The sequence below is a fragment of the Hymenobacter chitinivorans DSM 11115 genome, assembly GCF_002797555.1.
Classification (GTDB): Bacteria; Bacteroidota; Bacteroidia; order Cytophagales; family Hymenobacteraceae; genus Hymenobacter; species Hymenobacter chitinivorans.
The window spans coordinates 1-461,373 of the sequence record NZ_PGFA01000002.1 but is presented as its reverse complement, the minus strand read 5'-3'; the positions used below and the strand labels follow the sequence as shown (position 1 = coordinate 461,373).

Annotated in this window: 379 protein-coding genes, 8 tRNA genes, 1 pseudogene and 2 riboswitches (1 of these 390 only partly in view); of the genes and pseudogenes, 170 read left to right on the top strand and 218 right to left on the bottom strand. The window is 59.9% G+C overall.

What is annotated here, in order from left to right:
- From hrpB to CLV45_RS15560, 10 genes are all read left to right on the top strand, one after another.
- Positions 1–2,186, top strand: partial view of an ATP-dependent helicase HrpB gene (hrpB, locus tag CLV45_RS15605; RefSeq protein WP_100337388.1) — the 3' portion only. 349 nt of this gene lie to the left of the window's left edge; 2,186 of the gene's 2,535 nt are visible here — the last part of the coding sequence; its start codon lies off the left edge, out of view; the stop codon is at positions 2,184–2,186.
- 218 nt (positions 2,187–2,404) lie between these two features.
- Positions 2,405–3,217, top strand: a complete 813-nt coding sequence (locus tag CLV45_RS15600; RefSeq protein ID WP_100337387.1) for a DUF2490 domain-containing protein — start codon at positions 2,405–2,407, stop codon at positions 3,215–3,217.
- Between the two features lie 85 nt (positions 3,218–3,302).
- A complete protein-coding gene (gene guaB, locus CLV45_RS15595) occupies positions 3,303–4,775 on the top strand; it encodes an IMP dehydrogenase (protein ID WP_100337386.1) in 1,473 nt (490 codons plus the stop codon).
- A gap of 188 nt (positions 4,776–4,963) precedes the next feature.
- Positions 4,964–7,060, top strand: coding sequence for a PP2C family protein-serine/threonine phosphatase (locus CLV45_RS15590; RefSeq protein ID WP_100337385.1), 2,097 nt, complete (start codon positions 4,964–4,966; stop codon positions 7,058–7,060).
- A gap of 14 nt (positions 7,061–7,074) precedes the next feature.
- A complete protein-coding gene (locus CLV45_RS15585) occupies positions 7,075–7,404 on the top strand; it encodes an STAS domain-containing protein (RefSeq protein ID WP_100337384.1) in 330 nt (109 codons plus the stop codon).
- A gap of 21 nt (positions 7,405–7,425) precedes the next feature.
- The gene (locus CLV45_RS15580; protein ID WP_100337383.1) at positions 7,426–7,839 is read left to right on the top strand and encodes an ATP-binding protein; all 414 of its coding nucleotides are present in this window, start codon (positions 7,426–7,428) and stop codon (positions 7,837–7,839) included.
- Positions 7,840–8,008: 169 nt separating this feature from the next.
- Positions 8,009–10,309 carry a peptidylprolyl isomerase gene (locus CLV45_RS15575; RefSeq protein WP_100337382.1) on the top strand — a complete coding sequence of 767 codons (2,301 nt, stop codon included), beginning with the start codon at positions 8,009–8,011 and terminating at the stop codon, positions 10,307–10,309.
- 266 nt (positions 10,310–10,575) lie between these two features.
- The gene (locus CLV45_RS15570; RefSeq protein ID WP_100337381.1) at positions 10,576–11,964 is read left to right on the top strand and encodes a peptidylprolyl isomerase; all 1,389 of its coding nucleotides are present in this window, start codon (positions 10,576–10,578) and stop codon (positions 11,962–11,964) included.
- Positions 11,965–12,080: 116 nt separating this feature from the next.
- Positions 12,081–13,046, top strand: a complete 966-nt coding sequence (locus tag CLV45_RS15565) for an AAA family ATPase (RefSeq protein WP_100337380.1) — start codon at positions 12,081–12,083, stop codon at positions 13,044–13,046.
- 89 nt (positions 13,047–13,135) lie between these two features.
- Complete coding sequence (locus CLV45_RS15560; RefSeq protein ID WP_100337379.1) at positions 13,136–13,582, top strand: hypothetical protein; 447 nt, start codon at positions 13,136–13,138, stop codon at positions 13,580–13,582.
- Between the two features lie 72 nt (positions 13,583–13,654).
- Here the strand turns inward: CLV45_RS15560 and CLV45_RS15555 are convergent, their stop codons facing one another.
- The gene (locus CLV45_RS15555) at positions 13,655–14,542 is read right to left on the bottom strand and encodes an SDR family NAD(P)-dependent oxidoreductase (protein WP_100337378.1); all 888 of its coding nucleotides are present in this window, start codon (positions 14,540–14,542) and stop codon (positions 13,655–13,657) included.
- A 189-nt stretch (positions 14,543–14,731) separates the two neighbouring features.
- On the opposite strand from CLV45_RS15555, the gene CLV45_RS15550 reads away from it, so the two are divergent.
- Positions 14,732–15,307: a GNAT family N-acetyltransferase gene (locus CLV45_RS15550; RefSeq protein WP_100337377.1), complete on the top strand. Its 576-nt coding sequence runs from the start codon at positions 14,732–14,734 to the stop codon at positions 15,305–15,307.
- A 10-nt stretch (positions 15,308–15,317) separates the two neighbouring features.
- Here the strand turns inward: CLV45_RS15550 and CLV45_RS15545 are convergent, their stop codons facing one another.
- Positions 15,318–16,421 carry a hypothetical protein gene (locus CLV45_RS15545; protein WP_157807555.1) on the bottom strand — a complete coding sequence of 368 codons (1,104 nt, stop codon included), beginning with the start codon at positions 16,419–16,421 and terminating at the stop codon, positions 15,318–15,320.
- Between the two features lie 270 nt (positions 16,422–16,691).
- Here CLV45_RS15545 and recA point away from each other — a divergent pair, with 270 nt between their 5' ends.
- The 9 genes from recA (at position 16,692) to tsf (ending at position 24,707) form a co-directional block, all read left to right on the top strand.
- A complete protein-coding gene (recA, locus tag CLV45_RS15540; protein ID WP_100337375.1) occupies positions 16,692–17,774 on the top strand; it encodes a recombinase RecA in 1,083 nt (360 codons plus the stop codon).
- A gap of 261 nt (positions 17,775–18,035) precedes the next feature.
- Positions 18,036–18,806 (top strand): DUF3108 domain-containing protein, encoded by a 771-nt coding sequence (locus tag CLV45_RS15535; RefSeq protein ID WP_245882884.1) that lies wholly within the window; start codon positions 18,036–18,038, stop codon positions 18,804–18,806.
- Positions 18,807–19,129: 323 nt separating this feature from the next.
- Positions 19,130–19,828 (top strand): response regulator transcription factor, encoded by a 699-nt coding sequence (locus CLV45_RS15530; protein ID WP_245882901.1) that lies wholly within the window; start codon positions 19,130–19,132, stop codon positions 19,826–19,828.
- 165 nt (positions 19,829–19,993) lie between these two features.
- Positions 19,994–21,085, top strand: a complete 1,092-nt coding sequence (locus CLV45_RS15525) for a sensor histidine kinase (protein WP_100337372.1) — start codon at positions 19,994–19,996, stop codon at positions 21,083–21,085.
- Between the two features lie 36 nt (positions 21,086–21,121).
- Positions 21,122–21,838, top strand: coding sequence for an RluA family pseudouridine synthase (locus CLV45_RS15520; protein WP_100337371.1), 717 nt, complete (start codon positions 21,122–21,124; stop codon positions 21,836–21,838).
- 209 nt (positions 21,839–22,047) lie between these two features.
- Positions 22,048–22,500, top strand: coding sequence for a 50S ribosomal protein L13 (rplM, locus tag CLV45_RS15515; protein ID WP_100337370.1), 453 nt, complete (start codon positions 22,048–22,050; stop codon positions 22,498–22,500).
- A gap of 39 nt (positions 22,501–22,539) precedes the next feature.
- A complete protein-coding gene (rpsI, locus tag CLV45_RS15510) occupies positions 22,540–22,926 on the top strand; it encodes a 30S ribosomal protein S9 (RefSeq protein ID WP_100337369.1) in 387 nt (128 codons plus the stop codon).
- An 18-nt stretch (positions 22,927–22,944) separates the two neighbouring features.
- Positions 22,945–23,712, top strand: a complete 768-nt coding sequence (gene rpsB / locus CLV45_RS15505; protein WP_100337368.1) for a 30S ribosomal protein S2 — start codon at positions 22,945–22,947, stop codon at positions 23,710–23,712.
- A gap of 158 nt (positions 23,713–23,870) precedes the next feature.
- A complete protein-coding gene (gene tsf / locus CLV45_RS15500) occupies positions 23,871–24,707 on the top strand; it encodes a translation elongation factor Ts (RefSeq protein ID WP_100337367.1) in 837 nt (278 codons plus the stop codon).
- A 416-nt stretch (positions 24,708–25,123) separates the two neighbouring features.
- On the opposite strand, the gene CLV45_RS25485 is transcribed toward tsf, so the two are convergent.
- From CLV45_RS25485 to CLV45_RS15475, 5 genes are all read right to left on the bottom strand, one after another.
- Positions 25,124–25,255: a hypothetical protein gene (locus CLV45_RS25485; protein ID WP_262496887.1), complete on the bottom strand. Its 132-nt coding sequence runs from the start codon at positions 25,253–25,255 to the stop codon at positions 25,124–25,126.
- 9 nt (positions 25,256–25,264) lie between these two features.
- Positions 25,265–26,329: a DUF3089 domain-containing protein gene (locus CLV45_RS15490; protein WP_157807553.1), complete on the bottom strand. Its 1,065-nt coding sequence runs from the start codon at positions 26,327–26,329 to the stop codon at positions 25,265–25,267.
- A gap of 82 nt (positions 26,330–26,411) precedes the next feature.
- Positions 26,412–27,617, bottom strand: coding sequence for an SHOCT domain-containing protein (locus CLV45_RS15485; protein WP_100337364.1), 1,206 nt, complete (start codon positions 27,615–27,617; stop codon positions 26,412–26,414).
- 30 nt (positions 27,618–27,647) lie between these two features.
- Positions 27,648–28,376 (bottom strand): hypothetical protein, encoded by a 729-nt coding sequence (locus CLV45_RS15480; protein ID WP_100337363.1) that lies wholly within the window; start codon positions 28,374–28,376, stop codon positions 27,648–27,650.
- 42 nt (positions 28,377–28,418) lie between these two features.
- Positions 28,419–28,667 (bottom strand): hypothetical protein, encoded by a 249-nt coding sequence (locus tag CLV45_RS15475; RefSeq protein ID WP_100337362.1) that lies wholly within the window; start codon positions 28,665–28,667, stop codon positions 28,419–28,421.
- Positions 28,668–28,822: 155 nt separating this feature from the next.
- Between CLV45_RS15475 and CLV45_RS15470 the strand changes: the two genes are divergently transcribed.
- A complete protein-coding gene (locus tag CLV45_RS15470; protein WP_100337361.1) occupies positions 28,823–29,011 on the top strand; it encodes a hypothetical protein in 189 nt (62 codons plus the stop codon).
- A 127-nt stretch (positions 29,012–29,138) separates the two neighbouring features.
- On the opposite strand, the gene CLV45_RS15465 is transcribed toward CLV45_RS15470, so the two are convergent.
- From CLV45_RS15465 to CLV45_RS15450, 4 genes are all read right to left on the bottom strand, one after another.
- Positions 29,139–30,167, bottom strand: coding sequence for a YeiH family protein (locus tag CLV45_RS15465; RefSeq protein ID WP_245882883.1), 1,029 nt, complete (start codon positions 30,165–30,167; stop codon positions 29,139–29,141).
- An 83-nt stretch (positions 30,168–30,250) separates the two neighbouring features.
- Positions 30,251–31,162, bottom strand: coding sequence for a LysR substrate-binding domain-containing protein (locus CLV45_RS15460; protein WP_100337671.1), 912 nt, complete (start codon positions 31,160–31,162; stop codon positions 30,251–30,253).
- 25 nt (positions 31,163–31,187) lie between these two features.
- The gene (locus CLV45_RS15455) at positions 31,188–31,859 is read right to left on the bottom strand and encodes a class I SAM-dependent methyltransferase (RefSeq protein WP_100337360.1); all 672 of its coding nucleotides are present in this window, start codon (positions 31,857–31,859) and stop codon (positions 31,188–31,190) included.
- 3 nt (positions 31,860–31,862) lie between these two features.
- Positions 31,863–32,621 (bottom strand): class I SAM-dependent methyltransferase, encoded by a 759-nt coding sequence (locus CLV45_RS15450; RefSeq protein ID WP_157807551.1) that lies wholly within the window; start codon positions 32,619–32,621, stop codon positions 31,863–31,865.
- Positions 32,622–32,775: 154 nt separating this feature from the next.
- On the opposite strand from CLV45_RS15450, the gene CLV45_RS15445 reads away from it, so the two are divergent.
- The 4 genes from CLV45_RS15445 (at position 32,776) to CLV45_RS15430 (ending at position 38,131) form a co-directional block, all read left to right on the top strand.
- Positions 32,776–34,833, top strand: coding sequence for a S9 family peptidase (locus CLV45_RS15445; RefSeq protein ID WP_100337358.1), 2,058 nt, complete (start codon positions 32,776–32,778; stop codon positions 34,831–34,833).
- Positions 34,834–35,013: 180 nt separating this feature from the next.
- On the top strand, positions 35,014–36,939 hold the full coding sequence (locus tag CLV45_RS15440; RefSeq protein WP_100337357.1) for a sensor histidine kinase: 1,926 nt from the start codon (positions 35,014–35,016) through the stop codon (positions 36,937–36,939).
- A 37-nt stretch (positions 36,940–36,976) separates the two neighbouring features.
- On the top strand, positions 36,977–37,627 hold the full coding sequence (locus CLV45_RS15435) for a response regulator (protein ID WP_100337356.1): 651 nt from the start codon (positions 36,977–36,979) through the stop codon (positions 37,625–37,627).
- Between the two features lie 96 nt (positions 37,628–37,723).
- Positions 37,724–38,131 carry a hypothetical protein gene (locus CLV45_RS15430; protein ID WP_157807549.1) on the top strand — a complete coding sequence of 136 codons (408 nt, stop codon included), beginning with the start codon at positions 37,724–37,726 and terminating at the stop codon, positions 38,129–38,131.
- A 3-nt stretch (positions 38,132–38,134) separates the two neighbouring features.
- Here CLV45_RS15430 and CLV45_RS15425 read toward each other — a convergent pair whose 3' ends face one another.
- From CLV45_RS15425 to CLV45_RS15400, 6 genes are all read right to left on the bottom strand, one after another.
- On the bottom strand, positions 38,135–40,273 hold the full coding sequence (locus tag CLV45_RS15425; protein WP_100337354.1) for an FUSC family membrane protein: 2,139 nt from the start codon (positions 40,271–40,273) through the stop codon (positions 38,135–38,137).
- A gap of 205 nt (positions 40,274–40,478) precedes the next feature.
- On the bottom strand, positions 40,479–40,862 hold the full coding sequence (locus tag CLV45_RS15420; RefSeq protein WP_100337353.1) for an STAS domain-containing protein: 384 nt from the start codon (positions 40,860–40,862) through the stop codon (positions 40,479–40,481).
- A 413-nt stretch (positions 40,863–41,275) separates the two neighbouring features.
- Entirely contained in the window at positions 41,276–42,187 is a 912-nt protein-coding gene (locus tag CLV45_RS15415; protein WP_245882882.1) for a bestrophin family protein, read from the bottom strand.
- 225 nt (positions 42,188–42,412) lie between these two features.
- Entirely contained in the window at positions 42,413–44,326 is a 1,914-nt protein-coding gene (locus CLV45_RS15410; protein ID WP_245882881.1) for a MutS-related protein, read from the bottom strand.
- A gap of 68 nt (positions 44,327–44,394) precedes the next feature.
- Positions 44,395–46,602 (bottom strand): TonB-dependent receptor plug domain-containing protein, encoded by a 2,208-nt coding sequence (locus CLV45_RS15405; protein ID WP_100337351.1) that lies wholly within the window; start codon positions 46,600–46,602, stop codon positions 44,395–44,397.
- A gap of 28 nt (positions 46,603–46,630) precedes the next feature.
- The gene (locus CLV45_RS15400; protein WP_100337350.1) at positions 46,631–47,071 is read right to left on the bottom strand and encodes a RidA family protein; all 441 of its coding nucleotides are present in this window, start codon (positions 47,069–47,071) and stop codon (positions 46,631–46,633) included.
- A 109-nt stretch (positions 47,072–47,180) separates the two neighbouring features.
- Here CLV45_RS15400 and CLV45_RS15395 point away from each other — a divergent pair, with 109 nt between their 5' ends.
- Both CLV45_RS15395 and CLV45_RS15390 read left to right on the top strand, forming a co-directional pair.
- Positions 47,181–47,987, top strand: coding sequence for an energy transducer TonB (locus CLV45_RS15395; RefSeq protein WP_100337349.1), 807 nt, complete (start codon positions 47,181–47,183; stop codon positions 47,985–47,987).
- A gap of 132 nt (positions 47,988–48,119) precedes the next feature.
- Positions 48,120–49,673 (top strand): DNA integrity scanning protein DisA nucleotide-binding domain protein, encoded by a 1,554-nt coding sequence (locus CLV45_RS15390; protein WP_100337348.1) that lies wholly within the window; start codon positions 48,120–48,122, stop codon positions 49,671–49,673.
- Positions 49,674–49,746: 73 nt separating this feature from the next.
- Here the strand turns inward: CLV45_RS15390 and CLV45_RS15385 are convergent, their stop codons facing one another.
- From CLV45_RS15385 to CLV45_RS15340, 10 genes are all read right to left on the bottom strand, one after another.
- Positions 49,747–49,992 (bottom strand): hypothetical protein, encoded by a 246-nt coding sequence (locus CLV45_RS15385; protein WP_157807547.1) that lies wholly within the window; start codon positions 49,990–49,992, stop codon positions 49,747–49,749.
- Between the two features lie 17 nt (positions 49,993–50,009).
- A complete protein-coding gene (locus CLV45_RS15380) occupies positions 50,010–50,555 on the bottom strand; it encodes a carboxypeptidase-like regulatory domain-containing protein (protein WP_100337346.1) in 546 nt (181 codons plus the stop codon).
- Between the two features lie 93 nt (positions 50,556–50,648).
- A complete protein-coding gene (locus CLV45_RS15375) occupies positions 50,649–51,188 on the bottom strand; it encodes a DUF4442 domain-containing protein (protein ID WP_245882880.1) in 540 nt (179 codons plus the stop codon).
- A 149-nt stretch (positions 51,189–51,337) separates the two neighbouring features.
- The gene (locus CLV45_RS15370; protein ID WP_100337345.1) at positions 51,338–53,326 is read right to left on the bottom strand and encodes a DUF3857 domain-containing protein; all 1,989 of its coding nucleotides are present in this window, start codon (positions 53,324–53,326) and stop codon (positions 51,338–51,340) included.
- A gap of 82 nt (positions 53,327–53,408) precedes the next feature.
- Positions 53,409–55,358, bottom strand: a complete 1,950-nt coding sequence (locus CLV45_RS15365) for a DUF3857 domain-containing protein (protein WP_100337344.1) — start codon at positions 55,356–55,358, stop codon at positions 53,409–53,411.
- Positions 55,345–58,626 carry a hypothetical protein gene (locus CLV45_RS15360; protein WP_170061873.1) on the bottom strand — a complete coding sequence of 1,094 codons (3,282 nt, stop codon included), beginning with the start codon at positions 58,624–58,626 and terminating at the stop codon, positions 55,345–55,347. The genes CLV45_RS15365 and CLV45_RS15360 overlap by 14 nt, the downstream gene beginning before the upstream one ends.
- A 169-nt stretch (positions 58,627–58,795) precedes the next feature.
- Positions 58,796–59,365 carry a PPC domain-containing DNA-binding protein gene (locus tag CLV45_RS15355; RefSeq protein ID WP_100337342.1) on the bottom strand — a complete coding sequence of 190 codons (570 nt, stop codon included), beginning with the start codon at positions 59,363–59,365 and terminating at the stop codon, positions 58,796–58,798.
- Between the two features lie 130 nt (positions 59,366–59,495).
- The gene (locus CLV45_RS15350) at positions 59,496–60,764 is read right to left on the bottom strand and encodes a hypothetical protein (RefSeq protein WP_100337341.1); all 1,269 of its coding nucleotides are present in this window, start codon (positions 60,762–60,764) and stop codon (positions 59,496–59,498) included.
- Positions 60,761–61,522, bottom strand: coding sequence for a hypothetical protein (locus CLV45_RS15345; RefSeq protein ID WP_100337340.1), 762 nt, complete (start codon positions 61,520–61,522; stop codon positions 60,761–60,763). Before CLV45_RS15345 ends, CLV45_RS15350 begins: the two co-directional genes overlap by 4 nt.
- Positions 61,523–61,622: 100 nt before the next feature.
- Positions 61,623–62,186 carry an RNA polymerase sigma factor gene (locus tag CLV45_RS15340; RefSeq protein ID WP_100337339.1) on the bottom strand — a complete coding sequence of 188 codons (564 nt, stop codon included), beginning with the start codon at positions 62,184–62,186 and terminating at the stop codon, positions 61,623–61,625.
- A 276-nt stretch (positions 62,187–62,462) separates the two neighbouring features.
- Between CLV45_RS15340 and CLV45_RS15335 the strand changes: the two genes are divergently transcribed.
- Both CLV45_RS15335 and CLV45_RS15330 read left to right on the top strand, forming a co-directional pair.
- The gene (locus CLV45_RS15335; RefSeq protein ID WP_100337338.1) at positions 62,463–63,029 is read left to right on the top strand and encodes a hypothetical protein; all 567 of its coding nucleotides are present in this window, start codon (positions 62,463–62,465) and stop codon (positions 63,027–63,029) included.
- Positions 63,030–63,173: 144 nt separating this feature from the next.
- Positions 63,174–64,025, top strand: coding sequence for a ThuA domain-containing protein (locus CLV45_RS15330; RefSeq protein ID WP_100337337.1), 852 nt, complete (start codon positions 63,174–63,176; stop codon positions 64,023–64,025).
- Positions 64,026–64,119: 94 nt separating this feature from the next.
- On the opposite strand, the gene amaB is transcribed toward CLV45_RS15330, so the two are convergent.
- Positions 64,120–65,715, bottom strand: a complete 1,596-nt coding sequence (amaB, locus tag CLV45_RS15325) for an L-piperidine-6-carboxylate dehydrogenase (RefSeq protein ID WP_100337336.1) — start codon at positions 65,713–65,715, stop codon at positions 64,120–64,122.
- Positions 65,716–65,922: 207 nt separating this feature from the next.
- On the opposite strand from amaB, the gene CLV45_RS15320 reads away from it, so the two are divergent.
- Complete coding sequence (locus tag CLV45_RS15320) at positions 65,923–67,398, top strand: RCC1 domain-containing protein (RefSeq protein ID WP_100337335.1); 1,476 nt, start codon at positions 65,923–65,925, stop codon at positions 67,396–67,398.
- Between the two features lie 224 nt (positions 67,399–67,622).
- On the opposite strand, the gene CLV45_RS15315 is transcribed toward CLV45_RS15320, so the two are convergent.
- The 16 genes from CLV45_RS15315 to CLV45_RS15245 all read right to left on the bottom strand — a co-directional run bounded on the left by CLV45_RS15315 (position 67,623) and on the right by CLV45_RS15245 (position 87,265).
- Positions 67,623–68,345, bottom strand: coding sequence for a hypothetical protein (locus CLV45_RS15315; RefSeq protein WP_100337334.1), 723 nt, complete (start codon positions 68,343–68,345; stop codon positions 67,623–67,625).
- A gap of 375 nt (positions 68,346–68,720) precedes the next feature.
- Positions 68,721–70,223 (bottom strand): Do family serine endopeptidase, encoded by a 1,503-nt coding sequence (locus CLV45_RS15310; RefSeq protein ID WP_245882879.1) that lies wholly within the window; start codon positions 70,221–70,223, stop codon positions 68,721–68,723.
- A 201-nt stretch (positions 70,224–70,424) separates the two neighbouring features.
- A complete protein-coding gene (locus CLV45_RS15305; RefSeq protein ID WP_100337333.1) occupies positions 70,425–70,868 on the bottom strand; it encodes an Hsp20/alpha crystallin family protein in 444 nt (147 codons plus the stop codon).
- Between the two features lie 256 nt (positions 70,869–71,124).
- Entirely contained in the window at positions 71,125–71,943 is an 819-nt protein-coding gene (locus tag CLV45_RS15300; RefSeq protein WP_100337332.1) for a hypothetical protein, read from the bottom strand.
- Between the two features lie 48 nt (positions 71,944–71,991).
- On the bottom strand, positions 71,992–73,191 hold the full coding sequence (locus tag CLV45_RS15295) for a M20 metallopeptidase family protein (protein WP_100337331.1): 1,200 nt from the start codon (positions 73,189–73,191) through the stop codon (positions 71,992–71,994).
- 186 nt (positions 73,192–73,377) lie between these two features.
- On the bottom strand, positions 73,378–73,932 hold the full coding sequence (locus CLV45_RS15290; protein ID WP_157807545.1) for a sporulation protein: 555 nt from the start codon (positions 73,930–73,932) through the stop codon (positions 73,378–73,380).
- Entirely contained in the window at positions 73,913–74,593 is a 681-nt protein-coding gene (gene deoC, locus CLV45_RS15285; RefSeq protein ID WP_100337329.1) for a deoxyribose-phosphate aldolase, read from the bottom strand. Before deoC ends, CLV45_RS15290 begins: the two co-directional genes overlap by 20 nt.
- A 155-nt stretch (positions 74,594–74,748) precedes the next feature.
- A complete protein-coding gene (locus tag CLV45_RS15280) occupies positions 74,749–76,461 on the bottom strand; it encodes a T9SS type A sorting domain-containing protein (protein WP_100337328.1) in 1,713 nt (570 codons plus the stop codon).
- Positions 76,462–76,583: 122 nt separating this feature from the next.
- Positions 76,584–79,985, bottom strand: a complete 3,402-nt coding sequence (gene secA / locus CLV45_RS15275; RefSeq protein ID WP_100337667.1) for a preprotein translocase subunit SecA — start codon at positions 79,983–79,985, stop codon at positions 76,584–76,586.
- Between the two features lie 205 nt (positions 79,986–80,190).
- Entirely contained in the window at positions 80,191–81,123 is a 933-nt protein-coding gene (locus CLV45_RS25375; protein WP_245882878.1) for an SDR family oxidoreductase, read from the bottom strand.
- Positions 81,124–81,126: 3 nt separating this feature from the next.
- Positions 81,127–82,437, bottom strand: a complete 1,311-nt coding sequence (locus CLV45_RS25370) for a family 1 glycosylhydrolase (protein ID WP_245882899.1) — start codon at positions 82,435–82,437, stop codon at positions 81,127–81,129.
- Between the two features lie 199 nt (positions 82,438–82,636).
- Complete coding sequence (gene glf / locus CLV45_RS15265; protein ID WP_100337327.1) at positions 82,637–83,809, bottom strand: UDP-galactopyranose mutase; 1,173 nt, start codon at positions 83,807–83,809, stop codon at positions 82,637–82,639.
- Positions 83,810–83,900: 91 nt separating this feature from the next.
- Entirely contained in the window at positions 83,901–84,977 is a 1,077-nt protein-coding gene (locus CLV45_RS15260; protein WP_245882877.1) for a glycosyltransferase family 1 protein, read from the bottom strand.
- 336 nt (positions 84,978–85,313) lie between these two features.
- Complete coding sequence (locus CLV45_RS15255) at positions 85,314–85,847, bottom strand: GNAT family N-acetyltransferase (protein WP_100337325.1); 534 nt, start codon at positions 85,845–85,847, stop codon at positions 85,314–85,316.
- Between the two features lie 72 nt (positions 85,848–85,919).
- Positions 85,920–86,717: a diaminopimelate epimerase gene (gene dapF, locus CLV45_RS15250; RefSeq protein ID WP_100337666.1), complete on the bottom strand. Its 798-nt coding sequence runs from the start codon at positions 86,715–86,717 to the stop codon at positions 85,920–85,922.
- Positions 86,718–86,770: 53 nt separating this feature from the next.
- The gene (locus CLV45_RS15245) at positions 86,771–87,265 is read right to left on the bottom strand and encodes a DinB family protein (RefSeq protein ID WP_100337324.1); all 495 of its coding nucleotides are present in this window, start codon (positions 87,263–87,265) and stop codon (positions 86,771–86,773) included.
- A gap of 136 nt (positions 87,266–87,401) precedes the next feature.
- Here CLV45_RS15245 and CLV45_RS15240 point away from each other — a divergent pair, with 136 nt between their 5' ends.
- The 3 genes from CLV45_RS15240 to CLV45_RS15230 all read left to right on the top strand — a co-directional run bounded on the left by CLV45_RS15240 (position 87,402) and on the right by CLV45_RS15230 (position 90,548).
- The gene (locus CLV45_RS15240; protein WP_100337323.1) at positions 87,402–88,283 is read left to right on the top strand and encodes a class I SAM-dependent methyltransferase; all 882 of its coding nucleotides are present in this window, start codon (positions 87,402–87,404) and stop codon (positions 88,281–88,283) included.
- 98 nt (positions 88,284–88,381) lie between these two features.
- Entirely contained in the window at positions 88,382–89,326 is a 945-nt protein-coding gene (locus tag CLV45_RS15235; RefSeq protein WP_100337322.1) for a Ppx/GppA phosphatase family protein, read from the top strand.
- Between the two features lie 154 nt (positions 89,327–89,480).
- The gene (locus CLV45_RS15230; RefSeq protein ID WP_100337321.1) at positions 89,481–90,548 is read left to right on the top strand and encodes an Ldh family oxidoreductase; all 1,068 of its coding nucleotides are present in this window, start codon (positions 89,481–89,483) and stop codon (positions 90,546–90,548) included.
- A 77-nt stretch (positions 90,549–90,625) separates the two neighbouring features.
- Here the strand turns inward: CLV45_RS15230 and CLV45_RS15225 are convergent, their stop codons facing one another.
- The gene (locus CLV45_RS15225) at positions 90,626–91,456 is read right to left on the bottom strand and encodes a murein L,D-transpeptidase catalytic domain family protein (protein WP_100337320.1); all 831 of its coding nucleotides are present in this window, start codon (positions 91,454–91,456) and stop codon (positions 90,626–90,628) included.
- Positions 91,457–91,755: 299 nt separating this feature from the next.
- On the opposite strand from CLV45_RS15225, the gene CLV45_RS15220 reads away from it, so the two are divergent.
- Positions 91,756–94,140 carry an alpha-amylase family glycosyl hydrolase gene (locus CLV45_RS15220; RefSeq protein ID WP_100337319.1) on the top strand — a complete coding sequence of 795 codons (2,385 nt, stop codon included), beginning with the start codon at positions 91,756–91,758 and terminating at the stop codon, positions 94,138–94,140.
- 82 nt (positions 94,141–94,222) lie between these two features.
- Here CLV45_RS15220 and CLV45_RS15215 read toward each other — a convergent pair whose 3' ends face one another.
- From CLV45_RS15215 to CLV45_RS15180, 8 genes are all read right to left on the bottom strand, one after another.
- Positions 94,223–94,714, bottom strand: coding sequence for a YciE/YciF ferroxidase family protein (locus CLV45_RS15215; RefSeq protein ID WP_100337318.1), 492 nt, complete (start codon positions 94,712–94,714; stop codon positions 94,223–94,225).
- 125 nt (positions 94,715–94,839) lie between these two features.
- On the bottom strand, positions 94,840–95,691 hold the full coding sequence (locus tag CLV45_RS15210; protein ID WP_157807541.1) for a murein L,D-transpeptidase catalytic domain family protein: 852 nt from the start codon (positions 95,689–95,691) through the stop codon (positions 94,840–94,842).
- Positions 95,692–95,783: 92 nt separating this feature from the next.
- Positions 95,784–98,060 carry a TonB-dependent receptor gene (locus CLV45_RS15205; protein ID WP_170061872.1) on the bottom strand — a complete coding sequence of 759 codons (2,277 nt, stop codon included), beginning with the start codon at positions 98,058–98,060 and terminating at the stop codon, positions 95,784–95,786.
- 80 nt (positions 98,061–98,140) lie between these two features.
- Positions 98,141–98,362 carry a hypothetical protein gene (locus CLV45_RS15200; RefSeq protein WP_100337315.1) on the bottom strand — a complete coding sequence of 74 codons (222 nt, stop codon included), beginning with the start codon at positions 98,360–98,362 and terminating at the stop codon, positions 98,141–98,143.
- A 124-nt stretch (positions 98,363–98,486) separates the two neighbouring features.
- Positions 98,487–98,873 (bottom strand): hypothetical protein, encoded by a 387-nt coding sequence (locus tag CLV45_RS15195; RefSeq protein ID WP_100337314.1) that lies wholly within the window; start codon positions 98,871–98,873, stop codon positions 98,487–98,489.
- A gap of 60 nt (positions 98,874–98,933) precedes the next feature.
- Positions 98,934–99,620: a HupE/UreJ family protein gene (locus CLV45_RS15190; protein WP_245882876.1), complete on the bottom strand. Its 687-nt coding sequence runs from the start codon at positions 99,618–99,620 to the stop codon at positions 98,934–98,936.
- 19 nt (positions 99,621–99,639) lie between these two features.
- Positions 99,640–100,965 carry a tetratricopeptide repeat protein gene (locus tag CLV45_RS15185; RefSeq protein ID WP_157807539.1) on the bottom strand — a complete coding sequence of 442 codons (1,326 nt, stop codon included), beginning with the start codon at positions 100,963–100,965 and terminating at the stop codon, positions 99,640–99,642.
- Positions 100,966–101,131: 166 nt separating this feature from the next.
- Positions 101,132–103,198, bottom strand: coding sequence for a DUF4331 family protein (locus CLV45_RS15180; protein ID WP_100337664.1), 2,067 nt, complete (start codon positions 103,196–103,198; stop codon positions 101,132–101,134).
- Positions 103,199–103,624: 426 nt separating this feature from the next.
- Here CLV45_RS15180 and hscA point away from each other — a divergent pair, with 426 nt between their 5' ends.
- Together hscA and CLV45_RS15170 are read left to right on the top strand one after the other, a co-directional pair.
- Positions 103,625–105,487 (top strand): Fe-S protein assembly chaperone HscA, encoded by a 1,863-nt coding sequence (gene hscA / locus CLV45_RS15175; RefSeq protein WP_100337312.1) that lies wholly within the window; start codon positions 103,625–103,627, stop codon positions 105,485–105,487.
- A gap of 145 nt (positions 105,488–105,632) precedes the next feature.
- Entirely contained in the window at positions 105,633–106,835 is a 1,203-nt protein-coding gene (locus tag CLV45_RS15170) for an anhydro-N-acetylmuramic acid kinase (protein WP_100337311.1), read from the top strand.
- A gap of 5 nt (positions 106,836–106,840) precedes the next feature.
- Here CLV45_RS15170 and CLV45_RS15165 read toward each other — a convergent pair whose 3' ends face one another.
- The 56 genes and pseudogenes from CLV45_RS15165 to CLV45_RS14890 form a co-directional block, all read right to left on the bottom strand.
- The gene (locus CLV45_RS15165; protein WP_157807537.1) at positions 106,841–107,290 is read right to left on the bottom strand and encodes a hypothetical protein; all 450 of its coding nucleotides are present in this window, start codon (positions 107,288–107,290) and stop codon (positions 106,841–106,843) included.
- 149 nt (positions 107,291–107,439) lie between these two features.
- Entirely contained in the window at positions 107,440–107,754 is a 315-nt protein-coding gene (locus tag CLV45_RS15160) for an FtsB family cell division protein (protein ID WP_100337309.1), read from the bottom strand.
- 85 nt (positions 107,755–107,839) lie between these two features.
- On the bottom strand, positions 107,840–109,111 hold the full coding sequence (gene eno / locus CLV45_RS15155; RefSeq protein ID WP_100337308.1) for a phosphopyruvate hydratase: 1,272 nt from the start codon (positions 109,109–109,111) through the stop codon (positions 107,840–107,842).
- 108 nt (positions 109,112–109,219) lie between these two features.
- Positions 109,220–110,026, bottom strand: a complete 807-nt coding sequence (locus CLV45_RS15150) for a LytR/AlgR family response regulator transcription factor (RefSeq protein ID WP_100337307.1) — start codon at positions 110,024–110,026, stop codon at positions 109,220–109,222.
- On the bottom strand, positions 110,023–111,138 hold the full coding sequence (locus CLV45_RS15145; RefSeq protein WP_100337306.1) for a sensor histidine kinase: 1,116 nt from the start codon (positions 111,136–111,138) through the stop codon (positions 110,023–110,025). The genes CLV45_RS15150 and CLV45_RS15145 overlap by 4 nt, the downstream gene beginning before the upstream one ends.
- A gap of 12 nt (positions 111,139–111,150) precedes the next feature.
- The gene (locus tag CLV45_RS15140; RefSeq protein ID WP_100337305.1) at positions 111,151–113,517 is read right to left on the bottom strand and encodes a TonB-dependent receptor domain-containing protein; all 2,367 of its coding nucleotides are present in this window, start codon (positions 113,515–113,517) and stop codon (positions 111,151–111,153) included.
- A 373-nt stretch (positions 113,518–113,890) separates the two neighbouring features.
- Positions 113,891–114,478, bottom strand: coding sequence for a 50S ribosomal protein L17 (rplQ, locus tag CLV45_RS15135; RefSeq protein ID WP_100337304.1), 588 nt, complete (start codon positions 114,476–114,478; stop codon positions 113,891–113,893).
- A 293-nt stretch (positions 114,479–114,771) separates the two neighbouring features.
- Positions 114,772–115,761, bottom strand: coding sequence for a DNA-directed RNA polymerase subunit alpha (locus CLV45_RS15130; protein WP_100337303.1), 990 nt, complete (start codon positions 115,759–115,761; stop codon positions 114,772–114,774).
- A gap of 70 nt (positions 115,762–115,831) precedes the next feature.
- Positions 115,832–116,437 carry a 30S ribosomal protein S4 gene (gene rpsD / locus CLV45_RS15125; RefSeq protein WP_100337302.1) on the bottom strand — a complete coding sequence of 202 codons (606 nt, stop codon included), beginning with the start codon at positions 116,435–116,437 and terminating at the stop codon, positions 115,832–115,834.
- Between the two features lie 130 nt (positions 116,438–116,567).
- Entirely contained in the window at positions 116,568–116,960 is a 393-nt protein-coding gene (rpsK, locus tag CLV45_RS15120) for a 30S ribosomal protein S11 (protein WP_100337301.1), read from the bottom strand.
- Positions 116,961–117,036: 76 nt separating this feature from the next.
- Positions 117,037–117,414 (bottom strand): 30S ribosomal protein S13, encoded by a 378-nt coding sequence (gene rpsM / locus CLV45_RS15115; protein ID WP_100337300.1) that lies wholly within the window; start codon positions 117,412–117,414, stop codon positions 117,037–117,039.
- A gap of 26 nt (positions 117,415–117,440) precedes the next feature.
- Positions 117,441–117,557 (bottom strand): 50S ribosomal protein L36, encoded by a 117-nt coding sequence (gene rpmJ, locus CLV45_RS15110; RefSeq protein ID WP_046246595.1) that lies wholly within the window; start codon positions 117,555–117,557, stop codon positions 117,441–117,443.
- A 9-nt stretch (positions 117,558–117,566) separates the two neighbouring features.
- Entirely contained in the window at positions 117,567–117,785 is a 219-nt protein-coding gene (gene infA / locus CLV45_RS15105) for a translation initiation factor IF-1 (RefSeq protein ID WP_086592757.1), read from the bottom strand.
- Between the two features lie 4 nt (positions 117,786–117,789).
- Positions 117,790–118,560, bottom strand: a complete 771-nt coding sequence (gene map / locus CLV45_RS15100) for a type I methionyl aminopeptidase (protein WP_100337299.1) — start codon at positions 118,558–118,560, stop codon at positions 117,790–117,792.
- Positions 118,561–118,567: 7 nt separating this feature from the next.
- Entirely contained in the window at positions 118,568–119,890 is a 1,323-nt protein-coding gene (gene secY / locus CLV45_RS15095; RefSeq protein WP_100337298.1) for a preprotein translocase subunit SecY, read from the bottom strand.
- A 13-nt stretch (positions 119,891–119,903) separates the two neighbouring features.
- On the bottom strand, positions 119,904–120,350 hold the full coding sequence (gene rplO / locus CLV45_RS15090) for a 50S ribosomal protein L15 (RefSeq protein WP_100337297.1): 447 nt from the start codon (positions 120,348–120,350) through the stop codon (positions 119,904–119,906).
- Between the two features lie 13 nt (positions 120,351–120,363).
- Positions 120,364–120,543 (bottom strand): 50S ribosomal protein L30, encoded by a 180-nt coding sequence (rpmD, locus tag CLV45_RS15085; protein WP_100337296.1) that lies wholly within the window; start codon positions 120,541–120,543, stop codon positions 120,364–120,366.
- A gap of 6 nt (positions 120,544–120,549) precedes the next feature.
- On the bottom strand, positions 120,550–121,149 hold the full coding sequence (gene rpsE / locus CLV45_RS15080; protein ID WP_240737263.1) for a 30S ribosomal protein S5: 600 nt from the start codon (positions 121,147–121,149) through the stop codon (positions 120,550–120,552).
- Positions 121,150–121,155: 6 nt separating this feature from the next.
- A complete protein-coding gene (gene rplR / locus CLV45_RS15075; protein ID WP_100337295.1) occupies positions 121,156–121,506 on the bottom strand; it encodes a 50S ribosomal protein L18 in 351 nt (116 codons plus the stop codon).
- A gap of 9 nt (positions 121,507–121,515) precedes the next feature.
- Positions 121,516–122,070: a 50S ribosomal protein L6 gene (gene rplF, locus CLV45_RS15070; protein WP_100337294.1), complete on the bottom strand. Its 555-nt coding sequence runs from the start codon at positions 122,068–122,070 to the stop codon at positions 121,516–121,518.
- An 18-nt stretch (positions 122,071–122,088) separates the two neighbouring features.
- The gene (gene rpsH / locus CLV45_RS15065; protein WP_100337293.1) at positions 122,089–122,487 is read right to left on the bottom strand and encodes a 30S ribosomal protein S8; all 399 of its coding nucleotides are present in this window, start codon (positions 122,485–122,487) and stop codon (positions 122,089–122,091) included.
- Positions 122,488–122,673: 186 nt separating this feature from the next.
- Positions 122,674–122,943, bottom strand: a complete 270-nt coding sequence (gene rpsN, locus CLV45_RS15060) for a 30S ribosomal protein S14 (protein WP_100337292.1) — start codon at positions 122,941–122,943, stop codon at positions 122,674–122,676.
- A complete protein-coding gene (rplE, locus tag CLV45_RS15055) occupies positions 122,936–123,496 on the bottom strand; it encodes a 50S ribosomal protein L5 (RefSeq protein ID WP_100337291.1) in 561 nt (186 codons plus the stop codon). Before rplE ends, rpsN begins: the two co-directional genes overlap by 8 nt.
- A 15-nt stretch (positions 123,497–123,511) precedes the next feature.
- Positions 123,512–123,775 carry a 50S ribosomal protein L24 gene (rplX, locus tag CLV45_RS15050; RefSeq protein ID WP_100337290.1) on the bottom strand — a complete coding sequence of 88 codons (264 nt, stop codon included), beginning with the start codon at positions 123,773–123,775 and terminating at the stop codon, positions 123,512–123,514.
- Positions 123,776–123,779: 4 nt separating this feature from the next.
- Positions 123,780–124,148: a 50S ribosomal protein L14 gene (gene rplN, locus CLV45_RS15045; protein WP_100337289.1), complete on the bottom strand. Its 369-nt coding sequence runs from the start codon at positions 124,146–124,148 to the stop codon at positions 123,780–123,782.
- A 1-nt stretch (position 124,149) separates the two neighbouring features.
- Complete coding sequence (rpsQ, locus tag CLV45_RS15040) at positions 124,150–124,440, bottom strand: 30S ribosomal protein S17 (RefSeq protein WP_100337288.1); 291 nt, start codon at positions 124,438–124,440, stop codon at positions 124,150–124,152.
- Between the two features lie 2 nt (positions 124,441–124,442).
- A complete protein-coding gene (gene rpmC / locus CLV45_RS15035; protein ID WP_100337287.1) occupies positions 124,443–124,655 on the bottom strand; it encodes a 50S ribosomal protein L29 in 213 nt (70 codons plus the stop codon).
- A 1-nt stretch (position 124,656) separates the two neighbouring features.
- A complete protein-coding gene (gene rplP / locus CLV45_RS15030) occupies positions 124,657–125,082 on the bottom strand; it encodes a 50S ribosomal protein L16 (protein WP_100337286.1) in 426 nt (141 codons plus the stop codon).
- 39 nt (positions 125,083–125,121) lie between these two features.
- Positions 125,122–126,012 carry a 30S ribosomal protein S3 gene (rpsC, locus tag CLV45_RS15025; RefSeq protein ID WP_100337285.1) on the bottom strand — a complete coding sequence of 297 codons (891 nt, stop codon included), beginning with the start codon at positions 126,010–126,012 and terminating at the stop codon, positions 125,122–125,124.
- A 140-nt stretch (positions 126,013–126,152) separates the two neighbouring features.
- Positions 126,153–126,503: pseudogene (gene rplV, locus CLV45_RS15020) on the bottom strand (50S ribosomal protein L22); the annotation flags it as partial.
- A 1-nt stretch (position 126,504) separates the two neighbouring features.
- Positions 126,505–126,783 carry a 30S ribosomal protein S19 gene (gene rpsS, locus CLV45_RS15015; RefSeq protein ID WP_044515463.1) on the bottom strand — a complete coding sequence of 93 codons (279 nt, stop codon included), beginning with the start codon at positions 126,781–126,783 and terminating at the stop codon, positions 126,505–126,507.
- A gap of 3 nt (positions 126,784–126,786) precedes the next feature.
- On the bottom strand, positions 126,787–127,614 hold the full coding sequence (rplB, locus tag CLV45_RS15010; protein ID WP_100337283.1) for a 50S ribosomal protein L2: 828 nt from the start codon (positions 127,612–127,614) through the stop codon (positions 126,787–126,789).
- A gap of 37 nt (positions 127,615–127,651) precedes the next feature.
- A complete protein-coding gene (gene rplW, locus CLV45_RS15005) occupies positions 127,652–127,939 on the bottom strand; it encodes a 50S ribosomal protein L23 (RefSeq protein WP_100337282.1) in 288 nt (95 codons plus the stop codon).
- Positions 127,939–128,577, bottom strand: a complete 639-nt coding sequence (gene rplD / locus CLV45_RS15000; RefSeq protein ID WP_100337281.1) for a 50S ribosomal protein L4 — start codon at positions 128,575–128,577, stop codon at positions 127,939–127,941. The genes rplW and rplD overlap by 1 nt, the downstream gene beginning before the upstream one ends.
- Before the next feature lie 6 nt (positions 128,578–128,583).
- Positions 128,584–129,204, bottom strand: coding sequence for a 50S ribosomal protein L3 (gene rplC / locus CLV45_RS14995; RefSeq protein WP_100337280.1), 621 nt, complete (start codon positions 129,202–129,204; stop codon positions 128,584–128,586).
- 287 nt (positions 129,205–129,491) lie between these two features.
- Positions 129,492–130,766 carry an O-antigen ligase family protein gene (locus CLV45_RS14990; protein WP_100337279.1) on the bottom strand — a complete coding sequence of 425 codons (1,275 nt, stop codon included), beginning with the start codon at positions 130,764–130,766 and terminating at the stop codon, positions 129,492–129,494.
- A 154-nt stretch (positions 130,767–130,920) separates the two neighbouring features.
- Complete coding sequence (rpsJ, locus tag CLV45_RS14985) at positions 130,921–131,226, bottom strand: 30S ribosomal protein S10 (RefSeq protein WP_022822123.1); 306 nt, start codon at positions 131,224–131,226, stop codon at positions 130,921–130,923.
- Between the two features lie 20 nt (positions 131,227–131,246).
- Entirely contained in the window at positions 131,247–133,391 is a 2,145-nt protein-coding gene (gene fusA / locus CLV45_RS14980; RefSeq protein ID WP_100337278.1) for an elongation factor G, read from the bottom strand.
- Positions 133,392–133,504: 113 nt separating this feature from the next.
- Complete coding sequence (gene rpsG, locus CLV45_RS14975; RefSeq protein ID WP_100337277.1) at positions 133,505–133,972, bottom strand: 30S ribosomal protein S7; 468 nt, start codon at positions 133,970–133,972, stop codon at positions 133,505–133,507.
- Positions 133,973–134,056: 84 nt separating this feature from the next.
- Entirely contained in the window at positions 134,057–134,485 is a 429-nt protein-coding gene (gene rpsL / locus CLV45_RS14970; protein ID WP_100337276.1) for a 30S ribosomal protein S12, read from the bottom strand.
- A gap of 363 nt (positions 134,486–134,848) precedes the next feature.
- The gene (locus tag CLV45_RS14965) at positions 134,849–135,181 is read right to left on the bottom strand and encodes a DUF3467 domain-containing protein (RefSeq protein ID WP_100337275.1); all 333 of its coding nucleotides are present in this window, start codon (positions 135,179–135,181) and stop codon (positions 134,849–134,851) included.
- Between the two features lie 12 nt (positions 135,182–135,193).
- The gene (locus CLV45_RS14960) at positions 135,194–135,607 is read right to left on the bottom strand and encodes a hypothetical protein (RefSeq protein WP_100337274.1); all 414 of its coding nucleotides are present in this window, start codon (positions 135,605–135,607) and stop codon (positions 135,194–135,196) included.
- Between the two features lie 98 nt (positions 135,608–135,705).
- Complete coding sequence (gene rpoC, locus CLV45_RS14955; protein WP_100337273.1) at positions 135,706–140,052, bottom strand: DNA-directed RNA polymerase subunit beta'; 4,347 nt, start codon at positions 140,050–140,052, stop codon at positions 135,706–135,708.
- Positions 140,053–140,407: 355 nt separating this feature from the next.
- On the bottom strand, positions 140,408–144,298 hold the full coding sequence (gene rpoB, locus CLV45_RS14950) for a DNA-directed RNA polymerase subunit beta (RefSeq protein ID WP_394338489.1): 3,891 nt from the start codon (positions 144,296–144,298) through the stop codon (positions 140,408–140,410).
- Between the two features lie 204 nt (positions 144,299–144,502).
- Positions 144,503–144,880, bottom strand: coding sequence for a 50S ribosomal protein L7/L12 (gene rplL, locus CLV45_RS14945; protein ID WP_100337271.1), 378 nt, complete (start codon positions 144,878–144,880; stop codon positions 144,503–144,505).
- Between the two features lie 66 nt (positions 144,881–144,946).
- Positions 144,947–145,501 (bottom strand): 50S ribosomal protein L10, encoded by a 555-nt coding sequence (rplJ, locus tag CLV45_RS14940; protein WP_100337270.1) that lies wholly within the window; start codon positions 145,499–145,501, stop codon positions 144,947–144,949.
- Between the two features lie 17 nt (positions 145,502–145,518).
- A complete protein-coding gene (gene rplA / locus CLV45_RS14935; RefSeq protein WP_100337269.1) occupies positions 145,519–146,214 on the bottom strand; it encodes a 50S ribosomal protein L1 in 696 nt (231 codons plus the stop codon).
- Positions 146,215–146,235: 21 nt separating this feature from the next.
- Positions 146,236–146,679 (bottom strand): 50S ribosomal protein L11, encoded by a 444-nt coding sequence (rplK, locus tag CLV45_RS14930; protein ID WP_100337268.1) that lies wholly within the window; start codon positions 146,677–146,679, stop codon positions 146,236–146,238.
- Positions 146,680–146,867: 188 nt separating this feature from the next.
- Complete coding sequence (gene nusG / locus CLV45_RS14925) at positions 146,868–147,428, bottom strand: transcription termination/antitermination protein NusG (RefSeq protein WP_100337267.1); 561 nt, start codon at positions 147,426–147,428, stop codon at positions 146,868–146,870.
- A 15-nt stretch (positions 147,429–147,443) separates the two neighbouring features.
- Positions 147,444–147,638 carry a preprotein translocase subunit SecE gene (gene secE / locus CLV45_RS14920; RefSeq protein ID WP_100337266.1) on the bottom strand — a complete coding sequence of 65 codons (195 nt, stop codon included), beginning with the start codon at positions 147,636–147,638 and terminating at the stop codon, positions 147,444–147,446.
- Between the two features lie 52 nt (positions 147,639–147,690).
- Positions 147,691–147,761 (bottom strand) — tRNA-Trp (locus CLV45_RS14915).
- A gap of 127 nt (positions 147,762–147,888) precedes the next feature.
- Positions 147,889–149,076 carry an elongation factor Tu gene (tuf, locus tag CLV45_RS14910; RefSeq protein ID WP_100337265.1) on the bottom strand — a complete coding sequence of 396 codons (1,188 nt, stop codon included), beginning with the start codon at positions 149,074–149,076 and terminating at the stop codon, positions 147,889–147,891.
- Positions 149,077–149,244: 168 nt separating this feature from the next.
- Positions 149,245–149,316: transfer RNA gene (locus tag CLV45_RS14905), tRNA-Thr, on the bottom strand.
- A 28-nt stretch (positions 149,317–149,344) separates the two neighbouring features.
- A tRNA-Gly gene (locus tag CLV45_RS14900) sits at positions 149,345–149,417 on the bottom strand.
- 72 nt (positions 149,418–149,489) lie between these two features.
- Positions 149,490–149,569, bottom strand: a tRNA-Tyr gene (locus tag CLV45_RS14895).
- 251 nt (positions 149,570–149,820) lie between these two features.
- Positions 149,821–152,310 carry a M1 family aminopeptidase gene (locus CLV45_RS14890; RefSeq protein WP_245882874.1) on the bottom strand — a complete coding sequence of 830 codons (2,490 nt, stop codon included), beginning with the start codon at positions 152,308–152,310 and terminating at the stop codon, positions 149,821–149,823.
- Between the two features lie 200 nt (positions 152,311–152,510).
- Here CLV45_RS14890 and CLV45_RS14885 point away from each other — a divergent pair, with 200 nt between their 5' ends.
- The 3 genes from CLV45_RS14885 to frr all read left to right on the top strand — a co-directional run bounded on the left by CLV45_RS14885 (position 152,511) and on the right by frr (position 154,567).
- Positions 152,511–153,014: a biotin/lipoyl-containing protein gene (locus CLV45_RS14885; protein ID WP_100337263.1), complete on the top strand. Its 504-nt coding sequence runs from the start codon at positions 152,511–152,513 to the stop codon at positions 153,012–153,014.
- A gap of 105 nt (positions 153,015–153,119) precedes the next feature.
- The gene (gene pyrH, locus CLV45_RS14880) at positions 153,120–153,905 is read left to right on the top strand and encodes a UMP kinase (RefSeq protein ID WP_100337262.1); all 786 of its coding nucleotides are present in this window, start codon (positions 153,120–153,122) and stop codon (positions 153,903–153,905) included.
- Positions 153,906–154,003: 98 nt separating this feature from the next.
- On the top strand, positions 154,004–154,567 hold the full coding sequence (gene frr, locus CLV45_RS14875; protein WP_100337261.1) for a ribosome recycling factor: 564 nt from the start codon (positions 154,004–154,006) through the stop codon (positions 154,565–154,567).
- Positions 154,568–154,636: 69 nt separating this feature from the next.
- On the opposite strand, the gene nadD is transcribed toward frr, so the two are convergent.
- From nadD to CLV45_RS14840, 7 genes are all read right to left on the bottom strand, one after another.
- Positions 154,637–155,221, bottom strand: a complete 585-nt coding sequence (gene nadD / locus CLV45_RS14870; protein ID WP_100337260.1) for a nicotinate (nicotinamide) nucleotide adenylyltransferase — start codon at positions 155,219–155,221, stop codon at positions 154,637–154,639.
- Positions 155,218–155,802, bottom strand: coding sequence for a guanylate kinase (gene gmk / locus CLV45_RS14865; RefSeq protein ID WP_100337259.1), 585 nt, complete (start codon positions 155,800–155,802; stop codon positions 155,218–155,220). Before gmk ends, nadD begins: the two co-directional genes overlap by 4 nt.
- Positions 155,803–155,811: 9 nt before the next feature.
- The gene (locus tag CLV45_RS14860) at positions 155,812–156,102 is read right to left on the bottom strand and encodes a hypothetical protein (protein WP_100337258.1); all 291 of its coding nucleotides are present in this window, start codon (positions 156,100–156,102) and stop codon (positions 155,812–155,814) included.
- Between the two features lie 20 nt (positions 156,103–156,122).
- Complete coding sequence (locus CLV45_RS14855) at positions 156,123–156,761, bottom strand: sigma-70 family RNA polymerase sigma factor (RefSeq protein WP_100337257.1); 639 nt, start codon at positions 156,759–156,761, stop codon at positions 156,123–156,125.
- 77 nt (positions 156,762–156,838) lie between these two features.
- Positions 156,839–158,125 carry an O-antigen ligase family protein gene (locus CLV45_RS14850; RefSeq protein ID WP_100337256.1) on the bottom strand — a complete coding sequence of 429 codons (1,287 nt, stop codon included), beginning with the start codon at positions 158,123–158,125 and terminating at the stop codon, positions 156,839–156,841.
- A gap of 24 nt (positions 158,126–158,149) precedes the next feature.
- Positions 158,150–159,190, bottom strand: a complete 1,041-nt coding sequence (locus CLV45_RS14845) for a glycosyltransferase family 9 protein (RefSeq protein WP_100337255.1) — start codon at positions 159,188–159,190, stop codon at positions 158,150–158,152.
- The gene (locus tag CLV45_RS14840) at positions 159,187–159,960 is read right to left on the bottom strand and encodes a glycosyltransferase family 2 protein (protein ID WP_100337254.1); all 774 of its coding nucleotides are present in this window, start codon (positions 159,958–159,960) and stop codon (positions 159,187–159,189) included. The genes CLV45_RS14845 and CLV45_RS14840 overlap by 4 nt, the downstream gene beginning before the upstream one ends.
- A 141-nt stretch (positions 159,961–160,101) precedes the next feature.
- Between CLV45_RS14840 and CLV45_RS14835 the strand changes: the two genes are divergently transcribed.
- The gene (locus tag CLV45_RS14835; RefSeq protein WP_100337253.1) at positions 160,102–161,295 is read left to right on the top strand and encodes a hypothetical protein; all 1,194 of its coding nucleotides are present in this window, start codon (positions 160,102–160,104) and stop codon (positions 161,293–161,295) included.
- Positions 161,296–161,349: 54 nt separating this feature from the next.
- On the opposite strand, the gene ahcY is transcribed toward CLV45_RS14835, so the two are convergent.
- Complete coding sequence (gene ahcY / locus CLV45_RS14830) at positions 161,350–162,669, bottom strand: adenosylhomocysteinase (protein WP_100337252.1); 1,320 nt, start codon at positions 162,667–162,669, stop codon at positions 161,350–161,352.
- A 122-nt stretch (positions 162,670–162,791) separates the two neighbouring features.
- Positions 162,792–163,556, bottom strand: coding sequence for a DUF4397 domain-containing protein (locus tag CLV45_RS14825; RefSeq protein WP_100337251.1), 765 nt, complete (start codon positions 163,554–163,556; stop codon positions 162,792–162,794).
- A 186-nt stretch (positions 163,557–163,742) separates the two neighbouring features.
- Here CLV45_RS14825 and CLV45_RS14820 point away from each other — a divergent pair, with 186 nt between their 5' ends.
- Both CLV45_RS14820 and CLV45_RS14815 read left to right on the top strand, forming a co-directional pair.
- Positions 163,743–164,348, top strand: a complete 606-nt coding sequence (locus CLV45_RS14820; protein WP_157807535.1) for a hypothetical protein — start codon at positions 163,743–163,745, stop codon at positions 164,346–164,348.
- 33 nt (positions 164,349–164,381) lie between these two features.
- The gene (locus CLV45_RS14815) at positions 164,382–165,575 is read left to right on the top strand and encodes a THUMP-like domain-containing protein (protein WP_100337249.1); all 1,194 of its coding nucleotides are present in this window, start codon (positions 164,382–164,384) and stop codon (positions 165,573–165,575) included.
- A gap of 243 nt (positions 165,576–165,818) precedes the next feature.
- Here CLV45_RS14815 and CLV45_RS14810 read toward each other — a convergent pair whose 3' ends face one another.
- Positions 165,819–166,421, bottom strand: a complete 603-nt coding sequence (locus CLV45_RS14810; protein ID WP_100337662.1) for a DNA-3-methyladenine glycosylase — start codon at positions 166,419–166,421, stop codon at positions 165,819–165,821.
- A gap of 79 nt (positions 166,422–166,500) precedes the next feature.
- Positions 166,501–166,729: riboswitch (cobalamin riboswitch) on the top strand.
- Positions 166,730–166,932: 203 nt separating this feature from the next.
- On the opposite strand from CLV45_RS14810, the gene CLV45_RS14805 reads away from it, so the two are divergent.
- Positions 166,933–168,843, top strand: a complete 1,911-nt coding sequence (locus CLV45_RS14805; RefSeq protein ID WP_157807533.1) for a TonB-dependent receptor — start codon at positions 166,933–166,935, stop codon at positions 168,841–168,843.
- Positions 168,844–168,887: 44 nt separating this feature from the next.
- Positions 168,888–169,988: a YncE family protein gene (locus CLV45_RS14800; protein ID WP_100337247.1), complete on the top strand. Its 1,101-nt coding sequence runs from the start codon at positions 168,888–168,890 to the stop codon at positions 169,986–169,988.
- 98 nt (positions 169,989–170,086) lie between these two features.
- On the opposite strand, the gene CLV45_RS14795 is transcribed toward CLV45_RS14800, so the two are convergent.
- Entirely contained in the window at positions 170,087–170,350 is a 264-nt protein-coding gene (locus tag CLV45_RS14795) for a hypothetical protein (RefSeq protein ID WP_100337246.1), read from the bottom strand.
- Positions 170,351–170,567: 217 nt separating this feature from the next.
- Here CLV45_RS14795 and CLV45_RS25005 point away from each other — a divergent pair, with 217 nt between their 5' ends.
- From CLV45_RS25005 to CLV45_RS14780, 4 genes are all read left to right on the top strand, one after another.
- Positions 170,568–170,927 carry a hypothetical protein gene (locus CLV45_RS25005; protein ID WP_157807531.1) on the top strand — a complete coding sequence of 120 codons (360 nt, stop codon included), beginning with the start codon at positions 170,568–170,570 and terminating at the stop codon, positions 170,925–170,927.
- Positions 170,924–171,496, top strand: a complete 573-nt coding sequence (locus tag CLV45_RS14790; protein ID WP_135395091.1) for a helix-turn-helix domain-containing protein — start codon at positions 170,924–170,926, stop codon at positions 171,494–171,496. The genes CLV45_RS25005 and CLV45_RS14790 overlap by 4 nt, the downstream gene beginning before the upstream one ends.
- A gap of 114 nt (positions 171,497–171,610) precedes the next feature.
- Positions 171,611–173,125, top strand: coding sequence for a hypothetical protein (locus CLV45_RS14785; protein WP_100337244.1), 1,515 nt, complete (start codon positions 171,611–171,613; stop codon positions 173,123–173,125).
- An 88-nt stretch (positions 173,126–173,213) separates the two neighbouring features.
- A complete protein-coding gene (locus tag CLV45_RS14780; RefSeq protein ID WP_100337661.1) occupies positions 173,214–175,502 on the top strand; it encodes a B12-binding domain-containing radical SAM protein in 2,289 nt (762 codons plus the stop codon).
- A 4-nt stretch (positions 175,503–175,506) separates the two neighbouring features.
- Here CLV45_RS14780 and CLV45_RS14775 read toward each other — a convergent pair whose 3' ends face one another.
- From CLV45_RS14775 to CLV45_RS14760, 4 genes are read right to left on the bottom strand one after another with little or no spacing between them, the layout of a single operon-like run.
- Positions 175,507–176,619 carry a hypothetical protein gene (locus CLV45_RS14775; protein ID WP_157807530.1) on the bottom strand — a complete coding sequence of 371 codons (1,113 nt, stop codon included), beginning with the start codon at positions 176,617–176,619 and terminating at the stop codon, positions 175,507–175,509.
- Positions 176,620–176,679: 60 nt separating this feature from the next.
- A complete protein-coding gene (locus CLV45_RS14770) occupies positions 176,680–177,216 on the bottom strand; it encodes a GNAT family N-acetyltransferase (protein ID WP_100337242.1) in 537 nt (178 codons plus the stop codon).
- A 26-nt stretch (positions 177,217–177,242) separates the two neighbouring features.
- Positions 177,243–177,482, bottom strand: a complete 240-nt coding sequence (locus CLV45_RS14765) for a hypothetical protein (protein WP_100337241.1) — start codon at positions 177,480–177,482, stop codon at positions 177,243–177,245.
- 24 nt (positions 177,483–177,506) lie between these two features.
- On the bottom strand, positions 177,507–178,139 hold the full coding sequence (locus CLV45_RS14760) for an NAD(P)-dependent oxidoreductase (RefSeq protein ID WP_100337240.1): 633 nt from the start codon (positions 178,137–178,139) through the stop codon (positions 177,507–177,509).
- 199 nt (positions 178,140–178,338) lie between these two features.
- Between CLV45_RS14760 and CLV45_RS14755 the strand changes: the two genes are divergently transcribed.
- From CLV45_RS14755 to CLV45_RS14720, 8 genes are all read left to right on the top strand, one after another.
- Positions 178,339–178,411, top strand: a tRNA-Gly gene (locus CLV45_RS14755).
- A gap of 311 nt (positions 178,412–178,722) precedes the next feature.
- Positions 178,723–182,070 carry a helicase-related protein gene (locus tag CLV45_RS14750; protein ID WP_100337239.1) on the top strand — a complete coding sequence of 1,116 codons (3,348 nt, stop codon included), beginning with the start codon at positions 178,723–178,725 and terminating at the stop codon, positions 182,068–182,070.
- 29 nt (positions 182,071–182,099) lie between these two features.
- Complete coding sequence (locus tag CLV45_RS14745) at positions 182,100–185,924, top strand: Eco57I restriction-modification methylase domain-containing protein (protein WP_157807528.1); 3,825 nt, start codon at positions 182,100–182,102, stop codon at positions 185,922–185,924.
- A 30-nt stretch (positions 185,925–185,954) separates the two neighbouring features.
- On the top strand, positions 185,955–187,982 hold the full coding sequence (locus CLV45_RS14740) for an ATP-binding protein (RefSeq protein WP_100337237.1): 2,028 nt from the start codon (positions 185,955–185,957) through the stop codon (positions 187,980–187,982).
- 1 nt (position 187,983) lies between these two features.
- Complete coding sequence (locus CLV45_RS14735) at positions 187,984–188,571, top strand: hypothetical protein (protein WP_100337236.1); 588 nt, start codon at positions 187,984–187,986, stop codon at positions 188,569–188,571.
- Positions 188,571–189,059: a GIY-YIG nuclease family protein gene (locus tag CLV45_RS14730; RefSeq protein ID WP_100337235.1), complete on the top strand. Its 489-nt coding sequence runs from the start codon at positions 188,571–188,573 to the stop codon at positions 189,057–189,059. Before CLV45_RS14735 ends, CLV45_RS14730 begins: the two co-directional genes overlap by 1 nt.
- 30 nt (positions 189,060–189,089) lie before the next feature.
- On the top strand, positions 189,090–190,283 hold the full coding sequence (locus tag CLV45_RS14725; RefSeq protein WP_100337234.1) for an McrB family protein: 1,194 nt from the start codon (positions 189,090–189,092) through the stop codon (positions 190,281–190,283).
- 2 nt (positions 190,284–190,285) lie between these two features.
- Positions 190,286–191,581, top strand: a complete 1,296-nt coding sequence (locus tag CLV45_RS14720; RefSeq protein WP_100337233.1) for a 5-methylcytosine restriction system specificity protein McrC — start codon at positions 190,286–190,288, stop codon at positions 191,579–191,581.
- Here CLV45_RS14720 and CLV45_RS14715 read toward each other — a convergent pair.
- The 9 genes from CLV45_RS14715 to CLV45_RS14670 all read right to left on the bottom strand — a co-directional run bounded on the left by CLV45_RS14715 (position 191,571) and on the right by CLV45_RS14670 (position 204,016).
- Positions 191,571–193,475, bottom strand: a complete 1,905-nt coding sequence (locus CLV45_RS14715) for a 7-cyano-7-deazaguanine synthase (RefSeq protein WP_157807526.1) — start codon at positions 193,473–193,475, stop codon at positions 191,571–191,573. The genes CLV45_RS14720 and CLV45_RS14715 overlap by 11 nt on opposite strands.
- The gene (locus CLV45_RS14710) at positions 193,462–194,253 is read right to left on the bottom strand and encodes a hypothetical protein (protein WP_157807524.1); all 792 of its coding nucleotides are present in this window, start codon (positions 194,251–194,253) and stop codon (positions 193,462–193,464) included. The genes CLV45_RS14715 and CLV45_RS14710 overlap by 14 nt, the downstream gene beginning before the upstream one ends.
- A gap of 110 nt (positions 194,254–194,363) precedes the next feature.
- Complete coding sequence (locus CLV45_RS14705; RefSeq protein ID WP_170061871.1) at positions 194,364–195,731, bottom strand: GmrSD restriction endonuclease domain-containing protein; 1,368 nt, start codon at positions 195,729–195,731, stop codon at positions 194,364–194,366.
- 916 nt (positions 195,732–196,647) lie between these two features.
- Positions 196,648–196,911 carry a helix-turn-helix domain-containing protein gene (locus tag CLV45_RS25615; protein ID WP_157807522.1) on the bottom strand — a complete coding sequence of 88 codons (264 nt, stop codon included), beginning with the start codon at positions 196,909–196,911 and terminating at the stop codon, positions 196,648–196,650.
- A gap of 970 nt (positions 196,912–197,881) precedes the next feature.
- A complete protein-coding gene (locus CLV45_RS14695) occupies positions 197,882–199,462 on the bottom strand; it encodes a YfjI family protein (protein WP_100337229.1) in 1,581 nt (526 codons plus the stop codon).
- 368 nt (positions 199,463–199,830) lie between these two features.
- Positions 199,831–200,055: a helix-turn-helix domain-containing protein gene (locus tag CLV45_RS25610; RefSeq protein WP_394338490.1), complete on the bottom strand. Its 225-nt coding sequence runs from the start codon at positions 200,053–200,055 to the stop codon at positions 199,831–199,833.
- A 696-nt stretch (positions 200,056–200,751) separates the two neighbouring features.
- Complete coding sequence (locus CLV45_RS14680) at positions 200,752–201,219, bottom strand: hypothetical protein (protein ID WP_100337226.1); 468 nt, start codon at positions 201,217–201,219, stop codon at positions 200,752–200,754.
- A 293-nt stretch (positions 201,220–201,512) separates the two neighbouring features.
- Positions 201,513–202,880 carry a site-specific integrase gene (locus tag CLV45_RS14675; RefSeq protein WP_100337225.1) on the bottom strand — a complete coding sequence of 456 codons (1,368 nt, stop codon included), beginning with the start codon at positions 202,878–202,880 and terminating at the stop codon, positions 201,513–201,515.
- 293 nt (positions 202,881–203,173) lie between these two features.
- A complete protein-coding gene (locus tag CLV45_RS14670) occupies positions 203,174–204,016 on the bottom strand; it encodes an SDR family oxidoreductase (RefSeq protein WP_100337224.1) in 843 nt (280 codons plus the stop codon).
- A gap of 79 nt (positions 204,017–204,095) precedes the next feature.
- Between CLV45_RS14670 and CLV45_RS14665 the strand changes: the two genes are divergently transcribed.
- Positions 204,096–204,518 (top strand): winged helix-turn-helix transcriptional regulator, encoded by a 423-nt coding sequence (locus tag CLV45_RS14665; protein ID WP_100337223.1) that lies wholly within the window; start codon positions 204,096–204,098, stop codon positions 204,516–204,518.
- A 24-nt stretch (positions 204,519–204,542) separates the two neighbouring features.
- Here CLV45_RS14665 and CLV45_RS14660 read toward each other — a convergent pair whose 3' ends face one another.
- On the bottom strand, positions 204,543–205,583 hold the full coding sequence (locus CLV45_RS14660; RefSeq protein ID WP_211289951.1) for a LacI family DNA-binding transcriptional regulator: 1,041 nt from the start codon (positions 205,581–205,583) through the stop codon (positions 204,543–204,545).
- Between the two features lie 242 nt (positions 205,584–205,825).
- Here CLV45_RS14660 and CLV45_RS14655 point away from each other — a divergent pair, with 242 nt between their 5' ends.
- Positions 205,826–206,881, top strand: a complete 1,056-nt coding sequence (locus tag CLV45_RS14655; protein ID WP_100337221.1) for a LacI family DNA-binding transcriptional regulator — start codon at positions 205,826–205,828, stop codon at positions 206,879–206,881.
- A gap of 99 nt (positions 206,882–206,980) precedes the next feature.
- Positions 206,981–207,484, top strand: coding sequence for a cupin domain-containing protein (locus tag CLV45_RS14650; protein ID WP_100337220.1), 504 nt, complete (start codon positions 206,981–206,983; stop codon positions 207,482–207,484).
- 71 nt (positions 207,485–207,555) lie between these two features.
- Here CLV45_RS14650 and CLV45_RS14645 read toward each other — a convergent pair whose 3' ends face one another.
- Positions 207,556–207,939, bottom strand: coding sequence for a hypothetical protein (locus tag CLV45_RS14645; RefSeq protein WP_100337219.1), 384 nt, complete (start codon positions 207,937–207,939; stop codon positions 207,556–207,558).
- A gap of 137 nt (positions 207,940–208,076) precedes the next feature.
- On the opposite strand from CLV45_RS14645, the gene CLV45_RS14640 reads away from it, so the two are divergent.
- Together CLV45_RS14640 and CLV45_RS14635 are read left to right on the top strand one after the other, a co-directional pair.
- Positions 208,077–208,619, top strand: coding sequence for an inorganic diphosphatase (locus CLV45_RS14640; RefSeq protein ID WP_100337218.1), 543 nt, complete (start codon positions 208,077–208,079; stop codon positions 208,617–208,619).
- A gap of 7 nt (positions 208,620–208,626) precedes the next feature.
- Entirely contained in the window at positions 208,627–209,187 is a 561-nt protein-coding gene (locus CLV45_RS14635) for a DUF421 domain-containing protein (RefSeq protein ID WP_157807520.1), read from the top strand.
- A 50-nt stretch (positions 209,188–209,237) separates the two neighbouring features.
- Here CLV45_RS14635 and uvrB read toward each other — a convergent pair whose 3' ends face one another.
- The 4 genes from uvrB to CLV45_RS14615 all read right to left on the bottom strand — a co-directional run bounded on the left by uvrB (position 209,238) and on the right by CLV45_RS14615 (position 214,096).
- Positions 209,238–211,271 (bottom strand): excinuclease ABC subunit UvrB, encoded by a 2,034-nt coding sequence (gene uvrB, locus CLV45_RS14630; RefSeq protein WP_100337216.1) that lies wholly within the window; start codon positions 211,269–211,271, stop codon positions 209,238–209,240.
- A gap of 134 nt (positions 211,272–211,405) precedes the next feature.
- Positions 211,406–211,798 (bottom strand): DUF6970 domain-containing protein, encoded by a 393-nt coding sequence (locus tag CLV45_RS14625; RefSeq protein WP_157807518.1) that lies wholly within the window; start codon positions 211,796–211,798, stop codon positions 211,406–211,408.
- A gap of 38 nt (positions 211,799–211,836) precedes the next feature.
- The gene (locus tag CLV45_RS14620) at positions 211,837–213,438 is read right to left on the bottom strand and encodes an outer membrane beta-barrel protein (protein WP_100337214.1); all 1,602 of its coding nucleotides are present in this window, start codon (positions 213,436–213,438) and stop codon (positions 211,837–211,839) included.
- The gene (locus CLV45_RS14615) at positions 213,419–214,096 is read right to left on the bottom strand and encodes an RNA polymerase sigma factor (RefSeq protein WP_100337213.1); all 678 of its coding nucleotides are present in this window, start codon (positions 214,094–214,096) and stop codon (positions 213,419–213,421) included. Before CLV45_RS14615 ends, CLV45_RS14620 begins: the two co-directional genes overlap by 20 nt.
- A gap of 349 nt (positions 214,097–214,445) precedes the next feature.
- On the opposite strand from CLV45_RS14615, the gene wrbA reads away from it, so the two are divergent.
- Both wrbA and CLV45_RS14605 read left to right on the top strand, forming a co-directional pair.
- A complete protein-coding gene (gene wrbA / locus CLV45_RS14610) occupies positions 214,446–215,060 on the top strand; it encodes an NAD(P)H:quinone oxidoreductase (RefSeq protein WP_100337212.1) in 615 nt (204 codons plus the stop codon).
- Positions 215,061–215,509: 449 nt separating this feature from the next.
- Positions 215,510–218,083 (top strand): outer membrane beta-barrel family protein, encoded by a 2,574-nt coding sequence (locus tag CLV45_RS14605; protein WP_100337211.1) that lies wholly within the window; start codon positions 215,510–215,512, stop codon positions 218,081–218,083.
- Positions 218,084–218,369: 286 nt separating this feature from the next.
- On the opposite strand, the gene CLV45_RS14600 is transcribed toward CLV45_RS14605, so the two are convergent.
- The 10 genes from CLV45_RS14600 to CLV45_RS14555 all read right to left on the bottom strand — a co-directional run bounded on the left by CLV45_RS14600 (position 218,370) and on the right by CLV45_RS14555 (position 230,205).
- The gene (locus CLV45_RS14600; protein WP_100337210.1) at positions 218,370–219,113 is read right to left on the bottom strand and encodes a shikimate dehydrogenase family protein; all 744 of its coding nucleotides are present in this window, start codon (positions 219,111–219,113) and stop codon (positions 218,370–218,372) included.
- Positions 219,114–219,210: 97 nt separating this feature from the next.
- Complete coding sequence (locus CLV45_RS14595; RefSeq protein ID WP_100337209.1) at positions 219,211–219,885, bottom strand: DedA family protein; 675 nt, start codon at positions 219,883–219,885, stop codon at positions 219,211–219,213.
- Between the two features lie 162 nt (positions 219,886–220,047).
- A complete protein-coding gene (locus CLV45_RS14590) occupies positions 220,048–220,695 on the bottom strand; it encodes a hypothetical protein (RefSeq protein ID WP_100337208.1) in 648 nt (215 codons plus the stop codon).
- A 144-nt stretch (positions 220,696–220,839) separates the two neighbouring features.
- A complete protein-coding gene (locus CLV45_RS14585) occupies positions 220,840–222,183 on the bottom strand; it encodes a PQQ-dependent sugar dehydrogenase (protein WP_100337207.1) in 1,344 nt (447 codons plus the stop codon).
- Positions 222,184–222,368: 185 nt separating this feature from the next.
- A complete protein-coding gene (locus CLV45_RS14580) occupies positions 222,369–223,199 on the bottom strand; it encodes a phosphosulfolactate synthase (protein WP_100337206.1) in 831 nt (276 codons plus the stop codon).
- 185 nt (positions 223,200–223,384) lie between these two features.
- Positions 223,385–224,782 (bottom strand): tetratricopeptide repeat protein, encoded by a 1,398-nt coding sequence (locus CLV45_RS14575; RefSeq protein ID WP_100337205.1) that lies wholly within the window; start codon positions 224,780–224,782, stop codon positions 223,385–223,387.
- 90 nt (positions 224,783–224,872) lie between these two features.
- Positions 224,873–225,892 (bottom strand): NAD-dependent epimerase/dehydratase family protein, encoded by a 1,020-nt coding sequence (locus CLV45_RS14570; protein ID WP_100337204.1) that lies wholly within the window; start codon positions 225,890–225,892, stop codon positions 224,873–224,875.
- 54 nt (positions 225,893–225,946) lie between these two features.
- On the bottom strand, positions 225,947–226,651 hold the full coding sequence (locus CLV45_RS14565) for a tyrosine-protein phosphatase (protein WP_245882873.1): 705 nt from the start codon (positions 226,649–226,651) through the stop codon (positions 225,947–225,949).
- A 76-nt stretch (positions 226,652–226,727) separates the two neighbouring features.
- Positions 226,728–229,199, bottom strand: coding sequence for a GumC family protein (locus tag CLV45_RS14560; RefSeq protein ID WP_100337202.1), 2,472 nt, complete (start codon positions 229,197–229,199; stop codon positions 226,728–226,730).
- 70 nt (positions 229,200–229,269) lie between these two features.
- Positions 229,270–230,205: a polysaccharide biosynthesis/export family protein gene (locus CLV45_RS14555; protein ID WP_100337201.1), complete on the bottom strand. Its 936-nt coding sequence runs from the start codon at positions 230,203–230,205 to the stop codon at positions 229,270–229,272.
- 233 nt (positions 230,206–230,438) lie between these two features.
- Between CLV45_RS14555 and CLV45_RS14550 the strand changes: the two genes are divergently transcribed.
- The 4 genes from CLV45_RS14550 (at position 230,439) to hpf (ending at position 233,227) form a co-directional block, all read left to right on the top strand.
- Positions 230,439–231,578 carry an acyl-CoA dehydrogenase family protein gene (locus CLV45_RS14550; RefSeq protein WP_100337200.1) on the top strand — a complete coding sequence of 380 codons (1,140 nt, stop codon included), beginning with the start codon at positions 230,439–230,441 and terminating at the stop codon, positions 231,576–231,578.
- Positions 231,579–231,671: 93 nt separating this feature from the next.
- A complete protein-coding gene (gene rpsU, locus CLV45_RS14545) occupies positions 231,672–231,866 on the top strand; it encodes a 30S ribosomal protein S21 (RefSeq protein WP_100337199.1) in 195 nt (64 codons plus the stop codon).
- 137 nt (positions 231,867–232,003) lie between these two features.
- Positions 232,004–232,891 (top strand): tyrosine-type recombinase/integrase, encoded by an 888-nt coding sequence (locus tag CLV45_RS14540; RefSeq protein ID WP_100337660.1) that lies wholly within the window; start codon positions 232,004–232,006, stop codon positions 232,889–232,891.
- Between the two features lie 36 nt (positions 232,892–232,927).
- Positions 232,928–233,227 (top strand): ribosome hibernation-promoting factor, HPF/YfiA family, encoded by a 300-nt coding sequence (gene hpf, locus CLV45_RS14535; RefSeq protein ID WP_100337198.1) that lies wholly within the window; start codon positions 232,928–232,930, stop codon positions 233,225–233,227.
- A gap of 106 nt (positions 233,228–233,333) precedes the next feature.
- Here the strand turns inward: hpf and metK are convergent, their stop codons facing one another.
- Both metK and CLV45_RS14525 read right to left on the bottom strand, forming a co-directional pair.
- On the bottom strand, positions 233,334–234,596 hold the full coding sequence (gene metK / locus CLV45_RS14530) for a methionine adenosyltransferase (protein ID WP_100337197.1): 1,263 nt from the start codon (positions 234,594–234,596) through the stop codon (positions 233,334–233,336).
- 203 nt (positions 234,597–234,799) lie between these two features.
- Positions 234,800–236,005, bottom strand: coding sequence for a family 1 glycosylhydrolase (locus CLV45_RS14525; protein ID WP_100337196.1), 1,206 nt, complete (start codon positions 236,003–236,005; stop codon positions 234,800–234,802).
- A gap of 240 nt (positions 236,006–236,245) precedes the next feature.
- Between CLV45_RS14525 and CLV45_RS14520 the strand changes: the two genes are divergently transcribed.
- Positions 236,246–236,950, top strand: coding sequence for a DUF2975 domain-containing protein (locus CLV45_RS14520; protein ID WP_100337195.1), 705 nt, complete (start codon positions 236,246–236,248; stop codon positions 236,948–236,950).
- A 1-nt stretch (position 236,951) separates the two neighbouring features.
- Positions 236,952–237,185, top strand: a complete 234-nt coding sequence (locus CLV45_RS14515) for a helix-turn-helix domain-containing protein (protein ID WP_100337194.1) — start codon at positions 236,952–236,954, stop codon at positions 237,183–237,185.
- A 57-nt stretch (positions 237,186–237,242) separates the two neighbouring features.
- Here the strand turns inward: CLV45_RS14515 and CLV45_RS14510 are convergent, their stop codons facing one another.
- The 4 genes from CLV45_RS14510 to CLV45_RS14495 all read right to left on the bottom strand — a co-directional run bounded on the left by CLV45_RS14510 (position 237,243) and on the right by CLV45_RS14495 (position 242,267).
- Positions 237,243–238,169, bottom strand: a complete 927-nt coding sequence (locus CLV45_RS14510; RefSeq protein ID WP_100337193.1) for a hypothetical protein — start codon at positions 238,167–238,169, stop codon at positions 237,243–237,245.
- Between the two features lie 197 nt (positions 238,170–238,366).
- Positions 238,367–240,832 carry a prolyl oligopeptidase family serine peptidase gene (locus CLV45_RS14505; RefSeq protein WP_100337192.1) on the bottom strand — a complete coding sequence of 822 codons (2,466 nt, stop codon included), beginning with the start codon at positions 240,830–240,832 and terminating at the stop codon, positions 238,367–238,369.
- A gap of 101 nt (positions 240,833–240,933) precedes the next feature.
- A complete protein-coding gene (locus CLV45_RS14500; RefSeq protein ID WP_100337191.1) occupies positions 240,934–241,584 on the bottom strand; it encodes an HD domain-containing protein in 651 nt (216 codons plus the stop codon).
- Between the two features lie 218 nt (positions 241,585–241,802).
- Positions 241,803–242,267 carry a GNAT family N-acetyltransferase gene (locus CLV45_RS14495; RefSeq protein WP_100337190.1) on the bottom strand — a complete coding sequence of 155 codons (465 nt, stop codon included), beginning with the start codon at positions 242,265–242,267 and terminating at the stop codon, positions 241,803–241,805.
- 163 nt (positions 242,268–242,430) lie between these two features.
- On the opposite strand from CLV45_RS14495, the gene CLV45_RS14490 reads away from it, so the two are divergent.
- Entirely contained in the window at positions 242,431–243,837 is a 1,407-nt protein-coding gene (locus CLV45_RS14490; protein ID WP_100337189.1) for a PQQ-dependent sugar dehydrogenase, read from the top strand.
- Between the two features lie 85 nt (positions 243,838–243,922).
- On the opposite strand, the gene CLV45_RS14485 is transcribed toward CLV45_RS14490, so the two are convergent.
- A complete protein-coding gene (locus tag CLV45_RS14485; protein ID WP_170061870.1) occupies positions 243,923–248,614 on the bottom strand; it encodes a fibronectin type III domain-containing protein in 4,692 nt (1,563 codons plus the stop codon).
- A gap of 417 nt (positions 248,615–249,031) precedes the next feature.
- On the opposite strand from CLV45_RS14485, the gene CLV45_RS14480 reads away from it, so the two are divergent.
- Entirely contained in the window at positions 249,032–252,142 is a 3,111-nt protein-coding gene (locus CLV45_RS14480) for a gliding motility-associated C-terminal domain-containing protein (protein WP_157807516.1), read from the top strand.
- Positions 252,143–252,220: 78 nt separating this feature from the next.
- Here CLV45_RS14480 and CLV45_RS14475 read toward each other — a convergent pair whose 3' ends face one another.
- Entirely contained in the window at positions 252,221–253,207 is a 987-nt protein-coding gene (locus CLV45_RS14475) for a cation diffusion facilitator family transporter (RefSeq protein WP_100337186.1), read from the bottom strand.
- A gap of 170 nt (positions 253,208–253,377) precedes the next feature.
- On the opposite strand from CLV45_RS14475, the gene CLV45_RS14470 reads away from it, so the two are divergent.
- The 3 genes from CLV45_RS14470 to CLV45_RS14460 all read left to right on the top strand — a co-directional run bounded on the left by CLV45_RS14470 (position 253,378) and on the right by CLV45_RS14460 (position 258,052).
- Positions 253,378–254,745 carry an Nramp family divalent metal transporter gene (locus CLV45_RS14470; RefSeq protein WP_100337185.1) on the top strand — a complete coding sequence of 456 codons (1,368 nt, stop codon included), beginning with the start codon at positions 253,378–253,380 and terminating at the stop codon, positions 254,743–254,745.
- A gap of 103 nt (positions 254,746–254,848) precedes the next feature.
- Entirely contained in the window at positions 254,849–257,110 is a 2,262-nt protein-coding gene (locus tag CLV45_RS14465; protein WP_100337184.1) for a TonB-dependent receptor, read from the top strand.
- A gap of 99 nt (positions 257,111–257,209) precedes the next feature.
- Complete coding sequence (locus CLV45_RS14460) at positions 257,210–258,052, top strand: transporter (RefSeq protein ID WP_100337183.1); 843 nt, start codon at positions 257,210–257,212, stop codon at positions 258,050–258,052.
- Positions 258,053–258,123: 71 nt separating this feature from the next.
- Here the strand turns inward: CLV45_RS14460 and CLV45_RS14455 are convergent, their stop codons facing one another.
- From CLV45_RS14455 to CLV45_RS14435, 5 genes are all read right to left on the bottom strand, one after another.
- The gene (locus tag CLV45_RS14455; protein ID WP_100337182.1) at positions 258,124–258,498 is read right to left on the bottom strand and encodes a hypothetical protein; all 375 of its coding nucleotides are present in this window, start codon (positions 258,496–258,498) and stop codon (positions 258,124–258,126) included.
- A 153-nt stretch (positions 258,499–258,651) separates the two neighbouring features.
- A complete protein-coding gene (locus tag CLV45_RS14450; protein WP_100337181.1) occupies positions 258,652–259,050 on the bottom strand; it encodes an SPW repeat domain-containing protein in 399 nt (132 codons plus the stop codon).
- 135 nt (positions 259,051–259,185) lie between these two features.
- Positions 259,186–260,397 (bottom strand): DUF1501 domain-containing protein, encoded by a 1,212-nt coding sequence (locus CLV45_RS14445; RefSeq protein WP_100337180.1) that lies wholly within the window; start codon positions 260,395–260,397, stop codon positions 259,186–259,188.
- Positions 260,398–260,534: 137 nt separating this feature from the next.
- Positions 260,535–261,992 carry a DUF1800 domain-containing protein gene (locus CLV45_RS14440; RefSeq protein ID WP_100337179.1) on the bottom strand — a complete coding sequence of 486 codons (1,458 nt, stop codon included), beginning with the start codon at positions 261,990–261,992 and terminating at the stop codon, positions 260,535–260,537.
- Between the two features lie 283 nt (positions 261,993–262,275).
- A complete protein-coding gene (locus CLV45_RS14435; RefSeq protein WP_100337178.1) occupies positions 262,276–265,746 on the bottom strand; it encodes a lamin tail domain-containing protein in 3,471 nt (1,156 codons plus the stop codon).
- A gap of 128 nt (positions 265,747–265,874) precedes the next feature.
- Here CLV45_RS14435 and CLV45_RS14430 point away from each other — a divergent pair, with 128 nt between their 5' ends.
- Both CLV45_RS14430 and CLV45_RS14425 read left to right on the top strand, forming a co-directional pair.
- A complete protein-coding gene (locus tag CLV45_RS14430) occupies positions 265,875–266,873 on the top strand; it encodes an aspartate-semialdehyde dehydrogenase (protein WP_100337177.1) in 999 nt (332 codons plus the stop codon).
- Between the two features lie 146 nt (positions 266,874–267,019).
- The gene (locus tag CLV45_RS14425) at positions 267,020–267,490 is read left to right on the top strand and encodes an energy transducer TonB (RefSeq protein ID WP_100337176.1); all 471 of its coding nucleotides are present in this window, start codon (positions 267,020–267,022) and stop codon (positions 267,488–267,490) included.
- Positions 267,491–267,544: 54 nt separating this feature from the next.
- Here the strand turns inward: CLV45_RS14425 and CLV45_RS14420 are convergent, their stop codons facing one another.
- Positions 267,545–268,300, bottom strand: coding sequence for an alpha/beta fold hydrolase (locus CLV45_RS14420; RefSeq protein WP_100337175.1), 756 nt, complete (start codon positions 268,298–268,300; stop codon positions 267,545–267,547).
- A 93-nt stretch (positions 268,301–268,393) separates the two neighbouring features.
- On the opposite strand from CLV45_RS14420, the gene CLV45_RS14415 reads away from it, so the two are divergent.
- Positions 268,394–269,416, top strand: a complete 1,023-nt coding sequence (locus CLV45_RS14415; protein WP_100337174.1) for an SRPBCC family protein — start codon at positions 268,394–268,396, stop codon at positions 269,414–269,416.
- A 45-nt stretch (positions 269,417–269,461) separates the two neighbouring features.
- On the opposite strand, the gene CLV45_RS14410 is transcribed toward CLV45_RS14415, so the two are convergent.
- Complete coding sequence (locus tag CLV45_RS14410) at positions 269,462–270,010, bottom strand: YceI family protein (RefSeq protein WP_100337173.1); 549 nt, start codon at positions 270,008–270,010, stop codon at positions 269,462–269,464.
- Positions 270,011–270,655: 645 nt separating this feature from the next.
- Here CLV45_RS14410 and CLV45_RS14405 point away from each other — a divergent pair.
- Positions 270,656–271,333: a hypothetical protein gene (locus CLV45_RS14405; RefSeq protein ID WP_100337172.1), complete on the top strand. Its 678-nt coding sequence runs from the start codon at positions 270,656–270,658 to the stop codon at positions 271,331–271,333.
- Positions 271,334–271,429: 96 nt separating this feature from the next.
- Positions 271,430–272,659 (top strand): AAA family ATPase, encoded by a 1,230-nt coding sequence (locus CLV45_RS14400; protein WP_100337171.1) that lies wholly within the window; start codon positions 271,430–271,432, stop codon positions 272,657–272,659.
- Positions 272,660–273,253: 594 nt separating this feature from the next.
- On the opposite strand, the gene dxs is transcribed toward CLV45_RS14400, so the two are convergent.
- A complete protein-coding gene (dxs, locus tag CLV45_RS14395; protein WP_100337170.1) occupies positions 273,254–275,194 on the bottom strand; it encodes a 1-deoxy-D-xylulose-5-phosphate synthase in 1,941 nt (646 codons plus the stop codon).
- Positions 275,195–275,860: 666 nt separating this feature from the next.
- On the opposite strand from dxs, the gene CLV45_RS14390 reads away from it, so the two are divergent.
- Positions 275,861–276,928 (top strand): lysylphosphatidylglycerol synthase transmembrane domain-containing protein, encoded by a 1,068-nt coding sequence (locus CLV45_RS14390; protein ID WP_100337169.1) that lies wholly within the window; start codon positions 275,861–275,863, stop codon positions 276,926–276,928.
- Between the two features lie 78 nt (positions 276,929–277,006).
- Here CLV45_RS14390 and CLV45_RS14385 read toward each other — a convergent pair whose 3' ends face one another.
- On the bottom strand, positions 277,007–277,423 hold the full coding sequence (locus CLV45_RS14385) for a hypothetical protein (RefSeq protein ID WP_157807514.1): 417 nt from the start codon (positions 277,421–277,423) through the stop codon (positions 277,007–277,009).
- Positions 277,424–277,649: 226 nt separating this feature from the next.
- On the opposite strand from CLV45_RS14385, the gene CLV45_RS14380 reads away from it, so the two are divergent.
- The 4 genes from CLV45_RS14380 (at position 277,650) to CLV45_RS14365 (ending at position 282,577) form a co-directional block, all read left to right on the top strand.
- Positions 277,650–277,958 carry a LysM peptidoglycan-binding domain-containing protein gene (locus CLV45_RS14380; RefSeq protein WP_100337167.1) on the top strand — a complete coding sequence of 103 codons (309 nt, stop codon included), beginning with the start codon at positions 277,650–277,652 and terminating at the stop codon, positions 277,956–277,958.
- Positions 277,959–278,134: 176 nt separating this feature from the next.
- Positions 278,135–278,247, top strand: a riboswitch (SAM riboswitch).
- Positions 278,248–278,623: 376 nt separating this feature from the next.
- The gene (locus CLV45_RS14375; protein WP_100337166.1) at positions 278,624–280,009 is read left to right on the top strand and encodes an O-acetylhomoserine aminocarboxypropyltransferase/cysteine synthase family protein; all 1,386 of its coding nucleotides are present in this window, start codon (positions 278,624–278,626) and stop codon (positions 280,007–280,009) included.
- A gap of 266 nt (positions 280,010–280,275) precedes the next feature.
- Positions 280,276–281,307, top strand: coding sequence for a homoserine O-acetyltransferase family protein (locus CLV45_RS14370; protein WP_100337165.1), 1,032 nt, complete (start codon positions 280,276–280,278; stop codon positions 281,305–281,307).
- Positions 281,285–282,577, top strand: coding sequence for a homoserine dehydrogenase (locus CLV45_RS14365; RefSeq protein WP_100337164.1), 1,293 nt, complete (start codon positions 281,285–281,287; stop codon positions 282,575–282,577). Before CLV45_RS14370 ends, CLV45_RS14365 begins: the two co-directional genes overlap by 23 nt.
- Before the next feature lie 76 nt (positions 282,578–282,653).
- Here CLV45_RS14365 and CLV45_RS14360 read toward each other — a convergent pair whose 3' ends face one another.
- Positions 282,654–283,880, bottom strand: coding sequence for an alpha/beta hydrolase (locus tag CLV45_RS14360; protein ID WP_100337163.1), 1,227 nt, complete (start codon positions 283,878–283,880; stop codon positions 282,654–282,656).
- A 162-nt stretch (positions 283,881–284,042) separates the two neighbouring features.
- On the opposite strand from CLV45_RS14360, the gene CLV45_RS14355 reads away from it, so the two are divergent.
- On the top strand, positions 284,043–284,945 hold the full coding sequence (locus CLV45_RS14355) for a S66 peptidase family protein (RefSeq protein ID WP_100337162.1): 903 nt from the start codon (positions 284,043–284,045) through the stop codon (positions 284,943–284,945).
- An 11-nt stretch (positions 284,946–284,956) separates the two neighbouring features.
- A complete protein-coding gene (locus CLV45_RS14350; protein WP_100337161.1) occupies positions 284,957–285,478 on the top strand; it encodes a GNAT family N-acetyltransferase in 522 nt (173 codons plus the stop codon).
- A 26-nt stretch (positions 285,479–285,504) separates the two neighbouring features.
- On the opposite strand, the gene CLV45_RS14345 is transcribed toward CLV45_RS14350, so the two are convergent.
- The 4 genes from CLV45_RS14345 to CLV45_RS14330 all read right to left on the bottom strand — a co-directional run bounded on the left by CLV45_RS14345 (position 285,505) and on the right by CLV45_RS14330 (position 289,923).
- A complete protein-coding gene (locus tag CLV45_RS14345) occupies positions 285,505–285,930 on the bottom strand; it encodes a hypothetical protein (protein ID WP_100337160.1) in 426 nt (141 codons plus the stop codon).
- An 85-nt stretch (positions 285,931–286,015) separates the two neighbouring features.
- Positions 286,016–287,044 carry a M28 family peptidase gene (locus CLV45_RS14340; protein ID WP_100337159.1) on the bottom strand — a complete coding sequence of 343 codons (1,029 nt, stop codon included), beginning with the start codon at positions 287,042–287,044 and terminating at the stop codon, positions 286,016–286,018.
- A complete protein-coding gene (gene cysS / locus CLV45_RS14335; RefSeq protein ID WP_100337158.1) occupies positions 287,034–288,536 on the bottom strand; it encodes a cysteine--tRNA ligase in 1,503 nt (500 codons plus the stop codon). Before cysS ends, CLV45_RS14340 begins: the two co-directional genes overlap by 11 nt.
- Positions 288,537–288,774: 238 nt before the next feature.
- Positions 288,775–289,923 (bottom strand): endonuclease/exonuclease/phosphatase family protein, encoded by a 1,149-nt coding sequence (locus CLV45_RS14330; protein WP_157807512.1) that lies wholly within the window; start codon positions 289,921–289,923, stop codon positions 288,775–288,777.
- 108 nt (positions 289,924–290,031) lie between these two features.
- On the opposite strand from CLV45_RS14330, the gene CLV45_RS14325 reads away from it, so the two are divergent.
- The 5 genes from CLV45_RS14325 to CLV45_RS25000 all read left to right on the top strand — a co-directional run bounded on the left by CLV45_RS14325 (position 290,032) and on the right by CLV45_RS25000 (position 300,150).
- Positions 290,032–293,499, top strand: coding sequence for a DUF7948 domain-containing protein (locus CLV45_RS14325; protein WP_100337156.1), 3,468 nt, complete (start codon positions 290,032–290,034; stop codon positions 293,497–293,499).
- A gap of 121 nt (positions 293,500–293,620) precedes the next feature.
- Positions 293,621–294,091 (top strand): ribosome maturation factor RimP, encoded by a 471-nt coding sequence (locus CLV45_RS14320; protein WP_245882872.1) that lies wholly within the window; start codon positions 293,621–293,623, stop codon positions 294,089–294,091.
- A 122-nt stretch (positions 294,092–294,213) separates the two neighbouring features.
- Positions 294,214–295,497, top strand: coding sequence for a transcription termination factor NusA (gene nusA, locus CLV45_RS14315; protein ID WP_100337155.1), 1,284 nt, complete (start codon positions 294,214–294,216; stop codon positions 295,495–295,497).
- A gap of 122 nt (positions 295,498–295,619) precedes the next feature.
- Positions 295,620–298,697, top strand: a complete 3,078-nt coding sequence (gene infB / locus CLV45_RS14310; protein WP_100337154.1) for a translation initiation factor IF-2 — start codon at positions 295,620–295,622, stop codon at positions 298,695–298,697.
- A 655-nt stretch (positions 298,698–299,352) separates the two neighbouring features.
- The gene (locus tag CLV45_RS25000) at positions 299,353–300,150 is read left to right on the top strand and encodes a hypothetical protein (RefSeq protein ID WP_157807510.1); all 798 of its coding nucleotides are present in this window, start codon (positions 299,353–299,355) and stop codon (positions 300,148–300,150) included.
- 468 nt (positions 300,151–300,618) lie between these two features.
- On the opposite strand, the gene CLV45_RS14295 is transcribed toward CLV45_RS25000, so the two are convergent.
- The 3 genes from CLV45_RS14295 to mscL form a co-directional block, all read right to left on the bottom strand.
- Complete coding sequence (locus tag CLV45_RS14295; RefSeq protein ID WP_100337152.1) at positions 300,619–301,047, bottom strand: hypothetical protein; 429 nt, start codon at positions 301,045–301,047, stop codon at positions 300,619–300,621.
- A 109-nt stretch (positions 301,048–301,156) separates the two neighbouring features.
- Complete coding sequence (locus CLV45_RS14290) at positions 301,157–302,137, bottom strand: DUF3078 domain-containing protein (RefSeq protein WP_245882871.1); 981 nt, start codon at positions 302,135–302,137, stop codon at positions 301,157–301,159.
- Positions 302,138–302,208: 71 nt separating this feature from the next.
- Entirely contained in the window at positions 302,209–302,631 is a 423-nt protein-coding gene (gene mscL, locus CLV45_RS14285; protein WP_100337150.1) for a large-conductance mechanosensitive channel protein MscL, read from the bottom strand.
- Positions 302,632–302,896: 265 nt separating this feature from the next.
- Here mscL and CLV45_RS14280 point away from each other — a divergent pair, with 265 nt between their 5' ends.
- From CLV45_RS14280 to CLV45_RS14250, 7 genes are all read left to right on the top strand, one after another.
- Positions 302,897–303,685, top strand: coding sequence for an enoyl-CoA hydratase/isomerase family protein (locus tag CLV45_RS14280; RefSeq protein ID WP_100337149.1), 789 nt, complete (start codon positions 302,897–302,899; stop codon positions 303,683–303,685).
- A 124-nt stretch (positions 303,686–303,809) separates the two neighbouring features.
- A complete protein-coding gene (locus CLV45_RS14275; protein WP_100337148.1) occupies positions 303,810–305,309 on the top strand; it encodes a lipopolysaccharide biosynthesis protein in 1,500 nt (499 codons plus the stop codon).
- Between the two features lie 105 nt (positions 305,310–305,414).
- Complete coding sequence (gene dut, locus CLV45_RS14270) at positions 305,415–305,849, top strand: dUTP diphosphatase (protein ID WP_100337658.1); 435 nt, start codon at positions 305,415–305,417, stop codon at positions 305,847–305,849.
- A 68-nt stretch (positions 305,850–305,917) separates the two neighbouring features.
- Positions 305,918–306,928 carry a sugar nucleotidyltransferase gene (locus CLV45_RS14265; protein WP_100337147.1) on the top strand — a complete coding sequence of 337 codons (1,011 nt, stop codon included), beginning with the start codon at positions 305,918–305,920 and terminating at the stop codon, positions 306,926–306,928.
- A 112-nt stretch (positions 306,929–307,040) separates the two neighbouring features.
- The gene (locus CLV45_RS14260; RefSeq protein ID WP_100337146.1) at positions 307,041–308,867 is read left to right on the top strand and encodes a tetratricopeptide repeat protein; all 1,827 of its coding nucleotides are present in this window, start codon (positions 307,041–307,043) and stop codon (positions 308,865–308,867) included.
- Positions 308,860–309,630 (top strand): DUF4292 domain-containing protein, encoded by a 771-nt coding sequence (locus CLV45_RS14255; protein WP_100337145.1) that lies wholly within the window; start codon positions 308,860–308,862, stop codon positions 309,628–309,630. Before CLV45_RS14260 ends, CLV45_RS14255 begins: the two co-directional genes overlap by 8 nt.
- Positions 309,614–311,002 (top strand): murein hydrolase activator EnvC family protein, encoded by a 1,389-nt coding sequence (locus CLV45_RS14250; protein WP_100337144.1) that lies wholly within the window; start codon positions 309,614–309,616, stop codon positions 311,000–311,002. Before CLV45_RS14255 ends, CLV45_RS14250 begins: the two co-directional genes overlap by 17 nt.
- Before the next feature lie 241 nt (positions 311,003–311,243).
- Here CLV45_RS14250 and CLV45_RS14245 read toward each other — a convergent pair whose 3' ends face one another.
- Entirely contained in the window at positions 311,244–312,206 is a 963-nt protein-coding gene (locus CLV45_RS14245) for a GAF domain-containing DNA-binding protein (RefSeq protein ID WP_100337143.1), read from the bottom strand.
- Between the two features lie 335 nt (positions 312,207–312,541).
- Between CLV45_RS14245 and tatA (CLV45_RS14240) the strand changes: the two genes are divergently transcribed.
- The 12 genes from tatA (CLV45_RS14240) (at position 312,542) to CLV45_RS14185 (ending at position 331,420) form a co-directional block, all read left to right on the top strand.
- Complete coding sequence (tatA, locus tag CLV45_RS14240; protein ID WP_100337142.1) at positions 312,542–312,763, top strand: twin-arginine translocase TatA/TatE family subunit; 222 nt, start codon at positions 312,542–312,544, stop codon at positions 312,761–312,763.
- Positions 312,764–312,775: 12 nt separating this feature from the next.
- The gene (gene tatA, locus CLV45_RS25560) at positions 312,776–313,186 is read left to right on the top strand and encodes a twin-arginine translocase TatA/TatE family subunit (RefSeq protein ID WP_100337141.1); all 411 of its coding nucleotides are present in this window, start codon (positions 312,776–312,778) and stop codon (positions 313,184–313,186) included.
- Positions 313,187–313,196: 10 nt separating this feature from the next.
- Positions 313,197–314,636, top strand: coding sequence for an Asp-tRNA(Asn)/Glu-tRNA(Gln) amidotransferase subunit GatA (gene gatA, locus CLV45_RS14230; protein WP_100337140.1), 1,440 nt, complete (start codon positions 313,197–313,199; stop codon positions 314,634–314,636).
- Positions 314,636–316,651: a LysM peptidoglycan-binding domain-containing protein gene (locus CLV45_RS14225; protein ID WP_100337139.1), complete on the top strand. Its 2,016-nt coding sequence runs from the start codon at positions 314,636–314,638 to the stop codon at positions 316,649–316,651. The genes gatA and CLV45_RS14225 overlap by 1 nt, the downstream gene beginning before the upstream one ends.
- A 348-nt stretch (positions 316,652–316,999) precedes the next feature.
- On the top strand, positions 317,000–317,554 hold the full coding sequence (locus CLV45_RS14220; protein ID WP_100337138.1) for a hypothetical protein: 555 nt from the start codon (positions 317,000–317,002) through the stop codon (positions 317,552–317,554).
- 60 nt (positions 317,555–317,614) lie between these two features.
- Entirely contained in the window at positions 317,615–318,064 is a 450-nt protein-coding gene (locus CLV45_RS14215; RefSeq protein ID WP_100337137.1) for a hypothetical protein, read from the top strand.
- Positions 318,065–318,396: 332 nt separating this feature from the next.
- On the top strand, positions 318,397–320,667 hold the full coding sequence (locus CLV45_RS14210; RefSeq protein ID WP_100337136.1) for an NADP-dependent malic enzyme: 2,271 nt from the start codon (positions 318,397–318,399) through the stop codon (positions 320,665–320,667).
- A 230-nt stretch (positions 320,668–320,897) separates the two neighbouring features.
- The gene (ruvA, locus tag CLV45_RS14205; RefSeq protein WP_100337135.1) at positions 320,898–321,503 is read left to right on the top strand and encodes a Holliday junction branch migration protein RuvA; all 606 of its coding nucleotides are present in this window, start codon (positions 320,898–320,900) and stop codon (positions 321,501–321,503) included.
- Between the two features lie 24 nt (positions 321,504–321,527).
- A complete protein-coding gene (gene sov / locus CLV45_RS14200) occupies positions 321,528–329,114 on the top strand; it encodes a T9SS outer membrane translocon Sov/SprA (RefSeq protein WP_245882870.1) in 7,587 nt (2,528 codons plus the stop codon).
- Between the two features lie 177 nt (positions 329,115–329,291).
- On the top strand, positions 329,292–329,672 hold the full coding sequence (gcvH, locus tag CLV45_RS14195) for a glycine cleavage system protein GcvH (protein WP_100337134.1): 381 nt from the start codon (positions 329,292–329,294) through the stop codon (positions 329,670–329,672).
- 14 nt (positions 329,673–329,686) lie between these two features.
- Positions 329,687–330,094: a VanZ family protein gene (locus CLV45_RS14190; protein ID WP_157807508.1), complete on the top strand. Its 408-nt coding sequence runs from the start codon at positions 329,687–329,689 to the stop codon at positions 330,092–330,094.
- A 15-nt stretch (positions 330,095–330,109) separates the two neighbouring features.
- Positions 330,110–331,420, top strand: coding sequence for a M28 family metallopeptidase (locus tag CLV45_RS14185; protein WP_157807506.1), 1,311 nt, complete (start codon positions 330,110–330,112; stop codon positions 331,418–331,420).
- 172 nt (positions 331,421–331,592) lie between these two features.
- Here the strand turns inward: CLV45_RS14185 and CLV45_RS14180 are convergent, their stop codons facing one another.
- Positions 331,593–332,135, bottom strand: coding sequence for a hypothetical protein (locus CLV45_RS14180; protein ID WP_157807504.1), 543 nt, complete (start codon positions 332,133–332,135; stop codon positions 331,593–331,595).
- A 332-nt stretch (positions 332,136–332,467) separates the two neighbouring features.
- Positions 332,468–333,361 (bottom strand): YicC/YloC family endoribonuclease, encoded by an 894-nt coding sequence (locus CLV45_RS14175; RefSeq protein WP_100337130.1) that lies wholly within the window; start codon positions 333,359–333,361, stop codon positions 332,468–332,470.
- A gap of 160 nt (positions 333,362–333,521) precedes the next feature.
- On the opposite strand from CLV45_RS14175, the gene CLV45_RS14170 reads away from it, so the two are divergent.
- The 4 genes from CLV45_RS14170 to CLV45_RS14155 all read left to right on the top strand — a co-directional run bounded on the left by CLV45_RS14170 (position 333,522) and on the right by CLV45_RS14155 (position 340,866).
- Entirely contained in the window at positions 333,522–336,374 is a 2,853-nt protein-coding gene (locus CLV45_RS14170; RefSeq protein WP_100337129.1) for a TonB-dependent receptor, read from the top strand.
- A gap of 131 nt (positions 336,375–336,505) precedes the next feature.
- Positions 336,506–338,230, top strand: a complete 1,725-nt coding sequence (locus CLV45_RS14165) for a T9SS type A sorting domain-containing protein (protein WP_100337128.1) — start codon at positions 336,506–336,508, stop codon at positions 338,228–338,230.
- Positions 338,231–338,368: 138 nt separating this feature from the next.
- Positions 338,369–339,604 carry a glycosyltransferase gene (locus tag CLV45_RS14160; RefSeq protein WP_100337127.1) on the top strand — a complete coding sequence of 412 codons (1,236 nt, stop codon included), beginning with the start codon at positions 338,369–338,371 and terminating at the stop codon, positions 339,602–339,604.
- Positions 339,601–340,866: a lipopolysaccharide biosynthesis protein gene (locus CLV45_RS14155; RefSeq protein WP_100337126.1), complete on the top strand. Its 1,266-nt coding sequence runs from the start codon at positions 339,601–339,603 to the stop codon at positions 340,864–340,866. The genes CLV45_RS14160 and CLV45_RS14155 overlap by 4 nt, the downstream gene beginning before the upstream one ends.
- Here CLV45_RS14155 and CLV45_RS14150 read toward each other — a convergent pair.
- Together CLV45_RS14150 and CLV45_RS14145 are read right to left on the bottom strand one after the other, a co-directional pair.
- On the bottom strand, positions 340,863–341,681 hold the full coding sequence (locus CLV45_RS14150) for a class I SAM-dependent methyltransferase (RefSeq protein WP_157807502.1): 819 nt from the start codon (positions 341,679–341,681) through the stop codon (positions 340,863–340,865). The two genes, CLV45_RS14155 and CLV45_RS14150, sit on opposite strands and share 4 nt — an antisense overlap.
- Before the next feature lie 100 nt (positions 341,682–341,781).
- Positions 341,782–342,780 carry an AAA family ATPase gene (locus CLV45_RS14145; RefSeq protein WP_245882869.1) on the bottom strand — a complete coding sequence of 333 codons (999 nt, stop codon included), beginning with the start codon at positions 342,778–342,780 and terminating at the stop codon, positions 341,782–341,784.
- Between the two features lie 184 nt (positions 342,781–342,964).
- Between CLV45_RS14145 and xrtX the strand changes: the two genes are divergently transcribed.
- The gene (xrtX, locus tag CLV45_RS14140; RefSeq protein WP_394338488.1) at positions 342,965–343,507 is read left to right on the top strand and encodes an exosortase X; all 543 of its coding nucleotides are present in this window, start codon (positions 342,965–342,967) and stop codon (positions 343,505–343,507) included.
- Positions 343,500–344,006 (top strand): XrtX-associated membrane protein, encoded by a 507-nt coding sequence (locus CLV45_RS14135; RefSeq protein WP_157807500.1) that lies wholly within the window; start codon positions 343,500–343,502, stop codon positions 344,004–344,006. The genes xrtX and CLV45_RS14135 overlap by 8 nt, the downstream gene beginning before the upstream one ends.
- Positions 344,007–344,032: 26 nt before the next feature.
- Here the strand turns inward: CLV45_RS14135 and CLV45_RS14130 are convergent, their stop codons facing one another.
- From CLV45_RS14130 to mutS, 4 genes are all read right to left on the bottom strand, one after another.
- Complete coding sequence (locus CLV45_RS14130; RefSeq protein ID WP_100337121.1) at positions 344,033–344,431, bottom strand: hypothetical protein; 399 nt, start codon at positions 344,429–344,431, stop codon at positions 344,033–344,035.
- 209 nt (positions 344,432–344,640) lie between these two features.
- Positions 344,641–344,722, bottom strand: a tRNA-Leu gene (locus CLV45_RS14125).
- Between the two features lie 538 nt (positions 344,723–345,260).
- Positions 345,261–345,336: transfer RNA gene (locus CLV45_RS14120), tRNA-Gly, on the bottom strand.
- Between the two features lie 178 nt (positions 345,337–345,514).
- Positions 345,515–348,235 carry a DNA mismatch repair protein MutS gene (gene mutS / locus CLV45_RS14115; protein ID WP_100337120.1) on the bottom strand — a complete coding sequence of 907 codons (2,721 nt, stop codon included), beginning with the start codon at positions 348,233–348,235 and terminating at the stop codon, positions 345,515–345,517.
- 182 nt (positions 348,236–348,417) lie between these two features.
- On the opposite strand from mutS, the gene CLV45_RS14110 reads away from it, so the two are divergent.
- The 4 genes from CLV45_RS14110 to CLV45_RS14095 all read left to right on the top strand — a co-directional run bounded on the left by CLV45_RS14110 (position 348,418) and on the right by CLV45_RS14095 (position 353,129).
- Positions 348,418–348,957: an RNA methyltransferase gene (locus tag CLV45_RS14110; RefSeq protein ID WP_100337119.1), complete on the top strand. Its 540-nt coding sequence runs from the start codon at positions 348,418–348,420 to the stop codon at positions 348,955–348,957.
- Between the two features lie 202 nt (positions 348,958–349,159).
- Complete coding sequence (locus tag CLV45_RS14105; RefSeq protein WP_170061869.1) at positions 349,160–351,814, top strand: T9SS-dependent M36 family metallopeptidase; 2,655 nt, start codon at positions 349,160–349,162, stop codon at positions 351,812–351,814.
- A 95-nt stretch (positions 351,815–351,909) separates the two neighbouring features.
- Positions 351,910–352,338 (top strand): hypothetical protein, encoded by a 429-nt coding sequence (locus CLV45_RS14100; protein WP_100337117.1) that lies wholly within the window; start codon positions 351,910–351,912, stop codon positions 352,336–352,338.
- Positions 352,338–353,129, top strand: coding sequence for a J domain-containing protein (locus CLV45_RS14095; protein ID WP_100337116.1), 792 nt, complete (start codon positions 352,338–352,340; stop codon positions 353,127–353,129). The genes CLV45_RS14100 and CLV45_RS14095 overlap by 1 nt, the downstream gene beginning before the upstream one ends.
- A gap of 68 nt (positions 353,130–353,197) precedes the next feature.
- Here the strand turns inward: CLV45_RS14095 and CLV45_RS14090 are convergent, their stop codons facing one another.
- Together CLV45_RS14090 and CLV45_RS14085 are read right to left on the bottom strand one after the other, a co-directional pair.
- Positions 353,198–353,962 (bottom strand): TerC family protein, encoded by a 765-nt coding sequence (locus CLV45_RS14090; protein ID WP_245882868.1) that lies wholly within the window; start codon positions 353,960–353,962, stop codon positions 353,198–353,200.
- Between the two features lie 140 nt (positions 353,963–354,102).
- Positions 354,103–354,597: a YajQ family cyclic di-GMP-binding protein gene (locus CLV45_RS14085; protein ID WP_100337115.1), complete on the bottom strand. Its 495-nt coding sequence runs from the start codon at positions 354,595–354,597 to the stop codon at positions 354,103–354,105.
- Between the two features lie 174 nt (positions 354,598–354,771).
- Here CLV45_RS14085 and CLV45_RS14080 point away from each other — a divergent pair, with 174 nt between their 5' ends.
- Positions 354,772–355,209, top strand: a complete 438-nt coding sequence (locus tag CLV45_RS14080) for a GNAT family N-acetyltransferase (protein WP_100337114.1) — start codon at positions 354,772–354,774, stop codon at positions 355,207–355,209.
- A gap of 76 nt (positions 355,210–355,285) precedes the next feature.
- Here the strand turns inward: CLV45_RS14080 and CLV45_RS14075 are convergent, their stop codons facing one another.
- Entirely contained in the window at positions 355,286–355,591 is a 306-nt protein-coding gene (locus tag CLV45_RS14075) for a DUF962 domain-containing protein (protein WP_100337113.1), read from the bottom strand.
- A gap of 77 nt (positions 355,592–355,668) precedes the next feature.
- On the opposite strand from CLV45_RS14075, the gene CLV45_RS14070 reads away from it, so the two are divergent.
- Positions 355,669–356,154 (top strand): PaaI family thioesterase, encoded by a 486-nt coding sequence (locus CLV45_RS14070; RefSeq protein WP_100337112.1) that lies wholly within the window; start codon positions 355,669–355,671, stop codon positions 356,152–356,154.
- A 92-nt stretch (positions 356,155–356,246) separates the two neighbouring features.
- Here CLV45_RS14070 and CLV45_RS14065 read toward each other — a convergent pair whose 3' ends face one another.
- From CLV45_RS14065 to CLV45_RS14055, 3 genes are all read right to left on the bottom strand, one after another.
- On the bottom strand, positions 356,247–357,233 hold the full coding sequence (locus CLV45_RS14065) for an NYN domain-containing protein (RefSeq protein ID WP_317045110.1): 987 nt from the start codon (positions 357,231–357,233) through the stop codon (positions 356,247–356,249).
- 727 nt (positions 357,234–357,960) lie between these two features.
- Complete coding sequence (locus tag CLV45_RS14060) at positions 357,961–358,701, bottom strand: metal-dependent hydrolase (RefSeq protein ID WP_100337110.1); 741 nt, start codon at positions 358,699–358,701, stop codon at positions 357,961–357,963.
- A 51-nt stretch (positions 358,702–358,752) separates the two neighbouring features.
- The gene (locus CLV45_RS14055; protein ID WP_100337109.1) at positions 358,753–358,938 is read right to left on the bottom strand and encodes a hypothetical protein; all 186 of its coding nucleotides are present in this window, start codon (positions 358,936–358,938) and stop codon (positions 358,753–358,755) included.
- Between the two features lie 361 nt (positions 358,939–359,299).
- Here CLV45_RS14055 and mfd point away from each other — a divergent pair, with 361 nt between their 5' ends.
- A complete protein-coding gene (gene mfd, locus CLV45_RS14050; RefSeq protein ID WP_100337108.1) occupies positions 359,300–362,833 on the top strand; it encodes a transcription-repair coupling factor in 3,534 nt (1,177 codons plus the stop codon).
- A 188-nt stretch (positions 362,834–363,021) separates the two neighbouring features.
- Here the strand turns inward: mfd and CLV45_RS14045 are convergent, their stop codons facing one another.
- A complete protein-coding gene (locus tag CLV45_RS14045; RefSeq protein WP_100337107.1) occupies positions 363,022–363,390 on the bottom strand; it encodes a winged helix-turn-helix transcriptional regulator in 369 nt (122 codons plus the stop codon).
- Positions 363,391–363,569: 179 nt separating this feature from the next.
- On the opposite strand from CLV45_RS14045, the gene CLV45_RS14040 reads away from it, so the two are divergent.
- Positions 363,570–364,301 (top strand): SDR family NAD(P)-dependent oxidoreductase, encoded by a 732-nt coding sequence (locus CLV45_RS14040; protein ID WP_100337106.1) that lies wholly within the window; start codon positions 363,570–363,572, stop codon positions 364,299–364,301.
- A gap of 156 nt (positions 364,302–364,457) precedes the next feature.
- On the opposite strand, the gene CLV45_RS14035 is transcribed toward CLV45_RS14040, so the two are convergent.
- Positions 364,458–365,192, bottom strand: coding sequence for an energy transducer TonB (locus CLV45_RS14035; RefSeq protein ID WP_100337105.1), 735 nt, complete (start codon positions 365,190–365,192; stop codon positions 364,458–364,460).
- 367 nt (positions 365,193–365,559) lie between these two features.
- On the opposite strand from CLV45_RS14035, the gene CLV45_RS14030 reads away from it, so the two are divergent.
- On the top strand, positions 365,560–365,958 hold the full coding sequence (locus CLV45_RS14030; protein WP_211289950.1) for a cupin domain-containing protein: 399 nt from the start codon (positions 365,560–365,562) through the stop codon (positions 365,956–365,958).
- On the opposite strand, the gene CLV45_RS14025 is transcribed toward CLV45_RS14030, so the two are convergent.
- Positions 365,938–366,561 (bottom strand): DUF4276 family protein, encoded by a 624-nt coding sequence (locus CLV45_RS14025; protein ID WP_100337104.1) that lies wholly within the window; start codon positions 366,559–366,561, stop codon positions 365,938–365,940. The two genes, CLV45_RS14030 and CLV45_RS14025, sit on opposite strands and share 21 nt — an antisense overlap.
- 1 nt (position 366,562) lies before the next feature.
- Positions 366,563–367,819: an AAA family ATPase gene (locus CLV45_RS14020; protein ID WP_157807499.1), complete on the bottom strand. Its 1,257-nt coding sequence runs from the start codon at positions 367,817–367,819 to the stop codon at positions 366,563–366,565.
- A 48-nt stretch (positions 367,820–367,867) separates the two neighbouring features.
- Between CLV45_RS14020 and CLV45_RS24995 the strand changes: the two genes are divergently transcribed.
- The 3 genes from CLV45_RS24995 to CLV45_RS14005 all read left to right on the top strand — a co-directional run bounded on the left by CLV45_RS24995 (position 367,868) and on the right by CLV45_RS14005 (position 372,483).
- Positions 367,868–368,050 (top strand): hypothetical protein, encoded by a 183-nt coding sequence (locus tag CLV45_RS24995; RefSeq protein WP_157807498.1) that lies wholly within the window; start codon positions 367,868–367,870, stop codon positions 368,048–368,050.
- A gap of 73 nt (positions 368,051–368,123) precedes the next feature.
- Positions 368,124–371,129: an HD domain-containing protein gene (locus CLV45_RS14015; RefSeq protein WP_157807497.1), complete on the top strand. Its 3,006-nt coding sequence runs from the start codon at positions 368,124–368,126 to the stop codon at positions 371,127–371,129.
- 661 nt (positions 371,130–371,790) lie between these two features.
- Positions 371,791–372,483 (top strand): hypothetical protein, encoded by a 693-nt coding sequence (locus tag CLV45_RS14005; protein ID WP_157807496.1) that lies wholly within the window; start codon positions 371,791–371,793, stop codon positions 372,481–372,483.
- Positions 372,484–372,809: 326 nt separating this feature from the next.
- Here CLV45_RS14005 and CLV45_RS14000 read toward each other — a convergent pair whose 3' ends face one another.
- Positions 372,810–373,958: a serine hydrolase domain-containing protein gene (locus tag CLV45_RS14000; RefSeq protein ID WP_157807495.1), complete on the bottom strand. Its 1,149-nt coding sequence runs from the start codon at positions 373,956–373,958 to the stop codon at positions 372,810–372,812.
- 148 nt (positions 373,959–374,106) lie between these two features.
- On the opposite strand from CLV45_RS14000, the gene CLV45_RS13995 reads away from it, so the two are divergent.
- The 5 genes from CLV45_RS13995 to CLV45_RS24990 all read left to right on the top strand — a co-directional run bounded on the left by CLV45_RS13995 (position 374,107) and on the right by CLV45_RS24990 (position 378,946).
- Entirely contained in the window at positions 374,107–374,607 is a 501-nt protein-coding gene (locus CLV45_RS13995; RefSeq protein WP_100337098.1) for a hypothetical protein, read from the top strand.
- A gap of 46 nt (positions 374,608–374,653) precedes the next feature.
- Positions 374,654–375,031, top strand: coding sequence for a hypothetical protein (locus CLV45_RS13990; RefSeq protein WP_100337097.1), 378 nt, complete (start codon positions 374,654–374,656; stop codon positions 375,029–375,031).
- A gap of 212 nt (positions 375,032–375,243) precedes the next feature.
- Positions 375,244–376,932, top strand: a complete 1,689-nt coding sequence (locus CLV45_RS13985) for a tail fiber domain-containing protein (protein WP_157807494.1) — start codon at positions 375,244–375,246, stop codon at positions 376,930–376,932.
- A 176-nt stretch (positions 376,933–377,108) separates the two neighbouring features.
- Positions 377,109–378,608, top strand: a complete 1,500-nt coding sequence (locus CLV45_RS13980) for a tail fiber domain-containing protein (RefSeq protein ID WP_100337095.1) — start codon at positions 377,109–377,111, stop codon at positions 378,606–378,608.
- A 131-nt stretch (positions 378,609–378,739) separates the two neighbouring features.
- Positions 378,740–378,946, top strand: a complete 207-nt coding sequence (locus tag CLV45_RS24990) for a hypothetical protein (RefSeq protein ID WP_157807493.1) — start codon at positions 378,740–378,742, stop codon at positions 378,944–378,946.
- 107 nt (positions 378,947–379,053) lie between these two features.
- Here CLV45_RS24990 and CLV45_RS24985 read toward each other — a convergent pair whose 3' ends face one another.
- Positions 379,054–379,209: a hypothetical protein gene (locus tag CLV45_RS24985; RefSeq protein WP_157807492.1), complete on the bottom strand. Its 156-nt coding sequence runs from the start codon at positions 379,207–379,209 to the stop codon at positions 379,054–379,056.
- Between CLV45_RS24985 and CLV45_RS25605 the strand changes: the two genes are divergently transcribed.
- Together CLV45_RS25605 and CLV45_RS13975 are read left to right on the top strand one after the other, a co-directional pair.
- Complete coding sequence (locus CLV45_RS25605; RefSeq protein ID WP_394338487.1) at positions 379,151–379,426, top strand: hypothetical protein; 276 nt, start codon at positions 379,151–379,153, stop codon at positions 379,424–379,426. The two genes, CLV45_RS24985 and CLV45_RS25605, sit on opposite strands and share 59 nt — an antisense overlap.
- The gene (locus CLV45_RS13975) at positions 379,321–379,887 is read left to right on the top strand and encodes a tail fiber domain-containing protein (protein ID WP_100337094.1); all 567 of its coding nucleotides are present in this window, start codon (positions 379,321–379,323) and stop codon (positions 379,885–379,887) included. The genes CLV45_RS25605 and CLV45_RS13975 overlap by 106 nt, the downstream gene beginning before the upstream one ends.
- 116 nt (positions 379,888–380,003) lie before the next feature.
- Here the strand turns inward: CLV45_RS13975 and CLV45_RS13970 are convergent, their stop codons facing one another.
- Positions 380,004–381,629 (bottom strand): amidohydrolase, encoded by a 1,626-nt coding sequence (locus CLV45_RS13970; RefSeq protein ID WP_100337093.1) that lies wholly within the window; start codon positions 381,627–381,629, stop codon positions 380,004–380,006.
- A gap of 105 nt (positions 381,630–381,734) precedes the next feature.
- Here CLV45_RS13970 and CLV45_RS13965 point away from each other — a divergent pair, with 105 nt between their 5' ends.
- The 3 genes from CLV45_RS13965 to CLV45_RS13955 all read left to right on the top strand — a co-directional run bounded on the left by CLV45_RS13965 (position 381,735) and on the right by CLV45_RS13955 (position 386,017).
- On the top strand, positions 381,735–382,235 hold the full coding sequence (locus tag CLV45_RS13965; RefSeq protein ID WP_100337092.1) for a GNAT family N-acetyltransferase: 501 nt from the start codon (positions 381,735–381,737) through the stop codon (positions 382,233–382,235).
- Positions 382,236–382,395: 160 nt separating this feature from the next.
- Positions 382,396–383,622 (top strand): M50 family metallopeptidase, encoded by a 1,227-nt coding sequence (locus CLV45_RS13960; RefSeq protein ID WP_157807490.1) that lies wholly within the window; start codon positions 382,396–382,398, stop codon positions 383,620–383,622.
- A gap of 394 nt (positions 383,623–384,016) precedes the next feature.
- A complete protein-coding gene (locus CLV45_RS13955) occupies positions 384,017–386,017 on the top strand; it encodes a hypothetical protein (RefSeq protein ID WP_100337090.1) in 2,001 nt (666 codons plus the stop codon).
- 91 nt (positions 386,018–386,108) lie between these two features.
- On the opposite strand, the gene CLV45_RS13950 is transcribed toward CLV45_RS13955, so the two are convergent.
- Complete coding sequence (locus CLV45_RS13950; protein ID WP_100337089.1) at positions 386,109–387,005, bottom strand: helix-turn-helix transcriptional regulator; 897 nt, start codon at positions 387,003–387,005, stop codon at positions 386,109–386,111.
- 174 nt (positions 387,006–387,179) lie between these two features.
- Between CLV45_RS13950 and CLV45_RS13945 the strand changes: the two genes are divergently transcribed.
- Positions 387,180–388,118, top strand: a complete 939-nt coding sequence (locus CLV45_RS13945; protein ID WP_100337088.1) for an NADP-dependent oxidoreductase — start codon at positions 387,180–387,182, stop codon at positions 388,116–388,118.
- A 139-nt stretch (positions 388,119–388,257) separates the two neighbouring features.
- On the opposite strand, the gene CLV45_RS13940 is transcribed toward CLV45_RS13945, so the two are convergent.
- The gene (locus CLV45_RS13940) at positions 388,258–389,331 is read right to left on the bottom strand and encodes an SDR family NAD(P)-dependent oxidoreductase (protein ID WP_100337087.1); all 1,074 of its coding nucleotides are present in this window, start codon (positions 389,329–389,331) and stop codon (positions 388,258–388,260) included.
- Between the two features lie 153 nt (positions 389,332–389,484).
- Positions 389,485–390,552, bottom strand: coding sequence for a chemotaxis protein CheB (locus CLV45_RS13935; RefSeq protein ID WP_100337086.1), 1,068 nt, complete (start codon positions 390,550–390,552; stop codon positions 389,485–389,487).
- Positions 390,553–390,817: 265 nt separating this feature from the next.
- Here CLV45_RS13935 and CLV45_RS13930 point away from each other — a divergent pair, with 265 nt between their 5' ends.
- Together CLV45_RS13930 and CLV45_RS13925 are read left to right on the top strand one after the other, a co-directional pair.
- Positions 390,818–391,723, top strand: coding sequence for an oxidoreductase (locus CLV45_RS13930; RefSeq protein ID WP_100337085.1), 906 nt, complete (start codon positions 390,818–390,820; stop codon positions 391,721–391,723).
- Between the two features lie 98 nt (positions 391,724–391,821).
- Positions 391,822–392,631, top strand: a complete 810-nt coding sequence (locus CLV45_RS13925; RefSeq protein ID WP_100337084.1) for a helix-turn-helix domain-containing protein — start codon at positions 391,822–391,824, stop codon at positions 392,629–392,631.
- Positions 392,632–392,724: 93 nt separating this feature from the next.
- Here the strand turns inward: CLV45_RS13925 and CLV45_RS13920 are convergent, their stop codons facing one another.
- Complete coding sequence (locus CLV45_RS13920) at positions 392,725–393,906, bottom strand: esterase-like activity of phytase family protein (protein ID WP_100337083.1); 1,182 nt, start codon at positions 393,904–393,906, stop codon at positions 392,725–392,727.
- 295 nt (positions 393,907–394,201) lie between these two features.
- On the opposite strand from CLV45_RS13920, the gene CLV45_RS13915 reads away from it, so the two are divergent.
- From CLV45_RS13915 to CLV45_RS13905, 3 genes are all read left to right on the top strand, one after another.
- Positions 394,202–394,645, top strand: a complete 444-nt coding sequence (locus CLV45_RS13915; RefSeq protein WP_245882867.1) for a GNAT family N-acetyltransferase — start codon at positions 394,202–394,204, stop codon at positions 394,643–394,645.
- Positions 394,646–394,803: 158 nt separating this feature from the next.
- Positions 394,804–395,241: a BLUF domain-containing protein gene (locus CLV45_RS13910; RefSeq protein ID WP_100337082.1), complete on the top strand. Its 438-nt coding sequence runs from the start codon at positions 394,804–394,806 to the stop codon at positions 395,239–395,241.
- A gap of 149 nt (positions 395,242–395,390) precedes the next feature.
- Complete coding sequence (locus CLV45_RS13905) at positions 395,391–397,253, top strand: PAS domain-containing sensor histidine kinase (protein ID WP_100337081.1); 1,863 nt, start codon at positions 395,391–395,393, stop codon at positions 397,251–397,253.
- Positions 397,254–397,311: 58 nt separating this feature from the next.
- Here the strand turns inward: CLV45_RS13905 and CLV45_RS13900 are convergent, their stop codons facing one another.
- Both CLV45_RS13900 and CLV45_RS13895 read right to left on the bottom strand, forming a co-directional pair.
- Complete coding sequence (locus tag CLV45_RS13900; RefSeq protein ID WP_100337080.1) at positions 397,312–398,295, bottom strand: ABC transporter ATP-binding protein; 984 nt, start codon at positions 398,293–398,295, stop codon at positions 397,312–397,314.
- Positions 398,296–398,359: 64 nt separating this feature from the next.
- Positions 398,360–399,343: a GlxA family transcriptional regulator gene (locus tag CLV45_RS13895; protein ID WP_100337079.1), complete on the bottom strand. Its 984-nt coding sequence runs from the start codon at positions 399,341–399,343 to the stop codon at positions 398,360–398,362.
- Between the two features lie 186 nt (positions 399,344–399,529).
- Here CLV45_RS13895 and CLV45_RS13890 point away from each other — a divergent pair, with 186 nt between their 5' ends.
- Positions 399,530–399,952: a VOC family protein gene (locus CLV45_RS13890; RefSeq protein WP_100337078.1), complete on the top strand. Its 423-nt coding sequence runs from the start codon at positions 399,530–399,532 to the stop codon at positions 399,950–399,952.
- Between the two features lie 338 nt (positions 399,953–400,290).
- Complete coding sequence (locus tag CLV45_RS13885; RefSeq protein WP_100337077.1) at positions 400,291–400,602, top strand: hypothetical protein; 312 nt, start codon at positions 400,291–400,293, stop codon at positions 400,600–400,602.
- 97 nt (positions 400,603–400,699) lie between these two features.
- Here CLV45_RS13885 and CLV45_RS13880 read toward each other — a convergent pair whose 3' ends face one another.
- The gene (locus CLV45_RS13880) at positions 400,700–400,969 is read right to left on the bottom strand and encodes a hypothetical protein (protein ID WP_100337076.1); all 270 of its coding nucleotides are present in this window, start codon (positions 400,967–400,969) and stop codon (positions 400,700–400,702) included.
- Between the two features lie 305 nt (positions 400,970–401,274).
- On the opposite strand from CLV45_RS13880, the gene CLV45_RS24980 reads away from it, so the two are divergent.
- Positions 401,275–401,781 (top strand): hypothetical protein, encoded by a 507-nt coding sequence (locus tag CLV45_RS24980; protein WP_157807489.1) that lies wholly within the window; start codon positions 401,275–401,277, stop codon positions 401,779–401,781.
- Between the two features lie 109 nt (positions 401,782–401,890).
- Here CLV45_RS24980 and CLV45_RS13865 read toward each other — a convergent pair whose 3' ends face one another.
- Positions 401,891–403,144: a porin family protein gene (locus tag CLV45_RS13865; protein ID WP_157807488.1), complete on the bottom strand. Its 1,254-nt coding sequence runs from the start codon at positions 403,142–403,144 to the stop codon at positions 401,891–401,893.
- A 388-nt stretch (positions 403,145–403,532) separates the two neighbouring features.
- On the opposite strand from CLV45_RS13865, the gene CLV45_RS13860 reads away from it, so the two are divergent.
- Complete coding sequence (locus CLV45_RS13860) at positions 403,533–404,771, top strand: dipeptidase (RefSeq protein ID WP_100337072.1); 1,239 nt, start codon at positions 403,533–403,535, stop codon at positions 404,769–404,771.
- A gap of 77 nt (positions 404,772–404,848) precedes the next feature.
- Here the strand turns inward: CLV45_RS13860 and CLV45_RS13855 are convergent, their stop codons facing one another.
- Together CLV45_RS13855 and CLV45_RS13850 are read right to left on the bottom strand one after the other, a co-directional pair.
- Positions 404,849–405,580 (bottom strand): energy transducer TonB, encoded by a 732-nt coding sequence (locus CLV45_RS13855; protein ID WP_157807487.1) that lies wholly within the window; start codon positions 405,578–405,580, stop codon positions 404,849–404,851.
- 181 nt (positions 405,581–405,761) lie between these two features.
- Positions 405,762–406,544 carry an energy transducer TonB gene (locus tag CLV45_RS13850; RefSeq protein ID WP_100337070.1) on the bottom strand — a complete coding sequence of 261 codons (783 nt, stop codon included), beginning with the start codon at positions 406,542–406,544 and terminating at the stop codon, positions 405,762–405,764.
- A gap of 158 nt (positions 406,545–406,702) precedes the next feature.
- Here CLV45_RS13850 and CLV45_RS13845 point away from each other — a divergent pair, with 158 nt between their 5' ends.
- Positions 406,703–407,320 carry an HAD family hydrolase gene (locus CLV45_RS13845; protein ID WP_100337069.1) on the top strand — a complete coding sequence of 206 codons (618 nt, stop codon included), beginning with the start codon at positions 406,703–406,705 and terminating at the stop codon, positions 407,318–407,320.
- A gap of 437 nt (positions 407,321–407,757) precedes the next feature.
- Here the strand turns inward: CLV45_RS13845 and CLV45_RS13840 are convergent, their stop codons facing one another.
- A complete protein-coding gene (locus tag CLV45_RS13840; RefSeq protein WP_100337068.1) occupies positions 407,758–408,453 on the bottom strand; it encodes a DsbA family oxidoreductase in 696 nt (231 codons plus the stop codon).
- Between the two features lie 64 nt (positions 408,454–408,517).
- Here CLV45_RS13840 and CLV45_RS13835 point away from each other — a divergent pair, with 64 nt between their 5' ends.
- Together CLV45_RS13835 and CLV45_RS13830 are read left to right on the top strand one after the other, a co-directional pair.
- Positions 408,518–409,072 (top strand): YdeI/OmpD-associated family protein, encoded by a 555-nt coding sequence (locus CLV45_RS13835; protein ID WP_170061868.1) that lies wholly within the window; start codon positions 408,518–408,520, stop codon positions 409,070–409,072.
- Positions 409,073–409,142: 70 nt separating this feature from the next.
- Entirely contained in the window at positions 409,143–409,829 is a 687-nt protein-coding gene (locus tag CLV45_RS13830; RefSeq protein WP_100337066.1) for a hypothetical protein, read from the top strand.
- A 9-nt stretch (positions 409,830–409,838) separates the two neighbouring features.
- Here CLV45_RS13830 and CLV45_RS13825 read toward each other — a convergent pair whose 3' ends face one another.
- Positions 409,839–410,234 (bottom strand): hypothetical protein, encoded by a 396-nt coding sequence (locus tag CLV45_RS13825; protein WP_157807486.1) that lies wholly within the window; start codon positions 410,232–410,234, stop codon positions 409,839–409,841.
- Positions 410,235–410,545: 311 nt separating this feature from the next.
- On the opposite strand from CLV45_RS13825, the gene CLV45_RS13820 reads away from it, so the two are divergent.
- Together CLV45_RS13820 and CLV45_RS25555 are read left to right on the top strand one after the other, a co-directional pair.
- Complete coding sequence (locus CLV45_RS13820) at positions 410,546–411,550, top strand: aldo/keto reductase (RefSeq protein WP_100337064.1); 1,005 nt, start codon at positions 410,546–410,548, stop codon at positions 411,548–411,550.
- 73 nt (positions 411,551–411,623) lie between these two features.
- A complete protein-coding gene (locus CLV45_RS25555; protein WP_100337063.1) occupies positions 411,624–412,667 on the top strand; it encodes a ferredoxin--NADP reductase in 1,044 nt (347 codons plus the stop codon).
- Between the two features lie 355 nt (positions 412,668–413,022).
- On the opposite strand, the gene CLV45_RS13810 is transcribed toward CLV45_RS25555, so the two are convergent.
- Entirely contained in the window at positions 413,023–413,604 is a 582-nt protein-coding gene (locus CLV45_RS13810) for a fasciclin domain-containing protein (protein ID WP_100337062.1), read from the bottom strand.
- 168 nt (positions 413,605–413,772) lie between these two features.
- Positions 413,773–416,655 carry a TolB-like translocation protein gene (locus tag CLV45_RS13805; RefSeq protein ID WP_100337061.1) on the bottom strand — a complete coding sequence of 961 codons (2,883 nt, stop codon included), beginning with the start codon at positions 416,653–416,655 and terminating at the stop codon, positions 413,773–413,775.
- A gap of 221 nt (positions 416,656–416,876) precedes the next feature.
- Here CLV45_RS13805 and msrA point away from each other — a divergent pair, with 221 nt between their 5' ends.
- From msrA to CLV45_RS13785, 4 genes are all read left to right on the top strand, one after another.
- Positions 416,877–417,539, top strand: coding sequence for a peptide-methionine (S)-S-oxide reductase MsrA (msrA, locus tag CLV45_RS13800; protein ID WP_100337060.1), 663 nt, complete (start codon positions 416,877–416,879; stop codon positions 417,537–417,539).
- Positions 417,540–417,862: 323 nt separating this feature from the next.
- Positions 417,863–421,720 (top strand): PAS domain-containing sensor histidine kinase, encoded by a 3,858-nt coding sequence (locus tag CLV45_RS13795; RefSeq protein ID WP_100337059.1) that lies wholly within the window; start codon positions 417,863–417,865, stop codon positions 421,718–421,720.
- 65 nt (positions 421,721–421,785) lie between these two features.
- Positions 421,786–422,943 (top strand): methionine aminotransferase, encoded by a 1,158-nt coding sequence (locus CLV45_RS13790; protein WP_100337058.1) that lies wholly within the window; start codon positions 421,786–421,788, stop codon positions 422,941–422,943.
- Between the two features lie 160 nt (positions 422,944–423,103).
- Positions 423,104–423,913 carry an amidohydrolase gene (locus CLV45_RS13785; protein ID WP_100337057.1) on the top strand — a complete coding sequence of 270 codons (810 nt, stop codon included), beginning with the start codon at positions 423,104–423,106 and terminating at the stop codon, positions 423,911–423,913.
- A 77-nt stretch (positions 423,914–423,990) separates the two neighbouring features.
- Here CLV45_RS13785 and CLV45_RS13780 read toward each other — a convergent pair whose 3' ends face one another.
- Positions 423,991–426,273, bottom strand: coding sequence for a T9SS type A sorting domain-containing protein (locus CLV45_RS13780; RefSeq protein WP_100337056.1), 2,283 nt, complete (start codon positions 426,271–426,273; stop codon positions 423,991–423,993).
- Between the two features lie 55 nt (positions 426,274–426,328).
- Between CLV45_RS13780 and CLV45_RS13775 the strand changes: the two genes are divergently transcribed.
- Positions 426,329–427,624, top strand: coding sequence for a UDP-N-acetylmuramoyl-tripeptide--D-alanyl-D-alanine ligase (locus CLV45_RS13775; RefSeq protein ID WP_100337055.1), 1,296 nt, complete (start codon positions 426,329–426,331; stop codon positions 427,622–427,624).
- A 56-nt stretch (positions 427,625–427,680) separates the two neighbouring features.
- Here CLV45_RS13775 and CLV45_RS13770 read toward each other — a convergent pair whose 3' ends face one another.
- On the bottom strand, positions 427,681–427,986 hold the full coding sequence (locus CLV45_RS13770) for a hypothetical protein (RefSeq protein WP_100337054.1): 306 nt from the start codon (positions 427,984–427,986) through the stop codon (positions 427,681–427,683).
- 148 nt (positions 427,987–428,134) lie between these two features.
- Here CLV45_RS13770 and CLV45_RS13765 point away from each other — a divergent pair, with 148 nt between their 5' ends.
- Positions 428,135–430,222 (top strand): hypothetical protein, encoded by a 2,088-nt coding sequence (locus CLV45_RS13765; protein WP_157807485.1) that lies wholly within the window; start codon positions 428,135–428,137, stop codon positions 430,220–430,222.
- Positions 430,223–431,468: 1,246 nt separating this feature from the next.
- On the opposite strand, the gene rfbC is transcribed toward CLV45_RS13765, so the two are convergent.
- Together rfbC and CLV45_RS13750 are read right to left on the bottom strand one after the other, a co-directional pair.
- On the bottom strand, positions 431,469–432,014 hold the full coding sequence (rfbC, locus tag CLV45_RS13755; protein WP_100337051.1) for a dTDP-4-dehydrorhamnose 3,5-epimerase: 546 nt from the start codon (positions 432,012–432,014) through the stop codon (positions 431,469–431,471).
- Positions 432,015–432,078: 64 nt separating this feature from the next.
- A complete protein-coding gene (locus CLV45_RS13750; RefSeq protein WP_100337050.1) occupies positions 432,079–433,200 on the bottom strand; it encodes a glycosyltransferase family 4 protein in 1,122 nt (373 codons plus the stop codon).
- A 103-nt stretch (positions 433,201–433,303) separates the two neighbouring features.
- Between CLV45_RS13750 and CLV45_RS24975 the strand changes: the two genes are divergently transcribed.
- The 6 genes from CLV45_RS24975 to ppk1 all read left to right on the top strand — a co-directional run bounded on the left by CLV45_RS24975 (position 433,304) and on the right by ppk1 (position 441,605).
- A complete protein-coding gene (locus CLV45_RS24975) occupies positions 433,304–433,645 on the top strand; it encodes a c-type cytochrome (protein ID WP_157807484.1) in 342 nt (113 codons plus the stop codon).
- A gap of 54 nt (positions 433,646–433,699) precedes the next feature.
- Positions 433,700–435,031 carry a GTPase HflX gene (gene hflX / locus CLV45_RS13740; RefSeq protein WP_211289949.1) on the top strand — a complete coding sequence of 444 codons (1,332 nt, stop codon included), beginning with the start codon at positions 433,700–433,702 and terminating at the stop codon, positions 435,029–435,031.
- A 358-nt stretch (positions 435,032–435,389) separates the two neighbouring features.
- Positions 435,390–436,664, top strand: coding sequence for a M43 family zinc metalloprotease (locus tag CLV45_RS13735; protein WP_100337049.1), 1,275 nt, complete (start codon positions 435,390–435,392; stop codon positions 436,662–436,664).
- A 339-nt stretch (positions 436,665–437,003) separates the two neighbouring features.
- Positions 437,004–438,743: a GEVED domain-containing protein gene (locus CLV45_RS13730; RefSeq protein WP_100337048.1), complete on the top strand. Its 1,740-nt coding sequence runs from the start codon at positions 437,004–437,006 to the stop codon at positions 438,741–438,743.
- A gap of 184 nt (positions 438,744–438,927) precedes the next feature.
- Positions 438,928–439,425, top strand: coding sequence for a SixA phosphatase family protein (locus CLV45_RS13725; protein WP_100337047.1), 498 nt, complete (start codon positions 438,928–438,930; stop codon positions 439,423–439,425).
- 80 nt (positions 439,426–439,505) lie between these two features.
- The gene (gene ppk1 / locus CLV45_RS13720) at positions 439,506–441,605 is read left to right on the top strand and encodes a polyphosphate kinase 1 (RefSeq protein WP_100337046.1); all 2,100 of its coding nucleotides are present in this window, start codon (positions 439,506–439,508) and stop codon (positions 441,603–441,605) included.
- 83 nt (positions 441,606–441,688) lie between these two features.
- On the opposite strand, the gene CLV45_RS13715 is transcribed toward ppk1, so the two are convergent.
- Positions 441,689–442,801, bottom strand: a complete 1,113-nt coding sequence (locus CLV45_RS13715) for a DUF6268 family outer membrane beta-barrel protein (protein WP_100337045.1) — start codon at positions 442,799–442,801, stop codon at positions 441,689–441,691.
- A 181-nt stretch (positions 442,802–442,982) separates the two neighbouring features.
- Positions 442,983–446,876 carry a metallophosphoesterase gene (locus tag CLV45_RS13710; RefSeq protein WP_100337044.1) on the bottom strand — a complete coding sequence of 1,298 codons (3,894 nt, stop codon included), beginning with the start codon at positions 446,874–446,876 and terminating at the stop codon, positions 442,983–442,985.
- A gap of 257 nt (positions 446,877–447,133) precedes the next feature.
- On the opposite strand from CLV45_RS13710, the gene CLV45_RS13705 reads away from it, so the two are divergent.
- Positions 447,134–448,360, top strand: coding sequence for a Pycsar system effector family protein (locus CLV45_RS13705; protein ID WP_100337043.1), 1,227 nt, complete (start codon positions 447,134–447,136; stop codon positions 448,358–448,360).
- Between the two features lie 492 nt (positions 448,361–448,852).
- On the opposite strand, the gene CLV45_RS13700 is transcribed toward CLV45_RS13705, so the two are convergent.
- Positions 448,853–450,901 (bottom strand): M13 family metallopeptidase, encoded by a 2,049-nt coding sequence (locus CLV45_RS13700; protein WP_100337042.1) that lies wholly within the window; start codon positions 450,899–450,901, stop codon positions 448,853–448,855.
- A 466-nt stretch (positions 450,902–451,367) separates the two neighbouring features.
- Positions 451,368–452,555, bottom strand: a complete 1,188-nt coding sequence (locus CLV45_RS13695) for a DUF2652 domain-containing protein (protein ID WP_100337041.1) — start codon at positions 452,553–452,555, stop codon at positions 451,368–451,370.
- Between the two features lie 116 nt (positions 452,556–452,671).
- On the opposite strand from CLV45_RS13695, the gene CLV45_RS13690 reads away from it, so the two are divergent.
- The 4 genes from CLV45_RS13690 to CLV45_RS13675 all read left to right on the top strand — a co-directional run.
- A tRNA-Arg gene (locus tag CLV45_RS13690) sits at positions 452,672–452,743 on the top strand.
- A 280-nt stretch (positions 452,744–453,023) separates the two neighbouring features.
- On the top strand, positions 453,024–453,557 hold the full coding sequence (locus tag CLV45_RS13685; protein ID WP_100337040.1) for an RNA polymerase sigma factor: 534 nt from the start codon (positions 453,024–453,026) through the stop codon (positions 453,555–453,557).
- Between the two features lie 505 nt (positions 453,558–454,062).
- Positions 454,063–454,629 (top strand): phage tail protein, encoded by a 567-nt coding sequence (locus tag CLV45_RS13680; protein ID WP_100337039.1) that lies wholly within the window; start codon positions 454,063–454,065, stop codon positions 454,627–454,629.
- Between the two features lie 348 nt (positions 454,630–454,977).
- The coding region (locus CLV45_RS13675; RefSeq protein WP_157807483.1) for a beta strand repeat-containing protein at positions 454,978–461,373 on the top strand (6,396 nt) is incomplete at its 3' end.

The following is a 461,373-nucleotide window of genomic DNA, read 5'->3' as shown; positions in this document are numbered from 1 at the left end:
CCCTGGAAGGCGTGGCGGCCGTGCTCTTCGACGAATTTCACGAGCGGAGCCTGCAAGCTGATTTGGGCCTGGCCCTGGCCCTCGACGCCCAAGCCGTGCTCCGCCCCGATTTGCGCCTGCTCATCATGAGTGCCACGCTGGAAGCCGAGCGGCTGGGCAGCTGGCTCAAGGCGCCCGTGGTGCGCAGCGCCGGCCTGCAGCATCCGGTCGGGACGCACTACTTGCCCCCGGCCCGGGTGGCCGCCGCCGGTAGCCGGCCCACTGAGCGGCTAGCCGACCTGACCCCGGCCCTGGTGCGCGAGGCGTTGAGCAAACACGCCGAGGGCGACGTACTGGTGTTTTTGCCCGGCCTGGCCGACCAGCGCCGCACCGCCGACAAGCTCGCCGGGGCCGTGGCGCCCACCGTGGATATTCACGTGCTGCACGGGGAACTGCCGGCCGAGCAGCAGGACGCCGCCCTACGCCCCGCCCCGCGCGGCCGGCGCAAAGTGGTATTGGCCACCAGCATTGCCGAAACCAGCCTCACCATCGAGGGCGTGCAGATTGTGGTAGATGGCGGCTACGCCCGCGTGCCGCAGTTTGAGCCCCGCACCGGCCTGACCACCCTGGCCACTGTGCCCGTGAGTCAGGCCGCGGCCGACCAGCGCCGGGGCCGGGCCGGCCGCCTGGGGCCCGGTACCTGCTACCGCCTCTGGACCGAAGCCGAGCACAGCCAGCGCCCGGCCCACCTGCCGCCCGAAATCCTGACCGCCGACCTCAGCGGCCTGGCGTTGGAGCTGGCCTTGTGGGGCACCCAGGACCCGGCCACCCTGCGCTGGCTCGATGCCCCGCCGGCTGCCGCCCTGGCCCAGGCCCGCGACCTGCTGGTACGGCTCGGAGCGCTTACCAAGGAAGGCCAGCCCACGCCCCACGGCCGCACGCTGGCGGGTCTGGGACTTATTCCGCGCCTGGGACACTTGGTTATTCGGGGCAAGGAAGTGGGCCACGGCGCCACGGCCTGCGCATTGGCGGCCCTGCTCACGGAGCGCGACATCCTGCGCCTGGCCGACGGGACCCCCGCCCCGCCTGACTTGCGCCTGCGGGTGGAAGCCCTCAGTACCGGCCGGGCCCCACTGCCCGGCCTCGTGCCCGATGCCGGGGCCGTGCGCCGGGTGCGCGAAGCCGCCGCCGTGCTCCGCAACCGCGCCCACGTGCGGGACTCGGTCCTGGAAGCCGATGTAGCCGGCTTGCTAGCGGGCCTGGCTTACCCCGACCGGCTGGCCCAGCGCGAAACGCCCGAACGGGTGCGCCTTATTACCGGGCAGCGCGCCGCCCTGCCAGCCGAGCACTTCAGCCCGGGCACCACGTATTTTGGCGTCGCTCACCTGGATGGTCCGCCCCACGCCCCGCGCGCGGCCCTGGCCGCGCCCATCGGGCGGGAAGAGCTGGAGCAATATTTCCCGGACCTCATTGAAAACCTGGAGGAAGTGCGCTGGGATGCCCCGGCCGGGCGCGTAGTAGCCCGGCGCATCCGCCGGCTCGGAGCCATTACCCTGACCGAAACGGCCCTGACCCAGCCCGCGCCTGAAGCCGTGGCGGCTGCCTTGCTCGACGGGCTGCGTCAGAGCGGCATAGCCCGCTTGCCCTGGACGGATGAGGCCCGGCAAACCCGGGAGCGGCTGGCCTTTGCCCACCATCTTTTTCCGGCGGAGTGGCCCGATGTATCGGATGAAGCGCTGCTGGCGGCCTTGCCCGAGTGGCTGGGCCCCTACCTGGACGGACTCCGAACCATGGCCGAAGTCAATCGTCTGCCCCTCGGGGAAGCGCTGCTCAACTGGTTGCCCGGGGGCTGGGCCCAGCAGCAGGAGCTGCACCGCCTCGCACCCGCCCACTGCACCGTTCCCAGCGGCTCGAATATCACGCTCGACTACTCCAACCCCGCCGCCCCCGTGCTGGCTGTGCGCCTGCAGGAAGTGTTTGGCCTCCTCGATACGCCTACCGTGGGACAAGGCCGGGTGCCGCTCACGATGCACTTGTTGTCGCCGGCCCGGCGGCCGGTGCAGGTCACCCGCGACCTGCGCAGCTTCTGGAACACGGGTTACTTCGAGGTGCGCAAAGACCTGCGGGGCCGCTACCCCAAGCACCACTGGCCCGACAACCCACTGGAAGCGCCGGCCACCCGGGGCACTAAGAAACGGCCGGGTTAAAAGTCAATTTCGGCTTTGCGTCAGCTCTGAATTCTGGGATTGGTCAATCTTACCAACCAAGCCAGATACCAGCAGTTCCTAGGGGCCAAGCGTCTGAATTGAAGCTTTTAACCAGCTGGCCACTTCACTTCCGCCGGCCAATGTTATCATTTGCCTTCCAGCAGAAAATACAATCATAACAATTTGGTAATACGGGTAACAATTGCGTAACATTAGCTATGCTTGTTCCCGCCGCCCGCACCTGCTTTCTGATGGCCCTCTTTGCCCTGGGGGCAGTAGGCGGCTGGGCCCAAAATCCCACCCTGGGCAAAAGTCAACCCCTGACTACCGCCGCCTGGCTTTCCCTGGCCGGTGACGCCCGCATTGCGGACCACTGGGGCACCCATGCCGAAGCGCAGTGGCGGCAAGCCAAAGGGGTTGGGGCGGCCCATCAGAACCTGCTCCGCCTCGGCCTGACCTACCATGCCACCGCGGCTCTGCAGCTTACCGCCGGCTATGGGCTGCTGCTTACCGCTGCCCAGCGCGACGCCCCGGGAACTGTTGCCCTGCCGGAGCACCGCCTCTATGAACAGTTGGTAATCAACGACTCCCAGAACCGGCTGCAGCTGCAGCACCGCTACCGCCTGGAGCAACGCTGGGTGCAGCTGGCCGAGCAAACGGCCCCCACTTATCTGAACCGGATCCGCTACCAGCTGCGCTTGACCTATCCGTTGTCGGGCCCCACGCTGAAGCCGGGTGGCGCCTACGCAGTAGCCGCCGACGAACTGTTTCTCGGCTTTGGCCGCCACGTCGAGCACGGCATTTTCGACCAGAATCGGGCCTACGCCGCCCTGGGCTATCAAGTACTGAAGTCGTTGGCAGTGGAAGTCGGCTACCAAAACCAGCTGGCTCCGCCCAACAGTGCCGCCACTTTTGGCAGCACGCACTCAGTACAGCTCGGGCTGCAGTTCAGCCCCGATTTCCGACCCGCCGCCTTGCTGACCACGACCCAGGAGGCAGGCGCAAAGGAGGCTTCGACCCGCAAAAATTAGAGCCAGCCAAATCTTAGCATGCGCTTACCCAATTTTTCGTCGTAGTTTTGCCCGGCAATAAGTGGAACCTAATCATCTTATTGCCATGGCCAACGCGCTGCCAAAAATTGCCTTCGAGGCGCTTACCTACGACGACGTCCTGCTGCTACCTGCCTATTCGGAGGTATTGCCCCGCGACGCGGACCCCAGCTCCCAGCTTACCCGCAACATCCGCCTCAAGCTCCCGTTCGTCTCGGCTGCCATGGATACCGTGACCGAAGCCGATATGGCCATTGCTATGGCCCAGGAAGGCGGCATCGGCATCATTCACAAAAACATGAGCATCAAGGCCCAGGCCGAACTGGTGCGCCGCGTGAAACGCTCGGAGAGCGGGATGATTCTGGACCCGTTTACCCTGGAAGAAACCGCCTCCCTCGGCGACGCCAAACGCCTGATGCGCGACAATAAAATTGGCGGCATCCCGATTGTCGACAACCAGCGCCGCCTCAAGGGCATCCTGACCAACCGCGACCTGCGCTTTGAAAAGGACATGGACCGGTCGGTAGCTGAGGTGATGACCAAAGAAAAGCTCGTGACGGCCACGGCGGGCACCGAACTGGCCCACGCCGAAGAAATCCTGCAGGAATCGAAGGTGGAAAAGCTGCCGGTAATCGATACCGAAGGCCGCCTGGTGGGCCTCATCACCTACCGCGACATTCGTAAGCGCCGCCGCAGCCCCAACGCCTGCAAGGACGAATTCGGCCGCTTGCGCGTGGGGGCCGCCGTGGGCGTAACACCCGACCTGCTGGACCGGGTAGCGGCCCTGGTGGAAGCCGGCGTGGATGTGGTGAGCGTGGATACGGCCCACGGCCACAGCAAAGGCGTGCTCGACGCGGTGCGCAACATCAAAACCAAATTCCCCAAGCTGGAAGTCATTGCCGGCAACGTGGCCACTGCCGCCGGAGCCCGCGCCCTGGCCGATGCCGGCGCCGATGCCGTGAAAGTCGGTGTGGGTCCCGGCTCGATCTGCACCACCCGCATTATTGCCGGTATCGGCGTACCCCAGCTTTCGGCCGTGATGGAAGCTGCCCGCGGCCTGGAAGGCACCGGTGTCCCGCTCATTGCCGATGGCGGCGTGAAGTTCAGCGGCGACGCGGTGAAAGCCCTGGCCGGGGGTGCCTCCAGCATCATGGTGGGCTCGTTGCTGGCCGGCACCGAGGAAGCACCCGGCGAAGTAACGCTCTACGAAGGCCGCAAGTACAAGTCGTACCGCGGCATGGGCTCGGTGGAAGCCATGGAAGAAGGCTCCAAGGACCGCTACTTCCAGGATGCCGAAGACGACGTGAAAAAGCTGGTGCCCGAGGGCATCGTGGGCCGGGTTCCGTACAAGGGCGCGGCCAGTGAGGTACTGTACCAATTGGCTGGGGGCCTGCGGGCCGGCATGGGCTACTGCGGGGCCGCTACCATCGAAGACCTGCAGCAGGCCCAGATGGTACGCATTACCGGCGCCGGCCTGCGCGAGAGTCACCCCCACGACGTGCAGATAACCCGGGAAGCGCCCAACTACAGCAGCCGCTAACCTTTCCTGCCAAATATTGTATAAGAGGCCAATCGTCGGGCGCGACGATTGGCCTCTTTTTTTGCAACTTCGTAGGGGTAGCACGCCCTGAGCCGGGCATTTCGGCAAATTTGCGAATCTGGCCGTATCTTGCGCCTATATCCCGGTAAGGCTGATTCCGTGCCGCCGTTAGCATTTTACTCATTTTCATGCCCTTCCGACAGAAGCTGAAAGCTATTGTATTGCCCTTCACCGTGCTGAGCTGGCTGATACTGCTTATCAGTACCCTGTTGCACGCCAGCCCCACTGCCGCCCGCCGCGTGGGTCTGACGCCGGAATGGGTGACGCTGCTGGCCCAGGCGGCTTTCGTAGCCGGCATGTTTGTGTACCAGCGCAGCCGCCCCGACCCGCTGCGCGGTACCGATTTCGTGGGCTTGCTGCGCCGACTGGTGCTGGGTCCGGGCCTGCTAGCCACCGTGTGCGTGGTACTGCACCTGCTGGAGCGCTTCATTCAGTACGAGCAGCCCAGCGCCGACCGGATGCTGTTTGCCAGCATTTATACCATCAACCTGGCACTGTTCGTCATTTTCCTGGCTTACACCAACTATTCCTGGCGCTCCTTGGTGCTGTTTCGCTCCTCGCCTAGTTTGCGCCGGGCCTGGCTGTGGTTTGAGCTGCTGCTGGGCGGTACGCTGCTGTTCCGCTTGTTTTCCTGGTCGCCGCCCGAGCCCGTGGCCTACTTTATCCTGGGCGGCCTAGCCGTGTATGGCGTGTATTTGAGCGGCAACCAGAAATGGGTGGCCTACCTCAACCGCCGCCAGAAGTGGGAAGTGGTCTTCCTGCAGCTGGCTTTGCTGCTGTGCCTGGGCATTTTCACGATGTACTTCCTGCGCATCGCCCAAGACCCCAAGCTGGTGGCCCCCGAGCCCCAGCACGCCTTTTTGCTGCTAACCGTATTCTTTGCCGGCTTCTATTCACTGGCGGGTTTGCTGGTAACGTTTTTCAACCTACCCACGGCGGGCGTGTTCGAACAGAAGCGCGACGAAATCCTGAGCCTGCAGCGCCTGACCCAGCTGATTCAGAAGGGCCAGACGGAGGAGGAAGTGTACCAGATGCTGTTTGAGGCCGCCATCCAGACCGTGGAGGCCGACGCCGCCTGGCTCGACGTGGAAACCGACGGGCAACTGCGCATCGGGCAGCGCTACCAGATCAGCGAGGAGCATTTAGCCGCCATCCGCACCCTGCTCGCCGACTACAACCTGGGCCAGATTGAGTACCTCAACAACGACTTAGCCAACAGCAGCGGCTTCCGCGGCCTGGAGCTGCCCTACGGCTCCCTGATTGTGATGCCCATGCGCTCGGCCAAGCGGCAGTACGGCGCCCTGTATATGCTCAAGGAGCAGCGCCAGAGCTTCGACCGCGAAAACCTGGGCATTCTGCAAACCTTTACCAGCCAGACGGTGCTCAGCATCGAAAACCTGCAGCTGGTGGCCGCTTCTTTGCAAAACGAGCGGGTGAAGGAAGAGCTCAAAATTGCCTCTTCGGTGCAGGATAGCCTCATTCCCAAGGACCTGCCCATCGACAACTGGTTTGAAATTGGCTCTCACGCCCTGGCGGCCAAGGAAGTGGGCGGCGACTTCTACGACTTCCTGCACTTACCCGGCAAGCGGCTGGCTATTCTCATCGGCGACGTATCGGGCAAAGGCATTACGGCCGCCTTCCACATGGCCCAGATGAAGGGAATTTTCCACGCCCTGATGCAGGAAAATCCGCTGGCTAAGGACGACCGGGAGAAGTTTCCGGTGCCCAGCAAGTTTATGTCGATGGCCAACCGGGCCCTGACCCACTGCCTGGAAAAATCGTCGTTTATCACCGCCTCGCTCTACATCATTGATTATGAACACGGTGGCTTTGTATTTGCCCGCGCCGGCCACTGCCACACGCTCTACTATCACTCCATCAAGGAGGAAGTTTCGTACTTCCACACCGCGGGCCTGGGGTTGGGAATTATTCGCAACGATTCGTACGAAAAGCACATCAAAAACCAGTTCTACGACTACAATCCGGGCGACGTGATGGTCATTTATACTGATGGCATCGTAGAAGCCCGGGGGGCCAACCAGGAAGAGTACGGTGAGGAGCGTCTCAAACAGCAGCTCGAGCACACGTATTACTTGGAGGCCAACGAAATCAAAGAACACATTCTGGCTGATCTGGCCGAGTTTAGCAAGGGTCAGCCCATGCACGATGACCAGACGCTGCTCGTTATCAAGTTCAAGGCAGCTCAACCAGAAGCAACAATTTAACGTACAGTGGAGGCATGAAAATAAATCAACAAACCACCGAAAATACCCTCACCCTCAGCCTCGACGGCGAGCTGGACGCCAGCTCTTCCGTTTTGCTGGATACCGAGCTGACCAAGCCCGAAGTACTCGACTACAAGAAAGTGCTCATTGACTGCCAGCGCCTCAACTATATTTCGTCGGCGGGCTTGGGGGTTTTCATTTCCCACCTGCAGCGCTTTCAGGATGCCAACGTGAAGCTGGTATTCTTCAACATGCAGGAAAAAGTCCACAACGTCTTCGAAATTCTGGGCCTGGACGCCCTGATGACTATCGTGCCTTCCGAGGCCGAAGCCACTGCTATTTAAGCTTCAGGGGTACAGGAGGGAATGGAAAACGCAATCCGCATCAGCTGTAGCCGCCACAACCTCAAGGTGGTGCGCGATTTTGTAAGCAGCTACCTGGCTGCTTATGGCCTGTCGGATTTGCAGCTCAACCAGATTATTCTGGCCGTCGATGAAGTAGTGGCCAACCTGATTATCCACGCCAACCACGAGGATGAGTCCCAGTTTCTGGACTTGCGGGTGATGATGGAAAAGCAGGTTTTCGAAATTGAAATTGAGGACGACAGCAAATCTTCCTACCAGCCTTCCTTATACAAAGAGCCCGATTTGCAGGAGCACATCCGCGTCGGCAAGAAAGGCGGCGTAGGCATGACTCTCGTCAACCGTATCATGGACCGGGTCGAGTTTACGACCACGGGCACCCACAACGTGTGCCGCCTCTATAAACGCATTGGGTAAGCCAAAATCCACCCGAAAAAGCCCTTCCCGTCGGAAGGGCTTTTTTTATGCCCGAGGCCGAACTTGCCCGGCAGCGGCAGCCCAAAAAAAATGCGTAAAATTGCGTCAGTCAGCCTTCCGTCCTTTCCCCTCCCGGTGGCTGTACGCTTTGTAGTATCTTACTTATTGTATGCACAAACGCATTTTGTACGCCGGCCCGCTGGCCGCTGCCCTGCTGGCCGCTGGCTGCCAGACTACCAAATCAGTTACCACCGCCAAACAGCCCGTCATTGAAACGCTCGGGACCCACGAGGTGCCCGCCGGGGAGTTTGCGTACGTGTATCGTAAGAACAACGGCACTGCGCCCGAGTTTGGCACCCGTCCCAGCGTGCAGGAGTACCTGGACCTGTACACCAACTTCAAGCTCAAGGTGCTGGAAGCCGAGCAGCGCGGCCTCGATACCACCCAGGCTTTCAAGCGCGAGCTGGAAGGCTATAAACAGCAGCTGGCCCAGCCCTACCTGACGGAAAAGAGCGTAACCGACCAGCTGGTGCGCGAGGCCTACGACCGGATGAGCAAGGAGGTCAGTGCCTCCCACATCCTGATTCGCCTGGCCCCCGACGCCGCCCCGGCCGATACGCTGGTTGCCTACAACAAAATCGTGGCCCTGCGCCAGCGCGTTACCGGCGGAGAAGACTTCAACAAAGTAGCCGCCGAAACCTCCGAGGACCCCTCCGCCCGCGACAATGGCGGCAAGCTGGGTTACTTCACGGCCATGCAGATGGTCTACCCGTTTGAGTCTGCCGCGTACCGCACCAAAGTGGGCGAAATCTCGCAGCCGGTGCGTACCCGCTTCGGCTACCACCTCATCAAGGTGAACGATGTGCGCACGGCCCAGGGCGAAATCAAAGTGGCTCACCTCATGATTCGGGCCACGCCCAGCATGCCCAAGGCCGACTCGGTTACGGCCAAAAAGAAAATTGATGAGCTCTACAGCCGCCTGCAGCGCAAGGAGCCCTGGGAAAAGCTGGTAGCCCAGTTTTCGGAAGACGCCGGCTCGGCCGCCAACGGCGGGGAACTGCCCCCCTTCGGCACGGGCCGCATGATTCCCTCCTTCGAGGAAGCCGCTTTCCGCCTTCAGAACCCCGGCGACTTGTCGGCCCCCGTGCAGACGCCCTACGGCTGGCACATCATCAAGCTGATTGAAAAGCAGCCCGTGCCCAAGTTTGAGGACATGGAAGCCTCGCTGAAAAGCAAGGTGTCGAAAGACTCCCGCTCGGAGCTGAACCGCGCCGCTTTCCTGAAGCGCATCCGCACCGAAAACCAATTTACCGAGAACAAAGCCGGTAAAGACTACGTGTTTGCCAAAGCCGACACGTCGCTGGTCAACGGCCGCTTTAAGTACACGGCCCCCGCCGCCCCCGCCAAGGCCAGCAAGACCGTGGGCGACAATACGGCCCTGTTTACCATCAAAGACAAGCCCTACCTGGTAAAGGACTTCCTGACCTACGTGCAGCAAAACCAGCGTGCCAAGGCCGGAGCCGACCCCAAGTTTAGCATGCAGCAGCTCTACGACCAGTACGTGGACCAAACGCTGACCGATTACGAAAAAGCCAACCTGGAAACCAAGTACGAAGACTACCGCATGCTCGTGAAGGAGTACCGCGACGGAATTCTGCTGTTCCAGCTCATGGACGAGAAAGTGTGGTCCAAAGCCATTGAGGATACGGTGGGGCTGCAAAAGTTCTTCACCGAAAACCAGAGCAAGTACCAGTGGGAGCCGCGCGTGCAGGGTACCGTTATCAGCGCAGCCACTCCCGCCCTGCTCCAGCAGGCCCAGACCCAACTGAAGGCTGGCCGCTACCAGGTGAAGCGCGTCGTGCCCCAAACGGTTAATTTCCAGCCCGGCAAAGTCACCATCCTGAAGGCCGATTGGGCCAACCTGGAACGTCTGGCTAGCCGACTGGTATCCGACACTACGCTGACGCTCACCGTAACGGGCCACCCCAAGCGGGGGGAAGCAGCAGGCCTCGCCGCTGCGCGCGCAACCCGGGTGAAATCGTACTTGGTAGGCAAAGGTGCCGTAGCCCGCCGCATCACGACGACGACCGTCAAAACCGCTACCGCCGACGGAGCCGCCACGTTGGCCCTGACCAGCACCAGCCCCACGGCCCTGGAGGAAAGCCTCAACGAGCAGAACCCGCTGGCCGTGCAGATTCAGCAGCGCAGCTTCCAGAAAGGCGACAACAAAGTGGTGGATGAGCTCCTGAGCAAAGGCCCCGGCTCTTACACCGTCAACAAAGACGGCCGCTACTACGCCGTGACCATCGACAAGGTGCTGCCCGCCGGCCCTAAAACGCTGACCGAAGCCCGCGGCCAAGCCACTTCCGACTACCAGAACTTCCTGGAGAAGCAGTGGATTGCGCAGCTGCGCGAGCAGTACCCGGTGAAAATCAACCAGCCCGAAGTCGATAAGCTGGTCACTAAATAAACGGCCCGGACTTTCCGGCGCTACTCCTGCCAGAAGCCTCGGTTGATGCCGGGGCTTCTTTTTTGCTGGCGCCACCCATGCAACGCCCCGGCCCCCGCCCGACTCCTTAGGCTACTTCCCGGCCTGCGGCGGCACCTAAACCGTTGTTTTTGCCGGAGAAAGGATTTATGTTGAAATTTACGGGCGACTTTCTGCGTTTCAGAAGTCGGCTGGCCCCGGCAAGTGCAGCACGCACGGCTGCCGCGGGCATTACTCTTTTCGATTCCATGATTCAATTCGTTCGTACGTCGGCCCGCGTGGCCCTGCTTGGCATGGGTTTGCTGGCCGGCACAGTTAGTACAAGTTTCGCCCAGCTTGGTATCGGGCGCCCCGCCGGTCGGCAGATTGCGGATGCTATTATCGTGAAGGTCGACAACCAGATTGTGCTGCGTTCCGACCTGGAAATTGCCTACGCCCAGCAGGTGCAGCAGGCCCAGGGCAAGCCCCTGCCGCCCGACCTGCGCTGCAAAATCCTGCAGAGCATCGTGCTCAACAAGCTGATGCTGGCCAAGGCCGAAACCGACTCGGTGGTGGTCGAAGACAGCCAGGTGAAAAATGAGCTGGACCGCCGCATGGCGTATTTCGTGCAGCAGATTGGCTCCGAGAAAAAGCTGGAGGAGTACTATAACAAGCCCCTTAAGCAGCTCAAGGACGACCTGCGCCCCCAGGTGAAGGAGCAGCTGATCCAGCAGAAAATGCAGGAGCAGATTGCCGGCAAAGTCACCGTGACCCCGCGCGAGGTGCGCCAGTACTTCAACCGGATTCCCAAAGACAGCCTGCCCTACTACTCCACGGAGGTGGAAGTAGGCCAGATTGTGAAGCTGGCCCAAGTTAACCCCAAGGCCAAACAGGAAACCATTGCCAAGCTTAACGACATCCGGGCCCGGATTCAGGGTGGGGAAAGCTTCGAAACCCTGGCCAAGCAATACTCGGAAGACCCCGGCTCCGGGGCGCAGGGCGGCTACCTGGGCTTTTTTAAGCGCCGGGAGCTGGTGCCCGAGTACGAGGCGGCCGCGCTGAAGCTGGAGCCCGGTCAACTCTCGCCCATCGTCGAGTCGCAGTTCGGCTTTCACCTGATTCAGCTCATTGAGCGCAAAGGGGACAGCTACAGCACCCGCCACATCCTGCTCAAGCCCACTTCGGGCGGCAACGACGTGAACGAAGCCGCTAACCAGCTGGCCAAGCTGCGCCGCCGCATCCTGGGCGACAGTATCTCGTTTGCCAAGGCGGCCAAGGATATGTCGGATGACAAGCAAACCAGCGGCAACGGCGGTTTGCTGCCCAACCGCCAGGACGGCGGCACCTATCTGCCCCTCGATAAGCTCGACCCAGCCATCTTCTTTACCATCGACACGATGAAAGTGGGCCACATCACTCCGCCCCTGCCCTACCGCACCGACGACGGCAAGGACGCCATGCGCATCATTTGGCTCAAGTCGAACACCCCGCCCCACCAGGCCAACCTGAAGGACGACTACCAGAAAATTGCCCAGGCGGCCCTGACCGAAAAGAAAAACAAGGCGCTGGATGAGTGGTTCCTCAAAAACCGCGGCTCCGTCTTCCTCGAAGCCGACCCGCAGTACGCCGACTGCAAACTGCTGGACGCGGTTTATTAACGGTGAGTGATTGAGTGATTGAGTGAGTTTTATGTTCTGGCAGCGCATTTAGCGCGGTAAAACAACTCTCTCTATTATTCATTCACTCATTCGCTACTTCACTCATTCACTTCTTCATGCGCACTTTCTCTTCTGATAAAGAAGCTGCCGACGCCCTGGCCGCCTCCTACCGTACGTTGCGCCAGGAAATCGGCAAGGTCATTATTGGCCAGGATGAGGTTGTCCGGCTGGTCTTGACGGCCGTGTTTTCCCAGGGCCACTGCCTGCTGGTGGGCGTGCCGGGTTTGGCCAAAACCCTGCTGATTCAAACCATTGCCGACTCGCTCGACTTGTCCTTCAACCGGATTCAGTTCACGCCCGACCTGATGCCTTCCGACATCGTGGGCTCGGAGACGATGAACCAGCAGCGCGACTTCCAGTTTGTGAAAGGACCCGTGTTTGCCAACATCGTGCTGGCCGACGAAATCAACCGGACGCCGCCCAAAACCCAGGCCGCCCTGCTCGAAAGCATGCAGGAGTACGCCGTGACCGTGGCCGGTAAGCGTTACGGGCTGGAGCGGCCGTTCTTCGTGCTGGCCACCCAGAACCCGATTGAGCAGGAAGGCACCTACCCGCTGCCCGAAGCCCAGCTCGACCGGTTTATGTTCAACATCGAGCTAGGCTACCCCAGCTACGAGGCCGAGCTGCAGATTGTGAAGAATACAACGTCCGACAAGAAGCCGAGCGTCAACAAAATCCTGCACTCCGACGATATTCAGGCCTATCAGCAGCTGGTGCGCCGCGTGCCCGTGGCCGACAACGTGGTGGAGTACGCCGTGAGTCTGGTGCACAAAACCCGGCCGAATACGGACCGGGCCGCAGCCCGCGTCAATCAGATGCTGGAATGGGGCGCCGGGCCGCGGGCCTCGCAGCACCTGATTGTGGGGGCCAAGTGCAACGCCCTGCTCAACGGCAAATACTCCCCTGACATCGAAGACGTGAAAGCCATTGCCGGCCCGATTCTGCGCCACCGCCTGGTGCGCAACTTCAAGGCCGAAGCCGAAGGCATCAGCATCGACCAAATCGTCAAAGAATTACTGTAGAGGTGTTGATTGATAGTTGTTGAACATACCAGTCCACGATTGTCAATCAGCTCCCAACAATCATCAACCAACAACCAACCCTTTTCCCTGTGGAAGTCCTCGGCTACTATCAGCAATTTGAGCGCAACATCGGCATCATCCTCGACGCGCTGCGGGCCGGCCTTGATTTGCGCACCACGCCCCTGGAAACTTCGCTGCCCCTGGAAGTCTACGTGCTTTGCGAAGTGCTCAACACGGCTGGCGCTACGTACCGCCTCACCACCGAAGGCCTAGCCCGCTTGGCGGAGTTCGAAGAGCAGTACCTGCGGCAGGAAGCCGAAACTGAAGCAATTATGCGCCGCATCCTGGAAGATAAACGCTCCTTTATGCGCACCCCCGAAGGCCGCGTGCTGACCAAGGAAATGCTGATTCGCCGCCTGGAGTATTTCAACGAAACGGCCCGCCTGGTCAACGTAATGCGCATTCAGCAGGCCCTGGGCAGCCCCGTACAGTACCAGCACCCCCACCTGAGCACCGGCGTGGCCCTAAAAAAGTAGCCCCAGTTTTTCGGAATACTAAAAAAGCCACCCGGTTGCGGGTGGCTTTTTTCTTTTGGCTTTGCGGCCCGTTTAGCTGCTCATGTGGCCCGTGTCTTCGGGCCGGATTTCGGCGTGCCCGTCCTGAGAATGGTTCAGCACCAACTCGCCGGCCGGCTCCTTTTTCAGCTCGCTCGGCACTTCCTCGCCGGGCAGGCTCTTGGAGGAAGTCACCCCGCCGTCCACGAAGTAGGTGGCGCCGGTTACGTAGCTGGCCTCGTCGGAAGCCAGGAATAGGTACACGTTGGCTACTTCCTCGGGCGTGCCGCGGCGGCCCATCGGGACGCCTTCCACCGTATTTTTCTCCATCTTTTTATCCATCGGACCGGTTTCCTTGTGGGTCCAGGCCGTATCGATGGGCCCCGGCCCCACGCAGTTGACCCGCACTCCGTACTTGGCCTGCTCCACGGCCAGGCCCTTGGAGAAAGTCATGACCCAGGCCTTGGTGCCGCCGTAGGGCGTGATGTTCGGGGAGCCCATCTGCCCGGCCTCCGAGCCGGCCGAAATGATGTTGCCCCGCGTTTTCTGCAAATACGGCAAGGCCGCCCGGCTCATGTGAAACACGGTGTAGATGTTGTTTTTAATCATGTACTCGAAGGCCTCCACCGGGTACTTGTCCAGCTCGTCGGTGGCCGGAAACACGCCGGCATTGTTCACCAGCACGTCGAGCTTGCCGAACTGACTCAGGGCTTGCTGCACGCAGGCTTCGGCCGTGGCCTGGTCGGAAATGTCGCCGGTGAAGGCCACCGCCCGGCCCCCGGCCGCTACAATGTCTTCTACGACCTCGCCCACCGGGTCTTCGGCAAAACCCACGACAACAACGGCGGCCCCCTCGCGGGCAAATTTCTTGCTGATGGCCTCGCCGATGCCCGCGCCACCGCCGGTAACAATAGCTACTTTGCCTTCCAATCTTCTGCTCATAATGCGTGTGGTTAAGTAAATAGATTTCCGAGCCCACCTGAAAAAGAGCCTGATTTTGCGGCTCGCGGCGTACGTCGGCTTTCAAACTTAACGGCATTCTGCAGTGGAGGTTATCCTAAAAGTCGAGCCGGGCGCCCCAACTTTCCAGCGGCCGCTGCGTGTAGGAAAAGGTGTTCTGGCCGTGTCCTTATGAGTATTGCTGAGCTGCCTCCCGCCCCCTCCCGTACGCCTATCCGCACCGCGCGCCTCACCCTGCGCCCCTACGCGCCCACCGACGCGGCAGCCTTCTTCACCGTCATCGACCAGAACCGGGAGCGGCTGCAGCCGGCCTTTCCTTCCCGGGTGGCCGCCGTCCAGACCCTGGCCGACGCCGAGCAGGTTTTGCTGGGCTATACCCAGGACTGGTACTCGCGCCGTCTGCTGGTACTCGGCATCTGGCACACCGAGGCGGGCACTTACTTGGGGGATATCAGCCTGAAGCCCGTCTGGGGCCGCACCGTCACGGCCGAAATCGGATATTACTTGGCCGCGGAAGCCGAAGGCCAGGGCTACGCCCAGGAAGCCCTGGCCGCCGCCGTAGCTTTTGGTTTCCAGATGCCGCTAGGCGCTGTTCGGCTCGATATCCGCTGCTACGCCACCAACCCGCGCAGCTGTGCCGTGGCCGAACGGGCCGGCTTCCGCCGCCTGCCGCCCCGGCCCCGGCTCTGGCCCCAGCGCCACCAGCCCGAAATCTATTACTATAGCCTCACGCCAGTAGCTGCGTAGCCGCTCTTCGTTATTTGTTACGGCGCAGCGTGGTGAGCAGAAATTCCTGGTTGAAGTTCAGATACAGGGCAAAGGAGAAGTCGATGGACTTGTTGCCCAAATCATACAGTGGCTCGAAGCGGGTGGTCAGCACGAGGTTATCGGCTAGCTGGTAGTCCTTCAGCACCCGCAAAATCAGCAGCTCCCGGTACCGCTCAGTGTATTGCGGGTCACTGACGGTCGACGAGATAGAGCGGTACAGGCGCCCGCCCAGCGGGGAGAAGTAGCCGTTACCCCGCCAGTAGGCCACCTGCAGATCCGACAGCTTGGTATTGAGCCCCGCATTCAGATAAATGCCGTAGCCCTTATCAAAGGCCAGCTCCTGGGTAAAGGAATAGTCGATAAACTGGGTAACGTAGCCATCAAAGGAAACCGCCTGAAACAGGTCGGAAGGCAGCTTTTTGCGCACCCGCAGGCCGGTAGCCAGGTTGAAATAAGTTTGCAGAGGCTTGTCCAGGGTGTCAATCTGCCCGCCGAGGTGCTTACCGGTAAACTGAAACGGAATGCCCACGCGCCAACCCAACGAGTCTTCCAGCACCGTGACTTCGGTGGCCAGGCCGCCGGCTACCTCCTCCTGGTAATTGCTGAAGCGGTACTGCTGCCGCTGCCAGTTCACCCAGGCGTCCAAGGTCAGCCGCCGGGTGGAGAGCAGGTACTGAGTGCCTTCCTCCAGCGGCGTGGTTAGTACCCGCTCGAAGTCGAACATGGGCTCGATGTAGCCGTGCTGCACGTGGCCCTGAATATTGCCCAGCAGCAGGCGGTGCGGGCCGTGCTGGTAAATGGCGGTAAACAAAGGCTGCACAATGCGCAGCTTTTCGGTGCCGTAGTCCTTCTGCAGAAAGATGCCCGCCTCCAGCCGAAACTTGGGGCTGGGGAAGTACACCAGCCGCGGGGCCAGCTGGGTGCCGTAGTAGGTGCGGCCGTCGTCAATCTTGTTGAAGTACTCGTTGTCCTTGTTGAAGAGGAGCCCACTAACCTGCAGGCGCAGCTGCTGGTCGTTTTCGGGCTTTAGGTCGATGGGACGGTAAAAGGCGCGGTTGTTGAGCTGGGCCCAACTTTTTGGGGCACCGGCCAACAAAAAAAACAACCCCAGAAAAGCCAACCCCACTGGTTTTAGCTGGGAATCAGGCACTAGCTTTGACAAAAATTTTAGCATTGAGTTATACCCCGAAATTCAGCAAATTTTTTTAGCATTGTGGGGACAAAATATAGCCCGGCTATGTTACCCATTGCCGACCAGGAACACCCCACGTCAGATGTCGTAAAAGGCCCTGATCGGGTTGTTTTAGCGGCTCAAAACGCCTACATTCACCAAACCTAAGCATTTATCCCTAACCCCATTCCAATGGCTGCACCCACCACTGATAAAGCTGTCAATGCCAACGTCGAGAAGATGAAGGCGCTTCAGCTCACGATGGACAAGCTTGACAAAGCTTACGGCAAAGGCACCGTCATGAAGCTGAGCGATGAGCGCGTGGTCGATATCCCGGCCATCAGCACCGGCTCGCTCGGTCTTGATATTGCGCTCGGCATCGGCGGCCTGCCCCGCGGCCGGGTCGTTGAAATCTACGGTCCCGAATCGAGCGGTAAAACCACGCTCACGATGCACTGCATCGCCGAGGCCCAGAAAAAAGGCGGTATCGCCGCGTTTATCGACGCCGAGCACGCCTTCGACAAGACCTACGCTGAAAAGCTGGGCATCGACACCACGAACCTGCTGATTGCTCAGCCCGACAACGGTGAGCAAGCCCTGGAAATAGCCGACCACCTGATTTCCTCGGGTGCCATCGACATCATCGTTATTGACTCCGTAGCCGCTCTGGTGCCCAAAGGCGAACTGGAAGGCGACATGGGCGACTCCAAGATGGGCTTGCAAGCCCGCCTGATGAGCCAGGCCCTGCGGAAGCTGACTGGTACCATCAACAAAACCGGCTGCTGCTGCATCTTCATCAACCAGCTGCGCGAAAAAATCGGCGTGATGTTCGGCAACCCCGAAACCACGACCGGTGGTAACGCCCTCAAATTCTACGCTTCGGTTCGTCTCGACATTCGTCGGATCGGCCAGATCAAAGAAGACAAGGACAACGTGACCGGCAACCGCACCAAGGTGAAGGTGGTGAAGAACAAAGTAGCGCCACCGTTCAAAGTGGTGGAGTTCGACATCATCTACGGCGAAGGCATCAGCAAAGTCGGTGAGATTCTCGACCTGGGCGTCGACATGGGCATTATTGCCAAGTCGGGCTCCTGGTTCTCCTACGAAGGCAACCGCCTCGGCCAGGGCCGCGAGGGCGTCAAGCAGATTCTGCTCGACAACCCCGAGCTGGCCGACAAAATCGAACAGCAGATTCGCGACATGGTGAAAGGTGAGCCCGCCGCCGCGCTGGCCGCCATTCCCACCGATGAGTCGACGGACGAAGACGACGAGTAAACTGCCTGGTTCATCGAAAAAAAGCCTTCCTACGAAAGTGGAAGGCTTTTTTTGTACGTATATTATTGGGCTGAAACTAAGTAAAGGAACTCCGTCCGCGCATTTGCGTTCCTTTTGCCCAAGTACGATGTAGTTTCTGCGCTTACTGGTATCTTTGCTGGCATCTCGTTTGAATAAGCATCGGCCAAAACCATTTTGCCGTTTTCCATGAACCGTCGCTGGCTCCTGTTTTCTCCGTTGCTTCTTGCTTTTAGTGCTGTTTTGTGGTCGTTTGATACGGCCAAAACCGAGCGCACCATTCCCAACAATAGCTTTACCAAGGGTGAAGTACTGCGCTATAAAGTGCACTACGGCCTGATCAACGCCGCCGAGGCCACCGTGGAGCTCTCCGACGAGATTCACAAGGTGAACGACCGGCCCTGCTACAAGGCCACCGTCACGGGCAAAACCACCGGCTCCTTCGACTTCTTCCTGCGCATCCGCGACACCTGGCGCTCCTACATCGATACGACGAGCATTTTGCCCCAGCGCTTCTTCCAGAACATCGAGGAGAACAGCTTCCGCAAAAAGGAGTACATGGATTTCGACCACAACAAGAACCTGGTGCAGGTCGAAACCCACCGCAAGCAGGACCCAGTTAAGAAAGGCTCCTTTAAAACCCCCGACAACATTCAGGACATCGTCAGCGGCTTTTACTTCCTGCGGACTCTGAACTACGACAACCGCAAAGTCGGTGAGGTCATCCGGGTGCAGGGCTTCTTCGACGACGAGGTCTTCAACATGGACGTCACCTACAAGGGCAAGGAAACGGTCGAAACGAAAGCCGGCGTGATTCGCGCCATTCGCCTCGTCCCGAAGATGCCCGAAAACAAGCTATTTAAAGGAGAAAACGCCGTGTCGGTGTACCTCTCCGACGACCGGAACAAAATTCCGGTGCTATTTCAGGCTGAAATGTTCGTCGGCTCCGTGAAAGTCGATATGTACAAGTACCAAGGCCTGCGAAACCGGTTGAATCTGGTGGCCAAAAATTGATTCCGTTTCTAAAAGCGACTCCGTCCGGGTCGCTTTTTTTTATGCCTTCCGCCCGTGCTTACGCTCTTTTCTTTCCTTATTCAACCAAACCTTAGACCATGTCGCTAACCGACGCCCTGCCGAAGAAGAGCCCCAAGCCCGTGCTGCGCAGCCTGGCGCCTTCCACCCTGCGACGGAAGCTGGCGGCCGTGGAATCGGTGCGCAACCTGCGGCAAACGCCCGCCCCGCTGGTGCCGCTTCACAAAAAGGTAACACGCGCTACCATCCGGCAGGAAGTATTTTTGACCTCGCGCATTTTCTTTTACCCTCAAACCCCACGCCCCGTGCACCCTACCCCTTCCTCCAACGCCTACAAGATTCTGGTAGTTGATGATGACCCGGACATCGTGGAACTGCTTGAGTATAACCTGCGCAAAGAAGGCTACCTCGTGGCCAGCGCCCCCGACGGCCGCAAAGCCCTGGAAGTAGCCCCCCAGTTTGACCCCGACATCATCCTGCTCGACGTGATGATGCCCCACCTCGACGGCATCGATACCTGCCGGCAGCTGCGGGCCATGGCGCGCTTCAAGGAAACCTACATCATCTTCCTCACGGCCCGGGCTGAGGAATTCTCGGAAGTAGCCGCCTTCGACGCCGGCGCCGACGACTTCATTGCCAAACCCATCAAGCCCCGGGCCCTGATGAGCCGCCTGGCCGCCTACGTGCGCCGCGACCATGAAACCTCGGCCGTATCGGAAACCATCGAAATCAACGGCCTGACCATTGACCGCACCGGCTTTGCCGTGTTTCAGGAAGGGCGCAAAATTTCGTTGCCCAAGAAGGAATTCGAGCTACTGGCCTTCCTGGCCGCCTCGCCCCACAAGGTTTTCGGCCGCGAGGAGCTGCTCCAGAATATTTGGGGCAACGACGTCTTCGTGCTGGCCCGCACCGTGGACGTGCACGTGCGCAAAGTGCGCGAAAAGGTCGGTGACCACCACATCCAGACCATCAAGGGCGTGGGCTACAAATTTAACGCCGACTAGGGCTTATACCGTAAGGTAAGCGTCATGCTGAGCTTATCGAAGCATCTCTACTGCAACAGTAATTAGGTTTTACTTTGGCGGGAGAGATGCTTCGATAAGCTCAGCATGACGTTCTTTTTTAACTTTATGAAGCGCTGTACTTTCTTACTTTTCAACCTTTCATAGGTGAATCTCTCGTCCCGCACCATTGCCAGCCTGATTGCCCTGCTCGTGGCCGGCGTGCTGGTTACGTTTGCCTGGGTGGCGCCCACGCTGCCGTTTCAGCAGGCCTCCCTGGCCATGGGCATCACCGTAGCGGCCTGCTTTCTGCTGGTATACCTCTCGTTTGAGGCCCTGCTGTTCCGGGAAATCAACAACATCTACGCCGGGCTGGAAAACATCAAGCGCAAGGAGTTTCGGCGGCTGTCCAACAAATTCTTGTTTCGACCCGAGCCGCTGAAGCGCATGCGGGACGAAATCCTGGAAATGGCCGAGCGTAAAGAGAAAGAAATTGACGAGCTCAAGCGCCTGCAGGTGCTGCGGCGCGAATTTCTGGCCGACGTGTCGCACGAGCTCAAAACGCCCATTTTCGCCGCCCAGGGCTTTCTGCACACTGTGTTGGATGGGGACATGGACGACGACTTCCTGCGCCAAAAGTTCCTGACCAAAGCCGCCACCAGCCTCGACACGCTAGACGCCTTGGTGCAGGACTTGGTGACCATTTCGCAGCTGGAAAAAGGAGTGGTGCGCATGCGCAAGCAGAACTTCGACCTGGCGGCCCTGGTCCGGGAAATTTTCGAGCAGCTTGAACTCAAAGCCGCCCAGCGCCACGTCACCCTGGAGCTTTTCCCACCCAGCCTCAGCACCGAGCCCCTTACCGTGCTGGCCGACCGCAACCGCATCCGGCAGGTGCTGGTCAACCTGATTGACAACGCCATCAAGTACGGCAAGGAAGCCGGCCACGTCACGGTGAGCCTCGTGGAAAGCAGCAAAACGGTCCGCGTAGCCGTGCGCGACGACGGGGCCGGCATCCCCAAGCAGCACCAGAACCGCATCTTCGAGCGGTTTTACCGCATCGACAAAAGCCGGTCCCGCGACTCGGGCGGCTCGGGCCTGGGTTTGGCTATCAGCAAGCATATTGTGGAGGCCCACAAGTCGGTCATTCGAGTCCGCAGCGAAATGGGCGTGGGCACCACTCTGGAATTTAAGCTGCCCAAGCCGCGCCTGCCCAAAGCGCCTACCGAAGCCCCGGCCGAAGTTAGTGCGCCCGAGGCCTAAGCTTCCCAAGACTTCGGCGTACCTTTGCGGCCCGCTATGAAGAAGAATATCGATTTTAAGGACCTGATTCTGTTCGAGGACGACGACTTTGTGGTCATCAACAAGCCCCCGTTCCTGGCCACGCTCGACGAGCGGGTAGGCGGCGCGCCCAACATCCTGCGCATGGCCCGGGAGTACTCCGACGACATGCAGGCCTGCCACCGCCTCGACAAGGAAACCTCGGGAGCTTTGGCCCTGGCCAAAAACCCGGAAGCCTACCGCCACCTCTCGATGCAGTTCGAAAACCGCGAGGTGAAAAAGCTCTACCACGCCGTGGCCTGGGGCGTGCACCAGTTCGACAACAAGCTGGTAGACCGCAGCATTGAAACCACCACTAAAGGTAAAGCGCGCCTGGCCTACAAGGGCAAGCCTGCCGAAACCTACTTCACCACGCTGGAGCAATTCACGCGTCACACCCTGGTGCAGTGCGTGCCCATCACCGGCCGCATGCACCAGATCCGCCTGCACCTGATGTACCTGCAGGCCCCTATCGTGGGCGACGTGGTGTACGGGGGTGAGGATTTCTACCTCTCGACGCTCAAGAAGAAGTTCAACATGAAGGAGGGTGAGGAAGAGCAGCCCTTTATCAAGCGTTTCGCTCTGCATGCGGCCAAGCTCACCTTTACCCGGTTGGGAGGCGAGGAAGTAACCGTGGAGGCTCCCTACCCCAAGGATTTCCGGGTCCTGGTCGATACGCTGCGGCAGTATAGCTAGGCTTTGCGCCTCCTTTAGCCCCAAACCTGACTAACTCTGGGGTTGGTGGCAGGGAGCCAAAAGGGCCAACGCCGGTAAGTGAATGGGTTTTAAGCGGATAATTCTGTCTACCCCTTTGCTTCGTAAGCGAAAAAGGGTAACTTTGTGTCCGTTTTTCCCGAACCCTTGCTGGGTTCTATCTCATTTTCAAACGCTTACTCAACTCCCCAATGGATCATCTGAGCTTCAAGACGGTGTCCGTCAACAAAGCCAACGCCAACAAGGGCTGGGTCGTGATTGATGCTGGTGACAACACCCTGGGCCGTCTGTCCAGTCAAGTTGCCAATATTCTGCGCGGCAAACACAAGCCTTCGTTCACGCCCAACTCTGATTGCGGCGATTCGGTTATCGTTATCAACGCCGACAAACTGCGCGTGACGGGTAAAAAGATGACCGAAAAAATTTACGTGTCGCACTCCGGCTACCCCGGTGGCCAGAAGCGCAAATCGATGCGTGAGGTGATGGAGAAATCCTCGACCCGCGTTATCGAGCACGCTGTACGCGGCATGCTGCCCGGCAACCGTCTGGGCCGCGAGCAATTCCGCAACCTGTTCGTGTACGAAGGTGCCGAGCATCCCCACCAAGCTCAGCAGCCGGTAGCTGTTGATCTGAAGAACCTGTAAGCCTCACCAGCTTTCCTTTTTTTCTCTAATTTTTCATTAATGGAAATCTCCAACACCTCTGGTAGAAGAAAAACCTCGGTGGCTCGCATCTACATGCAAGCCGGGCAAGGGAATATCACTATCAACGGCCGGGAAATGAAAGCCTACTTTGGCAATGAACTCCTGGAAAACATCGTGAACCAGCCTTTGAACACGGTTGAGCAACTCAACCAGTATGACATCAAGGTGAACGTGCGCGGTGGTGGCATCTCGGCCCAGGCTGAAGCCATCCGTTTGGCCATCTCGAAAGCTCTCGTGGGTGACAACGCCGAAGTGCGTCCCGCCCTGAAAAAAGAAGGCTTCCTGACCCGTGACCCCCGCATGGTGGAACGCAAAAAGTTCGGCAAGCGCAAAGCTCGTCGCTCGTTCCAGTTCTCGAAACGCTAAACCCAGAGGAATTTTATCATGGCTCAGTCCACCACGTATAAAGAACTGCTCGACGCAGGTGCCCACTTTGGTCACCTTACGCGCAAGTGGGACCCGAAAATGGCGCCGTACATCTTCATGGAGAAGAACGGCATCCATATCATTGACCTGAACAAAACCCTGGTTTCGCTGGAGCAAGCCGCTACTGCTATCCGCAACATCGCCAAGAGCGGTCGGAAAGTAATGTTCGTTGCTACCAAGAAGCAGGCTCAGGAAATCGTAACCGAAGAGGCCAAGCGCCTGAAGATGCCATTCGTTACCGACCGGTGGTTGGGTGGCATGCTCACCAACTTCGCCACGGTTCGCAAGTCGCTGAAGAAAATGAGCACCATCGACAAGATGGTGAAGGAAAACACGGCCTACGCAGCACTTGCAAAGCGTGAGCGTCTGATGCTGTCGCGCGAGCGGGAGAAGCTGGAGCGTGTACTGGGCGGCATTGCCGACCTGAGCCGCCTGCCCGCTGCCCTGTTCGTAGTGGACGTAAAGCGTGAGCACATTGCCGTTAAAGAAGCCCAGAAACTCGGTATCCCCGTTTTCGCTATCTGCGATACGAACTCGAACCCCGAGCTGGTAAACTTCCCCATCCCTGCTAACGACGACGCCTCGAAGTCGATTTCGCTGATCGTCGGTATCATCAGCAAGGCCATCGAAGAAGGCTTGTCGGAGCGCAAAGTCGACAAGGACGAAGCTGACAAGAAGCAGTCGGAAGACGAAGGTATCCAAGAGAAGCTGGCCGCCGACGAATAGTCCGGCTACCTATTGAGAAGAGGGGAACATGCGAAGCACTCGGCTCCGGTGTTCCCTTTTTCTTTAGGTACTCCTCCCCTCCTATTGCCTATTCAGAGCCGGCTCCTATTCTGGCCGGTTCTATTCTCATAACAACCCCTCCTCTTAACTCTCACAAAATGGCCGCAATTACCGCCGCAGACGTGAACAAGCTCCGCACCATGACCGGTGCAGGCATGATGGATTGCAAAAAAGCGCTGACCGAAGCCGAAGGCGACTTCGAAGCAGCTCGTGACATTCTGCGTAAGCAGGGTCAGAAAATTGCTGACAAGCGTGCTGACAACGAAACGTCGGAAGGCTTTGTAGCCGTAGCCGTAAGCGAAGACGGCACCGCCGGCAAGCTGGTAGCTCTGGCCTGCGAAACGGAATCGGTAGCTAAAGTTGCCTCCTTCCGCGAGCTGGTACAGCGCATCCTGGATGCTGCCGTGCGCACCAACGCTACGTCGCAGGAAGAGCTGCTGGCTACCAAGGAAGAAGATGGCCTGACCATTCAGGAGCACATCACCGACCTGATGGGCAAAATCGGCGAGAAGCTAAACCTGACCTACGCCACCCTGACCGCCGAGAAAGTAGCTTCCTACATTCACTCCGACAGCAAGAAAGGCGTACTCGTAGGCCTGAAGAACGTAGGTGGTGCCGACACCGCCGCCGTGGGCCGCGACGTAGCCATGCAGATCGTAGCCATGAAGCCCGTTGCCGTTGACAAAGACGGTGTGGACGCTTCGATTACCGAGCGCGAAATCGAAATCGGCAAAGAGCAGGCGCGTGCCGAAGGCAAGCCCGAGGCTATGCTGGAGAAAATTGCTCAGGGCAAGCTCAACAAGTTCTACAAGGAAAACACCCTGTTGAACCAGGAGTTCGTGAAAGACAACTCGCTGACCATCGCTCAGCTGCTCGACAAAACGTCGAAAGGCATGACCGTAACCGACTTCAAGCGCGTGGCAATCGGTGCCTAAGCTTTAAGTTTAATAATAGAAAAGCCCCGCTGGCGTTAAGCCGGCGGGGCTTTTTTGTGTGCGTTAAGTTTCCTTGCTAATTCGTAGTTATGACGGAGGATAAGAAGTATGCATTACGCGCTGTTATACAACATGGCTTCAAACTGATTGCTATCTGCTGCGCATCAGATGATCTTAGGATTTACAATCCAGTATCGTGGTATAGACATTACCAACTTGTGAGGGAAATCGGCCTTTTTGCCAGATGGTTGGAGAAATTAGCGTTCTACTCAGCCATTGATTTCCAAGGCTTCATTGAGGAGCACCTTTGGCAAGAATATGAAGTATTGCGTAAACAGGCGCCGTCTGATTCGTTTTGGTCTATTAGGCACTGCTATATACAGGAGCTTGCCAGAGTAATACCAACAGCAGACTAATCAGCGGTTCTGAGTAGCCGGACTCATGTGCTTCCGGCGGTTCAGGCCGCCCACCAGGTTCTTAGCCAGCGCGGCCAGCAACAGCAAAAACAGCAGGCCAATCAGGACGCGGGGCCAGTTTATATTCTTCATAGGAAAGCTTTACGGGCGTTGGGGCTGGGCGGTATAGGCCTGCACCCGCGTTACGGCGTTGCGGCGCAGATTGAGGTAAAACAGGGCGTAATCCGCAATGTGGAAGGAATGGCGGAGCTGGGGCTGACCGGGCAGCAAAAAGCGCGGGTAGCCGATGGGTTGGGGGACGTTGATCCACAGCAAACCATTGTGCACCTGGGCGCCGACGACGGCCGTGTCAACTCGGTTGAAAGCCAGCGGCACTCCGCCTCTATTCAAGCGGGCCGGGGCCGCGGCAGTATCGAGGGTCCAGGTGAGGGGGTTGGTAGCCAGGCCGCCGGCGAAGGGCGGGTACTCGTTGCCGGTTTCGACGGAGTTCCAACCCACGTAGCAGCCAGTTTGGGTGGAATCCTGGCAGGGGCGCAGGGTTTGGTACTCGTCGGTCTTGACTTTGAAGCCGATGAGGTAGGCTACCACGAGCTGCTTGCGGAGCTTGGGGTCGTGGTCGAAGAACTCGTGGAGCAGGCGCGTGGCGTGGAAGGTGCCCTGGCTGTGACCGGCAATGATGATGGGTCGACCCTGGTTGTAGTGCGCCAGATAATACTGAAAAGCCGCTTTTACGTCGGAGTAAGCCAGGTCCAGGGCTTCCTTGCCATTGGTACTTTTCTCGTCGAAAAACGAATAGAGCGTGGCTTGGCGGTAGCGCGGGGCGTAGACGCGGGCCGCGGCGTTATACACGGTGGCCTGCTTGCGGATGGTGCTGTTGTCGGTGAAGCGGTTCAGGCGCTCATCCGAAAGGTCGGCATTCCAGGAAAAGCTTTTGTAGTAGGTCGTGGGGTGCACGTAGAACACGTCGGCCACGGCAGTTTTCTGGTTGTCGCGCAGGCCCGAGCCCAGCGGCACCACGTCAGCCGAATCACGGCGGGTGGGCAGGGCGGCCCAGGTGTCAGGCTGGGCGTAGTCGGGGGCGGTGGCGGGCCGGTAGGCGGTGAATTGCTTGCCGGGCTTGATAACCTTCAGGCAGGAGCTCAGGCCACTCAAGGCCAATAGCGCCGCGCTTACATACAAGGGCCGGGTTAAAACGGAAATACGCATGACAAACAAGGGCTGGAATACAAAAATAGCTCACGCAAGCCGGTTGCGGGAGCTATTCTTTCTGGGGCGCTAGTCAGTCAGGCTAGTCGGTGAAGGTGTTTTCCAACAGGCGTTCCTGGCGCAGGGACTTGATTTTGTAGTTTTTGTCGAAGCGGACCCGCACCTGAGCCCGGGTTTGCTGGTGTTTTTGCTGGGACTGGCGGAAAGCCTGGCTCTTCTCCAGGAAGGTCACCACGCGCGAACCGTCGTTGGCCGGGTCGCTGATTTGCAGGCTGCCGGGCTCGATTTCGGTAGAAGCTTCCAGGAACTCGGGGAAGTGGCTGCGGGTCAGCTCCTCGTTGATGGCCGCCGGGGTAGTGTTCTGCAAAGTGTAGAACCGCTCGACGGAGGGTGAAAAGTACTGGGTGGCGCTGAATGGCGCGGCTTTGAGGTCTTCGTAGTAGGCCGACAACGTGCTTTCAATGCGGCTGCGCACGGCGCTGTCGTCGGGAGCCGGGGCGGCGGGCGTGGTTTCGGTGGGCGCCGCCGAGGCCGGGGCGGTAGTGGCCGTGTCCGGGGCTGGAGCCGTAGTGGGCGGCACCACCGGGGCTACCCGCACGGTTTCGGGGGCTGCGGCGGGCGGCAGGTCAATCTGCTCGGCCTGGGGGCCCACCTCGGGCGTGGTGCTGACGCTGTCGGCCTCGGTGCGGCTTTGGCTGCTCAGGTGCTCCGACTCCCGGTTGCCGAGCGTGAGGTAGGCAATTAGGGCCAGCAAAGCCAGAATGCCCCCCACGATGAGTACCGTCGACAGCGGGTTGCGGGCCGGAGCCACGTAGGGCGTCTCATCGGGCTCGTCGGGCAGCTCGTTGGCTTCGAAGCTTTCCGTCGGGGCGTTGGTGTAAATGGACTCGGCGGGCCGCTCCCGGGTGTAGCTGTAGGTTTCGGTGGGCGGTACCGGGTTGATAGGTACCACGGGCGGCGCAACCGTGGGCGGCACCGGCGGCAGCTCCGCAATGGGCGGCGTCACGGGCCGCTCGGGCTCCGACACCAGGGGCGTCATTACCACCGGCGGCGCGGGGGGCGTATCGGCCAGGCTGCCCAGGGGCGGAACGGCCGCGGCCGGCGGCGTCACGACTGGGGGCACCGGCGGGGCAGCCGGGGGCGGTGAGGGAGCGGCAGCGCCGGGGGTTTGTTCGCTAAAGAGCAGCTTGCGCTTCAGCGTGTCGAACTCGGCCTGGGTAATAGTGCCCGCGTCGAGCCACTCTTTGAGCTGGCGCAGGGTATCGAGGGGAGACGGGTCTTTTTCCATACAAGGCAGCGGTTGGGGCCAGAGAGCGGGTTATTTACGTTCCAGAGCCGACAAACGGTCACGCCGCTTCTGCAGCTGGATCTTGCGCAGCTCCATCTGCTGGCCGTTGGTGACGAGCTTAACGGAGTCTTCGCGGGCCTTGAGGGTGTTGCTGGCGTTGGTTTGCTTTAGGGCCTCAATGCGGGCCAGGTTGCTGGTCGTATTAGCCTCGAGCGTGGTAATTTCCTTCTGCAGGCGCTCCTTTTCCTTTTCGGCCTCCTTCAGCTGCTTTTCGGCTTCGGCAATCTTCTCCTTGTAGGCCTTCTGGCGGGCGGCAGTGGCAAAGCTCTGGGCCATGCTGCGCAGGGCGGCAAACTCGGTCGTGGTTTTATCGGGGTCCAGGAAGGTATCCGGGCCGAAAGCGGCGAAGATGGACAGCTCGGAAGTGGTGTCCGAGGGCGAGGTAATCATGGAATAGAAGTCGATGAGCTTGCCCGACACGCTCGAAGCGGGAGTTTGCTTGGCCACCAGCACGTCCTTTTTGCCGACCCCAAACACCCCGTCACCCTTGAGGCGAATGTTGTAGGTGTCCTTAATCCAGGACTGCCAGAAGTCGCGGGTCCAGGCGGCGGTGCCTTCCACCTGCACCTTGACGGCGGCCCGCTCCTTTTTCTCGAAGTTGACGCTGCTCGTGCGGGCGTCGTAGAGCTGGGCACTGGCCCGGGGAGCCGCCAAGCCAACCAGGCCGGCCAGCAGAAGAGTGGCGAAGAAGAATTTCATAGGGGAAGAATATCAGGCAAAAAGTGGCGTCCGGGGCGCGGACTAGTAAATATCGTGCCGTTCGAAGGCGGCCTGCAAATCCTGGCGCATCTGCGAAAAGCGCAGCACGGCGGCGGCAATGAATTCCGCGTCGAGCAGCTCACGCACGTCGGCCTCACTGGTCACGTCCATTTCGCTCACCTTGTAGGTTTGCTCAAAAGGACCTTTTTCGAGCTTGATGAGGTATTTGCCGTTCCAGGAAAAGAGCGTGATTTTGGCTTCCGGATGCGGAATATCGGCGAGCTGGCGCATAGCGGCAAAAGAGTGACAGAGTGTTGAATGGGCGAAGATAGGCAGCGGCCGGCAACTCCCTTCGGCCAAGCTCGACATAACACCCCGACCGGGGCCGCGTATAGTTTTTTCGGACGCCACGGGGCGTTTCACCTCCACCAAACGACTTTTCAATCATGCCAAGAGGAGACAAATCGGCCTACACCGACAAGCAGAAGCGGCAGGCTGAACACATTGAAGAAGGCTACGAAAAGCGCGGCCTCTCGGAAGACGAAGCCGAGCGCCGGGCCTGGGCCACCGTCAACAAGCACGACGGCGGCGGCAAAAAAAGCGGCTCGGGCCGCAAGCAAGCCGATGATAAGTAAGATTACTAGCCGAACGCAGTATTAAAAAGGGCCACTCCCGCGCGGGAGTGGCCCTTTTTAGCTTTTAAGGCAGCTGGCGCGACTCTGAGTCGCGAGGTTGCGTTTGCAAGTTGCGCCACTGCAGCCGCTAGCTGACTGTGTGCAAAATGGCGTAGAGCGAGGCGCCCGAAATGACCAGCCACAGCAGCACGGCCTGTACGAAGGGCCGCACGCCCACCGAGCGCAGCACCTGGGCCGAGAGGCCGGCTCCAATCAGAAATAAGGTCAGCGTCAGCCCGATTTTGGCCAGCTTCACCACCACCGGCGCCAGGGGCTGCAGGGCGGGCACGTAGGTATTGAGCAGCATGGCCCCGATAAAGCCCAGAATAAAGTAGGGCAGCTTGACTTTGGCGCCGGGCGTTTTGAAAAGGACAGCCGTGCCCAGGGCCACCGGGATAATCCACAGGGCGCGGGCCAGCTTCACGGTGGTGGCAATCTGCAGGGCCTGGTCGCCGTAGTGGCTGGCGGCGCCCACTACCGAGCTGGTATCGTGGATGGCAATGGCGCACCAGAGGCCGAACTGGTTCTGGCTCAGGTGCAGCTCGTGGCCCAGCATTGGAAACACGAACAGGGCAATGGAATTGAGAATAAACACCGCACCCAGGGCCACCGACATCTGCGACTCATCGGCCTTCAGTACCGGGCCCACGGCGGCAATGGCGCTCCCCCCGCAGATAGCCGTGCCGCTGGCAATGAGGTGGGAAGTCTTGGGATTCAGCTTCAGCCAGCGCCCCACGAAGTAGCCCAGCGTGAGCGTGCCGGTGATGGAAGCAATGGTGAATAGAATGCCTTCCCGGCCGGCCTGCACCGCCGCGTGGGCGTTCATACCGAAGCCCAGCCCGATGACCGACCACTGCAGCAGCTTGCTGGTAACGCGCCGACTCTGGGCCAGAAACGGGTTGCCGATGGCCAGGGCCACTACCAGGCCCAGCACCAACGCCAGCGGCGGGGAGCCCAGCGGCGACACGCACACGAGCACGGCCAGGGCAAACAGCAGCTGCCGGGCCGTGACGGTAGTGCCCAAAACCGGCCAGGGGTGGGCCAGAAAAGCGGCAAAAGCACTCCGGGCGTGTTCGGGGTGCGGCAGTACGGGCGGGGCAGAGTGGGAAACTTTCACGGGTGGGGCGGGAGCAATAAGTGCCCCAAAAGTACGCTCCCCCCTCCCCTTTCAATAATCAAAAATGATTATCGGTAATTACCTCAGGTTATACTAATATTCTCGAATACCTGTTGGGCATAGAGTAAAAATCGCCGGGCAGGCACGGGCAGGGGCTGACCCTGCAGCCACACGGCCTCAAACTGCCGGGGCAGGGCCAAATCCTGCACCGGCACGATTTCAAGGCGGCCGGCCTCCAGCTCCTTGTGCAGGGCCCGTTTGGAGACGAAGCCCAGGCAGCCGGGCGCCGCTTCCAGGTAGGATTTAATGGCTTCGGTGTTGTCCAGGTACAAAGCTACTTTCAGGTCGGAGAGCTTGGTCTTGTGGGCTTTCAGGGCAAACTCCAGCACTTCGAGCGTGCCTGAGCCCCGCTCCCGCAGCACCAGCGGGTGGGCCAGGGCCTTTTGCAGCGGCATGGGCTCCGCCGGGGGGCCGGCTGCCGTGGCACAGCGCACGGCCACCAGCTCGTCATCCATCAGCGGCTCGTAGTGCAGGTCCCGGTTTTTGACCTGGCCCTCCACGAAGCCCAGGTCGATGTGGCCGTAGAGCAGGGCCTCGGCAATCTGCTCGGAGTTGCCGTTGTGCAAGATTAGCTCGACATGGGGGTAGCGGGCCTGAAAGCCGGGCAAAATGGGCGGCAGCACGTACTGGGCCAGGGTGGTGCTGGCGCCCAGGCGCAGGCGGCCGGCAGCCTCGGCGTGCAGGCCGTGGAGCTGGTCGGTGAGCTGCTGGTGCAGGGTTTCGACGGCGTCGGCGTGGCTCAGCAGCAGGCGGCCGGCTTCGGTAAGGGTTACGCGGTTGCCGCGGCGCTCAAACAGGCGCTGCCCGTAGCTGCGCTCCAGCTCCCGGATGTGCTTGGTAATGGCGGGCTGGGTGATAAACAGCTCCTGGGCGGCCTTGGTAAAGCTCAGGTGCCGGGCCACCGACTGAAAAACGCGAAGACGAAAATCGGGCATGGGCGCAAGGTAGCGCCCCAAACGGTCAGGGCTTTTGCGCGACGAAATAAATCAGCGGGGTTTTGGTCAGCTTAAAGTCGCTGATGCCTTCTTGCACATCGCAGCGCAGAATCTTGTAGCCGGCAAACATCTGCCGGAGCTCGTCGGCGGTAAAGACCACGCTGCTCCCGATTTGCTGGGTTTTGGTGGCCCCCTGCTCGGCTCCTTCCAGCACAAATAGACCACCGGGCTTGAGCGAGTCCTTGATTTTCTGCAGGTAGTCGCGGGGGCCGAAGTAAATGCAGGCAATCAGGTCCCAGCGGTTGGTGCCGAAGTCGTAGTCGCCCACGCTTTGCACCAGGGAGTGAATCCGGACGTGGGCCTGGCGGGCGTGCTGCTCAGCCAGGGCCACGGCTTCGTCGGCCAGGTCGATGCCGGTGGCGTCCCAGCCCTGCTGGGCCAGGAATATCGTGTTGCGCCCCTGCCCCATGCCCAGGTCCAGGGCTTTGCCGGGCGGGCGGCCTTTGATGGCAGCGGCCAGTAGGGCGTTGGGCTTTTCGTTGAAGGCGTAGCCGGCCTGCTTGCCGGTCAGCACCTTGTTCCACTTCTCGCGCTGCTGTTGCTGCTCGGTGGCCGGAGCGGCCGGCGTGGGCTGCTGGGCCCGGGCTACGGTGGTGCTCAGCACAAGAAGGGCCAGACTAATCAGGAGCTGTTTCATGGCTTACTTCTGGGCAACGAGCTTTACTAACCGCACCTGCCGCTTGCCGAAGTCGGCGGTGCCCAGGGGCTCCTCGTAGCGTACGATTTTGAGGCCGGCGGCGCTGTAGAGCTTTTTGAGCTCATCGGTGCCGTAGACCACCCCGTCCCCGATTTTCATGACCTGGGTGGCATCCTTGTGGAAGCCTTCCAGCACCACCATTCCCCCGGGTTTCAGGGCCTGCAGCACCTTTTGGGCATACTCGCGGCCCCCGGCATAGGACAGCACAATCAGGTCCCACTTGTTTTGGCCCCAGTCGTACTGGTCGGCGTCCTGCTGCACGGTGGTGAGCTTGACGTGCAGGACCTGGGCCTTTTTCTGGGCGTAGGCCAGGGCCTGGTCGGCAATATCGACGCCGGTGACCTGCCAGCCCTGCTGGGCCAGATACAGCGCGTTGCGGCCTTCGCCCATGCCCACATCCAGGGCGGTGCCGGCCTTATGGCCCTTCACGGCCTCGACGAGCAGCGTGTTGGGCGCCTCGTTCAGGATCCGGGCCCGGGCGGTGGAGTCGGTGAGCAGGAAGTTCCAGCGCTGCCGCTCCCAATCGAGGTACTGGCGCGCAAACTCGGCTTTCTGGGCCGCCGTGGCGTTTTCGGGCAGGGCCGCCGGCGGGGGCGGCATTTTCATGCTGGGCTGCGGCGCGGTCGGGGCCGTAACAGCGGCCGTCTGGGCCAGTCCGGGGAGAGCAGCAGCCAGGAGCAGGATAAGAAGTGCGGTTTTCATAGCGGAGGTGGTAAGAGCGGCGGCGAATAGGCTAAATGTATCGGCTATATTTTTCAGTATCAACCACATAATAAGGGGATGCCGCCGGGGCTCTGCCGGCAGCAGACGAAGTTTTTCTACCTTTCCTGAGCAATTCCCATTTCCACGTTTCCCAATGAGAAAACCTTTCCTTACCGCGCTGGCCCTCCTTCCCCTGGCCGCCGCGGCCCAACAATCGGTGCTGACGCCGGAAAAGCTCTGGCAGCTGGGTCGCCTGGGCGAAATGCAGGTGTCGCCGGACCAGAAAACCGTGGCCTTCACCGTGACGCGCTACAGCCTGGGCGACAATAAAGGCAGCGCCGATATTTTCCTGGTACCCGTGGCCGGCGGGGCCGTGCGGCAGCTCACCAACACGCCCGCCGTGTCGGAAAACACGATTAACTGGCGGCCCGACGGCAAGCTGACCTTTCTCTCGGGCGAGGGCGGCACCGACCAGCTCTACGTCATCAACGCCGACGGCTCGGGCAAGCAGCAGCTCAGCCAGTTCCCGGACCAGGGCCTGAGCAACCTCAAGTACGCCCCCAAGGGCAACTTCATCCTCTACACCCAGGACGTGAAAACGGGCAAGGAAGTGAAGGACTGGTACCCCGACCTGCCCAAGGCCGACGCCCGCATCATCGACGATTTGAACTACCGCCACTGGAACGTGTGGGACGATTACAAAGTCTCGCACGTGTTTTTCCAGCCCGTGGGCACCGACGGCAAGCCTACCGGCTACGGCAAGGACGCCATGCAGGGAGAGAAGTTTGACGCGCCCCTGCAGCCCCTGGCCGGCTCCGAGCAGCTGGCGTTTTCGCCCGACGGCTACTCGGTGGCCTACACCTCGCGCAAGCTCACGGGCAAGGCCGAGGCCGAAAGCACCAACTCCGATATCTACCTCTACAGCATCCGGGAGGGCAAAACCGAAAACCTGAGCCAAGGCCTGGAAGGCTACGACACCGAGCCTGTGTTTTCGCCCGACGGCTCGAAGGTGGCCTGGCTGAGTATGGCCACGCCGGGCTTCGAGTCGGACCGCAACGGCATCGTGGTGTACGACTTCAAGACCAAGCAGCGCGCGGATATTACCAAGGGCTCGGAGCAGGCGGCAGCCAACATCCGCTGGAGCGCCGACGGCAAAACCATTTACTTCGCCAGCGTCATTCAGGGCACCGACCAGATTTTCGCGGTGCCCAGCAAGGGTGGCAAGGTGAAGCAGCTGACCAAGGGCGCCCAGAACTATAACTCGTTTGAGCTGGCCGGCAAAGACCAGGTAGTTGCCAACAAAACCACCATCAGCAGCCCCGCCGACCTGGTGCGCGTGGATTTGAAAACCGGCAAGGAAACCCCGCTGACCACGATTAATAAAGAAGAGCTGACCGGCCTGACCATGGGCAAAGTGGAAAGCCGGCAGGTGACGACCACCGACGGCAAGCAGATGCTGGTCTACGTCATCTACCCGCCCGGCTTCGACCCCGCCAAGAAGTACCCGACCCTTCTTTACTGCCAGGGCGGCCCGCAGAGCCCGGTTACCCAGAGCTTTTCGTACCGCTGGAATTTCCAGCTCATGGCCGCCAACGGCTACATCGTGGTGGCGCCCAACCGCCGCGGCCTGCCGGGCTTCGGCACCGAGTGGAACAACAGCATCAGCGGCGACTGGGGCGGGCAGCCCATCCGGGACTACCTCTCGGCCATCGACGAGGTGAGCAAGGAGCCGTTTGTGGACAAGGACCGGCGCGGCTGCGTGGGCGCCTCCTACGGCGGCTACTCGGTGTATTACCTGGCCGGCCACCACGAGGGTCGCTTCAAAACCTTTATTGCCCACGCCGGCCTGTTTAACCTGACCAGCTGGTACCCCAGCACCGAGGAAATGTTCTTTGCCAAGCACGACATCGGGGCCGCGCCCTGGGAAATGCCGCAGCACAAGAGCTACACCGACTTCAACCCCCAGCAGTTCGTGGGCAAGTGGGACACCCCGATTCTGGTGATTCACGGCGGCAAAGACTTCCGGGTGCCCGAAGACCAGGGCATGGAAGCTTTCGGCTCGGCCCAGCTGCGCGGCATTCCGAGCCGCTTTCTGTACTTCCCCGGCGAGGGCCACTGGATTCAGAAGCCCCAGAACGCGGTGCTTTGGCAGCGGGTGTTCTTTGAATGGCTGGGCCGCACGCTCAAGCCCGAAGCCCAGGCGGCTAAGTAGGTGTTGCTTTCCTGTTCTGTTTCCCAACGGTCCGCTTTTCTTTGGAAGGCGGGCCGTTGGCGTTTCGAAGCGGCAAAGGATAGCAGATGATGTCCCCGCGCAACGTAGTCAGCTCGAGGGCAGTACTATACCAGCTGCCGTTTTCTGCTTATTTGCTCCACCCTACTGCTTCTATTCCCCGTGCCCATTCGCCTGCTCGTTTTTTGCCTTATCCTGCTGGGCTGCTGCCGGCCCGCCCGGGCCCAGACCACCGAAGACCAAACCGTGCTCGACACGCTGTATCTGCAGGACGAAAACCACCGGCACGTGTCGGAGGTGTACCGCTACTACACCGAGCCGTTTGCGGTGAAGCCCAGTCCCGAGCGGGCCGACAGCCTCTGGCGCGCCGGGGCCTTCCAGACGGGGCGCTGGCACAAGGCGCTTAGTCTGGGCTTTTTGCACCAGCGCGTGTGGGTGCGCATTGCCGTGGCCAACACCTCGGCCCAGCGCAGCCGCTACGTTTGGAGCATTTACAATTTTACCGACAGCGCCACGCTCTACTTCCGGCCCCACGGCTACGAGCAGTTTCAGCGGGTGCAGGCCAGCTCCTGGCAGGAAGCCGACAAACGGCCCTTTCCGGCCCGGTCCCTGAGTTTTCCCTTTATCCTGGAAGCCGGGCAGCGGGCCGTGCTCTACCTGCGCGTCGACCACCGGGCCGGGGCGCTGTACCTGCCTACCTACATCGAGACGACCGAGCAGTTTCTGGCCTCGGAAGTCCAGGCGCCGTTCGAGCGGCACTGGATTTGGCTGCTGGGCTTCTACGTGAGCAGTGCCCTGTTCAACCTGGTGCTGTTCACCTTCCTGCGCGACCGAATCCACATTTGGTACGTGGTGTACGTGGTGTGCATCACGCTTTTCCTGCTGATGGAAGACGGCTTCGACGCCTGGGTGCTGCCCGACTTGCTGTATCGGCTGGTATGGTCGGTAGGGCAATTCAACTTCCTGCTGCTGGCCGCGGTCTGCGGCGTGCAGATCATGCAGTCCTTTTTGCGCCTGCGGGCCGGCTGGCCCCGTCTCTACCGCCTGGGCAACTGGCTGGCGGGCCTGGCGACTGGCTTCGTAGTGGTGTATGCCGTGCTGTTTCCGCAGGCCGTGCAAGCTGGCCCCACCTACCCCACCGTGCTCAACGGGCTGCGCGAAGTGCTGCTGGGCGGCCTGGCATTGTATAGCTGGGTTACGCTGCTGAGCGTGCTTTTGTCGCGCCGGCGCCGGCAGCTGGGCGCCTATTACGCCCTGACCTACTTCTTTTTCTTCGTGGGCTTTATGCTGTTCTGGCTGAATCACCTGGGGCTGACCAACTTCAACCTAGTGCGCCCCAACGCCCTGGCCTGGGGCCTGGTGCTGGAGCTGCTGGTACTCAGCGGCCTGCTCACCGGCCGGTTTCGGCACACGCTGCGCCAAAACGAAAAGCTGAGGATTCGACAGCTGCGGCAACGCAACGCCCAAAGTGCCCGCCTGATTGCGGCCCAGGAAGAGGAGCGGGCCCAGCTGGCCCGGGAGCTACACGATGCGCTGGGTCCCAACCTGGCGGCCCTGCACATGGCCTGGCAGGGCCCGGCCATGCGCGAGGCCCTGGCTACGTCGCCGGCCGCGGCGGCCGTGGGCCAGCACACTGAGCTGCTGCTGCGCCACCTGCGCGACGAGGTGCGCACCTACAGCCACACGCTGCTGCCCACCGAGCCGGGCCTGGGCACGTTGAGCGAGTCGGTGGCCTCCCTGGGCAAGCTCCACAACCTGCACGGCAGCCCCGCCGTGCGTACCTACTGCGACGCTGGCGTAGACGAGCTGCCCACCAACATGCAGCAAACCGCCTACCGCATTGCCGCCGAGCTGCTCAACAACGCCATTCGCCACTCCCGGGCCACCGACATTGCTGTGCAGCTGCTGCGCCACCCCACGGAGCTGGAAATAATGGTGGAAGACAACGGCCGGGGCTTCCGGGAGCCGGCCCGCCACCCCGGCATCGGTCTGCGCGGGGTACGGGCCCGGGCCGATTACCTGCGCGGCCAGCTCTACATCGATAGTTCCCCGCACGGTAGTAGCATTGTTGTCAGAATTCCTTGCTAACTAGCTTCCCCGCTTGTTCTTTACGCCTAGCTCCTGCATGCCCTCTAGTCCTTGCCGCCTGCTTATCGTCGACGACCACCTGATGCTTACCCAGAGTCTGGCGTTGCTGTTTGCCGGCCAACCCGACCTGATGGTAGTAGGCCAACTGGCTTCGGGCACGGCGCTGCTGGAATGGCTGAGCAAGGCCACGCCCACCACGCTGCCCGCCGACGTGGTGCTGCTCGACCTGCACCTGCCCGGCCCCGACGGCCTGACGCTGCTACCCACGCTGCAGCAGTATCCGCCGCTGCGGGTGCTGGTCTTCAGCACGGCCGCCTCCCCGGAGCTGATTGAGCGGGTGGCCGCCGCCGGAGCCCATGGCTTCGTGGCCAAATCGGCCGATGCGGAATACTTGCTCGAAGCCATCCGGAGCGTACATGCCGGGCAGAAAGTGTTTCCACTCGGGTCCCGCCGCGCGGCTCCCGCGGCCGGCTCTACTACCGAGCCCCTGCTGCGCCTGCACCGGCTTTCGAGCCGGGAGCGGGAAATTGTGGGCCTGATCCGGGCCGGCCTCACCACCCGCGACATTGCCGACCGGCTCTCGCTGTCGGAATTCACGGTGGGCACCCACCGCCGCAACATCATGCACAAGCTGGAACTGCCCAACATGGCCGCTCTACTACAGTTCGCCTTCGACCACGGCCTGTAGAGTACAGCCTGGCTTCGTGGCCGCTATTGCCTAACGTATCTACGACCAGCTATGAGGCCCGTTTGGAAGCAGCTGCAGCTTATTCTGCTAAGTGCCATGCTTGCTGCCTACCTGCGGATGTGTACTCCAAGACTGAGTTGGACTTCGTGGAAAAGCTTGCTGCATGAACCCATCAGGAAATGGATAGGAACGCTACTGGCTATGCCACTGCTGGAGCTGTTCCGCTACTGGTATGCCTACGCTTTTGCCGCCATAGTTTACCAGTTGACAATACGAATACTGTTTCCGCAGAAACGCCCTTGGTTTGTTTATCTGCTGCTGGGCGGGGTGCCCTTGGCTCTCAGCTTTGCTGCATCTCGCGCCCAAGGCCGGATCAGCCAAGATAAGCTGGCCTCGTGGGCGCTTTATACCCTTATGGCCTTGGTGTACGATTTTCTGTACTACCGCTACTTCGTCAAGGTCCGCCCACAGCCACCCCGAGCCTCGGCCCCACTACCCAGCTAGCCGCTACTTCGCCAGAATGGCCTCGGTGGTTTTGCTGATGTCGCTGCTGATTTTCTGGATAAACTCCAGCTGTTCGCGCAGCAGGTTTTCCTCGGGCGTGAGCACCTGCTTGGGAAACGCCTCGGGCTCGGCAGTCAGAAAGTCGGTGGCGGATTCCTGGGCCTGCTCGTCGAGCTTTTTAAGGCTGCGCGCCAGCCCCAGCAGAGCCTGCCGCAGCGGCTTGCGGGTGGCTGGCACCAGCGGCTGCCCTGGCGCTGTGGAAGTAATAGAGGCAATATTGGAAGCCAGAATGTGGTTCAATACCACAAACTCGTGCACTTCCGAGCTGTTGCGGCGGGTACTTTTGGGCTCGGAGAGCATGCGCTGAAACGCGGCCGAGAGGTTGGCCGAGCTGACGTAGACGTTTTTGCGCACCAGCTTGTAGTCGGTTTGGCGGTAGGCCACGCCCGAAATGCTTTCGGCCAGCTTGAGCAGATAGTTCAGATTGGCCTGCAGCACGTCGCGCATGAACACCTGGAGCTGGTCGGCCTCCCACTTGGGAAACAGCAGGTAGCCGGCCGAAAAAGCAATGGCGCAGCCGATAAACGTGTCGGTGATACGCTCCTCAATGACGCCCAAGTAGCCCACGCCCAGCAAACTGAACATAATCAGGATGAAGGGCGTGAGGCAGGTGACGGTGACGATGTAATTGGTGCGCTGGAAGCTGTAGGAAATGACCATGAGCACCACCATCAGGGCAAACTGCACGGTTTTCTCGGGAATCAGCCACAGAATCAGCACCCCGATGACGCCGCCGGCCAAGGTGCCCAGAATCCGCTGGTAGTTGCGCTCCTTAGTCAGGCTGAAGCCCGGCTTGAGCATGTAGGTCGTCGTCATCAGAATCCAGTAGCTGTGGTAGCCCGGAAACAGCAGCTTGGAGGCCAGAAAGCCCACCGAGCAGGCCAGCGTCATGCGGATGGCGTGCCGGAACACCGAGGAGCTGAAGGTCAGGTTGTCGCGGATGGACTTGAGGTCGACTTCGTCGTGCGAGACGAAGCGGGAGTACTCCAGCTCCCGGCCGTAGGTTTGCCCGGTTTTGGCCGAGTCGAAGTAGTTCAGGATATCATTCACGCGCTGGGTGAGGTTGCGCAAATTCACCAGAATCTTCTTCAGCACCAGGTTGCTGCCCGCCGAACCCTCCTCCCCGATGGCGTCGATGCGGGCTTTGAGGGTTTCGAGCTGGGTCTTTAGCGCGGCCCGGGTCGTGTAGGGCCGGTTGGCCTGAATGGCGGCCCCGATGTGGTCCAGCTCCACGGCCATGTGCCGGATCAGCTCGGCCACTTCCCCCAGGATGCCGGTGTGGCCAAACTGGGCGCGCAGGGCAGCGTAGTCGTAATAAGTGGCCGTGATATGCTCGTAGAGGTCCACCACGTCGATAAACGTGACGACCAGACGCCGGCCCCGGCTGGTAGACTCATTCACAATCTGCCGGCTCTTGAACAGCACTTCCCGCACGGCATCCTGCTTTTCACTGACGACCACCTGCTGGGCCACCAGGTGCCGGTAATCTTCGTCGAGGGTGGTATCGAGGGTGTAGAAGTCGGCCTTGATGGTCAGAAACTGGGCAATGGCGTGGATGCACTCGGCCAGGGCCTGGCGGGCGGCGCGGTGGGGCCGCACCTGGTGGAGCAGCAGGCTGAGGACGGTGTACCACACGCCGCCGGCCAGCAGCAGCAAGCTGTGGGGCAGCACCTGGGCCGGCGTCAGGGGCTTGTCCATGTTCAGAATCATGACCAGCAGGGCCGCCGAGCCGATGGCCCCGGCCCGGGCCCCGTACACCAGAAACATGGTAAAGACGAAGGTCAGCCCGGCCACTTCCAGGCCCAGCAGCCAGTTGGAGTGGTTGAGGAGTCCGGTCAGCAGCCCCACCAGGAAAAGGCAGAGGTTGCCGTAGAGCATGCCGTTGCGCTTGTGCTCGATGGGCCCCGGCAAATCGGTGATGCTGATGCACACGGCCCCGGTGGAGAGGGTCAGGCCGGTTTCGAACTGCCCAAGCCAGGAAAACACCAGCGCCGGCAGCAGAATGGCGAAGGTGATGCGCAGCCCGTCGGAGAAATCCTGTCCAAAGAAGAAGTAGTGGATTTTCCGGGTTTGCTCGTTCATTGCCGCGTGGTTGCCCGCCGGGCTCGGTGGGCGGTTCAGGAGCCTTATACGGGCGGCAAGGTAAGGGCTGTTGGCAAAACGGCCCAGCTCCCGGCGGCCAATTTGGCGGCGGCTAAGCGGGGCCGGAGCTAAGGACGCTGAGTCTCAAAACGAACCGGGCCTTTTCCGCCAGGGAAAGGGCCCGGTAAAATTGGAGTGTGGGGGCTTAGGCGGCGTCGGTGTGGGCGTCGCGCTGGTTGACGTGCTGCCGGCAGTAGGTTTCGGCATCGAGCAATGTGGGCACAATCGGAATGCTGAGCGAAGGCGCCAGGGCGGCCAGCTCGCCGCGAATTTCGTCGCTGAGGTGGCAGAGCACCAGGCTCATGCCGTGCTTGCTGAGCTTGTGGTAATAGTAAGTGAGCAGCTCGGCCGCATCGGAGGGCAGGTGGTGCAGGTGGCTGCAGTCGACCCAGACGCTGGACTTGCCGCTGCGGGCGGCCCGGCTCAGCGCCCGGTCCAGGGCATCGTCCTCGTTTTCGGGTGAAACCGGCACGTCATCGGCCAGAATGAGCAAATAGCTTTCCGGCAGAATCTCACGATAAACTTCCATGCGTAACGTTCAAGAATGGTTGGCGGGTTTGGCAAGACGGGGGTATTCAGGGCGGAAAACAGAGCGAAAAGCCCGAGGGCCGGCAGCAACAGAGCACTGCTTGAGGTGGTAGTCAAATACGATTCTGACCACGAATAGTATACGGCCCGAATATATTATTTTCAGCCGTAAGACGCTCATTACTAAATTAATAGTTTCCTTATCCTACTACAAATTAGATTATTACAATTTGTAGCCCCCCGTTTTTCCACCCGCCATCTGCCGCCAAGCTCCACCCTTGAAACTTGGCCGGGCAGCTCCAAAGCGCCAAAACGGCCGGCCCACACCGGTGCTTGCCAGCCCAGCTTGCCGCTCATCTATTACCTTAACAATCTGCCAATTACACCAAAACCCGAATCCACGCCACCGTTGGGCTAGTACAGAATATCCTCAATGGGCTCGAGGCGGGAGGGCAGTTCGGTTTCGCCCAGCATTTCGCGCAGGTCAATTTCGATGCTGCGGCACAAAGCCGTCATGGGCACGTCGTTCATCTGGTTGTCGAAGGGATTCTCACTGGTGTGGCCTACCACTTCAATCGTGTTGAAGACCCAGGATACGAGCACCGAAAACGGCACCGTGAGCCAGACGTGGGACGGGCCGAGCTTGGCAAACTCCCCCAGCAGGCCCAGGGGCAGCAGGGCAATGAAGAGCCAGACGAAGACGTAGCTAAAGAAGGCGTACTGCCGCGGAAACGGCGTATTCTTAATTCGCTCACAGCCGCCCTGCAGGGTGTAGAGCTGCTCCAGCGTCTCGACCATCGACACGTGTTGGAAGTCGTTGAGCAGGCCTCGCTCCTCACGCAGAATCCGCAGTTCGGCGGCCTGTATGCGCAGCAGGTGGGCCGCCGGATTTTGCTTCAGCCGCATCACCGCCGACTCATCCTCGTCGAGAAAGGGCGCCACTTGCTCGTCCCAGAATTCGGGCTGGCGGCGCAGCTGAATGCGCAGGGCATTGCACCAGGCAATGTGGCGGTACACGAGCTGGCGGTGGCGGTGGCTGAGCTCGGCGGCACTGGCGGCGGGAGCGTCCACGTTGGGCGCGTCCACCACGGAGGTCACAAACTCCAGGGCCTTGATGGCCCAGGTGCGGCTGGCATTCACGATACCGCCCCACAGCTGCCGCCCTTCCCAGAACCGGTCGTAGGAACCATTATTCTTGAAGCCAATGTAAAACGACACGGCAATACCGAGCGTGGCCACCGGCTGCCAGGGAATGGCGAAGAAACGCAACCCCACCCCGGCGTACAAAAAGCAAACAAACAGGGAATACAGCGTGAACAGCAGCACGCTGCGCCAGGCATATTTCCAGATAACGCGCCAACGAATATTCTCCCGGATGTACACTTATGGTGAAATGGTGAAGTGGTGAAATTAGTGAGTTATAATCTAGTCTGGTCTACCAGATTTCTCCCCTGATGCGCACTTGCACAGTGCGGGTTGTTGCTTACGGCAGTTCCAGCCGAGCGTTGAAAAGGAATGGCCGAGTATACAACAGAACGACAACTCACAATTTCACCACTTCACTTCTATGCCCATGAGCTGCATGAGCTTGCTGGCGTTGAACTCGCGGCAGGGGCCGGGCGTGAGGCGGTAGTCGAAGCGGATTTCGTCGCCCTCGATGGTGCTGTTGAAGCTGTAGTTGGTCACGGCCCCGGGCAGCTCCTCGGCCATGGCCGATAGCTCCAAGTCGTGGGTGCTGACTAGGCCGCTGGCCTGGCGCTCGTGCAGCTGCCGGATCAGGGCCTGGGCCCCGCGGTGCCGGTCGAGGGAGTTGGTGCCCTTCAGGATTTCGTCGAGCAGATAGAAAACGGGCTTCGTTGTTGGTTGCTCGTTGTCAGTTGCCGGTTGATGGGTAGCCGTTGATTGCTGACTGCTAATTGTTAATTGGTCATTGTTAAATGTTAATTGTAAAAGCAGGCGTAGGCGCTTGAGCTCGGCGTAGAACGAGGAGGTACTTTCGGCCAGGTTGTCCTGGGTGCGCATGGCGGTGTATACCTGGGCCGGAGCCAGGCGCAGCTGCCGGGCACAGACGGCCGCGCCGGCCTGGGCCAGCACCATATTCAGGCCCACAGTGCGCAGAAAAGTGCTTTTGCCCGACATATTCGAGCCGGTAATCACGCCGGTCTGGCCCGCACCCTGGGTGCTGAAGTCGTTGGTGATGCGCTGCCGGGCAAAAATCAGCGGGTGGCCCAGCCCGGTAGCCGTGACTTCCAGCGGGGTCGGGCTCAGCTCGGGCGTGGCGTAGGTGGGGTTGGCGGCCTGAAACCCGGCCAGGCTCACCAGCGCCTCCAGTTCGGCTCCTACTTCCAGCATGGCGTCGAGCTGACCGCCGAGGCGGGTTTTCCACCGCTCCAGCTGCCACATGCACCACAGGTCCCAGAGCAGCAGGTTGTTGAGAATAATGGCCACCAGCGGACTTTCCCGGGCCGAAAACAGGCCGGTGATGCGCGAGAGTTGTCCAAGTAAGGCGGAGGCGGGCTGCTGGCTGGCTCCGGCGTGCACGGTGGCGTGCAGCTCGCGCAGGCGGGGCGAAGTCCAGGTTTGGGCCTCAAACCAGGCCAGCTGGTCGCGAGTGGCGCGCAGGGCGTCGCGCATGGAGCTGCTGTGGCGGAAGTATTCGGCCCGGGCCCGGCCAAACACCGCGTTGAGGCCGCCCAGCACCAGCACGGCCACCAGCGCCGGCCAGGCCGAGTAGCCCAGCAGCCACAGGGCCACGCTGCCCACGGCCACCGGCGGCAACCCCAGCAGCAGCACTTTCAGCCAGCCCTTGCCCCGGAAAAAATCGGGTTGCCGGAGCCACTCGGTGAAGGTGCGCGGGTCGGCATCTTGTTTGGGGTAGTGCCGGGCCCGGGCCTGCCACTCCTGCTGCCAGGCCACGTCGGGCGCCAGCTCGGCCACGGCCTGCTGCCGCTGCGCAATTACGGTCGGCGGCGCCGGCGCCAGCAGCCAGCCCGCCAGCCAGTCGTGGCCCAGGCGGGAGGTGGTGCGGTTCAGCAGCTGATACAAGGAGTGGGCCCCGAATACGTCGAGGTCGGCGGCGTAGGGGTGCTGGGCGTCGAGGTAGCGCAGGCCGGCGTCGAAGCCGGTGAGCTTGCCCTCAAGGCGGAGCAGCTCGTCCTGGTTGAGCTGGGCCAGCAACCGGTAATGCTCCCGCTGGTAGCCCACGGCGTTGTGCCAGCGCACCAGCAGCAGGAAAACAACGTAGGCCACCGCCACCACGGCAAAGGCCGCCCCCAGCTGCCCGCGCGCAAACAGCAGCCACACGGCCGCAACGCTGGCCCCGAAAGCCGCCAGCCGCACCCAGGCCACAACCCGGTGCCGCCCGGCGTAATACTGCTCCTGGGCGGTGTGGGCGGCCAGGTTTTCGGCGAACAGCTCGGCGGGAGCAACGGTCAGCGGACGGAAGGCGGAGGAGGCTACGGGCACGACGCAAAAAAGGGTGAGAGCGTCAAAAGTAACACTCCCACCCCGGCTATGGCTGCTTCTTTTTGCGACTACCGCTCAAAGCGCACCGTCAGGTAGAAATTGCGGCCCGCCGCGTTGATGCCCGAGGCAAAGGGCCGGTAGCTTTGGTCCAGAATGTTTTCCAGGCCCGACTGCACGCTCCAGCTCCGGGTAATCTGGTAGGTGGTGCGCAGGTTGAAGGTTTGCCAGCCCAGGGCCCCCACCGGCGTGTTCTGCCCCAGGTTGTCTTCGCCCGAGGGACTGTAATCGGCCAGGCCTTTGCGGCCGTTGAAGAGCATGGAGGCTTCAGCCGTGAGCTTGCGGTTCTGGTAGGTTATGGCCCCACGGCCGTATACCGGCGGAATGTGGTCCAGCGGCACGTCGGTGGTCAGCACGCGGCCCTTGGTGTAGGTTACCGAGGCCTGGGTGCTCCAGTGGTTGAGCAGCGCCGCGTTGAAGCGGCCACTGAAGCCGTACACGCGGGCCTTGTTGGCGTTGGTATTGGCTACCGTCGTGAAGGGCTGCCCGTTGTACACGGTGGTCGTCGAGCCGTCGGGGGCGGTGTAGGGCCGCACCACAATGGCGTCGGTCAGGGTGCTGTAGAAGCCCGTAACGGCCACGTGCAGCTTGCCTTCGATGGTCTGCGAGACTTCGGCTTCGCGGTAGAAAATCTGCTCGGGCTTCAGGTCGGGGTTGGGTACGATGAGCGTGCCGTTGTTTTGCTCGAAAGTCTTGCTCACGTCGTCCAGGTTGGGGTTGCGGAAGCCCGTCGACACCAAGCCGCTCACCCGGAAGCCCACCGGCAGCATCCACACCAGGCCCAGGTTGCCGTTGAGCGACGACGACTTCTGGTCGGAATTCAGCAGGCTGGACTTAAAGAACTCAGGGTTGAAGTTGGCCTTGAGCTTGACGGTGCTGAAGCGCAGCCCGTCGGACAGAATCAGCTGGGGCGTAATTTCCCAGTTGTGCGAGGCGTACACGCCGGTAGTGGCGTAGGTCGAGCCGGTGGGGTAGCGCGTGGCAATGCCGATGGTTGCGCCGTTGTCGATGTTGACGCGGCGGCCCACGCTTTCCACCTTGTTGCGGGTAGCCTCGGCCCCGTAGCGCAGTTCGTGCCGACCGATTTGCTTGAACAGGTCCAGGTTGACGGAGCCAATTTTGACTTCCTCCAAATTTTCGTCGCGGTTGACGTTGCCAAAGGCCCGCGACAACCGGCTTTCATTTACCTTCTGCACGGCCGGCGTAAAACGGACCATGTCAAAGAAGGCCGTGGGGCGGGAGTACTGAAACTGGTAGCTGGCGAAAAAACGCTTTTCCGGGCCGTAGTTCCACTCGGCAAAACGCAGATTCCCATTGCGGTACTCCTGCAGCCGGTCGTAGCGCGGCACGTTGGAGGTCGTGGAGTACTGCACGTTCAGGGTGTGCTGCTGGGTGGCGCTGGGCCGGTAGAGAAACTTTTGCAGCACCCCGAGCTGCCGGTAGCCCGACTCCCGCTGAATGTTCACGTTGTCGTTGGGCACCACCACGTCCTTGCCGTCCTGGCGCTCCACGTAGCGCAGGTTTTCGCCGAAGCCGGGGAATGACTTATAGTCGCGGCGGCCCTTGCGCAGGTCGTCGAAGTCGGAGGCGGTGATGCTGGTCAGGGAGCCAAACTTGCGCCAGCCCAGGCTCAGGTCGGTGTGGGCCGTTTTTTCCTTGGCCGCCGTACCATAGCGCACAAAGCTGCTCATGCCCACCCGCGGCTGGGTGGCCGTGGTGCTGTCCGCAAGCCGGGGGTTCTTGGTCAGGATGCTGATAACGCCGCCCAGCGCGTCGGTACCGTAGATAACCGAGCCCGCGCCGCTGAGCACCTCAATCCGGTCGACGGCATTGGCGTCGGTGGTCAGAATGTTCTGCAAATGGCCGGCCCGGTAAATGGCGTTGTTCATCCGCACCCCGTCGATTACCAGCAGAATCTTGTTGGCCTCGAAGCCCCGGATAACCGGGCTGCCGCCGCCAAACTGCGACTTCTGCACGAATACCTGCCCGGTGTTCTGCAGGGCGTCGGCGGTGTTCATCGGGTTTTGCAGCCGAATCTGGGCCGCGGGCAGTACGTCAATCTGCTGGGGAATATCGGCCTTGCGCTCCTGCACCCGGTTGGCCGACACCACCACTTCACTCAGGCTGATGGCCCGTAGCGTATCGGGGCGGGTGCTCTGGGCTTCTACTTCTTCGGCCCCAAACAGGCTGGCCAGCACGAATGGTATACTTTTCTTCATTCGGCAATATAGTGACTCAACAATACTTTTAGCGGCCTTCGCCCACTACGGCAATACATTTAAGCTCAATGGCAATGGGGGTGGGCAGGCAGTTGATTTCGACCGTGGTGCGGCAGGGCTGGTTGGTTTGGAAGTACTCGGCGTAGAGCCGGTTGTAGGTGGCAAAGTCGTCCTTCATGTTGGTCAAAAACACGGTTACGTCCACCAGGTCGTCCCAGCGGGAGCCGGCTTCTTCCAGGATGTAGCGCACGTTCTGGAACACGGCGTGGCACTGGCTTTCGAAATCGTAGCGTAGAACTTTGTTATCTTCCGACAGCTCCACGCCGGGAATGGCTTTCTGCCCGCGCTGCCGCGGCCCCACCCCCGACAAAAACAGCAGGTTGCCCACCCGGCGGGCGTGCGGGTACAGGCCTACGGGCTCCGGGGCCCGGGAAGAATTGTGCGCGGTAGAGGTTTCGTCAGGTTGCATACCGTCAAAACTACCGAATTCGGACGCAATGCGTAGCCGTATCGTCCGTTTTGGAGCTGGTGCGGTTGTTGCCTCCCCGCTCAGCTGCTTGCCTAACCCCTCTACTTCTATGCGCCCCACTGTCCGCCGCCTGACCCTGTTGCTGGCCCTGAGCACGGCCACGCTCACCGCCGCCCACGCCCAGCAGAAATTGAAGTATCCCAAGCCCAACGCCGACGAAATCTACGACGCCGTGGCCAAGCCCGCCGTGCCCACCACCGGCCTGCAGGGTTACGCCGACTACCTGGAGAAAAACCAGAAGTATCCGGCGGCCGCTATTCAAAACGGCCAGGAAGGCACCGTGGAGGTTACGTTCGTGGTGGAGAAGTCGGGCGGCGTGTCCGACGTCCAGGTGAAAAATGCCGTGGCTCCCCTGCTCGATGCTGAAGCTATTCGCCTAATCAAGGGCGGCCCGAAGTGGGTGCCGGCCGAAAACAAGGGCCAGAAAGTGCGGCAGCGCGTCACGGTGCCGGTGTCGTTTATGCTGCCCCTGGGCGCCGGCGGCCCCGCCCCCAAGGTGCGGCCCGACGAAGATGGTGCCGCCGAAAATAAGCCCGCCGGCCCTACCGTGGTCAAGGCCGACCAGCCCGCCCGGCCCGTGGGCGGCACCGATGCCTTCTTCGAATGGATTCAGAAAAACCAGAAATACCCGGCCCTGGCCCGCAAGAAGAACATTCAGGGTAAGGTCATGGTTGAATTCATGGTGCAGCCCGATGGCTCTCTGACCGACGTTAAACTAGTCAAGCGCCTCGGCGCCGGCCTCGACGAGGAAGCCCTGCGCCTGATCAAGGCGGCGCCCAAATGGGAGCCGGCCACCTACCAGGGCAAGCCAGTGCGGCAAAAAATGGTGCTGCCCGTCTTGTTCACACTTCTGTAAAACATTCCGGTTCCTGGGTCGTCTACCTAAGTACCTGACCTGGTGGGCAGCTCCTGGCCCCATCGGCCGCCCGTCGGCTTTCCGCTCCTTCCGCCCTGCTGCCCCCTTCCTTTCACCTGCTCTTCTATTCTTATGCTGGCCCCGTTACCCCTCTTATCCGCCCCGCCGGTAGCGCCGATTCCCGCGCCGCCGGTTTCCGGTCCCCTCACAATCTGGCCCTACCAGGCCCGGTTTCAGCAGGCGGCCCAGGCTATGGCCGAAGGTATTTTCAACGTCCTCGACGACGATTTGGCGCCCAAAGTAACCCTGATTGGCATTCCCGCCGAGCAGGGTCATTCCGATGAAGTAGTGTGCCTGGAGCCGGCCGACTGTGGACTCGACTTCGAGCACTTCAGCAATATCCTGGCCCGGGGCAAGGAAATGCAGAGCCTCTACTCCTGGAGCGCGGCCGACCGGGAGCACCTCACCGAGGAAACGATTCGCAAGCGTTACCAGGGCGTGGGCCTGCGCCTGGCCATGCAGGAAGCCCTGAATGCGGTAAGCTCCAAAAACCAGTATTTCTCCGGCTGGCCGGTGCTGGTGGGCAAGTTCTTCGTCGTGACGGTGCTACAGCTCAACCACAAGGTGCTCAAGAGCCACCAGTCGCTGCGCCCCGACCGCTACTACACCGACGGTAAGCCCGTGGCACCTTCGCTGGTACTGGCCGCCGTGCAGCGTTTCCAGGAAGAGTGCATCAAGGCGTTGAATGAGCCCGAACCCGGCGCCGGCATGCTGGTGCGCCCCCGCGAAACTGATGAGCTGGTGCGGGCTGCCGGCAAACTGCTGATGGACACCCCAGCCCAGGCCCTGGGCATCAGCCCGGCCACGGCCAAGCTGTTTGCCACCTGCAACACGATTTCCTCGTTGCGCTACGAAGGTGCCGAGGGCATCGGCAAGCTGCTGCTGGCCCGCCGCCGCCACCCCAACCTGGAGGAGGTATTTGCCCTGACCTGCCCCACCCCGCTCACCGACTACCGGGCCGTGCGCAAGCTGCTGGAAATGACCACGGCCGACGTGAGCCTACTGGCCGACGGAGAAAATGTGTACGCCCTGGGCCGCCTCGTGGGCACCTACGACGCCAGCCGGGAGGATCTGTTCATGATCAACTTCGTGACCCACTACGCCTGGGAGTTTCAGCACGACGGCAAGGTGCTCATGCGCAGCCACTATGGCCAGCCCAGCCTGCCCCGGCCCCGCCTCAACCGCCTGCAGTTCCGCAAAGACCTGCGCCGCATCTTTGATTTGACCGCCCCCGAAAAAGTGGAGCGCCTCTGGGACGTAGTCGTTGAAGCCAGCCGCCAAAAGCACGGCACGCTGGTCGTCGTCACCACCGAGGCCCTGGCCGAGGCCGACCGCCTCAAGCTGCAGTGCACCCTCATCGAGCCCGTACCGCTCACCCCGCTTATCACCCGCCTCGTCACGGCCATCGACGGAGCCGTGCTCGTCGACCCCGACGCGTATTGCTACTCCATCGGCGTTATCCTGGACGGCAAGGCCTCGGGCCACGGTACCAGTACCCGCGGAGCCCGCTACAATTCGGCCATTCGCTACGTCGAAAGCAGCCCCTACCCCTGCATGGCCATCGTGGTCAGTGAGGACGGCTTGGTCGACGTTATTACCAAGGACAACTTGCTGGAGCGGGATTAAGCCAATTTTTGACTCAAAAAAAGAGCCTGAGCAGCACTGCTCAGGCTCTTTTTTTTACATGCTACAAGCTCACTCATTTCTCCCAGGTTACCGGGATATAGGTAGTACTCTGCACCGTATTGACGGCGGGAAAACGCTGGGCAAACCGGATTGTCTTGTCGTTGGGAAATGTGCTAGCAAAGGGCGCAATGCAGGAGTCAGCGGCCGGATTGTCGCCGTAGGCTGATACAAACAGACCACGGCCCAAGCCTGCCGCCGTTAGTTTGGAGTAAGGAATCGTATCCGAAAAACCCGTCGCCGTGGCGTTGCGCCGTAGCATAGTGTACTTGAATACGCTCAGATCCACGGCGCCATCGTAACCGATGCCACCATCCAGAAACACGCGGTGCACCCGGCGTCGAGTCTCGGCCGGATTCGGATTCTTAATAGAGTAATAGAGCCTTGTATCACGAGGTATTTGCCGGTGTTATTGGCCGTGCAGGTATACTCGTATTCCACGGTGTGGATCTGACCCAGGGCAACTGGCTTACGCAGCGCGTACGTGGCACCGGATGCTTCTAGCTCGTCGGAATAATAGCTGCCAAAGCTGCGCTTAGCGAATAGTAACCGGTGCTTACCGGGCGTCGCGCCAGTCAGGGTAAAGGTACCGTCGGCTGCCGTTTGCGTAGTTATGCTTGCATCATCATACAGTGCCACAGTAGCGCCACTGTGGTCGGTAAGCGCGGCACCAAATTCGTCGTGGAGCTTTACCTGGCCGGTATACGTCACCGTGGCTTTGGCCAAATCAGCCTCGCTCTTGTCACAGCCCGTGAAGCTGAGGGCCAACATGGCTCCATAAAGCAGAAAGCTCCTGGTATTCTTTCGGATAGTTTTGAACTGCATACAATGCGCCAAAAAGTAAGAAATGAAGATAATTAAGTTCTTAACTAACCCCAGCAAGAGTGCTGCTTAAGCCAGCATAAGCACCTGACCGGCTTAAGCGCGTAATGGTTGCTTGGCCTTGGCCCGGAACGACCAAGTGATGCGGAACACCGCCACATTGTCGCCGGCCTGGTCGAGGCCGGTGCTGGTGCAAACCACGGTGCGGCCCTCGCCGGTAGCGCGGCTTTCGGCCACGGCCTGGGCAATGCGCAGGCCGTCTTGGCTGGTAAAGGCAATTAAACCCACCGCTTTCTTGCTGAACTCGGCCTCCATTCCTACCACCAGCATCGACACCGGGGCGCCACTGCTGGTATTCATCATGGCCAGCACGCCGCTGGCCATTTCGGCGGCCATGCTCAGGCAGGCGAAGTAGATGCTGCGAAACGGATTTTTGGTCAGGTACTTAAACGGCACGGTCACGGTGGCCCGCTCCGGCGTGATTTCGCGCACCCGCAAGCCGGCCAGATAGGCCATGGGCAGGCTGCGCAGCATGAACAGGCGCAGCTTGAGCGGATTGGCAATGGTGCGGCGAAACGCGGCGGCCTGGGGCGTATCGGCCGGGGCGGGCCCGGCGGAGGCGGTATCGGGAGTCATGCGGGAAGTGGCTGGGTGAGAGCCTGCAAAGAACAAAAAATATTCGGCATGCCGACTAGTATCCCGGATTTTCTGCCCGCTCCGGCGCAAGCAAAACGCCCCGCCTTCCGAAGAAAGCGGGGCGAGTAGCCGGTTAGTCGTTTCAGGATTTAGCCCTTCTTTTCCAGCACCAGCACCACTTTGTTGAAGTTGGCGGCGGCGTTTACCACTTCCCGGAAGGCTTCGAAGTCCTTCTTGGGCCAGCGGATCTGCTGGTAGTGCTCCTTGATGGTAACCGTGACTTTCTGCCCGTCCACGGCGTAGCTCGACTGAAACAAGAACAGCGGGGCCGCCGCGTCGGGGCCGGCTTTCACGTTGTAGTTCAAATCCTTCAGGTTGCGGATGCTGTAGCCGGCGGGCAGCTCGAAGGTGATGACGCGGTTGTAGCGGCGGTTAAACTCGTTTTCCACGTCGAACTGCCGGGCATCGGCCTGGTAGAGCTCCGACTGCGGGCCGAGCAGCTCACCTACTTTGAACAAGTACTTGGGACCCGCCCGGTTCAGCAGGGCCGCCGACTCTACGCCGGCTTCCACGATGAAAGGGTTGCTCAAGGGGCTCAGGCCCCGCTCCCCGTTCACCACGTTCAGGCTCTTGAAGGTGGCATCGGGCACGCAGCTCTTGATGAACTCCTGGGCTACTTCGGTGCGCTTGGCCTCGGGAATCAGGGAGTAGAAGGGCTGAATCACCTGGGCGTTGTAGCCGCCCAGGATGTAGCGGATGTTGACCGTCGACTTATCCAGGGCCGGGGCAAACTGCACCTTGATGTCCAGGTCGCTCGGGTTCTGGTCGGCGGCCAGGGTCGGGATGTCCTTCACCTTGCCCACTGCCGACTCGGTAGCGCCCAGCTTCACGGTCCGGATAAACAGGCCGGGGTTAGCCGTCCATTCGGCGGGCACCATGCCGTAGCGGTAGTCGGGCCGGGCCGGAGCCAGCATTTGCTTGGTGGCCGGGAAGTAGAAAATGTAGTTGTCGAGGTAGTTCCAGGTGTCGAACGACTCATCGAAGGGCGACACGCTCCGGTCGGAGGTGACTACGACTTCGTGCTCGATGCCCAGCTTACGGAACACGCCGGCAAAGAGGCGGGCAAAGCCCAGGTCCGTGGCGTTGCGGGTGGTGATGATGCCGCCTAGTTCGGGCTCCGCGTAGCCTTCGGCGGGGTTGAAGTTGGTCTTGATGTAGTTTTCCACGAACGGCACCTGATCAGCTACGCTACCGGTGGGCACTTTCATCTGCTTCAGAAGCTTGTCGAGGGCTTTTTGCTCGTCTTTGGAATAGGTGTATAGCGCCCCGTGGATGTACTGGCTGGCTTCGGCCCAAGTGAAGAGCCGCTCCCGACCCCGGCTGGCGTTGTAGGCCAGCTTATACTCGATGCGCATCCGCTCGGCCTGGGAGTTGGCAAAGGCTTCTTCCCGGGCCACGGGCACATCTTTCAGGGCAATCCGCACAATGTGCTTGCCACCGATAACCGTGTCGCGGCTGGCCTGGGGGCCGTGGTACACGCGGGTATCGAAGGTGAGCTGCTCGGGCGAAATCAGCTCGAACGTAACCGCGCGGGCCGGCAGCTCGGCCTGCAGGTACTCGCGGCCGAAGTAGTTGGGGCTGCGCTGCCGCATGTACACGTACTCGATTTCACTGCCCTTCTCCACGCCTTCCACGGCAAAAATCTTGAAGCCCCGGCCGCCATCCTGGTCCTTGAGCTCCTTGATATTACTTTGGTTGAGCTCCACTACCTCGCCCCGCGGACTAATGGTGCGGGCCTTGAGCCAGAGCAAAGCGCCGTCCTGCACGGGCACGTAAATCTTGTTGAACCGCTCGATGGCATCGGTGCTGTTGACGCGCACGATGCTGTGGTTGGTCGAGTACAGGCCCAGCTTCTGGGTTTTCTCGTCGTAGAAATATTCCTGGGCCGTGAAGTCGAGCAGGGAGAGGGCCGGCAGCTGGGCTTCGGCTTCGGTGAGCGGCAGACGCTTGCGCTTAGCGTCCCATGTGTAGCCGGCGTGGGTGAGGCCGGCCGGAATGCTTTGGGCGCATACGTCGAGGGCCAGCAGCCAGCCCAGGGCCAGGGTTAGCCAGAAAAGGCGGGAAAAAGATTGTAGCATGGTCAGAATTGACTCCGGCCGCGGTGCGGCGGAGGCATAAAACGCGTGAGGCAATAGGGTAAGAACTGGGGATTGAACGGGGCTAAACCTTCTTCTTTTTCAGGATGATAACGTCGCGGTAGGCTGCGCCCAGCTTGTCGACCACCGTGTTCCACTTGGCAAATTCGGCGGGCTGGAGCAGCAGGTAATTCACGTAGAGGTCTTTCTCCTGCACGATTTTGTTGCCCTTGCGCTCGTAGCGGATGCTGAAGCCCAGCACGTCTTCCTTGGTCGAGGCATTGGCCGGCAGGTACTCCACGTCGTAGCCAGCCGGAATCTCAAACTCGGTGCGGGTCCGGTCCGAGTGGGTGTACTCGTTGTAGAGCGGCAGGCGGCGCTTGTCGGCGTCAATCCGGTCGTTGGCGTAGGGCTGCTCCAGGTTCAGGTTCAGGTAAATCTCGTCGTCGACCTGTTGCACGTAATCTTGCAGGCGGTATTCGTAGTCAATGGTCAGGGGCTGCTCGCGGGCGGCCACGTTGCGCACGGCATAGCTGTCGACGAAGAACTTGTTGTTGCCGCGTTCCAGCACCCGCTTCACGTACTTGGTTTCCTCGGTTTTGTCTAGGCCATCCAGGGCGTAGGCCTGGGTGATTTTGGGGTAGCCCGACAAGGCCAGCTGCCCCTTGCCCTTGAGCGTGGTGCCGCTCAGGGCCACGGTCGAAATGTCCACGGCGTGACTTTTCTCCTTGTCCATCACCGGCACGCTCACCACCTTGCAGTTCTTGCCGTCGAGGGCCAGCAGCGCCTCTTTGCCCTGAATCATGGATGTGGGCATGTTAAACGGGTTGTGCTTGCTGGTGGCGTCCAGAAACACATACTGGCCCGGCTTGGGCTCCCAGGTGGCAATCATGTGGTTGTCGACGCCGGGCGTGGCCAGCTCGGAGTAGCGGTAGGGCAAGGCGCGGGTGCCAATCCAGGTCAGGTAGGACTTGACGCCGGCCATGCGCAGCATTTCGTGGGTCAGGTTGGCCATGTCCTTGCAGTCGCCGAAGCGGCGGGCGTACACCTGCCCGGCATCGGCGGGCACGAAGCCGCGCAGGCCGTTTTCGAAGGCCACGTAGCGCACGTGGTCCTGCACCCAGTAGTAGACGCGGCGCACCCGCTCCTCTTCCGAGGCGGCACCCACGGCCAGGGAGTCCACGACGCGGCGCAGGGCCGGGCTTTCCTTCTTGTCGAGGTTGGCCACGAAGCCCGAGTAGAGCGAAAACAGCTCGGGCACGCCCGAGAGCATCTTGCGGGGCTGGCCGGCGGCCGGCACTTCCTCCACGTAATACACCAGATGGGGCGCGTAATAAGCAATTTCCGGCCCGTCGTCGTCGCGCGAGGGGCTGGGCATGTTGTCCACCGTCCAGCGGTACACCACCGACGAGCCTTTTTCCTGCTTGGTGAACGTAACGGGCGTTTTCTCGACGTTGAAGAGCTTATAGCTGATCTTAACTGACTTGGGCGCCGTCAGCGTGACTTCGGCGTGCCGGGTGGGCACGTGGTTGGCGAAGTAGAACGGTGACAAAAACCGCGCGTCGGGGTGGCGCACGGTGTAATCCACGACGGTCCGCACGCCGGGGGCCACGGCCGGAAACGTCCAGGTGGTGTAGCGGGTATCGTCGAAGAAAATGCCTTCCTGGACCTCGAATTTCTCCTTAAAGTCGGAAATGCGCAGGGCCTTGTAGTCGTTGCCGGCCGGAATCAGGGTGCGGGCTTCGAGCTTCTGCAGGCGGTTGAAGTGGGAGCTGTACACTTTGTCGCGGGCGTAGAGGGCCGACTGCGGGGCCAGGTGCAGCATGTCGTAGTGGTGGCGGGCCAGCACCTGCACCGAGTCGCCCTTGAGCTCCACCGTCACGTCTTCGCGGTAGTCGAGGTAGACGGCCTTCTCGTCGGGGTACTGCTTTTGGGCGGCCACTAAGGCCTGCAGGGGCTGCTGGGCCAGAGTGGGCAGCGTGAGTAGCAGGCCACCCAGTACGCCCAGCCAGCAGGTGAGTTTATTTGCCATCATACACGAAATTATTCCAGTAAAACTCGGTTTTGGTGGGCTTGCCCTGGGCGTCGTAGTACACCGTGGGGCCCGACCGTTCGCCGCTGCGGTAGGTGCTGCTCCGTTCCAGCGTGCCGCTGGGGCGGTAGTAGCGGGCCCGGCCCTGCAGCTCGTCGTGGGCGTAGTACTCTTCCTCCATGAGCTTGCCGTCGGGGTAGAAGGTTTCCAGCTTACCCGTGAGCACGCCGTTCTGCACCTGGCACCGCTGATACACCTGTCCGGTGCTGTAATAGTAGGTGCGGGGACCATCCACGTAGGCGCCCTTGTAGGTTTCGTCCACGGCGGGCTTGCCGTTGGCAAACTGGGTTTTCAGCGGACCGTTGCCGCTGGCAAAGGCCGTGGCCTCGCCCCGGGGCTGCCCGTCGGCGCCACCGGCCCGGTAAGCCACGATGTTGCCCTGCTCGTAGTGCTTTTCCACCAGCAGCTCGCCCAGCATGTTGTAAACGCGCATCGGGCCGTGCAGCTGCCCGTCCACGTACTGCACCACCGAGCTGGGCTTACCGTTTTCGAAGAAGGTAGTCCACTCACCATCCTGCTCGCCGTGGTAGTAGGCCCCACGGCTCGACAGCGCGCCGGACGGGTAGTAGGTTTTCCACTCCCCCTCGCGGCGGCCCTGCCGCAGCTGCCCTTCCGACGAGGTTTTGCCCGTGGGCCACACGGCCTTGTAGGTTCCTTCGCGCTGACCCTGCAGCATGCTCACCGTGGCTTCGGTGCCGCCGCTGGGCGTGAGCCAGCCGCCGGAACCCTGTTCTTCGAAGCAGAGCATGGGCATCCGGTAGCGCACTTTCCCGTTGGGGTAGCGCAGAATGTACTCCTTCGTGTCGGGGGTCACGGCCAGGCGGCTGATTTCCTTGCCCGTTGAGTCGAGGGCCGTAACCAGGCGCAGGCGGCCATCGAGGTAGTGCCGCTCACCGGTGGGCTTACCATTGGGCGTGAAGCTGCGCGAGGGGCCTTCCATTTCGCCGTTGCGGAAGTAATATTCCTCACTCACCCGCCCGTCCACGTAATAGTCGCGCCAGAGGCCCTGGCGCTGGTCGTGCTGCGAGAAGCCGGTCTGACTTAGTTGCCCGTCCTCATAGAAGCTTTCGAAATAGCCGTCGGCCTCGTCGTTGGTGTAGTTCTGGCGGCTGCGCACCTGCCCGTTGGTGTAGTAGTGCTCCACCAGGCCGTTGAGCTTGCCGCCGTTGCTGTAGTGGCGCACGGTTTCGAGGGCGCCGGTGCCGAAAAACCAGCGCCACTCGCCGTCGGGCTGGCCGTTGAGGTAGGCGCCGGTGGAGCGGGGCTTGCCAGTGGTGCGCAGCAGCTGCACCGGGGTTTTGCCCTTTTTAACCTCCGTTTTAGCCAGCACTTTGCCCACCGGGTCCAGCGACGTGACCCGCGTCACCCGGCCCTGGTCGTATTCAAGCTCAGTCATGAGCACGCTGTTGGCGTCGTAGTCGCGGTAGGTGCCGTGGAGCTGGCCCAGGGCGTTGTAGTTCGACTCCGAGCTGAGCTTACCATTGCGGTAGTACTCGCGCCACTGGCCCACGTTCTTGCCGTGGTCGTAGGTGCCGGTCTGGTAGACCTTGCCGTTGGGAAAATAGTCGGTGTAGGGCCCGTGCAGCTCGTCTTTGTCGTAGGCCCCTTTGCGTTCCAGGGTTTTGTCGGCGTAATACACCGCAAACGGCCCCTGGCGCTGGCCACCGACGTACACGTACTCGGTTTCGAGCACCCCGTTGGCGTAGTAGGCCGTGCTGGGGCCTTCTTTTTTCCCGGCCCGGAGCGTGGCCCGGGCCTCGATTTTGCCGTCGGGGTAATAAAACACGTTTTCCCCGTCAATTTCCCCGTTTTTGTAGGGCCGCAGCTCGCTCACAGAGCCGCAGTAGCGGTACACTTTGGCCGGGCCGTCGGGCTCCCCGTGCACGTAGCTGCCTTCCACGGCCAGCGTACCGTTGTCGTGGTATTCGGCGTAGGCGCCGTGCAGCTTGCCCTGGTCGTCGTAGTTTTTCACCAGCTGCACGTTGCCGGTGGGGAAGTAAGTCTTCCAGGTGCCCGTGCGCAGCCCGGCCGCCGAAAAAGTACCGGCTTCGTCCAGGCAGCCGGCCGCGTCGATAAACTGCCAGGCCCCCCGGAAAGTGGCCTTCTTGGCGTCCTGTTCACCTTCGCCCAGTCCCACGAGGTGGCCGTCTTCGTTGTACCAGCCTTTCACCGGCACCAGCTTGCCACCCTGGGTTACCGGCTGGGTGGCGCGCAGCTCATTGAGGGCCGTTACGACAACCTCCGCCATTTTGGTCACCCGGGCCTTGTTGCTGTTCACCCACTTGGCGGCCAGCTTGTCTTCAGCCGACATCAGCGTCAGGTACGTGAAGGCCGTCAGATTATCTTCCTGCCGCAGGGCTTGTACCAGCGGACTGTAGAGGCGCAGCCAAAGGTCGTTGGGGTCGGCATCGGCCGCGGGAAACTTCTCGACCAGCAGCTGCAGCTGCTTCACCAGGTTGGCGTTGAACTTGACCTTGCTCGTGTAGTCTTTGCGCAGGGCCACCTTGGAGTTTATCAGCTCGTCGAGCTCCTGAAAGGCGCTGTTGGGCAGCGTGGCGGGCAGCTTTTCCTTGGCGTCCAGGTCCACGGCGTTGGAAGCCACCTGCTCGGCCATGACCAGCACCGAGTTGCTGCGCTCCGCCTCGGGCTGAATAGCCAGGTAGGTCAGCAGGCTGAGCAGGGCGTGGGCACTCTGGCCCTGGCGCTGGGCCAGGTAGCCCAGGTAGAAATGGGTGTTGGCGTGCAGGGGCATCAGCTCGGCGCTGCGCCGCAGGCTAACCATGGCCGCCTTGATGTCGCCGCCTTCACTCTGGGTAATGGCCTGGTTGTACCACAGCGTCTGGCTGTAGGGGTACAGGCGCAGGCCTTCGGCGTAGAGCTTGAGGGCCGCCGCCCGGTTGTCCTGCTTCTCGTAGGCCGTGGCCACGATATTGTACACCTGCGGGTCGTGCACGTGCTGGTCGAGGGCGCGCTGCCCGGCGGCAATGGCTTCGGCGTACTGCTTGTTGTTGAGGTAGGACAAGGCCAGCTCGTGCTGCACCCGCACGTAGGCCGTGTCGCTGGGCGGCACGGTCAGGTACTGGGCAATGGCGCCGGCGTAGTTGCCCTGGTCGTGCAGGCCCACGGCGTCCTTCAGAATCTGGGTAGAGTTGGGCAGCGTGGGGCGCTGCTGGGCGCTTACCGGCACACTGGCCACTGAGCAAAGCGCCAAAAGGACGCCGCGAGTAGAAATTCGCATCAAACGTAAATGATAATAAACGGGCAATTCAAGCCGGAAAGCTCGGCTTAACAGGCAGGGTAATCCTACAATAATACTCATTTGGCGGCGCTCCGAAAAGCAGACGGCCGCGCCTACAGAAAATAATGTTTTCGACCGGAAATTATTGCTTGCCCGCCTTCTTTTCCGGGCCGGCGCCGGCGGCTTTCTTTTTACCGGCCGCCGCCCGCGGGTACACCGCCAGCTCCTGGTAGGTCGACACCGGGTCAGTTTCACGGCGGAAATCCAGCTCGTCCAGTACCCCAATCACCAGCTCGGCCGTGGTATAGATAATGTTGCCGTCGAGCAGGTGGCCGCCGATGGTGCGCCCCGTGGAGTCGGCCACGGCCAGGTGCACGTGGCTGCCGTTAACGGAGAGCGTACCTACCAACGACACGATTTCGAAGTGCCCGTGGTAGACCGTAGGCCCGCTCTGGTTGGCCAGGCGTAGCGTGGTCGTGGTCAGGCTGCCCACGCAGGTGACCAGCGCCGCGGCCCGGATGTGGTGCTCCTGCACGAAGGCCGTGAGCTGCTGGCGCAAATCCTGGCCGGGGCGCAAGCGCAGGGCGTACGTGCGCATGGGCGAAGACTGGGCTGAAACCGGGGCGGCAGCAGGAGCAGGCATGGGGTGTTGGGCAAAGGCCGCCGAAGCACTCAGCCCCAGCAGCGCCAAAGAAAAGATAATCCGCGTCATAACCAGCGTGAAGGCAACCGGCCCCCGCTCCTACCCGCGGAGCGGCCGGGCCAAGTCGGCCCCAAGATTACGCAATAAAAAAGAGCCGACGCGGGTCGGCTCTTTTCAGTGCTGGGCAGGCAAATCGGGTTTAGCGGTTGAAGCGCACGTCGCTGTAGCGGACTTTAATGTTGACGTTGGCCGGGTTGCGGGCCGTAATGGCCCCGAACTGCCCCTGCATGTCACTCGAAGAGGCGCTGTTTTCCTCCGACTCCACCTTGACCAGGCGCTTGTCCAGCAGCAGCTTGCCGTGCTGGGTGTTGACGTCGAAGTTGAAGCCGGCCCCATCGGGGAAGTTGAGCAGAATCGTGCTGTAACCGCCATCCACGTTGATCTGCCGGAAGTTGCGGCCCGTGTTGCGCACCTCGAACGAGGGGCAGAACTGCACCGTCATATCCAGCCGCTCACTGATTTTGTCGATGCTGAACTTGGAGTAGCCCGAGGTGCCGCGCAGGTTGCGCACCGTGCCCAGGGCCACGTCGCCGTACTTGCTGTGCACGGTCAAATCCTGCACCGTGCCCACGTCGATGTCGGAGTAATTGTTGCGCAGGTCCACCGTCTGGCCCGCGTCGAGGCGGAGCTTGGAGTAGGACGCGTCGATGCTGGCTTTGCGGGCGTAGCTGATGGCGCCCTGCCCGTTGCCCACGCGCACCAGGTTCTGGGGACCATCGAGGCGGGCCACGCGCAGCGTGCCGTACTCCACGGCCAGCTCCGTTGAGCCCGTCAGATCATTCGGAATGCTGATTTCGCCGAAGGTGTTGTATACCCGCAGCGTGGTGCTCTTGGGCAGCCACACGGTGTAGTTTACCTCGTAGAGCTTGGTGCGGCTCCAGCACTCCCGGGGCATGGCCCCAAACCGGGAGCGGACGGCAATACCGCCGGTGGCAGCGTCGGCCTCACTCATCTGCACCTGAATCATGTCGAGCAGCTGCTGGGCTTTTTCGTCGGTGTCGGCCCGGGTGATAATCTCCACGTCGGTGCGGACTTCGTTGCGGCTCCAGGTGTTGATCTGAACCCGGCCGTAGCGGGTTTCCAGGCTATAGGGCTTGCCGGCGGCGGCGTAGGTGCGGCTTAGTTTGCGGCTTTTCTCCACGGCGGGTACTGCGCTGCTGGCTTCTTCCTGGGGCCCCTGCTGGGGTCCTTGGGCGGCGTTTTGTCCCGCCTGCCCGGTTTGAACGGGCTCGGCCAGGTCGTCGTGATGGTGCAGGAAGGCTTCCGTTTCGGGGCTGGCCAGGTAGCGGTACTCGGCGGCTGCTTCGCCGCGGCTCTGGGCCACGCTGCTCAGGGAGCCGGCCAGCAGGCCCAGGCCGGCCAGCACGTAGCGCCAGGCCCGAACGGGATTTGTCAGACGGGTCTTCATGGCTTTACCTCACCTTCCGCAGCCGGGACGGCTGCATTGTATTCCTTCATCCGCTCCTGCAAACGCAGCTGCTGGTTCAGGATGTCGAGCCGGATCTGCATGTTGCGGTTCATGGCTTCCAGCACCACGTCGGGCTCGGGGTTGCGGTAGAGCTCTACTTTGAGCTGGTTGTAGGTCGAGTCCAGGGTGGCCAGCTCCTGCCGCCAGTCGGCGGCGGTGGCCGCGGTGGCCGCCGGCCCGCGCAGGTCCCCGATTTCAGCTTTCTTCTCGCCAATCTGGGTGGCGTAATAGTCTTCCATGCGCTCCACGGCCACGGCCAGGCGCTTTTGCGGACTGGCGGCCTCAATGCCCACGGGCGAAGCGCCAAAGCCGCTCACCGAGCCGGCAGGTTCCGTGTCCTGGTTGAGCACCAGCGGCGCCGAGGCCGCCTTGGTCCAGCCCACCGACGAAGTAGCCGACTTCGACCAGATGGCGCCCAGCCCGGCCAGCAGCAGCAACGCCAGGGCGGCGGCCACACCGTAGTTGTAGCGCCGCGGGGCACTTATTGTAGGCGTTGGGGCGGCGGTTGGGGCCAGGATTTCTTCTTCGGGCTGCAGCTTCACAATGCGCAAAGGAGCCTCCTCGGTGGGCGCGGCCGCGGGGGCTACGCTCAACTCGGCCTCAATGGCATCCCACAAATCCGGGCGGGGCTCGAATGCGTCGAAGTCGCCGCGGTGGCGGTCGACAAAGTCCTCAAGTCCGGTTTTTTTCTCTTTCATACGGGTGGTTATTCGCACGTTTCTCCCCGGCCAGCCACACCCCAATAACGATTCTGGGGTGGTGGGGTGCGGTGGCTACTGTAGTTGATTCGTTGTGTGGTTAAAGACCGTGCTGCCGGGCCAGCTCCAACAGCTTTTTACGCGCCCGGCTGTATTGCGACTTGGAAGTAGACTCGGTGATATTCAGGATACCGGCAATTTCGGCGTGGTCGTAGCCTTCGAGCAGGTAGAGTGAGAGCACCACGCGGTAGCCGTCGGGTAGCTCCTGCACGCAGCGCCGCACCACGTCGGCGCGCCAGCCCAGCTCCTCGCTGTCGTACTCGCCGCTCTCGGTTTCGGTCCCCACCGAGTCGTGCTGGTCGGCCAGGGGCACCAGCTGCAGACGCCGGTTGCGCAGGCAGTTGATGCTTTTGTTGATGACGATGCGCTTGAGCCAGGAGCCGAACGAGGAGTCGCCCTTGTAGCTGTGCAGCTCGCGGAAGGCGCTCAGAAACGACTCCTGCAGCACGTCCTCGGCCTCGGCATAGTCGCCGGTGATGCGCAGCGAGGCGTTGAACATCGCCTTAGCGTAGCGCTTGTAGATTTCGGCCTGGGCCCGCCGGTCGCCCAGGCGGCAGCGCTCCACCAGCGGGGCGTTGATGTCAGTGTACGCAAATGCCTCCATATGCTGTTCGGTTGGCGGAAGGGTAGAATCAGAAGGATCGTAAATATCCACCTTTCCGGGCTAAGCTGCTAGTGATGACGGGTAAGCAGATGAAAGACAAGCCCAAGGCCAAGAAGTTGCACGTTGCGGCCAACATTCCGGCTCCGGCGCCCCCGGCCCAACACGCCGGCACCGTCTGCCAGTTCAGATTATTTCCCCGGTGCTTCCCGTGGTGCTACATTCGGGCGGGCGCTTTATCTTGAGGCGTTTTCTTAGAAGCTCCTTTTCCACTGCTTTATGCCCCGTTTTTATTCTTCTATTGGCCTGAGCCTGGCGCTGAGTGCTACCCTTCTGGCGGCCTGCAGCAAGGTCGAGTTTGGCCCGGCCGGGGGCATCACCGAGAAAAACAGCAAGAACGAGCCCGTGGGCCACGTCGACGAGTCGGACTGGGTGCTGGAGGCCGACTGGAGCAAGCAGGAGCGGGAGCTGTTCAAGGACCTGGCCGTGAAGCTGGATGGCACCACCTCGGCCTACGTGACCAATCTGCGCTTCGGCTTCTACCCCAACCCGGTGGTAAACGCTGCCACCTTCGGCTACGATTTCGACGTGCTCTACGGCGACGGGTTTCGCACGCAAACCGCCTACGTCATCGTCGACAAGAAATTCAAGGTGCTGCAGTCGGGCCGGATTTCTTCCCGCGACACCCAGCTCAATCCTCAGACCGGCCTGGATGGCTTCAGCATCTACTTTAAGAACGACCAGTTCAAGAAAGGAGAAACCTACCGCATGTACTACGTCGTTTACGAGCCCGACAAGCTGGCCTTCATGGGCAAAGGCCACGGCGACATCGAAATGGCCAAGTAAGCCGGCAACTCCGGGCCCCGGCTTACCCCTTGGGCAAACCGCGGGCTGAGGGTAACTTCCACTCGTTGCCGACGCTACACCGCCCGATCGGCTGCGGGGTCGGCGGCAATGGTCGTTCTTGCCGCCGCTTCTTATCCTGCTGCTATGCTTGTACTACTCCGTCTCTGGCTGCTGGGCTTCGGCCTGCTGGGCCTGCCTTGCGTCGGGCCGGCCGCCGCGCCGCCGCCCCCGCCCCGCTTCCGGGTTATTGCCTTCTACACGGCCAAGCACGATTTGGCCCATATCAGCTTTGTGCGGGAAGCCAACCAATGGTTTCCCCAGGCCGCCGCCCAGCACGGCTTCGCCTACGACACGACCAGCAACTGGGACAACCTCAACGCGGCCTTTCTGGCCCGCTACCAGGTGGTCGTGTTCCTGGACACCCGGCCCGAGAAGCCCACCCAGCGCGCCGCCTTTGAGCAGTACATGGCGCAGGGCGGGGCCTGGCTGGGCTTTCATTTCGCGGCCTTCGCCCTCACCCCCTCGGCCTACTCCCAGAACTGGGACTGGTACCACCGGCAGCTGCTGGGCGCCGACCAGTACGCCGGCAACACCTGGCGGCCCACGGCGGCCACGCTGCGCGTGGAAGCGCCCCGGCACCCGACCACCCGCCGCCTGCCCGCGACTTTCCGCTCGGCCCCCAACGAGTGGTACAAGTGGACCGCCGATTTGCGCCGCAACCCCGACATCGAGATTCTGCTGGCCGTTGATTCGGTGAGCTTCCCGCTGGGCACCGGCCCCAAGCCCCACGAAATCTGGCGCAGCGGCTACTACCCCGTGGCCTGGACCAACCGCAAGTACCGGATGCTCTACCTGAACATGGGCCACAACGACATGGACTACGAAGGCGGCACCAACCAAACTCTATCTTCCACCTTTGGCAGCGCGGCCCAGAGCCAGTTCATCCTCGACGGCCTGCTCTGGCTGGGCCGCGGCAAAAAGCCCCGGGGCCGCTGAGCCGGCCTGGCCCGGCCCATAGCATCGGCCCCGTACGCAACAAGGCCCGCCCGGATTGTCCGGGCGGGCCTTGTTTATGGGCTTTGCCCCAACCTTACACGTCGAACTTGATGCCCTGGGCCAGCGGAAGCTGGTCGGAGTAGTTGATGGTGTTGGTCTGGCGGCGCATGTAGATCTTCCAGGCGTCGGAGCCGGACTCCCGGCCCCCGCCGGTTTCCTTTTCGCCCCCGAAAGCCCCGCCGATTTCGGCTCCCGACGTGCCAATGTTTACGTTGGCAATGCCGCAGTCGGAGCCGGTGGCGGCCAGGAAGGCTTCGGCCTCGCGCATGTTCAGGGTGAAGATGCTCGAGGACAGGCCCTGCTTCACGCCGTTCTGCAACTCGATGGCCTCATCCACCCCGCCCGAGTATTTAATCAGGTAGAGGATGGGCGCGAAGGTTTCTTCCTGCACGGTGTGGTACTCGTTCTTGGCCTCCACCAGCGCCGGCTGCACGTAGGTGCCCGTGGCGTAGTCGGCGCCTTCCAGCACCTTACCGCCGGTGAGCAGCGTGCCGCCTTCGGCCTGCACGGCCGCCAAAGCCTTGGTAAATCCTTCCACGGCCTGCTGGTCGATGAGCGGGCCCACGAGGTTGCCTTCCTGCAGGGGGTTGCCGATGGGCAGCTTGGGGTAAATGCTCAGCAGGCGGCTCTTCACGTCCTCATAAATCGAGTCGTGGATGATGAGGCGGCGGGTGGTGGTGCACCGCTGCCCGGCCGTGCCCACCGCGCCGAAGACTACGGCCCGCATGGCCATGTCCAGGTCGGCGTGCTGGGTCAGGATGATGGCGTTATTGCCCCCGAGTTCGAGCAACGCCCGGCCCAGGCGGGCCCCCACTACTTCGCCTACTTTCTTACCCATGCGGGTGCTGCCCGTAGCCGATACCAGCGGTACGCGGGGGTCGGCGGCCATGGCGGCACCTACTTCGGGCCCGCCGATGATGACGTTGAAGATGCCCTCGGGCAGCTCATTCTCCGTCAGCACGTCCTTGATGATGTGCTGCACGGCCACCGCTACCAGCGGGGTTTTCTCCGAGGGCTTCCAGATGCTCACGTCGCCGCAGACGGCGGCCAGCATGGCGTTCCAGCTCCACACGGCCACCGGGAAGTTGAAGGCCGAGATGATGCCGATGATGCCCAGCGGGTGGTACTGCTCGTACATGCGGTGGGCGGGCCGCTCCGAGTGCATGGTCAGGCCGTGGAGCTGGCGCGAGAGGCCCACGGCAAAGTCGCAGATGTCAATCATTTCCTGCACTTCGCCCAGGCCTTCCTGCAGGATCTTGCCCATCTCGTAGCTTACCAGCTTGCCCAGGGGCTCCTTGTAGTCGCGCAGCTTATTGCCGATCTGGCGCACAATCTCGCCCCGCTTCGGGGCCGGCACCAGGCGCCAGGTTTTGAACGCCTCCTGGGCCGTGCGCACCACCGTGTCGTAGTCGGCTTCGGTGGCCATGGCCACGGCGGCAATCTTGCGGCCGTCGGTGGGCGAGCTGATGGTTTTGAGGTTCTGGCCGGCCCCGCCCCACTGCAAACCGGTGCTGTAGGCGGCATTTTCGGCGGCTACGCCCAGCTCGCGCAGTACTTGCTGGATGTTATGGGGGTCGTGCTCCTGCACGTCGGTGCCGGTGGCGGTGGCTTCTTCGAGGGCTAGTTTCATATCAAGGAAAGGTTGGATGGGAGTTCTATCGGAGGTGGAAGGGTAGCGGGTGTAAAGCTAGCAAATCGGCGCGGGCTTCTACTGCCCCGGCGGGGGCCGGTCCGGGGCAGCTCCCGTAGCGACAGTTCGGCGGTGGGGCCCTATCTTCCGCCCTACTTTCACTGCCGAGCGGTGGCATTCCGGTTTCTTCTACCTCTATCTTCTTACATGAAGCACAAGTACTTTCTCCGAGGCTGCCTGGTGTGGTGCCTGGCCCTGCGGGCGGGCTCCGGCATGGCCCAAACCCCGACTACCTCGCCCTTTGTCGCGGTGGATGGCTCCGTTGCCACGTACTACACGATGGCCTTGCGCGCTGATGGCTCCTTGTGGTCGTGGGGTATCAACCGGGACGGGCAGTTAGGGTATCCGACCACCACGGAGATTAGCCCAACGCCCCAGGAGGTCAAAATTCTGGCCGCCACCGGGCCCCGCACCGTGTGGACGCAGGTCACGGCCGGGGCCAACACGGCCTTTGCGCTCCGTTCCGACGGCTCGCTCTGGGCCTGGGGCACCAACTACGGCCGGTATGGCAACGGCAATCAAACCTCGCCGGGCGGCACCTCCCCCACCGCCATACCGCACCCGGCCACGGCCGCGGCCGGCACCGTCTGGACGCAGGTGGAGGCCGGCAGCGTCCACACCCTGGCCTCGCGCTCCGATAACACGTTGTGGGCCTGGGGCTCCAACTCCTCCGGGGCCCTCGGCGACGGCAGCGGCCTCTCCCAGAGCGCCCCCATACTGATTCCAACGCCAACGGGAGCCGCCCCGGGCACCCGCTGGACGCAGCTGAGCTGCGGGTCGAGCTATAGCATGGCCTTGCGCTCCGACGGCACGCTGTGGGGCTGGGGCGAGAATTACTTCGGGGCCCTGGGTGTATCTACCAACCAAAACAGCTTCACCCCCGTGCCCATTACGCAGATACCCGCGCCGGCCGGTGCCGCGGCGGGCACCACCTGGACGCGGGTCGTGGCCGGCAACGACCACACGCTGGCCATGCGCTCCGACGGCAGCCTGTGGGTGTGGGGCAATAGCGGGAGCACCAACCTGGCCATGCAGCGCGTAGCTGTGCCCGCTACCGCCCCGGCCTCGGCCCAGTGGGTTGATTTCGCGGCGGGCTACATCTTCTCGGGCGCCCTGCTCTCGGATGGCACGCTCTGGACCTGGGGCAGCAATCTGGATGGGCAGCTGGGCCTGAATTCCACCACCTTTCAGAGCACCCCGCGCCAGGAATTTACCCGCTCCCGCTGGACGAAGGTGACCATGGGCTCTAGCTTTACGCTGGCCCTTGATCCGCAGGGCTTGGTGTATGGCAGTGGTTACAATGTGCAGGGCTCTCTGGGCGACGGCACGACCATCAACCGCCTCACCTTCAAGCCCAGCCTGGCTCCGGTGCTGGCCGCCACGGCGCCCCGCCTCCTACTCGCGCCCCAGCCCACCCCCAACCCCGCCCACGACTACCTCACGCTGCCCGATGTGGCTCCTACCGCCACCCTGCGCCTGCACGACACGCAGGGCCGCCTCATGCGCGAGGCCCGGCCCGTAGCGGGTACAGTAGACGTACGTGGCCTGGCCCCGGGCCTCTACCTGCTCACAGTGCAGGAGCCCGGCCACACCTCCCGCGCCGCCCGGGTGGTGCTGGAATAGCCGGTTAGGACCTTGACAGGCATCCTTCTTTGGAGAAGGGCCCTTGTCAAGGCCTTTGGTATCGCTCTTCTTCGAAGAAGGATGCCTGCCAACGCCTCAGGAGGCATCCTTCTTTGAAGAAGAGTGGCTACCAACGCCTCAGGAGGCGTCCTTCTTTGAAGAAGGGGAGCTAAAAAGCTCTTGGGAGCGGCACTTCTCCGGAGAAGTGCCGCTCCCAAGAGCTTTTATAGGTCGGCGGTAGCCTCGGCAGATGCCTTGGGCGAGGCAGGCTTCTTTTTCGGTTTGATATTCCGGTTGGGCAGCCTGTCGTAGGCGAAGTAGGTACGGGCCTGTTTGGGGGCGGCGCGGTGCACGTACAGGGCCGCGCAATGCACCTGCCACAGGGCCTCGGCCAGCGCCTGGAAGCCGGGAGCCAGGGAGGCAATGGTATCCAGCAGGGCCTTGTCGCTCTGGTTGCCCAGGGTAGTAGCCTCGGTGTAGGCCTCGAGCAGCCGCTGGGCAGTAGCTCCCGCGGCCTGGATACTCTCCTGCTTGTGCTGCGTGAGGGCTTCCGCATAGGCCGCGTAGCGCGTCAGCCGCATGGCTTTGGCGGCCTGGGTCAAGCCCCCGAGCTTGTGGGGGTAAAAGGTGGCTTCCTCGCTGGCGTGTTCCAGCAGGTAGGGCTGAATGAGCCGGGTATCGGTGACTTTCACGTGCTTGATGAAATCCGTGGCGGCTTCTTCCTCGGTTCGGGTGCCGGTCTGGCTTTGCCCGCTGCTGCTGGTACGCCCGCTCACGCCCTTGCTGAAAGCGGTGTAGGCCGCGCGCAGGGCCGGGTGCTGGGCCGTAAGCAGCGGGTCGAGACCGGGCTTTTCCAGGGCCTCCACGGTAAACTTGGCGAATTCGGCCAGCACCTCACGGGAGGCCTGTAGCTTGAGAAAATGGTTGTCGTAACGCTCCGCGTACATGGGTAAGGGGATAAAAGGATAGAAAAAAAGGATGAGCGGCGGCCCGGATACAGCGGTGTAGCGCGGCGGGCGGCCAAGCGGATAAACTCAGAATAGCAAAGCATTGCAATAGCAGCAGGTAAGGTGCTGATTCGGAAGCACAACTGCAAATGAGTGCAGCAGAAGGCTATCGGGGATTACAAACCGTCATGCTGAGCGCAGCCGAAGCATCTCTACCGCAGCAGTAATCAATCCGCATTGCAACGAAGCGGTAGAGATGCTTCGACTCCGCGTTGCTGCGCTCAGCATGACGGTTTTTGCCTAGCCAACAGCCCACAAAAAAGCCCCGCCAGACACCTGGCGGGGCTTTTTACTGGATGCTAAGTCCTTGGCAGCTTATTCAGCCTGACCAATGGGGTAGTAGGCTTTGCGGCCGTCGGGGTAGACGCCTTCGACCAGGGCGCCCTGGTTCTCCTTGGCGGCTTCGAGTAGCTGCTGCACGTCCTGGGGCTTGGTCACCTTGTTCTTGTCGATGCGGGTGATGATGAAGCCCTCGTCGATGCCGGTTTCCTTGAAGTTGGAACCCTTCACGCCGCTGATCTTGGCGCCGCCCTCGATGCCGAGCTTGTTCATTTCCTGCTTGCTGACCGGGGCCAGCGTGGCGCCTTCGTACTTGATGGACTTGGCCACCTCCTCGCGGATGATGTCGGTCGTGCCGGTCGAGTTACGCAGGGTCGCGGTTACAACTTTGTTGTCGTTGCCGCGCAGCAGCGCCACCTTGATTTTGTCGCCGGGGCGGAAGCGGGCCACCTGCTCCTGCAGCTGCGAGGACGTGTTGACCTTCACCCCGTTGATTTCGGTGATGATGTCGCCTTCCTTGATGCCGGCATCGGCGGCGGCGCTGTTCTTGCTCATGCCCATTACGTACACGCCGTTCAGGGTCGCCAGCTTCTTCTCCGAGGCCAGCGTAGCGTCCACCTCCCGGATGTTGACGCCGAGCAGGGCGCGCTGCACCACTTTATACTTGAGCAAGTCGTCGATTACCTTGCTTACAATGGAGCTGGGCACGGCAAACGAGTAGCCCTCGAAAGCACCCGAGCGCGAGGCAATGGCCGAGTTGATACCGATCAGGTCACCGTTGAGGTTGACCAGGGCCCCGCCCGAGTTGCCGGGGTTTACCACGGCGTCGGTTTGCAGGAACGACTCAATACCCATGTTGTCCTCGCGGCGCAGGATGTTGATGTTGCGGCCCTTGGCCGAGATAATGCCGGCCGTCACGGTTGAGTTCAGGTTGAAGGGGTTGCCCACGGCCAGTACCCACTCCCCTACTTTCACGTTGTCGGAGTTGCCGTAGCGGATAAAGGGCAGGCTGGTGGCATCCACCTTGAGCAGGGCCAGGTCGGTGTTGGGGTCAGCGCCCACCAGCTCGGCTTTGTACTTGCGCTTGTCGTCGAGCACGACTTCAATCTTGTCGGCCTTATCAATTACGTGGTTATTGGTCACGATGTAGCCATTGGCCGCGATGATAACGCCCGAGCCCGAACCCACCGAGGGGCCCGCCTGGGGCGAATGGTACTGGTCGTAATCATCCCCGAAGAACTGGCGCAGGAAGGGGTCCATGCGCTGGGCACCGCCGCTGCTGGCCTTGGGGGCATACTCGGTCATGACGTGTACCACGGCGGGCGTCACGGTGGAAGCCGCCGCTACGAAGTTCAGACCTTCGGGCACGACGTAGTCGCTTTTGCGCAACTCGCTCGTGTACCGCACATTGGGGTCAGCCGCCACTACCTGATTGGCGTTGGTACGCTCAGGCTCCAGCAGCTTATACCCACCCACGGCCACACCGCCACCAAGAATGGCAGAACCGAGCAGGCCGAGCATCATTTGTTTTGCTTGCATGGGTAATAAAAAGATGGGTTTAGAAAAAAGACGATTGAATCTAGAAGAAGAAAATGAGGCCCGAATGAACGGCTCGGCCTTCTAACGCAGAAGATGCACAGGCTAGTACGGGAGTTGCATCAGGCTTCTTTTTAGGTACAACACCCGCGCCAACAAAAAAGACACCACGCCGGGTGTCTTTTTTGCAGACGCTACGGGCGCTTACTGAATCTCGATATGATGTTTCGTCACCTTCTTGCTGTCAAAGGGCAGCTTCACGCGCAGAACACCATCGGTGAGCTGGGCCTCAATAGCGGTTACGTCGACCGTGTCGGGCAGGCGGAACGACCGGGTGAAGGACCCATAGGCCATTTCCATGCGGCGGAACTTCGGTCCGTTTTCCTCGGCTACCGGGGCTTTGCGCTCCCCGCTAATTACGAGATTCCCGTCCTGAAAGTCAATCTTGACGTCTTCTTTCACCACGCCGGGCAAGGCCAGGTGCAGTTCAAAGCCCTGCTCCGACTCGAGGATGTCGGCCAGGGGCACGAAGCTCTGCGTGGGCTCGGCCACAGCGGGCAGCGTGTCGCGCAGTAAGTCGTTCAGAACTTTATTGAAGGCGCGGGCGGGCCGCAGAGCAGGCTGGTTGTTATACAAGATAGTTGCCATGGTTAGTAAGAACTAGAGTTGTGGAAGTCAGAGGTTGCTAGTACCACTATCGGTACACCCCTACTCTATAAATTCTGTACCAGCCGAAATACAACCTTATAATAATGACAAAAAGTCTTACTTAGAAAGCATAAGAAATAACCAATATTAGCGTATTAAGTGAATTTATTACGCTTGAAGCTTGCAAGACGCATAAATTCACTTAATCACACAATGCCATTTTGACAACAATACCACGCAACTACGGCAGCCTACGCTAGTATTGAGTCGGGAGCTGGGGCAGCGTGGCCGGGGTAGCCCCGGAGAAGGTCAGGCGCAGATCGAGGCCCAGCTGAGGAGTGCGCAGGTTGGTGCGGCCCCCGCCCACTTGCTGGCCGTGCAGGTCAAACTGGGGCAGGGCGTTAATGTACTGTACCTGGGAGCTTACCCAGGGCGTAACGTCGAAGCGGGGTGAGAAACGCACGCCCACCTCGGCCCGCAGGTTACTGAAGTCCACGACCCGCTCCTGAGCTTCGGTGTCGTCGCGCTGCAGGCGCAGGTAGGCGGCGGCCTCGTAGGCCAGCCGGGGGCGCAAACTCAGCTTCTCACTTAGCGCAAAGCTCCGCTCCACGTCCAGGCGCAGGCGGCCCAGGCCCCGGTCCTTGAAGTCACTGCCCAGGTTCTGTCGGATGGTTACGCCGTACTCGGCCCCGAGGCGCTGCCCGAAGGTAAACTTGCCCAAGGCGCTGCGGTGGCGCAGCAGCAGGCCCGGCGTTACGGTGCCAGACTGGCCCAGAAAGTCGCCCCGACCCTCGTCCCGGCTGCGCAGCATCCGCAGCGTGGCGCCCCCGCTCCACCGCTCGTTCCAGAAATGCTCGTAGCCGGCCCGCAGCTGTCCGCCCAGGAAAGTGTCGCCCCCGCCGTTCGTCTGAACCAGGCGGTTGAAACCCAGCCGCAGGGAATTATTGCCCAGCAGCAGCTCGGCCTGCACCTCGGGCACCAGCAGCAGGTCGCGGGTCACGCGCCGCTGGGCCTGGGCGGCCGTGGCGCCCCCAACAAGACTGGTGAGCAGCAGAAAGCGAGAAATGAGGCGCATGGGAAGGTGAAAAGCGGGATGAAGGAAACGTAATAAGGCGGCCCCCGGCTACTGGGCCAGCTCCTGCAGGGTCAGCCAGGCCATCAGGCCGGGGCCTATTTCCAGGGCTTTGGGGTCAATGTCGAACGTGGGCGTGTGCACCGACGAGGCGTTGCGGCCGTCTTCGCTGCGGGTGCCCAGGCGGTAAAAGCAGGCGTCGGCCACCTGGGAGTAGTAGGCAAAGTCTTCGGCGGCCATCCACTGATCCAGCTCCACTACGTTTTCCGGGCCCAGGTAGGCTTCGGCGGCGGCCCGGGTGCGGGCCGTCAGGGCGGGCTCGTTTTCCAGGTAGGGGTAGCCGTAGCGGATTTCCAGCTCGGCCGTGGCCCCCATCGACTCAGCCAGACCTTCTACGAGCTTGCGCAGGTGGCCGTGGGCCTCGCGCCGCCACTCCTCGTTGAGCGTCCGGAACGTGCCTTCAATGTAGACCTCGTTGGGAATAACGTTGGTGGCCCCGTTGGCAATGACCTTTCCGAACGACAGTACCGAGGGCAGCTTGGGGCTGGCCCGGCGGCTCACGATTTGCTGGGCTGCCACGATGATGTGGGCGGCTACCAGCACGGGGTCCAGGTTCTGCTCGGGCATGGCGCCGTGCCCACCCTTGCCGCGCACGGTCAGGTAGAGCTCATCGGTGCTGGCCATGTAGCGGCCGGGGCGCAGGCCCACTTTGCCGGCGGGCAGCATCGGGAATACGTGCTGGCCCAAGACGCTGGCCGGCGCGGGGTTTTCCAGCACGCCTTCCTTAATCATGAGGGAAGCGCCGCCGGGCAGCAGCTCCTCGCCAGGCTGAAAAATCAGTTTTACGGTGCCCTCAAACTCGTCGCGCAGCTGGCTCAGGATGCGGGCCGCCCCAAGTAGGGAGGCCGTGTGCACGTCGTGGCCGCAGGCGTGCATCACGCCCGGGTTGGTCGACTTGTAAGGTACTTCGTTCTGTTCCTGAATCGGTAAGGCGTCCATGTCGGCGCGCAGAGCCACGGTGCGGGCGGCGGGGTTGCGGCCTTCGATGAGGGCTACCACGCCGGTATTAGCCAGGGGCTGGGGCTGCAACCCCATTTCCCGCAGCTGAGCCGTAACGTAGGCGGCAGTATTAACTTCGGCAAAGGACAGCTCTGGGTGGGCGTGCAGGTGCTGGCGCACGGCGTTGGTGGCCGCGGCAGCGTCGGCGGCCAGGGACTTTACTTTCTGAAGCACGGATTCGGCGGAAGACATAGGCGCACGGCTTGAGGAGACGGAACGAAATGGGGCCACCCGGGCAGGTGGACCGTTCGCAAAAGTACACCCTGAAAACAGGTTGGCAACGCACCGCCTTAATTAGCCGGGCATGAACAACACCGGCGGACCTCCCCACGCAGGGAAGTCCGCCGGGAGCTGCGGCCAACTCAATAACCGATGGGCTTAGAACACCGATTTGTTGAGCACCACCTGGGCGGGCTGCAATTCCGCTTTGGGGGCAATGGGCCGAATGCGCAGCATGGCCTGCTCGGCCTCCAGGCGGGTCAGATAGTCTCCCACCCAGAGGCGAAACACGGGCTGCTTGAAGGTGATGTAGTCGGTTTCCTCGGGGTAGCGGCTGATAATGGCGCGCCGGGTGGCCATGGCCTGCTCCCGCTCCAGCCCCACGTAAGCCAGGATACGGTACCCCTGAGCATACTTTACGTTCTGGTTGGTGTAGGCCTGGTCGCGCAGGCGCTGCTCAATCTGAGGGTTGACGTGGGCCGTGGGCGTGACGGCCGTGCGGCTGACCGGGGCGGCGGGCAGCCCGGTGGTTTTGGGCGCCGTGAATACCGGCCGGTAGCGGCTCAAATCTTCCGGGGCGGTTTGGGCAGTGGCGGGTTTACGAGTGGTATCGGGAGCGGCAGCGGCGCCAGGGCGGGCCGGCGCAGAGGCCGCGCAGGCCGCCAACGACAGAAAAGAGGAAAGCAGGAGCACGTTACGAACTAGGTGTGTCATTTTCTTCCAGCAAAGCTAGGCTATTCGAGGAACCCAGCCGGTCGGCACCAGCCATTACCAGGGCCAGAGCCGCCGTGCGGGTCCGGATGCCGCCGGCCGCCTTGATACGCATGTGGGCCGGCAAGTGGCGACGCATCAGCGCAATATCTTCCACCGAAGCGCCCCGGCTGGCAAAGCCGGTGGAGGTCTTCACGAAGTCAGCCCCGGCTGATTCGCAGAGCTGGCAGGCCGTAATGATTTCCTCGGGTGTGAGCAGGGCCGTTTCGATGATGACCTTCAGAATAGCCTTCTTCACGTGGCAGAGCTCGGCCAGTTGCCCGATTTCGTCCTGCACCTCCGTCAGCCGGCCCGACTTAAACGCGGCCACGTTAATCACCATGTCGATTTCGGTGGCGCCGTCGGCCAGGGCCTGGTGGGTTTCGAAAAACTTGACCTTGGTAATCTGGTAGCCCAGCGGGAAGCCCACCACGGTACAGACTGGTACGCCGGAGCCCTGGAGCTGCTCGGCGGCAAAGCGTACGTAGCAGGGCGGCACGCACACGGAGGCAAACCGGGCCTGGGCGGCTTCCTGGCAGAGCTGGGTTATCTGGGCTTCCGTGGCATCGGGCCGCAGCAGGGTGTGGTCGATGCGGGCGGCTAAGTCAGTAAAGGTTTGGTTCATAGAACGGGGTGGGAGGTAAAACAAAGAGTGGCAGGCAGCTTCCTGACGAGCCGCCTGCCACTTAATACTACTCATTTTCCGGCAAGCCGGCGGTTGGGAGCTGGTACGAAGGCCGGGACACGAGGCGGCCGGCCCGGCACAAAGATAATGCCGCCCTACTCGACGACTACGCGGGCCGCGCGCAGCGGCTGGCCGGGCGTAGCGGCTTGCAACAGGTAAAGCCCCGGCGTCACGTTATGAAGCGGCAGCGTGGAACCGGCTTGCATGCGCACCGTGCGGCCTAGCTGGTCTATTAGCGTTAGGAGGGTCACCGGCGTGGCCAGCGGCACTTGTACAGTAGTATGAGCGGGGTTTGGGTAAAAGTCGAGTGGTAGCTGCGTGGCAGTGGGCCGGACGGCAGTAGCTAGGCTGATGGGCAGCGTGGCTAGGTAGCTGGCATAAATTGACGGACTGGAAACGCTCAAAGTGCCGAACGTAGCAGAGTAGTTGAATTTGCCGCTGGTGTACAGATTTGTGCCTTGCTTCACCAAGCCCGCCAGCTGCACAGACCCCGACCCTGTCGCCGATTGGGCCCATTGAAAATACCCGGCGTTACCCGTATCGGTAAGTTTGGCTACGAATACATCGAAGTTGTACGAGCGGGTATTGGTGAGCGTAGTACTGCCAAAGCTGGCTGCCAGCGTAAATCCGCCTCCAACATACATATCGGAGCCCTGCACCAGAAAGCGCGTTACATAAGTGTCACCACTGCCTCCGGCCCGTTGCACCCAGGCAAAGTCAGCGCTATTGCCGTTGTCGGTAAGGCGGGTGATAAAGCCATCTTTTCTATTGTCAAGACTCGTTATGGTGGTGCTGCCAAAGCGGGCAGTGCCAACAAAACTTCCGCCAACGTACACGTTGGTGCCACTTACCGCTAGCGGGGCACTAAAGCTACTGTATTCCGAACCGCCCATTTGTCGTACCCAAGCAAAATTGGGCGCTCCAGCCACCTCTGTCAGTTTGGCCACGAAGACATTGTAATTGCTGGTACTGGTCAGACTACTCGGACCAAAGTCGGCAACTCCGGCGAAGTCGCCGGTCAGGTACAGGCCGGCAGCAGTAACGGCTAATTTGCCGCCGTAGTCGATGCCGGTGCCGCCCATGCGCTGGGCCCAGACAAAGCTGGCACTCGGCCCCCCATCCAGCATTTTCACAACATGGATATCCGTGCTGCCCGCACTAGTCAACGTGGTGTTGCCGAAGGAGATGGTATTACGAAAAGCGCCCGTCAGGTACACGGCCGGCCCCTTTACTGCCAGTCCGCTCACATAGCCCCCCCCCGGATTACCAATAGGCTGAAGCCACGTAAAGCTGGCCGTGCTTCCGGCATCCGTAAGCTTGACCAAATAACCGAGTTGCATGTTCGTAACCGCCGGGTCGGTCATGGTTAAGGTACCGAAGTTGGCCGTGCCGGTCACATCCCCGGTCATGTAGATATTGCTCCCCTCTACAACTAATTCCGTCGCGCCGTCGGTTAGGCTACCGCCGGCTTGCTGCGCCCAGACGAAAGCATTACGCGTAGTACTCCATTTAGCCACGAAAATGTCGCTCTCACCAGCACTGGTCAGAGTCGTCGGGCCGAAACTGACGGTTCCGGTCAGCATTCCGGCAATGAAGATGTTCCCGCTGGCGTCGGCCGCCGTTGTTCTTACTTCTATTGAGTTTCCGTTGTATACCGGATTGGGATTGCCACCCCGCGTCTGCCCAAGCTCTATAGCCGTTTGCCAAGCGGGGGCCTGGGCCTGCCCCGACAAGGAGCCCAGCAGTAAGAAAAGAGCTACCAGGAGTTTGTTCCGAAACTGGTAGGTGAATGAGAATATGTGTAGCATACCGTTGCAAATAGGATGGCAGGATAAAGGAGACCGGAATATAGCGCCGTAAAATCAGAAATGGCCGGCAGCTTCCGAGGAAACTACCGGCCATATTCTGTTGGTACAAAGCGCCGACTTACTTAGTCAACCAGCACGCACCGCTCGTTGAGCAGGTCGTCTTCCACGCTCTTGTACTTCACGTCGCGCACGATGCGGCCGTCCATGTACTGCACGCTTACCTTGTCGTTGCGGTTGGCTACTTTCTGGCTGCGCACGGGCACCTGCTTTTCGGCTACGGGCACGTCGGCGGGGCCCATATCTTCGGGGCCGGCGCCAAGCGACACCGAAGACGTTTCCTTCTGGGCCTTGAGCTTGGGCGCGGGGGCCGGGGCGGGCAGCTCGTCTTCCACGAAGTACTCTACCTCGTCGGTGTGGCCGGCTTCCTGGTTCATGGGGATGTCGGCCTTGAAGAGGAAGGATACGGTTTCCTCGTTCACCTTGCCAATCATTTGCTTGAAGAGCTCAAACGACTCGAACTTGTAGACCAACAGCGGGTCTTTCTGCTCGTACACGGCGTTTTGCACCACCTGCTTCAGGTCGTCCATAGCGCGCAGGTGCTTGGTCCAGGCCTCGTCGATGATGGCCAGCACCACTACTTTCTCCATGCCGCGAATGGCCTCGTGGCCGCCGTTCTGCTGGGCTTTGCGCAGGTTAGCCACCGCCGTTACTTGCTTGCGGCCATCGGTGAAGGGAATGGCAATGTTCTCGTAGGGGGCGTTGTTGGCCAGCAGGTCGTTCACCAGCGGCAGGGTGTTGCCGGCAATGTGCTCGTTCTTGCTGTGGTAGTAGCCCATAGCCTCGTCGTAGAGCTTCTGGACCAGGGCCGGTACCTGCATCGAGCCAAATACCTGCGGGGTAATGTAGGTATCGTAGCCAAAGACGCGGATGATGGCCAGCTTGAAGTCCTCGTAGTCGCCGGTCACCTTGTGGCCCGTTACGATGTCCTCGCAGACGTCGTAAATCATGTTCCAGATATCCAGCTCCAGCCGCTCGCCGAACAGGGCGTTGCGGCGGCGCTTGTAGACTACCTCGCGCTGGGCGTTCATCACGTCGTCGTACTCGAGCAGGCGCTTCCGGGTGCCGAAGTTGTTTTCCTCCACTTTCTTCTGAGCCCGCTCAATGCTGCTCGTAATCATGGAGTGCTGAATGACCTCGCCTTCCTCCAGACCCATGCGGTCCATGAGCTTGGCAATCCGGTCGGAGCCGAAGAGGCGCATCAGGTTGTCTTCCAACGACACGAAGAACTGCGAGGAGCCCGGGTCGCCCTGGCGGCCGGCGCGGCCCCGCAGCTGCCGGTCCACGCGGCGGGACTCGTGGCGCTCGGTACCGATGATGGCCAAGCCCCCCGACTCCTTCGAGGTTTCGCGCAGCTTGATGTCGGTACCCCGACCGGCCATGTTGGTGGCAATGGTTACGGTGCCGGGGTAACCGGCGGCGGCTACAATCTCAGCTTCGCGCTGGTTTTGCTTGGCGTTCAAGACCTGGTGGGGAATGCTGCGCAGCTTGAGCATGCGGCTTACCAGCTCCGAAATTTCTACCGACGTCGTACCCACCAGTACCGGCCGGCCGGCTTTCACCAGCGTCTGGATTTCCTCGGCTACGGCGTTGTACTTCTCGCGCACGGTCTTGTAAACCTTGTCGTGCTCGTCTTTGCGCTGAATGCCGCGGTTGGTCGGAATCACCACCACGTCCAGCTTGTAGATTTCCCAGAATTCGCCGGCTTCCGTTTCGGCCGTACCCGTCATGCCCGAAAGCTTGTGGTACATGCGGAAGTAGTTCTGCAGGGTCACCGTGGCGTAGGTCTGCGTAGCATCTTCCACGCGCACGTTTTCCTTGGCCTCAATAGCCTGGTGCAGGCCGTCGGAGTAGCGGCGACCTTCCATCACGCGGCCGGTCTGCTCATCCACGATTTTCACCTTGCCGTCTTCGGTCAGGATGTACTGGTCGTCGCGCTCAAACAGGGTGTAGGCCTTCAGCAGCTGGTTCACGGTGTGCACCCGCTCCGACTTCTCGTTGTAGTCGGCCATGAGCTGCTCCTTCTGGTGCAGCTTGTCCTCGTTGTTGATGGCCTTGTTGTTCTCGATGGCCGCAATTTCCATCCCGATGTCGGGCATGATAAACAGGTGCGGATCCTCGCCCTGGGCCGTAATCAGGTCGATACCTTTTTCGGTCAGCTCAATTTGGTTGTTCTTCTCGTCGATGGTGAAGAACAGGGGCATGTCGGCTTCGGGCATCATGCGGGAGTTGTCCTGCAGGAAGTGGTTTTCCACCTTTTGCAGCACGGCCCGCACGCCGGTTTCCGACAGGAACTTAATCAGGGGCTTGCTCTTGGGCAGACCGCGGTAGGCGCGGAACAGCATCAGGCCGCCCTCCCCTTCTTTCACGCCGTCCTTGCCTTCCTTGATGAGCTTGCGGGCCTGCACCAGGTAGTCCTGCACCAGCTTGCGCTGAGCATCGACCAGCATCTGAATGCGGGGCTTGAGCTGGTAGAACTCGTGCACGTCGCCGCGGGGCACGGGGCCCGAGATGATGAGCGGGGTCCGGGCGTCGTCAATCAGCACCGAGTCCACTTCGTCGACCATGGCGTAGTGGTGCTTGCGCTGCACCAGCTCGCTGGTTTCGCGGGCCATGTTGTCGCGCAGGTAGTCGAAGCCGAATTCGTTGTTGGTACCGTAGGTGATGTCGGCGGCGTAGGCCTTGCGGCGGGCATCGGTGTTAGGCTGGTGCTTGTCGATGCAGTCCACGGTAATCTTGTGGAATTCGAACAAGGGCGCGTTCCACTCCGAGTCCCGCTTGGCCAGGTAGTCGTTCACCGTTACCACGTGCACGCCACGGCGGGCCAGGGCATTGAGGAACGAGGGCAACGTCGACACCAGGGTTTTACCTTCCCCGGTGGCCATTTCCGAAATCTTGCCCTGGTGCAGCGCCACGCCGCCAATGAGCTGCACGTCGTAGTGCACCATGTCCCAGGTGATTTCGGCGCCGGCCGCCAGCCACTTGTTGGCCCAAATAGCTTTGTCGCCCTGAATGGTGACGTTGCTTTTGCGGGCGGCAATTTCGCGGTCAAAGTCGGTGGCCGTAACCACGAGCTGACCATTTTCCTTATAACGGCGGGCCGTTTCTTTTACAATAGCAAAGGCGTTGGGCAGCACCTGCAACAGCACTACTTCCAGCTCTTTGTTGCGTTGCTTTTCCAGCGCGTCAATTTGGTCGAAAACCTGCTCCTTTTGCGTGATGTCCAGGTTTGGATCATCGGCAATGCGCTGGTGCAGGGCCCCAATCTGGTCATCAATCCCCTTCAGGTGCGCGTCGATACGGCTGCGCACGTCGTCGGTGTGCTGGCGGAGCTCATCATCGGATAGCTGTGCCAGTTTGGCATATTCGGCATTAACGAGTGCCACATACGGGATAATCTCCTTCAAGTCCCGGTCCGATTTGGTCCCGAAAATCTTGGCGACGGTCTTCCCAAAAAAATCAAACATGCTGCTAGTTTTTAACTGAAACGCCGGGGCGTACTCCAAATTTACGGCGTTTTTTGGGAATTCCCCGGCCATAGCGTCGCTCCGACCCATTAAACGACAAAACCCCGCCACCTCAAAGAGTGTGCGGGGTTTCTACGAAAGAAAAGATGTCAGGTATTTTGGGGTCGGCAGGGCGGTTTATGCTAAAAATGACGGCCTTCAGTGCTTACGAGGCCACGGCCATCGGCTCTTCCGGCGTAGTACGCAGCACGTGCAGCATTTCGTGCACGCAACCGTGCAGCCGGTGTTCCACGCTCGGCAACAAGTTGCCTTGCTTGCTGCCCAGCACACTGTACACGGGGCGGGCGGCGGGCAAGCCGAACGTGCGCATGGATTTTGGCACCACGAAGGACGTATCCATCCCGCCCATATCGGCGGCTAGGCGGGCCAGATCAGCCCAGGTGAAAGAGCCCTGGTTGGCCAAATGCCACACCCCGCATTCCTCGTCGATGAGCAGGTCCAGGGACACGTTTACCAGGTCGGGCACGTAGGTGGGCGAGATGAGTACGTCGTCGGCGGCTTCGAAGGCCTGCTTCTGGTGGCCGGCCTTGAGGGCGTGATACACGAAGTTATAGTCATCCCAGGGGCCAAAAAAGGCGCTGGTGCGCACCACCAGGGCTTTGGACATGCAGTGCAGCACGTCCTTTTCGGCTAGGCGCTTGCTATTGCCATACACGTTCAGCGGCCGGGGCAGGTCACTTTCCACGTAAGCCGCCGACTTATTTCCATCAAAGACCAGGTCCGAGGAAAAGGTCAGGAAGGGAATGTCGCGGTAGGCGCAGGCGGCGGCTAGAATGGCCGGACCAGTGGTATTTTCACGGTAGCAGCGGGCAAAGTCGGTTTCGGCTTCGTCCACTTTCACGTAGCCGGCGGTATTGACCACGGCCCAGGGGTTGTACTGAGTCAGAACCCGCTCCACGGACTGCGGGTCGGTAATGTCGAGTTCTTTGCGGCCCAGTGCCACGGTTTCGATGCCACGAATGGCGCAGATGCGTTGAAAAGCCCGGCCCAGCGTACCATTGGCCCCGGTGATGAGCAGGGGCTGGACGGGTGGCTGAACAGGCCCCGGGTTCAGCTCATTTAAATCAAGAATTTTCATAGCTTAGGTGGTAGATTGGGAGGTGGGACTGAGGTGGTGGTAGAGGAAACGGTCATCCCGTTCCCACCAACCTTTGCCCTGGAGCAGAGGATGGTTATAGTGGCCCTCGGTGGCCAGGCCTTTGACCATTTTGAACAGCGCGGTTGGACGGGGCTTGCCGCCGCGCATATCAAATACGCCACTTTCGTAAAAGGCTCCCTCTTGGGTCAGCAGCGTATTCCAGTCGTAGGCCCCCAGCAAGGACCAAATGGTAATGGCGCGCATATCGACGCCTTCTTCTTTGAGCTGATTGGCAGCATCCCAGGCGTACTGCACCCAGCGCATCTGCTCCTCACGGGTGCAGTCGAGGTGTACTTCGGTAACGGCAACGGGGATGCGGTAACGGTTCCAGGCTTCGAGCAGCAGGTCGTGCAGGCCGGCTGTTTGCACCAGGCGCACGCGCACGGCTTCCACATCGGCGTAGTCGACGCGGGCTTCGCTCTGGCAGAGGTGGTGGGCGGGGAAATAGTGGTGGTTTTCGTCCAGGAACCGCTCACTGGTCACATAGTGGTTGATACCCAAAATATCGGGCGGGCAGGGCTTTTTCACCAGGTCGAGCAATTCCCGCTCGGAAGCGCCATGCTGGCGCAGGTAATTCCACAAAGGATGCTGCTGATCCAGCTTGCCGCACAATAAATCGTAGGTCAGCCAGCGGCGGTTATTCTCAAACTCGGCTTGGTCGACGAGCTTGGGCGTGCAGTGAGTTTTGCCCAGGTCCTCGGTTTGCACCAGCAGCGCATCGGGGGTTACTTCCCGAATGGCCTGCATAGCCGCCCGGGTGCCCTTGATGTGGTTGAGCTGGATGCGGACGAAGGTTTTGTCGTCGAGGGCATGGGGGTACCAGATGCCGTAGAGGCCGCTGAAGCGGGCCGTCGTCAGGGGCTCGTTGACGGGCGTGTAGTGCTTGATCCAGGGGTAACGCTCGGCTACCATGCGGGCAAAGCGGGCCAGCAGCGGCACGAAGTTCTTCTTATTGAGCGCCGTATAGCGCGGGCCGCTGCCGTGGTGCAGCAGCGTAATAATCGGGTCGATGCCCAGTTCCCGCAGCCGGGCCATGCGCTCATCGGCCCAGGTCCAGTCGGGGTTGTCGAGGCTTTCGGGGGCCACCTGCTCCCACAGAATTGGGTAGCGCAGCTTGCGGATGCCCAGTTCGGCAAAGGCATCCAGGTCTTCAAGGCGGGTGCGGTGTCCACTACTCACGAGCTGGTCGGTATAGCCGTTGCCAACCCGCCGAATAGTGCACTCTACCCCGCCCCATACTTCTACTTTCTCCATCACAGTTATCGGTTCGTGGTAGGATACCGGCCTAACGTATAGTGTTCAGGTAAGGCCGGCTGAAAACAGGACTGTCATCCTGCGCGGCCTTACAGTCTAGTTTTTCGCCCTGATTCAAGCTCAGAAAGCGGAAAAAGTACTGCTTGCCGCGCAGGATGACAGTTCACCTGCGGCCGACTTGCGTCGGTGTAATTACTCGTTATTCTTTGGCCGGGTCACGCGGCACCAGCTTCTCCATAATGGAAGCCGAACCGGTAATCGTGGGTTTCTCGGCCACTTTCTCTTTGTCGGTGAGCTTCTTGTACAAGGTCAGCGCCTGGGCCACTACCTGGTCCATGTTGTAGTACTTATACGTTGCCAAGCGGCCTACGAAGTGCACGTTGGGCGTTTCGTCGGCCAGCTTCTTGTACTTGTTGTACAGTTCGGCGTTTTCGAGGCGCGGAATGGGGTAGTAAGGGTCCCCTTCGGCTTTGGGGTACTCGTACACCACGCTGGTCTTGGGGTGCTGCTGGCCGGTGAGGGCCTTGAACTCCGTAATGCGGGTGTAGAGGTGCTCGTTGGGGTAGTTCACCACCGGCGCGGCCAGGAACTTCTCGGTGTTCAGCGTTTCGTGCTTGAACTCGAGCGAGCGGTAGGGCAGCTTGCCGAACTTGAAGTCGAAATACTCGTCTACTGGGCCAGTGAAGATGATTTCCTTGAAGGGAATGAAGTCGACCACGTCGTGGTAGTCGGTGTTGAGCATGATGCTGATGTTGGGGTGGTCCAGCATCCGCTCAAACATGCGGGTGTAGCCGTGCAGCGGCATGGCCTGGTAGGTATCAGTGAAATACCGGTCGTCGCGGTTGGTGCGGGTGGGCACGCGGCTCGTCACCGACTTATCCAATTCCGAAGGGTCCATACCCCACTGCTTGCGGGTGTAGTTGCGGAAGAACTTTTCGTACAGCTCGCGGCCTACTTTGCTTACTACCACGTCTTCCGAGGTCTTAATCACCGGAATCTGCTCGGCCAACGACTCCAGGAACTGCTCCACTTCGAAGCTGTTCAGCGAGAGGCCGTAGAGCTTGTTGATGGTGTCCAGGTTAATAGGCATTGGCACCATCTGCCCGTCTACCGAAGCCAGCACGCGGTGCTCGTAGGGGCGCCAATCGGTGAAATTGGAAAGGTATTCGAATACTTCCTTAGAGTTAGTGTGGAAGATGTGCGGACCGTATTTGTGGACCAGAATACCTTCTTCGTTGTAATGGTCGTAGGCATTGCCGGCAATGTGATTGCGCTTATCCAGGATAAGCACTTTCTTATTTGAGCGAGTGGCCAGCCGCTCGGCTAGCACGCTGCCGGCAAATCCGGCTCCAACGATGAGATAGTCAAACATAGTGCTGGGTGTCTTGGTGGCTGAAATGTGCGGTTACGGAAAGGATAGCTGAAGGCAATACGGAGGATGGGGCTTCGCTGTTCGGTCGAGCTTACTGTTTGTGTTTCAGCTTGTCCTGCATGAGCTCCACCATGCGCTGCCAGGTCAGGTCCCAGGAAATGGTGGCCAGATAATCGTCGGTGCGCTTGCGCCAGTCGGCGTCTTTGGTCTGCACCAGAGCTTTGGCAATAGCTTGGCCGAACTCGTCGGCGGTGGCGGCAATCTGAACCAGGTTCAGGTCGCCGTAGGGCCGTACTACGTCACGAATCGGAGTACTCACCACTGGTTTACCGGCCGCGAGATATTCGGGCGTCTTGGTGGGTGAGATAAACTTCGTGCTTTCGTTATCGGCGAAGAGCAACGTTGCTACATCCCAACCACATAAATATGCCGGGAGTTCCTTGTACTCTTTACCGCCGAGGTAGTGAATGTTGGCGAAGCGGGGCAGTATTGCGGGGTCAATCTTGACTACGGGGCCAATAATGACGAATTGCCACTCGGGATGGGCTTCGGCTAATTGACCCAATAATTCAATATCGAGGCGCTCATCTACCACGCCGAAGAAGCCGATGCGGGGGTGGGCAATGCCGGCCTGATCGGCGGGTTCGGGCAGCGCGGTGCGGGCCTGACCGAAGTGGTCCTTATCGATGCTGCTCGGGAAAGAGTGGGCATCGTGGTGCTGCAGGCTTTTGGCTTCGTAAAGGCTGTGGCCGCCGGTGTACACCAAATCGGCTTTTTTGAACAGCTCCTGCTCCAGTTCGCGCAGCTTGGGCGGGGCAAACTTGAAGGCTGCCAGCTCGTCCATGCAGTCGTATACGGTAAGTACGGGCTGGAAATGGCGCGATTTACTGAGCGCCATCGGGGTATAGTACCAAAAAACGTACTGATTTATATTATTCTCGGAAAAGTACTGAGTTAGCAGCTTAGCCTGGAACTGGTCATTTTCTTCTTCCGAAAAGCCAACTGGCAAGTGCGCAACCAGCACTTTAACGCCGTTTTGCCGGTCCTTCACCTCGAAGTGGGCAAATTCGGGGGCCGTTTGGTCGTGGTGGAAAAAGGGCTCCTCCACGTAGAATACGCGGCCGTGCTGGGCAAAGCGCGACAACAAATGCTGGGGACGCTGCCACACAAAATCCCAATACAGGTGCGCAAAACACACAAAATCGGGCAGAGTATAGGCGAAATCAGAACTGGCAGATGCTGCTTTAGAGGCAGAAGCGGAGGTGGCAGAAGTGGACACGGAAGCGCGTGGTGGAGCCTCCGCTGGAGTAGATAGCGGCATATCAAAGAAGCTGGAAAGGTAGATTCGCCGCAGAAAAAGTGGTCAACACAGTTCCGATTCCCGCGACACTCCCTTTTACGCGGGAGCTTCGAAAAAGGATACAGTCGGCGCCGGGTGGACCTAATCACCAAATAATCCAAGCTCGACCGTATCCTTTTCTGATAATTCCTCTTAAAAGCTAACTTATTCGCTATCAGTAGATTTTTTATCCAATATATATTGAAACTCCACGGCGTCCTGCCAAAAAAAATCTTTGCGCAACCACTCTTTCCGCACCCCTACCTGGCAAAAGCCACCCTGCTCAAACAGCCGCAGGCTGGCCGTATTGTCGGCTGCCACGGTACAATACAATTGGTGCAGGCGCAGCGTATGGCGGGCATAGCCTAATAAAAGTTCTAAAGCAGCCTGCGCATAGCCCTGCTGCCGCGCTGATGCTATTATTGTAATACCAATGCCAGCCCGTAAGTGCAAAGGCTCGAAATTAAATAAGTCCAATGTCCCAACTGCCTGGCTGTCGGCGCAGATAACCAGGCGTAGCTGCCGTACCTCGTAAAAGTCGGCGGTGGCGTGCTGCAGGTACTGGCGCAGGGCAAAGCGCGACACAGGTGCCAGCGTATCGGACACGCCCCAGATGCTAGGGTCGTTTTCCAGGGCGAACAGGAAGTCGAGGTCCGACTCTTCCAGGGCTCGCAAAGTCACCGTTCCGCGCTGCAACATTGATTTGATATAAAAAAAGGCACCCCGGCCCGCCTTGACAATGCGCGGCCGAGGTGCCGGAATTAGCTGAAACTATACCGCAATGGTGCCGCCGAATACGCGCAGGGCCGGGCCGCTGAGGTAGACGTTGGTAAAGGAGCCGTCGGGTTTGGCATCGAAGGTCACGTGCAGGTCGCCGCCGCGGGTGCGCAGGTGCACCGGGCTGCTGGCCCCGCGCCGGGAAGCGGCCAGGGCCACGGCCGTAACACCGGTACCGCAGGACATGGTTTCGTCTTCCACGCCCCGCTCGTAGGTGCGTACCTGCCAGGGCTGGTCGGCGGCCACGGGCGTTTCCACGAAGTTGACGTTGGTGCCTTTGTCGCGGAACTGCTCACTGTAGCGAATGGCGCGGCCCTCGGCAAACACGTTCAAATCGACCAGGGAGCTGGTAGGCATGAAGCGGATGAGGTGGGGTGAGCCGGTGTCGAGGAAAATGCCCTGGCCTTCCACTTCCTGCTGCCCGTGCACGTCCTGCATTCGCAGGTGCACGAGGCCGGCGGCGTCCACGTGGGCCTCGTGGGGGCCGTCGGCGGCCAGAAACCGGGTTTTGTCCTGAATCACGCCCAGGTGCTTGGCAAAAGCCACGGTGCAGCGGCCGCCGTTGCCGCACATGGAGCCCACGAAACCGTCGGCGTTGAAGTACACCATTTCGAAGTCGTACTCGGTGTGGTTGCGCAGCAAGATCAGGCCGTCGGCGCCGATGCCCAGGCGCCGGTCGCAGAGGTGGCGCACGAGGCGGTTGTTGTGCTCGTCGAACTGCTGGGCGCGGTCGTCGAGCATCACGAAGTCGTTGCCGGTGCCCTGGTATTTGTGGAAGGTAAGCGGGGTCATGGTCATAATAGGTGCAAAGATGGCAGGAATCGGCGGGGTTGGGGAGCGGGATTTTACAGGCTTAGGGCTTTGCGCAGCAGGGCAATCTGGCCGGCGTGGTACAGGTTGTGCTGGGCCAGGCCGTGCAGCAACACATAAACCGAGTGGGCCGGGCCGGGTTCCACGTCGGGCTCCTCTCCTACCGGCATTTCCAGGTCCGACTCGGCCAGGGAAGCTACCAGCTCCAGCAACTGCGCATGCGCTGCCTGCAGTTCCCGCCGGGTTGCTTCCCACAGCTCCTCATCCAGCACGGTGGGCTGAGCGGGCCAGTCCTGCGCCGGCGTCACGGGTGTTACCCGCCGGCTTTCGACGCGCTGTTGCACCGTTTGAATCCAGGTTGTGAGGTGCAGCACGATTTCCCAGATGCTGTGGGCCTGCACGATGGGGCGGGCCGCGGCCTGGCTGGCCGTCAGGTGCTGCAGGGTAGCCAGCAGCGAAGGGCCCGACCATGCGTTGCCGTCGAAGGCGCGGGTGAGCTGGTCGTACATGCGGGAGGTTTCACTCTTCATGGGTAAGGTGCTAACAGTTTCGGCCGCGGCTCGGTTGAGTTGACTTCAATATAGGGCGCCGGTGGCCAACTACCACCTTTCCACTCGGATGCCCTACCTTTGACGGGCCGCAGCGCGGCATTTTTAGCGCACTTGTATGTATTCTTTTCTGACCACCGGCAACTGGCCTGACTACGAGCTTATCGACTCGGGCAACTTCGAAAAGCTCGAACGATTTGGCAAGCACGTGCTGGCCCGCCCCGAGCCCCAGGCCATCTGGGACCCGCACCTGCCCGCCAGCGAATGGCAGCGCGCCAATGCTACGTTTACCCGCGAAAAAGGCAGCCAGGAGAAAGGCCAGTGGAAAATCAAGCCCGGCACGCCCGAGCAGTGGATTATCAACTACGGGCAGGACGGGCTCAAGCTGCGGTTCCGACTGGGCATGTCCTCGTTCAAGCACGTGGGTTTGTTTCCGGAGCAGGACCCCAACTGGCAGTTTATCTACCAGCAGACCAAGCAGCGCAAAGCCGCCGTGCCGCGGGTGCTGAACTTGTTTGCCTACACCGGGGCCGCCACGCTGGCCGCCCGCGCCGCCGGGGCCGACGTGACCCACCTCGACTCGGTAAAGCAGGTCAACTTCTGGGCCCGCGACAATATGGAAGCCTCCAACCTCGACGGGGTGCGGTGGCTGGTGGAAGACGCCATGAAGTACGTGCAGCGGGAAGTAAAGCGCGGCAACAAGTACCAGGGCCTGATTCTGGACCCGCCCGCCTACGGCCGCGGCCCCAACGGCGAGAAGTGGCAGCTGGAAGATGAGCTCAACGAGATGCTCAAGCTCTGCCAGCAGCTACTCGACCCCGCCGACCATTTTTTCCTGATTAACCTGTATTCCCTGGGCTTCTCGGCCCTGATTCTGGACAACCTGGTGACGGAAATCTTCCCCAAAACGCACCAAACGCGCGAAATCGGGGAAATCTACCTGCACGACCGGGGCCAGCGCAAGCTGCCGCTGGGCACGTTTTGCCGGTTTGCCACCTGAGCCTTGGTTTTTTGTTGGTCGTTTGTGGTTATTGGCTCAGCGTCAGCAACCAACTGCACCGACGGGACGAAAAACCAGCAACCACTAATCAAAAACCAATGATTCGTCACCGCCGTCTGGCCCTGATTGATATGGGCACCAATACGTTTCATCTGATGATCGTAGAGCTGCCCGAGGCCCGCCACCCCGAGCCCGTGGTACTGTTGCGCACCAAAGTAGGCGTGCGCCTGGGCGAGGACGGTATCAGCAAGGGCGAAATTGCGCCGGAAGCCTACGCCCGGGCCTTGCACACGCTGGCCGCGTTTCAGGAGGAAATCGAGCTGCACCAAGTGACGGAAGTGCGGGCTACGGCCACCAGCGCCGTGCGCAACGCCAATAACGGCCCGGCCCTGGTGCGCGACATTTTCGAGCAAACCGGCATTCAGGTTGAAATTATTCCCGGGGCCCGGGAGGCCGAGCTGATTTGCCAGGGCGTGCGGCAGGCCGTGCCTTTGGGCACCGAGCCCCACCTGATTATGGACATCGGCGGGGGCAGCGTGGAGTTTATCGTGGCCAACCAGGAAACGATATTCTGGAAGCAGAGCTTCGAAATTGGGGCCCAGCGCCTGCTCGACCGGTTTTTCAAGCACGACCCGCTCACCACCGACGACGTGCGCGAGTTGCAGGACTACCTGGCCCAAAAGCTCACCGCCCTGACGGCCGCCGTGCAGCATTTCCGGCCCTCGGCCCTGGTCGGCGCCTCGGGCACCTTCGATACGCTCGGCGACCTGCAGGCCGCCCGCGACGGGCAGCCCCGCGGCAACAACCTGCCGCCCGAAACGCCGATTTCCCTGGACAGTTTCTACCAGAGCTACCACCAGCTGCTGCACAGCACCCACGAGCAGCGCGTGGCCATGCCCGGCATGACGCCCATGCGCGCCGACATGATAGTGGTGGCCAGCATCCTGATTGACTTCGTGCTCAAAACCTACGACTTCCTGCACATCCGCGCCTCGGCTTATGCTCTGAAAGAAGGCCTTTTGCAGGAAATGCTGACGCAGTAGCGCCGGCCGAAGCTTTAATCAGTCATTATATAGGATGTGTCATGCTGAGCTTGCCGAAGCATCTCTACCGCAGTGCTAACATCATTTACTTTAGCAACAAAGTGGTAGAGATGCTTCGGCAAGCTCAGCATGACGTTCTTTTTCGCTTCTCCTCATGACTCATATCTTTCCCTATAACCAGCTTTTCACCTTCACCGAGTCTGTTTTTCTCAGCCTTGGCTGCCCGGCGGAAGACGCCACGCTGGCTACCGAAGTGCTGCTCTCGGCCGACCTGCGCGGTATCGACTCCCACGGCGTAGCCCGGCTTATCGGCTACGTGCGGCTCTGGGAAGCGGGCCGCATTAATGCCACGCCGCGGGTGGGCATCGTGCACGAAACGCCCAGCACGGCCGTGGTGGATGGCGACGGGGGCCTGGGCCTGGTGGTGGCGCCCAAGGCCATGACTATTGCCCTGGAAAAAGCCCGCGTGGCCGGCACCGGCTGGGTATCGGTCAAGAACTCCAACCACTTCGGCATTGCCGGCTACCACGCCATGAAGGCCCTGGCCCACGACATGATTGGTATGGCCATGACCAACGCCAGTCCGCTCGTGGCGCCCACCTATTCCCTGGACCGCCTGCTGGGTACCAACCCCATTGCGGTAGCCATTCCGGCCGGGGAGCAGCCCGATTTCGTCGCCGACTTTGCCACGACTACGGCCGCCAACGGTAAGCTCGAAATTGCCCAGCGCAAGCAGATTCCGGTGCCCGAAGGCTGGGTGCAGAACGCCGACGGCAGCGGCTCGACCGATGCCAACGCCGTGAAAAACGGCGGCGCCCTGCTCCCGCTCGGCGGCGAAACCGGCTCCCACAAGGGTTACTGCCTGGGCAGCATCGTGGACATATTCTCGGCGGTATTGTCGGGGGCCAACTACGGGCCTTGGGTGCCGCCCTTCGTGGCCTTCCTGCAGCCGCCGGCCGACCCGGTGGGCCAGGGCATCGGGCACTTCTTCGGGGCCATGCGGGTGGATGCCTTCCGGCCGGCCGCCGAGTTCAAGGCCCACATGGACAATTGGATCAGCACCTTCCGCAACGCCCAGGCCGTGGAAGGCAAGCAGGTAATTATTCCCGGCGACCCAGAGCGGATTATGGCCCAGCACCGCCTGCTCGACGGTATTCCGCTGCTGGACCCAGTAATTAACGACTTGGAAAGCGTCGGCAAGAAATTCGGTGTGACGCTGTAGCCGACAAGCTGCTTGACAACGAAAAAAGGCCACCCGCGCAAACGGGTGGCCTTTTCTATGGCAGAAGCAACAGTGGTTTAGCTTTGCGTGCTCAGCAGCGTGTTCATAGCCACATCCTGGGCCACGTCCGGATTCAGGTACTTCGACGAGTACGTCGTGTCGTTGCCGTTCAAAAACAGGCAGGTGCCGTTGCCGACGGTGTCGATAATCTGGGCGTACTGGTCCATGGGCAGGGCGGGGCAGCCGAGGCTGCGGCCCAGGCGGCCGTTCTGGCGAATGAAGTCCTCGCTCACGTAGTCGGCGCCGTGCATGACGACGGAGCGCATTTGCGCATTGTCATTATAGCCTTGGTCCACGCCTTCGAGCTTGAGCGAGCGGCCGTGCTTGCCCACGTACTCCGACTGCGTAACGTAGAAGCCCAGGCTACTCATGTTCGACTCGTTCTCGTTGGAGAAGTTCGTGGCCATGTTCTCGCCCGAGTTGTGGCCGTGGGCCACCAGGGTGTTAAATACTACCTGCTTCGAAGCCAGATCCAGTACCCAGAGGCGCTTTTCGGTGGAAGGCAGGTTGAAGTCGATAACGGTCAGCAGCTGCTTGTCGCTGAGCTTGCCGTCGTTTTTGAGGTTGAAATAGCCCGTTACGGCCTTTTCGAATACGTCGTAGCGCAGGCCCTGCTGCTCGACCTGCAGGTCGCGGTAGAGGTCGTGCATGCGCTGGTCGAAGAAGGCAGCCTGCATGGCTTTGGCCGACGGCATCTTGGTTTCCATACCGGCGGCAGTGGTGCGGGCCACGGGGGCGGCCAGCGGAGTAGCCATAAACAACGAAGCCACAAACGGCAGCACCCGGCGCGTCAGTCGACGGGCCCGGATTTTGAGTCGTTTACGCTGGGTTACACTTGGCTTTTCCATGGATACAGATTGATTTCAGTTGTCAGAATATAGTCTTACTCTAGGCCAAGGACCCGAATAAATGGCTATACGATAAAAACTTGCCGACGGTGTAAGTTCCGGCGGCCAGCATATACAACAATGACCATATTCAATTAATTCCCCAGGGCCGTTTTTGCGCCGGCCCGGCGCAGGCCATAATCTTTTAGGCCGGCCAGCATATTGTTTTAGTTCTATAGACGCTTACCTTACTAACGAAAAATACTACGCAAGTAATTCTTTTCGCCCGCTCCTTTTTCCAACCAATTCCCACAGTACGCATGCTCAACTCTACTCTCCGACCCAGCCGCTGGCTGCTGGTCGCCCTATCCGTGTTCCTGCTCCTGACCGGCAGTCCGGCCCGCGCGCAGAAAGTCGTTCTGCAAGGCTTCTGGTGGGACTACTGGAACTCGAACTACCCCAACGGCTGGGCCAACTACATTGCCGACCTCGCGCCCCGCCTCAAGGCCATGGGCATCGACGCCGTCTGGATGCCGCCTTCCATCAAGAACGGTAACCAGGGCAACGGCTACTCGCCCTTCGACAACTACGACCTCGGGGATAAGTACCAGAAAGGTTTTTTGCCGACCCGGCTCGGCACCAAGGATGAATTGCTGCGCGGCGTGGCCATTCTGCACGCCAACGGCATTGAAGTCGTGCAGGATATTGTGCTCAACCACCTCGACAATGCCGGCTCGGCTACCGGGCAGGGCGGGCCCGACCCGGCTGCCTGGGACGACTACACGACCAGCAAGTACAAGAACTTCCGGTACGTGAGCTACACCAAGCCCGCCACCGACGAAACGGCCGCCAACTATCTGGCCCGCAACGGCCGTTTCGCCAAAAACTGGCAGAACTTCAACCCCAACCCCGGCAATAACTCGACCTCCGGCGACTGGAACGCGGTGTACTTCGGGCCCGACGTGAGCTACTACAACGGCTCCTACGGCCTGAGCTCCAACGCCACCTTCAACCCCGCCCAGAGCGCCGACTACATGCGCAACAACACCCGCAGCTGGCTGGTGTGGTACAAAAAGCAGGTGGGCTTCGACGGGGTGCGCCTCGACGCGGTAAAGCACTTCCCGGACTTTGCCATGGAGGATTTCCTCTACAACCTGCAAAGCAACGCCGGCTGGGCCAATGGCGGAGCCACTATGTTTGCCGTGGGCGAATGGGTGGGCTCCAGCACCCAGATGGACGGCTGGGTGAGCAACGTGCAGAACCGGGCCGGCACCTTCGACTTTTCGCTGCGCAACGGTATTTACAGCATCGTCAGCGGCGGGGGCAACTTCGATTTGGGCAGCCTGCCGGGCTACCAGCAGGGCACCCGCACGGTGCTCCTCAACGGGCAGTACGTGCACCGTACCGTGCCGTTTGTGAACAACCACGACACCTTCCGGCCCACCACCGACGCCAGCGGCAACTACACCGGCTGGAATACCGGCTCGGAGCTGGCGCCCCACATCGACCCGTTCGACCCGCGCCTGTCGGCCGCCTACGCCGCGGCCATGGCCGTGGACGGCTCACCCCAGATTTTCTTCGAGGACTTGTTTAACCTCGGCAACACCGGCAAGCGTTTTTCGCATAGCCCTAAGAGCAGCGTGGATTTGCCGACGCGTTCCGACCTGGAAAACCTAATTTGGTGCCATCAGAACCTGCACTTCAAGGACGGGGCCTACAAAGTGCGCTGGCAGGCCGCCGACCACCTCGTGATTGAGCGCAGCACCAAGGCCATCATCGGCATTAACGACAACTACTCGGCCTGGCAGAACAGCACGGTTTCCTGTGACTTCGCGCCCGGCACCGTGCTCAAGGACTATTCCGGCGCCAACGGGACGGCCACGGTGACCGTGAGCGGCTCCCAGACGGTGGTCATCAACACGCCGCCCTGCAACGGCACGGCCGCCGGGGGCCGCCGCGGCTACTCGGTGTGGGCCCCGGTCAATATTGGCACCAACTACGTGCGGGCCGCCATGGCCACCACCCAGGAGTGGGAACTGGCCGACGACCTCGGCGACAGTGACGCCCGGTCCCTGCAGCAGGGCGGGCAGCTGCCGGCCAGCTCCACGGCGCTGCGCACGGCCGGCCGCATCTACTCCGACGCCAACAAAGCCATTACCTACAGCCTCTTCCCCACCGACGCCACCCGCAGCCTCACGGTAGCCCTCTACAATAGCGCCGGCACGCTCGTCAGCAGCCAAACCGGCACCGGCAACCTGACCGGCACCTACACGCCCACCACCGCCGGCTGGATTACGCTGAAGGCGAAAAACGCCTCCACGGCCAACCCCGCCCAGCGCGCTTTCGTGAAGGCCACCTACACGGCTCCCACCGTAGTGAGCGGCTCGATGACGGCCCGCCCGGCCCTGGCTACTGCTACGGCTTCGCCCACGGCCAGCGCAGCCGCCAAGCCCCAGGCCGAGCTGCAGCTGTTCCCTAATCCCACGACTGCCGACCGGATTGAGCTGGTGCTGCAAACCACCGCCGAGCAGCCCGCCACCCTACGCCTGTTCGACGTGACGGGCCGCCTAATGCACCAGGAAACGGTGCGCCTCTACCGCGGCTCTAATCAGCTCCACCTGGCCCCGGCCAAAGCCATTCCGGCCGGTATCTACCAGTTGTCGGTAGCTGAGTTTGGCCTCACCCAGAAGTTGGTAATTAAGTAGTCCGCCGTTCATCCAAGCATTAAAAAAAGCCTCTCCGAGTCTCGGAGAGGCTTTTTATTATTCCGTTGGAAAACCTTCGGCTTTACTCGGCCATGGGGTTTACCGTGTTTTTGGCCAAGTGATTCAGAATCGAGTTGGTGTTCTTTTCTTCTTCCAGGGTGGCGTCCAGGATGCGGGCCACAGCTTCCAGGCCCAGCTCGTTGGCCAGGTATACGGCCGTGCCGTAGCCGGCAATTTCGTAGTGCTCAATCTTCTGGGCCCCGCAGATCAGGGCCGCGTCCAGCACTTCGGATTCTTTGTTCTTTTCCATCACCTTCTCACCTTCGGCAATGATGCCCTTCATTCCGGGGTTGGAGTCGCCGTCGGCGTCGATGTTGAGCAGCTTGGCAACTTCCTGCAGGCGCTCCACCTGCTTTTCGGTTTCGGTCAGGTGCTTGCGGAAAGCGTGCTTAAGCTCCTCGTTGTGGGCTTTTTCAATCATGCGGGGCAGGCCGGCCACGATGAGCTTCTCGGCGCTGTACATAGCCTGAACTTCGTGACAAAGCAGGTCGTGCAAATCGGTTAACTGGGCCATGCTATTTCGGGGTTTGGATGTGGGCAAAACGTTTAGAGCCTCTCTGTACGCCCCAAAAAACCAGCAAGTTGCTACGGCTCAGCTTTCCCCCAACCCCTACCGGTTACCCGCCGCTCAACCGTATGCTACTGCCAGCCCCGGGCTGCCAGCTGCTGAGCTGCCACGCCTCCATCCAGCCACTTCGACTCCAGCCCGGGCCCGCTCAAAAACAGGCAGGCTCCCTCCCCCACCGCCTTGATGACGGCGCGGTACTGCTCGGGCGGCAGGGCCGGGCAGCCCCGGCTGTAGCCCAACTGTTGGTGTTTGGCCAGGTATGCTTGCCCGGCGTAGTCGGCGCCGTGCAGCACCACGTAGCGGTCCAGGGCGTTGCTGTTCTGGCCCGGGTCGAGGCCGTGCAGGCGGCGCGAGAGGCCGTGCTTGCCGTCGTAGGTATCGGCGGTGCGGTAGAAGCCCAGGGCCGTGCAGGCCGACTTAATCCGGTTGGAAAAGCGCCGGGCCCGCACGTAGCCCGAGCCCCGGCCGTGGGCCACGTAGCTGTGCTGCAGCACCCGCTTTTTGTTCAAATCCAGCACCCAGAGCCGCTTTTTGGTTGAGGGCAAATCCATGTCGGCCACAGCCAGCACGGCGGGGCGGCGGATGCGGCCGGCGTGGCGCAGCGTGAGGTAGCCCACGCAGGCCCGCTCCAGCACCGGCAGGCGCAGCTCTTGGGCTTCGCTGCCCAGGGCTTGGTACAGCTCTGCCACCTGCTGCCGCACTTCCGCCGAAAGGCCCGGCAATGGTGCCAACGCTACGGGCTGCAAGGAGTCGGGCGGGGCCGCGGCGGCTACGGGCACCGGGGCCTGGCACATGGTCTGGCTGCCGATGGTAGGCTTGCGGCTCTCCTTTTCGGCCGACTGGCAGCCGCTTTCTGCGACCAGCAGCCCCGCCGCAACGACGCCCAACAGGCATTGCCACCGAAGCCGACCGGGGAAAAACACAGAAGTGGAAGGAAAAAAAGCCATGGCCCAAGTTCATCTTTCTTTTCCAGAAGTCAGCGCCGGTCAGCTGGCCGCGAGGCTGAAGTGCCGGCTTAGAAAAAGACGCTGAAGGTGGCTTTCAGGTAAAATGGCGTGCCGGGCGTGAAGTGCAGCTCATCCACCGACGTGCCCACGGGCTCGGTGGGCAGGCGGGTTTCGGTAGCAAACTGAGCCTGGTTCCACTCCACGTTGAGCAGGTTTTCGACGGTAGCGCCCAGCTGAAACCAGGCCTTGGTGTAGCTCACCACCGCATCGAGCAGGAAGTAGCCCCGGGCCGTAATGCTGCCGTCGTCGTTGGCCGGCCGGTCGTCGATGTAGCGGTAGCGCAGGCTGGCATTGAGGCCCGAGGGCCGCTTCAGCGTCAGGCCGCCGATGCTGGTGAAGCTGGGCGCCAGCGGAATGTAGTTGGCCCCCTTGGGCGCCGCCACCTGCCGGCCGTGGTTGAAATTCAGGTCCAGATCGGCAAACAGGGAGGGCGTCAGCTGGTAGCGGACCGAGGCGTCGAGACCGAAGCGGCGGGTGGGGCCGGTGCTTTCCACCTCGCCCGCGTCGCCGATGTACACCAGCTCGTCCTGCAGGTGCAGGGCCCACACGGCTGCGTTGACGACCAGGCTGGGCACGGGCTTAAACGTGCTGCCCACCTCGTAGCCAATAGCCCGAGGCAGCACATTCTGCCCCACCGTGCCCCGAATCACGCCCCGGGCATCATTGGAGTGAAACCCGATACCGGAGCGCACGAAGAGCTGCACCTGGGGCGTCAGCTCGTAGTACAGATTCAGCTTCGGCGACACCCGGGCCTTGGTCACGCGGCCCCGCAGCGGCTGCAGACTCAACGAAGTGGTATCGTAGAGCTGGCCGCGGAAGTCGAAGGTAAACACGTCGGCCCGCACTGCGGCATTCAGGGTCAGCTGCTCGGTCAGCGGCAGGGTTTCGTCGAGGTAGGCGTTGAGGTTCCGCTCGTAGAGTTTGCCGGTTGTCACAGTATCCAGCACCTCGCGGCGCACGGTGTGGCGCAGGCCCAGATTTGAAAAGTCGTTGCGGGTGCCCACGCCCAGCGTCGAGTGCAAGCTGCGGCTGCCGAGCTGGGTGCTTTGCTCGTAGGTAGCGGTGTAGCCAAACAGGTGGCGGTTGTCGAGCTGCTGAATTTCGTCGCCGTTTACCGGGTCCTGCAGGAAGAAGGTGAAGTTGGAATACAGGCTGAAATCGTACTTCGAGTAGTAGGCCTGCTGCCGCAACACCGCGTCGTGGGGCAGGCCGGTGGTCAGCACCGCCGAAGCGTTGGTGCGGCTGGTGCTGCCGCCCTCGGTGGGGTCGATGCTGCCGTAGCGCGAAATCAGCCCCTCGGCCACGCCCCGCTCCGGAATCTGCCCGCTGGCGTCCCAGTTGGAAGTAAAGTGGGAGCCCAGCAGCGTGAGCGACGTTTGGTCGGTGAGCTGACCGGTGTACTTGGCCAGGCCGTTGAAGCGCTGGAAGTGCTGCTTCTGGTCGAAGTAGGAATTGGTAAAGTTGTACTCGGCCGCCACGTAGGCGCTTTCCGGCTTTTTGCTCAGCAAGTGGTGCTTGTTGTGGCCTAGCAAGTCCAGCATGACCAGGGCCCGGCGGGTGTCGAACCGGCCCACTTCCACCTTGATCTGGCTACGGTCCAGGCTGGTTTTGGTAGTAAACTCCCCCGCCCCGGCCGTGGCGAAATCCCCGAACCGGGCCGTGTACGGCCCTTTGTAGACGCGCAGCTGTTCCACGGTTTCGGGAATGACGAAGTGAAAGTCGGCGTAGCCCTGGCCGTGGGCGTGGCTCACCATGTTCACCGGCAGCCCGTCGATGCTCACGGCGAAGTCGGTGCCATGGTCACAGTCGAAGCCGCGCAGGAAGATTTGCTCGGCCTTGCCCCCGCCGGCGTGCTGGGCAATAAAGAGGCCCGGCACCAGCCGCAGCAGATCCTGGGCCGAGTTGACGGGCCGCAGCGCCTGGTCGATGTGGGAAATGGCGGCCACCGACTGGTTCGGGTCCCGGGGCTGGGACACGGTGACTTCGCGCAGGCTCAGGGCCACGGCCGAAAGCCGCAGGTTCAGCGTCTGAGTAGAGCCGGCCGTAAGCGTGACGGTGGTAGCCGGGCTGCGGTAGCCCAGGGCCGTAGCCCGCACGGTGTAGGTGCCCGCCGGCAGATTGGCAAGGCGAAAAGTCCCGGCCGCGTCGGAAGCCGTGCCCTGGGGCTGCCCATCGAGGCGGATACCCACGCCGGGCAGGCGCTGCCCCGACAGCGAATCGGTGACAAAGCCGCGCAGTACCGCCGGGTTTTGGCCCAGCACCGGATGGGAGAAAGTGGATAGCAAAAGAAAAAGCCCCACGACAACCGACCACAAGGCGGGCCGCGCGTGACGGGCAGGAAGGGCCGCGTACAACTGGCTCATGCTTAGAACCGTTTGGCGGAAGAGGGAATCGAGGAGCGGCGGCTGGCCAGGGCCTGGGCCCGGTGCGCCTGCCCGGCGGCCAGTTGCCGGGCCGTGTACTGCTGCACGGGCCGGGCCGCGGCGGGCGGGCTGATGAGGGCGGAAACCGCGGCGGGCACCGGCACGGCAATAAAACCCTGAGCAGACGTAGCCGAGGGCAGAGAAAAACGGAAAAGGGAGTTCATACGTCGGGAATGAGCTGGCACTACGGGCGCGATGAGCCGGCAGCAGGCAGCAAAACAAAGGATAAGACCACGGCGCGGAGTACTTCAACGCGCTACGGGCGGCTCTACATGGGCCACCCCGGACTTATCCCCGACGGGGCGGAGCGTAAACTAACGCGGCAAAACCCGGGGGCACCGACTGGCGCAGCTCCGCGGGCAGGGTTGGCTTAGGGGCCGGATACACCGGCGGCAGGCTGATGGTTTCGGCCAGCATATGCGCGTCAACGCCTTTCATTAGCGTCAGCAGGTGCTGGGCATTTTCACCGGCGGTGCGCTTTTGCACCACGTGCTGGTCGCCGTTGCAGGTATCGAAGCAGTCGACCATGAGGTAGTGCTTCTGCTGGCAGTCGGCGCGGTGCACGTAGGGGTGGGCGGCCGAGTAGCGCGGTGGTTGCGGCCGGTTCACGAGGCCGGCCCCCACTACCAGCAGGTAGTGGGTGAGCAACAGCAGCACGAGCCCGGAGCGCAACATTTTTAGAAATTATAAATGCTGAATTGTGAATTATAAACCAGCTCTTGCCAACTTTTGGCCTCAGGCGAAAAACACCCGCTCGACGGTCCAGTAGGCAGCTACCAGCCCGATGAGGACCGAAACCGGTATTACTACGCGCTGCTTGTACCAGGGCTTGTCGGCAAACCAGCGGCCCACCAGCAGCCAGGCCAGCAGAATCACCGTCACCTGACCCAGCTCCACGCCCACGTTAAAGGAAATCAACGACTCGACGAACATAGCGCGGGGTAGTCCGAGTCCGGTTAGCACGCTGGCGAAGCCCATGCCGTGAATCAAGCCAAAGCCGAAGACGATGGCCACCCGCCACGGGTTGAGCCGGTCGGCCACGATATTCTCGATGGCCACAAACAGAATGGACAAGGCAATAACCGGCTCCACGATGGAAGCGGGCGGCGAAATCAGGCCGTACATGGCCATTCCCAACGTAATGGAGTGGGCCACGGTAAAGGCCGTAGCCTGCCAGAGCACGGCTCTGAGGCGGGGCTCCAGAAAATACAAACTCAGCACGAACAGGATATGGTCGAGGCCGAGGGGCAAAATGTGGGTGTAGCCCAGCTTGAGGTAGGTGCTGATAATGTCGGTGCGGGAAAGTTTGCTCACGTCCACATCCAGCACGTGGGCCGCGGCCAGGTGCGGCAATAGCAGCCCCACGAGCAGCAAAACCGCCGTCCGCGCCATCAGCATTCTGGACCCAACCAAAGTTTTCATACAGCCAGCAACAAGGAGCTTAGTTAACGGCCAGTAGCTTCTTGCCCTCGTCGGCCAAGTCGAAGCTCAGGTAAGGATTGGTGCTCAACGCCTGTCGGATCAGGGCCTGGCCTTTCTCGGCCTGCCCGTTTTTGGAGGCAATCAGGCCGGCGCGGCACAGCAGCGTGGGGTTGTGGGAGTTGGTGCGCAGGGCCTTGGTCATCAGCTTTTGCGCCTCGGCATACTCGCCCCGCTTGTAGTGCACCCAAGCCATGGTTTCGCACACGTCGATGTTATCGGGGCGGCGCTCATACTCGATTTTGGCGTGCTCCAGGGCTTTGTCCAGCTCGTTGGTCTTGAGGTAGGCGTAGGCCAGCTCCCGGTCGGCGTAGTGGCCCATGGCCTCGTTGGCATCGGCTTCCTGGGCATCGTTGGCCAGCATCGAAATGGCTTCCTTGGCCATTTGGGTAGCTTTGGCGGGCTCGTGGTTGAGGCGGTAGAGGTCAGTCAGCTCGTCGGCAAAAGCGTAATCTTTCACCGTAGCGCGGGCCTTGCCGAAGTAGTCAATGGCGGCCGGATAGTTCTTGCGGGCTTTTTCCACCCGCCCCATGCCGGCCAGGGCATAGGCGTAGTAGGGCCGCTCAATCAGGGCCAGCTGGTACTGCTTTTCGGCGTTGCCCAGGTCCCCGGTATTCTCATACAAGTGGCCCAGCGTAATGCGCGACCAAGCCGTTTGCTCCAGGCCCGGGTAACCGGCTTTGACGGCCATGTCCATGGCCTCGATGGAGCCGGGATAGTCGCCGTAGATTTCCCGCAGGTACGAAACGCGGGAGTAGGAGCGCAAATCGGGGCGCACCTGGTTCATTTTGTCGGCCATTTTCACGGCCTCGGCGTAGCGGCCCAGCTCCACGTTGGCGTCGCAGAGCAGTCCGTACACGAAGGCGTTGTGCGGGTTCAGACTCACGGCCTGCTCGGCCACGGCCAGCCCTTCGGAGAAGTGGTGCTGGGTTAGGCACAGCGAGGCCTTGCAGCACAGGGCCTCGAAGTTTTCGGGCTCTTTCTGCAGAATGCCGTTGAGCAGCTGCATGGCGGCCATGTCGTAGTAGGGATGGTCGCCCGTGACGCGGGCTTCCTGCATGTAGGCCTGGGCCAGCAGCAGCTTGGCTTTGTTGTCGTCGGGCTTGGCCCGCAGCTGGGCCAGCAGGCCGCCAATGGCATTCTTGGTGTTCAGCCACTCCCCGCCCAGGGCCAGGTCGCCGTGGCGCTCTTTCAGCTGGGGAATGGGCTCGGGCTTGCGGAAAATAAACAGGGCGGCGACGGCCAAACCGAAGCACACCAGCAACGAAGGGTAAAGATATTTGCGCAAAGCAGCAGGGGCTAAGAATGGGAAAAGGAGCCCGACGGTGAAGTCGGGCTCCGTATATACCAGCAAGCTAGCCGAACTCACCCGGGCCCGGCTAGCAGAGAGGCCACCATCGGCGGCAACCAGCAGAAACTATTCCTGCTCGTTGCCGCCGGGGCAGGCCGGTGGCTTAGTTGGTGTGCACCAGCTTGATGGACTGCAGCACCGTTTCGCCCGATTTTACCGTGGCAATGTAGGTGCCGGCGGCCAGGTTCTGCACTTTCCAGGCCGTTTCGTAGGTACCGGGCTTGTGCTCCTTGTTGTCGACTAGGGTTTTGACGGGGCGGCCCATCATGTCGGAAATCACAATCGTCAGCGGACCTTTCACGCCCACTTCGTAGCGAATCGTGGTTTTTTCGGTGAAGGGGTTAGGATAGTTCTGGGCTACTTCCACCGGAGCCGCCTGCAGGCCCATGCCTACGCTGCCGCGCTGCGAAGTAACCGTCGACTGGGCCTTGCTGCCGCGCCAAGGCGTCTGCATGTAAGGGAAAGCCGCCTTGAAGGTCGTGTCATTGGCTTCTACGCCGGTCCGGAAGCCGAGTACGCCGCCCAGCTGAGCCGTTACGGGGTTGGTGGCCGTAGCCGAGAAGTCGTCGTAGAACAGGCCGATGGCAGCCAGTACCACGCCACCCACGGCTTGCAGCTCGATGCGGGTCACGTCATCTTCCAGGCGACGGCCGTTGGGGAAGCCGTCCATGTTCGGAATAGCCTGCAGGGCAGCGCTACCGTTGAAGCGCGTGTCGGTCAGACCCAGCACGGCGGCGGCCAGCAGACCCTCCGAGCTGAACTCGGGGTTGGGGGCACCGTTAGACAGGGTGCGAGGCGTGGCGGGCACGGCCATGTTCAGGCGCAGCATGTCGCCCAGGGTGGGCAGGAAGTTGTTGATAAATGGCTTACCAGCGGCCAGCGGGTTGCGCAGCGGTTTGCCGGTAGCCAGCTGATACGGAGGCAGGTTAGGCACGCCCGTGTGGAAGATGGGCAGAATGTCGACCGAGCGGGGCTTGCCGGCGCGCAGCAGATAGGGGCCGAAAGTGGGGTCGGCGAAGACCGTACCGGCGCGCTGGGCGGTGGTCAGGTTAGCCAGGCCGTCTTTGCCGTTACGGAAGTCGAAAGCCTGCAGGGAGTTAGACTGGATACGCAGGGCGCCCAGGCCGGGCACGGCGCCCCCGAAGCGGCTGTCGTCCATGTAGAGGGCCAGCTCGGGGTTCATGGCGTTTTCGTCGAACTTAGCTACCATCCCGTAGGGGTTGCCGGCGTTCCACTCGTCTTTCTGCCCGATGGGAATAACTACTTCGTTGGTCAGGGGCATGCCCAGGCGCGACACCTGCACGTAGTTGCCCGACTGCGTCTGGGTACCGTCCGTGTTCAGGGTGCGGATGGCTTGGCGGCTGGCCGAGGCCCACACACCGATAATGTAGTCCGAATCCAGGATGTTGGCGGCTTGGGCGCCGGTTTTGCCGTCTTTCTGCAGTACCGAAATCGGAATTTGCAGGGCAATGGTGTGGGTGTTCTTGCGGGCTACACCGTCACGGGCGGTGCTGGGGCGCACGCCGCCCAGGTCGAAGATGCCGCCCAAATCCACGAAGAACGGGTCATCCACCGGGCCGCAGAATACTTTCGTACCGTTGGCCAACGTCCGGATAGCGTTGGTCATGAGCGTATTGTAGGGCGTTTTCAACCCGGCATCACCTTCAATAGAACGGACGCCAATGTTGGGCGGGGGCACCACGCCGCCCGTTACGATGGGCGTAAAAGCGCCGCCATTGACGCTGAGCTCAGCGGTGTAGGTCGTTTTCTGGTTTTCCTTGCCCAGGCGGGTCCGGAAAAACGTGGTGGGGTCTTCGTTGGTCCGCGTGAACGTAAAACGATACGTCAGGTCGTCGCCCGTCGTGGTCGTCTTGTTCTTGATGTGGATTTCGTAGCGTATGTTTTCTCCAAACGTGTTGTAGATCGGCCCCCCCTGGGGCAACTCCAGCGGAATGTAGTTGGCAATGATGTTGATCAGCTCCGGATTGTTCGGGTCGCGGAAGGCGTACAAGTCCGTATTGTCGGCCAGCGGGTCATCGGCAATAAGCGGGGCTTCGCGGTGGCTGGAGGCTTCCAAACGGGTGTTCTGTCCGCTCCAGGCCAGGGCGCCGACGATTGCCGTTGCGGCTAAGCCCATGTGGAGAATCGGACGGGTATAGGTCTTCTTCATGGTGAAAGGGTTGGGGTGAAAAAAAGGAATACAAAGCCAGGCCAGGCAAAAAGCTAGGCTGGAAAAGAGCAGTACAAGCGCGAAAAGCGCGGGCTGGAATTTGCCAGGCACCTTGTCCAGGAGGTGCTGGCCCGGGAATAAGGCGTGGCGGGTGCGCGCCACGGGCTCAGGGATGAGCCGGCAATAAAGGAGGGCGGGATTTGTTGGACTATACGCAACCACTGCTCCGCTTGGATTGAAGGCAATGGAACTTTTTCTTAAAAAAAATAGAACCGACTGTACGCCCATCCGGGCCGCCGACTTGTTATCCTCCCCTACCGGCATTTCTTCGCTACTTTTGCCCCCGCATCGTAGGGAAAATCTAGTCCGGTTTTACTCGTCTCAATTACGCTTACCGCGCGCTTTACCGCGCCGCCCCAGACCCCCATGGCCAAAGTCGCAATCAACCTCTCTACCGGGAGCATTCAGCAGGAAGAAATCATCGTCGGCATTGATTTGGGCACCACCAACAGCCTGGTAGCCTATATTCACCCCGACGGCCGCCACCCGCTGGCCATCAACGACCAGGGCCGGGGCACCATCGTACCCTCGGTCGTGCACTTCCCCCTCGACGCCCCCGACCCAATTGTGGGCACCGACGCCAAGCAGTACCTGCTCACCGAGCCCCAGAACACGATTTATTCGGTGAAGCGCCTGCTGGGCAAGTCGTACCGCGACCTGGGCGAGCACGCCACCCAGCTGGGCTACAAAGTCATCGACGACAACTCCGAGGGCCTGGTCAAAATCCGGGTGGCCGACCGGTTCTACTCCCCCATCGAGCTGAGTGCCGAGATTCTGAAGGAGCTGCGGGCCCGGGCCGAGCACGCCCTCAAGACGCCCGTCAACCGGGCCGTGATTACCGTGCCGGCTTACTTCAACGACTCCCAGCGCCAGGCCACCCGCGACGCCGGTCGTTTGGCGGGTCTCGAAGTGCTGCGCATTGTGAATGAGCCCACCGCCGCGGCCCTGGCCTACGGCATCGGCCTGAGCCCCGAGGACGAGAAAACCGTGGCCGTCTACGACCTGGGCGGCGGCACCTTCGACATCAGCATTCTGCGCATTCAGCAGGGCATTTTCGAGGTACTCAGCACCAACGGCGACACCTACCTGGGCGGCGACGATCTGGACCGGGCCATTTCCGACTACTGGACCGCCGAGTACCAGCTGGCTACCGTGCTGTTCCAGAATCCTATTGCCCAGCAACAGCTGCGCCTGCTGGCCGAGCAGGCCAAACGCCACCTGAGCAGCCACGACTCGTTTGAAGCCGAATTCAGCGAAACGACGCTGCCGCTGACCAAGGAAAAATTCAACGAGCTGATCCGGCCCTACGTGGAGCGCACCATTGCCTCCTGCCGCCAGGCCCTGGCCGATGCCCAGCTCCAGCCCCAGCAGCTCGACGCGGTGCTGCTCGTGGGCGGCTCCACCCGGGTACCGCTGGTGTACGACTCGGTGTCAGAATTCTTCCAGCAGCCGGCCAACAACTCCCTCAACCCCGACGAAGTGGTGGCCCTGGGCGCGGCCATTCAGGCCGATATTCTGGCCGGTAACCGCCGCGACGTGCTCCTGCTCGACGTGACGCCCCTCACGCTCGGCATCGAAACCCTGGGCGGGCTCATGGACCCCATTATTCCGCGCAACTCCAAAATCCCGACCAAGGCCGGCCGCCAGTACACGACTTCCGTGGACGGGCAGGTGAACCTGAAAATCTCGGTGTACCAGGGTGAGCGGGACTTGGTGAAGGAAAACCGCAAGCTGGCCGAGTTTGACCTGCGCGGCATTCCGGCCATGCCCGCCGGCTTGCCCAAAGTGGACGTGAACTTCCTGCTCAACGCCGACGGCATTCTGCAGGTGGAAGCCATTGAGCTGCGCTCTAACACCCGGCAGGCCGTCGAAATCAAGCCCCAGTACGGCCTGACCGACGAGCAGGTGGAACAGATGCTGATGGATTCCTTAACCCACGCCCGCGAGGACGTGGCGGCCCGCATGGTCATCGAGGCCCGCACCGTGGCCGAGCAGATGCTGTATCAGGTGGAGCGTTTCGTGGAGAAAAACTCCCAGTACCTGACCGAGGACGAAATTACCCACACCGCCGCCCAAACCCAGGTGCTGCGCGAAGCCCTCGAAACCAACGACAAGGACACCATCCTGAAGGCCGTCGACGACCTGGAAAGCCTCACCAGCCCCTTCGCCGAGCGGGTGATGAACATTTCCATCAAGCAGGCCATGACGGGGAAGAAAATCGGTGAATAAGTAGCAGTGAATGAGTGAATGAGCGAATGAGTGAGTTCTTTGTTCTGGCGGCGCTGTTGGCGCGGTAAAACAACTTTCTCTTACCGATTCCCTCATCCACTACTTCATTCGCAACTCACTCATTCACAACTTCACTCATTCACCGTTGAACCGCAACCTTAGCCGACTCGTAGCCGTGGCCCAAAAGCCGGAGCGCCGCATCATTGGGCTAATGTCGGGCACTTCGCTCGACGGTCTGGATGTGGCGCTGTGCCGGTTTTCGGGCCACGGGCCGGCTACGCGGGTGGTGGTAGAACACTTTGCCACGGTGCCTTACTCGGCCAATTTGCAGGCCCAGGTACGCCGAGTATTTGCCCGCCAAACTGTGGAGCTGCAGCATCTTACCCTGCTGCACGCCTGGCTGGGCACCACCCACGCCGACATGGTGCAGCAGTGCCTGACGCAGTGGCAAGTGGCGCCCACCGACGTAGATGCCATTGCCAGCCACGGCCAAACCGTGTTTCACGCGCCCCGGCACCAGCACGGCCTGCCCGACTGGCCCAACGCCACTCTGCAGCTCGGCGACGCCGACCACCTGGCCGTGCGCACCGGTATCCTGACTTTGAGTGATTTTCGGCAGAAGCACGTGGCCGCCGGCGGGCAAGGCGCCCCGCTGGCCGTGTACGGCGACTACCTCATTTTTTCCCAGTCCGGCGAAGACCGGCTCCTGCTCAACCTGGGCGGCATTGCCAACTTCACCTACCTGGCCGGCAACCTCGATGCCACGGCCGTGTTCAGCACCGATACCGGCCCGGGCAATACCCTGCTCGACGCCTTCGTACGGGAGCTATACCCGGGCCGGCAGTACGACGAAAACGGTGCGCTGGCCGCCCAGGGACAAATCAATACCGAACTGCTGGCGGCCCTGCTCGACCACCCGTTTTTCGCGGCGTCCATTCCGCGCACCACGGGCCCCGAGCTGTTTAGCCCGACCTACGTGCGCGAAGCCCAGCACCGCAGCCATACGGCTCACCTTGCCCCACCCGATTTGCTGGCCACGCTCACCGCCTTTAGCGCCACCAGCATTGCCGGGGCCGTACGTCAGGCTTTTCCCGCTTTACCGGCCCTGAGTATTTACGCCAGCGGCGGCGGCATGCACAATCCCACGCTGATGGCCGCCTTGCGCGCCGCCCTGCCCCACTGTCGGTTTTCGACTACCGCCGCCCTGGGCATTGCTCCCGACGCCAAGGAGGCCGTGCTGTTCGCCATTCTGGCCAACGAAACCCTGGTGGGCGAAGCCCGGCCCATCGGGCGGAACGAGCAGGCAGTGCCGGCCGTGTCGCTCGGCAAAATTTCCTTTCCCGATTAGTCCCGCTACTTGCGTCGGCTCTGCGGGGCCGGAATCAGGCCGAAGGTGAGAATCCGGCCGGCGGTGCTGTCCTGAAAGGTCACGTCGAGTTGTACTTCGGGCTTGCCGGCCAGCGTATCACTCTTGAACATAAAGCTGTAGAAGCTACGGACCTCATTGGCCTCGCTAATGCGGTAGCCGAGCTTGTAGAGGTCGAAGGGCTGGCCCCGGCGCTGGGCCTGGGCCCGCAGCGGCTGCACGGCCGCCTTAAACTGCCGGGTACTCATCTTAGCCTGGGCTTCGGGGGTTAACAAGGCATAGGCCGTCGGATATTCGCCCCGCAGCACGGCCAGCAGAAACTGCCGGGCCACCTGCACCTGGGACGGCCGGGCCAGCCCCGGCACCGCGAGCAGGAGCACTGCTCCCAGCAAAACCAACCAGCGCCGCGCCGCGGCAAATTCTCTAATCTGTTTCATATACCCTTAGCCATTCTACCGCGGGCCTTTCAAATACGGGGCCACGGCGATTAAGCCCCCATTGACCCGCTTTTGGATAAGCCTTACCAAGGGGGCGGCGAAGGTATTCGCACCGCGGCCTCAGCTGGCACAATGGCAATGGTGTAAAATTACTCCTGCTCCTGCGGAACCAGAATAAAAACGTCCTCGCCGGGCCGCTTCATAATGTACTTTTCGCGGGCAAACTTCTCCAGCAACTCCGGGCTGCTCAGCAGTTCAGCCCGGTCTTTCTTAACGACCTCGATGTTATTGAGATAGTACTCTTTTTCGGCCTGCAGCTCCCGCCACTTGGCGTACATGTCGTACTGCTTTAGTAAGTCGTTGGCATCGAAGACCAGCATCCAAACCAGAAAGGCTGATCCGGTCAGAAAGTAAAAGCTGCGCAAAAACCGCGGAACCCGCTGAACGACTTGGGAAAACTGCATAGTATTCAAAGATAAAGCAAAGGGCCCGGTCTGCGTGCAGACCGGGCCCTTAATTTTCAAGTGTAGCCGTGACAGTAGCCAACAACTACATCTTGCGGCCGGGGAAGTAGGCAATTTCGCCCAGTTCTTCCTCGATGCGCAACAGTTGGTTGTACTTGGCCATCCGGTCGGAGCGCGAGGCCGAGCCAGTCTTGATCTGACCCGTGTTCAAAGCCACGGCCAGGTCGGCAATGGTGTTGTCCTCGGTTTCGCCCGAACGGTGGCTCATGATGCTCTTGTAGCCGTTGCGGCGGCCCAGGTTGATGGCGTCAATCGTCTCGGTGAGCGTACCAATCTGGTTTACCTTGATCAGGATGGCGTTGGCAATCTGCTCGTCGATGCCGCGCTGCAGACGGGTTACGTTGGTCACGAACAGGTCGTCGCCCACCAGCTGGGTAGTGCTGCCGATGCTGTTGGTCAGGTTTTTCCAGCCCGTCCAGTCGTCCTCGTCCATGCCGTCCTCGATGCTGATAATGGGGTACTTCTTGGTCCAGTCGGTCCAGTAGGCCACCATTTCATCGGAGGTCAGCTTGTCGCCGGTGCTCTTCTTGAAGTGGTAGTGGGTGCCGTCGTAGAATTCGGAAGCAGCCGCGTCCATGGCAATCATCACGTCGTCGCCGGGCTTGTAACCAGCCTTTTCGATGGCCTCAATTACAATCTTGATGGCGTCCTCGTTCGATTTGATGTTGGGCGCAAAGCCGCCTTCGTCGCCCACGTTGGTGCTGAAGCCCTGCTTCTTGAGCACGTTCTTGAGGTGGTGGAAAATCTCCGTGCCCCAGCGCAGCGCTTCCGAGAAGGACGGCGCGCCCACGGGCATGATCATGAACTCCTGGAAGTCGATACTGTTGTCGGCGTGCGAGCCGCCGTTCAGGATGTTCATCATCGGCACGGGCAGCGTAGTAGCGCCCACGCCGCCTACGTAGCGGTAGAGCGGCATGCCGGCTTCCTGGGCCGCAGCGCGGGCAATGGCCAGCGAAGCGCCCAGAATGGCGTTGGCGCCCAGGTTAGCCTTGTTTGGCGTGCCGTCAATTTCGAGCATGATCTTGTCGAGCAGCCCCTGCTCGAACACCGAGAAGCCCAGCAGCTCTTCGGCAATCTTGCTGTTCACGTTTTCTACCGCGTTCAGCACGCCCTTGCCCATGTACTTCGACTTATCGTCGTCGCGCAGCTCTACGGCTTCGTGCTTGCCCGTGCTGGCCCCCGACGGCACGGCAGCCCGGCCCACAACGCCGGATTCCGTAGTTACATCTACCTCGACGGTCGGATTACCGCGCGAATCAAAAATCTGCCGGGCATGGATGGCTGAGATAATGCTCATGTTGAAAAGAATTGTGGTGAGGAATTCGTTACCGCAGCCGCCGAACCTAGACCTAGGCCCCACATCCGGCTGCGGGGCCGAAAGGTAAGGAATTCACTCAGTACCCTCCTACCCTTCCAGCCACTTCCGAAACTCCGGCGTTTGGGCCGCGCTGGTAATAAGGGCGGCACTGCTGCCGCGCAGCTTCACGGCCAGCCGGCTGTTGAAATAGGGCTCCACTTTCTCAATAAAGGCAATATTGACCAGCTCCGAGCGGTTGAGCCGCCCGAAACGGGCCGGGTCGAGCTGCCGCTCCAGCTCACTGAGCGTGCCGCCCAGCGGGTAGCGGGTGCCGGCCCCGTCCACGGCAAAGGTCACGCCCTCGTCGGCCTGCACGTAGGCCACGTCATCCACCTGCAGAATGTAGAGCCCGTTGCGCATCCGGACCGAAAAGCGCTGCTTGAACTGGGGCTGGGCGTTGTGGCGCAATGCCTGGCTCAGCTCCCGCAGCACCTCCGGGCTCAGAGCGGCCGGGGTGGGCTCGGGGGCGGCTGCCGGGACAGTCGGCGCGGCAAAGCTGCTTTGCAGGAAGTGGTACTTGTCGAGGGCTTCCCGAAACTGCTCGTAGCTGTAGGGCTTGAGCAGGTAGGCAATGCCGTTGCCGCGGAAAGCAGCCAGCAGAAACTGGTCGTAGGCCGTGGTGAAAATGATGGGGCAGGTCACCCGGAACCGTTCGTAGAGGCTGAACACGTTGCCGTCGAGCAGCTCGATATCCGAGAAGAGCAGGTCGGGCATGGGGTGGGTTTGGAGCCAGCTCAGGGCTTTTTCCACGCTGCGCACCACCGGCGGGGCTTCAGTTAGCAGGCCGGCCTGCTCCAGAAACTGGATGGTCTGGCGGGCGGCCAGCTCTTCGTCTTCGAGAATGAGGATGTTCATCGGCTGGCAAGCTTACTAGTGGCCGGCGCCGGGGCCGCCGCGGTATCCGGGGCCGCCGCGGTATCCGGGGCCGACCAGCGTGGGGCCGGCCGCAGCAGCGGCACCCGCACCCGGAAGATAACCCCGGTATTTTCCACGGTAATGGCCTGACCAAACAGCAGCCGGTACCGCTCCCGCAGGTTGGCCAGCCCCGTGCCGGTCGAATCCACGGCCGTGAGCTTGGGGCGCAGCGCGTGCTCCACGGCCAGCTCGGTTTCGGTTAGCCCGATGGTAATCAGCAGCGGGTGGTCCTCGTCGCCGGCGTTGTGCTTAATGGCGTTTTCGACCAGCAGCTGCAACGTACCCGGCACCACCAGCAGGCCGCCCGGGTCGACGGGGACGGGGTGCTCCTGCCGAAACTCATACGCCGAGCCGAAGCGGTGGCGGAGCAAGTAGATGTACTCCTCCACAAACTGCAGCTCCTCGGCCAGGGTCACTACGTCCTCTTCCTTGTGCCGAATCAGAAACCGGTAGAGATTGGCAAAGCGGCTCAGGTACTCGTTGGCCACGGCCGGGTCCTGCTGAATCAGGCCGCGCAGCACGTTCAGGTTGTTGAACAAAAAGTGGGGGTCAATCTGGGCTTTGAGGCTGCGCAGCTCACTTTCGGTCTGGGCCTTCTGCGCCTGCAGCAAGTGCTGCTGCACGTTGAAGTAGCGCTTGCCGGCCAGCAGAATGCCCAGCATCCCGTAGCTCTGGGCGTGTCGCAGAATATCCTGCAGTAAGTAAACGGCCTGCCACTGCAGGGGCTCTTTGCTGAACAGCAGCCAGTAGCCCAGCCAGTAGAAGTGCCCGTCGATAACCACGAACGTAACCAGGCTGCCCAGCACAATCAGCACACTACGGCGGGCCAGGGCCAGGGGCATTAGCCCAAACACGAGCAGGTACACGGCCGTGGTATCGAGCACCATGGTATAGAGGATGCCCGGCACGGCCCGCAGCACGCCAAACTGCACCACGTAGCTGTAGCCGATAAGCGGGGCCGCCAGCAGCCAGTACACCAGCACCAGCAGCGCATCGGAGCGGGAAGGACGCTCCAGCGGCCAGCCCCCGGAAAAACGGTCGAGAATCTTCACAGCCGGAAGTTGCTACTCTTTCTCCGATTTCACCCGGCCCTTCTCCTCTTCCAGCCCCGTGGTGCGCTTGCGCAGGGCTTTGAGCTGCTGGTTGCCGAGCTTGTAGCTGAAGCTGAGCCGCACCTGCCGCGACTCCCCGTAGCTCAGAAAATCCACGTCCAGCGCCTGGTAGCGGATGGTGCCGCGCTGCTTGGCCGTAAACAGCACGTCGTTCATTGCCAGCCGCAGCGTAGCCCGCTCCTGCAGCAGGGTTTTCTGCACCCCTAGGTTCAGGGCCCCGAAGGAGCGGAAACGGATGAGCCCGTTCAGGCCGCTGGTCTGGAAGTAGCCCGAAGCCTCGAAGCTCAGGTGCGCGGGCAGCTTCACGTTGGCCTGCCCGTAGAAGGTGGCCGCCGTGCGCCCGGTGCGGTAGGTGCTGCCCAAATACTGGCTCAGGTACTGGTTATAGAACACGTTGACGCCGGCGTAGCCTGTGAGCAGCTTGCCCAGGTTCAGCGGCAGGTTCAGGGTGGCGCTGTACCGGTCCAGGCGGTCCAGGTTGGCCGTCGTCGAGTAAATGGCGCTGTCCTCGGTGGCCGTCACCAGGCTGATGGCGTCGTGGGTGCGGCTGTAGCCCACCAGCAGGAAGGGCTGCTTGTTATAGAGCAGGCCCAGCTTATAGCTGTTGGTAAACTGGGGCTTGAGAAAGGAATTGCCGCGCTGGGAGGTATAGGGGTCCAGGTACACGATGCTCGGGTTCAAATCCTGGTAGCTGGGCCGGTCGATGCGGCGGCTGTAGGCGGCATTCAGGGCCACGGCCTTGGTCAGGCTCCGGTCCACGCTCAGGCTCGGAAACAGCTGGGTGTAGTTCCGGGCTACGGTATGGTTGTCGGCTAGGGAAGTGGCCGAAGTCCGGGTTTGCTCGGCCCGCAGGCCCGCCTGCCAGCTCCAGCTCTTGCCGCTGCCGTCCAGCTGCCCGTAGCCCGCATGAATTTGCTCGGAGTAGCGGAAGCTGTCGGCGCGGCCCAAGCTGCTCTGCTGCCCGGCCGTCAGCTGCAAGTCACTCTCAATGTCGGCCCGACTAGTCTTCACCCCCAGGCCCAGCTTCGTACCGCGTAGCAGCGGCCATACGTAATCCAGGCGGACATTCTGCAATTCAATGGCCGTGTTCTGGTCGTTGCGCAGCTGCTGCCGCGCCTGGTTGCCCCGCTCGTCCCGGATGCTGTTAGCAATGTCGCTGCCCAAATCGTTCCGGTAGCGCGAGTAATTGGCATCCGCCGTCAGCTCCCGGCCCAGGGTGTCCACCTGCAGCCGGTAGTTCAGATTGGCCGCGTAAGAGTCGGTTTGGCGGCGGGTGTCGTTCATGGATACCACCTGGGCCCCACTGCCGGCCACGGTGCCACTCTCGGCATTCACGGTGGTGCGGTTGGTATAGCCGTTGAGTAGTACGCCCAGGGTCTGCCGCTTGCTCAGGCTGTAGTCGGCCCCGGTCCGGAAAGTATGCACGTTGGCCAGTCGAGGCTGGTAGCTCTGCTGCTCGTAGCGAGCCTCGGCTTCGGGGGCCTGCCGCTCAGTATTGAGCTGCTCGTACGTCTTGCGCCGGGCGTAGCTGTAGTTGCCGTACAAACTCAGCTTCGTATTCTGGTGGGTTAGGTCCAGCCCCGCGTTGCCCTTGCCAAACCGCCCGTAGCCGGCGCCCAGGGTCAGAGTGCCGTTGGTGCCCACGCTGGTATTCTTCTTCAGGATAATGTTGATGATGCCCGCGCTGCCCGCCGCATCCTTGCTGGCATCGGGTTGAGTCGAAACCTCAATCCGCTCGATGTTGCTGCTGGGAAAGTCGCGCAGTACGCTCACCACATCGGTGTACTGGGTGGTCCGCCCATCAATCATAATGATGAGCCCCTCGCGCCCGGCCAAACTCAGCCGGTCATTCATCACCACCAGGCCCGGCACCTTCTGCAGCGCTTCCAACGCCGTAGCTCCCGCCGTGAGGCTGCCGGCCACGTTTACAATCATCTTACCGGCCTGCATTTCCAGCAGCGGCTTGCGGCCCACCACCTGCACCTCGGCCAACGCGTGGGTAGTCGTCGTCAGCGTCAGGTCCGGCACCGTCAGGTTCTGGCCTACCGTAATCCAGGCGCTGCGGCTTTTACCAAACCCCAGGGCCGCGGCCTGCACCCGGTAGGTCCCCGCCGGCACGCCCGTCAGCTGGTACACGCCGGTCGCGCTGCTCTGGGTGCTGGCTACCATGCTGGAGTCGGCGGCCAGTAGCGCCACGGCGGCAAAAGCCACGGGCTGACGCTGAGCATCCACCAACCGGCCACTGACGGTAAAGCGCTGCTGCGCGAAGCTGCCTACCACGGTCAGCAGGAAAAGCAGGAGAGTGAGAAGAGCTTTCATAGCAATGGGGTTCCAGTGAGAAGATGCCCAAAACAAGCCTTCCTCTCCCCCATTCGCAGGTCCTTTCTCCCGAACCCCAGTAGAATTCCTCCCAACTCAGCAAAACCAGCTTTGAATCTGATGACTTAAGCTGGCTGCACTACCAGTGCTCATCGCCCATGGCTTACCGCCCTGCTGGCTTCTGTTTCATGCCCGCCAACCCGAGCCTGTCACTTCAAACAATTTTGGCCAAACAATTTAAATTGTTTGGCCAAAATTGTTTGAACTCGTTACGGTCCCGAAGCACGCTGCCTCTTCGCTTCTGTAATCCTTAAAAAGCAAAAAGGGACGTACCAGCCGGCACGTCCCTTTTCTATATTAAATTGCTCGAAAACTACGAAGCAGCTTCTTCGGTAGCCTCGTCACGAGTTTCGCCTTCGGTCAGCGTCTCGGTCGGAGCGTCCGTAGCGGCAGCAGCCTCTTCGCTAACTACGGCAGCCGGAGCAGCGGTAGTAGCTTCAGCGGCGGGAGCAGCAGCGTCAGCACCCGACTTCTTCTTGCCGCGCGAGCGACGAGTCGTAGCCTTGGCTTCGCCGGCCGTCTTAGCTTCCAGCAGGGTCTCGTTGTAATCCACCAACTCGATGATGCACACCTCGGCGTTGTCGCCCAGGCGGTTGTCGCTCAGCTTGATGATGCGGGTGTAACCACCGGGACGGGTAGCAATTTTAGCGGCTACCGAGTCGTACAGCTCCTTAATCGACTCCTTGTTCTGCAGCGTAGCGAATACGGTACGGCGCGAGTGCGTCGTGTCGCTCTTCGACTTGGTCAGCAGGGGCTCTACGAACTTGCGCAGGGCTTTGGCTTTAGCCACGGTAGTGGTCAAGCGCTTGTGCAGGATCAGCGACGATGCCATGTTCGACAGCATCGCGTTGCGGTGGGAGGTGGTACGACCGAGGTGGTTGATTTTCTTACCGTGTCTCATTGGTTTGTGCTTCTCAGCAGGAATGTGTGTGCTTGCGTAGGATGACCACGGCGGGCTACCACTTAGTTCGGCGGCCTCATTAGAACCATCCTACCTCGGGCACACTGATGAAAAAGAAATGTGCTAATGTGTTATTAATGTGCTGATGTGCTAATGCTACTTCGGCCAACTAAGGCTTTGCTGTTTCGGTAGCAGATCAGCAGACAAGCAAAATGTGCTAATGCGGCGGTGGATGCTCGGCTAACTCGCATTAGCACATTACCCACATTTACCACATTAGCACATCAGAAATGCTAGTCTTCGTCGAGGCGGTACTTGCCCAGATCCATCCCGAAGGTCAGACCCTTTTCCTCCACGAGGTTTTCAAGTTCGGTCAGCGACTTCTTACCGAAGTTGCGGAACTTCATCATGTCGCTCATGTCCAGCTGCACCAGTTCGCCGAGCGTTTTGATGTCAGCGGCCTTGAGGCAGTTGTAAGCACGTACGCTCAGGTCCATATCCGCCAGGGGCGTCTTTAGAACCTTACGCATGTGCAGCGTCTCTTCGTCTACCGTCTCTTCTTCCTCGGCCTTGGCCGTTTCGAAGGTCATGGTGTTGTCCGAGAACAGCATGAAGTGTTGAATCAGAATGTTGGCCGCACCCTTCAGCGCGTCCTCGGGGTGAATCGAACCGTCCGTCTGAATCTCGATGAGGAGCTTCTCGTAGTCGGTTTTCTGCTCTACCCGGGTATTCTCGATGCTGTACTTCACGTTCTTAATCGGCGTGAAGATGGCATCGATGGCAATTTGCCCGAACACCTGGTCGGCAGGCTTATTCTCCTCGGCTGGTACGTAGCCGCGGCCTTTCTGAATCGTGAATTCAAACTCCAACTCAACCGAAGGATCAACGTTGCAGATAACCATATCTGTGTTGAGTACTTCGAAGCCAGTCGTGAATTTGTTGATGTCACCAGCCGTGAACGTCTCCTGGCCCTTGATGCGGACCGTGATTTTGTCCTCGATGGCGTCGCTCACTTTCTTGAAGCGAACCTGCTTCAGGTTCAGAATGATTTCGGACATGTCCTCAATCACGCCTTCAATCGTCATGAACTCGTGCAGCACACTGGAAGTGCGGACCGACGTGATGGCATAGCCCTCCAGCGACGACAGCAGGATACGGCGCAATGCGTTGCCGATCGTGACGCCGTAGCCTTTCTCCAGCGGTTTAAATTCAAATGTTCCGTAGAAGTCGTCGGATTTCTCCATCACTACTTTCTCCGGCATTTGAAAAGCTAAGATTGACATAAGTGGGGCTTTAAAAATACAACAAGGAAAAAACGAAGTAAGAACCCGACCATAAGCCGGGTTCCACAAATTACTTCGAGTAAAGCTCGACGATGAGCTGCTCCGTGATTTTCTCCGGAATCAGGTCACGCGAGGGGGCGTTCAAGAACTTGCCCACCAATTCCTTGCCGTCCCACTCCAGCCACGAGAAAGCACGCGAGTTGCGGGCGCTCAGGCTGGTGGTAATAGCTTCCAGAGACTTCGATTTTTCGCGAACACCTACTACGTCACCAGCGCGGAGCTTGTACGAGGCGATGTTTACTACTTCACCGTTTACCGTGATGTGCTTGTGCAACACCAGCTGGCGAGCAGCACGACGGGTCGGAGCAATGCCAAAACGATACACCGTGTTGTCCAGACGCGACTCGAGCAGCGCCAGCAGGTTGTCGCCGGTGATGCCGGGCAGAGTTGCTGCTTTGTGGAACAGGTTTTCGAATTGCTTCTCCAGTACACCGTACATGTACTTTACTTTCTGCTTCTCCATCAGCTGCACCGCGTATTCCGACTGCTTCTTGCGGCGGCCACGGCCGTGCTGGCCAGGAGGGTAATTCTTTTTGTTGAGTGCCTTGCTCGGGCCGAAGATTGGCTCTGCGAAGCGACGGGCAATCTTGGTTTTAGGACCAGTATAACGTGCCATTTCGGGGTATTTGAGTTTTGCAGGGGTTGAACCACGCGTGTCGGGCTCCTCGGATGCGGCTCACACGTAGTGCAAGCCGGATCGGAAACCCGACACAGGGGCGAACCAAATGGTTCGCGAGTTCAGTATATCAGACGCGACGACGCTTAGGAGGACGGCAGCCGTTGTGGGGCAGCGGGGTCACGTCGCGGATGGTGGTTACCTCAATGCCCACGTTCTGGAGGGTACGGATAGCCGACTCACGGCCAGCACCCGGACCTTTCACGAATACTTCGGCCTTGCGCATACCCAGGTCGTGGGCCACTTTGGCGCAATCCGTAGCTGCCATCTGAGCAGCGTAGGGCGTGTTCTTCTTAGAACCTTTGAAACCCATCTTACCAGCCGATGCCCAGGAAATAACCTGACCATTGTTGTTGGTGATGGAGATGATGATGTTGTTGAAGGAAGCCTTGATGTGAATCTGGCCAACCTGCTCAACAACGACAACGCGCTTTTTGGCTTTGTCTTTTCTCTTTTGTGCCATTTGGTTATCGCAAAAAACTGCGGAAGGTGTTGAAGCCGGTTCAGAGTCCTGAACCGGCTTCGATTCCCGCTACAATTTATTTAGTAGCTTTTTTCTTGTTGGCAACGGTTTTCCGCTTGCCTTTGCGCGTGCGCGAGTTGTTCTTGGTACGCTGACCACGAACTGGCAGACCTTTGCGGTGACGCAGACCCCGGTAGCAACCGATGTCCATCAGACGCTTGATGTTCAGCTGCACTTCCGAGCGCAGAACACCTTCAGTCTTTACTTCGGCAGCAATGATGCTGCGGATTTCGCCAGCTTCTGCTTCCGTCCAATCCTTTACTTTCTTGTTCAGGTCGATGCCGGCCTTGGTCAAGATTTTCTGTGCGGAAGGACGGCCGATGCCGAAAATGTAGGTCAGCGCGATTTCACCGCGCTTGTTGTCCGGGATATCTACCCCTGCAATACGAGCCATTTGCTTTTTTAAAAAGTCTGGTGCTACTAACCCTGACGCTGCTTGAAGCGGGGGTTCTTTTTGTTGATGACGTACAGCTTGCCGTTGCGGCGAACCAGCTTACAGTCAACACTGCGTTTCTTGACCGAGGTTTTGACTTTCATGTCGTCGGGTTATTTGTAACGGTAAACAATTCGGCCCTTCGACAAGTCGTAAGGGGACATTTCCAGCTTCACCTTATCGCCCGGCAGGATTTTGATGTAGTGCATTCGCATTTTGCCCGAAATGTGAGCAACTAGCTGGTGACCGTTTTCTAATTCCACGCGAAACATGGCGTTTGAAAGGGCTTCCAGAATGACTCCGTCCTGTTCAATGGAGGATTGTTTGGCCATAAGGCTACTGTAAGGCTTTTTCTATGTATTCAAAGGAAGTGAGAATCTCCGCTTTGTCTTTTCGTACTACGACCGTGTGCTCAAAGTGCGCCGAAGGCTTGAAGTCCTTGGTCCGGATAGTCCAGCCATCCTTTTCCTGAACCACGCTCTTCGTACCCAGATTCACCATGGGCTCGATGGCCAGCACTAGGCCCGCTTGCAGCTTAAGCCCCGCCCCACGTTTACCGTAGTTGGGTACTTCGGGCCGCTCGTGGAGCTTCTGACCAATTCCGTGGCCAACAAGTTCCCGCACTACTCCATAACCTTGCTTTTCAACGTGGTTCTGGATGGCGTAACCCAGGTCGCCCATTCGGTTGCCCGCCACTGCCTGTTCAATGCCCAGGTACAGCGACTTTTTGGTTTCTTCCAGAAGCTTGAGCACTTCCGGCGCCACCTCCCCTACTGGGTAGGTGTAAGCACTATCGGCATGGTAGCCGTTCAACAAGACTCCGCAGTCTACCGAAACAACATCTCCGCTCTTTAGCTGATAGTCACTCGGGAAACCATGCACCACGACTGAGTTAGGCGAGATGCAGAGACTGTATTCAAAACCATTATACCCTTTGAAGGAGGGCTGTCCGCCATGGTCCCGGATGAATTCCTCCGCGCGCTGGTCGAGGGCACGCGTCGTAACTCCTTCCTTAATCATGCCCGCAACTTCTCCGTGGGCTTGAGCCAGCACTTTCGCGCTGGTCCGGATGAGTTCTATTTCTTCTTCGGTCTTGTAGATGATCATGACCGAATTAGGATGCCAACGCTACGTTCTGGGTAGAACGGCCACGCAGCTTGCCTGTCTTCATCATACCATCGTAATGGCGCATCAGCAAGTAGCTTTCCACTTGATTCAGCGTGTCCAGCACCACCCCTACCATGATGATCAGCGAAGTGCCACCATAGAAGGCCGAGAACGGACGCGTCACCCCAGCCAGCAAAGCCAACGCCGGGAAGATGGCAATCAGCGCCAGCACTACGGCACCAGGCAACGTGATGTGCGTCAGAATCTCGTCAATGTGCTCCGAGGTGTCGCGGCCGGGCTTAACACCCGGTACGAAACCACCACTACGTTTCAGGTCATCCGCAATTTGGTTCGGGTTAACGCTGATAGCAGTGTAGAAGTAAGTGAAGACAATGATGAGCGTGGCAAATACCACGTTGTACTGCCAGGAGGTGTAGTCCGAGAACTTCTGCCCAACGGTAGCAGCAAAATCACTATCGGCTTGCCAAACGGATGCAACGATGGCGGGCACGAACATCAGCGACTGAGCAAAGATGATCGGCATTACGCCAGCGGCATTTACTTTCAGCGGAATGAACTGACGCTGAGCATTCAGCTGCGTAGTACCACCGACCTGCTTGGCATACTGCACCGGAATCCGGCGAACAGCCTGCGTCAGCACGATTACGGCCATTACCACCAAGAACAGTACCACCAGCTCAATCAGGAAGATCAGGGAGCCCCGCATGCCCTTGGCTGCTGCCTCACCGATAATTGCTCCGGGGAAGCGTGATACAATCCCAATCATAATGATCATGGAAATACCGTTGCCAATGCCTTTGTCCGTAATCTTCTCGCCTAGCCACATGCAAAACAGCGTTCCAGCCGTGATGATGAGCATAGTTGAGAAGGTGAAGAACGGACCGGGAGCAATGATAGCTTCCGCATTGATGGTAGCAATAAAGCCGACCGACTGAGCCATTACAATCGGAATCGTGAGAATTCGAGTGTACTGGTTGATCTTCTTCCGACCTGATTCGCCTTCTTTCTGCAGCTTCTGGAAGTAAGGCACTGCGATGGTCAGCAGCTGCAGTACAATCGAGGCCGAGATATACGGCATGATACCCAGGGCGAAGATTGAGGCATGACTGAAAGCACCGCCGAGCAATGTATCCAGAATACCAAACAGCCCTTGCGCACCACCTTGCTTCAGAAGCGCAGGATCAACGCCGGGCAGCACCACATAGGAACCAAGCCGATAGATGGCAATGAAAAAAAGCGTATTGAAGATCCGCGTACGCAGATCTTCAATCGCAAAAATGTTCTTTATCGTTTCGATAAACTTTTTCATCGCCGATAAGACTTTACAGCGTCACAGCTTTACCACCAGCTTTCTCGATGGCTTCAACAGCCGACTTCGAGAATGCGTGGGCGTGTACCTCCAGTGCAGTGGTAACTTCGCCACGGCCCAGGATTTTGATTTTGGCGTTCTTGGAAACCAAGCCAGCCGATACGAAGTAGGCAACGTCCATGGTGGAAGTGCTGTTCTTCTCGTTGAGGCTAGTCAGAGCATCCAGATTGATGCCTTTGTACTCCACGCGGTTGATGTTCTTGAAGCCGAACTTCGGAACACGACGCTGCAGGGGCATCTGGCCACCTTCGAAGCCAGACTTCTTAGAGTAACCCGAACGAGACTTTTGACCTTTGTGACCACGCGTCGACGTGCCGCCGCGGCCGGAACCCGTACCACGGCCAAGGCGCTTGTTGGTGCGCGTTGAGCCTACGGCGGGTGATAGATTGCTGAGATTCATATCGAGGGGAATCCTAGAGTTCAGTTACTTCCAAGAGGTGCTGCACAGCGGCTACCATACCGGCAACCTGGGGCGTATTTTCTACGGCCTTCGTGCTACCGATTTTACCGAGGCCCAGGGCCTTAACGGTACGCTTTTGACGCTCAGGGCGGTCAATAACGCTTTTCACGAGTTTGATTTGGATCTGCGCCATCGCTGCTTAACCGTTAAAAACTTGGGCCAGAGTGATACCACGCTGCTGAGCAATCTGCATGGGGTCACGCATCTTCAGCAGAGCGTCGAAGGTTGCCTTAACTACGTTGTGGGGGTTCGAAGAACCTTTCGACTTAGCCAGTACGTCCTTGATGCCGGCGCTTTCAAATACGGCACGCATAGCACCACCAGCAATTACACCAGTACCAGCCGCAGCGGGCTGCACGAGCACGAAACCACCGGAATATTTGCCTTCCATCACGTGGGGAACAGTGTGCTTATAGAGCGGCACTTTCACCAAGTTCTTTTTAGCGTCGTCGATACCTTTAGCAATAGCGTCGGTAACTTCGTTGGCTTTGCCGAGGCCGTAACCTACGGTGCCGTTGCCGTCACCTACTACTACGATGGCCGAGAAGCTGAAGCGACGACCACCTTTTACTACTTTGGCAACGCGGTTGATAGCTACTACCTTTTCTTTCAGATCGGATTCGCCGGCGCGGGGAGCTTGCTGCTCACGATTGCCACCACGGTCATTGCCACCACCCCGACGGTCGTTGCCGCCACGGTCATTGCCACCACCACGGGGGTTGTTGTTGAATTCTGCCATGATGATTTAGAAATTGAGGCCGCCTTCGCGGGCTCCTTCTGCCAATGATTTTACGCGGCCGTGGTAGAGGTAACCCGAACGGTCAAATACCACTTTCGAAATTCCTTTTTCCTGAGCACGGGAGGCAAGTTCTTTGCCTACTGCGGCAGCCAGGGCGACTCCGTTGCCCTCTTCCACCGAAACGTGCTTCGAGGAAGCAGCCGCCAACGTACGGCCAGTGGTGTCGTCAATAATCTGAGCATAGATGCCCGTATTGCTGCGGAACACTGACAAACGTGGACGCTCGGACGTGCCAGCCACCTTAGTGCGGATGATGCGCTGGATCCGTTTTCTTCTAGTTGCTTTATCGAAAGCCATGATGCGAAATTATTTCGAAGCCGTTTTACCAGCCTTACGACGAATTTGCTCACCCACGAAGCGCACGCCTTTGCCTTTGTAGGGCTCAACTTTGCGCAGCGAGCGAATCTTAGCTGCTACCTGGCCCAGCAATTGGTTATCAATGCTGTTCAGGGTAACAATTGGGTTCTTACCTTTTTCGGTTACGGCCGTAGCGGTAACTTCTTTCGGCAAGGCCAGGAAGATGTTGTGCGAGTAACCCAGCGACAATTCCAGCGTAGTACCGGCCATTGCTGCTTTGTAACCTACACCTACCAGTTCCAGCTTCAGCTCAAACCCGTTGCTTACACCGTTGACCATATTGTTGATCAGCGAGCGATACAAACCGTGCATGGCCTTGTGGCGCTTCTGCTCGGTTGGACGCTCAACCACCAGCTGGCCGTCGGCTTGGGTAAGGGTAATGTCGCGGTCAACCGGGGTAGTCAGGGTGCCTTTCGGGCCCTTCACCGTAACGGTGTTTTCGTTGCTCACTTCAACCTGAACGCCCGAGGGCAGGCTGATGGGCAGTTTACCAATGCGTGACATAGTCTCGTTTCTCCTCGATTAGTAAACGTGGCACAATACTTCACCACCCACGTTCTGGGCTTTCGCCTCTTTCTCCGTCATCACCCCTTTCGAGGTCGACAGGATAGCAATACCCAGGCCGCTGAGTACGCGCGGCATGTTCTCCACGTGAGCATACTGACGCAGACCGGGGGTGCTGATGCGCTCCAGTTTGGTGATAGCAGGCTGCTTCGTAGTGGGGTTGTACTTCAAGGCAATCTTGATGGTGCCCTGTACCGAAGAGTCATCAAAGCGGTAGCTCTGGATGTAACCCTTGTGGTAAAGCACTTTCGTGATTTCCTTTTTGATGTTGCTGGCCGGAATTTCAACTACCCGGTGGTTTGCCTTGATGGCATTGCGCACCCGGGTCAGGAAGTCGGCAATTGGATCTGTATTCATTGTGTAGATGAGAGCAGCCCGTTTTTTAGGGAGCCGCAAAGATATGAAAATTTCGCCGCCATTTGAAAGTGGCGACGAAATTTTCGGTTAAGACTACTTGGCTCGACTTATTGAGGCTCGGCCAATGGTTTCTTTCGGCAACCTGCCAAATATCACGGTCTTAGTGTGAGTAAGACCAAAGCTGTGTTACCAGCTCGACTTCGTTACGCCGGGGATCTTACCAGCCAGTGCCATTTCGCGGAACGTAACGCGGCTGATGCCGAACTTACGCATGTAACCACGAGGACGACCGTTGATTTTATCCCGGTTGTGGATGCGCACGGGCGAGGCGTTGCGGGGCAGCTTGTCCAGGCCTTCGTAATCGCCGGCGGCTTTCAGAGCCTTACGCTTCTCAGCGTAACGTTCTACCGTAGCGATGCGCTTTCTTTCTCTTGCTTTGACGGATTCCTTAGCCATTGTTCTGTTTCTTGGCGTTAGCGAACGGCATTCCGAAAGCTTTGAGGAGCTCGTAGCTCTGCTCGTCGTTCTCGGCGGTCGTTACGAAGGTAATGTCCATACCCGAGATTGACTTGATCTTGTCGATCGAAATTTCGGGGAAAATGATCTGCTCCTTGATACCGAGGGTATAGTTACCCCGGCCGTCAAAGCCTTTGTCATTGATGCCTTTGAAGTCGCGCACCCGGGGGAGAGCAACCGTCAGCAAACGGTCCATGAACTCGTACATCTGCTCGCCGCGCAGGGTAACGCGGGCGCCGATGGGCATGCCTTCACGGAGTTTGAAGTTCGACACCGAACGCTTGGCAATGGTCGCAACGGCTTTCTGACCCGTGATGGTCGTCAGCTCGTCCACACCATTGTCAACCAGCTTCTTGTCGGCTACTGCCGAACCAATACCGCGGTTGATGCAGATCTTGGTGATGCGTGGTACCTGCATGATGCTCTTGAACTGGAATTTCTCCTGGAGCGCGGGTACTACTTCTTTTTGATATATATCTTTCAGTCGGGCCATTGTCGTCGTACCGGGTTAGGCGTTTTTCGATTCAACTGCCTTCACGTTGGATACGTGGATGGGGGCTTCGATCTTGGTGATACCCCCTTGCGGGTTCTTAGCACTAGGTTTGTTGTGCTTGGTCACCAGGTTCAGACCTTCCACGATAACGCGCTGCGTCGAACGGTTTACCGACTTGATAACGCCGGTCTTGCCACGCTCATCACCAGCAATTACCAGAACGGTATCACCAGTTTTGACGTGCAGTTTCACGGGCTGAGCTTTCGTCTTCGTTGCCATGTGCTTAGAGAACTTCAGGAGCTAGTGAAACAATTTTCATGAACTGACGCTCACGCAACTCACGGGCTACGGGGCCGAAGATACGGGTACCGCGGGGCTCGTCGTTGTTGTTGAGCAGAACGGCGGCGTTGTCGTCGAAGCGGATGTACGAACCGTCTTTACGGCGTACTTCTTTCTTGGTACGAACAACTACTGCTTTCGACACAGTGCCTTTCTTAGCGTTGCCGGAGGGCAGAGCCGACTTGATCGAAACAACGATCTTGTCGCCTACGCTGGCGTATTTCTTGCCCGTGCCACCGAGGACACGGATGCAGAGAACTTCTTTGGCGCCGCTGTTATCAGCGACGGTCAGACGGGATTCTTGCTGTATCATCTTACTTGGCGCGTTCTAGAATTTCTACCAATCTCCAGCGCTTGTTCTTGCTCAGAGGGCGGGTCGACATGATGCGAACCGTATCCCCTTCGCCGCATTCGTTGTTCTCGTCGTGGGCCATAAACTTGGTCGACTTGGTAACGAACTTACCGTAGATCGGGTGCTTCATTTTGCTTTCTACCACAACCGTGATGGACTTGTCCATTTTGGTCGAGGAAACGCGCCCGATGATTTCTTTCCGCAGGTTCCGCTCTTCGGCGGTTGCTACCTGCTGTTCTTCGTTGCTTGCCATCGTTATTTAGCAGTTTGGTTTGCCTGCTCGTTTTCGCGACGGGTCAACTCAGTCTTCAGACGAGCTACGGTACGGCGGCTGTGCTTCAGGCGAACTGGGTTTTCCAGGGGCGAAATGGCGTGTGCGAAACGCAGTGCCTGGCCGCTGGTTTGTTCAGTCTTGATTTGCTCCTTCAGCGCTTCTAGCGAAAGGGCTTGGATTTCTGCGTTCTTCATCTTACTTGTTCTCTTCGTAGTCGCGACGAACAACAAACTTAGTTTTCACTGGCAGCTTCTGCGCAGCTAAACGCAGGGATTCCTGAGCCACTTCCAGCGGCACGCCGTCCGATTCGAACATGATGGTGCCGGGCTTCACGCAGGCTACCCAATATTCGGGGCTACCCTTACCCTTACCCATCCGAACCTCAGCGGGCTTCTTGGTAATTGGCTTATCGGGGAAAATACGGATCCATACTTGACCTTCCCGTTTCATGGCGCGGGTCATGGCGATACGAGCTGCCTCAATCTGGCGAGCCGTAATCCAAGCCACTTCCAACGACTTGATAGCGAAGGAACCGAAGTCTATGGAGCTGCCGCGGTAGGCTAGGCCTGTTACGCGACCCTTTTGCATCTTGCGATACTTGGTCCTTTTCGGTTGTAACATGAGTTATCGAAAATTGAAATTCTGGAAAAGAGAAAAGGACTAGCGACGGGGGCCGCCCTGACCGCCGCCACGGTTGGCACCACCGGGTGCTCCACCGCCACGACGCTGGCCGCCGCCCTGGCCGCCACGGTTATCACCACCCTGGCCACCGCCACGGTTGTCACCGCCACGGTCGTTCCGGTCCCGACGCGGGCCACGGTCGCCGCCACGGTCGCCACGCTCACCACGGGGGCCACGGTCGTTGCCGCCGCCACGGGTGTCGTTGCCCTGGTTGGCAGGCTGCTGGTTCGGCGACAAGTCGGGCTTGCCGAATACCTCACCACGCATGATCCACACCTTGATGCCGATCTTGCCATACACGGTCTGCGCTTCCGACAGAGCATAGTCGATGTCGGCGCGCAGGGTGTGCAGCGGGGTGCGGCCTTCTTTGTACTGCTCGGAACGAGCAATTTCGGCGCCACCCAAACGGCCACCGCACTGAATCTTGATGCCTTCGGCACCAACACGCATTGCAGCCTGGATAGACATCTTCATAGCGCGACGGAACGAGATACGAGCCTGCAGCTGCTGAGCGATGCTTTCGCCTACGAGCTTGGCGTCGAGTTCCGGACGCTTAATTTCGAAGATGTTGATCTGAACGTCCTTGCTGGTGATCTGCTTCAGCTCGTCCTTGATCTTGTCAACTTCCTGACCGCCTTTACCGATTACCACCCCCGGACGAGCCGTGTTGATGGTAATGGTGATGCGCTTCAGGGTACGCTCGATTACGATGCGGCTGATGCCACCTTTCGGGATACGAGCGAGTACGTATTTGCGGATTTTTTCGTCCTCAACCAGCTTGTCGGCAAAGTCCTTGCCGCCATACCAGTTCGAGTCCCACCCTTTGATGACGCCCAGACGGAAGCCAACCGGATTTACTTTCTGTCCCATAGTGCTTATGCGGTGGCTTCAGCCGAGGTTTCGTTGGATTTCTTAGCCGAGCTACGACGAGTAGTTTTCTTCGGAGCCTCAGCAACAGCGTCAGTAGCAGGTTTGGTTTCAGCAGCCTGCTTTACAGCAGCCTTGCTTCCCAGTGCTTCTACTTTGGTGTCGATGGTCAGCGTCACGTGGTTGCTACGCTTGCGGATGCGGTGACCACGACCCTGAGGGGCGGGACGCAAACGCTTCAGCTGACGACCTTCATCAACGAAAATCTCTTTGATGTAGAGGTTAGCATCCTCGATACGCTCGTCCTCGTTCTTCTGCTGCCAGTTGGCCAGGGCCGACAGGAGCAGTTTCTCGATTTTCTCAGCGCCCGAGTTAGCTTCGAACTTCAGCAAGCCCAGAGCACGGGTCACTTTCTGACCACGTACCAGGTTGGCTACCATGCGCATCTTGCGAGGCGAGGTAGGCACGTTACGGAGTTTAGCGGTAGCTTCCATATTAGCGCTTGCCTTTATCTTTCTTGGCGATGTGGCCACGGAAGTTACGGGTGGGGGCAAACTCACCGAGTTTGTGACCTACCATGTTCTCCGTTACATACACCGGGATGAACTTATTGCCGTTGTGAACGGCGAAGGTGTGGCCTACGAAGTCGGGCGAAATCATCGAGCGGCGCGACCAAGTCTTCACCACCGACTTTTTGCCGGAATCTTCCATTGCCGTGACTTTCTTCTCGAGCCGGAAGTCAATGTACGGCCCTTTTTTTAGCGAACGTGCCATTGGTTACTTCTTGCCTTTACGGTTAACGATGAGCTGCTCGGAGTACTTGTTCTTGTTGCGGGTCTTCTGACCCTTAGCGAAGATACCGTTGCGGCTGCGTGGGTGACCACCCGACGAACGACCTTCACCACCACCCATGGGGTGATCCACGGGGTTCATGGCAACACCACGAACACGTGGGCGACGACCCAACCAACGGTTACGACCGGCTTTGCCGAGACGTACGTTCATGTGGTCACCGTTCGAAACCGTACCAACCGTAGCCATGCAGGTAACGAGTACCATGCGCATCTCGCCGGAAGGCAATTTCAGAGTTGCGTATTTCTCTTCGCGAGCTACGAGCTGGGCATAGGTGCCAGCCGAGCGAGCGATAGAAGCACCGCCACCGGGCATCAGCTCGATGTTGTGCACGATCGTACCCAGCGGAATTTCGCGCAGGGACAGAGCGTTGCCAACTTCGGGAGCTACACCAGGGCCCGATACTACTACCGTACCTACTTCCAGACCAGCGGGCGCGATGATGTAGCGCTTTTCGCCGTCGGCGTAGCTCAGCAGAGCGATGCGGGCAGTGCGGTTCGGATCGTATTCAATCGTTTTGACGGTAGCCGGAACACCAGCCTTGTCACGCTTGAAGTCGATTACCCGATACTTCTGCTTGTGACCACCACCGATGTAGCGGTTGGTCATTTTTCCGGATTCATTCCGGCCACCGGATTTTTTCAGGGGTGCCAACAGCGACTTCTCCGGCGTCGACGTCGTAATCTCGTCGAAGCCCGGTGCGATGCGGAAGCGCTGACCCGGTGATGTTGGTCTTAGTTTTTTGAGTGCCATTTTATCTTAAAATGCGCGTTTCGTCGGTTGCCCGACCTTAGATACCGTTATAGAAGTCGATTACGTCGCCTTCTTTCACGGTTACAATAGCCTTTTTCCCATGGGGACGACGACCCGAAACGGAGCCGCCCTTGGTGAATTTCGACTTCAGCTTGCCGTTGGTGCGGATCGTGCTAATGCCCGTTACCGTTACCCCGTACAGAGCCTCGATTTCCTTTTTGATCTGAACCTTGTTGGCCGTGCGCTCTACTTCGAAAGCGTACTGACCTTTTTCGTTCAGGGCCGTGGCCTTCTCGGTCACGATAGGTTTCTTCAGCGTGCTCATTACTCAGCGGTAGTATAGAGTTGTTCCAAGGATTTCAACCCGTCTTCCGACAGCAGCAAGGTGTCCGTGTTCAGCAGGTCGTGGGTGTTCAGGGCTACGGGGGTAGCTACCTTCACGCGCTGGATGTTACGGGCCGAGAGCAGCACGTTCTTGTCGGCTTCAGCGGCAACGAACAAGGTTTTCTTGCCGTTGTTGAGCTTCAGACCGTTCAAGATCGAGAGGAAATCTTTCGTTTTAGGAGCGCTCAGCGAGATGTTCTCCACCAGAGCAACCTTGCCATCCTGGGCCAGTACCGACAGAGCGGAGAGACGGGCCAGACGCTTGGTCTTTTTGTTCAGCTTGAAGCCGTAGTCGCGGGGCTCGGGACCGAATACGCGGCCACCACCAACGAAAACTGGCGACTTCATGCTGCCGGCGCGGGCACCGCCCGTACCTTTTTGTTTCTTGAGCTTCTTCGTGGTGCCGTGCACCTCGTTGCGCTGCTTCGACTTGTGCGTGCCCTGGCGCTGGTTAGCCAAGTACTGCTTCACGTCGAGGTACATCACGTGCTCATTCGGCGTGAGGCCGAAGATGGCGTCGGACAGGGTTACCTTGCGGCCGGTGTCCTCACCTTTGATGTTATATACTGACAGTTCCATCTCGCGTTATTTTTCCAGGACCACGTAAGAGTTCTTGGCACCGGGAATAGAGCCGCTCACCAGAATCAGATTCTTGTCGGCCACTACGCGCATCACTTTCAGGTTCTGCACTTTTACCCGGTCGTTGCCCATGCGGCCACCCATGCGCATTCCTTTGAATACGCGCGAAGGCCAGGAGCAAGCACCGATAGAACCAGGGTGACGCAGACGGTTGTGCTGACCGTGGGTCTGCCCGCCTACACCGGCAAAGTTGTAGCGCTTTACTACGCCCTGGAAACCTTTACCTTTTGAGGTACCAACTACATCGACAAACTCGCCTTCTTCGAAGAGGCTAGCGTCGATGGTGGCGCCTGCAGCGTACGTCGATTCCGCGTCGAGGCGGAATTCAACCAGCTTTTTCTTGGGGGTGGTACCGGCTTTAGCGAAGTGACCAGCCAGAGCTTTGGTCGTGTTCTTCGCTTTTTTCTCGCCGTAGCCAACCTGAACGGCGGTGTAACCGTCGTTGGCCAGCGTTTTAACCTGCGTCACTACGCACGGACCCGCTTCGATGAGCGTGCAGGGAATGTTTTTCCCGTCCGGAGTGAAGAGGCTTGTCATACCGATTTTTTTACCGATGATGCCAGGCATTCTGTTAGATTTTATGAAAAGACGCAATAAGAAAACGCCCAAATAGCGTTTTCGGAATGGGAGTGCAAAGCTAGCAAATAGTTAGGGCATAATCCAACCCCGCTCCGAAATATTTTCAGAATCACTTAGTTGACTCCGGCAAGCAGCTATTCGCTCAGTTTCAGGACCTTTCCGCTCCCACCAATCCCTGGTAACGGGAGGGCATGAAGGAGCCCAACCTCGGCCGCAAGTGCTCGGCGCAAGGTTGGGCTCCTAAAAAGTACAATAACTCGACTCAAACTGCCTGCTTACGCCGGCCGCCAGCCTTGCGGCGCATCGGTTGCCGGGCGCAGCCCGTTTAGCCCAAGCAGAATAAAAAGTAGGGAGTAGGTCAGGCCAATCTGGGTTTCCAGCGTGTATTCCACTAGAAAGGACAAGGACACGATGACGTATTGGATAATAACCAATGGAGCAAAACGGGGCCAGGTCCAGAGCAGTGGATAGTAAAAGCACAGGGTAAAGATCAGTACCCCCACCAAGCCGAAAGCTACGGCCGAGTAGATAAACTGATTGTGGGGCTGAATGTAGGATTGCGGATGGATACTTGGATAATCCTGCCCGTAGTGCTTGGCCATTTCCTCGGGCATGTCGGCCTTGCTTACGCCAAACCACGGGTTGTCTTTTACCAGCTTGGCGGCCACTTTGTAGGAATACACCCGGGCAACGAGGGAGTAATTATTCGCGGCATCGGTATTGTCGACCTTACTTAAGTCGTCTTGGGTATTCACGAATTTATTCCGGAATGTGGGGAAGCAGGCATAGCTTACCACGGGTAGTATCATCAGCACCACTGCTACGACCAAAGCCCGGCGGTAAGCACGTTGACTCACCAGCAGCCAACCGGCCATCAGAATGCCTACCGCGTAAAAGGTAACCAAACCGCTTCGTACAGCCAGCAGATGCTGGAACAGCGCCAGCACTACCACACTTACGCTCAGCAGCTGGCGCTGGCGCTTCGTCGACTCCGGGGCGAAAGTCAGCAGCACCACAGCGGCGGCAGTGGCCAGCGTCACCATCAGGCTGAACCGAATATGGTCGGGCTCCGTCGGCATAATCTTCGAGTGCAGGTACATCTCGTTGATTTCAGCCGCGTGCAGCAAGTAATTACCAGTAGCGGCTACTGCGGCTACCACTACGCAACCAATAAAGAGTTGCCAAAGCTGAATAAGGTAGCGGCTCGGCAACGCTGGCAGCAGCCAGAAGGCTAAGGGCAACAGCAGAAAGGGGGACTGCAGCACCACGTCTTTGGTATACTCCCCCAGGTTGTGCGGGCTGGTCGTAAATCCTGCCGCAACGTGCAGGCCAAACACGCAGGCCAATGCGGCATAGCCCCGCCAATCGTTGTGGCTCCGCTTCTGCCCACGGTGTACCACTGCGTAACAGATGGCAGTAAGGGTAATTCCGATAATACCGATGCTGGGCAGAATTCGGAAGAAGTCGGCCACGAACAACCCCACGATAATAAAGGAGCAGAATACTGCTGCGGCTATGGTCAGGCGTGGAATTGTCAGGATTAACTGCATACAATCGTACAACGTGAATTTGTCGGAGCCTCCCTCCTACTTCAAGGTAGAGCACAACTCAACGGTGCAAGTTGCTTAGGATATATAAGAAAACACCCCACCAGTTCGAAAACTGATGGGGTGTTTGTCCTATTCATTGCGGTGAAACCGGTCCTCAGACTTTGATTTCAACGTCAACGCCGCTGGGCAGCTCAAGCTTCATCAGGGCATCTACCGTCTTCGACGAAGTCGAGTAGATATCCACGAGGCGCTTGTAGGTGCAGAGCTGGAACTGCTCACGCGACTTCTTGTTCACGTGGGGCGAACGAAGAACGGTGAATTTTTCTTTGTCGGTCGGCAATGGAATTGGACCGCTTACGATAGCGCCCGTAGCCTTCACCGCCTTCACAATCTTCTCCGACGATTTGTCCACCAGGTTGTGGTCGTAGGATTTGAGTTTAATGCGAATTTTCTGGTTCATGTCTGTAATGTGGAAGCGGATTAGCGAATGGCGTTACCCTTTTGCTTGGCGATGATACCTTCGGCGAGGTTCTGGGGAACCTGATCGTAGTGCGAGAACGTGAGCGACGCCGAAGCGCGGCCCGACGAAATCGTACGGAGCGTGGTTACGTAGCCGAACAGCTCCGACAGCGGAACGTCAGCCTTGATTACGTTCAGACCACCTTTGGTATCGAGGCCCTTCATGATGCCGCGGCGACGGTTCAAGTCACCGGTTACCGAACCCGTGTACTCGTCGGGCGAAACTACTTCAACGGCCATGATGGGCTCGAGCAGTTTCGGACCAGCCAAGCGGCCGGCTTCGCGGAAACCACCACGGGCCGCGAGTTCGAACGACAGGGCGTCCGAGTCAACGTCGTGGTAGGAACCGTAGAACAGACGCACGCGCATGCCTTCGATGGGGAAGCCCGCCAACGGACCGTTCTTCATGGCTTCTTCGAAACCTTTCTGAACCGGCGCAATGAATTCGCGGGGGATAACACCACCCGTGATGTCGTTTACGAACTCCAGACCGGGTTTCTCCGGATCGGTCAGTTTCGGACCGAGTTCGAATACGATGTCACCGAATTTACCACGACCACCCGTTTGCTTCTTATACGTCTCGCGGTGTTCCACGGACTTAGTCAGAATCTCTTTGTAGGCAACCTGAGGAGCACCCTGGTTGATTTCAACCTTGAACTCCCGACGCATCCGGTCGATGATGATTTCAAGGTGAAGCTCACCCATACCTTTCAACACGGTCTGGCCGGTCTCGGGGTCGGTCTGAACAACCAGCGTGGGGTCTTCTTCCACAAGTTTGGCAATAGCCATACCCATTTTATCAACGTCAGCCTGAGTTTTGGGCTCAATGGCGTAGCCGATAACGGGCTCAGGGAAGCTCATCGACTCCAGTACCACGCGCGACTTCTCGTCGGTCAGCGTGTCACCGGTTTTGATGTCTTTGAAGCCAACACCCGCAGCAATGTCACCCGCCTGAATCTTATCGATTGGGTTCTGCTTGTTGGAGTGCATCTGCATCAGACGCGAGATACGCTCTTTCTTGTTCGTGCGGTTGTTGTGCACGTACGAGCCAGCATCCAGCACGCCGCTGTAGCAGCGGAAGAAGCACAAGCGACCTACGAAGGGGTCAGTGGCGATTTTGAAGGCCAGAGCCGTGAAAGGCTCGCTGTTGTCGGGGTGACGCTCAACGGACTCCCCGGTGTCGGGGTCCGTACCAACGATGGCCGGCATGTCGAGCGGCGAAGGCAGGTAAGCCATAACGCCGTCCAGCATCGACTGAACACCTTTGTTTTTGAAAGCGGAGCCGCACATTACGGGCGAGAACTTCATGTCGATAACCGCCTGGCGGATAACAACCATCATTTCCTCGCGGGTAATGGAGTCCGGATCGTCGAAGAATTTCTCCAGCAGACGGTCGTCGTACTCGGCAACGCTCTCAACGAGCTTCTGACGCCACTCGGCTACGGTCTCCACCAGATCCTCGGGAACGGGGATTTCGTGGTACGACTTGCCTTGGGTAGCGTCATCCCATACGATAGCCTTACCCGTCAGCAGGTCGACAACACCTTTGAAGGTGTCTTCGGCGCCGATTGGGATTTGCAGGGGCACGGGGTTAGCGCCGAGCTTGTCTTTGATTTCGCTAACAGCCTTGAAGAAGTCAGCACCGGCACGGTCCATCTTGTTGACGAAGCAGATGCGGGGCACCTTGTACTTGTCAGCCTGACGCCATACGGTTTCCGACTGGGGCTCAACGCCCGAAACGGCGCAGAACAGAGCAACGGCACCATCGAGTACACGCAGCGAGCGTTCAACTTCTACCGTGAAGTCAACGTGGCCGGGAGTATCGATGAGGTTGATCTTGTACTGCTTGGTCTCCGGGGTTGGGTCACCTTTCGCGTCGGTGGGGTAATTCCAGAACGTAGTGGTAGCAGCCGAAGTGATGGTGATACCACGCTCCTGCTCCTGCTCCATCCAGTCCATCGTGGCGGCACCTTCGTGCACTTCCCCGATTTTGTGGGTCTTACCGGTGTAGTAGAGAATGCGCTCCGAAGTCGTGGTCTTACCGGCGTCGATGTGCGCCATAATCCCGATGTTCCGGAGGTATTGCAGGTCTTTATTAACAGCCATTGCTTTTATTGGGGTCTTAGATACTTAAGGTCTTAAGGTCTTGGGCTACTCAACAGAACAATCCGTCAAAAAAATCCAAGTCCTTAAGACCCTATAGTGCCTAATAACGATTGTTAGAAGCGGAAGTGCGAGAAGGCCTTGTTGGCTTCAGCCATGCGGTGGGTGTCGTCCTTCTTCTTCACGGAAGCACCTTCACCTTTCGCAGCGGCAATGATTTCGCCAGCCAGCTTGTCCTTCATGGTTTTCTCACCACGACGACGAGCGTACTGAATCATCCACTTAGCACCTACCGAGATACGACGGTCGGGGCGAACTTCGATCGGCACCTGGAAGGTAGCACCACCTACGCGGCGGCTCTTCACTTCTACGGTCGGCATCACGTTGTTCAGGGCTTTGCGCCACATTTCCAGGCCGTTTTCCTTGGTGCGCTGCTCAACCAGTTCGCAGGCATCGTAGAAAATGGTGTAGGCCAGGTTCTTCTTTCCGTCATACATCATGTAGTTGACGAAACGAGTTACCAAGGTCTCCTTGTACTTAGGATCGGGAAGCAGGATGCGCTTCTTTGGTTTTGACTTTCTCATGAGCTTAGAAATGAGGGTGAGTAGCGGGAAGTGGGATAAGAACCATGTGCTATCCAGCACTGCGCGCTACCACACTCGTATCAATTACTTTTTCTTGCCGGGTGCTGGTTTGCCGCCTTTGCCCGTAGCAGCAGGCTGACCTGGCTTGGGACGCTTGGCGCCATACTTCGAACGACGCTGGGTACGGCCGTTTACACCGGCAGTATCGAGGGCGCCACGGATGATGTGGTAACGTACACCGGGAAGGTCTTTCACCCGGCCACCACGGATCAGCACGATGCTGTGCTCCTGCAGGTTGTGGCCTTCACCAGGGATGTAGGCGTTAACTTCTTTGCCGTTGGTGAGGCGCACACGGGCAACCTTACGCATAGCCGAGTTCGGCTTCTTAGGCGTGGTGGTGTACACCCGGGTGCAAACGCCACGGCGCTGCGGGCACGAGTCAAGAGCCGGCGACTTTGACTTCGTCGTCAGCTTCTCGCGGCCTTTTCGTACTAATTGGTTAATGGTAGGCATCTACGGAATGGTTTGTCAAGGAGGGTTCTCTCCCAAAAAATTAGGCTTGCAAAGGTATAAAAGCTACTCGGAAATAGCAAACAGGTTGAAATAGTTTGTCTTAGGAAACCATAGAAGAGCTTCTTATGCGCTTCAAACCATCTATTCCAACCAGCTGCCCGCACAAAAAAAGCCTTACGGACGAGTCCATAAGGCTTTTTCAGGGTAAATACGTTCGTTGAGGCTACGTCTTTTAGTCTAGGCCTGCTCCATAGTGTCGTCTGCCTAACGTAGCTCTCCTTTTAGCCCGTTTTTGTATTCAACGAAGAAGCGGCTTCTATCTTCCCGATAAAAGCCGCTTCATACGCTGTATTATTCCGAGGTCTAGGCCTCTCCCACCGTGCCGCCAAATCCCAGCGGGTAGCTGGGCATATCATTTTGCTGCTTGATTGGACCGAACGTCTGTTCAAAACGCTCTACGTTGTCGGCCAAGGCCGACAGCAGCCGCTTGGCATGCTCGGGCGTGACGATGATGCGGGCTTTGACCTTGGCTTTGGGCACGCCGGGCATGAGGCGAATGAAGTCGATGACAAACTCGCTGCTGCTGTGCGCTATCATGGCTAGGTTAGCATACTCGCCTTCGGCAATGGCCTCCGAGAGTTCGATGTTGATGGCGTTGGGGTCCTGAGGTCCGGGAATTTCCTGGGGTTCGTTCATGAGGTCATTATTTTACTGATTGCTGAAAGTAGACTCAATGAAGTCCATTACTTCAGCCACTGTTACGCTAAATACCCCGGCTTGTCCTGCCAGAAAGGCTTCCCGCCAGAGTTCATAACCTTCTTCAAAATCAGGAAGCGTGGCGGCATGGCGTACTACATGAGTTACACTGGCAGTTAGAGCTTCCTCGGAAAAGGGCAGATGGGACGCCGTGGTGCCGGGCTTTCCATCCGGGTTGGGTGTTTTTAGCTTCAACCCATCTACGTGTATGTGCACGGCAACTTCGGTACCATGCTGCAACTCCACCTTGACTACTGTTAACACGGAACCCGTTTCAGTTGGCCTCGTGTGGTACTCCCAGACTTGCCCGACCTGAAACCTGGAAGTAGTAATGTCAACTAAAGGAACCGGGACATCGGCTGCCATACGTAATAAGTAAGATGAGGAAGAGTTGCTGCTAAAGCTACTAAAAAGAAAAAGCCGACCGGATTTCTCCAGTCGGCTTTTCCAGTATTCACTTCAGCTTAGTCAGCCGATACTTCACGCTTGGCGCGCGAGGCGCGGGTCTTCGGCTCGGGAGCGTCCGACTTGGCGGGAGCCGTAACCTCGGGCTCATCTTTCGACCCAACGACCTGACGCGTGTATTCGCGCAGACCGGTACCGGCCGGGATGAGGTGACCTACGATTACGTTCTCCTTCAGGCCCAGCAGTTCGTCGGCCTTGCCACGGATGGCGGCTTCCGACAGCACCTTGGTCGTCTCCTGGAAGGAAGCGGCCGAGATGAACGACTGGGTACCGAGCGAAGCCTGGGTGATACCCTGCAGCGTGGGCCGCGATACGGCCGGCTGGGCTTCCCGAACTTCGACCAGCTGCAGGTCGCGACGACGCAGCGAGGAGTTCTCGTCGCGCAGGCGACGGGCACTCACAATCTGGCCGGGCTTCAGGTTCGTCGAATCGCCGGAGTTCGTTACCACCTTCATGTCGATGATGGTATCGTTTTCTTCCATGAAGACGATTTTGTCGATAACCTGGTGCTCCAGGAAAGTCGTGTCGCCGGCGTCCAGAATCACAACTTTCTGCATCATCTGGCGAACGACCACCTCGATGTGCTTATCGTTGATTTTCACACCCTGCAAGCGGTATACTTCCTGAATCTCGTTTACGAGGTATTCCTGCACGGCACCGGGGCCCTGAATGCTCAGGATGTCCGAAGGCGTAATGGCCCCATCCGACAGCGGCATGCCGGCGCGGATAAAGTCGTTGTCCTGCACCAGAATGTGCTTGGACAGCGGCACCATGTACTTCTTCTTGACACCGTCTTTCGACTCGACAAAGATTTCGCGGTTACCACGCTTCACGGTACCGTAGGTTACCACACCGTCGATTTCCGACACAACGGCCGGGTTCGAGGGGTTCCGGGCTTCGAAAAGCTCGGTAACGCGGGGCAGACCACCGGTGATGTCGCGGGTTTTACCCACGGCCCGAGGAATCTTAGCCAGAATGTGACCAGCCTTGATTTTCTCACCGTTGTCGACGTTGATGTGCGAACCCACCGGGATGCTGTAAGCACGCTGGCCTTCCTCGGCGTCCTTCTTCCCAGCCTTCACGATGATGGAGGGGTTCTGGGCCTTGTCGCGGCTTTCGATGATTACTTTCTCGCGGTGACCGGTCTGCTCATCCGACTCCTCACGGTAGGTGACACCTTCCGTAATAGCGTCGTACTGGATGGTACCATCAAACTCGGCCAAGATAACGGCGTTGTAGGGGTCCCAGTTGTTGAGCTCTTGGCCTTTCTCTACCTCCTGGCCTTCGTTGACCAGCAGGAACGAACCGTAAGGAACGTGGTTCGAGATGTAGACCTTGCCGGTGCCTTTCTCCACGATGCGGATTTCGCCCGAACGACCCATAACTACTTTCACCGGCTCGCCTTCGGCGTTTACGGAGTCAACAGTACGGATGTCTTCGAACTCAATTACACCGGCGAATTTGGCGCGCAGGCTGGCTTCCACGGCAATGTTGGAAGCCGTACCACCTACGTGGAACGTACGCAGCGTGAGCTGGGTACCAGGCTCACCAATCGACTGAGCGGCAATTACACCTACAGCTTCCCCTTTCTGGACCATGCGGCCCGACGACAGGTTACGGCCGTAGCACTTGGCGCAGATACCACGCTTCGACTCGCAGGTCAGTACCGAGCGGATTTCCACCGACTCAATAGCCGTAGCATCGATGCGGCGGGTGATTTCCTCGGTGATTTCGGTACCAGCGGGCAGGATAACCTCGTCCGTCATGGGGTCCACGATGTCGTGAACGGCCACGCGGCCCAGGATACGCTCGGCCAGGGGCTCTACTACGTCCTCGTTGTCCTTCAATGCGAAGGTCTCGATGCCGCGCAGGGTGCCACAGTCGTTTTCGTTCACGATTACGTCCTGCGACACGTCTACCAGACGACGGGTCAGGTAGCCGGCGTCAGCCGTCTTCAGGGCGGTGTCGGCCAGACCCTTACGGGCACCGTGGGTCGAAATGAAGTACTCGATTACGTCCAGGCCTTCTTTGAAGTTCGACAGAATCGGGTTTTCGATAATCTCACCTACCGAACCCTGCAGCGACTTCTGCGGCTTGGCCATCAGACCCCGCATACCGCCGAGCTGACGAATCTGCTCGCGCGAACCACGGGCACCGGAGTGCATCATCATGTAAATCGAGTTGAATCCCTGGTTCTCCTTTTCGAGGCGACCCATGAGGGTTTCAGTGATTTGGTTGTTGATGCGGGTCCAGATGTCGATAACCTGGTTGTAACGCTCGTTGTCGGTAATCAGACCCATCTGGTAGTTCTGAGTAACGGCCTTCACGTCGTTCTGCGCTTGCAGCACCAGGGCATCCTTCTCTTTCGGAATCTGGATGTCGCCCAGACCCATCGACAGACCGCCTTTGTAAGCCGACTGGAAGCCCAGCGTCTTGATGTCGTCGAGGAACTGTGCGGTGCGGGCCATGCCGGTCCGCTTGAACACCATCGAAATGATCTGCTGGAGTTTCTTCTTAGTCAGCAGCTCATCCACGAAACCTACTTCGGTGGGCACGAGCTGGTTGAACAGCACGCGGCCGGCTACGGTCTCGATAATCTTCGTTACGAGGTTATCTTCCTCGTCGCGAATCTGGGTGCGCACCTTAATATAGGCGTGCTTGGAAAGCTGACCTTCGTTGAGAGCAATTACCACTTCCTCGTCCGAGTAGAACATGCGGCCTTCGCCCTGGATCTTCTCGTCGTCGGTGCTGCGCTTGCCTTTGGTTACGTAGTACAGACCCAGAACCATGTCCTGCGACGGTACCGCGATGGGCGCGCCGTTGGCGGGGTTCAGGATGTTGTGCGAGGCCAGCATCAGCATGGAGGCTTCCAGGATAGCAGCCGGGCCCAGGGGCACGTGCACAGCCATCTGGTCACCGTCAAAGTCAGCGTTGAAAGCCGTACAAACGAGCGGGTGCAGCTGGATAGCCTTGCCTTCGATGAGGCGGGGCTGGAATGCCTGGATGCCCAAGCGGTGCAAGGTAGGAGCCCGGTTCAGGAGCACTGGGTGGCCTTTCAGCACGTTCTCCAGGATGTCCCATACCACGGCGTCCTTGCGGTCCACGATTTTCTTAGCCGACTTTACCGTCTTCACAATGCCGCGCTCGATGAGCTTACGGATGATGAAGGGCTTGAACAGCTCGGCGGCCATGTTCTTGGGCAGACCGCACTCGTGCAGTTTCAGCTCAGGACCTACCACGATTACCGAACGACCGGAGTAGTCGACACGCTTACCGAGCAGGTTCTGACGGAAGCGGCCCTGCTTGCCTTTCAGCATATCGGACAGCGACTTCAGAGCTCGGTTGCCTTCGGCGCGCACGGCGTTTACTTTCCGCGAGTTGTCGAAGAGCGAATCCACGGCTTCCTGCAGCATGCGCTTCTCGTTCCGCAGAATCACCTCGGGAGCCTTGATTTCGATCAGGCGCTTGAGGCGGTTGTTGCGGATGATAACGCGGCGGTACAGGTCGTTCAAGTCGGAAGTGGCGAAACGGCCACCGTCCAACGGCACGAGGGGGCGCAGTTCCGGCGGAATCACCGGCACCATGCGGATGACCATCCACTCGGGCTTGTTCTCGATGCGGGTAGCCGCGTCGCGGAAAGCTTCCACTACGCGCAGACGCTTCAACGCTTCAGCTTTACGCTGCTGCGAAGTCTCGTGGGCGGCCGAGTCGCGGAGGCTATAGGAAAGCTCGTCGAGGTTGGTGCGCTCCAGCAACAGCTGCAGAGCATCGGCCCCCATGCGGGCAATGAATTTGTTAGGATCTTCATTCGGCAGCATCTGGTTCTCGCGGGGGAGCTTGTCGATGATGTCGAGGTATTCGTCTTCGGTCAGGAAGTCCAGCTGCTGTACGCCTTCTTCGGCAAGTACACCGGGCTGCACTACCACGTACCGCTCGTAATAGATAATCTGGTCGAGCTTCTTGGTGGGCAGGCCCAGCAGGTAGCCGATTTTGTTTGGCAACGACTTGAAATACCAGATGTGCGCTACGGGCACCACCAGTTCGATGTGGCCCATCCGCTCCCGGCGTACTTTCTTCTCGGTCACCTCCACGCCGCAACGGTCGCAGATGATGCCCTTGTAGCGAATCCGCTTGTACTTGCCGCAGTGGCATTCCCAGTCCTTTACCGGACCGAAAATCCGCTCGCAGAACAGGCCGCCCATTTCGGGCTTGTACGTCCGGTAGTTAATCGTCTCCGGCTTCACAACTTCGCCGTTCGACCGCTCCAGAATGGATTCGGGCGAGGCCAGCGAAATAGTGACTTTCGAGAAGTCCTGTACCAGTTTTTTGTTTTTTGCAAACGCCATGTAGTAGAGCTGTTAGCTGTTGGCTTTGTGGCTGCCTTGAATGATCGGCTCTTCTTAAGAGGAGTCCGAAAAACCAAAACAGTTCGACTCTGATAAAAGTGCTCTGCCGATCGGATAGGTACGTCGGGCAGTAGGTTTCGTCAGGTCTGATGGGTAAGAGCGCAGGTTTTGGCAAACCTGAGCTTGGTGCGGCTAGCTGCTGCTGGCTTTAAATGCCGTTCTGACCATATCTCGGAACGACGCCGGCGGCAGCTATTCTCGGCTGCCCGAACCGCGGTAAACTCTATTGTATAAAGCCCGAAATAGGAGTTGCCGGTACCGGGGCACCAACAACTCCTAATTTCAACTGACTTTACTAGTCCAGCGTGATTTCCAGGGCCAGACCACGCAGCTCGTGAATGAGTACGTTGAATGACTCGGGGATATTCGGCTTGGGCAGTACGTCACCTTTTACAATGGCTTCGTAGGCCTTGGCCCGACCGATAACGTCATCCGACTTCACGGTCAGGATTTCCTGCAGTACGTTCGACGCACCGAAGGCTTCCAGAGCCCACACTTCCATTTCACCGAAGCGCTGACCACCGAACTGCGCCTTACCACCCAGCGGCTGCTGCGTGATGAGGGAGTACGGCCCGATGGAGCGGGCGTGCATCTTGTCGTCGACAAGGTGACCCAGCTTCAGCATGTAAATCACACCGACCGTTACCGGCTGGTCGAACTGCTGACCGGTCAGACCGTCGTGCAGGTACGAGCGGCCGAAGGTGGGCAGCCCGGCTTCCGTCAGTTCCTTCGATACTTCCTCTTCGGTAGCACCGTCGAAAATCGGGGTAGCGTAGGTACGGCCCAGCTTGAGGCCGGCCCAGCCCAGTACGGTTTCGTAGATCTGACCGATGTTCATCCGGCTAGGTACACCGAGCGGGTTGAGCACGATGTCCATGGGCGTACCGTCGGCCAGGAAGGGCATGTCCTCATCGCGCACGATGCGGGCTACTACCCCTTTGTTACCGTGACGACCTGCCATTTTATCACCCACCTTCAGCTTGCGCTTCTTGGCGATGTATACTTTGGCCAGCTGTACGATACCGGCGGGCAGTTCATCCCCTACTTCCAGGGTAAACCGGTCGCGCTTGAAACGAGCCGTGATGGTGTTGCGGCGCTTGGTGTAGTTTTTCACCAGTTGCAGCAGCATTCCGTTCACTTTGTCGTCGGCAGTCCAGTTCTCCAGGATCAGGTCCTTGAACATGTTCACCTCTTCCGGCACGGCGTAGTTGCTCTCGTCCTTATAAGGGTTCTTGTCGGGGAAGAGGGCATCGGTGATGTTCTTCTTACCAAACTTGACCCCTTTAGTCAGGATTTCGTCGCCAAACTTGTGCTTCACGCCTTGCGACGTCTTGCCTTCCAGCAGCTGCACCAGTTTGTCGATCATCACGGCTTTCACCCCGCGAAGCTCCTTGGCGTAGGAATCCTTCAGCTCTTCGACTTCCTTCTTCGACTTGGCCCGCAGGTTTTTGTCTTTCTTCGGACGCGAGAACAGCTTGGTGCCAATCACAACCCCGTTCAGGGATGGTGGCGCCTTAAGGGAGGCATCTTTCACATCGCCGGCTTTGTCACCGAAGATGGCGCGGAGCAGCTTCTCTTCCGGAGTCGGATCCGTCTCGCCCTTCGGCGTGATTTTACCGATCAGAATGTCGCCTTCCTTCACCTCAGCACCCAGACGGATAATACCGTTGTCGTCGAGGTTGCGAACGGCTTCTTCGCTTACGTTCGGAATTTCCGACGTCAGTTCTTCCTCGCCGCGCTTGGTTTCCCGCACTTCGAGTTCGAACTCCTCAATGTGAATCGAGGTGAAGATATCGTCACGCACAACGCGCTCCGAAATAACGATGGCATCCTCGAAGTTGTAACCCTGCCAGGGCATAAAGGCCACCTGCATGTTACGACCCAAGGCCAGCTCACCGTTATTAGTGCCGTAGCCTTCGCACAGTGGCTGACCCTTCGTCACGCGCTGTCCGCGCTTCACGATAGGGGTCAGGTTGATGCAGGTATCCTGGTTGGTCCGACGGAACTTGATCAGATCATAGGAAATCTTCTCCGCGTCGAAGCTCACCAGAATGTCGTCTTCGGTCAGATCGTATTTCACTACAATCTTATTGGCGTCAACGTAGTCGATAACACCATCACCTTCGGCAACAACCAGCGCACGCGAGTCAATAGCGGTACGACCTTCCAAGCCGGTGCCCACGATGGGCGCCTGCGGACGGAGCAGCGGTACGGCCTGACGTTGCATGTTCGAACCCATCAGGGCCCGGTTGGCGTCGTCGTGCTCCAGGAATGGAATCAGCGAAGCAGCCACCGATACAATCTGGTTCGGCGCTACGTCCATGTAGCTGTATTCGTCGGGACCAACCACGGGGAAGTCACCTTCGAAACGGCCTTTTACCAGCTCGTTGATGAAGTTACCGTTCTCATCGATGCGGGCGTTAGCCTGGGCAATGTGGTGGGTATCTTCTTCTTCGGCAGTTAGGTATTTTACGTTCGAGCTGGTATCCACTTTGCCGCTCTCTACCGTGCGGTAGGGCGTTTCGATGAAGCCCATCGAGTTAACGCGGGCGTGCACGCACAGCGACGAAATTAGACCGATGTTCGGTCCTTCCGGCGTTTCGATGGTGCAGAGGCGGCCGTAGTGGGTGTAGTGAACGTCCCGTACTTCGAAACCAGCCCGCTCGCGCGACAGACCTCCCGGCCCCAGTGCCGATACGCGACGCTTGTGCGTCACCTCGGCCAGCGGGTTGGTCTGGTCCATGAACTGCGACAACTGGTTGGTGCCGAAGAACGAGTTGATAACCGACGAGAGCGTACGGGCGTTGATCAGGTCAACGGGCTTGAAGTCCTCGTTGTCCCGCACGTTCATGCGCTCCTTAATGGTACGCGCCATCCGGGCCAGACCGACGCCAAACTGAGCGTAGAGCTGCTCACCCACGGTACGTACCCGACGGTTCGACAAGTGGTCAATGTCGTCGACTACTGCCTTCGAGTTGATCAGGCCAATCAGGTACTTCACGATGAGAACAATGTCCTCGTTGGTCAGTACCCGAGCTTCCCAGTTCTTGTCGAGGCCCAGCTTCTTATTGATACGGTAGCGGCCTACGTCCCCGAGGTCGTAGCGCTTGTCCGAGAAAAACAGCTTTTGGATAATGTCGCGGGCAGTTTCTTCGTCGGGAGCTTCCGTGTTCCGGAGCTGACGGTAGATTTGCTCAACAGCTTCCTTCTCCGAGTTGGAGTTATCTTTCTGCAGCGTGTTGTAAATGATTGCGAAGTCCGCAATGTTCACGTTCTCGCGGTGCAGAATAACTGACTTGGCCCCAGCGTTCAGGATGGTGTCAATGTCGTCCTCCTCGATGGTCGAGTCGCGCTCCAGCAGCACTTCGTTCCGGTCGATAGATACCACTTCACCGGTATCCTCGTCCACGAAGTCTTCCGTCCAGGTGCGCAGCACCCGGGCAGCCAGCTTCCGGCCGACGGCTTTCTTCAAAGCCTTCTTCTCAGCCTTCACCTCTTCCGACAAACCGAACAGGTCAAGAATGTCTTTGTCGGTGCCGTAGCCGATGGCACGCAGCAGCGTGGTAACCGGGAATTTCTTCTTCCGGTCAATGTAGGCGTACATCACGTTGTTCACGTCCGTGGCAAATTCAATCCACGAGCCTTTGAACGGAATGATACGGGCCGAATACAGCTTCGTGCCGTTGGTGTGCTTGCTCTGGGCAAAGAACACACCGGGCGAACGGTGCAGCTGCGAAACGATAACCCGCTCGGCGCCGTTAATGACGAACGAGCCTTTTTCGGTCATGTAGGGGATGTTACCCAAGAACACTTCCTGCTCAATCGTTTCGAAATCCTCGTTGTCCGTATCGTTACAGATCAGGCGCAACTTGGCTTTCAGCGGAACCGAATACGTCAGGCCACGGTCGATGCACTCGTCCACCGAATACTTCGGCGGATCGACGTGGTAGTCCATGAACTGCAGTACGAAGTTTTCGCGGGAATCCGAGATGGGGAAGTTCTCGGCGAATACCTTAAACAGGCCTTCGTCGGTGCGGCTTTCGGCCGCCGTCTCCAACTGGAAGAAATCCATGAACGAGCGAACCTGCACGTCCAGGAAATCCGGATACTCGATAACTTTCTTAATCTTGGCGAAATTGATTCGCTCGTCGGCTTTCTGCAAAGCCTGTGCTTTCGGTGTAGCCAATGCGTTGAAGGTTAAAAATGGACACTGAAGCGTACTAAACTATCGGCAAACCCTGCCGCGCCCTCGTCCGTTACCCGTAGGCACAAAAAGCCGCAATGCGGCGTCTGGGGGCAATCTGGTAAAGATCGTAGCCTACAAACAGGAAAAGACCTGGCTTAGTTGCCAGGCCTATCCTTATTTGTATGAGAAAAAGCGCGGGGCAGCTTACTTAACTTCTACTTCAGCGCCGGCTTCTTCCAGTTGCTTCTTCAGGCCTTCAGCCTCGTCTTTAGCAACACCTTCTTTCAGGGGCTTGGGAGCACCGTCAACCAGTTCTTTGGCTTCTTTCAGGCCCAGACCGGTCAGGTCTTTTACCAGCTTAACTACTGCCAGCTTGCTTGCGCCAGCCGATTTCAGGATTACGTCGAAGGCCGTCTTCTCCTCGGGAGCTTCAGCAGCAGCAGCGCCACCACCAGCTACCATTACGGGAGCAGCAGCAGCAGGCTCAATGCCATACTCGTCCTTCAGGATCGTAGCCAGTTCGTTTACTTCTTTCACCGTCAGGTTAACGAGCTGCTCAGCGAATGCTTTCAAATCTGCCATTTCTGTAGATTGTTAAAAAAAGAGGGGGTTGTTGAATTTGATTTAGGGAGAAAAAGGTAGGGGCAATTAAGCAGCCGCCTCTTCTTTTTCGGAAAGCGTCTTGAGGATGCCAGCCAGCTTGTTGCCACCGCTCGACAGAGCGCTGATAACGTTCTTGGCGGGCGACTGGAGCAGACCGATAACTTCACCGATAAGCTCATTTTTGCCTTTCAGCGTGCTCAGGGTTTCGAGCTGCTCAGCACCCAGGTAGATGCTGGCGTCGATGTAAGCACCCTTCAGAGCGGGCTTCGGAACAGCGTTTTTGCCGTAGTTCTGAGCCTTATAGAAGTCCTTCAGCAGTTTGCCGGGAGCGTTGCCGGCCTCTTTCGAGAACAGTACACCCGACTGGCTTTTCAGCGCTGCGTCCAGCTCAGCCGTGTCCGTATCCAGCGTGTCGAGCGCCTTGCGGATCAGCGTGTTTTTGTACACTTTGAACTCCAGGCCACGGTTGAAGCACAACCGGCGGAATTCGTTGATTTTCGCCACCGACATTCCCGAAGCATCGGTAATGTAGAACGCGTTGTGCGATTGAAACTTTTCGCTCAACTCGTCGACGAGGGCTTGTTTTTCTTCCCGGGTCATATCGTCTTGATTGTGAATTAAGCGGAAGTAACCGAAGTGTCAACCGGAACGGCGGGGCTCATCGTGCTGCTCAGCGTGATGCTCTTGATGTAGGTGCCTTTGGCCGACGAAGGCTTCAGACGGATCAGCGTCTGGATTACTTCGATGGCGTTTTCAGCCAGCTTCTGGTCATCAAAAGACACTTTGCCAACGCTGGTGTGAATGATACCGGTTTTGTCAACTTTGAAGTCGATTTTACCAGCCTTCACTTCCTGTACTGCCTTGGCTACGTCGGTCGTTACCGTACCCGACTTGGGGTTTGGCATCAGACCACGGGGGCCAAGTACGCGGCCCAGGCGACCTACTTTAGCCATTACCGACGGCATCGTGATAATCACGTCGATGTCGGTCCAGCCTTTCTCGATTTTCGAGATGTAGTCGTCCAAGCCTACGAAATCAGCGCCGGCAGCGGTAGCTTCGGCCTCCTTGTCGGGAGTAACCAGAGCCAGAACGCGTACGGTTTTGCCGGTACCGTGGGGCAGCGTAGCAACGCCACGAACCATTTGGTCGGCTTTACGGGGGTCAACGCCCAGACGTACGTCGATGTCAACGGAAGCGTCAAACTTGGTGTAGGTAATGTCCTTCACCACTTTGGCTGCCTCAACAAGGTTGCGTACCTGCGTCAGGTCGTGTTTGGCAAGGGCTTCCTTGCGCTTTTTGCTAACTTGTGCCATCAGTTTTCTTCTCCTTTAAAGTTATTCAGCAAAGGGAGAATCGCCCTTGATGGTAATACCCATGCTGCGGGCCGTACCTGCCACCTGCTTCATGGCCGACTCCACCTGGAAGGCGTTCAAGTCGGGCATTTTCACTTCGGCAATCGTGCGGATTTGGTCCCACGTAACCGAACCTACCTTGTTCCGGTTTGGCTCTTTCGAACCACCCTGGAGCTTGGCAGCTTCCAGCAGCATTACTGGTGCCGGAGGGGTCTTCACCACAAAGTCAAACGACTTGTCGGTGTACATGGTGATCAATACGGGACATACTTGGCCGGCCTTATCCTGGGTGCGAGCGTTGAACTGCTTGCAGAATTCCATGATGTTAAGGCCTTTGCTACCAAGTGCAGGTCCAACCGGCGGCGAGGGGTTCGCAGCGCCTCCCTTTATCTGAAGCTTCAGATAACCTCTAATTTCTTTGGCCATTGGTTTGAAAGGCTTCGGGCTGTATGTCGTAACACAAGCAGCCCTCCGTTTTATTTTATGTGTGCTCTAGTGGAAGCCCCGCCGGCTCAGAGCGAATAACCGACGACGTTCTTTGCAGAAGTTAGATCAGAGAGCGTAGAATCAGGAGGTCTCTCCCACTTCTACGCTCTCGTCTTGTACTAGCTGACTTATGATTCTTTCTCGACCTGGGTGTAGCTCAGCTCCATGGGCGTGCTACGGCCGAATATTTTCACAATTACATTGAGCTTCTTGCGCTCTTCGAACACTTCCGAAACGTTGCCGGAGAAGCCACTGAAAGCTCCATCGACTACCTTCACCAGCTCGCCTACCACAAATGGAGTTTCGAGGCTGGCCGTTTCTTCTTCAGCTTCGTCCACAATGCCCAGAATCCGGTTTACTTCGGACAGGCGCAACGGAATTGGCTTTGTGTTCGTGCTTTTACCTTCTTTGTCGCTCAGGAAACCAATTACCCCAGGGGTGCTGGTAATAATGTGGTCAACTTCGCCGTGGGTCAGGTCGGCGTGGATTAGGATGTAGCCAGGAAAGAAGTTCCGCTCCCGAACGCGCTTCTTGCCGTTGCGCATTTCGTAAACCTTCTCGGCCGGAATCAATACCTGGGGCACCAAGTCAGACAGGCCATGACGACCAATCTCGGTTTCCAAGTACTGCTTGGCTTTTTTCTCCTGTCCGCTAACCGAACGAACTACGTACCACTTCAACTCTCCCATCTCTACTAAATTCGATTAACGGAATGAGTTGTAAAACGCTTCGAGGCTCTTATTGAACACTACGTCCATAATGCCTACTACTGCGGCAAACACGAGCGAACCGATGAGCACCAGACCGGCACTCTTCTGCAGTTCCTCAAAAGAAGACCACGTTACCTTGTAACGCATCTCCTCCGTGGTATCGCGGAAATATTTCGTCAGCTTGCTCATGGTGCCGGTTTTGGCTTTAACTACTGCGGTTACTTCTCCGTAACCAATCTTGCACGGGCGGAGAGATTCGAACTCCCATCAAAGGTTTTGGAGACCTCTATTCTACCCTTGAACTACGCCCGTGGATGCGTCCCTTTTCCTTTAAAGCCGGATTGGGACTGCAAATGTACTGAACTCTTTATACAAAACAAATCCGCCCCTGAAAAAATCAGAGGCGGATTGTATTGATTTACTGGATATCCAGCAGAAACTAGTCGAGGATTTCAGTTACCTGACCGGCACCTACCGTACGGCCACCTTCGCGGATAGCGAAACGCAGACCTTTCTCCATTGCCACCTTGTTGATCAGCTCAACTTGGATGGTGATGTTGTCACCGGGCATTACCATTTCAACACCTTCTGGGAGGGTGATGATGCCGGTAACGTCCGTGGTACGCAGGTAGAACTGGGGACGGTAGTTGTTGAAGAAGGGCGTGTGACGGCCACCTTCTTCTTTCGACAGCACGTACACCTCAGCTTTGAACTTCTGGTGAGGAGTTACCGAGCCGGGCTTGCAGATAACCATACCACGACGGATGGCTTCTTTTTCAATACCACGGAGCAGCAAACCTACGTTGTCACCAGCTTCGCCACGGTCGAGGATCTTGCGGAACATCTCAACACCGGTTACGGTCGACTTCAGACCTTCAGCACCCATGCCGAGGATGTCAACCTGCTCACCCGAGTTGATGATACCACGCTCGATACGGCCGGTAGCTACCGTACCACGACCCGTGATAGAGAATACGTCCTCTACGGGCATCAGGAAGGGCAGGTCGGTCAGACGAGCAGGAATCGGAATGAACGAGTCAACAGCATCCATCAGCTCTTCGATCTTGGGAACCCAGTTGGCATCGCCATTCAGGCCACCCAGAGCCGAACCCTGGATAACGGGAATGTTGTCGCCGTCAAAGTCGTAGAACGAGAGCAGTTCGCGGATTTCCATTTCCACGAGCTCGAGCAGCTCGGGGTCATCCACCATGTCCACTTTGTTCATGAACACAACCAGCTGAGGTACACCTACCTGGCGAGCCAGCAGGATGTGCTCACGCGTCTGGGGCATCGGACCGTCGGTAGCAGCTACTACGAGGATAGCGCCGTCCATCTGGGCAGCACCCGTTACCATGTTCTTCACATAGTCAGCGTGACCGGGGCAGTCAACGTGAGCGTAGTGACGGTTTTCGGTAGCGTACTCTACGTGAGCGGTGTTGATGGTGATACCACGCTCTTTTTCTTCGGGAGCATTGTCAATCGAAGAGAAGTCACGCTTAGCAGCCAAACCTTTGTTCGCCAGTACCGTGGTGATAGCAGCAGTCAGGGTGGTTTTGCCGTGGTCGACGTGCCCGATCGTACCGATGTTCACGTGCGGCTTGGAACGATCAAAATTTTCTTTGGCCATTGTAAAGAGATTAAGAGGAGATTTGTGGGGATGAGAGTAAAACGCGACTGAGCTATACTACAAGAAAGCGAAACGCAGCTCCACCTAGGGCCTGCACGTCGCTTTACCTGTTTGACAGATCCAAACAGTGCAGTCGCGCTGCTCCGTCGGTATTTGTAATGTAATGTGAGCCATTTATGGGATTTGAACCCATGACCTCTTCCTTACCAAGGAAGTGCTCTACCACTGAGCTAAAACGGCTTATGTGTTGTACTCGGGACTTGCTTAGAGCGGGAGACGAGGTTCGAACCCGCGACCTGCAGCTTGGAAGGCTGCCGCTCTACCAACTGAGCTACTCCCGCGTTTGTGAGCTTTAAAATAGAGATTCGACGATTTAAGTTCACCGAATCTCTATTTCAACATTTCACTTACTGTGGGGGTAACAGGACTCGAACCTATGAACCCGAAGGAGGTGAGTTACAGTCACCCGCAATTGCCGCTATGCGATACCCCCAGTTAGTTTTTCAGCACCGTTTGCACTGATTATTTTCCCTTTAAAACCTGCCCTTGAAGTGGGGTGGTTGCTAAAGGAGTTGCAAAATTAGGCACTTTCTGATGCAAGTCAAGTCTGTCGGCAAAAATCGTTGCAATATTTTTCTGACGGCAGACCTGAATTTTCGTTGATTCCGGAGCTAAGACGCTGATTCCAGAGGACTAACACCCCGAACAAACCGGGTGAAGAGCTGCAATAATTTTTATTAAAATTTATTGCAGCAGGCTGTAGAAAGCCTTTAACTGGCTGTCTTTCTCCTTGGCTTTGATGTCCTGTAGCACGGGCTTCAGGCTGGGGGTACTAGCCACGAGCGTGTTCAGAGCACGGTAGGCGCCTAGTTTCACAGCATAGTTGCGGTGGGTACGGGCTAGGGTTTCGAGCTTCTGGATGCCCTTCTCCCGCTCGATAGGCGGAATCTTGGTCATCAGGGTGCCGAAGTTCTGCAGGTAGTTATAGAGGTCTTCTTCGGGCACGTCGTTGAGACGGCGCAGGAACCAGGGGTATTGGTCAAGGTTGCCGTTAAGCGAATAGTAGTTGGCCAGGGCGTTCAGAACCGCCGTGCTGGTAGTTTCCTGCATCGAGCTGATCCGGTCCCGGGTGCCGACCGTGGGTGCTTTGGTTAGAGCCGTAATAGCAGCGCTGGCCACGAGGTAGGAACTGTCGTTGAGCGCCACGCTGTAGACATCCCCAAAGTCCTCGTTGGGGAAGGTAGAGAGAGTAGCAATGGCCGTAGCTCGCACTTGACTTTTTACGTCGCTGGCCGCCACGCGCTTAATATCCTTGCGCACGGCGTTGCCCTCGGGGCCTTTGTATTTGCGCAGGGCTTCCAAGGCCGCATTGCGCACGGCCCAGAAATTATCATTCAGGGCATTGCGCAGCAGGCCGCTCACGGCCAGGTCCCCTACTTTGTTGCGCAGCCCGTCAATGGCTTCGTACTTCTGCAGGTAGTTGCGGGCATTGTAGTACTGGAACATGAGTTCATCCTGGGTGCGCTCCTCCTGGATTTTGGCCAGCAGCTGACCTTCGGCATCGAACTTGACCAAGTTGGGGCGTTGGGGAGCCGCCCATTGGAAGGTCTGGTCGGCTTTGGTGACGACGATGCGCGTATCAGTGGCCTGCTTGTTAATCCAGGTGGTGACCGTGACGGGCAGACGGTAGATGGGCGTGAAGGTAGAGTCCTGAATTTGCTGCACCCGCATACTCACCTGACCGTTGGCATAGGAGTGCGTGATGCGCAACTCGGGGTGACCACGCTGCATAAACCACTGGTCGAAGAACCACATCAGGTCTTCGCCGGTCGTTTCCTCGAAGGCAATGCGCAGTTTGGCTATTTCGGAGGCCGAAAACTTGTTGGTAGTCAAATACCGGTTGAGGGAGGCGTAGAAAGCCTCGTCGCCCACGTATTTGCGCAGCATGTGCAGCACCCGCCCACCTTTGTCGTAGGAGTGCCGGTCGAACATATCCTCCCGCTCGGCATAATGGTAGCGAATCAGGGGCTCCCGCTTACTTTCGGCTTCGCTCAGGTACTGGGTCAGTTTCTCTTGCTGCACCAGTTCAGCGGCATCGGCGCCGTATTTATTCTCAGCCCAGAGCAATTCGGAATAATCGGCAAAAGCCTCGTTCAGGGGCAGGTTGCTCCAGCTTTCGGCCGTTACGTAGTCGCCGAACCACTGGTGGAACAGCTCGTGGGCAATGGTACCCTCAGTAATATAGGTTTTGTCGAGCTGCTCCCGCGGCGTCAGCTGGGTCCACTCCTGCCGGATAGTGGTAGCCGAAGTGTTTTCCATGGCGCCCGACACAAAGTCACGGATGGATACCTGTGCATATTTCTCCCAGGGAAAGTCGACGCCTAGCTTCTTGGAAAAGAAGTCGAGCATGGCCGGCGTATTGCCAAAGATGGTTTTGGCCGTGCTCTGAAACGCGGGTTCCACGTAGTAGTCGACGGCCTTACCGCGCCAGGTGTCGTTGACGACGGCAAAGTCGCCGACGGCCATCATGGTCAGGTAAGGCGCCGCCGGCAGACTTTGCTTCCAGACGTCGGTGCGGGTACCATCAGTGTTTTTCTTGGAGGAAACCAGCAGGCCATTCGACAGCGTCTTGTACTGCGCGTCCACGGTCATGGCAATTTCCTGGGTCATGCGCTGATTGGGCTTGTCGATGGTCGGAAACCAGCAGGAATTAGCTTCCGTCTCGCCCTGGGTCCAAATCTGCTTGGGCTTATTCTTCTCCGTGCCCAGCGGATTAATAAAGTACAGACCCTTGTTGCCGGTAATGGCCGCGCTGCCCCCCTGCTCCAGCTCGTTGGGCTTGGCCGTGTAGCTGATGCGAATCTGGTAGGGCTCGGTGCGGGTGTAGGGCCGGTCGAGGGTAATGGTAATCTTACGCTTGTCGTAAGTATAGTTCAGGTTTTTTTCTTTACCGCCGGCCAGCAGGCGCACACTCTTAATGTCGAAGCCCTTGGCGTCAAGTACTACTTGCGTCTGGGGGTAGAAGTGCGGACGCAGCGTCAGCGAGGCCGTACCGAGCAGCCACTGCTTGGCCCAGTCGAAACGCACGTCGAGCTTGGTATCCAGCAAATCCGTGACGATGGTAGCCGCGGGCTGCACCGGGTTGGTGGGCGGCAGCCAGGAAGGTACGATAATGGTACTCGAAACTGACTCCGTAACGGGTAGGTCGGCAGCAGGCACGGCTTTCTTACGCACGGCAGGCTTTTCCGAAGAAGGCTTTACCGTTTTAGCAGTCTGCGCCGGAGCTGTCAGATGGCACGTAAGGACCAGGCCGAGAATGCCGAGGACCGAGTATTTCATGCAGAGTGGCAATAGGGGTAAGTGGGCTAAAGTTCCGAAAATATTTCAGATTTGGCCTATCTTTAAGCCCTTTTCCGCCCATCTGCCCCCTCTTTATGCTACAGGTAAGCACCGGTTCCAATCAGACCTGGGATGTTGAATATCGTCCTACTGGCTCCACACTCGTTAATGGTGAGCCATTTAGTTGGGACCTGGTTTCGCTTGGAAATGGCCGCTACCACCTGCTACACGAGGGTCGCTCCTATTCGGCCGAGGTAATCAGCGCCGACTACGCCGCCAAAACCTTTGTACTAAAGCTCAACGGTCAACTGCTGGAGCTACAGGCCAAGGACCGGTTCGATTTGCTGCTCGATAAGCTGGGCATGAGCAATGCCGCAGCCAGCAAGGTGAACGAGCTCAAAGCCCCCATGCCCGGTCTGATTGTCGCCATCCGGGTAGAGCCCGGCCAGCAGGTGCAGAAAGGCGACCCGCTGCTGGTACTGGAAGCCATGAAAATGGAGAACATTCTCAAAGCGCCCGGCGACGGTACGGTGGGCGCCATCAAGGTCGGCCTGCGCGACAACGTCACCAAAGGCCAGGTGCTTATTCAATTCAGCTAAGTTTTTAACCTGTTCCTCGTTTGCCAGTATACCGGTTTAGACGATAAAATTGCCTGGGCCGGCTGCTGTCCACGACGAACATCTTCACGCTTAATCCCCCCACCTTTGAAGTACAACCGAATTCTGCTAAAACTGAGCGGTGAGGCCCTGATGGGCCAGCAGCAATATGGCATTGATGCGGTCCGCCTGATGCAATACGCCGAGGAAATCAAGACGGCCGCGGCGACCGGTACGCAGGTAGCCGTCGTCATTGGCGGGGGCAACATCTTCCGGGGTGTGCAGGCCGAAGCCTTTGGCCTCGACCGGGTCCAGGGCGACTACATGGGCATGCTGGCCACGGTCATCAACTCCATGGCCCTGCAGAGCGCCCTGGAGAAGCTCGACGTGAATACGCGCCTGCTCTCGGGCGTTACTATTCAGCGCGTGTGTGAGCCCTACATCCGCCGCCGGGCCCTGCGCCACCTCGAAAAAGGCCGGGTGGTCATCTTCGGCGCCGGCATTGGCTCGCCGTACTTTACCACCGATTCGGCGGCTTCGCTGCGAGCCATTGAAATTGAGGCCGACGTAGTGCTCAAAGGCACCCGCGTCGACGGTATCTACACCGCCGACCCGGAGAAGGACCCCACCGCCACGCGCTACCCGGAAATTACCTTCGACGAGGTAATGGAGAAGAACCTTAACGTGATGGACATGACGGCCTTCACCCTGTGCAAGGAAAATAACCTGCCCATCATCGTATTCGACATGAACAAGCCTGGCAACCTGCAACGCCTGATTGAGGGTGAAACCGTCGGCACCCGGGTTTCCATGAATGGCTCGAAGGCGCCGAAGCTGGAGCCCAAGCACAGCGCCCTGCAGCCTTCCCTGACCACACCCACAGAGCAGGCTTAAGAAATTCTGATGGCTGGATTTTGAATGAGGATTATTTCGTTCAACATCCAGCCTTCCGGCTATTTAACTTCCAACATTCAACACTTAACCTTTCAAAAGTGGACGAAGAAATTCAGTTTTACCTTAGCGAAGCCGAAGAGTCGATGGGCAAGTCGCTGCAGCACACCAGCCTCGAGATGAGCCGCATCCGGGCCGGCAAAGCGTCGCCCGCCATGCTGGACGGCCTGCGGGTGGATTACTATGGTACTCCCACGCCGGTTAGCCAAGTAGCGAATATCTCTACTCCCGACGCCCGCACGATCTTCATCAAGCCCTGGGAGAAAAACATCATTGCCGAGGTAGCCAAGGCCATCAAAAATAGTGACCTGGGGCTGAACCCGCAGTCGGATGCCGAGGGTGTGCGCCTGAACATTCCGCCCATGACCGAGGAGCGCCGCCGCGACCTGGTAAAGCAGGCCAAGACCGAAGCCGAATCGGGCAAAGTCCGCATCCGCGGTATTCGTAAGGACGTGAACGAAGCCTTGCGCAAGCTGCTTAAGGACGGAGCCGCCGAAGACTCCGTGAAAGATGCCGAAGCCAAAGTGCAGAAAGCCACCGACTCCTACATCAGCAAGGTAGACGACCTGCTGAGTAAGAAGGAAGCGGAAATTATGACCATCTGATTAAGGCTCGTTCCGAATCTAAAAAGCCCCGACAGTTACCTGTCGGGGCTTTTTTATTTGTGACTAAACTTAACGCCAGAAGCCTTTTGCCAGAATTTGGGCTTCCACCGCCTCGGGGACTAAGTAGCGGATGGACTTACCGGAGTGCACACAGTCGCGGATGAAAGTGGCCGATATATCCAGTAGCGGCGCTTCCACCACCCGCACGCCGGGATGGGCGTTTACGTCGGTAGCATCAACTCCGGGGCGGGGGTACACATACACCGCGTATTCGGCCAGAATCCTGTCGGACTGCTTCCAGCGGGGCAGGCCCGGCAGGTTGTCTTCGCCCATGAGCAAGACAAAGCTGTGGTCGGGATAATGGCGGTGCAGCTCATCGAGCGTATCGATGGTATAGCTGGGCTTGGGCATGGCAAACTCAATGTCCAGAGCCCGGAGCCGGTCGTTGTGCTGAATGGCCAGGCTTACCATATCAAACCGTTCCTGCTCGCCCAGCATCTCCTGCCCTACTTTAAATGGGCTCTGGGGCGACACTACCAACCACACAGCATCCAGATCGGTGTGCGTGGCCATGAAATGAGCCAGGATCAGATGACCGGTGTGGATGGGATTGAAGGAGCCGAACAGCAGCCCTATTTTGGGAGTTGGTTTCACAAAATAGCCGGCTCGGTGGTAATAAACTCGCGCACCAGCTTGGCCGCCTGCTCAGTGGCATGGTCCAAGTCGTCGTTGACTACCGTCACATCAAACCGGTCCTCGAAAGTCAGCTCGAAATTGGCTTTGTAGAGCCGGGCCGAAATACTCGAAGCCGAATCGGTAGCGCGGGTACGCAGACGCTGCTCGAGTACCTCCAAGGACGGAGGTTTTACAAAGACGGCCAGGGCACGGTCTTTATAAAACTCCTTAATACTGAGGCCACCTTTGACGTCGACGTCCAGAATGGCATGCTTGCCGCTTTCCCAGATACGCTCAATCTCGGATTTGAGGGTGCCGTAAAAGGCCCCTTCGTACACTTCTTCCCATTCCACAAACTCGTCGTGGCGAATTTTCTCCTGGAATTCCTGGACGGAAATGAAGTAATAATCTTTGCCATTGGCCTCGGTGCGGCCGCGCTTGTCGCGCGTGCAGGCCGAGATGGAAAAGCTCAGCTCCGGAATTTGTTCCATGAGCCGGTGGACGATAGTAGTCTTACCGGCACCGGAGGGAGCCGAAAAAGCGATGATTTTACCCTGCATGGGGTAAAATTAGGCCATTTCTGCTTGAACGCGCGCTAAAATTGTTTGCGAAAGCGAAGTTGGCACGCCTTTCCGCCCTACGTGCTGGGACAGGAAGTCGATGAAAATCTGCTGCTTCTCAATGCTATCAAAGCACGGTGAGCAATCTTCGGCGTGGTTGACAAAGTATTCTTCGTCTTCCGCGCTAGGCTCGTGGCCTACGATGATTTGGTCGAGAATTGTGTTCACGCGTTCACAATCAGCCCCCTCCACTTGGGAAGCAGCTTGTTGATTGGTTGATGTAGTAGCAGTGTTTTCCATAACCGAGCCCGGTGTAAAGTTTATTCGTTTTCGTCCTCAACATCAGAGCCATCGATATCGTTACCGTAGCCCATTGATTTTGCGTATTTTTCTAGTTTTTCCTTCAGGAAATTGCGCGCCCGGTGCAAACGGGAGCGGACAGTCCCAATCGGAATGTCCAATACTTTCGCCATTTCCTCATAGGTAAACCCTTCCAGGTCGCAGAGGATAATGACGGTCCGAAAGTCGACGGGCAGGGAGTTCAGGGCGCTGGCCACCTCATCCCCAATCAAGTCGCGCACGGCCTGCTGCCGCATATCCGACGACGTGCTTCCCACGTCGCCTTCGGCCTCCACGTCTTCCGTGTTGTAATAGCCCTCTATTTCGCTGTAGTCGACTTTAGCGGGCTGCTTACTTTTCTTGCGGAAGTCGTTGATGAACGAATTTTTCAGGATGCGAAACAGCCAGGCTTTGGCGTTGGTTCCCTGCTCAAAGTACTCGAAGAAGCGGTACGCCTTCAGATAAGTCTCTTGGACGAGGTCGTTGGCGTCGTCTTCGTCGAGGGTGAGGCGGAAGGCAAAGTTGTACAGCGAGTCGAGCACGGGCATGAGTTCCGCCTGAAACCGGCGGTCTTTTTCCTCTTTGCTCAACTTCGGAACCCGTTCGGGAGAATCGCTCATGGGCGCTAAAAGATTGCGGCTGCTCTAGTTAGAAAATAGCAGCCGTGTAAACAAATGTACAGATTATACTAATCCGCTCAAGAAGGGTTTTGTTGGCCTAGCCGGACTTCCCGTTCCGTACTTACTACGAGAAAGCCGTAGAGAAAAACGAAAAGGTTGAAGCCGATCTGAACTTCCAACAAGGAATCGACCAGCATGGCCGCTCCCAAAATCACCAGGAAATGCACTACGTACGGGTTTCGGCGCAGTGCGGGTTGCAACAAGGGCGTAAGAAGCACCAGCAGCCAGAGAAACAAACCAACTAGTCCGCTGGCTACCAGGTAGTGCAGGTACTGGTTGTGAATCATGGCCCGGTGCTCGGGCCGCAGGCCATAGTCGCGCCAGGTATATTCCTGCATCATGGCATCGTAGGCATCGGCGGGGCCCACGCCCAGCCACGGACGGCGTGCGGCCAGGGCCTGCGCCGTTTGCCAGGCGGCCAGCCGCTGCGACAGGGACGAGGTATTGATATCGTGGCCTTTTTCGAACTGCTGGATATCGTAGAGGGAACCGCCGACCCGGCGCTGCACGGAGGGAAGGTTGGTATAGGCCAGGTAGGGTACAACCAGCAGGCATACCAACAGCGCCAGCCCGGCCAGAATTTGCCGGTTGAGCACTACAACCCACACCGCATCAACCAGGAGCATGGCGTAGAGCGCCAGCAGGCCCGTGCGGTACACCAGCACGTGCAGCACCACCACGCAGGCCAACGACGCCCCGCGGAGCACCCAGCGCAGCACGGGCGGGGCCAGGGCTTCGCGCTGCAGCAAGAAGCCGAAGTAGACACCCAGCACCAGCATCACGCTGAAGTGAATATGAAAGATACGAGTAACGGAAGCCACGTTTTGCCCGGTTTCGATGAGGTGGTTGGCTTCCTGGGGATTAAGCAGATACTTGCCCAGCGTCGCGAGGCCAATCAGGGCTACGCCAATAGTAAAAAAGCTGCCCACGGCGTAGCGTTGGCGCGGCGTGAGGGGCACGGCCAAGGCAAAGGCCAGTGGCACACCCAGCAGGGGCAATTGGCGAAAGACCTCGTGCCGCCACACTTCCCAGGCAGAAGTATAGAAAGCACTGGACAGCAGCAGCACATACAACAGGGCCAGCCGCACAGCCGCCCCATTGCGCAGCCACCGCGGGAGCTCCTGCCGGATGGCCGGATTGAGCAAAGCCGCAACTACGGCCGCCACCGGGCTTAGCGAAACCAGGGCCCGGGCCGCAAACAACCCCACTACTCCGGCCAGACAGGCTACTAGCAGCAGGTATTGGGAAAGCCGACCATCGTGGTAAGCACTACGCACCGTATTCCCCGGGAAGGAAAATGTCATATGCAGAAGAAAGGCGCAATAACGTTAGGATAAACCAGAGGGCAGCGGGTTCCAGGCCAGAATACGGTGCGCTACCTGCAAGGGCAAAATAGCTTTGATGCACGTACAAACTGCGGGCTCTTGGCGGCAGGCGGAGCAGTCGGGCCGGTCGAAGACCAGGTACTCGGCGTGCGGGCCCAGCGGGGCCCAACGGCCGGGGTGAGCAGGCCGCATCGGCGGATACAGCCCCAGCGCGTGCCGGCCCAGCGCAGCAGCCAGATGCAATGGGCCCGTGCTGGCCGCTACCAAGCCGTCGGCGGCGGCAATACAGCTGAGCAGCTGAGCCAGCGACAATTGCCCGGTCAGGTTGCCGGCCAGGTAGGCAGCGTGTTCCTGCAGCCAGACGGCTAGCTCCTCGCCTTCCGCGGCCGTGCCCGTGATAAACACGCGGTGGCCGGCCTCGTGCAGCAGCCGGGCCAGCGTACCGAAATGCGCTAGACCCCACTCCCGGGCGCTACCGCGGGAACGGGGGTGCAGGATAAGGTTGAGCTGGCCGGTAGTGCGGGCAGCTAGCAGCTGCTGCACGGCGGCGGGCAGCGGATCCTTAGCGTGGAGCTGGACCAGAGGTGTTAGTTCGGTGAGGGTCAACTCATGGGGCACGCCCAGGGGCTGGAGCAGCTTGGCATTGAGTTGGGCTTCGTGCAGCAGGGAGTGGCGGCGGCTTAGGGCCACCAGCCGGTTGCAGGTCAGCCAGTGAATCCACCGGTTGCGGGTGCCGATGCGCACGGGAATACCCACTTTCTGCGCCGCCCGGGCCAGTACCTTGTTGGGAAACACGTGCACAATAGCTTCGGCCTGGTACTGGCGTAGGGCCGTTAGCTGCTCGGCTTCGGGGAGCTTAAGCAGCTCATCGTAGTTGAGAAAACCATCGACCCAGGGGCAGGCCTCGGCTACAGCCTGGGTGTAGGTGCGCCCAATAAGAATGATGCGGCAGCCAGGTACATTCTGCTTGAGCACCCCACACAGGGGCAGCGTCAGCACGACGTCGCCAATGGCATCGGTGCGGCTGATGAGGAAAGTTCTCATACGGGCAGGGCGGCCGAAGCCGGTTTGGTGCGCAGCTTGGCAAACTTGAGAAAAACGCCCCAGGCGGAAATGGTGGCAATGCACAAACCGGCGAAGCCATCCAGAAAGCCCAGCCGGAAGAAATAGCCGTGCACAAACCTCCAGACGGGCTTGAGCAGCAAATGAAACACCGTAACCCGGCTTTTGCCCCGCAAGGCCAGCTCGGCGGCCGCAATGCTCGTGAACCGGTTGAGCTGACTTACGTGCTGGTCCACGGAGTGGTAGGAATAGTGCAGGGCATCACCGGCCAAGACGCCAACCGACTGCCCGGCGGCTACTTCAAAACGCTCGTGCAGTAGCAGGCCTTCCCACCGCCCCAGGCGCCGGTCGTAGAGGCGCAGCTTCCGGTCGGGGTACCAGCCGCCGTGCCGCACCCAGCTGCCGCAGTAGTTAGTGAGCCGGGCCAGGGTGTAGCCCGCGTGCTGCCAGGCGGCCTTCGTGGCCCGGATGGAAGCGCGCAGCTCGTCGGTCAATACCTCGTCGGCGTCGAGCTGCAGCACGTAGTCGTGGCGGGCCTGGGCGGTGGCGTAGTTTTTCTGCTCGACGTAGCCTTCGAAGGCGTGCTGAACCACCCGGGCCCCGTGCTGCCGGCAGATTTCCACGGTGCGGTCCGTGGAGAAAGAGTCCACGACCAGCACGTCATCGGCAATATCCTGCAGCGCGCTCAAGCAGCGGCCAATGTTGGCTTCTTCGTTGAAGGTGATGATGACGACGGAAAGAGAAACTGGCATACGGACGTCAAATATCCGGATTTGGGCGCAGCTTCTTGCTTTACTCTTGACACAAAGCGCTACTTTCGGTTAAGCTTGGCGACAAGTGCTCCAGCTACTCACGAACTCACTTCTTCTCTATTTCAGAGCTTTACTTTCCTCATGCTTACAACCCAAGAGCCGGAAATCCGGCAGGTATATGGCACTGCCAAGGGCTGGCGCCTGTTTATTTATATCCTAGTTCCGCCGTTCATTCTGCTGTTTTTAGTTCTGCCTTTTCTACTGTGGGATAAGGCAGCGCAGCCGGCCCTCGTGGTTGGGGTCGGCCTTGGGTCGGTTGGGATGGGCCTGTTTTTTTTGTACGGCCTACTGGAAACCATCAAAGCCCGGCATATCATCACGGCCGACAAGCTGATTTACGAGGGCGTGATACGGCGTAAGGAAATACCTCTGGCAAACCTCAAGGGGTACCGCGTCGACCAGCATTACACTTACCTGGTACCCAAAACCAAAGCCGACCCGAGAATACGCATTGGCTACACCAGTGAGAGTTATGCGGCCATGCAGCAGTGGTTTGCGGCTCACTACCCCGATTTGGACGTGCAGGAGCAGCAAGAAGCTGCCGCCCGGCTGTTGCAGGCAGAGGAACTGGGCCGCACCGTAGAGGAGCGGGAAGCAGTGCTGGCCAAGGTAGCACAGGTCGCAAAAGTGGCCAATATTGCCGGTGGGCTGGTGGCCGCCTGGCTATTTCTGCAGCCGCAGCCCTACCAGTGGGCCGTGGCGGCCGGGCTGGTTACGCCCCTGCTGGCGGTAGTGCTGATTTGGCTGCACCGGGGCGTACTGCGGCCCGACGAGGTGAAGAACAGCGCGTATCCTTCCGTGGCCCTGGCCATTCTGCTCCCGGCTCTGGCGCTGTTGGTGCGGGTTATGATGGACTTTGAGATATTAAACTATTCCCCCTTGTGGCCAATAGCTGGCACTGTAGCCGCGCTGTACGCCCTGCTTTTGCTGGTGGGAAGTCAGCCGCTGATAGCCCGTAACGATTCGCGCACTTCTCTCCTGCTTTCCTGCGTAGCCTACGCCGCCGTGTATGGTTTTGCGGCCGTAGCTTCCTACAACTGTGCTTTCGACGAAGGCCAGGGCTCCACTTACGACGTGCAGATTCTCGGCAAACACAAAAGCTCGGGCAAAACCACCACGTACTACGTCAACGTCAGCCCCTGGGGGCCGCGCACCACGGCCGAGGACGTAACCGTGTCCCAGGACTTTTACGAAAGCGCCCAACCCGGCACCCAAGCCCAGATTCTGCTGCAGCCCGGGGCCTTATCCATTCCCTGGTTTACTATTCTGGAATAAAAAAGCCCGCCTGAATTACTCAGGCGGGCTTTTTTAAAGCGGGTTAAAACCGGCTTAGTAGCGGTACAGGTCCGATTTGAAGGGGCCCTGTACTTCCACGCCGATGTAGCTAGCTTGCTTGGGCTTGAGCTCATCAAGCTCCACGCCGATTTTGGCCAGGTGCAGACGGGCTACTTTCTCGTCGAGGTGCTTGGGCAGGGTGTAAACCTTGTTTTCGTACGAGGCCGAGTTCTGCCACAGCTCCAGCTGCGCCAGCGTCTGGTTGGTAAACGAGTTCGACATCACGAACGAAGGGTGGCCCGTAGCGCAGCCCAAGTTTACGAGGCGACCTTCGGCCAGGATGATAACTTCTTTGCCGTCAATGTTGTAGAGGTCAACCTGGGGCTTCACCGTATCCTTGGTGTGGCCGTAGTTCGAGTTGAGCCAAGCCATGTCAATTTCATCGTCGAAGTGACCGATGTTGCAGACGATGGCCTTGTCCTTCAGGGCGCGGAAGTGCTCCTCGGTGATGATGTCGCAGTTGCCGGTAGCCGTTACCACGATATCCGCTTCCTTAATGGCATTTTCCATGCGCTTCACCGCGTAGCCGTCCATGGCGGCCTGCAGGGCGCATATCGGGTCAATTTCGGTGACAACAACCCGGGCCCCGGCACCGCGCAGCGAGGCGGCCGTACCTTTTCCAACGTCGCCGTAACCGGCCACGACGGCAATTTTGCCGGCCATCATGACGTCGGTAGCGCGGCGGATAGCATCCACGGCCGACTCTTTGCAGCCGTACTTGTTATCGAATTTCGACTTGGTAACCGAGTCGTTGATGTTGAAAGCGGGCATGGGCAGCGTCCCGTTCTTGACGCGGTCCAGCAGACGGAGCACACCAGTCGTGGTTTCTTCCGAAATGCCTTTGATACCGGCGGCCAGCTCGGGGAAACGGTCCAGGACCATGTTGGTCAGGTCGCCACCGTCGTCAAGAATCATGTTCAGAGGCTGACGGTCTTCACCGAAGTACAGCGTTTGCTCGATGCACCAGTTGAACTCCTCCTCGTTCATGCCTTTCCAGGCGTACACCGGAATGCCGGCGGCGGCAATAGCGGCGGCGGCGTGGTCCTGCGTCGAGAAGATATTGCACGACGACCAGGTCACATCGGCACCCAGAGCAATGAGCGTTTCAATCAGAACCGCAGTCTGGATGGTCATGTGCAGGCAGCCGGCGATGCGTGCGCCTTTCAGGGGCTGCTCAGCACCGAATTCTTCGCGCAAGGACATCAAACCCGGCATTTCGGCCTCGGCCAACCGGATTTCTTTGCGGCCCCATTCGGCCAGCGACATGTCCTTTACTTTGTACGGAACGTACGTTTTCGTCGTGGTTTCAACCATGATGCAGATGATATTTGCGATTCAACTACAAAGATACGGTTTTTGTTCGCGGGACTTTAACCACAAAAAAAGCCCGAACCTTACGGTCCGGGCTTTGCTGCCGGGCTAGGTAGCGGGCAAGTTTAGTTGTGCTCGATGATAACGGCTTTCAGGCGCTGAGCGTCGGGGATGCTGTTGCTTTTCACGCCGCGCAGTACCACGGTATAAATCTTACCGGCCGCATAGGTTTTGGTCGTGGCCGTGTTGCTGCCCGTGCCATCCCCCACCGAAGCCTCGATGGTAGCGGTAGCGCCCGACCCGATGGAAACGGCCAGATTATAAGGCCCAGGGGTAATTTCGGTAAATGTCGAAGCCGTACCAAAGGCCACGTTCGTGATAATGTCGCTGGTGCCAACAGTGGCGTTGGGCAGCGAGAGGCTGACGGCATTAGGCGAGCCGACGCCCAGGTGCACCAACCGAATTTTGGCTTTCCCCGTGTTGGGAGCCGTCAGGTCGTCGTTGACGGCCAGGCTGGCCAGGGAGCCAAGCGTAGCCGAGGGCGAGTAGGCGAAGACCGAGTAGTTCTTGTCTTTATCAATCGTGACGGTTTGGGTACCTACCGTCGAGCCGCTCGTGGCGTCGTTGATTTTGATGGTCTGGGACCCGGCGTTTACGGCCGCGTACGAGCTGCTGGTGCCAAAGGCCTGGGAGGCCACTTCTTTGTTGTCATTGGCCACAAATTTCACCGAGCCTGTAGATGAGGCCGCTTCGTGGGCGAAAATTACTCTGCCCTGGTCAGGAGCGGGAGCAGCCGAATCGTTGTCATCCCCGCAACTAGCAAAGGCCAGGGCAGCGGGTAGCGCTGCTAGGAAAAAACGGCGCTGCAGGATGTTTCGTAGGGTTTTCATAAGCAGAGAAAAAAAGGTAGGGGCGAATTCAACTGCCGACAGAACGTAAGACCCCCGGCTTTTGTTGGATGGGGGCAATAAACTTTTTCTAGACGAATAGGATTTTTTCCTCGACCAACCGTCTAGCAGTCTATTGCACAGAGCGCTATATTTGCATTCACGCCTATTCTACCTTTGCAGCACTCCATGTCTATTCTTCGTCGCACTACTTTTGTGCTCGGTTTTTCCCTGTCTTCTCTGGCCGGGTTTGCTCAGCAGGCTCCCACGGTGGCTCCGCCCGTAATCCGGCTCAGCCCCGAGGATGAAGCCCGGGGCTTGAACGGTCCGCAGCGAAATTTCTTCTTCGCGACGGGGGAAATCAAAAGTGAGGCCGACTACCGAAATGCCGGCTTTTTCGGGCAGCGCCTGCGGCCTTATCTGCAAGGCAACGAGGAAGCGTTGGCCAGCCTGAACAGCTACCGGTTGCACAAGTGGCTCTACCTGGGCGAGCGGCTCACCTTTGTGGGGGCCGTAGCGCTCTACAGCCAGCAGGTGCTGGCCGGCGACGGGGACCAGCAATATTTTGAGAACCCCCAGAAGGTGGCTATTGGCGTGGCGGCGGTAAGCTTGCTGTCCAACATTATTATTACCCGCCACACCAACGAGCGTTTTCAGCGGGCAGTAGAGGCGCACAACGCCGGGCTTTCGACGGCCCACACCAGCATGCTGAACCGGCTCACGCCCTCAGCTGTTGGACTGGCAGCAGCGCCTAGTGGCTATCCGCTGCTAGCTTTGCGCTGGAACGTGCGGTAAGCCGTTCGCGCTGTTTTCCCGTAAATACCTTGCATGAACTATCCGCTTCCTGCAGCGGCCCGGCAGTATGTTGCCGACCATCTGCATGATGACCCCGCTACGCTGGCCCTGCAGGCCCGCCGGTACCCGGGCCTGCCCGTGCCGGAACTGGTGCGCCAAATCCAGGCCCGCCAGAAAGCCCGCACCAAATTGCCCGCCTGGGCCGACAACCCAGACCTGATTTTTCCGCCGGCTTTGTCGGTGGAGCAGGCTTCGTCGGCGCGTACGGCCGCTTTTAAAGCTAGCTTGGTCAGTGGGCAGCGCCTAGTGGACCTCACGGGCGGCTTTGGAGTAGACGCCACCCATTTTGCTACTCAAGTTCCGGAAGTACATTACGTGGAACGGGACCCCGGCCTGGTAGCCGTGGTGCAGTACAACCTGGCGCAGCTGGGCATTACCAATATTACCTGCCACGCCGGCGACGCGCTAAGCTTTCTGAAAAGCACGCCCGATACCTTCGACTGGATTTATCTAGACCCGGCCCGGCGCAACCCGGCCGACAAAAAGATATACCGCCTGCAGGACTGTGAGCCCGACGTGCTGCGCATCTTGCCCCTGTTACTGCACAAAGGCAACCGGGTGCTGCTGAAAACTTCCCCCATGCTCGACATCGAGCAAGCCCTGCTGGAGCTCAAGCAAGTGCGGCGCCTATGGGTGGTTGCCGTGGACAATGAGTGCAAGGAAGTACTCTACGAGCTGGGGCCCGAGGCCGCCGTGGACCCGGAGCGCTACACGGTGAATTTGCTGCGCAACGGGCAACAGCAGGAATTTCGGCTCAACAAGGCCCGCGAAACCCGGGCCGTTGCCCGCTACGCCGAAGCCCAGGGCTACCTCTACGAGCCCAACGTGGCAGTACTCAAAGCAGGCGGCTTTAAAAGCATCGGTACGGCTTTCGAGCTGCTGAAGCTAGGCCAGCACAGTCACCTCTACACCTCCGACGCCCTGCGGACCGACTTCCCCGGCCGAATTTTCCGCATCGTGGCCACGGAGCGCTACGACCGGGACGCGCTGCGCGCCCACCTGGGCCCCGAGGCCCGGGCCCACGTCACGACCCGCAACTTCCCCGACACCGTGGCCGATTTCCGCCAGCGCACCGGCATCCGGGAAGGCGGCGACTTATACATGTTTGCCACCACCGATTTGCAGGGTAAGCTAGTCGTGCTGGTTTGTGAAAAGCAGACGGTTTGATGGGCTCAGGTGCTAAACGCAGGGAATATGTCCTTGCGAGCGAAGCATCCGTCCGTTGAAATGTGCTGAGTGCCCTTAAGTAAAAAGCCCTTTCTCGTTGGTACGGGAAAGGGCTTTCTGGTAAAAGGATACTTTGCCCTTCGCAGCGGACGAATTGATGCCGCTTGATACGCGGAATGTCGGGCCTCCTCGCAAGCACACTGGCCGTTGAACGGCAACTCACCATTTTACCATCTCACTGCTTCACCGCGCCGGGCTGGTCCAGGGACTACCCTGGAGGCGGAAGCGCCAGGGCAGAGCGGCGTCGAGTCCAGCGTAGTCGATGCCGACGCGGGGGCTGGCCAGAATCTGGTCGGCGGGGACGGGTTCCTGGCGGTCTTCCATCCAGATCAGGTTGCCGGTCAGGTCGGTGCCGTAGTGCTTGGTGGTAATGCCCAGAGCCTGGGTGAGCAGGCCGGGCCCGCCGGTCAGGTTGCGGGCCGATTTGGTCAGGCCGCGGCGCAAGAGCATTTCGGGCAGGCCTTCAGTGGGCTCCAGGCCCCGAATCAGAACGGCATCGGCCTTGCCGGCTTCGTTGGTAATGATATTGAAGAGCACGTAGCGGCCATAAATCAGGTAGGTATAGGCCACGCCGCCGGCTTCGTACATCACCTTGGTGCGGGCCGTGTAGCGGCCCAGGTGGGAGTGGCAGGCCTGGTCGTTGATATGCGCGTAGGCTTCCGTTTCGACGATGCGGCCACCGGTCAGAATGCCGTCCACGGTACTGAAAAGGTATTTGCCAATTAAGTCGCGGGCAATCTGAACGACGTCGGGGCGCTGGTAAAAGGGGAGGGGAAGTTTGGACATGAGCAGGGGCAGCAAGAGCGTTTGCCAGACAAACGGCTGGCGCAACGGAACGTTTGCCCGCGGCATACCAAAAACGCCTTATCTTTGCAGCGTTATAGGTGGCCAGACCCTGATTGGAGGGCGCGGCTGAAAAGGGAATCCGGTTGAAATCCGGAGCTGTCCCCGCAACTGTACGCTTCGAGTATTGGGAGGCCCATCCTCGCCACTGTTTCGCCGAAAGGCCGTTTCTACTTCGGAAACGACCCGAGAAATGGGAAGGCGGCCTACCGGAAGCAAGCCAGGAGACCTGCCTATACGGTTCTAGTGTTCAGCGCTTTCGGGTGAAAGGCGGAGAATGATGACAGTGGCGGCCCTGAGCCGTTGATTTCCTGTTTTCAGCCTCGGCTTCGCGGTATTTTCCTTTCGGGAGCTACTCGGGAAGTTTTGAACCGAATTTTCCTAAACCGGAAATTTGGTTCGGATGATTGGTTTCTACCGTTTACGGTGGCTCAGTCCACCTTTATTACTTGCGTTGGCCGCCAGCCTGGCGGGGCCAGGGCGGGGGTATGCCCAGCAACTTTCGCCCGACTCGGTGCAGCAGATTCAGCGGGTGCAGCAACTCCCCGCCGTGCGAATTCAGGCCGGGCTACCCAGCCGCTTCGCCGTCGGTAGCCGCACGCTCACCCTCGATTCGGTGGCCCTGGCCCAGTACCGCAGCGGTACGGTGGCCGACGTTCTCGCGGCCCGCACCCCGCTTTACATCAAAAACTACGGGCCGGGGCAGCTGTCCTCAATTTCGATTCGGGGTACCTCGGCCCGCCACACGGCCGTACTCTGGAACGGACTAAACATCAGCTTGCCGTCGTTGGGGGAATCCGACTTTGCCTTGCTACCCACGAGTGGGGCTACCCAGGTGCAGGTGCAACACGGGCCGGCCAGCGCCTTGTACGGCAGCAGCGCCATTGGTGGCACGGTGCTGCTTTCCTCGCCGCCCCAGTGGAATGCCGGCCCGCGGACTTCCTTCCAAACCGAGCAGGGCAGCTTCGGGCAGCAAGCCAACAGCTTGGAAGGAGGCTTTAGCAATGCCCGCGTGGCGGTGCGCACCAGCGCCTCCCAGCGCTCAGCTCAGAATGACTTCCCGTACTCGGTACGCGAAGCCAGCGGCATGGTACAGCACCGCCAGGAAAATGCGGCCTACCGCCAGTGGAGCCTGGCCCAGGACGTGCAGCTGCGCACCGGGCAGCATAGTGAGTGGCAGGCCGCGGCCTGGCTGACCGATGCCGACCGCCAGATTCAGCCCTCGACGGGCTCGGCCAACACCCACGCCCGGCAGCGTGACCAAAGCCGCCGCCTGCTGGCCGGCTACCACCACGTGGCGGCCCGGCACGAGTCGGGGCTGCGGGTAGCGTGGTTTGAGGACGTGCTCAACTACCGCTCCGACGATGTAGCCAGCAATTCCCGGGTGCAAACCACCCAGGCGCAGGCGGAGCATACGTTTACCTTTCGGCCCAACGCCAACCTGCGCCTGGGCGCCGAGGCGCAGCACTTCAGCGGCCATGTGGATGGCTATCAGCAGGCCATTGATGAGAATCGCTACGCCGGCTTTGCCCTGCTGCGCTACGACCCGCGGCCGGCCCTGCACCTGACGGCCAACCTGCGCCAAGCCGTGCTGCCAGGGCGGCGGGCTCCCCTCACTCCTACCTTGGGCGCGGAGTGGCAGTTTTGGCAAACTCCCGCCCAAACCCTGAGCCTGAAAGCCAACGCCTCCCGCAGCTACCGCGCTCCAACCCTAAACGAGCGGTTTTGGCCGACCGGCAACCCCAACCTAACACCGGAAGCGGGACTGGGCTACGAGGGTGGGCTTACGCACGAGTGGAAACCTACCGCGGACCTGACCTGGCAGAGCGAACTAACCGGCTACCACCAACTCGTCGACGACTGGGTGCAGTGGCTGCCCGACCGCCTGGGCCGCTACACGCCCAAAAACCTGCGCCAAGTGCGGGCCCAGGGCGTGGAAGTTGGGTCGCACCTGCGCTGGGAGCACCAGCGCTACCAGCTGCGGGCCGGGGCCGAGTACGCCTACACCCAATCCCGAAAAGTGCGGGGCTATAATGACGACCCCGACCCGGTAAATCAGCAGCTGGCCTACGTGCCCCTGCACGCGGCGGCTTTCAGCACCGACCACCGCTGGCGGCGCTGGGTGGCCTCCACCGTCCTGACCTACACCGGCCCCCGCTTCATTGACGCCACGGGCAGCAACAAGCTGCCGGGCTACACCCTGCTCAACGCAACGCTAGGGCACACGCTGCGGGTCGGGCCGGCGTGGTCGGCCACGGTGCTGGTGCAGGGCTTCAACCTAACCAACTTGGTGTACCAGAGCTACGAATACCGGGCCATGCCGCTGCGCTCGGGCAGCGTGAGTGTGCGCGTCAATTGGCACTAATCCAATAAATCAACCCTGTTCACTTTTTCACTTCTCCCTAACTCATGCTTTCCGCAAAAACCATTTCTACTCTGTTTTCCCGCATTGCCCTCACCGGCGGCCTGGCTTTGGCCCTGGTTAGCTGCTCCGACAAATCGGAAGAGGACGGGCCGTTGTATAACATCAGCAAGGACAGCAACAACGTTTTCGTGCTGAACGAAGGCAAGTTTCAGACGCCCAACGGAGCCGTTTCCTATTTTAACAAGAGCTCCAAGAAAGTAGTCGACAAGAGCATTTTTCAGACCGTGAACCAGCGGGAACTAGGCGACGTGGTGCAGTCGATGCTGGTGGTGGGCAACCAGGGCTACATTGTGGCCAACAACAGCAAGAAGGTGGAGGTGGTAAATCTGACCACGTTTAAGACCGTAGCCACGGTAAGCACCCTGGAGCAGCCCCGCTACGCCGTGGCCGCCGGCACCAATAAAGCCTATATCACCGAGTGGGTGAAATACGGCAGCCCGGGCCGGGTTTCGGTGCTGGATTTGAATACCAATACGGTGCTCAAAACCATTCCGGTGGGCAAGCAGCCCGAGCAGATTGTGGCCGTCAACGGCAAGGTGTACGTGGCCAACTCGGGCGACAACACCCTGAGCGTTATCAACCCGGCAACCGACGTGGTGGAAAGCACCATTACGGTACCCGACGGGCCCAGCAGCCTCGTGGTTGACAAGAACAGCACCATCTGGGTGCTCGGGGCGGGCTTTACCGTGTACGACTCCAACCCGCCCTACGCCGTGCTGTCGTCGACGCCCGGCAGCCTGACCAAGGTGAACCCCACGACCAACACCGTGCAGTCGAGCCTGGCCTTTGCCAGCAACAACCCCAGCGGCCTGCGCATCGATGGCACCGGCACCCAGCTGTACTACCGCTACAAAGGCGCCATTTACCGCATGAGCACCACCGACGCCGCGCTGCCCGCCACCCCGCTGATCCGGCGCAGCTTCAGCGGCCTCGACGTGGACCCCAAAGACAACACCATCTACGCCGCCGTTACGCCGTCCTACACCACGGCCGGCAAATTTATCCGCTACCAGGGCACCGGCACGGCCACGGCCATCGACTCGTTCGAGGTCAACATTGCGCCTAACGGTTTTATCTTCTATTAACCCGTGCTCGATTTTTAACCCGTTCTATTGCTTGTGTCATGAAAACGCCCTTCTGCCTGGTTGCAGAAGGGCGTTTTCTTTTGCCGTAGCGGCCGGTTTTAGTCCTCGATACCGTCGTTGTTGCGGTCCTTGGCTTCCCCGGCGTGGTCGTAGAGGTCCTGGCCGGTGGTGACTTTGGCCGTGTCGCTGGCCGCGCCGTTGGTGTTCGACGTGCTAGTTTGGCCGGGGGCGGGGTCTTTGGTTTTATCGGCTCCCCGCTCTACGTTGGTGTCACCTTTGTCGGTGCCGGTGTTGCAGGCGGTAAGCGAAACGGTGGCAAGCAGGAAGGCCAAGGCCAGGGGTCGGAGCAGAAAGGTTTTCATGGGTTGGGCTGAAAAGGAATGGAGAGCTGAAGTACTTCCTACGGCTGACCGCCGCAGTGGTTTTTGCGTAAGCAAGGCAGCCCGCGGGCAAACGCAACAATATAGAACAAACTTCATATTCCCGACCTCCCTTCGGCGCGGCTGGCTCTACTCAAAGTCTGGTGCCGAAATGCGCCGAAACTGCTTTCCCAATATATTTGTTGCTACGCTCACACCTATGAATCGTTTTGCCGCTCTGTCTGCCTTGTCTCCCGCTCTGCTGCGCCGCGCCGGCGTGCTGGCCGGGGTAAGTTTTTTACTGGGCTTACTGCTGGTAACCTACCTTTTCGGGGTGTCGGATCATTTCTTTGGGCGATTATTCGGTGCTTTTTTCGTATTATTCTGGCTCTTAGCTGTTACGTTTCTGGGCGTTGTGCCTTTCGTAAACTGGGCGGCTACTCGTTGGTTTGGTAAAGAATGGTCGGATGAGCCCGCGGCTCCCGTGCGGCGCACCCGGTCGGCTTCGGCTTCGGTTGCAGTAAATAATCGGAAACCCACGCGGCCCGTGCCGCGGCAGAACACTCCAAAACATCCGTGAAAACGACGCTCCTCCACATTAAGAACATGGTGTGCCCCCGCTGCATCGACGCGGTGCGCCACCTCCTCGAACAGGCCGGCTACCGCCCCACTCAGGTGACGCTGGGGCAGGCGCAGCTGGACCACACCACTCCCGCCGACCCCGCGGTGCTGGCCCCAATTCTGCACGAAGCGGGCTTTGAAGTCCTGATGGGCCGCGCCGACCAGCTCACCGAGCAAATCAAGGGTGCGCTGGGAGAATACCTGGAACACCTGCGCACGGCCCGCATGCCCCTGACCACCTCGGCCTTTTTGACCGAGCGGTTTGCGGCCACGTATTCGCACCTGAGCAAGGTCTTCTCGCGCACGGCCAACCTCACGATTGAGAAGTACCTGATCCGCCTGAAAATTGAGCGGGTCAAGGAAATGCTGAGCTACGGTGAAATGACGCTGAGCGAAATTGCCGACCAGATGCGCTACAGCAGCGGTCAGCACCTGAGCAACCAGTTCCGCCAAGTGACGGGCCGCTCGGTCAGTGAATTCCGCCGGGATTTGATGCCCAAACGGCTTTCCCTGGACCAGCTGGCCTAGGGCAAGCGGTATAAGCGCGAGTATTGCACGTACTCCGGCCGAATTCTGTATAACCAACGCGGTAGTCTTGGGGTAGTAGAAGCAACTTGTCTTCTACTACCCCAAGTGCTTTTTATGGATTTCCGTCCGCACCTCTTTCTGCTCCCCGTCCTGCTGCTGTCCTGGCCTTTGGTCAGCGCCGGACAGCACCATCACCAGCCTACCACGCCCCCGACCCCGCCGGCCGACACCGCACGGACCATGAACCACGCGGGCCACAGCATGCCGGGCATGCCAATGAGTGCCACGCCCGCCCCTACTGCCGCGCCCGACACCAGCCACAAACACATGCAGCACGCCGGCATGAACATGGCCGCCGACGGCTCGATGGCGCACGGGGAGCACGAGGGAATGTCGCACGCCTACTCGCGCAATTTGCCCATGGGTCGCAACGGCTCGGGCACCGCCTGGAACCCCGACCAGACGCCCATGTACATGTGGATGAGCCACCACGGCCCCTGGATGGTGATGAACCACGGGGCGGTGTACTTGCGCTACACCAGCCAGAACCTGAACCGCAGCAGCGGGCAGCGGGGTGGCAGCGCCTTCGGGGCCCCCAACTGGTTTATGACCATGGCCCAGCGCCCCATTGGGGAGAAAGGGCTGCTGAACCTGACGGCCATGATTTCCCTGGATGCCCTAACCGAAAGCAACGACGGATATCCGCTGCTGTTTCAGTCGGGTGAAGCCTACCAGGGCCGGCCGCTGGTGGACCGGCAGCATCCCCACGACCTGTTCTCGGCCCTGAGCATTGGCTACACCCACGCTTTTTCGCCCGACGTGGACCTGACCCTGTACCTGGGCTACCCTGGGGAGCCGGCCATCGGGCCAGTGGCATTTATGCACCGTATTTCGGCGATGCCTAACCCTGACGCGGCCCTGGGCCACCACTGGCAGGACGCAACGCACATTGCCTTTGGCGTAGCTACCGTGGGCCTGCGCTACAAGCAGTTCAAGCTGGAAGGCTCCAACTTCACCGGCCGGGAGCCCAACGAGAAGCGCTACGGCTTCGACAAACCCCGGGCCGACTCCTGGGCCGGCCGCCTCAACTGGAACCCCACGGCTACGCTGGCCCTGCAGGTGTCGCGGGCCTTTATCAAAAGCCCCGAGGAGCTGTTTCCCGACGAGGACGTGAACCGCACCACAGCCTCAGTGATTCACAACCAGATCTGGGGCGACAACCGCTACCTGACCTCCGCCCTGGTGTGGGGCATGAATGAGCACCTGCACGCCGACGGGGCGCACGGCGAAGTGGCGCACTCACTGCTGGCCGAAACCAACGTGCAACTGGGCAAACCCGCCGTGTACGGCCGCTACGAGTTCGTGCAGAAGTCGAGCGAGGAACTGCAGACCGGCCGCCAATTGCACACCGAGGAAGCCCCGGCCTTATACAACGTGCACGCCCTAACGCTGGGCGCCAACTACCGCCTGGCCCAGCTGATACGTACCGACGTGGTGCTGGGTGCCCAGGGTACCGTGTACCGACCCGACGCCGCAATTCAGCCCTTGTATGGCAAAACGCCGGTTTCGGCCCAGGTGTATATCCGCCTGAACCCGTCCTTGCTGCTGATGAACAAGATGAAGATGTAGCGCGGCCGGGGCTAGGGCCTGAACCAACGCGCCGCGCTACGCTGTTGGGGCGTATCTTTGTGGTTCTCTTTGCCGTGCCGCCGTGTCTATTGCTTCGCCCCGAATCCTGCTCATTACTCCGCCGCTCACCCAGCTCAATACGCCCTACCCGGCCACGCCCTACATCAAGGGTTTTCTGGGCGGCCGGGGCTACCAGGTCACCCAGGCCGACCTGGGCCTGGAGCTGGTGCTGAAGCTGTTTTCGGCCGAAGGGCTGCGGCGGGTATTTGCCGAAATTGAGGCCGGCGGCTTTGAGCTCAGCGACAATGCCCGGCGCATGGTGCGGCTGCAGCGCAGCTATTTGACCACCATCGGGCCCGTTATCCGGTTTTTGCAGAACAAGGACACCACCCTGGCCTCGCGCATCTGCCACAGCCGCTTCCTGCCCGAAGCCGCCCGCTTCGACAATATTGCCGACCTGGAAGCCGCTTTCGGCACCCTGGGCCTCAACGACCAGGCCCGCCACCTGGCCACGCTCTACCTCGAAGACATCGGTGACCTGATCAAGGAAACCGTGGGCCCGCAGTTTGGCTTCTCGCGTTACGCCGAGCGTCTGGGCATGTCGGCCACCTCATTCGATGCCATGCACGAGGCCCTACAAGCCGCCCCCAACCTGCTGGACCGGATGCTGCTGGAGCTGCTCGACGAGCTGGTGGCCCGCACCGAGCCCGACGTGGTGGGCTTCTCGGTGCCGTTTCCCGGCAACCTCTACGGGGCCCTGCGCTTGGCGGGCCGGGTGAAAGAGCTGCGGCCGGCGGCCAAAACCCTGATGGGCGGCGGTTACCCCAACACCGAACTGCGCCAGATCAAGGAGCCCCGCTTTTTCGACTACATCGACTTTCTGACCCTCGACGACGGCGAAGGCCCCTGGCTGCGCCTGCTGGAGTATATTAGTCGGCAGTTGTCCGTTGTTAGTTGTCAGGTGGAGGAACTGGCTGAAGCCGGCCCGTCAAGCATAAGCCGGCAGAACGACCTAACAACTAACAACCAACAACCAACAACTAGCACCTTCCAGCGCACCTTTCTGCGCAACGCGGCCGGCGTGGTGGAGTATATCAACCACCCCCACCCCGATGTGCCGCACACGGAAGTGGGTACGCCCGACTACAGCGACTTGCCGCTAACGGAGTACCTGTCGGTAATCGAGGTGCTGAACCCCATGCATCGGCTCTGGAGCGACGGGCGCTGGAACAAGCTCACCATTGCCCACGGCTGCTACTGGAAGCGTTGCTCGTTCTGCGACGTGACGCTGGACTACATTTCCCGCTACGAAACGGCCCCGGCCACCTTGCTCGTCGACCGGATTGAGCAGATTGTGCGGCAAACCGGACAGACTGGTTTCCACTTCGTGGACGAGGCCGCCCCGCCCCTAGCCCTGCGCGACCTGGCCGTGGAGCTCCTCAAGCGGCAGGTCAACATTACCTGGTGGGGCAACATCCGCTTCGAGAAAACCTTTACGCCCGACCTCTGCCGCCTGCTGGCAGCCTCGGGCTGCATTGCCGTGAGTGGCGGACTGGAAGTGGCTTCCGACCGGCTCTTGGCCCTGATGGAAAAAGGCGTCACCATTGCCCAGGTGGCCCGCGTCACCGACGGCTTCACCCAGGCCGGCATCATGGTGCACGCCTACCTGATGTATGGCTTCCCGACCCAAACCACCCAGGAAACCGTGGACGCGCTGGAGGTGGTGCGCCAGCTGTTCGGGGCCGGCATCGTGCAGAGCGGCTACTGGCACCGCTTCGCCATGACGGCCCATTCGCCGGTCGGGAAAAACCCGGCCAAGTACCAAGTGGTGCCCATCGGCCCCGAGCCCGGCGACTTTGCCTGGAACGACCTGTGGCACGACGACCCCACCGGTACCGACCACGAGAAGTTCGGGGCCGGCCTGGCCAAGGCCCTCTACAACTACATGCACGGTGTGGCCCTCAACGAGCCGCTCAGCTTCTGGTTCGACTTCAAGACGCCCCACTCCAAGGTGCCCCGCCAGCTGATTCAGCAGGCTTTGCAGGAGCCGGGCAAGCCCGATTTTGCCAAGCAGAACCAGCGCTTGTTCTGGCTGGGCAACGCGCCCGAGCTGCGCTATACCGAGGCCAAGAAAGGCCAGCGGGCCATCCTAACGTTTTACGAGCAGGCCGAGGACTTCGAGGTGAAAACGGCCGCCGTCCTGGGCCCCTGGCTGTACCAACTCATCACCAGCCTGGCCACCGATTACGACACGAAAGTGCTACTGAAAGAAGTGGCCGCCACCTTTCCTACCAGTGTAGCCGGCATGAGCTTCGAGGCCTTTCTGGCGTCGCCGACCTGGCAGCTGCTGCGGGAAAAAGGCCTGCTGATCCTGTAACAGCCTACTGCACGGGCCCGCGCTGTTGAAGCCAGGAAGTTAGGCCCTCGGCAAAGCCGGGGGCGGGCTGGGGCCAGAGCCATTTACCTTCTGAATTCACACGGCCGGGCACCACGAAGTCGGCATTGGCCTGGGGAAATGTCCGGACGGTGGAGCCGCGCCGGGAACCCACAGCCGCGCGCAGGCGCCGGGTACTGCCTCGGACGTCCAGGCTGGTGTCGGCGGCGGCGTATAGGGCCAGTACCGGAATCCGCAGGCGGCTTACTTGCTGAAACGGCTTGGCTTCCTCACCCGACGCCACGGCCACATTTTCCAAGACCACGAAGCTGGCGGCCGGTTGGGTCAGGCCCGTAGCCAACACCAGTTCCCGGGCCCCCGGCCCGCGCAGCCACAGTCCCACCCGGGTTGAGTCGACCGACGCCTGGTGGCGCAAAGCCTGGAACACGGCGGCTACGCTGCGGATGGAGGTTGAGTCGCCCTCGGGCACTTTGGCCGTCGGTACTACTACCGTGACGAAACCCTGCCGGGCCAGCAAGTCAGCGCGGGCTTGGGCCGCGGCAGCGGAGGTTTCGTCGGCCAGCAGGGCCACGGCCGGGTGCCGGCTCACCGTATCGGCGGGCACCAACAACGTCAGGCGCTGCGCTTTTCCGGCGGCCTGAAATGCCCAGGCTTGGGGCTGGTAAGACCGGGGCGCGGCCTGCCCCCGCCGCACCCACACAAATTCGGCCTTGATGCTGTCCAGCGTGAAGACACCCCGCAGAAAGTCGCCTTCCCGGATGGCCGTCACGGCGGCCCGGCTGGCTTGTCCCGGCTGCTCAAACATCAGCTGCGGCTCTTTGTAGCGGAGGTTGGCCGCGGCAAAGCTCATTCCCTCCAGCTCCGGAAAGTGCAGGTCGGCCTCTAATTGTCCCGGCGCCACCTCCCGCAGATCCAGCGCCACCCGCAAATCGGTGCCCTGGTAGCTGATGGGGCCTTCGTAGTGGCCCGTGGGCAAGGGCAGCGTAGTAGCCCGTTCACCACCCGAAGAGCAGCTGCTTACTACTCCCAGCACCATTCCCGGCAGCAGCCACGCGCCGAAACGAAGAGCCGGAAACGGTAAAAGCAGGAATTTTCTCACTAGGGCAAAACGGAAGGTGACTGGGCCGCAAAGGTAATAGGCGGCCGCAATGTGCAACGGCTACAGTCCCTTGCGCAGAATCAGGTCGGTTTGAATATCCTGTCCCACCCGAAACTCGTGCTTGCCAATTTCTTTGAACCCAAAGCGGCGGTAGAAAGCAATGGCGTGCTCATTTCGCTCCCATACACCCAGTACCACCGTGCGGCACTTGTGCTGGCGGGCTTCCTCAATAGCGCGCCGCATCAGCGAGGCCCCCAAGCCAGTACCTATCCAATCCTGCCGCACGTATAGCCGCTCAATCTCCAGCCGACCGGCCGCGTCTTTGCCTGCTTCCAAGCCCAGCGTCGAGTCCAGCCGCAGCTTGGCGTAGCCCACGGCATCCTGCTGGTGGTGAGCCAGCAGAAAGGTGGTTTGCGGGTCATTAAGCTCGACCAACTGTTTGTCGGCACTAAAGGTAGTGGCCAGAAACTCGGCCATATCCGCCGCCGAGTTATCGGCCGCAAAGGTATCGTGGAAGGTTTGACGACCGAGCTCCGCTAATTGGGCAGCTACGGCCGGGGTGCGTTTGGCAACGGTAATGCGAAGCGGTGAAGACATACAAGCAAAAGAAGAAAACGGCGGCGTTAGTCAATAACGTCGTTCTGGCGGTTGGTCCGCCGCAGGCGCCAGCCCATGCGCAGCATAAACAAGGCCCCGACAAGAAACACCAGGGTCAGGCCCGTGCGGGCCGACGTGAGCGTACCGGTTTGCCAGGCGGCAAACAAATCGGGCGAACGAAAAGCCAGGGCAATGAGTAACAGCACCCCGGCTAGCAGGTACAGGGTGCCCGTCGTACGGGAGCGACCAGCGGGAGGATAAGCCATTGGAAAAGTATTAGAAGGTCAAACTTAATAGGAAATTCCCACGGCCCGCCCCACAAAGGCATCAGTAGCCAGCTGCTTGAGCATGAACTGCGCCACGTCAGCCCGCGACACCCGCCCCTTGATTTTGGCATTGGCAAAACTCAACGCCACCTTATAGCCCCCGGTAGCCTTGCCATTGGTCAGCCCGGCGGGCCGCACAATGGTCCAGTCTAGGCCGCTGTGCTGAATCAGAGCTTCCTGCCGTTCCTTGTCGGCCATGATGTGCTTCAGAAATAGCGGCGCCACCACTTTCCCGAACAGAAACCCAACCTCATTTTTGCTGCTACCGACGCCCAAGGATGATTCGCAAATCAACCGCGGCACCCCGTACTTGCGCATGCAGTCAATGATACTCTGGGTTCCATCCGAGAGAGTAGTATCCCCGGCTTGGTTTTTCTTCACGCCCAAGGCCAGGACCACGGCTTCGTGCCCTGGTATGGCTGCTTCCACCGTTTCGGGCCGGAGCACGTCGCCCTGCACCACCCGCAGGTTCGGGTGCTTCACAGTCAGCTTGGCCGGGTCGCGCACAAAAGCCGTCACGCTAAACTGTTGGTCGAGGGCCTGCTGCACCAGTTGGCGGCCGGTAGCACCGGAAGCACCGAAAACGAGGATTTTCATAGAGCGGAAGAAAAATTCGGATGACTAACCACTGCCCGACGCCGGGTATGGTTCAGTCCTCATACGCAAGCTCCTGCCTTGGGTGGCACTTCTGACAACCCGAGCATTTGCCGCATTGCAGAAATATGAAGCCGTAGTCTGCCCATGCAGTTTCTAGTTTGCCAAATGCTGCGTACTTTTGCTTGCACCAACCCCTCCCGCGAGAGTAGCTCAGTTGGTAGAGCATCAGCTTCCCAAGCTGAGGGTCGCGAGTTCGAACCTCGTTTCTCGCTCATTCATAATCAGCCACTTAGATGCAAGTCTGGGTGGCTGATTTGGTTTTGGTTTACACAGCGGTTTACACGGCCTATATGTTATGCGCAAAACATCTTATGTATTATGAACAAACTGGTGTAGTGAAAATTAGACTATAAACTTTAGTACTGTATGAGAAGCAATTTCCGCTCTAAAGTTTTCGGAGCTTCTGTCGAAATCTAAAAGTGGCTCTTACCTCAAATTTATCAGCAGCTTGAAGTCTGAAACAATAACTTGCAGCTTGTTGGAGCGTGTTTGCATTGCGCTACGCATGATTTGCTAGAAGTTAATGACTAAGACAAAGTTCTTTACCAATCAGGACGGCAATACGCTGCTGGAAAAGCTGCGCGGCATCTTCGCGCACATGCCCGTGCAGCAGTTCGACGCACTGGTTGGTTTCTTCCGGGCTTCGGGGTGTTACCGACTGCGCGAGCTACTGGCCGACGTAGCCGAGGTGCGGATTCTAGTGGGCATCAACGTGGATAAGGCGTTGCAGAAAGCTCACGCCCAGGGCCTGCAATTAGGCAACGCTTTGCGTGCCCGACAGCAGGCCATGGACGACTTGGTGGTGGACATTCAGGAAGCCGAGTATACCAGGGAGGCGGAAGATGGCATCCGGTGGTTTGTGGAAGGTGTGGCAAGTGGGCGACTCCAGGTACGGGCGCATCCCAGCCAGCGGCTGCACTCCAAGATCTACATCTTCCGGCCCGTGCCGTTCAACGAGCACACGGCGGCATCGGTCATCACCGGGTCCAGCAACCTTACGGAGGCAGGCTTGAAGGACAACTTTGAATTCAACGTGGAGCTGCGGGACTACGACGACGTGTGCTACGCCACGAAGACGTTTCAGGACCTGTGGGATGAAAGTACGGAGCTACTGCCGGTTGACCTGAAGCAAACGGTGGCTACGCGGACCTACCTGAATGATGAGCTGACGCCCTATGAAATCTACCTGAAATGCCTGATCGAGTACTTTGGCAAGTCACTGGATGAGGAATACGGCACCGTGGCCGACTTGCTGCCGGAGAAGTTCTACAAGCTAAAGTATCAGCTGGACGCCGTGACGGACGGCTTCCGCAAGCTGCGGCAGCACCACGGCTTTTTCCTAGCCGACGTGGTTGGACTGGGTAAAACCATCGTAGGAACGCTGATTGCCAAGCGGTTTTGCCAGTTCGTCCGCTCGGCCGTGCACACGCCGCGGGTGCTGATTATTGCACCGCCCGCGCTGGTGGTCAACTGGCGCGAGGCTACTCGCGACTTCGCCCTGCAGCGCTTCGGGGCCTACGACATTCTGCCCAATGGCTCCTTGCACAAACTGCCCCACGAAGCGGAAGACTACGATTTGATTATCGTGGACGAAGCCCACAAGTTCCGTAACGACACGGCCGGGGCTTACGGGCAGCTGCAGCGCCTGTGCAAGACGCCTACCCGGCGTAAGGTATACGGCACCGATGCGCTAGAGCGCAAGCGCGTGATTCTAATTTCGGCCACCCCACTCAACAACCGGCCCGAGGACATTGCCAACCTGCTGTACCTGTTTCAGGACTCCAAGCAGTCGTCCTTGGAAGGCGTGGACAACTTGCAGCATTTTTTCCGGCAGCGCACAGACGAGTACGAGAAGCTGAAAAAAGTGTCCAAAGCCGACATGCGTGCCGGGCTACAGCGCTTGTACACCGAAATTCGAGTAAAGGTGCTGGAACAGGTGACCGTACGCCGCACCCGCACCGACCTGCTGGGCAATGAGCTGTACCGGCAGGATTTAGCGCAGCAGGGCATCGTGTTTCCGGAAGTGGGCAAGCCCATAGTGCAGCTTTACCAGCTAGAACCGGGGTTGGAAGCACTATTTGACGAAACCGTAGCGGCGCTGAGCAAGCCCGAATCCGGCACCAGCCAAACGGGCCGGCTGACCTACAACCGCTACCGGGCCATTGCCAACTTGGTCGGACCCAAAAAGGAGAAGTACAAGTACGCTGAGCGCATTTCCAACTCTTTGGAGCACATCATGCGCACGATGCTGCTCAAGCGCATGGACTCGTCGTTTCGGGCCTTTCGCTCATCGCTGCGGCGCTTCGCCGCAGCCAACGACGCCATGCTGAAGATGTTTGCCGACGGGCGTATTTACATTGCGCCGAACCTGCCCGTAACGGACTTGGTGCTGAACGACCGGCTGGATGAACTGGAACAGTTGGTGCTGGAGCGCGCCGAGCTGGACCCCAGCATTGAAGTATGCACGCCCGACGACTTCGACAAAGACTTCTTGCCCGGCCTACAAAGCGACAAAGCCTTGGTGTGGCCGCTGCTGGAGCGGTGGGAAGAATATCGCCATTTGGACCCCAAGCTCGACGCTTTCTTGGAAGCAATGGAGCCGCAATTCTTCGCCCCCGACCGCAACCCCGGCCAGAAGCTGGTCATCTTTTCGGAGGCCCGCGATACCACGCAGTACCTGGCCGAGAAACTCGCCGAGCACAGCTCGCGCCGGGTGCTGGTCATCGACTCGGCCAACCGGGAGCGGCTGATGCCCACCGTGCGGGCCAACTTCGACGCGAACGTAAAGGACGGCGAGCGGCAGCACAATTACGACATTCTGCTGGCCACCGAGGTGCTGGCCGAGGGCGTGAACCTGCACCGAGCTTCGTCCATCGTCAACTACGATACGCCCTGGAACTCCACGCGCCTAATGCAGCGCATCGGGCGCGTGAACCGCATCGGCTCAGTGGCCAAGCGCGTGTACGTGTACAACTTCTTCCCTACGGCGCAGGTCAATTCCACCATTGGGCTAGAGGCCAAGGCATACCTGAAGCTGCAGGCCTTTCACGAGGCGCTGGGCGAAGACTCCGAGGTGTATTCACCCGACGAGGAAACGCAGTCGTTCGGCATTTTCGATAAGAGCCCCGACGAAGGCCAGGACGAACGCCTGAAACGCCTGCTGTGGCTGCGCGAACAGTTCCGGCGCGACCCGGCCCTGCTCGACCGCCTGCGGCGGCTGCCGCTGCGCGCCCGCACAGGCCGCGCCCACCCCAGCCTACCCGCGCTGGCCGGCACCACCGTGTGCTACCTGCGCACCCACCGCCGCGACGGATTTTACCGCTGCACCGAGCCAGCGGCCGGCGCTTTTCCCGAGGCTGCGCCGCTGCTGGAGGAGCTGTCGTTTCTAGAGGCTGACAAGCTGCTCTTTGCCACCCACGACGAGCGACCCCAGCCGCTACCGCCTCACCACCATGAACACGTGCGCCGGGCAGCCTCGTACTTTGGCGCGGCCGTGGCGCAAGCGGCGGCGCAGCCGCTAGTGGTGCAGCGCGTGGCCCCCAACGAGCGACGGGCGCTGGACTTCCTGGCCGACTGTGTGCTGCTGCTGATGCCCGATGCACCGGCCGCCGAACGGGTGCCGTTTCGAGCGGGCCAGCTAGCCGTGGCTTCGGGGCGCTTTCAGCAGTTGCAGCGCGAGTTGAACAAGCTGCAGGCCAACCTGAAAAAGGTGCAGCTCACCAACGCCGAGCGCCTGGCCGCCGTGCGCCGCCTGCTGAGCAAGTATCCCTTGCCCGACCCGACGGAGGTGGCCCCAGCCGGCGCCGCAACGACAGCTGAGGACGGCTCGGCCACCTTGCCGCGCATTATCATTTCTGAATCGTTGGTGTAGCTTGCTGCTGCGCCTTTTACTTGTTGCTTGTGCCTACTGCTGCCGAACTAAAACCCTTTCTTCAACAACGCTACGACCGGGCAGCTTGGCTGCCGGTACTGCGGCAGCTACTGGGCCGCGAGCGGGTAGAATTTTTTGCCCAGCCCCAGCCCATTCAAAACCCCGACGCCGACCGCGTGGCGGCGGCCGTGCAGCTGGGCTACGCCGACGTGGGCGAGGCCACGCTGTTTGGAGCCAGCCAGCGGCTGGCTGTGGTGGAAGTGACGCTCAAGGCCGAAACCACTGACATAGCCCGCAATCGAGTGGGGCTACGAGCCCTTACCTATCCTTTCATCGACAACGCCGCTACCCACGGCCTACTGGTGTTTTACCACGACCCAGGCCAGCCCGATTACCGCCTGTCGTTTCAGACCCGGGCCGAGCACCGGGCCGGCAGCGCCGGAGCCGCCGAGCGCCGCCGGTACACCTTTGTACTGGGGCCGCGCGAAGCTGCTACCACGGCGGCCCAACGACTGGCTGGGCTAGGTGAGCAGGCGGGCCGCGCCACCCTGGCTGATTTGCGCAAGACGTTTTCGGTGGAGCAGCTCAGCAAGGATTTCTTCAGCGACTACCGCCGATTCTACGAGGCGTTTACCGAACATCTCTACCGGCAGTACCGACCTGAGTTTGCCACGTTGGTGAACTTGGAAGAAAACGCCAGCGCCGCCCTGCGCCGGGCGGCCGAGGAAAAGCTGATGCGCGACTACACCAAGCGCCTGCTGGGGCGGCTGGTGTTTTTGCACTTCCTGCAAAAGAAAGGCTGGATGGGCTGCCCACCCGCTACGGGCGAAGCTGCCCCCTGGGAAGGCGGCGACCCGGAGTTTTTGCTCAACCTATTCCGGCAATTTTCGCAGAACACGCCCGAGCGGTTTCACAGCCAGTGCCTGACGGAGCTGTTCTTCAACACCCTGAACCAGCCCCGGCCCGACAACCGCTTTTTCGTGCCGGGCATGGTCGCGCCGTGCCGGGTGCCTTATCTGAACGGGGGCTTGTTTGACGAAGACACGCCCAACGGGCGCAGCATCGACTTTCCCGATACGCTGTTCGAGTCGGTGCTGCTGTTTTTCGGGCGCTACAACTTCACAATCGAAGAAAACCGGCCCGATGACCACGACGTGGGCATTGACCCCGAAATGCTGGGCCACATCTTCGAGAACTTGCTGGAAGAAAACCGGGCCCGAGGCGCCATCTACACGCCCCGCGCCATCGTGCGGCACATGGCCCAGGAAAGCCTTATTGCTTACCTGGAGCAGCAGTTTGCCCACGTGCCGGCCGCCGGGGCCCGCCCGGCGCTGGCCCGCTTCGTGCGGGCCCCGCACGAGGGGCTCCCCGCCCCGCTGCGCCCCTACGCCGCCGACCTCGACCGGTACCTGCGCGAGGTCACCATCTGCGACCCAGCCATTGGCTCGGGGGCTTTCCCCATTGGGCTGCTGCAGGAGCTGTTTGCGGCCCGGTTGTATCTATACCCGTACCTGCCCGACCACCAGCGTCCGCCCTTCGTGCCGGCCGCGGTGAAGGAGCACATCATCCACCACAACATCTACGGAGTGGACGTGGACGAGGGCGCCGTGGGCATTGCCCGCCTGCGCTTCTGGCTGGCACTGGTGGTGGATGCCGACCGCCCCGTGCTGCTGCCCAACCTCGACTACAAGGTGATGCAAGGCGACTCGCTGCTGGAAAGCTTCGAGGGCATTGATTTCAGCGACCTTACGGCCCAAGCCGCCACCGGCCCCGACGACACCGTGCTGCTGGTGGAGAAAGGCCAGTTTGAGCTGGGGGCCGAGTTCAGCAAGCGCCGGCAGCCGCTGCTGGTGTTTACGGGCAAGCAGCGCACCGACCTGCTGCGCGAAATTGAAGACTACTTCGCGGCTGGCTCTGCCGATAAAAAATCGTTGCGTAGCACCATCGGCGACACCGTGGACAGCTGGCTACGGGCCGTAGTGGGCCAGGCCCGATTACAGGCTGGAGCCGAGCTGGCAGCTTACGAGGCCGAGCTACGCGGCCAGTTGGGGCCGCACTTTGCGCAGGCACTGGCTGCCCGACCCCGCAGCGTGCAGGCCCAGCGCCACCGGCAGCGCGCCCAAGCCGTGGCCGAGGCTACCGAGCGGGAGCAGCGCCTGATGAAGGTGCAGCACTCCACCGACCGGCCCTATTTTCTGTGGCACCTGTACTTCAAAAACGTGTTCGACCGGGGTGGCTTCGACATCGTTATTGCCAACCCGCCCTACATGCGGGTACAAACTAGCCAGCTCAGCCTGGCCGCCCAGAAAACGGCTTATGAAACGGCATACGAGCCCGTAGCCAAAGGCGCCTACGACCTGGCTAACCTGTTTGTGTACCTGGCCGTGGAGCGCTTACTCAACGCCCGCGGCACGGCCTGCTTTATCTTCCCGCACAAGTTCTTCAACGCAGCCGGGGCCGAAGCCTTCCGGGGCTGGCTGCTGCAAGGCCAGTACGTGAGCCGCGTGGCCCACTTCGGGTCCAACCGTGTGTTCAACGCCGCCGACACCTACGTGGCCGTAGCCCTGCTGGGCCGCCGCCGCCACGAGCAGCTTCAGCTGCTGAAGCTGCCGCCCAATACCGACCCCGCCACCTACGATGCTGTGCTGCCCCAGGATGAGAAATACCAGACAGTGACGTATGAACAGATTCGCCAATCTGCCGCTTATTACGGCTCGCCTAGCCCTTGGATTCTTTTAGACTCTGTATCAGAGTATGACCTGTTTGAATCATTCTACAAGCATGGAGCTAAACGCTTACAAGATATTGTTAACATTTTTGCTGGCTTGCAGACTAGCCATGACAAACTGTATGTACTCACCCTTGACGATGAGCAACCTATAGACACGAATTTGTATCGAGGTTACAATGAGCTGAATCCTAATATAAAATGGGAAGTCGAAAAGAAATATTGGAAACCTTTACTCAAGGGACGAGATGTTCAACGCTTCGGAAAACTTGAAAGTCGTTCCATTGTATTCTTTCCTTATGAGTTCGATTCAAGTCTAAGAACTTCAAAAGTACCTACACTTGAAGAATTAAGAACAAACAACAAATCTACGTACGAGTACCTAATTAAATATGAAGCAGAATTTAAAAACAGGGAGAAAGGCAAAGCCAGCAAATTGGCTAATTGGTATGAATATTTATACCCGAGAAATACAGACGAGTTGCTAGCAGAGCGTCCTCGGATTGTTAATATGGAAATATGCACAAGCCATCCCAATGTAGCATTTAATCCTGGTGGCTTTTACCCTGTTACTACAGTTTATACCTGGATTAAGTACCCGGATACAGATGAGAGCTATGATTACATATTGGCGTTAGCCAACAGCCGGGTCATGTGGTGGTTTCAGAAACGTACCGGTGACACGCTGCAAGGTGATGCGCGCCGTATGAAATCCAACTACCTCAACCCTTTCCCGCTGCCGCCCACGCCGGCCCCGCCCCACGCGGCGGCCGTGGAGGCATTGGTGCGAGCCCAGCGCTGGCTGCACGACGCAGACTACGCCGCCACGCCCGCCGTGCTGGGCCTCACCAACGGCACCGTAGCCGCCTACTTTCAGCAAGTGCTCGACCTGGCCGTGTGCGAGCTGTACCCCGTCCTAGCTGAGCGGATGCGTGCCCGCGAGGTGAACGTGCTGGACCTGGTAGCCCACGACGTGGAGCCGTTGCGGGGGCAAGACCCTCTTACGCCGGAGGCCATCGGGGCGGTGTATACAGCCTGGCAGCAGCCTGCCTCGGCTGTGCGCAACCGGCAGCTGCTGGCCACCACCCGCGTACCGGAGTGGCTGGGGGCCATTTTCGGGGCGTAAGGATTTCGTAATTCTTGTTAAGTAATTGATATGAAGCGTATTCAGAAGCTGCACCTGCGCAACTTCAAGGCATTTCGTGACCAGGAGTTTGATTTTACGGGCGGGCCGCACGACCCCGACGGGCGCAACGTGCTGGTGTACGGCAACAACGGGTCGGGCAAGTCGTCGGTGTTTTGGGCCTTGTACACGTTTTTGCAAAGCGTCGGCAAAACCCCGCCAACCGACATTGCCAAGTATTTCGTGCCGTTGCGCGATGGTGCGCCCGAAACGTACGAAAGCCTGCGCTACGTGTTTGCCGGTCCCGACGAGGAAGCTAGCATCAAGCTTACCTGGGCCGACCTCCCGGGTGCTGCCACCGTAACCACCCAACAGCTCGGTCTTGATAAAGCCGGCGCCGACCCGCTGAACGAGCAGCAACCGTTGTCGGTAGCCCAGCGCACCCGTACCGGCCCGGCCAGTGGCACCGATACCACGATACGGGAAGCCTTGCTCAGCTCGGATTTCATTCATTACCGGTTTCTGCAAGATTTCTACCAACGGTCAAACCGCGAAGGAGTAAATCTGTGGCCGGTATTTATGCGGGACCTGTTTCCATTTTATCAAACCCCGTTGTTCAGCACTCCCGCCGGCAATCCGCAGTACCTGGAAGAAGTGCTGCGGATTGTATTGGAGACAGCACACAGCCGCAGGCGCTGGGAGAAGAAGCCGAAAGAAGAATTTGAAGCTGATTACATAACGCGGGCCAATGAGGCTATTGGGCTATTCGTAAACAGTGTTCAGACCAACGCGAATGCATTTCTACGCGACCAATTTCTAGGTGGCGACGAAAGCCTGCAAATTGAGCTTAATTTCACCAAACAGCTCACTTTCGATTTGTTGCGTTTCGCGCCTCTTTCAGCTATCCAACGAGAGTGGCGCAACAACATAGAAGACCTTGCTATTATCTTAAGCGTAAGAGCCCTGAGGCCTGGACATTCGGAGGTGAGGCATTACAGGCCGCAATCTTTTTTGAACGAGGCACAGCTCACGCGCATTGCGTTGGCTGTTCGCCTTGGAGCACTCCTCACCCGCCCCGCCAACAGCACGCTCAAACTACTGTGCTTGGACGACCTGCTTATCAGCCTCGATATGGGCAACCGCAAACACGTGTTGGATTGGCTATTTGGCGATAATGGCAAATACTGTCAGGAATATCAGATTTTCTTCTTCACCCACGACCGGGAGTTGTATCGGATGCTGAAGCACTACATCGGCCGGCCGCATTCGGGCAAGTGGCGGGTGCTGGAGCTGGTGAACAATGAGCAATTTCCCAAGCCGCAGCCCAGCCTACTCGACGGTGACAGCAACGACCATTTCACCCAGGCCTGGCGGCGCTTTCAAGCAGAGGATTTCCCGGCGTGCGCCAACTATCTGCGCAAAGAAACAGAACGGCTTTTAAAGGAGATTCTCCCGCCCGCAGACCTCTATATGTACCCAAATGAAAAAGGGGAAACTATTCCTATGCCAATGGGTACGCAGCTCGACAAGCTACAACAGCTCTTCATTAAGCTGGGAAAAGGCGACAACATGGGTAAGCTTCATGACTTGCAGCTATTCAAACAGATTTTGCTCAATCCACTTTCCCACGATAGTTTTTCTACTACGGTGTATCAGAGCGAGCTACACACCATGTTGGTAGATACAATTCCAGAATTGCAGAAGATGCGCCGGTCAGTAGTGGCGGAGTTGCCAAGCACTGGGCAAAAGCTAATTTACTTAACTGAGACAGACTCGGAAAACACTCGTTATACCTACACCATTGAGCTATACGAAACGCTGTGGGCATATACGTTTCCCGATGGCAGCGTAGCATATTCGCATCCGGCTTGCCAAGTATTGGAGCGTATTGATGATAAAGGTAAAAAAACGGTATTCAACAAAAAGCAGGGCACTTGCGAAGGCCTTGCGGATGGGTATAGAAGAATTTGTTTCGCTCTAGGCAAAAAGCCGGAGGGAGGGGGTCAGCCTATACCACTTTTGCCAAAACCATTACACACCATCATAACTACCACTATCTGATATGCCTGCCTCCCTCCGCGTCCTCCGCTACCAACACGGTCACTTCTACGACCCCTTCACCGGCGAGCGGCTGAGCCTGGCCGAACACACGGTGTACACCCTGCTCACCGACAACGCCGCCGGTTTCGTGGTGGCCCCGCCCGTGGGCAAGCCCTTCGACCCCAGCCGCGACCCGCTGCCCACGGCGGCGCAGCAGCTGGAGCTAGCCGGCAAGGCCCACTGGCTGCTGCTACCCCGCGGCACCAAGCTGTATTTTGAGGTGCACGCGCCGGGCAGTCCCGACGAGCGGTTTGAAGTGGAACTGTACGAAGACCTTTTTCTGGTGGCACCGAACCTGAACGATTCGCCTCTGAACGCTTCGTTGCATGATTGCCGCTGCATTGCCCAGCCGCTCCGCCGGGAGTTGCCAGATTTGGTGTACGGCTCTTCGCTCAACGACGTGCTCAAGAGCACCTACGTGCATTATTTTCACAATCTGGGTAACCCCGCAGCCAACGTGTTTAAGCGCATGAAGCTGCCGGGCGGCACTACCCTCGACAAGTTGCGGCAGCAGCTGGCCTCGAATCAACCTGACCTTTTCGGCTCTTGATGCCTGCTTCTCCCCAGCAAACCTTTGCCGAACATACTGCTCAGCTTCCTGCGTTACTCGCTACTCTGGAAGCCTGCTTTCCCATAACACGGACTGAACTAGCCAAGAACATTCCCAGGGGTACGCCGGGGATTTACGCCTTCTATCATGACGACCAGCCCGTGTACGTGGGCCGCACCCGCGACCTGCGCCGTCGGCTAAGCGAGCATGGCCGCGCCAGCTCTTCGCATTACAGCGCCTCGTTTGCGTTTCTGCGGGCGCGCCGGGTGGCGGAGGCAGCGGGTCACGCAGCCGGCTTAGTTGGGCTTTCGCGACAGGCGTTGGCGCGTCACCGGGTATTCGGGCCGCTGTTTGTGGCGGAGAAGAGCACGGTGGCCGGCATGACGGTGCGCTGGGTAGTAGTGCCCGATGCCGTGACGCAGGCGCTGCTGGAAGTGTACGCGGCGTTGGAATTGAACACGCTATTCAACTCGTTTGAGACGAGTTGAATAGGGATGGTTTGAAACATTGCTCTATATATGACCATTTGGAAACTCGGATGCCGCTGGGGCTCTAAATCCGATGATACACCTTTGTTTTATCATCTATTAAAGGAGAGGCATATTGTAATCGGAGTTTGGAGCAATACTTACGAAGTAAATGATTTGGTATTTCTAACGGACGGGCATGCTGGCTTAGGCATTGCCAAAGTGCTTACAAAGCCAGTGTCTGTCCTTAACTTCCCTGATCTGAAAGAAGAATTTAAAAAGCTATGGATAGAGTATAGTGACAAACTTTTTGTAGCAGATGCTGCTATCTATGATTTGCCTCGAAGGGGCGAATTGAATTATCCTACTCAGATAGGTATTTGTCGCATCAATCCTTATAACATGCATGCGCTGGTAACTGATATTCAACAGCGTTACAATGAATTTGAGCAAATGCAGCACTTGCAGGATACGATTGATTTGCTGAAAGCTAAGGGACAAATAGTGCTGCAAGGGCCACCCGGCACCGGCAAAACCCGCATGGCTGAGCAAATAGCCGACCGATTGGCCGCAAAGCCGGCGCACCGTAAGCTGATTCAGTTTCACCCGGCATATGCTTATGAGGACTTCGTACGCGGAATTGTAGCGGATACCACTTCAGCAGGCAGCTTGCGTTACCAAGCTGAGAACAAAGTACTGGCGGAACTAGCGGAGCAGGCGGCAGCTGACTCAGGTAATGATTACGTGCTCATTATTGATGAAATCAACCGGGCCAACCTCCCCGCTGTGTTGGGGGAGTTGATCTACGCGCTTGAGAACCGAGGCAAGGAAGTCGACAGCGTGTATGGCCTGGGTGCTGATAAGAACCGAGTGCTGCGCCTGCCAAGTAACCTCTACATCATCGGTACCATGAATACGGCGGACCGGTCGGTGGGGCACATGGATTACGCCATCCGGCGGCGTTTTGCGTTTGTGACGGTACTGCCCGATGCCAACGTGGTGCCGGAGGGACCTGCGCGGCGGCTGTTTGAGCAAGTACAGCAACTGTTTGAGACGCACATGTCGCCCGAGTTCGATATGCACGATGTGCAGCCCGGACACAGCTATTTTCTGGTAAAAGACGATAGCGGACTCACGCTGCGGCAGAAATTGGAGTATGAACTACGCCCACTACTGCATGAATACTTACGCGACGGCATTTTACTGCCCACCGCTAAACAGCAGGTTAATAGCCTGGGCGCCTAACGATGCAACTGCTACCCGGGCGCGAGCATAGACCAATACCGTTGCCAGCGGACGCAGTGGTAGCGCGGTCAGAAATATTGTTCGGGGGCTCAGCTGACAAGCAGTGCTTGGTGCTGATGGGCGAAGGAAGCAGCCGCTATCTTCAACCGAGCTACTACGTGGGTGCCGACTGGCTGCAGCCAGAGAAGCTAGCCGTGCACGTGCAGCCCAAACTGAGCGGTACTGAGCACAGCGTCAATCACCTGCGGATGCTATTTGACTGCCTGCAGCACCCGGAAATAGCCGGGCTGGTTGGTCAACTGTACCATTTGGATGTAAATGCACCGTTTATCGAACTGCCTCGGCGCGACGACTTGCTCACGCCGCTGCTCGTGGGGCATTTCTTGTATTTGCTGCAGGATGTTGTCCGGCAAGGCTTGAAAAAAGGGTACAATCCGGTGGTTCGTGAGTTGCGCGGCCGAATCAAGGGGAAACTTGTGGTCGGACAAACATTACGGCAAGGAGTATTTCGCCAACGGCCGCTGTCGACGGTTTGTGCTTTCACGGAGTTCAGCGTAGATATTCCAGAGAACCGGCTGCTGAAGCAAGCTTTGCTATTTGCGAGGCGCTATTTGAGCAATTTTCCGGGCTATGTTCTTACCCTGGAGCCCCTACTGCGGTTTTGTGAACCTGCCTTTGAATTGGTGAGTGATGTGGAAGTAGTGCGGCAACAAGCCGCACCGGCTTACAATCCGCTCTACCGGGCCTACACTGACGCGTTGCGGGTAGGCTGGCTGCTGATGAAACGTTTTGGCTATTCGTTGCTGGCCGTAGCCGATGAGCACTTCAGCACCGTACGCGTTCCGCCGCACTGGATAGATATGGCGTACCTGTTTGAGTTGTACGTTTTAGGACTGTTGCGCAAGCAATTTGGCAGCAAGGCTATTCTGCACGGCCAGACACAAGCCAAAGGTTACTACGGGCTGCCCGACTTCCTGCTACCAGGCCCAGAGCCGTGGATCATTGATGCGAAATACAAGCCACGTTACCAGCGAGATCAATATATCATCGACGACATCCGACAACTGAGCGGCTACGCCCGCGATGAGGAGGTGCTCAAAAAGCTGCGGGCACATGAAAACACGGTGGTTCACTGCTTAATCATCTACCCTGATCGGCTGGACGAGCAGGACACTGAGCAGCCGGATGAACGGCCAGCGCCATGCATTCCGAGCTTGCAAGAACTCACGAAATCGAAAATTGATGGATTCAGCCGGTTCTACAAACTGGCCGTACGGCTACCTTATTTCAACGGATGATGCAGACGTGGCAGGGCCACCGGTCTTCCACCGAGGCCTTCAAGTCGCTATCCTTTGGAATTCGACGGTCAGGATCATACAGCAGAAATAACGTGTAGCCGTTGCAGTATTTGCCAAGGTCAGCAATCAGTTGATCGGTGACTTTGCTGGGTGGAGTGTTCTTGCTGAGCAGCTTGGATTCGATGTACAGTGGACGGCTGCCCCCGTTCAACTCATGGTCGGGTATCACTTTGCTGAATGAAAACGGCGTAGTTGGGCATTCGCGTAGGTACCGGTTTCTGTTACTGTTGAGCAACGCTTCCACGGCGTCGTTGAGCACGTTTTCATGTCCAGGCCGTTGGCGCTGGAAAACTAGCGGAATACCTTCCTGCATCTGCTTGCTCACCAACTCGGCTAGCTTCTCCACCTCAGGTCGTAAGAAGCTGCGGTCATTAACAAATGAATAGATGGACCTAGGTGGAATTGGTCGCAGCGGGTCCGTATGGCGCTCAAACAGTATTTTAATGCCTCGGCTAACCTTACCGCTGTGGCGGCGAAATAACTCGTAGTAAGCACTCATCTGCTCCGTTTGCTCCAGCATGGGGGTGCCTGCCGGAATCAGGTCGGCCAGCTCCGAAAAATATTCGTCGCAGAAGCCATCGAAGGAAAGCTTGTTTAGCTGAGCTGCCAGCCTCAGGTAATCATTGACATGGATAGCGGCCTCTATATTATCCTCAGGAAATGAGTCAGTGGCGAGGTCAAAATCGTACGTGGTGTCATGGTCATCTAGGCTGGCCGAAAACATGGCGAAACGCCGGTCAACGCATTGGGAGCAGTAGCCGCACTGAGTCGCGTGACTGCGATGCTCGAAACTTTTGAACGTCTTGGTGCAGGTAACAGTGGCGGCGATAAGCTCGGCTTTACCATGGTGGGCAATTAGCTCTACAACCTCGGTTTTAGTGAGGGAAACAAAAGGATGCCGCACCACGAATTCTCCACTAGCCAATAATGTATAAAACGCATTGAGTAAACGTAACGACTGGGGGTGCGTCGTGCGGCTGGCACGGCCGTTCATCAAATCTTGGCGTTTGGGCAGATTGATAGAAGTAACGCCGTTCTCAAAAATGTTGATATGACGATGGCCTACCGATTGCGCCAAGGCAAAGGCTACTGCGGTGTAGAGAAAGAAACTAGTACGCTGTGTTTCTTCGACTGCACGTTGGTGCGTCAGATGACACTCCAATGGAAAATACAACAACCGTTCAGGATAGGCAGCTCGTAGGTGTTGGTAAACCCGGGTTTGAACGTTGGTGGTTTTAGAGTTGGCCCGGTGGCTAGTCAGTATGACTTTGCCTGTCGTTCTTTCTAGTAAATCGATAATACCAGCTAACGAGTCGAGCCCACCCGAAAAGAGAGCTATTTCGGGCGAAACAGCCAAACCGTCGCCGGCCTTAACTCCGCCAGCAGGCGGAATGTTGAACAGGCGAGTCTGATGATTCGTGTTCTTGCCCTGAGAGAAGTTAAAACAGTATTCCTTGTCGCCAGATAGATAGAGCAGCACCTGGCACAAGGCAGCGGTAACAGCTGGTTGTTGCCAAAAAGCAAGGTCACGCACCGGTATATGAAAGACCAGACTACGGGCCCAATTGCTGTATTCAAACTGGCTTGGGTTGCCACGGTCGATCAGCCGGTCGGCACCATAGACGAAAGCTGCTATTTCGAGTAAATCCCGAATACGGTCATCAACCAAGTGCACTACCTGGTCGAACTGCTCGATGTCCAACGTCAGGTTCCGGGGCTGGCCAGGCACATCCACCGTGGCCAGGTGCAGAAAGCGTGGTTTGGCAGCAGCTTTCGTTTTGGCAGAAAGCGGCGCATCATTACACTGAATGATGTAAGGGTTAGCGCCGCTCACTGTGGTCGTTGTACGTTAAAGTTCGGCTCAGCTTGGTTAGCGCATAGCCCAGAAACTTGATCACTACTGCTTTAGCAGGCAGCTTCTTTTTAGCGTGGTTGGTGTACCAACCAACAGCAAATGATTCAGTGACTTTGGCGGTGTCGAGCGCCGAGGCAGTTATTTCACGAGAATGATCTTTAAGGCGAGTCGCAAATACCTCGCGGTCCACCATTGTGGCAATGCGGGCTGATGCTTCGCGCTCGAGGAAATAGCTTAGGTAGCGGCTGAGAAAGGAGCCGAAAAAAAGGTGGCTCAACTCGCTAAAACCAGCAGGGCTTGCCGCCTTACGCCACGGTTCAAAGGAGTCGGAGCTGCCGCTAAAAGCCAGTAGCTGCTGGCTCTGTTGCTGTTGAGTCCATTGCCGTACAGTATCCACCAATGCCTGAGAGGCAAAGGCACTGTATTCTTGATTAGAGGAACGAGCCTGCAGATGCTGCTTAAGCACACGGGCTAACTCCAGCGTGGTGAATTCAGCAGATAATGGCAGACCAGCAGAAGCTAGGTAAGCCAGTGGGTCGCTCTTTTTACTGGCATCGACCAGCAACAGCAAGCAGGAAAATGAATCAATAACGCCTTCGTCACGCTGCATAGCAACGAACTGTGAGGCTGCATTGCGCATCGTTGCAGATGCCAAAGCAGCCGTTGTGTCGTTGCCACCCGAGAAGGCAGTAATGCCCGTCACTACCGCTTGCCAGCGGCGGCTACGAGGCAACAGACCTACTCGTTCGTGACCCACAATAGAATATTAAATCAATAGCAATTGAAGATGGATTTTAGCTTACTTCAGCTAAGAAAGCTAAAAATACTAGAAAATACTAGCAGGACTGGAGAGCTACTATCTTAAACCTAATTTGCATCAACAAGCTTGTCTTTTTTCGCCCTGTTGAAGTAGCGTAGTACCAATTGAGCGTTTTCGGGCAAGGTCGGGCCTCCTTTGCTGTAGGGAATGATATGGTCAACTTCAGCGTCCTCGATGGTTAAGATTTGCTGTCCGGATATGGCACAAACGGGGTTTTCTTTGAAAAGCTTGGTTTTGAGCTGCGGGGAAAAAGTGCGTTGACTGTAGTTGGAGTCGCCAATGATGCGCTCAAGCATATCGAAGTAAATCCGGAAGCGGCGGCGTACGTTGTCGGTGTCCGATGTTTTGTAGCCAATGAGCAGTTGAAACTCTTCGTTTTCGGCCATTAGGTCAAGCAGGCCCTCTCGGATGAAGTCGGCGTTGCGAAGAACGTCGTTTTGCGAGTAGTTGACGAAACCAACCATCTGCAAATCGAACAGAGCCATATTTATCTGCCCTTCGGCCCACCGGCCAAGAGTGGTAGTAGTGGCAGGGATATAGCGGCGAAAGGCATTAGCCCCAAACACCGTTTTTACCAAACTTAGGCAATGCTCGAAACGCTGACGGTATTCTTTGGCCTTAGCTGGTGCTAAGTGCTGATTGTCGCGCAATTCTTTGTTACAGAACTGCATCATCGAGGACTTATAATTCAGATAAGACTTCTCCGAAACTGCCAAGAAACGGAGTATCATACCCCGGTACACCATGCGGTTACGGAAGTTCTCTTTGCGCACTAGCTCATGAAATGTAGGATTAGCCGCCAGCTCGGATAAGAGTTTGATATAGGCACCGCGGTACACAGTATTGCGAATTTCGTCCTCATTGAGCTTGGTAGAGCCAGTGTTCAGGCGCTCAAATATTTCAAATTTGATATCATCATTCGACTCCTTTTTGATGATAATGGAGTGAATAGTGGTAGTACGTATTTTGGTTTGCAATTCTCTCGACAACTGCACGAAGGTTTGACGGTTCAGCTCAGTTAGCACCGTAAGACCAGTAAGCTTGAACTCATCGCCGTTGGGGTACTTGCCGTTGACGAAGGAGAGGAATGAAGTGAGGCGCTGCTGGCCATCAATAACAGAAAAAGTACCGTCGCGTTCCTGAGCCAGGTAGATGACTGGAATAGGTACATCCATAAGGATGCTTTCAATGAGGCGGCTAGAGATGGAGGCGGAGGCCACAAAGTTGCGTTGATACTCGGGCTGAAGAATTAACTCCCCATCGGTAGTCATGCTTGAGAATTCACGAATAGAGAAGTCCTTAGCCTGCCAGATGATTTTACGCTCATCGGCGTTGACGTCCAAGACCTCGGGCTGACCTTCGTCAAGGAAATCTTCATTTTCAACGGTTTGTGGGACTATGTATAGTTCTTCCATAATTTGGTTGCGAAGAAGTTGATATGCGAAATTTGATTGACAAATGATTTTGAAAAGTATGCAATTCATTTATCTCAGGAAAGCGCATACTCTGCCAACTCATTGCATCATTTAAAAGCTTCGTGTTAAGTATAGCAGTGATAACCACTAGCTACGGGTAGAAGGCGGCAGTAACCCTAGGGCGAAGGAACCTATATGGCGTCTCTTCGCCTCATGCTAGGTTTAGAAATGCATAGCTAACAGCTATGCTGGTATGAGACCTGCGATTCATCTTAGTTGGCGAGACGAGTGAAAACGAATGACTGTTTGACCTGCTAGGCCCAAGTATTAGACTCACAATTGCTGAAATAGCTATAGCAACCAGCTTATGAGGTGCCTCAGCGTGCCTTAGAGGTGATTAATCCATAGGCTGGAGGTGGAGACCTACCACCTCGCCCACTTCCACTCGCTGCCGCAGGTGTTAGAGGGACAACTGTATAATTTAAGCTGGATAACTGCCACAAAGGCCGGGAGTTGGTAGCGTACTAGGCTGGGCTACTCAATGGGGACTTTCAACGAGACAGCCCTCACAACTCAAAAGGGAGTTGTGCTCTGTAACCAACGGCTTTGCTTTGTTTCTGACGAATCAACAAACAGACGTTTGTATTTCAGCAGGATAGCTGCCTCATGTGCAGAAGGTTGCTGTTTTACAATTACAATGATCGCCAGTTTTTAGATGCAAGTTCAAAAACATTCAACACAAGCACGTAATGCTCAAAAACATTTCATGTAAAAGCATAGATAAGCTGTCAAAAAAAAATTTACGTACCTCGGAGAGCAAGGCATCCTCATGTTAGCCCCCCCCCACTAAGCAAAGGGAAAACGCTTCCTTTTGCAGCTACGCCTTAGGAACCATAAAGTCGAAACACCCAGCCGATTAGGCATCTGGCTTTTCAGACGGAAAGGAAGTGTCGGCGACTTGCTCTATATCCAGAAGGAAATCCGAGAGAGAGGTGTGGTAGTACTGGCAAAGAGCAGCCAGGGTAGCAAGGGTTACATTCTGTCGGCGCGCCTCGATGCGGGCAATGTGGATGCCGGTGGCATCGTATACCTCTTGTAAGGTTCGCTGCTGGCTCTCGCGTAAGGCCTTGAGTCGTCGTGCAATCTCTTGTAGTAGCGACGAAGTATTCCTATCTCCCATTCAGCCGGTAAAGAATACCGACCTACCGGTCGCTCACAATGACATATATGTCATTATCACCTCCAATCTATTAACTTCGCGATATTGATACACGCACATGGCACTAACCACCACTATCACCCGCTCTTCGCCCTGGATATACAGCCACGCTTGGGACCTATTCATAGCCTTGGTGAAAACTTGGGATCCTTCCGTTTCTGACTTGCAGGAAGTGCGTGTACCGGCTTCGACTATTACCAATCTACTTCCGGCAACCGGCCGGCAGCTACTCGAAGATATTGCCTATACCAATGTCGTACACCGGGTATCATGGACAGATCCCAACGACACTCATGAAGAGCCCTCATGGATCATAAGACCGTTGTTCGACTTCATCGAATACAACCCGAAGACGCATTGCTTCGTCGCCTCCTTCAAGCCTTGGACTACAGAATGTCTAATCTCTCTTAAAGGCATTTTGGAAGCCCTCTGGAAAGAAGGCCGGCCCACGAAATCAATGGTACAGGAGCGGTTCACTAGCCTGTACGCAGGAACGAAGCTCTCGATTACGTCCGCGCCAATTAAGCGCCGTCCTGGCCGGTTTCATACCGCGTAGCTTGCCAATGACGTCCAGGCACTATCTTAATCCTTAGGGAGTGTTTGAAGATTAGGTTGTGGTTGAAAGGAAATGAGCCGGTGAGTTGAAACGAGAGTTAGTAAGCTCCTCTACCCCTTATGGTTGACGGTTATTCCTTTTACCGAATCACAGTAGCGGGTTAACCGCTGGCTGCCATAACATATGCAACGCAAACAGCGCCTCTACTTCCGGCAGGCTATTAATACCCTGTTCTACCTGTGCCGCACCTACTACCAATAGCACTGCTTACCTGCTTCGTTTCTCTTTGGTCGGCTGAAAAATTCCGTTTATTACTAAAAGCTCGAACTGACAAAACCGACAAAAAGACTTCTGTCGGTTTTGTCAGTTCGAGCTTTAGCCTTTTTCTATGAAAAGACGGGGGTTCGTTTCGTACGTCGTCGAGCGGGGGCGTCCTTGCTCGACGATTTTGGAAGCCATTTCCCGTAGCCAACCAGCTTCTACTAACTCATCAAGGGCACTCTGCACACTCCCTCGGTCATTAAGCCCCTGCCAATTTTTCCTCTGCACATCGCGAAGTGTGAAGCGCTCCAGCAAGTCTCCGGCCTTAACGTGTTCACCTAACGTAGCCGCTCCAGTGACTCTGCAACCATAAGCATAAAGGCGGCGGGCATGCGCTGCGAAATAGTCGCACCATTTACCGGCCAGTTCGGCTGCTGATGAACTCACGGGTCCTACCTCAACCTTTCCGTCTACCACGTCAAGCAGATGAAACAACAAAGCCAGACAAGGGTACAGCTTGCGAAACTTAGCTAAGTGCTGTATCAGAGGTGGCACCTCTTTGCTTTGTTCCAGCATGTTTTGCCATGGAACCAGCCATTCGATGAACATACTCTGGGCAGCTGCATCAAAGTGGAAGCCAATCCGCTTGCCACTTGAATGTTGAATGGCGCCAGCTTCAATAGGGTTCAGAGCATCTAACCGCCGAAGCAATTCAGCTGCTTGCAATTGCGCAGCTTCATCGGGTGTAGCGTCAGTATACTTAAATGGGCGCGAATCCGGCCACGATAGCAAAGAGAAGCGTTGCGTCATGCCATCATTATTCCCATTTAATGACTCTCGGAGGTAATGCAACAATTTGTCGGGCTGGATACCTCCTAACAGCGAGAGGCAGCAATTGGGAATGTGTAATGAACCACGCCCTATTCGGTCACTGCTGTAATCGCCTGTTCCGTTCCAAGCTTCAAGGAAGAACTGTCGGTCGGTTTCCCTGCCCTGCTTCTCCCAGCTTGATAACAGCCCCATGAGCTCATCTCGAAAGACCATTAGCCCCCGTGGGTTGACCACTAGTAGTTCGCACAGCTTCTCAACCGTGCTATCGTTGATTATGTAGCGACGAGCAACAGGGACCTCAGCTGCTTCAAGGTTAGCCAACTCATGTTTCAATCCATGCAACTCGTCCTCATTTTGTTTTTCGGCTGCCTTTCCCATCCGTTTCCGGATGGCGTCCTTACGCGCCTTCAGCAAGTCGGCATCAGCTTCATGCAAGCGTGATTGGCGATTGAACTCGGCTTTGGCTGTGTTCTCCAGCTGCTTCATGGGACCCATGGCAGCATTAAGGGCGGGTGTCTTAAGCTTTGAAGGTTCCGCAACAATAGCTCCCCACAGATTTGGCACCTCAAACCAGCTTGTGTCGTGTTGCTTAGGCCAGATGCCGCAGCGGTTGCCTACTACTGACCCCATCATGACGATCCAAGCTACAGCTAGCCAGTCTGGTGGGCACTGCATCCGATGGGCAATGTCCCGGAGGCTGGGACGAATCGCCTCCGGGAACATTGTATCATCAAAGGGTGGAACAGACAACAAACGGGGAGTAAGAGAAGCCGGTATTGGCCAGTCTGAAGCAACTTTGACAAGAGGCTGAGCCAAAGCCTGATTCGCTTCCCGATCGTCAGATGACAATGAGATGTTGATCATTGACTTTTCTTAAACCACTTGACACGCCTAGCATGGCGCGATAGGTATTCCCCCCTGCGGGCAACCTGAGCATCAAAACTGGGAACACTTAGCAGAGCGATTAATTCAGCTTGACGCCGCTTTTTCCCCTTCAATTTCTGGCGACAATGCTGAGAGTGAAACTCGTTCCATAAGCTGTAAAGTGTCCCCTTCTCAATTTTAAAACGACGGCAAAGGTTACGCGTTGCAACAGCAGAAAGGTGGAAATTCAAGAGTGGCAATTCATCCAACATTGCAAGAAGCTCAGGGAAGCGTTGACACAAAGTCATAGAGTCATCGCCTGAATCACGCTGCTGAGAGCTATGTGAGTTGTTAAGCAGTTCCATGTTTTAACGTACATTTTGGTGAACATTCCGCTTTCCAGCCGTAACCCAGGCTAGTAGCTCTTCTCGGTGGAAATACAACTTGTTGCCACGTTTGTAGTGAGGTATTTCACGTGCTGAAACCAGCCCGTAAATCCGGGGCTTGCTCAAACGGGTAATCTCTTGAGCCAAGGCCAAGCCACCAACTTCGGTGGCACTAGGCTCCGCTTTTGCGTTTGAGATCTGTTCCATGATTAGCGCTTCCAACCGGCACAAGTGGCTGTGCAGAAGCTCGAAAGGGTTGTGGTTCATAGAAAAAAGTTGGAGAAAAGTGTGCCTGCCAGCCTTGACAGGCGGAAAAAATGAGTTTGAAGTGAAAGGATGAATTAGGCTGAGGGCAGACTGGCTAGTACCTGAGCTGCACTAAGTGCCCCGCTCTCCTGCGCCATGCGCACAGCTTCCTGAACCACGGGGTTGCCTGGCTTTCTATTCTTAAGGGCTTTACTTACCGCAGTAGCTGAAATACCGAACTTCTTGGCTAGAGATGTTACGGCACCGTAAGGCAGCAGCCGCTGTAGATGCGGAAAGCCGGGTTCCGTTGCGTTCATGAAGATGAGTTCTGGTTTAATCCGGTTCATGATGCAAAGGAACTTCTTCTCCATCCGCCTGTCACCTACATCGGCCTACGTAGGTGAGATTTCACTCATCTTCGTTCGCCTTAGTCAAAAACTCCTCTATCAACAGGTTCAAAAATGGGGTCTGGTTGTCGCTGTTACGCTTCCTGAGGATATCATTAATCACCACACGCACAGGTGTACCGTTAGGAACGCTCAACAACTCCATCAGACGATTGATAGCTGCATCTCTTCCTCTCTTACCTATCACCTTCAACCGTCGAGCTGCTATTGTAGCATATATCAATTCTATGAACTCGGTTTGAGTGCCATACTATCTCAACCCAACTTCATTAGGGATAGATGATGTATGGGTTAACTGATCAAGTTTGGTTTGTATCCACTGAAACGCTCGTTCCCGTGAACTGTTGGCCCAATTAACCTCGACACCTTTAGCAACCAGAAGGTCGGATAGGTATTGGTAATCATACAAGTCCGACAAGCTGCCGTAATGAAATTCCAGCCAAGCTGTGACCTCATCTGTGGCCAAAGGCGATTCTAGAAGATCGTAGCCATCTGCCCAGGTCTTCATGTCAAACCCCCAGCATGTGTACCCATACTCATCAACACTATCTCGCTCCCCAAGAACCATCCAGCGGAAGTAGCCTTTGAAAGATGGATAGTATATGACATGGTAGGGCTTCCCTCTCCAGCGGGTTCCGTGACTTTCTATCCGATCCGGAAAATTCCCTTGCTCGACAAAAAGCCGAGCCGCTTCTACTTTTTGATAGTAGGACGACATGAGTTGGCGTTATTTAGAAGTGAACGATGTAAAATCTGTGGGTTATGCTCTCACAGGACACCTAATCATTCTACTGCCTACTCTATGTAACTTAGACGCCTAGTAAAGTCAATTCTTGGTAAAGGAGCTTGTCATACGCTAACCCTGGCTATGCAGTTTATCACTTAAGCACATCAACTGTGGCCTTTGTGGGCGTATGATACATTATTACATATTAAGCCGTTTGAGGCTCAAAACTTTATTCTAAGGCTAACTATGCGCTTAGGCGCTTATTTATTGGCTCATACGGGTAATCAAAGCAGCGCGTCAAAGGTATCGTCTACTACCTCGGCAGCGAAAGACTCCAAGTAGATGGCAGTAACCGCTTCGCTGCTATGGCCCATCGCCTGCGAGATAACGGCCGTACTGGCTCCGCTCTTTCTAAGGACCGTTGCCATGCTGTGTCGGGCTACATAGGTCGTTAGCGGTGTGGCAATACCCGCCTGCTGGCCCAGGGCCTTCAGGTCGGCATTTACCTGTCCCAGCACCTTATGCAGGCGGTTTTTGATTTGCATTGGACTGAGGTGCTTGGTTTGGTCAAGCACCGGGAAGATGTAGCTGCTGGGGCTCGCATAGGTAAAAGCCCGGTAGCTTTCCAGAATGGCAGCAGCGGGGGCCAAGAGCTTCATATTGAACTTGCCGCCGGTCTTTTGCCGCACGTAGGTAAGTCTTTGTGCGTCGGCTGGGCCGTTGAGGTTGCTCCAGCGGAGCTGTGCTAGGTCAACGAAATTAATGCCTCCGCAGAAGAAGATAAACAGGAATACATCTTTAGCTAGTTGGGCCCGGTCTGAAGTCGTTTGCAGAGCTTCCAGCTTCCGTAGTTCGTCGCGAGATATAGCCCGCTTTTGGGTGCTGATATCAAACTTCCCGACGCTGAACTTGTGCTTTTCAGCCGTATTACGGGCGAAGGGATAATGCTCAGGCTTAGCGAAGCCATTTGCTATGGCTTTGTTCAATACAGCCCGTAGGGTGCGAAAACGAAGCGAGAGTGTAATTTCTTCTATACCAGTGGCACGCAGAGTTGCCTCCCATTCGTTGCAAAAGGATACTGTTAACCGAGAGAATGGCACATCATACTGCTGCACCCATGCGGCCTTTTCCTCCTCCTGCCCTTTGCCTAGTGGAGGCTCCGGTGCATTAGCCTCGTCTCCAATGAACTTGGCCAGCTGGTTACCCAAGTCTCGGTACACGCCAGCGTTACCGATCTGTCCAACTGCCGCCATGCCGGCGGCTAACTCTTCGATGTAGGCTAGCAGTTTTACCCGCCGTCCCGCTTTGCGGGCTTCCGTTGCCTTCCTTAGAATGGTCTCAGTGTCGTGCTGCTCATCAGCCTCAGCTAAGTCCTCAGCCGCTTTTTCGTAGGCAACAGCTTTTGCATCCAACTTGCGCCAAAGATCTTTTGCGTCGCCTGGATAGCTACTGCGGATGCGAGCCGCATCGGACTTAGCCTTGCCATTCCAATACTTTGGAAGCAGACTGTAGCCAGTGGCAATGTATTTCCTCTTCCGATCCTTAGTGACACATAACATGAAGGGGTGTGAACCATCGGAAAGAGTCTTGCTAGTGTAGTACACCACCCGGACGGTAGCCTTGCCTTCTTTGTGTGCAGTCGTTTTGCTCATTGGTGTAAACCGCTTCGGTTTACACGGCGGTTTACACAAAGGTGATAAAAAGACTAATACTCACAACAAGCTCCAACAACAAAAAGCGTCATTAAAGCACATTAATAGGCATTTTAGCAAATAACGAGTAGCTATAAGGAAGCACTATACACAGCTTCCCAAGCTGAGGGTCGCGAGTTCGAACCTCGTTTCTCGCTCAATAACAGAACAGCCCTTTGGACTTGCGTTCAAAGGGCTGTTCTGTTTTAGGACCAAGCGTTTTACTGCCTACCCTATTCTTTCTATCAATGCTGCTATAGCGCGGCGGCAACGGCCGTGGCCAACGGCGTCGTGGGGCGGCCAATCAGCTGGGAAAGCCGATGGCTGTCATCAAACAGGGCCCCAGTGGCGGCGTCAGCATCCCAGCTGGCAATACCGTGCGCGAAGCCCTCGGGCACGCCGAAGCCGGTGAGGGCCGCCGCGTAATCAGCCACGGGAAGGTCACGGTAGGGAATGTCCTTGCCGGTTTGGCGCGAAATTTCCGCCGCCAGCTCGGCCAGGGTGTACGACTCGTCGCCGGCCAGCTCGTAGGTTTTGTTTTCGTGGCCAGGGCCAGTGAGTACTGCTACAGCGGCCTCGGCAAAATCAGCGCGGGTGGCCGAGGAAATCCGACCCTCCCGGGCGCTGCCGATAAAAGCTCCACCGGCCACGGCCCCTTGCACCGAGCCGGTATAGTTTTCCGTGTACCAGCCATTGCGCAGCAGGGTATACGTCAGGCCCGAGGATTTCAGGTCGGCTTCCGTGGCGCGGTGCTCTTCAGCCAGGCTCAGCGGCGACGAATCGGCGTGCAGCACGCTGGTATACACCACGCGCGTGACGCCAGCCTGCTTGGCGGCCGCAATAACGTTGCGGTGCTGGGTGGCCCGCTGCCCGACTTCGCTCGAGGAAATTAGCAGGAGCGTATCCACGCCGGCCAGGGCTGTACTGAGCGTGGCGGGCTGGCTGTAATCGGCTTCCCGGACCTCGACGCCCAGGTCGGTGGCTTTGGCCGGGTTGCGAACCAGGGCCACGATTTGGTCGACGGCTACCTTGGCTTGGAGTTTTTCGATAACGAGGCGGCCGAGCTGGCCCGTGGCCCCGGTGATGGCAATTTTCATGGTTTCGTCGATTAAATGAGGAACGAAACAAAAGTAGGTGGTATACTTACGCAAAGTAAGTACGCACAGAAAGGTAAGTATGAAAAAAATTGCTCCTCCCTTCTCCCTCACCGACAAGCTGCAGCGCGGCGACCTACTCTCAGCCGGCTGCCCGTCGCGCACGGTGCTCAAGCACATTACCAGCCGCTGGGGCGTGCTGGCCCTGATGGTATTGGATGGAGAAACCCGGCGTTTTAGTGAGTTGCGGCGCCAAATTGACGGCGTAAGTGAGCGGATGCTGGCCCAAACCCTGCAGTGGCTCGAAGCCGACGGCCTGGTGCGCCGCGTGGCCTACGAGGTAGTGCCGCCCCACGTGGAATACAGCCTGACGCCCCTGGGCCAGCAGGCCGCCCAGAAAGTACGGGCCCTGGCCGACTGGGTCGAAGTCAGCTTCCCCAGCGTGCAGCAGCACTGGGACCAAACCGCTAAAGCCGCCCAACCGGCGGCGCTGGGCGCTGACTAACGGCCGACAGTAGCGGGGGCCGTCTTACTCCGGCTGTCTGCCCTGGCGCAGGGACGAGCAGCGAATAAGCAACTCGGTGGGTAGCACCACCTGGTAGGCAGGCTCGGCCACGGGCTCGGTGGGGTGCTGCAGCTCCTGGAGCAGGATGTCGATGACGTTTTTGGCAATGCTTTCGACCGGCTGGGCAATGGCGGTAATGGCCGGGGAATAGAGCCGGAACAGGTCGTGGTCGTCGTAGGAAATAATGGCCAGGTCGGCCGGAATACGGCGCTGCAGGTGGTTGATGGCCTCTAGGCCGTAAATGGTCAGGTAGTTGGTGGCGAAGATTATGGCGTCGCAGGGAGTCGTGTGCTGAATGAACTCCTGGATGTCGGCCACTAATTTCTCTGTTTCCTTGGTTACCGTCACGCGCTTCACCAGCGGGGTCAGGTTGTGCTCGTGCAGGGCCCGGGTGTAGCCGCGCAGGCGCTCTTCCATCTGGGTTTGCTGGGAGTCGGTGGTGACAAAGGCAATGTGGCGGTAGCCCTGCTCCAGCAGGTGGCCAGCAGCCGCGTAGGTGCCCTGGGCGCCGTCCACCACGACGTAATTGGTGGGCAAAGCGGGCAGGAGCCGGTCGAAGAGCACGGTGGGCGTGTGCTCCCGCAGGATGGCGCCGACCTCCTTCTCAATACCCTCGGAGGGCACGATGATGAAGCCGTCGACGTGCCGCTCCTGAAACATGGAAATCAGCTCCCGGGTCTTGGCCGGGTCGTTGTCGGTGCTGCAGTAAATAATGCGGTAACCCCGCTCGAAGGCCTGCTTTTCAATCAGCCAAGCTACGGTGGCGAAAAACGGGTTGGAAATATCTTCCACCACCAGTCCAATGACGTGGGTTTTGCCGGTGCGCAGGCTTTTGGCCAGCTGATTGGGCTTGTAGCCGACCTCCTCCACGTAGGCCAGCACCCGCTGGGCCACCGCGTCGCTGATGCGGCTTTGCTTGGCTTTGCCGTTCAATACCAACGATACGGTGGCAATGGACACCTGCAGGTGACTGGCTATATCGTTGATCAACGTGCGTTTTTTCACCTTGCTGGCCATGGCGGCATTTTCTGAATTTGAGGCCCAAAAGTAGGATAAACCTATTTAGCTCAACTACGCTAGGGCCCGAAGACTACCCCGAATGCGGGTGGCGGCGGCCCTGGCTGGCTTGGCGGTATGAAAATAGATGCTGCAAATGCGGCTTCGGCGGGCTATTTTGGCACCCAGGCCAACCCGCCCGGCCCTAAGAACTAGTCGGATTTCCCTTGCCTTTTCTTCCGTCAGAACCCATGGCCATCAAAAAACAGCAAACTTCACTCCGGGACCTGGCCCAGCACCTGGGCGTTTCGGCCTCCACCGTATCCCGGGCCCTGGCCGACCACCACGACATCAGCGAAACGACTAAGGAGCGGGTGCGGCAGGCGGCCCAGGAGCTCAATTACCGCCCCAACCAGCTGGCCGCCGCCCTGCGCCGGGGCCACAGCAAAACCCTGGGCGTAATAGTGCCCCACATCAAAGGCTACTTTTTTCCGGCCGTCATGAATGGCATCGAGAAAGTGGCCACCCGGGAAGGCTTCAACGTGCTGCTCTGCCAGAGCAACGAAGACCTGAAGCGCGAGCAGCGCAACATCGAGGCCCTGCTGGCGGCCCAGGTCGAAGGCATCCTGGTGTCGGTGTCGGCCACGACCTACGACGACATGCAGCACTTCGAACAAGTGCGGCAGCAGGGCACCCCGCTGGTATTTTTCGACCGGGTGCCGGATTTGCCGCGCAGTATGGCCGTCATCCTCGACGACTTTCAGGGCGCGTATCAGTCGGTGCGCCACCTCATCGAGCAGGGCTGCCGCCGCATTGTGCACCTGGCCGGGCCCCAGCACCTGAATACCAGCCGCAACCGGTTTCTGGGCTACAAGGCGGCCCTGGCCGACCACGGCCTGCCCTTCGAGGAAGACTGGGTGTACGCGTTGCCGGCCCTGACCCACGAGGCCGGCCGCCTGGGCATGCAGCACCTGCTGGCCCTGGAGCCCCCGCTCGACGGGATTTTTGCCGCCTACGCCATTCCCTCGGTGGGTGCCCTGGAGGTGCTGCGTGAAAAACAGCTGCGCGTGCCCCAGGATATTGCCCTGGCCTGCTTCAGCAACGAGCCCTTCACGACCATGACCCAGCCCCAGATGACGGTGGTTGACCAGCGGGCCGAGCAGATGGGTGAAACTGCGGTGCGCCTGTTTCTGCAGCTGCTCAAGCGGGGCCCCGCCTACGAGCCGCCCCACCTCATGCTCAAGCCCGAGCTCATCATCCGCGACTCGTCGTTGCACCGCTCCCAGGAACCCAAGGAAGCCCGCTAGCCACCGGTTTTTCTTTGCTGCCGAGTTTGGGTTATTCCCGGCAATTCTTGTATTTTTCAGCCCTAGCCCTTCTTTCCGCACTACTCTCCCTTTCCGCGTATGAGCCCCGATTTGTCCAAACAACAGCTCTTCGAGCAAACCCAGCAGCAGCTCCACACCCAGGGGTTTGGCATTATGCAGCGGGACCAGACCCGGCCCTGGGGCGGTTTTTTCGTGCTCAGCGAAGACCAGGCCCAGCAGTTTGCCGATACCTACTTCGGCGGCCTGCCAGTGGAGCAGCTGCGCATTTCGGGCAAGCTCAGCCCCAAGATTCTGCTCGTAGCGCCCCACCAGCGCCTGTCGTGGCAGTACCACCACCGCCGGGCCGAAATCTGGAAGGTGGTGCGTGGCACAGTGGGCATTATCACCAGCGCCACCGATGAGGAAGGCCCGCTGCAAACCCACGGCCCGGGCCAGACCATCATGCTGCGCCAGGGCGAGCGGCACCGCCTCGTGGGCCTCGACGACTGGGGTATGATTGCCGAAATCTGGCAGCACACCGACGCCCAGCAGCCTTCCGACGAAAACGACATCGTGCGCGTGCAGGACGATTTCGGCCGCTAGGCCCATTTCCCGTTATAAGCAAAAAGGCCCCGGACGCGCACGTCCGGGGCCTTTTTTGCGGCTATACGCTGCTACTTGGCCTTGCGGAAAATATAGCGGGTCATGAACAGGCCACTGCCCTGCAAGGAGTACGTCAGGGGCACGGAGGTAACCAGCTCCCAGCCGTCGTCGGAAATCTTCTGCATGTAGGAGTTGATGGCTTCCTCGTTGCCGCGCAGATTGCCCATGTTCAGGCCGGTGAGGCTGAACAGGTTTTCCAGGGGAGCTTCTTTGGCCCCCTTAAACTCGGGCGTAAACGAAACCTTCGAGCGGCCCATGCCGCCGGCAATTACTGACTCAATGGTGGTCATCTGCATGTAGGTGTACTTGCCGGCCTGCGCGGCGGCCCGGTGCGGCAACAGGGGCAGCACCAACAAAGCGAGCAGGAAGGCGATGCGGGTAAAACGTGACTGCATAAAGCGTGAAAAAGGGTAGATAGATGAATGAGGCGAGCAAAATAGCAGTTTGCGCTGAACTGTGCTTAGTTTCCAGCTCAACGCTAACAACTTCCTGATTCGGCGGCAGTATAAGCACTCCTCCTACCCTGCCGCCGATGAATTCAGCCTTGTTTTCCCTGCCCGCCTGGCATCAGCCCTCGGGCCACCTGCACGTGGTTATTGAAACGCCCAAGGGCAGCCGCAACAAGTTTGCCTACGACCCCGAAACGCAGCTTTTCAAGCTCAAAGGCACCTTGCCCGAGGGCTCCAGCTTCCCCTACGATTTCGGCTTCGTACCCTCCACCCTGGGCCCCGACGGCGACCCGCTCGACGTGCTGGTGCTCATGGATGCTCCCGCTTTTGCCGGCTGCCTGCTCGAAGCCCGCCTGATTGGGGCCATTGAAGCCGAGCAAACCGAGAACGGCCACACGGAGCGCAACGACCGGCTGCTGGCCGTATCGGCCAGCAGCCGCCAGCACCAGCACCTGCACGACACCACCGATTTGCCGGCTCAGTTGCTACAGGAAATCGAGCATTTCTTCCGCTCGTATAATGAGGCGGCCGGCCGGCAGTTTGTGCCCGTGCGCCGGGTGGGGGCCAAACGAGCCCGCACGTTGGTGGAGCACGCCCAGCAAGCTTTCCGCAAAGCAGCGCCCTGACTCACGCATGGAAGACCTTTGGCACGAACTGTTAGGCCTGGAGGCCGACTCGCACAGCATCACCGCCGGGCAGATGTGCGCCCGGGCCGTGGTGGTATTTCTGGTGGCCCTGGCGCTGCTGCGGCTCTCGGGCAAGCGGACGTTTGCCAGCAGCAGCGCCTTCAACATGGTACTCAAAATTATTCTGGGAGCCGTGCTGAGCCGGGCCATTGTGGCGGCCTCGCCGTTTGGGGCCACGCTGCTGGCCAGTGCAGTGCTGGTGCTGCTGCACCGCCTGCTGGCCTGGGCCGCTTTTCGCAGCAAGTTTATTGGCCGCCTCATCAAAGGTGCGCCCGTTCAACTGGTCAAGGACGGGCGCTACTGCGAGGACAACATGCGCCGGGCCAGCATTAGCCACAACGACCTGCTCGAGGGCCTGCGCCACGGCGGGCACCGCGCCTCCCTCGAAGGCATCGACCAGGTGTATCTGGAGCGCAACGGCCACATCAGCGTGGTCAAGAAAAAGCCCAAGCCCGGCCCAGCGAAGCAGGGAGCAGAAGCCACATTAAACACAAACCGACCCCAATAGTCAGGCGCTGACTACCGGGGCCGGTTGTGTTGGCCGAGTACTGGCCAGGCTTAGTCGCGCTTGGATTTCAGCATTTGGCGCAGCTGGGCCAGTTCGTCGCGGAACTTGGCGGCCTGCAGGAAGTCGAGGTCCTTGGCGGCGGCTTCCATCTGCTTCTCGGTTTGCTTGATGAGTTTTTCCAGGTCGGGCTTGGTCATCATGGCAATAACCGGCTCGGCGGCCAGGGTCAGCGTATCCGTATCGGGGCCCACGTAGGCGGCCGGCTCGATGCGGCGCTTGTCCGACAGCGAGGTTTGCCCGATGATTTCGTCGTGCGACTTTTTCACCGTGCGCGGCGTAATGCCGTGCTCTTCGTTGTAGGCCATCTGCACGGCCCGGCGGCGGTTCGTCTCGTCGATGGCGCGCTGCATGGAGCCCGTCATCCGGTCGGCGTACATGATAACCTTGCCCTTGTCGTTTCGGGCGGCCCGGCCCATGGTCTGGATCAGGCTGCGCTGGTCGCGCAGGAAGCCTTCTTTGTCGGCATCCAGAATGGCTACCAAGCTCACCTCGGGCAAGTCGAGGCCTTCGCGCAGCAGGTTTACCCCGATGAGCACGTCGATAACGCCCAGGCGCAGCTGGCGCAGGATTTCCACCCGGTCCAGGCTTTTCACGTCGGAGTGCACGTACTGCGACTTGATGCCCAGGCGCTCCATGTACTTCTGCAGCTCCTCGGCCATGCGTTTGGTGAGGGTCGTCACCAGCACCCGGTCCCCCATTTTCACGCGGTTGTCGACTTCATCCAGCAAATCGTCAATCTGGTTGACGCTGGGCCGCACGTCGATTTCGGGGTCGAGCAGGCCGGTGGGGCGAATAATCTGCTCCACCACCACGCCGTTGGCCTGGGCCAGCTCGTAGTCCGAAGGCGTAGCCGACACGTAGATGGCCTGCCGGTACATGCTCTCAAACTCGTTGAACGTCAGCGGGCGGTTGTCCATGGCGCTAGGCAGGCGGAAGCCGTACTCCACCAGGGCTGTTTTGCGGCTCCGGTCGCCGCCCCACATGGCCCGCACCTGCGGAATGGTGGCGTGGCTTTCGTCAATGACCAGCAGGTAGTCGTCGGGGAAGTAGTCGAGCAGGCAGAAAGGCCGGGAGCCGGGCTGCCGACCGTCGAAGTAGCGCGAGTAGTTCTCGATGCCCGAGCAGTAGCCCAGTTCCCGAATCATTTCCAGGTCAAACTCGGTGCGCTCCATGATGCGCTTGGCTTCCGAGTCGCGGCCCTCCTTTTCGAAATAGGAATGCTGCTGCACCATGTCAAACTGGATTTCCTTGATGGCCTGGTTGAGCGTGTCCTTGCCGGTCACGAAGAGGTTGGCCGGGTACAACGTCACGCTTTGCTCGTCGCTGAGCTTTTTGCCGCTCACCGGGTCAATCTTCTGAATGGCCTCAATTTCGTCGCCGAAGAAGTAGATGCGGTAGGCAAAGTCGGCGTAGGCCGGAAACACGTCCACCGTGTCGCCTTTCACCCGGAAGGTGCCGCGGGTAAACTCCACTTCGGTGCGCGAGTACAGAATCTGCACAAACTGGTAGAGCAGGTTGTTGCGCGAGTATTTCAGGCCCGGGGCCAGGTAAATCACGTTTTTGCTGAACTCCTCGGGGTTGCCGATACCGTAAATACACGACACCGACGCCACCACAATAACGTCGCGCCGGCCCGAGAGCAGCGTGGCCGTGCAATGCAGCCGCAGCTTCTCGATTTCCTCGTTGATGGCCAGGTCCTTTTCGATAAAGACGTCGGTGCTGGCAATGTAGGCCTCGGGCTGGTAGTAGTCGTAGTAGCTGATGTAGTACTCGACGGCGTTGTTCGGGAAAAATGACTTGAACTCGCCGTAGAGCTGGGCCGCCAGGGTTTTATTGTGGCAGAGTACCAGCGTGGGCTTACCGGTCTGGGCCACGACGTTGGCTACCGTAAAGGTTTTACCGGTACCAGTAGCACCCAGCAGCACCTGGGCCGGTTCCCCGCTTTCCACCCCCGACACAAGTTGGGCAATGGCTTTGGGCTGGTCGCCGGTGGGTTTGAATTCGGAGGTTAGTTGATAGTCCATTCAGGCAATGAGGTGACAGCTAAGACAGCCTAGGATAACTCCATTGCCGCAAGGTAGGTTTCTTCGGAAACAGAAAAACCTGTCTGCGTAAATCAGACAGGTTTTTCTCTGGTACCACTCACAGTACTGTACCCTTAGCGGCTGTCGCGCCACACCAGGCAGCCGTTGGTAGCCTGGGCGGAGAAGGTCGGGCATTTGCCGTCGCCCTTGCCCGTGATGCCGCCGCTGGGTGCGCCCACATACTGTAGTTGCGCATTCGTCACTTCGTATACCTTTTGGTAGTCATCGGGCCGGAACGATTTCACCAGAAACACCGGCCGGCCTTCCCAGGTGTAGCGCCATACTTCACCGGCGGGGTTGGCTTTGGGCGTGCGCAGCAGTTCATCAATCAGCGGCTGGGCCCGGGAATCAACGCAGGCCGAGGCCGTATCAGGGGCCGTTTCCGCATCGGGCGCCACGGCGTCCTTCTGGCACTGCACCATGCCCAGGCATCCCCAGACACTTACTAAAAACAGTAGAGCTTTCATTGCATAAGGGAAATGAGGTGAGATAAACAGGTTACTTTCTAACGGACTACCGCCGCCGTTTTACCGCCAAACTCCACGCTGGCCTCCATACCCACGGCGTAGGGCCGGGCCTGGTAGCCGCTGCGTGCCGCGTCCGTATTCAGCGTCGACAAGCCGGCTTCGGCCGTCGGGCCCACGGCTACGCTCCACCGTGCCGCGGCGGGCTGAAACCGGACTCCGGCTCCGCTGTTGACCGAGCCCTGCACTTTGCGGTAGGGCGAGTTGCTCGACTTAAGCGAATAGCTCGTAGTGGCTTCGGGCACTCCTTCCAGCTCGGAGTGAGTACTGAACAGCACGTTGACGGCAGCACCCACTTTGGCGTACAGCGACCAGCCGGGCTTGGCCGAGCCGTACCGCACGCTCACCGGAATGCCAGCCGTGCGGTAGCGGTACTGGGCCGTGCGCAGCTTCACGGCCTGCGGGGGAGCCAGGGAATTGGTTGAAAGATCCTTACTGGCCGTAATGGGTTCTGGCGTAGGCATTTTCCCATCGAGGAAATAGTAAGACGTTTGCGAAGTGGCCCGCTGCTCGGCCAGGGCCAGGCCCGTACTTACCGTCAGGTGCTTGGAGGCCACGTAGCTGGCCGTGAGGGCCACGCGCTGCGCAAAGCCAGGCCGCAGGTTCTGCCGGTATTCGTTGGCAGCCTGCTCGTAGGTATTGACGGAGCGGACAGCTACCGGTCCTCCTATACTGTTGGTATAGGTCACGGTGGCTGGCGAGGCGGCGAAGGTCATGTTGGGGTTGTAGGCCGAAGCGGCGTAGCCCCCCATCAGACGCCAACGCTTGGGGCGGGCGGGAGTAGCTTCGGGCGTGGGCTCGTCCCGCAACGCGGCGGGCAGCTGCACGGCCACCGTGGCAGGGGCAGCAGGCAAGGATGGCTTCAACGTATCGGGGCGGCTACTGCCGGCCAGACCCGGTAGGGCAACGGCATGGCTGCTCAGGGCCGCCAGCCAAGCCGGGGCGCCGGCAGCCGAATTGCGCGAAGCACCCACCACCCGGTCGTAAAATGAGCCCCCCGAAGCACCTGTGATGCCGTCGAACGACAAGACCGAAGCTGCCTCGTAATTTCCGGAAGCCGCCTTAGAACCGGTAAGGGAACGAGCATTCTGACCGGCGGGAAATAACCCAGCAGTAGACCCAACTGCCCCCGCCTGCGCACCTGGCAACGAGTTTCCGGAAACCAGGTCAGCCTCCGTGGGCTGGGCCACCATGGCGGCGAGGCTGTTGGCCGCCGCTTCTCCTAAGTACAGATCCGAAGCCGGGTCGGCAGCGGCGGGGGCAGCAGCACGGGTCGTAGCAGAAGCCCGCGTTGGGGCAGTAGCCACCGTGCCGGCCAGCGGCGCGGCAGGGTTCGACTGGCGCACAAACAGCCAGCTGCCGGCACCCAAAAACAGCAGAATGCAGGCCGCGGCCACCCAGCGGTGCCACACCAGGCGGCGACGGAAGCTCTCGTTTTGCTGCACCAGCAGCTCGTGGTCTATCTGCTCCCAGAGGTGCATGCGGGGCGCTACCTCAGCTTCGCCCAGCTTCTGCCGAAACAGCTGCTCTAGGTCGCCGGTGGGTTCCGGAGTGGGCGTGTGGTTATTGGCGGTAGGTACCATTGGAACGATGCGCTTCGAGGCGCTCTAATTTGGTCTTCAAAATCGCCCGGGCCCGGGCGTACTGTGATTTGCTGGTGCCTTCGGAAATTCCCATCAGCTCCCCTATTTCCTTGTGGCCGTAGCCTTCAATGGCAAACAGGTTGAACACCATGCGGTAGCGCGGGGCCAGTTCCTGCACCATGGCCAGCATTTCTTCGAAAGCGTAATTGGAGAGCGTAAATTCCTCCCCGGCCAACTCTTCCGGATATTCGCCTTCGCTGACGGCCACCAGCGGGGCATTGCGGCGGTGCTGGCGCAGGGCGGCATTCACCATGATGCGGCGAATCCAGAACTCCAGCGGGCACTCGCGGCGGAAGTTACGCAGGTTGTTGAATACGGTTATAAAGCCTTCCTGCAGCACGTCTTCGGCCTCAAACGTGGTTTGGGCGTAGCGCAGGCACACGGCCATCATCTTACCGGCAAACCGGTCGTAGAGCTGCTTTTGCATGGCTCGGCTGCCGGCCAGGCACCCATCAATTATCTCGGCCTCGGTCATGGCGGCAGGCGGGGTAAGGTGGCGCACGGGCGTCGGCGCGGCCGACTTAGCAGCGGATTGCCCATCGGGCAGCAGGCTCCGCAGTCCGCTTACCGAACTCAGAGCGGAGGACAGGGCCCCCATTAGCGGCGGCGGCCCACCTGGCCCACGTTATGCGCCGGCCCCTGCAGCAGGAGCTGCAACCGGGAGGTGTAAGTAGCCAATAGTACCATAGGAAGCGGATAGAATCGGGAAAGGAAAACTACCTAGTGTGGTGTAGCAGGATGAGTCGGGCCGGGCCGCTGGGGTTGCACGCGGCTAATAAAAAACCAACCCGTACGTAAAATAAGCTGGGAGTCAGGCGCTTAATTTCCGACTTAAAGATACGTGCGGGCGGCGTTAAACGCAGCATGGCGGAGCTACGGGCCCGGCAATAGCAACCCCCGTCCGATTCTGCCGTAGCCCCAGCATCGTTCTACCACAACCCAACCCCATGAAAACCCTCGTTCTGTTTTACTCCACCTATGGCCACATCTACAAAATGGCGGAAGCCATAGCCGAAGGCGCCCGGGAGGTGGCCGGCAATGAAGTAGTAATAAAGCGGGTGCCCGAAACCCTGCCCCCAGCCTTGCTCGACCAGATTGGGGCTACCCAGGCCCAGAAAGCTTTTGAGCACATTCCGGTAGCCCGGCCCGAGGAGCTGACCGAATACGACAACATCGTCTTTGGTACGCCCACGCGCTACGGAAACTTGTGCGGGCAGATGCAGGCCTTCATGGACAGCACCGGCGGCCTGTGGGCCCGGGGCGCTCTGGTAGGAAAAGTCGGGTCGGTCTTCGTAAGTACGGCTACCCAGCACGGCGGCCAGGAAACCACCATTCGTTCGTTTCACACCGAGCTGCTGCACCACGGCTTTGTCATTGTGGGCCTGCCCTACGCCTGGCAGGGCCAAATGGGCCACGAGGAAGTAACCGGTGGCACGCCCTACGGCGCCAGCACGGTGGCCGGCGGCCAAGGCGAGCGGCAGCCCAGTGCCAACGAGCTGGAAGGCGCCCGTTTTCAGGGCCGGCACACTTCCGAAATTGCCAGCAAACTAGCTCGTTCCTAAGGGAATGCTATATTAGACGCATATTTTCTGCACACTGACCTGCAACTCCCGGCAGCCACTTCTCACGGAGTGGCTGCTTTTTTTTGCCCTAGGGGGCGTCGGAAGGCTTTAGCTACGAGGATACTTAAAACTGCATTCATCTATATAATTCGCTGCTTCAGCCTTTCTTTCCGGGTACTTGGTCAAGTAAATTGGGGCAAGTGCCCGGCGTGGGGTTAGGTTTGTAGTGGATTTCTGGTCCGGCGAGCGGCCAGTACTATTTTTTTCCGGGCCTGTAATGCCAAGATGTCTCGGACGATTCATAGCCTGACTGACTCAGCAGTTAATTCCTGCTGAGGTGCAACTTCTTCCGGCCTAACCCGACCCTGGGAACACGCCTGGAGTCTACGATTATCACCCTCGCATGTGGCCCGTTGGGGCCTGTTGTTAGCATTTTTCTTTTTCCGACTATGAAACGTTATCTACCCTTTCTAGTAGCCTCCAACCTGCTCGCAGCGCCGGCATGGGCCCAGACTACTCCCCCGGCCGGTACGCCCGCCGCCCGTCCCGGGCAGGCCCCCGGAGCCGCCGCCCCCAAGCCCCTGGCTTTGCCGACGGCCCCCAGGGGTGCGGGTCGCCTGACTGGGGGCGTGCTGGACGCCACTACCAAAAAGCCCGTGGAGTTTGCCACTGTAGCCCTGCTCCCGGCCGACGGCAATCAGCCCATCGATGGCACCGTGTGCGACGACAAAGGCCGCTTCGTGCTGAAAGGCCTGGCTGCGGGGACGTATCGGGTGCAGCTGAGCTTCGTGGGCTACGTGACGCGCACCGAAAACGTGACCATCACCGACGGCACCACCGATCTGGGCACGCTGCAGCTGACCTCGGCCGCCCAGAAACTGGGCGAGGTAACCGTAACTGGGGAGCGGGACGTGGTAGAAACCAAGCCCGACCGGATTGTCTACAACGCCGAGAAGGACATCACCAACTCCGGGGGCACGGCAGCCGACGTGCTGCGCAAAGTACCGCTGGTAAACGTGGACCCCGACGGCAACGTGGAGCTGCGCGGCACTTCCAACGTGCGGGTGCTCATCAACAACAAACCCTCGGGTATCGTGGCCAGCTCGGTGGCGGATGCCATGAAGCAGATTCCGGCCGACCAGATCAAGAGCGTGGAGGTGATTACCACGCCCTCGGCCAAGTACGACGCCGAAGGCACCGGGGGTATTATCAACATCATCCTGAAGAAAAACAACCTGCAGGGCACCAATGGCAGTCTGGGCCTGGCCGCCGGCACGCGCAGCTCCAACGGCAACGCCTCGTTGAACTACCGCCAGGGCAAAATCGGGCTGACGAGCTCAGTGAGTGGGTTTGGCTTCTACAGCCCCAACCGCAACGACCTGACCCGCTCGCTGAAAAACCCAGATGGCACCGAAACGCTGGCCCTGCAGCAGGATGGCGACGGCAACACGCTGGGCGGGGGCGGCTTTGGCCGGCTGGGCCTCGACTACGACCCGGCCCAGTACCACAACCTCACGCTGAGCCTGCAGGGCAGCGCCTTCCGCAACTCCGGCGACTACCAGCAGTTCAACAACGTGCTGTTTCCGACCACCGCCGCCAACCAGTTTACCCGCGCCACCGACCGGAAGTTTCGCACCCAGAGCTACGATTTGAGCGGCTCCTACACCCGCACCTTCGAGCAGAAGCGCCGCGAATGGAGCGTGCTGGCCCAGCACACCCGCAACCGCAACGTGCAGGACTACGACCTGAACCAGTACGCCGGCCGCGACGAATCCGGCGCGGTGCAGTACCGGGAGCAGAGCGACAACCTCTCGCGCAACCTCGAAACCACGCTGCAGACCGACTACGCCCACCCGTTTTCGGAAACCGCCCTGCTCGAAACCGGCGCCAAAGCCATTCTGCGGCGCGTCAGCAGCGACTACGACGTGTACGACCAGGTGGCGCTCGACTTCAACCCGGCCCGCTCCAACCTTTTCAACTACAACCAGGATGTGGTGTCGGCGTACGGCACCTACGGATTTTCGGCTTCCAAAAAGCTAAGCTTCAAGCTGGGGGCCCGGGTGGAAAACACGCGCGTCAGGGGCAATTTCGAGCCCAAGCCGAAAGACAACGCGGGGGTGTCGCAGGACTACCTCAACGTGCTGCCCAACCTGAGCCTGAGCTTCCAGCCCCAGAACCCGAAAAAGCCCGGCCAAACCCTGCGCCTGGCCTACTCGAAGCGGATTCAGCGCCCTCAGATTTTTTACCTCAACCCCTTCCGCAACACTTCCGATACGCTCAACGTGAGCTACGGCAACCCCGAGCTGGAGCGCGAGCTGACCGACAGCTACGAGCTCAACTACACAACCTTTATCAAGGGCTCGGTGCTGAACATGTCGGCCTACGTGCGGCGCACCGGCAATGCTATTGAGAGTGTGCGCTTTATTAAAGACGGGGTCAACAACCAGACCTTCGCCAACATCGGGCGCAATGCTACCTACGGCGTTAGTTTGTTTAGCTCGGTGAAGCCCGTACCCAAGTGGGACGTGAGCGGCAACCTGAACGTGTACTACGTGTCGCTGAAAAGCCCGGCCCTAAGCCTGGGCAACGGGGTGGTCAATACCGCCGCCTACTCCAACGACGGGGTGATGTACGCCATCAACGTGAATACCAGCTACAAATTCGAGAAGGGCCTGAGCATTCAGGGCTACGGCGGCCTGAACTCGCCCCGCATCCAGCTGCAGGGCAAGCAAGCGGCCTGGACGTTCTACTCGCTGGGTTTGCGCAAGAACCTGCTCAAAGACAAGGCCGACTTAACCCTGAACGCCGACAACTTCCTGCAAGCCACCCGCAACCTGAACACCCTCCTCGACACCGAGCAGTTCCGCCAGGAAAGCAACAACTACATCTACCTGCGCGGGGTGCGCCTGGCCTTCAACTACCGCTTCGGCAAAGTAGCCGCCCAGCCCCAGAAGCGCCGCAAAGGCATCCAGAACGACGACGCCAAACAAGGCGAAAGCAGCCAGGGTCAAGGCCAACCGTAAGTTCTTTAATGTGTTAATGGGAGGAATGTGCTGATGATTGATTCGTGTCCTTGTGAGAAGGCACAACATTCCGCGTATCAAGCGGCGTCAATCCGCCCTCTGACATGTGCAGAGCCTCCTACTGTGAAAAGCCCTTTCCTACCGCGCGTAGGAAAGGGCTTTCTGGTAAAAGGGCGGGGCTACCTGCGCAGAGAACTGACTACTTCGCAAGCTCGCAAGGACACGAGTTTTCATTTCTCACATTCTTCCACATTCAGCTCATTATCCACCTCAGCACCTCAGCACACTAGCTCCTGTTCCAGATTCGCCAGGACTCTTCAGCCTGGAGGCAGAGCATTTCGAAACCGTTTTTGGTTTGGGCGCCCTGTTCGGCGCCTTTGGTCATAAACAGGGTTTCGCTCGGGTTGTAGATCAGGTCGTACAGGTAGTGGCGGGCCGTAAGCTGCTCGTAAGGAATCGGCGGGCACTCGGCCATGTTGGGGAAGGTGCCCAGCGGAGTGGTGTTGATAATCAGGGAGTGAGCCGCAATGATGGCCGGCGTCAGGTCGGCGTAGGTCAGGCCATGGTTCATGGGGTTGCGCGAGACCAGCCAGTAGCGGATACCCAGCTCCCGCAACGCGGCTTCCACCGCCTTCGACGAGCCCCCGGTACCGAGCACCAGCGCCCCGGCCTCCTCGCCGCGCAACGGGTAAAACCGGCGCAGGGAGTCGCGGAAACCGATATAGTCGGTGTTGTGTCCCACGCGGCGGCCCTCCGCCGTAAACTCAATGACGTTGACGGCCCCGATGCGGGCGGCCGACGGGGCCACCTCATCCAGGTAAGGCCAGACCTGCTCCTTGAAGGGAATCGTCACGTTGAGGCCCCGCAGATCGGGCTGCTGGTCGAGCAGGCGCAGCAGGTCCTTAATGCTGCCCAGCTCAAACAAATTGTACTGGCAGTCGGCCAGGCCCAAGTTTTCGAACTTTTGGGAGAAATAGGTTTGGGAGAAAGAGTGCTCGAGCTTTAAGCCGATAAGTCCAAACTGGCGCATAAGGTTGGGGAGGAATAGCGTCCCGAAAAAACAAAAAAAACCGCCCCAAACCATATGATTCGGGGCGGTTTCAGAAAAATAAGTCCAACTGACCAGCTTAGGCGGCGGCGGAGCTGCCCCGCAGCTTTTCCTTCAGAAACTGAATTGCGGGCGGCAGGACCGAGAACAGGATGATGCCGTAAATGACGTAGGTGAAGTTGTGCTGCACCCAGGGAATATTGCCCAGAAAGTAGCCGGCCAGGGTGAGCGAAATAACCCAGAGCAAAGCCCCGGCAATGCTGTAGCCAATGAAGAAGCTATACTTCATGGTGCCTACGCCGGCCACAAACGGCGCAAACGTGCGCACGATGGGAATGAAGCGGGCCATGATGATGGTTTTGCCGCCGTGCTTGGCGTAGAACTCCTGGGTTTGTTCCAGGTACTTGCGCTTCAGAAAGCGGAAATCCTCCCGGAACACCCGCGGCCCGAGGTAGTCGCCGATAAAGTAGTTGAGGTTGTCGCCGAGGAAGGCAGCCACGATGAGCAGCGGAATCAGGTAGAAGATATTCAGCAGCGTGTCGGGGGAGCCATCCGTTACGTGCTGGGCGGCCAGCGTACCGGCCACGAACAGCAGGGAGTCGCCGGGCAGGAAGGGTAGCACCACCACGCCGGTTTCGGTGAAAATAATCAGGAACAGAATCAGGTAAATCAGGTTACCGTACTCACCTACGAGCAGCTTAAGGTGCACGTCGAGGTGCAGAATGATGTCGAGGAAATGCTTAATCAGCTCCATGAAGGGAAGTAAGTGAGACGAATGACTGGATTGTACGCAGCAAATATCCCACAAAGAAAACAGGCTGCCGGGAAACTGGCAGCCTGTTAGCAGAATTTGGGCCGAATAATTCCGAGGCCGCGCCCCTCCCTTCAGCCTTTCACCGAGCAGTTAGCGGCCCGGCTAAGCCGGCACCACGGCCCGAATAATATCATCCTGAACCTCTACCTGGTAGCGCGGGTCGTGGGCCTGGATAAACTCGGTCAGTGCCGCTACGGTCGGGTAGTCGCCCTGCCCCACAAAGCAGCGGGCATCGTCGATGAGCAGCACGTGCCGCAGGCCTTTGCCCTGGGCGAAAATAGCTTCCAGCTCCTCGTAAATCGGGCATTCCTTGCTGCCCTGGGCCGTGTCGCCGGCCGAGTAGTGCCCATCGAGCCAGAAAATGGCCGGCGCATCGAGCAGGCGCATGATGCGCGGGAGCACGGCCCCACTGTCGCCCTGGTAGATGGTGACGTGCGGCGACTTGCGGAACCGGTAGCTGGCCTTCTCGTAGAGCTCCTGGCTGAGTTCGATGGAAATAATCCGGTCGAAGTTCTTCAGGTGGGCCTCCACCATGTCGCCGCGGAAGGTCCCGGTTTCGACCAGCACCGGGCAGCTGTAGCGGCGGCGGTACTGCTCAATGACCGTTTGCTTCACCTGGTGGGGAGGCGGCAGCGGGCGGCCATCCTGCTCCCAGTTGCGCACTATCATGTCGCGCAGGTAGCGGTTCATCAACGATTTAGCCAGGTTGCGGGTTTGCTCTGGCAGAGCGGGGCGGGCGAGTGTCGGCATAGGTAAGGGACGTTGGGTGAATGAGAATACCTGCGAGAACTAAAGCAAAGCGCCCGGCGGCAGCAAACCCTTGCTTTATTTAGTTCAATCAAATATAACCATAGTTATATTAAATCCAACACAAAATCCACCTATTTCTGACGGCTATTTCCCGCTATTGGCGGCCACCACGCGCCATACTTTGTTGCCGGCGTCGTCGGCAATGAGCAGGGCCCCGTCGGGCTGCACCGTGAGGCCCACGGGCCGGCCGTACACTTGCTTGCCTTCCTCGTTGGCAATAAAGCCGGTGGCAAAGTCTTCCATCGGCCCGCTGGGCCGGCCGTTGTGGAAGGGTACAAACACGACTTTATAGCCCGAGAAAGTGGAGCGGTTCCAGGAGCCATGCTGCCCGATAAAGGCACCGTTCCGGTACTTGGCCGGGAAGGCTTTTTGGTCGTAAAATGCCAGGCCCAGGGAGGCCGTGTGCGGCCCCAGCGCCACATCGGGCACCACGGTCTTGCGCACCAGCTCGGGGGCCTCGCCTTGGCGGCGCGGGTCTTCGTGCTGGCCAAAGTACGCGTAGGGCCAGCCGTAAAACGCCCCTTGCCTGACGCTGGTCAGGTAGTCGGGCACCAGTTCGTCGCCCAGCTCATCCCGCTCGTTGACGGCCGTCCAGAGCGTGCCCGTGCCGGGCGCCCAGGCCATGCCCACGGGGTTGCGGAGCCCGGCCGCGTAGATTTGCTCCCCGGAGCCGTCCGGGTTGATGACCAGCACATTGGCCCGGCGCTTTTCCTTGTCCATGCCATTCTCGCCCACATTCGAGCCCGAGCCCACCGATACGTAGATTTTGGAGCCGTCGGGGGCGGCCAGCAGGTTGCGGGTCCAGTGGTTGTTGTAGCCGCCGGCGGGCAGGTCCAGAATTTTCTGGCCCGGGCCGGTGATTTTGGTTTGACCGGGCTGGTAAGCAAAGCGCAGTACGGCGTCGGTATTGGCCACGTAGAAATAATTGCCCAGCACCAGCATGCCCAGCGGCTGATTCAGGCCGGTCAGAAACGTGGCGCGCAGGTCGGGCTTGCCGTCCTGGTTGGTGTCGCGCAGCAGCGTAATCCGGTTGGCGCTGGTCGGCTTCAACGACCGGGACGGGTCCAGGTTCAGGGCGGCAGCTACCTTTTTCTTGGGGTTGGTAGGCACCGTGTTCGACTCGGCCACCAGCACGTCGCCGTTGGGCGTCACGTAGAGCCAGCGCGGACTGTTAAAGCTACCGGCGTACTCCGTAACGGTAAAGCCGGCGGGTACCACGGGCGTGCGGCCGGCGGGCCAGTCGATGACCTTGCTGCGCTTGGTTACGGATTCGGTGGCGTAGGGGGCGGGCAAGTCGACCGAAGTGGCGGCCGTAGTCACCGTATCGGCGGGCGTACGGGCGGCGGCCTGGGCTTTTTCTTCTTCGCTGGGGCCTTTGCAGCTGGCTAGCCCAGCCAGCACGAAGGCGTAAAGGAATATTTTGTTCATAAAAGCAGGGTCATGAGTACTGCTTTTTACTGCCCCAGAAAAAGATAGTTGTTGAGCTACCCCGCAAAGACGCTCCCGCTAAACCCAGCACCGCTCGACTGGGCACCGGCCGAGAAACAGAAAGCCGGAAAGCACCCGCGTGGCGGTACTTCCCGGCTCATCACCATTACTTCGTTAAACAACTCTTAGCCGCGGGGCATGGAGGTACCGGGCTTGCCGGTGGGCTTCTCGGGCTTGAAATCCTCGTCCACGGCGTCCATGTCGAGGAAGTGGGTGAACGTGTCGCCGCGCAAACCCAGGCGGATGGTTTCCAGGCTTACCACTTCGTTGGGGGCAATGTTGCCCAGGTTCACGTTGGCCCCGAGCAGCTTGATAAACCACACCTGCTGGGCTTTTTGCGGGGCTTCCCACAGGATTTTCTCGAAGGGAATCTGGGTCAGGATTTCCTCTACCAGGCCCGAGCGGACCTCACCCGTGCTGCGAAACAAACCCACGTTGCCGGCCTCCCGGGCTTCGCCGATAACCTTGATGGCCCCGGCTTCGAGCTCGGTTTTCATCTGCGAAATCCACTTGTAGGGCGGAATAATTTTCTCCGCGTCCTTGGAGCCCACTTCGCTGAGCACCTTCACGTCCTGGGCCAGGGTGCGGATGTATTCCAGCTTCCGGTCGTGCTTGAGGTCAATGGAACCGTCGGATACCTCGGCGTACTCCATGTCGAACTCGGAGAGCAGGCGGCGGTAGTCGTCGAACTGGTTGCGGATGATAAAGGCCTCGAACAGAGTTCCGCCGAAATACACCGGAATACCGGCCGCTTTGTAGGCGTCCAGCTTCTTGCGCAGGTTGGGCACCACGTAGGAAGTGGCCCAGCCCAGCTTCACAATGTCGGTGTACTCGCCGCCCACCTCCAGGAAGCTTTCCACTTCGCGGATGCTGAGGCCCTTGTCCATAACCATCGTATAGCCTTGTTCACGGGGCTTGCTGGTGCGTTCGGGGAGGTTGTTGAGGTTGTAATTCATTCCTAGGGTCTTGGGTTCTTAGGGTCTTGGAGACTTGGAGCAAAAAGCCAACAACGGTCTTTTTCTCCGGCAGTACTGCGGCAAAAGTACGCCCGAATTTTATAAGTAGCAGAAAAGCAAAAGGGCCTTGGACGTTGGCATGAAAACCAACCTCCAAGGCCCCACAAACCCAAGATTATACTTGTCTACTTCCGGTACTGGTCAATCAGGCGGGCCAGGGCACGCTGCGACTCCAGTTCGGGGAAGTACTCGAACAGCAGGCGGTGCTTGTCGAAATCCAGCACCAGCGCGTTTTCCAGGTACTGATACGCCTCCCGGTAGCGGCCCGCCGCCAACAGGTAGGCACAGAGGCGGTAGTGCAGCTCAGCCTCGCCGGGCTGAATTTCCACGGCGTTGCGCATCAGGTCGATGGCCTCGTCAAAGTTGCCCTGCTCGTAGAGAATGATGCTCCAGTTCAGCCAGGCGTCCTTGTTTTCGGGAGCTACCTGGGTGGCTTTGTCGTAGCACTCCAGGGCGCTTACCACGGCTCCCACCTGGTATTCGGCCGCGGCCAGGGCCAGCCAGTACTCCACGCTTTCGTCGTAGAGCGACACGGCCTTGCGGAAGAAGTGAATGGCTTCAAACCACCGCTCCTGGGCGTTGAGCACGATGCCGATGCCGAACCAGGCCTCGTCCATAGTCTGGTCGAGGTCAATGGCGTGCTGGTAGTTTTTGCGGGCCGCGTCCCACTCGCCCAGCTTCTCGTGGCATTCCCCGATGTTGCACAGGGCTTCGGGCGTCGGTTGGCCTTCCTCGTAGCTAAGGTGAAACTCGGTAATGGCCTCCCGGTACTTTTCCTGGCCCACGTAGGCGCTGGCCAGAAAGCCGTGGGCGTCGTAGAACTTGGCGTCAATCAGGATGGCATACTCGAAGGCGGCCACAGCCTCTTCGAAGTTGGCCAGCCGGAAGTAGGCCTGCCCCAGGTTGTACCAGGCCGTGGCCGAGTACGGGTCCTCGTCGGTAAAGTGGCGGAAAAAGTCCAGGTTCTTCTCCAGCCGCTCCGAAATTTCGAGGCAGTAGAGCAGCTCCTGCACGGCAATATCGTTGTCGGGGTTGAGCCGCAGACTTTGCTTGTAATACTTGGCCGCGCTCTTGAACTTCTGCCAGCTCTGGTAAGCCAAACCCAGGTTGAAGTAAATATCGTCGCGGTCAGTAGCGTTTTCCACCGCCGACTTAAAGAAATCCACGGCCTGGGCGAAGTCGCCTTTCTGGGTGGCAATAATGCCGCGGGTCACGGCCACGTCGGGGTTGGTCGGGTCCAGCTCGGCCACCGACTCAATCTGCTGGGCCGCCGAGGTATACTCGCCCTTCATGGCCAGCACCTGGGCCCGGTCGATGAGCAGCTCAGTAGAAAACGGATACTGCGCAATGGCAGCCTCACAAGCCTGCAGGGCCTTATCGTAAAGGGTGTTGGAAGTATAGTGGTCGATAATACTTTCGAAATCGGCCAGGTCAAAAAACACGGGCTCGTTGTTGGCCACCATCCGCTCGAAACGGCGCACGGTATCCAGCACTTGCTCCTGGTCCTCAAAATTCTCGTTCATTCTCATTCTACTACAAGCAACGCAAAAAACGCCAAAAAGGCAGGCTTTGCGACTATTTTTTCCGGTAACTGATTTCCGCCGGTTACCAGCCTAATATACAACAACCGCACCGGAGGCCACGGAGTTCTTTTGCAGCCCCTGGCAGCACCAGGCCACCGTTTCGGCCAGCGTCCGGAACGTCATTCCGGTGGCTTGCTGCACCTTTTGGCTCTGGTACACCACCGGTTTGCGCCCGGCCCGGGCGGTGTCTTTGGTTATCAGCGGGCGGGCCCCGGTCAGCACGGAACGGGCATGCTCGGCGCGCCAGATAACCTCGGCGGCCCAGTCGGGCACGGCAATGCGTGGGGCTTTCTTGCCAAAACAAGCCGCGGCCTGCGCCAGGAACTCGTGCAGGGGTACGGCCCCGGCGCTGAGAATAAAGCGTTCCGCCGTAATGGCGGACTCCAACGTCAGGTGCAGCATAGCTGCCACGACGTCCCGCACGTCCACAAAATTAACACTGCCGGGGGTATAAAAGGCATGCTCATTATACGCGTACCGGAACAAACGGGTACTGCTCCGCTCCCAGTCGGCCGGGCCCAGCACCACGGACGGGTTCACCATTACCGCCGCTAAGCCTTCGGCTACGCCCCGCCACACTTCCAGCTCACCCAGGTACTTGGAAGTGGCGTAGGCGGCGTGGGCGGCGCCCAAATCCCACTTGGCTTCCTCGGTGAGCAGCTGGGTGCGGCCCGGCTCCTGCTCGGCTGCCGCCGCTCCGCCGCCCAGGGCCGCCACCGACGACACGTGGCAGAGCCGGATACCGGGCCGGTCGAGGCAGGCATCCACCACGTTGGCCGTGCCTTCCACGTTGATCTGCTGCAGCGCGTCTTCGTCCTGCGGGGCGTAGGATACCAGGCCGGCGCAGTGAAATACGTGCGTGACGCCCTCCAGCGCGTTGCGCAGGGCCAGAATATCCAGCACGTCGCCTTCCACCCAGTCCACTTGCTCGGCGCCGGCAATGGCCGGCACCTGCCGGCGAAACAAGGCCCGGACCTTGTGGCCCCGTTCGAGCAAGGATGAAATCAGAAAACTGCCAATCAGGCCGCTGCCACCGGTGACGAAAATCATTTTCCCAGGATCAGTTTAGACAATGGCCTTAAACAACGTGAATCGGGGGCGTTGTTACAAGGAGTTATTCAGCAGCGGCAAAGCCAGCACTTTTTGGAGGTAAGGCGTGGGCAGCACCTTCTGGAGCAGCGTGTCGGTGTGCTTCAGGTTGTGGGCATCGGTGCCCACCAGGTCTACCAGGCCGGCATCAATAAGCTTTTCGGCCACCCGCTTGGCCCCGGCCGAATAGTAGCCGGCCAGGGAATTCAGGTTGAGCTGCAGCAGCACCCCGTTTTCCCGCACCTTGGCTAGGTCCTCGAAGCGGCCGTAGAAGTAGGTGTAGCGCTCGGGGTGGGCCAGCACGGGCTGGTAGCCCGCCGACTTCAGGTTGAACACCGTTTCGGCGAAGTTGAAGGGCTCGTTGATGTAGGAGGTTTCAAAGAGCACGTAGCGTTTGTCGCCGCCGAAGCTGAGCAGAGGCTCCTTGCTCTCGATTTTCTGCTGCAGCCACTCGTCCAGGTAGTATTCGGCGGCGCACTCCAGCGTCACGTCGGTAATACCGGCGGCCGTGGCCGCATCCTGCAGCTGTTTCAGGGCCGCCCGCACGCCTTCGGGAGTGTTCTTGTAGAAGTCGCCCATGATGTGGGGCGTCATGACCAGCTTACGGTAGCCTAAAGCCCGCAGGGCCCGCAGTAGCTCCACCGACTGCTCCACGGTTTCGGCTCCGTCGTCGAGGCCGGGCAGCAAGTGGGAGTGCATGTCGACTTCCAGAGATGCCAAGGTAGCAGTCGAAGCGGGAGAGCTGCCAAAAAGCCGCTGAAAGAATGACGCCATGCGTGGGGAGGGTCGACTACGGTTAGGTGAAGCGCTTCCGCAAGCGCGAGAACAGCCCTACTACCGGCCGGGTTTCCTCGTAGTAGCCCTGCCCGTAGCCGTAGCCATACCCGTAACCGTAGCCATACCCGTAGCCATAGAGGCCGCTGGCCGTCGAGTCGTTGAGAATGGCACAGAGGCGGGTGAAGTTGTTGGCCCGAATCAGCTTGTTGACATTCTTGAGGAAGCTCTTCTTCGAGTAGTTGGCCCGCACGATGTAAATCGGAATATCAGCCTTGCGCATAATCAGGATGCCGTCCGTAACCAGGCCCACCGGCGGAGTGTCAATCAGAATCACGTCGTAGTGCTGGTACAGCTCCTCCAGCATTTCGTCGAAGCGGGCACTCAGGATCAGCTCCGAGGGGTTGGGCGGCGTGGGGCCGGCCGAAATGAAGTCCAGCGTCGGGATGCTCGTGTGCTGTACGCACTCCAGAATGGTGTGCTTATCAATGAGAATGGTGCTGATCCCCTTGATGTTTTCGGCTCCGAAAGCCAGGTTCACCTTGGGTTTACGCATGTCCAGGTCCAGGATGACCACGCGCTGCTCGGAAAGAGCAATAATGCCGCCCAGGTTAACTGTTACGAAGGTTTTACCTTCCCCGGAAATGGTGGACGTCACCGAAATCAGCCGCCGCTTCTTGGTCGAGGAGCCGCTGATAAAGTCCAGGTTGGTCCGAATCGAGCGAATAGACTCCGAAATAGCGGATTTCGGATTTTTATCGACTACCAGTTTCGACACGGTCATTTTCTCCTTGTCGTAGGTCGGAATCACGCCCAGCACCGAGGCTGAGGTAGAGCGTTCCAGTTCCCGCACGTTGGTGACGGTGTTGTGCATGAAGTAGCGCACTGCAATCAGGGCCAGGCCCAGGGCAATACCACCCGCCAGGCCAATGGCGTAAATCATGGTGCGCACCGGCGAAATAGGGGCACTGGGCATGCTGGCCGGCGACAGAATCTGGAAGTCGGGCGTGGTGCCGGCCTTGGCGATGCTGAACTCGACCTTTTTGTCCATCAGCATCAGGTACGACTTTTCGTAGAGCTCAAAGGGCCGCTTGAGGCGGGCCAGCTCAGTTTCCTTCTGGGGCAGGGTTTGCAGCTCGGCGTTGAACTGGTCGCGCTGCTGATTCATGCGGTCAATCTGCGTCTGCACCAGGCGGCGGTTTTGCTGGATCAGCCGGCGGATGTTATTTTTTACGTAGGCCAACTGGGCCTGCTGCTGCTTGACGGCCTCAGTGGTTTCGTTGTAGGAGCGCAGCAAGCGGCGCAGGTTCCACTGCAGGGCGTTGAGCTCACTCAGCTGCTGGGTAAGCTGGGCGTCCTCGACGGCGGCAATGCCGGGAATGCTTTGTTCCAGCGTGGCATCCTCATTCTGGGTCAGGCGGTCCTGCTCCACCAAGCGGCTGATTTCGCCCAGCAAGCGGGCCTTCTCGACCAGCTTAAGGCGTACTTCTTCCTGCTCCGCTAGCTTTTCGGTAATGCCGGCAACTTCCGTCTTGACGTCGTAGGTCTTGTTCTGCCGCACGAAGGCCTGCAGGTTTTCCTCGGCGCTCTGCAGCTTCTGCTGATTTTCGGTTAGGGTCTTGTCCAGGAATTGCAGCGTCTGCGCCGTAGCTTCCTGCTTTTTGGCCAGCTTTTCCTGCAGGTACACCGTGTCAATCTTGTTGACGATGTCCCGGGCTTTGGCCGGGTTAAAATCGGTGAAGGCAATCTGAATCGTGTTGGCGTCGGGGTTGACGATGTCCACGCTCAGGTTAGTGTTCAGGTAATTGTTTACTGCTCCGTCATCATTAATGACAAAGTGGTAGTTTTTTTCCAGGGCCTCTTCATCCAGCAGGGGTGTAGCCGTTACTACCAGTGTCATACCCGGTACCACCACAGGCTGCCCCAGCGTGTAGGTAGCGCTGCGCTCCTGCCCCAGGTACAGATACGACAAGCGAAACTGCTTCCCACCCGTAAAATTCAGATTGAACTTGCTGTTGTAGAAGTTCGGGTCCTTTATGTCGTAGCTTACCTTGAAGGGAGAAATGCCATACAGCTCGTTTTCCAGCACGGTGCCCTCCACGTAGTAGTTCACGTTGAGCTCCAGTGAATCCTTCAGCCGCTGGTAGATGATGTTGGACTTGATCAGCTCTACCTCCCCCGAGAGCTTATTGACGTTGCTACTCCCTACGGCCTGGCCCACCGGGCCATCCAGCCCCAGAATTCCAGCCTCCGTCTTCTCATCAATCTTGAGCAGCGACGAGGATTTGTAAACGGGCTTGGTGTAGCGCAGCAGCAGCCACGAAGCAGACAGGCCCAGGGCAATCAGCAGGATAATCCAGAGAATGCTGCGGCGTGCTACCAGCAGTAAGGTAGTTAGGTCTAGCCCGCCACCTTCGTCTTCCACCGCATTGGGTTCGGCGCCGCCGGCACTGCGAATAAGTTCTTCCAGTTCAGCGTTTTCGTTTACTGCCATTCCGTCGTTACAAGTTAGTCTTAGAGCCTACCAGGCCCACTCCCGCGAGGGGAAAGGCCCAAGCTCCTGGCTACTTATTGATTAGATCCCTCACTAAAACGTAGGATGTCAAGATTCCTGCCAACCCACCTATCAGCCCAAACACGGAGCCGGCATCAGAAAGTGCCTCAAAGAAGGGCCGCCGTACGGGTTCGATGTACACCACGTCGTTGGGCTCTACCTGCAGGTTGGCCCGGCGCATGCCTTCAATGGTAGATAAGTCGATGACCTGCACCTGCGGATTACGTAAATCACCCCGAATCAGGCGAATATTGTAAGCCCGGCCCCGGCCGCCGCCAGCCCCGCCGCCGCCCGCAAAGCCCCCCGCCTCCAGGCCGCCGGCCGAGGCCAGAACTTCCAGCAGGTTCATATTATCATTATACATGGGTACAATTTGCCCGCCCGGGGCCCCCAGCACAATGATGCGGTTATTGGTCACGCGAGTAGCCACGTACGAATCCTTGTAGAACACGTCGTACTTGGTTTTGAGCAGGCTGTCGGCTTCCAGCAGCGTCAGGCCATTTACCTTCACCATGTTCACCATGGGCAGGTTCACCATTCCGTTGGCTTGTACCAAAAACTGATTGGCGCCGGTGGGCTGCTGAGTTTGCCCGCCTCGGTTACCGCCCACTGCGCCCCGCCCCGTGGTGGTAGTGGGCGTGGTGGTACTGGTACCCGTGGTGGAGGGGCTACCGAATTGCAGCTCCCCGTTGGGGTCTAAAATTCTTTCGCCTTTATTGGTGTACACCCGAACTTCGAGGTAGTCGTTGGGCTGAATCAGGTAGTTACGGCTGGTGCGCCCGACCAAAGACCGCAACTTCATGGTGTCGACACCCTCGCCGGAAGGTGTGCGAAACATGATATTTTGCCGGTAGTAGCGGCCGGTGGTGCAGGAAGAAAATAGTACGGCGAACGGCACGCACAGCAGCCAGAGGCGCAGAAGGCGGTGAAAAGCGGTTTGTTGCATGCAGGCTGATAAAGCCGAATATCAAGTTCGAAAGCTATGGGAACGACCCGTTTAACGGAGTACATTTTTCCCTAAAAAACCTTCAAAGTAACCGAATTGGCACGCCCTTTCAAAATCGGGTGGGTCGAGCCAGCCTGTAGGCTGGCTTCTGTGCCGCTAAAAGCGTACTTTCGCAAACCCAAAACCGGGCTTCGCCGGTTATACTCTACCTCCCCCACCCAACTTCTTTTTTCATGGAACTTGTAGCCACCGAAAATCAAACAATGATTGCCCAGATGGTGCGCGACTTCGGCGCAACCCACATCAAACCCGATATGATGAAGTGGGATGAAAGCCAGGAGTTTCCCGTGGAAGTATTCAAGAAGCTGGGCGAGCTGGGCCTGATGGGCGTACTGGTGCCCCAGGAGTATGGCGGCGCCGGCTTTGGCTACGTCGAGTACGTGACGGCCATTGCCGAGCTGTCCAAGATTGACCCCAGCATTGGCCTGAGCATGGCGGCCCACAACTCGCTCTGCACCGGCCATATTCTGCAGTTCGGCTCGGAAGAGCAAAAGCACAAGTGGCTGCCCAAGCTGGCGTCGGCCGAGTGGATCGGCGCCTGGGGCCTGACGGAGCCCAACACCGGCTCCGACGCCGGCAACATGCGCACCGTGGCCGTGGAAGACGGCGACGACTACGTGCTCAACGGCGCCAAAAACTTTATTACCCACGGCAAGAGCGGCAACATTGCCGTTGTTATTGCCCGCACCGGCGAAGTAGGTGACTCCCACGGTATGACGGCCTTCGTGATTGAGAAGCCCACCGAAGGCTTCACCCACGGCCTGAAAGCCGACAAGCTGGGCATGCGCGCTTCGGAAACCACCGAGCTGATCTTCACTGACTGCCGCGTACCCAAGGCCAACATCCTGGGCAAAGTCGGCGACGGCTTCATCCAGGCCATGAAGGTGCTCGACGGCGGCCGGATTTCCATTGCGGCCCTGTCATTGGGCATTGCTCAGGGCGCGTTTGAGGCGGCGCTGCGCTACTCGCAGGAGCGGCACCAGTTCAACCAGCCGATTTCCAACTTCCAGGGCATTTCCTTTAAGCTGGCTGATATGGCCACCGAAATCGAAGCGGCCTCGCTGCTCACCTACCGCGCCGCCGACATGAAGGACCGCGGCCTGAACGTGAACCAGGAGTCGGCCATGGCCAAGCTCTACGCCTCGGAAGTGTGCGTGCGCACGGCTAACGAAGGCGTGCAGATCTTCGGGGGCTACGGCTACACCAAGGATTACCCCGCCGAGAAGTACTACCGCGACTCCAAGCTGTGCACCATCGGCGAGGGCACCAGCGAGATTCAGAAGCTGGTAATTGCCCGGACTTTGCTGAAGTAAAACCCCGCAACTCGATTAGGGCTTGCACGGTAAGAAAGAGCCTGTTATCTTTGCGACCCCTAAAGAAGAAAGTTTTTCATTCCAACTGAGCATATGATCATCGTCCAGATTAAGGATAACGAGTCTGTTGACCGTGCCTTGAAGCGTTTTAAGAAGAAGTTTGAGCGCACCGGCGTTCTGAAGGAGCTGCGTCGTCGCACGTTCTTCCAGAAGCCTTCGGTTACCAAGCGTAAGCAGAAGGAGAAGGCCGTGTACAAGCAGACGATGTACGCTACCGACAACTACTAGGGAGCAACTCACTGCCAGCTAGAATTTAACCGCCTGATTTGCTTTCCGAAGCGAATCAGGCGGTTTTTTCGCGTTCGTACTTTCCAGGATAATTCCATACATTGGGTATCCGGCCCCAGCGGTTCGGCACCCAGCGTATGGAATTATTTTTTGATTATCTGCGGTTCGAGCGGCGCTACAGCCCCCACACGGTGCTGTCGTACCAAACCGACCTGCGGCAGTTTTCGGATTACCTCAAGGCCACTTACGAGCTGGAGCAGCCCGAGCAGGCCGACCATACCCTGATCCGGTCCTGGGTGGTGACGCTGATGCAACAGCAGCTGGACCCGCGCACCGTGAACCGCAAGATTGCCTGCCTGCGCTCCTACTACAAGTTTTTGCTGCGCACGAACGTCATCAGCAAAAACCCCATGCTGCGCATCAAGTCGCCGAAGGTGGCCAAGAAGCTGCCCGACTTCGTGCCTGAGGACTCGCTCAACGGCCTGCTCAACTCGTTTGAGTTTCCGCCCACCTTCGTCGGCTCCCGCGACCAGACCGTGCTGGAGCTGCTCTACGGTACCGGTATCCGGCTCTCGGAGCTCATTGGCATCCGGCACGAAGACCTGAGCCTAAGCGGTAAAACCGTGCGCGTGACCGGCAAAGGCAACAAGCAGCGCATCGTGCCGCTGAACCCCAGCCTGATCATAGTGCTGGAACGCTATATAGCGCAGAAGCAGGCCGAATTTGGCGGCGCCGACAACGCCCGCGGGCCCCTGCTCGTTACGGAAAAGCTGGAGCCACTCTACGAAAAGCTCGTGTACCGTACCGTGAAGCACTATTTAAGCCAGATAACGACGGCCTCGTCGCAGCAGCACCCCCACGTGCTGCGTCACTCCTTTGCCACGCACCTGCTGGGCAAAGGCGCCGACCTGAACGCCATTAAGGAGCTGCTGGGCCACGCCAATCTGGCCGCCACGCAGGTGTACACCCACTTATCGATTGACAAGCTCAAGTCCGTATTTGAAAAGGCCCATCCGAAGGCCTAGTTGTTTCCTTTTCTTTTACCCAAACCCCTAAGAACGATGAAAGTACAGATGCATTCGGTACACTTTGATGCCGACCAAAAATTGCTCGATTTCATCCAGAAGCGCCTCGATAAGCTTGAGACTTTCTATGACCGTGTCACGGAAGGCGAGGTAATTCTGAAACTCAATAACAAGGACGGCATCGACAACAAGACCGTCGAAATTAAGCTCCTTATCCCGGGCACTACCCTATTCAGCCAGGAAGACGCGCCCTCGTTCGAAGCCGCTGCCGACGCCGCCGCCGACAACCTGCGGCGCCAGATTACCAAGCACAAGGAAAAAGTAACTAGCCATTAGGCAGCAGTACCGCGGCTTCTTTCGCCCTGAAAGGCCGCCACAAAAAAGCCCCGCCGGAACGACCGGCGGGGCTTTTTTGTGACTTGATGACTTGGAGTCGAATAGATTACAGCCCAAACTCAGCCTTGATTTTGTCAACGTAGTCGAGCTTCTCCCAGGTGAAAGTCTCGAAGGTTTTGGTTTCGCCCGAGGGCATCACCACTTCCTTGGTCCCGGCCGGGCGGCCCATGTGCCCGTAGGCGGCCGACTCGGCGAAGATGGGGTTGCGCAGGCCGAAGCGCTGCACAATGGCGTAGGGCCGCATATCGAAGAGCTTATTCACCTTCTCGGCAATCTCGCCGTCGGTGAGCAGCTGGCCATTAGCGCCTTTTACTTTGGTCGTGCCGTAGGTCGTCACGTAGAGGCCCACGGGCTGGGCCACGCCAATGGCGTAGGCTACCTGCACCAAGGCCTGGTCGGCCACGCCGGCCGCTACCAGGTTTTTGGCAATGTGGCGGGTGGCGTAGGCGGCGGAGCGGTCTACTTTCGAGGAGTCCTTGCCCGAGAAAGCGCCACCGCCGTGGGCGCCCTTGCCACCGTAGGTATCCACGATGATCTTACGACCGGTGAGGCCGGAGTCGCCGTGGGGGCCGCCGATAACGAACTTGCCGGTGGGGTTGATGTGGTAGGTAATCTGGTCGGTGAACAGCTTCTGGGTTTCAACGTCCAGCCCGGCTTTCACGCGCGGCACCAGGATGTTGATAATATCCTCCTTGATGCGGGCCAGCATGTTTTCCTCCGACTCGTCGAAGTCGTCGTGCTGGGTGCTCACCACGATGGTGTCGATGGCCTCGGGCGTGTTGTCGTCGGCGTAGCGGATCGTTACCTGGCTTTTGGCGTCGGGGCGCAGATACGTCATTTCCTGGCCCATCTTGCGGATCTTAGCCAGCTCGTCGAGCAGGCGGTGCGAGAGGTCCAGGGCCAGGGGCATGTAGTTGGCCGTTTCCTTGGTGGCATAGCCGAACATCATACCCTGGTCGCCGGCGCCCTGCTCTTCGTCGCTGGCGCGCTCCACACCCTGGTTGATATCGGGCGACTGCTCGTGCAGGCGGTTCATCACCTCGCAGGTATCGGCGTTGAAGAGGTACTCGGGCTTGTTGTAGCCGATGCGGCTGATGACGCCTCGCACGATGGGCTCAGCGTCCACGTGGGCCGTCGACTTGATTTCGCCGGCCACCAGCGCGAAGTCGGTGGTAACGAGGGTTTCGCAGGCTACTTTGGCCGCGGGGTCCTGCCGCAGATACTCGTCGAGGATGGCATCGGAGATTTGGTCGGCTACTTTATCGGGGTGGCCTTCCGAAACGGATTCGGAGGTGAATAGATACGGCATCAGGGTTCAATCTAGCGACTAGGGTCGGGAAACGAAGGAGCCGGCCCCCACCAGCGGGCGGGGGTACGGGCCGCAAAGCTAATTAAAAAGGCGTAGGTAGGTGCGGTGAATATACCAGCGCATCTGAGCCGAATGCAAGCCGGGGCCAGGACCGTTCAGCGGAACCGGCTTATTTTATTCGTCTCGGACCGCTAACACGGCCCTTAATAGTTGAGGTGAATGCCATAGCTCTCCTTTTCCAGCACGTCTTTCCACTGCGAAATCAGCTTTTTATAAGCCTTGCCCACGGGCCGGATGTTGCGGTCCAGGTCGTAGAGCCCGAGCGGATTGACGCGGTTGTTGTCTTCGCGCAGGGCCGTATCCCAATCGACCTGGTCGGTGAGGGAATACCAGGTAAAGCCCACCAGCGGCACGCCGTCCTGTTTGAGCCGGTGAGCATTGGCCCACTGCCGCCAGAGCCAGTTCACGGCCAGCGGCTCCCGGATGTTGGTTTCGGTGTGCATCACGGGCAGGTGGTACCGGTCGAAATACTGCTTAGTGACAACGTAATAGCCGAAAATATCCCCGCTGGGCACAATGCTCCCGTCGAGCTTAATCAGGTGCTCGTTGGTTTCGTAATAGTCGTTGCCCATAATGCAGCGGGCCTTGATGTCGGACTGGCCAAACCAGTGGTATTCGTCGCGGGTCATGCCGTTGTCCATCAGGTACTCGTACATCGTCACCGACACGGGGTAGCCGTAGGTCAAATCGAGGCTGAGGAAGCGCTTTTCGTTCATGAACTGCGCTTTTTCAATCAGCTCGGGGGCTTCCGGGTGGTAGTACTCCGAGCTTTCACTCTGGATAAAGGTGGCCTCGGGCTGAATTTCCAGGATGGCCTGCATGCCCATCACGTTGGCCTTGCAGATAGTTTTAAGCGTGGTAACGAAGTCCCGGTCGGAAGATTTCCGCTCGTTCCACCAGCCCATCTGGGCCGAGAAGAAGGCCGCAATGTAGATTTCGTTGATGGGCGTGTAAAACTGGATGTAGGGAAAACGCGTGGCGAAAGCCCGGCAATAATCGGCGAAGAGACGGGGAAAGTCCGGGTTCTGGAAGTTGCCAATCCAGTCGGGCACGCCGAAGTGGCACAAATCCACGATGGGCGTAATGTCCATTTCCCGCAGGGCATTGAAGGTCAGATCAGTAAACTCCCAGTCGTATTTGTCGGGGCCGAGGTGGGTTTTGTAGTAGGGCGGGCCGTAGCGCAGAAACTCGATGCCCATTTCCTTGACCAGCTCAAAGTCGCGCCGCCAGTTTTCGTAGTGTTTGCCCTTTTCGAGCTCATCAATGCGTTTTTCCTGGCCGTTGGGCAGCAGAATGGTGGGGTAGCTATTCTCGATGCCGGTAGCAAACATGAACTTATTGGCGGCCATAGAATCGGGGTTGGGTTGAAGTAATCAGGAAACAGCAGTAGGTAAGCTGGGCAACGGAGGCTTTTTACGCAGGCAAGCAGCAAACAGCGCATGGCGTTTGGATGAAGCGTGGAGAAAAAAGCCAGGACCGAGTAGCAGCTTATTGAACGACTAACGATACTTTGTTTTCGCTATTCAATTAATATTTATTGTTTATCAATAAATAAAGTTCTTCTTTTGGTGACACGTAATTCATTCGTTATGCCTGCTACTTATACTGCCCTCCCACCCTTCCTGCGCTTTGTGCGCGTACTGGCGGCGGCTCAGTACGTATTGTCAGCCATCGGCCTGCTGTTTTATGCGTGGATAAGTATATCCGACCTGAGACCAGACTCCCAAATAGCTTCCTATACGCTGCCCTCTTTGACGCTGGAAGTGCAGCACCCGCGGCAGGGGCAGGTCCACGGTGCGACCCTCGATTCTTTGAAGACTATGCCCGGGACGTTCCGCCTGGTGCCCAAAAGTCAAAAGCTCGCGCTGGTGTATGTTGAGCGGAGTTTTGGCAAACGGGTGGCCCTGATGATTCTGGGCGTTAACAACCATTCCGGGAAGCGTGGTTCTGTCGTCTTGGTGCTTTACTCCATGCTCACGGGCATGCTGCTCTACCGCATCCTAACGGACATGAGCCTGGCCTCACCTTTCACGGAGAAAAACGCCCGCCGTATCCGCTGGCTGGGCCTGCTCATGATTGGCGTCGACCTGTACCAGTACGTGGCCTTCCGCTACATGCTGAGTATCGTGCCGCATTTCCGGGCACCCGACTTGCAGGGCACCGTTGTGCAATACCTGACGCTGGACCCGGCCGAAGAAATCGGGGCCTGGAAATTCGGCTTAGTTTTGCTGGTCATTGCGGCCGTGTACAAACGAGGCGTCATCATGGCGCAGGAAGCCGAACTGACCGTTTGATATGCCGATTATCGTAAACCTGGACGTGATGCTGGCCCGGCGCAAAATGTCGCTGAGCACGTTGGCCGCCACCGTTAACATTACCCTGGCCAACCTGTCGATTTTGAAGAGTGGCAAGGCCAAGGCTATTCGGTTCAGTACCCTGGCCGCCATCTGCCAGGCCCTCGACTGCCAACCCGCCGACATCCTGGAGCACCGCCCCGACCCGGCCGACCTGCGCCCGGCCGCCGAATAAGCCGCTCAACAAAAAAGCCTGCTACTACTAGCAGGCTTTTTTGTTGGGTATCAGCATTTAGCTGGCGGTGACGCTTTCGGCGGGCACGGCGGCCGTGCCGAAGCGGGCGTGCAGCTCCCGGCAGACGGAGGGCGAGAGACGCAGGTATTCAACGACGTCGGTGGTTTTTTCGCTCGGCTTGCCTTTTTTGTCGATTTCGATGGTCACGTTTTCGAGCGAGAGGTAGCAGCAGTCTTCATCCTGGGGCGCGTGGAAGAGGTGCAGGCGGCCAAACGCGCTGGGCGCTTCTTCCCCCGCGGCCAGGGGCTGCAGATGGGCCCAGTCGGCAGCTTCCAGCGCGGCCTTGGTGGCTTCGACATTAGTAAAAGCCGGCGTGAGGACCGGGAAAGTAAGCTGGTCGGCCCACTGGCCCGCGGTTTCCGAAAACGGCGTACCAGCCTGGGAGTGCGCCAGAGCCCAGGAGAAAAACACGATAATAGCCAGCTCGGCCAGCCACACCAGGTAGAGAAACACGCCACTGACGGTAACCGTGAAAATGCCCCAGGTACCGTTTTCCGCCAGGCGGGGCAGCATGCCGAGCACGATGTCGGGCCGGGTGAGCAGGGTCAGGAACACGTCGGCTTCAAAAGTGGTGTGGGTGAAAGACGCCCGGCGGCCCAGGGACTCGGTTTCGCCGGCGCCGTCGAGCAGGGTCAGGTAGAGGGCCCACTGCACGTACCAGGCCCAGAGGCCCACCAGCACGGCCAGCCAGCCCACCAGGGCCGGGTGGCGCAGCTTGCCGGCCTTGGTCAGCAGCTTGAGCACCACGGCCAGCACCGCCCCAAAGCCCAGGGTCAGCAGCACGTTGATGTAGATGAAGGGAATGTACCAGGTGGCGTAGACGTAGATAAAGGCCAGCGGCACGGCCGCCAGGGCGCCCAGCAGCACGAAGCTCAGCACGCCGCCGACGGTAATTCGCTTGGAAGGTTGGTAGTAGAGACTCATAAAAGGAAGCGGAAAGGAAATAGGGAGTGGAAAGGATGCAGCAATATTGGCCCAAAATATTCAAATAGCCTTATATCAATTTAGCTTACCAGCCCCGACAATCCGGCGCTTTTCGCAGTGCTTCCCGCCTACCTGACGGGCCGCAAAAAAGCCCGGCTCCTTGCGCAGCCGGGCTTTCCAGATAAGTCATTGGGCCATTAGTTGCCGCCGCTGCTGCTACCGCTAGCGTTGGTGGCGCCGGGCCGCAGGTTGGTTTCAAACAGCTTGAGGATGCGCTTGTACTCGTCGGTCCAGGAGGCGGGCTCCACGAAGCCGTGGTCCTCGACGGGGTAGACGGCCAGTTCCCAGTTTTCCTTGTGCAGCTCAATCAGGCGCTGGCTCAAACGCACGATGTCCTGGAAGTGCACGTTGGTATCGACCATGCCGTGGCACATGAGCAAAGCGCCCTTGAGGCCCTCGGCGTAGTAAATCGGCGAGGAGCGGGCGTAGGCAATACTGTCGTTGTAGGGCGAGTTGAGGATGTTGTCGGTGTAGCCGTGGTTGTAGTGGGCCCAGTCCGTCACGGAGCGCAGGGCGGCCCCGGCCTTGAACACGTCGGGCTGGGTAAACATGGCCATGAGCGTGATAAAGCCGCCGTAGGAACCGCCGTAGATACCGATGCGCTGGGGGCTCACGCCGTACTTCTCAGCCAGCAGCTTGGCCCCGTCGACCTGGTCGGTGAGGTCTTTGCCGCCCATGTAGCGGTAGATACCCGTGCGCACGGCCCGGCCGTAGCCCGCCGAGCCGCGGTAGTCAATATCGAGCACCGTGTAGCCTTTATCTACCAGCAGGTTGTGAAACATGTACTCGCGCGAGTACTGGCTCCACCACTTGTGGGCGTTCTGCAAGTAACCGGCGCCGTGCACGAAAATAACGGCCGGACCCTGGGCTTCGGCCTTGGCCGGGCGGTAGAGCCGGGCGTACACGTCGGCCCCGTCGCGGGCTTTGATGGTAATGATTTCCGGGTCGCGCCAGGGGTAGCTCTTGAACTCCTCGGTCAGGGAGTTGGTGATTTGCCGGGCCTTGGCGCCGGGCTTGTTGGGCATGACGTACAGCTCCCAGGGCTTGTTGGTGTAGCTGTAGCGCACGGCCAGGGTTTTCTCATCCGGCGAGAGGGTCACTTCGCTGGCCCCGGGCATGGAGGTAATCTGGGTAAGCGGGCCACCGTCCACGGGCATGCGGTAGAAGTGCTGCTCACCGGGGTGGGTTTTGTTGGCCGTCAGGTACCAGAGCTTTTTGTCGCGGCTGAGCTGGGCTTTCTGCACCTCGAAGTTGCCGCTGGTCAGGGCCTTCTTCTGGCCGTTGGTCACATCCACGGTATAGAGGTGGGAATAGCCGCTTTCCTCGCTCTGGAACCAGATGCGCTGGTTGTCGGGCAGCCAGCCCACGTTGCCGGGACCGTAGCCGATGCCGGGGCCGTTGATCCAGGCCTCGTCGCGCTGCCGGTCGAGCAGGCTGATTTTCTGGGTCGTGGGGTCCAGGCTCACAATCCAGCGGTCCTTGTTGTCACTGGAGCGGATGACGAGGAAGGCGCGCTGCCCGTTCTCGGACCAGTAGGGGCCGTAGGGCTCCACCCGGCGCAGCTCGGTGGCGGGCTTGTCTTTGCGGGGCGGGGCGGCTTTGTCGGTGGCGTCGGCGGCTGGGGCTTTGGCGGGCAGGGCGTACTCCTTGCGGTAAGCCGGCTGCTGGTCGAGGCCTTCCAGCTCCTTATAGCCCAGCACGAAGGTCGTGTCGCGCCCGATGTCGTAGATGCCCAGCTCGTAGGCCGTTTGCGGGGCGCCCACCTTGGTCCGGGTCGAGAGGTCTTCGGTAAAGCCCGAGGCCGTGACGAAGCTCGGCACCACGGCTATCTTCTCGGCGGCCGGCTCCTGGGCCAGGCGGTAGGTTACGAAGCGGCCGTCGGGGCTGAGCTGCAAGTTTTGCACCGTTTGCTGGCCCAGCCAGATGGCTTTGGGGTTGAGCCGGGCCAGGGCCTTCTGCAGGCGCTGCCGGGCCTTCTGGTCCTGGTCGCGCTGCCGGATGACGTCGAACAAGGCCAGCTGCTGGGCCCGCAGAAACTTCTCGGCCTTGTCGGTAGGCTGGCCGTTGCCGGGGCGGCTGCCGCGGCGGAAGTCGGTGCGCTGCACGGTTTCGCCGGTGGCCGGGTCCCAGGTAAAGAGGTTGCCGCCGCGGGTATAGCTGATCAGCTGGCCCTGCAGGGCAAAGGCCGGGTCGGATTCGCGCTCCGTGGTGCGGGTTACGCGCCGGGCTTTAGTGGTCTTGAGGTCGAGCAGGAAGATGTCGCCGTCCTTCTCGTACACTTTGCGGGTGTACTTGGGGTCATAGTCACCGGCGGTGGTGGGCAGGCTGCGCTGCTCGGCCACGCTGACTTTGCGGATGGCTCCACCGCTGGCCGCGGTGGAATAGAGCGAGTCGCGCCGGGCTTTTTCCGGGTTCCAGAGAAAGTAAATCCGCTTGCCGTCTTCGCTCCAGCCAATGTTGGAGGGCGAGTTGCCGATCCACTGGGCCGGGTCGCGCATGATTTTTTCGACGGTCAGAGCCGTCAGCGGGGCGGCGGGCGGGGTTTGGGCCAGGGCGGCGGCCGGCAGCCACGCCAGCACGGCCAACAGAGTAGAGGAACGCATAGGCAACTGGGAAAAAGCCAAGGATGGCCCGCAAAATACGCAAGCCTCCGGCAAGGACACTACCCTAAGCCCGGATGTTGCAGGGCATGCCGGCCCGGCCGCTAGAGGCTACCCTTCTCCCACTGGTGCAGCTCGGCCCGCAGGTTGCGCCGGGCGGGGGCGTCGAGCTTGTCGCGAAACAGCGGGGTCTGGAACAGGACGGGTGCGCCGAGCAGCTTTTCGAGCACTTGCTTGCGGCCCCGGCGGTAGAGAATATCGGGCACGAGGCGGTATTCCTGGCGCACCTGGCGGGCGTACTGCCAGTAGTCGGCCTCGGCGGCGCCCAGGATTTGCAGGTCGGCGTCGAGGAAGAGGTGCAGGTCGGTATCGGCGGCGGGCTGGGGCTGGGTGTGGTCCTTGGTGCGCTCAATGAGGAAGGCCACCCGCTGCCGCCGCTCCGGGGCCAGGCTGGTTTTGGCCAGAAACTCCTGGGCCAGGACCGCGCTGCGAGCCTCGTTGTCGTCGCGCATGGGGTTGTACACCGCGTCGTGAAACCAGATGGCCAGCTGCAGGACTTCCGCGTCGAGCACCAGGGCCTTGTGCTGCTCGGCGGTTTCGAGCAGTTTACGGATGTGGGTCAGGGAGTGATAGTGGCGGCCCGAGGCTTCGTAGGCGGCCGCCAGCTGCCGGTAGGTGGCGTCGCGCAGGGCTTCGGACAGGCCCAGGCGGGCGGCCAGCTGCCCCCAGCGGGCTTCGAGAGTGGTAGGAATCATACGCGGAAGGAAAATACTAGTGGCCAGCCACCGCGAAAAAAGGGTGATACCGGGCCGGGGAAGAAAGGTTAAACGAATTGCACTTTCCCAGCAGGCCCTTTGGGGAAGGTGGCGGGGAGATGGCTACAAGGTCTAAGGTAGCCGGCGGCGGGGCGGCAAACGGAATTGTACCTTACTCAGATGAGCAGCCCGCCCGAGCAACCCTTTCCCGGGCCTTGCTAGTTGGCCGTCGGGGCTCCGTAGGGGTTGGGCATCCGCACTTCCAGAAACCGCTCGGGGGTGGGCAGCGGGCCGAAGCCAAACTGGGTGTAGAGGCCGTGGGCGTCGAGGGTGGCCAGCATCTTACGGCGCAGCCCCTGCAGTTCGGGATGGGCCCAGACGCAGCTCATCAGCCACTTGGAGAGGCCCTGCCCCCGGAACTCGGGCAGCACGAACACGTCGCAGAGCCAGGCGAAGGTGGCGTAATCGGTGACGACGCGGGCAAAGCCGGCCTGGCGGCCGTCGGGGGCGAACAGGCCGAAGTTGAGGGAATGAGCAATGGCCCGCTCCACGGTAGCGAGCGGAATATTCTGGGCCCAGTAGGAGTCGTGGGCCAGGTAGTGGTGAATAGCGGCCACGTCGAGCTGGGCGGGGTCGGTTGTGATGCGGAACTGCTGCGGGTGGGTGTGTTTGACGAAAAGCATAGGGGGCGCGAGAAAAGCAAATGAGGAAAGAAAACCGCCGAAATCCGGCCGGGGCCGGTCTGCAAAGCTACCCGCCCCAAATTCCCAGACAAGCTAATCCATTCGGGCTTCTCTCTCGTTAGGCTATTACCAGGCTTATTCTTTCACCTTCAATTGATTGGCTATGAAACGTTTTCTTTACTGTACGGCCTTCGCCGCCCTGCTGGCGGCCTCCCCCACCGCGCAAGCCCAGACAACCACCTTCACGGTGGGCGCTACCACCGTATCGGTTTCGCCGCTGGCCACCAACCTCAACGTGCCGTGGGAGCTGGTGTGGGGCCCCGACAACTTTATCTGGATGACGGAGCGCAACGGGCGCATCAGCCGGGTAAACCCCGACACGGGGGAAGTGCTGCCCCTGCTCAGCGTACCCGACGTGCGGGCCACCGGGGAAAGCGGCCTGCTGGGCATGGCCCTCCATCCCGACTTTGCCACCTCGCCCTACCTCTATATTGTGTACAACTACCAGCAGGGCAATGACCTGAAGGAGAAGCTGGTGCGCTACACCTACGCGGCCAGTACCCGCACCCTGAGCAGTCCGCTGGTGCTGCTGGACAATATCACGGCCAATACCACCCACAGCGGCTCCCGCCTGCTGATCTTGCCCGACCGGACCCTGCTCATGACCACCGGCGACGCCCAGGTGCGGCCCGAGGCCCAGAACCCGACTTCGCTGAACGGCAAAATCCTGCGCCTGAACCTGGACGGCACCGTGCCCAGCAACAATCCCACGCCCGGCAGCCTGGTGTACACCCTGGGGCACCGCAATCCGCAGGGGCTGGTGCGGGCCAGCAATGGCAAGATCTACAGCTCGGAGCACGGGCAGGACCAGGACGACGAGGTGAACCTGATTGAGGCGGGGCGCAACTACGGCTGGCCGAACATTGAAGGCCGCTGCGACCTGACCACCGAGCAGGCCTTCTGCGCGGCCAACAACGTGCGGGAGCCCCTGCGGACCTGGACGCCGACCCTGGCCACGGCCGGCCTGATTCACTACGACCACCCCGCCATTCCGGAGTGGCGCAACAGCCTGCTGATGGTCACGCTCAAGGCTGCCAAGCTGGTGCAGATGCCCCTGGTTTCGACCACCGAGGACATTGGCACCGACAACTCCTACCTGACCACGTTCGGCCGCCTACGGGCCATCTGCGTGTCGCCCCAGGGCAAAATCTATATCAGTACCAGCAACCGGGACGGCCGCGGCGCCCCCGCCGCCACCGATGACCGGATCCTGCTGCTCGAAAACCGCGCCTACCTGCCCGCCGCCACGGCCAGCGCCGCCAAGGCCGCCAAGCTGAGCGTATGGCCCAACCCGGCCCAGGGCAGCGTAACGCTGCGGCTACCCACGGCCGCCACGGCCCCCGGGCAGGCTACCGTGCTCGACGCCCTGGGCCGGGTGGCCCGCACCATGTCTTTCGGGGCCGGGCAGGCCGATATGCAGCTCAATATTGCGGGCCTCACGCCCGGTATTTACGCCGTGCGTGCCCGCAGCGGCAACGCCCTCTACACCCAGCAGCTGGTGGTTCGGTAGGCGCCCGGCTGCTTTCTACTGCTAACAAAAAAGGCGCTGCGGAGTCCGCAGCGCCTTTTTTGAGTCTTGTCAGGAAAGCCCAGGGCTATTCCAGCACTACTTTGCGCGTGATGGTGTAGTCGTTTACTCTCACCCGCAGCGTGTAGATACCCGGGGCCAAGCCTTGCACGCTGAGCGGAGCTTCCACGGTACCGGCCCGCCCAGCCAGCGCCTGCGTGAGGACCTGCTGCCCCAGGGCGTTGAGCAGGGTAGCCTGCACCGTCCTGGCTTGCTCAGCCCCGCGGACGCGCAGGGTAATGGTGCCCGTGTTGCTCGGGTTCGGGAATACGCTGACCTCCCCGCCGGGCAGCTCCTTGGCACTGCTCAGGATGGTCTGCCGGGCGCAAATCGTGAAGGCCCCGGTGGCATCGTTGGAGCCGTAGCCGGCCACCATCACGTAGTACGTCGTGTTTGGCTCCAGCGCCACGTCGAAGCTGCCCACGGTCTGGTTGTTGCCGGCGCTGGCCTGACAAGCCACCTGGGTAAAGGCCGTGGAGCACGAAGCCGCCGTGAAAATCCGCACCTGCCCGGCGGGGCCGCCCGTGGTGGTGATTTGCACCCCGGCGGCCGTGGCGCTGGTCGTCATCGTAAACCACACGTCCTTCGGCGAGTTAGACGTGGAACAGCCCGGATTCACGTAGCCACTAGCCCCGCTGGTCGTAGCACCGGTGTTGTTGCCGCCAACGGGCGTGCAGGCCGCCGTAGCAATGGGCAACGGCAGGGCCCCGCAGGCGTCGTTGTTGGCCGGTTCGGGGGCCAGAGTTGTAAAGCACAGCGGCCCAGCGGGGGCACTCAGGCCGGCCGTAGCGCCGGTAGTGCCACAGTTCTGCGACACGTAGTAGCAGTACTCCTTATTGGCCGTCAGGCCGGCAACGTCCACGAAGGTTCCGGTGAGGCCCGTCAGGCGGGTGCCGGCGGCCGAACCGGGCGTAAAGCCCTGGGGCCCGTACTCCACGGTGAACGTAGCCCCCGGCACGGCCGAAGTAACGGCCCAGGCCAGCCGGGCGCTGGTTACGGCCACGTTGGTCGCGTCGAGGCCTACCGGAACGGGGCACAAGGGCTTCGAGCGTACGCACAGCTTGAAACGGCCCACCACGTCGTTGCCGTACTCAAACACCCGAATGTAAAGCACCTCGCCGGGTTTGCGGCCGTTGAGCTCCAGCTGGGAAAATGACCCGGGCCCCGAGTCGTCGTCGCAGCCTATTATAGTTAGCGCCCCGCAGGTGCCGGTATAGACTACCAGGCCCGTGTCCTCAATGGCGCTGCCCGCCACCGAATCGGTGGTGGCAATGATGTTGCCGGTGCTGGGCACCACTACTTTAAACCACACGTCGCCGCCGGCATAGTTGGAGCAGAGAGGCGCCGGAACGTTAACCGAGCCGGTAGCTCCTACGTTGGTGGCCACCAGCCGGGTACTGCAGCTGCCGCCAAACTGGGCTACCACCTCCGTCGCCGTGGCACACTCGTCGTTGCCAGGCGCCGGGGCCCGCGTCGAAAAGGAAGCGGGGCCGGTCCGGATACTGCTGCCGCTGCCGCCGCCGCAGTTCTGCGTAACGTAGAACTGGTAGGTGGTGCCCGCACTTAGGTTAGCCAGACCAGCTGAAGTGGCGGCGGTATTCACCAGGGTACCTGCCGCAGAGCCCGGTGCGAAGCCCGCGGGGCCGTACTCCAGGGTGAAGGGCCCCATGCCGGAGGGCACCGACCAGCTTAGAGTGGCCGTGGTGGCGGTAACGCCCGTGGCAGCCAGCCCCACGGGAGCCGCGCAGGTGGCGGGCGGGGTTACGCAAATACCAAATGCGCCCGGGGCATCCGTCGGCCCGTAGCCCGATACTAAAACGTAATAGGTGGTGCTGGGGGTCAGGTTGGTCAGGTCCAGAGTCCCCGCCCCGCCGGCGCCGGCTTTACAGCCTACCGCCGTAAATGGGCCCGCGCAGGAAGCGGCCGAAAAGACGCGTACCTGTCCGGCAGCAGCCCCCGTAGTAATGACGCTGGCAGCCGTGCTGCCGGCCCCCGAGGCGGGTGTGGTGAAGGTAAACCACACGTCGAGCGGACTACCGGCCGTGCCGCAGCCCGGATTGGGGTAGCCCACCGGAGTTGTGGTGGTAGCCCCCACGTTGGTACCCGCCGTGGGCGCCACGCAGCCCGCCGCTACGGGAATTGGCACCGCGCCGCAGGGTTCGTCATTGATGAGCGGCGTCATCACGCAGATGGTAAAGGCGGCCGCGGCAGCTGAAGGTGCGGTGGCAGCGTAGGAATAGACGCGCACGTAGTAGGTGCGGCCCACCGTCAGACCAGTGTAGAGCTTCTCGTTAGGGTCGGCGTAGTCGACGGCCGTCAGGCTGGCGCAGGTGCCCGACAGCACTTCTTGCACGTAGTCGCCCGAGCCCACGAGCGTAACTGTGTGCGCCGAAGCCGTGGCCGTGAAGCTGTACCAGACGTCATCATCCGCTGAACCCACCGGCGCCGGCAAACCACCCGGGCCCGTGGCGCCGGCTAGCGTCCCGGTGGTAGCCGCCGCGCAACCTGCCCCGGAATCTGCTGGCGTCAGAGCTACGGCTCCGGCACATTCGTCATTGGCGGGCGGAGCAATTTGCAGGGGGGTCGTTACGCAGATGCTAAAAGCTGCGGCGGCTGGTGTTGGAGTCGCAGCCTCGTAGGAATAGACGCGCACGTAGTAGGTGCGGCCCACCGTCAGGCCGGTGTAGAGCTTGGCTGGTGCGTGTGCAAAACCCGTCGAGCTTAGGCCGGCGCAGGTGCCGCTGAGCACTTCTTGCACGTAGTCGCCCGAGCCCACGAGCGTAACCGTGTGCGTCGGAGCCGTGGCCGTGAAGCTGTACCAGACGTCATCATCCGCTGAACCCACCGGCGCAGGCAAACCGCCCGGGCCCGTGGCACCTTCCACAGAGCCGCTAGTAGCCGCCGCGCAGGGTGCTGCTTGCGCGGCGGGCATGAGGGCTACAGCATTGGCACAGGCATCATTGGCCGGCGGTGGGGGCGTCGTTACGCAGATGGTGAAGGCAGCCCCCTCCCCTACTAGGGCCGTCGAGCCAAAGGAATAGACGCGCACGTAGTAGGTGCGGCCTACGGATAGGCCAGTGTAGAGCTTGGCTGGTGCGTGCGCAAAACCCGTCGAGCTTAGGCCGGCGCAGGTGCCCGACAGCACTTCTTGCACGTAGTCGCCCGAGCCCACGAGCGTAACTGTGTGCGCCGAAGCCGTGGCCGTGAAGCTGTACCAGACGTCATCATCCGCTGAACCCACCGGCGCCGGCAGCCCGCCCGGGCCCGTGGTATTTTCCAACGTTCCGGGGGTACCCGCGGCGCAGGCCGCCCCGGAAACTGCTGGCGTCAGAGCTACGGCCCTGCTACACTCGTCATTGGCTGGCGTACCCGGTGAGGTAATACAGATGGTAAAGGCGGCCGCGGCAGCTGAAGGTGCGGTGGCGGCGTAGGAGTAGACACGCACGTAGTAGATACTGCCCACCGTCAGACCGGTGTAGAGCTTCTCGTTAGGATCGGCGTAGTCGACGGCCGTCAGGCTGGCGCAGGTACCCGACAGCACTTCTTGCACATAGTCGCCCGAGCCCACGAGCGTAACCGTGTGCGCCGGGGCCGTGGCCGTGAAACTGTACCAGACGTCGTCGTCGGCCGAACCCACCGGCGCTGGCAAACCGCCCGGGCCCGTGGCACCTTCCACAGAGCCGCTGGTAGGACTAATACACGTGGCACCGGGAGTGGGCAGCAACACGAGGGCGCCGGCGCACTCGTCGTTGCCGGGTGGTGCTACGGCGCGGGTTTTAAAAGTGCCGACGGCGCTGCTGGGACTGTTGCCCACTGTGCCGCCGCAGAGCTGGGTTACGTAAAAATCGTACGTCGTGCTGGGCAGCAGGCCCGTGAGCGTAACGGTAGAGTTGGCCGACGTAACCGTGGCGGCGCCACTGGAACCCGGCACGAAGCCGGCCGGGCCGTACTGAATACTGAAAGTACCGCCGCCGGTGGCCGTCCAGGCCACTGTCGCCGTGGTGTTGGTGAGGGTAGCAACGCTCAGGTTGCGGGGCTGCGGGCAGCCGACTACCACCGCGGGCGTGAAGCTGTATACCTGACCGGAAGCGGGCTTAGTGAATATAGTGGTGTTTTCGGTGGTTGAGCTGGCCGCGGGAGCAGCCGTGGCGTCGCTCAAGGCCAAGTAGGAGCCAGGGCCGGAGCCCGTGCCCGCCAGCCCAATGGAAGCTCCCTGGGTGGGGGAGGCCGTAATTGCCCCGGCCTCCTGCCGGTACACAAATTCGACCTTGTTGGTGCCTTCGTAGAGCTTTACCTGGAACGACAGTCCGGCGGCGTTAGAGTCCCAAAGCCACTCCCAATTCAGCCATTCAAAAGTAAACACCCGATTGGGGGCCGTGCCGGTCGTGGCGTAGGAGCCCGTGCCGGTAGCGCCGGCGGGGTTACCGTCCAGGTCGTCGAGCAGGGGTGCCACCAGGGGACGGATAGCGTCGGGGGCCGCCGCCAGGGGGCCCGTATGATTACGGGAACTGGCCGTGTTAAAGCTTAACCAGCCGTTGGAAGAAGCTTTTACCTGGGTGAAAGTAGCTCCGTCGAAAACGAAGCTAAACCCCAGGGGAATAGCGGGCGACAGGTACGTGTCGGCGGCCAGACCAGGCAACACCGTACCGCCGCTGAGGGGAGTAAAGCTGCCCTGGGACGCGGCGAAAGTATAGGTATTGACTTGGGCACGGGCAGCCAAAGCCAGGCCCAGCCACAAGCCCGCGACGACAACCGCCCGGCTCCGCCACCATCTGCCGCACCCGCCGACCCAGCTTTGTAAGTGCGCAAAAAATTGGGGTAAAGGTTTTTTCATTAGTAGGAACTACGGTCGGCAAAAAAGAAAAAAATCAAAAACAGGCCGCCTTGTCTGGAAAGCCGAAGTGGTAGAATTCAGGATTTGACGCAACACATGTGAGCCTAAAAGATAAGTTAACGCCCTGTCGTTGAGCAATAGGCCTCCGAGGCTACACTTAATTTTTCTGGCTTTTATGCAATTTTCACCACTTTCCTGTTTCTGGTACTTTTTTATGAATATAAAATAAATTCCTTATATCTTACAGCAATGTTGTTTCCGCCCGGTCTTATTTTCGCGCGGCCTTACTTCCGTCTCCGTTACATGCAGAAACTTTTACATGCTGCCTACCTTTTAGCCGTTGCCTGCTGCCTTTCGCTGCTTGGACTACCCGCTGCCCGTGCTTCTCACATTCAGGGTGGGCAGCTCACGTACGAGGCGCTGGGCAACAACCGCTACAAAGTATCCCTGACGGTATTCCGGGATTGTGGGGGGGCGGGCTTCAACATGATTCTGCCCACGCTCAACTACAGCTCGACGGGTTGCGCCGCGGGTCCCGAGCTGCCCATGACCTTGGCGGGCACCGCCGAAACGGGTGTTCCGTACTGCGCCAACATCCCCGGCGGCCCGGCCCAGTGCGGCCCCGGCCTGCTCACCAACTACCAGAAGGGCACTTTTGAGGCCACTATCACCCTGCCCCCGGCCGCCGAATGGATTATCAGCGTGTCGCTGAATGCCCGCCCCCCCGTAGCCAATATCAACGCCGGCAACGGTAACCTGTACTACGAGGCCCGGCTCAACAACCTGCTACCCAACGGCAGCCAGATTCAAAACACTTCGGCCCAGTACCAAGCCCAGGACATTCCAATTCCGTTCGTGTGTAAGTCGCAGGAGCGCACCGTTTCCTTCGCCACCACCGAGCCCGACGGCGACTCGCTGGTATACAGCCTGGCACCCGCCCTGCAAGGCTGCAGCGAGCCGAATACCTATAAATCGTACGTCGGCAACGGCCCGCCTTTCATTGACCTGACGCCCCCCGGCGGCGTACCGTGCGGAGCCTACATCACCGACAATCAGGGCAGCTACAGCCCAACCTACCCGCTGGCTTCCTACAACGTGACGGGAGCCTGCCCCCTGAAGACGGCCACCAAGGCGTTCAACTTTGACCCGTCCCTGGGTACGTTCAGCTTTATTCCCGCCAACCACACCAAAGCCCCCGACTCGCCCGACAACAAGTACGTCGTCGTGGGGCAAGTTACCGAGTACCGGAAGTTTGCCGGGCCTAATGGCAAGCCAGTATACTACAAGGTGGGCCAGGTGCGCCGCGACATGCTGGTGGTGGTCATCGACTGCGAGAACAACAACCAGCCCAGTCCTCCTATCGGGAGCGGCTTCGACAAATCGAGCGTGCAGATCGTCAACTCGCGGGACTCTACTTTCGTGACGGCCTACACCTGCAACTACACCGAGGTTCGTTTCCGCTTCACCGACCCAAACCCCGGCGACATCCTGACGGTAACGCACCCGGAGCTGGACCCTTCCGTTCCGTCGCTGACCAAGCCCACGTACCTACCCGCCGACGTGGCCACGTTTCAGCTGCGCGGCAATGGTACCAGTACCCCAACTGGTATTCTGCGGATTCAGCCCGACGTGGCCTTTCTGGGCAAGACGTACCGCATTCCGGTCAAGATTGAAGACAACGCCTGTCCTATCAAAGGCGTCCAGTATCGGGTTATTGTGCTGAAGATTGCCAAAGGCAATTTTGCCCGGGTGCTGGCTCCGTCGGCCAATCCGGTTATTTGCGCCGGAACCTCGATTAAGCTTACGGCCACGCCCTTCCGGCCCGACTCGGTAGGCAGCCTGCCCGCCGCCTACGGCTACCAGTGGGAGGCCGCCAACGGCTTACCGCCCAATCAGCGCGACAAAGCGGAAATAAGCGTGGCCCCGACCGTTACCACGCGCTACAAAGTCCGCATTCTGGGGTTGAGCTTCCGCGTCGGGACCTGCTCCGATACGGCCTCCGTGCTGGTGCGGGTGCAGCAGCCCATCCGCACAGCGGCGGCGGCGGCTCAGCCGGTTATCTGCGTGGGCAGCACCACTACTATTACGGCCGCCGCCACCCGTCCGCAGGGCGACGCGCAGGAGAAGTTCAGCTACCAGTGGGCGGCGGCTAACGGCCTCAGCCCCGCCGACCTGAGCAAGCCTACTATTAGCGTGCGGCCCACGATGACCACGCGCTACAAGCTCACCATTACCGGCGACAAGGCCACCGGCTGCGGCCTCGACACAACCTCGGTACTGGTGCGGGTGCAGCAGCGCATTGTGCCGAAGCTAACGGCCGACGCGGCTTCGCTCTGCGCCGGCAACACGGCGCGGATTGCCGCTACGGCTACCCGTCCGCAGGGCGACGCGCAGGAGAAGTTCAGCTACCAGTGGGCGGCGGCTAACGGCCTCAGCCCCGCCGACCTGAGCAAGCCTACTATTAGCGTGCGGCCCACGACGACCACGCGCTACAAGCTTACCATTACCGGCGACAAAACTACTTGCACGCCCGATACGGCCTCATGGCTGGTGCGGGTGCAGCAACCCCTGCGGGCGGTGGCCACTACTAGCGCAGCCGTTATCTGCTCCGGTAGTACGGCCGGAATTACGGCCACGGCTTCCCGGCCCGAGGCCGACCAGCCCGAGGTGTTTACCTACCAGTGGGCGGCGGCCAACGGCCTCAGCGTAGCAGATCAGAGCAAGCCCAGCATTACCGTCCGGCCGACCACAACGACGCGCTACAAGCTTACCGTCACCGGGAGTAGGGCTACAGCCTGCGGCCCCGATACCACCTCCGTGCTGGTTCGGGTAGCCGAACCGGTTAGACCGAGCTTCACGGCCGACTCGGCGGCTTTACCAGGGCGCTCCATCCTGCTGCCGCCCCTGGTGTTCACCTTCACCAATACCTCTACCCTACCCGGGCAGCCCGCTGCTACGGTTCCCCAATATCGGTGGTCATCCCAGCGGATTATTACTGGCAAAGGCCAGGCCGTATCGGAGCCAGAGCAGTTTTTCTCGACCGAAAGCGCCAAAGCCAGCCGGCAGTTTGACGTTGCGGGGGTGTACCGCATTCGGCTGCGGGTGGGCGTTTCTATCAACGGCGCAGCTTCCTGCCAGGAAACGCTGGCCGAAGTCAATATTCGGGTGCCGGAGTCGCGCGTGCCCAACGTTTTCACCCCCAACGGGGACGGTCTAAACGACCTGTTCGTGCTATCCTCGGAGCCCACCAACAGCAAGCTCCAGATTTTCAACCGCTCCGGGCGGCTTATCCGGGAGTATGCGCAGTACAACAATGACTGGGACGGCGAAAACCAGCCCGCCGGCGTGTACTACTACCTGCTCACCGGCAAAAACGGCACGACAACCAAGGGCTGGGTAGAGCTGGTTCGGTAGCTGCTGACTAATATTCTAAGACGCAAAAAAGGCGCTGCATCGTTCGTAGCGCCTTTTTTGCGTCTTGTGTTTGAAAAATCAGCCCAGGCGGTGCCGCTCATTTTTCACGGCATTGGCCAGCGTCCAGGGCACTTCGTGGGCAAAGGGATGCTGACGCACGGGGCACTCGGGCATGTGGCACAGGGAGCAGGCGGCAAAGGTGCAGGGGTCAGCGTGGACGAACATTTCTACTTCCACGTCGAAGCGCTGCTTGATCAGGCCCTCGATGCGGTTCAGCTCGTTGTGGGTTTCCTCCAGGCTGAAGTAGTAGGGCATCTGCATGTGGCAGTCGATGTGCAGGTTGGCCCCGTAGCGCAGCACGCGCAGGTTGTGCACGTCAATCCACGGGGGCAGGCGGTGGCGCTGCAGCTCGGCAATGACCTGCTCCACGGTAGCCACATCCGACTCATCCATCAGGGCCGACACCGAGCGGCGCACCATCCGGTACCCGTTGACGACGATGAAGACGCCCAAAAGCAAAGCCGCCCCGGCGTCGAAGAGTACGTTGCCGGTGAAAATCACCAAGACCAGGGCCACGCACGATACGAGCGTACTCAGGGCGTCGATGTAGAGGTGTTGCCCGTCGCCGACCAGGGCCACGGAGTTCATCTTCTTGCCCGAGCGCACCAGCAGAAAGCCCACGCCCAGGTTAACCAAAGCGGTGGCCGCCAACAGGTACATGCCCGCATCGGGCCGCACCACCGCGTGGGGGTGCAGGATGGCCATTACGGCGCTGTAGAAGATGTAAATGCCCGCAAACAGGATCAGGGCCCCTTCGAAGCCCACCGACAGGTATTCGACCTTGCCGTGGCCGTAGGGGTGGTTTTCGTCCTTGGGCAGGTCTGACAGGTAGAGACTGTAGAGGGCGAAGCCGCTGGTAAAAACGTTGATAATCGACTCCAGCGCGTCGGTCAGCACGGCCTGGGAGGCGGTGAGGAAGTAGGCGTAAAACTTGATGGCCACCAGCCCTACGCTGACAACGAGCGACAGTAGGCCCAGCCGGCTCTTAGTTTGGGTGAAAGTCATGGAAGGGAGAGGTTGAGCAAAAATGGGCCTGCAAAAGTCCGGTAAAAAACCCACTTCCCTACGGGTTGCAACCTTTTTTGGCCAAATGAGTATTTAAATTGCCTTAAAAAAATGTTTAGGCTACTCTAAAAATTTGTTTCTTTGTTGAGTTACCTGATACTCTATTCCTTATGCCTCCACTCGTACAGGCTTCCCCTACTCCGCCTTTGACAGAAAATAACTCCGGCTGGCGCCAGGAGCGTAAGCACAACTCCCTGAGCGAAGTATACGCCAGCATCCGGGTGCCGGCCGCCAACGCCTCGTTCTGGCGCAAGCTCGTAGCTTTCTGGGGCCCGGGCCTGATGGTGGCCGTCGGCTACATGGACCCCGGCAACTGGGCCACCGACATTGCCGGCGGCTCCCGCTACGGCTATACGCTGCTCTCCGTCATTCTGATTTCCAACCTGTTTGCCATGCTGCTCCAGCACCTGGCCGCCAAGTTGGGCATCGTGACGGGGCGCGACCTGGCCCAGGCCTGCCGTGACCATTACTCCAAGCCCGTGGCCATGATGCTGTGGGTGTTCTGCGAAGTAGCCATTGCCGCCTGCGACCTGGCCGAGGTAATCGGCTCGGCCATTGCCCTGAACCTGCTCTTTGGCCTGCCCCTGCCCTGGGGCGTAGTGCTCACCATTCTGGACGTGCTGGTGGTGCTGTTTTTCCAGAACAAGGGCTTCCGGGTTATTGAGAGCATCGTGGCCGGGCTTATCGTGGTTATTTTCGGCTGCTTTCTGTACGAAATCCTGGTGTCCCACCCCGACTACCTGGGTATTGCCCGGGGTCTGGTGCCGCAGAAGGAAGTGGTGACCACGCCGGGCATGCTCTACATTGCCATCGGTATTCTGGGCGCCACCGTAATGCCCCACAACCTGTACCTGCACTCGAGCATTGTGCAAACCCGGGCCATTGAGCAAACCGAACCCGGCAAGCGCATGGCCATCAAGTTTGCCACCATTGATTCCACGGTGGCGCTGTTTCTGGCATTTTTCGTGAATGCCGCCATTCTGATAACGGCGGCGGCTACTTTCCATACCAACGGCCTGTTTCACGTGGCCGACATTACCGACGCCCACAAGCTGCTGGCCCCGGTGCTGGGCGCGGGTGCCGCCGGAACCGTATTTGCCATTGCCCTGCTGGCCTCGGGCCAGAACTCGACGCTAACCGGCACGCTGGCGGGCCAGATTGTGATGGAAGGCTTCCTGGATTTGCAGCTCAAGCCCTGGGTGCGCCGCCTGATTACCCGCGCCATTGCGGTAGTGCCGGCCCTGGTCGTGACGCTGCTCTACGGGGAGAAAGGCACGGCCGACCTGCTGGTGCTGAGCCAGGTGATTCTGTCGTTGCAGCTGAGCTTTGCCGTGGTGCCGCTGGTACTTTTCACCGGCAGCAAAGCTAAAATGGGCGTATTCGCCAACCGGCCGGCCCTGCAGCTGGTGGCCTGGGTAGTGTCGGGCATCATCATCGTGCTCAACCTGTACCTGCTGTTTACCACCTTCTTTAAGTAACCTAAAGGCGCCGGGCATTCTGCTCAGCGCCTTTTTTGCGGCCATACTTTTAGACTCATCTAAATAAAAATAAAAGCTCACCCTAAACCGTATCTATTCCTCTATGAAAACACTTCTGCTCCTGACATATGCTTTGCTTTTATCATTCTTGGCCCAGGCTCAAACCGGCTCTATTAAAGGCACGGTGCGGGCCGAGGGCAAGGCGGTACCCTTCGCCAGTATCGGCCTAAAAGGCACCACGCTGGGCACCACGGCCGACGAAAACGGCGCCTTCACGCTGGGCAAAGTACCGACGGGGCCGCAACGGGTAGTAGTTAGCGCGGTAGGGTTTCTGCCCACGGAGCGGACTGTGACGGTGAGCAGCGGGCAGAGCGCCACGGTTAGCTTTTCGCTCAGCGGCGCCAGCAACGAGCTGGGCAGCGTGGTGGTGAGCGGCACGCTGAGCGAAGTCGTGAAAAGCCAGTCGCCGGTGGCGGTGGAGATTTATACGCCGCGCTACTTCCAGAAAAACCCCAGCGCCTGCCTGTTCGAAAACCTGACGATGGTCAACGGGGTGCGGCCCCAGCTCAACTGCAACATCTGCAACACCGGCGACATCCACATCAACGGGCTGGAAGGACCCTACACGATGGTGCTCATCGACGGAATGCCCATTGTCAGCTCCTTGTCCACGGTGTACGGGCTGAGCGGCATTCCCAACAGCATGGTCGACCGGATTGAGGTAGTGAAAGGGCCGGCCTCCACACTCTACGGCTCGGAGGCGGTGGGCGGGCTTATCAACGTCATTACCAAAAACCCCGACAAGGCCCCGCGTTTCACCGCCGATGCCTTCGGGACTTCCCACGGCGAAATGAACCTGGATTTGGGCACGGCAGCCAAAGTCGGGCGGGCTACTACCCTGCTCAGCACCAACCTGTTTGGCTACGACCAGCGCCGTGACGTGAACGAAGATGGCTTTACCGATTTGCCGACTCAGAAACGGGGCTCGGTGTTCAACAAATGGTCGATTAAGCGGCCCCAGGAGCGGGTGGCCAACGTAGCCGCGCGCTACTACTACGAGGACCGGTTTGGTGGGCAGCTGGACTGGACGCCCGAGTTTCGCGGCGGCGACAGTATCTACGGGGAAAGTGTGTACACGAGCCGTTACGAGCTGCTGGGGCAGTATCAGCTGCCGGTGGCGGGCCAGAAACTCATGCTCAGCGGCTCCTTTAACCAGCACCGGCAGAACTCGGCCTACGGCACCACGCTCTACCGGGCCACCCAGCGCGTGGGTTTCGGGCAGCTCACCTGGGCCCGGGACCTGAGCATCCGGCACAGCCTGCTGCTGGGCGCCACCTACCGCTACACCTGGTACGACGACAATACCCCCGCTACGGCCCGCCTTGAGGGCGACCAAAGCATTACGCAGCCCGACAAAACCAGCCTGCCCGGCATTTTTGCCCAGGACGAGTGGAAAGTAACCGAAAACGCCACGCTGCTGGCCGGCCTGCGCTACGACTACAACTCGGTGCACGGCAGTATTCTCTCGCCGCGGCTCAACTACAAGTGGAGCAAGCCCGACAACAGCCAGGTGGTGCGCGTGGGCGTGGGCAATGGCTACCGGGTCGTAAACCTGTTTACCGAGGACCACGCCGCCCTCACCGGGGCCCGGCAGGTGGTGGTGCCCGAGGCCCTGCGGCCCGAGCGGAGCTGGAACGCCAACGTGAACTACCAACGCTTCTTTACCACCGCGGCCGGGCAGCTCACCGTCGACGCCAGTGCGTTTTACACCTACTTCACCAACAAAATCAGCCCCGACTACACCACCGACCTCAACCAGATTATCTACCGCAACCTCGACGGCTACGCCGTGTCGCGGGGGCTGACGCTGAACACGGACCTGACCTTTTCCCGGCCCCTGAAAGTTATTGCCGGCATCACGCTGATGGACGTGTTCCGGCAGGAGCGGCCCGAGGGTGGCGGGGCGCTACGGCGGGTGCAGCAGCTGCACGCCCCGGTGTTTTCGGGCACCTACGCCGTGAGCTACACCCTGGCCCGCCTGGGCGTGGGCGTGGATTATACCGGGCAGGTAAACGGGCCCATGCAGCTGCCGGTGCAGCCCCACGACTACCGCCCGGCCCGCTCCCCGTGGTATTCCTTGCAGAACGTGCAGCTCACCAAGCGCCTGGGCGAGCATCTGGAAATCTACGGCGGCCTGAAAAACCTGCTCGACTTCCTGCCCCGCCACGTGCTCATCCGCGCCTTCGACCCCTTCGACAAATACGTGGATCAGGACAACCCCAACGGCTATTCCTTTGACACTGAGTACAACTACGCGCCGGTGCAGGGCCGCCGCACGTTTCTGGGCCTGCGCTATACGCTATAAGTACCATCTGTATAAGTACGGAATTGCGCTGAACCATGCACCGGCCGCCGAGCTTCTGCGTATGCGGGCTGAATAGTACAATTTTCTCCCACCCGCGCCATGAAGTTCTGCTCCCTACTCCTGACCACACTCGCACTTCCTTTCTGGGCCGCGGCCCAAAACCAGGATTCCATTACGGCCAAGGCCGGCTACAACCTGTTTCACCCCACGCCCCGCACTATGCTACGGGAGCTGCGGCCCGACCGGCCCGGCTACTCCGAAAGCCCCTTTACCGTTGACCCGGGCCATTTTCAGGTCGAAAGTGACTTGCTGCGCCTGGTGAATAAGCAGGAGGAGCAGCACCACGAGCGGAATTTTTACCTCAACCACGCCCTGCTCAAGCTCGGCCTCACCACCCGCACCGACGTGCAGGCCGAGCTGGATTCCTATTCCATTGAAAAAGAGTGGGACGATGACCAGCCGCAAGAAAAGCATCAGGGTTTCGGCGACCTGACCCTGCGGCTGAAGCACACCCTGCTCGGCGAAGATGGCAAGCCCGATGCCCTGGCCGTTATTGGTTTCGTACGGCTGCCGGTGGGCCCGGCCGTGGGCACCAGCGTCACGGAATACGGCCTGATTGTGCCCTACAGCCACGATTTCAGCAAGGAGTTCAACGTGCAGCTGCAGCTGCGCAGCGACCTGGACTACGACCGGGACGAGCAGCAGCGCTACCTGATGCTGGCGCCCAGCACGGCCGTCGACTACGAGTTTTCGGAGTTTCTGTCCGCTTTTGCCGAGGTGGTGGGCCAGTGGAATACCCGCCAAAATGCCTGGCAGGCCAATTTCAACGTAGGCCCCCAGCTGCACCTGAGCGACAATGTCATTCTGGACTTCGGCACCCACTTGGCGTTGACCAAAGAAACCGACCACGAATATTTCCTCGGCATCAGCTTCCGCCGTTAACTACTGCTGCCCCCACAAAAAAGCCCGTTCCGGCCTGGAGCGGGCTTTTTTATACAAAATAACGAGCCAGGCTAGCCGCGGTCCGTCATCAGGGAGCGGGTTTGGGCCTTCCAGTCGGTGACAAACCAGACGATGATGGAGAAGATGCCCAGGCCCAGAAACAGGTTTCGCTCGGCGCTGTTGGCCTCGAAATGAAATAGAAAGGGCACCGCTACCAACGCCAGCCCCGTGAACAGGTCGAGCCAGCCGTGGACCGGAAACGGAATCAGGCGCAGCAGACCCAGCCGGAAGTCGGTGAGCAGGGTAACGAGCAGGTAGCCCCCGGCCAGCACGAAGCAGGCCGTATCCACGGCTGGCGCCAGGTCGAAGAGGATGGGCGCCAGGGCCACGAAGGTGATAAAGCTCACGTCGATGACGCCGTGGGCCGAAGGTGAAAGGATTTTCATAGCTAGGTGGGGTCTGATAAGAAGCCGGATTTGATTTTTCTACGCCCGTCGCAGCAGAAGGATATTGTTGAACTACTGATTACAGGCAGACAAAGCGTAAAAAAGCCCGGCTACAGGACCGTAGCCGGGCTTTTTTACGCTGGCTCACTACGTTTAGTGATGATTCGGCATCATCGTGCCGTGACCGTGAGTCTGGGTGTGGGTATCGGCGCGCCAGTCGGTGAGCAGCCAGCTACCGACGAAGAGCACGCCCATGCCCATGAAGAAGTTGCGGGCCGTTTCGTTGTCGTCGTTGAAACCGAACAGGAAGGGCGAAGCCAGCAGGGCAATACCGCTGATCAGCTCCAGCCAGCCGTGCATCGGGAACGAAATCAGGTGGGCAACGCCCATCGGGAAGTCCGTTAGCAGGGTCACGACCAGGTAGCCGGCGGCCAGCACGTAGCACACCGTGGCGTAGGTGCCATCCAGGTTGAAGAGCGTGGGGGCCAGAGCAAACAGCAGAATCGTTCCGTAGTCGAGCATGCCGTGGACACGAGGTGATATAACTTTCATGGTGCGGAGTTTTAAGGTTGAGTGTGACACTAACTGCGCTTTTTTACGCCCTTAAAATCCAAAGGATATTGTCGAGTTAATAAAAAATAGCACTTATAGATGAGCTTACTCTTTTCCCTATTCTCCCTAGCTCCGCTATACCAGGCCCGCAAGCCGGGCGAATTCATGGCCCAGAATAGCCTGGTCGTCGGCCCCGAGCCAGTCGCGGAGCACGGTGGCGTACACGCTGCGGAAGTCGAGCTGGTACTTCAAATCACCCTGGTCGAGGTTGGCCAGGTCGGGGGCGTCGTTGAGGATGCCTTTTTGGCGCAGGCCGCCGCCGAGCAGCAGCACGTTGTTGGCCGTACCGTGGTCGGTGCCGTTGCTGGCGTTCTGGGTGACACGGCGGCCAAACTCGGAAAACACCAGAATCAGCGTGTCATTCAGCTGTCCGCTTTTCTGCAAGTCTTCCACGAAAGCGCCCAGCCCCCCCGACAAGTCGCCGAGCAGCTTGCCCTGCTGCTCCTGCTGCCGCACGTGGGTGTCGAAGCCGGTGAGCGAGACGTAAAACACCCGGGACTCGATGCCGGAATTAATCAGTTCGGCGGTGGTTTTCAGGTTTTTGCCAAACTCCGTGTTTGGGTAGACAATAGCCGACTTATAGACCTTGGACGTCTGGTAGAGGTAGTCGGCTGAGGACGCCGTTTCGGCCAGGGTCTTGTACAGATAATCCAGCTCGGAGCCGCTGCCGCCGGCTTTTTCTCCACTCACTTTGTTCAGAAACCGATTCTGGGTGACCTGGTGAAACTTCTCCGGATTCTTCAGGGCCAGACCTTTGCGCAGCTCGCCTTTCATGGCCAGGCTCAGCGTATCATCTACTTCCAGGCCATTATAAGGCACTTGGCAGGCGGGGCAGTTGGAGTCGAGGTAGCGACCCAGCCAGCCGGTTGCCACGTACTGGTCGGAGGCCGAGCCGCTCTGCCAAATATCCATCGAGCGGAAGTGGCTGCGGTCGGGGTTGGGGTAGCCCACGCTGTTGAGCACGCCCACCAGGCCCTGGTCGTAAAGAGCCTTAAGCTGGGTCATGTGGGGGTTGAAGGCCAGATCTTTATCGAGAGTCAGCAGGCCGCTCTGCTCCTTGAGGCCCAAGGTGGGTCGGGCCTTGTAGTACAAGTCGTTGCGGAAAGGTACCACCATGTTGAGGCCGTCGTTACCGCCGCCGAGCTGGACTACCACCAGGCGCTTGCCGTTGGAATTGCGCAGCTGCTGCACGCCTTGGGCATCAAGGGCGTGCAGAAATTTGGGCACGAACAGCAGGGAGCTGGCCAGCACCGAAGTTTTCAGAAAGTCGCGGCGGGAAGTAGGCATGGTGGTATATGTTTACTTGGTCATGTCGACCAATAGGAGAAATCTCGCGTGCCGTGATAATCAGCTTACTGCGGCAACGTCAGCACGCGAGATGTCTCACTGCGTTCGACATGACGTTCTTTTATCGAAAAACGCGCTTACATCAGCTGGTACTCGGGCAGACTGAGCAGGCTGGTAACCATGGTGCGCAGGCGGCCGTCGGCGGGAGCTTTCTGGGCCACTTGCTCCACCAGCGTTAGGTTTTCGGGCCGGATGGGCGCCTGCAACAGAAACTGGCTGAGGGCGGCGGGCTGCTGGGCTTCGGGGGTTTTGGCCAGCAGCAAGCCCAGCGGGGCCAGCTTAGCCTTGGCCTGCACCTGCTGGCGGAAAGTGCGGTCGGCCCGGGTTTGCTGGGGGTCGAGGTCGTTTTCGTCCTCTTTCAGCGCGATGCTGATTTCGGCGTTTTTGAGCAGCACCTGGGGCAATTGCAGGCGAAAGAGCAGCGTGGAGGAGTCAATCCAGCTCCGCCCCCCGGCCCAGCCGGCCACGTTCGGGGGCTCAAACAGGGTTTGGCCCATGGCCTTCTGGAACACAATCAGCGGTTTCTTGTCCTGCAGCTCCACACCCAAGGTGCGCTTGATGCCGGCCAGCAGCTCGATGGGCGACTTGATGCGGGTGCCCACGTTGGCCGCGTCATAAAACCAGTCGGCCGTAAACAGGCGCTCTACCAGGCCACTGATGTCGTAGTTGCTCTGGAAAAACGCCTTGGCCAGGGGCTGAATGTGGGCCGGGTTGGGCGTGTCGTTGACGAAGAACCGGTAGAGCTTGGTGGTGATGAACTCGGCCGTCTGGGGCTGCTCCAGGATGATGCGCAGAATATCCTCGCCACCGAAGTTGCCGGTGCGCCCTAGAAAGGTTTTGGAGCCGGCGTCGTGCTGCCGCTCCCGGAACACGAACTGGCTTTGGGCGTCGTAGCTCCAGCCGGTGAAGGCCCGGGCGGCTTCCTTCACGTCCTGCTCGGAGTAGTGCCCCCGCCCGATGGTAAAGAGCTCCATGACTTCCCGGGCAAAATTTTCGTTGGGATGCTGCTTGCGGTTTTGCTGGTTGTTCAAAAACTGCAGCATGGCCGGTTCCTTGCTCACGGCCAGCAGCAGGTCGCCAAACTTGCCCAAAGCCAGGCGCCGAATCGTGTTGTTGAGCTGCAGGGCGGCGTCGGGCCGGCGCACCCGGCAGGCAAAGTGGCCGTGCCAGAAGAAGGTCAGCTTCTCGCGCAACTGGGCCGGCGACGAGGCCATACGCTCCAGCCAACCGGTATTCATCGTGTAGAAAGCCTCCCGAATCTGCCGGTTCTGCTCCTTGCGCTGCTCGGGCGTCAGCTCCCCTTTTTTCAGGGCCGGCGCCTGGGGGTCCTGGCGCAAATCGGGCGTGGGGGCCGGGGTCATGGCCTGCATTTCGGCCGCCTGAATCCGGGGACCTTCCAAGGGCTGATAAGTGGCCGCATCGTGCAGCAGCTGCCGCAGCGCCTTGCGCGGGCTCGGGTTGGCGGCAATATCCTGGGGCCGGGGCCCGAAACCCGCCCGCCAGTACAGATGCTGCAGTTGCTGTTGGTTCGTCATACCCGTTGGACGCAGCTCGAGGTCAAGGGTTTAATTCCGGTTTCGGCCTGCCGGGTTTCAAGCAGCAGTTTTTGCTTTTGCCGTCTGTCATCCTGAGTGGAGCGCAGTGAAACGAAGGACCTTCCTCGCCTACCCCACTACAGGTTCTGCCAACGCAAAACAGCCCTTTACCGCACAGGTGGTAAAGGGCTGTTTTGCGTTGAATTACGCTTATCACTGAGGCGAGCAAGGTTCTTCACTCTGCTGCGCGCCGTTCAGGATGACAGCCGAAAAAGAATCTGCTTTAAAAACGGGCGCCGACTACCACGGTCTTTTTGTAGTCCTTTTTCTCGCCGCTGGGCTGGAGCAGTTCGATGTGCAGCACGTAGTAGCCGATGGGTACTTTGCGGCCCTGGTCGTTGAGGCCATCCCACTGAAAAAAGCCGGTTGTGGCCATAGTTTCATTGCGCACCAGGCGGCGCGCCAGCCGGCCCTGGGCGTCGTAGACGGTGATACTGGCCGCAAACCCGGGCTGGTCGACGCGGTAGTTGAGGGTGGTGAAGTCCTGCTGCCCGTCGGCGTCGGGGGTAAAGACCTCGGGCTCCAGGGTGAAGAGCTTGTCGCCGCCGGGGTCGTCCTGGTACTGGGAGTTGCGGCGGCCGGGCGAGGCGTAACCCACGGCACTGGCCGCCGAGTGGAAGTTGCCGGCCACGCTGGGCCCGTCGGTCCGAATCCGCTCCAACGATACGCCGTCCTTGGAGTCGAGCAGCCCCAGATGCTGAGACTCGCTATACGCGTAGCGGTCCAGAGCACGGTTTTGGGAGTCGAACACGACCACCGTACCAGCGTCATCGGCAAAGGTCGGCAGCGCGGGTAGGGTCAGGAATGCACTGGGGTCGTTGGTCGGGTACTGGCTTTGCACCACGTCGGGCTTAGTAGTCAGTACCACCAGCTGGCCCGGCGCCAGCACGTAGGGCCCGGCCGTAATGGGTTCCTTGCTCAGGACGTTGCTGGTCGAAATATTGCCCAGCTCCCAGCCCTGCAGGTTCAGGTATTTGTTGGAGCGGTTGAGGAGCTCCACGAAATCGACGCCGCCAGTGCGCGGGTTAAACAGGATTTCGTTGATAACCACGTCGTTTTCCACCGGGGCCGAGGGCAGGCCAAACGTAGCCGAAGCCGCCGCGCCCGTAGCATTGCCCACGCAGTCGGTGGCCCGCTGCACGCTCACGGTAATGGGTTGACTGGCGACTAGCGCCGAACCCAGCGTCAGGTCCACGGCCCGGAAATCCGGGGAGGCGGGAGCGGCTTTGGTGACGGTCGGGCCGGTGCTGAAGGAGTACAGCGCCGGGTTGGCCGCGGCCACGCTGTCCAGCTTTTCGCCGAAGTACAGCCGCACGATGGTAGGCGAAATGGCCACGGCCCGCAGCAGCGCCGGGGCCGTTCGGTCGGGGTTGGTAGCTCGCGCCGCATTGACTTTACCCGGCGTACCACCGCTCGGGTCGGTGCTGGCCGTCCAGTTCTCAATACCGGCGCAAGGATTACCCGTGTCCACCATTTCCAGGGCCCAGCCGCCGTCTTTCTTGGCCGCGTCCTTGTACCAGGTGCTCGAATAGGCTATTTCAAACAAGGTGCGCCCATCCCGGGCCCGCAGCACGAGCTGGTCGCCGTCGTTGGACAGGCTCGGGAAGTTGCTGACCCCGAATACGGCGCCGTAGCGGGCAAACAAGGCCGTGCGGGTACTGCTGCACACCACCGCGTACTGGCCCGGCTGCAGGCGAGTCGTGTCCGGGAATACGGCCGCCGAGCTGCTGCCCGGCTTGAGCAGGCGCATGCCGCCGAGGTCCAGAATCCGGGTGGTGGGGTTATGAATTTCCAGGTACTCGGAGGCCGGCAGCCCCACCGTGGGCGTTTCATCGGCCATAATTTCGGTGATGAGTACCTGCCCCACCGTGGGCACCACCGGCAAGCCAAACGTGACGCTGGCCGCCGCACCAGTAGCATTACCCACGCAGTCAACGGACCGTTGCACGGTGGCGGTGTACGCCTGCGCGGCAGCCAGTGGCGTGGCCAGGGTCAGCTCCACGGCCCGAAAATCGAACGGTACCGGCGTGACGCGGGTGATGGTCAGGCCGGGCGTGAGGCTGTACAGGGCCGGGTTGCTGGCCGTCACGCTGTCCAGCTTTTCGTCGAATTCCAGCCGCACCAGCGTGGGGCTGACCACCGTGGCCCGGCGCAGCAGCGGGGCCGTACGGTCGGCGTTGGCGGCCCGCGCTGAGTTGGCGCGGCCGGGCGTACCGCCGCTGGCATCAGTGCTGGCCGTCCAGTTGGCAGCCCCTCCGCAGGGGTTGGCCGTATCAATCATTTCCAGAGTCCAGCCGCCCTCCTTTTTCACCGCGTCGCGGTACCACGCATCGGTGTAGCGGACCTCGAAAACGGTGCGCCCGTCGCGGGCCCGCAGCAGCAGCTCGTCGCCGGCATTGGTTAGCGCGGGAAAGTTACTCAGGCCAAATACTTTGCCGTAACTGGCAAACTGCGCCGTGCGGGTGCTGCCGCACACCACGGCGTACTCGCCGGGCAGCAGCTGGGCCCCGGTCGGAAACACGGCCGCCGTGGCGGTGCTGCTGGTGCGCAACAGCCGCACGCCGCCCAGGTCCAGGGTTTGAGTGGCCGAGGGGTTATGAATTTCCACGAACTCCGAAGCCGGCAAACCCACCACCGGCAGCTCGTCGGCCAGGATTTCGGTGATGAGCAGCTGGTAGTAGCCCGGCGTTACGGCCGGCGGCGTGTAGGTGAGCGTGGCGGTCAGCGGACCGCCGGCCACGTTGCCGTAGAGGTCGGCCACGTTGCGCACGGCCAGGGTGCTGCTGCCCGCGGGCAGGTCGGCCGCCAGCGTGAGGTGCACCAGGGCCGGGTCGGTGGCGTCGCGCTGGGCGGCCGTAACAGCCGGCGCTCCGGCGCTGGTCAGGGTGTAACTGGCCGGCGTTTGGGTGGCCGCTACCAGCTCGTTGAAAACCACATCCACCTGCCGGGCCGAAATGATACCGGCGCTGAGCAGTGTGGGCGCCGTAGCGTCCGTGACGCGGAAGTCGTCGAAGTAGAAGTTGCGGTTGTTGGTGGCCGAGTAGGTTAGCGTGACGCCGAGGTAGCTGCTGCGCTGGTGGGTGGCGTCGGTGGCGGTACCTTCGGTAGTGAAGGTCGTGCCGCCGGTCAGGTCCCGCTCCAGGGTCCACACGTTCTGCACCGAGCGGGTCACGCGCACCCGCACCACGTTGCTGCTGGTCGAGCTGAGCGTACTATTGGCCCCGTCGATAACCACGGCTGCCGTAGCCGACGGATTCTTGCGAAACAGGGACACCTCATCGTCGGTGCCGCCCAGGCGCACGAAGTAGCCTTTGGTGGTGGCGGCTTTCAGGTCGGCTTGGTCGGCCATGAGCCAGACGTCGGCATAGTTCGAGCCCGAAGTAGCCAGGTTGAGCTTAGCGTAAAATTCCCAGGTGGTGCCCGTGGCGGCCTGCGAAACCGTGACCAGCTGGGTGGTGCTGGGCGTCACGGCCGGACCGTTGCTTTGCAGCTGCTGGCTGGCATTGACCTGAAAATCAGCCGTGCCACCGGTCCAAACCGGGTTTTGGGTGAAGTCGCCGTCGGCAAACGACTCGGTGAGCTGAGCCTGGGCCCTGCCGCTGCTCAGGCCCAGCAGCAGGACCAATAGCAGCAAAAAGCGCCCCCGGAAATGCAGATTAAACACGATACGTATTGGGGTAGAAGTTTTCTGCATAGTAGGTTTGTAAAAAAGCGGATAGCAACGGCGTATTCACCTGCGCATGAACTGCCTAAGTAACCTGCTTTTCCCGACATTTACCACGCGCACAGTCCAGTTGGCTGGCGCTTTTTTCTCTAATTGCCATGAAAGTAGCCGTAGTAGGTGCCACCGGTCTGGTCGGGGGCGAAATGTTGAAAGTATTGGCCGAGCGGAATTTCCCGGTCACCGAGCTGTTGCCCGTAGCCTCGGAGAAATCCGTGGGCCTGCCCATTGAGTTTCAGGGCAAAACCTACCACGTCATCAGCATGGACGATGCCATTGCGGCCCGCCCCGACGTAGCCATTTTCTCGGCCGGCGGCAGCACTTCCAAGGAGCAGGCCCCGCGCTTCGCCGCCGTCGGCACCGTGGTGATTGATAACTCCTCGGCCTGGCGCATGGACCCGACCAAGAAGCTGGTGGTGCCCGAAATCAACGCCAAGGAGCTGACTTCGGAGGATAAAATCATTGCCAACCCCAACTGCTCCACCATCCAGATGGTACTCTCGTTGCACAAGCTGCACGAGGCCTTCAAAATCAAGCGCATCGTGGTGAGCACCTACCAGAGCGTGACGGGCACCGGCAAAAAGGCCGTGGACCAGCTCATGGAGGAGCGCGCCGGCCAGCAGGCTTCCAACCCGGCCTACCCCCACCCCATCGACCTGAACGTGCTGCCCCACATCGACGTGTTCGAGGACAACGGCTACACCAAGGAGGAAATGAAGATGGTGAAGGAAACCAAGAAAATCCTCGGCGACGACTCCATCCAGGTCACGGCCACCGCCGTGCGCATTCCCGTCATGGGCGGCCACTCGGAGTCGGTCAACGTGGAGTTTGAACAGGAATTCGAGCTGGCGGAAGTCTACCGCCTGCTGCGCGCCACCGAGGGCGTGGAAGTGGTAGACGACGTGGCCAAGAACAGCTACCCCATGCCCAAGGATGCCCACGGCAAAGACGCCGTGCTGGTAGGCCGCCTGCGCCGCGACGAAAGTCAGCCCCGCACCCTGAACATGTGGGTCGTGGCCGACAACCTGCGCAAGGGCGCCGCCACCAACGCCGTGCAGATTGCCGAGCACATGGTGAAGCTGGGCCTGCTGAAGGCCTAAACCACCTTGCCCGGGCGCTAACAGCCGCCCGAAACTGCCTCGTTGGGCCTGTCGGCAAGCTGCTGGCAGGCCCATTTGCCTTAGAAGGAAGCCCAGCTCCAGCGGCATTCCCGCGCCATACTCACTTTTCCGGTTCGTATTCTGCCATGAAACCTGCTCTATACCTGTTGCTTATGCTGGGTGTCGGCCTGGAGCTGCCCCGTTGTGCCGGGGCTCAATCGGAAGACCCCGGGCGGGACCCGAAGGTGGTAGGAGCCGCGAAGAATCCGGCCCCACCAAAACAGGGGGAAGTTTTTGAGGAACTGGGGTATCTTTTCGTGGAGCAAATGCCCGTATTCCAGGCTGGCACTTCAACCCTGACCCACTACTTGGCCGCCCATGTTCAGTATCCGGCCCAGGCCAAAAAGGAAAAAATACAAGGAACCGTGCTGGTCCGGTTCATGGTGGGGCCGGAGGGCAAAGTGAAGCGCGCGGCTGTAGTCAAGTCCCGGCACCCGTTGCTGGATGCCGAGGCGCTTCGGGTAGTTTCGGCCATGCCCGCCTGGAAGCCCGGCCGGCACAACGGCCGCCCGGTTTCGGTTTCGATGACCGTACCCATCGAGTTCAAGCTTAAATGAATAGCTGCCTGAATCAAAAAAGGACTTCCGGGGAAGTCCTTTTTTGATTCAGTATTAACCGAACACCGCCCCGGCGAAATCCAGCACGGCGCGGCGGGTTTCCCGGGGCTTTTCGTAGTAGGCCAAATGCCCCACGTCGGCCAGAAACAGGGCGTAGCTCACCGGGGCCAGGGGCGCCAGGGTTACCGACTGCTCCAGGGGTACGGCCACGTCTTCCTTGCCGGCAATGAGCAGCACGGGGAACTTGGCCGCGCGTAGCACCTTGGTCCGGTCGGGGCGGGCGGCCATGGCCCGCATGCCGCCCACGATGGTTTCGGCGGGCGTGGCCTTGCCGATTTCCTCCAGAAACTCGCGCTGGCTGCTCATGGCTTCGCGGTGCACGGGGGCAAACAGGGGCCGGATAAACGACTCCATGAACTTCTCCACCCCGTGCCGCTCCACGAAGGCTACGTTCTTTTCGCGGTTGGCCTTTTTCTCGTCCGAGTCGGCGTAGGCCGAGGAGTTGAGCAGGCACAGGCCGGCCACCCGCTCGGGCCACCGCTCGGCAAAGGCCAGGGCCACGTAGCCGCCCATGCTGTGGCCCACCAGTAGCGCTTTGTCGACGCCAGCCGCCTGCAGCTTCTCGGCCACGTAGCGGGCCTGGGCCTCCATCGAGTAGTCGCGCACGTCGCGGATGTTGGTGCCGTGCCCGAGCAGATTGAGGCTGATGACGCGGTACTCGGTGGGAAAGTCGCGGCAGAAGCCGGACCAGATTTCGCGGCTTTCGGCGAAGCCGTGCAGGAAGACGAACGTGGGTTGAGAAGAAGCCATACGGTAAAAAGCGGCGGCCCCGAAGGCGGCCAGGGGTTGAACTGGGCACAATTACGCACTTTTACCCCAGCCATATTCCTAGCCTTACCCCGTATGCCCCTCTTCGAACGCCGCAACGCCCACAATATCACCGCCGTCCTACTGGGCCTGACGTTTGCCCTGCTCGGCCGCTTCGCGTTTGCCGACAATGCCCTGGCCGGGGGCGGCGGACTGCTCATGCTGGGCTTTCTGGTGCTGGTGCCCATCGGGTTAGGCGCTATTACCGAGCACTTTTCGCCGGCCAAGCGCACCAATTCCTGGAGCTTCATCTTCCGCTCCTGGGGCACGGTACTGCTGTTCCTGGTTACGGCCTTCATTTTTAACCTGGAAGGCGCAATCTGCCTCATTATTATCGGGCCGCTGTTCATCGTCCTCTCCGCCGTCGGCGGGGTGCTCTACCGGCTCCTGACCCGTAACCGCCACCCCGACGATAACCGCAACACCTTCGTCGTGGCCGGCTTTGCCCTGCTGCCCTTCGTGGCCGCACCCCTGGAAAGCCAGTTTGCCGCCCCCGACGACTTCCGCCGGGTCCAGAACACGATTCTCATCAACGCCCCGGCCGAAGCCGTGTGGCACAACATCATCCGGGTGCCCGCCATTTCGGCCCAGGACCTCGGCCCCAGCCTCGTGGATAAAATCGGCTTCCCGCGCCCGGTGGAGGCCACCTTGTCGTTCGAGGGCGTGGGCGGGGTGCGGCACGCTACCTTCGAGCGGGGCGTCGAGTTCATCGAAACCGTGGACGTGTGGGAGCCGCGGCGGCGCATTTCCTTTCGCATCGTGCCCAACACGGCTACCATTCCGCCCACGACCTTCGATGAGCACGTGACCGTGGGCGGCCGGTTTTTCGACGTGCTGCGCGGCACCTACGAGCTGCAACCGGCCGGCCCCGGCCGCACCCGCCTTGTCCTCTACAGTCAGCAGCGCCTGAGCACCCGCCTCAACCCCTACGCCGGGTTGTGGACCGACTTTGTGATGAGCGAAATCCAGGAACGCATCCTGCGGGTGGTGGCCAAACGCAGCGAAGCCGAAGCAGCACAGGCTACTTCGGCTTCGGCACTAGTATCGGGACGGCCCTAGGCCGGCGGGGCAGATCCGCCGGCACCGGTCCGGATGCCCGGTAGCTTAGGCAGCTACTTCGGCTTTTTCTTTCACGAACTGCACGTTGGCGAACAGCTTCACGTCGTCGCCGAGCACGATGGAGCCGGCTTCGGTTACGGCGTGGAAGGTCAGGCCAAACTCCTTGCGGTTGATTTTGCCGGTTACTTCAAAGCCGGCCTTCTCGTTGCCGTAGAAGTCGGTGGCGGTGCCGCCGTACTCCACGTCGAGGGTCACGGGCTTGGTCACGTCTTTCACCGTCAGGTTGCCGGTCAGCTTGTAGGTATCGTCGCCGGTCTTGGTCAGGCCCGTCGAGGCGAAAGTGATGCTGGGGTAGGTGGCCGCGTCGAAGAAGTCGTTGTTGCGCAGGTGCTCGTCGCGCTGCTCCTGGTTGGTGTCGATGCTTTGCACATCGAGCGAGAAATTCACCTGGGCATGCTCGAAGCTGTCATTTTCGGTAATGGCTTCGCCCGAAAACGACTTGAACGAGCCCGTTACGGTCGAAATCACGAGGTGCTTGATTTTGAACTGAACCTCGGAGTGCGTGGGGTCAATTGCCCATTTGGTAGTGGCCATGATGCGGTGAAATGAGGGTTGATGTTTCGTGGTTGATGCTGGCTCATCGCCGGTAACCGAAGCGCCCGGTGGCTGAGTGATGCTGCAAATATACAAATAGTGTACATACATCAATGTACCTACATCATTTATTTTTATTTAGTTCACCCCGTGCCTGTTTTTGGCTCTCCTTCCAGCTTCCGAGCCCTGGCACCTGTTCCCTTACCCTGCTGCTCCTACCCAGCAGGGCGCGGCGCGGCATCTTCAGGCCACTTATGCTGCCGGGTAGACTACCGCAGTCCTGTCTCTAGTACTCAAAACCGGCTTGAGGCGTCCTCAACTCAGTTTTGGCCGGTCGAAAGGCTTCCGAGGCGTCCTCAAAGCAGGTTTGGAATGGCAGAAACGGTTTGAGGCGTCCTCAAGCCAGTTTCGGCACGTCAAAACAGGTTTGAGGTGTCCTCAAACCCGTTTTGGAATGTAAAAACTCATTTGAGGATTCCTCAAATGAGTTTTAGCACGTCAAAAGAGGTTTGAGGAAGTTGGCCACTCGTGGCCGCTATTGTAAAGAGCGGCTTTCTTTACCAACTTTTTCATCCGGCACTATATTCAAGCTCAACTATTTAGCTACCTTATCTGCGTTATTCACCAATCCCATTTTTTCAGCTTATGGATACCCCTGATATTCCCAAACCCCGCAAAACGGCCCTGCTGCCGATCAACGACCGACAGCTGGCCGAGCTAGCCGTATTCGCGGCCGCACACTGGCCCACCGAGTCGTGGCTGACCCTGCGCTACACTACGGCCGCGGCCTTTCGGACGCAGGCGCTGACGTACCAAGCCGCCGTGACTTCGCGGCAGCAGGCCGGTAGTGCCCGCCCCATCCACGCCGACGAGCTGCTCGACCTCGACGCCCTGATAGATGAGAATCTGTACCGCGTCAAAAACCGCCTCGCCGACAAATACAATAAGAAAACTGCCCTAGCCCACTACCCCACCGTGGGCATCATCAAGACCAACAAGACCTACACGCTGGAACGGGAGCGGACCAAGCGCGCGGCGGCCCTGCTCACGCTCCTAGAAGGCCTCAAAACCGAGAAGATTACCGATGGTGAATACGGCACCAATTTCTGGACTCCTATCGCCACCCGCTACAACGAGCTGGTAACCGAGCTCACTGATGCCAACGGCACCGTATCCAAGGCCGTGAGTGCCAAGGATACCATGCGTGACCAAATCGAAACCGTCCTCAGCAGCCTGGGTAAAGCCCTCGACGCCAACTACCCCGTCAAAAAGGAATACAAGGCCCAGCTCCGGGCCTGGGGCTTCCAGCGCGAGTCGTACTAAGCCGCCGGAGTTGCCGTAGAAAAGGCCGTTGCTTTCCCCGGAGAGCAACGGCCTTGTGGTTTGTTTACCTTTGGGTATTCCCCTTTTCTTTGTGTTATGGATGAGAAACTAGTTGTCAAGAATTTTGGCCCCATCAAAGATGCCACCGTGGACTTTAAGAAAGTGACGGTGTTTATCGGGCCTACGGGCGGGGGGAAGAGTACGCTGGCGAAGTTGGCGGCGATTTACAGGGATGGCGAATTCAACCTTTTGCCTAGCACAGAAAGAAGCAAGCTGTTTAAAAATTATAATATAAATAATTTCCTATGCCATAATAGTTATTTCTCGTGGAATGACAATGATGGCAAAGTAGAAATTGACAACAATTTAGAAAGTGATGACAAAGAAAAAAGAGAGAAAATAATAGACAGAGCTGTAGACAATATACTTAATGACAATAACACCAAGGAAAGTTTCTTGAATTTAATTCAAGATTTCGCAAATGAAATTAAAATTGAAGAAGGAAATAAAAATATTGATGCGGTTAGAAAGTTTTTAAACAACGTTTCCAAGCCGCTACTTGATAATGGCAGTTTGGCAAGACCTATGTACATCCCTTCTGAAAGAGCATTCGTCGCTTCAATTGAATATTCCTGGGCTGGTCTTTTACGTGATGATATAGGTTTACCTAAAAGCGTCTTGGCTTTCGCCAATAGCTTTTCTCTTTCTCGGAAAGATGTTCCTGAACTTGCAATACCATTTCTCAATATAACATATAGACATGTGGAAGGCCGTGATTTTATAAGTATTCCAGAACGTGATGAGCCATTAATGCTTCTAGAAGCAGCTAGTGGCATTCAATCAGTTACTCCGCTACTAGTATTACTAGAGCACCTTTCACGCAAAAATGATCTAGTCCAAAGTTTTATCATAGAAGAGCCAGAACTTAACCTATACCCCACTGCGCAACGCGACTTGGTTTACACCCTGCTTGAAAAGTGCACACAAGCTAATAATGACCTTACAATTACTACACATAGCCCTTACGTGCTAGCAGCCCTCAATCTGTGTCTCTATGCTCATAAGGTCAAGGGTTTATTTCCACATCAAGCAAAGAAAATAGCTAGGCTCATTCCTGAAAAGTATTGGCTAGACCCAAATGATTTCAGCGCTTATTATGTGGCTAATGGGAAAGCTAAAAGTATATTTGATACCAAAACTGGCTTACTAAGTGAAAGTCAACTTGACGAAGTATCAGGAGAGTTTGCTGATATTTTTGACCGTCTAACCGATCTACGCGTGCCCGAAAAGAAAGCACCATCTAAAGCTAAGCCGGTTAAAAAATGAAAAGCCGGATAGAAGGAGCTTACCCGCATGGTTCCACGTGCATTGTTCACCATACCCGAACGGTTCGACGAGTATTTGACTGCCCAATCAGAAAAAGAGCTCTTTACCGTACTGGAAAGCGTGACCCGGATTTAGATTTTGAAATCAAGAATCCGACAGGGCGTGACTTCTACACCATCAGCGTAGATGGCTGCTTGTATCCTACATCCAAGTCTCCCAAACGCTGTGATTATGCAGTTTTTTGGAACGACACCATCGTTTTTATTGAGTTTAAACTTGGCATGCCTGTAGGAAGAACTACCAAAGTTCCGGTCCGAATGCGCCAAGCGCTAGATCAGCTAATCCCTACTATCCGACGCTTCGAACGACACGGTATCTTTGTTGCCAACACTAAGATTGAAGCAGTGGCATTCGTAAGCAGACACTTACCACGCCCGCTCAACTCCATTTCTATGCAAGCTGCTAAGGACCGTTTAAAGACTGCCTTCCCAACGCTAAATATTCGATTCAAAGTCACTAAGTCTCGGTCTATATGACCAAACAAAAAGCCCCGCCGGACGAATCCGGCGGGGCTTTTTTCTAGCTTAATTCTAATTACAGAATCACCGTCTCCACAGCAGCCTTAGCGGTTACCTTGCCGGCCATTTCGCGCACGGCGGCGGCAATACCGGCGGCGTCGAAACCGCACTCCTTGTAGAGCTCATCCTGGGTGCCGTGCTCCACGATGCGGTCCGGAATGCCGAGGCGCTTGACGGGCACCGAGTAGCCGTGGTCGGCCATGAACTCCAGGATGGCCGAGCCGAAGCCGCCGGGCAGGCAGCCGTCTTCCACCGTCACAATGGCTTTGTACTTGCTCAGGGCGGCGGCCAGCAGCTCTTCGTCGAGGGGCTTGGCGAAGCGCATGTCGTAGTGGCCCACGCTCAGGCCTTCGGCGGCCAGCTGCTGGGTAGCCTTGGCGGCATAGTTGCCGATGTGGCCGATGCTCAGGATGGCCACGCCTTCCCCTTCGCGCACCACGCGGCCGGTGCCCACGGCAATTTTCTTGAGCGGCGTCTGCCACTGGGGCATCACGCCTTCCCCGCGGGGGTAGCGGATGCTGAACGGACCCATATCGGGCAGCTGGGCCGTGTACATCAGGTTGCGCAGCTCTTCCTCGTTCATCGGCGCCGACACCACCATGTTGGGAATGTTGCGCATGTAGGAAATATCGTAGCAGCCGTGGTGAGTGGGGCCGTCGGCGCCGGCAAAACCGGCCCGGTCGAGGCAGAACACCACGTTCAGGTTTTGCAGGGCCACGTCGTGCAGCACCTGGTCGTAGGCGCGCTGCATAAACGACGAGTAGATGTTGCAGAACGGCACCAAGCCCTGCGTGGCCAGGCCCGCGGAGAAGGTTACGGCGTGCTGCTCGGCAATGCCCACGTCGAAGGCGCGGTCGGGCATGGCCTTCATCATAATGTTCAGGGAGCAGCCCGACGGCATGGCGGGCGTCACGCCCATCACCTTGTCGTTTTGCTTAGCCAGCTCCACCATCGTGTGCCCAAACACGTCCTGGTACTTGGGCGGCTGGGGCTTCTCGTAGGTCTTGGTGTGGATTTCGCCGGTAATCTTGTCGAACAGGCCCGGGGCGTGCCACAGGGTCTGGTCTTTCTCGGCCAGGGCGTAACCCTTGCCTTTCACCGTCACGCAGTGCAGGATTTTGGGGCCGGGAATGGTCTTCAGATCCTTGAGAATGGTGGCCAGGTGCTGCACGTCGTGCCCGTCCACGGGACCGAAGTAGCGGAAGTTCAGGGCCTCAAACAGGTTGCTTTGCTTGAGCAGCGTGGCCTTCATGGCCTGCTCCACCTTGCGGGCAATCTGCTGGGGGTTGGGCCCGAACTTGCTGAGCTTGCCCAGTACGTTCCAGAGCTCGTCGCGCACCTTGTTGTAGGTGCGGGAAGTAGTAATATCGGTGAGGTATTCCTTGAGCGCGCCCACGTTGGGGTCGATGCTCATGCAGTTGTCGTTGAGGATAACCAGCAGGTTGGAGTTGGCCACCCCGGCGTGGTTGAGGGCCTCGAAGGCCATCCCGGCCGTCATGGCTCCGTCGCCGATTACGGCAATGTGCTGCCGGTCCTTCTCGCCCTTGTAGTCGGAAGCTACGGCCATGCCCAGGGCGGCCCCGATGCTGGTGCTGCTGTGGCCCACCCCGAAGGCGTCGTACTCACTCTCCTTGCGCTTGGGGAAACCCGACATGCCGCCGTAGCGACGATTCGTGGGGAACCGGTCGCGGCGCCCGGTCAGGATTTTATGGCCGTAGGCCTGGTGCCCCACGTCCCACACCAGCTGGTCGTAGGGCGTATTAAAGACGTAGTGCAGCGCCACCGTCAGCTCGACCACGCCCAAAGAGGCGCCGAAGTGGCCACCGTAGATAGACACCGAGTCGATAATGAACTGTCGAAGCTCCTGGCTGACTTGGACCAGTTGATCTTCACTGAGCTTTTTAAGGTCGTCGGGCGAGTTTATGGCCGCCAGCAATTCACCGGGTTCGACAATCATCTTCGAGAGAGGGCAAGGAGAGGTTTTTCACAGAGCCAACAGCCAGACGAGCCTAAAGGTTAGGCAGTTTGCACTATTTGTCTCTTATAACACGCAAAGGTACGACTTTTCGTAGCTACCGGTTGTAGCTGACAGTGTCGGGGAACTACGGGCAAGCCCGTCAACGGGAGGTAGGACGATGGGCCAGCCGCTGGCCGCGGGAATAGTCGGGGCATTAGGCCGTTGGCAAGGCCATGGCCAATCCGAACCCGGGCCCAATAACGCCCGGGTATCGGATTGGTACTAGGGCATCCTGGCGGATGACCGCACTGGCCGGTCTGGCAGCTACGGGAGAAGACCGAGGCCCTCTTACCCGCACTCCGCAGCGCCGATAACGCTGGCCCGGTTCCGGGCCTTACTGAATAGCAGCATAACAATAGAAAATAAGATAACGAATAGAATAGATAAGGATAGTTCTAGCATAGCCGACTCAACTTCTTTCCAGGGAAAGGTTTTTGTCGTATTGGTTGATTAAAAGTGCGGAAAGCCGGGCAAGCCCGGAAAAAAAATACACCAACCGGGCGTTTATCGGTATCAAGCGGGGCCTTGGGCAATTCAACTCCGCCGCTGAGCTGCTGATAGGCTGAAGAATACCTATTTTTGCGCACCTCACCCTTCGCTTACCGCATGCCGCTCACCCAGCAGAACAACCAGGAGCAGCAACTGCTCGACAAGCTCAAGCCCTCCCGCATCATCTTGCCGGTGCTGATTGGCCTGAGCGTGGTCGGCTTTATGTTCTGGCGCAGCTACCAGCCCGGCGACCTGGCCCCACTGGGCGCGGCCAAGCTCCACTGGCTGCTGATTATGCTGGCCGTGCTGGTCGCCCGCGACCTGGGCTACATCTACCGTATCCGCCACATTTCGGAGCGGGTGCTGAGCTGGCGCCAGAGCCTGGACGTGATTATGATCTGGGAATTTGCGTCCTGCGTGCTACCCTCGGCGGTGGGTGGTACGGCCGTCGCCTCGTTTATTCTGAACAAGGAGGGAATTTCGCTGGGCAAGTCCTTGGCCTACGTGATGGTTACGGCCCTGCTCGACAACCTCTACTACGTGGTGACCGTGCCCCTGGTAGTGTGGCTGGCCGGCGACGCCCTCTACCCCCACGAGGCTCTGCAGGGCGGCTTGGTGGCCACGCTCAAAATTGCCTTCATCGTGAGCTACGTGCTGGTCACGCTGTATGCGCTGCTGATGCTGTACGCCATTTTCGTGAACCCTGAGTCGGTGAAGCGGCTGCTGGTGCGGCTCTTCTCCATCCGGGGGCTGCGGCGCTGGCGGGCCAAGGCTTACCAGCACGGCAACGAAGTGGTGTGGGCCTCGGCCCAGCTCCGCGGCAACGGGGCCGGCTACTGGCTGCGGGCCGTGGGCTCCACGTTCTTCGTCTGGACGGCCCGCTACCTGGTTATTGGCTGCATCATTGCCGCCTTCGTCGACGTGAGCTGGGGCGAGTTTCTGCTGATTTTTGGCCGTAACCTGACCTACAAAGTTATTCTGCTCATTGCCATTACACCCGGCGGGGCGGGCATTGCCGAGGGTGCTTTCCCGACCTTCTTCGGCAAGTTTATCGGCACGCCCACCATGACCAACTTCGTGGTGCTGCTCTACCGCATGGTCACGTACTACCTGTATCTGCTGCTGGGTGCCGTGTTTTTGCCGCGCTGGGTGGCGCGGGTATTCAGTGCTCCCAAAACGACTTAGTCCGGTAGCATAACCAACCAAAAAAGGCCCTTCCGCGCAGTGCGGAAGGGCCTTTTTATTGCTGAGCAGAAGCTACAACTATTCTTTTTCCAGGCGCAACTCGGCACCTTCGGGGCTTTTCAAGGTGAGCTTATCGTCGGTCAGCGTTACCACGTCGAAGCTGTTGCTGGTGGTAGCGCCGTCAGGAGTCAGCATGATTTTCTTGTTGGGCTGGTCGAAGGTGTACTTGCCATTGACGGCCCCGGCGGGCGAGGTCATGTTGTACTGCCCGTTGGCGAAGAACGTAATCCGCTCGTCTTCCTGCGTATCTGTCTGCTTTACTTTGTCGCCGCCGGCGCTTAGCTCCTTATCGGTTTTCCAGACCTTGCTTTCGGTGCCGTAGAGCATGTTGACGCCTTCGACTTTGCCTTCCTTGCTACCGCAAGAAGCCAAAAACAGGACCATAAATGCCAGCAGGCTGGCCAGCACACGAGAGGAAGTGGGGAGAGTTTTCATGAGGAAAGAAAGGGTTTTGGGGAAAGACACAAACAACCCGGCAGTCGGCCATGCGAAAGCCAGTGTTGCGGTTCTTACGCGGCAAAAGCTAAAGAGTTAGCCCAGTAGCGCGGAGCTTGCGTGGTTACAACCTAATACCGACGAAGGGCGTAAGAGGCCCTGATACCGTGGCCGTCAGGCAGATGCGGCATCTTCCACTCCCCCTCACCTTAACCGACACATACTCATGGGACTGTTCGATTTCCTCAGCAATAAAGGCGAAGAAAAACCGGTTCAACCCGCCGCCAAGCCCGCCGCCGGTGGCACCGATTTTTTTGGCAATAACACCGCCGCCGGCACGCCCGCGGCGCAACCCGCCGCCGCAAAAGGCGACTCTTACACTGTTGTCAGCGGTGATTCGCTGTCCAAGATTGCCAAGCACCACTACGGGGACGCCTCGAAGTGGCACCAGATTTACGAAGCCAACAAAGCCATTATCGGCGCTAACCCCGACCATATCGAAGTGGGTCAGCAGCTTACGTTACCTACTCTTTAGGTCCTTTTTGCAGAAAAAGGTTGGAAACGCCGTCCGAGCTTCGGGCGGCGTTTTTTTCTGCCCGATTTTTTGGAAAAACAAAAAAACCTTTGGCAGGATTTGGTCTTCTCAATTCCAGCAGTACATTTGCAGTCACCAACCCGGTACTCTCCCAGAACGATGGGACAGTTTGAAAGAATTTATACAGAAGCGGCGAGAGAACAGGCTCCCTGACCCGCTGGCAACCTTCATCTGATGAAAGGTGCCAATTCCTGCCCGCCCGGCGTAAGGCCCGCGGGAGCTATAAGTCGAGTACCATGGAAAACACCCCCGCTTCCGCTTTTCTGTTCCCATCCGCTGCCGCCGCCTCCGGGCTCGCTGCCGAGCCGATGGGTTTGCGCGTTTCCGCCGGCTTAGCTGTTGCCGGCCGAATGCGAATGTGCTGTTGGACCCCGTGTTGTTGCTGTTGCTAGCCTCCTGAGCGCCTAGCTTCTCCCCTCCCCCTCTCTTTTTCCTGGCTTGCCCTCTGCTTACGGCCACTTGCTGGCCTACTTCGGCGCAGGGTTTGGCCTGGCTCCGACACAGCCCGCTCCCGGGCTCCGGATGCCACCCTGGTTGTTCAAATCCAAACGCAACCAGTTGACAATCTGAAACTTCAATTTCAAGACTTCTAACCCAGCCGTATCATGTCCACGCAAGCCCTACAATTCGAGACCCTGCAACTCCACGCCGGCCAGCAGCCCGACCCCGTCACCGGGGCCCGCGCCGTGCCGCTCTACCAAACGACTTCCTACGTGTTTAAGAATGCCGAGCACGGGGCCAATTTGTTTGCGCTGAAGGAGTTTGGCAACATCTACACCCGGCTGATGAACCCCACCACCGACGTGTTTGAGCAACGCGTGGCGGCTTTGGAAGGTGGGGTGGCGGCGCTGGCCACGGGCTCGGGGCAGGCGGCCCAGTTTATTGCCCTGAACAACATTCTGCAGGCCGGCGACAATTTCGTGAGCAGCTCCCACCTCTACGGTGGTACTTACAACCAGTTTAAAGTGGCTTTCAAGCGTCTGGGCATCGAAGTGCGCTTCGCCGACGCCGACAACCCGGCCAGCTTTGAGACCCTAATTGACGAGAATACCAAGGCCCTGTACCTGGAAACCATCGGCAACCCGAGCTTCAGCATTCCCGACTTCGAGCGGATTGCCGCCATTGCCGACAAGCACGACCTGCCCTTGGTGGTCGACAACACCTTCGGGGCGGGCGGCTACCTGTTCCGCCCCCTGGAGCACGGGGCCCACATCGTGGTAGAATCGGCTACGAAGTGGATTGGCGGCCATGGCACGAGCATCGGCGGCGTAATTGTGGACGGTGGCAAGTATGACTTCGGCAACGGCAAGTTTCCGCAGTTCACCGAGCCTTCGGAAGGCTACCACGGCCTGGTATTCAACGACGTATTCGGCAAGAACGGGCCCTTTGGCAACATTGCCTTCATCATCCGGGCCCGGGTGGAAGGCCTGCGCGACTTCGGCCCCGCCATCAGCCCGTTCAACTCCTGGCAGCTGCTCATCGGCCTCGAAACCCTGAGCTTGCGCGTGGACCGCACCGTGGAAAACGCCCTGCGCATTGCCACCTGGCTGGAGCAGCACCCGCAGGTGGAAAGTGTGAATTATCCGGGTCTGAAAAGCAGCCCCTACCACGCTTTGGCCCAGAAATACCTCAAGCGCGGCTTCGGCGGCGTGCTGACCTTCAGCATCAAGGGCAGCAAGGAAACGGCCACTCAGTTTATCGACAACCTAAAGCTGGTGAGCCATTTGGCCAACGTGGGCGACGCCAAAACGCTGATTATCCAGCCCTCGGCCACCACGCACCAGCAGCTTTCGGAAGAGGAACAGCGCGCCGCCGGCGTAACGCCCACTTCCCTGCGCTTGTCGGTCGGTATTGAGCATTTTGATGATATCCGCGCGGATCTGGCCCAGGCCTTTGACGCCGTACGTAACGCGGCTCCCACGACTTCCGATGACGAGGAGGACGCCGTGGTGCAGCCCGAAGTAGAACACGCTGCCCCGCTGGAGGTCTAAAGTAGAGAGGAGACGGGGCGGGCAATGAGAGTGGCCCGCCTGCTCCAGCTACGGCAGCGCCGTGAATGGCAGGATGAGGAGTTGTGAGAGAGGAATCATCCTGACCATTCCGCAATAGCCCGGGTTGAGCCGGCACCGGTCCACCAAACGCTTCATTGGGTGGGACTGATGTAAGAGGACCAGCCGGCTCGGCCCGCGTGCTATTGTATTGCTATTCAACCCCCGCTGCCCCAGTGGCGCCGGGTTTCCCAACCACCTATTGCCTCATGAATCAGCCCCGGCTTTTGAACCTACCAGCGGGCCTCTTGCTCGAAAGTGGCGCGACGCTGGCTCCGGTGCAGATAGCCTACCACACCTTCGGCACCCTGAACGAGGCCCGCGACAATGTGGTGTGGGTGTGCCACGCCCTGACGGCCAATGCCGACGTGCTCAGCTGGTGGGCCGGCCTGTTTGGTGCCGACTGCTATTTCGACCCGGCCGACTGGTTTGTCGTCTGCGCCAACATTCTGGGCTCCTGCTACGGCAGCACCGGTCCGCTCACGCCCGCGGGGCCCGCGGCGGAACCGCTCTACCAGCAGTTTCCCCTGGTCACGATTCGGGACTTGGTAGCGGCCCACGAGGCGCTGCGGCTGGAGTTGGGCCTGACCAGAATTCACACCCTGATTGGCGGCTCTTTGGGCGGGCAACAGGCGTTGGAATGGGCTATTCTGCGGCCCGAGGTGTTTGCCAACCTGGTGGTACTAGCCACCAACGCCCAACATTCGCCCTGGGGAATTGCCTTCAACGAAGCCCAGCGGCTGGCTATTTTCGCCGACACTACCTACCACGAAGCCACGCCCACCGGCGGGCAGCGCGGCCTGAAAGCCGCCCGGGCTACGGCCCTGCTCAGCTACCGTAGCTACGACGCCTACGGCCGCACCCAGGCCGAAACCGACCCCGACCGGCTCGACGAGTTCCGGGCCAGCTCCTACCAGCAGCACCAGGGCGACAAACTCGTGGCCCGCTTCAACGCCTACAGCTACGTCGCCTTGTCGCGCACGATGGACACGCACCACCTGGGGCGGGGCCGGGGCAGTATTGCGGCGGCCCTGGGCCAGATCCGGGCCCGGACGCTGGTGCTCAGCATCAGCTCCGACGTGCTGTTTCCGCCCGCCGAGCAGCAGCTGCTGGCCCGCCACATTTCGGGCGCCACCTACGCCGCCATGGATTCCGAGTTTGGCCACGACGGTTTTCTGATTGAAACCGTCCAGATAACCCAGTTTTTAGAGCAGTTCTATGTCCCCAGTCTCGTCCATTAACCCGGCCGTGTCGGCCATTGCCGCTTCCTTGGTAACGGCCAAAGCCCCGTTGCGCATCGGCCTGATTGGCTTTGGCTGCGTGGGCCAGGGCCTCTACGATATTCTGCAGCACCTGCCCGGCTTCGGGGCCGAAGTGCGGCGCATTGCCGTGAAAAACCCTGCCAAGCCCCGCTCCCTGCCCGCCGAGGCCTTCAGTTTCCGGGCCGATGAGCTGCTGCAGGACCCCGAGCTGGACGTGCTGGTCGAAGTCATTGACGACGCGGCCGAAGCCTTCCGTTTGGTCAGCACCGCCCTGCGCCAGGGCCGGCAGGTTGTAACGGCCAATAAGGCTATGGTGGCCCGGCACCTGCCCGAGCTGGTGGCCTTGCAGCACGAGTTTGGCGGCACCTTGCTCTACGAGGCGGCCGTGTGCGGCAGCATTCCGGTGGTTCGGACGCTGGACGCCTATTTCGGGCAGGAACCGCTGCGCAGCGTGAGCGGCATTTTCAACGGCTCGTCGAACTACGTGCTGACGCGCATGGGCCAGGACGGCTCTGAATACGCCGTGGCCCTGGCCGAAGCCCAGCAGCAAGGCTTTGCCGAAACCGACCCCTCACTGGACATGGCCGCCTTCGACCCCCGCTCGAAGTTGGTGATTCTGGCGGCTCATGCCTACGGCGTGCTGCTGGAGCCCGAACAGGTGCTAAACCTGGGCATCGAAAACGTCAGCGCCACCGATATCAGCTACGCCGCCGTGGCCGGCCAGAAGATTAAAGTGGTGGCCGGTTTGTACTTGTTGCCCAACCACCAGCTCAGCGTGCTGGTCACCCCGCAGTTCGTGGACCCCACCTCGGCCCTGTACACCGTGGACGACGAGTTCAACGGCGTGGTCATCGAGGCCGAGTTTGCCGGCCCCCAGTTTCTGCGGGGCCGGGGCGCGGGCGGCCACCCCACCGGCTCGGCGGTACTCTCCGATATTGCCGCCCTGCGCAACCAGCAGCGCTACGCCTACCCCAAGCTGACCACTGCCACGCCCCTGGCCTACACCACCGACCTGGAAATCGAAATCTACCTGCGCACCGACGACGAGCTGATTCTCGACCAGCTGGGCTTTACCGACATCACCGAGGAGGCCGACGAGGATGGCTACATCGTGGGCTACGTGCCGCTCGACGCCCTGCTCCAGCACCGGGACCGGCTGCGCAAAGCCGGGGCCTTCGTGGCCCGCACCGGCCACGTGCGGCCCGCCACGCACTCAGTTGACGCCCTGGCGCTGACGGAAAGTGAGTAGTTATCCGGTCAAATGCCTCAACAAAAAAAGCCTTGCTCCACAGCGGAACAAGGCTTTTTTATTGGTGTAGACTGCTTTACTCAAACACCACCCGCTGCGGGGCCAAGCCGGCCCCGCGCAGCAGGTAAAAGCCGGGCACCAGGTTTCCGCGGCGGACAGGCTGCTCGGGCTGCTCCCAGCGGAAGCGGCGCACCAGGCGGCCCGTGGCGTCGAGTAGCTCCAGGGTGCGGGGCTGGAAAGCAACGCCGGCCGCGGCCGTCAGGCGCACCTCGGTGGTAGCGGGCTGCGGATACACTTGCATGGCGGTCAGCTTTTCGGCCGGGCGGCGGGCCGTAACCGTGCCGGGCTGGCGCAGAATAGGCCGCAGAAAGTCGCGCACGAAGCGGAAGGTGGTATCCATGTAAGCCAGGGCCCGGGCACTGGTACCACTGTAGGGCACGTGGCCGGCACCTTTGAAGGTGTAGAGCGGGTTGGGCACGCCCACCGCGTCGGCCCGGGGCTTGAGGGCGCCGCTGCCGAAAACGAGCTGGGCCGGCAGGCCGCTGCCCACCGTGCCGCGGCCGTAGGGCACAGTGCCGTCGGCGGTGCCGTGCATACTCACGAAGGGCACGTCGCCGGGCTCAATCCACTGCGGCCGACCCAGGGCCCCGCACAGGTTCACGACCCCGCGCACGGCGCTGGAGTAGCCAGGGTTGCCGCTGTTGCCTTCCAAACCGCCGAGCTGGGCCAGCTCCAGATAGGCTGGCGCTTCACTGGCTTTGTCGAGGTAAGCCAGCTGTAACGCCATGAAGGCCCCGGCCGAGCTGCCGGCGGCGAAAATGTAGCCGGGGTGAATCCGGCAGGTTTTGCTGGTGGCCGCATCCTGGCGAAAAAAACGCACCGCCGCCCGCATGTCCTGGGTGGCCCGGATGGCGGCCCGGGCAATATTGGTGGTATCAAAGGGCAGAAACAAAACTCGGTAGTCGATGCTGGCCGTGACGTAGCCCAGGCGGGCGTAGCGCTGGCACAGCTCGGTTACGTCCTGGTCGGTTTTGGCCCCCGACACAAAGCCCCCGCCGTGGGCAAACACCAGCAGCGGCCGGCGCCGCACCGTGTCGCCGGTGGGCTCGTAGATGTTCATCGTCAGCGTCTGCGGGTTGCCCAGGTAGTTTACCGCGGACCCAAACACAACGTTAGTGCGGGCGGTAATGGCCGAAAATATGGGTTGATGGTACCGGCCGCGGGTGGTGTCAATAACGGCCTGGGCCCGCACCTGGGGTAGTCCGGCCAGGGCCAGCACGAGAAGGAGGAGAAGTTTTTTCATGCGCGTAAGAAGGACAAAGGCGAAATCTTAGGACGAAGCCCGGTGCGGCAAAGTTGTTGGGAATTGGCTGGTTGGCAAGGTTTTTCTCCAACGGGCCCGGCCCAGCGCTTGGGTTGGCGCAGCGCGTTGAGTAGGTTTGCCCCACACCCCACTGCTTCTATCATGCCTCTTACCCCTCCTTTTCTGCGGCCCCACGACCGGGTAGCCATTGTCAGCACGGCCCGCAAAGTGTCGGCCGACGAAGTGGCGGCGGCCGTGGAAATTCTGCGCGGCTGGCAGCTGGAAGTCGTGCTGGGCGAGTCGACGGCGGCAGTGCACCACCAGTTTGCCGGCTCCGACGAGGTGCGCCGCCGCGACCTGCAGCAGCAGCTCGACGCGCCCGACATCCGGGCCATTCTCTGCGCCCGGGGCGGCTACGGCACTACCCGCATCATCGACGAGCTTGACTTTTCCGGCTTTGCCCAGCGCCCCAAGTGGGTGGCCGGCTTCAGCGACATTACTGCCCTAAACTGCCATTTGCTGAGCCTGGGCTACGAAAGTATCCACGGGGTGATGCCGTTTATTTTCAACCAGCCCGGCGGCGAAGAGGCGCTGGAAAGCCTGCGCCAAGCCCTGTTCGGCGAGTCCCAGCCGTATACTGTGCCGGCCCACCCGCTCAACCGCCCCGGCACGGCCCAGGGTGAGCTGGTGGGCGGCAACCTGACGCTGCTGCAAAACCTGACCGGCACCGCCTCCGACTGCCCCACCGCCGGCCGGATTCTGTTTCTGGAAGACGTGGCCGAGTACCTGATGAACATCGACCGGATGATGGTGCACCTCGACCGGACCGGCAAGCTCCGCAACCTGGCCGGCCTGCTCGTGGGCCACTTTACCGACTCCCAGGACAACGCCGTGCCGTTTGGGCAAACGGCCTACGAAATCATTGCCGCTTACGCCAACAAGTATAATTTTCCGGTGGCTTACGGCTTTCCCGTGGGCCACGAGCCCCAGAACATGGCCCTAATTTGCGGCCGCCGCGCCCAACTGACCGTGACCAGCCAGGGCGCCGAGCTGCGTTACTGCTAACTACTTTACCGATGAGCTACACTGTTCGAGAACTATCAGCCGAGGAAGCCCGGGCCCACATTCCGGCCCTGACGGCCCTGTTTCAGGATGCCCTGGACTCCGGAGCGGCCCTCGGGTTCTTGGCGCCAGCAGCCCCCGGCGAGCTAGAAGAATACTGGCAGGAAGTGGCCCAGGCCGTAGCCCAAGGCCACCGGGTTCTGCTCGTAGCCGAAGAAAACGGCCAGCTGCAGGGCAGTACCCAGCTGGATTTGGCCACTAAAAGCAACGGCCTGCACCGGGCCGAAGTTTGTAAGGTGATGGTGCACCGCCGGGCCCGGCGCCAGGGCTTGGCGCGCCGCCTGCTGGCCGCTGCGGAGGAAAAAGCCCGGCAGCACCAGCGCACCACCCTGATTCTGGACACCCGCCAGCACGACCCGTCCGAGCAGCTGTACCAGGGCGCCGGCTACACCGCCGCCGGTACCATTCCCGACTTTGCCCGCAGCTCTTCCGGCGAACTGCACGCCACCGTTATTTACTACAAGCTGCTTTCGTAAGCCGAAACTGCTCGGCGGGCTTACGGTTACAGTTTTGGCGGGTCCAGCTCATCTTCGGGAAGCTCTCCGGGCGGGTCCGGGGCGGCGGCGCCCGACTCGGTAATGAGCAGCTCCACCAGCTGGGCCGGGCCCTCGGGCGTCAGGTTTCGCACGGACACCTGCCGGCCATTCACGCTGTAGCTGTCGGGAGTTTGGCCCAACCCCGGGCCGAAGCGCAGCACCCGTTCCCAGTTGTCGAAGCCAAAGGAAATGCAGGCCGCCCGCAAGGCCGGTACCACGCCGGGCAGAAAGTCGGGGCCCACTTCGTATTCGCGGCCGGCTTCGTCGCGCACCCGGCCGGGGCGGCCGTCGGGCTCTACCAGCCCGCGGGTGACGTACGAAAACTCTATTAGCGCCCGGCCGGCGGCCAGCTCCCGCTGCACCAACGCCAGCATGTCCCACTCGTTTTTCATTCGGCTTCCTCCTTCACAACTCCGCCCGCCATCTTACGAGAGAAGAGGGCGGGCGGATGCGGAATTCGGGCGCTGAAGCCGGGCGCTACTCGTTATAAATCGTCTGGAGCACGGTTTGGCCCACGGCTTTGAGGGTGCGCTTATCAATCACGCTCATGTTGTCCTGGGTCGTGTGGTGGTACTCGGGGAAGTACTCGTCGCCCACGGGCAGGTGGTCGATGATATCCACGGTGCGGACGCCGGCCTGGTTGGTGTACACGTGGTCATCGTCGATGCCGGGGCTGTCCTGGAACAGGAAGTAGTCGGAAAAGCCGAGCTGGGCGCCGGTGTTCCACACTTTGTCCACTACGTCGCGGGCGTACTGCCGGGAGGTTTCCTCGCGGCTGAACTTGGCATTCTTGGCCCCCACCATGTCGAGCAAAATACCGTAGCTGGGCTTGTAGCCGGCCGGCACCAGGTTTTTCGACCAGTACTGGGAGCCCAGACACCAGCTGTCCTTGCCCTGGGCGCTGAGTTGGTCCTTCAGGTCGCTCTGGGTGGAGGAGTCGTAGCCGTAGTCTTCGGAGTCGAACAGGATGAAGTCGATGCCGACGCCAGGCTGCTGGGCGGCGGGCTGTTGGCTCAGCACCCGGGCCATTTCCAGGGCAATGGCTACGCCGCTGGCTCCATCAGAAGCCCCGTCGAGCGGAGCATTTTTCTTCACCTTGTCCTTGTCGGCAAACGGACGGGTGTCCCAGTGGGCAAACACGGCCACGCGCCGGGCCGCCGTGGGGTTGAACTGGGCAATGATGTTGCGGCTGCGCAGGTTAGTACCATCGAAGGCCATGACCTCAAACTTCTGCTCCTGCACCGCCAGCCCGTAGGCCTTGAACTGCCGCACCAGCCAGTCGCCGGTGGCTACGTGGGCTTTGGAATTGGGCACGCGGGGCCCAAACGCCACCTGCTTGGCCGTGTAGGCGTAGGCCGAGTCGGCGTTGAAAGCCGGAGCGGCCACGGTGGCCGGCGTTTCGGCCGGGGCGCTGGTCGTGGTGGTTTCTTTGGTATCGGTGCCGCAGCCGGCCAGCAGCAAGCCGGTGGCCACGGCCAGGGTCAGCACAATTCGGTTATTCTTCATACGCCCAGTCAACGCCGGTTTTTAAGTCTTTAATCACAATACCCTGGCCTTTCAGGGCCGCCCGAATCTGGTCGACCTTATCGTAGGCCTTGGCCGTTTTGGCTTCCTGGTAAAAGCCCAGGGTAAGCTCCAGCAGCTGCTCGGCGTTGGCCCGGGGCTCGTCCTGCAGGCCCAGCACCTGGGTTACCACGGTGCGGTAGGCTTCCAGGGCGTCTTCCAGCGCCGCTTCGCTCACCGTGCCCAGCGTGGGCAGGTTGGCAAAGAAGCCGTTGAACTTGCGCACCAGATTAAACAGGCTGGCAATGGCGCGGGCCGTGTTTAAATCGTCGTTGAGGCCCACGAAAATGTCGGCCACCAGCTTGCGCAGCTCGGCGTCGCCCTTCGCGGTGTCGGCGGCCCGCTCGGCACCTTCGGGCAGCACCAGCTTGTCGAGCAGGCGCAGGCCGTTCATGAGCTTGCGGTAGCCTTTGCGGGCGGCCTGCAAGGCTTCGTCCGACACGTCGACGGGGCTGCGGTAGTGGGCCTGGAGCAGGAAGAAGCGCACCACCATCGGCGAATAAGCTTGGGAGAGCGTGGCCGTGGGGCCCTTGAACATCTCACCCAGCAGCACGAAGTTGCCCAGGCTCTTGCTCATCTTGGTGCCGTCCACGGTTATCATGTTGTTGTGCACCCAGAAGCGCGACTCGTCGGTGTGGGTGTGGCTGCCCTGGCACTGGGCTATTTCGCACTCGTGGTGCGGAAACATCAAGTCCAGGCCACCACCGTGGATGTCGGAAAGCTGGCCCAGGTACTTGCGGCTCATGGCCGAGCACTCCAGGTGCCAGCCGGGGAAACCCTCGCCCCAGGGCGAGGGCCAGCGCATGATGTGCTCGGGCGCGGCCTTCTTCCAGATAGCAAAATCCAGGGGACTGCGCTTCTCATCCTGCCCGGCCAGCGTGTCGCGGGTGCCGGCCAGCTGATCGTCGATGCTGCGGTTGGAGAGCTTGCCGTACCGGTCCCGCTCGGCGTTGTACTTGGGCACATCGAAGTACACCGAGCCGTTGACTTCGTAGCCAAAGCCGTTCTCAATGATTTCCTCCACCATCCGGATTTGCTCGGTGATGTGGCCGCTGGCCTGGGGCTCGATGTCGGGCGGGAGGCAGCCCAGGGCCAGCATGTTCTGACGGTACAGATTGGTGTAGTGCTGGGCAATCTGCATGGGCTCCTTGCGCTGGGCGCGGGCGGCCTTGGCCATCTTGTCCTCGCCTTCGTCGGCGTCGCTTTCCAGGTGGCCCACGTCGGTTACGTTGCGCACGTAGCGCACGGTGTAGCCCAGGTAGCGCAGGTAGCGCGTCAGCACGTCGAACACCACCGGGCCGCGGGCATTGCCCAGATGGGCCTCGCTGTACACCGTCGGGCCGCAGAGGTAGACGCCCGCGAAGGGTGCGTTAACGGGCACGAACTGGTCTTTGCGACGGGTAAGCGTATTGTAAAGGGAAAGCGGGTGCTCCATGGGGCAAAAGTAGCAAGATTTGGCGGTCAGCCCGAGGCGAATTACTTGGGATTATCGGGCGGATTACGGGCTGTAAACAAACGACGCCACCGGTGTTTTGCGCCGCCAACAAATAAACTGCCCTTCATACTCGACAATCAGCCCGCTTTCAGCACAAAAACGGTACATAAACTCGTTTTGGGAGTACAAAAAGTTCACTAGCCAGTACAACGAGTTCCATTTCTGGTATTCCGACTGGTTATTCAGACTTCGCCGCTGCTTGACTCGGAGCGGCCGAAAGCGTGTAGATGGCCGAAGTGGGGAAATGGTCGGAGTAGGGAATTTCGTAGTGCACCCGGAAATCGGCAATCTGCCAGCTTGGACTCGCAAACTGGTTGTCGATGCGCACGAAGGGCAGGCGGCCGTTGTAGGTGGCACCTACGCCGTTGCCCACCGTGGCCCAGGCGTTCTGAAAATGGTCGGCCAGCTGGTCGTAGCTGTAGCTGTAGGGCACGTCGTTGAGGTCGGCGCAGAGCAACATGGGGTAGCGGCACCGCTCGAAGCGCTGCACCAGCGTATCGACCTGTACGCTGCGAGCCACCAGGCCGCGCTTGAAGCGCCGCAATAGCCCCAGGCCCTTTTTCTTCAGGCCCGCCTTGCTCGAGTAGCTGTCCACGATGTCCCGCTCGTCCATGCTCATGCTTTGTAGATGGAAGTTGTAAACCCGCACCGTGTCGCCGGAAGGCAGGCGCAGGTCGGCGTACATGGCGTGGTTCTGGGTTAGTCGGTCGAAGGAAATGGTGCCCCGCCCCACGATGGGAAAGCGCGAGAAAATGGCCATTCCAAATTCGGCCCCGGCCCCGTTGGTCAGCGTTTTCGAGACGAAGGCCTGCCGCCCGGCTTGCTTGCCGATTTTGTCGACGCTGCGAAACAGGCGGCCCTCGCCGGTGCGGCTGCCCACGGGCTCGTTATAAAACTCCTGCAGGCACAGCACGTCCGCCGGATTCTCGGCCAGCCACCGAATAAACTTGACCGGCGACTCAGGGTCCTTGTCGCGCAGCTGCGGGTACACATTAAAGATGCGCACGTTGGCGCTGAGCAGACGCACCGTGCTAGGCCCCGGCGCTGCAGCCCGGCCCGAAGCCAGTTGGGTAGGATGCACGGCCAGGCCCCGCTGAAAGTGCGGCCAGGTCAGAAAAGCCACCAGGGCCGGCAGGGCCGCCACCCGCCAGTTGCGCAGCAGCCAATACCCTACTGCGGCCAGGTTTAGGCCCAGGGCCAGCGGCAACGTCAGGGCGCCGAAGGACGCGGGCCAGAACACCCGGGACGGAATCTGCACGCAGGCAATGGCCAGCAAGAGCCACGCAATGACAAGCAGGGTACATTTAAAGGCAAAGGAACGGCGCACAAGCAAGAACCAGCATCGGGGAAAGCAAAGGTATAGGTTACGGCCACTTTTGCGCCACCGCTGCCCGTTTCCGGCAAAAGCCCTGATTTTTTGGTTGTATCTTTCCCTATGCAACAACCCTTACCCTTTCGATTCACCATCACGCTTTTTCTCTTGCTGGGCACTGGCCTCTGGCACCGGGGCGCGGCGGCCCCCGGGCCCGCGTCTGAGCCCCCGCCGCGCACCCTGGAGTTTGTCGAAAACCGGGGACAGTGGCCCAAGCAGGTGCAGTACTTGGCCGAGCTGCCCGGCGGCCGGCTTTTTCTGGAAAAGACCGGCTTCACCTACGCTTTTGTGGCGCCCCAGGCCCTGGCCCAGCACCACGACCACACCAATACGACCAGCAAGCTGCCGGCCCACGCCTACTCCGTCACGTTTGTAAACGGCAATACCAACCCCGACTTTGCCCCCGCCCAGGCCACGGAGGAGCGGCGCAACTACTTTCTGGGCGCCGACTCCCGCCGCTGGGCTAGCCAGGTGCCCGGCTTCCGGCGGGTGCGCTACCAAAACGTGTATCCCGGCATCAGCACTGAGCTGTACGAAAATACCGCCGGCCACCTCGAATACGACTTTTTGCTTCAGGCCGGAGCCCAGCCCGCCCAGATCCGGCTGCGCTACCGCGGGGCCCAGAAGCTCAGCTTGGAGCAAGGCCAGCTGCGGATTCAAACCTCGGTGGGCGACGTAGTGGAGCAGGCGCCCCGGGCCTGGCAGTTGCAGGGCGACCGGCGCGTGATGGTCGACTGCGAGTACGTGTTGCAGGGCACCGAGGTAACGTTCCGGCTGGGCCGCTACAACCCCGCCCTGCCCCTGGTTATTGACCCCACCGTGCTGTTCTCAACTTTCACGGGCTCCACGGCCGACAACTGGGGCTTTACGGCCACTTACGACCCGCTGGGCAATATGTACTCGGGCGGCATCGTGTTTGGCATCGGCTATCCAATCAGCCTCGGCGCCTATGACACGTCCTTCAACGGTCTGGCCGACATTGCCATTTTCAAGTACAATACCTCCACTACTGGCACGGCCTCCCGCCTCTACGCCACCTACCTGGGCGGCGACTCCACCGAAGCCCCGCACAGCTTGGTAGTAAATTCGGCCGGGGAGCTGGTCATTATGGGCTCGACCAGCTCGCGCACCTACCCCACCACGGCCGGGGCCCTCGACAATACATTTAACGGTGGCCCGCGTCCCGCCAAAGTCAACGGCCTGCGCTACAGCAATGGAAGCGACATTGTCGTCAGCAAGCTTAGCGCCGACGGCTCCCACCTCGTGGCCTCAACCTTCCTCGGGGGCTCCGGCACCGACGGGCTGGTTCTGACTCCGGCCCTGACCCACAACTACGGGGACCAGTTTCGGGGCGACGTTATTACCGACGGGGCTGGCAACGTGTACGTGGCATCGGTGACCAGCAGCACCGATTTCCCTGGTCCCGGCTCCCCCATCCAGAGTTCCAACCGTGGCGGCTCCTCCGATGCCGTAGTGTGCAAGCTCAGCCCCGACCTAAGCAGCCTGCAGTGGAGCACCTACCTGGGTGGCCAAGGCGCCGAGGCGGCCTATTCCATTCAGCTCACGCCCACCCGCGACGTGTACGTGAGCGGCGGCACTACCAGCCTCGACTTCCCCACCACCCCCGGTAGCGTCAAATCCAGCCACGGCAGCAACGACGTCGACGGGTTTGTAGCCCACCTCAACAGCATGGGCACCAAGCTGGAGCAGTCCACTTACCTGGGCACTCCGCTCTACGACCAGGCTTATTTTATCCAGCTCGATGCGGCCCAGAACGTGTACGTGCTGGGCCAAACCAACGGTATTTACCCGGTCACCACGGGGCTTTACGCCACAACCCGCGGCAACCACTTCGTGCAGAAGCTGGATCCGACGCTCAAGGAAAGCCTGTATTCCACCCGGTTTGGCGGCGCCATCAACTCCACTCCCAACCTTTCCCTAACGGCCTTTCTAGTCGACGACTGTGAGCGAATCTACGTCTGTGGCTGGGGCGGCAACACCAATGCCGGGTTCAGCGGGGGCGGTACCACTGAGCTGCCCGTTACGGCATCCGCCCTGCAAACGCGCACCGACGGCTCCGACTTTTACCTGGCCCAGTTTTCTCCCGGGATGAAGGAGCTGGAATACGCCACGTTCTTCGGCGAATACGGCGGCCGTGGGGAGCACGTCGACGGAGGCACTTCCCGCTTCGACAAGCGCGGTATTGTGTACCAGGCCGTGTGCGGCGGCTGCGAAGGCACCTCCGGGTTTCCTACCCTGCCGACGGGTAGCTTTTCCCAAACCAATAACAACCGCAACTGCAACAACGCTGCCTTCAAGATTGACTTTGGCATCCGCTTGGCCGACGTTGGCCCCAACCGCTCTGTGTGCGTCAGCGCGGCCCCGTTTCAGTTGGGTGGCACGCCGGCCGGGGGCACCTGGACCGGGCCGGGCGTGTCCGCACAACCGGGCGGCGGCTACCTCTTCACCCCTTCGGCCGCGGTGCTCGGCGTGAGTATGCTCACTTATTCCGTGGCCTCCACGGGCACCTGCGTCAGCACCCGCCGCCTGCGCGTCACGGTCACGCCCGAAATAGCGCCGGAGTTTGCGGCTCTGCCGCCCCAGTGCGCGGCTTCCAGCAAGGCCATTCCGTTGTCGGCCACGCCGCCCGGCGGCACCTTCAGTGGTCCGGGCGTCAGCGGCAACACCTTTATACCCGCTGTAGCCCAGCCCGGCACCCATATTCTTACCTACTCCTTCGCCGATACCACCCGCTGCGGGTTCGTCACCCAAACGGTGGTAGTTGAGGCCCCGCGCCCAACCGAGGCCGGGCCCGACCTGACGCTGTGCTCCTACGAAACGCAGCCCATTCAGCTTACCGGCTTCAGCCCGGCCGGTGGGGTGTGGAGTGGTCCGGGCGTGAGTGCCGATGGTCTGTTTACCCCGCCCAACACCAACAACCGCGGCGCCATCCTGACCCTGCGCTACACCTTCTCCGACAACGCCTGCGCCACCTCCGATACCCGAACCGTTGTGCTGGCTCCCTCGCCCGGCACCAACATCGACCTGGACGTGCCCTTGTGCGAGGCGGCCTCCCAGTACACGGCGCTGGCGCCCTTCACTCACACGTTTACACCCATTCTGCCCGGCGGCAAGTACCAGTGGGACTTCGGCGACAACACAACCTCCGTTGAGTCCAACCCGACGCATACCTATAGTAAGCCGGGCCAGTACCAAGTGCGCCTCACCGCGTTTTACTCTACCTGCGAAGTCCTGACTCAGTTTGCCCCGGTCGTCGTAGGGGACGTGTTTATTCCCAACATCATCACGCCCAACGACGACCCCGAGCGTCTCAATGAGCATTTTGTGCCCCGCTTCAGCTGCCAGCCGGCTTCGTTGCAGATTTTCACCCGCTGGGGCAACAAGGTCTACGAAACCAGCCGCTACCTCAACGACTGGCGCGGCGAAAACCTGCCCGACGGTGTGTACTACTATCTGCTGCGCGATGCTACCGGCCGCTCGGCCAAGGGCTGGGTGGAAGTCAAGCGCTAACAGAGGCTTACGCGGCCCCGGCTTGCTTTCGGCATTTTTTCGGCTTATCTTTGCACCAGCAAATTGACTACGAAGAGGGGACAGACAGTCCCCTCTTTCTTTTGTCCCCCTATTCATCTCCATGAAATTCGACCGCGACCAAATTGCCGAAATGCTCCAGGACAGCCTGCCCGGTCCCGAGCTGTTCGTTGTCGCCCTCACCGTGTCCGACGCCATCCGGCCCAAGATTACGGTCATTCTCGACAGTGAGCAGGGTTTCGGTATCGACGAGTGCGCCCTGGTCAGCCGTCGTTTGGCCCGCCGCATCGACGAGGCCTACGGCGAAGAAGCCAGCTACACGCTGGAAGTAACTTCGCCCGGCGCCGACCAGCCCTTCACCGACCAGCGCCAGTACACCCGCCACGTGGGCCGTACCGTGAACGTGAAGCTGCAGGACGGCACCGAGAAAACCGGCGTCATGGAAGCCGCCGAGGCCGAAGGCATTCAGCTGGCCGAGGAAATCAAGGAGAAAAACAAAAAGAAAGTATTGCCCGCCGTACTGGTGCCCTTCGCGGACATCAAGGAGGCCCGGGTCGTTATTTCCTTTAAATAACTAAGTGAGCCGGCTGCTTTACGCTGCTGGCTTGGTTCTGAAATTCATCTAACCCGTAAGCTGTTGCGCAAGTACCGGTTCTTAAACCCAACCGCCCACCCAACAGTTAATAGCTTAACCCCATGAACAGCAACGTCCTGATAGAATCGTTCGCCGAGTTCGCCCGCTCCAAGAACATCGACCGTCCCACGATGATGAGTATCCTGGAGGACGTGTTCCGCACGATGATCCGGAAGAAGTACACCACCGACGAGAACTTCGACGTCATCATCAACGTGGACAAAGGTGACCTGGAGATTTGGCGCAACCGCGAAATCGTGGATGACGACTCGGAAGACATCTGGGATTTCGACAAGATTCCGCTGGCCGAAGCCCAGAAAATCGAGGCCGACTTTGAAGTGGGCGAGCAGGTAGCCGAAGAGGTGAAACTCGAAGACTTTGGCCGCCGCGCCGTGCTCATGGCCCGCCAGACGCTGATTCAGCGCGTGAAGGACCTGGAGCGCGACAACCTCTACCAGGCCTACAAAGACCAGGTGGGCGAAATCGTGACCGGCGAGGTGTATCAGGTGTGGAGCCGCGAGGCCCTGATTCTGGACAAGGAAGAAAACGAGCTGGTGCTGCCCAAGGCCGAGCAGATTCCCAAGGACCGCTACCGCAAGGGCGACACCGTGCGCGCCGTGGTACACCGGGTGGAAATCATCAACGGCACGCCCAAAATCATCCTTTCGCGCGCCGCGCCGGCTTTCCTGGAGCGTCTGTTCGAGCTGGAAGTACCCGAAATCTACGATGGCCTGATTACCATCAAGAACATCGTGCGCGAGCCCGGCGAGCGGGCCAAAGTAGCCGTCGAAAGCTACGACGACCGGATTGACCCCGTGGGTGCCTGCGTGGGCATGAAAGGCTCCCGGATTCACGCCGTAGTGCGGGAGCTGGAAAACGAGAACATCGACGTCATCAACTACACTGATAACCTCGAGCTCTACATCCAGCGGGCCTTGTCGCCGGCCAAGATTGGGTCAATGCGGATTAATGAACAAACTGGTCGGGTATCGGTGTTCTTAAAGCCGGACCAAGTTAGTCTGGCCATCGGCCGTGGCGGTGCCAACATCAAGCTGGCAAGCCGGTTGGTAGGCATGGAAATCGACGTGTTCCGCGAAGCCGGCGACTACGACGAAGATATTGCCCTCGACGAATTCCAGGATGAAATCGAAGGCTGGGTGCTCGACGAGCTCAAGAAAATCGGCCTCGACACGGGCCGCGCCGTACTGGCAGTGAGCAAAGAAGATATCGTGCGGCGCACCGAGCTGGAGGACGTTACCGTAGAGGACGTTTTCCGCATTATCCGCAATGAATTCGAGGATAACGAAGAACAAGAAGAAACCACAAATTCCGGCGACGCGCAATGAATGCGCGGCGGCCGGTACAGCAAGGACGCTAAATCACGCTAGTCGGCGTGATTTGGCGTCGGCTGGCAAGATTTAATGTAGTACCTTTGCATCTGAATACGAGTATCGTTCGCGAGCATAGAATGGCGGAAGCAGCACCTAAACGGCTCCAGCAGGCAGCCAAAGACCTGAATATTGGAATGGGCACGGTCGTGGAGACCTTGGCCAAGAAAGGACATCAGGTAGAAAATAAACCTACCACGAAGCTGACTGCCGAACAGGTGGGCCTGCTGGAAAAGGAGTTTGCGTCGTCGGCGCAAGACAAAATGGAGGCAACCAAGCTCACGCAGGCCAAGCGCCAGACGGAAGCTGAAGCTGCTCCAGCTCCTGCTCCCCGGCCTGAACCCGTGGCGCCGAAAGCGGCTAGCCCCGCTGTGCCCACTCCGGCCGCAGCCCCGGCTCCGCAGCCCGCTCCCGCCGCTGAAGCTAAGCCCGCTGCTCCCGTAGCTGCTCCGGCCCCCGTGGCTGCTGCCCCGGCTGAGCCCGAAGCTCCCAAAGTTCCCGGCCTGAAAGTGTTGGGCAAAATCGAGCTGGACTCCAAGGGCCGGCCGGTGCCGCCGCGTCCCGCGGCTGCCGCTCCCCAACCCACCCCCGCTCCGGCTCCTCAGCCTGCCCCGGCTCCCACTCCGGCTCCGGTAGCAGAAGCCAAGCCCGCCGCACCAGCTCCCGCTCCCACTCCGGCCCCCGTGGCTGAAGCTAAGCCGGAACCTAAAGTTGAAGCCGCCCCGCAGCCGGCCCCAGCCCCTGTGGCTGCTCCGGCTCCCGTAGCGGCTGCTCCAGCTGCCCCGGCTCCCCAACCGGCCGTTCCCGTAGCCGCAGCTCCGGCTGCCGAGCCGGCCGCTGCTGATCAGCCCGAAGACACCAGCACCATCGTAGCCAAAGCCGACCAGCTCAAGGGCCTAACGGTACTGGGCAAGATTGAGCTGCCACTCGACTCCTCCCGCCGCGGTGGCCGAAATGCTCGTCCGGTGGCCTCATCCGACGTGCGCAAGAGCGGCCTCGGCCCCGGCACGGATAAGAAAAAGCGCCAGCGCATGCCGGCTCCCGGGGCTCCGACCACGGGTGGTCAGGGCGGCCAAGGCGGTCAGAACACCGGCCAGGGCGGTGGTTACCAGGGCAACCGCCCCGGTGGTCCCGGCCAGCAAGGCAACCGTCCCGGTGGCCCCGGTCAGCGCCCCGGTGGCCCGGGTCAGCGGCCCGGACAGGGTGGGCAGAATGCTCCGCGTCCGGCCCAGGCCGTAACGCCCGAGCAGAACGACAAGCAGATTCAGGAGCAGATCAAAGCCACGCTGGCCAAACTCAGCGGCGGCCGTGGTGGTAACCAGAACAACCGCGCTAAATACCGCCGCGACAAGCGGGCTGGTGTAGCCGAAGACCGTGAAGCCCAGCGCGCCCAGAACGAACTAGACGCCAAGACCCTCAAAGTAACCGAGTTCATCTCCGCCAATGACTTGGCCTCGCTGATGGACGTTTCGGTAAACGAGGTAATCAAGGTGTGCCTGAACATGGGCATGTTCGTTTCGATCAACCAGCGCCTCGACGCGGAAGCCATTACCGTTATTGCCGATGAATTCGGCTACGATGTGGAATTCCTGTCGGCCGAGGAAGAGGAAGTAGACACGACCCTCGACGACAACGAAGAGGATCTGCAGCCCCGTGCCCCCATCGTGACCATCATGGGTCACGTCGACCACGGTAAAACCTCGCTGCTGGACTACATCCGTAACGCCAGCGTGGCCAAAGGCGAAGCCGGCGGTATCACCCAGCACATCGGCGCTTACGATGTAATGACTAAATCGGGCAAGCGGGTTACTTTCCTCGATACACCGGGTCACGAAGCGTTTACCGCCATGCGTGCCCGGGGTGCCAAGATTACCGACATTGCCATCATCGTAGTGGCAGCCGATGACTCGGTAATGCCCCAGACGCGGGAAGCCATCAACCACGCACAAGCGGCGGGCGTGCCCATCGTAATTGCGATGAACAAGATTGACAAGCCCGGCGCCAACTCGGAGAAAATCCGCGAAGAACTTTCGCAGATGAACATCCTGGTGGAAGAATGGGGTGGCAAATACCAGTCGCAGGAGGTTTCGGCCAAGACGGGTCTCGGTATCGACGACCTCCTGGAGAAAGTTCTGCTTGAAGCCGAACTGCTCGAACTGAAAGCCAACCCCGACCGCAACGCCGTGGGTGCCGTTATTGAAGCCATGCTGGACAAAGGCCGCGGCTACGTAACCACCGTGCTGGTGCAAACTGGTACCCTGAAAGTAGGTGACGTAGTACTGGCCGGTCCGCACTACGGCCGCGTGAAGGCCATGACCGACCACCGCGGCAAGAAGATGAAGCAGGCCGGTCCGGCTACTCCGGTGCAGGTACTTGGTTTGACGGGTGCCCCTCAGGCTGGTGACAAGCTGCAGGTGATGGAAACTGAGCGCGAAGCCCGCGAACTGGCCACCCAGCGTCAGCAGCTCACCCGTGAGCAGAGCATGCGCACCAAGAAGCACATCACCCTCGACGAAATCGGTCGTCGTCTGGCCATTGGTTCGTTCAAGGAGCTCAACGTTATTGTGAAAGGTGACGTGGACGGCTCGGTAGAAGCCCTCTCCGACTCGCTGCTGAAGCTCTCGACGCCGGAAGTGAAGGTGAACATCCTTTCCAAAGGGGTGGGTGCCATCTCCGAATCGGACGTGCTGCTGGCTTCGGCTTCCGACGCCATCATCATTGGTTTCCAGGTGCGGCCCTCGCAGAGTGCCCGCAAGCTGGCCGACAATGAGCAGATCGACATCCGTCTCTACTCGATTATCTACAACGCCATCAACGAGGTGAAGGATGCCATGGAAGGCATGCTGGCCCCGACGGTGCAGGAAGTAGTAGTAGCCAACGCCGAGGTGCGGCAGGTGTTCAACATTACCAAGGTGGGCAGCATTGCCGGCTGTATGGTAACGGAAGGCTCCTTCACCCGCAATACCAAGGTGCGGGTCGTGCGCGACGGTATCGTGGTACACTCCGGCGACATCTCGGCGCTGAAGCGTTACAAAGACGATGTGTCGGAAGTACGCCAGGGCTACGAATGCGGTATTTCGATCAAAGGCTTCAATGACCTGCGCGAAGGCGACAACATCGAAGGCTTCGAAGAGAAAGAAATCAAGCGGACGCTGTAGTCGGCTTGAAGGTAATAAGTGCAAAACGCCCCGGCTGGAAACAGCTGGGGCGTTTTGTTTTTGCGCCGCTTAACCTTGGATACCCCCCAAATTAAATTCACAAGCTATAGCTACAGGCAAGCCTACCGGTGGCTAGGTCGACGAACTCTATCAACGTGCCAAGCCACAACCGGGCTTAGCTACTGCCGTGGTGCTCAAAAATCAGCCACGCCATGGAAAATTATTCGGCGCCGAAGGCCGAGCAGGACAGGTACGCACTGACACAAAGAAGGGCGTTGCGTCAATTCTTGTGAAGAACAGCACGGTGGGTGGTAGTCCCAGCGGTAATAGCTACCGCAAGAGTCTCGCCGACGGCAGCAGCAGGCTTTGATAATTCGGTTCGGCAGGCGCAGCAAAGCAATATCTGCAAGACCAAAACGAAGCGGGCCAGATACCTGCTACCGGCCACTTGGTTGATTTCCAAACTGCGCAGAATCAATTATTTTATATATTTAATCCTTCAAAATCACGCTTTCAACTGGTAATGAGCTACTTACTTACTAAGTCACATAATCATGCGATTGACGGTAACTTTTACCCAGCGTAGTTTTGCATCAGTTCAGGAAATAATTGCACACCTGCGCCACTTCATCCGAACTTTTATTCTTCAGCTGCTATGAAAACACTTGCTACCTTCCTCCTCGCTGCGGCCATGACCGGCAGCAGCGCGCTGGCCCAAACCAAAACGCCAGCCCGCACTACCAAACCCGCTAGTCCTGGGACAGCCCCAGCCAAGGTGGTTACGACCAAAACACCGGCCACTACTAGCAAGACCACCACCAAACCCAGCTCGGCCACTACCACCAAACCTGCGCCAAAGCCAGCACCTACGGCCGCTCCGGCACCTGCCCCAACGCCAGCTCCTGAGCCAAAGACTGAATCGAAAAGCGCCACTACGGCTGCCAATGGCGAGTTGTTCCGCAAAGGCACGAACATGGTAAACCTGGGTGTAGGCCTGGGCTTGGGCTACGGCTATTATGGCACGCTGAAGTCGACACCGGCTTTGAGCCTGTCGGTGGAGCACGGCCTGCGCGAAGGAGTGGGACCGGGCACAATTGGGGTAGGCGGCCTGGTAGGCTACAAAGCCTACCACTACGATTATCCGGGAACCAAATACAAGGCTACCTGGACCAATATCATTGTGGCTGCGCGGGGTACTTACCACTACAACGTATTCCAGAATCCCAAGCTTGATACCTACGGCGGCTTGAGCGTGGGCGTGCGGATTCAGAAGTGGAGCGACTCTTACTATGATGACATTCCTGAGCTGAAAGGCTACTCCAGCAGTTCGAGCTACATTACCAGCGGCATTTTTGTGGGAGCCCGTTATTTCTTCAGTAACAACATTGGCGCCTTCACCGAGTTGGGCTACGATATGAACTACCTCAAATTAGGCCTCACTGCCAAGTTCTAACTATTGGGCTCCAGCCACCTTACGGGCCGGCAATAACGGACTACGAGCCGGCTAGAGTTTCGGGGACTTACACCCTGCGTCAATGCCTGAGGCTATACGTTATTGCTTAGTGAATTTGAAAGGCTGGCACCGCTGGTCTTTGCGGAGGTTGGGCAGGCACTGATGTAGCCGGTAGCACTTGCACGGAGGGGAACTATAGCTCGCTGTAACTGCTAATCACGTCAGTAATTACTACTGGCGTGCTACCTCAGCCCCAATATCTCGTATTAGGAATAGGAGCTAGCTGCCGTATTGCTGAGCCTTACGCTAGCTAGCTTCTATGGAAATACCTGACCGTTTCCGACACGGCCCAGGAACTGCTACTTCTTCAGCAGCATCGGGGGCGAACGGTGGCCTCGAAGCCGTTGAAGATGCAAAAAGCCCCGCAGCGCTGCTACGGGGCTTTTTTGTTTGTTGGGGGCCGGCCTTCTAGAAGAACAGAAAGCGGTGCTTCTTCTTATGCGACAAAGGTTTGCCCTTGGGGTCAATGCCGGGGGCGGGCCGGCTCTGTCCCCGCTTTTGCTGGGCGGTGCCGCGCTTGTCCTTAAACTTGCGCACCATAAAGCCTGAATTACCCTTCTCGTATTGCCGGGCGGGACCCGCGGCGCGGCCGAAGCTAGTGTTGGCCGTGCCGCCCGAGCGAGCTTCGAGAATCTCCATCTGCTGGTCGCGCTTCACCTCGTTTGGGTTCATGCTCATGCGCCGCTGCATCCGGGCAATATCCTCCCCGGAAGCTTTCCGGGACGGCTTACGGGAAGCCGCCGGCTTGTCGGCAGCCGGCTCCGATGATTGAGCCTGGGCCTGGAAAGCAACGAGGCTAGTACCGGCCAGCAGCAGTGCGGCAATCAGCTTTTTCATACAATAGGGCAGGTGAGAAGAGGAGGATCAGGTGGGGCAGCAGGCAGGCGCTCCGTCCCCGGGTTCGGCAGCCACACAACCGGAGAGGAGCAAATATAGTTCAATTTCGTTAAAACCTATAAGTCAGGCCAATACCCAGGGTTTCCTTGAACTGGATCCGGCGGCCCCGGCTGTCGGGAGTGCCGTCCTCATTCCGGTCGACGGGCACTAAAACATCGTCATCGTACACGAGAGTGGTGGTAATACTGCTGCTGATGAATTTATTGACCTTGAAGCTGATCAGGTTTTCCCAGTTCACGTCCACGTTGGAGGGGTTGTGCAGGTAGTTACTGAAGAGGTCCAACTTACTTTGAAATGTAATATTCTCCCAGATGGGACGCCGGTACTTTACGTTTAAATACGCGCCGAGTTCTTGCCGGAACTGTTGCCCGGTACCGCGAATCGGTCGGCCGGCCGCATCCCGCGCGGCGGCGTCCACGCCGAAGGCCCCGGCATCGGCCAGGGTCTGGTCGGCCACAACGGTAAACTTGCCGGTAACGGGCGACAGAAACACCGACAGCTGGTCGTTGGGCTTGTAGTCGATGCCGAGGGAAGCCAGGATAAAGGCCGGGGCAAAAAAGCGGGACAGCAGCGAATCGGGCTTGTCGACGGCGTAAGTGGGCGTCAGCTGGGTTTTGACATTGGCCTGGGCCGCGTAGTAGAGCACCTTGGTAAACTGGCGGCCGTATTTGGCGTTGAATTCGAGCCGGTCGTCGCTCTTGCGGATTTTGGCCTTGCCCGCTTTCAGGCTGCCGTACACGACGTCCAGGGACGTATCGAACGTGTTTTGGCCCCGACGGTAATGCAGAAAAGCGTTGCCAATGGCCAGCAGCGACAGGGAGCTTTGGCCCCCGGGCGCCCAGTTGCTCAGGCTTACTTGGCTGAAGTTGAGCGTGCCCACGCCCCCGCGCTTCCAGCCCTGCACGGTATCGGGCGCAGCGGCGCTGGATTCCGACGTTTGAGCCTGGGCCACCAAGGAGATGCCACTGAACATCAGTAGCAACAGCAGCCGGCGAAACCAACTAGCGGAAACAGTAAAAGTTGTGGTCATGCGGAAAGAGCAAAAAAGCCAAACCGGCCTTTCCCAGACTGAGGAAAGACCGGTTTGGCGAGCAGTAAAGCTTAGCGGTTGCGCAGGGCGTCCCGGATTTCCATGAGCAGCACCTGGTCTTTGGTCGGCCCCGGGTCGGCCACGGCAATGACCACCGGCGGCTTCTTGAAGCGGTTGGCCAACTTCACAATCAAAAACACGCAGAAGGCAATGATGAAGAAGTAAATAATGGCGTTCAGGAACAGGCCGTAGTTGACGGTAGCGGCCTTGGCAGCTTTGGCGGCCTCGAAGTTGGCGTAAGTGTTGCCGTCCAGGGGCAGGTACCATTCCTTCAGATCAATGCCACCGATGGCCAGCCCAATGATGGGCATGATGATGTCGTCGGTGAGCGAGGTAACAATCTTGCCGAAAGCAGCCCCGATGATAACGCCCACGGCCAGGTCTAGCACGTTGCCCTTCGAAATGAATTCCTTAAACTCAGAAACAAAGCCCATATGCGTACGAGGGGGTTTAGGTAAGAATGAAAGAAGCACTGACGCTAAATATGAATTTTTCGCGACACTTTGCTTTTACTATACTTTGGCTTAAATATATAGATACCAAATCCGTAACCCCGTCGGCTCTCGCCCGACGCACCGCTGCCGGAGTTCAAGGCCGGAAAATTCTCGCTGAGCGGCTACGGCGGCGGGCCGCAGCCGGGCCACGCTTTTGCCCTATCTTTGCCCCGTTCTTTCACCTATTCCTGCCCTTTACGCACGCATGGCTACTTTCGAAAACCTGCTTTACGCCCTGGATTCGGCCACCGGTATCCTGACCATTACCCTGAACCGCCCCGCCAAGCTCAACGCCCTGAACGCGGCCACGATTGAAGAAATCCGGGAGGCTACCCAGCTGGCCCTCGACGACCCACAGGTGCGCGGCATCATCCTGACCGGCAGCGGCGAGAAGGCCTTCGTGGCCGGGGCCGACATTTCGGAGCTGGCCGCCCTGAACGACATCAGTGGCCGGCGCGCTGCCGAGCGGGGTCAGGAAGCGTTTTGCATGCTCGAGGAAAGCACCAAGCCCGTTATTGCCGCCGTCAACGGCTTTGCCCTGGGCGGGGGCTGCGAGCTGGCTATGGCCTGCCACATGCGCGTCGCCTCCGAAAATGCCCGCTTTGGTCAGCCCGAAGTAAACCTGGGCCTGATTCCGGGCTACGGCGGCACCCAGCGCCTGACCCAGCTGGTGGGCAAAGGCAAAGCCCTGGAGCTGCTCCTGACCGGGGACCAAATTAAAGCCGAAGAGGCTTACCGCCTGGGCCTGGTGAACCACGTCGTGCCCCTGGCCGAGCTGCTGCCCTTCTGCGCGCAGCTCATGACCAAAATTCTGAGCAAGGCCCCGCTGGCCGTGGGTTTGGTTATCGACTGCGTAAATGCCTACTACGACAAGGAAATGAATGGTTACCAGACCGAGGCCAACTCGTTTGGGCACAGCTTCGCCTCCGAGGATTTTCGGGAAGGCACCACGGCATTCCTGGAAAAGCGGCCGGCCGTATTTACCGGCAAGTAGTCCATTACAAATTAAGAAGTAGCAGGTAAGAAGCCGGCTGCTGCCAGTATCGGGCCCATTTTCGGGGCCAATACTCGTGTTCTAGCCGCGGATTCTTACTTGCTACTTTTTGCTTAACCCAAGCATGAGCGTAGCAAAAAAACTAGTTGGGCAAACGGCCGTGTACGGCATCAGCAGCATTGTGGGACGGGCCCTCACCTTTCTGCTGGTCCCGCTCTATACCAGTCGGTTTGAGGCTGCCGAGTACGGCATCGTGACCGAGCTCTACGCCTACGTGGCCTTCCTCAACATCCTGTTTACCTACGGCATGGAGTCGGCCTACTTCCGCTTCGCCACCCGGCCCGGCACCGACCGGCGCCTGCTCTACGACCAGGTCCTGAGCTTGCTACTGGTGAGCAGCGTGGTGCTGAGCGGACTGCTGGCCCTGGCCTCGCCGGCGCTGGCCAGCCTGCTGCACTACCCCGGCCGCGAAAAATACCTGGTGTGGCTGGCCCTGGTGATGGGCATCGACGCGGTAACGGCCATTGCCTTTGCCCGGCTCCGGCTCGAAAACAAGGCCAAGAAAGTGGCGGCGGTGCGCTTTATCAACATCCTGCTCAACGTTGGGTTGTCGCTGTTCTTTATCGTGCTCTGCCCCGATATTCTGGCCGGCAAGTACCTGACCGGGCTGCAGCCCCTGGTGCGGGCCGTGTACAGCCCACAGCTACGGGTGGGCTACGTATTTCTGATTGGGCTGCTGGCCAATGCCTGCTACCTGCCCATGCTGTGGCGGGAGCTGACTGACTTCCGGTTTCGGCTGGACCTGGCCCCGCTGCGGCCCATGCTGCAGTACGCCTACCCGCTGATGCTGATGGGGCTGGCGGGCATGATCAACGAAACCTTCGACCGGCCTCTGCTCAAGTACTGGCTGCCCGAGGGCTTTTACCCGGGGCAGTCCAACCAAACGGCCATGGGTATTTACGGAGCCTGCTACAAGCTGGCTATTTTCATGTCCTTGGTCATCCAGGCCTTCCGCTACGCCGCCGAGCCGTTCTTCTTTTCGCAGTCGACGGACAAAAACTCCCCGGCTACGTTTGCCCTCATCCTGAAGTGGTTTACGCTAAGCTGCGCCTTTATTTTCGTGTTTATCAGCGTCAACATTGAGGATTTCGGGCAGCTGCTGCGCGGCCCCGAGTACCGCTCGGGGCTGGCCGTGGTGCCGGTGCTGCTGCTGGCCAACCTGTTTCTGGGCGTGTATTACAACCTGTCGGTCTGGTTTAAGCTCACCGACAAAACCTACTACGGCACCTACATCAGCGTGGGCGGGGCCGCCCTGACGGTGCTGCTCAACTTTCTGCTGATTCCGGTGCTGGGCTACATGGGTAGCGCCGTCACGACCCTGGCCTGCTACGCCATGATGGCCATTGTGTGCTGGCGCCTGGGGGAAAAGCATTTTCCCGTCCCCTACCCCGTGGCGCGCCTGGCCACCTGGCTGGCCGTGGCCTGCGCCCTAGTGGCTATCAGCTGGTACGTGCCCGTAGCCGACTTCTGGCTGCGCCACGCGTTTCACGTGGGTTTGTGCCTGGTTTTTCTGGCGCTGATTTTCCTGGTGGAGCGGCCGGGGCGCCGGTTGGCCCGCGCCTAACGCGGCAAAAAGGACGAAATTCTTTTTGTCTCAATTAATCTTCCTAAACTTATCCATATCTGGTTCGGCCTATCTTTGCCGCCGGCCTCCTTTGCTTTGCCCTTCATGCGTATTCCCGTCATCAACCGCTCCCACCACCCGCTGCCCTCTTACCAGACTGCCCACGCGGCCGGAATGGACGTGCGGGCCAACCTCGCGGAGCCCATTACGTTGAAGCCCCTGCAACGCGCCCTTGTTCCGACGGGTCTGTTTATGGAAATTCCGGTGGGCTATGAAGTGCAGGTGCGGCCCCGCAGCGGCCTGGCCTACAAGCACGGCATCAGCATCGTCAACAGCCCCGGCACTATTGACGCCGACTACCGGGGGGAGCTCAAAGTGCTGCTGGTCAACCTCTCGGCCGAAGATTTCATCGTCCAGGACGGGAAGCGGATTGCTCAGCTGGTGGTAGCCCGCCACGAAACGGCCGAGTGGGAGCCGGCCACGGAACTGACGGAAACTGAGCGGGGCACCGGCGGCTACGGCAGCACGGGCACCAAGTAACTCATCCCGCGGGGCGCTGATTACGTTTCAACACCTAAACCAACTACTCAAAACTCTCTTTTTCCGCTATGAAAATCATCGTTCCGATGGCCGGCATGGGTAAGCGCATGCGCCCCCACACTCTTACCGTTCCCAAGCCCCTGATTCCGATTGCCGGTAAGCCCATCGTGCAACGATTGGTGGAAGACATTGCCAAAGTGTGCGGTGAACAGGTGGAAGAAGTCGCCTTTATCATTGGCCGCTTCGGCGAAACCGTGGAGAAAAGCCTGGTGCAGATTGCCGAGTCGGTGGGCGCCAAAGGCTCGATTTACTACCAGGATGAGCCCCTGGGCACGGCCCACGCCATTCTCTGCGCCAAAGACTCGCTGAGCGGCCCACTGGTGGTGGCCTTTGCCGATACCCTCTTTAAGGCCGATTTCACCCTCGACAGCTCGGCCGCCGGCACCATCTGGGTGCAGCGCGTGGACGACCCCAAGCCCTTCGGCGTAGTGAAGCTCGACGAGCAGGGCCAGATTACCGACTTCGTGGAGAAACCCCAGGAGTTTGTGTCTGACCTGGCCATTATCGGCATCTACTACTTCCAGGACGGCGACTACCTGCGCGACGAGCTGCAGTTCCTGCTCGACAACGACATCAAGGACAAAGGTGAATACCAGCTCACCAACGCCCTGGAAAACATGAAGAACAAGGGCACCACCTTCGTGCCCGGCCGCGTGACTGAGTGGCTCGACTGCGGCAACAAGGACGCCACAGTATTCACCAACCAGCGCTACCTCGAATATCTGCAGGAGCGCAGCGAAAACCTGGTGGCCGAATCCGCCAAGCTGGTCAACTCCGTGGTTATTCCCCCAGTCTACATCGGCGAAAACGTCGTCATCACCGATTCGGTGGTGGGCCCGCACGTGTCGTTGGGTGACCATAGCAACGTGCGCAGCTCGGTGCTCAGCAACTCCATCGTGCAACAGTCGGCCTCGGTGCTGCACGCCAACGTGACCAACTCCATGATTGGCAACTTCGCCTCGGTGACCGGCACCCCCGACGACTTGAGCCTGGGCGACTATAACACGCTGCGCGTGTGATATTTTTGCCCCTCCTGATGTTAGCAGTAGCGCGGGCTTCTGTCCGCAGATTTGTTTATTTGGCGTAACTCCTTTTTTTGAACGGCGAACAGCCGTCCGTGCTACTGCGCTCATGAGTCGATTTGCCCCTTTTACACTTCTCCTGTTGGGCCTGCTGTTGGCCGGGCCAGGGTATGCCCAGCAGCCGGCGGGCCCGGCAACTCCGGCTAGCGAACCTCCGGCAACGGACTCCAAGCCGCGCAAGCTGACCCGCAAGGAGCGCAAGGAGCTGGCCCACCGCGCCGAGCTGGACGTGGCCCGGCAGCAGGTGCGGGAGTTGTCGGAGAAAGACCGGGAGATGAGCGAGTCGTTCTTCGTAGAGGGCGTTAAGTTCGTGCTGCTCGAAGACTACAACAAGGCCCTGGAGCGGCTGCTGAAGGCCTACGCCCTGAACCCGACCAACGCGGCCATCAACTACAAGATTGCCGAAACCAACCTGCTCAGCGGCAACCTTAAGGACGCTACCAACTTTGCCTTGGTGGCCGTGAAGCTCGACCCCAAAAACGCCTACTACTACCTGCTGCTGGCCCAGATTTACTCGTCCCAGAAGCAGTACGACCAGGCCGCCAAGGTGTATACCAGCTTGATTAAGGACGTGCCCGACTCCGGTTACTACCTCTTCAACCTGGCCGACCTGTACCTGGCCCAGGGCAAGCTGAACGAGGCCCTGACGACCTTCGAGCAGGCCGAAAAGCAGTTTGGCCCGCTCGACGAGGTGTCGTTCAAAAAGCAGCAGATTTACCTCAAGCAGAACAACCTCGACAAGGCCCTGCAGGAAGGCGAGGCCCTGATGGCCGCCAACCCCGACGAAATCCGCTACGTGCTGGCCCAGGCCGAAATGTATGCGGCCAACAACCGGTTTCCCGACGCCATTCGGGTGGCGGAAAAGGCCCTCAAGCAGGACCCCGACAACCCCCAGGCCCGCATGATCTTGGCCGACATCTACCGGCAGCAGCAAAACAAGCCCGAGTCGGACAAGCAAATCAAGCTGGCCTTCGAAAGCCCCGGCCTCGACATTGACGAAAAAGTCCGGATTCTGGTCGACTACATCAAGCAGCTGCCCAACCCGGCCCTGGAGAAAATTGCCCTGGACCTGGCCGACATTACCACCCGCGTCCACCCCAAGGAAGCCAAAGCGTTTTCCGTAGCCGGCGACATTCAGACCATTACCGAGCATAAGGAGCTGGCCCGCAGCAACTACCTCAAGGCCATTAAGCTCGACAACTCCAAGTTCCAGATCTGGCAGCAGGTGGTGCTCATCGACGCCGAGCTCAACCAAATTGACTCCCTGCTGCACCACACCGACCAGGCCCTGGAGCTGTTTCCGAATCAGGCCCCGCTCTGGTACTACAACGGCGTGGCTCAGCTGCTGAAAAAGCAGCCGACCAAGGGCGTCAAAGCCCTAGAGTACGGCCGTAAGCTGGCCACCGACAACCCCGAACTGCTGGCCCAGATTGACACTCAGCTCGGCGACGCCTACCACGAGCTCAAGGAATACGCCAAGTCGGACGCGGCCTACGAGGCGGCCCTGACCTTCGACGCCAACAACGCCCAGGCCCTGAACAACTACAGCTACTTCCTCTCGATGCGGGGCGAAAAGCTGGAAAAGGCCAAGGAAATGTCGGGCAAGCTGGTCAAGCAGTTTCCCACCAACGACACCTACCTCGACACTTACGCCTGGGTACTCTACAAGCTCAAGGACTACACCGGAGCCCGGCAAAGCCTTGAAAAAGCCCTGAAAACCAGCACCGATGCCACCATCATCGAGCATTACGGGGACGTACTGTTTCAGCTCGGCGAAAAAGAATTGGCCATGGCCGAGTGGCAAAAAGCCAAAAAGGCGGGCGGGGCCTCAGCCCTGATTGACCGCAAGATCAAAGACAAACGACTATATGAATAAGTGCTTTCCGCTGGTGTTGCTTTGGATGGGCCTGCTGCTGAGCAGCTGTAGCTCCAAGATTTTCCCGACCAAGTCGGCCACGACTCCCGCGCCAGCCAAAGGCTCTGAACTGGTAAAAGCTAAGAACCTGGACTTCCGCTACCTGAAGGCCAAGGGCAAAATCAAGATTGACATGCCCCAGCTGCAGCAGTCGGCCAACCTGAACGTACGCATGCGCAAGGACAGCGCCATCTGGCTGTCGGTGTCGTTGGGCATCGAGGGCGTGCGGGCCTATATCACCCGCGACTCGGTGCAGGTGATTAACTACCTCCAGAAGGAATACTACGCCGGCGACTACGCGTATTTGAGCCGCCTGCTCAACGTGCCCGTGACCTTTGACCGGGTGCAGGCCCTGCTGCTGGGCAACTACCTGCCGGCCGAGGCCAGCACCACGCCCAAAATCAACGACCAGGGCGCCATGCAGCAAGTCGAGTTTCAGGAAGGCGGCGTGCTCATTACCCAGCTGATTGAGCTGACCCGCAACCGGGTGCAGCAGATCAAGCTGGCCGAGCAGCAAACCCAGAACCTGTTCACCGTCGACTTTTCCGATTTCCGCCCCCTGGCTCCCAGCGCCGTGCCCTTTGCCTACGCGGTGCTCGTACAGGCGCAGCCCGCCAAGGGCAAGCTGGCCACCGCCACGATTAACTACCGCAACATAGACGTCGACCAGGAGCGGCTGTCTTTCCCTTTCTCCGTGCCCAAGGGCTATGTTCGCAAAAAGTAAGCGCACCGCCTTTTTCTTGGCGGTGGTAAGTGTGCTGGCTTTGCAGAGCGGACCGGCCGGGGCCCAGCAGCGCACCAGCCGCAGCAGCAGCTCTAAGCCCAAAACCAAGGCCCAGCTGCTGCGGGAGCGGCGCGCCACGCTCAAGCGGATTCAGGAAACCAGCCGGATTCTGGAGCAAACCCAGAAGCAGAAGGAAGCCTCCGTGGGCCAGCTCAACGCCCTGAAGGAAAAGCTGACCGTGCAGCAGGGCGTCATCAAGAATATTTCCTCGGATCTGAAGTACATCGAATCGGATGTGCGGCAGACCGAGACGCAGGTGCAGAAAACCCAGCAGAGCCTGGAGCAGCTGCGGGCCGAGTACGCGCGGATGATTTACGCCTCCTCCAAAACGGCCAACAGCTACAACCGCATCATGTTCCTGTTTGCGGCCGAGTCGTTTAACCAGTTCATGCTGCGTCTGCGCTACATCCGCCAGTACTCGGAAGTGCGCCAGGCCCAGGCCGCCCAGATTGCCAGCACCAAGCAGCGCCTAAGCCAGCAGCTGACCGGCCTCACGGCTAAAAAGCAGGAGAAAAGCTCCCTGCTCACCACCCAGCTCACTGAAAACCGCAACCTGGTCACGCTCAAAACCCAGCAGGACCAGGTCGTGACCAAGCTTAGCCAGCAGGAGGAAAGTCTGCGCCAGGAGCTGGCCGAGCGCCAGCAGGCCGTGGGCCGCCTCGATAACCTGATTGCCGAGCGGGTGCGGGAAGAAATTGCCCGGGCGGCCCGGGCGGCGGCCCGCGCCGCCGCGGCCCGGGCGCGGGCCAACGCCGCCCGCGCCAACTCCGGCTCGGCCGGTACCGCCGCCCGCCCCAGTTCTCCTTCCCGGGCCGCTACTGCCGCCGCCGCCGCTGCCGAGGAAGAAGCCGTGGAGCGCGTCGATAAAGTGACGCTCACGCCCGAAACGGCAGAGCTTTCCTCGTCCTTTGCCGACAACCGCGGCCGGCTGCTGTGGCCGGTGTCCAAGGGCTTTATTTCCCAGCGCTTCGGCCGCCATGCCCACCCGGTGCTCAAAAACGTGATTGTCGAAAACCGGGGCGTGGATATTCAGACCAGCGCCGGGGAGCCGGTTCGGGCCATCTTCGAGGGTAAGGTGCTCACCGTGGCCAGCATTGCGGGCATGAACAACATCGTCATGATTCAGCACGGCGAGTACTTCACCGTGTACGCCAAGCTGCGCAGCGTGAGCGTTACCGAAGGCCAGCACGTGGATATGCGCCAGCAGATTGGCACCGTGTATACCAGCCCCGATGGTACCTCGGAGGTACAGTTTCAAGTGTGGCGCAACAGCTCCAACCTGAATCCGGAGAACTGGCTGGGCCGCAAGTAAGCTCGACCGTAAAGGACATAAAAAAACACCGTACAGGGTACGGTGCCTTTCTGAGCTATGAAAACAAACTTAGCTACCAGAAACCTCCCCGCAGCTGCTAAAGCGTTGCCGCCTCCACTCGCCACGAAGCATTCCTTGATAACAGGACGAAAGATAGGTGACCCTCTCTCAAATCCCAGCATCTTTCGCTGAAAGTGTAATATTTCTCGGCCAAGGATAGGTTTTTCTATCTGGCCAAACGCTACACTAGATTCAGCCGATTGAGCAAGCCTGCTTTGTAAGAACTCCCGATGGGTACGGGCAATAAGTTGCTGGCGCCTTCTGTCCCGCGGCCAGTATCTACCACGACGGCGTCGGCCTCAATGGCCACTATCCGGTCGAGGCGCACGATGTACTTGCGGTGTACGCGGGCAAATTCGCGGGGCGGCAGCTTGGTTTCGAGCTCCTTCATGGTGCTATACACCGTGTGCCGGTCGCGGCCGGCGTAAATATTGACGTAATCACCCAAAGCCTCCACGTAGCGAATATCGGTGGCGCTGACGCGCACCAGCTTGTGGTCCTGCTTAATGAAGAGCTCGTTGCGGCTGGCCATGTAGAGCGAGTCGGCCGCGTCGTTGGCCATGCGCAGCAGACCGTCGAGCTTGCGTTGCTCCTGCTCCAGTTGCAGCCGGGCGCGGCGCAGCTCCAGGTGGGCCACTACTTCGCGGGCCAGAATGCGCAGGGCCTCGCGCTGCTGCTCGGTTAGGCGGCGCGGTACCCGGTCGATGGCGCACAGTGTGCCCAGCGCCTGGCCTTCGGGCGTGACCAGCGGGGCCCCGGCGTAGAAACGAATGCCCGGGTCGTTGGTCACCAATGGGTTGTTGCTGAACAGCGGGTCCTTGCCGGCGTCCTCCACTTCATAAATATCATTGCCGTACATGGCGTGCTGGCAAAACGATATTTCGCGGTCAGTGCTTTCCACGCCTTCCAGCCCCACGTTGGCCTTGAACCACTGCCGCTCGGCGTCAATCAGGGACACCAGCGAAATGGGCGTGCCGCAGATGCAAGCCGCCAGCTTGGCCAGATTATCAAACACTTCTTCAGCAGGCGTGTCCAGAATCTGGTAGTTGCGTAGGGCTTCCAGGCGGTCGGTTTCCCGGGTGTCGCGCGAGGAGTAGCTGGTCAGGGAGCTAGAAGAAAAGGCAGGGCTGGTTTTCGCTGGCATTGGTTGGTCATCGGGGAAGGCAGGAGGCTGCCCCCACCATAACAATTCAAAGTTAAAATGTCTTAGGACAAAGACCCGAACTACCCAATTGAATTGCATGTAGAGTGGCTACGGTCTGGCACGAAACGACCAGCGCCCCTGTTCTACCCTTTGGGCATCCTTGCCCCTACGTAGTTGCCGGCAAAAATGGATTGAACTAGGGGCTGAATAATTTCTTGTGAACTACTGCCGGTGAACTGATTTGAAAATTATCGGGTACTTTTACCAATCCTAACCGGCTCTTATTCGCGTACAATAAGCTTTGCCACTCCAAACCGGCCCTGGGCCAACCGTTTATGACACTTGCCTCGCTTTTCCTGATCGGCAACTTCGGCACGACCGAAATTCTGCTGATTCTTTTTGTTATTATCTTGTTGTTCGGTGCCAAGCGCATTCCGGAGCTGGCCAAAGGCTTGGGCAAGGGCATCCGCGAGTTTAAGGATGCTTCTAAGGACGAGCAGCCCGAGTTTCGGGACCGGCCGGTGAACCCCAACGACCCGAATCAACCCCGTCTGTAACTCTTGACTATCATGCAGACTCCCACATTCCTCTTCCTGGGCGACCTTGGCGGCGGCGAAATCATGCTGATCATGGTCGTTATCCTGATCTTCTTCGGCGCCAACAAGATTCCCGAACTGGCCCGGGGCCTGGGTAAAGGCATCCGCGAATTCAAAGACGCGTCGCGCGAAATTCGCAGCGAGTTTGAAAACGCCGATCAGCCCCGCCACAACCCCAACGCCGGCTACCAAGCGCCGCCCGTGTACCCAGCTCCCGCTGCGGCCGAGCAGCCCACCACGCCCGTGCATCCCAATGCCGCCGATAATGCCAACGTGGCTTACTCGGCTCCTGCTACTCCGGTAGCGCCGCCCATGGACGGCGGCATTACGCCCCCGGTGCCGACCCCGGAAGAGCGGCCCCGCCTTGATCAAATGACCAACTGATAGCAACCACTTGAGACGCTTTACCTCTCTTACGGAAGTTCGCAACGAGCTGACGGCAGGCACCACGACCTGCCGTCAGCTCGTGGAGTATTATCTGGATAACATCCAGAAGAAAAGCCATTTGAATGCTTTTCTGGAAGTGTGGCCCGAGGAAGCCCGCGCCCAGGCCGAGGCCGTGGATGCCAAACTAGCCGCCGGCAGCGCCGGTAAGCTGGCCGGCATGGTCATCGGGCTGAAGGACGTACTGGCCTATAAAGACCACGCCCTGCAAAGCAGCAGCCACATCCTGGACGGCTTCAAGTCGCTCTTTACCGGTACGGCCGTGCAGCGCCTGCTCGACGAAGACGCCATCATCATCGGCCGGCAGAACTGCGACGAGTTTGCCATGGGCGCTTCCAACGAGACGTCCTACTTCGGGCCGGCCCGCAACGAAATTGACCCCGAGCGGGTCCCCGGCGGCTCGTCGGGAGGCTCGGCCGTGGCCGTGCAGGCCGACTTGTGCCTGGCCTCGATTGGCTCGGATACCGGCGGCTCGGTGCGGCAGCCAGCGGCATTTTGCGGTGTTGTGGGCTTTAAACCGACCTACTCGCGCATTTCGCGCTACGGTTTGGTAGCCTATGCTTCGTCGTTCGACCAGATCGGCACCCTGACCCGCTCGGTGGAAGACGCGGCCCTGCTGCTGGAAGTAATGGCCGGCCCCGACGAGTTTGACTCGACCGTGAGCCAGCAGCCCGTGCCGGCCTACAGCGAGTTGCTCACGCCCGCGCCCCATTACCGCGTCGGCTATATCCGCGACACGATGGAGCGGCCCGGTCTGAACCCCGAAATTAAGGCGGCGGTGGAAGAAACCCTGGACACGCTGCGCGGCCAGGGCCACGTGGTAGATGCCGTGGACTTCCCCTACCTCGACTACATCGTGCCCTCGTACTACATTCTGACCACGGCCGAAGCCAGCTCCAACCTGAGCCGTTTCGACGGGGTGAAGTACGGCTACCGCGCCCCGGATGCTACCGATCTGGAGTCGCTCTACAAGAAAACCCGCGCCCAGGGCTTTGGCCCCGAGGTGCAGCGCCGAATTCTGCTGGGCACCTTCGTGCTGTCGGCCGACTATTACGACGCCTATTATACTAAAGCCCAGCGGGTTCGTCGTTTGATTAAGGACAAGACCGACGAGCTGCTGCGCCAGTACGATTTCCTGGTACTGCCCACCACGCCGACTACGGCGTTCAAGATTGGCGAAAACCAGAAAGATGCCCTGGCTATGTATCTGGCCGACATTTTTACCGTACAGGCTTCCCTGGCGGGCGTACCGGCCATTTCGGTACCGGCCGGGGTCGACTCAGCCGGGCTGCCCATTGGCGTGCAGATACTCAGCGGCGCGTTCCGCGAGGAGCATCTGCTGGCCTTTGCCAATTCGCTCACGGAATCCCTCACTCCAGCCATTCCCTGATGAAAAAGCCGTTGCTGCGCGTTGCCGCCCCTTTTCTGCTCCTGGCTTTTACGGCCCGCCCCAGCGCGGCGCAAGTACAACCCGAACTGAATCCGGCCGGCACGCGCAGCAACGACACGGTGCGCGTGCAGCTCACCCAGCCCCTCGACTCGCTGGTGGCGGAACCCCAATCGGCCCAGGACTCGGCCCGGCTGGTGTGGCTGCAAACCCCGCCCGGCCTGCAGGACCTAGTCGGCGACCGGGTGGCCTGCCTCGACACCGACATGCCGCACGTGTTCAATGGCACGGTGATGAGCTTCGTGAACTACTTCACTTTGCGCAACCGGGGCTACACCCAGCGGATTCTAGAGCGGCAAAACCTGTATTTCCCGCTGTTTGAGAAGTATCTGGCCAAGTACCACCTGCCTCAGGATCTGAAATACCTGGCCGTGGTGGAATCGGCCTTGCTGCCCACGGCCCGCTCCCGGGTGGGTGCCGTGGGTTTGTGGCAGTTTATGGGCCCTACCGGGCGCGACATGCGGCTGGTGCAGAACGAGTACATCGACGAGCGGATGAACCCGGAGAAGTCGACGGAGGCGGCCTGCAAATACCTGCGCGACCTGTACCGCCTCTTTGGCGACTGGGAGCTGGTGCTGGCGGCCTACAACTGGGGCGGCGGCAACGTGCAGCGGGCCATGAAGCGCACCGGCAAAAAGACCTTCTGGGACCTGTATCCGCAGCTGCCTAAGGAAACCCGCAACTACGTGCCCACCTTCACGGCGGCCATGTACACGTTGCAGTACGCCAAGGAGCACGGCCTGCACAACGACTCGCTGCGCTACCTCTACCCCGAAGCCACCGACACGCTGGTTATTTCGGGCCGCAGCCTGGACTTGCGCAAGTTCTCGGCCCAGTTTGGCCTCGACTCGGCCGCGCTGGGGCGCTACAACCCCGAAATCCGCAAGACCTACCTACCCGAATCCATCCAGAATTACAAGCTGACGGTGCCCGCCTGCGTGCGGACCGAGCTGGCGCTGCTGGACCGTGCCACGGTGCTGGACTTCTGCAAAGTGGTAGTGCCCCCACCCCGCCCCATTACGCCCCTGGTACCGGCCCTCCCCCCGGCCGACTCGGCAGCGGCGGCGCTGGCCGCGGCGGCCAAAGCGGCGGAGAAACCCCAATACCGCCGGATTCGGCACTCGGTGAAGCGCGGAGAAACGGTGGCCGACGTGGCGGAGCGCTATGACGTGAGTCCCGCCCAGGTGCGGCGCTGGAATCAACTGCGGAAAGGCAAGGCCCTGGTGCCCAAACAGCAGCTCGTGGTGTTCGTACCAATAGAAGCTTCCGAAACGCCGGCTCCCGCAGTAGCGGCCGTCGTGCGCAAGGCTGCGGTGCCGGCCAAGCTCCCCTTGCCGGGTGAGAAACCGGAGAAGGAAGCCGTAGCCAAAGCCGTGGCCCAGGAAGTGGCCGCCATTACGACGAAGCCGACCAAAGCCGCACCCGTAGCGGCCGACAAAGACTCGACCGAAGAAGCCACACCGGAAAAAGCCGTGGCCGCCGCGCCCGTGCGCCCCGCCCGCAGCAGCCGGGAGCGGGAGGCCGCTGCCGAAGCGAAATCCGCCGCCGGCGCTACTGCCGACGATGACAGCCTGCCCGCCGAGTACACCGTGCGCCGGGGCGACAACCTAACCAAGCTGGCCCGGGAGCGGGGCCTGACTGTGGCTCAGCTCATGAGCTGGAACAGCCTTGCCACCGAAGCCGTAGTGCCGGGTCAGAAGTTGCTTTTCCGGGCCCCGACCGAAGCCGAAGCCACGGTGGCAGCTAAAACCGTGGCCCGCCGCACCCCGGCTAAGCCCACAACCGCGCCGGCTGCCGAGGTCCTGCCGGCCCCGAAAGTACACCTCGTGCAGCCCGGCGACACGCTCTACAACATTTCCCGCCGCTACCAGGGCGTCACGGTGGAGCAGTTGCGGCGGCTCAACCATCTGAAGTCGGATGAGGTGAAACCGGGGCAGAAGCTGCTGGTGCAGGGCTAAGGCCTTCGGCACCTCCGCATACTAGAGGCCACTCCGCACGGGGTGGCCTTTTTTTTAAGTTAATTTTTACCCGGCGGCATGTAGCTCTGTGCGTATCTGAGGGGCCCTTTCGTAGTCAATATCGTCCGCGCGTAAAGTCTAATTTCGCTGGATTCTCGCTGCCGCGCCCCAAAACCGGGTGCTATACTTACGCACTCTTTCGCACGGCTACTACCAAGAATCTTATCTACCATCCGGCCGGCCTACGGCTAGTGCCGGCGTTGACCCTGCCCAACGTGGTGGTAGTCCCTAAAATGCGTTGGGCCTTTCCTACCTGTTTAGCTTGCTTCCCTCTTCACTTGTACTCGTATGAAACTGCTCCCCCTTTTACTCCTCCTGCTTACCGCCAGCGCCTGCAAAAAAGAAAAGACCGAGCTGGAAAAGCTGCCCGACGCCTCCCAGACCGGCAGCGGAGCCGGCGCGTTTCTGCTGGATGGGCACGCCTGGCTGCCCGATAAGAGCAAAACCATCAACATCGGCGGCGGGAGCAGCGGGTTCCCGGCTCAGTGGCGGCACACCAAAACGGGCCGCCCCCTCGAACTCACCTTCGGCAAATCAAGTGACGGCACTGGCTTGAACATCTACTTACCCGACGTCCGAAAAACTGGCACCTTTCAGCTCGACCACCAATTCAGCATTATGCTCGGCGACCGGAACCCGGCCTATGGGCTCTATTTTATGACGAAAAGCCTCTCCTTACCGCGAAGCTTCCTGACGGGTCCCACCGCCACGGGCTCACTCACTATTACGCGCTTCGATACCATAGCCCACATCGTATCGGGCACCTTCGAGATGACCGTCAAAGATGAAATTGGCCCGGAAACCCACCAGCTCACTCACGGCCGCTTCGACTATCCGTTTTAACCCTGCAGCTACCTTTTTTATCCATCAATTCACTTTATCTACCCCTTAATTCTCTTCGTTATGCCTACCCCCAACAACCTGCAGATCAAGCTCTCGGAAGCGGATCTGCAAAAAATAAACGACGCGCTGGACGCCCTCGACAAGGCCCTGGCCCCGGTCCTTGTCACCCTCACCGGCAAGGAAGTGCAGCGCCTACCCAAGGCCAGTGGCGCCTCCCTGCCCTTTATGCAAAAGTCCCTCGACCTGGCCGAGCAGCACCCGCAGTTTGCTCCCGGCTACGTGGATATTCCCGGCCTGCGCCTCGACCTGAAGGCCTGGGAGGAGTTCCAGAGCATTGCGCGGCGCCTGCAGCCCCTGGCCACCAACCTGGCCGCCACCAACGTGAAGCTGGGCAGCAAACAGGGTATCTCCGGCGCCCAGGATGCCCAGGATGCCCACGCCACCCTCAAAACCCGCTTCGAGCAAAGCAAGGAGAAGGTAGCCAAACCCGCCACTCCAAGGCGTAAATGAAAAGAGTAGCGCGAACGTTGGCTGCGCCGACCTCCGGTTGTAGTTCGCGTGCCAGAACGACACTAATGGCGCGGGGTACACGAACTACAACCGGAGGTCGGCGCAGCCAACGTTCATGCTACGAGCTACCATGGCCAGCCCCGCTATTCAGGGGGCGCCGGATAAAATTCATCCGAGTTCCTGTGAATTTTATCCGGCGGCGCGGGAAGCTCCTGGGGCCGGCGGGGGCTATTGTTGGGGTAGTGGGAAGGCAATCGGCTTTGATTCCGGCTGATTTCGCCCCAACTTGCTTACTTGCTTTGTAGCAACCCCTCATCTATTGCTCCGCCCCTATGCTCAAAATCAATAAACAGGAAGCCCTCGATTACCACTCCCAGAACCCCGCCGGGAAGATCGAAGTGGTGCCCACCAAGCCCGTCAGCACCCAGCTGGATCTGGCCCTGGCCTACTCCCCCGGCGTGGCCGAGCCCTGCAAAGCCATTGCCGCCAACAAGGACGACGTGTATAAGTACACCGCCAAGGGCAACCTGGTGGGCGTTATTTCCAACGGTACGGCCGTGCTGGGGTTGGGCAACATCGGCCCCGACGCCTCCAAGCCGGTGATGGAAGGCAAGGGCGTCCTGTTCAAGAAATTCGCCGGCCTCGACTGCTTCGACATCGAAATCGACTGCACCGACCCCGAGGAGTTCGTGCGCATCGTCAAGTCGCTGGAGCCGACCTTCGGCGGCATCAACCTGGAAGACATTAAAGCTCCCGAGTGCTTCGTCATCGAGAAGGCCCTGCGCGAGCAGATGACCATTCCGCTGATGCACGACGACCAGCACGGCACGGCCATTATTTCGTCGGCGGCCCTGCTCAACGCCCTGGAGCTGGTGGGCAAAGACATCAAGGACATCAAGCTCGTGGTGAGCGGCGCCGGAGCTGCCGCCATCAGCTGCCTGCGCCTCTACCGGGAACTGGGCCTGAACGTGCAGAACGTGACGGTCTTCGACAAGGACGGCGTAATTAACCAGCACCGCACCGACCTGGCCGAGCTGCAGATGCAGTTTGCCACCAGCAGCTCCGTCACCACCCTGGCCGAGGCCATGGAAGGCGCCGACGTGTTTCTGGGCCTCTCGGCGGCCAACGTGCTGCCGCCCGAGTTGCTGCTGCGCATGGCCGACAACCCCGTGGTGTTTGCCCTGGCCAACCCCGACCCGGAAATCGTGTACGAGCTGGCCGTGGCCACCCGCCCCGACATCATCATGGCCACCGGCCGCTCGGACCACCCCAACCAGGTGAACAACGTGCTGGGCTTCCCCTACATCTTCCGGGGCGCTATGGACGTGCGGGCCACCGAAATCAACGAGGCCATGAAGCTGGCCGCCGTGCAGGCCCTGGCCGAGCTGGCCAAGGAGCCCGTACCCGACATGGTGAACAAGGCCTACGGCGACAACACCCTGGCCTTCGGCCGCAATTACCTCATTCCCAAGCCCCTCGACCCCCGCCTGATTACCACCGTCAGCGTGGCCGTGGCCAAGGCCGCTATAGCCAGCGGCGTAGCCCGCCGCGAAATAACCGACTGGCTGGCCTACGAGGACGAATTGCGCAGCCGCCTGGGCGTAAACCAAAAGCTGATGAACCGCATTACCAGCGCGGCCAAGGCCAACCCCAAGCGCGTGGTATTCGCCGAAGGCGACAATTACAAAATCCTCAAGGCGGCCCAAATCGTGTACGACGAGGGCATTGCCCTGCCCATTCTGCTCGGCAACCGCAAGAAGATTGACGCCATTGCCCGCGCCAATAGCCTCGACTTGGAAGGCTGCCAGATTATCGACATCCTGGAGGAAGACGCCAAGCGCGACGAGTACGCCGAGCTGCTGTTCCGCAAGCGGCAGCGCCGCGGCATCACGCTCTACGAAGGCCGCCGCCTGCTGCGCGAGCGGAACTACTACGCCTCGATGATGGTCGAAACCGGGGAAGCCGATGCCTTTATTACCGGTCTGAGCAAGGACTACGGCAAGAGCATTCTGCCCTCGTTGCAGGTCATCGGCGTGGATGACGGGGTGAAGCGCGTGGCCGGCCTCTACATCATTCAGCACAAGAAAGGCCCGTTCTTCTTCGCCGATACCACCGTGAATATCGACCCCACGGCCGAAGAAATGGTGGACATCATCGGGCTGGCGGCCCGCACCGTGCGCTTCTTCGACACCGAGCCCCGGGTAGCCGTGCTGAGCTACTCCAACTTCGGCTCCAACCCCGGCCCCTTGCCCGATAAGGCCCGCCTGGCCACCGAGCTGGCCAAGAAGCGCTACCCCGACCTGCTCCTCGACGGTGAAATGCAGGCCAACACGGCCCTGAACCCCGAGCTGCTGCGCGAGCAGTATCCCTTCTCCGACCTGGCTCAAGACGGCGCCAACACCCTAATTTTCCCCAACGTGGTATCGGGCAACATTGCCTACAAGGTGCTGCAGGAAATCGGGGGTGCCGAGGTTATCGGGCCGGTGCTGATGGGCATGCGCAAGCCGGTACACATCCTGCAGCTGGGCGCCTCGGTGCGCGAAATCGTGAACATGACGGCCATTGCCGTCGTGGATGCCCAGACCAACCGCAAGCCGTTGTAAGAAGCCGGTCAAAACCAGCTTAAACATCCGAAAAACGGGATGTTTCCGCCAGCAAACTCGGCGGAAACATCCCGTTTTTTAGTGGAAAAAGCCAGTAGATTTGGGATAGAAAAAGACGGGCTTACTGTTTCTTTTCACCGGACCTTCACCAGCGTCGAGTATGGCAATATCCCTATTAAGCCGTAGTGGGTGCCGGGTCCCGTTCAGTTTCTTATTCTTAGCTTGCCTGCATGATTGCGTACATCGACGGAAAACTAGCCTACAAGGACCCTACCATGGCCATCATGGACGTGAATGGCGTGGGGTATGAGATTAAAATTTCGCTGGCCACCTACTCCAAGCTGCCCGGCGAAGGCGAGAAGGCCAAGATTTATACCTACCAGCACATCAAGGAAGATGCCCAGGCCCTGTACGGCTTCCTGGACCCCAACGAGAAGGCCCTGTTTATGCACCTGATTTCGGTGTCGGGCATCGGGCCGGGCACGGGCATCATGATGGTCTCGTCAATGTCGGTGGGCGAAATTCGCCACGCCATCGTCAATGAGGATGTGCGCTCCATTCAGAGCATCAAAGGAGTAGGCCCCAAAACGGCCCAGCGCGTAATTCTGGACCTGCGCGACAAGCTGCGCAAGGATGAACTGCTCAGCAAAGCCGGCGTGGATACCGTGCCGCTGGCCCGGGCGCACAATACGAACCGCTCGGAAGCGTTAGCGGCCTTAGTGACTTTGGGCTTTGCCCGCGCCGCCGCCGAGAAGAACCTGGACCAGATTCAGCAGAAGCACGGCAGCGAGTTGAGCGTGGAGGAACTGATTAAATTTGCTCTGAAGTCCCATTAGAATTTTACCTGGCCCCGCGTCTGCTTGTTACACTTGAACTCCGGTAAGAAGTCCCTCACCGTTTCGGTAGTTATTGTCGCGTCCTTGCTGGCCTGGTGGTCGCAGGCGGCACCTACCGCAGCTGGTCCCTTTGCCTTGCGTCAGCTGTGGGCCTGGCTGCCTAAGCCCGGTCGGCTCCGTGGCGCAGCCCTTGTGGCCGCCCCCGACACGCCCCGGGTGGCACTTTCCGACACGAGCCGCTACCGGCCCAGCCGCCGCCCCAAGGTGGCGCCCGAGGACCGGCCCGGCTCGCCGTTTGCGCCCCAGCGGCGGCAGTCGCCGCTCTTGCTGGATCTGCCCTCGAACGTGAACCTGCAGGTAACGCCCGACGACAGCTTAGAATACTACGATGTGCGCGAAAAGGTTGGGACCGACATTGATTTTCGGGACCCGAGCCGGCTTACGTTCGAGGAGTACTCGGAGTGGCAGCAGCGCCGGGCCGTGCGCGACTATTTCCGGACCCGCTCGGCCGGCGGGGTCGTCGGCGACCCGGCCGCGCCCGAAACCAAGCGCCTGATTCCCAAGATTTACCTGGGCCCCATGGCCGACCGTCTCTTTGGGGGCAGCTACGTCGATATCCGGCCCAACGGGGCCGTAACCCTGCGCATGGGCGCACGCTTCAACCGCAACCTGAACCCCACGCTGACCCTGCGCCAGCAGCGGGTGGGCGACTTTCAGTACGAGCAGAACATGAACCTGAACCTCACCGGCCAGATCGGGGAGAAACTGCGGCTCACGTTCAACTACGACACCAAGGCGGCCTTCGACTTCGAGAACAACATGAAGCTCGATTATACGGGCTTTGAGACGGAAATCATCCGCAAGATTGAGCTGGGCAACGTGAGCTTGCCGCTCAACAACTCCCTGATTCAGGGCGGGCAGAACCTGTTCGGCGTCAAGACCCAACTGCAGTTTGGCAAGCTGGCCGTGACGGCCGTAGCCAGCACCCTGCGCGGCACCGCCGACGCGGTAAGCGTGCAGAACGGAGCCCAGAGCCGCAACTTCGAAATTAAGTCGAGCCAGTACGAGCGGGACCGGCACTTCTTCCTATCCCAGTTTTTCCGGGACCGGTACGACGCGGCCCTGCGCAACCTGCCTACGATTCAGTCGGGGGTGGAAATCAACAACATCGAGGTTTACGTCACCAACGACAACCGCCAGAGCGACAACCTGCGCAACGTGGTGGCCCTGATGGACTTGGCCGAGCCGGTGCGGGTGTACCGCTCCCAGTTTCAGCGCACCGCCAGCCGCACCCCGGCCGCCAACGAGTCGAACCCCGAGTACCAGGACGTGGTACTGGCAGATCCCAGTGCCCGGAACATTGAGTCGGTAGACAACTACTTGAACAACAGGTACGGTGGCCTGCAGCAATTGGCCAAAACCGTGGACTACGAACGGGTGCGGGCCCGCCTGCTGAACTCCCGCGAATACACCTTCAACGCTCAGCTGGGCTACCTGTCGTTGAACACGCCCCTGCTGCCCGAGCAGGTGCTGGCCGTGGCGTATACTTACACCTACAACGGTAAGAGCTATACCGTCGGCGAGATTTCGACCAACTCGACGCAGGTAAACCAGGATCAGGTGATTTACCTGAAGATGCTCAAGGCCAGCAACCCCGGCGTGAACCTGGCTAACCCCAACGTCAACCCGGCGAACAAGAACCTGGAAACGCGCAACCTGCCGACCTGGGATTTGATGATGAAAAACATCTATTCCCTGAACGCCAGCCAACTCAACCGCGACAATTTCCAGCTGCAGATTGTGTACAAGGACGACGCCACCGGCGTTGACCTCATCTCGCTCAAGGAAGGCCAGAGGATTGCCAACAAACCGCTGATTCAGGTCCTGAACCTGGACAATGTGAACCCCAACAACGACCAGAACCCCGACGGCAACTTCGACTTCTTCCCGGGCACGACCATCGACCCGGACCTGGGCAAGATTATCTTCCCGGTAGTGGAGCCTTTCGGTAGCTACCTGCGGGCCCAGTTTGACACCACGGGCGCGGCCGGCGGCAACGCCCAGCGCGAGCGGGACCTGGCCCGCCAGTACGTGTACCAGGAGCTCTACACCCAAACGCAGAGCGACGCCCAGCAGCGCCAGGAAAAGGATAAGTTTTTCCTGCGGGGCCGCTTCCAGGCCACCGCTACCGACGAAATCAGCCTGCCCGGCCTGGGCATTGCGGAGGGCTCGGTGCGGGTTACCTCGGGCAGCACGGTGCTGGAGGAAGGCCGCGACTACCAGGTATTCTACGACCAGGCCAAGGTCAAGATTCTCAACGCCAGCTATCTGAATTCGGCCAACGAGCTGAAGGTGTCGTTTGAGAAGAACGCCCTGGTGCAGGTGCAGCCGCGCAAGCTGCTCGGGGCCCGCTTCGACTACCGCCTCAACCAAGACGTGAACTTCGGGGCCACGGTGCTCCACCTGCTCGAAAACCAGGCCCCGGGCATCAACCGTGTCAACATCGGCGACGAGCCGGGCAACAATACCATCTACGGCTTCGACGTGAACATGCGGCGCGAGTCGCGGGCCCTGACCAAGTACCTGGACATGCTGCCCCTGATTTCGACCAAGGAGCCCTCGTCGGTGGCCTTCAGCGGGGAAATTGCCCAGCTGGTGCCCGGCAAGTCCAAGCTCGGCCGCGGCGAAGACGGGGTGTCTTACATCGACGACTTCGAAAACGCCCGTACGCCGTACTCCCTGGGCGGCGTCAGCGCGGCCACGGCCTGGCGCCTGGCGGCCACGCCCATTACCGTTCCGAAGCCGGCCAATACCAACGACCTGGGCTATGGCTTCAAGCGGGCTAAGCTGGCCTGGTACACCATCGACCAGACCTACTACACCGGCGGCCCCGGCAAGCCCGGCAACATCAACGACAACGACCTGAAGGAGCACTATACCCGGGGTATTCAGCGTACCGAAATCTTCCCCAACCGGGACGTGGGCGCCACCGGCAACGGCTTCGAATACTCCCTGGACCTGGCGTATTTTCCGCAGGAACGCGGGCAGTACAACTACAACCCCGCGGTTTCGCCCGACGGCAAATTTTTGAACCCCGGCAACCCGACGCTCAACAAAGACAACTACGGCGGCATCAGCCGGGAAATCACCTTCGACACCGATTTCGACAACGCCAACGTCGAGTACATGGAGTTCTGGATGATGGACCCCTTCATCGGCGGAGCCCGCGGCCACATCAAGGATTCGGAAGGCACCGACTTTGACAACACCGGCCGCCGGACCGGCGGGGAACTGTACCTGAACCTGGGCTCGGTATCGGAAGACCTGCTGGTGGATGCCAACCAGCACGAGTTTGAGAACGGCCTGCCCACCGACCCGGCTACCATCGAACAAGACACCAAGAAGACTCTGTGGGGCCGCGTGACCCGCCAGCAGTTCCTGACCGATGCCTTCAGCGCCGCCCCCGGTGGCCGCACCCGCCAGGACATCGGCCTCGAAGGTCTCGACGATAACGAGGAAAAGGCATTCTTCAACGGGGTGTACAGCGGCGTAGCCGACCCCTCGGCCGACAACTTCCGTCACCACCTCGACGACTTCTACACCAACAACAACTACAAGATTCTGGGCCGCTATAAGCAGTATAACGGCATGGAAGGCAATTCCCAGGAGAACAGCCAGCTGAGCTCCACGGCCCTGCCCGACAAGGAAGACCTGAACCGCGACAACGTCATTTCGGACACGGAGCGGTACTACGAGTGGAAAATGAGCCTGCGCCCCGGTACCCTGGAAGTAGGCCAGAACTACATCGTGGACAAGGTGACCAACTCCGTCAACGGCGACCAGGTGTCGTGGTACCAGTTCCGCATCCCGATCCGGCAGCCCTCGGCCGTGCGCGGCACGCCCAATGGGGAGCCATTCGGCTTCAAATCCATCCGCTTCGTGCGCATGTACCTCACCGGCTGGGACCAGCCCGTGGTGCTGCGCATGGTGCAGCCCCAGTTTGTGGCCAACCAGTGGCGCCGCTTCCTAAGCCCGATTTCTCAGCCCGGCGCCCCCTGCCTGAACTGCGGCACCGACAATACGCCCTTCACCATCTCGACGGTGAGCATCGAGGAAAACGGCATTGCCGGCGTGAGCGGCACCGACGCCATTCCCTACGTGCTGCCGCCCAACATTCAGCGCGACAAGGAATACGGCTCCAGCACCGTTAACCGGCAGCAGAACGAGCAGTCCTTGCGCCTGTGCGTGGAAGACCTGCGCGATGGGGTGGGCAAGGCTGCCTACAAGAATATTAACATCAGCATGCTGCGCTACAAGCAGCTGCGCCTGTTCTTGCACGCCGAAAGCGACGACCGGAACCTAGCCGATGGGGCTGTGCGGGCCTTCGTGCGCATCGGCACCGACTACACCCAGAACTACTACGAGTACTCCCTGCCGCTGCGCATTACCCGGCCCGGCGCCACGGGGCAGCGCGAAATCTGGCCCGAGGAAAACGAAATCCAGATTTCCTTCCAGCAGTTTATCGACGCCAAGGCGACCCGCAACCAACAGCACGTGGACCTGAATGTGCCCTACGTGACCCAGCTGCCCAACGGCGCCACCATTACCATCCTGGGTAACCCCGACTTTAGCGCCGTGCAGGGCGTCATGATTGGCGTGCTCAACCCCGTAGACGACAACGCGCCCAAGTCTTTGTGCCTGTGGGCCGATGAGTTCCGGGTGTTCGACTTCGAGCGGGAAAATGGCTGGGCAGCCACGGCCCGCTTCAATACCAAGCTGGCCGACCTGGCCAACATCACCGCTACCGGCAGCTTCACCTCCGTGGGCTTCGGCGGCCTGCAGGACAAGGTGGCCCAACGCTCCCTGGACAACGTGCTGCGCGGCGACCTGAACGCGGCCGTTGCCGCCGACAAGTTCCTACCCGAAAAGCTGGGCCTGCGGATTCCGGTGCTGGTGCAGGCCGGGCAGGAAAGCCGCAGCCCCAAGTACGACCCCCTCGACCCCGATACCAAGCTCGAGCAGTCCTTGCAGAAGTTTGAAACGGCTGAGGAACGAGCGGCCTACCGCAAAGAGGTTATCGACCAAACTAATAGTCGAAGTATCAGCCTGCTCAACGTGCGCAAGGAGCGGATCAACCCCGAGAAGAAGGTACGGCCCTACGACGTGGAAAATTTCGCCCTGAGCTACGCCCTGACCGAGCGCACGCACACCGACATCCGCACCGACCGGGACTACACCAAAACCTACACCGGGGCCCTGGCCTACGTGTACCAGACGACGCCCAAAAACTACACGCCGCTGGCCAAGGTGAAGGCACTGGATTCGCCTTACCTGAAGATTTTCCAGGATCTGAACTTCACGCCCCTGCCCAGCCGCTTTGCCTTCCGGGCCGACCTGGACCGGCGCTACAACGAGCGGCAGCTGCAGCGCACCCAGCTGCCGGGCCAGGTGCCGACTACCGACGGTATTGCCCCGATTTACCAGAAGAGCTTCTTCTTCAACCGGATTTACGACCTGAAGTGGGACCTGACCAAGAGCCTGATCTTCGACTACACTGCCAATAACCGCTCGGTCATCGACGAGGGGGCCGGGCCGAGCGTGGGCAATGACCCCATTGCCCAGGCCAACCGCCAGGAGCTGCGCAACAACCTGCTGCGCGGGGGCCGGACCACCAACTTCAACCAAACCATTGCCCTGACCTACCGGCTGCCCCTGGATAAGTTTCCCCTGACCGACTGGCTGTCGGCCGACACGCGCTACGCGGCTAACTATAGCTGGCAGGCCGCTTCTACAGCAATGCGGACATCCCTGTTTCCCACTGCCAAAGACCCGGATAGCCTACGCCTTACCCAACCCGTCAATATTGGCAATACGCTGCAGAACAACGCCGAAATCAGCGCCAACGGCAGAATTGACTTGGTGAAGCTCTACAACAAAGTACGCTACCTCAACATCATCAATAACGCCCAGCCGCCCGGCCAGCAGGAGCGGGCCGCCGGCCGCCGCGGGACCCTGACGCCGCCCGCGCTGGGTCAATTGCGGGACAAGGACCAATCGACGGCTGCCACCCCCGCCCAGGACTCGGCCAAGGGTCCGGAGCTGCGCGCCCTCAAAGCCGTGCTCCGCTCCCTGATGACGGCCCGCTCGTTGAACTTCACCTACACCCGCAGCACTGGCACGCTGGTGCCCGGCTATTTGCCCGGCACCCGTTTATTCGGGCTGAACAACGACTATGCCCCTGGCATCCCCTTTGTTCTGGGCAAGCAGTACGAGTTGGACGACCTCTACAACCGCGTCAGCTCCAACGGTTGGTATACCCAGCGCAGTGACCTGCTCAACACTCCATTCAGCTCGTTGCTGACTGAAAACCTGACCCTGCGCACTGCCCTGGAACCGTTCCGCGACTTTAACATTCAGCTGGACGGCCGCTGGCAGCGGGTGCGCAACAACGAGACGTTCTACCGCCTGGCCTTGGATCCTATCACCCTGCTGCCCTACACCCGTACCGTCGGCGACTTCGGCCCCGGCAGCCTGGCTGAACGGTTGCCGCAAAGCTCGGGCACGTTTACCACCTCGTTTATTTCCATCAAGACGCTGTTCGGAGACCGTTCGGAAAATGGGAACGTTTCCAAAGCATTCGAGCGGTTCATAGCCAACCGTGGCATTATCCGGGACCGGCTTCAGCAAGCCAACCCCAACGCTTATGACCCTAGCCGGCCCGACAAGACGGGTGCCTACGGCTACAACTCGCAGGAAGTACTCATTCCAGCCTTTATTGATGCTTACCAGGGCCGTTCGTCGGATGGCTACAAGGCTAAGAAGTTCAACCCCTTCGCCTTGCTACCCGTGCCCAACTGGCGCATCGACTACAACGGCCTGGCTGAGCTGCCCTTTATGAAGCGCTACTTCCGCTCCATCACCCTGAATCACCAGTATTCCTCGTCGTACACGGTAGCCAGCTACACTACCTCCACGCTGTACGGGCAGGAGCCCGGTTCCTTCCCGGACCTGCTCAACACCTCCGGGCAGTTTATTCCTTACTTCATCGTGGGGCAGGTAACCATTGCCGAGCGCCTCTCCCCGCTGATTGGCGTCAACTTCCAGACCCTGCAAAAAGTCACCGGCCGGGTAGAGCTGCGCACGGAACGGGGTATTACCCTGAGCACTACCAACAACGCCCAGGTAACCGAGCTACACTCCCAGGAATTGGTAATCGGCTTCGGCTACGCGACCAACCGCCTGAAGATTCCGTTCCGTATTGGCGGGGAGCAGCGGGTGCTGAAAAACGAGCTGACGGCCCGCCTCGACCTGTCTATTCGCGACAACACCACCATTCAGCGTACCATCGAAGCCGTAGTCGATCCACTTTCTCTGGACAAGAGCGGGCAGTTGTTGGTCAACGCGGAGCCTTCCGTTGGCCGGGCCAAGGGCCTGACCTCTAATGGTACCCGTCAGTTGCAGCTTCGCCCCACCATCGACTACGTGCTCAACCAGCGCCTCAACCTGCAGATTTTCTTCTCCCGCACCGTTACCGAGCCCCGGGTGCAGAACTCGTTCAGGAACTCAGCCACCGAGGGTGGGCTGCAGCTTCGCTACAGCTTGTCGCAATAAGCCGGCATGCTGGCGGCTTGAATTCCCTTTCAGCCCCGGTTCCGACAGGAGCCGGGGCTGTTTTTTTGCGTTTCGGGGTATTTGCGGGCTCCGGTCCTTAGCCATTTCGCACGCCAACCCGTACTTTTGGCTCCGGGCGCCCTGCGCCGGTATTCAACCCTCCCAAAACAACACCCCATGAATCTCCCCGCTAATCTGAAGTACACCAAAGAGCACGAATGGATTCGTGTGGAAGGCGAATTTGCTTATATCGGCATCACCGACCACGCCCAGAAAGAGCTCGGCGACATCGTGTACGTAGACATTGACACGCTCGACAAGGAAGTAGCTCAGAATGAGATTTTCGGCACTGTTGAGGCTGTAAAGACGGTTTCTGACCTGTTTAGCCCCGTATCGGGCACGGTAGTCGAAATCAACGACAAGCTCGACGGCAGCCCCGAGACGGTAAACTCCGACCCTTACGGCGACGGCTGGATGATCAAAATGAGCCTGTCGAACCCAGCCGAAATCGACGCCCTGCTCACGGCCGAAAGCTACGGTGAACTAGTCGGCGCCTAAGCCACACTTCTATCGTGCAGCCTACCGCGCCGCCCCCGCCTCGTCGCCGAGCACTTGCCGCTCTGCCCCTGGCGTGGGCGGCGCTGATTTTGGTGCTCACCCTGACGCCGGCCAAATCGATGCCGGAGGTACCACCCTGGGAGCTTATTTCCTTCGACACCGCCGCCCATGCTTTCGTTTTTCTGGTGCTGGCAGCGCTCAGCTACTTTTCCAGCATCCGGCAGCAGCGCTACGCTAGCCGGCGCCGCTACGCATTCGGCCTAGTTCTAACGGAGGGAATTCTGCTGGGCGCTTTCATCGAGTTCCTGCAGGTTACGATGGACCTTGGACGCCACGGCGAGTGGTCCGACCTTATCAGTGACGGTATCGGCACGGTGGCGGGCTTACTCCTGGCCCGGGCCTCCCGTCGCTGGTGGGCCTAAATCCCCGCAATGCCTATGCAGCCTTCTACCTCCCTGCTAACTTTCACCCGTCGTTGGGGGCTTGGTGTCGGGGCCCTGTATGGTGCAACGTTCAGTACCGGCGCCCAGAGCCAAGACTTAGGTCGCGCCCGCGCCACCATTACTACCCTGGCCGCTCCTGCCATGCACGGCCGGGGCTACGTGACCAAGGGCGAACACCGGGCCGCTCACTACATCCGCCAACGGTTCCGGCAATTAGGCTTGCGGTCTTTCACCCCGCACTACACGCAGTCCTTCCCCATCGCCATCAATACGTTCCCGGGCCGTTGCGCACTGGCCGTTGATGGCAAGCCCCTGGTGCCCGGCACCGACTTCATCCTTGAACCACATTCCGGGCCGGGGCACCTTAGCGGGCCCGTCACTTGGCTCGATACGCTGGTGTTCACCGATGAGCCCGACGGCCAACGCTTTCTGGACCGCAGCCTGCAGGGTCAAGTATTGGTCCTGCGCCACCGCGACGCGGAACGAATCCGCACTTTGCCCGATGCGTTTGCCCAGCACATTGCGCAGGCGGCGGCCGTCGTTACGCTCGTCCCTGACAAGCTTACTGCTTCCTTAGCCAGCCAGCAAGTAACCCAACCGCGCCTGCAGGTACTAGCCAGCCGCTGGCCCGCCCGTGCCGCCCAAGCCAGCTTACAGGTTGATGCCCGTCTGGTCCCTAACTATTTAACTCAAAACCTCATTGGCTACGTGCCCGGCCGTATCCAGCCCGACTCCTTCCTGGTCGTGTCGGCCCACTACGACCACTTGGGGCGCATGGGCAAGAACACGTACTTCCCGGGTGCCAACGATAACGCCAGTGGCACAGCCCTGCTCCTGGAGCTTGCCGACTACTACGCCCGGCCCGAGAACCAGCCAGCTTACTCGGTCGTGTTTATGGCCTTCGGCGCGGAAGAAGCGGGTTTACTAGGTTCCAATTATTACGTGCAGCACCCCTTATTTCCGCTGGAGAGGCTACGGTTTCTGGTTAACCTCGACCTGGAAGGAACCGGGGAGGAGGGAATCACCGTCGTGAATGGCCGGTTGCTGGAAAAGCCGTTTCGCGTGTTAGAGCAACTCAACAGTCAGCACCGCTACGTGGCCTCCATTGCGGCGCGGGGCCGGGCCGCCAACTCTGACCACTACCCCTTCTCGGAACGAAACGTTCCGGCGTTTTTCCTGTATACCCGCGGCGGCAGCAAGGCCTACCACGACGTAAACGACCAACCCCAGCAGCTAAGCCTAACGGCCTTTGCCGGCGTGTTCCACCTAGTCATCGACTTCTTCGCCGCAGTAGCCCATCAATAAGCTTTTCTTAGCCTTTTAAGCGTCGGTAGTGATTATACCGCCGTAGCCTTTGTGGATAGTCGGCCGAGTAGTGCCGTTTCTGTTGAAACGCAAGAATCCCGGAATCATCAGATCAGGATCTGACAATTCCGGGATTCTTAGCTTCTACCGGTAAGAAACCGGAGGGTAATTTTTAGCCGTTCGACTTGAACGAGGCCATGATCTGCTTGGCTACAGCCTCCCACTCGGGCTTCTGACGGTCGGCGCAGGTGAAGTTGCACATCAGCAGTTTGCCTTCCACGTCGGTGAAGAAAACCAGGTTGTATACTTCGTGGCCCAGTTCTGGCTTCATCAGTTCCATGAAACCGATTTTGCGGCCATTCACTTCCTTGACACCCTTGTTGAACCACTTCGCCTCTTTGTACTGCTTGGAGTACATCTTGTAGAAGTTGTCGGCGTACATGTCGATCATATCCTGATCGGCAGTGTTATCGGTGTAGGTGAAGGCGATGCTGGCCTCTTTGTTATTGGTGTAGATGACGCTAGGACGGCTCTGCGCTTTGGCGTAGTTGAAGTCCATCTGCTGCTCGCTCATCACCTCGAACCCCTTGGGAATCAAGATTTCAACCCGCTCGCTGAGTACACGCTTTTTAATCATTTCCACCTCGGCGAAAGGGCGGAAGGCCGACAGCATGAGCGTCAGCAAAAGTACGGGAGCTAGTAAGGCTTTTTTCATAGTAGTGGCTGAAAAAAACGTGGAATTCAAGGGTAAGTAAAACTCCGAATGTTGAGTAGTCACTCTGTTCGGATAACACAATTTACGCAGAAAATCTGAAGCTGCAAATTTTCATCTGAAAATAATTGGCTTCACTAGCTTACAACCCCTCAGGCGAACTGAAAAATGAGGTTTCAAGCTTATTGAGGGCATTTACGAGAAATAGGTATTTCTGGATGTCCTCTGGAGCAACATAAATTTTCGGGAAAAGGTATAGCGGTACAACTATACCAAAATTTATGCTAAAAGTTCAATTTTACATTCTGGTCTGGCTTGATTGGAAGTGGTTGGACTTAGAGAATGTTATTGATTTGTTCCTTTATCTTTTCCAGTTCTTCTTTCATGCCGACCACGAGGTGCTGAACCGTAGAATCGTTTGCTTTTGAACCGATTGTGTTGATTTCGCGGCCAATTTCCTGCGAAATAAAGGCTAATTTCTTTCCGCTGGGCTCGGGTATACCTACCGTTTCGATGAAGTACTGCAAATGACTGGTCAAACGGACCTTTTCCTCGGCAATGTCAAGCTTCTCAATATAGTAAAGAACCTCTTGCTCAAAGCGGACCGGATTGAACTGTTCGTGAGCTGTAAGGTCGGCCAGATGCTGCTGCAACCGCAGCCGCACCTGCTCAATCCGGGTTGGATCGTGGCGCTCTACTTCGGTCAGAAACTCTTGGATACGCTCCACATACCCGATGATTTCGCCAGTCAGGGTCTGGCCTTCATCGTGGCGAAACTGGTTGACCCGCTCCAGAGCCTCAGTGACCAGGGGCAGCAACTCCTCCCAGCTTACCTCCTCTTCCTCCTCGGCCGCGCTGGCTTCGGTAGGCGCCTGCAGCACCCCGGGCATGTTGAGAGCTAAAGCGAAGAGCTGATCCTTTGGTGCGCCCACTAGTTCGGCTGCTTTTTCCAGCTCCCGGTAGGAAGCCAGCAGCGCGTCCTGGTTGAGCACCGCGCTGGCACGGACCGCATTACGGGGCCGTACAAAGTCGAAGTTTAGGTTGACTTTTCCCCGAACCAGGCTTTTGGTTATAAGATTTCGAAGTTCCAATTCCCGGTCCTGCAAAAAGCGGGGCAAACGCAGGCTCAGATCCAGCGTTTTGGAATTCAGGGACTTGATTTCGACCGTGGCCGAATAACGGTCGGTTTCGCGATGAGCGATGCCGTAACCGGTCATGGACAAAAGCATGGAGAGCGGGAAAAGCGGGTTGGGTGAAAGCGGGTGCAAAAGTAATGGTTTTCAACATAGTATGTATATATACCCTTGACAATAACATAAGCGTAATATTGTCGCAATACTGGCATAATAGGGCTACGGTAGTTTTGTGAAACGAAAAAACCACAGCCGTATGCGCCGCTTAGGACTACTGTTTATTTTTCTGATTATCAGCTCCTTTGCTTTCGCTCAGCAAGGTGTAATCAGTGGAAAGGTAACTGATAAAAAGACGGGGGACGGCGTAATCGGCGCCACCGTGCTGGTAACCGGCACCGTGCAGGCGGCCCCGGTAGATGTGCAGGGAAATTACGAGCTCAAGCTCGACCCCGGCACCTACAATATCACGATGACCTACATCGGCTACAAGCCGCTGACTTTCGCCGGAATTGTGGTAACGGCCAATGGCAAAACCACCCTGAACGGGGTGATGGAGGAAAACACGACCAACCTGAAGGAGGTAACCGTGACGGGCCAGAAGCAGACGGGCACCGAGGTGGCCATGATTCAGGACCTGAAGAAAAGTGAGGTGGTGGTCAGCGGCATGAGCAACGACCAGATTGTGAAAACCCTGGACCGCGACGCGGCCGAAGTGGTGAAGCGCATTCCGGGCGTGACCGTGCAGAACAATAACTTTATCGTGATTCGGGGCCTGGCTGAGCGCTATAATACGGTGATGCTGAATGACGCGCTGACGCCGTCGGCCGAAACCGATACCCGCTCCTTTGCCTTCGACATTCTGCCCAGCTCGGTTATCGACCGGGTGCTGATTTTTAAGTCCGGCTCGCCGGAGCTGCCCGGCGAATTTGGTGGCGGGGTAGTGAAAGTATACACCAAGAACAGCGTGCTGGACAATACCGGCAGCCTGAGCATATCGGGCTGGGCACGCTCGACCAACACTTTTGCCGGCCGCTTTCAGCAGTCGAACCACAGTGGGACCGACTTTCTGGGCTTCGACAACAGCCAACGGGCCCTGCCCGGCACGCTGGCCGGCCTGACGCGGGAAACTCCCACGACCACGCCCACCCAGCTGCAGGAATTGCGCGGCAGCCTGCGCAATGAATTTCTACCGACCCTGACGAATTCCCGGCCTGACTTGCGCATCTCGCTGGGCATCAACCACAAGTTTGAAATTGGGGGCGTGTATATCAGCAACGTGACTTCGCTGTCGTACTCTAACACCCAGGAGCAATACAACGCCCTGCGCCAGCGCTTCACGGCCTACAACCCCACTATGCCGGACCAGCTGCCGGGCAAGTTCTTCGAATACAACGATACCCGGAGCTTGTCGGCCGTGCGGCTGGGCATCATCCACAACTATCAGGTACGCCTTAATGACCGTAACAAGCTGGAGTTTCGCAACTTCTTCAATCAGTACGGCACCGACGAGGTAGTGAACCGGAAAGGGCAGAACCTGGAAAATTCCGACCCGCTGGAGCGCAACGACTATTCCCTGCACTACCAGAGCCGAAGCATCTACTCGGGGCAGCTGGGTGGCAACCACGTGGTGGGGCCCGCCAGCCGCACTACCCTGACCTGGGCCACGGGCTACAACTACGTGTACCGGGACGAACCCGACTACCGCCAAAACCAGCAGGAGCGCGAATACGTGGCCAACAAGCCCGGCGAAATGAACCCCGAGCCGTTCCGGGTCGTCATCAACAGCCTGCCGACTACCAGCTCCCGGTTTTATGCCTCGCTGCGCGAGAATACCTACATGGGCAGCGGGCAGGTAGAGCGGAGCTACCGGGGCCGGGATACGCTGAGTGCCAACCAGTACAAGGTGCGCCTGGGCTTCTACCTGGAAGAAAAGGAGCGGACCTACGACAGCCGCTACTTCAACTACACCCGCGCCCGTAATTTCGACTACGAGAATATTGGCAACCAGCCGCTGTCGACCATTTTCAGCAACGAGAATCTGGACCCCAAGACCGGATTTGTGCTCAAGGAAAATACGCTGCCCCAGGACCGCTACACGGGCAAAAACCGTCTGGCGGCCGGCTACCTGAGCGGCGTGGCCCCGATTTCGGACCACTTCAGCGTGACTGGCGGCGTGCGGGTGGAATACAACGACAAGTCCTTGCAGTCGGGGGACACGGGCACCGACCAGTACCGCGAGACGCGCACCTTCGTGCTACCCTCCCTGAATGCCACCTACACCATCAATGAGCGGCACTTGGTGCGGGCCGGCGTGAGCGAGTCGGTGAACCGCCCCGAGTTCCGGGAGGTGGCCGACTACACGTACTACGACTTCAGCAACAACTTCTTCGTGCGGGGCAACGACTCGTTGCGCACGGCCCGCATTTACAATGCTGACCTGCGCTACGAGTTTTATCCCAGCCGCTCGGAAATGATTTCGGTGGGCATCTTTGGCAAGCGCTTCACCAACGCCATTGAGCAGGTAACGCGCTCCACGACCGGCTCGGACCTGACGCTGACTTACCAGAACGCCAGCAAGGCCTACGACGTGGGCGTGGAAGTGGAAGCCCGCAAATCGTTGCTGGACCTGACCGAAAACCATTTCCTGCAGCGCCTCTCCTTCGTAGTAAACGCCTCCCTGATTCGGAGCCGGGTGCAGATTGATACCACCCTGGCCAACAACCGCAACTTTGCCCTGACCAACCGCCCGCTGCAAGGCCAGTCGCCCTACGTGGTGAACCTGGGCGTGTTCTACCAGGATGACGAGAACCACTGGCAGATTTCGGCGCAGTACAACATCGTGGGTCCGCGCATTGCCTTCCTGGGCGACCAGAACCAGAACTTCTCGGTGATTGAGCTGCCCCGCAACGTGGTGGATCTGGGTTTGACCAAGGGCTTTGGGTCGCACTTCGAGGTGCGGGCCGGTATTCAGAACGTGCTCAACCAGGAAGTGCGGCAGTACTACGACTTCGACCGCAACAGCAAAATTAACGGCATCGAGAACGGGGCGGCTTTTGCCCGCTACCGCCGCGGCACCTACTCCACGCTGGGCGCCACCTTCCGCTTCTAGCGGGAGGTGGGCAGTAACAGTTTCTTAACCCTGGGGCGACCAAATGGTAACGTCTCACCGGGCCGAAACGCGTTAGGAAGATCAGACCTTTGAGGCGCAAAAAGCACTACTCTTCATCCTTCCATTTTCGCATGAAAAAGATTGTACTCCCGGCTCTGCTTGCTCTGGCTCTGGCATCTTCGCCGCTGGTTTCGCAGGCCCAAACCTGCCCTTCCACGGCTTCCAATGTAATTTCGGTAGGACTGGGCCGTCCCGACAAATCGGGCTTCGAAATCACGCAGAATACCACCTGGACGCGCAACAATATCTACCTGCTCAACGGGGCCGTGTACGTGAATGACGGCGTGACGCTGACCATCGAGTCGGGTACCATTATCAAAGGCGACCTGACCAACCAGGGGGCGCTGATCATCCGCCAGGGTGGTAAGATCAACGCGGCTGGTACGGCTAGCCAGCCCATCGTCTTCACTTCCAACCAGCCCGCCGGCTCGCGGGGCCCCGGCGACTGGGGCGGCCTGATCATCTGCGGCCGCGCCCCGGTAAACCTGCCCGGCAACCCCACCATTGAAGGGGGCGTGGTGGCTACCTTCGGTGGTACCAACGCGGCCGACAACTCGGGCGTACTGCAGTACGTGCGGATTGAGTACGCCGGCATTGCCTTCCTGCCCAACAACGAAATCAATGGCCTGACCCTGGGCGGCGTGGGTTCGGGCACCACCATCGACCACATCCAGGTAACGGCTTCCGGCGACGACTCCTTCGAGTGGTTTGGCGGTACGGTCAACGCCAAGTACCTGATTGCCCTGGGCAGCACCGACGACGACTTCGATACCGACAACGGTTTTTCGGGCCGCGTGCAATACGGCCTGGCTATCCGGGACCCGCGCCGCGGGGACTTTGCCTCGGGCGGGGTTTCCAACGGTTTCGAAAGCGACAATGATGCTACTGGTACGGCCAACGCTCCCCAGACGTCGGCCGTGTTTTCGAACATGACCATTCTGCTGCCCACCACCCCTACTCCGGCCTCGCCGTTCAACAACGCGGCCGGCGCCCTGATTCGCCGCAACTCGGCCCAGAGCATCTTCAATACGGTAATTACCGGCCGGCCCTACGGCCTGGAGCTGAATAGCAACTCCACCAACCTGACCACCAACAGCGCCCAGGGCGGCTCCCTGGTGTTTGCCAACAACGTGCTGGCAGGCTCCGGCACCCGCGCGGCCCGCGTCACCTCCAACAGTGGCAGCACGGCTGGCTTCAGCGTCAACACCTTCGTGGGTGGCAGCAACGACACCACCCGCACGGTGGCCGCGCTGGGCTTGAATGCCGACAACTTCTTCTTCGAGGGCAATTGCTCCAACAAGCCTTGCGTGCCAACCCTGCAACTGCCCACCGCTTCGCTGCTCAACACCGGCGCCGCCTTCACCAATGCCAAGCTGACCGGTGCTGGCAACGGCGGACCGAACAGCACCTTCGACGTGGTTACCTACCGCGGCGCATTCGGCAGCACCAACTGGGCCACGGGCTGGACTAATTTCAACCCCCAGAACACCTGCTACAACCTGCCCGGTCAGACGTTGGCTACCAAGTCGGCTTCCGACCAGGTGCAGAGCCTGAGCGTGGCGCCCAACCCCAGCGCCGGCGCCGCCCTGCTCTCGTTTGAGCTCAAGCGCGCCGACGTGGCCACCATCCGCGTTACCGATGCCCTGGGCCGCAACGTAGCCCTGATTGAAGCCGGTCGGCTGGCCGCCGGACCGCAGCAGGTAGCCCTACCGGCCTCGCTGCGCAACGGCGTGTACGTGGCCACAGTAAGCACCAGCGAAACCAGCCAGACCACGCGCTTTGTGGTAGCCAAGTAATTATCCTAGTGACGATTAATTAGTTATTCGCACTCCTACCAACCTTACGTAAAAAGCCTGCTCCTACCTGGGAGCAGGCTTTTTTGTTGAGGCCAGGCTTTTCGGCCGCGCCGGCAAAAGCCGTAGCTTGCACTCCTTATGAAGCTGCCCCGCGTGCTCATGCTGCCCAAGTGGTACCCCCACCGCTACGACGACCAGGATGGCGACTTCGTGGCCCGCCACGTGGCCGCCATTGCCCCGCACGCCCAAGTGGCGGTCCTGTTTGCGGCCGTAGCCCGCGGCCCCCTGCCCGGCCTGACTGACTGCGAAGCCGACCTGAACGGGGAAATTCCCACGCTGCGCTATTACTACCGGGCCCAGCCCACCGGCCTGGCCCCACTGGACAAAGTGCTGAAGCTGCTGCTGTACTTCTGGTGCCTCGGCCGGGGCTACCGGCGCCTGACTACGCACTGGGGCGGCTCACCCCAGCTTACGCACGTGCATGTGCTGCTGCGCACGGGCTTGTTTGCCTGGTGGCTCAAGCTGACCCAGGGTATTCCCTACCTCATTACCGAACACTGGACGCTGTATCTGCCCCAGAATGCGGGCCGCATGGGTAAGCTGCGGCGGTGGCTGAGTCAGCGCATTGTGGGGCAGGCGGCGGCCCTGCACACGGTGTCGCGCAACCTGGGGCAGGCCATGCAGCAGCTGGGCCTGGTCAATGCCCGCGCGGTAGTGCTGCCCAACGTGGTGGATACCCAGCTGTTTAAGCCTGCTGCCGGCAACAACACTGCCCGAGACCGGGCCGGAGCCGGGCCGTTGCTCCACGTGGCGGCTTTCAACGAGCAGGCCAAAAACCTGAGCGGAATCCTACGGGTGGTGGCCCGGCTGAGTGAGCGGTGGCCCGGGCTTACGCTACGCATTGCCGGCTACGGCCCCGCCGAAGCCGAACTGCGGCAGTTGGCAGCCGACCTGGGCCTGCTCGATACCCACGTATTCTTTTTAGGCAAGCTCAGTCCAGCCCAGGTGGCGGAGCAAATGCGCCAGGCTGTCTGCCTGGTCTTGTTCAGCAACTACGAAAACCTGCCCTGCGTCCTGATTGAAGCCCAGGCCAGCGGCCTACCGGCGGTGGCTACCGCCGTGGGTGGGGTGCCCGAGCTGCTGCCGCCCGACGGCTCCCGCGGCCTGCTGGTGCCCCCCCGTGACGAAGCTGCCCTGGAACAGGCCCTGTCCACGGTGCTGCGGCATCCGGAACGCTTCGAAGCCCGGCAGCTGCGCCAGCACGCCGTGGCCCACTTCAGCTACGGGGAGGTCGGCCGGCAGTTTGTCCAGCTTTACGCGCAACTCCTGATGCCGACGGCCGGCGGGTCTCCTACCCCTCCCCTGCGCCCATGATTCGCCGGATTCTGCAAAACTTTGCCACCCGCCTGGCCACAGCCCTACTCAGCTTCGCCATCGTGTGGCTAACGGCGCGCTACCTGGGCGCTACTGGCCGCGGCGACGTGAGCCTGTTCGTGACGGACTGCGCGGCCCTGTTGCTGTTTATTGGCCTGCTCGGCGGCTCGTCCCTGATTTACCTGGCCCCAGGCCGCAGCATCTGGCACTTGCTGGTACCGGCCTATGGCTGGGCCACGCTGGTGTGCGCGGCCGGCACGGTAGTAGTGGGGCTGGCCCGGCCGGTGGCGCCGCAATATCTGCTGCATCTGCTGGGGTTGTCCTTGCTACAGGCGTTTTTCTCCATCAACAGCTCTTTGCTGCTGGGCCGCAAAAAAGAAGGTGCCTACAATCTGCTCAACGGGCTGCAGGTGGGGTTGCTGGCCGGGAGCCTGGCCTTGGCCTTTGTGGGCTGGCAGTGGCGTACCGTGGCCGTGTACTACTACGCCGCTTACCTGGCTTACGGGCTGCCGCTACTGCTCAGCTTCGGGGTGCTGCTCCGGCTGCCCGACCAGTGGGCGGCGGGGCGGGGCCTGGGCCTGGCAGCCCGGGAGTTGGCGCACCACAGCCGCGGGGCCCATTTATCCAACATCCTGGCTTTTGCCAATTACCGCCTGAGCTACTACTTCGTGGCCCACTACGCCGACGCCCGGGCTCTGGGCGTACTGAGCGTGGGCGTGGCCCTGGCCGAGGCCATCTGGCTGATTCCGCGCAGCACAGCCCTGGTGCAGTACGTCGATTTGGTGCACGCCACTGATAAGCACACCCAGATTGCCCCAACGTTGCGCATTGCCCGCCTCACGCTGCTGAGCACAGCCCTGGCGGTGCTGCTGCTCTGCGCCTTGCCGGCCCAGGTGCTGACGGCCATCTTCGGGGCGGAATTTGGGGCCGCCCGGCCCGTGATTCTGCGGCTGGCGCCCGGCGTGGTGGCCATTGCCCTTAGCGTGATGTGCAGCACTTATTTTGCTGGCGTAGGCCGCTACCGAGTCAATAACCTGGCGACTACCGTGGGCCTGCTCGTGACGCTGCCCGCCTGCTGGCTTTTGATTCCCAGGCTGGGCATCAACGGCGCGGCCTTGGCCACTAGCCTGTCGTATTTGGCGTCCACGGCCTATTTGTTTCACCAATTCTTGCAAGCTACCGGGGCTGGCTGGGCCGCTTTAGTGCCCGGCCCCGCCGACCTATCCTACCTGCGGCAGTTGCTCGGGCGCAAGCCGGCTTAGGCGCCAACTTGCCGTAGCTGCACCGCAAACCAGTGCTCTGGGTCGGCCAGCGGGTCGGGGGTGCGGGTAGGCAGCGGCCGGGGTGAGTACAGCGCGCAGAGGGTGTTTTCGACCTGCACTAGCGGGCCGATAGCCGAGGTGGGCAGGCCATCCAGAATACCGGCCAGTACTTCCCAGCGCGGCTGCCCGGGCTGCCGGCTGGCGTCGTGCCACACCACCACGGTTTCGGGACCCACCAAGTGCTCAAACACCCGGCGCGTATCGGTGCGCACGGCCTCGTAGGTATGGTCGCCGTCGATGAAAATCACGTCGAACTTTCGGTCCAGCGCGGCCATGTCGAAGGTGGCCGAGTTGCCGTGCAGGTGGGTCACGTTGGGCAAAGGCCGGGAGAAAAAGCCGTGCAGCTCGATGTAGCGCGCCGGCAGCCCCAGCTGCCGCAGCTCCTCGGCCGACAGATTCAGCGTGTACACGGCCTGGGCCACCTCGGCCACGTTGGCCGCACTTTCGCCCCGCCACGTCCCAATTTCGAAGTACGTAGCCGCGGCCACCCGCCGGCATAAGGCCCGCAGCAGCAGCAAGTCGGTGGGCAAGGAGCCACCTTCCCGAAAGGCAAACGGCTGCACGGTGGTATCGGCGGCCGACAGGAAGGTGTGCAACGCCACCAGGGGCAGGCCCTGCGCACTCAGTTGCCGACCCGCGTGGGCCTGGGCCCGCCGCTGCCAGCTGGCTTCATCGGCGGCCAGCACGTGGTTGAGCAGCCAGGGGTTGCGCGCCAGGGCCGCCAGCCCGCGCAGGGTTTTGGAAATCTTCGACACAAGCGGGAAATGAGTGAATGAGTGAATGAGTGAGTTGGCTGTTCAAAGCCGTAGAGCTGCATTAAGCGGACAAAACTTCACTTAATCACTCATTCACTATTTAGCTAATCGGGACTTTGCGCAGGATGGCTTCAATCAGGTCCTGGGTGCGGATTCCGTCGGCTTCGGCTTCGTAGTTGAGCAGGATGCGGTGGTTGAGCACGTCGCCGGCCACGTCCTTGATGTCCTCGGGCAGCACGTAGTCCCGGTCGTCGAAGAAGGCTACGGCTTTGGCGGCCCGGTGCAGGGCAATGCTGGCCCGGGGGCTCACCCCAAACTGCACGTACTGCGCAAACTCGGCCAAGTCATACTCGGCCGGCTTGCGGGTGGCAAACACCAGCTCGATGATGTACTTCTCCAGCGTCTCGGAAATCTGCACCTGGTTGATCATGCTGCGGATGCCGAAGATGTCTTCCTTGGTCAGAATCGGGTTTACCTCGCCCACGTAGCTCATGTTGGCCATGCGGCGCATCACCTCCAGCTCGTCGGTCTTTTTAAGGTAGTCCACGTGTACTTTCATCATGAACCGGTCGACCTGGGCCTCGGGCAGCGGATAAGTGCCCTCCTGCTCCACCGGGTTTTGGGTGGCCAGTACCAGAAACGGCAGGTCCAGCGGGTAGGTGGTTTCGCCGATGGTCACCTGCTTTTCCTGCATGGCTTCGAGCAGGGCGCTCTGCACCTTGGCCGGGGAGCGGTTCACTTCGTCGGCCAGCACGAGGTTGGCAAAAATCGGCCCTTTCTTTACTTCAAATACCGACTGGTTCTGGTTGTAAATCATAGTGCCCACCAGGTCGGAAGGCAGCAGGTCGGGGGTGAACTGCACGCGTTGGAAATGCAGGTGCAATACTTTGGAAAGCGTGCTGATGGTCAGAGTTTTGGCCAGTCCCGGCACGCCTTCCAGCAGGATGTGGCCGCCGGTGCAGAGGCCAATCAGCAGGCGGCCCACCATATACTGCTGCCCCACCACCACTTTGCCTACTTCGGCAAATACTTGCTTGATCTTTTGCTGATAGTCAGCGGCTTGCATCGGCGGCACGAGGTCAGAGGAAGGCAACGACATAGGAATCGGGAACGGTACTCTGGTTAAAGGTAGCAAAAGCCCGCCGACTGACTGGCAGGCTAAGGCGGAAATAGCGTCTGCCAGGGGCTTTTTACCCGGCTTAGCCGCCGCCGCGGCCGGGGGCATGTGCCGCAGAACCGGTATATTCGCTGGATCCTTAGCTCCCTTATATTCTTACCGGCTTATGCCTGCTCCCGTTTCGCCCGCTCCCGCCGACTTACGCCGCTTTCTGGTGTTGGCCGTCGTGTTTTACGCCCTCTGGTTTTTCGGCTACGAGCGGACTCTGGCTCCCGATGGCCGCCTCGATGCGGCTTTGTCGGCCAACATTACCACGGCCAGCGCCGCCACCCTGCGCGGCCTGGGTTTCGACAGCCGCGTGCACGGCCTGGATCCGTACCTGGTCTTGCTCAACAGTCAGCCGGTGGTGCGGGTGGGCCACCCTTGCAACGGGCTGGTGCTTTATGCGCTGTTTGCGGGCTTTGTGCTGGCCTTTCCCGGGCCGTGGCGACGCAAGCTGTGGTTTATTCCGGTGGGCATGCTGGTTATCTACGGCATCAACGTGGTGCGCATCGGGGCTTTGGCCCTGAACCATATGTACTCCCACCACACGGTCGAATTCAACCACCACTACACGTTTACTTTTATCGTGTACGCCTTCATTTTTCTGCTCTGGATGCTCTGGGCCCGCCGCCTGGCCAACCCCGCTCCTCTCCTCGCCCATGCCTGATTTCGCGGCTTCGCCCTCGTCGTACCCAATCGTAATAGTGCGCGGCCTGACCGCCGGCCTGCTCGTAGCGGCCCTGTTCTGGGTGGGTATGCACAACGACCAGGTATTTGTGGCACTGACCCAGGCCTGGCAGAAAATTTTCCTCACCCTCGGCTTGAGCGCCCAGGCCGCCAAGCCGCAGAGCGGAATCAGCACGCTGGTCACCACGCGTAGCCTGCCGGCCGTCTTCACCTATTCCCTGCTATACACGGCGGCTTGCCTGGGCGTGCTCTACGCGGCCCTCTACGATACGGCCCGCATGCGGCTGGTGCTACAGCTCTACGCGGCCGTATTCGGGGCCTGCACTTTGCTGTTGCTGGGCGGTAAGCTGCTCGGCGACGCGAGCTGGGCCTACCAGCTGGGCCGCCGCCTCATCGATTTTATCGTTTCGCCCCTGCCCGTTATTATTCTGGTACCCCTGCTGCGCTGGTACGGAACTCCGGCCGCCGGCCGCCGCTAGCTACCACCTCAGCGCCCCGGGCGCTGCTACATCTGCTGCAGCCAGGTGCGGGCAATGCTGATGTCGTCGAAGGTGAGCACCACGATGCCGGCCGAGGTGTACTGCAGGGTTAGGTCGGTGGAGAGGCGGCTGTAGACGTTGGGGGAGTACACCCAGGCAAAAAACTCGCAGCCGGCTTCCCGCATGGCCGGAAACCACTCTTTACCGCCCCACTCGGCGGCGTCAGCCCACATGCTGGTCACCCGCGTGTTGTCGTTGAGCACCTTGCGGCACTTCTCCTCCCGCACAAACTCCAGCATCTTCGTTGCGCCCGATACCACCGAGTCGTAGTCCTGGTCGCCAATCCATTCCACGTCTAGCCACTCGGCAAAATAATCGTAGCGGATACTGATTTGGGGAGTTTCGTACAGCAGGCGTTGACCCATACAACTAACGTGATAAGCAAAATTGGTAAGCAGCTAAACTGGTAGCCGCCCCTTTAGGTTGCCGCCCGACGCCAGAACGGCCATTTAATGACCAGCTTCAGTTAGCCAGAGCAAAGCTACAGAAATTCAACTTTTACTATTCTTCTAAGCGGCCAGGGCCTACTACAAAAAATCCCCCGTTGCTTCACGCAGCGGGGGATTTTCTGTAGTACCAGAGACGGGACTCGAACCCGTAAGCCCTTAAGGCAAGTGATTTTAAGTCACTCGTGTATACCATTCCACCACTCTGGCTCTTGCTTGGTTTTTACCCCGGTAGCGGGTTGTTAATGCGTGGCAATTTGGGCATAATAGCTGTAAATTCTCAATACGGTGGTCATTATTTACCCCGTTGATATGGTGAAGTCCCAAAGGAATAGGCTGTTGCAACCAGTGGGTCAGCTCACACTGTTCGCATTGCCACAGCTTTAGCCCTTCTTTCAGCAAGCGGGGCGGTGAAGTATAAGTTGAACCTTCAACCAAGATTTTGGAAAGCGGAAACGTAAGCCCAAAGTTCCGGTAGCGTTTTCCGAATTCCAGGCGCTACCCGTGAAATGGCTGGTATCCAGAGCCAGCTGCTGAATACGCTGCCGCACTGTTTTGTAGGTGCCACCCGCTGGCACGAGCCCCATGCGCATAATCACCTGGGCTATAGAAAAACCTTCCGCCACAAGCCGCCGAAAGTGTTCATCACCGACAGGAATGTTTGCACGAAGCGGGCATAGCAGGCAGGTGCTGGTTGGTCCGCTAAAGCTAAAAACAAAAAGAGGATGCTGCTGATGCAACATCCTCTTGGAGCGGGAGACGAGGTTCGAACTCGCGACCTCGACCTTGGCAAGGTCGCGCTCTACCAACTGAGCTACTCTCGCTTTTGATCTTTGGCGCCGTAGTGGCGTTTTGATGTGACAAAGGTACTACCGTTTTCCTTTGAGTCAAGGGCTACCCCAAAAATAATCGTTAAAATTTCGCTGCAAAAGGCCTTTCTAGCTCATTTTCAGGGAGAAAAATTTTCATAATTTTCCTCCCTGAAGGCAAAGCAACCGGCTTTTACTTGCTCTTAGCGCCCAGCGCCAGCTTCAGCTCATTGAGCTTGAGCAGGGCATCGATGGGCGTGAGCGTATTCACGTCGAGCTGCTGGAGCTGCTCGCGGATACGCTCCAGCACCGGGTCGGCGGGCTCGAACATGCTCAGCTGCAGGCTGGGGCGGGGCGCCGAGGCTACGGCCGCGGCCGGCTGGGCCACCGGGCCCCGGCTGGCTTTGCCGTTTTTCGGCTCGGCTTCCAAGCCGGCCAGCACTTCGTCAAATTCCGTGGGGCCTTCCTCGAGGCCGGTGGAGGCGCGCTCCTGCTCCAGGTGGTGCATGATTTCGTTGGCCCGCAGCACCACGGCCGTGGGCATACCGGCCATGCGGGCCACGTGAATGCCGAAGCTGTGCTCGGAGCCGCCTTCCACGAGCTTGCGCATAAACAGGATGCGGCCGTCGGCCTCGCGCACGGCCACGTTGTAGTTGCGCACCCGCGGGCAGTCTTCGGCCAGCTGGTTGAGCTCGTGGTAGTGGGTAGCAAACAGCGTTTTGGCCCGGGCCCGGGGGTTGTTGTGCAAATGCTCGACAATAGCCCAGGCTATGCTGATACCGTCGTAGGTGCTGGTGCCCCGCCCGATTTCGTCCATCAGCACCAGGCTGCGGTCCGAGAGGTTGTTGAGGATGCTGGCCGTTTCGGTCATCTCCACCATGAAGGTACTTTCGCCCTTACTCAGGTTATCGGAGGCACCCACGCGGGTGAAGATCTTGTCGATGACGCCGATGGTGGCCGCGTCGGCAGGTACGAAAGAGCCAATCTGGGCCAGGAGCACAATCAGAGCGGTCTGGCGTAGCAGGGCCGACTTACCGGCCATGTTGGGCCCGGTAATGACGACAATCTGCTGCTCTTCCTGGTCGAGGCGGATGTCGTTGGGAATGTAAGCCTCACCGGGCGGCAGCTGCCGCTCGATGACCGGGTGACGGCCGGCCCGGATGTCGAGCAGGGTCGAGTCGTTTACCACGGGCTTCACGTAGCGCTGCTGCCGGGCCGTGGCGGCAAAGGACGCCAGACAGTCGATGATGCCGATGGCCCGGGCATTCTGCTGAATCTGGGGCACGAAGTCCATGGCCGACAAGACCAGCTCGTTGTAGATGTTCTGCTCGATGACGAACAGGCGCTCCTCGGCGTGCAGAATCTTTTCCTCGTAGGTTTTGAGCTCCTCGGTAATGTACCGCTCGGCGTTGACCAGGGTCTGCTTCCGAATCCAGGTGGCCGGTACCTTGTCCTTATGGGCGTTGGTGACTTCGAGGTAGTAGCCGAATACCTTGTTGTAGGCCACTTTCAGGGACGAAATGCCGGTGTTCTGGATTTCGCGCTGCTGGAGCTGAAACAGGTAGTCTTTGCCTGAGAAGGCAATGCTGCGCAGCTCGTCCAGCTCTGGGTCAATGCCCTCGTTGAGCACGTTGCCCTGGTTGGTGAGAATGGGCGCGTCGGGCCGAATTTTGGCCTTGATTTCCTCCCGCAGGGTTTCGCAGGCGTTGAGCTGGTCGGCCAATTTCTGTAAGGCCCGCATGCCCGAGCCGGCCAGCAGCTCCCGAATCGGGCCGATGGCGTCGAGGGCGCGGCTGAGTTGGAGCAGCTCCCGGGGGTTGATGCGGCGCACGGCGACTTTGGAAATCAGGCGCTCCAGGTCGTTGATCTGCTTGAGGTGCTGTACCAGCTCACCGAGCAGCTCGGGGTTGTCGAGCAGGCCTTCCACCGTGTCGAGGCGGCGCTGAATCTGGGCGGGTTCCTTGAGCGGCAGCACCACCCACTTACGCAGCAGGCGGGCGCCCATGGGCGTCACGGTCTGGTCCAGAATGTCAATCAGGGGTACGCCGCCGGGGTGCTGGGCGTGCACCAGCTCCAGGTTGCGGACGGTGAACCGGTCGAGCCACACGTACTTATCCTCCTCCAGGCGGCCGATGCTGGCAATGTGACCAATGTCGGTGTGCTTGGTTTCGGCCAAGTAGTGCATAATGCAGCCGGCGGCCGTAATGCCTTCCCGCAGCCCGTCGATGCCGAAGCCCTTGAGCGAAGCCGTGTTGAAGTGGCGGGTTAGGGTCTCGTAGGTGTAGTCGGCCCCGAAAACCCACTCATCCAGCGCGTAGTGGCAATAATCCGGGCCGTAGTGCTGCTCAAACTCCGAGCGGCTTTTCTTGCAGAACAAGACTTCAGCCGGACTGAAATTTTGGAGCAGCTTGCCCAGGTAGGCATGGTCACCCTGGGCCACCAGGAATTCGCCGGTACTGATGTCGAGGAAAGCAATGCCGCACTCCTGCTTCCCGAAGTGCACGGCGGCCAGGTAGTTGTTGGAGCGGCGCTCCAGCACGTTGTCGTTGAAGGACACCCCGGGCGTAACCAGCTCGGTAATACCGCGCTTAACGAGGCCCTTGGCCTGCTTGGGGTCTTCGAGCTGGTCGCAGATGGCCACCCGCTGCCCGGCCCGCACCAGCTTGGGCAGGTAGTTGTCGAGGGCGTGGTGGGGGAAGCCGGCCAGCGGGGTTTCCGACGAGGTGCCGGCTCCGCGCTTGGTCAGGGTAATGTCCAGGATGCGGGAAGCCGTCACGGCATCCTCGCCGAAGGTTTCGTAGAAGTCGCCGACGCGGAACAGGAGCAGCGCGCCGGGGTGCTGCTCTTTAAGCTGATAATACTGCTTCATCAGCGGCGTATCAATCACCGGGGCGGGCCCCAGCGTGCCGTGCATGGGCACCGGCTTCTTCGGAGTAGAGGCAGTACGCAAAGGAATCAGGAAGAATAAAGCGCCGAAAAGCGCGGGTATTGAATAGAAAGGACTACTTGCCAACAGCGGTGGCCGAAGGCTCAGTTCCGGCCCGGGGGCCGCAACGGGCGGCGCATCCTACCTTTGGGCAAAATACCTTGCTGGCAATGCGCAAAAGAACAATGGAAGAGCTGAACCGGCTCTCGGTGGCAGACTTCAAAAGTACGCAAAAATTCCCCCTTACCCTGGTCCTCGACAACGTGCGCAGCCTGCACAACGTGGGCTCGGCCTTCCGCACCGCCGACGCCTTTGCCATCGAGAAAATCTGGCTCTGCGGCATTACCGGGCGCCCTCCGCAGCGCGAAATAACGAAGACGGCCCTGGGCAGCACCGAGTCGGTAACGTGGGAATATGCCGCTACCACCGTGGAAGCCATTCAGCAGCTCAAGGCCGCCGGCTACGTGGTGGTGGCCGTGGAGCAAACCGACGCCAGCCGGCTGCTCCCTGATTTCCGGCCCGTACCCGGCCAGCCTTACGCGCTGATAATGGGCAACGAAGTATTCGGCGTCGACGACGAGGTGCTGGCCCTGTGCGACGCGGCGGTGGAAATTCCGCAATTCGGCACCAAGCATTCCCTGAACGTGAGTGTGGCGGCGGGTGTGGTGCTATGGGACTTTATCGGCAAACTACTGTCGACTTCCGCTTAGCGGGTGTACAGCATTTTGGCTTTAGGTAGCTATACCAGTCGCAAAACCACCAAACTATAAGACTTCATAGAAAAGAGGCGGTTTTGCTGTAAACCGTGTGTAGATTTGGCGACAATGCTATTGGGGTTTATAATATCCAGTGGTGCCAACCTTTCTCTTCTCCAATCATCCCTACATGAAGTCAACCTTTACCGCTTCAGTAATGCGCGCTCTTACCGCCGCTGCATTACTGGCTGCTCCCGCGCTGGCAACGGCCCAAAATGCTCCGGCCGAACGGGCCATCAGTCAGCTCGCGGCCCAACGCAGCCGCCTGGGCCTAAGCGAGGCCGACCTGCGTGACCCGGCCATTACGAGCCAGTATACCGACGCCCACAACGGCCTGACCCATACGTATCTGCGTCAGCGCTACCAGGGCGTAGAGGTGTACGGGGCCGTAGCCGACGTGCACCTGGACCGGGCCGGTAAAGTGGCCAGCCTCAACAGCAGCTTTCTGCCCAACGTAACCCAGCTGGCCCGCCCCGCTACTCCGGCCCTATCGGCCGAGCAGGCTGTGGCGGCTGCGGCCAAGGCGCTGAACATGCCCGCCCCCGGCAGCCTGCAAACCCTGAAAGCCGGCACCGCTGCCGCGGGAATGGAGTTTAGTGACGCCGGCATTTCGCTGGAGAAAATCTCGGTTAAGCTCATGTACCTGCCCCTGGCCGACGGCTCGTTGCGGCTGGTGTGGGACGTGACCCTGGCTCCCCTGTCCGCCGACCACTACTGGAGCGCCCGGGTGGATGCCAGCACGGGCGTTCTGCTCGATAAAAACGACCTTACCATCAGTGAGAGCTTCAGCGTGAGCACCCTGACGCGGCCCGTAGCGCAGATGGCCGCCGCGGCCGCCAGTCCCCAGCCGGCGGTAACTCCGGTGGTGGGCCGCCGTCCCAACGTGGCTAATAGCTACAACGTGTGGCCCCTGACGGTAGAGAGCCCGACCCACGGAGCCCGGCAGCTAATGACCAACCCCGCCGACGTGCTGGCCTCGCCCTTTGGCTGGCACGATACCGACGGAGTAGCCGGGGCTGAATACACCATTACCCGCGGCAACAACGTGCACGCCTACGACGACCGGAACAACCGCAACGTGTACTCGGCCGCGACCAGCGTGAGCCCCGACGGCGGCGCTAACCTGGAGTTCGACTTTCCTTTCAATAGCCTGAAGGAGACGGCCGCGGCCACCAACCTGAACGCGGCCGTCGTGAACCTGTTCTACTGGAACAACCTGGTGCACGACATCATGTTCCGCAAAGGCTTTAACGAGGTCAGCGGTAACTTCCAAGCCAAAAACTACGGCGCCACGGGCCTCGGTAACGACGCCGTACGGGCCGAAGCACAGGATGGCGCGACGCTGGCCCTACCGAACCTGAACAACGCTAACTTCTCGGCCCCGGCCGACGGCTCGCCACCCCGGATGCAGATGTACCTGTGGGACCGGTCCGAGCTGGCTATCAACATCACGGCCCCGGCGGCCCTGGCCGGTTCGCTGAACGCCCTGGAAGGCTCCTTGGGCCGCAAATTGTCTAACGTGGGTCCCATCACGGCCAATCTGGTAGTCGTAAATGACGGCTCGGCCAAGCCCGAGCGCGGCTGCAACGAACCCCTCGTGAATGCCGCGGCCGTCAACGGCAGCATTGCCCTGATTGAGCGCGGCAAGTGCGGCTTCGCCAACAAAATCAAAAATGCCCAGAACGCCGGTGCCCGCATGGTTATCATGATGGACAGCGTGCCGAACTCGACCACGCTGACCCGCATGGGCGGCTCGGCGCCCGACACCATTGGCCTGCGCATTCCCTCGGTTTTCATTACCAAAGCGGATGGGGAGCGTTTGAAAACGGCAGCCCGCAGTGGTCAGATCATCTCGATTTCGGCTTCCGGCGCCCTCTACTACCGCGACGGGGACTTCGACAACGGCATCATTGCCCACGAATACGGCCACGGCATCTCGAACCGCCTCACCGGCGGGCCGGCCACCACGAGCTGCCTCAACAATGCCGAACAGATGGGCGAAGGCTGGAGTGACTTCTTCGGCTTGTGGATGACCACGAAGCCCGGCGACGTGGGCACTGCGGGTCGGGGTATTGGCACTTACGCCTCCTTCGAGCCTACCACGGGCCCCGGTATCCGGCCAACCCGCTACAGCACCGATATGAGCATCAACCCGTCGACGTATGCCCTGATTGGCACCACGGGCTACACGGCCGTGCACAGCATCGGCTACGTGTGGGCCTCGGTACTGTGGGACCTGAACTGGGCTCTGATCAACCGCTACGGCTACAATGCGGACCTGACCGGCACGACCGGCGGCAATAACATTGCCTTGCAATTGGTAATCGACGGCCTGAAGCTGCAGAAGTGCAGCCCCGGCTTCCTAGACGGCCGCGACGCCATTCTCAAAGCGGATGCCGCCAACAACGGCGGTGCCAACGCCGACCTGATCTGGAAAGTATTTGCCCGGCGGGGTATGGGCGCCAACGCCGTGCAGGGTAGCAGCAACTCCCTCACCGACAACACGGCCGGCTACGAGCTGCCCGCCGTGCTGAGCACCCAGAAAGCCTTGAACGAGAGCCTGGTGGAAGTATACCCCAACCCGGCCCACGACCAGCTGACCGTGCGGACGCAGGTAAGCAGCGCAACGCCAGTGATGGTGGAAGTGCTGACGATGCTGGGCCGGAAGGTAATGAGCTCCTCGGCGGCTCCGGCCCGTATCCAGTCCGAAGGCCTGCGCCTGAACACCTCGGAATTGGCTAACGGCCTGTACGTGGTGCGCCTGACCACGTCGGAAGGCACGATGACCAAAAAAGTGGTGGTGCAGCACTAAGTCCTGCCGTTAACCGTTTGCGTATACAAAAAACCCGTCTGGCTGAGTGCTGGGCGGGTTTTTTGTACTTTTCAGCTTTCATCTACTGCCGTTTTATGGCTTCTGCCCTTCCCACCTCCGCTGACACTGCCCTGCTGGCCCTGCGTCCCGTGCTGCCCACCACGCTGGCCGTGGCCCCCGAGCCCACCGCCGGCGACTTCCTGCACCGTACCCTGCGGCCGGTACTGAAGCTGCAGAATGAGCTGCTACTGGCGCTGGTAGCCGACTTTCTGCGGGAGCACCACGTGGCCTTTCAGGCGCGCAACGAAGCCGAGCAGCTGCGCACGGTAACCGAGCTACTGAGCCGCAACGTGAAACTGCGCTACACCATTATCGGGGTAATTATCGGGCTGTTTACGAGTTCCGAGCAGGAATTTTATCGGCAGCACCGCTCCGAACTCAACCGCCGCCTGCTGGAGCTGGCCACGCAGCGGGTCAGCAGCCAGCTGCCGGCCCTCACGGCCCAGCTAACCGGCGCCGCCTAATGATGCCGAACCACTACCACACGCTGGGAGTGGACGAGCAGGCCACGCCCGACGATATCCGCCGGGCTTATCGCCGGCTGGTGCTGCTCACCCACCCCGACCGCACCACCGACCCGGCCGCCCACCAGCGGTTTTTGCGCATCAACGAGGCCTACGACGTGCTCAGCAACCCGGCCCGCCGCCGCGGCTACGACGCGCTGCTGGAAGCCTCCCGCACGCCGCTGCCCCCACCACCGCCTAGAACTGCGCCCGGTTCTCCGCCCCAGGGGCGTCCCTACCGCCCGGCCACCGCCAACCCGCCGCGTCAGCGCCGCCCGGCCCCAATTAATTTTGGAGCTTACCAAAGGCCCGTTCGGCTGTGGGGCAGAATTCTGCTGCTGCTGGGCCTGCTCGTTTTCATCGACTACTACGGACTGCGCTACACAACGACGGCCTCGTTGCTTAGCGCTGCCATCTACGACAGCGGAGCCGATACCTACATTATCCGCACGAGCAAAGGGAAATTTCTAACCAGCGGCGACTATACGGCCGGCGGGAATTCTTCTGCCGGCTTAGTCCAGCTACGGGTGTCGCTGCTGGGCCATTTCATTCGCGAAGCCCGCTTTTTGCCCGCTGGCCCGCCCCTGCCGGTTCTGTTCCGGCATCAGGCGCTTTTCACTTTCACGAGCCTGCTCTTGCTGGCGGCCGGCTTCACCCAGGGCAAGCTTCTCGGCGACGCCGGCCGGGTAAATGCGGCCATCTTAGCCACGTCCTTTGCCTTGTTGGTCGTGGTGCTCATAATCAGGGTGTAAAGCCGCGGAAAACAACAAAAAAGGCCCGTTCCAGAGGTGGAACGGGCCTTTTTTGGGCTCCGACTAACCTAGTCGTACTGCGAGTCGCGCAGGTGAACTGGGGTGGTTTTCTTGCGCAGGCGCATGTTGAGCAGCTCCACAACCAGGGAGAAGAACATGGCAAAGTAGATGTAGCCTTTCGGAATTTCCTTGTGGAAGGCTTCCATCACCAGCATGATGCCAATCATAATCAGGAACGACAGGGCCAGCATCTTGATGGTGGGGTTCTTATTGACGAAGTCGGCAATGTAGCCCGAGAAGGCCAGCATGACGCCCATAGCCAGAATAACGGCCAGAATCATCACCAGCACGTTGTCGACCAGCCCCACGGCCGTCAGAATCGAGTCGAAGGAGAAGACGATGTCGACGATGACAATCTGCATAATGACGCGCGACATGGTGTGAAACTTGCCTTCCCCGGCCGCGTCCTCCTCGCCCTGCAGCTTGGTGTGAATTTCGGTGGTGCTCTTGCTCAGCAGGAACAGGCCCCCGGCCAGCAGGATAAGGTCGCGGCCCGAAACGCCGAAGTTGGGCTCCAGGAAGGGCAGGTTCAGCGTGAAGAGCGGGTCCTTGAGGCTCACAATCCAGGAAATGCTCAGCAGCAGCCCAATGCGGAACAGCAGGGCCAGCAGCAGCCCAATGGTGCGGCCCCGCTTCTGCTGGTCGTGGGGCAGCTTATTGACGACAATAGAAATGAAGATGATGTTGTCGATGCCCAGCACGATTTCCATGAACGTCAGCGTGAGCAGACTAATCCAAGTGGCGGGGCTGGAAAAAGCAGAAATATCAAACACTGGTTAATGTGCTAATGTGGAAAATGTGTTTCTAATGTGCTGGTGAACAATGTGCTGATGTGCTAATGCAGGGCGACACTTGAAGTCTCAAATCATTCGCACATTATGCACATTCAACCACATTCGCACATTGGCAACCTCTACTTCATGTTGACGAACTGCAGGGGCTGGCCTACTTCGGCGCTCTTTTGGCGCAGCAGGGCAATAACCTGTTGGAGCTCGTCAATCTTCTTGCTCGACACCCGGATTTGCTCGTCCTGGGTTTGGGCGTCGACCTTGATTTTGCTGTCCTTGATGAGCTTCATGATCTTGCGGCTGGCTTCCTTGTCGATACCGGCCCGCACCTTGATGGTTTTCTTGACCATGGCCCCGCTGGGCTGCTCCTCGGCCGAAAAGTCGAGGCAGGTACCGTCGAGGCCCTGCTTCACGACCCGGCCCAGCAGAATATCCTCCAGGGCCTTGACGCGCATGGAATTTTCGGAGCTGAGCTGAATGGTATTGGCTTTCTTGTCGAGCTCAATGCCGCCCTTGGTGTCACGCAGGTCGTAGCGGGTCTGCAGCTCTTTTTTGGCGGTATTTACCGCGTTTTCCAAGGTTTGCGGGTCTACTTTGCTTACAATGTCGAAGGAGGGCATGGTCGTGGGTTGGGAGTGAAAGGATGGTGGCCGACTCTGGGTCGGCCGACCCTGGGCGGACTTACGCAGCATACGTACACCGACCCGGGAAGTGGCAAAAGTATCAAATGCCAGCCGCAACCCACCTAGATTTTTCGGCCGCTATTCCCCAACTTACCCTTTTACCACCCGCTCATGCCTGTTCGTGCCCCCCACTCCCCCGCCGACTTTGCCGCCTACTACCAGCTGCGCTACCAAGTGCTGCGCCAGCCCTGGCAGCAGCCACCCGGCTCCGAGCGGGCCGACGACGATGACGCGCCCACCACGATGCATGCCTTGTACACAACTCCCGAAGGCCACGTAGCCGGCGTGGCCCGCCAACACCCGTCCGGCCCCAGGCAGATACAGGTGCGCTACATGGCCGTGGATCCGGCCTTTCAGGGCCAGGGCATCGGGCGGCAGTTGCTGGCATATCTGGAAGCCGGCGCCCGCCAGCAGGGCTATACCGAGTGCATTCTGCACGCCCGCCAGGAGGCAGTGCCCTTCTACGAGCGGCTGGGCTACCACGTCGTGGCCCCATCCCACCTGCTCTTCGGCTCCATTCAGCACTTTCTGATGCGCAAGGAGTTGTAGCTTCAGCCTCCGCACCCGGTAGCGGAGTTGGTAAAGCGTGGTAGAAGCCAGCCACAGAATCCGTCGAATCCGTGGTTCAAAATTGCTCCCGGCCCCGCAGCAGGTCGAAGTACAGGCGGAAGTCGCCGAGCAGGGAATACCAGGGGTGTTGAAACGTGGCCGGCCGGTTACGCTCCACAAAGAAGTGCCCCACCCAGGCAAAGCCATAGGCCGCCACGATGCCCAGCGGAATCAGGTTGAACCGCTGCCAGACCACGGCCAACCCCAGGGCCAGCAAAAACAGCGTGGTGCCAGTGAAGTGCAGAATGCGGGTGCCCCGCTTGCTGTGCTCGCGCAGGTAGCGGGGGTAAAATTCGGCGAAGGTGAGGGGCGCGGCAGACATAGCGGTGGGGTTATAGCGTAAAGAAACCTAACTTTTCGGCCAATATCCAGTTCTTTTCCGCCCAGTCCTTTTTCCTTATGGAGCAATCCTACGACGTAGCTACCCTGGTTGGTATCTACAACCAAATCAACCACTACGGCCGCACCAACGGTATGCAGCTCACGGTGGCCGGCCCCGGCCAGGTGGAGTACAGCATGGCGGTGCGGCCCGAGCACCTGTCGTCGCCGGGTACCTGCCACGGCGGCGTTATTGCCGGCCTCATGGACTCCGCCCTGGGGGCAGCGGCCCTCACCTTCGCCTTCCAGACCGGGGAGCTGGTGTCCACGGTCGAGTTCAAAATCAACTACCTGCACCCGGTGCGCCTTCACGACCAGCTCGTGGCCCGGGCCCGCGTCGACCACTCGGGTAAGACGCTGGTGGTGAGCAGCGCCGAGATTCATTGCCTCAACCGGGAGCTAATCGTGGCCCGGGGTATGGGGACTTTCAACCGCTACCCGGCCGACAAGCGCGACTTCCACCGCCTGCTCTTCCCCGACGCCGATAATTCGCCCGCTGATCTGTAGCCTCCGGGCATACTCCACAAAAAGGCCGGCCGCTCCCGCATTGAAGGGGAACGGCCGGCTTTTTTTCAATCAAGCAGTAACTACGCTACGGCTTAGAGCAAGTCGGAGGAAGCCGACTCGTGCTCGTGCTCTTCGTACTCGTCGCCATCCGGGTCTTGGGGCGGCTGCACTTTGCGCACGTTGCGGGCGCAGTCTTCGTCGCGGTGGTTGCGGCCCACGGTGAACTCCACCCAGTCGCCTTCGCGCAGGTCGTTGAAGTCACCTTCGGCCATGTCGGCGTAGCTGAAGAACAGGTTGTTGGGTGGCATTACCACGAAACCAAAGCCGTTCTTGAGGTTCTTGATGGTGCTGATGCCCACCGTCCCCACCGGGCCGGCGGCCGTGGGACCCGTGGGGCGCACGGGCTTCACTGAGGGGAAAGCCACTGGCTCGGGCGTGTTCACGAACAGGCTCTCGATGAGCTCGTCGCTGCTGGCCAGGCCGTTGTCAATCACGTCGTGCATGGCCACGGGGTAGGTCACGTGCTCCAGCAGCTGCTGGGAAGCGCGGGTCACCCGGTTTTCCCCTTTGAAGTCCACGTACTTGAAGTCCCAGTTCAGCAGCATCACGCGGGTGCCGATGGTGTTGAGTTTCTTGATCAGGGGCACGTAGTCGGAGTCGCCGGCGATGAGCACAATCACGTCGAAGCTCTTATGCAAAGCCAATTCCAGGGCTTCCAGGGCCAGCCACACGTCGATGCCTTTTTCCTGCAAACGGCCGTCGCGCGTTTTCAGGGGCATGTAGTGGGTGGCAATGCTGAGATTCATCAAAATATCGTCCAGCAACCGGTCGTGAAACAGGCGGTCTTTGTCGCGCGCCTCGGTGGCGGAGAGTCGGCCGCGGAAAAAGTGCGCGTCCGTAATCTGACTCAGACGCACGTCTACATCTTCCTCCTCCGCGACTTGGTGCCGAATATATTCGTGCAGGCCTTCGAGGCTAATCCGGGCCTTGCGCTCGTGCTGGAAGTAGTAGTAATCACTGATTTTCAGGAAATAATTACCGTCGTAAAAGACGCCTATCCTTATCAGTGGGCTATTCATCTGGTTCATACAAAAAAGCTTTAATGCGAGAGGTGTGCAATCAGGGCAGGTGTGCGAGAAGTGAAGTAGGAATGCTAAAGGTAGCTATGATCAAAGATACACACCTTGGACCGTAGGTTCGCTTTTGCATGACCGGCACCTTTGCCCTATCACATGTTTATGTGATGGAGCGGCAGGCAGGAAATACCAGTTTGTTTGAAAATTGTCGGCTTAGAGGGCTAAGGATGGACAACAAACATCCTGTCATTCATAAAATCCTATATTCAAATCGAGCTTCCCTCCATGAAGTTACAGAGATCAAAGGCAATAATAGCAAAAACACTTATTACACTATCGACCATTGAGTGCAATTTCCAGGAGAATACCCCGAAGGGTGCGAAGCTAATATCTTAATCATATTAGTGCAAATTTTCATAAAAACTTAGGCCATCAGCAAGCGTTTGCAGGCAACTAATCAATTGGTATTATTCTCTTAATCAACGTAATAACTCTGAACGAATTCATCTTATTTCGTCCCTTAGCATAGCTATAATACAATAAATTTCAATTATCATCTTCACATCATCTTCCTAACAGTCTACTTTTTAATCTCATTTTCATCTATAAACAACATATTTTTTTTCGGGAAAATTCTCCCTGCAGCCATTATTAGTGAGCCAACCGTAGCGCTTTGCCGATTCGGCCTTAGCCCTGCCCCGCGCCCGGCTCCAACAGCTGAGCGGGCCGCTCAGAACTGCATGCGGGCCACGATAAGCACCAGCACCAGAGCGGCATAGCCCACGCAGATTCCTACTTCCAGCAAATTGCCCGCAGTAGAGCCCGTCCGAATAAGGGGAATTTTGAAAGCGTAGTCGGATAAGGGCATAAACCACTTCACCCCGGCCTTAGTCAGGGAGTCGGCCACGAGGTGGGAGGCGTAGCCAGCCCCGGCAAAGTGGGCCACGCCATGCCAGCCCAGGGTGTTATTGGCCAGGTAGCCGATGTAGGTCCACAGCAGGGTAGCCCAGAGCGTGTGCGTCCAGGTGCGGTGGGAGGTGTAGGGGGCCAAAGCCACGAAGATGCCCAGCAAACTCAGCCACAGAAACCCGAAGTACAGACCCGCCAGCACAGTGCAGGCACCGGTAAACATGAGGGCCAGCTTGCGGGCCGAGCCGCCCTGCATAGCCACCCCGATAAGCCCGAAGGCCAGGGCCGCCGTGAAGCCCATGCGCCGGTCGGGGCCCTGAGGCAGCATGTAGTGAGTGTAGCCGGCCAGGCCCAGAGCAATGAGGGCAAAGGCGAAGCGTACGTAGTTCTGGGAGAAACTCAGGCGCTTGCTCAGCCGGGAGCCGGGGTGGTCGAGGTCGGGAGCCAGGGCCGAAAAGCCGGCTAGGGCAATACCGGCGGGGGAAAAAGGTACGCCCGCAACGAGGCCGCCGACGGCCACGCCGGTAATCAGGCCAATGGCCAGGTGAGAAGAGCCGCGCACAGATAGAACGTTAGCAGATACACTAAAGCGCGAAGGTACGCGGCCAGCCGCCTAGTTGGGCACGGGCAGCAGGTACACGATTTCCGGCTCGAAGGCCGGCTCCGGCGCGGGCTGGGGCTTAGGGGCCGGCTGCCGGGCCTCCTGAATGCTGGTCCAGGCGTTTTTCAGGGTTTGCCAACGCACCCAGGCGTCGAAATTGAAGTCCTGGTCCTCGGCGGGGTTACGGGTGGGGTCCATACGCAACAGGGGGAATTAAGGGTGATTGAAGCGGCAGGGCAGAGCAAAGACCAATTTATATTTTTTTCGCAACTCAACCGTAACCTTTTTCCTTCGAGCCTCGTCGCGCGTGGGCAGCAACGGGTGCTGGGCCGCAGGCAGGATCCGCACCGCCCGCGTTGGGCAACGGGGCCGGGCTGTGGGCGGCGCGTGGACACTCCGGAACCGTGCCCGCGCTGGCGGCGGTGATTTTGCGGGTTGTAGAAGAAACTTTCGGACCTTGGCGGCGGTATTGCTTAGCACCAGTACCTGCCTCCTGCCCGACCGGATTTGTCTTCGGCCGGGCTTCTCCCTTTTGCCTTTCTCCTAGCCGCTCCTTGTTTTGAAGGTCACCGACTTCCTCCAGCTTTACTCCCTCGACCCCACCGTGCTGACCGTGGGAGCCCGCCTGAACCCGGCCACCGCCAGCTCCGTGCGCAGCAAAGCCGCCCAAGCCGACGCCAGCACGGCCCGCCTCCACCTGCGCGGCCTCGTGGGCAGCCAGGACGCGGTATTGGCCGCCGCCCTGCACCAGGAGTTTCCGGATCAGCACCACCTCTTTATTCTGCACGACCGGGAAGAGGCCGCCTACTTCCTGGCCGACCTCCAGCACTTGCTGCCCGATGAAGAGCCGCTCTTGTTCCCGAGCTCCTATAAGCGCCCCTACGCCTTCGACGAGACGGAAAACGCCAACGTGCTGATGCGGGCCGAGGTGCTCAACAAGCTCAACTCGCACCGGGGGCCGAAAACCACGGCCGAAAAGGCCTCCGAGGATGCCGATGACGCCCTGCCCGAAGGCGCTGCAACAAGCAAGAAAGGCAAGAAAATTAGCGTGAAGGACACGGCCGGAGCCCTGATTGTCTCCTACCCCGAGGCGCTATTTGAGAAGGTTATCAACAAGAAAAGCTTAGTTGCCAACACCTTTATTGTCAAGGTGGGCGATAAGCTCGACGTCAACTTTATCAGCGACATGCTGGCCGAGTACGACTTTGAGCGCAGTGACTTCGTGTACGAGGCCGGGCAGTTTGCGGTGCGCGGCGGTATCGTCGACATCTTCAGCTACGCCAACGAGCTGCCCTACCGCATTGAGCTGTTCGGCGACGAGGTCGAAACCATCCGCACCTTCGACCCCGAAAGCCAGCTCTCGGTGGAGAAGCGGCAGCAGGTGAGCATCATTCCCAACGTGCAAACCAAGCTGCTGCAGGAGACGCGGGAGGCGTTTCTGGACTTCATTCCCCGCAACACCGCCATCTGGGCCAAGGACGTGCGCCAGACCCTGGACATCGTGGAGGAATCCTTCGACCGGGCCGAGGCGGGCTTCAAGGAAATGCTGGCCTCGGCCGGCGGCGTGCAGATTGTCAGCAAGCCCGAGGACTTGTTCGAGTCGGGTAAGTCGTTCAAGAAGCTGCTGGAAAACTTTCCCATCGTGGAGTTCGGCAAACGGTTCCACTTCAAGGCCGGCGCCGAGGAGTTCAGCTTCAGCGCCAAGCCCCAGCCTTCGTTCAACAAGGATTTCAGCCGCCTGGTCAAGAACCTGCACGACAACCAGGAAAAGGGCTTTACCAACGTCATTGCGGCCGAATCGGTGCGGCAGGCCGACCGGCTGCGCACCATCTTCGACGAGCTGGATAACAACGTGCAGTTTCAGCACCTGCTGCTAGGCTTGCGCGAGGGCTTCGTGGACGATACGCTTAAGCTGGTGGTCTACACCGACCACCAGCTGTTCGAGCGGTTCTACCGGGCCCAGGAAGGCCGCAAGTTCTCCAAAAAGAAGGCCCTGACCCTGAAGGAGCTTCGCACCCTGGTGCCGGGCGACTACGTGGTGCACCAGGATTACGGCATTGCCCGCTTCGCCGGCCTGACCCAGGTCGAAATCAACGACCGGCTCCAGGAAGCCATCCGCCTGGTGTACCGCGACGACGACGTGCTGACCGTCAGCATCCACGCCCTGCACAAGATTGCCAAGTACTCGGGGGCCGAGGGCACGCCGCCCACCATGAGTAAGCTGGGCTCCCCAGAGTGGGAAAACAAGAAGAAGTCGGTTAAGAAAAAGGTCAAGGACATTGCCGCCGAGCTGATCCGGCTCTATGCCAAGCGCAAAACCGCGCCCGGCCACGCCTTCGCCCGCGACTCCTTCATGCAGGCCGAGCTGGAATCCAGCTTCATCTACGAGGATACGCCCGACCAGGCCAAGGCTACCGAGGACGTGAAAAACGACATGGAGCAGCCCCACCCCATGGACCGCCTCGTGTGCGGCGACGTGGGCTTCGGCAAAACCGAAGTAGCCATCCGGGCCGCGTTTAAGTCAGTGGCCGATGGCAAGCAGGCGGCCGTGCTGGTGCCCACCACCATCCTGGCCATGCAGCACTACAAAACCTTCCGCGAGCGGCTCAGCAACCTGCCCGTGACGGTGGAGTACGTGAACCGCTTCAAGACCACCAAGCAAATCAAGGAGACGCTGGCCCGGGTGGCCGAGGGCAAGACCGACATTCTCATCGGCACCCACCGCCTCACCAACAAGGACATCAAATTCAAGGACCTGGGTTTGCTCATCATCGACGAAGAGCAGAAGTTCGGGGTCAAGACCAAGGACAAACTCAAGGAGCTCAAGGTGAACGTGGACACGCTGACCCTCTCGGCCACGCCCATTCCGCGCACCCTGCACTTCTCCCTGATGGGTGCCCGTGACCTTTCCGTCATTGCCACGCCCCCGCCGAACCGCCAGCCCGTCCAGACCGAGCTGCACGTGTTTGATGAGCTGCTGATCCGCGACGCGGTAGCCCGGGAGCTGAAGCGCGGCGGGCAGGTGTTCTTCGTCCACAACCGGGTGAAGGACATCGAGGAGCTGGCCGCCATGATTCTGCGCCTCGTGCCCGACGCCCGCATCACCACCATTCACGGGCAGATGGAGGGCGACCTGCTGGAAAAGCGCATGATGAAGTTCGTGGACGGCGAGTACGACGTGCTGGTGAGCACCAACCTGATTGAGTCGGGCCTGGATATTCCGAATGCCAATACCATCATCATCAACCGCGCCCACATGCACGGCCTCAGTGACCTGCACCAGATGCGGGGCCGGGTGGGCCGCTCCAACAAAAAGGCCTACTGCTACCTGCTCACCCCGCCCGTGGCCGGCCTGCCCTCCGACGCCCGCAAGCGCCTGAGCACCCTGGAAGAATTCTCCGACCTCGGCGACGGCTTCAAAGTGGCCATGCGCGACCTGGACATTCGCGGGGCCGGCAACCTGCTGGGTGGCGAGCAGTCGGGCTTTATCAACGACCTGGGCTTCGAAACCTACCACCAGATTCTGGACGAGGCCGTGCAGGAGCTCAAGGAAACCGAGTTCCGCGACCTGTTCCTCGGCGACCCCACCCAGCGTCTCCAGGAAGCCGCCGCCACCAAGGGCCCCAAGGAGTGCAACATCGAAACCGACCTGCAAATCCTCATCCCCGATAACTACGTGAGTAACGTCTCCGAGCGCCTGCAGCTCTACAGCAAGCTCGATAGGGTGAAGGGCCCCGAGGAGCTGCGCAAGCTCGTGGCCGGCATCGTGGACCGCTTCGGCCCCCTGCCCGCCGAGGTCGAGCAGCTGGCCGACATCGTGCGCCTGCGCTGGCAGGCCTGCCAGGTCGGCTTCGAAAAGCTCACCCTCAAGAAGAACCTGCTCAAAGGCTACATTCCGGCCACCAACAACGAGGCCTACTTCCAGGGCGACACCTTCGGCACTATCCTCAACTACATCCAGACCCACCCCCGCTCGGCCTCCATGAAGGAGCGCAAGGAACAGCTCATTATCAGCATCGACGAGGTGAAAAGCGTGGGCGCCGCCAAGCGGATTCTCAGTGAGCTGGGCAGTGAGGAGAAGGTGGGCGTGTAGTAATTGTCTTTCACTTTCAATGAAAAAGCCCGCTCCATAAGGAGCTTGTCCTTACCCAAATTTTAAAAGCGTTCCAGCCATAAGCTGGAACGCTTTTTTTGGTATTGCTGATGACTTTAAAAACGAAAGGCATAGGCTTTTTTACTGAAAACCACCGTCTTCTTAATCCTTGATGGGATATGGATAGCCTAGCCGGGCAACTCGGCTATATTCCCCGCCAGAACCTGTTCCAGCTCTGTGCGGTGGGCGTTTCCCCACTGCTCCATTACCTCAATCACTGGCAGCAGGGACCGTCCCAGGTCCGTGAGGTGGTACTCGACTTTGGGCGGCAATTCGGGGAAGATGGTTTTGCTAATCAGGCCGTGGTGTTCCAGCTCGCTCAGCTGCACGTTGAGTACGCGCCGGCTGGCGCTGGGAAGCATGCGCTGCATGGCGCTGGGCCGCTGGATGCCCTGGGCCATGCACACGAGCAGGGTGGATTTCCATTTGCCGTGCAGCACTTCCTTGGTGAGCACGGAGCCGCAGGTCAACGTGTTGGCAATTTTCTTCTGGTACATCGGGGAGGCAACTGGGGAAAGAGGTAGCTGAGGGAACAGGGATTAAAACCGCCCTAGGGGCGAAAAGTATCGGGTGCCGAATAACTTCTCCGTACTTGTTATGGGACCCCATGGGCCGGAAGTTTGCTCCGTGAACAGCGCAACCAGCGCCACACCATTCAACCTAGCAAGCAACCATCATGGGAAAGCTCACCGGAAAAGTAGCGGTTATTACCGGCGCTACGTCAGGCCTGGCCTTGGCCACCGCCCACTTATTTGTGCAAGAAGGAGCCTACGTCTTCATCACGGGCCGCAATCAGCAGAAGCTTGACGAAGCCGTGAAGGCTATCGGCCACAACGTGACAGGGGTGCTGGGCGACGCGGCTAACCTGGCCGACCTGGACCGCCTGTATGAGACGGTCCAGCGGGAAAAAGGCACTATTGACGTATTGTTCGCCAGCGCGGGAGCGGCTGGCTTCGGCAAACTGGGGGAGATTAGTGAAGCGTTTTTCGATTCCATCTTCAACCTGAACGTACGCGGCACCCTCTTCACGGTCCAAAAAGCCCTGCCCTTACTGGCCGCGGGCGGCTCCATTATACTCACTGGGTCGATGGCCTCCATCAAGGGATATGCGGCCAACAGCGTGTACAGCGCCAGCAAAGCCACGCTGCGGGCCTTCGTGCGGGGCTGGCTGGTGGACTTGCAGGACCGCCACATCCGGGTCAACCTGCTGAGCCCGGGCGCTATTGATACGCCTATGATGGCCGCTGCCGGTGCGGAGTTCAAGGCTCAAATCGCCCCGCTGATCCCACGCGGGGAAATGGGCCGTCCGGAAGAAGTGGCCGCCGCCGCTCTGTTTCTGGCTTCGACGGAGGCCAGCTTTGTGAACGGCATCGAACTATTCGTGGATGGGGGCATGGGTCAGATTTAGCCTCGCCACGACCGGGTTAGGCCCCTAACCTCAGCTCGTTGCCGAAGTCATTGGGACGTTTGAACAACGATGCGTTTCCTGAAGTCCTAGCGCTTCGGAAGATTTGGGTAAGGACAAGCCTCATAAGAAGCGGGCTTTTTTGTTGGATTCCCCGGTTTAGAGAATCCGGTAGCTAACGGGCAGCTGGCATTCGGCGGCCACCGGCTTCCCATTCGCCGAGGCCGGAATCCAGTTGCTGGGCAGCAGCTTTACTACCCGCAAGGCCTCTTCGTCGCAGCCGTAGCCCAGCCCCTGTACCACCCGATAATTGGAGGCATTGCCGTCTTTATCAATGGTAAAGGCCACGCGCACGTCACCCATTATCTGGCTGCGCAAGGCCTCGGCCGGGTAGCGGACTGACCTACCGATATGCATCAGAACCACCGACTCCCCGCCGATATACACGGGCGGAGTCGTGTACGCTTCCGCGCCCGATGGCCAGAACGTGGCCCGCATTGAGTAAGCAGTTGGCGTGCTCAAGACCAGTTTGCCGCTGCTGTGGTCGTACTGCTGGACCAGCTTGCCCTCCGCCGAGTAGTAGTTCCAGACCCCGGCTTTCTGCCCTTGGTGGTAGCGTCCTTTCCAGAGCAGGTTCTTGCCGTTGTCGGCGTAGGCGGTCCAGGTGCTGTCTGGCTGACCAGCCACATAAAAGCCTTCCGTCACCAGGGTCGTGCCTTTGCGGCCTGCATAGCTGCGGTAGGCACCCTGCCGGATGTTAGAATCCGTCTTCAACACGGAATACTCCTCCCGGCCGGGCACACCTTGCCGGGGCACACTCACCTGCTCGGTATCCTGCGCCTGGGTCACCAGGGGAGCGGCCAGCAACAGCGGCATCAATAAAAACCTGTGCATACACTTGAATAACGAGCACTACGCGCACCCACAATGACTACTGAATGCCCAAAGTACAACCTCCTGCCTACTTGGCCACCATAAGAGAAGCCCAGCACTTGCTCAGCCATAAGCACCCGTCCAAGCTGCCCAAGAAAAGCCGCGCTTCTAAACCAGAGGCGCGGCTTTCCTTATGCCCCAACTGTTATGCACCCCGCCGTGCCCTCACTCCGAATCCCCTATCCTGACGCGCTATGTATCCCACTTGTTGATGCCTATTCTAGACGCTGAAATTCACGTGGCCCGGTGCGGGTGCCGTCCTGCCTACCTTACCTTATTGGTGAGCACCTACTAAATTGCTTCACTTTTGCACCAATCTTCTTCCCCGATGATGCACGTACTATCCTCTCTTCCGTCTTTGCACGACACGGCGGCTTCCCTGACCGAGTACTGGTCGCCGCGCGTAGTGGCTGAGTTTGAAGACTCCTATGTGAAAGTGGCCAAAGTTCAGGGTTCCCTGGCCTGGCACAGTCACGAGCAGGAGGATGAGGTCTTTTTTATCCTGAAGGGCCACCTGCGCATCGAACTCGAAAACGGGGCCGTCGAGCTGCCCGAAGGTGCCTTGTACGTCGTGCCCAAGGGCGTACGGCATAACCCCGTGGCCGAGCAGGAATGCCACATCATGCTGATCGAAAAAAAGTCAACCCTGCACACCGGCAGCGAGGTGACTGAGAAAACCCGTTCCCTGGCTGATCAGCTACGACCCTTAGAGGGCGGGAGCCTCTAGCAGCCCCAGCCCCGCCCGGAAATACTGGAAGCTGGCCGACTGATTCCGCCCCGGGTCCATTTTCGCCGCAATGGTTTCGGCCCATTCCCTTTTGCGCTTGCCGGTGGTGTACAACCCCGCAGCTTTCAATACGCCCCATAGCACGTCATTCGGCTTGGGGGAACTTTCCGGCTCCCGATCAATACCCTTGAAATGGTGGGTTTTTACCTTGGGATATGCGTCCGTAATGGCCTGCCGGTCGCCGAGAAACCAGGCTTCTAGCTCCTGAACAGCCAGGGCGTTGAACACATGAAATAGCTGCCCCTCCTTGGCCTGACCCAGCGTGAGCAGCCCAGCCGACTTCGCCGCGTCTTCCAGCAGCTTAAACCGCCGCTCGGCCACTCCATCGGCATCGAGGAGCACGACGATGCGCAAATCCTGCTGCCCCGGCTCGGTCATCCGCTTGCCATAGGCCCGCAGCAGTGTGGGTAAGTTGTCTACCAATCCTTGCCAGCCACCGAGCGACCGGAAGCGCGGCACGTAATGAGCCGGCAGTAGGCGCGGAATTAACTGTCGCAAGGCATCCTCCGCCGACTCCTCCTCTAGCAGAAATATAACTTGCATATTACTCCGGAGCCGAGGTAGGAAACCAAGTGAGGGGGTCACCTATATCAAAGAAATTGCGCGCCCATAAGTAGCCGAGTGGCGAACCTTCCTCCACCATAGCCACCACCTCGGGCAGGTCAGCTGTGCGCGTAGCCTGGGTGTAGCCATCGGCTCCCCGATGCAGAACCCAGACCTGCTCTGGTTCCAGCGCATCCAGCAGAAATGGTGAATGAGTGGCCACCAGCAGCTGCCGGGTCTCGGTAGCCTGTATCATGTCCTCCGCCAAACGGGGAAGCAGGCGCGGGTGCAACTCGTTTTCGGGCTCTTCTATCCCAACCATCCCGGTAGCATTGGGCTCATAGAGCAATGTCAGCAAGGCCGTCAGGCGCATAGTTCCACCCGACATGTATTGGGCTGGTATGGGCTTGTCGAATGCTACATCCCGAAACCGCAGCAGCAGCCGCTCATCTGAGGTAACTTCCGGCACAATGCCAGCCAGACCCGGCACCCAGCGCCGCAGCTTCTCCGTGACCCGCGCCAGCGCCTCCGGATGCTTATCGTGCAGGTAGTACAGCACGTTGGGCAGGTTGTCCCCGTTGGCCGAAAGCTTCTCCCGTGGCCCGGCATCGGAGTAGCCCTTCAGGTGGTCGTCGGTGAGGTGGATGTAGCGGTAGGAGGTGAGAACTTTAAGCAGTGAAACAGTTTTAGGAGCTACTTTTTCTTTGTCTTGGCTAAATGCGTAGGTGTAATATAGAATCGGATCCGACGAAGGGTTTGTATAATACTTACCTGGGTTTCCATCCCTTTCATAAATATTGATCCTGAATATCTTCTCATATCCCGGAGTCTGAAGTGGATTCGGTTCAGCATTCACCAGTTCGATTAATCGCTCAAGCTCTGCACCCGGCTCTGTCAAACTTTCGCCCGAAACGAACACTACTCCATTGGCTTCGTCAATACTCAGCTTATAAATGATTCGCGGCACTTCCTCACTGATGAAGCACTCTACCTCAAACTCAATAGGCCCCTCCTGCCCCCGGGTCCGCATCCCCGCAAACCGGTTCCGCTTCTCCCAGGCCTGCTGCAAATTCCCGCTCACCGCCTCCCCCAGAAACGCCAGCGCATCCAGCACCGTGGACTTGCCGCTGCCGTTAGGCCCGATAAACACCGTCAGCGGGGTCAGGTCGCGCAGCTCCACGTCGCGCAGGGCGCGGTAGTTCTTGATGCGCAGGTAGGTGAGGCGAGGGAAACCCGGGGCCGCGGCAGAGTCAGGCATAGAAGGCGAAAAGCAGGATGGGCTACAAAGTACGCGGGTTAGGCGGGAATGTGGGTAGTGTACCCGCATTCGGGCCTAACCCGGCTGTGTTACATCCAGACCCACCCCCACTCGGCCTCCAGGAAGGAGCGCAAGGAACAGCGCATCATCAGCATCGACGAGGTGAAAAGCGTGGGCGCCGCCAAACGGATCCTGAGTGAGTCGGGCAGTGAGGAGAAGGTGGGCGTGTAGAGATTGAGTCTGCATCTACGGAAGTATTTTTACTATATTTACTAATCTCCTAACAAAATAACATTGCATGCATATGCCAGCAGAAATAATGCTTCCCAAAAAGATCGTAAAAGTATTAGAAAACAGTGATGAATATGCACAGGCACTGTCAATTATATCTACTATCAGCCCTATTTACGAAGACAATAGAATGTATTTTTTTGAAGAATTTACAGACCACGGCTTGAACCATATTCAAGAGGTACTTAATTCCTCTGAAGATATTATTTCAAATAGCAGCTATAGATTTATTACAGCTAGAACAGCACTTACTTATATTTGCTCAGTATTACTACACGATATTGGCATGCATTTATCTCTTGATGGCTTCAAACGCCTTGTTGGAGGATGCTTAAATACACACTTGATAAAAGATTTTGACAATGAGGATTGGACTACTACTTGGAATAAGTTCTTATCTAACGCAAAAAAATATGACGAAAAACAAATAAACAATATTTTTGGAGAAAACCTGGATGATGAATTTATTATACCACAACCAGATATCAATTTATTAAATTCAAACAACATTAGTGTATATGACAAAAAACTCATAGGTGAATTTATCAGAATAAACCATGCGAGATTAGCTCACGAGTCTGCTCTTGGAGGGTTCCCAGGCGCAGATAAGAATATTGATATATTAAAGGATCTTGACACAGAAATAAAAAATATTATAGGCACTATAGCAAGAAGCCATAACCTCGCAATTAGGGATACTTTTTCTTATTTAAAGAAAATCGAAATCAAGAAGTGGCATTCTATTTACAAGATACCTTCCATATATTTAATGGTGTTATTGAGATTATCAGATCTTATACAAATACATGCAGGTCGCGCTGACAGTAACAAATTAAAATATCGCCGTTTAAACAACCCTATATCAATAAGAGAATGGGCAATTCATCAAAGCATTGGCGATATATACACCAATACCGAAAATGAAGACCCAGAGTCAATATACGTTTCAACCATTCCGAAAACAAGTGAAATATACTTAAAAGTAAGAGATTTAATAGACTATATACAAAAGGAATTAGATACGTCTTGGGCGGTCCTAGGTGAAGTATATTCAAAAATCAGCTTATACAAAAATTTGCAAATAAAATACCGGAGGATAAATTCTAATATTGACGATATTAATCATTTTAAGAACACAATAAACTATATACCCAAAAAGGTTTACTTTGATACTACTAGGGAATTGCAAAGATTACTTATTGCACCGCTTTACGGCAACAACCCATCATTTGGAGTTAGAGAACTTTTACAAAATTCGGTAGATGCATGCCGGTCAAGGGAATATTTTGAGAAATTAAAAGGCAATAATTTTAACCCTTTAATAAACATATCAATTAAACGCATCGACGATTATAACTTGCTGTTTTCAATACAAGACAATGGAATTGGAATGACTTTGGATACAGTTGAAAACTATTTTCTGAAAGCTGGAGCTTCATTTAGAAAGAGTAGTACTTGGAAGCAGGATTTTGTCACTACTGATGGAGTTACTAGCATCCAAAGAACAGGTCGGTTTGGCGTTGGAGCACTAGCAGTCTTTTTGTTAGGTAAAAAAATTAAATTAACCACGAAGCACGTGCATGATGATAGCTTTGGATTATCTTTTGAGTCAACTTTAGAAGCAGAACAAATTGAGGTCATAAAAACCAATAGTTTACCTGGAACCACTATTGAAATAGTTCTTAGTAGTCATGCCTCTGAGCTTCTTAAAGAACAATACAGCTCTTATGGTTTATATCATTACAGAACTGCATCTTGGCAAATTTGGTATACAATAAATGAACCCCGTATAGACATACAGGTTCCTGAAGACTGGGAAGGCCAGCCACACATTAATACATTACCAAGCATTGATAACGAACCATCAAAAAATGCAAGTGCTATATACCCAAAGGGGTTTAATAAAATAGTCTGGGAGTATACGTATGGTAGTATAAATCTTATTTGCAATGGCTTTATTATACCAGGAGGTTACAAAATACCACAGACAGAATACCCAAGTATAACTAAGTTACCTCAGTTACGCGTATTTGACTATGAAGGGAATTTACCTCTGACTTTGAACAGAAATTACTTAGAAGAAGATTATCTCCCTTTTGAGAAAGACTTAACAACAGATATATACAAGGATATAATTACTTATGCCTTATCAATTCCCATCAAAAAACCGAAGACAAATAATACATTTATTAATCATGGCTTATTATCACATCCAGCATATACTGAATCATCAAGATTCAATTCTTACAAAAAAGAAGCTTACAAAGTAAACAAACTTGTATTTCTCAAAAACGGATACACTTTTTCACTGTCACATTGCTTAAAAAAAAATAACATTAAGGACATAATCCAAATCTGGACTAGTGAAATTAATCCAGAAATATCAACAGATAAAGATCTTGTGAAAATCAAAGTTCCTACAGATAAATATGGTATTATATTTTATAACAAAGAAACATTAGTAATGCACGACAAAGAAATAAGCAATCTTACTAACTGCTTTAACACTATAACTAAGCCATCAAGAAAACGTCATTCTAGAGAGAGCGAAGAAAATGAATTGATGTTATCGAGAAATTTCATCATTTATAAAAAAAATATATTAATAAACAATAATTATTATAATAAATTTAAAAACTTAAACAATTTAACATACGAATACCGATATTATGAAGCAGATACAGAACGATACAAGGATTACACTTTAGTCAGATTATCAAACAAAGAAATAGAAAGTATATCAAGCGAAGAATTATACGCTCTCGATATTTTATCAAAAAATAATCCAACACATATACACATGGCAGTAGTCAGTAAAATAGAGTCATATAACTCAGATGAAAACAATGAAACTGCTATTTTAAAAAACCTACTAACCGAATACCTTGGTGAATCTTGCATGATACCATATGACTTAAAACAAAGGCTAAACCCAAGCATCAAGGAATACAAAATTCTGAAGGAAAAAGTAGATAGGCATATAAGATTACGAGAACAAGAGAATAAAGATGATTGCTAGTTTTTTATTACTACCCTCCAACAACTTACCCTACGCCAGTTGTTCTAGCAGGTGAGGCTCAGTCACATCAAGTAAGACACGAGCTACAAGCTTACGGCTGTTCCCCACAATGACACTTCAACATCCCGCGCCGCTTGTGCATGCACTCTCAAACAAACAACGCCCCCGAACTGCTGGCCGGGGGCGTTGGTGCTTGTAGCGGACGGGTTGGGCAGAAACCAGGCGACAGGGCAGCCTTGCATGTCTTGACAGCGGCTTCGAGGGCAGCCGCTTCGTCCAAGAAGGCGTTACGGCGGGCTACATCGAATACACCTCAGTCCCCGCAGCTACTCCCGCCACTCGCGCGCCCGCCACCCCGCATTGTGAGCAGGTCAGCACGACTTGCGCCCCGGTCACTCGGCATTGTGAGCACGTCACCGGGCATTGTGCAGAGGGCAGCACCCCTTGTGAGCCGGTCACGAGGCATTGTGCGCAGGTCAGCAGGCATTGTGCGCAGGTCACCGGTCATTGTGCGCAGGTCACTGGTCATTGTGAGCAGGGCAGCGCCCATTGTGCGTCCGTCAACGGCTCTTGTGCATCCGGCAAAAAATATATACCGCCCAGCTTATCCAACCGGTTCACCAACCACCTATCTTCCTGAGGTACTTAACCTTTACCTATCATGAATGATAAGCAACGCGCCCGTCTCACGATGATGCAGGCCACCCTCGCCGTACTCAACCAGTACGCCGCCGTCTACACCGCCAACAAAGCCCTCGGCACCGCCCGCGCCGAGCTGGCCGCCCTGGTCCAGCACCTCGACCCCACCGCCGACACCCAGCAGGCCGCCCACAATCCCAACAGCGCCGGAGCCGTCAAGAAAACCACCAGGAACCACCTGGCCCAGCGCGCCGCCGAAGTCGCCGCCGCCCTGCTCGCCTACGCCGACGCGCAAGACGACATCCGCCTCCACACCGCCGCCGACTACTCCGAGTACCAGCTCCGCCGCGCCACCGACAACGACCTGCCTCGCATTGCCAAAAACATCCACGACCAGGCCAAGGACCACTTCGCCGCCCTCCAGGAGCAGGGCGTCACCCAGCAGGAGCTCACCGAGCTGGCCGCCGCCCTGGCCGCCTACCAGGCCGAGCAAACCGCCCCCCGCCTCGCCACCGCCGATGCCAAGGCCAACACCAAAGTCCTGGCCGCCGACCTGCGCAAAGCCACGGGCCTGCTCCGCAACCGTATCGACAAGTTCCTGATCCGCTACCAGCGCTCCGAGCCCAAATTCCACACCGCCTACCAGTCGGCCCGCAAGGTTATCAACACCGCCGCCCGCCCCGCCACCGAGGCCAAGGTCAAGCCCAGCGTTTAAGAAAACGGCACACTCCAAACCAGCCCGTCATGCTGAGCCTGTCGAAGCATCTCTACCGCTTCGTTTAAGAACGTCATGCTGAGCCTGTCGAAGCATCTCTACCGCTTCGTTGCAGTGCTAATCAGTTACCACTGCGGTAGAGATGCTTCGACTCCGCTGCGCTGCGCTCAGCATGACGTGCTAAAAACAAGCAAGCCCGCGTTGCCCCCTATCCTAGCTGCACTATCTATTGTAACCGCCAACGCCCGGCCTCCTGCACAGGAGGCCGGGCGTTGTGCTGTGACCGGGCAGCAGCGCAACCCGGGCACGTTGGTTTCACTAGCTCCCTAGGCCGTAGCGGCCCGGTCCAGCAACCGCAGCACCACTTCCTTCTGCAACGCCCGCAGCTCGGGGGAGCCCGAGACGTTGGCAAACATCAGCACGCCCGTGCGCTGGGCCAGGTTGAGGCACACGACGGTATCGGCGCCCGGGTCGCCGCCGCTGTGGCTGGCCAGTTGGGCCCCGTTCACCTCCCGCCGCAGCCAGATCAGGGCCTGCTGAATCGTGGGGTTGCCGGGCGCTACCTCAATACCCGGCTGCGCGGCCAGAAAGGTGTGGAGCGTGGCGGGCTGCAAATAGGAGTGGCCGCCCACGATGCCCTCGTTGGTAAACACTTCCAGCAGCCGGGCAAAGTCGCGCGGGGAGCTGCGCAGCGAGCCGGCGGGCCAGTCGGGGTAGCCGGTGGGCGGCAGCTCTTGCAGCTCACTGCCTTCCAGCTTGTAGGGCTTGGCCAGGTGCCGGGGCCCGACGGCGGCTATTTTCCAGGCCGTATGCTCCATGCGCAGGGGCCGGAAAAACTGCTGCTGGGTGAAGACGTCCAGGGGCACCGCCCCCACCCGCCCGGCCAGGTAGCCCAGCAGGGCAATGGCCACGTTGCTGTAGCTCCACTGCGTACCCGGCCGCGCCGCCGCATAGCACTCGGCCGCCCCGTACCACTGGCCCCCGGGGCTGAGGTAGCCCGTCAGAAAATCCCGCAGCGGCAGGCTCGGGTCGCCGGCCCCGGTAAAGGCGGCCGTTGCCCCGTAGCGGGCATCCGAAATACCGGAGGTGTGCGTCAGCAGGTGGCGAAACGTGAGGGGCACGTCGGGAAAGAGCGGGTGGCGCACCCCAAAGTCCAGGTAAGGCCCAATGGGCTCATCGAGCTGGTACTTGCCCTGCTCCAGCAGCCGCAGCAGGGCTGCCCCGGTCACCACCTTGCTCACCGAGGCAATGTGAAAGGCCGTGTCCGGCGTCACGGCCCGGCGGGCCTGCACGTCGGCCAGCCCGTAGCCGGCCGCAAACCGCGTCCGGCCGCCGCGCACGATGGCCACGCCCAGGCCGGGAGTATGCGTGCGGGCCAGGCCGGCTTCCACAAACGTGGCAAACTCCCGCTCCCAGGTTTTATCCCCGCCCATCCGGCCCCAGGCCACGGGGGCCACCAGCAAGGAGGCGCCCATTCCCAAGAATTTCCGACGATTCATCCGTTGTCTGTTTTCGCCAAAAGTAGGGAAATACCGACCCGGCCCGGGCGCCACCAGACTCCAGCTTCCAATTCGGCTCCAAACCACGTTCTTTAGGGCGCCCCTACCGCCGCCGCTACTACCTATGCCGATTCACCTCCGCCCGTTCAACTGGCGCTTATTCGCTTCGCACTGTCTGGCTATTCCCCTGCTCATCCTGGGGGGCCAGCAGCTCCAGATTATTCGATTTGCGTCGTTAACCGAAATCTACCAGCGGGCTGGAGCCGAGGCGATGATCAAAGCTTCCGGGCAACCAGCCAGCATAGTTATTACCAGCATGCAGGCCGGTCCGCTCTATGCCTGGGGGGCCGCCATTCTGCTCGGCTGCTGTTTATCGGCCCTGGTCGTGTGGCACCGGGGCGAAAGCCGGCTGCTGCCGGTGCTGCTGTTGGGGGCGGCCCTCGTCAGCTCCTGGACCCACTACTATCAGAGCCAGCCCATCAACCGGCTACTAGCCTACCTGCGCTGGCCGCTGGAAGCCTGGCCGGTGGAGGTGCGCCTAGCCGTGGTCGGTGGCGCCCTGGTGCTGCTGGGGCTGCTGCCGTTTTTGCTTACCTGGCGCCGGCCCCACGGGGCGCACGTCTAAGGCGGCCTAAAATCCCCCGTCCCCGAAGCTACTCCCGCCGCTGCCCATGTCCCCCACCCTTGCCCGCATCTGGTATTTGCGCGAAGTGCGTAAAGGTCCCCACTTCACCGGCATGGCCAGCGTGAGCGACAAAGGCACCCCGCTCGACCTGACCCACGTAAAAACCTCGGCCCAGGCCACCAGCCAGCTTTTCTGGCTGGATGAGCACGACGGCAAACAACGGCTGCGGCTCACCGAGCCCGGCCGCCCCGATTTCTGCTTTGAAGTAGTAGAGCTAACCGCCCACAAGCTGGTCCTGACTTTCTGGGTCACCTTACCAAACGAAACCCGGCCGCGGCATTACTTCACCGAAGAGTACGAAGCCGGGCTCCAGGCATCGGGCGCAAGTCAGCACGACGTATGCCCCAGGCACGAGGAATGGTGAGCCAGCCCCAGTTCCAGTAGGGCGAACTACACAGTTCGCCCTACTCTCCCCATCGTTACCCTATTCTATTGTAAAGCATAACGCCTGGCCTTTTACTAAGGAAGCCGGGCGTTGTGCTTTACCAGCCGAATCATGCAAACCGAACACCTTATTTTCAGCCGCTTACAGAATACCCTCCTTATCTTCGTGGCTTGTACTATCCCTATATCCAGTTGAAAGCACTCCTACTTGCCACTGCTGCCGCCCTGTTGCTGGCTGCCCCCACCGCCTTGCGCGCCCAATCCGTCGGCATCGGCACCACCACCCCGGCCAGCTCGGCGGTGCTCGACGTGACGTCGCCCAACCCCGGCACCGCGCCCCAGGGCTTTCTGCCGCCCCGCCTCACCCAGGTTCAGCGCGAGGCCATTCAGCAGCCCGCCGCCGGCCTGCTCGTCTACCAGACCGACAGCCCCGCCACCGGTACCGCCGCGGGCCTCTACCTCTACGGGGGCAGCTCCTGGAGCCTGCTGCCCACCAGCGGCAGCACCACCGGCGGCGACAACCTGGGCAACCACACCGCCACCCAGAACCTCAACCTCAACGGCAACAAGCTGGTGGGCGGCACCACGGCCCGCGCTACCCGGGGCGGCCTCAGCCTCAACGGCAACGGCCTGCTTACCGTGGGCGCCACCCGCGTCAATGCCGACTCCACCACCCGCTACGGTGTGCGCCTGCTCGACATGGACCAGGACGTGGTCATCACCTCCGACCAGGGCAAGGGCAACACGACGCCCGCCGTTACCGGGGCCGGCGACCGGCTGATGTGGCTTTCCTACTACAGCGCCTTCCGGGCCGGCGGCGTCACCGGCGACCGGTGGAACACCACATCCTCCAATAGCGCTGCCATCGGCCAGTACTCGGCGGCCTTTGGCCTCGACAACCAGGCCGGCAGCACCTACTCCACGGCCTTCGGCTGGAACAACCGCATGCGCAACTGCGAAGGCACGCTGGTCACGGGCATCAACAACGACATGGCGCAGTCCTTCTACGGGGTGGCCATGGGCGGGCGCAACTCCCCCAAAGGCTGGTACAACCTGGTCGGCGGCTACCAGTGCAAGGTGCTGAGCTCCACGGTCGCCAACTACTCCGCCGCCGTGGGCGCCTACGTGCCGAACTGGCCCCCGTCGCTGGCTTTTGGCCAGGGATCCTACTCCCGCTCCAGCCGGGGCAACACCTACACCCTGGGCTACTACGCCCGCACCAACGGCTACTTTGGCTGCTTCGTGCTGGCCGATATGTCGCCGCTGGCCATTACCCCTTCTAACATACCGCCCACCGACCGCGCACAGGACTCGGTGTACTGCAACAACTACAACCAGTTCACGGCCCGCTTTGCCGGGGGCTACCGCCTCTTTACCACCGTGGCCACCCGCGACGACCCCGCCGGACTCTCGCCGCTGGGCACCCCCGTGGGCGTGCAGCTGTTTGCCGGTGGCAATGCCTGGCAAACCCTTTCCGACTCGACCAAGAAGGAGCGCCGGGTGCTGGCCGACGGCAACCAGTTCCTGGCCCGCATCAACCGCATGCGCCTGGGCTCCTGGAACTACATCGGCCAGAGCCCCGACACCATGCGCCACTACGGCCCCATGGCCCAGGACTTCTACGCCGCCTTCGGCCACGACGGCGTGGGCCGCAGCGGCAATGCCACCACCATCAACCAGGCCGACTTCGACGGCGTCAACCTGATTGCCATTCAGGCCCTCTACCGCCAGGTACTGGCGCTGAAGGCCGAAAACGACAAGCTCCGCCAGCAGACTCTGAAAGCCCAGCAAAACCAGCAGCGCACCGAGGCCAGCACGGCCTCCTTGGAAGAACGGCTGCGCCGCCTCGAAGGGCTGCTGGCTCCCCAGGCCCAACGTTAAAGGCCGGCCCCGCAGCCCCGGCCGCGCAGTCCAGGTTGCCGCCGCCCCGCCCGGCTTCCCGTGGGGAGGCCGGGCGCTGGCCTGTAGCCGCCAGGCCGGTCCGCACTAATTTTCACTTTCCTGATACAGCCTACAGCTCAGCCGAGTATCTTCGTATTCCTATATACTTTCCGCTAATGAAAACATTCTACTCAGTACTGATTGCCCTGAGCCTTGCCACCGTGGCCCAGGCCCAAACCACGCCCGGCGGGGTGCGCATCGGCACGGCCGGCACGCCCAACAGCAAAGCCATCCTCGACCTCGACGCCCAGGGCAAGGGCCTGCTCATCCCGCGCATGGACTCCGTGGCGCGCACCGGCATTGCCTCCCCGCCCGACGGCCTGATGGTCTTCCAAACCGACGGCCGCAAGGGCTTCTGGTATGCCATGAGCGGCGGCTGGCTCTTCATCCCCGACAAAGCCCGCAGCGGCGGAGCCGGCGACAACCTGGGCAACCACGTCGCCACCCAAACCCTCGACCTGAACAACGAGCGGCTGACGGGCGTGGCCACCTCCGCGCTGGGCGACTCCACGGCCCAGGTGCAGATTCAGTCGCTGGTGCCCAACAAGAGCGTGGCCCTGATGACGCGCAGCATCTACGGCCGCAACTACACCCGCACCATGCTCTCGGGCTACGGCACCGGCCCCTACAACCAGGATATCGACTACGCCGTGTGGGGCAACGCCTACCGCGCCGAAGGCTGGGGCGGCATTTTCACGGCGGGGCGGCCCGGGCAGCCCCTGCGCTGGGTGGGCCTGGCCGGCCACCCCGGCTACGTCAACGCCAATGCCGCCATCCGCATCGTCGACGGCACCCAGGGCGTGGGCAAAGTGCTAACCTCCGACGGGGTGGGCAACGGCAAATGGATGCCCATTACCGCCGCCGGGGGCAACTTCAACCTAGGCCCTTACAAGCTCACTGCTGACGGCGGCGAAGTGGAAGTAGGCGACGTAGCCACCCCCATTCTACTGATTCACTCCAACACCAATAGCAGCGTGACCGGGGCCACGCTGCGGTTCCGGGAAAACGACCTCAACTACGGCTGGAACCTGCGCCACAATAACGGCGCCTCGGAAGGCGGCTCCACCAACGACCGTCTGGTGCTGGAGCGCGTCGAGGCCGCTACGGCCGCGCCCGTCATGAGCTGGGACCAAACCACGGGCAACGTGGGCGTGGGCACCACCAACCCGGCCTATAAGCTCGACGTGGCCGGCATAATCCGCGGCAACAACGTGGCGGTTTCCGACGTGCGCTTCAAGCAGAACATCCGCCCCCTGAGCGGGGCCCTGGCCACCGTATTGGCTATGCGCGGGGTACGCTACACCTGGAACGCCCTGGGCGTGCAGCACGGCGGCATTGCCGGGGCCGAGCAGGTGGGCGTCCTGGCCCAGGAAATCGAGAAAATCTACCCGGAGCTGGTCAGCACCGACGCCCAGGGCTATAAGGCCGTAAACTACGCCCAGCTCACGCCCGTGCTGCTGGAGGCCCTCAAGGAGCTGCACGCCCAGCTGGACGCCCAAACCCAGCGGGCCGAGCGCGCCCAGGCCGCCCAGCAAGCCGACCACGCCGCCCTGCTCAGCCTGCAGCAGCAAGTAGCCCGGCTCCAGCAAACCCTGGCGCCCACGGCCCAGCACTAAGCTGCCGCGTTGCCGGCTCTCGAAACCCGGCGCCGCGTTGCCCCTATCCTGCTTACGCTCTAGTACAACTAGTAACACGCCGCGCCCGGCTTCCCACTTGCGGAGGCCGGGCGCTTGGCTTGTAACCGGGTTTGCCTGACAAGCTGCCCTCTCCCCTATCAAATTTCCGTCTGGTGGGCGGCACGGCCGCCACGCCCGGCTCGGTGGGCCTGAGCATCAGCGCCACCGGCCTGGTGCGCATGGGCAGCACCAACACCACGGGCCGCCCAATTGAAGGCTTCGCCTCGACAACGCCGACGGCGGCCTGCTTGCCACCGGCACCCTGGGCTACGGCCTGATTCCGGCCACCGGGGCCGGGCTCCGGCTGATGTGGTATCCCTATTAAAGGGTCCCTGCGCGCCGGCGCAGTCGATGGCAACCAGTGGGACGACATCAATACCGGTTTCTATTCCCAGGCCTTCGGCAATGACGTCACGGCCTCAGGCTTTGGCTCATTTGCCAGCGGCGACGGCAGCAAGGCCACCTCCACCGTTGCCATCGCCATGGGCAGCGCCGCTACCGCCAGCGGCACGGCCAGTGTGGCGCTGGGGGCCAGCAGCACGGCCAGCGGTTTCGGCAGCCTGGCCCTGGGCTATACCTGCACGGCCGCCGGGCATTGGCTCGGTGGTCCTGGGGTCAGCGCGCCAGCACCAACGGTTTTTCCGGGTCCTTCGTGGCGGCCGACGAGGCCACGACCAACTTCCTCAACAGCTCGGCCAACAACCAGTTTTCGACCCGCTACGTGGGCGGCTACCGCCTCTATACCAATTCCGCCATGAGCGTGGGCGTGCAGCTGTTTGCCGGCGGCAATGCCTGGCAAACCCTTTCCGACTCGACCAAGAAGGAGCGCCGGGTGCTGGCCGACGGCAACCAGTTCCTGGCCCGCATCAACCAGATGCGCCTGGGTTCGTGGAACTACATCGGCCAGAGCCCCGACACCATGCGCCACTACGGCCCCATGGCCCAGGACTTCTACCGGGCCTTCGGCCACGACGGCGTGGGCCGCAGCGGCAATGCCACCACCATCAACCAGGCCGACTTCGACGGCGTCAACCTGATTGCCATTCAGGCCCTCTACCGCCGCGTGCTGGCTCTGGAAGCTGAAAACGCCAAGCTCCGCCAGCAGCAGGCCCGGGCCCGGCAGCCGGAGCAGCCAGGAACTGCGGCCGCTACCACTGCAGCCCTGGAAGAGCGGGTGCGCCGCCTCGAAGCCCTGCTCGTGGCCCAGGCTCAGCGCTAACGGTTGCTAGTGCTTTTCGGCAACTGGACTCCCGCTACCACAGCCCCGCCCCGGCCGCATTGGTCAGGGTGGGGCTGTTTGGGCTTCTTCGCAGTTCGAAACAGCTGGGCCGCCGGCTATTTCAGCACCTTCGCATCGTAGACTACTTGCCCGCCAATCAGGGTCAGCACGCTGCTGGTCTTGGGCAGCTCCGGGGGTGGCACGGCGAAGATATCCTGGGACAAGACCACCACGTCGGCCAGCTGCCCGGCGGCCAGCCGGCCTTTGTCTTTCTCCGCGAATTCGGCGAAGGCCGAGCCGTACGTATAGGCCCGCACGGCCTGCTCCCGGGTCAGGGCCTCGGCCGGGTTGCTGGGGGTGATGCCGGCCAGCATGATGTTCAGAAAAGGATTCAGGGGCCCATCCGAGCCCAGCGCTACCGGCACGCCCGCCTTGACCAATGAGCCCAGTGGCTGCATTTTCGTACCCCAGCGCTGGTGAAACAGCTCGGGCTCGGTGAAGTGACTCGGGTTTTGCACCACCACCACGCCCAGCGCCCGGGCCCGCGGCAGCAGGTCGCCGATGAGGCCGTCGCCGTGCTCAATGCGGACCCGGCGCGCGGGCCAGCTGTTGGCGGCCCCATTCTGCTCCATAGCCTGCAGCACGGCCTCGGCCGTCCGGTCGCCGGCGCAGTGTACCAGCAGCTGCTGCTTAAAATCGACCGACTCCTGCACCATGCGGGCTACTTCGGCCTCGCTGAAGTTGAGCTTGCCCGTCCACCCGGGGCGGTCCTGGTAGGGCTGGCGCAGGGCCGCGCCCCGTTCGTAGGGCGTGCCGTCGAGCACCCACTTCATGCCGCTGGCCTGCACGGTGGCGGGCAGCCCCCGCTGCAAGGCCGGCAGCTGCCGCACCTCGCTCAGGTCGCGCTGCTGGGGCGTGGTGGGGGAAAATGGTATGGCCCGCACCCGGATGGGCAGCTTGGCTTGCGCCAGCAAGCGCACGAACCGCTCGAAAGGCAGAAAGGAGAACAGCTGCACCGAGGTGATACCCAGGCGCAGGGCTTCGGCCGACAGCTGCCGCAGCTCGGTTAGCGCCACCGAGTCGGGCGTTTGGGTGGCCAGGGTGCGGCTGGGCTGCCACTGGGCGTATTCCCAAAACCGACCGTTGAGCGGGCCGGCCGCCGTGTGCTCGTAGTAGCCGCCCAGCGGATCGGGCTGCTGCTCCCCGATACCGAGCTGCTGCAGGGCCCGGGAGTTGGCAATGTAGCCGTGCCCGTAGTAGGCCCGCAGCAGCACGGGGTGGTTGGGAGCCAACCGGTCGAGGGCGGCGCGGGTTACCTGCTCATCCGTGACGACGGCCCGGCCTACCCAGCCATACACCCAGCTTCCGGCCGGAGCCTGCTGCACCGCCGCCGTCAGGGCCAGGGTAGTTTCCACCCAGCTGGGCTCCATTGTGGTGAAAGCCAGCGTGGTGCCCCGGGGCGCGGGCGTAAAGTGGTTGTGGGCATCGTTGAAGCCCGGCGTACAGGTGCGGCCCTGCAGGTCGATGCGGCGGGTGCGGGGCCCGGCCAGCTTGCTGATGTCGGCCGTGGTGCCCACGGCCACAATCCGCGCCCCGCGAATGGCCAGGGCCTGGGCCGTGGGTTGGGTGGCATCGGCGGTAAAGAGCTTGCCGTTGAGCAGCACCAGGTCGGCGGGCTGCTGGCCCAGAGCGGCGGTGCTGACCAGTAAGCCGCTTAGTATACTCCACAGTAACTTTTTCATAAACCCTCAGGTGGTTAGCCCCAACCGAATATCAGAGCCGTTGAATATACACAAAAACCGGTATGCTCGTATATCCCTAGCTGCCACCCTGCTACCCTACCCGTTATGTCTGCTCCGGTTTCTGCTGCTCCCACGGCCAGCCCCAGCGCCCTCCACATCCGCCCGGCCACGGCCGCCGACGAAGCCTTTATCCGCGCGGTGATGCCCCGGCTGGTGGAGTTTGGGCCACCCGCCTGGCGCGACGCGGCCCAGCTCACCGCCACCGACCTGGCCGTGCTGCTGGAGGCCGTGCTCCAGCCCACGCCCGGGCACAGCGTGTTCGTCGCCGAGCAGCACCAGCAGCCCCTGGGCCTGATGCAGCTAACCATCAACACCGACTTCTACCAGCAAGAGCACGCCCACCTGGCCGATTTGGTAGTGGCTCCGGCCGCCGAGGGGCAGGGCGTGGGCCGGGCCCTGCTCGAATACGCCGAAAGCTGGGCCCGGGCGCGGGGCTACCACTGGCTTACCCTGAGTGTATTTGCCCAGAACACCCACGCCCGGGCCATCTACGAGCGGGCCGGCTTCGGCCAGGACATTATTAAATACGTGAAGGTGCTGAGCTAACCCAGGCTGGACGGGGCCGGTAGGCTTGGCGCTGAGGGGGCCTATTCCAGGTATTTTTCTGGCTGGCACCCCGGCCGCCGCGGTTTCCTCACCCGCAGCGCCTATTTTTAATGCCCTTGTTTTTCTATTCCCCGGCGGCCCGCCATTCTGCCCTTGCTGTATGCTTGATTTCTCCAAGCCCGATGCCTCCTCGACTACTCTTCAGCAAGCAGAACGGAAGCAACGGCGTCTGCGTCTGTTGGTGCTAGGCGTTTTGTGGGGTATTGCGCTGATATTGGGTAGCCGGCGCTGGTTGCACGCGCTGCTCTACCAGGCGGCCGTGCTGGAGGTGGCCTGGCCCGTGTTGGTATTGGGCTGGGTCCTGGGCTTGGGTCTGCTATATCTCCTGCTCATAGCGGTGCACGAGGGTGGCCACGTGCTGGGCGCCCGGCTGGCCCGGTTCCGGGTGCTGACCTTTGCCGTCAGCTGGCTGCGCATTACCCGGCAGGCCGGCGGGTGGCAAGTGCGCCTGCAAAAACCCCTGGCCTCGCTCGGGGGCATGGTGCAGGCCTACCCCGCCCACACCCGCCACCTGCGCCCCCGCTTCGCCCTCTTCATTGCCGGCGGCCCCCTGGCCAATCTGCTGACCGGCGCCCTGGCCCTCTACCTGCGCCAGGTGCTGCTGCCTCCTACCAGCGAGCTGGCCTTTGCCGTTTCCCGAACGCAGTACGGGCTCAATCATGCGCTGACGTTCTTCGGCTGGGCTTCCCTCTTCGTCGGAGCCTTCAACCTGCTGCCGCTGCGCCTCAAGTCGGGCTACACCATCGACGGCCGCAAGCTCTGGTACATGGCCCGGGGCGGGGCGGCCATGCACCAGCACCTCGGCTTGCTGTACTTTCAGAGCATCACCTACGCCGGCACCCGCCCCCGGGCCTGGGACCCGGCCCAGCTGGAAGCCTTTTTGGCGTACCGCAGCCACACCGTGCTCGATTTCTACGCCCACCTTTACGCCTATGCCTACTACCAGGACTGCGACGAGCGGGCCCTGATGGAAGAGCACCTGGCCGCCGCCCTGGAGCGCCGCCACGCCAGCCCGGTAGCCCTGCAGCAGCACGTGCTGGCCGAGGCCGCCGTAGTGGCCGCCCTCTCCGATGAGCACGCCGAATATGCCCGCCAGTGGCTCGACCAGGCCCAGGCCGCCAAGCCTTTCAGCAATGAGGAGGGCCTGTTTGCCCGGGCCGCAGTGGCCTACGCCGAAGGCCAGCTGCCGGAAGCCACCCGCTGGCTGCAGGCCGCCCGCCAGCAGCTGCAACAGGCTTCGCACCTGGCCGCCAACGAGCAGGGCGCCGAACAGCTCGATGACCTGCAGCACCGCATTGCGCTGGCTGCCACGGCCCAGCCGGCTTAAGCAGCGTCTTCCGGCCCAGCCCCCGAACAACCTGGGCAAAAGCCAATCGGGGCGGCGGGGGTAAGAAACTACGGAAGGTGGCCGGGCTGGTCCGGGCTCAGGGCTGACCAAGTCAAACTTGCCGTGGGGCTTGAACTACCATTAAAAGCAGCGGCAGAAGTTAGACTCGACTATATATCCGGAGTTGGGCATATTTCTTACGCGGGCCCGCGGCATTTCCCAGCTGCCGGCTTACCCCTACCTAGCAAAATACCCAGAAGCAGGTATTGCCCACTGCTCAGGTCCGGCGGTACTTTTGTAGTTGTCGAGTTCCGGCTATTGCTTCCGACAGGAGAGCACCGGAGTATTGGCATCAACCCGTCGTCCTACTAACGCATCTGCCTTGCAACTCTTTATGCCCAAACTCTACAACATTCTGTGCCTGCTGTGCCTGCTGGTGGTGCTGACCATTGGCGGGTGCACCAAAAAGGAAGACCCGGCCCTGAACCCTGACCCGCCGCTGACGCTGACCTCGACCCTGGACAAAACCAGCGTAACGCCCGGCGACGTGGTGGTTATTACCACTTCCGACAACCTGTCGGACAAACCCAGTTGGGAAGTGCTGGTCGGGGGCCGCAAAGTGGTGGTGGCTAAATTGGAGGCTAATCAGGCCTCGTTTGTGGTGCCGGTGCTGGCTACGGGGCCCGTGTCGCTCGACCTGACGGCAATGGGTGTAAAAGCCGCGCCGGCCCTGACCATGACAGCTTACCCAGCCATCACCGATCCGGCCCCCGTGCTGGCCGACTTCGAAGCCCGTCTGGCCAAGGGTATTACCTACCTCGACCGGCTCAGCAAAGACACCCTCAACGCAGTGCCGGGCCAGAATGTGGCTTCGATGCGGAGCCTGCAAAAGGCCTACACCTCGCAGCTGGCAGCGCTGACGATAGCGCAGAAGATTGAGGTGGCCTACGTGCTACAGAAAATCACCTTCGATGAGGTGGAGCTGCCGCAGCGCCGCACCGCCTCCGCCGACCCCAGCGACGACTTCATGACCATTGGTAAGGCATTCGTAGTCAGCTCGCTTACCACCACGGCCTGCATTGCCGTCTTTGCCCCTCTGGCCGCTTTTCCCGACCCGGTAAGCAAAGTACTGGCCTGCGCCGTAGCTACCCAGGGCATTTTGTCGCTGATGACTTCGCTGAAGCTGATTCAGGAGCTGTGCAACCGTTTCGATTTGATAGCCGAAGTAGGCGTGCTGGCCTCCAACGGCGCGGCGGCCATTACCCTGGGCAATGAGCAGCTCACCAGTTGCCTCGTCAGCGCGACTGGCCGGACCCTGGCCGCCACCGACGCGGCCGGCTCGGCGTTTATGCAGAAAATCTTTGCTGCCAACGCCAAGTTGGAAAAGGCCCACGCTGCCTTCACCGCCACCTTTACCCGTATCAAATCCTGGTTTGGCGACGCGACGGCGCCCACCCCCTACGTCAATCCGGTGAAGGCCGCTGCCGCCCGGGCCAAACGCAACTTGGCCGCCAACCTGGTCAAGATTCAGAACGTGTCGCGCTCAGCTATTACGCTGATAGCCTCGGTGGTCAACAACCAGCTTACGCTGCGAGCCAGCAGCACAACTATTACGGCTACCGTCACCTTCACCTTCGACGTGGTCTACGACAACGCGGAGTTGGGCATTCAGGCCCGCAAGACAATTACGGCCACCTACAACCCCCAGGTGGCGGGCTACACCCTGGAGCTGCTCTCGTATGATTTGCTGCCTAGCTCCAATGGATTTACGAACTGGACCAGTGACCCCAACCCAGCTACGTACACGGCTTACGCCAGCGTGCAGCCGGGCCAGGCGTTTTCCTCACCCCAGCGCATGCAGCACCATCACCGCCTCAAGCTCAACGGCGTGTACGTGAAGACCCGGGATGGGGGCAATATCTCGGACTACGGGACTTTTTCGATTGATACCGGACAGGGCTTTCAGTCGGCTGACGTGCACGTGGGGACCTACCAGATCAACGTTTACGATGCCACTAATAACCGCTCCGTGTCCATTCCCGTTGACCTGACCATCGACAACTCGATCCACAGAATGGCCGTGGGCAAAACCCTGCGTGTCAACTACCCATCCTCCAGCGGCAGCACGGTTCGCACCCTCGAAATCATCCTCCGCTCCAACGGCACCTACAGTCACTACGAAGATGGCAAGCTCACGGCAGAAGGCACGTACCGGTTAGACGGCGGCCGCCTTTTCTACTCCCAGGTGTGCGGGGGTAGTACGGTTCGGGGCACAAGCAAAAGCGTGGGCGGCATTTACTTTGACGGACACGTTGTGGTCAATAACTTTTTCCCATTGTACGAGGACGGCTCCTCATATCAGTTTCTGTGCGTACCCAGTTGGTTTAGTATATAAGCCCGTCTAGGCGGCCCCGCCTTACCCACCCTGAATAGTACGCACTGCGGCCCGCCGAATTCTCGGCGGGCCGTTGTTTATTTAAGTAGCATCAGCCCGCGCAGGCCGGGGCGCCGGCGGCCGTCAGCAAGTCGAAATTGCCGCGCTGCTTGAAGGCCTGAATGGTGTAGCCGTGGTACTTCTTGAACTGCCGCGAGAGGTGGCTGGCATCGCTGAAGCCCAGCTCGTAGGCAATTTCCTTGACCGAGTTGCCCGAGTACAGCAGCCGGGCCTCGGCCACTTTCAGCCGCGACTTGAGCACGTATTCCTGCAATGACTCGCCAGCGTTGCGCCGGAAATACTCCCCGAAATAAGTGGCCGACACGTGGAAATGCGCGGCCAGCCGGGCCACGCGCAGCTGCTCGTTGTCGAAGAGGTGGTGCTGCACGTGGTTGAGGACCTGCTGAAACCGCGGAGCGGCGGCACTGCCCCCGGTGGCCACAAACGCAGCTTCGATGTTGCGGGCCAGGATGTTGAGAATCGTCACCAGGCTGCTTTGAATCATGCCGTGGGAAAAATTGTCGCGCTGGGCGTGCTCGTGGCGCACCAGCTGCAGCAGGTGAATCAGGTGCTCTTTGTCGCGGGCCGAGCGGATAATGTCGCCGGGCACGCGGTTGTAGTTGACCAAGATGTAGGACATCTTGCGAAACCAGTCCTCGAAGTCGACTTCCCCGTGGCGGCCCTTGTCGAAAACCTGGTTGGTGAAGCGCACAAACAAAAACCGGGTGGGCGTGAGCACCTCGAAGGAGTGGCAGTTGAGCGGGGGCAGCAGGAAAATGCTGTGCTGCTCGTAGGGCACGTGCTGGTAGTTGATGCACTGCCGCCCCTGCCCTTCCTCCACCAGCACCAGCTCGAAGAAGTTGTGCTGCTCGGGCCGCTTGCGCCATTCGGTTACTTCCTCGACCAGGATTTCGAAGGGCGCGTGGGAAAAATCCGCTTGTACATGCATGATTCAGGGACGAAAAGACCAGTGCTGCCGCAATAGTAGCCGTTGTCAGGCAATTTCCGGCCAGATTCGGCTGCCGGTAGCGGCTTCGTTCCGGATTATCCCCGATTCGTACTACAGCTCCTGCCCGGCGGGGCCCCACCTTTGCCCCGTTCTTCACCAACCCTTCCAACCGATATGAAAGCCTTTATCCTGACTGAGCCCACTGGCCCTAGCGGCCTGCGCCTGACCGAGCTGCCCACGCCCACGCCCGCCCCCACCGACGTGCTGCTGCGGGTGCAGGCCCTGAGCGTGAACCCCGTCGATGCCAAATCAACCGAGGGCAAGGCCATGTACGGCCGCTTTAAGGACGAGCAGCCGCTGATTCTGGGCTGGGACGTGGCCGGCACCGTGGAGGCCGTGGGCGCCGAGGTAACCACGCTGCAGCCCGGCGACGAGGTCTTCGGCATGATTAACTTCCCCGGCCACGCCCGCGCCTACGCCGAGTACGTGGCGGCCCCGGCGGCCCACCTCGTGCGCAAGCCCGCCGGCACCAGCACTGCCGAGGCCGCCGCGGCCACCCTGGCCGCTCTTACTGCCTGGCAGGCCCTCGTGACGCAGGCCAACGTGCAGCCCGGGCAGCGAGTTCTGATTCACGCCGCCGCGGGCGGGGTGGGCCACTACGCGGTGCAGCTAGCTAAGCACCTGGGCGCCTACGTCATCGGTACGGCCTCGGCTGCCAAGCGCGACTTTGTGCTCAGCCTGGGCGCCGACGAAGTCATCGACTACCAGCAACAGGCGTTTGAGCAAGTAGTAGCGCCCGTGGATGTAGTGCTCGACTCAGTGGCCGGCGAAACCCAGCTTCGGTCGTTGGCGGTGCTCCGGCCCGGTGGTACGCTGGTCAGCATCCTGGGCCTCACCCCCGACACGCCCGCCCGGGCCGAGCAGCACGGCGTAACGGCCAAGGCCATGCTGGTGGATTCCAACCAGCCCGGTATGCAGCAGGTGGCCGACTTGCTGGCCAGCGGCGCGCTTCGCTCCCACGTGTCGCTCACGGTACCGTTCGACGAGCTGCCCCGGGCCTTGGAACAGATCCTGACCGGCCGCACCCAGGGCAAGGTGGTCATTACGCTGTAGACCAGAGCAACGCTTTGGTAGCCGTTAGGCTACGCCACCAAAACGCCCGACTGCCTACCCATGGCAGTCGGGCGTTTTGGTGGCCCGAAGCTTCAGCTTCGCGTATCGTCAGAGCCCATAGCCGACTGCCAGAAACCAGCTACGGCTTTTTCTGCTTGCGCTGCCGGTTTTCGGCCTGGATGCGCGGCTTCACCCCGTCGTCGACGCCGCGGCCGGTGGGTACCGGCTGGTACAAAGACGCCGTGGTGACCGGGGCCGGCGGCGCAGTTTTGACCTGGTAGCGGTGGGCAATGTTGGCCGACACCCGCTCGGTGAAGTGGGGGAAAATACCGTGCGAGAAAAACGCGCCCCGGGCTTTCCAGCCCACGGGCAGCTCCTGCCGGGGCCGCACCGAGGAGCGCACCATGGCGTTGACAACCTTGCTGGGCGGGTCCATGGCGGCCATGCGGGGCGTGCCGCCGCTGTAGTTGGCCGCGTGGCCCCAAAACGGCGTGTCCACGGCCCAGGGCTCGATGGTGACGACTTTGATATTCGCATAGCCATTGAGACGCAGCTCGTGGTTGAGGGCCTGGTCCAGGTTGCGGATGGCGCCCTTGGTGGCGGCGTACACGGCGTGGTAAGCCAGGGGCACCTCACTTTCCACCGAGCCCAGGTTCATGAGCGTGCCCTGGCCCTGGGTCTGAAACAGCTTGATGGCCGCCTGGCTGCCGTAGATGATGCCCTTGAGGTTGACGTCAATTAGCTGGGAGTAGTCATTGAGCGGAATTTCCCAGAACCGCCCGATGCCGCCCACGCCCACGTCGTTGACCCACACATCTACCCGGCCGAACTGCTTCACCGCCGCTTCGGCCAGGCGCTGCACCTGCTCGGGCTGGCTGATGTCGGTGGTTACGACCAGGGCCGAGCCGCCACTGGCCCGAATCTTAGCGGCTACTTCCTCCAGCAGCTCGGTGCGGCGGGCGGCCAGCACCACGTTGGCCTTCATCGTGCCCAGCTGCTCGGCCATGCCCCGGCCAAAGCCGCTGGAGGCCCCGATAATAACGTAGGTTTTGCCCTGCACCTGCTTGTGCACGGCCGAGCCCGGCTTGGAGGTGGCGCAGCTGCTCAGGGCCCAGGCCAGCAGTAGCAACAGCCCCAGCGCCCAGGGCAGAAAGCGGCGCGGCGCGGGAGTCGGGGCAAAGTAAAATCCGGGGGCGGCAGTAGAGAAATGCATAGGAAAATGGGTCAAGAGTAATGGCCTACACTACTCTGCCCATACGGCCTGCTTTTGCGCCGGGATATAGCCCAGCTTGCCGCAAACGCCGTTTTAACGTTCAGCCTAGTCCCCTATTTCGGTACTTTTCCACGGGTCCCGGGCTGGCCGGCGCTAGGGTTTTTCGGGAATTTCCCGGCGGGCTTCGGGGGCCAGGTCGCCGCTGAAGGCCTGGTGCTGAAATATCGACTTGCGCACGGCGTGGGCCTGCTTTTCGGTGTGGGCGGCCTTGGTCAGGAACACGTCGGCCACGGCGGCCTGCCCGTCTTTGGCGAAGTACTCGCCCAGGTGCTGGAGCAGCATCTTGCTTTCCTCCAGCCCCCGCATCGACTGGTAGAGCAGGCTTTCCACCGACTCCGACACCTCCGAGAGCAGGGCGCTGATGGTGTAGGCGTGGCCGGTGTGGCAGCGGAACCGGATGAGCTTGCCCTCGATGAGCTGGGTGAGGGCGCCGTGGCAGTCGGGGCAGGTGAAGGCCGTGAGCTGGCCCTGGTCGATAATGCCCATTTCGAAGGCATTGTCGTTTTTGGCAATGTTGACCTCGATGCCCAGCAGTGCCGTGTAGCCCTTGGGCACGGCCGGGTGGGCCAAGGCCGGGCTGGTGGTGAGGCGCACGAGCAGGGCGCCCAGCTCGGCCAGGGGCACGATGTGGTCGGCCTGCACAAACTCCAGGGCGTTGGTGGGCATGGCCGGAGCCGTGGCATCGTCGGGACTTTGCACCACCGTGACGCCGCCCAGCCGCTGAATGCACCACAGTCCGGACGTGCCGTCGTCGAGGTAGCCGGTGAGCACCACCCCAATCACCCGGGGCCCGTAGCCGTAAGCCGCCGAGCGAAACAGGGCGTCAATCGAGGGCCGGAACCGGTTTTCCTTGGGCCCGCGCTTCACCAGTACCGTGTCGTTTTCGATTAGCAGGTGATAATCGGGCGGGGCCACGTAGATAACGCCGGGCTTCAGCGCTTCGCCGTCGCGCGGGTGCTTGGCCGGCAGCGCCGAAACGTCGCTCAGCAGCTGGGGCAGCAGGCTCTGGGCGTAGGGCGCCATGTGCTGCACGATTAGAATGGGGGCGGGAAAGTCGTGGGGCAGGGTTTTTACCAGCTCCAGCAGGGCCATGACGCCCCCGGTCGAAGCCCCGATTACGACAATATCCCGTTTGGCAGCGCCTTTCTTCTTTGCGGTCATACTACGTCAAAACAACCGTACCACTTTGCCCGTGCCAGCAGCCCGGTGGGCGTGGTAGCTCCACGGACGGCAGAAGCCGGGCTGTTGCGTACGCAAAAACCGGGGCCGCGTTAGTCCTGCCGGGGTCTGCAGCCGGTTTCGGGCTGGTAGTCACGCTGCTACGAATACGCACCTGAGCTGTTCAACAAACCACCTTTGAGCTTTTCAACAAAGTAGCCCGCTACCCGGCGCCCGACCTTTGCGGAGAACTTAACCCTCCGTAACAATGAACAACGTTTGGTTTATTACGGGCAGCGCCCGGGGTCTGGGCCGCAGCCTGACCGAAGCCGTGCTGGCCCGCGGGGGCCGGGTGGCCGCCACGGCCCGCCAGCCCGAGCAGCTCGCCGACTTAGTAACCCGGTACGGCCGCCAGGTGCTGCCCCTGGCCCTGGACGTCACCGACGCCGCCCAGATAACGGCCGCCGTAGCCACCGCCGTGGCCCACTTCGGCCGCCTCGACGTGGTGGTCAACAACGCCGGGTTTGGCATTACCGGCGCGGCCGAGGCCTACTCCGAGGAGCAAGTGCGCAGCCAGCTCGAAACCAACCTCTACGCCCCCATTGCCATTACCCGGGCCGTGCTGCCCTACCTGCGCCGGCAAGGCAGCGGGCACATTCTGCAAATCAGCTCGGTGGGCGGCCGGGTTGGCAACGCGGGCGTCTCGATTTACCAGGCGGCCAAGTTTGGGCTGAGCGGCTTCACCGAGGCCCTGGCCAAGGAAGTAGCCCCGCTGGGCATCCGGGTCACGGCGGTGGAGCCGGGCGGGTTCCGCACCGACTGGGCCGGCGCCTCCATGCGCTTCGCCCCGGCCATTGCGGGCTACGACCTGGTGCAGCAGCGGGCCGACTTCTTCGCCAGCGGCAGCTTCGTGCCCGTCGGCGACCCGGCCAAGGCGGCCCAGGTGATGCTCGACCTCGTGCAGCATCCCCACCCGCCCGTGCACCTGGTGCTGGGCAGCGAAGCCGCCGCCATGCTCCGGCAGGCCGACGCCGACCGGCGGGCCGAGTTTGAGCACTGGCTGCCCGTCACCCTTTCTACCGACCACGACGAGGCCGACGCGGCCAATTTCCTGCAAACCGCCATGGGCCAGTCGCTGCTGGCCGAGCGGGGCAAGCCGCGGGGTTCCGAATAAAGCCACCGACCGGACTTGCCCGCCGCCGGAGCGGCCGGTTTTGGTATATTCCGTGGCGCCGCGGGTGGCGCTTTGCCCCGCCGGTTTGTTTTGATCTTATGCCCAGCCTTCCCGAAATTTCCTTGCGCCCCCAGATTCTGTATTCCTGCTACCACAGCCGGAGCTCGGAAGGCGAGCAGTTTGTGCCCGAGCACATTCTTAGCTTCCAGCTGGCGGGCACGCTCACCACCTTCGATGGCAACCGGCAGCAGGTGTTCCGGGAGGGCGACCTGCGCCTGAGCAAGCGCAACCACCTGGTCAAGTTCAGCAAGCAGCCGCCCGAGCACGGCGAGTTCAAGTCGCTGTCGGTGACGCTGGACCAGGACACGCTGCGCCGCTTCAGCCTGGAGCACGGCTACCACGCCGCCGGCCCGCCCGCTCCCGATGAAGCCGTGGTGGCCCTGCCGCTCACGCCGCTCTACCAGAGTTACCTCGACTCGTTGCGGCCCTACGAGCAGCTAGCCGAGGCCAGCTCGGCGGGTTTTCTGGCCCTCAAGCTGCGCGAGGCCATTCTGCTGCTGCTCAACAGCAACCCCGAGCTGCAGAACGTGCTGTTCGACTTCTCGGAGCCCGGCAAAGTAGATCTGGAAGCCTTCATGAGCCGCAACTTTCACTTCAACGTGCGTCTGGCGCGCTTTGCCTACCTCACGGGCCGCAGCCTGGCCACGTTCAAGCGCGACTTCGAGAAGATCTTTCAGCTTTCCCCCAGCCGCTGGCTGGTGCGGCGCCGGTTGCAGGAAGCCTATTTTCTGATCAAGGAAAAGGGCCGGGCGCCTTCGGAAGCGTATTTGGAAGTCGGCTTCGAGGACTTGTCCCACTTCTCGTTTGCCTTCAAGAAAATGTACGGCGTGGCCCCGTCCCGGCTCTAGCTGGCAAGCTTGCCAGCTAACAACGCACAAGCGGAAGCCGGGATGGTCCCGGCTTCCGCTTGTATGATTTACGGTCTGCTTTGGCGGTGCCGGTTACGGCATCACCTCGAAGGCCAGGAACTGGGTGACCTGGGTGGCGCCGAAGTTGTCGTCCGACACCAGAATCAGCGAATAATGGCCATTGGCCAGCTTTGGGCCGAAGGTCATACCTTCCAGGTTATCCACGCGGGCCACGCCGGTAGAAGCCACGTCCAGCACCAGGCGCTTGGTTACGGGCGTGTACGTGGCGCCCTGCAGGCCCCCCAAGGTATTCACGTCGGTAGCGGCAGCCAGGTCTACTTCGTAGATTTTCACCTGGTAATCCGGGGTGGCGCCCACGGCAAAGGACCGTTCCATCACCAGCAGCTTGGTTTCCGACAAGGCCAGCACTTCCACGATGCCGTTGAGCTGAAATTGGTCGGCGGGCACCGGGGCTTTGTGCACGGCGTCGAGCTTGTAGGCGTACTGGCCCACCACCTGCCGGGTGGCTTTGTCGTACTTCACCAGGCGGGTGGTGGCCGTTACGCCGAAGGCCGCGCGGGAACCGTCTTCGTAAATGGGCTCTTCCTGGGCCGTAAACACAAACCGGCCACCGGGCGTGATGGACATACCCTCGTAGGAGCCGTTGGAGCGGGTGCCGTTTTCGGTGGCTTTGATTTGAAACAGCGGAGGCAGGCCAAAGTCGGCGACGTAGCTGCCGTCCGGGTTGGCTTCGCGCAGAAACGGATTGTTGAGCACGGCCGGCGTCACCGTCAGGTTGCGCACTCCTTCACTGCTCCAGATAATGTGGCCCGTGGCCGCGTCGTAGCGGATGCCTTCCGGGTCGATGCGGGCGTAGATGGCCGTGGCGTCGGAACCGGTTTTGGGGAAGGCCGTGCCGTCGGGCCGCTTCAGGGTCGTCACGCCGTTCACCGTCACGCCCGTGAAGCTGTTCTGGTCAAAGGCAAGCTTGGCCGTGTAGTAGCGCACGGGCTGCAGGTCCGACGGGTCGTCGCTCATCAGGTAGTACGAGTCGTTGTCGGCGCGGTAGTCGAGGCCCGAAAAGCCGCCGAGGGTGGTGCCCTGGTAATCCTGCTTGAAGGGCACTTTGGCTTCGCCGATGTAGCGCAGCGAGGCTACCGAGGTGGGTGGGGCCGTGGTGGCGGGCGTGTCGTCGCCTTCTTTGTCGCAGGCCAGCAGCACGGGCAGCGCCGAGCCGGCCAGCAGCAGGGCCGTAGTGGAAAACAGCTTGTTCATGGGGAGAGGAGTGAAAACCAGGAATAGGAAAGGATGAGCAAAGTAAGCCCGTGGAAAAGCGGGCGGAGTTATGCCAATGTTATGCTTGCCGGGCGGCGGGCATTGGGCGGCCCGGCGAGTCTCTGGTTTAAGATACAACGGCGGGCCGTAACTTACTGGCTTAGAAGATACCTGCCTAGCCCCACCCCTTATGTTCAAAGCCCTGGTTGCCGACAATATTACCCTGCACCTGATTGAGGAAGACAACCTGGCCGAGGTAGTCACGCTGTTCTAGGGCTTCCCCGATTCGGGCCCGATGGTGGCCGAGCTGCTGCGTCACTACGTGCCCACCTACGACCGGGGCCGGCGCACCAACTTCGGTTTTTACTCCCGGCTGGGTTCCGAGCTGGCCGGCCTGACGGTGCTCACCGTCGACAGCTGGGACGAATCCTCCGGTTCTACCGGCGCCGACGTGTTGGAGCACATGCGCGGCCGGGGCGTGACGCCGGGCAGCAAGCCCCACCTGTTTTTTCTGGCCTTCGAGCTGCTCGGCCTCAACCGCGTGGCCACCGGCTGCCGGGTGTCCAACCTGGCGTCGAAACGGTCGTTGGAGAAAACCCGGGGCCTGCAGTTCGAAGGCATCATGCGCGAGTCGGGAGTCAACGACGAGGGCCAGTTTGAGGACGAGTACCTATACGCTATTCTGCGCCGCGACTGGGCCCCGCTCTACGACAAAAACCGGGTGCAGGTGGTGTATTAGCGCGGCCCGCGGCGGGAAATATGTAAATTCAGCTCCACCGTTGCCAACCGCCAAGCCGCCTCCGCACGTATCTTGCACACTTGTCTGGTGCAAACTCCTACCCCGCCGGATTTTCTCATTGTCCGGAGCGCGCGGGTAGGCGCCCCGTCCTATTGCGCATGAATCACATTGTGTACATGAGCCGGGCAGTCCGGCCACTGTCCGACCAAGACCTGCAGGAACTACTGAGCCAGTGCCGCCGCGACAATGCCCAGCACAACGTCACTGGCATTCTGTTTTATAGCCACGGCAACATTGCCCAGCTTATCGAGGGCGAGCCAGCCGTTATTGAGCCCCTCTACGAGAAGATTTCCCGCGACGGGCGCCATTCCAACGTGACCCAGCTGGCCAACAAGCCCATTACTACCCGCAGCTTTCCCGACTGGTCCATGGCCTTCCACCCCATCCAGACCGAAGGTTTTCACGCCCTGGAAGGCTTTTTCCTGCCTCACCAGCTGCCCGCCACGCCCGAGTCGCTCACCATTGCCGACGCCCTGATTGTGGACCTGGTGCGCCAGGCCGTGTTTGGTGCCGACGAGCCTGCCTCCGCCCAGTAAAGCGCCCCGCCCAGATTTTCACTTTTTTTCGGCTTCGTAGGTGGCTGACCCGTACAGGTCAGCTGTCTTTCCGTTAGTTCAGTCTCAACCCGCGAATCCGGCCTGCTTACCCCATATTTGCAGTCCTTTTCTCCCTGCCCACCCCGTTCATGCGCGAACAGCAGCTTCAGAGTATTCTCCGGCACATGCCCGCGGGCATTGCCACCCTGTTGGGGCCGGAGCTGCGCTATGGGTTCGTAAATGAGGCCATGCAGGCCCTGCTCGGCGGCGACACGCCCGAAGGTCAGCCCCTGGCCAACCACCTGGGCACCCTGGCCGCCGACTTGCTGGAGGTAATGCAGCAGGTGTATCAGTCGGGCCGGCCTTACGTGGCCAAAGCCTACGCCCTGCCCTTGCCCGGCGAGGCCGGTCAGGCCGCCACGCCCCGCTACTTCGACCTGGCTCTGGAGCCCTTGCAGGATGAGGACGAACAAACCCAGGGCCTGCTGCTGTTTGCCGTGGATGTGACGGGTCAGGAAGAAGCCCGGCAGCGCGCCCACGAGCTGGCCCTGGAAACCCGCCGCCTCGACGCCCGCCTGCGGGTGCTCACCGAAACGGCCCCCCAGATTACTTTTAGCGTGGACGCCGACGGGCAGTACGAGTACGTGAGTCCGCAGTGGTACTACTTCACCGGCCAGCCGCCCACGGCCGACCTGAACGCCATCTGGCCCTTGCTGATTCACCCCGACGACCGGCTGCGGGTGCTGTATCAGTCGGATGCGGCCCGGGCCGGGGGTATCGGCTGGAGCTTCGAGTACCGCCTGCGCCGCCACGACGGGCAATACCGCTGGGTGCTCAGCCGCGCCCTGCCCGAGCTCCACGCCCCCGACAAAGCCGTATTCTGGCACGGGGCCGTTACCGAAATCCACGACCAGCGGGAACTGGCCGAAGCCCTGCGCCGCGGGGAGGCCGAGCTGCGCTTTCTGGCCGACAGCATTGCCCAGCTGATCTGGACGGCCACTGCCGAGGGCTTTATCGACTACTACAACCGCCACACGGCCGAGTACACCGGGCGCACCCCCGAGGAGCTGGGCCCCACCGGCTGGGTGGGTCTGCTCGACCCCAGTGAGCAGGCCGCCGCCGCCCGGCGCTGGGTGCAGAGCGTGGCCAGCGGCGCCGACTACGAGGGCCTGTACCGCATGCGCCGCCACGACGGGGTGTACCGTTGGCACATCATCCGGGCCCGGCGCCTGACCGACTCCCGGGGCCTGCGCTGGTTTGGCACCTGCACCGACGTGGACGACCAGCACCGCCTGCGCGAAGTGCTGCAAAGCCAGTACGACGAACTGGCCCGCACCAACCGCGACCTGGACACGTTCGTCTACACGGCTTCCCACGACTTGAAACAGCCGCTGTTCAACCTGCGGGGCCTGTTTGAGGAGCTCAAGCGCACGGCCACTTTCCACGACCCCGAGCAAAAGGACATCCTGGTGATGGTGGACGAGGCCCTGCGCCAGCTCGACAGCACTTTGCAGGAGCTAGCCGCCACCGTGCAGGATCAGCGGGAGCTGGCCACGCCCACCGAGGCCCTGGACCTGAGCAGCGTGGTGGAGGAAGTTTTGCTGGGCTTACGCACCCAGGTGCAGGAAACCCAGGCTTTCATCGACATTCAGACCCAGGAGGCGCCGACGCTGGTATATGGTCGGGCCAACCTGCGCAGCGTGCTGCACAACCTGCTCAGCAACGCCCTAAAGTTTGCTCACCCGGCCCGCGCGCCCCACATTGTACTCACCAGCCGCCTCTCGCCCACCGGCAAACCGGAGCTCACCGTGCGCGACAATGGCCTGGGCATGCGGCTGCGTGGCGGCACGGCGCCGGCTTTTCACCTCTTTGAGCGCCAGCACCCGCGCGTGCCCGGGGCCGGGGTGGGCCTCTACCTAGTGCAGCGCATCCTCGACAGCCACGGGGGCCACCTCGAAGTGAGCAGTGCCGTGAACGAGGGCACGACCTTCACCGTGCACTGGTTTGAGTAAAGCCAGACTGGCTTTTTTGAAGCTACGCCGGTAGCCCAGCTCTACAACCGGCCCAGATTTACAGATACCAGAAATTCTCGGGCGCCACGGCCACCGTTACGGCTTGCCCAACCTGATGGGTAGCAGTGGTTTTCACCCGAATAGTAGTGTTTTGCAGCCGCACGTCGACTTCGGAATAGCTCCCGAAAAACCGCACTTCCTGCACCGTAGCCGGCAACCCGGCCTCCCCGCCTTCCGGACCTAGCAGCACGTTTTCGGGACGCAGCAGCAAGGGCTTACGCCGCCGGGGCAGGCCGGCACCAGCGGCCAGGCCCCCCGCCACCGGACCTTGCAGCAGGTTATAGTCGCCGAAGAGGCCGGCCGTGTACTCATTCACCGGCTGCCGGTAAATCAGGGCCGGCGGGCCCTGCTGCACAAGCCGCCCGCTCTGAATCACCAGGATTTGCTCGGCCCACGACAAGGTATCGGCCGGGTCGTGGGAAATGAGCAGGCAGGTAATGCCCAGCTGGGCGCCAATGTCGTGGATAACGGCCTTGAGAATCTGGCGGTGGCCCCGGTCGAGGTTGGAAAACGGCTCATCGAGCAGGAGCAGGCGCGGGGCCGTGAGCAGCAGGCGGGCCAACGCAATGCGCTGCCGTTCGCCGCCCGAAAGCTGGTCGGTACGGCGCGTGGCCAGGTGCCCGATGCGGCACAGGTTGTAGAGCTGCTCGGTGGTCACGGTCTGCTGTTTGCTGGCGTAGCGCAGCACCTGCTCTACGCGCAGGGAAGGCGGCAGCTCGAAGTGCTGTGAGAGAAACGCTATGCCCGGGTGGCCCGGAATCAGTACTTCCACGGGGCCTTTCACCCGTCGGTCTTCGAAGCGCACGGTACCGGTCGTGGGCTGGGTAAGGCCGGCAATGATTTGGAGCAACGTGCTTTTGCCGGCCCCGGTTTCGCCGGCTATGGCCAGCTTCTGAAACTGGCGCTGGCTAAAGCTGATATCCTCTAACACCGTGTTGCCCCTTTCCTGCAGGGTTATTCCCGAAACGCTCAACCAGCTCATACGTGCCGCAAAAAGTAAAATGGAGGGCAGCCGCGGCGCCCCGCTCCCGGTAAGCCACCTGCCGCTACGCCGCCGGGGCCAGCGTCCGGTTGTACTTGTTGCGGTACTGTTTCGGCGAGAGGCCCGTCAGGCGCTTAAAAGTACTACGAAACGCCTTGGGGTCGGAGTAGCCCACCTGGTACATCACCTCATTCACGTTTTCCAGCGTCGATTCCAGGCTGTTTTTGGCCGCCTCAATCTTAACCCGCTGAATGTATTCCACCACCGAGTTGGACGTGGCTTTCTTGAAGCGCCGCTCCAGGTTGCGGCGGCCCAGGGCCAGCATATCGGCCAGCTGCTCCACGGTTATCTTGTCCTGGTAGTTGTCTTCAATGTAGGCCTGGGCCTTCTTGATGGGCTCGTCGCCGTGCTCCTTCTGGCCGTTGAACATGATAAAGGCCGACTGACTAACCCGCTCAATGTCAATCTGGAACACCTTGGCGCAGATCAGGGCAATTTCGCGGCCGGCGTACTTCTCTACCAGGTACAGCACCAGGTTGAGGTAGGAAAAAGCCCCGCCGCTGGAATAAATACCGTGCTCATCGGTCACCACCCGGTCCTCGACCAGCTCCACCTGCGGAAACATACGGCGAAAGTCGTGGGCGGCGGCCCAGTGGGTGGTGCACTGCCGCCCGTCAATCAGGCCGGTGGCGGCCAGCAAAAACGCGCCCAGGCACAGCGAAGCCACCTCGGCCCCACCCCGGTACTGCTCAATTATCCAGGGCAGAAAGGCGTGGTTGTTGGCCAGGGCCACGGCTGGGTCCCCATCCACGGCCGGGATGATGACCAAGTCGGTTTTGGGTACGTCCGCAGTCAAATGGGGGGTGTACACCGAGTACAGGCCCCCGCACACGGGCGTCTGGGTCTGCAAGCCCACCAGCTGAATGTCGAACAGCGGAGCTTTGTTCATGCGGCGCAGCAGGGCATTCACTTCCGAGAAAACCAGGCGCGGGCCTTCGATGCTGCCCAGAACGGCGCCCTGCGGAACCAGGATGGCAATGTGTTTCATAGGATGAAATCTTAAGTACGGCGGGTGTCGCAATCCACCCTGAATTCGTCGGAATGGCCCCCTATATAGCGCCGCCGCATTACTAATTTTGTTGGCGACACCAGAGTACCCAAAGGCAATAATACTATATATATTAGTAAAAATCACCTCCTGCCGCAACTTCATTTTCCACTTTTTCTCTTCCCCATGCTTACCTCTGCCCTTACCCCCTACCTGGCCTTCAACGGCACCTGCCGCGAAGCCATGACTTTCTACCAGCAGCGCCTCGGCGGCGACCTGCAGATGCAGACCTACGCCGGCACACCCGCCGCCGAAAACCTGCCCGCCGAGGCCCAGAACAACGTGCTGCACGCCATCCTGACCAACGGTAGCCTGGTGCTGATGGCCTCCGACGCGGGTCAGCAGGCCGTCACGAAGGGTAACATGGTTTCCTTGTCGGTGAACTGCCGGAGCGAGGAGGAAATTACCAGCCTCTTCCAGCAGTTTGCCGAGGGTGGCACCATCACAATGGACCTGCAGGATACTTTCTGGGGCGCCAAGTTCGGCATCCTCACCGACCGGTTTGGTATCGACTGGATGTTCAATTACGATAAGCCCACCGCCGAATAAGGCGCTACTGTAGGCGAAAACAGGACCGGCCGGCACTGCAATGCTGGCCGGTCCTGTGTTGAGGTGCGAAGCCACCGCCAAACGGAATGTCTAATTAGCCCGAAACTGCTTCGCCGTGGTATGCCTGCTGCTGGGGCTGTGCTGCCGGCTCCCTCGGAACCTGGGGCCGCCGCAACCGAGGGCTGCTCGGGCACGCCCCGGGCATCATTATTCTGGCGCCGGTAAACCTGGGTAGGCTGTAATCCGCAGCGCCGGACCAACGCAAGCTGTTGCTTCGCCGTACTACTGAGCCCCGGCCCGGCTCACGCGCCGGACTCTTTCACTTACTACTCCCAGCTATGAAACTCACGCTTGTTTTTGCAGCCCTGCTCGCCGGCACCGTTGGCAGCGCAGCGGCCCAGACCAGCCAGTCGCCCAACACTACCACGCCCAAGACGACGCAGGCCGGGGCCAAGACCGAAACCCGCAGCCGCCCCATGAACACGGCTCCCGCTACCGGCCCCACCCGGGCTTCGCGCTCCAGCTCCACCACGAAATCGACGCGCCAGGGCAGCGCCACGGGCAGCACCAATAGCGAAACCGTGGGCAAGAACAGCCGGGGCAAGTCGGGCACCGGAGCGGCTAAAAAACCTACTACGACCGAGCAGTAACCTACCGGGTTACTTTCCCTACCGCGGGCCCCACGGCTTCTTCTACCGGGAAGAAGCCGTGGGGCCCGCGGTGTTTTTAGGCTGCTGAGAATGGCAATTACGCGTGCGGCCGGCGCGCCAGCCACTCGGTGGCCTCCCGGCCCACCAGCGCCCGAAAAGCATCCATATCGGCCGCCTGAAGCGTCGTGCCAGCCGTCTGCTCGTAGGTTGGGCGCAGCTTATCGGCTAGGTGCTTGAGCTTTTTGGGCAGGTCTTTTTCCTGAATGTTTTCCTCGTCTAACAAACGAAACAGTGCTTCTTTAGGAATCGGGGACAGACCACCGGGGGCTACCCACCCCGGCGCGGAGTTGTTCTGCTGCTGAGCCATAACCTTATAGGATTAGCGGAAAAAACTCTCCTTGTACGCACCACCGAAAGTCCGTGTTAATAGCCGAGCAAGCATCTATTTACTTGGCAATGAATTAGTTGTTGAGCTTACCACGAAAAGCCCGGCCAGGTCCCACGGAAGCTCAACCGGAGCAAAAAAACAAGCTCTTGACGGTTAAGAAGTTACTACCCGCTTCTCACTTTATTTGGAACACTGCTGGTAAGGCGCCCGTAATCAGCTGACTAACACGGCTTAAAGCACGGCTTTCGGCTCACCTAACTCAACCAACCCAACCAACTGTTCTTATGAAAAAGGTATTGATACTGGCTGCCGTTGTGGCCGCCACCATGGCCAGCGCCAAAGCCCAAACCACTTCGGGTACCAGCACTTCCGGTAGCAGCACTTCGGGCAGCAGCACCGCCGGCACTACCTCGGGCACCACTTCGGGCGCCATTACCGGCACCATTGGTAGCACCACCGGCAGCGGCGGCACTACCACCAGCGGCACCACGGTGGGCAGCTCCACCTACGGCAGCACCTCGGGTTCGGGCTCCACGTCGGGCACCGGCTCCACCTCAGGCGCTACCACTTCGGGCAGCGGCTCCGGTTCGGGCTCCGGCTCCGGCTCAATGACCAGCGGCTCCATGTCGGGCTCGGGCTCGTCGAGCAGCACCAAATCGTCGACCCGCAAGTCGAGCAAAGCTACGCGCACCAAAACCCGCTCCACGGGCAGCACCAGCGGCAGCTCCACCAGTGGCCGCAGCACCTCGGGTAGCTCTACTTCGGGCGCTACCACCGGGGGCATCCGCTAAGCCAGCTTAGCACCCCAACGTCCACAAAAAAACGCCCGGTTTGCGCCGGGCGTTTTTTTGTGGACGTTGGGGTGCCACTTAAGCGTAAGCAAGCCGGGTACGTTCGTTCTTAACCACCGAACGTGTAGCCCGCTAGCAAAGTCAGGCCGCGGGTGCCACTCAGAGCAAGGCCGTGAATCGGGTCCGACGTGCCGTCGTAACGGTCGGCGCGCATTTCGAGCTGCACGCTGCCCGAACCAGCTTTGATAGAAAGCCCGGCGCCCACTAGGCCCGCGCCCACGTTGAAGCGGTGCACGGGAAACACGTACGTGTCGACGCTCTGAAAGCGGGGCCGCTCCGACCGTACACTGGCGTCGCGCAGCACATTGAGCGAAGGCAAAAAGCCGGCCTCCACAAACGGCTGCACCCGCCCCCGCATAAAGCTGTAGCGCAAAATCAGGGGCACCCGCAGCGTAGCCAGTTCCGCCTTGACCTCGTTGTTGGTGATGTCGTCGCCGTTGAAGCGGTTGGGACTGGCTTCGACGTAGGTCGAGTGGTAATTTTGCAGCACGTACAGGGCCTGCAGCAGCAACGACAACCGGGGATTAAACCGGCGCATGGGAATATCCAGGCCAACTCCGAAAGCTGCCCCCTGGGACTTGTCCAGCTCATGCTCGGTGTTGTTTGCTTCATTTATCACCCGTATCGTGCCCTGGTGTGTGCCGCCGAGCACGCTGATTCGGGTAGCCGAGTTGTTTTTGGGAGTAAATGTCTTGGTGGCGGCCGGGTTGATGCAGGTGTTGTAGGCCGATACAAGCTTAATCAGCGAAGTTTGCTTGAGCTCGACTTTAGCCACAGTGGTCTGCACCGACGGGCAATCGGCCATGATAGGCCAGAGCACGTTGCGAAAGGTGTAGAGCCGCTGTTGGGTGGTTACGTTACGGTGCTGGGTTTCGTCGTAGCGCGTCACGGTGGTGTCGCTGATACCCAAGGCCTGCACCGCCGGGGCCGTAGCGGCCGTCCCGATGTAGTAGCGGTCCTGGTTACGGTCATCTACGCGGTGAAACAGCTCGGCCCGCCCCAGCACCAGCGCCTCTAAAAAGGCGGAAGCCGTGGTTTTCTCGGGCAGCGTCTTGCTCTGGTAGTTGGTGCCGCCGGCAAAACCGTAGGCCCGGATCTGGCCCGGCTGATACTCTACCACGGCCCCGGTAGCCGAGGGCCGGTACCGGCAGAGCAGGCTGTTGCGCTGCTCCCCGCGGTAGTCAACTTCGCCCCGCAGCGTGTCGCCGCTCAGCGGCAGTACGTAGCCCGCCCGAAACCCGGACTGCGCAAAAATCAGGTTGCTGCTTGCCAGCAGCATGGCAACTAGTAGTTGTTTTTTCATAAAACGGGCCCGAAAGTTAAATGGCCAAGCGGCAAAGCTACGACGGGCGGCGGGTACGACCGGCATTTATTTATGCCCCACGGGCTGGGGCTGGGCAAAAACGAAGTCGGCCTTTTTTCAAGTTGAAAATACCATTCCCATCCTTGCAAAAGTTATACTACCTCGCTTCCAAGCACTTTTTCATTCAACGGCATTTTATACCAGCCGAGCCAAAACTACTCGTCATGCAGAATTATTTTTCAAACGCAAATCATTACTAACTAGATATTTACATAAAAATACATATTTCCTCTTCTTAGCCCATCAGTGGTAGGCTGGGCACTAATGATTAATTTTGAGGGCTGACAGTATTCAGCACCCTGATTTTATGCAAAATTCTTACTTCCGTATGCTGCCCGTTCTGCTGGCCCTGCTCAGCCCCGGGCTGGGCCTGGCGCAGAAGCCAGATCCGGCGTTGGTGACCAAGGCCAACACGATTCACAACCAGGCTTTCGTGCTCGACTCGCACCAGGATACGCCCATCAACCTGGTGAAGCCGGGCTTCGACATCAGCAAGGACCACGACTCCCAGGAAGCCCAGGTAGATCTGCCCAAAATGCAGCGCGGCGGCCTCGACGGCGCTTTCTGGGCCGTGTACCTGGGCCAGGGCCCGCGCACCCCCGAAGGCAACGCGGCGGCCAAGCAGGAAGCCCTGACCATTTTCAACGCCATCCGCTCCACCATTCAGGCGCATTCTTCCGCCCTGGATTTGGCCACCACCGAGGAGCAGGCCCTGCAGATTCGGCGGGTGGGCAAGCGGGCTATTTTCATCGGGATGGAAAACGCCTACCCCATCGGGCAGGACCTGGGCTCGTTGAAGTCGTTCTACGACTTGGGCGTGCGCTACATCACCCTCTGCCACGGCTCCAACAACGACATCTGCGACTCGGCCACTGACCCCACCGGGCCCGAGCACCAGGGCCTGAGCGCCTTCGGCAAGCAGGCCGTGGTGGAAATGAACCGCCTGGGCATGATGATAGACGTGTCGCACGCCTCCGATTCGACCTTTTATGACGTGCTGCGCCTGACCAAAGCCCCCATTATTGCGTCGCACTCGAGCAGCCGGGCCCTGAGCAACGTGCCCCGCAACCTGAGCGACGACATGCTGCGGGCCCTGGCCAAAAACGACGGCGTGGTGCAGCTCAACCTCTACAGCGCCTACGTGAAAACCGAGGCCAAAACGCCCGAGCGCCTGGCCGCCGAGCAGGCTTTCTTCGCGAAGTGGAACATCAAGAACTTCCTGAACGTGTACGGCCTGCCAGCCGCCGAGCAGCAGCAGGCCCAGGCCGAGCTGCTCCAGCTGGAAGCGCAATATCCGGTGGCCCTGGCCACGGTGCAGGATGCGGCCAACCTGATTGACCACGTGGTCAAAGTAGCCGGCATCGACCATGTCGGCATTGGCACCGACTTCGACGGCGGCACCCGCCTTACCGGCCTGGCCGACGTGGGCGAGCTGCCCGCCCTGACCCTGGAGCTGGTCAAGCGCGGCTACTCGGAAAAGGATATCAACAAGATCTGGAGCGGCAACCTGTTTCGGGTAATGAAGGCCGTGGACAAGGCCCGGGCCCTGGTGACCGTGAAAAAGTAAGCACGACTTACCCCGTAGTATTGCCAAAGGCCGGCTTCCCGAGGGAAACCGGCCTTTGCTTTTGGTGATGCACCCTATTAGCGGGCCGGCGTCACGGTGGGGGCGCCCAGCTGAAACTTGACCGGAATGACGCACTCCACGGCCACGGGCTGCCCCGTCACCTGCGCCGGAATCCAGCCGTTGGCCAGGCTTTGCACCACGCGCAGGGCTTCCTCGTCGCAGCCCGCCCCGATACCCTGCGTGACATGGTAATCGGAGCAGGTGCCGTCCTTGCCGATGGTGAAGGCTACCTGCACGCTGCCACTCACGCCACTGCGCATGGCCTGGGGCGGGTAGCGCAGCAGCATCATTTGGCCGGAAATGGCCGACGAGCCCCCGATGTACAGCGGGGCCACGTCGGGCCAGGTCTGGCCGCTGGCGGTGGGCTCCCGCAGCGTTACCGACAGGCTCTTGCTTTTGCCGGGCCGCGCGTACACCAGCTGGCGGGCGTCGTAATCGTACTTCTGCTCCAGCTCACCCTTGGTGGTGTAGAATTCCCAGAGGCCGGTGCGCTGATCGTTCTGGTAGGCGCCCTTGGCTACCACGGTAGTCCCGCTGAAGTCGTAGCTGGTCCAGATGCTGTCTTTGCGGCCCTGGGTGTAGTGGCCCTGGGTAGCCAACGCCAGCTGCCGGCCCCGGTATAAGGTGTAGGAGCCATGCTTTACCGCTTTGTCGGATTTGAGCACGTAGTACACCTCGTTGGAAATGGGCGTGGTGCTGTAATTGGTGACTTTCTTGGTTTGCTGCCCGAAGCCGCGGAGCGGGGCCATAAGCAACAGCAGTGGTACGAAAGCCAACGGGGCAAGACGGATTGAACGCAAGGACATTAAGGCAATAGAAATAGGAGTTGAAGACGGTATGCTTGAGCCAGGGGCCGGGCCAGCCGGCTCCGCCTTCTTCAAAGATACCTTCCGACCCTGAATCAGCCCAACGCGCGGCGCATTTCGGCCGCTACATGCGGGGCTGAATGCCGAGAAACTTCATGGTAAAGAGCACCTCGGTGGCCACCGGCTGCCCGCCGTACTCGGCCGGAATCCAGTGGTTGGGCAGCTTCTTGAGCATGTCGAGCATGGCTTGGTCGCAGCCGCCGCAGCTGCTGGGTATCACGCGCCAGTTCGAGACGTGGCCATCGACGCCGATGGTGCCCACGACCTGCGCTTCGCCATTGACCCGGCCCATTACGCCAATGCGCGGAAACTGTACGGTCATGTAGTGACCCTGCAAGGCAGACATGCCCCCAATGTACTGCGGTTCGATGTCGGGGCGCTGGGGGCCGCCGTCGGGGCCGGGTGTGGGCAGGCGCGCCAGCACCCAGCCCTGCTGGCCCTCGGGGCGGCTGAGCAGCACCTGGTGCGTGGTGTAGTCGTACTGTTGGCTCAACATACCGGTGCGCGTATAAAAGGTCCAGACGCCCACGGGCTGGTCGTCGTGGAAGGCGCCTTTGACCAGCACCCGGCCAGTTTCCGGGGCATACTCGGTCCAGGTGCTGTCTTTGCGGCCCTGGCGGTAGTAGCCCACCGCCACGGGCTGGGAGCTGGAGTTGCGGTGCACCTCGTAGCGGCCGTGGCGCACGTTTTTGTCGGACTTGAGCACGTAAAATACTTCCCGGAGCCATTGACCGTCGGCTTTGGTCACTTTGCGGGTTTCCTGGCTAAAGCCCAGCAACGGTAAAGCCAGCAGGGCACCGGCCAGCAGCCCGCGGACAAGCGAAATAATGGGTAAGGAGTAGGCCATGAAGGAGGCGGTAATAAGGTAGGATTGAGTAGGAATAAAGAACTTTGCCCGCCCGGCATAATGCCGCGCCGCGGACGGGCCGGTCAAATGTAAAACATCCGGCCCGGCCCGCAAGTATGCCGAATCGGGCCCACGGCCTTTCCTTTTGTTTTTTCGCTATGACTTCCTCCCCCATTACCACCATCGTTTTCGACCTGGGCGGCGTGCTCATCGACTGGAACCCGCGCTACCTCTACCAGAAGCTCATTGCCGACGAGCAGCAGATGAACCACTTCCTGAGCACCGTCGCCACGCCCGACTGGAACGAGGAGCAGGACGCGGGCCGCAGCCTGGCCGAGGGCACGGCCCTGCTGGTGCAGCAGCACCCCGAGCACCGGGAGCTGATTGAGCACTTTTATGGGCGCTGGCCCGAAATGCTGGGTGGCGCCATTCCGGGCACCGTGGACGTGCTGACCGAGCTGCGGGCCAGTGGCCGCTTCCACTTATATGCCCTCACCAACTGGTCGGCCGAGACGTTTCCGGTGGCGTTGGAGCAGTTCGAGTTTCTGCACTGGTTCGAGGGCATCGTGGTGTCGGGCACGGAGAAGTCGCGCAAGCCCTTTGCCGACTTCTACCACACGCTCTTTACCCGCTACAGCATCGAGCCGGGCCAGGCCCTGTTTATCGACGACAACGAGCGAAATATTCTGGCCGCCCAGGCCGTGGGCATGCAAACGGTGCATTTCCAGTCGGCCGAGCAGCTGCGCCGGGAGCTGACGGCGCTGGGCGTGCTATAAGGAGTACGAATTCGGTAAAAAGGATTACCACTCGTCATCCTGCATAATGCCGCGCTTCGAGAAGCAGCCGCCTTACGCCGCGTTGGTAGGCCCCCGCTTCTCGTTTTGCAAGCCTGGTAACGCTCCGCTTCTCGAAGCGGAGCCCTTTTGGTAGTTCAAAAAGTAAGCCGCTTCTACTCGCGAGGCACTACCGGAACCCATGAAGGGCGCCGCTTCTACTCTCGAAGGCCTTCAGCACGTATAAAAATGCCTCGAGACTTGTCCCGGGGCATTTTTATACGTGCTGAAGCCCGTCGGGACTTGTCCCGAAGCATTTGTGGAACCGGGGAAGGCCGTCGGGACTTGTCCCGGGGCATTTTCAGGAATTTTTAAACTACAACGGCCACTTCCCGCCGGGGAAGTGGCCGTTGTGGAGGCATATACGGGCCGGGCGCGGCTTAGCAGTTGCTGCCGTCCAGGCCGCAGGCGTCGCCGGAGGCCAGCACGGTGGGGGCGGGGTGCTTTTCTTCCCACACTTTGTCCAGCACTTCCAGAAACAGCTCACTGGGCTGGGCGCCGGATACGGCATACTTGTCGTCGAAGACGAAGTAAGGCACGCCCCGCACCCCGATTTGGCGGGCCTGGTACTCGTCGTGGCGCACGTCCTGGGCGTAGGCGTCGGTTTGCAGCGTGGCCCGCACCTGGGCCGGGTCGAGGCCGATTTCGGCGCCCAGCTCGGCCAGCGTGTCGAGGTCATCCACGTTGCGGCCCTCGGTGAAGTAGGCGGCCAGCACCCGTTCCTTGGCCGCATCCTGCTTGCCGTGGTGGGCGGCCAGGTGGATAAAGCGGTGGCCCAAGAAGGTATTGACGGGCTGCATGTGGTCGAAGTCGAACTCCAGGCCCACCTCGCGGGCCACCTGCCCCATGTGCTGGTTCATTTGGCGGCCCTGCTCCACCGACATGCCCTTGCGCTCGGCCAGCAACTGATGAATGCTTTGGCCGGGCTTGGTTTGCATGGTGGGGTCCAGCTCAAAGCTGCGCCAGACGATGTCCAGCTCGGCGCGGTGGGGAAACTGCGCCAGCGCGGTTTCGAGGCGGCGCTTGCCCACGTAGCAGAACGGGCACATGATATCGGACCAGATTTCTATTTTCATGTCTCAAAAGGATTTTGCAGGCCTAATAAGCCGGAAGTAGCTTAAATGTTTGCCGGGTGCTTACTTGCGCCTAACACCCGCCGCCCCGCCCGGGGTTCACGCCGCTACCTCGCCGCCCATGCCCACCCCCGAATCATTCTGCGCCTTTGAGGCCCCGCTCGAAGCCGGCGGCCCCAGCTTTATGCCCACCCAGATTGTGCGGGTGCCCCCGCTGGTGCTGGCCGAGCTGGGTCCCAAGGCCAAGCGCCTGACGGGTTCCATCAACGGCTACCCCATCCGGCTGGGCTTGCTGGCCCTGGGCAACGGCGAGAAGGGCATCATGGTCAACAAGGCTACCTGCAAGGCCGCCGGGCTGCGCCTGGGCCAGGTGGTAGCCGTGCAGCTGGCCCTTGACCCCACCCCCGACACGGTGGACCTGCCGCCCGAGCTGGCCGAGGGCCTGGCCGAGTGGCCCGAGGCCCAGGCGGGCTTCGAGCGGCACAACGTCAGTATGCGGCGGGCCATAGCCTACCACGTGAGCAGCGCCAAGCAGAGCGAAACCCGCCTCAAGCGCACCGTGCAGCTGCTGCAACGCCTGGCCGTGGGGGCCCACCCGTTTCGGGCCCGGCCGGGAGAATAACCCGGCCTCCCTGTTCGTTTCCCGAACCCAAAGCCGGATATTTGCCCACCACCTTCCTGCCCCCACTGCTATGATTCGTTCCGGTTTGTTTGCCCTGCTGCTCCTGGCAGCTACCGCCTGTAGTCAACGCAGCTACAGCACCCGGGAGCTGGTGCCCCAGGCCCTGAGCCAGCACAAGCTGGTCGCCATTCTGCCCTTCGACGTGCAGCTCGACAAACTGCACCTGGAGCCCATTGCCTACGTGGGTACCGACGTAAGTCCGGAAGAAGTGGAAAAGCGCCGGCAGCGCTGGGAGGCCAAGCAGCAGGAGCAGCGCAAAGTAGTGGCTTACCAGCTGCAGCAGGAGCTGCTCAGGCAACTGGTGCTGCGCCAGACCAAGCACCCTTACTCGGTGCAGTTTCAGAACGTGGCTGAAACCAACAGCCGCCTGGAGCGGGCCGGCATTACCTACGCCAACCTCAACGACCACAGCATGGCCGAGCTCAAGGCCGCTCTGGGCGTGGATGCTGTTTTGTCGGGCGAAACGTCCTTGTTTCAGCCCCTGCCCAATGGGGTGGCCGTGGCCCTGCTGATGCTCACCAACGTTGGCGTACCCCAGAGCGAAGTGCTGACCAACGTAACCATTCACGACTGCCAGAGCGGGGAGCTGGTCTGGAAGTTCGACCACCAGCAGGTAGGTGAGCTAAGCGCCAGCCCGGCTACCCTGGCCCGGGTGCTGGTCCGCAACTCGGCCCGCACGTTTCCCTACCGCCGCTAGAGCGGCCCGCTACTGGTGCTGCAACCACTGCTGGGCCAGGTCCAGGTCTTCGAAGGTCCGGGCTACGGGGTGGGTTACCAGGTCCAGGGCGTGGTCAACGGAAAAACGGCCGTACAGATTGGGGGAGTACACCCAGGCTATGTAGCGCAGGCCCGCCGCGTAGAGGTGCGGAAACAGACTTATCTGCTGCCAGTCGGGCTTTTCGAGCCACATATCGGTTACGAGCCGGTTGTCGTTGAGCAGCTTGGAGCTGCCCGCGGTCCGCACGCACGCCAGAACAGCCTCGCCACCTTCCCGGGCCCGGGCCAGACTGATGGAGCCGTGCCACTCGGCCAGCAGCCAGTGGTGGCGGGGGTCGTAGCAGATGGCCAGAAAGGGCAGCTCGTGAAGAATGCGTAAGGGCATGGGCTGGGCAAAAAAGCGGATAACAAGCACCAGATGCCGCCGCACGGCCGCAGGGTAATTGCCGAAGGTAAGCAAATCAGGCTGGTGGCCGGGGTGCCACGCCCCGGCTGCCCGGCCACGCCTTCACCGGGCAACACCCCGGCCCAGCTCCGCTACCGGCGCCGGCCGACGGGGCAAGGAGGCCGGAAAGCCCGAAAGCTACGGGCCCAGATCAGGCTCGGCCGTAACCTTCGGGCCGGGCCGGCGGTTAGTCAGGCTATGGCTGGCCCACTGGTGGCCGGCCTTTCCGGAATCATTTTTACAAAAGCAATATGGAGTACAAAGAGTTAGGCAACTCGGGCGTGCACGCCTCGGTTATTACGTTTGGCAGCTGGGCGGCCGGCGGCTGGATGTGGGGCGGCACCGAGCAAAACGACGCGGTGGGCGCCATTCGGGCCTCCTACGATCTGGGCGTGACGTCCATCGACACGGCCCCGATTTACGGCATGGGTTTGAGCGAGGAAATTGTGGGCGAAGCCATCAAGGGCCTGCCCCGCGACAAGGTGCAGATCCTGACCAAGTTTGGCATGCGCTGGGACTTGCCCGAGCCCCGGGGCGACTTTGGCTTTAAAACCAAGGACAACAGCGGCCACGACCTGGACGTGTACAAGTACGCCGCCCCGGAAAGCATCATCAAGGAGTGCGAAGACAGCCTGCGCCGCCTCGGCACCGACTACATTGACCTCTACCAGATTCACTGGCCCGACGTGACGACGCCCATCGACGCGACGATGGAAGCGGTGAGCCGGCTGGTGGAGCAAGGCAAGGTGCGGGCCGTGGGCGTGAGCAACTACTCGGCCCAGCAGATGGCCGAAGCCGAAAAAACGGTAAAGCTGGCTTCCAACCAAGTGCCCTACAGCATGGTGCGCCGCGACATTGAGAAGGAAGTAGTGCCGTATTCCATCGAGCACAACAAGGCTATTCTGGCGTACAGCCCCCTGCAACTGGGCCTGCTGACGGGCAAAATCAAGCCCGGCCAGCACTTCGACGCCAGCGACCTGCGCGCCACGCACCCGCTGTTCAAGCCCGAGTTCGTGACCCGCGTCAACGCGTTTCTGGACAAAATCCGGCCGATGGCGGAAAGCAAGAACGCCAGCCTCTCGCAGGTGGTATTGCGCTGGACGCTGGCCCAGCCCGGCATTACGGTAGCCCTGGTGGGGGCCCGCAACGCCGAGCAGGCCGTGCAAAACGCCAAGGCCATCGACGTAAAGCTCTCCAGCGAGGAGCTCGACTTTATCAGCAAAGAGCTGAGCCAGCTGCAGCCGGCCAAGGCGTAAGCGGCCGGAATTGTGCGTAGAATAAGGCCGGGAAACGTATTTCCCGGCCTTATTTTTTTGTCTCTTGCCCGGCATGACTTCCCCCTACATTCCGCTCACCATCCGCGCCATCCGCCCGGAAGCCCCCGACACCAAGAGCTTCGTGCTGGAGCCGCCGGCCGGCACCGTCCTGCCCTACCAGCCCGGCCAGTACCTGACGCTGGTGCACACCCGGCACGGGCAGGAAGCGCGGCGCTCCTACTCCATCAGCTCGGCCCCGGCCCTGCACGAGCCGCTAACCATTACAGTCAAGCGCGTCGACAACGGGGTGGTGTCGCGCTACCTCATTGACCAGGCCCAACCCGGCGACGAGCTGCACACGCTCGGGGCGGCCGGCTTTTTCACCTTGCCCGACGATATTAGCAGCTACCAACAGCTGATTCTGCTGGCGGCGGGCAGCGGCATCACACCGTTGTTTTCGGTGCTCAAAACGGTGCTGCACGCGGTGCCCCAGCTGCGGGTTTTGCTCGTGTACAGCAACCGGAACGAGGCCAGCACCATTTTCGGGGCCGAGCTGCGGGAGCTGGCCCGGCGCTTCCCCAGCCGGCTACATCTGGAAATGCTCTTCAGCACCGACCCGAACCTGGCCCGGGCCCATCTGCACAAGGAACTGCTGGAACAGCTGGTGGCCCACTACGCGCCCGGCCCGCCAGCCGCCACACTGGCCTACCTGTGCGGCCCGCTGAACTACATGCGCATGGGCACCTACGGCCTGCACGAAGCCGGCCTGCCCCTGAGCCACATCCGGCGGGAGCTGTTCAACACCGCCACGGCCACCGTGCCCCACAGCATCCCGCCCGATACCGAGGCGCATGAGGTGCGCATCCGGGTGCGCGGACAGGAGCACACGCTGCGGGTGCAGTACCCGCAAACCATTCTGCAGGCGGCCAAACAGCAGGGTCTGGTGCTGCCCTACAGCTGCGAGGCCGGGCAGTGCGGCAACTGCGCCGCCCGCTGCACCGCCGGCACCGTCTGGATGGCCAACAACGAAGTACTAACCGACCGGGAAACCGCCCGCGGCCTGGTTTTGACCTGCACCGGCTACCCCGTGGGCGGCGACGCGGCGCTGGAAATCTGAGGTGGGCACTGCCGTTGTTTGGTCTGTGCTGTTGTTTATTCTGCTGGCCCGCGTCTGTCATCCTGAGCAGAACGCGGGACCTGCCTCGCCTTTGTGACAAGCCTGAGTAAATGTAAAAAGCCTCTTCCTGCCTGCGTGGAAAAGGCTTTTTACGTTGGCAGAAACTTCACTGGGGTAGGTGAGGAAGGCCCTTCGCAAGCTCAGGATGACAGACGCGGGCCAGCAGAATAAACAACAGGGCAGCTGAAGCGCGGCCGGCTTCGGTGCGCTTACCGCAATAAAAAAGCCCGGCTCAAGGAGCCGGGCTTTTTCGAGGAGGAAATCTACCAGTCGTAAGGAGACTTCCTTACGTGACTTAGCCTTTGGGCATCAATACTTTGTCGATTACGTGAATCACGCCGTTGCTCTGAATCACGTCGTAGGTCGAAATGCAGGATACGTTGCCTTTCTCATCGGTCAGGACTACGTTTTTCGGGCCGTTCATGGTGGCGTACAGGGTGCCGCCGCTTACGGTTTTGAGCGTAGCCGTGCCTTTACCGGCTTTGATGGCAGCCATGATTTTCTCGGCCGTCATGTTGCCGGCTACCACGTGGTAAGTCAGAATTTTGGTCAGCGTAGCCTTGTTCTCGGGCTTTACCAGGGTTTCGACGGTGCCAGCGGGCAGGGCGTTGAAGGCGGCGTTGGTGGGGGCAAATACGGTGAAGGGGCCTTTACCCTGCAGGGTTTCGACGAGGCCAGCGGCTTTTACGGCGGCTACCAGCGTGGTGTGGTCCTTCGAGTTCACCGCGTTTTCCACGATGTTCTTGTTGGCGTACATGGCTTCACCGCCGACCATCACCGTACCGGCGGGCGTCATCTTGGCCTGGGCCGAAGCCGACTGAACACTGGCAGCGCCCAGCAGGGCAACGAGGGCGAGGGAAAACAGATTTTTTTTCATGGTTCGTTTTGCAGAAAAAGGTTGGGGTCGGAACTGCGGGCACTTACGCAGCCCCTTTCCCCACCGGATTTCAGAACCAGAATATTTCTTTGTTGAGCTTGGTGTTTTCAACGGCTCAGCGCGTCATCAAACAACTATCAATCAACACCATAACAACCACCAAAAAAATCAGAAGCCGATATCCAGCACCAGGGGCTGCACCTGCCACACCCCGGTGCGCACGTTGTAGATAGTGCGGAACCCAGCTTCGAGCGGGGTGCGCAGGCGCAGCGGGTTAAAGACGAACGTCACGTCGAGGCCGGCCGTGCGGCCAGCCGTCTGGTAAGCACTAGCGCCAGTGCTGCGGCCCACGGCGGCGTCGAAGAAGCCCATGGCCTTGACGCGCTGCACGTAAAGCACCCGGCCCAGCTCCCAGTCGGTATCGGCCAGGGGCAGGCGGTACTCCACGCTGCTCACGAGCAGCTTGTTGAAGCTCACGTAACCTTCGCCGCGGGGGTAGAATACGGCCGGGCTGAAATCGTACCTCTTCTGGGGGTTCGGGTCCCGGTCCTGCTGCTGGTAGCCGGCGCGCAGGCGCAGCGAGTGGTGCTTGCCCGCCCCGGGCAGATACAGGCTACCAAACGCGGCCCACTGCCGGGCCTGCAGGCCGGTGCTAAAGGGCGTGTCGCGCCAGGAAGCCGTCAGGGCCTGCCCCCAGCGCGGGGCCACGTCGCGCTTACTCTGCTTGAGCACGTGGGAGTATGCCAGCGTACCGTTCAGAGCGTGCAGGCTGCGCCCAAACCCGACTTCGGTGATGCGGCGCGTTGGCAAGTTGTAGCCCTGCACCAGCTCGCCGCTGTAGTAGGCGCCCAGCGTAAGGGCCTGCTGGTACTTGGAGCGGGTCAGGTTGAACGGCAGCCGGGCCCCGGCCGTGAAACGGTTATAGGTCCAGCTGTCGGTGGCGCCGTCCCGGGTCAGGTGGCGCCCCCCGCGCTGAAAGCCCGCATCCAGCACCGGATACAAACCCTGGTAGCTCACGTTGGCCGACACGTTGGCCGTGCGCTCCACGCCGTCGTAGCCGGCGGCCACCACGGCCTGGGTGGTGTTGAGCAAATCCTGGGACCGGACGCCCACACTGAAGGCCTGCCCGGTGGGCGCCTGAATAATGCCCCAGCTAAAGGTGTTGAAGGCGTGACTCAGGCGGTGGTAGGGCGTCACGGCCAGGGGCGTAGCCGCACTCACGCTCGAATCGGGCAGCACCGTGCCGATGGTGCGGGTGCCGGGCTCCTGGCTCAGCAGCGGGTCGGTGTAGGCCGCGGGCCGGGCCGGCGCCGGAGCCGCCACGGGCCAGAGCTCGGGCTGCAAGGGCATTTCGACCACCTGCGCGCCTTCGGCCCGGAAGTCGTGGAAAGCCAGGTGGCGGCCATCGGGCGACACGGCGGCGTGGTAGGCGCCCAGGGGCCGGGCCGTAACCTGCCGCACCTGCCCCGAGCGGGTATCCACGGCGTACACGTTGTCGATGCCCGACTGCGGGGAGTTAAAGAGCACATAGTCGCCCCAGGGCTGGGGGTGGCTCAGGTTGACGTTGGCGGCCGGCACGAGCGTCTGGTGCTGGCCGGTTTCGGTGTCGATGCTTTCCAGCATTTTGCCGGCCGGCTGCAGCGTCACGACGACGATGGAGCGGTTGTCGGGGCGCCAGCGGGGCTGCTGGTAGAAGTCGTTGGTGGGGTTGGGCAGCACCCGCTTTTCCTGGCCGGTAGCCGCGTCGAGCACCACGAGCTGGTTTTGGTAGTCGGTAGTGGCCCGCACGGCCAGAATCAGGCGGCCGTCGGGCGAGAGGGCCGCGTTGGTGTAGCGCTGCCGGGAAGTGAGCCGGGTAAGCTGCCCGCTCTGCAGGTCCAGCACCCGCAGGTCGGAGTACACCTGCTGGCCCCAGCGCACCCCGGGCCGGAATTCGGGCCAGCAGGCCTTGCCCCCGCCCACCGACAGCATTTCGGGGTTGTTGAACAGGCCCTGCACGAACACGCGCTTTTCGGGGGCGTCGCGGCGCAGCAGCACCAGCTGGGAAATGTCGCCCAGCCCGCTTTTCACGGCCAGCACCGTGTTGTCGTCCACGTATTGCGGGTATTGGTACTCCGTGAAAACGCCCGGCTCCGTCTTGGTTTGAAACGGTGTGACGGGCGTCAGTTTTAACTCCTGCTGCCGGGCCCGCCACAACGAGTCGAGCTCGGTCATGGTGCGCGCGTAGAGATCGTCGGTGCGCAGCTGTCCGCCGGCGCTCAGCCGCAGCTTATCCGAAAACGAGAAGGGGTAAATCGGAAAGCGGTAGTAGCGGTTCAGCACGTCGCTCCAGGCCGTGGGGCCGCGGCGGCGCTTGAAGTTGGTGGTCATGAAGTAGCCCAGCACGTAGTGGTTGGGCACATTGTCGCGGAAGGAGCCGGCCACGGCCTTGCTGTAGCTGAAGTGCCGGCCGGCCAGCAGGTTGGCCCGCAGGCCGAGGTCGAAGTAGGGAATCCGGCCCCGGCCGCTGCGGGTGAGCAGGGTTTCGGTGCCCACCGCGTCGCCCTCCCAAAACCAGTCGGGAATACCCAGGGCCACGGTGCCCAGACCGGCGTAGCCGAAGAGCTGGTAGGCCAGGCGGCCCAGGCCCTGCTGACCTTTTTCGTACTGCACCACGTGGCGGTCTTCGTGCACGGCCAGCAGGTCGAGCCAGCCCAGGGTACCGGCCAGAAACGGGTCCTGGGGCGGGGTGGTGAAAAACTCGGAGTGGCGCGGAATCAGCGTGACGAAGCCGTTGCCGACGGTGGTCTGGTTTTGGAGCACCACCGTAATGGGCCGGGGCTCTTTTTCCAGGGAGGCACTCACCGGGCCGTACACCTGCTCCAGGCGCAGGGCCGTGCGCTGGGCCTGGGCCGCAAAGTTCTCGGGAAACAAAACCTGGAAGTGGGGCGTGCGCACCTGCTGCCAGCGCAGGGCGGCCGGGTTCTGGGGCAGCACCGGCAGCGCGGGCTGGGCCTGGGCCGGCAAAAAGCGCAGCGTCGCGGCCAGGGCCGCCAAAAGATACTTGTGCATTAATTCGACGGAAAAAGCGCGGCCGGTCAAACTCGCTACTCTCAGGCAATGCGGAGTAGCAAGCAGACCAAAACAAAACGGGGCTCAACTGGTCTGACAAATTTAACGGCAAACCTGACACTTACCGGCCCGGAACGCCCCAGGTCTAAACCGCGTTGCCACAACAAGCTCACCTGGTTGAGCTACGTCCAAAAACCCACCGCTTTTCGTAGATAGTCCCGATGAATCAACTAAGAATATACCTCCTGGGCCTGGTGCTGGTGCTGACCGCCTGCACCCAGAACCGCTCCGACGCCCAAACCTTCCGCCGCTCCACCACCGGCGGGGCGCCCCAAAACCTCAACGGCCTGGCCGTGGCCACCTTTGCCGGCGGCTGCTTCTGGTGCACCGAGGAAATCTTCGAGGAGCTGCGCGGCGTCAAGCAGGTCGTGTCGGGCTACGCCGGCGGCCCCGAGCAGAACCCGACCTACGAGCAGGTGGGCAGCGGCCAAACCGGCCACGCCGAGTCCATTCAGGTGTACTACGACCCCAAGGTAGTCAGCTACCAAACCCTGCTCGACGTGTTTTTCCTGGCCGGCCACGACCCGACGACCCTCAACCGCCAGGGTCCGGATGCCGGCACCCAGTACCGCTCGGTGGCCTTTTACCGCTCGCCCCAGGAAAAGCAGCTCATCGAGGCCACCATCAAGCGGGTGGATGCTTCCAAGCACTACAGCTCGCCCATCGTAACCCAGGTGCGGCCCTTCACCGTGTTCTGGCCCGCTGAAGACTACCACCAGGGCTACTACCGCCTCCACCCCGACAACCCCTACATCCAGTCGGTTTCGACGCCCAAAATCGAGAAGTTCCGCAAGGCGTTTAAGGACAAAATCACTACGGACTAACTACGGCATCCCGGCGGGCCTTCCCGCCGGGATGTTTGTTGGCCCCTGGGGTGTACCGCAGGTTAGCTTTCCGGTAAGTGAGGAATCGGGTGGCCGGACACAGGACCTGCCGCGGGCTACTCGCAGTTACACCATCAGAAAAAAAATATCGATGGTGTAACTGGGCCCCCACATCGAACGGGGTGCGGGTTATGTCGCCGGCCCGGGCTTTATTCGGGTCGGTTGTGCTTGGTTGGCCGCCCGCCGGCTTATATTTGCTCAGGGTGCTTCCCGGCCGTCGTCTGGACCGAAGAAATCTCCTGCTCCTTACTCTGTGAGATTCTATGCCTGCCGAAGCCGTTGACTTCCACCTCATTTTTGATTCCCTCCCGACGCCGCACCTGATTTTGTCGCCGGCGCTGGTAGTGGAAGCCGTAAATGAGGCCATGTGCCGGGTACTGCACCGCCCGGCCGCCGAGCTGGTGGGCCGCGACGGGCTAACCATTCTGCCGGCTTCGGCCACCGGCCCCGAGCACACGGCTACGCTCTGGCGCACGGCCCTACTGCACGTGCTGGAACGCCGCGAAACCCGCACGCTCGACATTCAGCGCTACGACATCATGCGCAGCTCGGGGGCGGTAAGCACGCAGTACTGGCAGGCCACGCTGCGGCCGGTACTGCAGCAGGGGCAGCTGCGCAATATCGTGTGCCGGGTGCTCGACGTGACCGACCAGGTGCTGGTCCAGGAGCAGGGCAATTTCAGCCGGGAAAGCTTCAGCCTACTCACCCAGGCCACCCACGACGCCATCTGGGATGCTGACCTGCGCACTGGCGCGGTGTGGCGCAACGAGATGTTTACGGCCCTGTTTGGCCACCCGGTCCAGGCCAGCGGCACCTCCCAGCTCTGGCTCGACCACCTGCACCCCGACGACCGGGCCGCGGTGGAAGCCCAGCGCGCCGCCGCCTTTGCCGGCCCCGACTCGGTTATTACCAACGACTACCGCTTCCGCCGCGCCGACGGGTCCTGGGCCGAGGTGCTCGACCGCGCCTACATCGTGCGCGACGCCGAGGGCCGGGCCGTGCGCCTGCTCGGGGCCATGCAGGACGTAACCCAGCAGCGCCAGGCCGAGCGGCTGGCCCAGCAGAACGCGGCCCGCTTCCAGGTGCTGGCCGAGGTGCAGCAGCAGCTGATCTGGACCACCGACGCCGCCGGCGAAGTGGACTACATCAACCCGTTCTGGGAGCAGTATCTGCATTCGTCATTGGACGATGCCCGCCAGAACGGCTGGCAGCACCACGCCCACCCCGACGACTTTTCCACGGTGCGGGCCCTGCGTCAGCAGTGCGTCGAGTCGGGGGAGCCGTTTGAGCGGGAAGTGCGGCTGCGCGAGGCCGCCAGCGGCGAGTACCGCTGGTTTCTGGCCCGCGCCGTACCCGCCCTCGATGCCCAGGGCCGTATCGTGCACTGGGTGGGCTCGGCCACCGACATTCACCACCAGAAAAACACCGAGCAGTTCCTGCAGCAAACTATTTCCCAGCTCGACCGGCTGCTGGAATCCCTGCCCCAAATGGCCTGGACCTCGCGCCCCGACGGCGGCGTGACCTACTACAACCAGCGCTGGTTCGACTTTACCGGCGGCTCAATGGCCGAGTTGCAGGAATGGGGCTGGGAACGGTTTATTCATCCCGAGGACCTGCCCACCACCTTGGCCAGCTGGAAACAGGCCCTGGCCGCCGGCACCCGCTTCGAGGCCGAACACCGCTGGCGGAACCTGCGGGGCGAATACCGCTGGTTTCTGGCCCGGGCCGAGCCCATTCAGGACGAGGCCGGCAACATCATCCTCTGGGTGGGAACCAACACCGACATCGAGGAAAGCCGGCAGATGCGCGACCAGATGCAGCAGAAAGACCGGCTGCTGCGCCGCATCATGGGCCAGATTCCGGCCAATATTGCCACCCTGCTCGGGCCCGACCACCGCATCGGCTTCGTCAACGATGGCATGCAGCGCCTCTACGGCAGCCGGGCCGTGTCGGGCCTGAAGATTGCCGAGGCTTTTCCCGAAGTCGAGGAGCAGGGCTTCGTGGCCCTGATGGACCAGGTGTACCACAGCGGGCAGGCCTACTACGGCACCGAGCAGGTGACGCTCATTGAAAACGAGCAAACCGGCCAGCCCGAAACCCACTACCTCGATTTCACTTACCAGCCCCTGCTCGACGAAAACAACACGGTGCAGGGCATCCTCATCTTTGCCGTGGAAGCCACCGAGCGGGTGCTGGCCCGGCGCCGGGCCCAGGCTCTGGACGCGGCCGTGCGCCTGCGCGACGAGGAAATGCGCACCATGACCGAGGCCCTGCCGCTGATAACTTACATCAGCGACCCGCAAGGCCAGCCCCTGTACATGAGTCCGCAGTGGTTTGCCTACACCGGCCACGACCCGAACGACCCTGACCCCCACGCCTGGGAACAGGCCTTTCACCCCGAGGACATCGTGCGGCCATCTTTCCTGGAGGCTGCCGCCCAAAAGAACGTCTGGTACCAGGAGCTGCGCCTGCGCCGCCACGACGGGCAATACCGCTGGCACCTGAGCCGGGCCGTGCCTGCCCTCGATGCCCAGGGCAACGTGCTGCGCTGGTTTGGCTCTTCTACCGACATCCACGAGCAAAAGCAGATTCAGGCCAGCCTGCGCTGGAGCGAGGAGCGCTACGAGCTGGCCGCCCTGGCCACCGACGACGCCATCTGGGACTGGGACCTGCTCACCGACGAGCTGACCTGGACCCCGGCCATTGAGCGGGTGCTGGGCTACACCGCCGCCGAGATGGAAGCCGTGGTTTCGTGGTGGGGCGCACGCATCCACCCCGACGACGCCGAGCGGGTGCTGGCCGGTATTCACCACGCCATCGACCACGGCCACACTGACTGGCAGGACGAGTACCGCTTCCGGCGCGCCGACGGCACCTACGCCCAGGTATTCGACCGGGGCCACGTGGCCCGCGACGCCGGGGGCCGGGCCGTGCGCATGATCGGGGCCATGCAGGACGTGACCCAGCAGCGCCAGGCCGCCGCCGCCCTGAGCCAGCGGGAGGAGGAGTTTACGGCCCTGGCCAACTCCATGCCCCAGCTGGCCTGGATGGCCCATGCCGATGGCCACATCTACTGGTACAACGAACGGTGGTACGCCTACACCGGCACCACCCTGGAAGATATGCAGGGCTGGGACTGGCAGAAAGTGCACCACCCCGACTACCTGGCCGACGTGCTGGAAAGCTGGCGTGCGGCCCTGGCCACCGGGGAGCCCTGGAAAGACACGTTTCCCCTGCGCAGTCACGACGGGGAATACCGCTGGTTTTTGTCGCGGGCCCAGCCCATCCGCAATGCCCAGGGCGCCATCGTGCGCTGGATTGGCACCAATACCGACGTGACCGAAACCCAGCGGGTGCAGCAGCAGCTCAAGCAGCAAAACAACGAGCTGCGCCGCATCAACGAGGACCTGGACAACTTCGTCTATACCGCCTCCCACGACCTGAAGCAGCCCATCAACAACATGGCCGGCATCTTCGAGGAGCTGACCCGCACGGCCTACTTCCGCGACCCGGACGCCATCAAGCTCATTGCCATGTTTGAGCGGGCCCTGCACCAGATTTACGACACAATTTACAACCTCTCCGAGCTGGTGCAGGTGCAGAAGCTGCGCCACGAGCTGCCCACCGAAACCGTGCAGCTGGAGGCCCTTACCCGCGAAGTGCTCAGCAGCATCGGCGAGCAGCTGGCCAACGTGCGTGCCATCGTCACCACTGACTTTGACCCGGCCCCGGCCGTGGAGTTTGTGCGGCCCAACTTGCAGAGCGTGCTTTATAATTTGATCAGCAACGCCCTGAAATACGCCACCCCGAAGCGTACCCCGCGCATTCACATCAGCAGCACCCGCGCGGATGACCACGTCGTAATTGCCGTGCGCGACAACGGCCTGGGCATTGACATGGAACGCTACGGCAACCAGCTGTTTCAGATGTTCCGCCGTTTCCACGACCACGTGGCCGGCTCGGGCATGGGCTTGTACCTGGTCAACCGCATCGTGCAAAGCTACGGGGGCCGCATCGAGGTGACCAGTGAGCTGGGTAAGGGCTCCACATTCCGCATTCATATTCCGCTGACCGGCCACCCGCTGGCTCCCGCTCCCGACGAGCAGCTGATGCTGATTTAGCCCCGGCGGCCCCAGCAATTGCCGGGGCCGCTTGGGTTTCTTGCCGCCAGTCCGTATGCTTGCGTATGCCCGTACCGCTTCTCCCGTCCAAGCTGCCCGATGTCGGCACCAGTATTTTCTCGGTTATGTCGCAGTTGGCCGCCGAGTGCGGCGCCATTAACCTGGCCCAGGGCTTTCCCGACTACGACCCGCCCCAGGCCCTGACCGAGGCCCTGGCCCGCCACGCCCGCACCGCCGGCCACCACCAATACGCGCCCATGCCCGGCCTGCCGCGGCTGCGCGAGGCCATCAGCCACAAAACCGCCGCCGTCTACGGGGTGCCCGCCCCCGACCCCACTACCGAAATTACCGTCACCAGCGGGGCCACCGAAGCCCTGTACGCCGTGCTGGCCGCCGTGGTGCGCCCCGGCGACGAAGTATTGGTGCTGGAGCCCGCCTACGACCTATACGGCCCGGCCATCCGGCTGCAGGGCGGCGTGCCGGTGTACGTGCCGCTGCGGGTGCCGGAGTTTACGCCCGACTGGGACCTGGTACAAGCCGCCCTAACGCCCCGCACCCGGCTGGTGATGATAAATACGCCCCATAACCCCTCGGGCGCGGTGCTCACCCTCCAAGACCTGACTACGCTGGCCGGGCTGCTGGCCGATACCGACGCCTTTCTGCTCAGCGACGAAGTGTACGAGCACATGGTGTTTGACGGGCAGCAGCACGCCAGCGCCCTGCAGGTGCCGGCCTTGGCCGAACGCAGCTTCGTGCTCTCGTCGTTTGGCAAAACATACCACGCTACGGGCTGGAAAGTGGGCTACTGCATTGCCCCGCCCCTGCTTACGGCCGAAGTGCGCCGCGTGCACCAGTTCGTAACTTTCGCCGTGAGCACGCCCGCTCAGCACGCCCTGGCCGACGTGCTGCTGGAGCCCGAGCAATATGCCACGCTGCCGGCTTTCTACCAGCATAAGCGCGACTTGTTCGGGGAGCTCATGGCCGGTTCGCGGTTTGAGCTGTTGCCCACGCCCGGCTCCTACTTTCAGTTGGCCCGCTACCAGTCGATTTCAAGTGAGGGCGACGTGGCCTTCGCCCAGCGCCTGACCCGCGAATCGGGGGTGGCCGTCATTCCGGTGTCGGCTTTTTACCACGACGGGCTGGACCACGGCCTGATCCGGTTTTGCTTTGCCAAGCGCGACGATACCCTGGCCCTGGCCGCCGAGCGTCTGAGCCAAATCTAGCGGCACCGTAGTGGCCACCTGAGAATAATCGGTGATATTGCCGGAAACCGGTGCGAAAAAGGAAGGAACGATTGATAAATATCTTGCATTATTCTTTTTATAAGCAGTATATTTCTCAGTAGAACACTCAGCCCTTTTTCCTACCTCAACCTACTGCACTGTGTCTGATTTAACCGTTTCCTTCGTCCAAGCCTCCCTGCAATGGCACGACCCGGCCGCCAACTGGGCCGAACTCGGCCAGCATATCGAGGAAATTTCGATTCCGACCGACCTGATCGTGCTGCCGGAAATGTTTACGACCGGCTTCAGCATGGACGCCGCCAACCTGGCCGAAACCATGGACGGTCCTTCCGTGGCCTGGATGAAGCAGCTGGCCGCCTCCCGCGACGCAGTAGTCACCGGCAGCATCATCATTCGCGACCAGGACCAGTACTTCAACCGCCTGCTGTGGGTGCGGCCCGACGGTATGCTGAGCTACTACAACAAGCGCCACCTGTTCGGGGTGGCCGGCGAAAAAGACGTGTACACGGCCGGTACCGAGCGGCTGGTAGAAGAGTGGCGGGGCTGGCGCATCTGCCCGCTGGTGTGCTACGATTTGCGCTTCCCGGTCTGGAGCCGCAACTCGGCCACCGCCCCCTACGACTTACTGCTGTACGTGGCCAACTGGCCCGCCTCGCGCCGCACCGCCTGGATTACGCTGCTGCGGGCCCGGGCCATCGAGAACCTGGCCTACACCATCGGCGTCAACGTGGTGGGTATTGATGGCAACAGCCTGGCCTACGCCGGCGACTCAGCCCTGCTCGACATGCGCGGGGAGTATCTGGTGGAAGTCGGCAACCACGAAACCAGCATCACCCGCACCCTGCGCCGCGCCGACCTGGAAGCCTTTCGGGAGCGGTTCCCGGCCCTGCACGACGGGGATGCTTTTTACCTCGGGGAACCGGTTTCGGCTCTCACGCACCAGGAGTAGACGAAAGCTCCACTTTCCAAAAAAGCCGGGCCCGCAGTGTGCAGGTCCGGCTTTTATCGTTTTAAACTGGCCAGCTTCTACTGCACCACCAGCCGCTGCACTCCAGTTTGGCCCTTGGCGGTTTCGGCCCGCACCAGGTACACGCCGGGCGCTAAGCCGCGCAGCTCCAGGGTGTGCTGCACTTGCAGCGTGGCGGCAGTGCGCACGGGCCGGCCCAGCACGTCGAGCACGGTGAGGCGGGTGGGCTGGGGCGTTTGCACGGTGGCCGTGGTGGTAGCCGGGTTCGGATACACGCTCAGGGGCAGCGCGGCCACGGCGCCCTTGGTGCTGAGCACGGCGCTGCGCACGCCCAGGGCCACCACGCCGCCGTCTTCGGTGCCCACAAACAGCTCGGGCTTGCCGTCATTGTCGACGTCGGCGGCCGCCAGGGTGTAGAGGTTTTCGATGCGGGAGCCCAGGTCCAGGGTTTCGAAGCGGCTCAGGGTTTTGTTGTAGAGCACGTCGGTGCGGTCCATGAACAGGCCACTCTGGCCGCGGAAGTTGCCGTAGAAGTGCAGCTGCCCGAGCTCATCAATGGTGACTAGGTCGGGCTGGTTGTCGCCGTCGAAATCGGCTACGGTCGTGGCCAGGTTGTTGGGCCGCTCGTTGGTGGGGGTACGCAGGCGGCCGTAGTCGTTGTTGACCACCGTGAAGGCCTCGTTCAGCGGCTGGCTGCCATTATTGCGGTAGTAGCGCAGCGACTCGCCGGGGTAGTCAAAGGAGTTGGTATTGGTGCTGAGCAGCATATCCACGTACCCGTCGCCATCGATGTCGGTGAAGGTGGGCGTGTCGTACGAGCGGTTTGGCAGGTTGCTCAGCAGCGTGGGCGCGGCAGCATTAAAGACGGCCGCCTGGCTGGCCGGGGCCGAGTTGAGGCAGTAGGCAATAAAATTGTAGGAGCTGTTGGTCAGTGTGAAAGCCGAAAACACCAAATCCAGCGCCCCGTCCCGGTTCAGGTCGACCAGCACCGGGCGCAAAGAGCCGTACTTTTTGCCCGACAAACCCAGGTAGTCGTTGGTAATGAGCTTGAACACGGGCTGACTGGCCGTGCCCACGTTCTGGTAAAACCAAAGCGAGGCGCGGTAAAAGCCCTTGCCGGTGGCCCGGCTCACCCCGCCGATGAGCAGGTCCTTGAGTCCGTCGCCGGTCAGGTCGCCGAAGGCCGGAGCGGCCTTGTCGCCGGTGTCGAGCATGTCTTTCTGCAGGAAATCATTCTGCCGGAAGGCAAAGCTGGGCACCGTCGTTGCGCTGGTGTTTTCGTAAAACCACACGTTCTGGTGGGTATCGATGGTATCGAGGTGGTCGTACACGTTGGGCGTCAACACCAGGTCGGGCCGCCCGTCGAAGGTCACGTCCAGGGAGTAGGGCGCCGGAAAGTTAGGCAGGCGCACGGGCGTGGCGGCGGGGAAGTTGGCCGTTTGGCCCGCCGCCGAGAAGACGGCCGTGGCCTGGGTGCCCTCGTTGGTAAGGCGCACCAGCTCGGCGCAGTTGTCGCGCGCGGTCAGCAGGTCTTTGTCGCCGTCGCCGTCCAGGTCCAGGGGCAGCAGGTTATTGCCGCTGGTATGGTTGGGCTTGAGCACGCTGCGGCACTCATCGGTCCCGAACACGAAGGACGAGCACGTCGAGTAGCACACTTTCACCCCGCCCCAGCGCGGACTGCTGAAGGCGAAGGTCAGGCCGCCGCAGGCCGCGGTGCTGGTGTTCAGAAAGCAGTGAATGGTGGTGCTGTTGATGTAATTAAAGGTGGTAATGTCGAGGCGGCCGTCGCCGTTCACGTCCTCAATGGCGGGCGTGTTGTAGCCCCCGGTGTTGATGTTGATCTGGCTCCCACCCGAGACGTAAAGCAGCTCGTCGGTGATAAGCTGGAAAGCGGGCCGCCCGCCGCCAGTGGCCACGTTGCGGTACACCCGGATGCTGCCGCTGATGGAGCCCATGGTGAAGATATCGGGGCGACCGTCGCAGTCGTAGTCGCGCAGCTGCACCCAGTTATTGAGCTCCTTGGGAAACAGCGACTGGTACTCGGGGGCGTACTGCCACATCCGGCCGCCGGTCGCGGGGTTGGCCGCGTTCAGGTAGGTGTAGGAGCGCCGCGTCTGCCGGTCGAAGAGGTAGAGGTCGTTGCGGGCGTCGCCGTCCAGGTCGATGCTCGAAAACTGGGCGGTGTTCAGGCCCCCAACCCAGGGCGCGGCCAGGGTCTGGGTGCCGTGTACTACATTTGCCACCGACCGATATTCAAACCCGAACGGCGTCTGGGCGGCAGCTGGTTCGGCCAGGCCGCCGAAGGCACTTAGCAGGAAGAGGATAGCAAGGAATTGTCGCATCGGTAGCACAGCAAGTAGAGCAGAATAAAGTAGCCCCAAGTTACGCAGAATCAGTATGGAAGACAGCACGGCGTTATACGCCCGTTTCACGCAGTGCGCGGCCGTCAGCACCGACTCGCGCCAGGACCAGACCGACACCTTGTTTTTTGCCCTGAACGGCCCTTCGTTCCGGGGGCGCGACTTTGCCGCCCAGGCCCTGGCCAAGGGGGCCCGCTACGCCGTGGTGGACGATGAGGCCCTGGCCGCTTCCGACCCGGCGCGCTACACCTACGCACCCGACCCGCTGCTGGCCCTGCAGCAGCTGGCCCAGCACCACCGCCGCCAGCTTTCCATTCCGGTTATCGGCATTACCGGCTCCAACGGCAAAACCACGACCAAGGAGCTGCTCTACGCCGTGCTCAGCCGCCGCTACGCCGTGCAGTACACCCGCGGCAACCTCAACAACCACATCGGCGTGCCCCTCACCCTGCTCACCATCCGGCCCGGGCAGCACGAAGTGGCCATCGTGGAAATGGGTGCCAACCACCAGGGCGAAATCGACTTGCTCAGCCGCCTGGCCGAGCCCACCCACGGCCTGATTACCAACATCGGCAAGGCCCACCTCGAAGGCTTCGGCGGCGAGGAAGGCATTGCCAAGGGTAAAAGTGAGCTGTTCCGCTTTCTGGCCGCTACCGGCGGCACGGCCTTCGTCAATACCGCCGACCCCAAGCTGCCCGGCCTGGCGCAGGTAGTGGCCGAGCGAATCACCTACCCTACCGCCGGCGACACCTACCCTGCCGAGCTGCTCGAAGCCGCGCCCCAGGTGGTGCTGCGCCTCTTCGACGGCACTGTGGTGGAAGCCCAGATTACGGGCGGCTACAACTTCCTGAATTTGGCCGCCGCCGCCGCCGTGGGGGCCCACTTCCAGGTCCCGACCACCGATATTGCCGCCGCCCTGGCCAGCTACGCGCCCACCAACAACCGCTCCCAGCTGGTGCGCACCGCCCGCAACGAAGTAGTGCTCGACGCCTACAATGCCAACCCCTCCTCCATGGCCGCGGCCCTGACCAGCTTTGCCGCCCGCCCCGCCACGGGGGAGAAAGTGGTAATTCTGGGTGACATGTTCGAGCTGGGCGAGGACAGCGTGGCCGAGCACCAGGCCCTGGGCGAGCTGCTGGCCACTCAGCCATTCGAAACCGTGCTGCTCTGCGGCGCCGACATGCAGCACGCCGCCGTGCAGCCCGGGTTTCGGCACTTCCCCACCAAGCAGGAAGCCGCCGCCTGGCTCACCGAGCAGCATCTCACGGGCAAGCAGATCCTGATTAAAGGCTCCCGCGGGATGGGCCTCGAAACCCTGCTGCCGCTGGTGTAGCCCCCCCCCCTGCCCACCAAACACACAAAGGCCGCCCCGGTACTCCGGGGCGGCCTTTATTGGTATTGAGCGGCGCTCAGGGTGGCCCGGTGGGCCGTGACCTTGGCAATGAAGTTCTGGATGAAGGGTACCTGGATATCAATCAGGCCGGCCTCGGCTTCCGCCTCCACCAGTACTTCGGGGCCGACCTGATTCTGGCGGGCCAGCAGCGCGTCGCGCCGGTCGGTGCTGACGCGCAACTCATTCTCTTGTTTTTCGCGGTTCTTGCCGGCGGGCAGGGCCGGGATGACCGGCGTCATGGCCGTGATAAAGGCGTTGTGGCTGGTCAGCTCGGCGGTGTCGTTGGTGGCCGAGGAAGTCATAGCTAAACCATCCCATGTATTACGTAGCACCCAGCATAAAATACCTACTTATGGGTATTTTACTCCCATTGGTATAGCGATACATTTGCTGGGTATAATAAGCAGCCAGCTGCATAAGCAGGTCGAAGAACGGCCTATTTCCCCGCACATGAAAAGAATCCTACTCTACTTTCTGGCCCTATTCTTCGTGGCCGCCTGCGGCTCCTCCGATCAAGACCCAGGACCAAGCAATCCAACTACCCCGCAAGGGTCCATCACACTTGTCACGAACTCGGCAACCCCCGGGCAGTTCGTGATTGCCAAGGCTGACGCTAAGCCAACAATCACGGCTACCTCCATGATAAAAGTGGGTGGCAAGGAGGTAATGGCAATCGAAGGAGACTCCAATAAAGTAGCTTTCGTGATGCCCATCCTGCCGGAGGGTAAGGTGACAATCGACTACAGTGGTATTGGCATCAATAAGCAACTAGACATGACGGTGGGTACTTATACCCCCATCACAGACCCGGGAGCAGTCGCCAGCACCTTCACGACCGAGTTGGGGCAGATTGCAACGCGGTTTCAGGCCCATGTTGCAGACCCAGTGATTCAGCTAGAGCCGGCTTTTATAACGGCCATCAACCAGCAGCGGCAGCTCATCACCGACAACTTTCCCAAGCTCTCCCCCGCTGAGCAGCTCGAGATGGCTTACCTGCTCAAGGGCATGATGCTCAATGATGCCGACTTTGCCCTTGTAGACCATAACCCTGATAACTACCGGGGAATTAAAGGTATGATCGACCCAGAGGACGAATGGATCAGGGCCAGGGTCATGTTCTATGGGAGCATAACGGCTGGCTCAGCCAGCTTTTGGCTTGCCACCAAGCTAGCTAGCTATCCCACGCCAACGCCCTGGCAATGGGTGGGAATAAGTGCCTGCGTCGCAACGAACCTTGCTTGTATTGTTATTGCAAAGAGTGAGGCCAAGAATATAGGAGAATTAAAGGCCCTAATCGAAGAAGTAAAAACCCCACCAAGCCTGAAGTTTATCGGGGGAAAATTGCAAAAACTAAACCCAGTTGGGTCTTTCCGCAACCTAAATCAAGCGGATAAGGCAGCCTTTGCCGCGCTTTTTGAGAAAGTAACGAAGCTGGAGAATTGGTACAATGGTCTCGTCACTATTACCAATAAGGTAAAGAGCATCTTTAGCAGTGCCAGCATGGACTTGCCGCCGTATACGAACCCGATAAAGGCCCAATCTACCGTCAAAGAAATTACTTTGAATCCTGCCAAGGCCGTATTCAGGAACGTTTCGGACCCAAGCATCAAACTTGCATATACTCTTAATAGCGCGGGTGGATTCGATGTTACGGCCACTAGAGAAGCGGTCGGCTTGCAGGACAGGCCCTTTACCTATGATATTGAATACACGCAGAGCGGAATTGGCAGGAGCAAAACCAAGACTGTAAATGCGGTATTCCAGCCTGTGCAACCCTTTGCTGTCTTTCTCGAAGACGGTAATAACCAGTCGGGCAAGCCCGGTGAAGCACTTGCAAAACCCTTGCAGGTGAAGGTCATAGATGAAGATGGTAAACGATTGGCCTTTATTGAAGTAGAGTGGAGCGTAAAGTTGGGGGGTGGAAGTCTAAGTTCAGGCAAATCCATCACGAACGCACAAGGTATCGCCCAGACAACATGGACCTTGAAGGTGGGTGCGTCAGGGGACCAGAAGGTGGAGGCCATAGTCAAAAAAGCGGACGGCACACCTGTATATGGCGCACCTACTGTGTTCACGGCCACCACTGGCCTTGGGGCGCTTCTGGTAGCAGAGGGAACTTGGAATTTAACGGCCTACCAACCGGCCGGATCTGACTTTTTCCAATTCCAGGACAGAGGCAATAAAGCATGCTATCCTGCTGGCGTATATGACAAAGACAGAATAGTCAGCGGCACCTACACGTTCAGTGGCATTGACCCATTTATTGTTGGAACAACGACGAGAAGCACGGTGGATGAGATGCAGACCTACAACTGCGCCACAGGCACCTATACAAAAACGTTGGGTTCAACGACCGTCTCACACGGATGGAAAATTGATGCGCAAACTGGTAAACTGGTCTTTACCTACCAGGGGAAAGAAGTTGGCTGGTTTGATGCAACGGTGTATGAGAATAGAATAACCTTTAGTGGAAGGGCCACCGATGTGAAAGAAGGGGAAGCCACCAGTTCGTTCTACTTTGAGATAAAGAAGAAGTAACCCCTCGACTAGCAGCTTAGCGGTAGGTATCACCGCTCGAATTCATACAGCCGGCTTATCGAACGAGCAACGCGTACAGCCTACACCAGCCTGCCTTCAGGCTGGTGTAGGCTGTACGCGTTGCTCTCGCCAAGTATAATAGCTGGTGGCGGCCACCTGCAGGACTGCAGAGTTGGCCTAGGAAATAGCCGTACGTGAGGCATCTTCCTAGCATAGCCAGTGCTGCATGCGCCGGCTGCGGGTCGAAGGTCAGGCCAAGGACCAAGTAACAGGCGCCAGTCTGGATGTCGGTGCCGGCATAGGAGCGCACGGCAAGTTGTTGCCGTCGATCAGCAGTCGGTTGGTACCTAGATTTAGGTGCTAGGTAGCGGTAGGGTTGCGTAGTTTTTTGCCCGGGGTCTAGCTGGCTGTGGGCAACACGTCCCAGGAGGAGCCACCGTAGAGTAATAAGCCGGCGGTATTGTCAGTTTGGTAAATTAGAAGGCCTATCGCCAGGTTCTAGCTGGCATCCCGCTGCACAAATGTGAGGTGGAGCAGCACGACCTAAGCAGTGGCAACAAACCGTGCTGGTGAATAGCAGCAAAGACAGGTAATGGGGGCGTAAAACACCGTGAGTTAAGGAGCAGTACTCTCTGATGGCATAGGCAAACAGGTGGGACCAATGATCAACTCCGAATACAAAAACCGGGGTTCAGGTAATCGAAAACCATACCCCGCGCTGATTGGGTGGCAACATGTTGGGTAGCACATGGACCGCGTCTAAAGTGTTTCCGTTCGGCACAACACGTACGATTACAGGTGCTTTAAGAGAGGAGTGGAGAGCACAACTGTTAAGCAGAGACAGGGCATCGTCGAGCGAGTATGCGGGCTCACCAAAGTTGCGCATAACTAACAGACCTTTGGATAACTGGACTTCCATCCAATAGCGGATAAGGGGAACGGTCATGAATGAGAAACTTGGGTTTAGCGAAACGGTCGTTGCACGGCGCCATCGGCTTTAAGCCTCGCCGCACACGGATAACTCGTTGCCGCTCGGGTCGGTGAAATGAAACCGCTGTCCTCCTGGATAGGAGAATAAGAGCTTGGTAATGATTCCTGCTGCTTGCTCGACAGCTCTTGTCCGGCCACAAAAAAGCCCCCGACCAGAGTGGCCGGGGGCTTTTTTGGTAGAGCCAAATGGTTCCCAGGGTACCGGTTGCAACGCCTGAAGCCGCGGCCCCTGTCATTTACCACCGAGCAAGGCCGCTTACTCAAAAGGCGTATCGAAATCGGCGAAGAGCGGCAGGGCCCGGTCTTTGTCCGACACGAGCGGGGCCGCAATATCCCAGTCGATGCCCAGCGTCGGGTCGTCCCAGCGCAGGCCGCCTTCCGAGCCCGGGTTGTAGTAGTCGGTGCACTTGTACAGGAACAGCGTATTGTCTTCGGTAGCCACAAAGCCGTGGGCAAAACCGGTGGGGACGTAGAGCATGTTGCAGCGCTGCGAGTCCAGCACCACCGTCACGTGCTGCCCGTAGGTGGGCGAGGAGCGGCGCAAATCTACCACCACATCCACGGCCCGGCCGGCGGCCACGCGCACCAGCTTGGCTTGGGCATACGGGGGCCGCTGAAAGTGCAGCCCGCGCAGCACCCCTGCCCCCGAGCTCGACTGGTTATCCTGCACCCAGTCGCCGACGGCACCGGCCTCCTGCATGAGGCGGGCACTAAACGACTCAAAGAAGGCCCCGCGGGGGTCGCCGAACACCCGCGGCGTAAACTCGATTACACCGGCCAGAGCGTGATGCTTAATTTCCATTCGGAGAGATATTGATTGTACGAGGCCACGGACCTACGCAGTGGCAAGGTAGGAAGTTTAGCTGCTAGCGGACCCGGGGCCCAACGGCCTCCACGATGCGCAGGTACTTATTGAGCACAATTTGTTCGTCAAATTTTTGCTCGGCCAGCTGCCGGCCGGCCTGGCCCATGGCCTGCAGCTCGGCACTGGAAAGGCGCTGCACCTGCAGCATCTTGGCGGCCAGGTCGGCGGCGTTGCGCACCTCGCACAGCAGGCCATTCTGCCCATCCACCACCGTCTCGCGGCAGCCGGGTACGTCGGTCGTCACGATGGGCTTCCCCATGGCGGCGGCTTCGAGCAGAGTTTTGGGCGTGCCTTCCCGGTACGAGGGCAGCACCACGCAGTCGGCCCGCCCGATGTGCTCGGCCACGTTGTCGGAAGTGCCCAGGTACTCAATGTTGCCGGCCTGGAGCCACTCTTCAAACACGGCCCGTTTCACCCCGATATTACCCGACTCATCGACGCCGCCCAGCAGCTGCACCCGGGTGCCGGGCAGGGCCTCGCGCACGATGCGGGCCGCCTCGAAGTACTCCTCCACGCCCTTTTCGTAGAGCACCCGCGCAATCATCAGAAAGGTGAAGGGCTCGTGGCGCACAAACTCCGCGGCGGGCCGAAACCGATTGGTATCCACGCCGGAGCCGGGCAGCAGGTCGGTTATGTCGGGGCGCACCAGGCCGTGCTGCAGAAAGAGCTGCCGGTCGTCGTCGTTCTGAAAAAACACCCGCTTGGGGAAGCGGAAGGCAAACCGGTACAAGCTCAGGGCCACCCGGCTCACGAAGTTCTGCACAATAAACACCGTGCCCAGGCCCGAGACGTTATTCACGCTCGGAATACCGGCCAGCTTGGCGGCTAAGGTTCCGTAGATGTTGGGCTTGATAGTGTACTGCAGCACCACGTCGGGCTTTTCGCGCCGGTAGATGGTGTAGAAGCGGCGCGTCAGCTGGGCGTCCTTCACGGGGTTAGTACCCTTGTTTTCCATCAGAATGGGCACGTAGCGGCAGCCCAGCTCGGTTTCGAGCCGCTCGGAATAGGCGTCGGGCGGGGCTATGGCCAGCACCTCGTGGCCGGCGGCCTGCAGGGCTTTCACCAGGCTCCGGCGGAAATTCCAGATATTCCAGGACGTATTAATAACGATGGCAACGCGCATACAACTGATTCGGGATTCGGGCGGCAAAGGTAGCAGGTCCGGTTTCGGTATCGGTAAAAAAGTAGCGGCCTACCGCCTAAGACCCGTTGCGTACCTTCGCCCCATGATTCGCTTTGCTTCCTTTCTTTCCACTTCACTGCTGCTCATGTTGGCCGCGGCTTGCAACTCGGACGGGAATTCTGCTCCCGCAGAAACGGCCGCCGCACCGGCTGCCGCGGCGGAGTTGCCCGGCCAGGCCCTGTTCGTGCAGAACTGCGCCGTGTGCCACGGCCCCGACGGCAAGCTCGGCCTCAACGGCGCCCATGACCTGACCAAAAGTAACCTGAATGCAACCGGCCGCGTGTATATGGTGACGCAGGGCCTGGGCAAGATGCCTTCCTTCAAAGACAAACTCAGCCCCGAGCAGATTCAGCAGGTCGTTGACTATTCTCTCACCCTAAAATAAGCTTCAGCCCCCTTAGCGCCGGCGCCTATTTTATTTTCCCTCTTCCCGCACTCTATGGCTAACAAACCGTCCTCTAAAGGCCGTAAGCCCGGCAACAGCACCCGCCACCCCGGCGCCGTCGACGGCGTCAGTGGCCGGGTGGGCCGCATCCTGGCCAAGGCCAACAAAGAAGGCACCTACGACACGGCCCTGGAGCAGGAAACCGCCGTGCTGGTGGCCGTACCCGACAAGCGCCAGCCCGACCTGCAAACCCAGGAATACCTCGACGAGCTGGCTTTCCTGGCCGAAACGGCCGGCGCCAAGGTCACCAAACGCTTCGTGCAGCGCCTCGAAAAGCCCGACATCCGCACTTTCGTGGGTGAGGGCAAGCTCGAAGAAATCAAGGCCTACGTGCGCCACAGCAACGCCAGTATGGTCATCTTCGACGACGACCTCTCGCCCTCCCAGCTGCGCAACCTCGAAGCCGAGCTGCAAGTCAAAATCGTGGACCGCAGCCTGCTCATCATCGACATTTTTGCCAGCCGGGCCAAGTCGGCCACGGCCCGCACTCAGGTGGAGCTGGCCCAGTACCAGTACCTGCTGCCCCGCCTCACCGGCCTCTGGACCCACCTTAGCCGGCAGCGCGGTGGGGGCGTGAGTCAGCGCGGACCGGGGGAAACCGAAATCGAAACTGACCGGCGCGTGGTGCGTGACCGGATAGCCCTGCTCAAGGACAAGCTCAAGGAGCTCGACAAGCAGAGCAACACCCAGCGCAAGTCGCGCGCCGGGCTGGTGCGCGTGGCGCTGGTGGGCTACACCAACGTGGGCAAAAGCACGATTATGAACCTGCTGAGCCGTTCCGACGTGTTTGCCGAGAACAAGCTCTTCGCCACCGTCGACTCGACGGTGCGCAAAGTGGTGCTCGAAAACACGCCCTTCCTGCTGTCCGATACCGTAGGGTTTATCCGCAAGCTGCCCACCCGCCTGATTGAGAGCTTCAAAAGCACCCTCGACGAAATCCGGGAGGCCGACCTGCTGGTGCACGTCGTCGACATTTCCCACCCCTCGTTTGAGGAGCAGATTGCCGTCGTCAACGATACGCTCAAGGACATTGAGGCCGCCGACAAACCCATGCTGCTGGTCTTCAACAAGATTGACCGCTACGACGCTGATCAGGAAGAGCACCACGGCGGCTTCGAGGGCATGAACGCCGATGAGGATGTGGAGCCCCGGCCCACGCTGGAGCAGTTGCAGGCTAGCTACATGGCCAAAATGCACGACCCGGTAATTTTTATTTCGGCTCAGGAGCGGCAAAATATCGATGAGCTGCGGGCCTTGCTGGTGCGCCACGTGGCCGTGCTGCAAGAGCAGCGCTACCCCCATAACACCTTCGAAAATGAGGAATAGCACCTCGGCGTTTTTATAATTTTACGAAGCGGCCCGAAAATTTTTCGGGCCGCTTTTTTTGACCAATTATTCGGTTTACAGCCGGCAGAGCGCCTACATTAATTATCAAAGATATTTTATACAGTAACCCTTTTCTCGCGTGCCGTGCCACCAGCCGCAAACAAAGTAGACCCGCTTCCGTACCTACGGCTCGACTCGTCAAAATTTGGCTTAACACTGAATGGTTTTACAATTTAAGGCACCTTTAATTGTAGGATCCATAAAAATAGAGCCAATAAATTATTCATTGACTTAGTCGGGATTTTTTCTAGCTTGCCTTTCTCGTTCCCTTTCTCACATCCAAACCATTCCTTTCCCCATGAAGAAAAACGTTTACGCTATTGCCTTGGCTTGCCTCGGCCTCGCCTCCTTCTCGGCTCAAGCACAGGACCAACGCATGGCCAAGGGCAACGACGACGCCATGCTGCGCGGCCGCTCCTGCGCCACAATGGACGTCCTGGAAGCCCAAATGGCTGCCGACCCTTCCCTGGCCCAGCGCATGGCTGATGTAGAGCGGCAAACGGCCGCCGTATTGGCCAACCCAACCACGGCCAACCGCACCGGCGCCGTTGTCACTATTCCGGTAGTGGTGCACGTGCTCTACAACACCACGGCCCAGAACGTGTCGGACGCTATGGTGCAGGCCCAGATTGACGTGCTGAACAAAGACTACAGCAAAACCAACTCCGACGTTAGCCTGACTCCCACCATGTTTGCCGGCTTGGCCGCCAACACCAACGTGCAGTTCGTACTGGCTAAGCGCACCCCCACCGGGGCTCCCACCACGGGCATCATTCATAAGCAAACCAAAACCGCTTCCTGGAGCACCAACGACGCCGTGAAGAACTCGAAGCGCGGCGGCGACGATGCCTGGGATGCTACCAAGTACCTCAACATCTGGGTCTGCAACCTGGGCCAGGGCCTGCTGGGCTACGCCCAGTTTCCCGGCGGCTCGCCCGCTACCGATGGCGTCGTGGTGCTGTACTCTTCGCTGCCCGGCGGCTCGGCCAAGCCTTACGACAAAGGCCGCACCGCCACTCACGAAGTAGGCCACTGGCTGAACCTGCGCCACATCTGGGGTGATGCCAGCTGCGGCAATGACCTGGTGTCGGACACGCCCACTCAGCAGACCTCGAACTATGGCTGCCCGGCTTTCCCCCACGTAACCTGCGGCAACCAGGGTGATATGTCGATGAACTACATGGACTACACCGACGACGCCTGCATGTACATGTTCTCTACGGGCCAGGCTTCGCGCATGAACGCGCTGTTTGCCGCCGGTGGAGCCCGCGCTGGCCTAGTTACCTCGCTCGGCGGCGTGGCGCCCCGCATGGCTATAGCCTCGCTGGGCACGGCTTCGGAAGTAGCCATGTACCCCAACCCCGCCAGCAGCGTGCTGAACCTGACGCTACCCACTACGACAGCTGCTAAAGGCTGGTCCGTAACGGTTTACGACCTGCAGGGCCACCAGATGAAGCAAGCCAGCTACAACGGCCAAGGCCAAGTGCAGGTAAGCCAGCTGCCCAAGGGCTTGTACCAGATGACGCTCTCCGATGGTCAGCAGACCCTGCGTCAGCGCTTCGAAAAGCAATAATCTTCTATCTTAGCAGCGCTGGCAGTTGTTGCAGCAGTTGCTTGCTTTCTGATCTAAGAGCCAAACTTCACTCACCAGAAAAGCCCACCGATACCGGTGGGCTTTTCTTTTTTAGGCCTGATGTCTCCCAACAACTTTCGCACCCTTAGCGGCCCAGGGAATTTGAGGCCTTTATAATGATTACAATATACTGTCGGAAACTAGCTGCTACGTTACGTTTCCAATAATGTTACCCGCTAAAAATTAAAAATATTACACCTTATCGGATTATTTCTGTAAAAATATTCAATACATTGGTACCCTCGTTCCCTCTTTCCACAACCAATTCCTTTCATTCACATGAAAAAAACCTTTTACGCAGTAGCTCTGGCCTGTCTCGGCCTGGGTCTCGCTTCGGAAGCCCAAGCCCAGGACGCTCAGAAGCAGCTTACCAAACGCCAGTGCGCCGCCGTAGACGTGCTGAAGGCCCAGCTGGCCGCCGACCCAGCCATGGCCCAGCGCATGGCCAACATTGAGGCTCAGACCCGTCAGTTCGAGGCCGACCCAATTGCCCAGCGCACCGCCGCCACGGTCACCATCCCCGTGGTGGTGCACGTGCTGTATAACACCACCGCCCAGAACATTTCCGACGCCCAGATTCAGTCGCAGATTGCGGTCCTGAACCAGGACTACAGCAAAACCAACGCCGACTACACCAAAACGCCGTCGGCCTTCGCCGGCTTGGTAGCCAACGTAGGCGTACAGTTCGTGCTGGCCAAGCAGACGCCCACCGGCGCCGCTACTACCGGCATCGAGCGGAAGCAAACGAGCACGACCTCGTGGGGCACCAACGATGCCATGAAAAAGGCCAGCACCGGCGGCCTCGACGCCTGGAACTCGAGCAAGTACCTGAACCTGTGGGTGTGCAACCTGTCGGGCGGCGTACTGGGCTACGCGCAGTTCCCCGGCGGCGCCGCTGCCACCGATGGCGTGGTTATCCTGACCACGGCTTTCGGTAAGGGCGGCTCGGCGCAGGCTCCCTTCAACCTGGGTCGCACCGCCACCCACGAAGTAGGCCACTGGCTGAACCTGAACCACATCTGGGGGGACGACGGAACGGCTTGCACCGGCACCGACAACGTCTCGGACACGCCCAACCAGGCCGACGAAAACTACGGCTCGCCCTCTTACCCCAACCCTTCTTGCTCGAACACGAGCGACATGTACATGAACTACATGGACTACGTGGATGACGCGGCCATGTATATGTTCTCCACCGGCCAATCGTCGCGCATGAATGCGCTGTTTGCTTCCGGCGGGGCCCGCGCTGGCCTGCTCACCTCGGTAGGCGGCACGGCTCCCGGCGGTGGCACCACGCCGACCACGCCGACGTACTGCTCGTCGAAAGGCACCAGCGTATCGTATGAGTACATCGACTACGTAGGCCTGGGCTCCATTGCCCGCACCTCGGGTGCCGACGCCGGCTACTACAACGGCACGGCCCTGACGACTACGGTAGCCGCCGGCTCGACCCAGACCATCAGCTTCAGCGCTGGTTTCACGGGCACGGCTTACGGGGAGTACTTTAAGGTGTACATTGACTACAACCAGAATGGAGTTTTCACCGACGCTGGTGAACTGGTGGTAAATGCGGCTTCCAGCACTTCGTCGGCTACCCGCACGGGCTCCTTCACAGTGCCCCTCACGGCTAAGTCGGGCGCTACCCGTCTGCGGGTGGTTATGAGCGACAACTCGGCCACGACCAGCTGCGGATCCTACAGCTACGGCGAAACCGAAGACTACACCATCAACATCAGCGGTGGCGCCGCCCGCGCCGCCACGGCAGCCCGCATGGGCGGCAGCGCCAGCGAGTACTCGGTGTACCCCAACCCGGCTACCGATGTGCTGAACGTAGTAATTCCTTCGGACCGTGACGCGGCCGCCGTGTCGGTGAAAGTGTACGACGTACGCGGCGCCGAAATGAAGCAGGCCCAGTTCGAAAACGGTCAGCTCAACGTGTCGCAGCTCGCCAAGGGCGTGTACATGCTCACCATTGCCGACGGGCAGCAGGTGTCGCACCAGCGCTTCGTGAAGCAATAAAACAGTTAGCCCGGGCCGCCGCTATACCTTACGCGCGGCGGCTCTGCGCTACTTCCTGACAAGGCCCGCCGGCATCGGCGGGCCTTGTTTGTTTTGGTGCGGCCCGCAGCCGTACTTTATTCTTCATAACCATTTCGCAAGGCCAACAGTAAAGAGGCCTGCCCACCCTTTTGAAGCCCACCGTATGAAGACCCTGTACCTGATGCGCCACGCCAAATCGAGCTGGAATTTCGACGATTTGAGTGACCAGGAACGCCCCCTCAACGACCGGGGCCGCACCGATGCCCCGCGCATGGGTCAGGCCCTGGCCAAGCGCAGCATCCACCTCGATTTGCTGCTTAGCTCGCCGGCGGTGCGGGCCATGAGCACGGCGGCACTGGTGGCCAAGGAGCTGGAATACCCGCACAACCAGATTCAGGTAAACGACCGGATTTACCGGGCCGAGGTGCCCGACCTGGTGGAAGTAGTGCGGCAGCTGCCCGACGCGGCCGACTCCGTATTGCTGGTGGGCCACAACCCGACCATTACCGACTTTGCCAACGTCATTTCGCCCAGCCCGCTGAATGAAATGCCCACCGCGGCTATTGTGTGCATCAAGTTTGACTGCGGCAGCTGGGCGGAAATAGACCGCAGCAACGCCGAATTCTACTTCTACGACTACCCACGCAACCAGCCGGAGTAGCGTCCCTCCTGCCTCATCCGGACTGCGTACAGCCCATAGCCCCGGCCGGGGCCGTTGCGCAGTCCTGCCTTTCCCCTCGTATGGAATCATCTAAAAAAAGCGCGCCGGTTCTGCTGAACCGCGAATTGAGCTGGCTCACCTTCAACCGCCGCGTGCTGCAGGAAGCCCAGAACCCGGACGTTCCGCTGCTGGAGCGCCTGAAGTTTCTGGCCATTTTCTCCTCCAACCTCGACGAGTACTTTAAGGTGCGCGTGGCCACCCTGCGCCGCCTGGTCAAGCTCAAGAAAAAAACCCGCGCCAAGCTGGGCGAAGACCCCGGCGAGCAGCTCAAAAACCTGCTGGCCGAAGTAGGCCGGCAGCAGCAGGAGTTCGGTGACACGTTCCGCAACGAGTTGCTGCCCGAACTGGGCCGCCAGCACATTCACCTGATTTCGGAGCAGGACCTAAGCGAGGAGCAGCGCGACTGGGTGCACGCGTATTTCCGGGAGAAAGTGCAGGATTTACTCTCGCCGGTCATTCTGGATGACAACCTGCACCACCTGTTTTTGAAAGACCAGACCGTATACCTCACCTTCTTGCTAACCCAGCCGGTGAAGGAAAAAAAGCGGCTGGAAGACGAGCGGGTGCTGGTAATGGAGCTGCCCACCAAGCGCCACGGCGGCCGGTTTGTGGAGCTGCCCGCCCAGGGCGAGGAACGCTACGTAATGTTCCTCGACGACGTAATCCGGTGCTGCGCGGCCGAGCTGTTCCCGAAGTACCAACAGGTGGAAATGCACGCCATTAAGATTTCGCGCGACGCCGAGCTGGACATTCAGGAGGAAGTGTCGGGCAACCTGATGGCCAAGATTAAAAGCAGCCTGCAGAAGCGCGAAACCGGCTACCCGGCCCGCCTACTCTACGACCCGGGCATGCCCAAGGCCGTGCTGCGGGCCGTGATGCAGAAAACCGGCATCGGTAAGGAAGAACTGGTGGAAGGCAGCCGCTACCACAATTTCCGCGACTTTTTCGGCTTTCCCGACCTGGGCCTCGAGCAGCTCAAGTACCAGGAGCAGCTACCCCTGCCCCACCCCACGCTGCCGCGCACGGCGGGCAAAATGCTTGGTGCCATTGCTGAGCGCGACCATCTGCTGCACCTGCCCTACCAATCGTTCGACTACGTGACGCGCTTTATCCTCGAAGCCGGGGCCGACCCGCAGGTAACCAGCATCAACATCACGCTCTACCGGGTTTCGGCCAAGAGCGAGGTGGCCAAGGCCCTGCTCAAGGCCGTGAAAAATGGTAAGCAGGTAACAGTGGTCGTTGAGCTGAAAGCCCGCTTCGATGAAGAGTCGAACATGTACTGGGCCGAGAAGCTGCAGAAGGCCGGAGCCAACGTTATTTTCGGCATTCCGGACCTGAAAGTGCACAGCAAGCTGCTGCTCATCACCCGCACCGAGGACGACCAGAACCGCCTCTACGCCTACTTCAGCACCGGCAACTTCAACGAGGTTACCAGCCGTATCTACGCCGACCACGGCCTGTTCACGGCCGACCCGCGCCTGACCCGGGAGGCGGCCGAAGTGTTCCGCTACTTCCACGACCGGCAGCCCAAAACCGGCTTCGAGCATCTGCTGGTGGCTCCGTTTGAGCTGCGCGAAAAGCTTAATGCCCTCATCGATAAGGAAATCAAGCAGGCCAAGGCCGGCAAGGATGCCTATATCATTCTGAAGCTGAACGCGCTGCAGGACGACCGGATGATTAAGAAGCTCTACGAGGCCAGTGAGGCCGGCGTCCGGATTGAGCTGCTGATCCGGGGCATTTCCTGCCTGGTGCCCCAGCTCGAAGGCCAGAGCACCAACATCCAGCAGCGTGGCATGGTGGACCGCTACCTGGAACACGCCCGGGTGTACGTGTTTGGCAACAACGGCCAGGAAAAGGTGTACGTGGCTTCCTCCGACTGGATGGCCCGCAACCTGGACCGGCGGGTGGAAGTCGCCTTCCCGATTTACAACGACGAGCTGCGGGCCGAGGTGCGCCACCTGTTGGATTTGCAGCGCCAGGATAACGTGAAGTCCCGCGACTTTCACAACAACTTCCTGGGCCAGGACGACCCCACTGCCCCGCAGATCCGGGCTCAGTTCGAAACCTACAACTACCTCAAAAAGCTCAGCAAGCGCCGCAAGCCGGCGGCCAAGGCGTAAGTCAGTCCAGCACTAGGACATAAAAGAAAAGCCCCGTTTTCTACGCAGAAAACGGGGCTTTTTCAGTCGGTGGTGAGCCGCTGCTACCGCTTCAGGAACTTGCGCGGGGGCACGATAAACAGCTCGAAACTGGCGTAGGGCGCGCTGGCCAGCTTGCTGTCGATGATTTTGATGCGGTTGTCATTGGTCCGGTCGAAGGCGTCGAAGGCGTAGTTGTAGCGGTAGCCGCCTTCCAGGCCAAACCAGAGGAAGTCGTAGATTTCCCGCTCCCAGCGGACCCGGAACTTCACTTCCGTTTCGCGCAGCTCCAGGGAGTTGAGCGTGGCGTTTTCGTGGCGTAGCGGCGTGCGCAGCTTCACGATATAGTTGAGGCCATCGACGGAGTAGCCGGCAAAAAACAGGGACCGGGGCGAGGCGTTGTAGCGGGCCGTGACGCGGGCCGGAAACAGGGCCTCGATACCCCAGCGGTTGTTGAAGGTGCGGTTGTAGAGCAGGGCCGGATACGGACTGAAGCGCCCGAAGGTGTAGCCCAGCTGCACGCCCACGCCCCACGAGAACGTAGGACTGCGCTTCCAGCCGTACAAAAACTCCGACGACACGCGCAGGTAGTCTGATACGTTGAGCTCGGAAGAGGTATAGTCGCCGCTCAGCTCGCCTTTCACCCGGAAGATGTACCAGTTCACGTCGTTTACCGGCCGGATGACGGCCAACTGGGCCCCCAGGGTTTTGAGGCCCTTGTTTTCGATGTTGTCGTAGAGCTCGTAGCCGGTGGGCTGGCTGCTGAATTTAAACTCTTCCCGCTCGTAGTTCACGCCCAGAATCAGCTTCAGGTGGGGGTGGTTGAGCATCGGGATATAGCCCTTGATAACCAAGCGGGCATTTTTGGTGGCATCCGTGTTGTAGTCGCTCAGGCCGACGGCCTGACCGGTGGAGGCCACATTAAAGCGCGGTACCCGTTCGTAGTGAAAAATCAGGCCCTTGCTGGGGCCCATGCCCACCACTGAAGGCGTGGCAAACTGCTGGGCATCGGAGGAGCCCGTGGAGCTGGTATCAGCGGCCGTGGGGGCGGGCGGCGGGTAGACGGGCGTGGTGGGCGTAACCTGGCCCAGGGCCGTTAGGGTGAGGCTGCCGAAGCCGGCCGAGAGTAATAAACGACGAAGGGCGGCGGAAACCGGCAGAACGTAGCGAGTCTTCATGAAGAGCGGGAAAAGCGCGGGATTTTCGCGGAAAAGGAACACTGGGTTCTAACGTGTTTACGCGGAAAAGGATAGGACAAAAACCTCGGCGCTAGAATTGGGTAGGGCAGCCACCAAAACGCCCCAAACCACCCGCCGGAAGGCAGGCCGCTTGGGGCGTTGAAGCAGCCGTATTGCGCGGCTAGAACAGGAAGTCGAAGCCGACGAAGACCAGCTTTTCCTCCCCTACCGAATATGTGGCGTTGATAACGGCCTGCTTGAGCACGTCTACCCACACCCCGCCGCCGAAACCGGTGTGGAAGGCGTCGATGCCGGTGCGGGTGTCATACTCGGAATACACGCGGCCCGCGTCGGCCAGGCCCAGGATACCGAACTTGCCGGGCACCAGGTAGGCGTTGAAGCTAAAGAGCTGCAGGCGGGCTTCGGCGTTGGCGTACACCGACGAGCGGCCGGCGTAGCGCGTGCGGCGGTAGCCGCGCAGGTTGGTGGTCTGGCCCAGAGTATTGGCCTGGTAGAAGCGGTAGTCGCCCCAGTTGCGGGCGGCCCCGATGCGGCCGGCCCAGGTGAGCTGGAATGGGAAGTTGGGGCTCAGATAGAAGCGGAACTCGGAGGTGATGCGGCCGAAGTTGAGCTGCTCGGCGTTCATCTGGTAGTTCTGCTGAATCTCGTTGTACCAGCGCAGACCAATCCGGGGGTTTTTGGGCGAGCTGGCCGCGTCGATGTTCAGGTAAGCCCGGCCGCCGAGGTAGCGGTTGAGCTGGAAGTCGGACGAGCGGATGCCCAGGCCCGCGCCGCTCACGCCGTTGTTGTTGGCATCGAGGCCGGCGGCAATCTGGCTGCCAATGGGCTCCCGCTCCACCCGAAACTGGTCGTACTGCGGCCCGATGCCCACTTTGAGGAAGCTGAACAGGTCACGCTCCAGCACCGGGCTTACGTAGAAGCGGGAGAAGCGCACCCGGTAGGTGTCGTTGATGTCGCGGTTGCGGACCCGGTCGTCGGAGCCCAGCAGCTCGTTGCGGGAGTTGTTGCCTTCCCCGAAGAAGTTGTAGAGCAGCTGCGGACCGTAAAGCTGGGCGTTAATGCGCAGGTCAAACTTGCTAATGACATCCACGAACTGCCCACTGTAGCGCACGTTGTAGGCCTGCTGGGAGGGCGAATAGTTGGCCGCCAGCGTTTGCTCGGTCGAGAAGGGCGCCTTGCGGAAGGCGTAGGTACGGTAGGTGACGCCGCCCCCGAAAAACAGTCGGTCGTCGATGTTGTAGCCAAAGTACAGGGCCGGACCGAAGTAATTGAGGCTGTAGTCCTTCCGGTCGGTGCGCGGGTGGGTGTCGTACTGGCTGACCTCGATGCCGGGCTGCAGGCGCAGGCGCACTTCCTTGCCCGCGTTGATGACGTTGCCGGTGTCGGCGTCGTACACCTGGGTTTTGTGGCCCAGGCCGCCCACCCGGGAGTTGTCGGTAATCGAGTCCCGGTCGGTGCCGCCAATGATGCGCAGCATCGCCCCGCCTTTCGATTGGCCGGTTACGTTATACACGTCGTTGCCGGCGAAGCCGTAGAGGCGGATTTCGTCGGTTTCCTTGTCGAAGGTCTTGTCGAACAAGGTTTTGCTCAGCTTGCCTTCCTTGTTGATCTTGGTGACTTTGACGCGGGTTTTGTCGCCGTCGAGGCGCTCCACGTCGAACCGCTCCCGCTTGGAGCTGCCTTTCACTTCCACAATATCGTTGAGCGTGCCGTAGTAATCGGCGGCCAGCTGGGGCAGCAGGTCACGGCGGCTCTTGAGCTTGGCAATGATTTCGGGGCCGTGCAGGTCGTAGATTTCCTTGGGCCACTGCGAGCGGAACGCCTTTTCAATTTCGGCGTCGGTCAGGTCGGCCTTCATCTTCTCGGCAATTTTCACCCAGTCTTCCTTGGTTACCGAAGCCAGGAATACCCGGTCGTTGGCCAGGGCCGTCAGGTTGAGGCCTTTGAAGTCGGCGTAGTCGTAGCCAAAGTTCTGGAAGTTGCGGATGGCCCACTTGCGCGAGGCCAGGTAGGGCAGCAAACCGTCGCCTTTGAAGAAGGCAATGTCGCGGTCTTCGGGCACGGCCGTGAATTTCCGGTCCCCGTCCTTGTCCTTGGTTTCGGCCCAGCGCCACTGGTCCTCGTGCCGGTCCCAGTCGCCGATCCACATATCGAAGAGGCGGGAGCGGGCAAAGGCTTTTTCGTTGACGCGGTTGTCGTTGTCGTCGATGAGGCGCTCCATGACCTTGTCGGTGCCCACCAGGTTTTCGGCGTTGCCCAGGGAGGCCACGTTGCTTTGGTCGTCCTTGGCATCTTCCTCAATCATGGCCGGCGTGTTCGAAAACCGCTCGTAGTACTGGCCCAGCAAGGGGTCCTGCGGGATATAAACCGGCTTGGGGTTGGTGTGCAGAATACCGGCCGTGGTGCCCAATGAGGCCACCGGGAAGGCGCCAAACGGGTGCTGGGCCGAAATCTGGTCCTGCAGAATGTCTTTGGCCGCGCCCTCGCGCAGGGCTTCGGGCAGCACGGCGGCGGGGTCTTTGTTGAGGCCGCGCAGGGTGTAGTTGCGGCCCTCCTCGTTGCGCACTTTCAGCGAGGCCGTCTGCTTGCCGCCGCCAATCTTGTAGGGTTCCAGGCCGCCGCGCTCGGTAGCCATGTCGAGCACGTCAAACTTTATCGGCGTGGCCCACTCCTTGCGGTAATGCTCGCCGAAGAGGAAGCGGTGAAACTTGCCCCGCTCGTCGTACTCCTTGTTTACGGCCAGGGTCACGGTGCTGTCTCGGAAGTTGGGCCGCTTCACATTCTTGACTTCCTGAATCTGGGCTACTTCCTGGGTAGTTTTGGCGTAGAGCGGCGTGCGGAACACCAGGCGGCCGGTTTCGCCCTTGTCGTTGGGAATCCAGAACTCGGTCCAGACCTCGCCGTTGTCGTAGTAGTTTACCCGTGACCAGCCTTTCTCCTTGTCCGAGAAAATGGCGTCCCCGCTTTTATTGGGCCGTACGTGCTGGGTTTTGCAGCCCGAGCCGCTTACAATCTGGTGCATGGAGCCCACCTTGAAGTACTGCAGGTTGTGCTCGTGGCCCGAGGCGTAGATGATGTTGGGGTACTTATCGAAAATTTCCAGCAGGCCCTTTTTATAGGCCTGGTACTGGGGGTGGGGAATATCCTGGCTTACTCCGCCGTATTTGCGGGCAAAGGGGTACACTGAGCCGATGATGGGCAAGGGCAGAAAGGCGTACTTATAAACAATGGAAAGCGGGAAGAAATGGTCGGCCAGGGTGAAGTAGCCGCCGTGAATACCATCCGAGAAAATCGGGTGGTGGGCAATGACCATGATGTTGCGGTTCTGATTCCGCTGGATGATGTCTTCGAGCTGGGTGAAGAAGTCGGTTTCGTTGGCCACGCCGCAGCCGCTGTTGCCGCCGTAGGGCCGCTCGCCGTTGGTTTGCAGAAACCACTGCGAGTTGATGGCAATCATCAGAATATCGTCCTGCAGGCGCACCTCAAACGGGCCCGGGCAGGCGTCGCGCGGGATAAAAAAGTCGCCGGTGAAGGGGAAGGCGGCCGAGTCGCTGGTCAGGTAGTTTTCCACGAACTGCTGCTCACGGTTTACCTGGTCCACACCGCCGGTAAGGCCCTGCTTCCAGTCGTGGTTGCCGGGAATCATGTACTTTTCGCCGTTGTAGCCGCGCAGGGTTTCGAGCTGCCCAATCATGCGCTCCTCCGACTCTTTGCGGTCGTAGGCGCCCTCGCGGGGCATGCCGTACTCGTACACGTTGTCGCCCAGGAAGATAGTGGTGCTCTTGGGGCCCGCCTTTACAATCTGCTGGTGCAGGAAGTTGAGGGAAGGCTCCCCGCCCTCAGTTTTTTTGATGGGCTTGCCTACGTCGCCAATCAAAAAGATGGAATAGCGGATGTGGCTGCTGTCGGGCGGCGTTTTGCTTTCCCAAGTTTCGCCCCCGTGGTTGTAGTTAGGCCGCGTGGGGTGGGGCGTCTGGGTTTTCTTTTGGGCAAGGGCAGGAGTAAGGCCACTCCATAGAAGTAGTAAGCAGCCAAGCAGAAAAGGTCTTCTCATATAGAAGCAATGAACGTAAAAGCAGCGCGGGAGGTATAGAAAAGAGGGCAGGCCACCGCCGGTCGAAGCCCGGAAAAAGTCGTAAACTAGTGCATACGGCACCGCGCATCGGGCGTTGACGGACTGTGGCCTGCCCTACGCAAACGGCCGGCCTACGGTTGGGCTCAGGGCCGGCAAAAACTTCGTTCCCCAATTCGCGTTCTAAGCCAGTTGGGAGCTGGCGGCCCACGTTGCCCCCTCCATTCTACTTCCCCCGCATGGAAACCACTGAGACTCTTAAACCGGCTAAAGCCGAAATCCTGAAGAAGGCCAAAGCGTACATTACGGCTCTTTTCGAGGAAAAACTCCCCAAGCCCCTCGTTTACCACTCCTTCAAGCATACGGCTACCACCGTCAAAGAGGCCAAAGCCCTGGGCGAAGCCACCGAGCTTAGCCCCGAAGACCAGGAGGCTCTGGTGCTGGCGGCCTGGTTTCACGACGCGGGCTACACCGAGGTATACGACGGCCACGAGTACCGCAGCATGGAAATAGCCGAGCAGTGGCTGCAAAGCCAGGGCTACCCCGCCGACCGGATTGCCGTTGTCAAGGACACGATAAAGGCCACCCACCGCGACGAAACGGCCAAAACCGAGCTCCAGCAGCTGCTCGTGGATGCCGACCTGAGCAGCATGGGCAAGGAAGAGTTCTTTGCCAACGGCGAACTACTGCGGGCCGAGTGGGAAACGGTGCTGGGCAAAAGCTACAACAGCGTGGAGTGGGCCGAAACCCAACTCGACTTCCTGCTCTCGTCCAAGTTTCTGACCGACGCGGCCAAAGACCGGTACAAGGAGCAGTACAAGGAAAACATCAAGGACCAGCGGAAGCTGCTCAAGAAAACCGAGAAGAAGAAGAAAAAGCGTGAGCAGGAAGAGCAGGGCAACTTTGCCGAGGGCAAGCGGGGGGTCGAAACGATGTTCCGGACCACCTACAGCAACCACATCAAGCTCTCGGACATGGCCGACAAGAAGGCCAGCATGATGATTAGCCTCAACGCGGTTATCATGTCGGTGCTCATCACCTACCTCGGCGCCAAAACCACGTCCCTGGGCCCGTCCTTCACCCGCAACCCGATTCTGACTGTGCCCATGGGCATTCTGCTGGCTACGGCCCTGGGCTCGGTGGTGTCGGCCATCCTCTCGGCCCAGCCCGACGTGACCAGCTTCAAGTGGCTCAAGAAAAGCCCCCAGGTGGCCACCAACCGCCGGGTGAATCTGCTTTTCTTCGGCAACTTCACCAAGCTCAGCCTCGACGACTTTCAGAGCGGGATGACCGGCCTGATGCGCAACAAGGACAACCTCTACACCAACATGGTGACGGACATTTACTACCTGGGCGAGGTCCTCTCGCGCAAGTACCGGCTGCTGCGCATCAGCTATACCATCTTCATGGTGGGCCTGATCCTGACGGCCCTCTCGTTTGGCATCGTGCTGCTCTACAAGTCGTAGGGTTTGCTGAATCCTAAAAAGCCCTGCTAGCAAGCTGATCTTGTCCTTGCCCAAATTTTCTAAAGCGTTTCGGCTTGTGGCCGGAACGCTTTTTTAGTGTTGCTGGCAGTCTTTTAGAAAACAGCAACTATAGCATGTTGAATAGCACGCACCGCTCTTTTAGTGAAGACCACCCGTTCCGCTGAACCAGCTCCATACCTTGCGGGCACTAGCAAACGACAACGGGCCGGTAGAAGGCTATTAGAAATTCTTTTCAGCAGGTACCGATTCATGAAGCACTTGCTTAACAGGGCCGCACCGACTTCTACAACAGCCATATTCGTTTTTGTAAACTTCTCGGGTAGGATAGAAACCCGCTTGTTTACAGAAGAGCTCCACTAACGTTTTCAATAAGACTTTTTCCCTTGTATAGCCGCACAACAGGAAACAAACAGAGCCCTCTCCGTCCGCGGATGGAGAGGGCTCTGGGCCGGCCGGGGCAGGTTTCTTGAATTACCAGATAACTACCCGGTCGCTGACCGGGCGCCACAACGCGTCGCCTTCTTTGATGTTGAAAGCGGTGTAGAAGGCTTCCAGGTTCGAGAGCGGCCCATCGACCCGGAAGCGGGCGGGAGAGTGGGAATCTGTTAGCACTTGCGTGCGCAAGCCTTCGTCTCGGTCCTTCTTACGCCAAATAGTGGCATAAGACAGAAAGAAGCGTTGGTCGGGCGTGAGGCCGTCAATCAGCTGGGTACTCTTGCCTTGTTCTGTCTTCTTGAAGGCCTGGTAGGCAACCGTTACGCCGCATAAGTCGCCGATGTTCTCGCCCAGCGTGAGCTTGCCGTTGACGTGTAGCGTATCAAGCGCCACGTACTGGTTGAACTGCCTAGTCAAGGCCACGCCCCGAGCCGTAAAGTTCTTCTTGTCGGCCGAGGTCCACCAGTTTTTGTAGCGTCCCTGGGCGTTGAAATGGCTGCCCTGGTCGTCGAAACCGTGGCTAATTTCATGGCCGATAACCGTGGCAATGCCCCCGTAATTGACTGCGTCATCGGCCTGCGGGTCGAAGAAGGGCGGGAGCAGAATACCGGCGGGAAACACAATTTCGTTGTTCAGCGGGCTGTAATACGCATTCAGCGTGGGCGGCGTCATCGTCCACAGGTCGCGGTCGACGGGCTTGCCGACCCGGTTAAAGCCTTCATGAAACGAGAATACCGTCGCGGCTTTGATGTTGCTGAAGTAGTCGGGGCCAATCTGCAGGGCGGAATAGTCGCGCCACTGATCGGGGTAGGCAATCTTTCGTTTAACGGTGCTAAGTTTCTGGAGGGCTTTTTCTTTCGTGGGGGCGGTCATCCACGTGTTGGCCTGGATGCGCTCGGCAAAGGTGGTCACCACGTTTTGCACCAGCGCGTCCATCCGCTTCTTGGAGTCGGCCGTGAAATACTTCTCCACGTACACTTTGCCCAGCATTTCCCCCAGCATCCCGTCTGCCACCAGCACCATCTGCTCGGGGCGGGTCCGCATCTGGGTCCGGCCGGTCAGGGCAGTTACATAGAAGGCGAAGTTGGCTTCCAGAAAAGGCATGCTTAGGTACTGCGACGAGTTGCTCAGCAGGCGCACCTTTAGGTAATCCTTCCAGGTGGCCAGGGGCGTGGCGGTTAGCTCTTTGTGAAGCCCGGTGAAGAACTCGGGTTGGGCCACGATGATTTTGGCTGAGGGAATGTTCAGCTGCTGAAACATGGCGCCAAACCCCAGCAGCGGGAATTGCTTACCCACTTTGTCCAACGTGTAATAGTTCAGGAGCTTGCGGATGTTGCGGTTTTCCGTGGCGGTGCGTGCCCCAAGCGCCAGGCGGGTTTCGAGGGCCAGCACGGCCGCCGCTTTTGTTTGGGCAGCTTCCTTGGCCGTGCCCGAAAGCTCGAACAACTGCTGCAGGTAGGCCACGTACTTTTCCCGGGTAGCTACGGCTTTCGGACTAGCCTCGGAGTAGTAGGACTTCTCGGGTAGCCCCATGCCGCCCTGGCTCAGGGTGATGATTTCGACATCGTTGCGGATCGGGTCGGCAATGTGGCCCAGGTTAAACAAGGGAGCCGTGCCCCTGACCAGCCCCGTGGCGTACTGCGTGGTGACTTCGGCCGCAATTCCCTGCGGGCTGCTGATGGCGTCGATGCGTTGCAGATCGGCCTGCAGGGGCTGCACACCCAGCTGGTCGAGCACCGCCGTATTCATGCCGCTGGTGTAAAGATTCTGCAACTTTTGCGCGTCGCTGCCGGGTTGGTTTTTCTGGGCGGCAGTGGCTTTCAGCAGCTCCTGCAACTGAAACCGAGTTTGCTTCTGGAGCATCGACGAGCTTCCCCACGATGCTTCGTTGGCGGGAATTTCGTTGACTTTGAGCCAGCTGCCGTTCGCGTAGTTGTAAAAGCCGTCGCCTGGCTTTATCGTCCGGTCAATGGTGGTCTGGTCCAGATTAGAGTGCTGAGCAGGCGCAAGGGAAGCTTGCTGTGCTTGTATGGAAAGAGCACAAGGCAAAATCAGGAGCGCAAATAGCGTAAACGATTTCTTCATGTAGATGGAGTTAATAGGTCACCCGAAAGGTATGCCAAATAATTTATAAAAAACATTGGAATTGATCAAAATCGAGGTTTACTCGGCAATTGGGGTCGAATTCAAGAAGTAGATGTCTTTCCAAAGGCTGACGCAGCTCGCTACATCCATAGCTCGTGGTACCCGGTCATCAAGGAAACAGACTTGTTCGATACCAGCCTCAACCGGTTCGTTGCCATTTTACTCAGCAGAGTCGTAAGCTTTATTCGCGAAACCCTCTTCTTTCCTGAACGGCGGCCCATGCACGTCTGCTGGCCTGGTGCAGTGGAGCTACAGCTTCAGCCGAGTTCCAGAAACTGGTTCACCTTTCAAGGTTCAGGAAACTCCTGTTGGCTATGGGTTTGCTGAACTCCTGGCTTTTCGGAAGACTTGGGAAGGATGAGGCCAGCAAGCTAAAAGCGCTTCTTTTTATGTTCTTGGGCACGCCTTAGCTTTCCCGGCCGGCACGCTGCATCCGTTCGCAGAGCGTGGCAAACTGCCGGCTGGACTGGCCCATAAACCGGCGCATGCGCTGCCGCTGCCCGAAGCGGATCAGGGGGCGGGGGCTGGCAATGTAGCCGTAGCGGAATTCCAGGGTCACCAGGCAGGAGCGCGCATCCACGGCCTCGATAAAGCAGAACAGAAAGGAGTTGGGAAACAGCCGGAACAGCGAAATTTTCTCCACGTATTCAATCCGGTCGGCATCTTCAAAGCGCTGCACGGTCTGGAAGTCAATCTGCCCGCGGTTGAGCTTCACCTTGTAGCTGGTGCCCAGGCGGCCGGCTTTGGTCAGGTCGTATTGCACCTCGCTCACGCCCGGCATCCAGTGGGCCCGCAGCCGGAAGTTGCTCAGCACCCGCAGCGCGTAGGCCGCTGGCACCCGCACCGTGCTCATCACTTTCAGGGCGCTGCCATCCCCTCCCCGGTGCGTGACGCCTTCCCCGGCATCGTTGAGCAGCAGGCGCAGGGGCGAAAGGTAGGCGTACCGGTAGCAGATTTCGCCCAGGTAGTCGTAGAGGCAGGTGCCGCGCAGCAGGCGGGTCCAGCCAAAGCTGCGGGCCACGTCGGCGGCGGGCTGGGTTTCGAGGTAGCCATCGGAGAGCAGGATGTACTCGTTGCCGGTCACGTTGTTCTTGAGCAGCCGGTGCACCACGATGACGTCGCGCCCCATGAGCTTGGTAAACTGCCGGATCTGGGCCACGCTGACCCGGCCGAAGTGCACGATGATCTTAATGGTCAGATCGTGGCTGCGCAGGGCGGCGCTCAGCTCCGAATCCAGGTCGCGCTCCACCAGGCGCACGTAGTTCTGGAAGTCGAGGAAGATGCGGCGGCATTGGGTCACGACTTCCTGCACCGTAGGCGGCGGGCCCAGCCGGTAAAACAGGATGGCGTCGCCCTGAATTTCGCTCACCTCCATGTTTAGCGTATTGGCTTCCACCAGAATTTCGAGCAGGTCGGCAATGAGCTGGGGCGCCAGCACGCTCCCCGACTCCTGAATAAAGCGGGTAAAGCCGCTGATATCGGGAATGAAGAGCAGCGCGGGCACCATGCCGTCAGCCGCGTCGGCCGCGGCGGGGGCAGTAGGCCGGCGGCCGGCGGCCCGGCGGGCGGCGCGCATGTCATCCAATAAACCCATTCTAGTCGGCAAAAGGAATTCAGAAGTGAAGCTAGCGGCCTATACGCAAGCCAAAGAGTAGCGGGTTTGGGCCGTAGGTTGCTTTCCCGTTACCTTTGTTAGAGTTGCATCGCTAAGGCTGCGTAGTTCAACGGATAGAATAGGCGTTTCCTAAACGCTTGATATGGGTTCGATTCCCGTCGCGGCTACCCCGGCCCTGCTTACCCAAGGTAAGCAGGGCTTTTTGTTGCCAGCAACTAGTAGGCCCAGCCCAAGCGTAGTGTCAGTAGGGGAAAGATCAGATTTTAAAGTGCGCAAATCAGGCTTGACCGAGCGAAATAAGTGTTACAACGACTGGCAGTCAAGCTGAACAACTTCTTGTGAGTAAGCAAGTATATAGCTAGGCAGAGCCAGCCGCTACCGTTGCTAGTCCCCACAGTGTCCTTCTGCCATCAGGTTTCTGTATCTAACTCTATTCGTATTGCTTTAATGCTACCCATTAGCGAAGATGTATTAGTGCAGCGTCTCTACGCCCGGGATGAAACCGCCATGACCCTGTTTTATGACAAATACGGCCGGGTTCTTTATAACGTGATTCTGCGCATCGTGCGCAACGAGGTAATGGCCGAGGACGTGCTGCAGGAGAGCATGGTCAAGATCTGGTATTCTTTTGCCTCTTATACCGCCTCGCGCGGCCGCCTCTTTACCTGGGCCCTGAATGTGTGCCGCAACGCCGCCATCGACCAGCTGCGCACCCGCCAGTACCACGAAGGCCAGCAAACCCAGCCCCTCGAAACCAGCCAATCCTGCTACCAGATGGCCACCTCCGGCTTTCAGCCCGAGCACGTAGGCTTGCGGGAGCTGGTGATGGGGCTGAAGCCGAACGACCGAAAAATTATAGATCTGCTCTATTTCGGGGGCTTCACCCAGGCCGAAGTGGCCGATGAGCTGCAAGTGCCCCTGGGCACGGTCAAGACCCGGGCCCGGGCGGCCATGCACGCCCTGGCGAAGGCAGCCCGCTAACCCCGACCAGGCCCCGGCAAAAGTGCATTTTTACAATTCTTTTTGTTTGCACTTATCATTGGTGTTCAGTCCCTCACAAGTGCTATTTCCGGTTGTATGGGCCCGGCTGCTCACCAATTATCTACCCTCGTATTTTTTGCCTAATCGGCCGCAACAAGCGGAACGGTGAACTGATTTATGAATATTACTAGAGTGCTATTAAAACTAAATTTATTTCCGCAAATTTGCTGTGCGCTTTAAAAGCGACTTCTTTATTCTGCTCTCTTCTTTTATCCTATTGCGTTTGTTTTTACTACCGGGCTTTTGGCCGGGTAGCGCTTTTTATGGCATTCATCATCCTGTCAACGGGTCTGCCATAGTCCTCTGAGACCTAGTTAATCATCCGCACGCAACGCTCTTCCTGGCTTATCATGCTTACCCCAAGTAGAAGGTACGCCGCGGGCTACAGCTTTTAAGCTTTAGCACGCAGCTAAAGCTATTTTCAACTCTTTTATCCCACTATTTCATGGACGAAGCCTTCATCGGTTCCATCGTATTGTTTGCCGGCAATTTCGCCCCCAAGAACTGGGCCTTTTGCGACGGTTCACTGCTGAGCATCGCGCAAAACTCGGCTCTGTATTCAATTTTGGGCACTACCTATGGCGGCAACGGCCAAACCACGTTTGCCCTGCCTGATCTGCGCAGCCGCGTACCGGTACACGCTAACAACGGTCAGGCCGGCCCCGGCCAGCAGGCAGTGCAACTGGGCGAAGTAGCCGGCACCCGCAACGTGACCTTGCTTGCCGCACAGATGCCCGCTCACACGCACGTGCAACAAGTGGCTACGCAGGCCGCTACGACCAGCGCCCCGAGCGCCACCGTAGTGCCGGGCACCCCAAATGGCGTAACGAGCGGCAGTGAGGAATCGGTTGCTATTAACAATATGGTGGCGGCCTCCGGGGCTACCCTTGTACCCCTGGCGCCCACTGCCATTGGTGTTGCGGGTGGCAGCCAACCGGTGAGTGTGATGCAGCCTTACCTGGGCCTGAACTACATCATCTGCCTGTTCGGTATTTACCCGAGCCGTAACTAAGGAAGTAACTTGAACCTGCCCGCAGACTGAGGCGGCATCGTTGCGGTTGGCAGCACCCCAACCGTAACGATGCCGCTTCGCTGGCTTTATTCTGGGTAGCACCCGGCTGGTGCTTAGATTTCCCGGCTCCGTTGCGCTTGCCCGCAGCGGGGCTAGATACCAAAAGACCCTGCTTTTCTTTGGTTCTGCCTGGCGAAATACTGCATTGGCCACGCCCTGGCTGGCAAACCCAGCCCGGCCATGCTTCGGCAGCCGCGCGTTGGCTGGCCGCACTGGGTAGGCCTTGGGCCTGCTTGCCTCCCATTTTCCCACTTCACACTTAGCTGACTTCTCCTAATTCAACATCCTATGTACAAAATTTTACTACTTGCCTACACACGCAGGCTGCCCTGGTTGGCAGCCCTGCTGGTCTGGGTGCTGAGCCTGATGCCCCATAGTGGGCAGGCCCAGGTATACTACACCCTCAACGACGGGCAGGCCACTACTGCCCTTGACCAGCTTCGCCGGGTGAACTCCGACGGTACCAACGACGTGCTGATCAAAGACAACTTTATTCAGATTGCCGGCCCGGCCGTGTTGGATGCAGCCAACAACCGCATTCTGGTAGCTGATCTACGGCCCAGTCAGGCTTCGACCAGCCTGACCAACGCCAAAATTGTGGCCGTAAGCTTGGCCACGGGCAATGCTGTTAGTACCCTGGTTACCGCGCCCGCTATTACGGGGGCGGCCAGTACGACCATAGGTGGCATAGCGCTGGACAAGGTTAATAACTACGTGTATTATACCCTAACGGATGGGTCGGCTACGGCCAGCCTCGACCAGCTGCGGCGCGTGAACCTCAATGGCACTGGCGACGTGCTCATCAAGGACAACTTTATTCAGACCGCTGGCCCGCTTGTACTTGATGCGGCCAACAACCGGGTTCTGGTAGCTGATGTACGCGTTAGTCAGGCTTCGACCAGCCTGACCAATACCAAAATCGTAGCGGTAAGTCTGGCCACAGGCAATGCTGTCAGTACTCTGGCAATAGCGCCGGCTATTACGGGGGCGGCCAGCACCGTAATAAACGATCTGACCTTAGACAATGTCAACAACTACATATACTATACCTTAACTGATGGGGCAGCCACGTCTAGCCTCGACCAATTGCGCCGCGTTGGCCTGAATGGCACTGGGGACGTGCTCGTCAAAGACAATTTCGTGCAGACTGCCGGCGTAGTAGCGCTGGACGCGGCCAATAACCGGGTTCTGGTAGCCGATGCGCGTAGCAGTCAAGCTTCGACCAGCCTGACCAACACCAAAATTGTGGCCGTCAGCTTGGCCACGGGCAATGCCGTCAGCACCCTGTTTACCGCCACTGCCATTACGGGGGCTACTTCCACCACGGTGAACGGTATTACCCTATTGGATCAAACCGCGCCCACGGTAACGACGGCCGCGGCCACCAGCATTACTAACAACAGTGCCGTACTAGGCGGCGATGTAACGGCCGATGGTGGGGCTACAGTAACAGAACGCGGCGTGGTGTACAGCACCACCAACCAGACGCCTACTACCAGCGACACGAAGAACACTAACGGGAGCGGCACTGGCAGCTTCTCGGAAACCATTACGGGCCTAACGTCCCGCACCACCTACTATGTGCGGGCCTACGCCATTAACAGCGTAGGAACCAGCTACGGCGACGTTCAATCCTTTACCACCCCCAACAGCGCGCCCGTGGTGACCACCACCAGTGGCACTACCACCTTCATCATCGGCGGAGGCGCCGTGGCCATCGATAACGGCATCACGGTAACCGACGCGGACAACACGACGCTGGCCTCGGCCTCGGTACGCATTACGTCGGGCTTGCAATCCGGGCAAGACGTGCTGGTGTTCTCCAATACCAACACGACGACGTTTGGCAACATTGGCTCGGCCGCTTCGGCCACCGGCACGCTGACGCTGACCTCGAGCGGGGCCACAGCCACGGTGGCGCAGTTTCAGGCCGCGTTGCGGACCGTTACGTTCAACAACTCGGTTGGTACCGCCCCAACGACGGTCCGCACGGTGGAGTTTGTGGTCAACGACGGCACCACGCCCAGCGCGGCCGCGACCAAAACCATCACGTTTGCCCCTGCCACCACGGTGGTGTCGGTGACGCGCCTGACGCCTTCGCCCACGGCCACAACCCAAGTGCGCTACCAAGTAGTGTTCTCGCGCAGCGTGACCGGCTTAACCGTCAGCAACTTCAATACTACGAATACGGGCTCCGTGAGCGGGACCGGCATAAGCAGCGTGGTCGGCTCGGGCACGACCTACACCGTGACGGTGAACACCGGGACCGGCTCCGGCACCCTGCGCCTGAACGTGAACAACAGCGCCGGCATTACGCCTACGGTGTCGGGCCTACCCTACACTTCGGGCGAAGTCTACACCATCACTAAGGCCTTCTCCAACCCGGTACTAACCATCCAGGGCACGGGCGGCGCGGGTTCGGATGTAACGGCCTTCGTTGACGCGGTACAGGTACTCAGCAGCGGCACGGCCGTAGCTAATGCCTTGCAAAACGGCAGCTTCGAAATCCACGACCCGCTGAGCAACGGCAATTTTGGCTACCAGCCTACGAGCGCCAGCTGGACGTTCAACACCCGCTCGGGCATTGCCGAGTCGGGCAGCGCTTTCACGCCGACCACCCCCATTCCCAACGGCATTGCCGTCGCCTTTATCCAGAGCACCGTCGGCAACAACGGCCAAATTCAGCAAAACCTGGCCCTGCCCACGGGCAGCAGCTACCAGGTTAACTTCCAGGCCGCCCAGCGCGTCTGCTGCACCACACTCGACCAGAGCCTGAACGTGTTCCTCAACGGTGTGTTCCTCGGCAACATTCAGCCCGGCCCCGACGGGTACACGGCCTTCAACTCGGCCACGTTTGCCGTGACGGCCCCGGCCCTGACGGCGACGGTGAGCACGACCTCGGCCAGCCCTACTTCGACTTCGCCCATTCCTTTCTCGGTGAGCTTCTCGCAAAGCGTGGGCACGAGTTTCGACGCTACGGACGTGACGGTGACAGGCGGCACGCTGACTAGTGGCAGCTTCGCGGGCAGCGGGCCGTACACCTTCACCGTTACCCCCAGCGGATCTGGTACCGTATCGGTCAGTGTGGCCGCCAACAAGGCTCAAGACGCCAACAATACCCCCAACACGGCCAGCAACACGGTGAGCGTGCAGTACGACCAGCCAGTAACGGCTGCTCCCCTGGTGTTTTTCCCGGCCAATGACGGCATCGTGAGCACCACCACGCCTACCTACGGTGGTTCGGCACCCATTAACAGCACCGTGACGGTGTATGTGGATGGCTCCTTCATTGGCACGACAACGGCCAATGTGAGCGGCACCTTCTCCTTGACCCAGCCCACGGCCCTAGGCCAGGGCCCCCACACGGTGTATGCCAGAGCCCAAAGCAGCGGGGCTTCAGTGAGTCCCAATAGCCCCACCAATACCTTCTATGTTGACTCGGTACAACCTACGGTAGCTATTAGCTCGACGGCCACCAGCCCGACCAGCACTTCACCGATTCCGGTGATAGTGACATTCTCGGAAGCCGTGACTGGTTTCGTAGCCGGTGACGTGGTGGTCAGCAACGGCACGCTCAATAGCTTCTCAGGCTCAGGCTCGACCTATTTCTTCACCGTAACGCCCGCCAGCAGCGGCGCGGTAACGGTGAATGTACCGTTTAACGTAGCCCAGGACCAGGCCGGCAACCCCAACGCGGCAGCTCCTCCGTTCCTGATTTTCTATAACCAGACAGTTACTGCTGCTCCCGTCGTGACTGCACCGGCTAACGGCAGCTTGGTGGGCACTACCACGCCGACCTACACAGGTACGGCCCTGGCCGGCTCGACTATCCAGGTTTACGTCGATGGCGCAGCCTTATCCGGCACTACGACGGCAACGTCTAGTGGCAACTGGACTTTCACGCAAACCACGGCCCTGACGCAGGGCTCGCACACGGTGTATGCCACGGCGCAAAGCAGCGGCCAGGCCGTCAGTGCTAATTCCAACACCAATACCTTCACCGTCGACACGGTCCGCCCGGGCGTGACCATCAGCTCCACGGCGGGAGCCTCGGGCACCACGACTAACGCCTCGCCCATTCCGGTGACGGTGACCTTCTCGGAAAGTGTCACGGGCTTTGTGCAAGGTGACGTAACCGTGAGCAACGGCTCGATTTCGGGATTTTCGGGCTCGGGCGCTACCTACACCTTCAACGTGACGCCGGCCAGCAACGGCACGGTAATGGTGAACGTGCCAGCCAACGTGGCGCAGGATGCGGCCACCAATGGCAACATTGCCGCCACGCAGTTCAGTATCATCTACAGCCAGCTGGTAACGCCTGCACCCGTAGTGGTGGAGCCCGCCAACGGCGGCCTGGTCAATAACAACCGGCCGGTGTACGGCGGCACGGCCGTGGCTAACTCGACCGTGACGGTGTATGTCGACGGCAGCAGCGTTGGCACGGTGACAGCCAACAGCAGCGGCACCTGGGGCCTGATTCAGCCCACGGCCCTGGCCCAAGGTTCGCACACGGTCTATGCCACGGCCCAGCTCAGCGGGCTGGCCGTCAGTGCCAACTCGAATACCAACACCTTCACCGTTGACTCAATCCCGCCCACCGTCCTGGTTACGGCTTCGGGCTTTACCAACGGCGGCAGCACGAGCAGCTCCCCCATTCTGTTTGCCGTGAGCTTCGCGGAAAGCGTGACGGGCTTCGTGGCAGGGGACGTGGCGGTAACGAACGGCTCCGTCTCCAACTTTGCCGGCTCGGGCTCGGGGTACACCTTCAACGTGACGCCAGCTGGCAACGGTACAGTGACGGTGACGGTCCCGGCCAACGTAGCGCAGGATGCGGCCGGCAACGGCAATATCACTTCCGGCCCGTTCAGCTTCACCTATGGCCAGTCGGTAACGGCTACCCCGGTGGTAACAACGCCGGCCAACGGCAGCCTGACAAACAACAACACGCCGGCCTACTCGGGCACGGCTGTGGCTAGCTCGACGGTCACCGTCTACGTGGATGGTTCCAGCATTGGTACTACCACCGCTACTGGCGCCGGCACCTTCACGCTGACCCAGCCGACGGCCTTGGCTAACGGCAGTCATACGGTCTACGCCACAGCCCAGTTCAGCGGCCAAGCCGTCAGCGCCAATTCCAACACGAACACCTTCACCGTCGACACGGTCCGGCCTGGCGTGAGTATCAGCTCGACGGCGACAAGCCCGACGAGCAGCTCGCCCATTCCGGTGACGGTCACGTTCTCGGAAAGCGTTACGGGCTTTGTGCAGGGTGATGTAGTGGTGAACAATGGCTCGATTTCGGGCTTCGCCGGCGCGGGCGCAACCTACACGTTCAACGTGACGCCTTCGGCTAACGGCACCGTGACAGTGAACGTACCGGCCAACGTAGCCCAGGATGCCGCCACCAACGGCAACACGGCCGCTACCCAGTTCTCCATCCAGTACAACGCCATTGTAACGGCCACAACGTGGACCGGCGTTACCAGCACCGATTGGTTTACGGCCAGCAACTGGACGGCCGGGGTTCCAACCAGCACCGTGGATGCATTCATCAACCCGGGTGCAGCCCGCTACCCCGTAATTGGATCGGGCGCGGCTGCTACTAAGGACCTGATTCTGGCTACCAATGCCTCGCTCACGCAAAGTGGCGGCACGCTTCAGGTAACTGGTGCTGGCTTTGCCATCGACGGCACCTTTACGGCCACCGGCGGCGTAGTGAGTTTGGAAGGCACAAGCGAACAGCGCCTCGGCGGCACGCGCACGGCCTTCTACGACCTGACCGTGGGCTCGGCCGGAGCTCGTTTGGACGGCCCGGTGGATATTCAGCGGGTACTAACGCTGAATGGAACCCTGAGCACTATTGCTCGCCCGCTCACGCTGCTTTCTACTAGCGCGGGGACGGCCATGGTGGTCAACAATAACGGAGCTACCGTGGCTGGAACTGCCACCGTGCAGCGCTACATCGACCCCAGCCTGAACCCCGGCCTGGGCTACCGCCACTACAGCTCCCCGGTGCAGTCGACGACGGTAGCGGACCTGGCCACCAGCGGCTTCTCGCCCGTCGTCAACCCCGATTACAACACGCTGGGCAACACGGTGAATCCTTTCCCGACCGTGTACGGCTACAATGAAGCCCGCATCGCGGGTTCTGACGCCACGACGCAGACCTTCGAGTACGGCTACTTCTCGCCCAACTCGCCCGGCGAGGTTCTGACCCGGGGCCGCGGCTACACGGTCAACCTGGCCGCCAGTGAGAAAGTCGACCTAGTGGGCACACTCAACTCTGGTGACGTGGCCATTGGCGCGCTGACGCGCGGCACCCAGGCCAACTCGGGCTGGCAGCTGCTGGGCAACCCGTATCCTTCCCCCCTGGACTGGAAGAAAGCCCGGACCGCACTGCCCACCGGCGTAATTGACGCCGTGTACGTCTACAAATCCAGTGACCAGTACGGCGGAACCTACCAGGTCTATCAGAACGGCTTCGGCACCCTGCCCAACGGCATCATTGGGTCGATGCAGGGCTTCTTTATCCGGGTCAACCAGACGGTCAACTCGTTCAGCTTCCTGAATGCCTGGCGCTCCACTACCGGTGAGAATCCGAGCTTCAACCGGCCCACGGCTGACCTGCGCCCGGCCCTGCAGCTGGATCTGGTCAGCAGCCAAGGCACCCACGACCCGGCCTTT

Excerpts from the sequence above, each read along its gene's own strand:
- CLV45_RS14785 (WP_100337244.1), top strand. The coding sequence starts at position 171,611 with ATGGATTTCCGTCCGCACCTCTTTCTGCTCCCCGTCCTGCTGCTGTCC.
- CLV45_RS15520 (WP_100337371.1), top strand. The coding sequence starts at position 21,122 with ATGAAGAAGAATATCGATTTTAAGGACCTGATTCTGTTCGAGGACGAC.
- CLV45_RS13795 (WP_100337059.1), top strand. The coding sequence starts at position 417,863 with ATGCCTGCCGAAGCCGTTGACTTCCACCTCATTTTTGATTCCCTCCCG.
- CLV45_RS14500 (WP_100337191.1), bottom strand. The coding sequence starts at position 241,584 with ATGATTCCTACCACTCTCGAAGCCCGCTGGGGGCAGCTGGCCGCCCGC.
- CLV45_RS14460 (WP_100337183.1), top strand. The coding sequence starts at position 257,210 with ATGAAGTTCTGCTCCCTACTCCTGACCACACTCGCACTTCCTTTCTGG.
- CLV45_RS14675 (WP_100337225.1), bottom strand. The coding sequence starts at position 202,880 with ATGAGCAAAACGACTGCACACAAAGAAGGCAAGGCTACCGTCCGGGTG.
- fusA (WP_100337278.1), bottom strand. The coding sequence starts at position 133,391 with ATGGCTGTTAATAAAGACCTGCAATACCTCCGGAACATCGGGATTATG.
- CLV45_RS14410 (WP_100337173.1), bottom strand. The coding sequence starts at position 270,010 with ATGGCCACTACCAAATGGGCAATTGACCCCACGCACTCCGAGGTTCAG.
- CLV45_RS25005 (WP_157807531.1), top strand. The coding sequence starts at position 170,568 with ATGAATCGTTTTGCCGCTCTGTCTGCCTTGTCTCCCGCTCTGCTGCGC.
- CLV45_RS15395 (WP_100337349.1), top strand. The coding sequence starts at position 47,181 with ATGCGCCCCACTGTCCGCCGCCTGACCCTGTTGCTGGCCCTGAGCACG.
- CLV45_RS14580 (WP_100337206.1), bottom strand. The coding sequence starts at position 223,199 with ATGAATTACAACCTCAACAACCTCCCCGAACGCACCAGCAAGCCCCGT.
- gmk (WP_100337259.1), bottom strand. The coding sequence starts at position 155,802 with ATGCAGGGTAAAATCATCGCTTTTTCGGCTCCCTCCGGTGCCGGTAAG.
- CLV45_RS14480 (WP_157807516.1), top strand. The coding sequence starts at position 249,032 with ATGCAGAAACTTTTACATGCTGCCTACCTTTTAGCCGTTGCCTGCTGC.
- ppk1 (WP_100337046.1), top strand. The coding sequence starts at position 439,506 with ATGGAATCATCTAAAAAAAGCGCGCCGGTTCTGCTGAACCGCGAATTG.
- CLV45_RS14450 (WP_100337181.1), bottom strand. The coding sequence starts at position 259,050 with ATGAAAGTTATATCACCTCGTGTCCACGGCATGCTCGACTACGGAACG.
- CLV45_RS14840 (WP_100337254.1), bottom strand. The coding sequence starts at position 159,960 with ATGCCAGTTTCTCTTTCCGTCGTCATCATCACCTTCAACGAAGAAGCC.
- CLV45_RS15130 (WP_100337303.1), bottom strand. The coding sequence starts at position 115,761 with ATGTCAATCTTAGCTTTTCAAATGCCGGAGAAAGTAGTGATGGAGAAA.
- CLV45_RS14505 (WP_100337192.1), bottom strand. The coding sequence starts at position 240,832 with ATGCGTTCCTCTACTCTGTTGGCCGTGCTGGCGTGGCTGCCGGCCGCC.
- CLV45_RS15425 (WP_100337354.1), bottom strand. The coding sequence starts at position 40,273 with ATGAACGAGCAAACCCGGAAAATCCACTACTTCTTCTTTGGACAGGAT.
- mutS (WP_100337120.1), bottom strand. The coding sequence starts at position 348,235 with ATGCACGGCACGCTGGGGCCCGCCCCGGTGATTGATACGCCGCTGATG.
- CLV45_RS14470 (WP_100337185.1), top strand. The coding sequence starts at position 253,378 with ATGCCTCCACTCGTACAGGCTTCCCCTACTCCGCCTTTGACAGAAAAT.
- CLV45_RS14065 (WP_317045110.1), bottom strand. The coding sequence starts at position 357,233 with ATGAATAGCCCACTGATAAGGATAGGCGTCTTTTACGACGGTAATTAT.
- rpsJ (WP_022822123.1), bottom strand. The coding sequence starts at position 131,226 with ATGAACCAGAAAATTCGCATTAAACTCAAATCCTACGACCACAACCTG.
- CLV45_RS15220 (WP_100337319.1), top strand. The coding sequence starts at position 91,756 with ATGCTCAACTCTACTCTCCGACCCAGCCGCTGGCTGCTGGTCGCCCTA.
- CLV45_RS14080 (WP_100337114.1), top strand. The coding sequence starts at position 354,772 with ATGCCTGTTCGTGCCCCCCACTCCCCCGCCGACTTTGCCGCCTACTAC.
- CLV45_RS15470 (WP_100337361.1), top strand. The coding sequence starts at position 28,823 with ATGCCAAGAGGAGACAAATCGGCCTACACCGACAAGCAGAAGCGGCAG.
- CLV45_RS14360 (WP_100337163.1), bottom strand. The coding sequence starts at position 283,880 with ATGAAAAAACTTCTCCTCCTTCTCGTGCTGGCCCTGGCCGGACTACCC.
- CLV45_RS13715 (WP_100337045.1), bottom strand. The coding sequence starts at position 442,801 with ATGAAGACTCGCTACGTTCTGCCGGTTTCCGCCGCCCTTCGTCGTTTA.
- CLV45_RS14495 (WP_100337190.1), bottom strand. The coding sequence starts at position 242,267 with ATGCTTTTCGTCAAACACACCCACCCGCAGCAGTTCCGCATCACAACC.
- rplK (WP_100337268.1), bottom strand. The coding sequence starts at position 146,679 with ATGGCCAAAGAAATTAGAGGTTATCTGAAGCTTCAGATAAAGGGAGGC.
- rpsB (WP_100337368.1), top strand. The coding sequence starts at position 22,945 with ATGGCTCAGTCCACCACGTATAAAGAACTGCTCGACGCAGGTGCCCAC.
- CLV45_RS14365 (WP_100337164.1), top strand. The coding sequence starts at position 281,285 with ATGTCCCCAGTCTCGTCCATTAACCCGGCCGTGTCGGCCATTGCCGCT.
- CLV45_RS14095 (WP_100337116.1), top strand. The coding sequence starts at position 352,338 with ATGATGCCGAACCACTACCACACGCTGGGAGTGGACGAGCAGGCCACG.
- CLV45_RS14625 (WP_157807518.1), bottom strand. The coding sequence starts at position 211,798 with ATGAAAGCTCTACTGTTTTTAGTAAGTGTCTGGGGATGCCTGGGCATG.
- CLV45_RS14100 (WP_100337117.1), top strand. The coding sequence starts at position 351,910 with ATGGCTTCTGCCCTTCCCACCTCCGCTGACACTGCCCTGCTGGCCCTG.
- CLV45_RS14175 (WP_100337130.1), bottom strand. The coding sequence starts at position 333,361 with ATGCTTTTGTCCATGACCGGTTACGGCATCGCTCATCGCGAAACCGAC.
- CLV45_RS15600 (WP_100337387.1), top strand. The coding sequence starts at position 2,405 with ATGCTTGTTCCCGCCGCCCGCACCTGCTTTCTGATGGCCCTCTTTGCC.
- CLV45_RS15355 (WP_100337342.1), bottom strand. The coding sequence starts at position 59,365 with ATGACGCGGATTATCTTTTCTTTGGCGCTGCTGGGGCTGAGTGCTTCG.
- CLV45_RS13930 (WP_100337085.1), top strand. The coding sequence starts at position 390,818 with ATGAACAACGTTTGGTTTATTACGGGCAGCGCCCGGGGTCTGGGCCGC.
- CLV45_RS14070 (WP_100337112.1), top strand. The coding sequence starts at position 355,669 with ATGGAGCAATCCTACGACGTAGCTACCCTGGTTGGTATCTACAACCAA.
- tuf (WP_100337265.1), bottom strand. The coding sequence starts at position 149,076 with ATGGCCAAAGAAAATTTTGATCGTTCCAAGCCGCACGTGAACATCGGT.
- CLV45_RS15315 (WP_100337334.1), bottom strand. The coding sequence starts at position 68,345 with ATGTACGCGGAGCGTTACGACAACCATTTTCTCAAGCTACAGGCCTCC.
- CLV45_RS13685 (WP_100337040.1), top strand. The coding sequence starts at position 453,024 with ATGCTACCCATTAGCGAAGATGTATTAGTGCAGCGTCTCTACGCCCGG.
- metK (WP_100337197.1), bottom strand. The coding sequence starts at position 234,596 with ATGCCGTATCTATTCACCTCCGAATCCGTTTCGGAAGGCCACCCCGAT.
- CLV45_RS13700 (WP_100337042.1), bottom strand. The coding sequence starts at position 450,901 with ATGAAGAAATCGTTTACGCTATTTGCGCTCCTGATTTTGCCTTGTGCT.
- CLV45_RS14375 (WP_100337166.1), top strand. The coding sequence starts at position 278,624 with ATGTCCACGCAAGCCCTACAATTCGAGACCCTGCAACTCCACGCCGGC.
- CLV45_RS14645 (WP_100337219.1), bottom strand. The coding sequence starts at position 207,939 with ATGCAGTCACGTTTTACCCGCATCGCCTTCCTGCTCGCTTTGTTGGTG.
- CLV45_RS15215 (WP_100337318.1), bottom strand. The coding sequence starts at position 94,714 with ATGGCCCAGTTAACCGATTTGCACGACCTGCTTTGTCACGAAGTTCAG.
- CLV45_RS14210 (WP_100337136.1), top strand. The coding sequence starts at position 318,397 with ATGCTCAAAATCAATAAACAGGAAGCCCTCGATTACCACTCCCAGAAC.
- CLV45_RS14515 (WP_100337194.1), top strand. The coding sequence starts at position 236,952 with ATGCCGATTATCGTAAACCTGGACGTGATGCTGGCCCGGCGCAAAATG.
- rplM (WP_100337370.1), top strand. The coding sequence starts at position 22,048 with ATGGATCATCTGAGCTTCAAGACGGTGTCCGTCAACAAAGCCAACGCC.
- CLV45_RS14280 (WP_100337149.1), top strand. The coding sequence starts at position 302,897 with ATGGCTACTTTCGAAAACCTGCTTTACGCCCTGGATTCGGCCACCGGT.
- hflX (WP_211289949.1), top strand. The coding sequence starts at position 433,700 with ATGGCTAACAAACCGTCCTCTAAAGGCCGTAAGCCCGGCAACAGCACC.
- CLV45_RS14185 (WP_157807506.1), top strand. The coding sequence starts at position 330,110 with ATGCAGCCTTCTACCTCCCTGCTAACTTTCACCCGTCGTTGGGGGCTT.
- CLV45_RS25485 (WP_262496887.1), bottom strand. The coding sequence starts at position 25,255 with ATGAAGAATATAAACTGGCCCCGCGTCCTGATTGGCCTGCTGTTTTTG.
- nusG (WP_100337267.1), bottom strand. The coding sequence starts at position 147,428 with ATGGGAGAGTTGAAGTGGTACGTAGTTCGTTCGGTTAGCGGACAGGAG.
- CLV45_RS14390 (WP_100337169.1), top strand. The coding sequence starts at position 275,861 with ATGCCGCTCACCCAGCAGAACAACCAGGAGCAGCAACTGCTCGACAAG.
- CLV45_RS15380 (WP_100337346.1), bottom strand. The coding sequence starts at position 50,555 with ATGCAGTTCAAAACTATCCGAAAGAATACCAGGAGCTTTCTGCTTTAT.
- CLV45_RS15455 (WP_100337360.1), bottom strand. The coding sequence starts at position 31,859 with ATGAAACAGCTCCTGATTAGTCTGGCCCTTCTTGTGCTGAGCACCACC.
- CLV45_RS15405 (WP_100337351.1), bottom strand. The coding sequence starts at position 46,602 with ATGAAGAAAAGTATACCATTCGTGCTGGCCAGCCTGTTTGGGGCCGAA.
- CLV45_RS13825 (WP_157807486.1), bottom strand. The coding sequence starts at position 410,234 with ATGCCCTTACGCATTCTTCACGAGCTGCCCTTTCTGGCCATCTGCTAC.
- CLV45_RS14510 (WP_100337193.1), bottom strand. The coding sequence starts at position 238,169 with ATGAGTCTCTACTACCAACCTTCCAAGCGAATTACCGTCGGCGGCGTG.
- CLV45_RS14680 (WP_100337226.1), bottom strand. The coding sequence starts at position 201,219 with ATGTCGTCCTACTATCAAAAAGTAGAAGCGGCTCGGCTTTTTGTCGAG.
- CLV45_RS14155 (WP_100337126.1), top strand. The coding sequence starts at position 339,601 with ATGATTCGCCGGATTCTGCAAAACTTTGCCACCCGCCTGGCCACAGCC.
- recA (WP_100337375.1), top strand. The coding sequence starts at position 16,692 with ATGGCTGCACCCACCACTGATAAAGCTGTCAATGCCAACGTCGAGAAG.
- CLV45_RS15320 (WP_100337335.1), top strand. The coding sequence starts at position 65,923 with ATGAAGCACAAGTACTTTCTCCGAGGCTGCCTGGTGTGGTGCCTGGCC.
- rpsG (WP_100337277.1), bottom strand. The coding sequence starts at position 133,972 with ATGAGAAAGTCAAAACCAAAGAAGCGCATCCTGCTTCCCGATCCTAAG.
- CLV45_RS14525 (WP_100337196.1), bottom strand. The coding sequence starts at position 236,005 with ATGGCCGCCAATAAGTTCATGTTTGCTACCGGCATCGAGAATAGCTAC.
- rpoC (WP_100337273.1), bottom strand. The coding sequence starts at position 140,052 with ATGGCGTTTGCAAAAAACAAAAAACTGGTACAGGACTTCTCGAAAGTC.
- CLV45_RS15255 (WP_100337325.1), bottom strand. The coding sequence starts at position 85,847 with ATGTTGCAGCGCGGAACGGTGACTTTGCGAGCCCTGGAAGAGTCGGAC.
- CLV45_RS14110 (WP_100337119.1), top strand. The coding sequence starts at position 348,418 with ATGCGCAAAAGAACAATGGAAGAGCTGAACCGGCTCTCGGTGGCAGAC.
- CLV45_RS14085 (WP_100337115.1), bottom strand. The coding sequence starts at position 354,597 with ATGCCCTCCTTCGACATTGTAAGCAAAGTAGACCCGCAAACCTTGGAA.
- CLV45_RS14245 (WP_100337143.1), bottom strand. The coding sequence starts at position 312,206 with ATGCCAGCGAAAACCAGCCCTGCCTTTTCTTCTAGCTCCCTGACCAGC.
- CLV45_RS14020 (WP_157807499.1), bottom strand. The coding sequence starts at position 367,819 with ATGCCTGACTCTGCCGCGGCCCCGGGTTTCCCTCGCCTCACCTACCTG.
- CLV45_RS14170 (WP_100337129.1), top strand. The coding sequence starts at position 333,522 with ATGCGCCGCTTAGGACTACTGTTTATTTTTCTGATTATCAGCTCCTTT.
- CLV45_RS14725 (WP_100337234.1), top strand. The coding sequence starts at position 189,090 with ATGACCATTTGGAAACTCGGATGCCGCTGGGGCTCTAAATCCGATGAT.
- CLV45_RS15460 (WP_100337671.1), bottom strand. The coding sequence starts at position 31,162 with ATGCCCGATTTTCGTCTTCGCGTTTTTCAGTCGGTGGCCCGGCACCTG.
- CLV45_RS15230 (WP_100337321.1), top strand. The coding sequence starts at position 89,481 with ATGACTCATATCTTTCCCTATAACCAGCTTTTCACCTTCACCGAGTCT.
- rpmD (WP_100337296.1), bottom strand. The coding sequence starts at position 120,543 with ATGGCGCAGATCCAAATCAAACTCGTGAAAAGCGTTATTGACCGCCCT.
- CLV45_RS15420 (WP_100337353.1), bottom strand. The coding sequence starts at position 40,862 with ATGGAAGTTTATCGTGAGATTCTGCCGGAAAGCTATTTGCTCATTCTG.
- CLV45_RS13820 (WP_100337064.1), top strand. The coding sequence starts at position 410,546 with ATGGAGTACAAAGAGTTAGGCAACTCGGGCGTGCACGCCTCGGTTATT.
- dapF (WP_100337666.1), bottom strand. The coding sequence starts at position 86,717 with ATGACCCCGCTTACCTTCCACAAATACCAGGGCACCGGCAACGACTTC.
- CLV45_RS15450 (WP_157807551.1), bottom strand. The coding sequence starts at position 32,621 with ATGAAAACCGCACTTCTTATCCTGCTCCTGGCTGCTGCTCTCCCCGGA.
- CLV45_RS14440 (WP_100337179.1), bottom strand. The coding sequence starts at position 261,992 with ATGACGAACCAACAGCAACTGCAGCATCTGTACTGGCGGGCGGGTTTC.
- CLV45_RS14035 (WP_100337105.1), bottom strand. The coding sequence starts at position 365,192 with ATGCACAGGTTTTTATTGATGCCGCTGTTGCTGGCCGCTCCCCTGGTG.
- rplW (WP_100337282.1), bottom strand. The coding sequence starts at position 127,939 with ATGAGCACGCTGAAGAAACCTATCGTGACCGAGAAGGCCACGGCCCTG.
- CLV45_RS13960 (WP_157807490.1), top strand. The coding sequence starts at position 382,396 with ATGCTTGATTTCTCCAAGCCCGATGCCTCCTCGACTACTCTTCAGCAA.
- CLV45_RS15225 (WP_100337320.1), bottom strand. The coding sequence starts at position 91,456 with ATGGAAAAGCCAAGTGTAACCCAGCGTAAACGACTCAAAATCCGGGCC.
- rpsD (WP_100337302.1), bottom strand. The coding sequence starts at position 116,437 with ATGGCACGTTATACTGGTCCTAAAACCAAGATTGCCCGTCGCTTCGCA.
- rplC (WP_100337280.1), bottom strand. The coding sequence starts at position 129,204 with ATGCCTGGCATCATCGGTAAAAAAATCGGTATGACAAGCCTCTTCACT.
- CLV45_RS14730 (WP_100337235.1), top strand. The coding sequence starts at position 188,571 with ATGCCTGCTTCTCCCCAGCAAACCTTTGCCGAACATACTGCTCAGCTT.
- CLV45_RS15280 (WP_100337328.1), bottom strand. The coding sequence starts at position 76,461 with ATGCTACACATATTCTCATTCACCTACCAGTTTCGGAACAAACTCCTG.
- CLV45_RS14260 (WP_100337146.1), top strand. The coding sequence starts at position 307,041 with ATGAGTCGATTTGCCCCTTTTACACTTCTCCTGTTGGGCCTGCTGTTG.
- CLV45_RS13830 (WP_100337066.1), top strand. The coding sequence starts at position 409,143 with ATGATTCGTTCCGGTTTGTTTGCCCTGCTGCTCCTGGCAGCTACCGCC.
- CLV45_RS14015 (WP_157807497.1), top strand. The coding sequence starts at position 368,124 with ATGCCAGCAGAAATAATGCTTCCCAAAAAGATCGTAAAAGTATTAGAA.
- CLV45_RS15550 (WP_100337377.1), top strand. The coding sequence starts at position 14,732 with ATGAGTATTGCTGAGCTGCCTCCCGCCCCCTCCCGTACGCCTATCCGC.
- CLV45_RS13865 (WP_157807488.1), bottom strand. The coding sequence starts at position 403,144 with ATGAAAAAACAACTACTAGTTGCCATGCTGCTGGCAAGCAGCAACCTG.
- rplJ (WP_100337270.1), bottom strand. The coding sequence starts at position 145,501 with ATGACCCGGGAAGAAAAACAAGCCCTCGTCGACGAGTTGAGCGAAAAG.
- CLV45_RS14650 (WP_100337220.1), top strand. The coding sequence starts at position 206,981 with ATGAGCCCCGATTTGTCCAAACAACAGCTCTTCGAGCAAACCCAGCAG.
- CLV45_RS14025 (WP_100337104.1), bottom strand. The coding sequence starts at position 366,561 with ATGCAAGTTATATTTCTGCTAGAGGAGGAGTCGGCGGAGGATGCCTTG.
- CLV45_RS15555 (WP_100337378.1), bottom strand. The coding sequence starts at position 14,542 with ATGAGCAGAAGATTGGAAGGCAAAGTAGCTATTGTTACCGGCGGTGGC.
- CLV45_RS15370 (WP_100337345.1), bottom strand. The coding sequence starts at position 53,326 with ATGCTACAATCTTTTTCCCGCCTTTTCTGGCTAACCCTGGCCCTGGGC.
- CLV45_RS14225 (WP_100337139.1), top strand. The coding sequence starts at position 314,636 with ATGAAAAAGCCGTTGCTGCGCGTTGCCGCCCCTTTTCTGCTCCTGGCT.
- CLV45_RS25370 (WP_245882899.1), bottom strand. The coding sequence starts at position 82,437 with ATGGAGAAAGTAGAAGTATGGGGCGGGGTAGAGTGCACTATTCGGCGG.
- CLV45_RS15150 (WP_100337307.1), bottom strand. The coding sequence starts at position 110,026 with ATGAACATCCTCATTCTCGAAGACGAAGAGCTGGCCGCCCGCCAGACC.
- CLV45_RS13805 (WP_100337061.1), bottom strand. The coding sequence starts at position 416,655 with ATGCACAAGTATCTTTTGGCGGCCCTGGCCGCGACGCTGCGCTTTTTG.
- CLV45_RS15490 (WP_157807553.1), bottom strand. The coding sequence starts at position 26,329 with ATGCGTATTTCCGTTTTAACCCGGCCCTTGTATGTAAGCGCGGCGCTA.
- rpsC (WP_100337285.1), bottom strand. The coding sequence starts at position 126,012 with ATGGGACAGAAAGTAAATCCGGTTGGCTTCCGTCTGGGCGTCATCAAA.
- CLV45_RS13915 (WP_245882867.1), top strand. The coding sequence starts at position 394,202 with ATGGTGGCCGAGCTGCTGCGTCACTACGTGCCCACCTACGACCGGGGC.
- CLV45_RS15445 (WP_100337358.1), top strand. The coding sequence starts at position 32,776 with ATGAGAAAACCTTTCCTTACCGCGCTGGCCCTCCTTCCCCTGGCCGCC.
- CLV45_RS14615 (WP_100337213.1), bottom strand. The coding sequence starts at position 214,096 with ATGGGGGCCCTGTCCTCCGCTCTGAGTTCGGTAAGCGGACTGCGGAGC.
- infA (WP_086592757.1), bottom strand. The coding sequence starts at position 117,785 with ATGGCCAAACAATCCTCCATTGAACAGGACGGAGTCATTCTGGAAGCC.
- CLV45_RS15310 (WP_245882879.1), bottom strand. The coding sequence starts at position 70,223 with ATGCAAGCAAAACAAATGATGCTCGGCCTGCTCGGTTCTGCCATTCTT.
- CLV45_RS14135 (WP_157807500.1), top strand. The coding sequence starts at position 343,500 with ATGCCTGATTTCGCGGCTTCGCCCTCGTCGTACCCAATCGTAATAGTG.
- CLV45_RS14795 (WP_100337246.1), bottom strand. The coding sequence starts at position 170,350 with ATGAAAACCTTTCTGCTCCGACCCCTGGCCTTGGCCTTCCTGCTTGCC.
- CLV45_RS15485 (WP_100337364.1), bottom strand. The coding sequence starts at position 27,617 with ATGGAAAAAGACCCGTCTCCCCTCGATACCCTGCGCCAGCTCAAAGAG.
- CLV45_RS25605 (WP_394338487.1), top strand. The coding sequence starts at position 379,151 with ATGGGCAGCGCCGCTACCGCCAGCGGCACGGCCAGTGTGGCGCTGGGG.
- CLV45_RS14030 (WP_211289950.1), top strand. The coding sequence starts at position 365,560 with ATGATGCACGTACTATCCTCTCTTCCGTCTTTGCACGACACGGCGGCT.
- CLV45_RS15190 (WP_245882876.1), bottom strand. The coding sequence starts at position 99,620 with ATGAAAACTTTGGTTGGGTCCAGAATGCTGATGGCGCGGACGGCGGTT.
- CLV45_RS14990 (WP_100337279.1), bottom strand. The coding sequence starts at position 130,766 with ATGCAGTTAATCCTGACAATTCCACGCCTGACCATAGCCGCAGCAGTA.
- CLV45_RS14845 (WP_100337255.1), bottom strand. The coding sequence starts at position 159,190 with ATGAGAACTTTCCTCATCAGCCGCACCGATGCCATTGGCGACGTCGTG.
- CLV45_RS13840 (WP_100337068.1), bottom strand. The coding sequence starts at position 408,453 with ATGAAAATAGAAATCTGGTCCGATATCATGTGCCCGTTCTGCTACGTG.
- CLV45_RS13710 (WP_100337044.1), bottom strand. The coding sequence starts at position 446,876 with ATGAGAAGACCTTTTCTGCTTGGCTGCTTACTACTTCTATGGAGTGGC.
- rpsS (WP_044515463.1), bottom strand. The coding sequence starts at position 126,783 with ATGGCACGTTCGCTAAAAAAAGGGCCGTACATTGACTTCCGGCTCGAG.
- CLV45_RS13735 (WP_100337049.1), top strand. The coding sequence starts at position 435,390 with ATGAAGAAAAACGTTTACGCTATTGCCTTGGCTTGCCTCGGCCTCGCC.
- CLV45_RS14255 (WP_100337145.1), top strand. The coding sequence starts at position 308,860 with ATGAATAAGTGCTTTCCGCTGGTGTTGCTTTGGATGGGCCTGCTGCTG.
- CLV45_RS13990 (WP_100337097.1), top strand. The coding sequence starts at position 374,654 with ATGTCCCCCACCCTTGCCCGCATCTGGTATTTGCGCGAAGTGCGTAAA.
- CLV45_RS14770 (WP_100337242.1), bottom strand. The coding sequence starts at position 177,216 with ATGTCTTCACCGCTTCGCATTACCGTTGCCAAACGCACCCCGGCCGTA.
- CLV45_RS25000 (WP_157807510.1), top strand. The coding sequence starts at position 299,353 with ATGAAAACACTTGCTACCTTCCTCCTCGCTGCGGCCATGACCGGCAGC.
- CLV45_RS14655 (WP_100337221.1), top strand. The coding sequence starts at position 205,826 with ATGGCCATCAAAAAACAGCAAACTTCACTCCGGGACCTGGCCCAGCAC.
- ahcY (WP_100337252.1), bottom strand. The coding sequence starts at position 162,669 with ATGGTTGAAACCACGACGAAAACGTACGTTCCGTACAAAGTAAAGGAC.
- rplB (WP_100337283.1), bottom strand. The coding sequence starts at position 127,614 with ATGGCACTCAAAAAACTAAGACCAACATCACCGGGTCAGCGCTTCCGC.
- CLV45_RS13925 (WP_100337084.1), top strand. The coding sequence starts at position 391,822 with ATGCCCAGCCTTCCCGAAATTTCCTTGCGCCCCCAGATTCTGTATTCC.
- CLV45_RS14810 (WP_100337662.1), bottom strand. The coding sequence starts at position 166,421 with ATGTCCAAACTTCCCCTCCCCTTTTACCAGCGCCCCGACGTCGTTCAG.
- CLV45_RS15305 (WP_100337333.1), bottom strand. The coding sequence starts at position 70,868 with ATGGCAACTATCTTGTATAACAACCAGCCTGCTCTGCGGCCCGCCCGC.
- CLV45_RS13980 (WP_100337095.1), top strand. The coding sequence starts at position 377,109 with ATGAAAACATTCTACTCAGTACTGATTGCCCTGAGCCTTGCCACCGTG.
- CLV45_RS14635 (WP_157807520.1), top strand. The coding sequence starts at position 208,627 with ATGGAAGACCTTTGGCACGAACTGTTAGGCCTGGAGGCCGACTCGCAC.
- CLV45_RS15585 (WP_100337384.1), top strand. The coding sequence starts at position 7,075 with ATGAAAATAAATCAACAAACCACCGAAAATACCCTCACCCTCAGCCTC.
- CLV45_RS13855 (WP_157807487.1), bottom strand. The coding sequence starts at position 405,580 with ATGGCCCCGCTCCGCGGCTTCGGGCAGCAAACCAAGAAAGTCACCAAT.
- rplP (WP_100337286.1), bottom strand. The coding sequence starts at position 125,082 with ATGTTACAACCGAAAAGGACCAAGTATCGCAAGATGCAAAAGGGTCGC.
- CLV45_RS14885 (WP_100337263.1), top strand. The coding sequence starts at position 152,511 with ATGCTACAGGTAAGCACCGGTTCCAATCAGACCTGGGATGTTGAATAT.
- CLV45_RS14735 (WP_100337236.1), top strand. The coding sequence starts at position 187,984 with ATGCCTGCCTCCCTCCGCGTCCTCCGCTACCAACACGGTCACTTCTAC.
- CLV45_RS14405 (WP_100337172.1), top strand. The coding sequence starts at position 270,656 with ATGGATACCCCTGATATTCCCAAACCCCGCAAAACGGCCCTGCTGCCG.
- CLV45_RS13860 (WP_100337072.1), top strand. The coding sequence starts at position 403,533 with ATGCTGCCCGTTCTGCTGGCCCTGCTCAGCCCCGGGCTGGGCCTGGCG.
- CLV45_RS13845 (WP_100337069.1), top strand. The coding sequence starts at position 406,703 with ATGACTTCCTCCCCCATTACCACCATCGTTTTCGACCTGGGCGGCGTG.
- rpmC (WP_100337287.1), bottom strand. The coding sequence starts at position 124,655 with ATGAAGAACGCAGAAATCCAAGCCCTTTCGCTAGAAGCGCTGAAGGAG.
- CLV45_RS15400 (WP_100337350.1), bottom strand. The coding sequence starts at position 47,071 with ATGCAACCTGACGAAACCTCTACCGCGCACAATTCTTCCCGGGCCCCG.
- CLV45_RS14720 (WP_100337233.1), top strand. The coding sequence starts at position 190,286 with ATGCAACTGCTACCCGGGCGCGAGCATAGACCAATACCGTTGCCAGCG.
- CLV45_RS15165 (WP_157807537.1), bottom strand. The coding sequence starts at position 107,290 with ATGAAACAGATTAGAGAATTTGCCGCGGCGCGGCGCTGGTTGGTTTTG.
- gcvH (WP_100337134.1), top strand. The coding sequence starts at position 329,292 with ATGAATCTCCCCGCTAATCTGAAGTACACCAAAGAGCACGAATGGATT.
- CLV45_RS15565 (WP_100337380.1), top strand. The coding sequence starts at position 12,081 with ATGCGCACTTTCTCTTCTGATAAAGAAGCTGCCGACGCCCTGGCCGCC.
- CLV45_RS13750 (WP_100337050.1), bottom strand. The coding sequence starts at position 433,200 with ATGCGCGTTGCCATCGTTATTAATACGTCCTGGAATATCTGGAATTTC.
- CLV45_RS13920 (WP_100337083.1), bottom strand. The coding sequence starts at position 393,906 with ATGAACAAGCTGTTTTCCACTACGGCCCTGCTGCTGGCCGGCTCGGCG.
- CLV45_RS15160 (WP_100337309.1), bottom strand. The coding sequence starts at position 107,754 with ATGCAGTTTTCCCAAGTCGTTCAGCGGGTTCCGCGGTTTTTGCGCAGC.
- CLV45_RS14555 (WP_100337201.1), bottom strand. The coding sequence starts at position 230,205 with ATGCAACAAACCGCTTTTCACCGCCTTCTGCGCCTCTGGCTGCTGTGC.
- CLV45_RS14325 (WP_100337156.1), top strand. The coding sequence starts at position 290,032 with ATGCAACAACCCTTACCCTTTCGATTCACCATCACGCTTTTTCTCTTG.
- CLV45_RS14540 (WP_100337660.1), top strand. The coding sequence starts at position 232,004 with ATGGAATTATTTTTTGATTATCTGCGGTTCGAGCGGCGCTACAGCCCC.
- CLV45_RS13725 (WP_100337047.1), top strand. The coding sequence starts at position 438,928 with ATGAAGACCCTGTACCTGATGCGCCACGCCAAATCGAGCTGGAATTTC.
- hpf (WP_100337198.1), top strand. The coding sequence starts at position 232,928 with ATGAAAGTACAGATGCATTCGGTACACTTTGATGCCGACCAAAAATTG.
- CLV45_RS13895 (WP_100337079.1), bottom strand. The coding sequence starts at position 399,343 with ATGAAACACATTGCCATCCTGGTTCCGCAGGGCGCCGTTCTGGGCAGC.
- CLV45_RS14800 (WP_100337247.1), top strand. The coding sequence starts at position 168,888 with ATGCTTTCCGCAAAAACCATTTCTACTCTGTTTTCCCGCATTGCCCTC.
- CLV45_RS14385 (WP_157807514.1), bottom strand. The coding sequence starts at position 277,423 with ATGAAAACTCTCCCCACTTCCTCTCGTGTGCTGGCCAGCCTGCTGGCA.
- CLV45_RS14290 (WP_245882871.1), bottom strand. The coding sequence starts at position 302,137 with ATGACCACAACTTTTACTGTTTCCGCTAGTTGGTTTCGCCGGCTGCTG.
- CLV45_RS14560 (WP_100337202.1), bottom strand. The coding sequence starts at position 229,199 with ATGGCAGTAAACGAAAACGCTGAACTGGAAGAACTTATTCGCAGTGCC.
- rplD (WP_100337281.1), bottom strand. The coding sequence starts at position 128,577 with ATGGAACTGTCAGTATATAACATCAAAGGTGAGGACACCGGCCGCAAG.
- ruvA (WP_100337135.1), top strand. The coding sequence starts at position 320,898 with ATGATTGCGTACATCGACGGAAAACTAGCCTACAAGGACCCTACCATG.
- CLV45_RS14695 (WP_100337229.1), bottom strand. The coding sequence starts at position 199,462 with ATGATCAACATCTCATTGTCATCTGACGATCGGGAAGCGAATCAGGCT.
- CLV45_RS15245 (WP_100337324.1), bottom strand. The coding sequence starts at position 87,265 with ATGAAGAGTGAAACCTCCCGCATGTACGACCAGCTCACCCGCGCCTTC.
- hscA (WP_100337312.1), top strand. The coding sequence starts at position 103,625 with ATGGCCAAAGTCGCAATCAACCTCTCTACCGGGAGCATTCAGCAGGAA.
- cysS (WP_100337158.1), bottom strand. The coding sequence starts at position 288,536 with ATGGAGCACCCGCTTTCCCTTTACAATACGCTTACCCGTCGCAAAGAC.
- CLV45_RS14160 (WP_100337127.1), top strand. The coding sequence starts at position 338,369 with ATGAAGCTGCCCCGCGTGCTCATGCTGCCCAAGTGGTACCCCCACCGC.
- CLV45_RS13955 (WP_100337090.1), top strand. The coding sequence starts at position 384,017 with ATGCCCAAACTCTACAACATTCTGTGCCTGCTGTGCCTGCTGGTGGTG.
- rplR (WP_100337295.1), bottom strand. The coding sequence starts at position 121,506 with ATGGCTTTCGATAAAGCAACTAGAAGAAAACGGATCCAGCGCATCATC.
- CLV45_RS14425 (WP_100337176.1), top strand. The coding sequence starts at position 267,020 with ATGAAACCTGCTCTATACCTGTTGCTTATGCTGGGTGTCGGCCTGGAG.
- CLV45_RS15390 (WP_100337348.1), top strand. The coding sequence starts at position 48,120 with ATGCTGGCCCCGTTACCCCTCTTATCCGCCCCGCCGGTAGCGCCGATT.
- msrA (WP_100337060.1), top strand. The coding sequence starts at position 416,877 with ATGAATCAACTAAGAATATACCTCCTGGGCCTGGTGCTGGTGCTGACC.
- CLV45_RS14590 (WP_100337208.1), bottom strand. The coding sequence starts at position 220,695 with ATGCCGACACTCGCCCGCCCCGCTCTGCCAGAGCAAACCCGCAACCTG.
- CLV45_RS14320 (WP_245882872.1), top strand. The coding sequence starts at position 293,621 with ATGAAATTCGACCGCGACCAAATTGCCGAAATGCTCCAGGACAGCCTG.
- amaB (WP_100337336.1), bottom strand. The coding sequence starts at position 65,715 with ATGAAACTAGCCCTCGAAGAAGCCACCGCCACCGGCACCGACGTGCAG.
- CLV45_RS14005 (WP_157807496.1), top strand. The coding sequence starts at position 371,791 with ATGAATGATAAGCAACGCGCCCGTCTCACGATGATGCAGGCCACCCTC.
- rpsQ (WP_100337288.1), bottom strand. The coding sequence starts at position 124,440 with ATGGCAAGCAACGAAGAACAGCAGGTAGCAACCGCCGAAGAGCGGAAC.
- CLV45_RS13890 (WP_100337078.1), top strand. The coding sequence starts at position 399,530 with ATGCTTACCTCTGCCCTTACCCCCTACCTGGCCTTCAACGGCACCTGC.
- rpsM (WP_100337300.1), bottom strand. The coding sequence starts at position 117,414 with ATGGCTCGTATTGCAGGGGTAGATATCCCGGACAACAAGCGCGGTGAA.
- rpsH (WP_100337293.1), bottom strand. The coding sequence starts at position 122,487 with ATGAATACAGATCCAATTGCCGACTTCCTGACCCGGGTGCGCAATGCC.
- CLV45_RS25375 (WP_245882878.1), bottom strand. The coding sequence starts at position 81,123 with ATGAAAATTCTTGATTTAAATGAGCTGAACCCGGGGCCTGTTCAGCCA.
- CLV45_RS14575 (WP_100337205.1), bottom strand. The coding sequence starts at position 224,782 with ATGAACGAGAATTTTGAGGACCAGGAGCAAGTGCTGGATACCGTGCGC.
- CLV45_RS14295 (WP_100337152.1), bottom strand. The coding sequence starts at position 301,047 with ATGAAAAAGCTGATTGCCGCACTGCTGCTGGCCGGTACTAGCCTCGTT.
- CLV45_RS14180 (WP_157807504.1), bottom strand. The coding sequence starts at position 332,135 with ATGAAAAAAGCCTTACTAGCTCCCGTACTTTTGCTGACGCTCATGCTG.
- CLV45_RS14220 (WP_100337138.1), top strand. The coding sequence starts at position 317,000 with ATGAAACTGCTCCCCCTTTTACTCCTCCTGCTTACCGCCAGCGCCTGC.
- CLV45_RS14550 (WP_100337200.1), top strand. The coding sequence starts at position 230,439 with ATGGAACTTGTAGCCACCGAAAATCAAACAATGATTGCCCAGATGGTG.
- CLV45_RS15590 (WP_100337385.1), top strand. The coding sequence starts at position 4,964 with ATGCCCTTCCGACAGAAGCTGAAAGCTATTGTATTGCCCTTCACCGTG.
- rpmJ (WP_046246595.1), bottom strand. The coding sequence starts at position 117,557 with ATGAAAGTCAAAACCTCGGTCAAGAAACGCAGTGTTGACTGTAAGCTG.
- rplF (WP_100337294.1), bottom strand. The coding sequence starts at position 122,070 with ATGTCACGCATTGGTAAACTGCCCATCAGCCTGCCCTCGGGCGTTCAG.
- rpsI (WP_100337369.1), top strand. The coding sequence starts at position 22,540 with ATGGAAATCTCCAACACCTCTGGTAGAAGAAAAACCTCGGTGGCTCGC.
- rpsN (WP_100337292.1), bottom strand. The coding sequence starts at position 122,943 with ATGGCTAAGGAATCCGTCAAAGCAAGAGAAAGAAAGCGCATCGCTACG.
- CLV45_RS13770 (WP_100337054.1), bottom strand. The coding sequence starts at position 427,986 with ATGACTTCCTCGGCCACCAACGACACCGCCGAGCTGACCAGCCACAAC.
- CLV45_RS13910 (WP_100337082.1), top strand. The coding sequence starts at position 394,804 with ATGAATCACATTGTGTACATGAGCCGGGCAGTCCGGCCACTGTCCGAC.
- rplA (WP_100337269.1), bottom strand. The coding sequence starts at position 146,214 with ATGGCACAAGTTAGCAAAAAGCGCAAGGAAGCCCTTGCCAAACACGAC.
- rplX (WP_100337290.1), bottom strand. The coding sequence starts at position 123,775 with ATGGCAACGAAGACGAAAGCTCAGCCCGTGAAACTGCACGTCAAAACT.
- rplN (WP_100337289.1), bottom strand. The coding sequence starts at position 124,148 with ATGATACAGCAAGAATCCCGTCTGACCGTCGCTGATAACAGCGGCGCC.
- rfbC (WP_100337051.1), bottom strand. The coding sequence starts at position 432,014 with ATGGAAATTAAGCATCACGCTCTGGCCGGTGTAATCGAGTTTACGCCG.
- CLV45_RS14585 (WP_100337207.1), bottom strand. The coding sequence starts at position 222,183 with ATGAACAAAATATTCCTTTACGCCTTCGTGCTGGCTGGGCTAGCCAGC.
- CLV45_RS14340 (WP_100337159.1), bottom strand. The coding sequence starts at position 287,044 with ATGAAGAATAACCGAATTGTGCTGACCCTGGCCGTGGCCACCGGCTTG.
- CLV45_RS14860 (WP_100337258.1), bottom strand. The coding sequence starts at position 156,102 with ATGGAAAACACTGCTACTACATCAACCAATCAACAAGCTGCTTCCCAA.
- CLV45_RS13780 (WP_100337056.1), bottom strand. The coding sequence starts at position 426,273 with ATGCGACAATTCCTTGCTATCCTCTTCCTGCTAAGTGCCTTCGGCGGC.
- CLV45_RS13905 (WP_100337081.1), top strand. The coding sequence starts at position 395,391 with ATGCGCGAACAGCAGCTTCAGAGTATTCTCCGGCACATGCCCGCGGGC.
- CLV45_RS13900 (WP_100337080.1), bottom strand. The coding sequence starts at position 398,295 with ATGAGCTGGTTGAGCGTTTCGGGAATAACCCTGCAGGAAAGGGGCAAC.
- rpsE (WP_240737263.1), bottom strand. The coding sequence starts at position 121,149 with ATGGCAGAATTCAACAACAACCCCCGTGGTGGTGGCAATGACCGTGGC.
- deoC (WP_100337329.1), bottom strand. The coding sequence starts at position 74,593 with ATGAACCAAACCTTTACTGACTTAGCCGCCCGCATCGACCACACCCTG.
- CLV45_RS14400 (WP_100337171.1), top strand. The coding sequence starts at position 271,430 with ATGGATGAGAAACTAGTTGTCAAGAATTTTGGCCCCATCAAAGATGCC.
- CLV45_RS15335 (WP_100337338.1), top strand. The coding sequence starts at position 62,463 with ATGCCCCGTTTTTATTCTTCTATTGGCCTGAGCCTGGCGCTGAGTGCT.
- CLV45_RS14040 (WP_100337106.1), top strand. The coding sequence starts at position 363,570 with ATGGGAAAGCTCACCGGAAAAGTAGCGGTTATTACCGGCGCTACGTCA.
- guaB (WP_100337386.1), top strand. The coding sequence starts at position 3,303 with ATGGCCAACGCGCTGCCAAAAATTGCCTTCGAGGCGCTTACCTACGAC.
- secA (WP_100337667.1), bottom strand. The coding sequence starts at position 79,985 with ATGTTTGATTTTTTTGGGAAGACCGTCGCCAAGATTTTCGGGACCAAA.
- infB (WP_100337154.1), top strand. The coding sequence starts at position 295,620 with ATGGCGGAAGCAGCACCTAAACGGCTCCAGCAGGCAGCCAAAGACCTG.
- CLV45_RS14670 (WP_100337224.1), bottom strand. The coding sequence starts at position 204,016 with ATGAAAATTGCCATCACCGGGGCCACGGGCCAGCTCGGCCGCCTCGTT.
- CLV45_RS14760 (WP_100337240.1), bottom strand. The coding sequence starts at position 178,139 with ATGAAAATCCTCGTTTTCGGTGCTTCCGGTGCTACCGGCCGCCAACTG.
- CLV45_RS14430 (WP_100337177.1), top strand. The coding sequence starts at position 265,875 with ATGAAAGTAGCCGTAGTAGGTGCCACCGGTCTGGTCGGGGGCGAAATG.
- CLV45_RS13765 (WP_157807485.1), top strand. The coding sequence starts at position 428,135 with ATGAAAAGAATCCTACTCTACTTTCTGGCCCTATTCTTCGTGGCCGCC.
- CLV45_RS15475 (WP_100337362.1), bottom strand. The coding sequence starts at position 28,667 with ATGCGCCAGCTCGCCGATATTCCGCATCCGGAAGCCAAAATCACGCTC.
- rplQ (WP_100337304.1), bottom strand. The coding sequence starts at position 114,478 with ATGAGACACGGTAAGAAAATCAACCACCTCGGTCGTACCACCTCCCAC.
- CLV45_RS14740 (WP_100337237.1), top strand. The coding sequence starts at position 185,955 with ATGAAGCGTATTCAGAAGCTGCACCTGCGCAACTTCAAGGCATTTCGT.
- CLV45_RS14045 (WP_100337107.1), bottom strand. The coding sequence starts at position 363,390 with ATGTACCAGAAGAAAATTGCCAACACGTTGACCTGCGGCTCCGTGCTC.
- CLV45_RS14850 (WP_100337256.1), bottom strand. The coding sequence starts at position 158,125 with ATGACATTTTCCTTCCCGGGGAATACGGTGCGTAGTGCTTACCACGAT.
- CLV45_RS25555 (WP_100337063.1), top strand. The coding sequence starts at position 411,624 with ATGACTTCCCCCTACATTCCGCTCACCATCCGCGCCATCCGCCCGGAA.
- CLV45_RS14570 (WP_100337204.1), bottom strand. The coding sequence starts at position 225,892 with ATGATTTTCGTCACCGGTGGCAGCGGCCTGATTGGCAGTTTTCTGATT.
- CLV45_RS14825 (WP_100337251.1), bottom strand. The coding sequence starts at position 163,556 with ATGAAAACCCTACGAAACATCCTGCAGCGCCGTTTTTTCCTAGCAGCG.
- map (WP_100337299.1), bottom strand. The coding sequence starts at position 118,560 with ATGATCATCTACAAGACCGAAGAAGAAATAGAACTCATCCGGACCAGC.
- tsf (WP_100337367.1), top strand. The coding sequence starts at position 23,871 with ATGGCCGCAATTACCGCCGCAGACGTGAACAAGCTCCGCACCATGACC.
- CLV45_RS15330 (WP_100337337.1), top strand. The coding sequence starts at position 63,174 with ATGCTTGTACTACTCCGTCTCTGGCTGCTGGGCTTCGGCCTGCTGGGC.
- CLV45_RS15300 (WP_100337332.1), bottom strand. The coding sequence starts at position 71,943 with ATGCGCCTCATTTCTCGCTTTCTGCTGCTCACCAGTCTTGTTGGGGGC.
- CLV45_RS14380 (WP_100337167.1), top strand. The coding sequence starts at position 277,650 with ATGGGACTGTTCGATTTCCTCAGCAATAAAGGCGAAGAAAAACCGGTT.
- CLV45_RS15375 (WP_245882880.1), bottom strand. The coding sequence starts at position 51,188 with ATGACTCCCGATACCGCCTCCGCCGGGCCCGCCCCGGCCGATACGCCC.
- CLV45_RS14605 (WP_100337211.1), top strand. The coding sequence starts at position 215,510 with ATGAAACGTTATCTACCCTTTCTAGTAGCCTCCAACCTGCTCGCAGCG.
- CLV45_RS15575 (WP_100337382.1), top strand. The coding sequence starts at position 8,009 with ATGCACAAACGCATTTTGTACGCCGGCCCGCTGGCCGCTGCCCTGCTG.
- eno (WP_100337308.1), bottom strand. The coding sequence starts at position 109,111 with ATGAGCATTATCTCAGCCATCCATGCCCGGCAGATTTTTGATTCGCGC.
- CLV45_RS13965 (WP_100337092.1), top strand. The coding sequence starts at position 381,735 with ATGTCTGCTCCGGTTTCTGCTGCTCCCACGGCCAGCCCCAGCGCCCTC.
- CLV45_RS15580 (WP_100337383.1), top strand. The coding sequence starts at position 7,426 with ATGGAAAACGCAATCCGCATCAGCTGTAGCCGCCACAACCTCAAGGTG.
- CLV45_RS14520 (WP_100337195.1), top strand. The coding sequence starts at position 236,246 with ATGCCTGCTACTTATACTGCCCTCCCACCCTTCCTGCGCTTTGTGCGC.
- tatA (WP_100337141.1), top strand. The coding sequence starts at position 312,776 with ATGCAGACTCCCACATTCCTCTTCCTGGGCGACCTTGGCGGCGGCGAA.
- CLV45_RS14130 (WP_100337121.1), bottom strand. The coding sequence starts at position 344,431 with ATGGGTCAACGCCTGCTGTACGAAACTCCCCAAATCAGTATCCGCTAC.
- secY (WP_100337298.1), bottom strand. The coding sequence starts at position 119,890 with ATGAAAAAGTTTATCGAAACGATAAAGAACATTTTTGCGATTGAAGAT.
- uvrB (WP_100337216.1), bottom strand. The coding sequence starts at position 211,271 with ATGGACTATCAACTAACCTCCGAATTCAAACCCACCGGCGACCAGCCC.
- CLV45_RS14640 (WP_100337218.1), top strand. The coding sequence starts at position 208,077 with ATGAATTCAGCCTTGTTTTCCCTGCCCGCCTGGCATCAGCCCTCGGGC.
- CLV45_RS15140 (WP_100337305.1), bottom strand. The coding sequence starts at position 113,517 with ATGAAAGCTCTTCTCACTCTCCTGCTTTTCCTGCTGACCGTGGTAGGC.
- CLV45_RS13885 (WP_100337077.1), top strand. The coding sequence starts at position 400,291 with ATGAAACTCACGCTTGTTTTTGCAGCCCTGCTCGCCGGCACCGTTGGC.
- rpsU (WP_100337199.1), top strand. The coding sequence starts at position 231,672 with ATGATCATCGTCCAGATTAAGGATAACGAGTCTGTTGACCGTGCCTTG.
- CLV45_RS14435 (WP_100337178.1), bottom strand. The coding sequence starts at position 265,746 with ATGCAGAAAACTTCTACCCCAATACGTATCGTGTTTAATCTGCATTTC.
- CLV45_RS13705 (WP_100337043.1), top strand. The coding sequence starts at position 447,134 with ATGGAAACCACTGAGACTCTTAAACCGGCTAAAGCCGAAATCCTGAAG.
- wrbA (WP_100337212.1), top strand. The coding sequence starts at position 214,446 with ATGAAAACCCTCGTTCTGTTTTACTCCACCTATGGCCACATCTACAAA.
- CLV45_RS14215 (WP_100337137.1), top strand. The coding sequence starts at position 317,615 with ATGCCTACCCCCAACAACCTGCAGATCAAGCTCTCGGAAGCGGATCTG.
- CLV45_RS15290 (WP_157807545.1), bottom strand. The coding sequence starts at position 73,932 with ATGACACACCTAGTTCGTAACGTGCTCCTGCTTTCCTCTTTTCTGTCG.
- CLV45_RS13695 (WP_100337041.1), bottom strand. The coding sequence starts at position 452,555 with ATGGGTTTATTGGATGACATGCGCGCCGCCCGCCGGGCCGCCGGCCGC.
- CLV45_RS14265 (WP_100337147.1), top strand. The coding sequence starts at position 305,918 with ATGAAAATCATCGTTCCGATGGCCGGCATGGGTAAGCGCATGCGCCCC.
- mscL (WP_100337150.1), bottom strand. The coding sequence starts at position 302,631 with ATGGGCTTTGTTTCTGAGTTTAAGGAATTCATTTCGAAGGGCAACGTG.
- CLV45_RS14145 (WP_245882869.1), bottom strand. The coding sequence starts at position 342,780 with ATGTCGTTGCCTTCCTCTGACCTCGTGCCGCCGATGCAAGCCGCTGAC.
- CLV45_RS14165 (WP_100337128.1), top strand. The coding sequence starts at position 336,506 with ATGAAAAAGATTGTACTCCCGGCTCTGCTTGCTCTGGCTCTGGCATCT.
- CLV45_RS14370 (WP_100337165.1), top strand. The coding sequence starts at position 280,276 with ATGAATCAGCCCCGGCTTTTGAACCTACCAGCGGGCCTCTTGCTCGAA.
- CLV45_RS15350 (WP_100337341.1), bottom strand. The coding sequence starts at position 60,764 with ATGAAGACCCGTCTGACAAATCCCGTTCGGGCCTGGCGCTACGTGCTG.
- nusA (WP_100337155.1), top strand. The coding sequence starts at position 294,214 with ATGAACAGCAACGTCCTGATAGAATCGTTCGCCGAGTTCGCCCGCTCC.
- CLV45_RS13680 (WP_100337039.1), top strand. The coding sequence starts at position 454,063 with ATGGACGAAGCCTTCATCGGTTCCATCGTATTGTTTGCCGGCAATTTC.
- CLV45_RS14490 (WP_100337189.1), top strand. The coding sequence starts at position 242,431 with ATGAAACGTTTTCTTTACTGTACGGCCTTCGCCGCCCTGCTGGCGGCC.
- CLV45_RS24980 (WP_157807489.1), top strand. The coding sequence starts at position 401,275 with ATGAAAAAGGTATTGATACTGGCTGCCGTTGTGGCCGCCACCATGGCC.
- rplE (WP_100337291.1), bottom strand. The coding sequence starts at position 123,496 with ATGGCCCGACTGAAAGATATATATCAAAAAGAAGTAGTACCCGCGCTC.
- CLV45_RS14445 (WP_100337180.1), bottom strand. The coding sequence starts at position 260,397 with ATGCCTACTTCCCGCCGCGACTTTCTGAAAACTTCGGTGCTGGCCAGC.
- CLV45_RS14355 (WP_100337162.1), top strand. The coding sequence starts at position 284,043 with ATGCCTCTTACCCCTCCTTTTCTGCGGCCCCACGACCGGGTAGCCATT.
- CLV45_RS15430 (WP_157807549.1), top strand. The coding sequence starts at position 37,724 with ATGCTTGCTGCCTACCTGCGGATGTGTACTCCAAGACTGAGTTGGACT.
- CLV45_RS15340 (WP_100337339.1), bottom strand. The coding sequence starts at position 62,186 with ATGGAGGCATTTGCGTACACTGACATCAACGCCCCGCTGGTGGAGCGC.
- CLV45_RS13880 (WP_100337076.1), bottom strand. The coding sequence starts at position 400,969 with ATGGCTCAGCAGCAGAACAACTCCGCGCCGGGGTGGGTAGCCCCCGGT.
- CLV45_RS13850 (WP_100337070.1), bottom strand. The coding sequence starts at position 406,544 with ATGGCCTACTCCTTACCCATTATTTCGCTTGTCCGCGGGCTGCTGGCC.
- CLV45_RS14455 (WP_100337182.1), bottom strand. The coding sequence starts at position 258,498 with ATGAAAATCCTTTCACCTTCGGCCCACGGCGTCATCGACGTGAGCTTT.
- CLV45_RS13935 (WP_100337086.1), bottom strand. The coding sequence starts at position 390,552 with ATGACCGCAAAGAAGAAAGGCGCTGCCAAACGGGATATTGTCGTAATC.
- CLV45_RS14750 (WP_100337239.1), top strand. The coding sequence starts at position 178,723 with ATGACTAAGACAAAGTTCTTTACCAATCAGGACGGCAATACGCTGCTG.
- CLV45_RS14595 (WP_100337209.1), bottom strand. The coding sequence starts at position 219,885 with ATGGAGCTGATTAAGCATTTCCTCGACATCATTCTGCACCTCGACGTG.
- CLV45_RS15345 (WP_100337340.1), bottom strand. The coding sequence starts at position 61,522 with ATGAAAGAGAAAAAAACCGGACTTGAGGACTTTGTCGACCGCCACCGC.
- CLV45_RS13995 (WP_100337098.1), top strand. The coding sequence starts at position 374,107 with ATGCCGATTCACCTCCGCCCGTTCAACTGGCGCTTATTCGCTTCGCAC.
- CLV45_RS15365 (WP_100337344.1), bottom strand. The coding sequence starts at position 55,358 with ATGATGGCAAATAAACTCACCTGCTGGCTGGGCGTACTGGGTGGCCTG.
- CLV45_RS13950 (WP_100337089.1), bottom strand. The coding sequence starts at position 387,005 with ATGCATGTACAAGCGGATTTTTCCCACGCGCCCTTCGAAATCCTGGTC.
- CLV45_RS14600 (WP_100337210.1), bottom strand. The coding sequence starts at position 219,113 with ATGCGCCAGTTTGGACTTATCGGCTTAAAGCTCGAGCACTCTTTCTCC.
- CLV45_RS15240 (WP_100337323.1), top strand. The coding sequence starts at position 87,402 with ATGTATTCTTTTCTGACCACCGGCAACTGGCCTGACTACGAGCTTATC.
- CLV45_RS14415 (WP_100337174.1), top strand. The coding sequence starts at position 268,394 with ATGCCCCTCTTCGAACGCCGCAACGCCCACAATATCACCGCCGTCCTA.
- rplO (WP_100337297.1), bottom strand. The coding sequence starts at position 120,350 with ATGAATCTCAGCAATCTATCACCCGCCGTAGGCTCAACGCGCACCAAC.
- CLV45_RS14815 (WP_100337249.1), top strand. The coding sequence starts at position 164,382 with ATGAACTATCCGCTTCCTGCAGCGGCCCGGCAGTATGTTGCCGACCAT.
- CLV45_RS14055 (WP_100337109.1), bottom strand. The coding sequence starts at position 358,938 with ATGGACCCCACCCGTAACCCCGCCGAGGACCAGGACTTCAATTTCGAC.
- CLV45_RS13790 (WP_100337058.1), top strand. The coding sequence starts at position 421,786 with ATGCCCGTACCGCTTCTCCCGTCCAAGCTGCCCGATGTCGGCACCAGT.
- secE (WP_100337266.1), bottom strand. The coding sequence starts at position 147,638 with ATGAGCAAGCTGACGAAATATTTCCGCGATACCACGGAGGAGATGCGT.
- CLV45_RS15235 (WP_100337322.1), top strand. The coding sequence starts at position 88,382 with ATGATTCGTCACCGCCGTCTGGCCCTGATTGATATGGGCACCAATACG.
- CLV45_RS14465 (WP_100337184.1), top strand. The coding sequence starts at position 254,849 with ATGAAAACACTTCTGCTCCTGACATATGCTTTGCTTTTATCATTCTTG.
- CLV45_RS15180 (WP_100337664.1), bottom strand. The coding sequence starts at position 103,198 with ATGAAGAAGACCTATACCCGTCCGATTCTCCACATGGGCTTAGCCGCA.
- CLV45_RS15570 (WP_100337381.1), top strand. The coding sequence starts at position 10,576 with ATGATTCAATTCGTTCGTACGTCGGCCCGCGTGGCCCTGCTTGGCATG.
- CLV45_RS13810 (WP_100337062.1), bottom strand. The coding sequence starts at position 413,604 with ATGAAAAAAAATCTGTTTTCCCTCGCCCTCGTTGCCCTGCTGGGCGCT.
- CLV45_RS14345 (WP_100337160.1), bottom strand. The coding sequence starts at position 285,930 with ATGAAAAACGAGTGGGACATGCTGGCGTTGGTGCAGCGGGAGCTGGCC.
- xrtX (WP_394338488.1), top strand. The coding sequence starts at position 342,965 with ATGCCTGCTCCCGTTTCGCCCGCTCCCGCCGACTTACGCCGCTTTCTG.
- CLV45_RS13775 (WP_100337055.1), top strand. The coding sequence starts at position 426,329 with ATGGAAGACAGCACGGCGTTATACGCCCGTTTCACGCAGTGCGCGGCC.
- CLV45_RS14350 (WP_100337161.1), top strand. The coding sequence starts at position 284,957 with ATGAGCTACACTGTTCGAGAACTATCAGCCGAGGAAGCCCGGGCCCAC.
- CLV45_RS14855 (WP_100337257.1), bottom strand. The coding sequence starts at position 156,761 with ATGAGCGATTCTCCCGAACGGGTTCCGAAGTTGAGCAAAGAGGAAAAA.
- CLV45_RS13730 (WP_100337048.1), top strand. The coding sequence starts at position 437,004 with ATGAAAAAAACCTTTTACGCAGTAGCTCTGGCCTGTCTCGGCCTGGGT.
- CLV45_RS14705 (WP_170061871.1), bottom strand. The coding sequence starts at position 195,731 with ATGGAAGAACTATACATAGTCCCACAAACCGTTGAAAATGAAGATTTC.
- CLV45_RS13940 (WP_100337087.1), bottom strand. The coding sequence starts at position 389,331 with ATGCATTTCTCTACTGCCGCCCCCGGATTTTACTTTGCCCCGACTCCC.
- CLV45_RS25610 (WP_394338490.1), bottom strand. The coding sequence starts at position 200,055 with ATGGAACAGATCTCAAACGCAAAAGCGGAGCCTAGTGCCACCGAAGTT.
- rpsK (WP_100337301.1), bottom strand. The coding sequence starts at position 116,960 with ATGGCACAAAAGAGAAAAGACAAAGCCAAAAAGCGCGTTGTCGTTGTT.
- CLV45_RS13945 (WP_100337088.1), top strand. The coding sequence starts at position 387,180 with ATGAAAGCCTTTATCCTGACTGAGCCCACTGGCCCTAGCGGCCTGCGC.
- CLV45_RS14275 (WP_100337148.1), top strand. The coding sequence starts at position 303,810 with ATGAGCGTAGCAAAAAAACTAGTTGGGCAAACGGCCGTGTACGGCATC.
- dxs (WP_100337170.1), bottom strand. The coding sequence starts at position 275,194 with ATGATTGTCGAACCCGGTGAATTGCTGGCGGCCATAAACTCGCCCGAC.
- CLV45_RS24975 (WP_157807484.1), top strand. The coding sequence starts at position 433,304 with ATGATTCGCTTTGCTTCCTTTCTTTCCACTTCACTGCTGCTCATGTTG.
- CLV45_RS13970 (WP_100337093.1), bottom strand. The coding sequence starts at position 381,629 with ATGAAAAAGTTACTGTGGAGTATACTAAGCGGCTTACTGGTCAGCACC.
- CLV45_RS14960 (WP_100337274.1), bottom strand. The coding sequence starts at position 135,607 with ATGGCAGCCGATGTCCCGGTTCCTTTAGTTGACATTACTACTTCCAGG.
- CLV45_RS15200 (WP_100337315.1), bottom strand. The coding sequence starts at position 98,362 with ATGAACTCCCTTTTCCGTTTTTCTCTGCCCTCGGCTACGTCTGCTCAG.
- CLV45_RS15295 (WP_100337331.1), bottom strand. The coding sequence starts at position 73,191 with ATGTCTTCCGCCGAATCCGTGCTTCAGAAAGTAAAGTCCCTGGCCGCC.
- CLV45_RS14250 (WP_100337144.1), top strand. The coding sequence starts at position 309,614 with ATGTTCGCAAAAAGTAAGCGCACCGCCTTTTTCTTGGCGGTGGTAAGT.
- CLV45_RS15195 (WP_100337314.1), bottom strand. The coding sequence starts at position 98,873 with ATGTTGCGCTCCGGGCTCGTGCTGCTGTTGCTCACCCACTACCTGCTG.
- rplL (WP_100337271.1), bottom strand. The coding sequence starts at position 144,880 with ATGGCAGATTTGAAAGCATTCGCTGAGCAGCTCGTTAACCTGACGGTG.
- CLV45_RS15435 (WP_100337356.1), top strand. The coding sequence starts at position 36,977 with ATGCCCTCTAGTCCTTGCCGCCTGCTTATCGTCGACGACCACCTGATG.
- CLV45_RS14075 (WP_100337113.1), bottom strand. The coding sequence starts at position 355,591 with ATGTCTGCCGCGCCCCTCACCTTCGCCGAATTTTACCCCCGCTACCTG.
- CLV45_RS14475 (WP_100337186.1), bottom strand. The coding sequence starts at position 253,207 with ATGACTTTCACCCAAACTAAGAGCCGGCTGGGCCTACTGTCGCTCGTT.
- CLV45_RS24995 (WP_157807498.1), top strand. The coding sequence starts at position 367,868 with ATGTGGGTAGTGTACCCGCATTCGGGCCTAACCCGGCTGTGTTACATC.
- rpsL (WP_100337276.1), bottom strand. The coding sequence starts at position 134,485 with ATGCCTACCATTAACCAATTAGTACGAAAAGGCCGCGAGAAGCTGACG.
- CLV45_RS14965 (WP_100337275.1), bottom strand. The coding sequence starts at position 135,181 with ATGAACGAACCCCAGGAAATTCCCGGACCTCAGGACCCCAACGCCATC.
- tatA (WP_100337142.1), top strand. The coding sequence starts at position 312,542 with ATGACACTTGCCTCGCTTTTCCTGATCGGCAACTTCGGCACGACCGAA.
- CLV45_RS14820 (WP_157807535.1), top strand. The coding sequence starts at position 163,743 with ATGTCTATTCTTCGTCGCACTACTTTTGTGCTCGGTTTTTCCCTGTCT.
- CLV45_RS14665 (WP_100337223.1), top strand. The coding sequence starts at position 204,096 with ATGAAAAAAATTGCTCCTCCCTTCTCCCTCACCGACAAGCTGCAGCGC.
- glf (WP_100337327.1), bottom strand. The coding sequence starts at position 83,809 with ATGTTTGACTATCTCATCGTTGGAGCCGGATTTGCCGGCAGCGTGCTA.
- CLV45_RS14105 (WP_170061869.1), top strand. The coding sequence starts at position 349,160 with ATGCGCGCTCTTACCGCCGCTGCATTACTGGCTGCTCCCGCGCTGGCA.
- CLV45_RS14000 (WP_157807495.1), bottom strand. The coding sequence starts at position 373,958 with ATGGGCGCCTCCTTGCTGGTGGCCCCCGTGGCCTGGGGCCGGATGGGC.
- CLV45_RS14620 (WP_100337214.1), bottom strand. The coding sequence starts at position 213,438 with ATGGTACCTACCGCCAATAACCACACGCCCACTCCGGAACCCACCGGC.
- CLV45_RS14420 (WP_100337175.1), bottom strand. The coding sequence starts at position 268,300 with ATGGCTTCTTCTCAACCCACGTTCGTCTTCCTGCACGGCTTCGCCGAA.
- CLV45_RS15480 (WP_100337363.1), bottom strand. The coding sequence starts at position 28,376 with ATGAAATTCTTCTTCGCCACTCTTCTGCTGGCCGGCCTGGTTGGCTTG.
- CLV45_RS14835 (WP_100337253.1), top strand. The coding sequence starts at position 160,102 with ATGCTTACAACCCAAGAGCCGGAAATCCGGCAGGTATATGGCACTGCC.
- CLV45_RS15385 (WP_157807547.1), bottom strand. The coding sequence starts at position 49,992 with ATGCTACGGCGCAACGCCACGGCGACGGGTTTTTCGGATACGATTCCT.
- CLV45_RS14765 (WP_100337241.1), bottom strand. The coding sequence starts at position 177,482 with ATGGCTTATCCTCCCGCTGGTCGCTCCCGTACGACGGGCACCCTGTAC.
- dut (WP_100337658.1), top strand. The coding sequence starts at position 305,415 with ATGCGTATTCCCGTCATCAACCGCTCCCACCACCCGCTGCCCTCTTAC.
- CLV45_RS25615 (WP_157807522.1), bottom strand. The coding sequence starts at position 196,911 with ATGGGAGATAGGAATACTTCGTCGCTACTACAAGAGATTGCACGACGA.